Consider the following 455,263-nt stretch of genomic DNA (forward strand, 5'->3'; position numbering starts at 1 on the left):
GCTGCCGCGACGCCCTGGCCAACCAGGCCATAGCCGATCACCAGCACTTTTTTCTCATGCAGGGTGAGATGAGTGGTCTGGAAGAAGGTGTGCCAGGCGGTGAGACCGACCATATGACGGTTGTGCAGCCCCTCTTTGACCGGCAGATCGTCCCAGTTAAAGATCGGATAGCCTGGCTGAATATCGCCCAGCCGATTGACGCCCGAGCCGGTGGCTTCCAGGCCGGCCACGATGTTCCCGAATTCGCCGCGCTGGTGGAGCAGGGTGGTGATATCGGCGCCCATCTCGCACAGGTGAGTGGGCTGCCAGGCAATCGCTTTTTCCCATGACTGTTGCCAGTCGGTATCGCTCATATTGCGCCATGCGCAGGCCTCGGCGCCGCGCTCCACCAGCCAGGCCACCACGTCGTCCTGCACGGTGGTGGGGTTACAGGTGGTTAAAAAGACCTGAGCGCCCTTGTCGAGGATCCCCTGCACCAGCGGGATCATTTTCATGTCGAGGTGCATACAGCAGGCCAGACGCACGCCGCTGAGGTCGGGCAGCGCGGCGACCTGACGCAGGGTACGCGGCATATTCTGGCTGGCCCATGCCACTTCTTTCGCTAAAGAGATTTTATTATTCACTGGGTTATGACCTTCAATTCGCAAAAGGGGTATCCCCCTGACAGAAAAGGGATTCTATCAGCCCACGCGAGAATTCACAGCACAATGCCGCCGGGATGTCGCCGCCCGCGCTATCCCCTGCGAAAGACAGGGTTGTTAATTTAAGGTTAAAAAAAGAAAATAAAATATAAGTAATTCCTATGATCTAAGCGATAAAGTGATGTTGAGTGTCATTCCTGGCAGGCTGTTTTCACGGCTGCGGATTTTCCTTGGGCGCCTGAAGCCGCATGCGCTGCCGGTAGCCCGTCGGCATATTGTTCTGGGCTCCATAGGCGCCGGCACCGGACTGGCGGTGACCAGCATGTTCAGCCACTGGCTGCTCGGCGAAGTCAATCTGTGGTTTATTGCCCCGATGGGGGCCTCGGCGGTACTCCTGTTTGGCGTACCGAGCAGCCCGCTGGCGCAGCCGTGGTCGATTGTCGGGGGTAATGTGCTGTCGGCGCTGATCGGCGTCACGGTCGGTATGCTGGTCCCCGATCCGGCGTTGGCCTGCGGCCTGGCAGCGGCCCTGGCCATCGCCGGGATGTATTTTCTGCGCTGTCTGCATCCCCCCGGTGGCGCGGTGGCCCTGACGGCGATCCTCGGCGGGGCCGGGGTGCACAGCGAAGGTTATCATTTTGTGCTGACCCCGGTGCTGCTCAACTCGCTGATGCTGGCGCTGCTGGCCATCGTGTTTAACAACCTGGTTGGCCGCCGCTATCCGCATCCGCTGGCGGCGGAGGAGGTCAAACCCCGGACGGTGCCGCTAGGCATTTCGGTCACCCGGGAAGATATTCACGCCGCGTTGCTGGAAGGCCAGTTCCTGGATATTGACGAAGACGATGTCCAGGAACTGCTGGAGAATATCGAACAGCAGGCTCGGCAGCGCATCGCGGCGGCAGCCCGCCGCTAGGGACGCACTTCAGGCTGCGGGTTACAGATCGCCGGTAAGATACTGCGCGACCCCGCGGCCAAAGCTCCAGTCACCTTTCTGATTACTGATAATCGACACCATCAGATCATCGCCGCTCAGGCCGCAGTGCTCTGCCAGTTCTCCCTGCAAGATGGCGAAGAAGCGCTGTTTCTGCGCCTCGCTGCGCGGGCTGGTATAGACCCGCACCACCACCAAATCCCGCGAGCGGGTCAGTCCGAGGCCGGTATCGTCAATCACCATATGGTGGGCTTTGTTTTCGTGAACAATCTGGTAGCGGTCGCGTTCCGGTACTTCGAAAGCGCGCAGCACGGCGCGATGGGCTGCATCCAGCAGAGTTTTGATCTCCTGTTCCGTACGGCCTTCAATCAGGTCAAATGTCAGTAATGGCATGCAGGTGTTCCTTATCGTTAGGGAAAATGACGGGCTGATCAGGATGCTAGCCGATGCCGCCGCCGGCAAAAACCGCTATAGTTGAATACATTGTTTTTACTGGTGAACAATCACATGAGCGAGAGTCGTCCGGAGAGTTACTGGTCTCATCTGTACTGGCTGACGGTGCTGGAAGAGCAAAAAAGCTATACCCGGGCCGCGGAAAAGCTCGGGATCAGCAAGTCGGCTATCAGTCAGAAAATCAGCGAACTGGAGCGGGTGACCGGCAAAACCCTCGTCCATCGCACCACCCGCAGCGTGAGCCTCAGCGACGACGGACTGCGGCTTGTGGCGGAGCTCAACGAGCCGTTTGGTCAGCTGCGGGATATTTTCACCGGCGCCTGCGATGAGGGGGGGCCGCTGCGGGGAACGCTGCGCCTGACCGCGCCGGTGGCCTTTTCCCGCCAGCAGCTGGTTCCGGCGATTGCGCCATTTTTGCATCAGCATCCCCAGCTGCATCTGCAGCTTGAGGTGACCGACCGACTGGTCTCTCTGGCCAGCGAAGGGTTCGATCTCGCCATCCGCCACTGTCGGCGCGAGGCGCTCCCGGATACCCACGTCGCCTGGCCGCTGTGTCACACTGCGACGCTGATCGTCGCGTCCGCCGACTATATTCGCTGCCATGGCCGCCCGGAAAACCCCGACGATCTGCGCCACCACCAGTGCCTGACCTATCCCCGCGGGCCACAGCGTCCGCAGTGGACGTTCGCCTCCCGCCAGACGCCCGATGTTCGGTTGACCATCAACGTGCAGGGGCCGTTCGCCACGAATAACAGCGAGTCGCTACGTGATGCGGTGCTGGCGGGGCTGGGAGTGGCGCTGCTGCCGGATTTCAGCGCCCGGGAGGCCATCGGTCGCGGGCTGGTACAGGAGCTGCTGCCCGCGTGGCAGCCGGTGGAGGTGTTTGCCGATCGGCTGTATGTCATCCGACCCTATACCCCACGCGTGTCGCGCGCGGTGGAAACCTTCAGCCGCTACCTGAAAGCGACCTTCAGCGAGCCGCGTCCAGCTCCCGCGCCAGCGCCTTGCTAAAGCGGGGCAGCAGATGGCGCTCACCGGGAAGCAACTCCGCCAGGGTGACGGTTTTGTCGGCGCGGTAGACCCGCTCGCTGCCGAGCTGCGCTTCGAAGGCGTTCGCCGCCTGGTGTGCCGCGCGAAGGTCGGCGTCAATAAGGATCACTGCATGGGCCAGCACGACATGGCCGCGGCCTGCCGTCAGCGGCCGCCAGTACTGGGCGGTACCGACAATCTTGCGCGCCTCCGTGCCCTCTCCGCAGGCGAGGTTATACCGGCCATCGCAAAAGGAACCGTTTACCGCCTGGGCGTGGCTGGCAACGCCGAAGCGGGCGAGGGTGCGCTGCAGCACAGCGCACAGCGAGTGATAGATGGGTTCGGCGGCCTCGCCGAGCGGCTGCTGCACCGGCCAGGCGAGGCTAAGGTTGATAATGCCCGGCCCCTGGGGCACCAGACCGCCGCCGGAGCGGCGGAGCCATACCGGCCAGCCGTGCGCGGCAAAATGCGCGCTAACCGCCGGCAGATCCGCAAATTGACGATAGCTCCCCGGCACGACAAATCCCTGCGGCGCCTGCCAGAGCTGGGCGACGGCTTCGCCTGCGCTGGCTTTGGCAAACAGCGGCTGTTCCGCCTGGGTGGGGTCTTCGCAAAACTGCAGCGCTAGTGAGGACGGGGTAAAATGGCGAGGCCAGCAGTCGGCCAGGGATAACAGAGACATGCATTCTCCTTACGGGAGGGCGCCGGCTGCGCCCTCCGCTGGTGGGTCAGTCGGGCGCGTGTTTTTTCATCAGCAGGGCGGTGAGCGCCGACAGCAGGCATCCCGCGGTGAGATAGAGGGCCACGCTGTGCCACGATCCACCGGAGAAGGTGACCAGCGCAGCGGCAATAAACGGGGTAAAGCCGCCGCCGACCACGCTCGCCACCTGATAGCCGACGCCAGCGCCGCTATAGCGATAGCTGGCGCCGAACAGCTCGGTAAACATCGGCTGCTGGACGCAGACCACCATATCATGGGCTATATTGGCCAGCATCAGGGCGAAGAACAGGATCCAGAAAACGGACTGACTCTCCAGCGCCATAAAGAACGGGAAACCGCTCAGCGTGCCGATCAGCGCGCCGGTGATGTATATCCGTCGGCGGCCAAAGCGGTCTGCCAGCCAGGCGAAGCAGGGGATAGTCAGGCAGCTGAGACCGCCTACCAGCAGGCCAATGTTGAGAAACAGCTCGCGCGGCAGGCCGAGGTTTTGCGTGGAGTAGTTGAGGGCGAAGGCGGTGACGATATACATCGTCAGCAGTTCACACAGCCGCAGGGCGATAATCAATAAAAACGCCCCCGGATGACGAAGCAGCGCTTCCACTACCGGTAGCCGCTTTTTCATCTGCGGCGCGTTGGCCTGGCTCTGCTGGGCTTCAAATTCCTGCGATTCCGCCATGCCGTTACGGATCCACAGCGCCATAAGGACCAGCACCACGCTGAACAGGAAGGGTAAGCGCCAGCCCCAGCTGAGGAACTGCTGGTCGGTGGTCAGGCTGCTGATCAGCGATACCAGCCCGGTCGAGAGCAGGAGGCCGACGCCGTAGCCCACCTGCACCCCGCTGCTGTAAAAGGCTTTTTTCCCTTTCGGCGCGTTCTCTACCGAGAGCAGCGCCGCGCCGCCCCATTCGCCGCCGACGGCGAATCCCTGCACCGCTCGCAGGAACACCAGCAGCACCGGCGCCCACCAGCCAATCTGGTTGAACGAGGGAAGCAGGCCAATACAGGCGGTGGCGATACCCATCATCCAGACCGTCATCATCAGCATCCGTTTCCGTCCGAGACGGTCGCCGAAGTGGCCGAAGACGATGCCGCCGAGCGGGCGAAAGAGGAACCCGACGCCGAAGGTCGCAAACGCCGCTAGCGTCCCCATCGCCGGCCCGATCTGCGGGAAAAACTCGCGGTTGAACACCAGCGCGGCGGTAATGCCATAGAGAAGAAAATCGTACCAGTCGACCACGGCGCCGGCAAAACTGCCCCATGCCGCCCGCCGGGCGCGATGCAGTGCATTCACCGGCTCGGTGGGCTGCACGCTTATTGTTGAATCCATACCCTGTCCTGTCAGTCACGTAATTTGTCGTTATTGGAATGAGACGCTTTTACCCCTGCGCCTGTCCTGAGACTACCTTGCCGCGCTTGTTCAGGAAAGCGATTTACCCGGCAAAAAAACAGAATGGTGCAAAAAGTAAGCGACTGGAATGGCGGGCGAAATCACAACCTGTGGTAAACATTCTGGCAATTTAGCCATCAGCTTATACTTTTAATTAAATCAACGGATAACAAAGATGGACACCTTTTAAGAATTGACGTAAATGGTTTACACTTAACACGTCTCCTTCTCTGGAATGGTGAGTTAAATGCGTCTACTTCTTGCAGTGTTATTTTGTTCTGTCATTTTGCCTTCTGCTTACGCTGAAAAACTGCCTACGCCGACAGGAAAACCTGTGCTGACCATTTCCGGGAAAATCGGAAATACGAACGTCGGTGACAAAGCCGTTTTTGATCTCGCAATGCTGGAAAAACTGGGGATGAAGACGGTGGAAACCACCACCCCCTGGTACACCGGCAAGGTCCGTTTTGACGGCATTCCCCTTAATAAACTCATGGATTTAGTCGGCGCGAAAGGCACATCGGCCCGCGTGCTGGCGCTGAATGACTACACGACCATTATTCCGATGGATGATTTTTATAAATTCCCGGTCATTATGGCGTTAAAAATGAACGGCGAGTATATGCGCATTCGAGACAAAGGCCCACTATTTATTGTTTACCCTTACGACAGCAGTGCTGAATTACAGAACCAGATCTATTATTCCCGATCGGCCTGGCAAGTTTCTAAGATTATTATAGAGTAAGGGTTGGATCTTGAATCGAATACTCACGGCTATTATTTTGTCGTTATTTATTGTTACCGGATATATAACTTATCTGGTGCATGAGCGACAAAGTGAGTTGCAAAAATTTACCCGCTATACGGACTCGTGGTCCATGTCGCAGATGGTGTCGGAATATATGCGACTGGAGTCTCGTCTGGCGGGAATGGCGATTGGGGCCGAAGGGGCGGACCACGATGAGGTGCGCCTGCGCCTGGAGATCATGATGAGTCAGATCGAACTCCTGCAGGAGGGCGATCTGGGTAAATTTATTAATAAAAGCGAGCAGCGAAAGACGGTTGTCGCCACGCTGATCCGCAATCTCCATCAGCTGGATAAACAGGTTGATACCATGACGCCGGAGCAGGTCAAACAGATCCTGCCGGTGTTGAGTGAGCTGGACGGTCCCCTGACCTCAATGGCCGCCGCCACGCTGACGCAAGATATTAATATCGTTAATGTCACACATGATAAAATTCAGCATCTCTATTATATCTACTCGGTGATCTCCATTCTGCTGATCGCCATGTGTATTACTTTGGGTCTGCTGATGCTGCGGCAGAATAATAACCTGCGTCGCGCCCATGTTCGTATGAAGACCCTGGCCAACGATCTGCAGATCTCAAAAGAGAAGTTGCAGGTGCAGAACCGCCGTCTCCAGTATGATGCCTACCATGATTCGCTGACCGGCATGCCCAACCGACTCTCTTTCTGGCAGCGGCTGCAGGAGATCGTCAATCAGGTGCGTCCCTATAAGGGATGCGCCGTGGTGATGCTTTTCGACCTCGACAGCTTTAAGGATGTGAACGACACCCTCGGCCATGATGCTGGCGATAAGCTGCTGCAGGATCTGGCCAGTCGTCTCTCCTTTTTCCGTAAAACCTCCGAGACGCTGTATCGCCTCGGCGGCGATGAGTTCGCGATGCTCTCTTACGATCTGACCGAAGAGATGGCCCTTGAGCGGGCCAATGTCATCCGGGAAAAAATCAGCCAGCCCTATCAGATCTACGATGCGCAGATTAATATCGACGCCTGCATCGGGATCGTGATTTCAGATGGCGAAAGTCGTACCGATTACCTGTACAAATGTGCCGACCTCGCGCTGTATGAGGCGAAAAAAGAGGGCAGCGGACATGTGCAAATCTTCCGACCGGGGATGCTACAACGTTTGCAGGAGAATAAATCGTTCGAGGACGATCTGCTGCTGGCCCTGGCCCATGACGAGTTCAAAGTTTACTACCAGCCGATCGCCGATACCGTCACCCGCGAAATCTATGGTTATGAAGCGCTGGTTCGCTGGTTTCATCCGGTGCGCGGCGCCGTGCCGCCGACCGTCTTTATTCCGGTGGCAGAGAAAATCGGTCTGATTAATGCCCTTGGTGAGTGGGTGCTGAAGACTGCCTGCGCCGAAGCGGCCAGCTGGGCGACGCCGCTCAAGGTCTCGGTTAACGTTTCACCTATTCAGCTGATGAACACCTCGCTGACCGACACCATTATCGGCGTGCTGCAGCAAACCGGCCTCGATCCGCGACGCCTGGATCTGGAGATCACTGAGTCGGACGTGTTCAATGAGAATACCCGTTCGCTGGAAATTCTCAGCCAGCTGCGCGAGCAGGGCATTCAGATCTCCATTGATGACTTTGGAACCGGTTATTCTTCCCTGTCGCGCCTAAGCTACTTTCCGTTCGATAAAATTAAAATCGACCGTTCGTTTGTTATCAATATTCCTGAGCAAAAAGACGATTTGGATATCGTTCGCCTGATTATCAGTATGGGAAAGAGTCTGCATATGCGGATTGTGGCGGAAGGCGTGGAAACCGAAGAACAGTTGACCTCGCTGCAGGCGCTGGGCTGTGACCTGGTCCAGGGGTATTTAATCGGCAAGCCGAGTCCGCTGCGCTAACAAATTTTTAACGCGTTTATTTTTATTCCTCCGGGCGATTTCAGGATCCTGAAATTGCCTTTTTTATTTTATCTTAACGCTAATCCCTGGGAGGTATAAAAAGGGGTAGAGGAAAAATTCCATAACAAAATAATATCCTTACCCTTTAAAAGGGGTATATGATATGCATCATATAGGCTATTTCTGAACGTCTCGTTTGAGACGGTAAAGTGAGGCACCATCATGCAGCGAATCATTATTCCCACCCATTATGTTCACACCCGCAGCACGCCGCTGTGGACCAAAGAGACCGCCCCGGCCTCTATCTGGCGCCGCCATCTGGACGCTGGCACCCGGCAGGGGGTTTACCCTCGTCTCTCGGTGATGCAGGGGGCGATCCGCTATCTCGGTTATGCCGATGAAACCAGCCCCGATCCTGTAGAGACCCTGACCATTGAAGCTGGGCAGTTTGGCGTCTTTCCGCCGGAAAAATGGCACTGTATTGAGGCGCTCACTGATGACACGGTGTTTAACGTCGACTTTTACGTTGATCCGCAAATTCTCATCGAGGGATAAAAAGAAATGACCAGTGAAAATAAAGGCTATACTGTAGCGCTGGAAAACTGCCAGCTTCACCAAAAGCGTGAAAAAATATTCCTCAAACCGATGGTGTTGTATATTCCGCAGCAGGCGGTGGAGGCCGTTAATAGTCTGCTGAATGACCTGCCGGGTGGCAATAAAGAAGGAGAGTGGGTATTGACCGTCACCAATAATAATAACGGCGTCTCGGTCGATAAAACCTTTACCTCGCGCACGGCGCTGTGCGAACCGTCCACTGCCGCCGATGCAGTGAAAGATTTGATCAATATCGTCCGCGGTTATGAGTCCGATGAAGAGACCAACGTCTGCGGCTGGTAGCGCCGCTATGTTTCTGCCGGGTGACTATCGTTGCCCGATGCCATCTGGCTGACCAGCCACTCCCGCAGAGCGATAATATCCGCCCGCTGCGCTGCCGCTTCGGTAGTGATCAGGTAGTAGCGGGCGCCCGGTAATGCGTTGCTGAACGGCGCGGACAATACGCCGCGCTGCAACAGATCCCGCGCCAGCAGTTCGCTGGCGATCACGGCCCCCTGACCAGCCACTGCCGCCTGCAGGGCGTGGGTCTCATCGCTAAAGGTTAACCCCGCATCAATATTCAGCGACGGCGGCCCATAGCGACGGCGCCAGCTCTCCCAGGTTGGCGAATCGGCCGGCACATGCCGGTTGGCGACGTGAAACAGCGTCACCCGCTGCAGATCTTCAGGCTGGACGAGGCCCAGCGACGGGCTGGCAACCACGATAAAATGATCCTCATACAACAGCGTACAGCAAAGGTCCGGCTCCGGCGTTTCACGATAGCGAATCGCGGCGTCCACCGTGCCCAGATGCAGATCCACCCGTTCAACGCTGGTGTGTAGCCGCAGGTCGATCGCCGGAAAGCGGGCGGTAAAATCTGCCAGCCGTGGCACCAGCCAGTGGGTGAGGAAATTGGATGTGGTGGTGACGGTTAAGGATGGCGGCTGACGGGCATGCGCGATCTGAACGACCGCCTGTTCCAGGGCGCTAAAAGCACGCTGCGTGGCGGCGTAGAGGATCTCGCCATCGGCGGTCAGACTGACTCCCTGGGCACTGCGTTCGCAGACCCGGCACTCCAGCACCGACTCCAGCAGTTTAATCTGATGGCTGACTGCCGTCGCGCTGACGCCGAGTGCATCGGCGGCCTGTTTAAAACTGCGGTGGCGGGCGACGGCATGAAAGGCGCGCAGCGCCCCCAGCGGCGGCAGACGGGGTGATCTCATGGCTGAGTTTTTCTCATCTATGGCTGAAAACTATGCGTTTGTGTATCCCTGTATAGTGACGATAGGCTACGGGCATGTAAAGACAATGACATGAATTAAATTCATGTATCTTCGCCTGACAGGAGTCAACTATGCACATTGTAAGCCGCTACACCGCCGCGGAAGCCGCGGCAACGATCGACCCCCGCGGTCGCGCTATCGCTCTTAGCGTGGTCATCGCCGCCGGGGCCTTGCTGTTAATCATGACCCCGGTTATCGGGACGACCGGCACGCTGAGTCTGCTGACGGCGCTGATTGCGGCCTTTGGCGTCGGGTGGGGATTCACACGCGGACAATCCTGGCTTTATCGCTCGCCCCTGGCGACGACGCGCTGGGCCTTTCTGTTGTCAGCGGCCGGCTGGCTGCTGGTGCTGGTGGCCTGGTATGGCGGGCAGGACTGGCCGGCACTGCTGCCGGGCGTGGCGTTCGGTGGAGCGGGAGCGGCTGTCGCCTGGCGCATTGCGGCGGGTAGGACGACGCTGCCGGGGGTGCGAATCAGCGGCGCCACGGTGCTGAGCGTAGCTATCGCCATCGCGGCGACGCTGCTGACCTGGCATACTGCGGGCGGAGGACGCCATGGTGTGTGCTTTGCCTTCGCCGTGCTGCTCGACTGGGCACTGCTTGGCGCGTTGATGGTGCGGATCCGCCAGCAGGAGAGTGCGGCCTGATACCAGGCGCTGTCTGGTCCAGGATCGGCGAATCAAGCGAGACGGGATAAGTTGTCCGGCGAGGCGTTAAATATCTTCTACACTGTTACAGACATCACATTCCTGTGCGGTCGGCACTCCTGCCGGCCGCCGTCGGCGTTCAGCCCAGGCGCGGGCCTGCAGGCTGGTTATCCTGAAAGAGGAGTCTGTAACATGGCATTTGTCACCACCCAAGACGGCGTCAATATTTACTTTAAAGACTGGGGCTCAAAGGAGGCTCAGCCGATTGTTTTCCATCACGGTTGGCCCTTGAGCGCCGACGACTGGGATAACCAGATGTTGTTTTTCCTTGCCGAAGGGTTCCGGGTCATCGCTATCGACCGTCGGGGTCATGGCCGCTCCGATCAGGTTAGCGAGGGGCACGATATGGACCATTACGCGGCGGACGTCTCGGCAGTGGTGGAGCATCTGGATCTGCACAATGCGGTCCACGTCGGGCACTCAACCGGCGGCGGCCAGGTTGCCCGCTACGTCGCTCGCTATGGCCAGCCGCAGGGGCGGGTGGCGAAGGCGGTGTTAATCAGCGCCGTCCCGCCGCTGATGGTGAAAACCGAGCAGAATCCGGGCGGTACGCCGATCGAGGTGTTTGATGGTTTCCGCAAAGCGCTGGCCGCTAACCGCGCCCAGTTCTATCTCGACGTCGCCTCTGGCCCGTTCTATGGCTTCAACCGTGACGGCGCTGAGGTATCCCAGGGGACGATCCAGAACTGGTGGCGACAGGGGATGATCGGCAGCGCCAAGGCTCATTATGAAGGCATTAAGGCATTTTCAGAGACCGACCAGACGGAAGACCTCAAGTCGATCACCTTGCCGGTGCTGGTGATGCAGGGGGATGACGACCAGGTGGTTCCCTATAAAAATGCGGCCATTCTGCAGGACAAACTTCTGCCGAACAGCCAGCTGAAAATTTATCCTGGCTTCCCGCATGGGATGCACACCTCCCACGCCGATACCATCAACGCCGATCTGCTGGCGTTTATCCGCGCCTGATCTTCCTTCTTTGCCGGGCAGAGTGCCGTTAATGGTATTCCGCCCGCGCCCTGGCCGCCTGAGGCGCCGGGGCGCGCCGGTTGACGAGTGGGAGAAATCTGCTTAACTCATGGGATACCTGACGAATATTTTCCCCTGGCAGGATAAAACGCCGGTTTCCCGCAGGGGAGAGCGGCTGAATTCTGCGTAAGCGAGACAAGAGAGAGACAATGAAATTAGCCGGACTTCATCCCGACGAGCAGCGTCGCCTGCAATCGCTTCGCTCTTCCGGGCTGTTGAATAGCGGAAAAGAAGAACGCTTCGATCGCCTGACCAGGCTTGCCCGTTCGCTATACAACCTGCCGGTGGCATCCATTAGTCTGGTGGGGGAAGATCTGCTGCATATTAAATCTTGTGCCGGTCTGGATGTGGACACAGTGCCAAGAGATATATCCTTTTGCGCCCATACGATTCTGCAAACCGACCCGCTTATTGTCAACGATATGCAGCAGGACGTGCGCTTTCACGATAACCCGCTGGTGATTGAGGCACCGTTTATCCGCTTTTATGCTGGCTACCCGGTGCAACTGCCGGATGGCGCGACCGTGGGGTCCTTCTGTCTGATGGACCATCAGCCGCGTTCGTTTTCCGCCCATGAAATCCAGATCTTAAGCGATTTGGCGGCCATCGTGGAGGATGAGTTCAAGGTACTCGATGCCGCAACTGCGGATGAACTCACGGGGTTGTTTAATCGTCGGGGATTCCTCACCCTGGCGGAGTACGCTCTGCTGACGGCCCAGCGCCGCCATGAGCCGGTGAGCCTGGCGTTTGTCGACCTCGATCGTTTCAAGCATATCAATGATACATGGGGGCATGAGGAGGGCGACCGCGCGCTGAACGCCATCGCCGATTTGATGAAAGCGGCCTTCCGTGAGTCCGATATCCTTGCCAGGCAGGGTGGTGACGAGTTTATCATTCTGTTCGCCAATACCAGCCGCCACGATGCGGCGGCGGCAATGGAGACGCTCAGTCTCAATGTGGCGCGTTTCAACCAACAAGCGGCCAACCCCTGGCAACTGGCTTTCTCCTGGGGCTGCGTCGAGTACGATCCCGCCATTCACCCCGATCTTAATGCGCTGGTGGCCGCCGCCGACCGCCTGATGTACCAGGCGAAGCAGAAGCAGGGACGCGAGCGTCGCTAATCCCTCCCGGCGGGGGCGTTAAGCAGGTACTGCTGCACCTGCTGCCGCTTCTGCGCATAGCTGCTGAGCAGCGCCTGCTGCGATTTCCCGTCGTTATCGTAAAACAGGCCGCCTTCGTCGGCGATAAAGCGATAACGCTGTTCCAGCTGGTTTATCACCCAGTCAATGCGTTGCAGGGTGAGTAGGGTACAGGACTGACCATGCAGGTCGTCTTCAATATCCAGCACATGTGAGCGAAAGGCCTCTACGGCAAACAGCCGGCTCAGCGCGGCAGGGTCCGTCAGCGCCGACTCCCAGCGCGCCGTCAACTGCTGAAAGTGAGCCAGCACCTGTGGGTCAGCGCGCCGGGCGCGGAGCCAGACGACCTTCCGACGGTAGCTTTCAACCGCCAGCCGCTTCAGATCGCGATAGTGCGCCAGCTGCTGCTCCGCGTCGGGGACCTGGGTCATCAGCCAGCTAAAAAAGAAGCGAGTCTCAAAACGTTCGACAAAGTGGAACAGCGGATCGGCCAGACCATTGCTGTTGAATTCTCTCAGCGGGTCGAAGGGATACATATAGCCAAAATCGAACAGCCACAGCTGCTCCTGCCGGTCCACCAGTAGATTCCCGCTACAGAGATCCCACTCCATCAGCCCCTGTTCTTCGCAGGCTTCCAGAGTAGTAAATAGCTGGGCGATCAGTGGCGGGGTCAACTGGTGTATCGGCTCGCCATCGATCCAGGGGGAGATCAGGATGCCGAGGCGATAATCGGCATACAGCGTAGGGACGATGTGGGTGAAGCGCGGGGCGGTGACCGGGTTATCCTTCAGCCGCTGCAACGCCTGCCTGCGCTGCACTTCATTTAAAAACGACAGCTGGCCGTTGAGGTTGGCAACGCCGGCGACGGCGCGACGTTTCTTTAAATTGTACTCCTTGCCGGCGATGCGCAGACGATAAACCTCGCCGGTCAGGCCTGAGCCGTATACCTGCACCACATAGGGGGAATCGGGGCCCAGTGCGGCGAGGGTCTCCGGCGGCAGCGGGCAGTGACTGACGTTGCCGACGATAAGAGGTTCTCCGCTGCGATCGAACGCCTGCTGTTGCTGTTGTCTGAGGTTCATGATGCCTCCGGGTATAACGTTAGATAGCGTGGATAATCCACGCTATCTCACCCGCAAACGGTAGTGAATTCATCCTACTGGCGGGGGCTTTTTCAGGCTGAGCTGGGCTGTGTTAACGGAGGAGACTCGGGGCGTAAGGCGGCGGCAGGGAAGGGCAAGCGTCTGGAACGCATACCTGACGCCGTTGTCAATGAGGTGCTTGCCAGGCTGGATGCGATGCTGAGCTAACGTCAGCGACGCAAAAAAGCAAAAAGCCTGCTCGAAAGCAGGCTTCTTAAATGTGGCTCCTCTGACCGGGATCGCCTTTGCCATTAACTGGCTGATTGGTAAGCTAAACCTAAAATTGGGCTTGTCAAGACCACCAGAATGACCACCTTTTTGTGCATGGGTCATTCTGGTCAAAGAGCCTTGATATGACATCATGATTGATACGCTTGTGTACTTACTATTGAGCATGTTTTTCTAAGATAACCAGTACGAGAGGTCCATGTGCCGTTGTATTCACTACCTGTCGTTTAGTACCTTTACTTTAACATCCATAGTGTTAGCATGGCTTTGTTTGTCTTAGGAGAATGGTTATGGTCAACAGGAAGTCAAAAAAGAATCGGAATAAGCAACAACGACAGAAGAAAAATGAAAATCCCCAACGAAGAGGGAATAGTGAATATTTATTCAACAATACTATACTTCCAACTAATATTCCATTGATTGACTTTTGTTCACTTGTTATTGATCAGGTTAAATTAAACCCAGCACTAGAAAATAGTCCAGATTATCATTTTTCTAATATGATTGTTCATTGGGAAAATAAAGATTATGAGTCACACAGGGCATCTGCATTTTTATTACTGATGACTATTTATGATGAAGTCCCCTCATATATAACAAGACTGATGACTGAAGAAAATGAATTTATTTTATCAGAGAGGCTTTCATTTGTTCATTTAGATAACATAAGTGAAGGATTAAAGTTAGCACATGTTTATTATAAACTAATTGATTGCTTTATACGTACGGGGGCTAAAGGACGTAACTCAACGTATTTTAAGACCTTTATGAAAGTGATTGCAAATAAAAAAGAGAACTCCAACTATCCTTTACATCATTATGACGATATTTTATTACGGTTTTATGAGTACTATCATCGAGTATTGATTAAAAATGATAATGAGTTGAATAACCTCACACTTTTTATTTATCAACATCTTGAGGGCGAAGGGAGTCAGTCATTATATTTCTTTTTGTCTTATTTCTGTCTTAATAAAAATGATCAACAAGCAATAGACTATGCTTTAATGTGTTTGAACTCAAGAAATTATGCAGATGGAACATCGTATAATTTCTCATTATGTAAGAATACAATAAGAGCAACTATTCGCTGTAACCTTTGGCATGAATATGATAAATGGATGGACATTTTAGAATCAGCAGTTGGTGGTGATAATCCAGAGTTGTTACAGTTACGAGAACAAGGTGAATGTGCAATAAATAAAGCATTAGCTAGACATGAACATCCAATAAATCCTACCAACGTAACTCCAATTACCCTGGATTCTGTGAAGACAGAAGAATTGTTAATATTGTTATCAATAATTGATGGATGTGGTGGGGATTGGGGAATTGTTGCTAAAGAAGAACTTTTACGCTATACATTTCCATCAAAGGAAATTGCAAACAAGCAACTAATAAATCTGCTCACTCAGCACATTCTCAAAATTTCAGTTTCTGATTTTTCTTCATTGAAAGATGATGATTTATATAACTTTGACTCATTCATCAACCTCTGCCGTTTCCATTTAAATATAATTGGAATAAGTGATACGAAAACTATATCGTTAAAAGTTTTACAAGAAGAGGTTTTAAAGAGGGGGGATATAAAAGATAGTATTATCAATCTTTGGCGTAAAATTAATCTAGGGTATTTTTACAATACGTTAGAATATTATCTTTCCAAGATATCTGAGCGATGGGCTCAGGAATTTTTTCTTAACGAAAATACTAGGCAGCGACTAGAGAATATTATAACCAGTGCTAGGCGATTGTCTTTTTCAGCATATAAATCGGTTAATTCGACAGTAGGGTTTCATGAATTACAAAGTACGGGAACAAAACACACACAAAATATGCTTTTGCATGAGATAAATAAATATATCAGTTTTATTGAGCAAAGTGATGTTGATTATTCAAAGCCACGTTATGATAAAATGCCTATACTTTCAGTAGAAAGGCAGTTATATGATTTGTTTAATCTTGAGCCAGCAATTTTGTATAATGAAGTTCCATCTATAGGTATTGTTGAAAACTGTATGCTGCTTGATGAGTTTTGATAGTTGTCTAAGGATGGTCTCAATAATCTCCATTTCAGTAGTATTAGATTTAGATGAAAATATTTTGGGGAGTATTACATGTTAAACAGGCAAGTCAGGCAGATTCACCCCCAAGAGGCTAAAGATAGCCAAACTAAGACATTTGGCGATTATTCGGAGTCCCCTAACATTGTTCTGCTTGGCGATCCTGGTGCTGGAAAAAACCATCTTTTCAAACAGTTTTCGGCATTTCATAGGGCAAACTATCTGACGGTACGGCACTTTCTAAGTGGTGTTCCGATAGATAACTAAAAAGCTCTATTTATTGATGCATTAGATGAAAAAAGGAGCAGTCATAACAGTAGCGATGTTATAGATGGCATAGTCCGAAGGCTTTTTTCCCAAACCCCGCAAAAAGTCAGAATCTCCTGTCGCTCTCAGGATATTTACGAATCTTATCAACGAATCGAAGATGTTCTTTTCATAAAAGAAAGTGATTTTATTCGCCATTTCGAACATTTACTTCAGATAACGCGTTCAGCAATTTTTTCGTTTACTTTTATGGTGAGGCATGAGGGGATGAAAGAGAAGAAAGAGGATATCCACTATTTGACCAGAGAATTACATGCGAAAAAATATCCAGAAGATTGGGAGTAAAGTTACTATATGTGCCGCCTTGGTCAACAGTAACTATTGTGCATATTTATAACAATTTGCGATCTGTATTCCACCACTTCCTATTGCTGTTTTTGACCGAAAGCGGAATCTTTTACCCGCACCTGCAAAATCAGGCGCCGGGATTGGAACCCTGAGAAATGTTACAGGCGACATACGACGCGCCCCGCGTCTTTTTTATGTCGTGCGCTCGGCTATACCTCAATGGTCGGCTGGGCGGGGGCACCGCAAGGTGCGCCGGTTGCCTGTAACGCCGGTAGTTCCAACCCCGTTCAGTCCACCACCATGAGATTGGAACCTCTGGTGGTGGGTTTTAAACCCGTTACAGGAGGCTGCCTCTATGGCTACTATCCCAATCCAGACATATCCGTTACTTGCTGTTCCCTTTAATGCTGCCACAGATTTCACCGTACTCGCTGGTCATTGCGAAACTTTTGCCGAAACCCTGATTGAAAGCAACGATCCCACGCTGAAAATGGCGCTCTGCGGCAGACTAAACGCCTGTCTGACGCTGCTCCAGCCCACGCTGTTAGAGCCCGTCCCGCCCCATCTTATTGGAAGCCTGACCGTTGACACCCGCCCTGCAAATTCCCCCCGTTTCGAGCCTGAACGCACAGAGCTTTGCCGCTACTGTCTCTCCCTGACGCAGATGCTGGCAGGGCAAAGCTTTTACTCTGAAATGGAAAAATACCTTAGCTGCCTGCTGTATGAACTGATCAAGTATTTTGCTGCGGAAATGATAGCCCCGCGCTGGCTGCGTAACGCCGATGGCGTTAAATTTATTGACGAGGTGACGGCATGATGCAACAGGACTGGCAATCCGCCGACATTATTGCGGCGCTGAAAAAGCGGGGAACGTTGCTGACGGCGGTTTCCCGTAACGCCGGGCTGGCGTCCTCCACGCTGACCAACGCCCTTAACCGCCGCTGGCCCAAAGGCGAAAGATTGATAGCGGAAGCGTTAGGCATCGCACCTGAGCAAATCTGGCCTTCGCGCTATCGCTGATGTTCCTCCAGCGCAACCCGGATACGGAAGCCGCGCCGCATTTTATTTATCTGATTCGCCATAATCCTTTGAACCCCAGAATCAGTTTTCTATTATCGCCTTCTTACAACGAAATCAGTTCTCGCCTGCACACAATGCTTCCTGACCTACGAGAAGTGCCCGATGAATCAGGATGGTCGCCGTTTTACGGGTCATCACACCGCTGAAAACTGTTGGATCTGTCGTTCGATGGATGACGGTTTATTACGCTAAGGAAATCACCATGAATCTGATGAGTAATTGTGCACAACCCACCCTGGATGTTATATTAAAATATAATATTCGGAGATCCTCTATGTATACAACTCGCCTGAAAAAGGTTGGCGGATCCATCATGCTGGCGGTTCCTCCCGCCGTGCTGAAAACGCTGGAGCTGTCGACGGACAGCGAAGTGGGTATGACCATTGATAATGGCTGCCTGATTATTGAACCCCAGAAACGGCCCCGTTATTCGCTTGAGGAGCTGCTGGCGCAGTGCGATCCGCACGCCGAAATGAGCGAAGAGGATCGGGAATGGATTGATGCGCCTGCGGTGGGCAAGGAGATTCTGTAGATGGACAGAGGGGAAATCTGGCTTGTTTCACTGGATCCGATTGCTGGCCACGAGCAAAGTGGAAAACGTCCGGTACTCATTGTATCGAAGGCATCGTTTAACAAGCTGACCCGGCTACCGGTAGTGGTTCCCGTCACCAGCGGCGGAAACTTTGCACGTACAGCAGGTTTCACGGTTTCACTGGAAGAGGCGGGGACCAAAACAACAGGCGTTATTCGCTGCGACCAGCCCAGAACTATCGATATGGCGGCCCGGAACGGCAAGCGTCTGGAACGCATACCTGACGCCGTTGTCAATGAGGTGCTTGCCAGGCTGGATGCGATGCTGAGTTAACGTCAGCGACGCAAAGAAGCAAAAAGCCTGCTCGAAAGCAGGCTTTTTAAATGTGGCTCCTCTGACTGGACTCGAACCAGTGACATACGGATTAACAGTCCGCCGTTCTACCGACTGAACTACAGAGGAATCGTGTGGAGTCGTATCTTAGCGGCGAAAAATCTTTTGTCAAACATCAATTCGTCTGTTCAGGTGCAACTGCCGCTTCCATCAACAATTTGTTGCCATTTCCGACAATTATTACGGAAAATACTTTGCAGGATATCCATTTCTCAATCATCATTTGAAATGTTGTTTCAACATCTCTCACTAAGGTCTCTCTTGAACGTCACCTCCGCCGTACGCCAGGCCGTCGAACGGACATCCTGGTTTAAAAAACGTCAGCGTTATCGTGTGCTGTACTGGCGCGAAATCAGCCCTCTCGCTGTCCCCATTCTGCTGGAAAATGCCTGTGTGCTGTTGATGGGGGTGTTGAGCACCTTCCTTGTCAGCTGGCTGGGAAAAGAGGCCATGGCCGGGGTGGGGTTGGCCGATAGCTTTAACATGGTCATCATGTCCTTCTTTGCCGCCATCGATCTGGGCACCACGGTGGTGGTCGCTTTTAGCCTTGGCAAGCGCGATCGGCGGCGGGCGAGGGCGGCCGCGCGCCAGTCGCTAGCCATCATGACCCTGTTTTCCATTTTGCTGGCGGGGGTGATCCATGCCTTTGGCCAGGAGATTATTGATTTTGTTGCCGGTGATGCCACCGCCCAGGTCAAGGACCTGGCGCTGACCTATCTGGAACTGACGGCGCTGAGCTACCCGGCGGCGGCGATTGCCCTGATCGGCAGCGGGGCGCTGCGCGGTGCCGGAACCACCAAAATCCCGCTGCTGATCAACGGTGGGATGAATATCCTCAACATTTTAATCAGCAGCGTGCTCATCTACGGCATCTTCTCCTGGCCGGGGCTGGGCTTTGTCGGCGCCGGGCTTGGACTGACCATTGCCCGCTATATTGGCGCGGTAGCCACTATCTGGGTGCTGATGGTGGGCCTCAATCCGGCGTTGCGGTTGTCGCTGAAGGGCTACTTCAAGCCTTTTAACTTCGCCATTATCTGGGAGGTGATGGGGATCGGCATTCCGGCCAGTATCGAATCGGTCCTGTTCAATGGCGGCAAGCTGCTGACCCAGATGTTTGTCGCCGGGATGGGCACCAACGTTATCGCCGGCAACTTTATCGCCTTTTCGGTGGCCTCGCTAATTAACCTGCCGGGCAACGCCCTCGGCTCCGCCTCGACGATCATTACCGGCAAGCGGCTGGGAAAAGGGCAGATTGGTCAGGCTGAATTTCAGGCCTGGCACGTATTCTGGCTGTCGACGATCATTCTGACGCTGATCGCCTGGGGCAGCGCCCCCTTCGCCGGCTTTATCGCCTCATTCTATACCCATGAAGAAGACGTAAAAGAGGTGGTTAAACAGCTGCTGTGGCTCAATGCGCTGTTTATGCCAATCTGGTCGCTGTCGTGGACTTTACCCTGCGCCTTTAAAGGCGCCCGTGACGTACGCTACACCATGTGGGTGTCGATGCTCGGTATGTGGGGCTGCCGGGTGGTGGCGGGCTATACGCTTGGCATTGTGCTGGGGATGGGGGTGATTGGCGTCTGGTTAGGGATGGTGCTCGACTGGGCGGTGCGCGGTGTGCTGTTTTATTTCCGCATGGTGAGCGGCCGCTGGCTGTGGAAATATCCGCGCGTGAAGGCCTCATCAGAGGAAACCTGAACCATTTGCGGGCAGGAACGCCATTTTTTGCGCAAAGTGAAGAATAATTCGGCAAACGATTCATTTTATTAAAAACAGGCTTTGACAGCGCCGGGCGTCATCGTTACTATGCGCCCCGTTCACACGATTCCTCTGTAGTTCAGTCGGTAGAACGGCGGACTGTTAATCCGTATGTCACTGGTTCGAGTCCAGTCAGAGGAGCCAAATTTAAGAAGCCTGCTTTCGAGCAGGCTTTTTGCTTTTAAGCATCTTTTGGCCATATAAAAAGTATCAGCTCATAATGGCTCCCAGTCGGGTCAGCACTTCATTCACAATATCTGTCTATCTACAGGATCTCCTTACCCACCGCAGGTGCATCGATCCATTCTCGATATTCTTCGCTTATTTCAGCGTTTGGATCGCACTGCGCCAGAAGTTCTTCAAGGGAATAACGAGGTCGTTTCTGCGGTTCAATAATCAGGCAGCCATTATGTAATGGTCATGCCCACTTCGTTCATTCATTGCAAAAATTGAAAGTGGGGAGCGTAGGCTGGACATAATCGAGTTGGCCTATGTGGCACAGCTGTTGGATATCGATCCGGCTCCATTGCTAGAAAAAGTGATGAAAAAGGTGCGGGCACTTTAAGCAGTGGCTGTATATTATCTTTTTGGATTGTTACACAGCCGTTCTAGCCTACGCTACAAAACAAACTCATAGTGCGACCCGTCCGGGAGCTCAACATCAAGCCGCAGCTTACCACCCGCCGCTTCAACATAACGCTTAAGGGTAGAGAGCTTCAGGTCGCGGCCCGGTTTTTCCATTCCTGCAACGGTAGGCTGTTTTATGCCTAAATCCTGAGCCATTTCTACCTGGGTCTTCTGCACCTTCTCACGTAGTTCGGCAAGATGAATATTAAGCAGGATATCCTTAGCAATAGCCTGAGCTTCGGCAACGACATCCGGTTTTTCATCTATAAGAAGCTGTTCCAGCGTTCTGCCCATCGCGTTACTCCTTCTCTTTCAATCTGTTAAGCCAGTTCGTGAATTCCCGATCTGCGACCGCGAGCATCTCATGGTAAAACCGTTTTTCATTGCCGACCTTATTTCCGGCACAAAGCACAATGCCGGTACGGGCCGGGTCAAAAGCAAAAAACGCCCGTATTGGGTCGCCCCGGCTCTGAACACGCAACTCTTTCATGTTGCTGTAGCGGGAACCTCTGATCGTATCGGCATAAGGTCTGGACAAACCCGGCCCCTTTTCCCGCAAGACCAACAGCGCTGCCAGCACGCTGGCCCGATCGATATCATTGAGCGAGGTAAACCAGCGATCAAACATATCCGTTGTTTTAATCGTCCACACGGGACCTCCAGGTTAATATAGGTTAAATACTATATAGATGTAAAGCTATAAGGGTAATAATGAAGCGATGGAATGAGGGATTCATGCGCCGTTACTGCAATGCTGAAGACGCATTCGGGTATTTCTGTGCATAACATGCAAGGTGTTCACCGTTTTACGAGCTGTGCCGAGAAACCAGATCAGGGATTGATGCAGTGTGAAGAGTGGCCTTAGCTGCAACGCAGCCCGACATTTTCAAAGGTATTGTCGGTAACGGGACGACCAGCCTGGAATCAGGCCGCTTTTTAGATGTCATGAAGCTTTAGAACAACCCCGAGGGCCATTTGTTGCGTGGGCAAAATCACTCGATGAAGGCAAAAAAGAAGCCCGCGACAGGAATAAAGTGCTTCCTTACCCTCTGGAAGTCAGCTGTATGTGTCACTATATCTTCGACTATCCTGGTGCCCCACAAAAAACCGGTACAAATTTTGTTATTACATTGCGCTTAACCAAAGCCAAACGTGAATTCGGAAGTTACAGAAGGACCGAGCCGGAAGAAAGAAAGGGCGTCACACAGCAGTGTTACGATGACCCTGTTTTCCGTCGCGACGGCAAAGGGAAAAAAATGAAAACTGGTGAAACGAAAACCCGCTGTGTCAATAGCACCTATACTTATACTGAAAATGCCGTTTACAGCGGAACAGAATATACGACCACCCTGAAGGGAAAAATAATGATGAGTATGAATGGTCGCGCCATACACAAAAACCAGGACATTATTGGCTATGAATCGACCGAGTCTACTTCCGCAGATAGCCTTGAAAAGGCCCAGAATAATATTGTCCGGTTTATGGCTTACAAAATAAAAATGGGCATCTTCAGCGCTAAATGACTCTGCTCGCCGGTGGGTATATCGCTACACACTGACGATCCCCTGCGGGGAACGCCAGCGTGTTTCCTTTCTATCCCAGCGTCACCGGTTAACGGAACGGCGGCTCGTTGAAGGTGCGTAGCTTACGCGAGTGCATGTGATCTCCCTCGGCGCGCAGCAGGTCAATCGCCCGGATACCTATCTGCAGATGCTCGGAGATAGCGCCTTCGTAGAAGCGGTTAGCCTGGCCGGGAAGCTTGATTTCACCATGCAGCGGTTTGTCCGAGACGCAGAGCAGCGTGCCGTAAGGCACGCGGAAGCGATAGCCCTGGGCGGCGATGGTCGCGCTCTCCATATCGATAGCTACCGCGCGGCTGAGATTAAAGCGCAGCGCCGAAGCGGAATAGCGCAGCTCCCAGTTACGGTCGTCGGTGGTGACGACCGTTCCGGTACGCAGCCGTTGCTTAACCTCTTCACCGGGCATCCCGCTTACCTGCTTGGTGGCGTCGTACAGGGCGCGCTGCACTTCGGCTATGCTGGGGATCGGAATATCCGGTGGCAGCACCGCATCCAGTACATGGTCGTCGCGCAGGTAGGCATGGGCCAGCACATAGTCGCCGATGGCCTGGCTTTCCCGCAGGCCGCCGCAGTGGCCGATCATCAGCCAGACGTCCGGGCGCAGCACGGCGAGGTGGTCGCAGATGGTTTTGGCGTTGGCCGGGCCGACGCCAATGTTAATCAGCGTGATCCCTTTGCCGTCATGCGTGATCAAATGCCAGGCCGGCATCTGGTGTTTTTTCCACGCCAGATCGGAAATCGCCTGCTCAGGCGCTTCGGTTTCGGCAGTGATCCAGATCCCGCCGGCGCAGGAGAGGGCGATATAGGGGCTGTCGGGATCGAGGATCTGGCTGCAGCCCCAGCTGACGAACTCATCCACGTAGCGGGTATAGTTGGTGAACAGCACATAGGGCTGGAAATGTTCCGCCGGGGTGCCGGTGTAGTGCCGCAGACGCGCCAGCGAAAAATCGACACGACGGGCGTCAAAGTGCGACAGCGGATAGAACTCGGTAGGGTGGAACAGGCCATCCGCGGTCTCATCGCCAATCTGCGACAGCTCGGTAGTGGGAAAATAGCGCGTCAGACCAGCGCTCATCGAGCGGTCGAGTGTCAGGGTGGAACCATCTATTACGTAAGGATAGGGGATCTCATGCTGCGACAGCTCGACGCTGATATGCGCGCCATAGTCCTGATATAGCAGGGTCAGTTGTTCCAGCAGATAGCTGCGGAACAATTTCGGATTGGTGATGGTGGTGGTATAGCAACCGGCATGGGTGAAACGCCCCCAGGCGCGCGTTTTGAGGGCTTTATGATCGGCGCCGTCCCAGGAGACCGACAGCTGCGGATAGACAAAATGGCCTTCCGCGCGGGCTTCGGTATCAGGGAGCGTATTATGGTCGATATAGTCGCCAATGGCTTTGCGTAACGCGCTGACCGAGGCTTCATAACGCGCTTCCAGTTCGGTAAGCGCTTGTTCCGGGGTCAGACTGGCGGCCTTGTTATTCATGATTCGCTCCTTGTTTCAGGTCTGCTGACATTTCCGATAGTATGTCACAGCGCGAAGAGGGCGAAAGGGAATTTATCTGGTGGATGCGAAGATACTGAGACCATCACTGTCTACAGGACAGACGCGCTGTTTATCCTGCGAGGTTGGCCCAGCGCTCACTGCTATAATGGGTAGCGTTGAGGATCTTTAGCGTGTGCGCCGGATTATTATTCAGACAATAGCGCGCATCGGTCAGTGGAGTGAGTTTATCCCCCACCCGCAGGTGGAGTCGACAGGCTTCAATTTCAGCGATCATCTCCAGCGTGCCGCTCTGAAGCACGACGCGGCAGGGGCTGACTGAAGCATTGTCCTGTACTTTTTTTACCCACCACTCCATCTGTTTTTTATCCTCTCATAGCGACATGTGCGTCGATAATTCATGTTTCCTTAACGTCTGACAATAAGATTATCCCCTTGGTTTATACAGTGTTTAGAAATACGCGCCGGAACATTGATCTCATCGTTAGGCATTTTTTATTCGAGAGTGAATGATCGGCCGGGTTTAATTTGCCGGAACCGATAACTATGCTGAAAGGCAGACACTAAATAGCCCGTCAGAAATGAGATGGGTGATGATGGCCAGGTGATAAATATAAGAGAGAGCGTCATGAAGCATATTTTTCGACACTGGCAAAGGTCGGGCAATGTCCTCGGCTCGCTACTGAAAAAAGGGATCATTGCGCTGCTGGTGCTGCTGGTGGTCTTTCTCGCCGGACGGATCTATGAGTCCCAGCGCGGCCCGGCGCTGCATCGCTGGCATACCTGGAGTGGCAACGAGATGTCGGTCGAAGAGGTAGACCAGGCGACCTTTGCCCAATATCTGGCGCGGGAGAGGACTATATTCGCCGATCTCCAGCGCGAAGTGACAGAGGCTTTGCCAGAGGAAGACAAAACCCCGGTTAACCGCTTTTATCGTCACAGCCGGGTCTGGCCGGGGCAGTTTAAGCAGGACTGGAACCGTTCTTTTGTGCTGTTGCCGCAGGGCAAGCCGCGCGGCAGCGTGGTGCTGCTCCATGGCCTGACCGATTCGCCCTACAGCGTACGCTATCTGGCGCAACTCTGGCAGCAGCGGGGTTATGTGGCGGTGGTGCCACGTTTGCCGGGGCACGGCACCGCGCCGGGGGCGTTAACGGCGGTTGACTGGGAGACCTGGCTGGCGGCGACGCGTCTGGCGGTGCGCGAAGCGACGCGCCTGGCCGGGGCGGACGTGCCGCTGCATCTGGTCGGCTACTCTAACGGCGGCGCGCTGGCGCTCAAGTATGCCCTCGATAGCCTGGAGGACAGCCACCTGCGTCAGCCGCAGCAGATTATACTGCTGTCGCCGATGATTGGCGTGACGGCATTTGCCCGTTTCGCTGGTCTCGCCGGGCTGCCGTCCATCTTCCCGGCGTTCGCCCGCGCGGCCTGGCTGAACGTGGCGCCTGAGTTTAATCCGTTCAAGTACAACTCCTTTCCGGTCAAGGCGGCAAGACAGTCCTGGTTATTGAGCCAGGCGCTGCAGCAGCAGATTATCCGCGCATCCCGTCAGGGTGAGCTGAAAGCGCTACCGCCGGTTCTCACCTTTCAATCGGTGATGGATTCCACGGTCAGCACCCGGGCGGTGGTGGAGTCCTTGTATCGCTACCTGCCGGACAATGGCAGCGAGCTGGTGGTGTTCGACATAAATCAGGCGGCGGATCTTCGCGTCCTGTTTCGCCCTACGCTCTATGCGGCAGTGAATACGCTGCTGCCCCCGGCGCCGCGGGCCTATACCACCACGGTGGTGACCAACGCGACGGCGCACACCCTGCAGACCGTCGCCCGTACCACGCTGGCGCAGGAGCGGGAAGAGCATCGTTATCCGTTGCATCTCGCCTGGCCGGCGGATATGTACTCCCTGTCGCATGTGGCAGTGCCGTTTCCCCTGAGCGACTCGCTGTATGGTAGCCAGCCGGACGAGAAGAACCGCTACGGCATTAGCCTGGGCACCATTTCACTGCGTGGGGAAACCGGGACGTTGAGCGTGGGGCTGGAGACACTAATGCGCGTCACCTCCAATCCTTTCTTTCCATGGATGCTGGCGCGGATTGATGAACATATTGCCTGCGCTCAGCAGGTGGTGGTGGTGGCCTGCCTGAAAGCGCAGGCCAGAGCGGAGGCGTTAAAACAGGATCAGGTGCAAAACGGTGCGCAGCAGGATGCCGACGATCGCCGCGGGAACGACAAAGCGGAACAGGCGGACAAACCGTGAGCTGATGCCGAGGAAAATACCAATGCCGGGCAAATCGAATGTCTGGATCAGCAGGCCGGCCGAGGCGTTGACCTGGCTGACAGTGACTTTGCCCTGCTGGATCAGCTCAGAAATGACGCCAAAGTAGGCGGTGCCCCCGGCAACGCACTTCACCAGCGCCGGCAGCACAAAGTTCTGCGGGATGTGCAGCCAGTTGAGAAGCGGCTTCAGCAACTGCTGCAGCAGGTCGATGGCCCCGGCGCCTTGCAGCAGCCCGACGATGGTTAACGACAGGATCAGCATTGGCACCGCGCCGAGCGCCAGGCGGATGGCGTCGGAGCCAGCGCTGTTGATCACCGCCAGAATACCCTGGCTGTTTTGCTCGGCGTTGGGTAGCGCTTCCGCGCGGGGATTCTCGGTAATCGATAAACGCCGACCGGTGACGTGCCAGGCCACTGCCGCCGCGCACAGGCCGCCAACCACGGAGATAACGATCGACGCCAGCCAGTGCAGACCAAAAGGGGTGAGGGGATAAAAGACGTTGCCTTGCCCCATAGCGAATACCATGGCCAGCGTGGCGGCCATTTGTCGGTCCGAGACGCCGCGTTTGTCCATAATCGACAGCGTGGCGAGCGGGGCGGCGAAGCTGACAAAGTTAATCTGGATCAGGGCGAAGGCGCTCATCCCGGTTAAGCCGAAGGGCTTCAGCAGCGGAGCCACCCAGCGAACAATCACATCGAGGATGCCGCGAACCTCAAGATATTTCATGATGATCAGCATAATCACCATGATCGGCAACAGCGTATACAACGCGACGTCAACGGACGATTTGCCCGCCGCCATTATGATGCTTATGACATCCATTTACTTTTTTACCACTCGCAAAGCTATTCGTTCGCGCCATCATAATCCCGTGGGAAAGGAAATGATATGCCGGGATGGCTGTGCAGGCCCGGCACCGCTGAGTGCCGGGCGGCGGGGCTTATCGACTGATATTGACCAGCGTCCGGCCGTGAATATTGTTGCTGAGGAAATCTGCGGCATACGCTGGCGCCTGCTCCAGCGTGATTTCAGTGGCCGCCTGCTGGTAGTAGCTCTCCGGCAGAAGCTGGGCCAGACGCTGCCAGATGGCGTCGCGTTCAGCGGTCGGCACCATCACCGAATCCACCCCCTGCAGACGCACGTTGCGCAGAATAAACGGCATCACGGTGGTCGGCAGGTCGAACCCTCCGGCCAGTCCGCAGGCGGCAACGCAGCCGCGGTATTGCGTTTGCGCCAGCACTTTGGCCAATACCGGGCCGCCAACGGTATCCACCGCGCCCGCCCATAGCTGTTTCTCTAGCGGACGGGTCTCCGCGAAGTCGCTGCGCGGCAGGATCGCGTCGGCACCCAGCTGGCGAAGGTAATCATGCGTCGATTCCCGGCCCGATACGGCCGTCACCCGGTAGCCAAGGGCTTTCAGCAACACCACGGCGGTGCTGCCGACCCCGCCGCTGGCGCCGGTGACCAGGATATCCCCGCTTTCAGGGGTGACGCCTGCACTGACGAGAGCATCAACGCACAGCATCGCGGTAAAGCCCGCGGTGCCGATGATCATCGCCTGGCGCGCGCTGAGCGTCTCCGGCAGGGCAACCAGCCAGTCGCCTTTGACGCTGGCTTCGGTGGCCAGGCCACCCCAGTGGTTTTCGCCCACGCCCCAGCCGGTAAGGATCACGGCCTGGCCAGGAACAAAGCGCGGATCGCGGCTTTCTTTCACCTGACCCGCAAAATCAATACCTGGCACCATCGGAAACTGACGGATAATTTTTCCTTTGCCGGTGATTGCCAGGGCGTCTTTATAGTTGAGACTCGACCAGTCGACGGCGACCCGTACATCGCCTTCGGCAAGGGCAGGCAGGTCGATCGCTTTGACGGCGGCTACGGTGCGGTTGTCAATCTGGTCCAGAACTAATGCTTTCATGACAGAGTATTCCTCGTCGGAAGGGGGTTATCGGCGCTAGCGCCGTCCTGTGCAGGTGTTTTTGTTGTCATACTGTGCGTAAAGAATTCCCAGTACTGGTTTAGTGGGGCGGCGGACTGGACCAGCCTGGCGCGCATCACTGCGCCTTCCCAGCCGATCCAGAATACCTCCGCCAGCGCCTGCGGGGAGGCGTCGCTGGCGACGGCCCCGGCAGTCTGCGCCTCGTACAGACAGCGAGCCACTCGCGCCTCCCATGTCGACAGAATGGTTTTCAATCGCTGGTGAAACGCCTCAGGCAGTAGCGGCGCCTCCTGCAGAAGATTGCCCACCAGGCAGCCGCGGCGAAACTGGTATTTCTCCATTCCCTGGCCGGCATCACGCACGAAGGCCGCCATTCGTTCCAGCGGTGGTACGGCGCTATTCAGCAGGAATTTATCTAATTTATGCGCAAAAAAGTCGCCATAGGCGGCAAGTACGGCCAGGCCAAAGGCCTCCTTGCTTTTGAAACAGTGATAAAACGATCCCTTGGGTATGGCGATGTTCTTGATGACGGCCTCGATCCCTGCTGCGAGATAGCCCGTTTCAGTTAGTACCTCAAGGCCTGAGCGTATCAGCGCCTGACGCGTATCGATAAACTGGCGATCAACCTTAGGTGGCCGACCGCGACGGGGTTTCAGACTGTCAGGGATATCGGGCTTCATTATTTAGACCGTATGGTTTAATTGTTTGTCAGGGTACGCCCAATCCAGGGGCAGGGCAAGCATTGCATGGAAGCGTAATCCTGGCTGACGAATCACCCACGTCAGGGGCGTTAACAATTATTAATCGCAAACAGATGATTTTCACTGCTGGTGGGGGCACAGAATATAAATCTGCCGAGGATATTAGGCTGGTCATTATTATCCATATTCACAATGGGTAATAAGGGTTAATAATATCGGGAATATATAAATATGGGTTGCCGCAGCGGTTGAGACGTTTTGTCCTTATGAAGAGGCTAATGTGTGAAGTACCTGGCCAACAGGGTCATGAGGACTTTTCTCCCTGGAAGGCAGGCTGGCGATGATTTGCAGACGATGGCGCATTGACAAAACCGACATGATAAAACACATTGTCCTCCCTGATTCGGCTCTTGTTGCTAACTCAGTTTAAATAAAATCGCCGCCAGACAGTGAAGTCTGTCCTTTATTTTTCGGCGTCGGGATAAATACCCCGTTGCTGACTACCACCTGCGAAAAAGGAATAACAGCCTGATGTACAGAATTAATATTACCGCCAGAGGAGGGGATGAATGTCGCTAATTGCTATTGTGCTGGTCTTTATCATGGCCATTGTGGTGACCGTGTTCCTGTCTCATCTTCTGCCCGTTAAGGTGCCCCTGCCGCTGATCCAGATAGCCGCGGGCGCTGCGCTGGCCGCGTGTGGATTTCAGGTCGATTTTGATCCGCATATTTTTTTGCTGCTGTTTATCCCGCCGCTGCTTTTTCTCGATGGCTGGCGGATCCCCAAAGATGCGTTCTTCAGAGATATGAAGCCTATTCTGTCACTGGCGATAGGCCTGGTATTGGTGACGATCCTCGGCATTGGCCTGTTTATTCACTGGCTTATTCCGGCTATCACCGTGGCGGCGGGATTCGCGCTCGCGGCTATTTTGTCACCTACCGATCCGGTGGCGGTCTCGGCGATGACCGCCAGTTCGCCGCTTCCCTCGAGGATGGCGCATATTCTTGAAGGGGAGTCGTTGTTAAACGATGCTTCAGGCCTCGTCGCCTTTAATTTCGCCATCGCCGCAGTGCTGACCGGCAGCTTCTCGCCGGGAGATGCGGTGGTGAAATTTTTCCTGATGGCGGCCGGGGGGATCCTCAGTGGCCTTGTAGTGGTGTGGGTAACCGGCAAATGCAATAATTTCCTCGTGCGGCGCACCCGTGAGGAGCCCGCTATTCAGATCCTGATAAGCCTGCTTATTCCTTTTGTTGCTTACCTGCTTGCCGAGGCGTTCCATGTTTCGGGGATCCTCGCTGCGGTAGCTGCCGGCATCGCGATGCACTATGAGCAGCTGTCGGGTCCCCGGCTCCCGGCGACGCGCATGAAAAGCAGCGCGGTATGGAGCATGCTGCAGACCACCCTCAACGGGATGATTTTTCTCATGCTGGGCGAGCAGCTGCCGCGTATGCTGAGGACGCTGCCGGCGGTAGCCAGCCAGGCGGGGGTCTCGTCTCCCTGGTATCTGCTGTTGTACGCGGTAGCTATTACCCTTGCGCTTGGTGTGATGCGTTTTGCCTGGGTGTGGCTGTCGATGACCCTAACGATTTTCCGTCGCAAACGCCGGGGTAAAGCCATCACCATTCGTCCGCGATTCAGCATCATGTCCGTGATGGCGCTGGCCGGGGTCAAAGGCTCTGTCACCCTCGCCGGTATCCTCACGCTACCGGTAATGCTGGCGGATGGGTCGCCGTTTCCTGGCCGCGAACTGCTGATCTTTCTCTCCATGGCGGTGATCCTGATGTCGCTCGTCGTGGCGGCGATTGGTCTGCCGTTCATGACCCGCTATCTTGCCGACGATTTACCCCATGACACCGGCAAGGAAGATATTGGCGCGGTGATGACCGAAGTGGCGATCAACCGCCTGAACGCGCTATTGGATGAGCCGCTGGACGATCCCAGTGAGGAAGCGCTGCGTGCCGATGCTGGCAATATGCTACTGGAAACGTACCAGCGGCGACTTCACTATAACGATAATGAAGAGGGGCAGGATGTCGGGCTGGAGCTGGCTAAACGCGCCAGACTGGAGAAATATATGCAAAGGGAGGTCATTGTCGCCCAGCGTCAGGAGCTGTTCCGCTTGCGGCGCGCGCATAACATCAGCGATACGACCTTTTATGAGGTGCTGAGGGAGATTGATCTTAAAGAAGAGAGCTTGCGCTAGAGCCGCAATCGCCGGGAGGTGGGTCGTTCGCCTTCCGGCAAACGTGCTGCGCTGAAAAGCAAAAAGCCTGCTCGAAAGCAGGCTTTTTTAAATTTGGCTCCTCTGACTGGACTCGAACCAGTGACATACGGATTAACAGTCCGCCGTTCTACCGACTGAACTACAGAGGAATCGTGTGAACGGGGCGCATATTAACGATGCCGGACTGCCTTGTCAAAGCCTGATTTAAAGAATCGCGTTCGACTGCTGACTATTTCAGCAACTCCCTTTGGTTCGTTGTTTTTTTTACCTCTTTGCACCGTTGCGGTGCAAATATACCTCTAATGGGGCATACCACAATCTGCTTACCGGGCAAATAAAACCCGGATTGTTATCACTATCCCTTATAACACGGCCTGTGGCGGGCAACAGCGGTGGAAATGCAAAGCTGGCAAGCAAATTGCAAAACTTCTTGCATCACACTCCCAGCGTTGACGCTGGCGTTCCTTACAGGAGGCAAAATGAACTTAAGACGACTGAAATATTTTGTGAAAATCGTCGATATCGGCAGTCTGACCCAGGCCGCTGAAGTCTTGCACATCGCCCAACCGGCCCTCAGCCAGCAGGTCGCGACCCTGGAAGGTGAAATGGACCAGCAGTTGCTGATACGCACCAAGCGAGGGGTCACGCCAACGGAAGCTGGTAAAATTTTGTATACCCATGCGCGGACCATTCTGCGCCAGTGCGAGCAGGCGCAGCTGGCGGTCAATAACGTCGGCCAGACGCTGCGTGGCCAGGTCTCGATCGGCCTGGCGCCGGGCACGGCGGCCTCCGCCATTACCATGCCGTTGCTGCAGACGGTGCGCAATGAGCTGCCCGAGGTGATGGTCTATCTGCAGGAGAGCAGCGGCACAGCGCTGAATGACAAGCTGCTGGCGGGCCAGCTGGATATGGCGGTGCTGTATGAACGTTCGCCGGTGGCCGGCATTGTCAGTCAGCCGCTGCTGAAAGAAGATCTCTACCTGGTCGGTACCCGCGACTGCCCTGGGCAGAGCGTGGACCTCACGGCGGTAGCGGAGATGAACCTGTTCCTGCCGCGCGATTACAGCGCGGTGCGGGCGCGGGTGACTGAGGCATTCACCCTGCGTCGTTTGTCGGCGAAAATCATCGGCGAGATCGAATCCATCACCACTCTGACCGCGGCTATCGCCAGCGGCATGGGAGCGACGGTTCTGCCGGAATCCGCTGCCCGCTCCCTGTGCGGCGCGGCAAACGGATGGATGGCGCGGATCAGCACACCGTCTATGAGTCTTTCGCTGTCGTTAAATATGTCAGCACGCGGCAGCCTGTCGCCGCAGGCGCAGGCGGTGAAAGAGATCCTGCTGTCGCTGGTGAGCCGACCCTCTCTCGAAAACCGTGAATTACAGCTGGTTAGTTAGGGTATATTCTCTTAAGGAATAAGTTGCTGGTTTTTATTATTTGTTACGTGGGACAACAGACTTTAACAATAGCAGACACGTTAAGTCCATTGGCCCGGAGGAAAGGGTGAACTTCCAGCAACTGAAAATTATCCGTGAGGCGGCCCGTCAGGATTACAACCTGACGGAAGTCGCGAATATGCTCTATACCTCGCAGTCAGGCGTCAGCCGCCATATCCGGGAACTGGAAGAGGAGCTGGGGATTGAGATCTTTATCCGTCGCGGTAAGCGCCTGTTAGGCATGACCGAGCCGGGTAAAGCGCTATTATCCATTGCCGAGCGCATCCTCAATGAAGCCAGCAACGTCCGGCGGCTGGCGGATCTCTTCACTAACGATGCGTCAGGCGTCTTAACCATCGCCACCACCCACACTCAGGCGCGCTACAGCCTGCCGCCGGTCATAAAAGCCTTCCGCGAATTGTTCTCCGATGTTCGCGTCGAACTGGTGCAGGGCACCCCACAGGAGATCGAAGCGCTGCTGCATAACGGCGGAGCGGATATTGGTATCGCCAGCGAGCGCCTGAGCAACGACCCTACGCTGGCGGCTTTCCCCTGGTTCCGCTGGCATCACAGCCTGCTGGTGCCGAAGGATCACCCCCTGACCCAGGTTTCTCCCCTGACGCTGGAGGCGATTGCTCGCTGGCCGTTAATCACTTATCGCCAGGGGATCACGGGACGTTCGCGCATCGATGAAGCTTTTAATCGCAAGGGGTTGATGCCGGATATTGTGCTGAGCGCGCAGGATTCCGATGTGATCAAGACCTACGTCGAACTGGGTTTGGGCGTCGGGCTGGTCGCTGAGCAGTCCGGGGATGCCCGGGAAGCGGACACCTTTACGCGCCTCGATACCCGCCATCTGTTTGATGCCAATACCGTGTGGCTGGGGCTGAAGCGGGGCCAGCTCCAGCGCAATTATGTCTGGCGCTTTATCGAATTATGTAATGCCGGACTGTCGCTCGATGAGATCAAGCGCCAGGCGATGGAGCCAGAAGAGGCTGCTATCGACTATCAGATTTAAGTCATGGCGGGTTAACGCGTCGGGTAGAGGAAATACCGCTATAATTCATACACGAGAGTCGCGACTGAGGAAGGGAAAATGACGATGCGGCGTGTGAAATTACTCTGTTCGGCGCTGATGCTGCTCGCCAGCCATAGCGCACTGGCCGTCAGCTACCCGCTGCCGCCGGAGGGAAGCCGTCTGGTGGGCAGCACATTTACCATCGCCGTTCCGGAGAACAACACCCAACCGCTGGAAAGTTTTGCTGCCCAGTACGGCCAGGGGTTGAGCAATATGCTGGAGGCTAACCCCGACGTTGATGTTTATTTGCCACACTCCGGATCGACGCTGACTATTCCGCAACAGCTGATCCTGCCGGACACCGTGCGCGAAGGGATCGTCATCAATGTCGCCGAAATGCGCCTCTATTATTACCCACCGATGGGTAATAGCGTAGAAGTCCTGCCAATCGGCATTGGCCAGGCCGGACGCGAAACGCCACGTAACTGGGTGACGGCGGTAGAGCGTAAGCAGGAGGGGCCGACCTGGGTACCGACCGCCAATACCCGGCGCGAGTATGCGAAAGAGGGCAAAACCCTGCCGGCGCTGGTGCCTCCTGGCCCTGATAATCCGATGGGGCTGTATGCGATCTACATTGGCCGACTGTATGCCATTCATGGTACCAATGCCAATTTTGGCATCGGGTTACGCGTTAGTCAGGGATGCATCCGCCTGCGCAACGACGACATTAAATTCCTGTTTGATAACGTGCCGGTGGGGACGCGGGTCCAGCTGATTGATCAACCGGTAAAATACACCGTGGAACCGGATGGTAGTCGCTGGCTGGAGGTACACGAGCCGCTGTCGCGCAACCGGGCGGAATTTGAATCCGACAGAAAAGTCCCCTTGCCGATGACGTCGGCGCTGCGTGACTTTACCCAAGGGTCGGGAGTGAGCCCTTCGCAGGTCGAGCAGACCCTGCAGCGCCGCTCCGGTATGCCGGTGAATATCAGCGCTGCAGCGGTGCAGGGAAGTTTGTAAGTCTCGAACGATGGCGGGCTGACCACCGTCTGCGGGACGCCATCTGTTTAGTTCGCTTCCATAAAATCGGGTAACTCGGGGACAGGCAGCACGGAAAGCACTTTCAAACGCTGAAGCGTCCGGGATTGCGCGCGTTCAAGATGATCTTTCAGGCAGGCGGCCGCCAGCGCCCAGTTTCCTTTCAGCAACATGTCATACACCAGAGCGTGTTCTTCCAGCGTGGCGGTTTCTACCGGAATGGCCAGTAAATCATAGAAGATACGCGTGATGATGAAAGGGGACTGATGCTGGCGCAGGATCTGCATCATCAGCTTATTACCTGCCGGTTCTAGGCAGCGGATGTGAAGATCTTCTTCCAGTAACTCCAGTTCCGCGGCGGTCAATTGTCGACCTTTATAACCCTGCGTCTTTTGCAGCATGGACGCCAGCCACGCCGACGGAAGATGAGGGCCTGCCTTGCACAGCGCTGCGGGTTCAAGGCTGGCGCGGATCTCGAAGTGATCGGCGATTTCGCGCGCGGTAAGCGGGCCGGTCAACCACTGTGAGTAAGGTTCTTTTTCTACCAGTCCCTTGTCGCGCAAACGCATCAGACTTTCACGGATCACCGAGCGGCTAACATTATAATATTGTGCCGCTTTTTGCTCATTTACCGAGTAACAGCCAAATACCATCGCTGTTGAGAGTACAACCTGCAGGTTTTCCAGCACCTTTTCACCACTGGTACGGGTATCCACCAGGGGCTGCTGCTCGTCAAGGCCGAAGAGCTCCCTGGTCAGAGCAAGGCGCAATGGCTCGACCTCTTCGTCAGGCTGCGCCACGATAAAACCACGCCCCTCGAAGCGGGTAATTAATCCTTCTTCATGTAACAGACTGAGCGCCCGACGCACTGGCACCCGGCTGGTACCGAATAATTGTGCTAACGGACCTTCCAGAAGCACCAGCCCCTTTGGCACTCGCTGGGCAACCAGAATATGACGTAAAAACTGACGAATAACTTCATAGCGCGCAGCGGCGGTGTCTTCCGTTGCCGCATGCGAAGGGTTTGTCTGCATGACCATATGTTCGATCCTTACCTCATCAAACTTACCTTATCACATCCTGAGCAGTGGCATACCAACGCCCATCATTGGCACCGCGCTGGTGCAGGCTGCCCATTAATGGATCATCACATACAATGTACATTTAACGCACCCGCTCATGACGTTCCCTTCTTCCTGTTATCGCACTACTTCATCCGCTCATATCTTCTTGAAAATACATAATTAAAACAAAATTAACACACAATGATCACATTTTAGACACTTTCATGTCATTGCTCTGGCACTTGTTTTGCTATGTTTAAATGGATTTTTATTTAAATATACATTTAAGGGTGATATGAACGCGAATACGATTCGCCTGCAATTTCAGCAGGGCCAAATTGATGCCTGCGCCATTGCCGCGCTGTTTGCCAGCGGCCAGCTGTCGCCACTTGCGTTTACGGAAGCCTGCCTGACGGCGGCAAAAGAGACCCAGGGGATTTTTATTACGCTGACTCCCGAACGCGCCCGTCAGGAGGCTGCCGCCTCGACGCAGCGCTGGCGTAAGGGCGCGCCGCTGAGCCCACTGGACGGTATCCCGGTCTGCTGGAAAGATTTATTCGATATTACCGGGACCCGAACCACTGCAGGTTCCGCAACCCGTCTGGATGCGCCTCTCGCGACACACGATGCCGGAATGGTAGCGCGCCTGACGCAGGCGGGAATGGTGACTATCGGCAAAACCAATCTGAGTGAGTTTGCCTTTTCCGGCCTGGGTATTAACCCGACGTTTACCACCCCGGCATTACTGGCAACCGATGGCGAGGAACATGTTCCTGGCGGCTCTTCCAGTGGCGCGGCGCGAGCGGTTGCTCAAGGGGTGGCCTGTATTGCAATAGGAACGGACACCGCGGGTTCCGTGCGTATCCCTGCTGCGTTTAACGGAGCGATCGGTTTTCGCGCCAGCCGTCACCGCTATGACGCGAGCGGAGTATTTCCCCTGGCGGCGTCTCTCGATACGCTCGGGCCTCTTTGTCGCAGCGTTCGCGATGCTTACGCCCTTGATGTCATTCTCTGTGGCGAGGAGACGACTTCGTCGCCGGTTCCACGGTTAATTGTCGATCCGGACATTCTCGACGCCGCTGATGCTAGCGTCCGTGACAACAGTGTCTCGTTGCTGTCCCGATTAGCGGCGTCAGGCGTCGTTGTTGAATATCGGCGCCTGCCAGCCTTTCATGAGGCAATTACCTGGATTGCTCACCATGGCTGGCCAGGAGCGATTGAAGCCTTTCAGTTACATGCCTCGCTGTTGGCATCACCGGCAGCAACGGCGATGGATCCGTTCATTCGCCGCCGGCTGCTGGCCTCCGGCACGATTGATCCGGCGGTGCTCACCAGCTTTATGCGTCTAAGTCCGGTCTGGCAGCAGGCACTGGCTGAAGAACTCAATGGCGCGATTTTGGTGACCCCGACGGTCGCGCATACCGCGCCGCGACTGGCGCCCTTGCAGGCGGATGCCGAGGCATTTGCCCTCGCCAATAGCGCCACGCTGCGCTTAACCATGCCAGGTAGTTTACTGGATATGCCCGGTCTCGCGGTGCCAAGCGGTACGACGGCGAACGGCCTGTATACCAGTCTGCTTTTCTCTTCACCGAGCGGTGAAGATCGCTCGCTTTTAGGCGCTGCCTGTGCAGTAGCGCATCTGCTGGCGCCCTCCAAAGGTGATGGCGCCAATTCGTTATCCCTCAACTCAAAAGGAAAATAAACATGGCCAAAGAAATCCTTTGCGCATTTGGTGTGGACGTTGATGCCGTTGCCGGCTGGCTGGGGTCATATGGTGGCGAGGACTCACCGGATGATATCTCACGCGGCTTGTTTGCCGGGGAAGTGGGCGCGCCACGACTGCTGAAACTGTTCGCGGAGCAGCAATTACGTACGACGTGGTTTATTCCCGGGCATTCGATAGAGACCTTTCCGGAGCAGATGAAAGCGGTTGTGGAGGCAGGGCATGAGGTGGGGATCCATGGTTATAGCCATGAGAACCCGATTGCCATGACGCCGGCCCAGGAGGAAGCCGTGCTGGATCGTAGCATCGAACTGGTGACGCAGTTAGCCGGTAAACGCCCAACCGGGTATGTGGCGCCGTGGTGGGAATTTAGCAATGTGACTAACGAGCTGCTGTTAAAAAAGGGCATTAAATACGACCACAGTCTGATGCACAACGACTTCCATCCGTACTATGTCAGGGTAGGCGACAGCTGGACAAAAATCGACTACAGCAAGCATCCCGATGCGTGGATGAAACCATTGCAGCGCGGAGAGGAGACCGATCTGGTTGAAATTCCAGCCAACTGGTATCTCGACGATCTGCCACCGATGATGTTTATCAAAAAATCCCCTAATAGCCATGGCTTCGTCAACCCACGCCATCTGGAGGAGATGTGGCGCGACCAGTTCGACTGGGTCTATCGCGAAAATGATTACGCCGTCTTCACCATGACTATCCATCCCGATGTTTCCGGCCGTCCCCAGGTGTTGTTGATGCTTGAACGCCTGATTCAGTACATCCGTAGCCACGATGGCGTTCGCTTCGTGACCTTTGACGAAATTGCAGATGATTTTAAAGCGCGCAAACCGCGCTCGGCATAATGTCATTTACCCCCTGACAGAGGGATTACGCTATGAGCATTTTTAACAAAACCTCCGTAAACGGCTGGCAGCCGCAGCAGTTAACCATCAAGGATGTGAAATTTGCCACCTGGATTGCCTTTTTTGCCTGGGTTTTCGCTGTCTATGATTTCATCCTTTTTGGCACGTTGCTGCCGGAAATTGGTCTCCATTTTGGCTGGAATGAGGTTGAGCAAGCGGAAATCGCCACCTGGGTGGCGGTAGGCGGCGCAGTGATCGCGCTGGCGATTGGTCCGCTGGTCGATCGTCTGGGACGCCGGATGGGGATTGTCATTACCGTTGGCGGTGCCGCGTTGTGCTCATTACTGACCGCTGTGGGCGGCGCATGGGGCAAAGGTGCGCTGACGGCCATTCGCTCTGTCGCGGGGTTGGGATACGCGGAACAGACGGTGAACGCCACCTATTTATCGGAGCTGTATACCGCGCTCGACGATCCGAAGCTCAACAAACGTAAAGGGTTTGTCTACAGTCTTGTGCAAGGTGGCTGGCCGGTCGGCGCGCTGGTTGCTTCAGCATTGACCGCCATTTTAATGCCCATCATCGGCTGGCAGGGCAGCTTCATTTTTGCGGCATTACCTTCACTGGTCATCGCTGTGCTGGCGCTAAAACTTAAAGAAACACCTCAGTTCCAGGTACAAAAGAAAATCCAACATTTGCGTGAACAAGGGCAGGTCGCCGAAGCCCGTCAGGTCGCTCAGGATTATCAGATTTCATGGGAAGAACATCACCGCGGCGGGATTGCCGCAGCGTTTCGTGGTCCATCACTGCGCGCCACCCTGGTACTGGGGGCGGCGGTCCTGATTAACTGGTTTGCCATTCAGATTTTTAGCGTGCTCGGAACGACGGTCATCACCAAAACCCATGATGTTTCTTTTAACAACTCATTGCTTATCTTAATCCTGTCCAACCTGGTGGGCTATTGCGGTTACCTGGCTCACGGCTGGCTGGGCGACCGGATTGGGCGTCGTAACACTATCGCGGTCGGGTGGATGCTGGGCGGTGTGGCGTTTGCCGGCATGCTTTACTGTCCGGACAACTTTGCCACTATCGTCACGCTCTACAGTATTGGTCTGTTCTTCCTGATTGGTCCCTACGCCGCCGCGCTGTTTTTCATTAGCGAAAGCTTTCCTACCGCCATCCGTGCTACGGCAGGGGCGCTGATTGGCGCGATGGGACCGGTCGGGGCGATCATCGCCAGCGTTGGTACCACCGCGGTGTTAAGCCATGGAGGGCACTGGCAGGATGCTGCGCTGTGGTTTGGCGCCATACCCTGCTTTATCTCGGGTGGGGTGATGTGGCTGGCGCGTGGCGATGTCCAGCACGCGTCAGGGATGAACAAGACCGTTAATACGCAACCTCAGGCGTAAGGAGCAACGATGGAAACGACAAACATCAGTCAGCCAGTAGCGGCAATCAGTGGTGCGGCAAGCGGCATTGGTCTGGCGCTGGCCACCCTGTATGCCCGCCGCGGTGTGCGGGTGATCGCCGGTTACTACCCGGACGATCCGCATGACCCAACTGTCGCCGCTGCACAGGTTGAGGAGGCTGGTGGCGATGCGCTCTGGCTGCCGCTGAACGTCGCCTATACGGCGTCGGTTGATACGTTTATAGCGCAAGGCGTCGCTCATTTTGGCCGCCTTGATTATGTTATCGCCAATGCCGGGATCTTACGCTGTGCCTCTATTGAAGAGATGAGCGACGAGCGCTGGAGCGAAATGCTTAACGTAGACTTAACCGGCGTGATGCGGTGTTTCCGGGCGGCTTCGCCACGGCTGGTCAGCGGCGGAAGCCTGGTCGCGATCTCATCGATTGCCGGGGGCGTCTATGGCTGGCAGGAGCACGCGCACTACGCGGCGGCGAAAGCCGCGGTCCCCGGGCTCTGTCGCTCACTGGCCGTTGAGCTTGCACCACGGGGTATCCGCTGCAACGCCGTGATCCCAGGGCTGATTGAAACCCCACAGTCGCTGGATAAACAGAACTCACTGGGGCCGGAGGGGCTGGCAAAAGCAGCCAGATCGATTCCACTGGGACGGGTTGGCTGTCCGGATGATATCGCTCGCGTAGTGGCTTTTCTCACCAGCGACGAAAGCCGCTATCTGACCGGGCAAAGCCTTATTGTTGACGGTGGTTTGACCGTCCGCTGGCCGGATTAAGGAGCCACTATGCAGTTGCGAAACAGACGTTGTGTGGTGACGGGGGCGGCAAGTGGTATCGGCGAGGCTATCGCACTGCTTTTTGCCGGCGAAGGGGCACGACTGATACTCACCGACCGGGACCGTAAAAAACTGGAAGGGGTGGTACAGCGTTGTCGGTTAATTGGGGCGCAATGTTATGGCGTGGTGGCTGACGTTGGCGAGGTCGACGGGGCAACGGCTGGCGTGGATGCCTGCCTGGGGCACTATGAGGGGATTGATGTTCTGGTCAACAATGCGGGCATGCTTACCCAGGCTCCCTGCACCGATATCACCCTGGAGATGTGGGAAACCATGATGGCCGTCGATCTGCGCAGCGTGTTTCTGGCCTGCCAGCGAGCTCTGCCAGTGATGTTGAGCCAACGCTGGGGGCGTATTATCAATATCGCTTCTCAACTGGGCATCAAAGGTGGGGCAGAGCTGTGTCACTATGCGGCCGCTAAGGCTGGTGTAATTGGCCTGACGAAATCACTGGCGCTGGAAGTCTCCAGCCACAATGTGCTGGTAAACGCTATCGCACCCGGACCGATTGAAACCCCGCTTATTGAGGGGATCCACCAGGCGTGGAAGACGGCAAAAACGGCGGAGCTGCCACTGGGGCGCTTTGGGCGAGCAGAAGAAGTTGCGCCGGTGGCGCTGCTGCTGGCCAGCGAGCCAGGGGGAAATCTGTTCGTTGGCCAGACGCTGGGGCCAAATTCGGGTGATGTGATGCCTTGAGGAGTAGATGATGTGCGGAGTATGCGGCCTGCTTGATAACGGGCCGCAGTGGAGCGATCCGCTGCGGCAGGAAATTCCCCTACGCCAGCTGCGCCTGCGGCAGCTGGCATTACTAAACCGTACGCTGAAGCCCTGGCGCCTCTCGCTGACGGAATTTCATGGTCAATGGCTGCTGGCCAGCCCGACGGGACAACAGGTGCTGGTTCACTCTCTGGATCGGTTGTGGAAAGAAGCAGAGAAAATGCTGCATCAGGCGATCGATCCGCTCGATGATGCCTGGTTAGCCTCGCTTGAGGCCAAAGGGGAAGCCTATGCCTGCTGAAGAGAAATTACCCCTCCATGTGCTGAGCGGGTTTCTGGGTAGCGGTAAAACAACGCTGCTGAAAAACTGGCTCACCCGGCAGGACGTGAACGACATTGCTCTGCTGGTGAATGAGTTTGGCGAGGTCGGGATCGACCATCATCTGCTTCACGAAGTCGCGCCGGATACCGTGTTATTGCCGAGCGGTTGCGTATGCTGTCAGATTCGGGGGGAATTGCAGGCCGCTCTGCTGGCGCTTTATGAACGGCGGGCGCGCGGCCTGATCCCGCCGTTTCGCTATGTGGTTCTGGAAACCAGCGGGCTGGCCGATCCGGCTCCCATCTTATCGACGCTTCTCCACGATCGTCAGTTGCAGAGCCATTTCACGCCAGGGACGCTGGTCACACTTGTCGATGCGGAACATGCCCACCGTCAAGCCGATCTTCAGCCCGAGTGGCTGGCGCAGGTGACGGCAGCGGACAAACTGCTGGTGAGTAAGAGCGATCGCGTTGCCCCCGAGGAGACGGTGACACTCCAGCAGTGGCTGCGTCAGCTTAATCCGCTGGCGGAAGTGGGCACTACGCGGCTGGCGCAGGATAGCCTGGACTGGCTGTTCCGAAGTGAAGTGTTTCGCGGCTCTCATGAACAACGTTTCCGCTGGTTAGGGTCATGTGCTGACAACACGTTTTCGTTGCTGCCAAAGCGCGATGGTGGGGCGCATCCCACGACAGAAACGTGCGTGATTTCGCTTGAGCAGTCGCTAAACTGGCCCGCTTTTGCTATCTGGTTATCCATGCTATTACATTGCCATGGTGGCGCGGTGCTGAGAATGAAAGGCATTTTGCGCGTGAGCGACAGCGATAGTCCGGTGGTTATTCATGGTGTACAGCATACGTTGCATCCTCCGGTGCATTTGGATGACTGGCCGGGAGCGTTAAGCCGTTCAACGTTGGTATTTATATTACGTGGACTGGAGGCGCATCGCTTGCAGCAGGCCTTTAGCCGCTTTATGCAAGTATTACAGGAGTCCTGAAGGGATGAGTTCTGCGGCGATTATTTCTCCCCCATTAACGCTTCGGGTTTTGGGCACATCGGTGACGTTACTGGAGATATTGCGCGTTCGCGCTGAGCAGGAGCTAGGGATCAAGATCGAATACCTGCTGCATAGCGTGGAAGATGCCCAGCGCATCGCGGTTATGCAGCCTGAAAGTTACGATCTCTATGACCAGTGGTTTCATAATATCGATTTTGTCTGGCCGGCACGTGCTATTCAGCCGCTGGAGGTGAAGCGGCTGAAATATTGGGACGAGGTAAACGAACTGGCGAAGCAGGGCACCCTGAACGGCGTTGTCGCCGATGGCAGTGTACCGTCCCAGCGCTTGTACGTTCAACGGGATCGCCATTTAAGCAGCCAGCCGAGCGATCTCATCAGTATGCTGCCATTGACGCATAATGCCGATAGCTTTGCCTATCATGTCGACCGTCTTCCCGAGGCGCTTCAGCAGGAAGAAGAGAGTTGGGGATGGTTGCTGCATAGCGCGCTCACTGGCGCGGTCGCTCTGCAGGAGGATGCGGCTATGGGAGGGATCGATGCCGCTCTGGCTATGCAGGGCGCGGGGATGGCGCAGTTTGCCGATATTGGCAATCTGACACTGGAAGAGATCGATGTTTTGACTCAAGGATTAGCCCATCTTAATCGCCAGGGACATTTTGCTGCATTCTGGTCGTCCCAGGATCAGGCATGCGATTTAATCGATAATCGATGCGTTGAGGTCCAGAGTTTATGGGCTCCCATCTATTTCCGGCGCCATTTCCATCAGCGAGGCTATAAAATGGCGCGCCCACGAGAAGGCTATCGGGCGTGGTATGGCGGCATGTCGCTGTCTCGCTGCGTGACCGGGAAGGTAAAAGAAGCGGCCTATGATTACCTTAACTGGTGGCAGTCTGGTTGGCCCGGCGCAGTAATGGCCCGGCAGGGATATTATATTTCCAACCCGCAGCGGAGCCGCGCTTGTCTGTCGCAGGCCGAATGGGATTATTGGTATGCAGGAAAACCGGCCGCTGAATTACTCCTGGATGCCTCTGGCGCGCCGCTGATTCCTGCGGGTGAACGTCGGGATGGTGGAAGCTACGAGCAGCGGATGGGACATATTGCGGTATGGAATTCGGTGATGGATGAACATAACTATCTGACGCGACGCTGGCAGGAGGCTCTAATGCGCCGCTAACCCTTATGCGGCCGGACTGGCCAGAGGGGAGGCCGGTCTGATGAAAGCTCAAAAGCAAAAAGCCTGCTCGAAAGCAGGCTTTTTAAATTTGGCTCCTCTGACTGGACTCGAACCAGTGACATACGGATTAACAGTCCGCCGTTCTACCGACTGAACTACAGAGGAATCGTGTGAACGAGGCGCATACTACTGGTCCCGCATTTTTGTGTCAACACTAAAATTAACACGCTGATTCAAATGGCTAAATTTAGCTCAACACGTTGTTTTAGTGAACAATACGTTGTTCGTCTTCATCCTGCAGGCCATTCTCACGAATACGCATTAGCGGGTCCTGCCGGTAAAACTGGCAGAAACGCTGCCACAGGGCCGGGAAACGAGGCGCAAACAATTCGGGGGCACTGAAAAAATATTCCGATAGCACGGCAAAACATTCCGCGGGATCGGTCGCTGCATAGGCATCAATGCTGGCCGCGCTCTCTCCCACCAGGTCTATCTCATCCTGAATATTGTTCATTGCCGCGTGGAGATCGTGTTCCCAACCGGCAACCTCGCGCAGCGGGATCAGAGGCACGCCGCTGGCCCGATCGCCGTTTCGCGTATCAAGCTTATGCGCCACTTCATGCACTACGAGGTTAAAGCCTGAGGCATCAAACGAGTCCTGAATATCCAGCCAGTTCAGCACCACTGGACCCTGCTGCCAGCTCTGTCCCGATTGTACTACCCGTTGATTATGAACCAGTCCAATATCATCTTCCCATTCGTCATCCACCACAAACGGGGCAGGGTAGATGAGTACCTCATGGAAACCGTCCAGCCACTCGATACCGAGCTCAAGAACGGGCAGACAAAAGAGCATAGCAATGCGCGCCTGGTGCAGCGGGGTCAGCTCCAGCCCCTGTAATGCCACCAGCCGCTTTTGCTGTAAAAAACGGGCTGCCATCTGCGTAAGCTTCTGCTGCTCAGAGGGCGAAAGATGGGCTAAAACCGGAATGGCAAGCGCTTGCTCCCAGGGCATCTCTGCGTTGCCGGACTCATCATCTGCTTTCCAGGGCCATTTAAACATCATATTGCTCGCAAAGTCGTCACTTGAACACGATTACCGAAACAGATGCTATTAAAATGCCAAAGATCCTGGCATTATAGCAACCATCACAGCGGAGAGATGCCGGAGCGGCTGAACGGACCGGTCTCGAAAACCGGAGTAGGGGCAACTCTACCGGGGGTTCAAATCCCCCTCTCTCCGCCACTTTTTCCTCGTAAGACCATTCCCCTTCGATGATTCCGTTAGCTTCAGGTATAACGCCCGTGCTGGGGTATCGCCATCATCATCGTCCTGGTTTCAGCGTAAAACGCCTGCGCGCCTGATCCTTTTGTGTTTTTACCGCTGAATGTTGCCCGAACGAGTTTAAACGCATCATAAAGAGGGAAAGTGCGCCTGGAAAGCGGCAATGTCGAAAAGAGTGATCTCAACGGAGCGGGAACAAGAAAAAGCCCGCTGAGCGCGGGCTTAGATGGGGATTAGAACTGATAGACCAGACCGAGGGCGACGATGTCATCGGTCGCGATACCGCTGTTTTTGTAGAAGCGGTCGTCTTCATCCAGCAGGTTGATTTTGTAATCCACATAGGTGGACATATTTTTGTTGAAGTAGTAGGTCATGCCGATATCGACATACTTGACCAGATCTTTGTCGCCGTAGCGAGAATAGGTGTAGAGATCTTTACCCTTCGACTGTAGATAAGCCACAGACGGACGCAGCGGTAAATTAAAGTCGTCGAACTGATACTGCGCGACTACTTCGAAGTTCTGCGTCTTGTTGGCAATCCCGCCAAAACTATCGTTGCCGTAGAAGGTCATGTTGCGAGTTTCAGCATACATGGCGGCCAGATAGATGTTGTTGGCATCATATTTCGCGCCGACGGTCCAGGCATCGGCTTTATCGCCATTGGCGTAGCGGTGGCTGCTACGAGCTTCTGCCAGCTGGTTATGAGTACGGTCAGAAGACGAATAGGCTGCACCGAAGCTGATGCCCATATCGAGATCGTAGTAGCTGGAGATACCGAAACCGTCGCCATTTTCCCGCGCCAGTTTACGATCACCGCCGTTATTAGTGCCTTCGCCAGAACCGGCGTTTTCATTATTACCCTGATACTGCAGGGCGAAGTGCAGGCCATCGACAAGGCCGAAGAAGTCGCTGTTACGATAGGTGGCCACGCCGTTGGTACGGCCGGTCATGTAGACGTCGGTCTGGGTGTAGGTATCGCCGCCAAATTCCGGCAACATATCGGTCCAGGATTCAATGTCGTAAACCACACCGTAGTTACGACCGTAATCCAGTGAGCCCCAGTCGGCAAACTTCAGACCGGCAAAGCCGAGACGGGTCCAGGAATTCGCGCCTTCTTTTTCGGTGGTGTTTGCCTGAATATTGTATTCCCACTGACCGTAGCCCGTTAATTCTGAGGCAATTTGTGTTTCGCCTTTCAGACCAAAGCGAACATAAGTCTGATCGCCGTCCTCTGAAGTGTCGTCAGAGAAGTAATGCAGGCCGTCGACTTTACCGTAGAGGTCCAGTTTGTTGCCGTTGTTGTTATAGATTTCCGCGGCATTAACGGCGTTGGCCATTAAGAGTGCCGGTACTATGAGTGCCAGTACTTTTCTTTTCATTATATATTCCCTTTTAATAATAATTGCTATGAATTATGACAATCCCTCCGGAATGACTATCAGATACTAACGACTAAGTTCTTTTTTATTTAAAATAAAATATGTAAATAAATGATGTAAAATATTTCCAATTATTTCAATATGGTTCTTTATATTAAAATTAAATATTTCCATCCAACCTATAATTTTCATATATAGCAATACTTTATTGAATATCTAGTTGGTTGTTGTTAATTTTATGAAATGGATTGTATAAATTATATGCAAAAGAGTTATTCATTATGGAAATTTATTTTTTGTGAATGGAAATAACCAGATAATTATTAACTCAGCTTGCGTTATTTAAAGAGTGAATAGCTTCAAGCGTACGGGGAAATAATCAAGACACCTCTTCAGTCTGTGCGCATTGGCAGCAGAAGTCGCGAGATGGTGCAGAAGAAAGAGATGAAACTGCTGCCTGTGACGCGTGTTGGCGGTATAATGTGATGCTAGTCACGTTTTAGGTGGCGGTAGTGTGTTGTGTCACGGAGAGGAAAGAGATGGAAGAGCAGGCAAAACGCAGCCCCGGAGGGAAGCTCGCGTTATGGGCGTTGTATGCTTTTTGCGGATACTGTATCTGGGTCATTGTGCGTTACTGGTGGGTGGTTGGCAAAATTCAGAGCGTTCCCGGCGCCAGTGTGGACGGCGATTTTGGAACCACGGCAGGGAAATGGCTGGGTGCGCTGTTGGGCATGCTAGTCCTCGGCGGTATTGGATCCATCCTCGGCGCGGTCGTCTGGTATACCCGGCCATCCCGCGGTGGGCAAGATAATCCGCGGTAAAGTTGCTATGCTCGGGGCTGACCTTCATATAGAGGAAAGCTTATGGACCTGGTTGACTGGCAGCAACGATTTGAGCACTGGATACTCACGCATCACACGCAGGATGATGCCGCGCACGATCTGTCCCATTTTCGTCGCGTCTGGGCCACGGCCATTCAGCTGGCCGCGGGTGAGGAGGTCGACCGGCTGGTACTTCTCACGGCTTGCTATTTTCATGACATCGTCAGTCTGCCTAAAAATCATCCCGAGCGAAGCCGCTCCTCAATGATGGCCGCTGAGAAAACCCTCGCTATTTTGCAGTCGTCATTTGCTGATTTTCCCGTGGAGCGTTACCCGGCGGTGAGCCATGCAATTGAGGCGCACAGCTTCAGCGCGGCGATCCCACCGCGCACGCTGGAGGCGAAAATTGTCCAGGATGCCGATCGGCTCGAGTCGCTGGGCGCTATTGGCCTGGCGCGGGTCTTTGCTGTCGCCGGCGCGTTGAACACCATCTTATTTGATGCCGCTGATCCCTTTGCCGACCAGCGGGCGCTGGATGACAGAAAATATGCTCTCGACCATTTCCAGTGCAAACTCCTGCGCCTGCCGGAAAGCATGCAAACAGTCAGAGGCAGAGCGATGGCCGAGCATAATGCGCGCTTTCTCGTCGAATTTATGGCCAAGCTCAGCGCGGAGCTGCAGGGCGAGCCGCTGGCGCTGGATGAAGCGGTTTTACGCCGCTTTGCACCGCAGGCGTCAACCGACCATTGATTTATGGTACTCTCTGCAAAAATCGTCCGCGCTGGTTGAGGATATGCCGCAAAAGTTAATTAAGGAAAACAGGTCGTTGTCGTTGGCAGAGCAGGCCGGGATAGAGGCTCAGGCGCTGCTGCGTCAGCTGATGACGATCTATGATGTGAAAACGCTGGTCGCCGAGCTGGTAAGCGTCGGGGAGCAGCACTGGAGCGCGGCAATCCTCAAGCGCGTAGTGACGCTCAACCGCGCGGCGGAACGTTTACGTCCGCAGGAGATCGCCCACCTTGCAACACTGCTGCCGGCCCCGCCTGCTCATCATCCGCACTATGGGTTCCGTTTTGTCGATCTGTTTGCCGGCATCGGCGGGATCCGCAGCGGTTTTGAAGCTATCGGCGGACAATGCGTCTTTACCAGCGAGTGGAACAAGCACGCCGTGCGTACCTATAAGGCTAACTGGTACTGCGATCCGCAGCAGCATCGTTTTAATGAAGATATCCGCGATATTACCCTCAGCCATCGTCCTGAGGTCAGTGACGAGGAGGCGGCACAGCATATTCGTGAAGCCATTCCTCAGCATGACGTGTTGCTGGCCGGCTTTCCCTGCCAGCCTTTCTCACTTGCCGGGGTGTCCAAAAAAAATGCCATGGGCCGCGCCCACGGTTTTGCCTGCGAAACCCAGGGAACACTGTTTTTTGATGTGGTGAGAATTATCGCTGCCCGTCAGCCGGCTATTTTTGTGCTGGAGAATGTTAAAAACCTCAAAAGTCACGATCAGGGGCGCACTTTCCGCATCATCATGCAGACGCTGGATGAGCTGGGCTATGAAGTGGCTGACGCGGGGCATATCGGGCCGGATGATCCCAAGGTGATCGATGGACGCCATTTCTTGCCTCAACACCGGGAGCGTATCGTGCTGGTGGGTTTCCGTCGCGATCTGCAGCTGCATGAAGGATTTACGCTCCGCGCCATCGCGGCGCAGTACCCAGCGGTGCGGCCAACGTTTGGCGAGCTGCTGGAGCCGACGGTCGATGCAAAATTTATCCTCACCGCGGTGTTGTGGAAATATCTTTATCGTTATGCCCGCAAGCATCAGGCGCGGGGCAATGGTTTTGGTTATGGCCTGGTTGACCCCAGCAACCCCCACAGTGTGGCCCGGACGCTGTCTGCCCGCTACTATAAAGATGGTGCCGAAATTCTTGTCGATCGCGGCTGGGACCGGGCGCTGGGTGAGAAGCACTTTGACGATCCGCAAAATCAGCAGCGGCGGCCTCGCCGGTTGACACCGCGCGAGTGCGCCCGGCTAATGGGCTTTGAATCGCCGCAGGGGACGCGTTTTCGCATTCCAGTATCGGATACCCAGGCCTATCGCCAGTTCGGCAATTCGGTGGTGGTTCCGGTCTTTGCCGCGGTGGCGAGACTCCTGGCGCCGCGCATCGCTCAGGCGGTGGCGCGTCGTGAAGCGGATGATAACGATGGCGGATGTTCACGATAAAGCCACCCGCAGTAAAAATATGCGGGCTATCGCCACGCGCGATACGGCGATTGAAAAGCGGATAGCGGCGCTGCTGACGGGGGCGGGATTCACCTTTGTCGCCCAGGATCGCGCGCTGCCGGGACGCCCCGATTTCGCTTTACCCGACTACCGTTGCGTTATCTTTACTCACGGCTGTTTCTGGCATCACCATGACTGTTATCTGTTTAAAGTACCGGCCACCCGGACGGCATTCTGGCTGGATAAAATCGCCGGCAACGTGGCGCGCGACGCCCGCGACCGGCAACATCTGGCAGAGCAGGGCTGGCGGGTACTTATCATCTGGGAATGTGCCCTGCGCGGCCGGTTGAAGCTGAATGATGAGGCGCTCACCGAGCGTCTTGAAGAGTGGATCTGCGGCGCCGGGCATGACGCGCAGATCGATACGCAGGGGATCCGCGAGCTGGCGCTTACTTCGACGCCTTACAAGGGGTAGCCTTGCTGCCGGCGGGGAAGAGATATTTCCCCAGCGTTACCAGCACCACGGCGAAAATAATCAACGCCAGCGCCAGCCACTCGATGAGTGACAGGCTCTCGCCACCGAACCCCGTGCCGAGGAGAACCGCGACCACCGGATTAACATAGGCGTAGCTGGTGGCCACTGCCGGGGTGACATTGCGGATTAAAAACATGTAGGCGTTGATGGCGATAAGCGAGCCAAAGATAGCCAGATAGGCCAGAGCGGCAATCCCTGACCAGGAGGGCGCCTGGGTTAAGGTTTCTCCGGTTAGCCAGGAAGCGGCCAGCAGGACGATCCCGGCGGCAAGCATCTCGATAGCGCCCGCCATCATGCCGGTCGGCAGCACGATCCGCGACCCGTAAACCGAGCCGAAGGCCCAGCTTAATGAGCCGATCAGGATCAGCAGCGCGCCCCAGGGGTTGCCGTTCAGATTGCCACCACTGTTTAGCATCACGATACCCGCCAGGCCAATCGCAATGCCCAGCCACTCCAGTTTACGCGTGGCGATGCCAAAAAAGCGGCTGAAGCACAAGGTGAACAGCGGAACGGTAGCAACCATCACCGCCGCGATGCCGGAGGGGACATGTTGATGTTCAGCCAGGGTGACGAAGCCGTTGCCGACGGCAAGCAGTAAAATTCCGATAAGTGCAGCGTTAAGCAGCGGCCGCCATGCCGGCAGTTTATGACCGGTGGCCAGCAGCCAGCCCAGCAGCAGCACGCCGGTGGAAAGGAAGCGAATGCCGGCCATCATGAGTGGCGGCCAGCTGGCGACGCCGACGGCGATGGCAAAATAGGTTGAGCCCCAAATGATATACAGCGCAAACAGCGCCCCGATAAGCGGTAACAGCTGACGGGTAGACATACTTCCTCACGACGGTGCAGAGATAGAAAGGGGACATATAGTAAACGTGAAAACAATCGTGCTGGCGAGCGCTTAATTTGCGTGAGCTTGTTAAATTTATATTGACTAGTTGTACCTTGGGCACCGGCCGTTTTTTAACGCATACTCGAGGGAGACATTGATGAAAAGAGAAGGAAAATCATTTTGGCAGGAAGTAGTCTTTTAACGTTACTCGATGATATCGCCACGCTGCTGGATGATATTTCTGTGATGGGCAAGGTCGCGGCGAAAAAAACGGCGGGGGTGCTGGGTGACGATTTGTCTCTCAATGCCCAACAGGTTACCGGGGTGCGGGCGAATCGCGAACTGCCTGTGGTCTGGGGAGTGGCAAAAGGGTCGTTCGTTAACAAAGTGATCCTCGTGCCACTGGCTTTGTTGATCAGCGCCTTTATCCCCTGGGCGATTACTCCATTGTTGATGCTGGGCGGTGCGTTTCTCTGTTTCGAAGGGGTGGAGAAGGTGCTGCACAGTCTGGAGGCACGCAAGCACAAAGAGGATCCCGAACGGCGGCAGCAGCGTCTTGCAGCGCTGGCGGAGCGCGATCCGTTGGCCTTTGAGCGTGACAAAGTCAAAGGGGCAATTCGCACCGATTTTATTTTGTCCGCGGAAATTGTCGCCATCACCCTCGGCATTGTGGCGGAAGCACCACTGCTAAATCAGATCCTGATCCTCTCCGGCATCGCCATTCTGGTCACCATCGGGGTCTATGGCCTGGTAGGCGTGATCGTCAAGCTGGATGATATGGGGTACTGGCTGGTGGAAAAGCGTGGCACGCTGGCGCAATGGTTGGGCAAAGGATTATTAGCCGTGGCTCCCCGACTGATGAAAGTGCTCTCTATCGTCGGCACGCTCGCCATGTTCCTTGTGGGGGGGGGGATTGTGGTTCACGGCATCGCGCCGCTACATCATGCCATTGAGCACTGGAGTGCGGGTCTGGGTGGGGTGATAGCCTCCTCGCTGCCGGTCATCGCCAATCTGGTGCTGGGTTTTATCATTGGTGCGGTGGTTCTGGCGGGAGTGAAGGGGGTTAGCCGTCTGCGTCAGTCCCTAAAATAACGCGTCAGGATGCTCGGCGTCGTGTTATCTACCCCTGGAAACAAAGCGCCGGGAATGCCAGGCGTTTCAGTGCGCCCGCAGGCCAAAGCGCCTGGGGCGCGGATGCTGTCAGGTTTGCGGAACGTACTGCGAGAAAATGATGGATAAGTCACTGCGGTTGACGTTGAAAAAGCTTCATCAACTGACTCGTCCATCGCATGTGGTCAATGTGTGCTTTATCGTGGTGCTGTTTTGCTCCACACTGCTGATTTGGCGCGAAATCAACGTCCTGGAAGAGGCCTACGTGGCCAACCAGCGTAACAATCTGGCGAACGTCGCTCATGAAATGGACGGACTGCTGCAGTTCAACATCGACAGAATGATGTTTTTTCGGCATGGGATGCAGGCTGCTCTCGAACAGCCGCTCGATATCGACGTCTTGCGTAAGGCCAGCCAGCGCTATCTGAGTCAGCGCCGTCTGGAAGCCTGGCGGGTGGCACTGCCAAATCGCCGAACGCTGCCGGTATTTGGCGTCTCGGGCAGTGTCGTCAGCAACAATCCAATGCTGTTAGCAGACGATCCTCTGGCGGCGGATGAGCTGATGGCCACTCTTGAGCTGGGCTATCTGTTGAATCTGACGCAGCATGACCGCGATTTCGCTGAGCGGATGCAGTATATCTCCCGCAGCGGTTTTTTCACCTCGACCCTGCCGCTGCGGGACGAGTCGCAGGTGATGGCCCACTATTCGCAAGCCGTCAACGCCCTCTGGTTTACCCGACAGACCCAGCGGAATAATCCCGGGCGAGGCGTCATCTGGCAAACTTTTCCTGATGATGACCCACAACTGGAAGAGCAGGTGGTCACCGCTTCGATACCACTGGATTTTGCCGGTTACTGGCGCGGCGTGCTGGCAATGGATTTCTCGGTCAATGAGATAAAAGCGTTTTTGGTCAGTGCCATGCAGGGAGGACAAGAAGGGGAGTATCAGCTCTATGATAGCCATTTGAACCTGCTGGCTTCTTCCGCGCCGGGAAATGTTCTCACGTTGCTCTCACCGCGGGAACAGGAGCTACTCAGCCGTGCGTTTGCCCATGATAACCAGGGGGGGCTGCGTCTGCTGACGCGCTATATCAGTTGGACCAAACTACGGAATTTTGACGGCGTACTGCTGAGGGTTCATACCTTGCGGGAAGGCGTGCGCGGAAATTTTGGCACCATCACCATCGCTTTGACCCTGATGTGGATCCTGTTCACGCTGATGCTGTTGCTCTCCTGGCTAGTGCTCCGCCGCATGGTCCGTAATATGAGCGTCCTGCAGACCTCTCTGGAATGGCAGGCCTGGCACGATGCGTTAACTCGTCTGCTCAATCGCGGGGCGCTGTTTGAGCAAGCGATAACGGTAGCCAGGGCCTGCCAGCGCAGCGGACGGCCGCTGGCGGTGATCCAGCTCGACCTGGATCACTTCAAGGGCATTAACGATCGCTATGGTCATCAGGCGGGCGACAGGGTGCTGTCTACGGTGGCCAGCACGCTTGCCAGCACGGTCCGGGAGGGTGATCTGCTGGGCCGGGTTGGTGGGGAAGAGTTTTGCATCGTGATGCCGAATACCACGCTGCGGGAAGCGGCGGCGGTGGCGGAGCGCTTACGCCTGCGTGTTCAGGGCCGGGAAGTCTTTTTGCATAATAACGTGACGCTGCGGGTCAGCGCTTCGTTCGGAGTGAGCGCCAGCGAAGAGCAGGGAGAGTATCAATTTGAAGCATTGCAGTCGGTTGCCGATCGTCGACTCTATCAGGCCAAGCAAAATGGGCGCAATCAGGTCTGTTTTAGTGGCGAAGCGTGAGTAAAACGTTTCGATCCTGGTGGCAAAAGTGAGAATTATCTTAAAGTGAGTGCTGGCGAAACCACTATCGAATGAAACCGGTTTGCGACGAACCCTTTCGGCATCAGCCTTGCAGGCGTGCCTATGGCAAAGCGCCTACATTCTCAATAATTTGCGTCATGAATATCGCTTGTCATGCAAAATAATTGAGGATAATGTTTCAACGCATCGGATTTCTCGGTGTAACGAATTTTCAAGTGCTTCTTGCATTAGCAAGTTTGATCCCGACTCCTGCGAGTCGGGATTTTTTTCAACCGCGTTTAACGGTTGGCTTCACTGGCGCTGAAATCGTGAATATCGAGCTCGAACGCCTCCGCCAGCTCGCGCCAGGTATGAGCGCCCCGGCCATCGATGCTGGCACGATGCGGGTCATCCAGAGTGCGATGGACCTCACTTTCGCTGATTTCATTTATCGCTGCCAGCAGGGCATCCACATTGACCTCATCGTCATCCACGACCTGGCCTGCCAATCGAGTCTTCATCATTACCCCCTCGCTGAGCGTTGCTCACGCCACTTAAAGTATAGCCGGTCTAAAAAAACGGCAGTCATTGGCCACAACGCTGCGAGTTGTGCGGTTTTGTTCTACACTGGCTGAAAAATAGAGGAGATGAATTATGCAGGTGAACGATCGTGTGACAGTGAAGACCGACGGTGGTCCACGTCGGTCGGGCGTAGTACTGGCAATTGAGTCGTTTAGTGAAGGAACGATGTATCTGGTTTCGCTGGAAGACTATCCGCTCGGGATTTGGTTTTTCAATGAAATAGGGCACCCGGATGGGATCTTCGTAGAAAAAGAAGCCTCGTAAAACCGGACTGGCGGCATCACCGCCAGTTTGTTTCAGCGCATATTCACCTGAATACCTGAAGTAATGTTCTCGGTGAGCCGAACGATATGGTAAATAACTTGTTTATTATGCGTCTGGATTTTCTTTTTAATATTGCCTTTATGTGATGATACCGTCTTTGCCTTGATGTTCATTTGCGTTGAAATATGCGTTGTCCCATGTCCGGCCATCCACATTTGCAGCATATTTGATTCTGTCTTGCTCAATGACAAGGTGGGTAAATTTAACTGCCCCAGGCTACTGTTTTTGCATTTGAGATAATTAACCAGAATGACATCAAGGTCTTTTGGCGTTATCGATTTTGAACTGATCAGCAGGTTCTTACGTACCCGTAGATAGCGGTCAAAATGGATGTTCGCCAGCGACATAAAGATAACAAACAGCGTGGTCGGATTTTGCACGATGATCTGACGGATAATCGTATTACTTTCATCGTCATGCACAAAACAGTCTTCATTAAGAAATATCACTGCCGGACGACGCGCCGCGCACTGGTTAAGCAGTTCTGTAGCGGCATGGACCTCAACGATATCTTGCTTTTTTATACCCCGGCTAGTCAGGTATCCCGTTAATCCTAACCGGGTATAGCTGCACAAATCCATAATCATCGTTGACATGACCCATCCTCAATCAACACGTAACGATATTCACTTCCCAGTGGTGACGGGAAGCAGTCCTTGTGGGCGGCAATAATAGTAGGTTTTAGAAAGAACCCATTAGTTCCTTTAGACTATTCCGCATCCATGCATATAATTTGCCAGGAAAACTCTTAAAGTAAAGTCGAGAACAGGTAGTGTGAGCGAATTAAAAACAAAAAGTGCCCATAGATGCTATGGTTACGCCCTTGTTAATATTTTATTTTCAGAATTTCCTTATTTCAAATGAAAGGCATCATGCTAGTGCAGACTGTGTTCAGGGTTTCACTAACGTCGGGGCTGGAAGGCTTAACGCTTTAATGCCACAATACTTTTTTATCGGCTTGTGGGATGAATGATGAAACAGTTAGTTTTTGCGGGCATGGTCGTGGCGCTGGCCGGATGTGTGCAGGTTGATCATTACGACGACGTCGTTAAAGCACCAGCGCCGGCCGGTCTCGAGGGCTACTGGCAATCGAAAGGGCCGCAGAGCGAAATGATGAGTCCGGACGCGATTGCCAGCCTGATTGTCACCAAAGAAGGGGATACTTTCGACTGCCGCCAGTGGCAGCGTGTGATCGCGCAACCGGGTAAACTGATGAACCGCGATAGTCAGATCTACAACGTGACGGCTTCCCTGGATATTTATCCGATCGAGCGCGAAGGCAACACGCTGTCCTATGATCGTATGACGCTGACCCGTGTTGAGCGCCTCACTCCCGAGTGTGAAAAGGCATGGGCGAAAGCGCGTGCGACAGCGCCCATCAGCGCACCAGCCTCGGTGCGCTGAGGCTCCGGCGGGCCGCTCTGGCCCGCCCGACACTTCTCTCATCACAGCACAGCTTCCATTACCCACACGCTGACACTCCCCCCGTTACAGGTAAAGGTCGCGCAGCCATCGTCGTCGGTTTCTACAATCTCTTCCCGGTTACCGAGAAAATCCCGCCAGCGTTTGTTGCCGTAATTTTCGCCCAGCGTCAGGGTCTTTTCCCCCTCATCACCATTAGACATGACCACCACGCAACCAGGATCCTCGTCGGTGCCGCTGCGGCTGAAGGCAATACAGTTAGGGTGATCGAACCAGAGCGTTTGCACGCCATGCGCAAAGCGCTGACGGGCGTCGATCAGTTCGTGCAGTTGCTCAATAACGGGCATCTCTATAGCGTAGGTTTGCCCGTCGCCACCGGTATCTTCATAGGACGCGCCGAAGAGATCGGCATAGAAGACCGAGGGCACCCCATTTTCACGTAATAAGATCAGGGCATAGGCCAGCGGTTTAAACCACGGTTCAACCGGCGCCTCGAGGGCCTGCAGCGGTTGTGTGTCATGATTGGTGACCAGGGTGACGGCATGGAACGGATCGGCTTCCACCAACGTTCCGCTGAAAATCTGGCTCATGTCATAATCACGCCCCTGGCGCGAGGCTTCATGAAATTTCATCTGCAGCGGGGCATCAAACAGCATCGTCTTGCCCTCGACCAGGTCGATATACTGCTGCAGCTTCTCCACTTCATGGGACCAGTATTCCGCCACAATAAACAACGGCTGCGGCGCCACCTCCTGAACGTGTTCGATCCACGCTTTGTAAAACCAGGCGGGAATATGCTTCACGGCATCAAGACGAAAACCATCGCAACCGGTCTGCTCCATCACCCAGCGCGCCCAGTATTTGATCTCCTCGGTGACGGCATGATTGCGAAAATCGATATTGGCACCCATCAGGTAGTCAAAGTTACCCAGCTCATCATCGACCTGTTCATTCCATCCCTCGCCGGTGTAATCGTTGACGATTTTAAACACGCCGTCTTCCGTCGGGTTTTCGATGTGGTCAATGCCGCTAAAACATTTGTAGTCCCAGACAAACTGGGAATACTGACCGGCCCGTACCGGAAAGGTGTAACGAGTCCATGCTTCGCACTCAATGATCTCTTCATCAATCTGGGTGCGGTCCTGCTCATCGACGCGCTGGACCCGTAGCGCTTCTTTTTCATCGGCGCCCATTTTATGATTCACCACCACATCCAGCAGCACGGCAATGTCGTGCTCCTTCAGAGCGTTTATGGCCGCCAGCAACTGCGCTTTATCGCCATACTTGGTGGCGACAGACCCTTTTTGATCAAACTCGCCGAGATCAAAGAGATCGTAGGTGTCATAGCCGACGGAATAACCGCCTGAGGCACCTTTGTAAGCGGGGGGCAACCAAACCATATTGATGCCAATTTCATTGAGACTGGGGGCCAGCGCTTCGACCTCAGGCCACAGCTCGCCGCCGGTGGGGTAGTACCAGTGAAAACATTGCAATAAGGTGGGGTTTTTCATCTTCCATGCTCCAGACGTCAACAGGCTGACCTTTGCAGTATGGGAGATATCCAGCAAAACGGGTGAAGAAAGGCCTGATTTTCGCTATACCCTAAACGGGATCATATATAATAAATTGGCATAAGATGTAGCGTAACGATGTTGGTGTCAGGGTGTTAAGCGCCTTACACTACAGGAAAATCTTAATCTTCGGGGTATCTATGAAATTAGCACTTCTGGGTCGTCAGGCACTGATGGGCGCGATGGCCGTTGTTTTGATGGCTGGCGTCAGCGTGAAAACTTTTGCGGCGGAAAACCTGCTTAATCAGATTAAAGAGCGCGGCACCCTGCGCGTGGGCCTCGAAGGCACCTATCCTCCTTTTAGTTTCCAGGGAGATGACGGCAAGCTGACCGGATTTGAAGTGGAGTTTGCTAATGAGCTGGCTAAACACCTTGGCGTAAAAGCCGATCTCAAGCCGACCAAATGGGACGGTATGCTGGCATCGCTGGACTCCAAACGCATTGACGTGGTGATTAACCAGGTCACTATCTCCGATGAGCGTAAGAAAAAATACGATTTCTCCACCCCGTATACTATCTCCGGTGTGCAGGCGCTGGTGAAAAAGGGTAACGAAGGCGCGATTAAAACCGCGGCGGATCTGAAAGGCAAGAAAGTCGGCGTTGGGCTGGGCACTAACTATGAAGAGTGGCTGCGTCAGAACGTGCAGGGCGTTGATGTTCGCACCTATGATGACGACCCGACGAAATATCAGGATCTGCGCGTGGGCCGTATCGACGCCATTCTGGTCGACCGCCTGGCCGCGCTGGATCTGGTGAAGAAAACCAACAATACTCTGGCGGTAACCGGTGAAGCCTTCTCCCGTCAGGAGGCAGGCGTGGCGCTGCGCAAAGGCAACGACGATCTGCTGAAAGCGGTAGATGGCGCGATAGCCGATATGCAGAAAGATGGCAGCCTGAAGGCGCTGTCCGAGAAATGGTTTGGCGCTGACGTGACGAAATAATCGACGGCGGTGAAAAAAGGCGCTCCTGGAAGCGCCTTTTTTTATTTAGCGCATAACTGTGTGCATAATGAAGCATAACTGAGTCAGGAGGGGCCATGTCACTGCAAAATTTAACCCGTTTTCCGCGTCTGGAACTGATCGGCGCGCCAACGCCGCTGGAGTATCTGCCGCGTCTGTCCGATCACCTTGGACGTGAAATTTTTATTAAACGTGATGATACGACACCGCTGGCGATGGGGGGCAACAAACTGCGCAAGCTGGAGTTTCTTGCCGCCGATGCGCTGCGCGAGGGGGCGGATACCTTAATCACCGCCGGCGCGATCCAGTCTAACCATGTGCGCCAGACAGCGGCGGTCGCCGCCAAACTGGGGCTGCACTGCGTGGCGCTGCTGGAAAACCCCATCGGCACGCGGGCGGAGAACTATCTGAGCAATGGCAACCGCCTGCTGCTGGATCTGTTTAACACCCAGGTTGAGATGTGCGATGCCCTGACCGATCCTACCGCCCAACTCGACGAGCTGGCGACCCGCATCGAAGCGCAGGGATATCGTCCGTATGTTATTCCGGTTGGCGGTTCGAATGCCCTCGGGGCGTTAGGCTATGTGGAAAGCGCGCTGGAAATCGCTCAACAGTGCGAAGACGCCGTGGAGATCTCATCAGTCGTGGTCGCCTCCGGCAGCGCCGGTACCCATGCCGGACTGGCGGTCGGCCTTGAACAGCTGATGCCGCAGGCGGAACTGATTGGGGTGACGGTATCGCGCTCGGTCGCTGACCAATTGCCGAAAGTGGTGGCGCTGCAGCAGGCCGTGGCTAACAGTCTCGAACTACAGGCGAAAGCTGAAATTATACTGTGGGATGATTACTTTGCCCCGGGTTACGGTACGCCAAACGACGATGGGATGGCTGCTGTGAAGTTGCTGGCGCAGCTGGAAGGGATTTTGCTCGATCCGGTCTATACCGGCAAAGCGATGGCCGGGCTTATCGATGGCATTACGCAGAAACGCTTTAAGGATGAAGGGCCGATTTTGTTCGTCCATACCGGCGGAGCGCCGGCGCTGTTTGCCTATCATCCTCACCTCTAATACAGAAACCACAGCATGCAAGAAAGTATCCAACTGGTCATCGATTCCGCTCCTTTTCTGCTCAAAGGGGCCGTCTTTACGCTGCAGCTGAGCATTGGCGGGATGTTTTTCGGCCTGGTGCTGGGCTTTATTCTGGCGCTGATGCGCATGTCGCCCCTCTGGCCGGTAAAATGGCTGGCGCGCATGTATATCTCCATTTTTCGCGGTACGCCGCTCATCGCCCAGCTGTTTATGATCTACTACGGCTTGCCGCAGTTTGGCATTGAGCTTGATCCTATTCCGGCGGCAATGATTGGTCTGTCGCTGAATACCGCGGCCTATGCGGCGGAAACGCTGCGTGCGGCTATCGCCTCCATTGACAAAGGGCAATGGGAAGCGGCGGCCAGTATTGGCATGACGCCCTGGCAGACGATGCGTCGGGCTATTTTACCCCAGGCGGCGCGGGTCGCTTTGCCGCCGCTGTCCAACAGTTTTATCAGCCTGGTAAAAGATACCTCGCTGGCGGCGACGATCCAGGTGCCAGAGCTGTTCCGACAGGCGCAGCTTATCACCTCGCGAACCCTCGAGGTCTTCACCATGTATCTGGCGGCCTCACTCATCTACTGGGTGATGGCGACGGTACTCTCCTCGCTGCAGAACTATTTTGAAAACCAGCTAAACCGCCAGGAGCGTGATCCGAAATGAGTGCGATAGAAGTAACAAGCCTGGTGAAGAAATTCCATGGCCAGACGGTGCTCCACGGTATCAACCTGGAGGTGCAGAAAGGGGAAGTGGTGGCGATCATCGGCCCCAGCGGCTCGGGCAAAACCACTCTGCTGCGCAGCATCAACCTGCTGGAGCAACCGGAGAGCGGCACCATCCGCGTCGGCGATGTGACCATCGACGCCGGTCGCAGCCTGGGGTCGCAGAAAGGGCTCATTCGTCAGCTGCGCCAGCACGTTGGCTTTGTCTTCCAGAACTTTAATCTGTTTCCCCACCGTACAGTGCTGGAGAACATAATTGAGGGGCCGGTCATCGTAAAAGGTGAAGACAAGCAGGAATCGATTGTGCGGGCGCGCGAGCTGCTGGCGAAGGTGGGGCTCAGCGGAAAAGAGAACAGTTATCCGCGCCGGCTCTCCGGTGGGCAGCAGCAGCGGGTGGCTATTGCCCGCGCGCTGGCCATGCGTCCGGAGGTGATCCTGTTTGATGAACCGACTTCGGCCCTTGATCCTGAACTGGTAGGGGAGGTACTCAATACCATCCGCCAGCTGGCACAGGAGAAACGTACGATGGTTATCGTGACCCATGAGATGAGCTTCGCCCGCGATGTCGCCGATCGCGCCATTTTTATGGATCAGGGCCGCATTGTTGAACAAGGTGAGGCGAAAGCGCTGTTCGCCTCACCTCAGCAGCCGCGTACCCGTCAGTTCCTTGAAAAATTCCTGATGCAGTAAACCATGCGCTGGCGCGGCGGCTCTCGGTGGGGGTCGCCACGCCAGGCCCTTTATCGCCAACATGGCGGTGCGCGATTTCCCTCATGGCCGTATACACTGCTTCCCATCGACGCGCAGAGGGTGTAGAAAAAGGCGGAAGTGCACCTGAGTTTCTGCGCCGACAGAGGGAAAAAAGCCCGGCGTCGGGCTAATAAATGCGACAGCCACGATATTTTATACATATAAATAAGATTTATGTGTTAGTTTTCTGTATTTATAATAATGATTATCAATCAGGAGTTATTTGCACAGCTATGAGGGACAATGATTTTTTCAGCTGGCGGCGGGATATGCTGCATCAATTTCAGTCCATGGCCACCGGTGAGGAGGTTTATAATCTCCTGCAACGAGAAACTGAAGCGCTGGAATATGATTACTACACGCTATGTGTACGTCATCCGGTGCCGTTCACCCGACCCCGCGTCACGTTCCAGTCGACCTATCCTCGCGCATGGATGTCCCACTATCAGGCAGAGAATTATTTTGCGATAGATCCCGTGTTACGGCCGGAGAATTTTTTGCGCGGTCACCTGCCCTGGGAGGATGGACTTTTTCGCGATGCGCCGGCATTGTGGGATGGGGCACGCGACCATGGTCTGCAAAAAGGGGTGACACAGTGCCTGACGTTACCGAATCATGCTCAGGGCTTTCTCTCCGTGTCGGCGAATAACCGTTTGCCGGACTCTTATCCTGAAGATGAGCTGGAGATGCGTCTGCGAACGTTGACGGAGCTAAGCCTGCTGGCGCTCCTGCGTCTGGAAGACGAAATGGTGATGCCGCCGGAGATGAAGTTCAGCCGTCGTGAACTGGAAATTCTTAAATGGACCGCGGAAGGGAAAACCTCGGCGGAAGTGGCGATGATTCTCTCGATTTCGGAAAATACGGTGAATTTCCACCAGAAGAATATGCAACGGAAATTTAATGCGCCGAATAAAACGCAAATCGCCTGTTACGCCGTGGCGACGGGGTTAATCTGAAAGCGCCTGTCGTTCTGCGTGCCAGACGTAATACCGGCTGTCAGTCATACTTTCAGCCGGCACAGGATTACTGCCGGTAAGCTTGTTTAATTTGCTTAACAGTGCTGGAGAATACGGCGGCCTGAGCCTCATCTTCCATCTGCGCAATTTGCTTTTCCATTTTAATAATCACGCGACCCGCATCCGCCTGGCCCATCGCCTGCAGCATCAGCGTCATCATCGCTTTCAGGCAGGAGACTTCCTGCGCGAGTTCTTGATTATTTTCTGCAGTGGAAAAATCTGGTGTGCTCATCGATATCCTCGTTTGCTCGCTGCGCTATTGCGCATTACTCAATGTGAAGGCCGCGCAGTATACCACAAGCGAAAGAAAAAAAAGGAGTGCTTAATTTCTGTTCTCTCATCTGAGCTGTGAATGCTTTTATCCATAGGATAAGACGTAATAGGCGACAATCCGCCATTAATTTCTTCCATCTATTTAGCACGTTAATAATTGTTACATATTTTGCCTCGTATTTATCAGCTACGTAATCTGTTGTGTTTTCTGCGCTTTCTGTATAAGGATTGTTAAAAAATAAGACAGCGGCAACTCACTGTTCTCAATGACTTTCCACTGAGTGTGCACAGACATTGCCATAAATGAGAGCCAAATCGAGGCGAGGGCATTTTTTTGCCTTTTAAATTAGCAATAAAACCCGGTAATATGTGGGAGATAAAGTATCAATAGCGTTATCCCTCATTCTGGAGATTATTCCTTTGATCAACGTTCTTCTTGTTGATGACCACGAACTGGTGCGCGCAGGGATACGACGCATTCTGGAAGATATTAAAGGGATTAAAGTCGCTGGTGAAGCTTGCTGCGGCGAGGACGCCGTGAAGTGGTGCCGGGCTAATTCCGCTGATGTCGTCCTGATGGACATGAACATGCCGGGTATCGGCGGGCTGGAAGCCACGCGCAAAATTGCGCGTTCCGTGGCGGGTACCAAAGTGATCATGCTGACCGTGCATACCGAGAATCCCTTACCTGCAAAGGTCATGCAGGCAGGGGCGGCAGGCTATCTCAGTAAAGGTGCGGCGCCCCAGGAAGTGGTGAATGCGATTCGCTGCGTGGCGTCTGGACAACGTTACATCGCTTCCGATATTGCTCAGCAAATGGCGTTAAGTCAGATTGAACCGGAAAAAACGGAATCGCCGTTTGCCAGTTTGTCTGAACGCGAATTGCAGATTATGCTGATGATCACCAAAGGTCAGAAGGTGAATGAGATCTCAGAGCAACTGAATCTGAGTCCCAAAACGGTTAACAGTTATCGCTATCGGATGTTCAGCAAATTGAACATTCATGGCGATGTCGAGCTGACCCACCTGGCAATTCGCCATGGCCTGTGTAATGCGGAGTCGTTAGCAAGCCAGTGAGTGATGTTTTTGACGCAAAAGCTTTTCTGAAAACGGTGACCAGCCAGCCCGGTGTGTATCGAATGTATGATGCTGGCGGGACCGTCATCTATGTTGGCAAAGCCAAAGATTTGAAAAAGCGGCTTAGCAGCTATTTTCGCAGCAATCTCGCGTCGCGTAAAACCGAAGCCCTGGTGGCGCAGATTGCACAAATTGACGTGACCGTCACTCATACCGAGACGGAAGCGCTGCTGCTGGAGCATAACTATATCAAGCTGTATCAGCCACGTTACAATGTGCTGTTACGCGACGATAAATCCTACCCTTTCATCTTTCTCAGCGGTGATACTCATCCGCGCCTGGCGATGCATCGTGGCGCTAAGCACGCGAAAGGCGAGTATTTTGGTCCTTTCCCTAACGGCTATGCCGTGCGGGAAACCCTGGCGCTATTGCAGAAGATCTTCCCTATTCGTCAGTGTGAAAACAGCGTCTACCGTAACCGCTCGCGTCCATGCCTGCAGTATCAGATTGGTCGTTGCCTCGGGCCGTGCGTGGCGGGCCTGGTCAGTGAGGAAGAGTACGCTCAGCAGGTGGAGTATGTGCGGCTGTTCCTGGCCGGTAAAGATGATCAGGTTCTGACCCAGCTCATCGCGAGGATGGAGAAAGCGAGCCAGAGCCTGGAGTTTGAAGAGGCGGCGCGCATTCGCGATCAGATTCAGGCCGTCCGCCGGGTGACAGAGAAACAGTTTGTCTCTAACACGGGTGACGATCTTGACGTGATCGGCGTCGCTTTTGATGCCGGGCTGGCCTGCGTTCATGTGCTGTTTATTCGTCAGGGCAAAGTGCTGGGCAGTCGCAGCTATTTCCCGAAAGTGCCGGGCGGCACCGAACTGGGAGAGGTGGTGGAGACCTTTGTCGGCCAGTTCTATCTCCAGGGGAGCCAGATGCGTACGCTGCCGGGTGAGATTTTACTCGACTTCAGTCTCGGCGATAAAACGCTGCTGGCCGATTCCTTATCGGAGCTGGCGGGACGTCGAATCAATGTGCAAACGAAACCGCGTGGTGATCGAGCGCGTTACCTTAAGCTGGCGCGCACTAACGCGGCGACGGCGTTAACCACTAAATTGTCTCAGCAATCGACCATTCATCAGCGTCTGCAGGCGCTGGCCTCCGTGCTGGAGCTGCCGGCAGTGAAGCGGATGGAGTGCTTTGACATCAGCCACACCATGGGCGAACAGACCGTAGCATCCTGCGTGGTGTTTGACAGCAATGGCCCACTGCGTGCGGAGTATCGACGCTACAATATCACTGGCATTACCCCAGGTGATGATTATGCGGCGATGAATCAGGTCCTGCGTCGTCGCTATGGTAAAGCAATTGATGACAACAAGATTCCGGATGTCATCCTTATAGACGGCGGCAAGGGACAGCTGGCCCAGGCGAAAGTGGTGTTTGCGGAGCTGGATGTGCCCTGGGATAAACATCATCCACTGCTGTTGGGCGTGGCAAAAGGTAGCGATCGAAAAGCCGGCCTGGAAACGTTATTCTTTGAACCGGAAGGGGAGGGGTTTAGCCTGCCGCCGGATTCTCCAGCCCTGCATGTTATCCAGCATATCCGCGATGAATCACACGATCATGCGATTTCCGGGCATCGGAAAAAACGGGCGAAAGTGAAAAGTACCAGCACACTGGAGACTATCGAGGGGGTGGGGCCGAAGCGTCGTCAGATGCTGCTGAAGTATATGGGCGGTCTGCAGGGGCTGCAGCAGGCCAGCGTCGAGGAAATTGCCAAAGTACCGGGCATTTCTCACGCTCTGGCAGAAAAGATCTTCTACTCGTTGAAACATTAGGGGCTCTGTAGCAACATAGGGCTAATTTTTACTTACAACAGATAGTTACCCGTCACTATGCAATTTAATATCCCTACGTTGCTTACTCTGTTTCGCGTCATCCTGATCCCGTTCTTTGTGCTGGCGTTTTATCTTCCCTTTAGCTGGGCCCCGTTTGCCTGCGCGCTCATTTTCTTTGTTGCTGCGGTGACCGACTGGTTTGATGGTTTTCTGGCCCGTCGCTGGAACCAGAGCACCCGGTTCGGTGCCTTCCTTGATCCGGTAGCCGATAAAGTCATGGTGGCTATTGCGATGGTGCTGGTTGCCGAGCACTATCACACCTGGTGGGTTACGCTACCCGCGGCGACGATGATTGCCCGCGAGATCATAATCTCCGCACTGCGCGAATGGATGGCGGAGCTGGGGAAACGCAGCAGCGTGGCGGTCTCGTGGATTGGCAAAGTGAAAACGACGGCGCAGATGACCGCCCTGGTGTGGATGCTGTGGCGTCCTTATCCGTGGGTGGAGTGGGCCGGGATTGCGCTTTTCCTCGTGGCGGCGGTGTTAACGCTGTGGTCGATGCTGCAGTATTTGAACGCGGCGCGCGGCGATTTGCTTGATCAGTGATCGTTTCGCCGTTATTTTCAGCAAACGACACAAAGTTGCGAAAAATACCGTTGACTCATCGCGAGAGATAAGTAGAATGCAACGCATCGAACGGCAGCACAGTCTTCCAGACGATAACAAAATCAAGTGATTAGCAAATAACTTGATAATGCGGGAATAGCTCAGTTGGTAGAGCACGACCTTGCCAAGGTCGGGGTCGCGAGTTCGAGTCTCGTTTCCCGCTCCAGATTAACAGCATCGGCAGTTGCGGGTGCTTCAGTATCAAAGGCGCGTTAGCAAAGCGGTTATGTAGCGGATTGCAAATCCGTCTAGTCCGGTTCGACTCCGGAACGCGCCTCCACTTTATATCCCGAGCCCGGATGGTGGAATCGGTAGACACAAGGGATTTAAAATCCCTCGGCGTTCGCGCTGTGCGGGTTCAAGTCCCGCTCCGGGTACCATTGGGAAATATAGAATAATCAAAGCAATAAGCAGTGTCGTGAAACCACCTACGGGTGGTTTTTTTGTGTTTAAAACTCTCCTTGCCAAAGATGCGTCCGAAGATAATTTCCCTGGAACGCATATCCATTCATTTTTCCGACCGCCAACAACCGACACGATTTAAGTTATCCGGTCATACATTGAAATTACCGTTTGTCCTGAATGCTGGTGACCTGGCTTAGCCTGCCTCTCTTCGGCTCATTCCTCCACATAAGAGGCCCTTTGTGCCATCACAGCCTAAAATTAGGAACCTATTTGCAGAGGGGGCGCTTTTATTGTGCTGCGATTTTCGCGGTGTGACATCCACGTATCAGCAAGTTTTTTATACGTTCCGGGCATTAAAAATAGCTCCGAAGTCGGGTTCTGTCTCTCGCAGATCTTCTTCATGCTGGTTGTGGTATTTAATCGGGTTCAGAAGCACACCACGCTGTTTTAGGGTGAGCGTCTGCCCTATCCGTGAAACAAGACCTCCCGGCGTAGCGCGTTAAACAGCCTCGATTTAAGGGGACTCCGTCAGTATGATCATATCGTCTATGATGAGGATATCGTGATTGCGCCTCATGGCCTCTCTTCGGCGTGCTGGATATCGCGTTATTCTCGGGGAAGCTTCTGCCGGTGCGACGCAAAACTGAATAAAATGATTAAGCGAGCTGTATTATGATTTAAAAATTAGTAGTGGCAAATAGAATGAGTATGCCGACAGGATGCGATTTGTTGTATTGAGTTGATGGCGGAGGGGAACTATTTTAGATAAAATATATACCGGGTATAATTAGATAGATGTGATGTATTGGTTTGTGATGATATTTATTAACTGAGTGAGAATATATCTACAGTAAACTGAGAGAACACCCCCTTATTTAAGTAAGGGGGTAGGAGTTATTTTGCGGTTATTTTAATAGAGTCACAAGCAGAGTTTTCGTGTTTGAGAATTTCAATGGTTGATTCTTTACCTGAAAATTCCTCAACATCCATGATTCCACTACTGCCGTTTTTAATATAAACATTACTGGATTTTCCTTCATCGTTGCTAATTTTTATGTCCACACCATCAGCATTACTACACGTCGTGTTGTAAGAGTCAAAAACAAGCGTGTTAACTCCAGTTAGTATCCATTTCGCTGTGGTAGGGGTGTTGTCTCCTGGATGGGCATCGATTTCACCATTATCGGAGATGGTAAATTTACCCCAGGTATCACCAACAACTACACTTGCTGAAAGAAACGGATAGTAAAGCCCTTTCCCATATACTTGTTCCCATTGAGGGTAATGCTTGTAGAAAAGTGAAAAAAAGTTTTTAATCTCTTTATCGGTATAGGAACGCGTTCGTTCATAAATGTATGCAGTAACTCCATCCGACAGTTTATAGGCAGGGCCTATTCTCCTGAAAGCAGCACCAATTCCGTCACCTGAAAGAATTTCATTTGCTGGTATGGTAATTACCCTTTGCCCATCCGGTGTCAGGTGTGTTTGTATCGGATCCGCTACAACAAAATATTTCGAGAGTAAAGATTCAATATTAATACCATCTCTGAGATCAACTTGAGAAGCATATGCTATTTTCCCTGTTAATTTCCGGTAGGAAATGGTATTTATCATATCGTCATTAAGTACTGAACTTGAACTAAGTATCGTGACTTTTTCATTTCCCTGTGTAAGCGATTCAATATTTTTAACGAGAGTAACGTAATTGTTGAAATTATCTACGTGCATAGGCAACGATTTGATAGGCAACAACTTGTCAATCGTTGTATATTGTTTTGCGCTAAATAGCGAAGTGTAGTTAATAAAAAAACATAAACCAGTGACGGCAATGAGCATTGAATATTGATAAGTTTTGCTGGTAGCAAGATGCAATAACGTTTTTAATCCCAAGGTAGCGATTATTAACGCCCAAAGAGCAAAAGGAAGGCAGTGTTGTACGCCGGGGCTTTGTGTTCTTGTAAATAAGAAAAAACTAAATACTAAGTTAAAAGCTGAGAATATGATAAGGATTTTATCATTACGGTCTTTACGCCGAAAAATGGAAAGCAATCCAATGATTACAAAGGGGAATAGATATAAACCGATATCATTATAAAGATTTTCAATGGAATGACTGAGAGAGGACTGATAAGCAGAATATATTGTGGCGTAGTCAGTTGTAATTACTCTCTTAATTAATGCACCCTGAAATATCAAGGTAAGCAATACGGAGAAAATACCAGCAACGAAAAAATTTTTGATAATGATGGCCACGCGACCAAAGCTATGCTTGGCATTATTGTAGAGGAAATAATTAAGCACAGGTAATGATATATACAATGATACAACCGTATATGCGTACCATCTTCTCAATAAGAATGGAGACCACAGAAGTAATCCAGTCACAAGGGCTTTTTTAATTTTAACCTTATCACCGAAATCACTGCTCGAAACATATAGTAATGCAGCAATTATTGGGATTAAGCCTGATATATCAGGATATCCTTTAAGCGTTGGGGCCCAAAAAGCCACAAAGGTTAAAGGTAAAATGCAAGAAAGTAACAACCAGCCAAAAGAGTGATTATCAGAAAAACGTTTACACAGTAAATGGAAGAGTATTACTGTAGGGAAAAGATACATCACAGCCAATGAAGTTATATAAGACAGCCGTGAAGGTAAATTAAAAAGATAGAACCATGACGTGATGGCGACAGGAAGAGAGTTATAGTCATCATGTCTAATAGAGTGAAAGACTGTCCTTATTGAGTTGATAGGCTCATTAGGGAATGTGGCACAAAACTCTTCCCACATTCTCCAGTATCCATTGAAATCCCAATAGTAAATGTTCTGTTCATGAGCTATAAATATGCTGGTTTGGATAACCACCACCAACAAAATCATGAATAATAAAATAATTGATGGGGGCTTATTATATCTCATTTTCACCACCTGCTTTCTCTTCGATAAAGAATTTTGGCCTGTTTTTACTTTCCATATAAATTTTCCCAATATACTCACCAATAATACCCAGAGAGAGCATTTGAACACCACCAAGGAAGAAAATGGCAATCATGACTGAAGTCCACCCAGCAACAGTGTCCCCCTGCAATTTCTCAATGACTGCATAGATGGCTGCAATTGATGATATTAAGCATGTAACAATGCCAGCCATAGCGATCATACGCAATGGAGTAATTGTAAGGGAAGTTATTCCTTCCAGCGCCAGCGAGAGCATTTTTTTTAAAGGATACTTCGATTCGCCCGCGACCCTTTCATCCCTACTATAATAAACATTAGTAGATTTATAGCCAAGAAGGGGGATAAGCCCTCTTAAATAAACATTTTGCTCTTTAAACTTATTCAGAGCCGAAAGCGCAGTGCGCCCCAGTAGTCTGAAATCCGCATGATTGGGAACCTGATTTACCCCTAACCAACTCATTAGCGAGTAGAATTTATTTGCTGTGGTTCTTTTAAAGACTGAATCACTGTCCCTGTTATCGCGTACTCCATAAACAATCTCAAATCCTTCGTGGTATTTGTCGATCATTTTTTCAATGCAACTTATATCATCTTGCAGGTCTGCATCAATACTAACAGTTACGTCTGTATCAGCGTTTGATAATCCCGCCATTAGGGCTATCTGGTGTCCTCGGTTTCTTGATAATTTTAATCCTCGGACAAAAGAATTTTTGCAGGATGCGGCCTTAATTTGTTCCCAGGTATCATCTCTGCTTCCATCATCTACAAAAAGAATATAACTCTTATCGCTAATCTTTCCTTTGGAAATGAGGTTTGATAATACTGACGTTAAACCATCCAAACAGAAAGGGAACGCGTCCTTTTCGTTGTAACATGGCACTACAATTGCGAGTGATGGTGATTTTGACTTCATAATGTCCATATTAATCTCATTCATTTCATAGACCAAAATTTATTAAGGATAAAACCTATTGCTGTGTAAAAAAACATGCCTATAAATTGCGCGGTATAAACATGCTGGGGCATGAGTGTTAAAAAGAATTTCATCGCTACTAGATTAAAAATATAACAAATTGCGCAGACTGATAGGAACTTGATGAACTTTATTAAGCTCAATGAAGTAGAGAATGTGAATCTTACGTTCATAATGAAGCTAAAAAGAATGCCCGCGACATAACCGGAGACATTAGATAGGTAGATGCCAACGCCGAACTGCATCAAGCTGAATATAACCGCTGCCGTCAAAGCTGTGTTCGCCAAACCAACGAATACATACCTAACAGCTTGTGATTTAATACTAGTTAGCACCAATAACTCCATTTTACCAATTGAAAGTTATGTATTTTTATGGAACGAACGCATGTTCGATGAAAATGACAGAAAACCATAGACAATATCCTTAAAGGTTAGAGCGATATTATAAGGCATAAAGAGAAATCAAAAAAGCTCCTGGATTAGATCTGGGTATCCAGGCCCGACATAGCAGCCAGGCTGCGTAATGTTAGCTGGGCGAGGGCAGTAGGGATGCACAGTAATGTCCTGGTTGCTATCGTTTGGCTGGTATAATTAATTGATTTTATTATACTTAACGACCAAGTGATCACGCGATTTCTTTAATTCATTTCCTTTTGGCAATCCGCCTTTGCCAGCCAAACGCCACTTATTTTTCAGGCGAAATTTTACTTCAAGTGCGCCTCTCATTTGTCCCAGGACAAAACGATCTTCCCTTGCTACTATCAACCGGATACTTATCCCAGCCTACCGGAGGCACCATGTTCACTGGACTTTGCGCATTCCCCCTGACACCTTTGCGTCAGCAAAAGATCGATGAAAAGGCGTTTATCCGTATTCTCGCGCGTCTTAACGATGCCGAGGTTGACTCGCTGGGCATCTTAGGCTCCACCGGCAGCTACGCTTATCTCAGCCGTGAGCAGCGTAGGCGGGTGGTGCAGGTAGCGAAGGTGCATGCGGGGTCGATTCCGATGATGGTCGGCGTCGGCGCCATTGCGACTAGCGAGGTGCTGCGCCTGGTGGAAGATGCTCAGGAGGCAGGGGCGGATGCGTTATTACTGCCGATGATGTCCTATCAGCCGCTTTCCGCGGAGGAGATTTTTGCTTTTTACGAAGAAGTCTGTCGGCATGTTTCCGTACCGGTTTGCCTGTATGACAATCCCCGCACTACCCGCGTAATGCTGGCGGATGAGCTGCAGGGGCGTATCGCCGCTTTGCCGGCCATTGCCTCGATTAAAATTCCCGGCCTGCCCGCGCCACAGGCGAGCGAACGTGTTGCGGCCCTGCGTCAGCATCTTCCCTCTCGGGTTACGCTTGGCGTCAGCGGCGACGCGTGGGCCACGGCCGGGTTACAGGCTGGCTGCGAAGCCTGGTATTCGGTCTGCGGCGGACTCTTTCCCCAGCACTCACTGGCGCTGGTAAGAGCGATACGTAGCGGCGATGTGGCGCAGACTGCGGCACTGAATGAGCAGCTGGCCCCCCTATGGCGATGCTTTGACCGCTATGGCGGCAGTCTGCGAGTGATAGCCAGCGCCGCGGCGATCCTCGGACTCTGCGATCCAGACTCGCTTCCCCGGCCGTTGCTTTCGTTAGGGGAGGAGGCCTGTCGTGAGGTGGCGGTAGCGCTGCGTGGCCTGGCGTGATCGCGTATCGTTGATACCGACGCGTCGGGTGCCGCCGGGTGGCTTTCTGTCGGCAATTCGGCTACTGTAGGCCCGATTTTTACCATGCGAGCCTGTGAATGAATACCGGACCTTTAAATGAAAACGAACTGGAATGGCTGGACGAGACGCTGGCGAAATACGCCACCGACGGCACCATTCTGGATGTGTCTGAACTGGATGGCCTGCTGACGGCAATCCTGTCTGCGCCGACTGACATCGAGCCCGCCGAATGGCTGCTCGCCATCTGGGGCGGGGCGGACAATGTGCCCCGCTGGGCCAATGATCGCGAGCGCGATCGCTTTGTCAATCTGACGCTGCAGCATATGAGCGACATCGCCGAACGGCTGGAGTCCTATCCCGATCAGTTTGAACCGCTGTTCGGCACCCGCGAAGCGGAAGGTCAGGAGCTGACTATCGTCGAGGAGTGGTGCTTTGGCTATCTGCGCGGCGTGGCGCTGAGTGACTGGTCGACGCTGCCCGCTGAGCTTCAGCCGGAGCTGGACGCTATCGCGCTTCACGGCAGCGAAGAACAGTTTAGCGCGCTGGATAATCTGACGGCAGATGAATTTATCGCCAGCATCGAGCGTATCACTCCGGCGGCGCTGGCGCTTTACCAGTACTGGATGGCGAATCCCCTGCCGGTGGTAGTTCCTCAGCCGGTCAGAAATGAGGCAAAGATCGGACGTAACGATCCCTGCCCGTGCGGCAGCGGTAAGAAGTATAAGCAGTGTTGCTTAGCGAAATGAAAAAGGGGCCAGTTGGCCCCTTTTTTATCCCACCGCGGGTAACAACCCGGCGACGATACAGAACTGGATAGCCACGATTCCCACTCCGCACAGCAGAACCAGCCACAGCGCCGGTGCGCCGCCGGCAACTCGCCAGGCAGCCTGCGGATGCTGACGACGGCTCTTCATGACCAGCAGGGCTGGTAACATCAGGGCCAGCACGGCGAGTGCCACCCCGGCGTAACCCAGGGCCATAACAAAGCCGCGTGGGTAAAACAGGGCGAACGCCAGCGGCGGCAGGAAGGTGATCACCCCACTTTGCAAACGCCCGCCAACGCTGTTTTTGCGCTGGAACATATCGGCCAGATAATCAAACAGACCGAGGGAGACGCCGAGGAATGAGGTTGCCAGCGCAAGGTCGGCAAACAGATGAACGGCCAGCTCCACGTGCGGTGAGGCAACCACTTCGCGGATCGCCTCCAGCAGACCGTTCAGACCGGCGTTTTTCGCCAGCAGGGCGGTAAAGGCTGGGGCATCGATACTCCCCAATGTCGCCAGCTGCCAGAAAATATAGGCCACCAATGGAATAAAGCTGCCGATAATAAACACCCGGCGCAGTTTGCGAATATCGCCTCCCAGGTAGCTGACGATGCTCGGTACGCTGCCGTGAAAGCCAAAAGAGGTAAAGACGACCGGAATGGCCGACAGAGCCAGGCCTTGCTCAACCGGCAGCGTCAGCAGATTGACCTGATGTATGTGCGGCATCAGCAAGGCCAGCATTATCACCAGAAAGATGATCTTGGCGCTAAACAGAAAACGGTTGAAGAGATCGACCAGCGCGGTACCGATGCAGACCACCGCCCCGCCCAGCAGTGTGAAGATCAGTACGCCTGCTGCCGGCGGTAGCTGCCAGCCCAGCCACTGGTTAAGGCTGGAAGCCAGTAATTCACCGGCACCACTGATATAGGCTGCCGTGAGAGCGTATAGCAGAAACAGCATGCAGAATCCGGTAACCCACTGCCCATAACGGCCCAGATAGCGTGCCGCCAGAGACCCTAGCCCCATATCGGCAGGGACATGCTGATAGACTTCCAGTAGTAAAAGCGCCGTATAGCACATCAACGCCCACAGGGTAAAAAGTAAACCCAGCGTGACGCCAAACCCGACGCCAGCGGCGGCCAATGGCATGGCCAACATTCCTGCACCGATTGTGGTGCCTGCTACGATTAAAATACTGCCCAGAGTGCGGTTTTTCACGCTTGTCGCTATCCCTACAGCAAATAACAATAATTTATGCCGCGCAGAGTAGGGGATCTTGCGAGGTTCGTCAAATGAGGGTTACAACCACTGTAATGAAAACTTTACGAGTGTAGAGAGCAGAAAATCTGCGCTGGCGCAAAGCGCAGGCTGCCCGTCTGGCCTAAGCTGGCGGTTTTTCAGGAGGGGTTATGTCTTCTATTCACGGTCATGAAGTGCTGCAGATGATGCTGGCGTCGGAGGAGCCCTGGACGCTCTCCTCGCTGGAGGCGGCCATCCACCGTCGCTTCGGCGCAGAGGCGCGCTTTCACACCTGTTCAGCGGAGAATTTGAGCGCTGCTGAACTGGTGGCGTTTTTAGAGAAAAAAGGGAAATTTATAGCCAAAGAGGAAGGGTTTACCACCGCAGAAAATAAGATTTGCCGCCATTAAAAAATGCCGCGACGTAAAGTCGTCGCGGCCTGGGCGATTAATTCTGCGTATCGAGGGTCGCCAGCTCTTTATCGATAAAGTACAGACCTTCGCCGCTTTTCCCGACGAGGGTCAGTTTGTCAATCACTGATTTAAATAATTTCTCTTCTTCATGCTGTTCAGCAACATACCACTGCAGGAAATTAAAGGTTGGGTAATCCTGGCTGGTCATGGCCGCGTGCGCCAGTTCATTAATTTTTCTCGTGATTAACTGCTCATGCTCATAGGTCTGGCGGAACAGCTCATCCAGTGATGCATAATCGGCAAACGGGGAGGCGATCGCGTTGATGCGCGGCAGGCTGCCGGTGTCGGTCAGGTAGTCGAACAGGCGCTGCATATGGGTCATCTCTTCCTGGGCATGGCGACGCAGGAAGGCCGCTGCGCCTTCAAAACTATGGTAACTACACCAGGCGCTCATCTGCTGATAAAGAAGAGAGGAATAAAGTTCAAGATTCATCTGTTCATTTAGTTTGTCGATCATTTCCGTTTTCAGCATTGCCGCGCTCCTGGAATTAAAAAATAGATGTTATAGGAGGTCACTATAATTTGTTATTTAATTATTTGCAAAAAGTAAATTTAAAAATGTTTTATTTAAAATGCTAATGGGAATAACACGCATTGGCAATTTAATAATAAATGAGAATGGTTTTAATTTATTATTCATCATAGTGGAAAATGATATGACTGCCACCTGGCTGTCGAGGCAGAGAGAGCGAGGCGAGGGGGGCCCCTGGGGGAGTGAACCCGGCGGCTGGGCCGGCGAAGATGGCGAAAGTGTGAAGCGCTGCGTAATTTTTAAAACAACTTTTCATAAAATTTGAAAGTTTGTTTTCAAGGTAGTAGAGTTGCAGTCAACGCCAATGACATTCTGCGGGCAATCCCGCACAGCATTCAGGAGAGTAAACCATGAAGATTGCATTGATGATGGAGAACAGCCAGGCGAACAAAAACGCCATCATCCTCAACGAGCTTAACGCGGTTGCCGACGAGAAAGGATTCCCGGTCTATAACGTCGGCATGAGCGATGAGAACGATCATCATCTGACCTACATCCATCTTGGGATCATGGCCAGTATTCTGCTGAATTCGAAAGCAGTCGACTTCGTGGTCACCGGCTGTGGTACCGGTCAGGGGGCGCTGATGTCGCTGAACATCCATCCTGGCGTGGTCTGTGGCTACTGTATCGATCCGGCGGATGCGTTCCTGTTTGCCCAGATCAACAACGGTAACGCCCTGTCGCTGCCGTTTGCCAAAGGTTTCGGCTGGGGCGCGGAGCTGAATGTACGGTTTATCTTTGAAAAAGCCTTTACCGGCCGCAATGGCGAAGGCTATCCGCCGGAGCGCAAAGAACCGCAGGTGCGCAATGCCGGGATCCTCAACCAGGTCAAAGCCGCGGTAGTAAAAGAGAACTATCTCGATACCCTGCGTGCTATCGATCCGCAACTGGTGAAAACCGCGGTATCTGGTCCACGCTTCCAGCAGTGCTTCTTCGAAAACTGCCAGGATAAAGCGATCGAAGACTTTGTTCGCCAGATCGTCGGCTAACCGTCATCAGGGCCAGCACCGCTGGCCCTTCCGTCATTTATTTCTTCTTCTCCGACACGCTGCTGCCCGCCGTCCTGGCCAGGTGCAGGCTGTCGATCATCCCCACCAGACAGATGAAGGCGATAAACACAAACGACAGGCGGAAGCTGATTCCCGGTAGTTCAGTAAGATGCAGCCAGTCGCCAACCTGCTCGCCCAGGCGAATGCCAATCGCCCCGAGCGTGATCCCCAGCCCTACCGCCAGCTGCGACGCGGTACTGAACAGCGTATTGGCATCACTCATCTGTGCGGCGGGGACATCCGCAAAGGCCAACGTGCTTACACCGGTAAACTGGATTGAGCGAAATACCCCGCCGAGATAAAGGATCAGCATGATGGCCCAGACCGGCGTCTGCGGCGTAAGCAGCGCGCAGGCCAGCAGCGAACAGACGTTCAACGCGCCGTTGATCAGCAGTAGCCGACGAAAGCCCAGCCAGCGAATGAGCGGCGTGGTGGCGGGTTTAATGGTTAAATTACCGACAAACACCGCCAGCACCAGCAGGCCGGAGTGAAAAGGATCCATACCGAACCCCACCTGGAACAGCAGGGGGAGCAGAAAGGGCACCGCGCTGATGGAGGCCCGGAACAACGAGCCGCCGTACATTGTCACCCGGAACGTCGGCACCTGCAGGGCGTCGAGACGAACCATAGGCGCCGCCGTCCGGCGGAAATGACGAATGGAATATAACAGACAGCCAAAGCCAAGCGCGGCGAGAGCCAGCGTGGGCCAGATTGCTGGCTGACGATCGCCAAGCCGTTCCATCGCGGTCACCAGACTGACCATCGCCACCGAGGTAGTGATAAATCCGGTGAGATCGAAGGAGCGCCGTTCCGTTTCGCGAATATCAGGAATAATGCGCAACGAAAGGATGATGGCTGCAAGGCCCAGCGGGACATTGATAAAGAAGATCCAGTGCCAGCTGGCGTAGCGGGTTATAAAGCCGCCCAAAGGCGGGCCGATAATGGGAGCAACCAGCGCCGGCCAGGTCAGGGTGGCAATGGCCTTGATCAGCAGGTGTTTCGGCGTGGTTCGCAGTACCGCCAGGCGACCAACGGGTACCATCAGCGCACCGCCGACGCCCTGAAGGATACGCATGGCGACAAAGGTATTCACCTCGGTGGAAAGGCCGCAAAAAACCGAGGCCAGGGTAAAGATCCCCAGGGCGAGGGTGAAAATAGCGCGGGCGCCAAAGCGATCGGCGATCCAGCCGCTGGCCGGGATCAGGACCGCGAGGGTGATCAAGTAGGCGCTAATGCCGATATTCAGCTCTACCGCGCTGACGCCAAAATCCCTCGCCATATCGGGCAGGGCGGTGGCGATCACCGTTCCGTCGAGAAACTCCATAAAAAAAGCACCGGCCACCAGCAGCGCCGGCGCTGAAAAAGTGCGTTCGTCTCTGGAAGAAATCGCCGTATTCATGTTGTCACTGCCATCAAGAGTCTGATCCTGTGCAAAGCGGCAGGAGAAGGTCCGCCAGCCAGTAGGGTAGATAAAAAAACCTGCGACGGCAGGTTTTTTTATCTGTGAAGATTTAGGGTACTATTACGCTCCTGAAAAAAGGAGTAATTAATGTCTCAACATCTTACCGAACACGACGAGCTGGTTTCCGATGTGGTTGCCTGCCAGCTGGTTATCAAACAGATCCTCGATGTCATTGACGTCATTGCGCCCGTGGAAGTGCGTGAAAAAATGACCACTCAGCTGAAAGCTATCGACTTCGCCAGCCATCCGGCCTCTGCCGATCCGGTGACCCTTCGTGCGGTGCAAAAAGCGATCGCGTTGATTGAGCTGAAGTTTACCCCGCAAGAAGAAACGCATTAATAACAGGCCTCGCCGGTCACCGGCGGGGCCTCCTTCTTTAATGGGAAACGACGGTCTGCGCGGGCGCAGGGGCAGCATCTTTGAACAACTTGCTGTTTCCCCAACACTCTTCGTAGCGATGACCGACCAGATCCTCCACAATAACCCGCACATCCGGCGCGATATCGCTGATTTTGCCGCCCGCTTTGATCCGCGCGACTTCCTGCAACACCACCAGATGAGTTTTACGATCCAGCTTCATCTGCTTGCTGAAGACGATGGCCGCCAGGGCTAATGCGATCACCCCGACGCAGAATACCACCGCGATAGCGGTCACCGCGCTTTCCGGCTGGCTGTGCGCTTTTGACTGGAAACCGTAGAAGCTCAGGATCGCCCCCATCGAAAACACCACAATCGAGCGCAGAATTTTTCCTGAGAAGGTCATCGCGCCGGCATAGATCCCTTCCCGGCGGCGTCCGGTGTAGATTTCATCGACATCGGCCAGGAAGGTATAAACGGTCCACGGTATATAGTAAACCCCGCCTGTACCCAGGCCGAACAGTACGGTGATACCGAACATCAGCACCGTTGCCAGACCTGACGGCAGATGGAAAAACCACAACGAGGTGTACAGCAGAACCGCGAAAATCACGATCCCCAGCGCCAGAATATAGGGTTTACTGAAGCCCTTTTTTACGCACAGGCCGATAAACAGCGCTGTAGAGATTAGTTGCAGAATCGAGTTCAGGCTGTTCAACCCAGCGACCATCGCCGGATCGTGCTGCAGAACGAAGATCACGAAATAGGTAAAAATGGAGGCAAACAGCCATTCCGCGCCAAACCCGCACAGGTACATACCAAGATGTTTGCGGAATACGCGCAGATAAAATGTGGAACGCATATCTTTGGCCAGCGACAGCAGGGTGCTGAGCAGTCCTTTCTTCGCGCTGGTATCCACTTCTTCCTCGCGCTCCCGCTCCCAACTGCATAGCCACAGACAGGAAATGGCGATGATCAGAATGGCGCCGTAGGTTAGCCCGGTGAGGAAGAAGGGGGTCGCAGAATCTTTGCCATACAGCAGAATGAACTGGCCGGGAATAAACGCTGCGAGGAAGTTGGCCAGCTTGCCAAAGATAGCTTTATAGCCGGTAAGCTTTGAGCGCAGCGAGAAATCATCGGTCATCTCTGTCGCCAGCGTTTCATAGGGCACCATGATAGAGGTGTAGATGATCTCAAACACCACATAGGTACACAGGTAATACCAGAAACTCAGGCCCTCGACCCACAGCAGTGGGTAGAACATCATCAGTGGAATACCGATCAGCAGAAAGAAACGCCGGCGGCCAAAGCGCTTGCCTAAGCGCGTTTTGCCAAAATTATCCGTCAGGTAGCCCATCAGCGGGTTGCTGATAGCGTCAATGATGCTGGCGACGGAGAAGATAAATGAGGCCTCGATCAGCGTCAGGCCGCAGAAGGTTGTATAAAAATAGAGTAACCACGCGCCGCTAATCGCCAGTGCGCCGCTTCCCAATAGGTTACCGCCGCCGTAGGCTAACTGATGGCGTAACAAAATCGGTCTTCCCTGCAGCCGTTCAGAGGCTGAAGCCGTGTATCGAGCCATAAAATAAACCCCGTGTTTTAAATTTTTGAAACGCTGTTTTTATATTTCTTTATGGTTCGTGAAAAAGTGACCCGGCTCACTAATCCCCCCTATGGGGTCACGGTGATGAGGGAATGGGATCGAGTTAAAACTTTTTTATTCTTGAAAGGAATAATCGGCTAGGAAAAATAGACGTAATGGATTAATAAACAGGGCGGGGCAGCGTGGACACGCTTCCCCTGACAGAACGATAAATGCTTTACTAATGCGGCTTCTGCACTTCTCCGACGAATGCCATCAGACGACGGTCGGTCTGCTCCATCCCGAGCCCGGCTTTATCGGCATTACGAATTTCCTCAAGCACGCTTTGCAACAGCAGGCCATCCTGCTGTTGCTCTTCCGCCAGCAGCGTGAGAAACCGCCAGGTGCTATCGTCGCTTTGCGCTTTGGCTTCCTGAGCGAGACCGCTCAGCATACTGCTGCGCTGCCGGTAATCGCTTAGGGTCTGGGTAAAGAGATCTTCAAGCGAGCTACATTCGGGGCGACAGGATTGGTCGGGATTGACGATCGGCCAGCTGCCAGCTTTTTTCAGATAGTCAAAGACGCGCATGGTGAGGGTGATGCTGCTTTGCGCGCGGGTGCGCAGAAACGTCGCGGCGCCGTCGAAATGATGTCGGGCGCACCACTCGCTTAAGTTCAGATAAACGTTAGAGGCGTGGAACTCAAGATTCATTTGGGTGTTTAGCTTTTGTGCCATTCCTGGAACTGCCATAAAAATATCCTTATTAACCGGGAAGGGGTTACTGGTGCGCGTCAGCGGATCCTGCGGATAACCACAAGATAAAATAGTGACACGCTGCACTGTTGCAGAATAATAAAACTCTACACATTCCGTATGAGTCGGGTATTTTTTTCCATTTACCGACAATTTAAGAATACTCGCTCAACTGAATTAAGAAAACTCTCAATCGCGGCAATTTACGTTTTGTTACACCATTATTTGTGGAAACTGTCCAGGCTGAGATTGTGCGCCGTTGGCAGGGGCGAGCTGGTTTCAGATTGGTTATAAGATATAAGTATTTGACTACGAGATTCGTCGTAGAAGAGAACGGAATACGTTATTTAATTAGTAATGTTTCAGGCTGATGATCATTATTTTTATTTTTTGTTGCAGGTATTTTTATGAAGAGGAATATATTTTTTCAATTCGGAATAAATTACGTCAAAGATCCGTTTTTTCGCGATATTAAGCGGCCTTTGCCGCTCAGCGGTGCGAGGTGGTTTTTCACTTAAGAGGCGCATAGTCGATCGCACTTCACAATGCCGTCTACCGGCGTTAATAACAACGATTTAACCCTTTGTTAAACACCTTCTGACATCGCAAGGATAAGTCTGCTGATGGTATAGATAATCCTGCTATTTCCAGGTTAAATTGTATGACAATTATGTCTTTTTTTATGTCATTTTTTGCTAAATCTATGTACGCAATTACTGTAATTCCGCGATGTGATGATGCTCTCGTATGGAGAATTAATTTCCGGGTATTACTACTCTAACAACGGTAGTAGGGTATGCGATTTTTCTAATACCTTGTTTTGATGTCGATAAAATTGTTAATTCCGATTTTTCCCTACATGAAAGCGAAATAAAGCTGGAGTTTACCATGCACAAATTTACTAAAGCGCTGGCGGCGATTGGTCTCGCTGCGGTTATGTCACAATCAGCTATGGCGGAAAATCTTAAACTGGGTTTTCTGGTGAAACAGCCGGAAGAGCCATGGTTTCAGACTGAGTGGAAATTTGCTGATAAAGCAGGAAAAGATTTAGGCTTTGACGTTATTAAAATTGCGGTCCCGGATGGGGAGAAAACCCTCAACGCGATTGACAGCCTGGCGGCCAGCGGCGCGAAGGGCTTTGTCATCTGTACTCCCGACCCTAAGCTCGGCTCGGCGATTGTCGCCAAAGCGCGTGGCTATGATATGAAGGTGATTACCGTCGATGACCAGTTCGTCAATGCGAAAGGCAAACCGATGGAGAGCGTACCGCTGGTGATGATGGCGGCCAGCGAAATCGGCGCCCGTCAGGGTCAAGAACTCTATAAAGAGATGAAAAAACGCGGCTGGGATGTCAAGGATACCGCCGTGATGGCCATCACCGCTGATGAGCTGGACACCGCTCGCCGTCGCACCACCGGTTCTATTGATGCCCTCAAGGCGGCAGGCTTCCCGGACGCGCAAATCTACCGCGTGCCGACTAAATCTAACGATATCCCCGGGGCGTTCGACGCCGGTAACTCCATGCTGGTCCAGCACCCGCAGGTTAAACACTGGCTGATCGTTGGGATGAACGACAACACCGTACTCGGCGGCGTGCGAGCCACCGAAGGCCAGGGCTTTAAAGCGCCGGATGTGATTGGCATCGGCATCAACGGCGTGGATGCCGTCAACGAACTGTCGAAAGCGCAGCCGACCGGATTCTATGGCTCCCTGCTGCCAAGCCCGGATATTCATGGCTATAAAACCAGTGAAATGCTTTACAACTGGGTCACCAAGGGCGTTGAGCCGCCGAAGTTCACGGCGGTGACCGATGTGGTGCTGATTACCCGCGATAACTTCAAAGAAGAGCTGGCGAAAAAAGGGTTGTAACAGCCTTGTTGAACTGGCCCCCGCCGTCGCGGTGGGGGCTGAGTGCAGAAGAGTGGAGTCGTTATGCAACAGTCTACCCCTTATCTCTCGTTTCGCGGCATCACCATGACGTTCCCTGGCGTAAAGGCCTTGTCCGATATCAGTTTTAACTGCTACCCAGGACAGATCCACGCGCTGATGGGCGAAAATGGCGCAGGCAAATCGACGCTGTTGAAAATTCTCAGCGGCAACTATATCCCGACCGCGGGCCATCTGCAGATCGGCGGTCAGCAGATGGCATTCTCCAATACCATGGAGGCGCTGAACGCCGGCGTGGCGATTATCTATCAGGAGCTGCATCTGATCCCGGAGATGACCGTCGCCGAAAATATCTATCTTGGCCAACTGCCGCACAGAGGCGGCATCGTCAATCGCTCGCTGCTCAACTATGAGGCTCGTCTGCAGCTGGAGCATCTGGGACTGGATATCGACCCCGAGACGCCGCTGAAGTATCTCTCTATTGGCCAGTGGCAGATGGTAGAGATTGCCAAAGCGCTGGCGCGTAACGCCAAGATCATCGCGTTCGATGAGCCGACCAGTTCGCTCTCCGCCCGGGAGATCGACAACCTGTTTCGCGTTATCCGCGAACTGCGGGAAGAGGGACGGGTCATCATCTATGTTTCACACCGGATGGAAGAAATTTTTGCGCTCAGCGATGCCATCACCGTCTTTAAGGATGGCCGCTATGTCTGCACCTTTGACGATATGGCGAGCGTCAGCCACGACGCGCTGGTCCAGGCGATGGTGGGACGCAACCTGGGCGATATATATGGCTGGAAGTCACGGCAGTACGGCGAAGAGCGGCTGCGTCTGGAGGAGGTCAAAGCCCCGGGCGTGCGCACGCCGATCAGCCTCTCGGTACGCAGTGGCGAAATCGTCGGCCTGTTCGGGCTGGTGGGCGCCGGGCGTAGCGAACTGATGAAAGGCTTATTTGGCGGCACCCGGATCACCGGCGGTCAGGTGTATATCGATGGCCAGCCTGTCGACATCCGCAAACCGGCCCAGGCCATCCAGGCTGGCATGATGCTGTGCCCGGAAGATCGTAAAGCCGACGGGATTATTCCGGTTCACTCGGTGCGCGACAACATCAACATCAGCGCCCGGCGCAAACATATCCATGCTGGCTGCCTGATCAACAACGCCTGGGAGGCGGGCAATGCCGCTCAGCATATCCAGTCGCTGAACATAAAAACGCCCGGCCCGGAACAGCTGATCATGAATCTCTCCGGTGGCAATCAGCAGAAAGCGATCCTTGGCCGCTGGCTATCGGAAGAGATGAAAGTGATCCTGCTCGATGAACCCACCCGCGGCATCGACGTTGGCGCCAAACATGAAATTTACAATGTGATATATGGCCTCGCTGCCTCCGGTGTCGCCGTAGTGTTTGCCTCCAGCGATCTTCCGGAAGTGCTGGGCGTTGCCGACCGCATCGTGGTGATGCGCGAAGGGCAAGTCGCCGGCGAACTGCTGCATGAAGAAGCCAATGAACAGCAGGCGTTAAGCCTTGCGATGCCAAAAGTGAGTCAGGCTGTCGCCTGAGTAAGGAGTAAATGATGTCATCAGTGACTACGTCCGGCGCTACTCGTTCTGCCTTTAGCTTTGCCCGCATTTGGGATCAGTTTGGCATGCTGGTAGTGTTTGCGGTGCTGTTTATCGGCTGCGTAATTTTTGTGCCTAACTTTGCCTCGTTCGTCAATATGAAGGGACTGGGGCTGGCAATCTCGATGTCCGGGATGGTGGCCTGCGGCATGCTCTTCTGCCTGGCCTCCGGGGATTTTGACCTGTCAGTAGCGTCGGTTATCGCCTGTGCCGGGGTGACCACCGCGGTGGTGATTAATCTCAGCGAAAGCCTGTGGCTGGGGATTGCTGCCGGCCTGTTGCTGGGGGCGGTTAGTGGCCTGGTTAACGGTTTTGTGATTGCGCGCCTGAAGATTAACGCGCTGATCACCACGCTGGCCACCATGCAGATTGTCCGCGGCCTGGCCTACATTATTTCCGACGGTAAAGCGGTAGGAATCGAAGATGAGCGTTTCTTTACCCTCGGCTATGCCAATTGGTTTGGTCTACCGGCGCCAATTTGGCTGACGGTCGCCTGCCTGGTAGTTTTCGGATTATTACTAAACAAAACCACCTTTGGCCGTAATACGCTGGCTATTGGCGGCAATGAAGAGGCGGCGCGTCTGGCCGGGGTCCCGGTGGTACGTACCAAGATTATAATCTTTGTGCTCTCTGGTCTGGTATCGGCGGCGGCGGGGATCATTCTGGCGTCGCGCATGACCAGCGGCCAGCCGATGACTTCGATTGGCTATGAGCTGATTGTCATATCGGCCTGCGTGCTGGGCGGGGTGTCGCTGAAAGGCGGGATCGGCAAAATCTCTTATGTGGTCGCTGGGATCCTGATCCTCGGGACGGTGGAGAATGCGATGAACCTGCTGAACATCTCGCCTTTCTCACAATACGTCGTGCGCGGGGTGATCCTGCTGGCGGCGGTAATCTTCGACCGCTACAAACAAAAAGCCAAACGTGCGGCCTGAAATTAAGCCGAACTTTTAAGTTTACAGAGTAATTGCCGCCAGCGCCCGTTTCGCTGGCGGTAACTATCAAAAATGGCGAGGTTGGTCACACTGTCTATACTTACATGGCTAACATATAATTAACAACCAGCTTCGGCTGGCCATGATAAGGAGGAAACAGGGTGGATAACCAGATATCTGTACCGCCTGCGCTAACCGGAAATTACGCCTTTTTCTTTGACCTTGACGGTACTCTTGCCGATATCCAACCGCATCCCGATCAGGTGGTGATACCCGACAACACGCTGCAGGCGCTTAACGTGCTGGCTCAGCAGCAGGGGGGCGCGGTGGCACTAATTTCAGGGCGCTCAATGGCTGAACTTGACGCGCTAACCCATCCCTGGCGGCTACCGCTGGCCGGTGTTCACGGGGCCGAGCGCCGTGATATCAATGGTAAAACCTATATCGTCTCTCTGCCGACGGCGCTGCGCGATGAGATCGCGGCTGAGCTGACCTCGGCGCTGGAAGCGCTTCCGGGATGTGAGCTGGAGTGTAAAGAGATGGCTTTCGCGCTGCACTATCGCCAGGCCCCGCAGCAGCAGAGCGCTGTGCTGGAGCTGGCGCAGCGGATTGTTCAGCGCTATCCGCTGTTGGCGCTCCAGCTTGGCAAGTGCGTGGTGGAGATTAAGCCCCGGGGAGTGAATAAAGGAGAGGCGATTACCGCGTTCATGCAGGAGGCGCCGTTCGCTGGCCGCGAACCGGTTTTTGTCGGCGATGATTTGACCGACGAGGCGGGATTCAGCGTCGTTAATCAACTGCAGGGAATGTCGGTAAAAGTTGGCGCCGGGGAAACTCAGGCGCACTGGCGGTTGGCGGATGCCGCCGCTGTAAGGACGTGGTTGCAACATCTGGCGTATGACGCGCAAACCGAAAGGAGGGATGACCATGAGTCGTTTAGTCGTAGTCTCTAACCGTATCGCCTTACCGGACGATAAAAAATCGAGCGCTGGCGGTCTGGCCGTCGGCATCCTGGGGGCACTGAAAGCGGCGGGGGGTCTGTGGTTCGGCTGGAGCGGCGAGATTGGCGATGACCAGCAGCCGCTGCAGCAGGTCTCCCGGGGGAATATTTCATGGGCGTCGTTCAACTTGAATGAACGGGACCATGATGAATACTACAACCAGTTCTCTAACGCCGTGCTGTGGCCGGCCTTCCACTATCGTCTTGATCTGGTCAGTTTTCAGCGCGAAGCCTGGGAGGGATACCTGCGGGTTAACGCCATGCTGGCGGATAAGCTTGTACCGTTGATTGAGCCAGAAGATACGCTGTGGATCCATGATTACCATCTGCTGCCCTTCGCCAGCGAATTGCGCAAGCGCGGGGTGAATAATCGCATCGGCTTTTTCTTGCATATTCCGTTCCCGACGCCGGAGATCTTTAACGCGCTACCGCCGCACGCTGAGCTGCTCGAGCAACTGTGCGATTACGATCTGCTGGGCTTTCAGACCGAAAGCGACAGAACCGCTTTTCTTGACAGCATTGCTATGCAGACCCGGCTCTCCGACCTCGGCGATAAACGCTATCAGGCGTGGGGTAAAGCGTTCAGCACCGAAGTTTATCCGATTGGCATTGATCCAGACGAGATTACGCGCAACGCCAAAGGTCCACTGCCGCCGAAGCTGGCCCAGCTCAAAAATGAGCTGAAAAATGTGAAGAATATCTTCTCCGTGGAGCGCCTTGACTACTCGAAAGGGTTGCCGGAGCGATTCCTCGCCTACGAGACGCTGCTCGAGAAGTACCCTCAGCACCACGGCAAAATCCGTTATACCCAGATCGCGCCGACGTCCCGCGGCGATGTGCAGGCCTATCAGGATATCCGCCACCAGCTGGAAACCGCAGCCGGACGCATCAACGGACAGTTTGGTCAGCTTGGCTGGACACCGCTCTACTATCTGAACCAGCATTTTGATCGTAAGCTGCTGATGAAGGTCTTCCGCTACTCTGACGTCGGGCTGGTGACGCCGCTACGCGATGGTATGAACCTGGTGGCGAAGGAGTACGTTGCGGCGCAGGATCCGGATAACCCTGGCGTACTGGTCCTGTCGCAATTTGCCGGGGCGGCGCAGGAGCTGACCAGCGCCCTGATCGTCAACCCTTACGATCGCGACGAGGTTGCTGCCGCGCTGGACCGCGCGCTCAGCATGCCGCTGGCGGAACGTATCGCCCGTCATTCAGCGATGCTGGACGTGATCAGAGAAAATGATATTCATAACTGGCAGGCGCGCTTTGTCGACGATCTGCAGCATATTGCACCGCGCAGCGAGGAGAGCCGTCTGCGGGGGAAGATAGCCACTTTCCCTAAACTGGCCTAGGTCAGGATAAGGGCTAACCGGCGTTAGCCCTTTTCAAGGGAAACCAGCAGGACATCGACGCCGCAGCTACCGACGATATTTTTCGCTGAGCAGGTGGCGCGCGAGAACAGGGAATGGTTGTGATTGCCGCAGATCACCAGATCGACCTGGTTTGACTGGCAGAAGTCCTTAATATGATGGCCCAGTTCGCCACAGGCGATGGTCATTTTTTCTATTGGGTAGTCCGCGTGGCGAGCCAGGTCGTTGAGAAACTCCCGCGTCTCTTCCTGCATCAGTTCGCGCAGATTTTCCATCATCGGCGCCGCAAACTGGTTATACATCTCCGGATCCGTAGCGAGGGTGATAAAGCTCACCTTCGCATTAACGGGGCGGGCGATCGACACCGCTTTTTTAATTAATATCTGACTCTCCGGCGTTGGTGCGACGGCAACCAGCAGATGTGAATAAGGCATCTGGCCTCCTTGAGATACGCGGAATAACCCTTTCTTTCCTTCTTTACTCCTGTTTCCCCGGCTGTGCAAGCACCAGGCCTGGGATTTGCGAGCCTCTTCGCCTGTGCGTGATTTCACTGCGATATCATTAAAATGGACTGATCTTTTGAATAAAAAGAAATGCTGTTTTATAAATGAGTGAGGTGAAGAGGGCTCCTCTTTGTCTTTTTGCCACCGGCGGCTTTTTGGTGGCAAAAGCGCAAAGGTAACGTCGTTTCACTGCTTTTAGTGTAGCCAGGTACCCACTCCCTTCCGGTAGAAAATCCGGAAAGATTGTCGGCGTTCTTTTAAAAAAAGACACAGGATCACGACGATGAAAACACGAAAAATTGGACTGGCTAACTACCTGGCCTACGGCGCGGGTGATTTTCTCGGCGCTGGTACGACGGCGCTAACCGCCGCATGGCTGCTCTACTTTTACACCACCTTCTGCGGACTCACCCCAATAGAGGCCACGCTTATTTTCGCTACTGCCCGTGTGCTGGATGCGGTGGTGAGCCCGCTAATGGGCTTTCTCACCGATAACTTCGGCACCACCTGGCTTGGTAAGCGCTTCGGCCGCAGAAAGTTCTTTATTCTGCTCGGCATCCCGTGCGTATTCAGCTATTCAGCGATGTGGGTCGGCGAGATGGGCTTTTGGTACTACCTGGTCACCTATCTGCTGTTTGATATGGTTTACACCATGATTCTGGTGCCCTACGAAACGCTGGTGCCGGAGATGACCGATGACTTTAAACAGAAAACCAAATTCTCTGGCGCGCGTATTTCGATGGCGCAGATGTCGGCGATTTTAGCCTCCTTTCTGCCCGGGATCCTGCTTACCTGGCTTGGGAAAGACAACGCCAGCTCGTTCTTTTATGCCAGTCTGGTGTTCTCGGTCCTGTGCGCGGTGATGCTGACCTTCGTCTGGTGTTTTACCTGGGAGCGGCCGCGGGAGGCGTGGTCAGAGGCGGCCCTGCGGGCGGAAGCTGAAAAACAGAATCTAACCCTCGCTCAAAGCCTCAATCGCCTGGTGATTGAGCTGAGTTCCACGCTACGGATCAAAATTTTCCGCCAGCACCTCGGCATGTATCTGGGGGGCTATATCGCCCAGGACGTCTTCAATGCCGTGTTTACCTATTACGTGGTCTTTGTCCTGATGCAGGAAGCGGCCGTCGCCTCGAACCTGCTGGGGACGATGGCCATCTTCCAGTTTATCGCGGTGATCGCCATGATCCCGCTATGTATTCGTTTTGGCCCCGCGCCGTCCTACCGCATGGTGGTGGTCCTGTTTGGCCTGAGCTCACTCTCGTATGCGCTGCTGTATTACGCCGGGCTGAGCGATGTCTATTCCTTATTATTGCTCATCTCGGCTGTTGCCGGACTGGGACGCGGCGGAATTAATTACGTGCCGTGGAATACCTACACCTACATTGCCGACGTCGACGAAGCGATCACCGGCCAGCGTCGCGAGGGGATTTTTGCCGGCATCATGACCCTGACCCGTAAAGCCTCGCAGGCGGGGGCGGTGATGCTGGTGGGGATCATCATGCAGCTGTCGGGGTTTGTTTCCGGGCAAAAAATACAGCCTGAAGGGGTCAGCCATACCATTCTGCTGATCCTCAGCGTCGGCACTCTGGTGGTGCTAGCCTGCGGCTTCCTCGTTTCGCTGCGCTTCAAGCTCAACTTGCACACCCACAGCATCCTGCGCAGTGAAACCCTCAGAATGCGCGATCTCGGCAGTGCCCAACCGGAACAGACCAGTGCGGAACACCGCGCGGTGGTCGAGATGCTGGCGGGGATGCCCTACGACTGCCTGTGGGGCAATAACAATATTGGCTATCTGAATCGTCATAAACCTGCTGCTCCGGCGCTCACCCAGGGCGGCGCTTTACATTCGACATATACCCGAGGTTAACCACATGAAAGTTTGGCCGGTCAAACATAGCTCATTACTGTGTCAGCCTGAGCGTTATATCGCCCGCGGCGAACTGCAGACGCTGATCCGCAACGTGACGCAAAATCTGGTGAATATTAAGGATGAGAGCGGGCAATTTTTACTGCGCCTGGATGACGGGCGCGTGATCGATACCAAAGGCTGGGCCGGCTGGGAGTGGACCCACGGCGTTGGGCTGTACGGCATCTATCAGTATTACCAGCAAACCGGCGATATCGAGATGCGCGATATCATCGACCGCTGGTTTGCCGACCGCTTCGCCGAGGGGGCAACGACCAAAAACGTTAATACCATGGCCCCGTTTTTGACCCTGGCTTACCGCTTTGAAGAGACTGGCCGGATGGCGTATCTGCCGTGGCTGGAGAGCTGGGCGGAGTGGGCGATGCACGAGATGCCGCGCACCGAACAGGGCGGTATGCAGCACATGACGCTGGCGGAGGAGAACCATCAGCAAATGTGGGATGACACCCTGATGATGACCGTGTTGCCGTTAGCCAAAATTGGCAAGCTGCTTAACCGCCCGCAGTATGTGGAGGAGGCGACCTACCAGTTCCTGCTCCATGTGCAGAACCTGATGGACCGGGAGACCGGGCTGTGGTTTCACGGCTGGAGCTATGAGGGGCGGCATAACTTTGCCCGGGCACGCTGGGCGCGGGGCAACAGCTGGCTCACCATGGTGATCCCGGATTTTCTGGAGCTGGTGGATCTCCCCGAGGGGAACGCGGTACGCCGCTATCTGATTACGGTCCTCGACGCACAGATTGCCGCCTTAGCAAAATGCCAGGACGACAGCGGCCTGTGGCATACCTTGCTGGACGACCCGCACTCTTATCTTGAGGCCTCGGCGACCGCCGGCTTTGCCTACGGCATTCTCAAAGCGGTGCGCAAGCGTTACGTGGGGCAGCACTATGCCGGGGTGGCTGAAAAAGCGATTCGCGGGATTGTGCGGAATATTTCACCTGAGGGAGAACTGCTGCAGACCTCATTTGGCACCGGAATGGGCTCAGACCTTGATTTTTATCGCCAGATCCCGCTTACCTCGATGCCCTATGGCCAGGCGATGGCGATCCTTTGTCTGACGGAGTATCTGCGCAAGTATTTCTGAGCAGGCGCCCCGATGGCGGGGCGACGAATAAAACTAACCCGGCTTTCGCCGGGTTGCTTGTTACATACGCTCGACGGTTTCGATACCGAGGGTATCGAGACCCAGCTTGAGGGTTTTCGCTGTGAGCAGCGCCAGCTTCAGGCGGCTGTTGCGGGTCTCTTCGCTTTCCGCGCTGAGGATCGGGCAGTGCTCGTAGAAGCCGGAGAACAGGCCCGCCAGATCGTAGAGGTAGGCGCACATCACGTGCGGCGTCCCTTCGCGAGCGACCACAGAGAGGGTCTCTTCAAACTGCAGCAGGCGCGCGGCCAGCTGAGCTTCGCGATCTTCGGCGATGACCACCGGCGCGTCGATCATCGCATTTTCGTCGATGCCGGCTTTGCGGAACACGGAGAGCACACGGGTATAGGCATACTGCATATACGGCGCGGTGTTGCCTTCGAACGCCAGCATATTATCCCAGTCGAAGACGTAGTCGGTGGTGCGGTTTTTCGACAGGTCGGCATATTTAACCGCGCCGATACCCACTACTTTCGCCAGATTTTCCAGCTCGTCAGCCGACATATCCGGATTCTTCTCGGCTACCAGGCGACGGGCGCGCTCCAGCGCTTCGTCCAGCAGATCCGCCAGCTTCACGGTACCGCCGGCGCGGGTTTTAAATGGCTTGCCGTCTTTCCCCAGCATCATACCAAACATATGGTGCTCCAGCGGCACGGAGTCCGGCACGTAACCTGCTTTACGCACGATGGTCCACGCTTGCATCAGATGCTGATGCTGACGGGAGTCGATGTAGTACAGCACGCGGTCGGCGTGCAGCGTTTCATAGCGATACTTCGCACAGGCGATATCGGTGGTGGTATAGAGGTAGCCGCCATCCTTTTTCTGGATGATGACGCCCATCGGTTCGCCTTCCTTGTTTTTGTATTCATCAAGGAACACCACGGTGGCGCCTTCGCTCTCAACCGCCAGCCCTTTGGCTTTCAGATCGGCAACGATCCCCGGCAGCATCGGGTTGTACAGGCTCTCACCCATCACGTCATCGCGGGTCAGGGTGACGTTCAGGCGATCGTAGGTGATCTGGTTCTGCGACATGGTGATATCGACCAGCTTACGCCACATCTGCAGGAAGTACTCATCACCGCCCTGCAGCTTAACCACGTAGCTGCGCGCGCGCTCGGCGAAGGCTTCGTCTTCGTCGTAGTGCTTTTTCGCTTCGCGATAGAAACCTTCGAGATCGGCCAGAGCCATCTCGCCGGCGTTTTCTTGCTGCTGTTTTTCCAGATACGCGATCAGCATACCGAACTGGGTGCCCCAGTCGCCGACGTGGTTGGCGCGGATCACCTTATGGCCCAGGAATTCCAGGGTACGAACCGAGGCATCGCCAATGATGGTCGAACGCAGATGGCCGACGTGCATCTCTTTTGCCACGTTAGGTGCCGAGTAGTCGACGACGATAGTCTGCGCCTGCGGTTTTGTGACGCCCAGGCGCTCGGACTGCAGCGCACGGTTGACATTGTCCGCCAGAAACGCGGGATCGAGGAAAATATTGATAAAGCCCGGCCCGGCGATTTCAACCTTGCTGGCAATGCCGTTGAGGTCAAGATGAGACAGTACCTGCTCTGCAAGTTGTCGCGGCGCCATGCCCAGCTTTTTGGCGACAGCCATCACGCCGTTGGCCTGATAGTCACCGAACTGAACTTTTGCTGACTGGCGGACCTGGGGTTCGCAATCGGCAGGCGCGCCTGCCGCGATCAGGGCCTGGCTGACTTTTTCTGAGAGAAGAGCCTGAATATTCACCGGAATACCTTACGTGTAATGCGCCAGCCTCCGAGGGAAGCGGCGCCATAATGTGGACAAATTAGGGCGGGAGTATACTGCATTTGTCCCCGTCCGTCAGCATTGCGCGCGGCGCGCCGGTGTGCGCAATCCATCGCCGGTCAGTTGCCCATCAGCAGGGCGGCGGTTGGTGCCCAGGCCGAAACACGGTAAATTACCTTTTCATTACTGACGAGCATCATTGACGAGCAAACCCATGGCAAACTGGCAGCAAATTGAACAACTGGCCGATATTACGGCGGATCTCCCGCGATTTTCCGAAGCGCTGCAGCGCTTCGCTGCGCGACTGGGGCTGGAGATAGCTGGCCTCGACGCCGACCATATCTCCCTGCGCTGTCATCAGAACACCACTGCGGAACGCTGGCGCTGCGGTCTGGAGCAGTGTGGCACCCTGCTGTCGGAGAATATGATCAACGGCCGGCCGATTTGCCTGTTCAAACTGGCGGAGCCGGTCTGCGTGGCGCACTGGCGCTTTCATATCGTTGAGCTGCCGTGGCCAGGTGAAAAGCGTTATCCCCATGAAGGCTGGGAGCATATTGAAATTGTCCTGCCCGGCGATCCGGCAACCTTAAATGCCCGCGCACTGGCGCTACTGGCCGATGACGGACTCAGCCAACCGGGGATCGTCGTCAAAACCAGTTCGCCGAAAGGGGAGCATGAGCGTCTGCCGAACCCCACCCTGGCGGTGACCGACGGCAGCGTGACGGTGAAATTTCATCCATGGTCGATTGAACAAATCGTTGCCAGCGAGCAAGCCGATACCTAACAGTGTGAAGCAGCGCGGCGTCTGCCGCGTGAAATCATGACATGCTGGAAAGGTTGTCTGAATCAGGGAGAGAGGAATGGCGGTACTGGAAGTGTGTTGCTACAGCATGGCGTGCGCCCGGGAGGCTGAGCGCTGCGGCGCCGATCGTATTGAGCTCTGCGCCGCGCCGCAGGAAGGGGGATTAACCCCCTCTTACGGGGTGCTGGTCTCGGTCCGCGAGGCGATTACCCTCCCGGTGCATCCGATCGTTCGCCCGCGCGGCGGCGATTTCTGCTACACCAGGGAAGAGTTCGCCGCGATGCTCAGCGACATCCGCATGGTGCGCGAGCTCGGCTTTCCCGGGCTGGTGACCGGCGTGCTGGATGCCGATGGCCAGGTCGATATCCCGCGGATGAAAAAAATAATGGCCGCGGCCGGGCCGCTGGCGGTGACCTTTCATCGCGCGTTCGATCTGTGCGCCGACCCGCGTCAGGCCTGGAAGACGCTGGGTGAGCTGGGGGTTAAACGTATCCTGACTTCCGGTCAGCAATCCTCGGCGGAGAAAGGTATTTCATTAATTACGGAACTTATTGCCGCAGGGGATACTCCAATCATTATGGCCGGTGCGGGAGTCCGCGCCGCGAACCTGCCGATGTTTCTGCAGGCGGGAGTGAAAGAGGTCCATAGCTCGGCTGGCCAGTGGTTGCCATCGGACATGCGCTTTCGTCATCCGGGCGTTTCGATGTCAGCCGATCCCGATGCGGACGAATACAGGCGCTACGCCGTCAATGGCGAAGCGGTGGCGGAGATGAAAGGGATTATCTCCGCCTGGAGAAGTTAAACGGTTTTTTGCTGCACATCATGTCGCCCAATATGATGATTGCCCGTACCAGGCCCCTGCCCATTAAACAGGGGCCTTTTTTTATCTCGCTTTTTTCGCCAGCGACTGCTGGGTTTCCGGTTTGGTGGCAATGATCACCGCCCGTAATGGCGCCGGATAGCCTTCCACCGTTTTGCGCTGATCTTGTGGGTCGAGGAAATCGGCCAGCGATTCGGTTGTCATCCATTCGGTGCGCCGCTGCTCCTCTGTCGAGGTGACGCAGGCGTCCACGATGCGCACGTCAATAAACCCGCACTTCTCCAGCCACATTTTCAGGGCCGGCGCCGAAGGAATAAAATAGACGTTGCGCATCTGCGCATAGCGGTCGCCCGGAACCAGCACTGTATTTTCATCCCCTTCGACCACCAGCGTCTCCAGCACCAGCTCGCCCCCTGGCGCCAGCTGATCTTTCAACTGCCACAGGTGATCCAGCGGCGAGCGACGATGGTAGAGCACGCCCATCGAGAACACGGTATCGAAGGCCTCCAGCGCCGGCAGCTGCTCGATGCCCAGCGGCAGGAGATGCGCCCGCTGATCGTTACCGAGCAGCTTACGCACCGCTTCAAACTGGCACAGGAACAGCTGGGTGGGATCGATGCCGACCGCCAGATGTGCGCCGGCACCGATCATCCGCCACATGTGATAGCCGCTGCCGCAGCCCACGTCGAGGATGGTCCGACCGGTGAGATCGGACAGGTGCGGCAGAACGCGCTCCCATTTCCAGTCGGATCGCCATTCGGTATCGATATTGATGCCGTACAGCGAATAAGGGCCTTTGCGCCACGGCATCAGGTTTTTAAGCAGATTTTCTATCCGCAGCTGATGGCCTTCGCTGAGCGGCGTTTCGCTCTCGGCGGTGACGCTGTGCAGAAGGTCCAGACGCCAGGGCGTTAACTCCGGCAGAAATTCAACGGCGCGCTCCCATTCACGAAACTTGCCGTGCAGGGCCTCGCGCTGCCAGGCGGCTACCTGGGCAGGCAGCGTCTCCAGCCAGTGAGACAGCGGGCTTTTGGCGATCAGCTGATAGAAGTTACTGAAGTCGATCATGCCTGCTCCCCGGCTTTCACCGCCACCAGTGAGCCAAAGTTAAAGCACTGGAACCACAGTTCGGCATGTTCAAACCCTGCCTGATGCAGGCGGGCTTTATGGGTTTCCACGGAGTCCGTCAGCATCACGTTTTCCAGCATGCTGCGTTTCTGGCTGATCTCCAGTTCGCTGTAGCCGTTGGCGCGTTTAAAGTCATGATGCATATTGAACAGCAGCTCGCCGACATGGGCGTCTTCGAAGCTGAATTTCTCCGAGAGCACCAGCGCGCCGCCGGGATTCAGCCCCTGATAGACTTTATTGAGGATCGCCTGGCGATCGCCCGGTTCAAGAAACTGAATGGTAAAGTTCAGGATCACCAGCGAGGCGTTTTCAATGGCTACATCGCGGATATCCCCTTCAATGACCTCGACCGGCGTCGGGGCTTTATAGGCGTCAATATGGCGACGGCAGCGCTCCACCATCGCGGGAGAGTTGTCGATGGCGATAATGCGACAGCCCGGATGGCTAATATTGCGACGCACGGAGAGGGTGGCGGCGCCCAGTGAACAGCCAAGATCGTAAACCTGGGTGTTGGGCTGAACGAAGCGCTCGGCCAGCATGCCGATCATCGAGATGATATTGGAATAGCCGGGCACAGAACGCTGGATCATATCGGGGAAGACTTCAGCAACCCGTTCATCAAAGGTCCAGTCGCCGAGGCTGGCAATCGGCGCGGAAAAAAGCGTATCGCGGTGAGACATAACGTTAAACCCGAAAAAACGAAAACGGCGTATTGTGCGCTAACGGAGGGAGAAAACCAACTCCCAGGGCATATACCAGAGATTGGCCAGCACCATCAGCAACAACGCACACCAGGTGGCGCTCATGCCGGAGCGGCGCCAGTGGTAAACGCGGTGATGAAAACCCCAGGAGTGCATCAGTCGCCCGACAATCAATAAAATGCCGCAAACGTGCACCATCCAGGTCTGGGCGCCGTTCATCTCCATAAATAACAGCAAAATGAGGCCAATCGGTACATATTCGACGGCATTGCCGTGTACGCGAATGGCAACCTGCAGCTCGCTAAAGCCGCCGTCACCGTAGCCTACATGGTATTGGGTGCGCAGACGCACCACGTCAAATGAGAACTTCACTAACAATAACGCACCTAAAACGGCATACAGCGCGCTGACCATACGAAAACTCCCTTTAACTCTGGCAGATGGCTCCGGATATGATAGCAGGATATCAGAAAAGAGAAGATTGCTGCGGAATCGACGGCGCATTTCCAACCGCCGGCAGGGCAGCGCGTAGGTCACCCCACAGGGTATCGACCAGCGCCGGCGCGTAAGCAATGTCGGGGGTGTGCAGGAACAGCCACGGGGTTCCCGACTGATGCCACTTCGGCAGGGTCTGGAGCCAGACGCGAAACAGTTCCCGGTTATGGTCCATATCGTCACCGCCGATAAAGCGCACCATTGGCTGCCGGGCGGTCATCACCGCATGTACCGGCACCTTCGGTTTCTTTTGTTGCGCATCGATCATCGCCGGACTGGTTGCCGCGGCGCTATGGACCGGACGGCTGTCAAGGATCACGCGGTTGACGTTACGCTCGTGCAGCCCGCGGTTGAGCTGCTGCTCTGCTTCGCCTTTGGCGAAGAACTCTGGATGACGAACTTCGACGCCGTAGGTGAAATCTTTCGGCAGCCCGTCGAGAAAATGCCATAGCGCTGGGAGATCGCGAGGAGCGAAGGTGGCCGGCAGCTGCAGCCAGTACTGACCGATGCGTGAGGACAGCGGCGCCAGGCGGGTAAAGAATTCGCTGCTCAACTCGTCGCAATGACGCAGGGCGGCCTGGTGCGAGATAGTCGCTGGAAATTTGAAGCAGAAGCGGAAATCATCGTGAGTCTGTTCGTACCAGCGGGCGACAATCTCCGGCTTCGGTAGCGCATACAGGGTGGTGTTACCCTCCACGCAGTTAAAATGGCGGGCGTAGTCTTCGAGGCTGGTGATGCCAAGGCGCACCCATTTCGGGTGCGACCACTGGGGAAGCCCAATATAAATCATAACGCGGCGAGGATCTCCTCGGTGCTGCGCACCCGGGCGATGCGCGGGAAAATATGCGTCATGCTGCCCTGATGCTGCTCGGCGGAGGCGGCGCTGCAGGCATCTTCGGCGATGACCAGGTTAAAGCCCAGCTCCCAGGCGTTGCGGGCGGTGGATTCGACGCCGATGTTGGTGGAGATACCGCAGAGAATAATGGTGTCGATCCCGCGGCGGCGCAGCTGAAGCTCCAGGTCGGTGCCATAGAACGCGCCCCACTGGCGTTTGGTCACTTCGATATCGCTCTCCTGCTTACCGAGCGTGGCCGGGTAGGTCCACCAGTTTTCGGGCAGCGTATGCGCCCCGGCCTGAGCGTCGACAGGCTGTTTTAGCGCTTCGGCAAAATCGGCCGACCAGCCAACGCGGACCATGATGACCGGCGAACCCTGTTGCCGGCACTTGTCTGCCAGGCGAGCGGCGCGCGCCACCACCTCGTCAGCCCGATGTGGCCCACCGGCGAAAGGCAGAATGCCTTCCTGCAGATCGATCACCACCAGCGCCGTGTTTTTTGCATTGAGTTCTAACATGGTATCCCCGTATCTTCATCTGTTGTCAGGCGGCTACAATACCTTTGCGGCTTCTGCAAAAGGGTAACAAATTTTGTTAATTTATGTGAGTGTGAACGTTAAGCGCGCAGCAAAGCAGCGTACATCGTGCGTCGGACTTATCGAACGACAGAATTTCCAGTATAATAGCCGCCTTTTTTCATTCAGTTGTGACATCAGCTAAAGCTGCGACCTCGTCGCCTGCAGGGCAGACGACAATCCGCCGACGGCTAAGTTAAGGGATATCTCATGCGTACAGAATATTGCGGACAGCTTCGACAGTCCCACGTTGGGCAGCAGGTGACTCTGTGTGGTTGGGTCAACCGCCGTCGCGATCTCGGTAGCCTCATTTTTATCGATATGCGCGACCGCGAAGGCATCGTTCAGGTGTTTTTCGATCCGGATCGTGCGGATGCGTTGAAGTTAGCCTCTGAACTGCGTAATGAATTCTGCATTCAGGTCACTGGCACCGTTCGCGCGCGTGAAGAGAGAAACATCAACGCGGACATGGCCACCGGTGCCATCGAAGTGCTGGCCTCCGATCTGACGATCATTAACCGCTCAGAATCGCTGCCGCTGGACTCCAATCACGTCAATACCGAAGAAGCGCGTCTAAAATATCGCTACCTCGACCTGCGTCGTCCGGAGATGGCGCAGCGCCTGAAAACCCGCGCGAAAATCACCAGCTTTGTGCGCCGCTTTATGGATGACAATGGCTTCCTCGACATCGAAACCCCGATGCTGACTAAAGCCACCCCGGAAGGCGCTCGCGATTACCTCGTGCCTTCCCGCGTGCATAAAGGCAAATTCTACGCGCTGCCGCAGTCGCCGCAGCTGTTCAAACAGCTGCTGATGATGTCCGGCTTCGATCGCTACTATCAGATCGTTAAATGCTTCCGCGATGAAGATCTGCGTGCCGACCGTCAGCCTGAATTCACCCAGATCGACGTGGAAACCTCCTTTATGACCGCGCCGCAGGTGCGTGAGATCATGGAGGCGATGGTGCGTCAGCTGTGGCTGGAAGTGAAAGGCGTCGACCTGGGCGAGTTCCCGATCATGACCTTCGCCGAAGCCGAACGTCGCTATGGCTCCGATAAACCGGATCTGCGTAACCCGATGGAACTGGTGGACGTCGCCGACCTGCTGAAGTCTGTGGAATTCGCGGTTTTTGCCGGCCCGGCCAACGATCCGAAAGGGCGCGTGGCGGCCCTGCGCGTCCCGGGCGGGGCCTCTCTGACCCGCAAGCTGATTGACGAATACGGCAACTTTGTGAAGATCTACGGCGCGAAGGGGCTGGCCTATATTAAAGTGACCGAGCGTGCCAAAGGCATGGACGGGATCAACAGCCCGGTGGCCAAATTCCTGACCGCGGAGATCGTGGAAGCGATCCTTGACCGCACCGGCGCGCAGGATGGAGACATGATCTTCTTCGGCGCCGACAACAAGAAAGTGGTGGCCGACGCGCTGGGCGCGCTGCGTCTGAAGCTCGGTAAAGACCTGAGTCTGACTGACGAGAGCAAATGGGCGCCGCTGTGGGTTATCGACTTCCCGATGTTCGAAGACGACGGCGAAGGCGGCCTGACGGCGATGCATCATCCGTTCACCTCGCCGAAAGATATGACGGCGGATGAGCTGAAAGCCGCGCCGGAAGAGGCTGTAGCCAACGCCTACGATATGGTGATTAACGGTTATGAAGTCGGCGGCGGTTCGGTGCGTATCCACCGCGGCGACATGCAGCAGACCGTATTTGGTATTCTGGGTATTAACGAACAGGAACAGCGTGAGAAATTCGGCTTCCTGCTGGATGCGCTGAAGTACGGTACGCCGCCGCATGCGGGTCTGGCCTTCGGTCTTGACCGTCTGACCATGCTGCTGACCGGTACCGATAACATCCGCGACGTTATCGCCTTCCCGAAAACCACCGCCGCGGCTTGTCTGATGACCGAAGCGCCAAGCTTCGCCAATCCGGCGGCGCTTGGTGAACTGGGTATTCAGGTTGTGGAGAAAGAGGCAAAAGCGTCTCTGGAGAACAAGTAATATGTCATTTAAGCTGCCCGTTTCGGTGCTGGTGGTCATTTACGCCGAAGATACGAAACGGGTGCTGATGTTGCAGCGGCGCGACGATCCCGCATTCTGGCAGTCGGTCACCGGCAGCCTGGAAGCAGGAGAGACCGCGCTGCAGGCCGCCGCGCGTGAAGTAAAGGAAGAGGTCGCCATTGACGTTGCCTGCGAGCAACTGACCTTAATCGACTGTCAGCGCACGGTGGAGTTCGAGATATTTTCTCATTTGCGTCATCGCTATGCGCCGGGTGTAGAGCGTAATACGGAATTCTGGTTCTGTCTTGCGCTGCCTCATGAGCGGGAGATTACTTTCACCGAACATCTGGCCTATCGCTGGGTCAGCGCGACGGAAGCCGCTGCGCTGACCAAGTCGTGGAGCAACCGGCAGGCGATTGAAGAATTTGTAATTAACGCCGCCTGAAAAGGCGCGCTTTTTGGAGAGTTTTTTATGGCAGGTCATAGTAAATGGGCCAACACCAAACACCGCAAAGCGGCACAGGATGCCAAGCGCGGTAAAATCTTTACGAAAATCATTCGCGAGCTGGTCACCGCCGCGCGTCTGGGCGGCGGCGATCCGGCTTCCAACCCGCGTCTGCGTGCGGCCGTTGATAAAGCGCTGTCTAACAACATGACCCGCGACACCCTGAACCGCGCCATCGCGCGCGGCGTCGGCGGCGATGAAGACGCGAACATGGAAACCATCATTTATGAAGGCTATGGCCCTGGCGGCACCGCGGTGATGGTGGAATGTCTGTCCGACAACCGTAACCGTACCGTTGCGGAAGTGCGTCACGCCTTCACTAAAACCGGGGGTAACCTCGGTACCGACGGCTCCGTGTCCTACCTGTTCAGCAAGAAAGGCGTCATCTCCTTCGAGAAAGGCGATGAAGACACTATCATGGAAGCGGCGCTGGAAGCAGGCGCAGAAGACGTAGTGACCTATGACGACGGCGCCATCGACGTTTACACCGCGTGGGAAGAGATGGGCGCCGTACGCGACGCGCTGGAAGCTGCTGGCCTGAAAGCCGACGCTGCAGAAGTCTCGATGATCCCGTCCACCAAAGCGGATATGGATGCCGAGACGGCGCCTAAGCTGCTGCGTCTGATCGATATGCTGGAAGACTGCGACGACGTGCAGGAAGTGTACCATAACGGCGAGATCTCCGACGAGGTCGCAGCCACCCTGTGATGCAGTCGCATCCACGGTTAACCGGAGGCGCGTGATGGCTATTATTCTCGGCATTGACCCGGGGTCGCGTGTCACCGGTTATGGCGTGATCCGCCAGGTTGGACGACAGCTGAGCTACCTTGGTAGCGGCTGTATCCGCACCAAGGTGGACGATCTGCCGTCGCGGCTGAAGCTGATCTATGCCGGGGTGACGGAGATCATCACCCAGTTCCAGCCCGACTATTTTGCCATTGAGCAGGTCTTTATGGCGAAGAATGCCGACTCGGCGTTAAAGCTCGGACAGGCGCGCGGGGTGGCGATCGTCGCAGCGACCAATCAGGCGCTGCCGGTGTTTGAATACGCCGCCCGTCAGGTCAAGCAGACCGTTGTCGGGATCGGCAGCGCCGAAAAGAGCCAGGTCCAGCACATGGTGCGCACCTTGCTCAAGTTGCCCGCCAATCCGCAGGCGGATGCGGCGGATGCGCTGGCGATTGCCATCACCCATTGCCATGTCAGCCAGAATGCCGCTCAGATCAGTGAAACCCGGCTCAATCTGGCGCGAGGGCGCTTACGATAATCGCAAATCAGGCTGGATATCTATCCAGCCTTTTTTTATGATACCGCCAGATACTTAGACCATAACGCAGGAGCCCCACGTGATAGGCAGACTCAGAGGCATCATTCTCGAAAAACAACCCCCGCTGGTGTTGCTGGAAACGGCGGGCGTCGGCTATGAAGTGCATATGCCAATGACCTGCTTCTACGAGCTGCCGGAGGCCGGGCAGGAGGCGATCGTTTTCACCCACTTTGTGGTGCGTGAAGATGCCCAGCTGCTGTATGGGTTTAACAACAAGCAGGAACGTACGCTGTTTAAAGAGCTGATTAAAACCAACGGCGTGGGGCCCAAGCTGGCGCTGGCGATCCTCTCCGGCATGTCGGCGCAGCAGTTCGTTAACGCCGTTGAGCGGGAAGAGGTTGCCTCGCTGGTGAAGCTGCCAGGCATTGGTAAAAAAACCGCAGAACGCCTGATTGTTGAGATGAAAGACCGCTTTAAAGGCCTGCACGGCGACCTGTTCACCCCGGCGGCCGATCTGGTGCTGACCTCGCCGGCAGGCCCGACGGCAGACGATGCCGAGCAGGAAGCGGTTGCCGCGCTGGTCGCGCTGGGCTATAAACCGCAGGAGGCCAGCCGGATGGTCAGCAAGATCGCGCGTCCGGACGCCAACAGTGAAACGCTAATTCGCGAAGCGCTGCGCGCTGCGTTGTGAGGTAAGGGATGATTGAAGCAGACCGGCTGGTATCGGCAGACAGCAGCGGCTTTGAAGAGGCCGCTGACCGTGCCATCCGCCCAAAATTGCTGGCAGAGTATGTCGGCCAGCCGCAGGTGCGTTCGCAGATGGAGATTTTTATCCAGGCGGCGAAACTGCGCGGCGACGCCCTCGATCACCTGCTGATTTTTGGCCCGCCAGGGTTGGGGAAAACCACCCTGGCCAACATTGTCGCCAATGAAATGGGGGTGAATCTGCGTACCACCTCCGGCCCGGTGCTGGAGAAGGCGGGCGATCTCGCCGCGATGCTCACCAACCTCGAACCGCATGATGTGCTGTTTATCGATGAGATCCATCGCCTCTCGCCGGTGGTGGAAGAGGTGCTCTATCCGGCAATGGAAGATTACCAGCTGGATATTATGATTGGCGAAGGTCCGGCGGCGCGTTCCATCAAGATCGATCTGCCGCCGTTTACCCTGATCGGCGCCACCACCCGCGCCGGGTCGTTGACCTCGCCGCTGCGCGACCGCTTTGGCATCGTGCAGCGTCTGGAGTTCTATCAGATACCCGATCTGCAGCATATCGTCAGCCGCAGCGCCCGCCATATGGAGCTGGAGATGAGCGACGAGGGCGCGCTGGAAGTGGCCCGCCGCTCACGCGGCACGCCGCGTATTGCCAACCGTCTACTGCGCCGGGTGCGTGACTTCGCGGAAGTGCGCCACGACGGCACCATTTCAGCCGATATTGCCGCCCAGGCGCTGGATATGCTTAACGTCGATGCGGAAGGGTTCGACTATATGGACCGTAAGCTGCTGCTGGCGGTGATAGATAAGTTCTTTGGCGGCCCGGTGGGGCTGGATAACCTCGCCGCCGCGATCGGCGAAGAACGGGAAACCATTGAAGATGTACTGGAGCCCTACTTAATTCAGCAGGGTTTTCTGCAGCGTACGCCGCGGGGAAGAATGGCGACGGTGCGCGCCTGGAATCACTTTGGGATTACGCCGCCGGAAATGCCGTAGCGCGTTGCAGCGGCGCAGGCAGTGAGGAGGCCCGGTCCACAGCGAGACCGGGCTTTTTCATTTTCAGCTGGCGGCTTTTTTCGTCATGCTGAGAATAAACAGCACAGCGGCACAAAGCACCACCGACGGCCCGGCCGGGGTGTCGTAGAAGGCCGAGAAGGTTAACCCACCGGTAACGGCCAGCATGCCCACGCCCACCGCCACGGCGGCCATCTGCTCCGGCGTGCGGGCAAAACGGCGCGCGGTGGCGGCCGGGATAATCAGCAGGGAAGTGATGATCAGCGCGCCGACGAATTTCATCGCCACGCCGATAGTCAGGGCGGTGACCAGCATCAACAGCAGCTTGACCCGCTGCAGCTTCACGCCGTCGACAAACGCCAGGTCCGGACTGATGGTCATCGCCAGCAGATTCCGCCACTGCCAGAGCAGAATGCCAATTACAATCACCACGCCAATGGCGATCGCGATCAGGTCCTGCGGCGTGACGGCCAGCAGGTCGCCGAACAGGTAGGCCATCAGATCGACGCGGACGTTAGACATCAGGCTGACCACCACCAGCCCCAGCGATAACGCGCTATGCGCCATGATGCCCAGCAGGGTATCGATCGCCAGATGGGGGCGTTTTTCCAGCCACACCAGCCCGCCGGCCAGCAGCAGAGTTACGGCGATCACCGCATAGAACGGATTGATATTAAGTAATAAGCCAAAAGCGACGCCGAGCAGCGACGCATGCGCCAGCGTGTCGCCGAAATAGGACATGCGGCGCCAGACCACAAAGGAGCCCAGCGGACCGGCGGCGCAGGCCAGCATCATCCCGGCCAGCCAGCCAGGTAAAAGAAGTTCAATCATTAGCGGCTGTTTCCCCGACGCAGTACAATTCGCCCCTGAAGGTCGTGGCGGTGGTTATGGTGGTGGCGGTAAATCCCCAGCTGTTCCGCGGCGCGCGGGCCGAACATGGAGATAAACTCCGGATGCATGGAGACCACCTCCGGCGCCCCTGAGCAGCAGATGTGCTGGTTCAGGCACAGGACTTCGTCGGTTTTGGCCATCACCAGATGCAGATCGTGGGAAACCATCAGCACCGCGCAGTCCAGTTCATGGCGCAGCTGGTTGATAAGATCGTAGAGCGCCACCTGGCCGTTGACGTCAACACCCTGGGTCGGTTCATCGAGTACCAGCAGCTGCGGGCGGTTGAGCAGGGCGCGGGCCAACAGTACGCGCTGGGTTTCGCCGCCGGAGAGTTTTTGCATCGGCGCGTCAATCAGATGCCCGGCCTGCACGCGTTTCAGCGCCGGCAGGATGTCGTCTTTGCGGGTGCCCGGGCGCAAACGCAGGAAGCGGCTGACGGTCAGGGGCAACGTGGCGTCCAGATGCAACTTCTGCGGCACATAGCCGATGCGCAGGCGTGCGTCACGCTTGATAACACCCTCTGTCGGTGCTACCAGCCCGAGAACCACCCGCACAAGGGTCGATTTGCCGGCGCCGTTTGGGCCCAGCAGGGTTAAGATTTTGCCTGGCGTGAGAGCCAGCGAGATGTCAGACAGCACGCGGCGTTGGCCAAAGGCCACCGAGACATTTTCCAGCGTTACAAGGTTTGTCATAGTAATTTAGGGGTTGCACAAGCTAGTGAATGTTATAATATCACATCACACTCACTCGTTTCGATGACTAGACGCATTATGTTACATAAAAATACGCTTCTTTGCGCTGGACTTGGCGCTGTTTTTTTGTTCGCACAGGTACCGCAGGCCAGCGCCGCCGTGGTGACCTCCATGAAACCGCTGGGCTTTATCGCAGCCGCCATCGCCGATGGGGTCACCGAGACCCAGGTACTGCTGCCTGATGGTGCCTCCGAGCATGATTATTCCCTCCGTCCTTCTGATGTAAAACGCTTACAGAACGCAGACTTAGTGGTTTGGATTGGTCCGGAAATGGAAGCCTTTATGGATAAGTCGACGCAAAGCATTGCGGCGAATAAAAAGGTGACGATTGCCGAACTGGATGGGGTCAAACCACTGCTCATCACCGGCACGGACGACGATGATGATCACCATGATCATGACCATGGTGCAGCAGAAAAAAGTGACGGCGATCACCATCACGGTATTTACAATATGCATCTGTGGTTATCCCCAGAGATAGCGCGGCTTTCAGCGGTTGCAATCCACGATAAATTATTGGAACTTATGCCGCAGAGTCGAGCTAAACTCGACAGCAACCTGCAGCAGTTCGAGGCCGCCCTGGCGGCGACCGACAAACAGGTGAGCAATGAGCTGGCACCGCTGAAAGGGAAGGGCTATTTCGTTTTTCATGACGCCTACGGTTACTTTGAAAAACACTACGGTTTGACCTCGCTGGGGCATTTTACCGTCAACCCTGAAATACAGCCTGGTGCGCAGCGTTTACACGAAATCAGAACACAACTGGTTGAGCAGAAAGCCACTTGCGTTTTTGCTGAGCCACAGTTCAGGCCAGCGGTTATCGAAGCTGTTGCCCGGGGCACGTCTGTGCGCATGGGGACCCTGGATCCACTGGGGACAGGAATTACGCTGGGTAAAACGAGTTACCCGCAATTCCTCACCCAGCTGGCAAATCAGTATTCGAGCTGCCTGAAAGGAGATTAACGAGGAAGTGAATACGTGCAACAGATAGCCCGCGCTGTCACTCAGGCATTCAACAATTTGCCACGACCTCATCGCGTCATGTTGGGGTCGCTTAGCGTTCTTACCTTAGCGGTCGCCGTCTGGCGACCCTACATTTACCATCCGGAATCCGCTCCCATCGTCAGAACCATTGAACTGGAAAAAAGCGAGATCCGCTCCCTGCTTCCGGAAGCCTCCGAGCCGATCGATCAGGCCCCACAGGAAGAAGAAGCCATTCCTCAGGATGAACTCGACGAAAAAGCCGATACCGATGCCGGCGGGCATGAATACGTGGTGTCGACCGGCGATACGCTCAGTAGCATTCTGAACCAGTACGGTATCGATATGGGCGATATCGCCCAGCTCTCCTCCGCCGATAAAGAACTGCGTAACCTGAAGATTGGTCAGCAGCTCTCCTGGACCCTGACCGCCGATGGCGATCTGCAGAGTCTGACCTGGGAGATGTCCCGCCGCGAAACCCGCACCTATACTCGTGTGGATAACGGTTTTAAAATGAGCAGCGAGCTGCAGAAAGGCGATTGGGTCAACAGCGTGCTGAAGGGCACCGTCGGCGCCAGCTTTGTCTCCAGCGCGCGTGATGCCGGGCTGACCAGCACGGAAATCAGCGCGGTGATCAAGGCCATGCAGTGGCAGATGGATTTCCGTAAGCTGAAAAAAGGCGACGAATTTTCGGTATTGATGTCGCGCGAAATGCTCGACGGCAAACGTGAGCAAAGCCAGCTGCTGGGCGTACGTTTACGCTCCGATGGTAAAGACTACTTTGCTATCCGCGCCGAAGACGGCAAATTCTACGACCGTAACGGGACGGGGCTGGCGAAAGGCTTTATGCGCTTCCCGACGGCGCGTCAGTTCCGCGTCTCCTCTAACTTTAATCCGCGTCGTCTGAACCCGGTCACCGGGCGCGTCGCACCGCACCGTGGCGTCGATTTCGCGATGCCGCAGGGAACGCCAGTGCTGGCGGTGGGCGATGGTGAAGTGGTAGTGGCCAAACGCAGCGGCGCTGCCGGCTATTACGTCGCAATCCGCCACGGCCGCACCTATACCACTCGCTACATGCACCTGCGTAAGCTGCTGGTGAAGCCGGGGCAGAAAGTGAAGCGCGGGGATCGTATTGCGCTATCGGGGAATACCGGACGCTCTACCGGGCCGCATCTGCACTACGAAGTGTGGATCAACCAGCAGGCGGTCAACCCGCTGACGGCGAAACTGCCGCGTACCGAAGGGCTGAGCGGTTCCGACCGTACCGATTACCTGGCGCAGGTCAAAGAGGTCGTTCCGCAGCTGCGGTTTGACTAACCACCGGTCAGTGGAAAGCCGGTGCCCCAGGGCGCCGGCTTTTTCTTTTGTAGGTTACCCAACGTCTCGCTACACTATCCCATTATCTTGATTAAGCAGTCGATCTGCGGATTGGGCATGGAAACGAAAAAAAATAATATTGAGTTTATCCCTAAGTTTGAGAAATCCTTTTTACTGCCGCGCTACTGGGGCGCCTGGCTGGGCGTCTTTGCCTTCGCTGGTATCGCGCTGACGCCGCCATCCTTTCGCGATCCGATCCTCGGCAAACTTGGCCGCCTGGTAGGGAGGCTGGCGAAAAGCTCGCGTCGCCGGGCGCAGATTAATTTACTGTACTGCTTTCCGGAAAAAAGTGAGCACGAGCGGGAGGCTATCATCGACGCCATGTATGCATCAGCGCCGCAGGCGATGGTGATGATGGCCGAGCTGGGCCTGCGCGATCCGCAGCAAATCCTTGCCCGCGTCGACTGGCAGGGTAAAGAGATCATCGACGAGATGCAGCGCAATAACGAGAAGGTTATTTTCCTCGTTCCGCACGCCTGGGGTGTAGATATCCCGGCGATGCTGATGGCCTCCGGTGGGCAAAAGATGGCGGCGATGTTCCATAACCAGGGTAACCCGGTCTTTGATTACGTGTGGAATACCGTGCGTCGTCGTTTTGGCGGGCGTATGCACGCGCGCAACGACGGGATCAAACCGTTTATCCAGTCGGTGCGCCAGGGCTACTGGGGCTACTATCTGCCCGATCAGGATCACGGCGCCGAGCACAGCGAGTTTGTGGATTTCTTTGCCACCTACAAGGCCACGCTGCCGGCGATTGGCCGCTTAATGAAGGTATGCCGAGCTCGCGTCGTACCGCTGTTCCCAGTCTACGATGGCAAGACGCATCGCCTGACGGTGCTAGTGCGCCCGCCGATGGACGATCTACTGGACGCTGACGATACGACAATCGCCCGGCGGATGAACGAAGAAGTGGAAGTGTTTGTTAAGCCGCACACCGAGCAGTACACCTGGATCCTGAAGCTGCTGAAAACGCGCAAGCCGGGTGAAATCGAGCCCTATAAACGCAAAGAGCTGTTCCCGAAAAAGAAATAAAAAAAGCCTCCGTCAGGAGGCTTTTTTATCTCTACCGTGCTTACTCGACGGTGAGGATACGGGTGGTGTTGGTGCTGCCGATGGTGCTCATCACGTCACCCTGGGTCACGACCACGAGGTCACCGGAGACCAGATAGCCTTTGTCCCGCAGCAGATTGACGGCATCGTGCGCGGCGGCCACCCCGTCATTCTGGCTGTCGAAGAACACCGGCGTCACCCCGCGGTAGAGGGCAGTCAGGTTCAGGGTGCGCTCGTGGCGGGAGAGGGCGAAAATCGGCAGACCGGAGCTGATGCGTGAAGTCATCAGCGCGGTGCGGCCCGATTCGGTCATGGTGATGATGGCGGTGATGCCTTTCAGGTGGTTGGCGGCATACATCGCCGACATGGCAATCGCTTCTTCCACATTGTCGAACTGGACGTCCAGACGGTGTTTGGAGACGTTGAGGCTAGGGATTTTTTCTGCGCCCAGACACACGCGCGCCATGGCCGCCACGGTTTCCGAAGGATACTGACCGGCAGCGGTCTCCGCGGAGAGCATTACCGCATCGGTACCATCCAGCACGGCGTTGGCCACGTCCATCACTTCCGCACGAGTCGGCATCGGGTTGGTGATCATCGACTCCATCATCTGGGTAGCGGTAATGACGGAACGGTTCAGCTGACGGGCGCGACGGATCAGCGCTTTCTGAATACCAACCAGCTCTGGATCGCCGATTTCGACGCCGAGGTCACCACGCGCAACCATTACTACATCGGAGGCGAGGATCACGTCGTCCATCGCATCCTGATCGCAGACCGCTTCCGCACGCTCAACTTTGGCGACGATTTTCGCATCGCAGCCAGCGTCGCGCGCCAGGCGACGGGCGTAGTTCAGGTCTTCACCGCAGCGCGGGAAAGAGACGGCCAGGTAGTCGACGCCGATTTTAGCGGCGGTGACGATATCAGCTTTGTCTTTGTCGGTCAGCGCTTCGGCAGACAGGCCGCCGCCGAGCTTGTTGATCCCTTTGTTGTTGGACAACGGGCCGCCGACGGTCACTTCAGTGAACACTTTCATCCCCTGAACTTCGAGGACTTTCAACTGCACGCGGCCATCGTCGAGCAGCAGGATATCGCCCGGCACGACGTCCGCCGGCAGGCCTTTGTAGTCGATCCCGACTTTCTCTTTGTCGCCTTCACCTTTGCCGAGATTAGCGTCGAGCAGGAATTTATCGCCGACGTTGAGGAAAATTTTGCCTTCTTTGAAGGTCGATACGCGAATTTTTGGTCCCTGGAGGTCGCCGAGGATAGCGACGTGACGGCCCAGTTTCGCCGCAATCTCACGCACTTTGTCGGCACGGAGCTGATGATCTTCCGGGGTGCCGTGAGAGAAGTTCATACGCACTACGTTTGCGCCCGCGGCGATAACTTTTTCCAGGTTGTTATCGCGGTCAGTTGCTGGGCCTAAGGTAGTGACGATTTTGGTTCTGCGAAGCCTTCTGGACATGTAATACTCCGTTGACTGATACAACTTTGGTGTTGCGTGAACATGGATTCGGTAGCGCCAGCCTGCAACGTCGCACAGCCGGATCGTTATCGAAGGTGTAATGGGGTACTGCTTGTTATCAACTTTTATTGATTATCACTGGGTACGAACTGTTCTTTATCAAAACGCGATTCCTTCAGCGCTTCCTTGACCCTCTTCAAGTTATCTCTGAATTTTGCCCCCCGGCGCAAGGTAAAGCCAGTCGCCAACACGTCAATGACGGTCAACTGGGCCAAACGGGAGACCATCGGCATATAGATGTCGGTATCTTCTGGCACATCAAGGGTAATGGCGAGCGTGGCTTCCCTGGCAAGCGGCGTACCGGCGGAGGTGAGGGCGATCACCATGGCATCGTTTTCACGAGCCAGCTGCGCCAGCTCCACCAGGCTCTTGGTTCGTCCGGTATGCGAGATAATCACCACCACATCATCGTCATCGCAATTCATACAGCTCATGCGTTGCAGGACAATGTCGTCGGAATAGATGACCGGCACGTTGAAGCGGAAAAATTTGTTCATCGCGTCATGGGCGACCGCCGCCGAGGACCCCAGACCGAAAAAGGCGATTTTTTTGGCCTGAGTCAGCAGATCCACCGCGCGATTCACCGCCGACATGTCGAGAGAATGGTGTACCTGATCTAAACTCGCCATGGCCGATTCGAATATTTTTCCCGTGTATGACTCAACGCTGTCGTCTTCATCAACATTCCGGTTAACATAGAGCGTGCCGTGCGCAAGGCTCTGGGCAAGGTGCAGTTTAAAATCAGGAAACCCGCGGGTTTCGAGACTACGGCAGAAGCGATTGACGGTCGGTTCGCTCACCCCGGCCTCAAGGGCGAGGGCGGCGATGCTCGAATGAATGGCCTGCGCGGGGGTGGCGAGGATCACTTCCGCCACTTTGCGTTCAGATTTGCTAAGGTGTTCCAGTCGGGACTGGATTTTTTCCAGCATGTTCATTAGTAACAGGGCGCTCATCAATGGAAACGATTTCATTAATGGGTGAAATCATCGGGCGTTTTAGCAAGAATATACCCCTGCGCAAGCGCAAGCGGTGAGGAATGACGTGAAATAATGTTGTTTTTTTTCATTACATGATCAGAGTCGTATTTTACTGACCTGAAACAGGTACAAACAACGAACACTATCAGCCAGATGCCCAAATCATCGCCCAATGTTTTCACCCTGTGCGGTTTATCGCCGCAAACCAAGGGGAAGGCTTTCGGGAAATACGTAAACACAGTACAGTGCAGTGTAAGAAAATTACAAATATAGCCTGGCAAAAGCACCAGACTATCAACTGAGGAGAATGACATGGCGGTAACGCAAACGGCCCAGGCATGCGACCTGGTCATTTTCGGCGCGAAGGGCGACCTGGCGCGACGTAAATTGTTGCCTTCCCTGTATCAGCTTGAAAAAGCGGGCCAGATCCACGCTGACACCCGCATTATCGGCGTCGGCCGTGCCGACTGGGATAAAGCGGCTTACACCAAAGTCGTGCGTGAAGCGCTGGAAACCTTCATGAAAGAAAAAATTGATGAAGGTTTGTGGGATTCCCTGAGCGGACGCCTGGAGTTCTGTAATCTTGATGTCAATGACACCAGCGGCTTCACTCGCTTAGGCGAAATGCTGGATCAAGAGAACCGTGTCACTATCAACTATTTCGCCATGCCGCCGAGCACCTTTGGCGCAATTTGCAAAGGGCTGGGTGAAGCGAAGCTTAATGCCAAGCCTGCGCGCGTGGTGATGGAAAAACCGCTCGGCACCTCGCTGGAAACCTCTCGTGAGATTAACGATCAGGTCGGCGAGTTTTTCGAAGAGTGCCAGGTTTACCGTATCGACCACTATCTCGGTAAAGAGACGGTCCTCAACCTGCTGGCGCTGCGCTTTGCCAACTCTCTGTTCGTCAATAACTGGGACTGCCGCACCATCGATCACGTTGAAATCACCGTCGCAGAAGAGGTAGGTATTGAAGGGCGCTGGGGTTACTTCGACCAGGCCGGTCAGATGCGCGACATGATCCAGAACCACCTGCTGCAGATCCTGTGCATGATTGCCATGTCACCGCCGTCCGATCTCAGCGCCGACAGCATCCGTGATGAAAAGGTCAAGGTGCTGAAATCCCTGCGCCGTATTGACCGCTCCAACGTGCGCGAGAAAACCGTTCGCGGCCAGTATACCGCCGGCTTTGCCCAGGGCAAAAAAGTGCCTGGCTATCTCGAAGAGGAGGGGGCCAACAAGACCAGCAACACCGAAACCTTCGTGGCGATCCGCGTCGATATCGATAACTGGCGCTGGGCTGGCGTACCGTTCTATCTGCGCACCGGCAAACGTCTGCCAACCAAATGCTCTGAGGTAGTGGTTTACTTCAAAACCCCGGAGCTGAACCTGTTCAAAGAGACCTGGCAGGAACTGCCGCAGAACAAGCTGACCATTCGCCTGCAGCCGGACGAAGGGGTGGATATTCAGGTGCTGAACAAAGTGCCGGGCCTCGATCATAAACATAACCTGCAGATCACCAAGCTGGATCTGAGCTATTCCGAGACCTTTAACCAGACGCACCTGGCCGATGCCTATGAACGTCTGCTGCTGGAGACCATGCGTGGCATCCAGGCGCTGTTTGTTCGCCGCGACGAAGTAGAAGAGGCGTGGAAATGGGTTGATTCCATCACCGAAGCCTGGGCTGCTGACCGCGATGCGCCGAAACCGTATCAGGCCGGGACCTGGGGACCGGTTGCGTCGGTGGCGATGATCACCCGCGACGGTCGCTCGTGGAACGAATTTGAATAAGCCTGCAGGCTAATCCGTCAGGGTTATTTTACCGGTAACATGATCTGACGCAGAAAGTCGCATGCTTTTTAATCTTTTAAGCCTCGTGAGGATTCACCCACGGGGCTTTTTTTATTACACTGCCTGCAGATATTTTGCCCCTGAGCGCTGGTGTTGGTGGCTTTTAGCATCAAAACAGGTCGTCACGCAGCGGCCGGACAGATAAAAATTTGAGGAGCCTTTATGAATCCGACAATGTTACGGGTAACAAATCGCATTATCGAACGGTCGCGTGACACCCGCGCGGCTTACCTCGCAAGGATTAACCAGGCCAAAACCGATACGGTGCATCGTGCGCAACTGGCCTGCGGCAATCTGGCTCACGGATTTGCGGCCTGCCAGGCTGACGACAAAGCCTCTCTGAAGAGCATGTTGCGCAACAACATTGCCATCATCACCTCCTACAACGACATGTTGTCCGCTCACCAGCCCTATGAACACTACCCGGATATCATCCGCAAAGCGCTGCACAGCGCCAATGCGGTCGGCCAGGTCGCTGGCGGCGTGCCGGCGATGTGCGACGGCGTAACGCAGGGACAGGACGGGATGGAGCTTTCACTTCTGAGCCGCGAGGTGATCGCTATGTCCGCCGCCATCGGCCTGTCGCATAACATGTTCGACGGGGCCCTGTATCTCGGGGTATGCGATAAAATTGTCCCCGGCCTGACCATGGCGGCGCTTTCATTCGGCCATCTGCCGTCGGTCTTTATTCCCTCCGGTCCGATGGCCAGCGGCCTGCCGAATAAAGAGAAGGTTCGCATTCGCCAGCTGTACGCGGAAGGTAAAGTTGACCGTATGGCGCTGCTGGAGTCCGAAGCCGCCTCATATCACGCGCCGGGGACCTGTACTTTCTACGGAACGGCGAACACCAACCAGATGGTGGTCGAATTTATGGGCATGCAGCTGCCGGGCTCGTCTTTTGTCCATCCGGATGCTCCGCTGCGGGAAGCGCTGACCGCCGCCGCTGCGCGCCAGGTTACGCGCATGACCGGCAATGGCAATGAGTGGATGCCGCTGGGGAAAATGTTTGACGAAAAAGTGGTGGTCAACGGCATCGTGGCGCTGCTGGCGACCGGTGGCTCCACTAACCACACCATGCACCTGGTGGCGATGGCCCGCGCGGCAGGGATCATCATTAACTGGGACGATTTCTCCGACCTGTCAGACGTGGTGCCGCTGCTGGCGCGCCTCTATCCCAACGGCCCGGCGGATATCAATCACTTCCAGGCGGCAGGCGGCGTTCCGGTACTGGTGCGCGAACTGCTAAAAGGTGGTCTGCTGCATGAAGACGTTCACACTGTGGCCGGCTTTGGTCTGTCGCGTTATACCCTGGAGCCGTGGCTCAACAACGGCGAGCTTGACTGGCGAGAAGGGGCGACAGCGCCGCTGGACGATCAGGTCATCGCGACCTTCGAGAAACCGTTCTCCCGTCACGGCGGCACCAAGGTGCTGAGCGGTAACCTCGGTCGTGCGGTGATGAAAACCTCGGCGGTCCCGCTTGAGAATCAGGTGATTGAAGCGCCGGCGGTGGTGTTCGAGAGCCAACATGACGTATTGCCGGCCTTTGAAGCGGGCCTGCTGGACAAAGATTGTGTGGTGGTAGTCCGTCATCAGGGGCCAAAAGCGAACGGGATGCCAGAATTACATAAACTTATGCCGCCACTTGGTGTATTATTGGACCGCCGTTTCAAAATAGCGCTGGTGACCGATGGCCGACTCTCTGGCGCCTCCGGTAAAGTCCCGTCAGCTATCCATGTCACGCCTGAAGCGTATGACGGTGGCTTGCTGGCGAAAGTGCGCGATGGCGATCTTATTCGCGTGAACGGGCAGACGGGGGAACTGACGCTGCTGGTGGATGATGCCGAACTGGCGGCGCGTCAGCCGCATATCCCTGACCTCAGCGCGTCGCGCGTGGGAACCGGTCGGGAGATGTTTGGGGCGCTGCGTGAGAAGCTCTCTGGCGCGGAGCAGGGCGCAACCTGCATCACTTTTTAAGACGATTTAATTTCTAGATCTGGCGAGAGAAAATCCTGATGAAAAACTGGAAAACAACAGCAGAAGCAATCCTCACCTCCGGTCCGGTTGTCCCGGTTATCGTAGTGAAAAAGCTGGAACACGCGGTACCGATGGCGAAAGCGCTGGTGGCGGGCGGCGTGCGCGTGCTGGAAGTCACCCTGCGCACCGAGTGCGCCCTGGAGGCGATCCGCGCGATTGCCAAAGAAGTGCCGGACGCGATTGTCGGCGCGGGCACGGTCACCAACGTCGAGCAGCTGAAAGCGGTAACGGAAGCTGGCGCGCAGTTTGCTATCAGCCCGGGTCTGACCGAATCCCTGCTGAAAGCGGCGACCGAAGACGGCACCATTCCGCTGATCCCGGGGATCAGCACGGTATCTGAGCTGATGTTGGGTATGCAGTATGGTCTGAAAGAGTTTAAATTCTTCCCGGCGGAAGCCAACGGCGGCGTGAAAGCCCTGCAGGCGATTGCAGGTCCGTTCGGTCACATTCGTTTCTGCCCGACCGGCGGTATCTCTCCGGCCAACTACCGTGACTACCTGGCGCTGAACAGCGTGCTGTGCATCGGCGGTTCCTGGCTGGTGCCAGCCGACGCGCTGGAGGCCGGCGACTACGATCGCATCACCACCCTGGCGCGTGAAGCGGTGGAAGGCGCGAAGTAAACCACGCCTCACGGTCAACAACCCGGTCTGCGGCAACGCGACCGGGTTTTTTAGTCTTTAGCCTTCGACAATGACCGCCGCGGCAGCGGTTTTAGCCCGTGCCACGGCCTCTTCGACTGAATCGGCAACGGCGAGGGTCACTCCCAGGCGGCGGGTGCCGTCAATCTCCGGCTTGCCGAACAGACGCAGCTGCAAACCTGCTCCGACGGCCGACTGCAGCTGGCCAAAGCGGACGTTCTGGCTGGTTAGCTGCGGAAGGATCACCGCGGAGGCGGCCGGGCCATACTGGCGGATAGCGCCGACGGGCAGTCCAAGGAAGGCGCGAACATGCAGGGCGAATTCCGAGAGATCCTGCGAGATAAGCGTCACCATCCCGGTGTCGTGTGGCCGCGGGGAGACTTCGCTGAAGATCACCTCGTCGCCACATACGAACAGCTCCACGCCAAACAGGCCATAACCTCCCAGCGCCAGCACCACCTTGCGGGCGATGGTCTGGGCACGCTCGAGGGCCAGGTCGCTCATCTGCTGCGGCTGCCAGGATTCACGATAATCACCATCTTCCTGACGATGACCAACCGGGGCGCAGAAATGCACGCCATCGACGGCGCTGACGGTGAGCAAGGTAATTTCGAAATCGAAATTCACCACCCCTTCAACAATCACGCGTCCGGCGCCGGCGCGGCCACCCTGCTGCGCATAGCGCCAGGCTTCGCCTAGCTGGTCAGCCGAACGGATAAAACTCTGGCCTTTGCCGGAGGAGCTCATCACCGGTTTGACGATGCATGGCAAACCGATTTCGGTAACCGCCGCGCGGAAGCCTTCTTCGCTGTCGGCAAAACGATAGCGGGAAGTGGGGAGCTGCAGCTCTTCCGCCGCCAGGCGGCGAATGCCTTCGCGGTTCATGGTGAGCTTTGCCGCCCGAGCTGTGGGGACCACTTTCTGTCCGTTCTGTTCCAGTTCGACCAGGGTATCGGTAGCGATAGCTTCGATCTCCGGCACGATGTAATCGGGTTTTTCCTGTTCAATCAGGGCGCGCAGGCTCTCGCCGTGCAGCATATTGATGACGTGGGCGCGGTGGGCGACCTGCATCGCCGGGGCATCGGGATAACGGTCGACAGCGATGGTTTCAATGCCCAAACGCTGACATTCAATAGCGACCTCTTTGCCCAGCTCGCCGGAACCTAACAGCATAACTTTGGTGGCTGCCGGACGCAGCGCGGTGCCTAATACAGTCATAACTCTCTTCCGCAGTAAAAAAAGATGCGGCCGATTATAAACGAAAACGTTTGCGTCTGTCTTTATGCGCGTGAGTTGAGTCCGAAGAGGAAATTTGTTATACTGTATAAAAATACAGTATTGAGGGGCTGCAGCATGGCGGTTGAAATTAAATATGTAGTGATCCGCGAGGGTGAGGAAAAAATGTCTTTTGCCAGCAAAAAAGAGGCCGACGCTTACGACAAAATGCTCGATCTGGCAGAGGTGCTGAATGACTGGCTGGTGGCATCGCCGCTGGAGATGGATGACATCCAGCGCGATACCATGGCGATGTGGCTGGCAGAACGAAAAGAGGCGCTGCAGCATATTCTGCGGGTTGGCCGATTGCCGGAGCAAGAGACGCCCGCGCAGGACGCCCCCGCGCCGTCGGCTACCGCCGAGACCTCTCCGGCGGGTGATGACGCCGTGCCGGCGGCCAAAGCGCGCAAAGCCAAGGCGGCCTGATCGCTGCTGGTCAGTCACTGGTCGGTCGGCCCCGGTGCTGCCATCACGCGTACCTTTGCGCATCTTTAGCCATATCTAACATTTCCTGACATCGCGTCGTTTAGGCTGATAACAGTGTTTGTCACCTGAGAGGAAAACCATGGCTAACTGGCTAAATCAATTGCAGTCGCTGCTCGGGCAGCAGGGTGCGTCACCGTCCGGCGAGTCGTCAAAAGGGAGCGGCCTGCTGCCCGGCGCCATCGGTGGGCTGGCCGGATTGCTGGTAGCCAGCAAATCGTCACGCAAATTGTTGGCGAAATATGGCACCAGCGCGCTGCTGGCAGGCGGCGGGGCGGTGGCAGGCACGGTATTGTGGAACAAATATCAGCAAAAAATGCGCGCTCAGCACACGCCCGCACCCGCGCCTGTCTCTGAGACGACTGCGGTGCCGGCGGAAGTTGATCCGCGCAGCGTGCGGCTGATTACGGCCCTGGTATTTGCCGCGAAAAGCGACGGCCATATTGATGACCACGAGCGGGCGAATATTGAAACTCAGCTGCGGGCGGCCAACATTGACGTTCAGGCCCGGGTGCTAATTGACCAGGCGCTGGCCCAACCGCTGGATCCGCAGCGTCTGGCGGAGGGTATCGTTGACCCACAGGAGGCGCTGGAGATCTACTATGTCAGTTGCGCAGTGATTGATATCGACCACTTTATGGAGCGCAGCTATCTGAACGCGCTGGGAGACGCCCTGGCGCTGCCGAAAGATGTCCGGGCCGACATCGAACAGGATATCCAGTCACAAAAACAAGCGCTAAGCGTTTAAATTATCACGTTTCGCTTGCATCGCTCGCGTCTTTTGCCACCCTTATAGACACGTCATCATTCAGGCGCCACCGTGCGGCCTGAATGCACTTGTGTCACGATAAAGCAGCAGAAGAATAACATGCCACCTAAAGCTAAACGGATCCCGCACGCCATGACCTTGCATGGCGATACACGCATCGATAACTATTACTGGCTGCGCGACGATGAGCGCGCGCGGCCTGACGTGCTGGAGTACCTGCAAGCGGAGAACGCTTACGGCAAGAAAGTGATGGATTCGCAGCTCAGCCTGCAGGAACGTCTGCTGAAAGAGATTATCGACCGTATTCCGCAGCGGGAAGTCTCTGCCCCCTACAGTAAAAACGGTTTTCGCTACCGTCAGGTGTATGAGCCGGGCTGCGAATATGCTATCTACCAGCGGCAGTCGGTGCTGAAAGAAGAGTGGGACGAGTGGGAGATCCTGCTCGATGCCAACCAGCGGGCGGCGAAGAGCGAATTCTACACGCTGGGTGGGCTGGGCATTGCGCCCAACAACCAGCTGATGGCGGTGGCGGAAGATTACCTTTCCCGTCGTCAGTATGGACTGCGCTTTTGCGACCTTAGCAACGGAGAGTGGTATCCGGAAATCCTCGAAAATGTCACCTCTGGCTTTGCCTGGAGCAACGATTCACGCTTTGTGTGGTATGTGCGTAAACATCCCACTACGCTGCTTCCTTATCAGGTCTGGCGCCACACCGTCGGCTCACCGGCGCAGAGCGACGTGCTGGTCTATGAGGAAAAAGATGAGACTTTCTATGTCAGCGTGCATAAAACCACCTCCCAGCAGTTCGTGGTGATTTATCTCTCCAGCGCTACCACCAGCGAAGTGCTGCTGCTCAACGCCGAACTGCCAGATGCCGAGCCGGTCTGCTTCCTGCCGCGGCGTAAAGATCACGAATACAGCCTCGATCATTATCAGCATGCCTTCTATCTGCGATCCAACCGGGACGGAAAGAATTTTGGTCTTTATCGTACCGTGCTGCGTGATGAAGGGCAGTGGACCACGCTGATCCCGCCGCGTCACGACGTGATGCTCGAAGGATTTACCCTGTTTACCGACTGGCTGGTCGTCGAAGAGCGCCAGCGTGGCCTGACCAGCCTGCGGCAAATTAACCGCAAGACCCGGGAGGTGGTGGGGATCGCCTTTGACGATCCGGCCTATGTCACCTGGCTTGCCTATAATCCGGAACCCGAAACGTCACGCCTGCGCTATGGCTATTCCTCCATGACCACGCCGGACACCCTTTTCGAACTGGATATGGATACCGGCGAGCGGCGGGTTATCAAGCAGCAGGAGGTGAAAGGGCTTGATACGAGCTGTTACCAGAGTGAACACCTGTGGGTGACCGCCCGCGATGGCGTCGAGGTTCCGGTATCGCTGGTCTACCATCGCGACCATTTCCGCAAAGGGAGCAACCCGCTGCTGGTCTATGGTTATGGCTCGTATGGCGAGAGTATTGATGCCGATTTCAGCGCCAGCCGGCTGAGCCTGCTCAACCGCGGCTTTGTCTACGCTATCGCCCACGTCCGCGGCGGCGGCGAGCTGGGTCAGCAATGGTATGAGGACGGTAAATTCCTGTGTAAGAAAAATACCTTCAACGACTATCTGGACGTCTGCGACGCGCTGCTGGCCCAGGGTTACGGCGATCCGCAGCTCTGCTATGGCATGGGGGGCAGTGCTGGCGGGATGCTGATGGGCGTGGCCGTGAATGAACGGCCAGAGCTGTTCCATGGCGTGATAGCCCAGGTGCCGTTCGTCGACGTGGTAACCACCATGCTGGATGAAACTATTCCTCTAACCACCGGGGAATTTGAAGAGTGGGGGAATCCGCAGGATGAGACCTATTATCGCTACATGAAAAGCTACAGTCCTTACGACGGTGTGCGGGCGCAGGCGTACCCGCATATGCTGGTGACCACCGGACTGCACGATTCCCAGGTGCAATACTGGGAGCCTGCCAAATGGGTGGCGAAACTGCGGGAACTGAAAACTGACGATAACCTACTGCTGCTTTGTACCGATATGGATTCCGGTCACGGTGGCAAATCCGGGCGCTTTAAAAGCTATGAAGGGGTGGCGCTGGAGTACGCCTTTTTCATCGCCCTGGCGCAGGGGACACTGCCGGGAAAAGCGGCAGTGTAAGGGCTATTCCCCGAGATAGTGCTTGAGCGTCAGGCGCAGTTCAGGGCTCATGCGGTCGAGATTGTTGAATAACCAGCGCAGATAGCCTGGATCGTTTTCAGCAATCTCGGCGACGGCCTTACCCCGATATTTGCCGAAGGTAAAGGTAGTCAGCAGCGCCGGCCGACCGGTAATATCGGCCATTTCGTCAGGCGTCCAGCCGGAAACGTTGATGATATCCAGCAGCAGCGCGGCGGTGATATAGCAGTCATACAGCGCGCGGTGATGATGCAGCCCCGGTGGTGTCGTCACGTTTAGTTTCCGTGATTTATATAACCCCATATTGCTGTATTTGATTCCCGGCCACAGGCGTCGGGCCAGCTTCATCGTGCAGATCCACTCACCCTGCATCTCCGGCAACACCCGGCGGTCAAAGCTGGCGTTGTGCGCGACATACCACGGGCTGCCATGATAGTGCGGAATAATCTCCTCAATCCACGGCTTATCGGCAACCATCTCTTCCGTTATACGGTGGATGGCCATCGCCTGCGGGCTGATGGGGCGATCGGGGCGCACCAGATGGCTCATCGGATTGGTGATTTGCCCGTCGACAATATCGACCGAGGCGATTTCGACGATGCCCCCCTGCAGGCCGCAGGTTTCGGTATCAATGACGCGCAGCATGGCTCGCTCCTCAGCAAAACGTTAAGCGTAAAGGAATTGACCGGTCTTGCCAACCGACGTCGAGCAGGCGAGCGCGCATTATTTCTGTTTCGGCTCCCAGGGGAGTCGGGAAAGGGAGACGGAAGCCAGTCGATGGGCGATCAGCCGTTCCCGGAACCAGTCGCGCAAGTGGGCAGGCTGCTCGCGTTCGACCAAATCAGCGACCACCGGCATATTGTATCGCTCTTTAAAGGCGACGCCGGCGGCCGCGAGATCGACGTTGACTTTATCCATCTCATCTTGCGAAATTTTGGCCAGATTTCTTTCCATTATCCACTCCAGTGTGCTGCTAAACCTGGTCGAGACGCTGACGCGTAGCTCGACTCTGCCATTATACAGGGTTATTCTCTGTGCTACAGACATAACAAAAGGGAATGACGAATATGCGACTCTTCGCTGGACGCGCGTTGCGCCTCTCCGTTGCGTTTGCCGGTATGTTAACCGCGGCAGGCGCCTTCGCCCACGCGCATTTGCAACAGCAGATCCCCGCTGCCGGAGCTCAGCTGACAGCCGCCCCGCAGACGTTGACGCTCAGTTTCTCTGAAGGGATAGAACCCGCGTTCAGCGGCGTGACCATCACCGGTCCGCAACAGCACGTGGTCGCCACCGGAAAACTGACCCGTCATGCCGACAATCCTGCTCAAGTCACTGTGCCCCTGGCGGAAACCTTGCTGCCGGGGGAGTATACCGTGGCTTGGCATGTGGTCTCGGTGGATGGCCATAAAACCAAGGGGCAATACACCTTTAGCGTGAAGTAAGATGCTGATCGGGCTCTATATCACGCTACGCTTTGGGCACTTTATCACCCTGATGCTGGCTTTTGGCTGCGTGCTGTATGGCGCCTGGTGGGCGCCGGTGCCGCTGCGGCGCCTGCTGATGCAGCGCTTTTACCCCCTGTTACGCCCGGTGATGTTGATCGGTTCGCTCTCAACGGTGGGGCTGTATTTGCTGCAGGGAGGCATAATGGGCGACGGCTGGGCGGATGTCTGGCAGCCCGCCGTCTGGCAGGCAGTAGCGGGTACCCGCTTTGGTGGGGTATGGATCTGGCAGATCCTGCTGGCATGGATCGCTTTCGCCGTGGTATGGATCCGTCCCCGTCATGGTGCCCGACAGCTGGTGGCGCTTCTGGCGGCCCAGCTGCTGCTTTCCGCCGGAGTAGGGCACGCCGCTATGCACGATGGTATCACCGGCGTACTGCAGCGGACCAATCATGCGTTGCACCTTTTCTGTGTTGCCAGCTGGTTCGGCGGCCTGTTGCCCTTTATTTATTGTCTGCGCCTTGCGCAGGGGCGCTGGCGTCAGGCTGCTATCTATACCATGGCGCGCTTTTCGCGCTACGGGCATCTGGCCGTCGCCGGCACGATTGCCAGCGGCGTGATCAATGCGCTGTTGATCCAGGGAGGAGTGATTGGCACCTCTCCCTGGGGACGTATGCTATTGATCAAATGTGCGCTGGTTGCCGGGATGGTGGTAATTGCGTTAGTGAACAGGTATGTTCTGGTACCGCGCATGTCGGCAAGCGGTTCGCGGGCGGAAAGCCTGATCCTGCGAACCACGCAGGCTGAAATAGGGCTGGGCGCGCTGGCGCTGTTGGCCGTCAGTCTGTTTGCCACCTGGGAACCTTATTGAATTAACTGGCAAAATCATGAAAAAAATTGTTCTAACCATGTTGTTACTGGCAAGCTCCGGGGCTGCTCTGGCTGCGCCGCAAATTATCACCGTGAGCCGTTTTGAGGTGGGAAAGGAGAGCTGGGCGTTCAACCGTGAGGAGGTGATGTTCACCTGTCGTCCGGGTAATGCGCTCTACGCTATCAACCCGAGCACGCTGGTCCAGTATCCGCTTAATGAGGTGGCTGAACAGCAGGTCAAAGCCGGGAAAACCACCGCGCAGCCGATCTCAGTGATCCAGATCGACGATCCGCAGCATCCAGGACAAAAAATGAGCCTCGCGCCATTTATCGAGCGAGCGCAAAAGCTCTGCTAAATTTTTGTACTATCTCCCTGTAATAGCATAAAAAAAACCGCCATTGCCGGCTAGCGGCTGTGGCGGTTTTTTGTCTAACTGGCGGCCCTTTTCCATGAATTATGTGGTCACATTGGCCACGGACTGGAAAAGCTGACGCGTTAAACTATTCTTATAGTGCAAGGCGACTTAGCCTGCATTAATGCCAACTTTTAGCGCACGGCTCTCTCCCAAGAGCCATTTCCCTGGACCGAATACAGGAATCGTATTCGGTCTCTTTTTATTCCCCATAGATATCAGGGATCTACAAGGGTGTGACCGAGATTATGCGAACTTTTCCCCAGTTTCCACATTGCGGTCGAATCCACTTATAACACAACAAAACGCGCTCTAACATTCCTTTTACATAAAATTCAGAGCATAACGAACGATTTTTTATCATGTTCATCCAGAAAGTACTTTGTTGTGGCATACTAAAACTGACCACTGCTTAGCGCTTTTGCGCTATGAGTCTTCCGATTCGTTGGGTGGCCTGGCTGGGTATTTTTCTTTGAACGCTAATCTCATCTCCAGTAACCCCGCAGGCCGAGCGGCAATACGCGGCGAAATCAACATTAAAGGGTATGCGTAATGCATACTCTTTAAAAAAATCACTTTTTGATGATATCTTTTATTTTCCTTAGCGGCGCTGTAATCTTCCATGATGAGGACTGTTTTAATGCTGAAATATGACTTTTGATCTCATTAATTTCACTCTCATGTTGAATTTGCATTTGTCTCATCTCATCTTTATATTGCCTGGCAATATCCAGATTGGTGTATTTAAAACAATCAAGCATATGTGTGAGGAATTTATTATATTCAGGGTGAGCCAGTAAATGATTGTTGGGTGGGTTGTTTATTAATTCAGATACACATGCATAGTAGCCATTAAGGTGATTGTCACCTTTTTTCTGAGTCATAACGGAACCATGCCGTACTCGTCTTTGATAAAGCTTCTCTTTGATGCAATATACCGACGGATTGTTATGCAGAAGTAACATCGTAGTGAATATGTTATCCTCATGAATGATTCCTTCCTTAAACTTTATATCCTGGGAAAACTCTTTTTTGAATGTATATAGACAAGGGCTTACTATATAATTGTTTTCATTCATTGCTGTTTTAAAAAACTCAACGCCGGTGAGTGCTTTATCTGCTAATGACTGTGCCCTTTCATAGATGGGATTGAACTTGGTTGTTAACAGTTCATCATCAAAGAAAACGTCTGACTCGAATAAAATAACGTCTGCCTTACTTTCAGATATGACCTCCAGCAACCTATGTAAGGTTTTTTTGTTAAGTTTGTCATCGCTGTCTAAAAAAAGGATGTAATCACCAGTTGCTTTATTAATGCCAGTATTCCTGGCGGCGGATTGGCCTTTATTTTTAGTGTGGATTTTATGAATAAAATCATCTTTAAACGAGTTGATGATATCCCCTGTTCGATCGGTGGAACCATCGTTTATAATGATGATTTCTATATCATGACACGCATTATCAAGAACCGACTGAATGCATTCTTCTATATAAAGTTCAGCATTGAATGCTGGAATAATTACTGAGAATTTCATCTTAATTACAATTTCCCGCGAACACTGTTAAGGATGTTTTTGTTATTCATGTCAGCATTATAGATGAATTTCCATAGAGAGGCTATATGGATAATCAATAAAAAGTCGAAGACTCCGACTGTTTTAAGACTAATGCCCTTACATAGGATGATTTCATGTCCAGCGGAAAAGCAACCTTTGTCTCTAGTTTTGAAATAAAAAATTACTTTGAATGGTGGTCAAATAATATAAGTCACCATATTGAATAATGGAAAAGTGAAGCGCCATGTCTAATTTAGACACTTCTGAGTAATTGATAATATTGATTTTCATATTCTGTCGATAACACCTGATGACGCGAACTATGCCGCGCTTACGGTTATAGAACATTTCGACATAATAAAAATATCGCTGCGCGCTGCTTCCCGTGTTCCGTAGATTTTTTACTTTATCGGTTCGCGGTTCAGGCGGCGGAATATTTCGCCCACTGCGTTGCCGTGACAGTTACCGCGACGGCTCATACTGCCCCGCAGACCGGATGGTTTCCGCAGCGACTGCCACTCATGGCTTGCGTACTGACTACCGTGATCAGAAAGAACCAGCGCCGGGTTTTAGGGATTACGCCGCCACACGGCCAGCAAAGTTATATGCAGGGCAATATCCTTTCTCATCGAGTTGTATTGACCAACTGATAACATTGTGTATGAGCAGGCCAACAATCAAAATACAACCAGCCTTTGGTGGTTCGGATGTAAACGATGTTCCTTACCCAAGATTCATCCAGTTCATTCGGTGTGAACTGCCGCTTGAGTCAGTTGAGTGCTACGATACTGGCTTCCCCTTTACTCGCTCATGGGCTTCGGTACCCGATCAGAGTCTTTATCTCTGCGCGCGTTATCAACCACCAGACCGGGTTTATCCTGCAATGTTGCCCGCTTTCTCGCAGGTCGAGTGGGATGGTGCGATAACCATAGACGTAGCCGGACTCCGGCCAGAACTTTTTTGATTTGTCCGTCAGCCTCAGAGCCGCCTGATGCTGTGGTGAATGCGGCTGCTAAAATCAGATGTAAAACCAGATCGGATGAGCATTCCCCACCCGACAGAGTAGACGAACAGGCCTGGAACAGAAGTTGTCACCGGTAAAGACGTCCATTAGTCGAACAGCTTCGTGAAGTATACCGCGGTGTTTTAATCTGTCCCGCTCGTCAGTAATCCGCTTCGGTTTATTCTGGAGTCGGCGGCTCTCGGCCTGAGCCTCCGAATGCCATTTGTTGGTGGACGAGTCCGGCCCGTGCGTCTTTATCCAGGTATAGCGACTAGGGGGAGTGAAATTGAGACGTGTTTCAATACTGGAAACAGAATGGGCACGATCAACATTCTCTTCGACTGCTTCACTTTTAAACGCTTCAGGATAACGCTTGCTGCGCATGACTTGGGGAAGGGAAGAAGAAAAGAAAAACCTGCACCTAAACAGGCCCGGCGTGCAGGTTAACTGGCGGGCCAACATCGGAAGCCTGCTAGTATACATATTTGTATGATAAATAACATAAGCAAAATCTAAACGATTTGGCAATTCATGCGATTAGCTCTCTCAGCGCAAGCGTGTGGGAAAAATAATAAGCAAAAAAGCGGTTTGCGGTGTACTGATTTATTCAGGAACGCTAAAGGTGGGGTATATCAGACTTTCAAGATAGCCGAGCAAAAGCCAAATTTCATCGCTAAAAATAAACCAGAGGCAGCCCAGCAGAATGACCGCAAGAATAATCAGCAGAAAAATTTCGGTTTTACTCATCATGCCAACCACTATTCAACGGCGCCAGGGGCCATGATAGTAGCGAAATAACGACCGAATTAGCAAACGCCGCGTTTTTCATACGGCGTCATTAGCAGCAAAATTTACTGGCCGGGGTGGGGGAGTGTCAATATTGCCACCTGCTCCTTCAGCTGATCCAGCAGCTGGAATCGCCGCCGATATTCAGCCCGTTTTTTACTGGCGATGCTCTCCAGCGATTTTCTTTCCAGACATAGCGGTAGCCGCCAGCGCCAGGGGCTTTCCGGCTGGCCGTCGATAGACTGCCAGAACTCGTCGTAGCTGGCGTGGAAATGGCGGCCCTTGCTCAGGCGATAGCGCAGGGCGCGGAACACGTGACCATTATCGCTAACGCCGTAAATGGCCGTGATTTGGCTGCGCGCGGCCAGCAGCCAGATAAACTCCAGCAGCAGGCGCTTCGGAAACAGGCCGTAGCAGGCGCGAGTTGCCTGCTTAATCACCTCATGCGAAACGTGACGTCGCGGTCCCTGCAGACCGCCGATAACCAGCTGCCAGGCATCGTCATCCCGGGTTACGCTGAAGGTGGCGCTGGCCAGCAGAGTGTGGTCGCTGTCGCGCAGCCACAGCGTGGTTTCACCCTCACGTTCGGCCTTTCCGGCTGAGGAGGCATAAAGAGTGAACTGGCTGTCGTCTTTGCCGTTTAACGTTAGCAACGGAACCTCATTGACAGCGGTCATAGCGTGCGCCAGCCGCGATCCGCGTAGAGTGTCGATATAGCAATAATGGCTTATGACCGCCGTTGCCCGCTGCCAGGCATTGAGATCGCGTGTCAGGTACTGACGATGTACTTTCCCCGGCAGCGTGGCCTGCGCGGCCAGCAACTGGTTAAAATCATCCCGGGCGCTGAGTGCTTCCAGCATAGCTTTGGTGGGGCTATAAAATAAGGCTGTGCGTAACAGAAACTTAAAACGGTAATTTTTCTGCCGCCAGATGGGGGCAGGAGTTAATCTGCCCATCACCAGATCGGCAATAAGATGCGAGCGCGGCGCTAGCACGCTGGATGAATGCAAGCTATTGTCTGTCACGATAAACACCTCGTTGTTCTTTCCTCCTATTTTAAAGCGAGCCACTGACAAGCTTAATCCTCTGGCCGACTATATTTCCCGTTTGTTTAAAATCGATTGAGGTGTAAATAAAAATCACGGGGGATTCGGCGCAATTACCTATAATTACAGCAGAGAGGTAATTATATGTATCAACGTATTAACGGCAGCGAATGGCGTAATATCTGGCTAATGGGCGATCTGCACGGATGCTTTGCGCTGCTGATGAATCGCCTGCGTCAGCTGCGCTTTGATCCTTGGGCCGATCTGCTGATCTCGGTGGGCGATCTGATCGATCGCGGACCGCAGAGCGCCGATTGTCTTGGCCTGCTGCGCTGCCGCTGGTTCAGGGCCGTTCGGGGGAATCATGAGCAGATGGCGCTGGAGGCGCTGGAGAGCGGGGATATGGCACTCTGGCAGATGAATGGCGGCGATTGGTACGCGCGAAGCCATGCACAGCAACGGGCCGACGTCGATCGGTTGCTGGCGTACTGCCAGCGGCTGCCGTTGATTATTGAAGTCGAGTGCGCAACCGTGCGGCATGTGATCGCTCATGCCGATTATCCGGCGCCGGTCTATCACTGGCAGCAGCCGGTGGATCCCCAGCGGGTATTATGGAGCCGCCACCGCCTGAGCGAACATCTGGCGGGGCGTCATGGCGCTATCGCCGGGGCTGACCATTTCTGGTTTGGTCATACGCCACTTCAGGCGCGTTATGACCACGATAACCAACACTATATTGATACAGGCGCTGTGTTTGGCGGGGCGCTGACGCTGGTGGCGCTGCAGTCGGCAGGCTAAAAGTCGCTGTATTCGCTGGCGGGTTGCCAGAAGCCATCAATAAAATCTTCTATCGGATAGCAGCCGCCGTGGCGGATCCGCTGATCCTCCATTGCCACTAAGCACTGCGTTTCCTCGCGGTAGACGTCAACCACAATGTCCTCGCAGCCGCCATCCAGATAGCAAATAAACAACACTAAGGCAAACATCCTGGCCTCATGCTCGGCTTCACATACTATTTAGTGTAGGGGATGACGGCGGGACGGGGAAATAAATAACCCGTCTCAGGCGACGGGTTCATTGGTGTCAGGCTAGGCGCATGACCCAGGCATCGGATTGGCGGTCGTAATGTTTACGGTAGAGGACGGAATGTTCGCCATTGAGAATGGCGGGAACGCTGGTATCGGCATCCCAGGCGTCAAGTTGCATACATAAATCTGGATCAGATTTGCAGGGAATGCTTAACGTTCGCTCACCCTGATGGTCACCGTGCAGTTCAGCGTCGTCTATCTCAAACGCGCCGATGCGGACATTGGTTTTACTCATCGCTTCACCCCATTTTTCAGCTGAGTTGTGGTACGACCAGTTGTGGCCGTCATTTTTCAGCGTAGTCAATGGGGCGAAAACCGCCAGTCAAAAAGTGCGCATTTTCTGCACGACGTCACACCTTGCCGGTAAAAAGTTTTCCATCGCGCACCAGCTCGCGCGGATAGCTGTTCTTCAGTCGGGAGCCGACGCGCTTCGCCAGGCCCAGCGGGACGCCCTGGAAGGTCACAATGGTTTCATCCTGCTGCGGCGGGGTCTGCGGATAGACATCGCGCCCGCGATACCACTCCTCCGCTTCATCCTGCGTCAGCTCAAAGGCACCCTGCGGCGCGGCAAAGGCGATAATCGCCTCATGCTGCCAGCGGTAACCCTTATTGTGCAGCTCCGCCAGGCGCACGCCGATGCGAGAAAAACGCACCTTGCCAAACAGAGGCTCCATCGACTGCGGAAATAGCCACAGCTCTTTATCCCGCTGCCACAGCGTATGGCTTGCATCCCATTCCAGCCCAACAGCCCTGGCGGCGGTAGTCGCCGCGGCAGCTTCCCGCCCTTTTAGCGGAACAAACGGGAATTTGCCGACCTTATAGCCTGGCGCCGGGAGCGGATCGATCGCCGCCGTTTTGCGCAGCCGCGCGACAAAGAAGCCTTCGCAATCGTAGATTTGCGGAAAGACGTGCAGAAAACCTTCAGCAGTTAAAGCGTCGACCGCGCCGGGAAACAGCTCTCCCAGCGGCTGGATCTCCACCGCCTGCGGATAGCGGGACAGCAGCCACTCAATGACTGATTGATTTTCTTCGCAATTCAGGGTGCAGGTGGAATACACCAGCGTCCCGCCAGGGCGCAGAGCATGGAAGGCGCTGTCGATAAGCTCGCGCTGGGTGGCGGCGATGTCGAGGTTACTCTCCGGCGACCAGTTTTTCAGCGCGTCAGCGTCTTTACGTACCACGCCTTCGCCGGAGCAGGGGGCATCAAGCAGGATGGCGTCAAAGGCTTCGGGCAAGGCCGCGCCGAACACCCGACCGTCGAAATGGGTCAGGGCGACGTTGCTGATGCCGCAGCGGCTAATGTTGGCATGCAGCACTTTCACCCGGCTGGCAGAGAATTCATTGGCGAGAATGCCGCCGGCGTTGCGCATTCTGGCGGCAATTTGGGTCGTCTTTGACCCTGGGGCGGCGGCAACGTCCATTACCCGACCGGGCTGCTCATTATCGGCGAACAGGGCGGCGACCGGCAGCATCGAACTGGCTTCCTGAATATAGAACAGACCGCTGAGATGTTCGGCAGTACTGCCCAGCGGCAGCGCGTCGTCATCCTCTCGCTCGATCCAGAATCCTTCTGCGCACCAGGGCACCGGCGTGAGCTGCCAGCCATAGGGGGCGACCAGAGAGAGGAAATCATCGACGCTGATTTTCAGCGTATTAACGCGAATACTGCGGCGTAGCGGGCGCTGACAGGCGGCGATAAAGTCGTCGAACGAGAGATGCGCTGGCATGGCCGCGCGCATTTGAGCGAGAAACGCTTCAGGGAAATAGACAGTATTTTCAGCCACAGGCAGCGCACCACAGAAAAAAAGGGTGCGTAGTTTAGCATAAACGCCCCGGTGCGGGACACCGGGGCGTGCGTTTGGTCATCTTCCCGCCTCCGGATATGGCCGGGGCGGGAGAAGGGGAGAGGGCATTACTGTGGCAAGGCAGTGCCCCATTCCCGCCACTCTTTCGGCTCGCTCTCCTGCAGCAGGAAATGCTTGCCATCCTGGGCCTTCGGCGCCAACGGCGTCCCCGGCGGTGTGGCAAAGGCGATCCCGCCGCGGATAAACTGATTGAAGGTGCCGGTTTTCACTACCCCGCCAATCAGACCGAAGTCGAGGCTGTAACCTGAGGCCAGCCAGAACACCGAGTTATTGCGTACCAGGTACTGGTAGCGCTTACTGATGCGCAGTTTCACCATCACCCGGTCAGACATCGAGCCCAGCGACAGTCCGGTGACCGTTCCCACTTCCAGCCCGCGGAACAGAACTGGCGTACCGATGCCGAGCGAACCGGCTTCTGGGGCTTCCACCACGATGTTCAGACCGTCGATATAACGCGAATCGCTAATCGTCGTATCCTGGATCTCAAAATCCCGTCGTGCCGGGCCGCGGCCGGGCTCCACGTTGATATAGGACTGGAACAGGGTGTCCAGATGCTCGACGCCCGCGGCGGAGATTTGCGGCGTGATCACTGAGAAGCGGGTCCCGGCGCGGGCGAAGGTGCCAACGTATTCCGGATAGAGCACCGCTTTCGCCTGTACCTCGTTTTTGGCGGTGATAAGCTCCAACGACTGGATCTGACCGATATCAATGCCAAGGTAACGAATCGGCATCCCGGCCGCCATTTTCCCGGCGTCGAATGCATGCAGGGTGATCTGGCCGCCCACCGCGCGCGCCGCCGTTTCAGATGCATAAAGGATACGTTTGTTGTTCAACCGCGCGTTAGCGCTACTGCCGTTGAGGTTATCAAAACTGATGGCCCCTTTAATGGCGCGCGCCAGCGGCGAGGCCTGCACGGTGAGTCCGTTACCGTCAAGTTTGACCTTCGCACCGCCTTCCGCCCAGAAGACGCTGTTGTTGGTCAGCAGGTAGCGGTACTCCGGCTTGATATGCAGATCGATATCGAATGCATCCTTGCGTGGTTTCACAGCGATGATCTCGCCGACGGCAAATTTACGATACAGCACCACCGAACCGGCCTGAACATCAGGCAGGGTTTCCGCAGTGAGGCTTAACGTGGTGGTCGGTACTTCGCTCAGACTGTTTTCCTGCGCCTTTTCGAGGTTAGCGTACAGCGGATAACTGCTCTGCATTTCGCCTTTTTCACCCGGGATCACCCGAATTCCGCCGTTAATCCACTCGCTGGCGCTGGCGCCCAGCACCTGGACACCGTCGAGCCCCACTTTGACATCCAGACGACTATTCACCACAAACTTGCTGTCGCCGCGAATAAGATCGCGGTACTCCGGGGCAATGGCCACCTGGAAAGTTACCCCTTTGGCCGTCAGTTTACGCTCCAGCACCTGGCCGACCTTTACTCCGTGCAGCACCAGCGGCTGACCGCCATCGATGCCGTAGCTCTCCGGCGCCCAAAGTGTGACAGTGGCAACGTTGGGCTCATCCAGCAGCGCTTTATCCGCCGGCATCACCGAGAAATGATTGCGTGGCTCGCCTTCGCCGGGCACCAGCTCAAAGGTATTGCCGGTGAGCAGGGCACTGACGCTGGGGTTGTCGAGGGAGAGCTTCGGCTTCTTCATCTGAATCAACGTTTTTTCCCGCAGCAGCGTCACCACGCTCGGGTCGACGGTCATCTCGCCAGTGACTTTGCCGCCGGGATTAAGATTCAGTTTGCTTAACTGGCCCACTTCCAGCCCCTGATACATCAGCGGCGTCGAGCCCGCTTTCAGGCCATCGCCGTCAGGCAGATCCAAAGTGACCACCACGCCGCGCTGGCTGTGCGCCAGATCTTCGTACAGGTGATATTCATCATTTTGCGAGGCGACCTGCGAGTCGCCGGGAGAGTCAAAGGCGATAGCACCGTTCACCAGCGCGGACAGGTTTTCCAGCTGCACTTTGGCCCCGCTCAGGCCGACATCGGCCTTGACACCGGAGACGTTCCAGAAGCGGCTGCCTTTTTTCACCAGGTTGGTAAACCGGCGCTCGATCAGCACATCAATGGTCACCCCCTGATTATTGGCATTCAGGGTGTAGTCATACACCCGCCCGACCGGGATCTTGCGGAAATAAACCAGCGAGCCGCTGTTCAGAGAGCCAAGATCCGGCGCCTGCAGATGGATCATCAGCTCGCCGTTGTTGATGCGGTATTTCGGCTGGGTATCGAGGGCGACGAAGTGATCTTCGGGCTCACCTTTGCCCGGCATCATGCCGATGTAGTTCCCGCCCACCAGCGCATCAAGGCCCGATACGCCAGCCAAAGAGGCTTTCGGCGTGACCAGCCAGAACTGGGTCTCCTTGCGCAGCGCATCTTTCATATCGCGTTTGATGCTGGCCGAAACCTCAATCTTACTCAGATCCTTACTGAGGCTAATATCCTGGACGGTGCCGACCTCAACCCCCTGATAGCGGATCGGCGTCCGTCCCGGCACGATGCCGTTCGCGGACTGGAAATCAATCGTAATCGTCGAACCGCGGTCGTCAAAGCTGGTCCAGATAAGCCAGGCGGCAATCAGCAGCGCGATGACCGGCAGCAGCCAAAATGGCGAAATACGGCGTTTGGTTTTTATTCTGGCTTCAGTCTGCGAAGCGGGCGTTTCCTGACTCATGTGCGTCCCAAAGTAAGCGGCTGTCCAGCCATTCAACTGCAAGAATAGTTAAAATTACCGCGCCGCCAAAGTAAACCGCAGCCGGCCCCATGGTGAAGGCGAGGAGCTGATCGCGATTTATTAGCGACATGGTGAGTGAGATAACAAACAGATCCAGCATCGACCAACGGCCAATCCAGGTGATTAGCCGCAGCAGCAGGATGCGGGTGCGCAGGCCCTGCTCGCACTTGAATTGTATGCTGACCAGCAGGGTAAATAACACTATAACTTTGGTGAATGGCACCAAAATACTGGCGATGAACACCACGCCGGCAATGGCGACATTGCTGCTGGCCAGGGAGATAATCCCGGAAAGGATTGTGTCGTCCTGGCGTGCGCCATTGACATAAATGATGGAGATGGGCAGCAGGTTGGCGGGCAAGAGGAAAATCAGCGAGGCTATCAGCGCCGCCCAGCTGCGCTGCAAGCTCTGAGGCCGGCGATGATGCAGCGGCGTGTGGCAGCGCCGACAGCGGCCGCGCGCGTCGCGATAGCCGGTGTAGTGGCAGCCGGTGCACACCTGCAGATTATTATCGGCGCGGGTCGCCGGACGCTCGGGATAGAAACGCTCCCATAGCTCTTCGACGTTCATATGAATAAGCGTCAGGATGCTCAGCAGTGTCAGGGAGATAAACGCCACCAGGCCGATGCCCGGCTGGAGGAAGGCGTAATCCTGCACCTTGATGGAGGCGACGCCGATGCCCACCAGATAGATATCCAGCATCACCCACTCTTTGAGCTTGCCGAGCATCAGCAACACCGGGCGTAGGTTCATTCCCAACACGTTGCCCAGCCAGAGATAGCTGATGGAGACGACCAGCAGCACTGGCGCGACCACCGCGCAAAATAGCACCATGGCGGCGGTAATAGGGTCGCCCTGCGCGGTCATCTGCCAGATCCCCTGCAGGACGTTGGCATCAATGCGCATCCCCAGCAGGTGCAGGCGCAGCAGAGGTTCGGACCAGGCAAAAGGCATTAACAACAGCATCGCGAGGGCCATGCTGCCCAGACGCGTGAGTGACCAGTCGCGGCCATCTCGCACCTTTGCGTGACAGCGTGGACACCAGGCGCTTTGGTTGCGTTTGAGCACCGGTAGGCGAAAGAGCATGTCACACTGGGTACAGCGCTGATAATGCGTATAGGGAAGCGGCGTGCTGATGGTATGCACAACCATCTTATTCGCAGGTTTCAGAGTGGATGTTTTTATCGGCATTTATTACGTACAGGAATGAATGTATCTAACTATCTTAACCTATGAATGAATTCATCTTGAGCCCAAGCGCATTTAATGCTTATTTTAGTAGGCTGTACGTATCAGGCAGTAAGACAACAAAGTGAAGATATAATGAGCAAAACAGAATTTTACGCGGATCTGAACCGCGATTTCCAGGCATTAATGGCAGGTGAAACCAGTTTTCTGGCGATGATCGCCAATACCAGCGCGCTGCTGTTTGAGCGGCTGACCGAGGTCAACTGGGCCGGTTTTTATCTTCTGGAAGGCGATACCCTGGTACTGGGGCCATTCCAGGGCAAACTGGCCTGTGTGCGGATCCCGGTCGGGCGCGGCGTGTGCGGCGCGGCGGTGGCCCAAGGCCAGGTCCAGCGCGTCGAGGACGTCCACGCCTTTGACGGCCACATTGCCTGCGATGCCGCCAGTAATTCGGAAATTGTCTTCCCTCTGCGCGTTAACGACCAGATTATCGGCGTGCTGGATATCGACAGTCCGGTGTACAGCCGCTTCACTGCTGAAGATGAGCAGGGTCTGAGCACGCTGGTCGCGCAACTGGAAAAACTTATCGCGGCCACGGATTATCAAAAAATCTTTACCCGTGTCGTGGGATAATCAACGGATAACGTAGCATTTAGCGAGGACGTCATTATAATGTCGCCTGTTCATGCCTGCGGCTTGTTGGCTACGTCCGTTGTAATCAGGAAATTTCATGGAAAATCAACCTAAGTTGAATAGCAGTAAAGAAGTTATCGCCTTTCTGGCCGAACGTTTCCCGCAGTGCTTTAGCGCTGAAGGTGAAGCGCGCCCCCTGAAAATCGGAATTTTTCAGGATCTCGTTGAGCGAGTGGGTGGTGAGATGAATCTCAGCAAAACCCAGCTTCGCGCTGCATTACGTCTCTACACGTCCAGCTGGCGTTATTTGTACGGCGTAAAAGCCGGCGCTATCCGCGTCGATCTCGATGGCAATCCGTGCGGCGAACTGGAAGAACAGCACATTGCCCATGCGCGCCAGCAGCTGGAAGAAGCGAAAGCTCGCGTTCAGGCGCAGCGCGCTGCCCAGCAGGCGAAAAAACGCGAAGCCGCCGCGGCCGCAGGCCAGCAGGATGAAGGTGTTCGCCGCGAGCGTAAACCGCGTCCTCAGCAGCCGCGTCGTAAAGAAGGTGCTGAACAGCGTAAACCGCGCCCTGTTGCGGCCAAAGCCCCACGTGAAGAGCGTCTTACTCCGGTATCGGATGTTTCCGTTCTGACCGTCGGCCAGGCGCTGAAGGTGAAAGCAGGCAATAACGCAATGGACGCCACCGTTCTGGAAATCACCAAAGATGGCGTTCGTGTACAGCTGACTTCTGGTATGTCAATGATTGTACGCGCAGAACACCTGGTGTTCTGAAACGGAGGCCGGGCCAGGCATGAACACATTTTTTAAAATCACCGCGCTTGCGGGCCTGCTGGTAATAGCAGGCCAGGCTTTCGCTGTTGATGACATAACCCGCGCAGATCAAATCCCCGTGCTGAAAGAAGAGCCGCAGCACGCGACGGTAAGCGAGCGCGTGACGTCGCGCTTTACCCGCTCTCACTACCGTCAGTTTGATCTCGACAACGCCTTCTCGGCAAAGATTTTTGACCGATATTTGAACCTGCTGGATTACAGCCACAATGTGCTGCTGGCCAGTGATGTGGCGAAGTTTGCGGCTAAAAAAGAGCAAATCGGCGACGAACTGCGCACCGGGAAACTGGACGTCTTCTACGACCTCTACAACCTGGGGCAGCAGCGTCGCTTCGAGCGCTATCAGTATGCGCTGAAGGTGCTGGAACGTCCGATGGACTTTACCGGCAACGACAATTTCAATCTTGACCGTTCCAAAGCGCCGTGGCCAAAAGACGAGGCCGAGCTGAATAAGTTGTGGGACGCTAAGGTTAAATTTGACCAGTTAAGCCTGAAGCTGGCGGGTAAAGACGATAAAGAGATCCGCGACACCTTAACCCGTCGCTATAAGTTTGCGATCCGTCGTCTGGCGCAAACCAACAGCGAAGATGTCTTCTCGCTGGCGATGACCGCCTTCGCTCGCGAAATCGACCCGCACACCAACTACCTGTCGCCGCGCAATACCGAGCAGTTCAATACCGAGATGAGCCTCTCTCTTGAGGGGATCGGCGCCGTGCTGCAAATGGATGATGACTACACCGTCATTAATTCTCTGGTGGCGGGCGGTCCGGCCGCGAAGAGCAAAGCGATCAGCGTCGGCGATCGCATCGTTGGCGTTGGCCAGACCGGGAAGCCGATGGTTGATGTTATCGGCTGGCGTCTGGATGACGTCGTGGCGCTGATTAAAGGGCCGAAGGGCAGCAAGGTTCGCCTTGAAATCCTGCCGGCCGGTAAAGGAGCCAAGACGCGTATCGTCACCCTGACCCGCGAACGCATCCGTCTGGAAGATCGCGCGGTGAAGATGTCGGTGAAAACCGTCGGTAAAGAAAAAGTCGGCGTGCTGGATATTCCGGGCTTTTACGTTGGCCTGACCGATGACGTGAAAGTGCAGCTGCAGAAGCTGGAAAAGCAGAACGTCAGCAGCATCGTCATCGACCTGCGCAGCAACGGCGGCGGGGCGCTGACCGAGGCGGTATCGCTCTCGGGGCTGTTTATTCCGTCCGGCCCGGTGGTGCAGGTGCGGGATAACAATGGCAAGGTGCGCGAAGACAGCGACAACGATGGCGTGGTCTATTACAAAGGGCCGCTGGTGGTGCTGGTTGACCGCTTTAGCGCCTCGGCGTCTGAAATCTTCGCCGCGGCGATGCAGGATTATGGCCGCGCGCTGATCGTTGGCGAACCGACCTTTGGTAAAGGGACTGTACAGCAGTATCGCTCGTTGAATCGCATCTACGATCAGATGCTGCGTCCGGACTGGCCGGCGTTAGGCTCCGTCCAGTACACCATCCAGAAGTTCTACCGGATTAACGGCGGCAGTACCCAGCGCAAAGGCGTGACGCCGGATATCATGATGCCAACCGGCAATGAAGATCGCGAAACCGGCGAGCAGTATGAAGACAACGCTCTGCCGTGGGACAGTATCAATGCGGCCACCTATGTGAAGTCCGGAGATCTGACCCCGTTTGGACCGGAGCTGCTCAAGCGCCACGACGAGCGCATTGCGCAGGATCCGGAGTTCCAGTACATCATGAAGGATATTGCCCGTTATAACGCGATGAAAGACAAGCGTAACATCGTCTCTCTGAACTACGCCCAGCGTGAGAAAGAGAACGAAGAGGATGATGCGATTCGTCTGGCGCGGATTAACGATCGCCTGAAACGCGAAGGCAAACCGCCATTGAAAAAACTGGACGATCTGCCGAAGGATTATCAGGAACCGGACCCGTATCTTGATGAAACGGTCCACATCGCGGTCGACCTGGCGCATCTTGAAAAAGCGCGCCCGGCAGTAGAACCGCCGGCCAGTAAATAAGTCGCTAACGGGCACCTCAGAAGGTGCCCGTTTTTTTTCGAGCTTTGTCATCGCCATTCAGCTCAGCTAACAAAATGTCAACCTGATCAGCCGCTGTCAGCAAGATGCTACAAAATGTAAAGTTGTGTTTTTATCGTGACTTAGCGGGGGTTGATGGTTGAAAATTGCAGCCTGACCCATACGATGTGGGTAATCGCATAGTGCGTTTTGTTAAATTGAGGTAAAAAGAAAATTATGATGCGAATCGCGCTTTTCCTGCTGACGAACCTGGCAGTGATGGTCGTGTTCGGGCTGGTGTTAAGCCTCACGGGGATCCAATCCAGCAGCATGACCGGTCTGTTGATCATGGCCCTGCTGTTCGGCTTCGGTGGTTCTATCGTTTCGCTGATGATGTCGAAGTGGATGGCGCTGAAGTCTGTGGGTGGGGAAGTGATCGAGCAGCCGCGTAACGAAACGGAACGCTGGCTGATGAACACCGTTGCACAACAGGCGCAGCAGGCGGGTATTGCCATGCCGCAGGTGGCTATTTATCACGCGCCGGATATCAATGCCTTCGCCACCGGCGCGCGTCGCGACGCCTCGCTTGTCGCCGTCAGCACCGGGCTGCTACAAAACATGAGCCGTGATGAAGCGGAAGCGGTTATTGCCCATGAAATCAGCCACATTGCCAATGGCGACATGGTGACCATGACGCTGATTCAGGGGGTGGTAAACACCTTCGTTATCTTTATCTCGCGTGTTATTGCGCAGATTGCGGCCGGTTTCCTCGGCGGCAACCGGGAAGATGAAGGGGAGAGCAGCAATGGTAACCCGCTGATCTACTTCGCCGTCGCCACGGTGCTGGAGCTGGTGTTCGGTATTCTGGCGAGCATTATCACCATGTGGTTCTCGCGTTACCGTGAGTTCCATGCTGACGCCGGCTCGGCGCGCCTGGTGGGCCGCGAGAAGATGATTGCTGCCCTGCAGCGTCTGAAAACCAGCTATGAGCCGCAGGAAGCCAGCAGCATGATGGCGTTCTGCATCAACGGTAAAGCGAAATCCATGAGCGAGCTGTTTATGACTCACCCGCCGCTGGATAAGCGTATTGAAGCCCTGCGTAGCGGTGAGTATCTGAAGTAATTCGTCATCTGACGCTGAAAACAAAAATCCGCAGCCCTCACGCTGCGGATTTTTTTTGCTGCCCGTCAGGCGGCGCGCGGCTGGGTGACGCGCAGACCGCTAATCAATGCGGCAACGGTAGCCAGGATACCGGCCAGCAGCAGGGCGGTATGGGTACCGCTGTTGCCGAGCAGGTTGAACAGCAGCGCGACCAGCGCCGCGCCGGTGCTCTGGCCGAGGAGGCGAGCGGTACCCAGCATCCCGCTGGCACCGCCGCTACGGTGGCTCGGAGCCGAGGCAACGATGGTATGGTTGTTCGGCGACTGAAACAGCCCGAAGCCGGCGCCGCACAGCGCCATGCGCCAGATGATATCCAGATCGGATGGTGATGACGGCAGCAGCGCCAGACCAAACAGGCCGCAGGCCATAATCAGCAGACCGATGGCTCCCAGCAGCCCCGCATGGCACTTCTCAATCAAATAGCCAGCCAGCGGCGCCATTACCATGGTCGCCAGCGGCCACGGCGTCAGCAGCAGACCGGTCTCCACTTCGCTGCGCCCCATCATCGACTGCAGGAAGAAGGGTAGGGAGACCATCGCCAGCATCTGCGCGCAGAAGGAGCAGATGGAGGTGCAGATAGACAGGGAGAAGAGCGGGATGCGCAGCAGGTCGACCGGCAGCAGCGGGACGGGCATTTTGAGCTGGCGGCGAACGAAGAAAAAGCCCACCACCAGCATGGCCGCCACCTCCGCCAGCACCAGTTGCGTGGACTGCCCCTGGGCGAAACCGCTCAGGGCGGTGATCAGCAGCCCGAAGGTGAGGGCGTTCATGATGGCGCTGGGCAGATCGAAGCGGATGATTTTGCTGCGGGCGCTGTTGGGCGGCAGAAAGCGCATTGCCAGGACAAAAGCGACAATCCCGAGCGGGACGTTAATTAAAAACAGCCATTGCCATGAGGCAAGGGAGAGGATCGCCGCGGCGATAGTCGGGCCAGCTGCCGAAGAAACAGCGACCACAAAGGAGTTAATGCCCATGCCGCGACCAAGAAAGCGCTGTGGATAAATCAGGCGGATCAGCGCAGTGTTGACGCTCATCAGCGCGGCGCCGCCCAGCCCCTGAGCGACGCGGGCGAAGGTCAGCATTTCGAGGCTGCGCGATAGCGCGCAGGCCAGTGAGGTAAAGATAAACACCACCAGGCCTATCTTGTAAATGCGACGATAGCCGACCATGTCGCCGAGAAAAGAGAGCGGCAGCAGGGCGATGACAATGGCGATCTGGTAGGCGTTGACGATCCAGATTGACGCCGCCGGTGAGGCATTGAGATCGCTGGCGATAGTCGGCAGCGCGACGTTGGCGATAGCCCCGTCGAGCACGGCCATGGTCAGCCCAAGCACGATGGTCAGAATGGCGCCATAGCGTTGCGGCAACGGCACGCCATCAGAAGAATTTTTATCCATGGTGAAAATGAGTCTTAAATGAAACGGTTTTTTGATTGATGAGTTTAGCATTGATTAATCCGCAGTATGTCGCAGATTTGTAACGAAGTGGCAGAAGAATGATTGCGGCGCAGAGGCAGCGAATTTATAATAAAAACCGGTTCTAAATTTTATAAAACAGTTACGACGAGGTGATAAATGGCAGGTGCGGATTTGGATAAACAGCCAGATTCTGTCTCTTCGGTATTAAAGGTTTTTGGCATCTTACAGGCGCTGGGTGAAGAGCGTGAAATTGGCATTACCGAACTGTCCCAACGCGTCATGATGTCAAAAAGCACCGTTTATCGCTTTTTACAGACCATGAAATCACTGGGCTATGTGGCACAGGAAGGGGAGTCGGAGAAATACTCCCTCACCCTCAAGCTGTTCGAGCTGGGTGCCCGCGCGCTGCAGAACGTCGATCTGGTGCGCAGCGCGGATATTCAGATGCGCGAACTCTCGCGACTGACGAAAGAGACTATTCACCTCGGCGCGCTGGATGAAGATAGCATTGTCTACATCCACAAGATTGACTCGATGTACAACCTGCGGATGTACTCGCGCATTGGCCGTCGCAACCCCCTATACAGTACCGCGATCGGCAAAGTACTGCTGGCCTGGCGCGATCGTAGTGAAGTTGAGCAGATCCTCGAGGGCGTGGAGTATAAGCGCAGCACCGAGCGGACGATTACCAGCACGGAGGCGCTGCTTAAGGTGCTGGATGGCGTGCGCGAGCAGGGTTACGGCGAAGATAACGAAGAGCAGGAAGAGGGGCTACGCTGCATTGGTGTGCCGGTATTCGACCGTTTTGGCGTGGTCATCGCCGGGTTGAGTATCTCTTTCCCAACGCTGCGTTTTTCAGAAGAACGTTTGCATGAATATGTGGCGATGTTGCACCAGGCGGCGCGCAAGATTTCTGAACAAATGGGATACAACGACTACCCGTTTTGACGCGACAGCGTAAGCCTGTGGCGACCGCGATGCTCTCTCGTGGTCGCCAGCGCAGTCTTAGCCGTTATCAACCACGGTTGCGCTTTTACGCAGCAGTGGACAGCTGCTGACACCGATCACGCCACTGTTGGAATGAACATAAAGTGCGGTGCTGACGCCACGAGCGGTAAGATATTGACACTTCAGTCCCAACCCTCCGACATTTTCTTCACTGTGGAATAATACGCCATAGCCGCTCAATAATACGCCAATCCATAAGATAACCACCACGACAATAGTACGAATGATTAATCGCATTGATGCCTCGTTATTTGTATGATCCTTGCTGTGATTGTGACATGAACACGTTTTGAAACAAGTCGATGATTCCTAAACTTGCCTTTCGTAATACAGTTAGCCGCGGTTTAAGAAGGCCGTGTTATCCTGGCAACATAAAGTACTGATGCGGAGAGTGGAGTGAAAAAATTACGGTGGGTTTTACTGATAGTCATCATAGCAGGCTGCCTGTTGTTGTGGACTCAGATGCTTAACGTAATGTGCGACCAGGATGTACAGTTTTTCAGCGGCATTTGCACTATCAATAAATTTATCCCGTGGTAAGACATTTTTCTGACGACTGATTTCCTTCTGCGACATGGGTGGTAGAATGAACGCCTTCTCTTTGAGGTGGTGAAATGAGTGAGTTACTAAATTCTGGGATCGTAAATCTGGCATCGCTGGCTGTCTCCGTGATGCTGCTCCTTGTCGGTCTGTTGTTATGGTTCTTCGTCAACCGAGCCAGTTCGCGAGCGAACGAGCAGATAGCGCTGCTGCAGGCGCTGCTGGATCAGCAAAAGCGGCAGAATGCGCTGTTACGTCGTCTTTGCGAGGCTAATGCACCGGAAAAAGAAGACGTTGCTGAGCCGACCGTTGCCGGTAAGGCAAAAGCGGACGATGAATTTATTCGTCTGGTCGCAGAACGCTAAGGAGCTCGACAGGTGTGCATCATAAGATGCGCACCTGCATGATAGCTGGCAGTAATATCTTATTCTTATTCCATTATTCCTTTTCCCGCGCATTATTTTCTTTTTTACACGCTGTAAATAAAGTCCTCTCCGTCGCACTTATTGTCGGGCTCGTGACACTGTCATCATTTTTTCATTATTAACGTGCAGAATTAGCACTATTTTTAGTACGGCGACTAACAGATTTTATTATCACTACACTAACGCGGCTTTAGCGATTTTTCGTCTGCAGTTATAACGAATAATGCGCATCACTATTCATCATTGTTCTCGCGGTGACATCGGCATGGCAGTTCGTATACGGACATACCTGGACGAAGCGAAGTTGTTGAGCTATGGTAAAAAAGTTGCAGTAATGAGGCAGCACAGTGGCGATATTGGCTTATGCTATAGCGCCTTGCCAGGGGCGGCAAAGACGCATAAATGTGCAGGCGATCAAATGATTACCTTATAATTTGTGCGAACGATCGAGACACGTTTAAAAATGGCTTGCCATTATTTACGTAGTGTGTGATAACACGTTTCGGGTTAAACGAGGTACAGTTCTGTTTATGTGTGGCATTTTCAGTAAAGAAGTCCTGAGTAAACACGATGTCGTTGAATACCGCTTCTCTGCCGAACCTTAAATTAGTGCCTCATGCAGTTATGTGTCAGTTTTATCTAGGTAAACGCCAGCAGGCGAAGAAAACAGTCTAAGGAATTTTGCAAATGGCAAAGATTAAAGGTCAAGTTAAGTGGTTCAACGAGTCTAAAGGTTTTGGTTTCATTACTCCGGCTGATGGCAGCAAAGACGTGTTCGTACACTTCTCCGCTATCCAGGGTAACGGCTTCAAAACTCTGGCTGAAGGCCAGAACGTTGAGTTCGAAATTCAGGACGGCCAGAAAGGTCCGGCTGCAGTTAACGTAACTGCTATCTGATACAAGACCACTCTTCTTGTATAAAAGCCTCGCCTGCGCGGGGCTTTTGCGTTTTTATTGCAAAGCATGTCATTTTCCCCCCTCTCGTCGCGCCTTGTTGCAAATACTCAACTTTATTAGCATTGTGTAGCAGTCTGTTTTGCTAATTTTCTGTTAAATCAGTTGGTTGCAAAACAATGCCGGAGCTAAGGTGCTAAAGAAAAAAACGAAGTCCACGGCCAACTTTACCCCGATTCGCTTCGGGTTACTGTGTGTGGCTATTCTCGGTTGTCTGGGCCTGCTGCTGGTCCGCGTGGGCTGGCTACAGATAGTTTCCCCCGATAACCTTGTGAAACAAGAAGATATGCGATCGCTGCGCGAAGAGCCGATTGCGGTTGAGCGGGGCATGATCAGCGATCGCGAGGGGCGACCCCTGGCGGTGAGCGTTCCGGTCAGCGCTATCTGGATTGACCCGCAGACCACCATGGAGAAGGGCGGTGTGGGCTATGGGCCTCGCTGGCAGGCGATGGCCGAAGCGCTGCACCTCAACCTCGGAGAACTGGCCCGGCGGGTACAGAGTCATCCCCACGCTCGTTTTCTCTATCTGGCGCGCCAGATCAATCCCGAGCAGGCCGAGTGGATTGATAAACTGCATCTGCCAGGCGTCTATCTCCGCGATGAATCGCGACGTTTCTATCCAGCTGGCCATGTGGCTGCCAATCTGCTGGGTTTTACTAACGTCGATAATCAGGGCATCGAAGGGGTGGAGAAAAGCTTTAACGCCCAGCTGACCGGAAAACCCGGGCGACGTCTGGTGCGTAAAGACAAACATGGCAATGTCATTGAGAATATTACCGAAGTGCCGCCGGTACCGGCGCATAATCTGCAGCTGAGTATTGATGAACGCCTGCAGACGGTGACGGAAGACGCCCTCGACAACGCCGTCCGCTGGAACAAAGCGGAGTCCGGGGCGGCAGTATTGATCAAAATTGATACCGGCGAGATCCTGGCGATGGCCAACTATCCGGATTTCAATCCGAATAACCGCGATACGGCTACGCTGGATGATTTCCGCAACCGCGCCATCAGCGATACCTTCGAACCGGGGTCGACCGTCAAACCGCTGGTGATCATGACCGCGCTACAGCAAGGTATCGTCCAGCCGGACAGCGTGGTGGACACGCATCCCTTTGTTCTCGATGGCCATCGCATCCGCGACGTCGGCTATTATCCCGAGCTGACGCTGACCGGGATCCTGCAGAAGTCCAGCGATACAGGTGTGTCGCATCTCTCGCTCGCCATGCCGGTACAGCATCTGATCGATACCTACAAAGCTTTCGGCTTCGGTGAGTCGACAGGGCTAGGGTTAACGGGTGAAAGCGCGGGGCTGATGCCCCAGCGCCGCTACTGGGGGCAACTGGATCGTGCCACCTTTGCCTTCGGCTATGGTTTGATGGTCACGCCGCTCCAGCTGGCGCATGTCTATGCTACCATCGGCGGCTTCGGTATTGAACGGCCGTTGTCGATTACCCGTATCGACCCGCCGGTAATGGGCACGCGCGTGATGCCGGAAAACATTGTTCACAGCGTAGAGCACATGATGGAGAGCGTGGCGCTCCCGGGCGGGGGAGGAACCAAAGCGGCGGTGCGTGACTATCGAGTGGCGGTAAAAACCGGGACGGCGAAGAAAATCGGCCCGGACGGCAAATATATCGATAAGTATGTGGCCTATACCGCCGGCGTGGCGCCCGCCAGTCGTCCACAGTTCGCGCTGGTGGTGGTGATGAACGATCCGAGCAATGGTTCCTACTATGGCGGGGCCGTTTCCGCCCCGGTGTTCAGCCAGATCATGGGCGATGTTCTGCGGCTGGAGAATGTCATGCCGGACGGTATGCCGCAGGGGGCGGAGAATCTGATCGTAATGCACGATAGCCACCCACAGGGGCCGGCGCTGTAACAGTGGTCTGCAGGGGCGAATAGCGCTACACTTTCGCCCTTTCAGCGACACTGGAGCCGTCATGTCATACAGTTGCCCCCTTTGCCACGCGCCGCTCAGCCTTAGCGACCATCACTATTCCTGCCCACAGCGGCACCAGTTCGACCTGGCGAAAGAGGGGTACGTTAATCTGCTCCCGGTACAGTTCAAAAGGTCGCGCGATCCTGGCGACAGCGCCGAGATGATGCAGGCTCGCCGGGCGTTTCTTGACGCCGGGCATTACCAGCCTCTCCGAGACGCGATCGCTGAACGGCTGCGGCACTACGCCCCGGCGGACTTACTGGATATAGGCTGTGGCGAAGGATATTACACCCACGCGTTTGCCGCCATCGCCGGCCGCAGCTGGGGCCTGGATGTATCGAAGCCGGCGATCCGCGCGGCGGCAAAACGCTACCCGCAGGTGAATTTCTGCGTGGCCTCCAGCCAGCGGCTGCCGTTTTCCGACGCTAGCTTCGACGCGGTAGTACGCATTTACGCGCCCTGCAACGCCGATGAACTGGCGCGGGTGGTGCGTCCCGGCGGTTGGGTGATCACCGCCACGCCGGGTCCCCGCCACTTACTGGAGCTGAAAGGGCTGATTTACGATGAAGTTCGCCTGCATGAGCTGAAGACGGAAGCGATGCCGGGGTTCCGCCTGGAGGCACAGGAGCAACTGGCCTATCCTATGACGCTGACCGGTGATGAAGCGCAGGCGCTACTGCAGATGACGCCGTTCGCATGGCGGGCCAAGCCCGAGGTGCACGCCGCGCTGCGTCAGCAGGAGACGTTTGGCTGCCAGACCGATTTCATGATCCATTGCTGGCAGCGAGAGGTGTAAGGCTTAACCGGCGAAATGGCTCCAGAGGATTTCACTGCCGATGCCAATCAGCACAATACCGCCGAGGATTTCGGCCCGTTTACCCAACAGCGGGCCAATAAAGCGGCCAACCATAATCCCCAGCGTTGACATAAGAAACGTCGCGCAGCCGATCGCCAGCGCGGTGGTCACGATGCTGACCTGCAGAAAGGCCAGACCGACGCCGACGGCCATAGCGTCGAGGCTGGTGGCAAAGGCGGTGGTGACCAGTAACCAGAAGCCATGGCGGCGGGGCGCCTCGCATGCCTCGTCGCTGTCGCCACGGAAACCTTCGACGATCATTCTACCGCCGAGAAACACCAGCAGAATAAAGGCAATCCAGTGATTCCACTCGAGGACAAACTGGCTGGCCAGCATGCCGAGACCCCAGCCGACCAGCGGGGTCAGGGTTTCAATGACGCCAAAAATCAGCCCGGTGCGTACAGCTTCTGAGAATTTGGGTTTATGCAGGGTGGCGCCTTTGCCGATAGAGGCCGCGAAGGCGTCCATGGACATGCCGAAAGCGAGAAGAATGGTAGCGGATAAATTCATATGCGTGTCCTGACCGGGGATAATCCATATGACACATCGCTGCCCCCAGTAAACATACGCGGAGCCGCTCAATGGCTGAGCAATACGTACAGCAGTGATGTATCTATGGTCTCGCCTGATTGAAACACTTCAACCCGTACGTGCCACGTTTTGCAACGAGTATGTTGACACGTACATTTCCTGGCGGGCAGGAAATTGGCTACTCCCCAACGACGGGCGCAACCTTAACATATTTTTAGAATATAAAACAATAACAGAAGACGGCTATTTTAATAACCAAATGATAACGATTTTCATTTGAATTTATAAGTAAATTAATAGTTAATAAAATGGATGAAGATGGATGGGGAATATAGCCAAAGCTATATAATTCCCCGCAGAAAAAAATCAGAAAAATATAGCGCTGGCTATATTTTTAACCTATTGAGTTGAAACGAGAAGTTTGTAAATTTTCTCCAGATCGTCGATATTTCGTACGCGTATCAGCAGCCGCCGTTGCTCTAATTGCATCACCAGTACGCCGTCTTCGGATAAATTCATCTCTTTAATCCGTTGATATTCTATCCACACGTTGGCGAAGAAAAATCCACGCGGTTTAAAAATGATTTTCGGTGTGCGGATCCAGAATAAATAGAAACCCATCAGCGCCAGCGCAGATAATAGCCAGGTGGTGAGGAGCGTGCCATGCTGGGTAATGTTGTTATAGATCAGAATGGCAATGAGGCCGACAAAGATCATGCCGTCAACCCGGCTGCGGCGAAGCAGGGGGACCGCCAGCAGCACCGGGCCGTTGCGCCTCGGCATAATAAATTGGTCGTACACAGCGTAGGCCAGTAGCGCAAGGATAAACAGGATGATCACCAGGTCCGTGAAGGTCATTGCTTTGCGTTTCTCCTGATAAAAAAAAGCCGGGGGCAAGCCCCCGGCGTACAGCGTGGAAATTACAGACCCAGCAGGCCGACCGCGTAGCCGGCGATACCGATGACGAAGAAGCCAACGATGATCCACAGCGGGTTAACTTTCTTACGCAGCAGCCACATACAGGCGAAGGTCAACAGCAGCGGCACCAGGCCCGGCATCAGCTGGTCAAGGATGGTCTGCACGGTGGTGACGTGAACCTGGCCGTCAGAGCCGGTGATCTTTGACACCACCATCGGAATGTTTACGTGCGTCCACTTGTTAACCAGCGCCCCCATGACAAACAGGCCGAGGATTGACGCCCCCTCTGTCAGTTTCTGCAGGAAGCCGCCGCCCATATCTTTAACGATGTCCACGCCTTTGCGGTAACCGTAGGCGACGCCGTAGTAACGGGTTAGCAGACGCACCGCGTTGAACAGGATAAAGAACAGCAGAGGACCGAGCAGGCTACCGCTCATCGCGATCCCAGCGCCTAAGGCCGCGAACACGGGACGCACGGTACCCCAGAAGATCGGGTCGCCGACGCCGGCCAGCGGCCCCATCAGGCCGACTTTGATACCGTTGATGGCACCATCGTCAATCTCTGCGCCGTTGGCGCGCTGCTCTTCCATCGCCAGCGTGACGCCCAGTACCGGGGCGGCAACGTAAGGGTGGGTGTTAAAGAACTCAAGGTGACGCTTAATCGCCTGCTTACGCGCATCGTTGTTCTCCGGGTACAGACGGCGAATAGCCGGAACCATGGAGAAGCAGAAGCCCAGCGCCTGCATACGTTCGAAGTTCCATGAACCCTGGAACAGGTTAGAACGAATGAACACGCCACGAATATCACTCTGAGTGAGTTTTTTCTCGGTGGTATTTTTAGTCATATCAACCATTTCGCTCACCTGTTAGTCCAGTTCGTTATCGAGATCGTTGTTGCCAGCCGCCTGAGCCGGGGCACCCGCGACGCGGTTATATTTCGGGCTCAGCTGGATGTAGAGGATAGCCATGACCGCACCAATCACACCCAGGGCTACCAGGTTGAAGTTGGTGAAAGCGGCGGTGACGAAGCCGAGGTAGAAGAACGGCATCAGGTAGCCTGCGCGCATCATGTTGATGACCATCGCATAACCAACAACCACGATCATACCGCCAGCGATGTTCAGACCGCTGGTGACTACTTCAGGAATTGCGTTCAGCAAGCCCTGGACTTCGCTGGTACCGACGGAGATCGCCACGATAACGGCCGGGATAGCGATACGCATTGCCTGCAGGAACAGGGACGAGACGTGCAGCCACGACAGAGCGGTGAGGTTGCCATTCTCCGCCGCTTTATCCGCCGCGTGCTGGAAGGCAACGGTGATGGTACGCACGATAATGGTCAGTACCTGGCCGGCTGCCGCCAGCGGGATAGCCAGTGCGATACCGGCGCCGATGCTCTGATGGCCGGCAATAACCAGAACGGTGGAAATAATGGACGCCAGCGCGGCATCAGGGGCAACCGCCGCACCGATGTTCATCCAGCCCAGGGCGATCATCTCCAGCGTACCGCCGATGATAATACCGGTTTTCATATCGCCGAGAACGGCGCCAATCAGCGTACAGGCGACCAGAGGTCGGTGGAACTGAAATTCATCAAGTACCGACTCCATACCCGCAATACACGCGACGATGAACACCAGCACAATCTGAAGAAGGGTAATCTCCATTGTACTTCTCCTGTTGATTAAGTCTTAAAGTGAAAACTGGGGCACGACCGGCAGGTTATTTATCAACCTTGGCGATCAGATCCATCATTTTCAGTTTCGGGTCGGTGGACACTTTACGTGCCTCCAGCTCGATACCGCGTGCGTTCAGCTTTTTAAACGCCTCAATATCTTTGGCATCGACCGAAATCGCGTTGTTAACCTGGGTTTTCCCCTGGCGGAACGCCATACCGCCGATGTTGACGCTGGTGATTTTCACGCCGCCCTCGACGATACGCTCAACGTCGGTCGGGTTGGTAAACAGCAGCATGACGCGCTGCCCGGCGTACATTGGGTTGTTATAGACGCGGATCATTTTGGCAACGTCGACCACGTGGGCGGTGACGCCCGGCGGTGCCACCTGGGTCAGCAGGGTTTTGCGCACGGTATCCGCGGCGACTTCGTCGCTGACGACGATGATGCGAGTGACGTTGGTTTCTTTGGTCCAGCGAGTGGCGACCTGACCATGGATCAGACGGTCGTCAATACGCGCGAGACCAATCACCATGTAGTCGTTCGGGCCCATCGGTTTGGCTGGAACGGCGGCTTTGGGTGCTGCAGCCGCAGCGGGCGCGGGAGCCGCTTTCTCCACCGGTTTGGCCTTCAGCGCCTTCACACCTTCGCTGCCGGTCTCTACCGCTAAGGCGACCAGTTCATCGAAGGAAGGATCGTCATCGCGGGCCATGAAGGTTTCCACCAGCATTGGGATGTTAACCCCGGCGATGACTTCGTAATGCTCTTTATCGACGACAATGCGGCTTGCAGCGTTGAACGGACTGCCTCCCCATGTATCGACGAGAAACAGCACGCCTTTACTGGTATCCAGTTTTGCTAACTGGGCATTATATTTTTCGATCAGCGTTTCGGCGTTTTCACCCGGAACGAAATCGATCCAGCCTACGTTTTCCTGCTCGCCCAACAGCATCTCTGCGGTCTTCAGCAGCTGTTCTGCAGCCCAACCATGTGTGCCTATTACAATAGCAATCGTCACTTGCTACCTCCTTTATTATCGTGAATGCATCATCTGCTTTGATACATCCTGAATCACTCTTGAGGACAAAATCGATTCAGTTAGGGTGTAAGATAGAAAATAGTTACTACCGCGAATTATTTTAGACAGTGAAAAAATAATTAATGTGATGAAGATCCGTTAATCAGGCATCGCCTGCTAATTATTTTGCAGCACAAAAAATAGCCTTAGTTATTGCAAATTCAGGTAAATTTTTTCCATTTTCAATCTATATTTTGCTATGTTTAACTTCCGTTTAATTACTCAGGAGTATAGGGCATAGCCCGCAGTATGGACCGTCATCGACGTCTTTTCACTTTCTGGCACCTGGTTGCCACCTCCACGCATCACGCTTTTCATTCAGCACCTATTGTCGCGTCCATGCATGACATGGCGATGACTGACCTTGTCGCTAACCGGAGTCGCACATGGAATTGTTAATGGATCCCTCAATCTGGGCCGGCCTGTTGACGCTTATCGTTCTGGAAATTGTGCTCGGTATCGACAACCTGGTGTTTATTGCCATCCTGGCGGACAAACTGCCACCAAAGCAGCGTGACAAGGCCCGACTGATCGGCCTGTCGCTGGCACTGGTGATGCGCCTGGGGCTGCTGTCAGTGATCTCCTGGATGGTGACCCTGACAAAACCGTTGATAACCATCGCCGATTTCTCCTTTTCCGGGCGCGATCTCATCATGCTGCTCGGCGGGATCTTCTTGCTATTTAAGGCGACAACCGAGCTGCACGAGCGGCTGGAAAACCGCCAGCACGATGCCGGGCACGGGAAAGGCTATGCCAGCTTCTGGGTGGTGGTGCTGCAGATCGTGGTGCTGGACGCCGTCTTCTCTCTGGATGCGGTGATCACGGCGGTCGGTATGGTAAACCATCTGCCGGTAATGATGGCGGCGGTGGTGATCGCGATGATCATGATGCTGCTGGCCTCCAAGCCGTTGACGCGCTTTGTCAACCAGCACCCGACGGTGGTCGTACTCTGTCTGAGCTTCTTGTTGATGATCGGCCTGAGTCTGGTGGCGGAAGGGTTTGGCTTCCATATTCCGAAGGGGTACCTGTATGCGGCGATCGGTTTCTCGATCATTATCGAGTTCTTTAACCAGGTCGCACGTCGCAACTTTGTTCGCCACCAGTCGACGCTGCCGCTGCGTGCCCGTACCGCGGATGCCATCCTGCGCCTGATGGGCGGCCGTAAACAGGCCTCCGTCAGCCATGACGCCGACAGCCCGGCGGCGGTGCCGGTACCGGAAGGCGCCTTTGCGGAAGAAGAGCGTTACATGATTAACGGCGTGCTGACGCTGGCCCAGCGCTCCCTGCGCAGCATCATGACCTCGCGTGGAGAAATCAGCTGGGTCGACGCTGAGCAGAGTGAAGAGGAAATTCGTCGTCAGCTACTGTCCTCGCCGCACAGCCTGTTCCCGGTCTGCCGCGGCGAGCTGGACGAAATCATCGGTATCGTGCGGGCGAAAGAGATGCTGGTGGCGCTGGAATCGGGCGAAAACGTCGCGGCGCTGGCCTCCGCCTCCCCGGCAATTGTCGTCCCGGAAACGCTGGATCCGATCAATCTCCTCGGCGTTTTGCGCCGCGCGCGCGGCAGCTTCGTCATCGTGACCAATGAATTTGGCGTGGTACAGGGGCTGGTCACGCCGCTGGACGTCCTTGAAGCCATCGCTGGCGAGTTCCCGGACGCGGATGAGACACCGGAGATTGTCATCGATGGTGACGGCTGGCTGATCAAAGGGTCAACCGACCTGCATGCGCTACAGCAGGCGCTGGGGCTGGATCCGTTGATTAATGACGATGAGGATATTGCGACGGTTGCCGGGCTGGTGATCTCCGCCAATGGCCATATCCCGCGCATCGGCGATGTCGTGTCGCTCCCGCCGCTACAGTTTACTGTGGTGGAAGCGAATGATTACCGGGTCGATCTGGTTCGCGCGGTGGTTACCCGCCCGCCGAGCGACGAAGAAGAGTAATCGCCTGGTTCGCCGGCCCCTGCGGCCGGCGAGTTATTCTACCGTCACCCTCTCTGTCGGCTCTCTGCTGGCCAGCCATGCCGGAAAAGCCTCCACTGGCATCGGCCTGGCGTAATAAAACCCCTGTAGCACATCGACGCCGTGCCTACGCAGGTAGCTTTCCTGCTCCAGCGTCTCCACCCCTTCGGCAACGGTAACAATATTCAGGCGGTTGGCGAGGGCGATAATAATATCTGTCACCGTCGCATTCACGCTGTCTATGCCGACCGAGCTGGTGAACGAGCGGTCGATCTTCAGGACGTCCGGGCGCAGCTTTTCCAGCCACGATAGCGAACTGTTGCCGGTGCCAAAATCATCAATAGCCAGCTGTACCCCTTTGAAATGCAAGTGTTCCGCCATATGCTGGTCGCCATCCTGCAGGACATCGCGCTCGGTTAGCTCGACCACCAGCTGCTGCACTGGCTGCACGCTGAACCAGTAATTATGCAGGTCGCGCAGCAGTAAACCGTTGGCAAAGTGGCGGGCAGCGACATTGATCGCGATATGAAAATGGCGGTCGCTGGGAAAAACGTCCAGACGGCGCGCGGTTTCGGCAATGACATAGCGGGTGAGGGGAATGATGAGATTGCTCCCTTCAGCGATGGGAATAAACACCTCCGGCGAAATCGCCCCGCGGCGCGGGTTATTCCAGCGCAGGAGGATCTCCACCCCGCAGCAGCGGCCGCTGCGCGCATCCTGCAGTGGCTGACACCAGAGGGCAAACTCTCTGGCCGAAATGCCAAGGCTTATTTCCCGCGAGAAACTCATTCTGCCCGCGGTCGCCAGCCAGGCAATGCCGGTCATTAACAGGCTGAAGATGAGCGCCAGCGGCAGCTCACCGGGCAGCTCCTCAAGGGCAATAGCCGTGGCGCCGGGTCCGGTGATGTTGACGGTAAAAGGAAACTCAGTAGAGCGCTGGCGATAAATCACCGTTCCCGGCGGGGCATGGGCTTTATCAAGAAGTCCATGGCTGCTGCTAAAATAACGATCGCCAACCTGCAGGCTAACGTCGCTGATTAAGGCTGATTTTTCATTAAGAATTAAGGTGCCCAGCAGCTCGATATTCACCACCAGCATCGCACCATCCAGGCCGCTCTCCGAGGCTGGATACCACTGGATCAGCACCGGTGAGCCTTTGAGCAAGGAGCTGTCGTTCGAAAAGAGCAGCAGAGCGCGGGGCGCAGGAAGCGCGGGCTGCAGGCGATGTAAGTCCGCCTGTCGCGGACCAAAAATACTGGAACAATAAACGATACCTGATGTCACGAGGACAACGGAACGAACGGTTTGCAACGAGGCAGCCATTTTGCGCAGCGCCAGATGGATATCCGGACAGGGTTTGCCCACCAGAAGAAGTAGAGGGGGTCGCTGGGCGCTCAGCGGACGCAGGATGTTATTGAGCGCCGCCACCCGTTGGCTGGCGGCAGTACGAATAGCGTCTTCATTTACGCTACGCTGCGAAATAAATCGAATGGCTAAGGTGGCGCCCAGGGTTACAAGGGCTACCAGCAGGCAGACAATAATGCGTTTGCGACGATAGGCCGTAATGACTTTTTGTGCAGTCTGCATGTGCGACACCCTGTCGACAGGACGAGTGGTTAAGCGTGGCTTATTTAATAGAGCAATTGTAGTGGCAGAATATCGTCAGGTATAGAAAAAAGAAAATGCGCCACTGAGGGCGCATCAGGAAGGCTGGAAGCCTGGTGCTGCGCCTGCACCCCGACAGGTGGCGGGGGCAGGCAAACAGTTTAGTCACACTGAACTTTAATCGCCAGGCCGCCGCGGGAGGTTTCGCGGTACTTGGCGTTCATGTCTTTACCGGTTTCGTACATGGTCTCGATCACTTTGTCGAGCGAGACGCGCGGTTCGCTGGTACGGCGCATCGCCATTCGCGCGGCGTTGATTGCCTTGACGGAGGCGATGGCGTTACGTTCAATGCATGGCACCTGCACCTGGCCGGCGACCGGGTCGCAGGTCAGGCCGAGGTTGTGTTCCATGCCGATCTCCGCCGCCACGCAAACCTGTTCCGGGCTGGCGCCGAGCAGTTCAGCCAGACCCGCCGCCGCCATCGAGCAGGCGACGCCCACCTCGCCCTGACAACCGACTTCGGCGCCGGAAATGGAGGCATTCATCTTGTACAGCGCGCCGATCGCCCCACAGGCCATAAAGTAGCGGATATAGATCTCCGGGCTGACGGACTCGATAAAGTGATCGTAATAGGCGAGTACCGCCGGAACGATGCCGCAGGCGCCGTTGGTCGGCGCGGTCACCACGCGACCGCCGGCGGCGTTCTCTTCATTGACCGCCAGTGCGAACATATTGACCCAGTCAACGACGTTCATCGGATCGCTGGAGAGCTTATCGCTGGCCACCAGCAGACGACGCAGCGCCGAGGCGCGACGCGGGACGCGTAGCGGACCAGGCAGCACGCCTTCGGTGTTCATCCCGCGGTCGATACAGGCGCGCATGGTCTGCCAGACGTTGGCGAAATAGTCCTCGATCTCTTTTTTGCTGTGCAGCGCCAGCTCGTTCTGCATCACCATCCCGGAGAGCGACAGGCCGGTCTCTTTACAGTACGCCAGCATTTCCTGCGCCGATTTAAACGGGTAGGGCACCTGCAATTCGTTGGCGTTTTCTTTGCCGAAATGCTCTTCATCGACGATAAAGCCGCCGCCAATCGAGTAATAGGTCTTGCAGTAGATCTCTTTCTCGCCGGCCCAGGCATGAATGGTCATGCCGTTTTCGTGCAGCGGCAGGTTGTCGCTGCGAAAACGCATGCCGTCATCCGCCGGGAAGTCGACCTCGTGCTGGCCGTTGGCCAGCAGCAGTCGGCCGCGTGCCTCGACGTCACGGATAAATGCCGGAATCGCATCAATATCGACCGTATCGGGCTGATTGCCCGCCAGCCCCATGATAATGGCGATGTCCGTATGGTGGCCTTTGCCGGTTAATGACAGCGAACCGTAGACGTCAACCGCCACACGGGTCACTGCATTAAGCAATCCTTTTTCGACCAGGTCATCGACGAACTGTTTACCGGCCTTCATCGGGCCAACAGTGTGGGAAGATGAGGGACCAATCCCCACCTTGAACATGTCGAATAGACTAATCACGATAATACTCCTGACAGGGTTACCGCGGATGCGGTAACGATGTAATAACTGCGCATAGTGTAAGAGGGAAGCGCCCTGTCAGTTCAACTATTCACATGAATTAAACTAATGGATAACCGCGATTTTACTAATAGTGAGAGCGCCCTCTCATAATCAGTATAGCTAAGGTCGCGCGCCTATCTGCAGCGCCAGCTCGCGAATGATCCCGGCGGTCATTCCCCAGACAAAATAATGCTGGTACCAGGAGAGCCAGACGCGGTGGTCGTTGCCCCGGCGGTGAATATCAAGCGGATGGTAGCGCCCGAGGCGCAGAGCTTCAGCGAGCGGCATTTCAAATACTGCGGCGACTTCGTCCTGACTGGCGTGATAGTGCAGATCCGGAGGAATAATGCCCACCACCGGCGTCACCTGAAATCCGGTGACGCTGTCCACCGGCGGCAGGACGCCGATCACCTCGACCGACTCCGGCGGGATCGCCACTTCTTCCTGGGCTTCGCGCAGGGCGGCAGCGATAAGCGTCGCATCGGTATTATCTACCGCGCCGCCGGGAAAGGCGACCTGGCCGGCGTGCTTGCGCAGCAGCGGCGAACGCTGGGTCAGCAGCAGGCCGGGCTGCGGCCGGCGCACGATCGGCACCAGCACCGCCGCCTGTCGCTGATTGAGCGCATGGCGCGAAGGCTGAGGGCGCAGCAGCTGGAAGCGGGACAGAAAATCATCCAGATTGAGGGCGTGGTCCGCCATGGTTTAGTTCTCCAGTTGGTGCAGGATACGATTAACTTTATCAAAAGTTTCCTGATATTCCGCCGCTTCATCGCTATCCGCCACAATTCCACCGCCAGCGGAGCAGTATAGCTGCCCCTGCCAGGCCGTCAGGGTGCGAATGGTGATGCTGGTATCCATATTGCCGCAATAGCTCAGATAGCCGATGCTCCCGCACCAGGCGTTGCGTCGCTGGGGCTCCAGTTCATCGATAATCTCCATCGCCCGCACTTTCGGGGCGCCGGTGATCGAGCCGCCGGGAAAGGCGGCGCGCAGCAGGTCGCTGGCGTGCAGCGTTGCCGGTAAGCGGGCGGTGATGGTACTGACCAGATGATGGACCGCCGGGAACGGCTCCACCACGAACAGCTCGGGGACCCGCACGCTGCCCGGGACGGCGACGCGGCCGATGTCGTTGCGCATCAGGTCGACAATCATTAAATTCTCGGCGCGATCTTTCGGCGAATTTGCCAGCTTCTCAGCCTGCTGCGCATCATCCTGCGGTGAATCAAGCCGCGGCAGGGTGCCTTTTATCGGGCGCGTCTGGACTTCCCCCTGGCGCAGCTGAATAAAGCGCTCCGGCGACAGGCTTAAAATCGCCCCTTCCTCGAGGCGAATAAAAGCGCTAAAGGGGGCGCGGTTGGCGGTATTCAGCTGGCGGAAAGCCTGCCATTCATCACCGACGTAGTTGGCCTGAAAACGCTGAGCGAGGTTGACCTGATAGCAGTCGCCGCTGTGCAGATAGGCCTGCACCTGGCGAAATTTCTCGCCGTACTGCTGGCGGTTCATATTTGACTGCCAGGCAGAGGTCAGGGCGAAAGGTATCATCGCCGGACGTGATTGTGCCTGCAGCCACTGCAGGCGCTGCTGCGGATCGTCATAGCTGAGCAGTGAAATTTGCTGACGCTGGTGGTCGACGACCAGCGCCCAGTCATAGATCCCCACCGCCATATCCGGCAGCGCGATATCGGCCTGCGCGTGCGAAGGGAGATGCTCAAAGCGGCGGCCCAGATCGTAACCGAATAATCCCAGCGCGCCGCCGAGAAACGGCAGATCGTCATGGGGCTGCGGCGTGAACGGCTGACGATCCAACTGCTGTTGAAGCAGTTGCAGCGGATCTTCCGTTGAGACAACAACGGTTTCGCCGTCGTCGACCCACGTCTGTTCACCGTGCGTCAGCAGCGTGGCGCGCGGAGCCGCCACCAGAATATCAAAGCGGTTATGCGGATGGTCGGCAAAGCCGGAATGCAGTAGCATCGCCCAGGGCAGGGCGCTTAACGGCGTAAAATAGTGTTCGGCGGCATCCGGGCGCCAGGGCAGGCTAATAATCGCGGGGGACAACATCTTTCTCGATCCTGAACGATGCCGCCCCTCTGGCGTAGGCGGGGACGGCGTGAAATAATTACGCCCCACAATGTAGCAGGAGTAAAAGATGTTTGCAGGTTTACCTTCGCTGAGCCACGAGCAACAGCAAAAAGCGGTCGAACGTATCCATGAGCTAATGGCCCAGGGGATGAGCAGCGGCCAGGCGATTGCCCTGGTGGCGGAAGAGCTGCGCGCAACGCATACCGGCGAGCAGATCGTCGCGCGCTTTGAAGATGAAGACGAAGACGAGTAATTACACCGCGGCGATAATTTTGATCTCAACTTTATACTGCGGGTTCATCAGCGTCGCTTCCACCGTGCAGCGCACCGGGGCGTGACCAGCCACCACCCACGCGTCCCAGGCTTTATTCATTGCCGCAAAGTCGTTTTTGTCGGCGAGGAAAATGGTAGCGTCAAGAATGCGTGACTTGTCGCTGCCCTGTTTTTCCAGCACCGCGTCAATCTGCGCCAGGGTGTTGGCGGTCTGCTCGAAGGCGTCGGCTTCGAGATTTGCCGGCACGCCGGTGTAGTACAGGGTCTGGTTGTGGATCACCACGTCTGACCAACGGGCTTCGGCATCAATACGGGTAATTGTCATTTCTTTTTCCTCTTTGAGCATTCCATTCGGCTGCGGCAAGACTGCCATAATGTGCCGCTCGCGTCACTACCCGGACTGGCGAAACGCCGTCCTCCCTGACATAATCACTGTCCAAATAACCAGGGGGCAATGTGATCGACGATTTTGCAGCAGACGGCCAGCTAGCCAAAGCCATACCGGGATTTAAACCGCGCGAACCGCAGCGCCAGATGGCGGTGGCGGTGAGCGAAGCGATTGAGGCCTCCCGGCCGCTGGTGGTGGAAGCGGGGACCGGAACCGGTAAAACTTACGCTTACCTGGCGCCTGCGCTGCGGGCGAAAAAAAAGGTGATTATCTCCACCGGCTCGAAAGCGCTGCAGGATCAGCTCTACAGCCGCGATCTGCCCACCGTCGCCAAAGCGCTCAAATTCACCGGTAAACTGGCGCTGCTCAAAGGGCGCTCCAACTACCTGTGCCTCGAACGTCTTGAGCAGCAGGCGCTGGCGGGCGGCGATCTGCCGGTGCAAACCCTCAGCGATGTAATCCTCCTGCGCTCCTGGTCGAACCAAACTCAGGATGGCGATATCAGCACCTGCGCCAGCGTGGCGGAAGACTCTCAGGCCTGGCCGCTGGTCACCAGCACCAACGATAACTGTCTCGGTAGCGACTGCCCACTGTATAAAGATTGCTTCGTGGTGAAGGCGCGTAAAAAAGCGATGGACGCCGACGTGGTGGTGGTCAACCATCACCTGTTCCTGGCCGATATGGTGGTCAAAGAGAGCGGTTTTGCCGAGCTGATCCCCGAGGCGGAAGTGATGATCTTCGATGAAGCCCATCAGTTGCCGGATATCGCCAGTCAGTACTTTGGCCAGTCGCTCTCCAGCCGCCAGCTGCTGGACCTGGCGAAAGACATCACCATTGCCTACCGTACCGAACTGAAAGACACCCAACAGCTGCAAAAATGTGCCGACCGCCTGGCGCAAAGCGCCCAGGATTTCCGCCTGCAGCTGGGAGACCCGGGCTACCGCGGCAATCTGCGCGAGCTGCTGGCGGACAGCCACATTCAGCGGGCGCTGCTGCTGCTCGATGATGCTCTTGAACTGTGTTACGACGTCGCCAAACTTTCGCTGGGCCGCTCGGCGCTGCTCGATGCCGCTTTTGAGCGCGCCACCCTCTATCGCGGGCGTCTGAAGCGGCTGAAAGAGATCAACCAGCCGGGCTACAGCTATTGGTATGAGTGCACCTCACGCCACTTTACCCTCGCGCTGACGCCGTTGACCGTGGCCGAGAAGTTTAAAGAGGTGATGGCGCAGAAGTCGGGGAGCTGGATCTTTACCTCGGCGACGCTGTCGGTCAACGACGATCTGCACCACTTCACCGCCCGGCTGGGGATCGACGAGGCGCAGACTCTGCTGCTGCCGAGTCCCTTTGACTATCAGCACCAGGCGCTGCTCTGCGTGCCGCGCAACCTACCGCTGCCGAACCAGCCCGGCGCGGCGCGACACCTGGCGGCGATGCTCAAGCCGCTGATCGAGGCCAACGATGGTCGCTGCTTTATGCTGTGCACCTCGCACGCCATGATGCGCGATCTGGCTGAGCAGTTCCGCGCCACCATGACGCTACCGGTGCTGCTGCAGGGCGAGACCAGCAAAGGTCAGCTGCTGCAGCAGTTCGTCAGCGCCGGCAACGCGCTGCTGGTGGCTACCAGCAGCTTCTGGGAGGGAGTCGACGTGCGCGGCGACGCGCTGTCGCTGGTGATTATCGATAAGCTACCATTCACCTCGCCGGACGATCCGCTGCTAAAAGCGCGGATGGAAGATTGCCGGCTGCGCGGTGGGGATCCCTTCGATGAAGTGCAGCTCCCGGATGCGGTGATCACCCTCAAGCAGGGGGTGGGCCGCCTGATCCGCGATATCGACGACCGCGGGGTGCTGGTGATCTGCGACAACCGGCTGGTGATGCGCCCCTACGGCGCGGTGTTCCTGGCCAGTCTGCCGCCGGCGCCGCGAACCCGCGATATCCGTCGGGCGGTGCGCTTCCTCGCCGTACCGCCGGCAAGGTAATCCGCACTAAAATGTGTTAAGCTGCGCGCCATTTTGTTAATTAGCGGTTCCCAATAGACTTCGGGCGGCATGGCGACGGGTTAGCCGTTTGCCGGAAAACAGGCTGCCTGAAGGCCTGAACTATGTAACGAGAGCGTGACCACCCATGCGAATTTTGGCTATCGATACCGCCACAGAGGCCTGCTCCGCGGCGCTGTGGAATGATGGCACCCTTAGTGCTCATTTCGAAATTTGTCCCCGCGAACATACCCAACGTATCCTGCCGCTGGTGCAGGAGGTCCTCACCGAGAGCGGCACCACGCTGAGCGAGCTGGACGCGCTGGCCTTTGGCCGAGGTCCGGGCAGCTTTACCGGCGTGCGCATTGGCATCGGTATCGCTCAGGGGTTGGCGTTGGGCGCCGAACTGCCAATGATCGGCGTTTCCACGCTGGCCACCATGGCGCAGGGCGCCTGGCGCAAAACTGGCGCCACCCGCGTGCTGGCGGCCATTGACGCGCGAATGGGCGAAGTCTACTGGGCCGAGTACCAGCGCGACGAGCAGGGCGTCTGGCATGGTGAAGAGACGGAAGCGGTGCTCAAACCGGACGCGGTAGCCGAACGGCTGGCACAGCTTTCCGGTGAATGGGCCACCGTCGGCACCGGCTGGCAGGCGTGGCCGGATCTGGCGAAAGAGAGCGGACTGACCTTAAGCAGCGGCGAAATCACACTGCCGGCGGCGGAGGATATGCTGCCGTTAGCCTGTTACCTGCTGGCGGCGGGAAAAACCGTGGCCGTGGAGAAAGCGGAGCCGGTTTATTTGCGAAACGAGGTGGCGTGGAAGAAACTTCCAGGCCGCGAGTGAATCTCAGTAACAACAAGACTGAGAAAAGGAGTCGCATCATGGCGGGTCAAAAACAGGGCGTTCGCTGGCTGCTGGCCGCGGCGGTTGCCGTTGCGCTAAGCGGCTGCGTGTCAGTGCCGGATGCCATCAAAGGCACCAGCCCGACGCCGCAGCAGGATTTAGTGCGGGTGATGAACGCCCCGCAGCTGTACGTTGGCCAGGAGGCACGCTTTGGCGGCAAGGTGGTCAATGTGCAAAACCAGCAGGGGAAAACCCGTTTGGAAATCGCCACCGTGCCGCTGGACAGCGGCGCGCGGCCTGTGCTGGGCGAGCCGTCCCGTGGGCGGATCTATGCCGACGTTAACGGCTTCCTCGATCCGGTGGATTTCCGTGGTCAGCTGGTGACCGTGGTCGGGCCGATTGCCGGGGTGGTTGACGGCAAGGTGGGCAGCACGCCCTACAAATTTATGCTGATGAACGCCACCGGCTACAAGCGCTGGAACGTGGTGCAGCAGGTGGTGATGCCTCCGCAACCTATCGACCCGTGGATGCTGGGTCCGCGCCCCTGGGGCTACGGCTATGGCGGTTGGGGCTGGTACAATCCCGGCCCTGCTGAGGTGAGAAACGTTGTAACCGAATGATTTTGTTGTTTATGTTAGTTCAAAGAAACAGCGGCTGGTCCGCTGTTTCTTTGTTTTCAGTCGAATAAGAAAAAAAATAGTGACGCGCTTCGCAACCTGCTCATTGCCTAATTAATAAACTGGTACGCTGAGTTAATATAATGTTAACAAAATGTATTTTCCAGGGGCTGTGATGACGACGAATAACTATTTCAGAGGTGATGCAGTGAAAAAGGTTTGGCTAAACCGTTATCCCGCGGATGTTCCAGCGGAGATAAATCCTGACCGCTATCAATCCCTGGTTGAATTGTTTGAACATGCCACCACCCGCTACGCTGACCAACCGGCGTTCATCAATATGGGTGAAGTGATGACTTACCGTAAGCTGGAGGAGCGTAGTCGCGCCTTCGCCGCTTACCTTCAGGAGGGGTTAGGGTTACAGAAGGGCGATCGCGTGGCCCTGATGATGCCTAACCTGCTGCAGTATCCGGTGGCTCTGTTTGGCATCTTGCGCGCCGGGATGATCGTGGTTAACGTCAACCCCTTATATACCCCGCGTGAACTGGAGCATCAGCTCAACGACAGCGGCGCGGCGGCGATCGTCATTGTCTCCAACTTTGCCCATACCCTGGAAAAAGTGGTGGCGAAAACTCAGGTTCAGCATGTCATCCTGACGCGCATGGGCGATCAGCTCTCCACCGCCAAAGGTACGCTGGTGAACTTTGTGGTCAAGTACATCAAGCGTCTTGTGCCGAAGTATCACCTGCCGGATGCCATCTCCTTTCGCAGCGCGCTGCAGCACGGCTATCGCATGCAGTACGTCAAGCCGGAGATCGTTGCGGAAGATCTGGCGTTTCTGCAGTATACCGGGGGGACTACCGGGGTGGCCAAAGGAGCGATGCTAACCCACCGCAACATGCTGGCTAACCTCGAGCAGGTCAATGCCACCTACGGCCCGCTGCTGCATCGCGGCAAAGAGTTCGTGGTGACCGCGCTGCCGCTGTATCACATTTTCGCCCTCACCATGAACTGCCTGCTGTTTATCGAACTGGGTGGGCAGAATTTGCTGATCACCAACCCACGCGATATCCCCGGGCTGGTGAAGGAGCTGGCGAAATATCCGTTTACCGCCATGACCGGGGTCAATACCCTGTTCAACGCCTTGCTGAACAACAAAGAGTTCCAGCAGCTAGATTTCTCCTCTCTGCACCTCTCCGCCGGCGGTGGGATGCCGGTGCAGCAGGCGGTGGCTGAGCGCTGGGTGAAGCTGACCGGACAATATCTGCTGGAGGGCTACGGCCTGACCGAGTGTTCGCCGCTGGTCAGCGTCAACCCGCACGATATCGACTACCACAGCGGCAGCATTGGTCTGCCGGTACCCTCCACCGAAGCCAAACTAGTGGACGATGACGATATCGACGTGGCGCCGGGACAGCCGGGCGAGCTCTGTATCAAGGGGCCGCAGGTGATGCTGGGCTACTGGCAGCGGCCTGACGCGACCGATGAAATTATCAAAGACGGTTGGCTGCACACCGGGGATATCGCGGTCATGGATGATGAAGGATTCCTGCGCATCGTCGACCGCAAAAAAGATATGATCCTGGTATCGGGGTTTAACGTCTATCCGAATGAAATCGAAGATGTGGTCATGCAGCACAGCGGCGTGCTCGAAGTAGCAGCCATCGGCGTGCCGTCCGGTAGCAGCGGTGAAGCGGTGAAGATTTTCGTGGTTAAGAAAGATGCCGCATTAACCGAAGAAGCACTGATTACGTTCTGCCGTCGCCATTTGACCGGATACAAGGTGCCGAAGCTGGTGGAATTCCGTGACGAACTGCCGAAATCCAACGTCGGGAAAATTTTGCGGCGAGAACTGCGTGACGAAGCGCGCGCTAAAGTGGACAATAAAGGCTAAGTAACGAATGAGTCGCCTGACGCCGGCTACGCCGGCGTTTTTTATGGGCGCAAGTTAAGAGAGTATGCTTTGAACTATCAGATGATCACCACCGACGATGGCCTGCGCGCTGTCTGCGAAGCGGCAAGCGCGGCCTCCGCCGTTGCTCTGGATACGGAATTTGTCCGCACCCGCACTTATTACCCGCAGCTGGGCCTACTGCAGCTGTTCGATGGCCAGCAGGTCTCTCTGATCGATCCCCTGACGATTAACGACTGGGCGCCGATGCGCGAGCTACTGCTCAACCAGGATGTGACTAAATACCTGCACGCCGGCAGCGAAGATTTAGAAGTCTTTCTCAACGCGTTCAACCTGATGCCGCAGCCGCTGATCGACACCCAGATCCTGGCGGCCTTCTGCGGCCGCCCAATGTCCTGGGGCTTCGCCTCGATGGTGGAAGAGTATTCCGGGGTAGCGCTGGATAAAAGCGAATCCCGCACCGACTGGCTGGCGCGCCCGCTGACCGAGCGTCAGTGTGAATATGCTGCAGCCGACGTCTGGTACCTGCTGCCGATCGCCAGCCAGTTAATGGCGGAGACCGATCGCGCAGGCTGGCTGTCGGCGGCGCTGGACGAATGTCGTCTGATGCAGCAGCGCCGTCAGGAGGTGGTCGACCCGGCCGAGGCCTGGCGCGATATTGGCAATGCCTGGCAGCTGCGAACCCGCCAGCTGGGTTGTCTGCAGCTGCTGGCGGAGTGGCGCCTGCGCAAAGCGCGTGAGCGCGATCTGGCGGTAAACTTTGTGGTGCGGGAAGAGCATCTATGGAGCGTGGCGCGCTATATGCCCACCAGCCTCGGCGAGCTCGACAGCCTCGGGTTGTCCGGTAGCGAAATTCGCTTCCACGGCAAAACGCTGCTTAGCCTGGTCGAGAAAGCGCAGGCGCTGCCGGAATCGGCCCTGCCGGCGCCGCTGCAGAATCTTATCGATATGCCGGGCTACCGCAAAGCCTTTAAAGATATTAAAGCGCTGGTGCAGGAAGTAAGCACGGAGAAGGGCGTAAGCGCGGAGCTGCTGGCGTCGCGTCGGCAGATCAACCAGCTGCTGAACTGGCACTGGCAGTTGAAAACGCAAGCCGGTGAACCTGAGCTGATTTCCGGTTGGCGCGGGGAGCTGATGGCCGAGCAGCTGAAGTCGCTGTTAAACGACTATCCGCGCTAGCGGGCGGCCTGGTTCAGGCCATAAAAAAACCGGCGGCGCGTGGCGTAGCCGGTTTTTTTTCGCGATGGTGCGACAGGTCAGGGTTTCGACTCTTCCGTTTCGGGTAGGGTCACGTTTAGCTCAAGAATGGAAATATCCCCGTCCCGCTGCTCCAGCTGCACGCTGACCATCTCCGGGTCGATCTGCACGTATTTACAGATCACTTCCAGGATATCTTTGCGTAACTGCGGCAGGTAATGCGGCTCCGCGTCTCCGCGGCGGCGCTCGGCGACGATGATTTGCAGGCGTTCTTTCGCAATATTAGCCGTGTTCTTTTTTCGCGAGAGAAAAAAGTCGAGTAAAGCCATAATTTATCCTCCGAACAGGCGTTTGAGGAATCCTTTCTTCTCTTCTTCAATGAAGCGGAAAGGGCGTTCTTCTCCGAGCAGACGTTCAACGGTATCGGCATAGGCTTTGCCTGCGTCCGAGGCGGCATCGAGGATCACTGGCTCACCCTGGTTGGATGCGCGCAGGACTGACTGGTCTTCCGGGATCACGCCCACCAGGTTGATGCGCAGAATTTCCAGCACGTCTTCCATGCTGAGCATATCGCCTTTATTCACGCGGCCTGGATTGTAGCGGGTCAGTAGCAGATGCTCTTTGATCGGCTCTTCGCCATTTTCCGCGCGGCGGGATTTAGAGGCGAGAATGCCAAGGATACGGTCGGAGTCGCGAACGGAGGAGACTTCCGGGTTGGTGGTGATGATGGCTTCGTCAGCAAAATAGAGCGCCATCAACGCACCGGTTTCAATGCCTGCCGGGGAATCGCAGACAATGAAATCGAACTCCATTTTCTTCAGTTCTTCGAGCACTTTATCGACGCCTTCGCGGGTCAGGGCGTCTTTATCCCGGGTCTGGGAAGCCGGAAGAATGTAGAGGTTTTCCGTGCGCTTATCTTTGATCAGCGCCTGATTTAACGTGGCATCACCCTGGATGACGTTGACGAAATCATAAACGACGCGACGTTCGCAGCCCATAATCAGGTCGAGGTTACGCAGGCCGATGTCGAAGTCGATAACGACGGTTTTCTTTCCCTTCTGGGCCAAACCTGTAGCGATGGCCGCGCTGGAGGTGGTCTTGCCAACGCCCCCTTTACCCGAAGTCACAACAATAATGCGTGCCATAGAAATTCCTTGTTAAAAAGGGATTAATTTAACGGTTGAATTGCCAAAGCGCTTTCACCTAAACGCAGGCGCGCCGCTTTGCCATAAAATTCGGCCGGGATGTTATCGCTCAGCCAATATTCCCCGGCGATGGAAACCAGCTCCGCCGCAAGGTGGGTACAAAATATCTGGGCGTCTCTGTCGCCACCGGCGCCAGCCAGCGCACGTCCTCGCATCATGCCATATACATGGATATTTCCATCAGCGATAAGTTCCGCACCGGCACTCACATGATTTGTAACAATAAGATCACAGTGTGGCGCATAAATGCGCTGACCGGAACGTACCGGCTGATCAATCAAACGCGTTTTTGTGATCTGACTAGCAACTGGCGGTGGCGGGGTAGGTTCGGACGGTACCGGACGAGGGGCTTTTTCTTTCCCTTCGGTTAATAACGGGATCCCGGCGCGGTCGATTTCAGTTTTCAGGCGCGGAATTTTGCATCCGCTGACGCCCATAATACGTAAACCGGTCGCGGCGATAGCCTCGTTGATGGCGCGCCATTCCACCTCCTCCTCGATGCTGGCGATATTCACCACCACCGGAGCATGACGTAAAAAGGCGGGAGCCTGGGCGATTTTGTCTTCTAACGCCTGACGAATAACCTCGGGATTTGCATCGTGCAAATGAACGACAGATAACGTGAAGCTACTGCCTTTAAGTTCGATTGGCGTATTTGACATCCTGGCCTTACTCAATTTGCTGTTTATCAACCGCCGAAGTGCGGTGATATTCCGAAGACTAAAAGGCATGTTATAGTCACTCATATATTGAGGCAAGTGACCACGGGTCTAATTCCGAGTAAAACTATGTTTTGTGTGATCTATCGAAGTACTAAACGTGAACAAACCTATTTATACGTCGAAAAAAAGGACGATTTCTCACGCGTTCCTGACGAGTTAATGCGCAGTTTTGGCACGCCGCAGATGGCGATGCTGCTACCGCTGGACGGACGTAAAAAGCTGGTTAACGCCGACCTGGAAAAAGTGAAACAGGCGTTGAGTGAGCAGGGTTATTACCTGCAACTTCCCCCGCCATCTGAAAATCTACTAAAGAAACACCTGGCGGAACAGGGGAAACAATCCGATTAACCCACGAGGGAAAATAATGTACCAACATCATAACTGGCAGGGTGCGCTTCTGGATTATCCAGTGAGCAAGGTGGTTTGCGTCGGCAGTAATTATGCAAAGCACATCAAGGAAATGGGCAGTGCGACGCCGGAAGAGCCGGTGCTGTTTATTAAACCTGAGACCGCCCTGTGCGATCTCCGTCAGCCGTTGGTGCTCCCTGAGGGGCTGGGCTCGGTGCACCACGAAGTCGAGCTGGCGGTGCTGATCGGCAGCACGCTGCGTCAGGCGACGGAAGAGCATGTGCTGAAAGGGATTGCCGGCTATGGCGTCGCGCTGGATCTCACGCTGCGCGACCTGCAGGCGAAAATGAAAAAAGCGGGACAACCGTGGGAGAAGGCCAAAGGTTTCGATAATGCCTGTCCCATTTCTGGCTTTATTCCAGCCGCCGAGTTCCACGGCGATCCGCAGAATACCCCACTGAGCCTGAAAATTAACGGCGAAGTGCGCCAGCAGGGGACTACAGCCGACATGATCCACAAAATTGTGCCGCTGATTGCCTATATGTCGCGCTTCTTTACGCTCAAAGCCGGGGATGTGATCCTCACCGGCACCCCGGAAGGCGTGGGGCCGCTGCACAGCGGCGACGAGCTGGAGGTCGGCTTCAACGGCCTGTCGCTCACTACCCGCGTGCTGTAAGCGCTGATTGCCGCCTTTTGGGGCGGCAAAACTTGCATCGGCGTGCCAGACTGGTTATAAGGTGCACCCTTAACTGGCAACGACGGACACTCCGATGAGCGAACAACCTTTCTGGCAACAAAAAACACTGGATGAAATGACCGACGCGGAGTGGGAATCGCTGTGTGACGGCTGCGGCCAGTGCTGCTTGCACAAGCTGATGGATGAAGACACCGATGAGATCTACTTCACCAACGTCGCCTGCCGTCAGCTTAATATCAAAACCTGCCAGTGCCGTAACTACGCACGTCGCTTCGAGTATGAGCCGGACTGCATCAAGCTCACTCGCGAAAATCTGCCGACCTTCGAATGGCTGCCGCCGACCTGCGCTTATCGCCTGCTGGCGGAGGGCAAACCGCTGCCGGCCTGGCATCCGCTGCTGACCGGCTCAAAAGCGGCGATGCACGGTGAGCGCATCTCTGTTCGCCATATTGCGGTGCCCGAGTCCACGGTCGTCGACTGGCAGGACCATATCCTCAATCTGCCTGACAGGGCACGCTAAGCGCCGTCACGCTTTCTTCGCGTGGAACAGCCCGTTTTCACCGTCGGTTTCTTCGGCCACCCAGAAGTGAATATTGAAGCGGGCGTCGTCACTGAGTTCGACGCGGTGCCAGTACTGCGGCGGACTGGTAGCAAACTGCCCGGCCTGAATCACGACTTTTTTCTCCGGCTCCGTGGCCTGCTCATTGGCAAAACCGTAATAGGTCACCGTACCTTCCATGACGCACAGCTGACCGAAGACGCCAGCCGCGGTGTTGTGGTGGCTCAGCAGGGCGGCGGGGACGTTCTCTTTGGTGAAGAACGGGGTGGAGCGTTTAACTTTCCAGTCTGCGGGGATCAGTAAAGATGACATGTGAGCTCCTGTGGTGCTGTAAAAGATGTATTTAATATGCACCTTTTATTGACTGTGGTCAACCATAGACACGAAACGATTCAGCGATGCGCTGGGGGCATAAAAAAACGCCCCGCAGGGCGTTTCATTGTGGGTTGTACTCGCCGCGGCTTAGCGGCCAAACAGATCGCGTTTTTTCGCTTTGAAAGGCTGAGCAATGATCACCAGAATAGCGACCAGCAGATAGGCAGCGAAAATCCCGACCAGCCATTGCGGCATCTCCAGCGACAGGAACTGCCACTGACGTACTGAACAGTCTCCGGACGCAACGAAAACCTGCGGCAGCCATTTATCCAGCGGCAGCCAGGTTGGGAAGCGGGCGGCGAAATCGCAGGTCTGGAACGGTGACGGGTGCAGCTGGATCATCGTATGCTCCCACGCCAACTGTAGCCCGCGGACTGCACTGTACAGCCAAATCAGCATAGCGACATAGCGCAGCGGCGTCTTGGGAGCGATGGCGCCCACCAGTCCTGCTCCCATGATGCCGAACAGCGCGCAGCGTTCGTAAATACACATCACACACGGTTGCAGCAGCATCACGTGCTGGAACCACAGCGCGACGAGTTCGAGAATGAAAGCGGTTAACGCCATCAGGAGCCAGGCACCGCGTCCCCTTGAGCACTGGTTTAAATATTGCAACATAATCATTTCCCTGGAAGATGCTAAATCATGGCAGTGTAAACGAAAACCGAACCGACGCCAGAGGCGCGGCGGAAAATATTCCGTAACGGGTTATTGAATTGCCCGGGCGTGCCCGGGCATTGGGGTCCATCAGGGCAGCGTGGGCGTCACCAGCCAACCGTGAGACAGTAGCCAGCTGGTGACCGGCATAAGCGTGAACTCGACGCATAACAGGCCGACCAGCGTCAGTACGATGGTGTAGGGCAGCGCCATCCATACCATACGTCCATAGGAGAGCCTGATAAGCGGCGCCAGGGCGGAAGTCAGCAGGAAGAGAAACGCCGCCTGGCCGTTCGGGGTGGCCACCGAGGGCAGGTTGGTGCCGGTATTGATCGCCACCGCCAGCATCTCAAACTGCGGCAGGCTGATGGCGCCGTGTTCGAGCGCCGCTTTCGCTTCGTTGATGTAGACCGTGCCGACAAACACGTTATCCGAAATGGACGACAGCAGGCCGTTGAACAGATAAAACAGCGACAGCTGCGCGTGCGGCGAGGCCTGCAGGACAAACTCGATCACCGGCGTGAACAGCTGCTGGTCGATGATAACCGCCACAATGGAGAAGAAGACCGTCAGCAGCGCGGTAAAGGGTAACGCCTCGGTGAACGCCTTGCCAATGGCGTGCTCATCGGTGACGCCGGTAAAGGTGGTGGCGAGGATGATCACCGACAGGCCAATCAGCCCGACCTCAGCCAGGTGAAAGGCGAGGGCGACGATCAGCCAGACGCCAATCACCGCCTGAGCGACCAGCCGCAGACGTTCCTGACGGCTACGCTGGGCACGGCTGCGCTGGTCAAAGTCCTGCAGCACTTTCCGCACCGCCGGCGGCAGCGGTTCGCCGTAGCCAAATAAATGATACTTTTCGACCAGCAGACAGGTTAACAGTCCGCAGACCATCACCGGCAAGGTTACGGGCGCCATGCGAAGAAAGAACTCGCCAAAATGCCAGCCCGCGGCTTTGGCGATAATCAGGTTTTGCGGCTCGCCGACCATGGTCATGACGCCACCCAGCGCGGTACCGACGCCGGCGTGCATCATCAGGCTGCGCAGAAAGCCGCGGAACTGCTCCAGCACTTCCCGGTAGTGCTGGTCGATATGGCTGTCGTCCAGCAGATCGTTATCATCAGGGCGAGCCGAAGCGACGCGGTGATAGATACCGTAGAATCCAACAGCGACGCTAATCACCACCGCGACTACCGTCAGCGCATCGAGAAAAGCCGAGAGGAAGGCCGCCGCCAGGCAAAAAGCCAGCGACAGCAGCATTTTGCTGCGGATCCCCAGCAGCAGGCGCGTAAAGACGAACAGCAGCAGCTGTTTCATAAAGTAAATGCCTGCGACCATGAACATCAGCAGGAGCAAAACTTCCAGATTGTTGGCGATCTCTTCTCGCACATGCGCCGGGCTGGTCATGCCGATCAGCAGCGCTTCGATGGCCAGCAGACCACCCGGCAGCAGCGGATAACACTTCAGGGCCATGGCGAGGGTAAAGATAAACTCAACCACCAGCAGCCAGCCGGCGACAAAGGGCGCCATGGCAAACACCAGCGGATTTACGATTAAGAAAATGATTAATGCCAGCTTATACCAGTCCGGCGACTGGCCAAGAAAATTGCGCCACAGCGCGCGGCCATAAGAAATTTCCACGACAGAATCCTTCCCCGTCTATGAGTGCATGGTTTTGTGCATAACGATTGGCAAGAGTACCAGTTGAGTAAAATGAGAAGCAACTTTCTTCGCGCCGCAGCATTGGCCCGTTGGGATAAGGAAAAGCGCAAAGTAAAAGCGGAAAATGAAACGGCGATCCCTTTTTAATTCACTTGCCATGCTATCTGCCCTATAGCGGCTCTGGTATGATGAGTACAATTGTAACGCTGTGTAATGGAAATCTTACTATGGTCATTAAGGCGCAGAGCCCTGCGGGTTTCGCGGAAGAGTACATCATTGAGAGTATCTGGAATAACCGCTTCCCTCCTGGATCGATTCTCCCCGCTGAACGCGAGCTTTCTGAGCTGATCGGTGTCACCCGCACCACCCTGCGCGAAGTGCTGCAGCGTCTGGCCCGTGATGGCTGGCTGACCATTCAGCATGGTAAACCCACCAAAGTGAACAACTTTTGGGAAACCTCCGGGCTGAATATCCTTGAAACCCTGGCGCGCCTCGATCACGACAGTGTGCCGCAGCTGATTGATAATCTGCTCTCCGTGCGCACCAACATTTCCACGATTTTTATCCGCACCGCGTTTCGTCAGCATCCGGATAAAGCGCTGGCGGTCCTGGACAGCGCCCGGGAAGTGGAAGACCACGCCGACGCCTTTGCCGACCTCGATTACAACATTTTCCGCGGTCTGGCGTTCGCCTCCGGTAACCCGATCTATGGCCTGATCCTCAACGGCATGAAGGGGTTGTATACCCGCATTGGCCGCCACTATTTCTCCAGCCCGGAAGCGCGCAGCCTGGCGCTCGGCTTTTATCATCAGCTGGCGAAGGTATGTGAAGCTGGCCTGCACGATCAGGTGTATGAGCTGGTTCGCCGCTATGGCCATGACAGCGGCGAGATCTGGCACCGGATGCAGAAATCGCTGCCCGGCGATTTAGCCATGAATATGCGTTAAGCCGGCTGTTCGCGATCGTTAAACAGAACAAGGGGGCCAATGGCCCCCTTGGTTATTTTACTCGCCCCGCAATGCTATAGCGCGTTCGGCCGCGCCGGGCAGCGGTCCAGCAACTCAATGCTCCCGTCGGCGTTCTGCTGCTCCAGCAGCACATCGAACCCCCAAAGACGATGCACATGCTTCAGCACTTCGCGCCGGCCTTTGTCCAGCGGGACGCGGTTGTGTGGCACATAACGCAAGGTCAGCGAGCGGTCGCCGCGCAGGTCAACATTCCACACCTGGATATTCGGCTCAAGATTGCTGAGGTTATACTGCGCCGAGAGCTTGTTGCGGATCTCGCGATAACCCTCTTCGTTGTGAATCGCCGAGATCTCCAGATAATTGTTGTGATCGTCGTCGAGCACGGTAAAGAAGCGGAAATCGCGCATGATCTTCGGCGACAGGAACTGACTGATAAAACTTTCATCCTTGAAGTCGCGCATGGCGAAATGCAGCGTTTCCAGCCAGTCAGAACCGGCGATATCCGGGAACCAGTACTTATCCTCTTCCGTGGGCGACTGACAGATGCGCTTGATGTCCTGGAACATGGCGAAGCCCAGCGCATAGGGGTTAATCCCGCTGTACCACGGACTGTTGTACGGCGGCTGGAACACCACGTTGGTGTGACTGTGGAGAAACTCCAGCATAAAGCGCTCAGTCACTTTCCCTTCATCGTAGAGATGGTTGAGGATGGTGTAGTGCCAGAAGGTGGCCCACCCCTCGTTCATCACCTGGGTCTGTTTCTGCGGGTAGAAATACTGGCTGACTTTACGCACGATGCGCAGGATCTCGCGCTGCCACGATTCGAGCAGCGGGGCGTTCTTCTCCATAAAGTACAGCAGGTTCTCCTGCGGTTCGGAAGGGTAGCGGCGCGCGGCTTCAATCGCCTTCTCCTCTTCCCGTTTCGGCAGGGTGCGCCACAGCATATTCACCTGGCTTTGCAGATACTCTTCCCGACTTTTCTGCCGCGCTTTCTCCTCCTGCAGAGAGATTTTTTGCGGGCGTTTATAGCGGTCGACGCCGTAGTTCATCAGCGCGTGACAGGAGTCGAGCAGTTTCTCCACTTCGTCAACGCCATAGCGTTCTTCGCACTCGGTAATGTATTTGCGGGCGAAGATCAGGTAGTCGATGATCGAGCTGGCGTCGGTCCAGCTGCGAAATAGATAGTTATTTTTAAAGAATGAGTTATGCCCATAGCAGGCGTGCGCCATCACCAGCGCCTGCATGGTGATGGTGTTTTCTTCCATCAGGTAGGCGATACAAGGGTTGGAGTTGATGACTATCTCATACGCCAGGCCCTGCTGGCCGTGCTTATAGGCCTGCTCGGTCTCAATGAATTTTTTGCCAAACGACCAGTGCGGATAGTTGATGGGCATCCCGACGCTGGAGTAGGCGTCCATCATCTGCTCGGAAGTAATGACTTCGATCTGGTGCGGGTAGGTGTCAAGACGATAGAGCTTGGCGACCCGGTCCACTTCGGCCAGGTAGGTCTCCAGTAACTCGAACGTCCAGTCGGGTCCATCGCTTAAACGGGTGGTGTCCCTGTTCATGGAGTCAATCGTAGCCATTAGCGCGCCCTCGTTGTTGTTGGTTTTCTCTGAACGGAAAACCTCTAAACAAGCATAGAACACCGGATGGCAAACTGTATCGTCAGACAATTTCTTTTCTTCGCGATTTCTCCATCTCAAAGCCGTTTTTTGCGCTTATTTACAGAATTTAATGCTGGGTAAAAATAAAGCGCAGCATGAGATCGTAAATCTCGCAGCGCAGGGCTGGTGCGGTTTGCTGTGAGTTAAGTCACCATAAATAAAGCGTATGTTGAATAATATTTTCAACTGAGTTATCAATTTGTAATTAGATGATTGTTCTTTAACTGTTACGGAGTCGCTATGCGTGTCGTCATACTGGGAAGTGGGGTGGTTGGGGTAGCCAGCGCGTGGTATTTGAGTCAGGCGGGTCATGAGGTGACGGTTATCGACCGTCAGCCCGGTCCGGCGGAGGAGACCAGCGCGGCCAACGCCGGGCAGATTTCTCCCGGCTATGCGGCGCCCTGGGCGGCGCCGGGGGTGCCGCTGAAGGCGATCAAATGGATGTTTCAGCGCCATGCGCCGCTGGCGATCGGTCTTGACGGCACCTCGTTTCAGCTGAAGTGGATGTGGCAGATGCTGCGCAACTGCGACACGCGCCACTATATGGAGAACAAAGGCCGGATGGTGCGCCTGGCGGAATACAGCCGCGACTGCCTGAAGGCGCTGCGCGACACTACCGGCATTCAGTATGAAGGGCGTCAGGGCGGGACGCTGCAGCTGTTCCGGACCGCCAAACAGTATGAAAATGCCACCCGCGATATCGCGGTGTTGGAAGACGCCGGTGTGCCGTATCAGCTGCTGGAAGCGAAGCGGTTGGCGGAGGTGGAGCCGGCGCTGGCGGAGGTCAGCCACAAACTGACCGGCGGCCTGCGCCTGCCCAATGATGAAACCGGCGACTGCCAGCTGTTTACCACCCGTCTGGCGGCGATGGCGGAACAGGCCGGCGTGACCTTCCGCTTCAACACCGCAGTGGACGCGCTGCTGCAGGAGGGCGATCGCATTGCCGGGGTGAAATGCGGCGATGAGATTATCAAGGGCGACGCCTATGTGATGGCCTTCGGCTCCTACTCAACCGCGATGCTTAAAGGGCTGGTGGATATACCGGTCTACCCGCTGAAAGGCTACTCATTGACCATTCCGATTGCCCAGGAGGACGGCGCGCCGGTTTCCACTATTCTTGATGAGACTTACAAAATCGCCATTACCCGCTTCGATCAGCGCATTCGCGTCGGCGGCATGGCCGAGATCGTCGGTTTTAACAAAGCGCTGCTACAGCCGCGTCGCGAAACCCTGGAGATGGTGGTGCGCGACCTGTTCCCGCGCGGCGGCCACGTGGAGCAGGCGACGTTCTGGACCGGCCTGCGGCCGATGACGCCGGACGGCACCCCGGTAGTTGGGCGCACGGCGTTTAAAAATCTGTGGCTCAACACCGGCCACGGCACCCTCGGCTGGACCATGGCCTGCGGTTCCGGGCAGCTTATCAGCGATCTGATCTCCGGGCGCACGCCGGCGATCCCTTACGACGATCTGGCGGTTGCCCGTTACCGCCCCGGTTTTACCCCGGCGCGCCCGCAGCACCTGCACGGCGCACACAACTAAGGAGCTTGCATGACCCGTCCGGTAGTGGCCAGCATCGACCTGCTGGCCTTGCGGCAGAATTTACAGATAGTGCGTCGCGCGGCCCCCGGGTCGCGCCTGTGGGCAGTGGTCAAAGCCAATGCCTATGGCCATGGCGTCGCACGAGTATGGAGTGCGTTAAGCGCGGCGGATGGTTTCGCCTTGCTCAATCTGGAAGAGGCGATCCTGCTGCGCGAGCAGGGCTGGAAAGGCCCGATCCTGCTGCTGGAGGGTTTCTTCCATGCCGATGAGCTGGCGGTGCTGGATCAATATCGTTTAACCACCAGCGTCCACAGCAACTGGCAAATTAAGGCTCTGCAGCAGGCGAAGCTGCGCGCGCCGCTGGATATCTATCTCAAGGTGAACAGCGGCATGAACCGGCTGGGCTTTATGCCTGAGCGGGTGCACACCGTCTGGCAGCAGCTGCGGGCGATAAGTAACGTCGGCGAGATGACGCTGATGTCGCACTTCGCGGAGGCGGAGAATCCGCAGGGCATTGTCGAGCCGATGCGCCGTATCGAACAGGCGGCGGAGGGGCTGGATTGCCCGCGCTCGCTGGCCAACTCGGCGGCGACCCTCTGGCATCCGGAAGCGCATTTTGACTGGGTGCGTCCGGGCATCGTGCTGTATGGCGCGTCGCCTTCCGGGCAGTGGCAGGACATCGCGAACACCGGGCTGAAGCCGGTGATGACGCTGCGCAGCGAAATCATCGGCGTGCAGAATCTGCGCGCCGGCGAGGCGATTGGCTATGGCGGCCTGTACCGCACCACCCAGGAGCAGCGGATTGGTATCGTCGCCTGCGGCTATGCCGATGGCTATCCGCGGGTGGCGCCGAGCGGCACGCCGGTGCTGGTGGACGGCGTACGCACCACCACCGTTGGACGTGTGTCGATGGATATGCTGGCGGTCGATTTAACGCCCTGTCCGCAGGCCGGGATCGGCGCGCCGGTCGAGCTGTGGGGCAAAGAGATTAAAATCGACGACGTGGCGGCCAGCAGCGGCACCGTCGGCTATGAGCTGATGTGCGCCCTGGCGCCGCGGGTGCCGGTTGTGACCCTGTAACCTATTTCGGGGCGGATCACTCCGCCTCGTCTTCCGCGACCCGCACCCCGACCTTCAGCACGTGATCGTTCTCTTTCTCCGCCACCGTCCACACCATCCCGGCGAACTCCACCTGATCGCCCACCACCGGCGCGGCGCCCAGCAGCTGTTGCACCACTTCCCCGAGCGACTGCTGATGCTCGCGGAACTCCTCTCCGCCGTCGAGACCGTAGATTTGCGCTACATCGGCGAAGCGGGCCTCAGCATCAAGAATAAAGTCGCCGAAAAAGCGCTGATCGAGCGCCACCGGCGGCGACTGGCTGAACATTTTGCCCAGCGCTGGCAGGTCGTGCTCACGGCCAATGACGCACAGGATATCACCTTCCCGCAGGCGAGTGCTGCCGGTAGGGTGCAGCAAGGCATTGTTGCGAAACAGCGCGGCAATCCGCGTCTCCGGCGGCATATGTAGATCGCGCAGCGCCGCGCCGATGCACCACTTATCGGCGCCCAGCTGATAGACAAACTGCTCCCACGGGTTTTCCGGATGAATATCCAGCCCGACGCGGGAGATGGGCCAGCTGATGGGCGGCACCACCACTTTGGCTTTTTTCGCCGCCCACGACAGCGAAGTGCCCTGCAGCAGCAGCGACACCAGTACCACGAAGAAGGCGACATTGAAGAACAGACGGGCGTTGTCCAGCCCGGCCATCATCGGGAATACCGCGAGAATAATGGGCACCGCGCCGCGCAGGCCAACCCAGCTGATAAACACTCGTTCGCGCAGGTTAAAGCCGCGAAACGGCAGCAGACCGGCAAACACCGACAGCGGACGAGCAATGAATATCATCCACATCGACAGCAGCAGCGCCGGGATGGCGATCGGCAGCAGGTCCGAGGGCGTCACCAGCAGGCCCAGCACCAGGAACATGGCGATCTGCGCCAGCCACGCCAGACCGTCGAAGTTCTGCAGGATACCGTGCCGGTTGCGGATCGGTCGGTTGCCCAGCAGAAAGCCGCAGAGATAGACGGCGAGGATACCGCTGCCGTCGAGGGTGGTGGTGACGGCAAAAATCATGATCCCGCCGCTCAGCGCCAGCAGCGGATAGAGGCCGGCGGGCAACACGATGCGGTTAATCATCTGCAGCAGCAGGTAGCCGCCACCGAGGCCGATGGCGATCCCGAGGCCGAACTGCTGGATGATATGCACGGCGAACATCCAGCTGAGGCCGGTTTGGTGCTGCTGGATCATTTCGATCAGGGTGATGGTCAGGAAGACCGCCATCGGGTCGTTACTGCCTGACTCAATCTCCAGCGTTGAGCCGACGCGCTCGTTGAGCCCCTTGCCGCCGAGCAGCGAGAAGACCGCCGCGGCGTCGGTGGAGCCGACAATGGCGCCGATCAGCAGGCCTTCGATCAGATCCAGCTTAAACAACCAGGCCGCCATCATCCCGGTCAGCGCCGAGGTGATCAGTACCCCGACCGTCGCCAGCGACAGCGCGGGCCACAGTGCGACGCGAAAGGAGCTGGCCTGGGTGCGCATCCCACCGTCCAGCAGGATCACCGCCAGCGCCAGGTTACTCACCATGTAGGCGAAGGGGTAATTGTCGAAGGGGATGCCGCCGATGCCGTCAATGCCTGCCAGCATCCCGATGGCCAGAAAGATGACCAGGATCGGGATGCCAAGGCGCGAAGAAAAGGAGCTCAATAAGATACTGCAGGTTACTAAAACAGAACCCAGAATAAACAGACTAATGACCGCAGCGGCGTCCAATGTTCACGTACTCCCTGACTGGCGTGAAAAAATGGCTAAAAGTGACACTATTTTAACAATTCGCAGGGGATCCGCCTATGCGTTCGGGAAATTTATTCTGCCAGCACCGGGTGGCCACCGATCGTCAGGGTGGTGACCGCCGCCTGATTCACCAGGCGCGCGCGGGCGCCCAGCGGCAGGGTCACCGTGCGCTGCTCGTGGCCAAACTCCAGGCCACTAATCAGCGGCAGGGAGAGCTGCTGGCGAAGATAATCAAAGACCTGCGGCAAATCGTATCCCGCGTCATAGTCGTTCGGCGCGCTGCCGGTGAAGCTGCCGAAGATCACCGCTTTCTGCGCCGCCAGCACACCGCTGTGTAACAGCTGAAGCAGCATGCGCTCGACGCGGAACGGGTGCTCGTTAATATCCTCCACCACCAGGATGCCGTCGCGGATCGCCGGCAGCCACGGCGTGCCGATAAGCGAGGTCAGCATCGCCAGATTTCCCCCCCACAGGGTGCCTTCCACCCGGCAGTTCGGCCCTTCCCCCGGCCATTCGAGGGTGAATTCCGGCTGGCGCAGCGCCTGCCAGAAATGATGCTCGGTAAACGGGTCGAGGCTCTCCGCGCCGAAATTACCGGCAAGCATTGGCCCGCTGAAGGTGATGACGTTGCCCGCGGCCAGCAGGCCCGACTGGATAGCGGTGAAATCGCTGTGGCCGCAAATCAGCAGCGGGTCGCGCTGCTGGCGGGCAACCAACCCCTGCCAGTCGATATGCGGCAGCAGGCGACTGGCGCCGTAGCCGCCGCGCACGGCGAGGACGATACGGTTGCGCCCGGGCAGCTGGGCCAGCTGGTTAATATCGGCCAGCCGTTCATGTTCAGTCCCGGCGAAACGCTGCTGCCGGCGGGGAATGACCTGCTGGTGGGCCACCTCGTGTCCGGCCTGCTGCAGACGCTCGACGCCGCGGGCTGCTGCCTGCTGGTTGATGCAATAACCGGATGGCGCGACCAGATAAAACTGAGACATGATAATTCCTTGCTATGAATGAAAGGGTTATGATGCCGCCTGGAATGGCGATTGTCATCTCCAGGTGGCTAACTTCAGTCCGCACCCGTCATCCTTCAGGCTGTCGGCAGGCGGGGACGTACCGCTGCCGTTGTCCTGCAGCATGATGGCGTTTGGGTAGATAAGGATAGATGTGTGAAATTGAGATGGTTGCTTATTTTAGTCGTTTTTCTGGCCGGTTGTAGTTCGAAACATGATTACACCAATCCGCCATGGAACCCCGAGGTGCCGGTGAAGCGAGCGATGCAGTGGATGCCGATCAGTGAAAAAGCCGGTGCCGCCTGGGGCGTGGATCCGCAGCTGATCACGGCGATCATCGCCATTGAGTCGGGCGGTAATCCTGCGGTGGTGAGTAAATCCGGTGCCGTCGGGCTGATGCAGCTCAAGCCGTCGACCTCCGGACGCGATGTCTATCGGCGGATGGGCTGGCGCGGCGAGCCGTCGGTCAGCGAGCTGAAAAACCCGGAACGTAATATCTCGATGGGGGCCGCCTACCTGAGCATTCTGGAGAACGGTCCGCTGGCGGGGATCAAAGACCCGCAGGTGATGCGCTACGCGGTGGTGGTCTCCTATGCCAATGGCGCCGGTGCGCTGCTGCGTACCTTCTCCTCGAACCGCCAGGACGCCATCGAGGAGATTAACGATCTCGATGCCGATGAGTTTTTCGAACATGTGGTGAAAAAACACCCGGCGCCGCAGGCGCCGCGCTATATCTGGAAACTACAGAAAGCGCTGGACGCCATGTAGGCCTATGCTCACCCCGCAGGCCTGGCGGGGTGAGCGCTTCCCACTCGCCTAATCCTCTGTACGCAGCGAGGTGATAGCGCTTATCGGCGCAATTAGCGTTTTATAGTCGCGATAGCGCTCGGGAAGGGATCCTGGGCCGTTCACCGCCACGCAGAACATGGCTGTCGCGTCATCCCCCTGATCGCCTTTCAGCGCTAACGCTTCTCGTAACGCAGCGATGCAGGCATGAGCGTCATGATGTGAGATGCCGCAGATATCGAGACGAATGGTTTTGCTAATGGCCTCTATCCATAATCCGCCCCACAAAACGCAACCCGCGGGCATGAGCAGGCAACTAAAGATGCTGTACGCGGTGAAGTCGAGCCAGATAAAGGTCTTACTGACAACGATAACGCCGAGGGCGATCGAAGGGATGCCGATGGCCAGCATATTACATCCGCGGCGCAGCGGACTTAAGGCTAAGCCCGCGCTCGCTATCTGTTCCTGCCAGAGGCTACGTCCGGCAATACTCAGGCTGCAGGGCAGATCTTCATGACACGGCTTGCGCACCGCAAAATGGTCAAACAGTAGTCTTTCAATGACGTTCATTTCCTCGTTTGCATAGCGTCCGTTGGCCAAAACCTGCCCGGCCTCCGGGATCCACAGATACTTTTTACTGAGTAAGCTGAACATCGCCAGCTGAATCACCCGGGTCCCTTCTCCTGTCAGCCAGGCCAGCAGCCATGGACTGACCTCCGTCGCGTGCGGCTGGGGCTGAGCCGCTGGCCGTGTCAGGACGATCGTCGTTCCGATAGCAATATAGATACCCGGGACGATAAATATAAATCCGCCGAGAAACAGCAGTGGATGCAGATGCATTAGAAAATTCCACATACTCTCCCCTCGTTAATCCAGCCGTTGCAGACAAAAGGGATACTGAATAAGTTTGATGACTTTTATATATTCACCGAATCTTTCGGGAAGCAGGGTGGTTGTACCGATCGCCACGCAATAATCGGCGTTTTCATCGGTCAGGGTATCCGCGTCAGCAATAAGCGTCTCTTTCAGGGTAGCAATATAGTGGTCAAGGATATTAATAGAGATTCCTTCCCGATCCAGTCGGGTGGCATTTAAGGTGATGCATAACAGCCACAGCCACCACAGGCCGGAAACTATAAACATCGCCAGCCAGCTCAATACGCTGGAGTGAATCATCGCCTGATTATCAAAAAATGTTTTCCAGGCGAGCACGGTAATTAACACCAGTGATGGCGCGACCACCAATATCATATTCCACGTTTGTTGCGTCGGGCTTAACCGCAGCCCGTTGCATTGGGGATCGGTGGTCCAGTGGTTGTGTTCAGCGACGTGCAGAGAAAGCGGGAGATCCTGGTGACTGGATTTTGGCGTAGCAAAATGGTCAAAGAGTATTTTTTCCACACAGGTCATTTTGCATTCTGCATACTGCTGATTGGCGCAGAGCTGTATATTTTCCGCAGAATGGATGAGAGTGACATAGTTTTTTCTTAACAGCCGGAACATGGCCAGCTGAATGACGCTGGTGGCGCTATTACGCAGCCAGGCTAAAAAAGAAGGCGAGATAGAATAGGGTTCTGGAACGGCGGTGGTATTTTCGGTAGGGCGAGTCTTCGCAATAATGATATTCAGCAGAATATATATCACTGTGGTGGATAATACATAATAACCCATAAATGATAACGGATGTAAATCAACGATATAGCTAATGACTGAGTTCACTTTTATTCCTTGTGAGCGCTATAACCGGTTTGCGCCAGCATAGTAAGCTTTCTCATGCGAAGGGGGCAAGTGAAATAATGGAGTGGCACCTTTACGTTAATATCAGCAATAAAAGCGAGACGGAAACTATTCACGCAAGCCTCCGCCGTCATGGCCGGAGGCTTATATTTCCGTGGTCAGTTAAAAGTCGTAGCCGACGGTGGCCATAACGCTGCGCTCTGCCCCCCAGTAGCAGTTGCCGGTGCCGTAGCAGCCGGAAATATACTCGCGGTCGCCGATATTGTTGGCGTTAACCTGCACATAAGCGCCTTTCAGCCCCGGCGACCAGACGCCGAGGTCGGCCCGTATCATGGCATCCATCAGCGTGACCGACGGTAGCCGTTCGGTATTCGCATCATCCGCCCACTGTTTGCCGATGTAGCGGACGCCAGCACCAAGGGAGATCCCCGCCGGGAACTGATAGCGAGCCCAGAAGGAGGCCATTTGATCCGGGGTCAGCTGCGGCGTGTTGTTGTCGGTCCCGTCTTTGGTGTCCTGGAAGCGCAGACGATTCCAGGTATACGAGGCGATAGTACTCAGCTGCGGGGTGATCTGGTGGTGCGCTTCCAGCTCAACGCCCTGCGAATGGACCTTACCCGCCGGAATATAGGTGGCGGTGGCGATGTTCGGGTCGCGGGTGGCGACATCCTTTTGCGTCAGGTCGTAAATCGCAATGCTATAGAGGTCGCGGCTGCCCGGCGGCTGGAACTTCAGGCCGGCTTCAACCTGCTCGGCGGTGGTCGGCTTCAATGGTTTGCCGTCCGCGCCCGGCAGCATCGCCGGGGTAATCGCCTGGCTGTAGCTCAGGTAGGGCGACAGACCGTTGTCCAGGGCGTACAACAGTGAGGCGCGGCCGCTGATATGGTCGTCTGAACGGCGGTTTGAGGTGCCTAAGGTATCACTGACCTGCCGGGAAACGATGCGGTCGTAGCGCGCGGAAACATCCACATGCCAGCGGTTCCAGACCATCTCATCCTGCAGATACAGCCCGGTCTGGTAATAGCGGCGATTATTGTCATCGCTGTAGGTCACGGTATGTCCGGTCTGCGCGGTATAGCCGCTAAACGGGTTAAGGGGCGCCGCGCCGCCGGCGCCGGTCCACAGGTTGTTACGGAAGCGATGATATTCGGCGCCGAGGATCAGGGTGTGCGCCAGGTTACCAGTATTGAAATCGGCGCGCAGGCGGTTATCGGTTGACCAGCCGTCCAGCGAACCGCGCGAACCGCTGTAGCCGCGGGCCAGCATGTCGCTGTCATCTATCCAGCCGACCTGGTAGACCTGATCGAGGGAGACGTTGGTATGGGTGTAGCTCCCGGTGGAATAGACCGACCAGACGTCGGTGAACTGGTGGTCAAACTCATAGCTGTAGATCTGCTGGCGGCGCTGATAGCCATCTCCCGGATCGCCCTCGTTGGTGCTGGGGGAGAGCTTACGGCCATTGTGGGCATAGCGGGTGCCGTCCAGCGGCAAAGAGCCGTGGTAGCCGCCGGAAGGATCTTTTTGCAGATAGGCGCGCAGCAGCAGCGAGGTGTCGCTGTCCGGCTGCCACAGCAGGGAAGGCGAAATGGCGTAGCGCTCCTCGCGGGTATGGTCATACTGCGTGTCGCTGCTGCGGGTCATCCCGATCAGCCGCCATGCCCACTGCTCGTTGATGGCGTCGGTGTAATCGAAGGCTGCGCCTTTGGTATTTTGCGTACCGCCGGTCAGGCGGATGTGGCCCTGCTGACTGAACTGCGGACGTTTGGAAGTCAGGTTGACCACGCCGCCCGGCACGCTCTGCCCGTAGAGCGCGGAGGAGGGGCCGCGGATCACATCCACACGTTCGATAAACCACGGGTCGATTTGCAGTACGTTATGGCTGCCGCCGTCGCTCATCAGGCGCATGCCGTCGAGGAACAGGTTATCGACGTCGCCGCCGTGGTAGCCGCGCAGGGAGATGGCGTCGAACCGGGTCGCGCCGCCGCCGAAGCTGGAGTAAACCCCCGGGGTATATTCCAGCGCCTGGCTGATGGTATTCACCCCCTGGTCCGCCATCTGCTGGCGGGTGACCACCGACACCGACTGGGCGGTAGTGATTAACGGCTGGTCGGTTTTCGTCGCCCCGAGCGAGGTGCTAGCGCTGTAGCCCTCCGTCGGCGCGCTGGCAGACGCCGGTGGGGTAGCAGTGACCACCACCGTCTCTTCGGCCTGCGCGGTGAAGGGAAGTGCGACCGCAAGGGCGTACAGCAGCCTCGGGCGTTTTCGAGAAATAGCCACGTTCATAAGATCATCCTGAACCAACGCGGTCTGGTACTCCTGTACGCCGCCGCGTGAAAAACGAATCTGTCATTATTCGTTAAAAAGTAATGCGAATTATTATTGTTTGTATTTGTGCAATCAAGCGAAAAGGTGACCTGTTCAACGCGAGGGGGTGGGGAAGTATTTCCCGCGAGCCGCAGAATGGGTCTGCGCGGGACGGTAGGGACCAGGGAGACCGCTTCCCCCTACCGATTTTAGTAGGGGGCGGCAAAACGTCAGGAGCCGGTCTTTTGCGGTTCCGCAGGGGCGGGGTCGTTAGCCGCGGGCGCCGCAACAGGTTTGTCTTGCGGTGAAGGGGTTGTCGCCGGACGGGTAGCGGGCAGCGCATCGCAGGGTTTCTCCTGCGGGCAGATCAGATCCAGCATCTTCAGGGTGACGCCGTTGGTCCAGCCAAAGCCGTCCTGCAGCGGATATTCCCCGCCGCCGCCGCCGGTGCCGGTCGAACTCACGTCATACTTTTCCACCAGCTTTTGCTTGCTGTCATAGGTATGCTGCACGTTGGTCAGGAAGCGCCAGGTGACCTCCATGGCGATCTTCTGCTGACCATAGTTTTGCAGCCCCTCGACCGCCACCCACTGCAGCGGCGCCCAGCCGTTCGGCGCATCCCACTGCTGGCCGCTGTTGACGGTGGTGGTGGTCAGCCCGCCGGGTTTGAGCAGGCGCGACTCAGCGGCGGCGGCCACTTTCGTCGCCCGCTCGCGTGACGCCGCATTGACGTACAGCGGGAACAGCGCCGCCGCGGTAAGCTGATTGCGCACCTTGTGGGTTTTCAGATCGTAGTCGGCGTACCATCCCTCTTTATCATTCCATAGGTATTTCTCAATGGCCTGCTGGCGGGCGTTAGCCAGCGCATCGTACTGCGTAGCGCCAGCGTTGTCTCCGGATGCCTTGCTGGCGCGGGCGAGGGTTTTCTCCAGATGGAACATCAGGGCATTGAGATCGACCGGGACAATCGAGGTGGTGCGAATGGTGGCGAGCTGCTGCGGATTATCCATCCAGCGGGAGCTGAAATCCCAGCCGGAGGCGGCGGCGGAGCGCAGGTCGCGATAGATCTCGGTTGCCGGACGATTCGGGTTGCTTTTGGCGGTTTTGACGTCGTCAAGCCAGGACTCGGGACGCGGGGTGTCGCTATCGTCCCAGTAGCGGTTGAGCAGCGCGCCGTCCGCCATCCGCACCGCCCGTTTGTCGGCGCTGCCGGGGGCCAGCGCGTCCGCTCCGGCCATCCAGTAGCGATACTCCTTCTCCAGCTGCGGCTGGTAGGTTTTCAGTACCTGGTCGCCATCGTGCGTCGCCAGCAGGCTCACCATAAAGGAGAAGAAGGGGGGCTGCGAACGGCTGAGGTAATAGGTGCGGTTGCCGTTGGGGATATGGCCCCAGGCGTCAATTTCCGCAGCGAAGTTGGCAACCATATCTTCGACTTTATCCCAGTGACCGCTTTCGGCAAGACCCAGCATGGTGAAATAGCTGTCCCAGTAATAGACTTCGCGAAAGCGTCCTCCGGGGACCACGTAGGGCTTAGGCAGCGGCAGCAGCGAGTCCCATTTTTCCACCTCGACGGTGCTGCGGGTCAGAACCGGCCACAGGCCATCGATATGCTGACGCAGGGTTTGCCCTTTGGGCGGCACATAGGTGTCATTTTCTTTCGGCAGCGTGAAGTTCAGCTCGACGAAGTGGCGCAGGTCAAAGCTGGCCTGGTTTTTTTGCATCCGGTAATCGGCAAGGATCATCAGCGGATCGCTGTTAGGAATGGCGTCGGCGAAGGTTTTTTGATCGGCAAAGAGCTTTGCGCTCTGGACATCATTGAACAGCGGGCCCAGCAGAATATCCGGTGAGGGCGGCGGCGCGGTTTTGCCGTCTGCCGCCTGAGCATTCAGGCTCATCAGGGCGATCAGGGCGCCGCCGATCGCCAGGCGCAGGGAAGAGGGCAAAGCGGCGGGACGATGTGCATCAGTACTCGTCATGGGGAGTTCTCCTTATCATTATCGACTGCGGGCCACGACGTTTGGCCATCCAGAAACCTTAGACGAATATCTGCCGCTACGTGTGTCAGGGGTAACATTTTGCGCGAAAACAGAGGATTTACCTGCCAGGTTTTCTGAGACTGCCGCGGGTTGGGCCGCCTGGCTGACTGCGCTGCCTTCCACGATGGCGCAAAAACCGTCGCCCTGCCTCACAACGGTGCAACCGTAGCCGGGCGCAGGCGGCTGTTCTGATGATTTTTTGCACAACCAGACGGCGGGTCAGAACCGATTTGCACAACGCCGCGGCGGCAGAGGACCTGGCATAATTAATGCTTATCTCTTACCGGGATTACCACACAGTGAGTACAACCGGAGGGGATAGCCATGATTAAAATTACGCTTCCTGACGGGCATTATTATGACGAGATGCTGACCGCGCAGGGTGAACAGCGGCCGCACTATAATGCCTGGTGGCAATGGTTTCGCAACACCGATCAATTCTCTATCCGGCAGAAAAAAGCGCAAGCAGAACTGCTTTTTCACCGCATCGGCATCACCTTTAACGTGTACGGCGAGGATGAGGGAACCGAGCGGTTGATCCCGTTTGATAGCGTGCCGCGGATCATACCCGCCGGGGAGTGGCAGCGTATTGACCGCGGTATTCGCCAGCGGGTGAAAGCGCTGAACGCCTTCCTCTATGACATCTATCATGAGCAGAATATCCTGCGCGCGGGGCTGATCCCGGCCGAGCAGGTGCTGGCCAACGAGCAGTATCAGCCGTGTATGCAGGGCATCAACCTGCCAAACAACACCTATGCCCATATCACCGGCGTCGATATGGTGCGTAATAACGACGGTCAGTACTACGTACTGGAGGATAACCTGCGCACGCCGTCCGGCGTCTCCTATATGCTCGAAAACCGTAAGATGATGATGCGCCTCTATCCGGAGATGTTCGAGCAGCATCATATTGCGCCGGTGGAGCGCTACCCGAGCTACCTCCTGCAGACCTTGCGCGAAAGCTCGCTGGTGGATGACCCCTGCGTCGTGGTGATGACCCCGGGTCGCTTCAACAGCGCCTACTTCGAGCACAGCTTCCTGGCGCAGCAGATGGGGGTCGAGCTGGTGGAGAGCGCCGACCTGTTCATTAAGAACGGCGCGGTGTATATGCGCACCACCGAAGGGCCGCGGCGGGTGGATGTGATTTATCGCCGCATCGACGACGCCTGGCTCGACCCGCTGGCCTTCCGCGCCGATTCGATGCTCGGCGTACCGGGGCTGCTGTCCGTCTATCGCGCCGGCGGCGTGGTGCTGGCCAACGCCATCGGCACCGGCGTCGCCGACGACAAATCGATCTACCCGTATGTCCCGGAGATGATTCGCTTTTACCTCGGCGAACAGCCGATCCTCAGCAATATCCCCACCTGGCAGTGCCGGAAAGCGGAGGATCTGCGCTATGTGCTGAGTAACCTCGAGCTGATGGTGGTCAAGGAGGTCCATGGCGCCGGGGGCTACGGCATGCTGGTTGGCCCGCGTTCGACCAAAGAGGAACGAGAGGCCTTCCGCCAGCGCCTGCTGGCCAATCCGGCCAACTATATCGCCCAGGACACCCTCGCGCTGTCGACCTGCCCCACCTTCGTTGATGAAGGCCTGTCGCCGCGACATATCGATTTACGGCCCTACGTGCTGTCCGGGCAGGAGATGCGGCTGGTGCCCGGCGGCCTGACCCGCGTGGCGCTCACCGAAGGGTCGCTGGTGGTCAACTCGTCGCAGGGCGGCGGAACCAAGGATACCTGGGTGATGGAGGATGACGCATCATGCTAAGTCGTACGGCGAGTGAACTGTTCTGGATGGCCCGCTATCTCGAGCGGGCGGAGAGCTACGCCCGGGTGCTGGACGTAACCTGGAAATTATCGATGATCCCCCGCCACAGCCAGCAGTCGCGGGATCTGGCGCTGCCGCTGAATTTGTCGATGACTCACGAGCTGTTTCAGGCGCGCCATGCCCGCTTTACCATGAGCAACCTGCTCAACTTTTTTGCCCTTGATGGCAACAACCCGTGCAGCATTTACAGCTGCGTGGAGATGGCGTGGAACAATGCGCACGCGGTGCGCGGCAGTCTGTCGGCCGAGGTGTGGGAGAGCATCAATGCCACTCGCATCGAGCTGCGAACCCTGCGCCAGCAGGGGCTGGGCGAACTGGGGAGTGACGGCTTTTTCGAGTGGGTGAAAGAGCGGGTGCATCTGTTTCGCGGGGCGGTGATCGGCACGCTGCTGCGCAACGACGCGCTGAGCTTTATCGGTATCGGTACCCTGATTGAGCGTGCCTTCGCCACCACCCAGCTGCTGCTGATTAAGGATCAACAGCTGACCAACGATCCGGATCCGGTGCGGGAATACTACCGGCTGGATACCCTGCTCAATGCGGTTAGCGCCCGCGAAGCCTACAACAGCCTCTACCGCCAGCCGGTCAGTAGGGAAACGGTGATGGAGCTGCTGATCCTGCGCAACGATATTCCGCGTTCGCTGCGCGCCAGCATTGCCGATCTGGTCGGCGAGCTGGAGAAAATCGCCAACGATCGCTCCTATCAACCGCTGCGCCTCGCCCATCAGCTTAACGTTGACCTGCGCTTCAGCACCCGCGGCGACCTGGCGCAGGCGGACCTGCAGACCACCCTTAACGGGCTGCTGACGAGAATTAACGCGCTGTCCGACAGCATCAGACAAACCTATCTGGAGGCCTTATGAAACTGGTCATCGATCATCTCACCCGCTATGGCTACGATGAAGAAGTGAAGTTTTCCACCCAGTATCTGCGCCTGACGCCGCGCAGCACCGGCCGGCAGACCATCACCGCCTGGACGCTGACCCTGCCGGACGGCGCGGCGGTGACCACTACCGACGGCTGGGGCAATGTGCTGCATGTGCTGACGCTGGATAACCCGCACAAGGAGATCACTATTCGCGCCAGCGGGATTGTCGATATCGCCGACGAAGGGGAGGAGACGCGTGATGAAGAGGCCGAGCTGCTGTCGCCGCTGGTTTTTCTGCGCTGTACGCCGCTAACCCGCGCCGATACGGCGATCCGTGAGTTTGCCCAGCGCCTCTATCGTCCCGATGCGGTGGAAGACAGTCTGAATCAGCTGATGGCGGACCTGCTGTTAAGAATGCCATACTCCCCCGGCGCGACCCGGGTGCAGGACTCCGCTGCCGACGCCTTCGCCCGGGCGAAGGGCGTGTGCCAGGATCATACCCATGTTTTTCTCGCCTGCTGCCGGGCGCTGGAGATCCCGGCGCGCTACGTCAGCGGCTATGTCTACAGCGATAACGCCCAGCATGTGGCGATGCATGCCTGGGCGGAAGTCTGGCTCGATGGCCGCTGGTTGTCGTTTGATATCACCAATAATACCCGTCGCCTGAATCAGCATCTGCGGCTGGCGACCGGGCTGGATTACCTCGACGCCTGCCCGGTACGGGGCACCCGACTGGGCGGCGGCGGGGAGATTATGTTAACCAACGCTGAAGTGCGCGAACACAGCCAGCAGGCGCAGCAGCAATAATACGGGAATAACCGCAATGACCTACTGTGTGGCCATGTGCCTGGCGGATGGACTGGTGTTTGCTTCCGACTCCCGCACCAACGCGGGCGTCGACCATATTGCCACTTTTAAAAAGCTGCACGTTTTCCATCAGGAGGGGGAACGGGTGCTGGTGCTGCAATCCGCTGGCAATCTGGCCACCACCCAGAGCGTGATAAGCCTGCTCAGCGCGCGGATCCGTACCCAGCAGGAGCCGAACCTGATGCAGGTCACCTCCCTCTACGACGCCGCGATGCTGATCGGTAAAACGCTGCAGGAGGTGATCCAGCGCGACAGCAGCAACCAGCAAAACTGCAGTAACACCAACTTCAACTGCAACCTGCTACTGGGCGGTCAGATCGCCGGCGAAACCCATCGTCTGTTCCATATTTATCCGGAGGGCAACTTTATTGAAGCCACCCGTGACACGCCTTATTTTCAGATTGGCGAAAGCAAGTACGGCAAGCCGATCATCGATCGGGTGCTGACCATCGACACGCCGCTGGAGCAGGCGATGTGTTGTGCGTTGATCTCCATTGACTCGACGCTGCGCAGTAATCTGTCCGTCGGGCTGCCGCTGGATACGCTGCTCTACCGCAGCGGCAGTCTGAGCAGCGCCGGGCAGCATCGCATTACCGACAGCGATCCCTACTTCAACCGCATCCGCAAGGCGTGGTCCGAAGGGCTGTTGCACACCTTCCAGACTCTGCCGACCTGGACGCCAGCGGAGCGGGAAGAGTAGTAGTCTCTGTGACGCTCTGCCGGTATCGTCGGCGCGAAGGCGGATAAGGCGCTGGAGTCCTTAAGTATCCTCGACCTGGCGGTAAAATTTCAGCAACAGCGGTAAATTAATTAACGACAGGCAGCACGCATCATAGGCCGGGCAAGGCGCAGCCGCCGCCCGGCACAAAAGCGACGCCGCTGTCCTTGTCCGGCGGCGCTGCGCCTGCACCGGCCTGGATGGCCCGGGGAGGGGTTATCCCGTAGGCCCGGCAAGCGCAGCGCCGCCGGGCGATGGACCGGTTTAAACACCGCCAAGCTGTTGCGCCATGGACGATATTCTCTTTGTCCTGCTGAATACAAACGCGCTTTTCGGCAAAGCTAAGTCAATTAAATACTTTGTTATTTAACGTGTTATCTCACATCTTCGGAGGGAATGAGGCAACACGGCAAGGTATCGGAAGTGACGGAAAAGAAGACGGCTGTCTATGTGGATGACCAACAGCGCATCCTGATCCGCCAGCTGGCGCGCAGCTGGCTGTGGCGCAGCGAGCTGCCGACATGGCTGCTGATAGTGACGGTTTACAGCGGCTGGTTTGCCTGCGTGGCGGGCTGGCAGACGCTGGGTTTGATGCCGGCCACGCTGTTGCTGATCTGGTTTACCACCTGGTATATGTCCTTACAGCATGAGCTTATCCATGGGCATCCCACCCGGCTGGCATGGTTTAACCAGCTGTTGGGGACGCTGCCGCTGGCGGTCTGGTATCCCTATGGCATCTACCGCGACAGCCATCTGGCGCACCATTGCAACCACCTGCTGACGCACCCCGAGGACGACCCTGAATCGTACTATGTGACGGCGGAAAGCTGGCAGGGCTTCTCTGCCTGGCAGCGCCGCCTTATTCACCTGCGCAACACCTTCTGGGGGCGTCTGCTGCTGGCGCCGCTGATGGATATTATTCACACTCTGAACCGCGCGCTGCGGGCTTTCCGCGAGGGCGACCGCCGCGCCATCGCCATGTGGAGCCTGCATCTGTTGCTGCTGACGGGCCTGCTGGCCTGGATGGCGGCGCAGGGTTTTTCCCCGCTGTGGTTTGTGCTGGCGGTGAGCTACCCGGCGCTGGCCCTGACCAAAGTGCGCTCTTTTCTCGAACACCGCGCCGCGGATGACCCGCTGGCCCGCTCGGTGATCAACGAGGCCGGGCTCCCCTGGCGGGTGCTATTCCTCAATCTCAACTACCATGCGGTGCATCATGACCTGCCCGGCGTCCCCTGGTACGCTTTACGTCTGCTGTATCTGCATCGCCAGGCGGCTTACCTACAGCGTAATCAGGGGTTCCTGGTGCGTGGGTATGGCGAGTGGCGACGCCATTTTGGCCGCCGGGCGGTGGCGGTGAACGCCCATCCGGGCTTTGGCGAGCAGGCGCATGCGGGAGGAGAACATGGCTGAACGTATGACCTTTCCGATGTATGCCATCCACCGTCAACAGACCCAGGCCCTGTGGCAGGCGGTGCAGTCGCTGCTGGCCGAACGCGGCGTGATGGTGGCGGGGGACCCTCCGGCGGCTGACCCCGAGGATCTGCTGGCCCACTGGCGCCAGCCGACGCTGTTGCTGAGCCAGACCTGTGGCTATCCGCTGGTGACCCAGCTGCCGGAGGTGCAGACGGTAGGCTGTTTCCACTACGCTGCGCCCGGTTGCGAAGGGCGCCGCTACCGCAGCCTGCTGGTAGTCCGCGAAGCGGATAGTCACCGGATGCTGGGGGACTTTTTTGGCCGCCGGGCGGTGTGCAATGCCGAGCACTCGCAGTCCGGCTACAACGTGCTGCGTAAAATGGTCGCGCCGTTCTCCCGGGAGGGGCGTTTTTTTTCAGCGGTGATGTTCAGCGGCAGCCATCGGCAGTCGCTGCGCGAGCTGCAGCAGGAAAACGCCGATATCGCCGCCATCGACTGCGTGACCTACGCGCTGCTGCAGCGCTATCAGCCGCAGGCTCTGGCAGGCCTGGTGGCGATCGGCTGGAGCCCGGCCGCGCCAGGGCTGCCGCTGATCACCGCCGGCGCCACCCCGGCGGCGACGCTGAACAGCCTGCGCGAGGCGCTCCAGCAGTTAGTGAGCGATGCGCGCTATCGTTCCCTGTGCGACGCCTTGCTGATCTGCGGCTACAGCGATATGTCGCGGGAGGCCTATGCGCCGCTGCTGGCGTGGCGGGATGAGGCCGCGGCGCTGGGCGTCAGACAGCTATAGGTAAAATGCCCCGGCCAGCGATCTGCGCCGGGGCGGGCTATAGCGGCTGGTCCCACGGCTGGGCGCTGAGATCCATTCGCAGATAGGAAGAGAGCAGGTCGACAGCCATCTGGTCGCTCATCAGCTGCTCGTTAAGCTGCTGGCGCAGCCGCGGGATCATCTCTTCACGATAGGCCGGGTCGTTGTTTTATGGATTTGTGATCGGCAACACAAATGACTCTCCAATGGCCGTCGTAAAAGATAAATTACCAGGGTTGATTTTAATCAAAGTATGACCAACTGCGCTATGGCGGAAAAAAGATCGCTGCCTATCGCGACCCAAAAGAAAAATTGTGAATTTTATGTTTCTTTGGTGTAAATAATGACCGTGCATTTTCCCCAACCGCCGGGGATAAAATGTGATGCCCGACCGGCTTGTCGTTAAATAATGGCGTTTATTACGTCTGCTTTTTATTCTTTACAGCATTAATTTAATTTTCGGCTTTCTTCTCACCCTGATAGAGCGGGTCGAATAACGTACAAAAGACGTATTTTTTATCGCCATTTCGCCGTCGATGTTATCGCCATCAATTATTTTTATCCCCGCATTCGGCCACGGCAAAAGGCGTGCAAATAGCGTTCATGATGCTTTTAATATATTGATTTTACTTTACTTATTCTGGCTCGTGGATCCTGCTTATCCGCCGCGGCGGAGCCTTTGTGAGAGCTCTCACATAACCCGGCAATTGCGATTTGTTACACTTTCCGCCGTCAACAAAGGAATGAAAGTGAGACGCGATGAATACTTTTTCTCTGCCTAAAACACAGCATCTGGTGGTTTTCCAGGAAGTGATCCGCAGCGGGTCAATCGGGGCCGGAGCAAAAGCGTTAGGACTCACTCAGCCGGCGGTCAGTAAAATCATTGGCGACATGGAAAGTTATTTTGGCAGCGAATTAATCGTCCGCCGAAATACCGGCGTCTCGCTCACCGAGGCCGGGCAGGTATTTCTCAACTGGTCAGAAGCGATCACCCGTGAAATGAAAAATATGGTCAATGAAATGAATGCCCTGACCAACAGCGCGGTGGTGGATGTCTCCTTTGGTTTCCCTTCGCTGGTCGGGTTTACCTTTATGTCGGAGATGGTGCATCAGTTTAAAATGACCTTCCCCAAGGCGCGGGTATCGATGTATGAGGCGCAGCTCTCCGCTTTTTTACCGGCGATCCGCGACGGGCGTCTCGACTTCGCCATCGGGACGCTGAGCGATGAGATGAAACTGCAGGACCTGCACGTCGAGCCGCTGTTTGAGTCTGAGTTTGTGCTGGTGGCGAACCGGGCGCGGATCGGCAACGGCACCGTCCGCCTGGCCTCGCTCCAGCACGAGCAGTGGGTGCTACCGGAGACCAATATGGGCTACTACAGCGAACTGCTGGCCACCCTGCAGCGCAGCGGCATCCGCCGCGAAAATATCGTTAATACCGATTCGGTGGTGACGATCTATAACCTGGTACTCAATGCCGATTTTCTGACGGTGATCCCCTGCGACATGACCACGCCGTTCGGCTCGAGCCAGTTTGTCACTATCCCCATTAAAGAGGCCTTGCCGGTGGCGCGCTATGCCGCGGTATGGTCGAAAAATTACCGATTAAAAACCGCCGCGGCGTCGCTGGTGGAGATGGCGAAACATTATTCCTCGGGGCAGGGCAATCGCCACTGGCAGCCATTACAAATTATTGCGTAACTGAAAGTCGTTAAATAATCCAACACACGTCCTCGCTGTTATCAGCAGGATGACGCCCGGTCATTGACTTTATATTAAGATACAGAGGCTATCATGCATATTACCTACGATCTTCCCGTATCCATTGACGATATTCTCGAAGCGAAGCAACGCCTGGCGGGGAAAATATATAAAACGGGCATGCCGCGCTCGAATTATTTTAGCGAACGCTGCCAGGGTGAAATATTCCTTAAATTCGAAAATATGCAGCGCACGGGCTCATTTAAAATTCGCGGCGCCTTTAATAAGCTGTGCGGTTTAACCGCGGCGGAAAAACGCAAAGGGGTGGTGGCCTGCTCGGCGGGCAACCATGCGCAGGGGGTCTCGCTCTCCTGCGCCATGCTCGGCATTGACGGGAAAGTGGTGATGCCGAAAGGGGCGCCGAAATCGAAAGTCGCCGCCACCTGTGATTATTCGGCGGAAGTGGTGCTACATGGCGATAATTTTAACGATACCCTCGCCAAAGCCAGCGATATTGTTGAACTTGAGGGCCGTATTTTTATTCCCCCCTATGACGACCCGCAGGTGATTGCCGGGCAGGGAACGATTGGTCTCGAAATATTAGAAGATCTGTATGACGTGGATAATGTCATCGTGCCCATTGGCGGCGGGGGATTAATTGCCGGTATCGCGATTGCGATTAAATCCATTAACCCGACAATCCGTATTATTGGCGTGCAGTCGGAGAATGTTCACGGCATGGCCGCCTCCTGGTATGCCGGGGAGATCACCAGCCATCGCCACGCCGGCACCTTAGCCGATGGCTGCGATGTCGCCCGCCCGGGGAAACTGACCTATCAAATCGCCCGCCAGCTGGTGGATGACATCGTCCTGGTGAGTGAGGACGACATTCGCCAGAGCATGGTCGCCTTAATTCAGCGCAATAAAGTGATCACCGAAGGGGCCGGAGCGTTGGCCTGCGCCGCGTTATTAAGCGGCAAATTAGACAGCTATATCCAGAACCGCAAAACGGTCAGCCTGATTTCCGGGGGCAATATCGACCTCTCCCGGGTATCGCAAATTACGGGTTTTGTTGACGCTTAATTCAATACATAAGTGAGGACAGGATATGAGTACGACTGAGAGCATTGCATCCAGCCAGACAAGCCTTTCGTCCTGGCGTAAATCTGACACCACCTGGACCCTGGGCCTGTTTGGCACCGCTATCGGCGCCGGGGTGCTGTTTTTCCCGATTCGCGCCGGCTTCGGCGGGCTGATCCCGATCCTGGTGATGCTGGTGCTGGCCTATCCCATCGCCTTCTATTGCCATCGGGCGCTGGCCCGGCTGTGCCTGTCGGGGGCTAACCCCTCCGGCAATATCACCGAAACGGTGGAAGAGCATTTTGGCAAAACCGGCGGGGTGGTGATCACTTTCCTGTACTTCTTCGCCATCTGCCCGCTGCTGTGGATTTATGGCGTCACGATCACCAATACCTTTATGACTTTCTGGGAGAACCAGCTGCAGATGCCGGCCCTTAACCGCGGGGTGGTGGCGCTGCTCCTGCTGCTGCTGATGGCGTTTGTCATCTGGTTTGGCAAAGACCTGATGGTCAAGGTGATGAGCTATCTGGTGTGGCCGTTTATCGCCAGCCTGGTGGTGATCTCCCTGTCCCTGATCCCCTACTGGAATAGCGCGGTGATTGAGCAGGTCAACCTCAGCGATATCGCCTTAACCGGTCACGACGGCATTCTGGTGACGGTATGGCTGGGCATCTCCATCATGGTGTTCTCCTTTAACTTCTCGCCGATCGTCTCCTCGTTTGTGGTCTCCAAACGCGAAGAGTATGAAGCGCAGTTTGGCCGCGAGTATACCGAACGTAAATGCTCGCAGATCATCTCCCGGGCCAGCATGCTGATGGTGGCGGTGGTGATGTTCTTCGCCTTCAGCTGCCTGTTTACCCTCTCGCCGCAGAACATGGCGGACGCCAAGGCGCAGAATATCCCGGTGCTCTCCTATCTGGCGAACCACTTTGCCTCGATGTCGGGCACCAAATCCACGTTTGCCACCCTGCTGGAGTATGGCGCGTCGATCATCGCCCTGGTGGCCATCTTCAAATCGTTCTTCGGCCACTATCTCGGCACCCTCGAGGGGCTGAACGGGTTGATCCTGCGTTTCGGCTATAAAGGGGATAAAACTCGGGTCTCCAGCGGCAAGCTCAATACCCTGAGCATGGTGTTCATCATGGGCTCGACCTGGGTGGTGGCGTACGCCAACCCCAATATCCTCGACCTGATTGAGGCGATGGGCGCGCCGATTATCGCCTCGCTGCTGTGCCTGCTGCCGATGTACGCCATTCGTAAAGCGCCTTCGCTGGAAAAATACCGTGGCCGTCTCGACAACCTCTTTGTGACCGCCATTGGTCTGCTGACCATCCTCAATATCGTTTACAAACTGTTCTAATCCGGCTCAGGCCACGCGGAGTACAACATGACTGAATTTCCGGTAGTACTGGTGATTAACTGCGGCTCGTCGTCGATCAAATTTTCCGTCCTCGACGCCGCCAGCTGCGACTGCCTGCTCAACGGCGTGGCCGAGGGCATCAACGCGGAAAGGGCGTCTCTCTCGCTCAACGGCGGCGAGCCGGTGGCGCTGGCGCAGCGCGGCTACGAAGGCGTCCTGCAGGCGATTGCCGGGGCATTAGCCCAACGCGACCTCATCGACAGCGTGGCCCTGATTGGCCACCGCGTCGCCCACGGCGGCGACCTGTTCACCGAGTCGGTCATTATTAGCGAGGAGGTTATCAATAACATTCGCCAGGTATCGTCCCTGGCCCCGCTGCATAACTACGCCAGTCTCAGCGGCATCGCCTCGGCGCAGCGGCTGTTCCCGGAGGTGATGCAGGTGGCGGTCTTTGATACCAGCTTTCACCAGACCCTGGCCCCGGAAGCTTTTCTCTATGGTCTGCCGTGGGAGTATTACCAGAACCTCGGGGTACGCCGCTACGGTTTCCACGGCACCTCGCACCGCTATGTGTCCCGGCGCGCCCTGGCGCTGCTCGGGTTGCCGGAGCAGGAGAGCGGTCTGGTGATCGCCCACCTGGGCAATGGCGCCTCGATCTGCGCGGTGCGCAACGGCCGCAGCGTGGACACCTCGATGGGGATGACGCCGCTGGAGGGGCTGATGATGGGCACCCGCAGCGGCGATGTCGACTTCGGCGCCATGGCGTGGATTGCCGGGGAGACCCGGCAGACCCTCAGCGACCTGGAGCGGGTGGCCAACACCGCCTCCGGCCTGCTGGGGATCTCCGGTCTTTCCTCCGACCTGCGGGTGCTGGAGCAGGCGTGGCATGAGGGCCATGCCCGCGCCCGCCTGGCGATTAAAACCTTTGTCCATCGCATCGCCCGCCATATTGCCGGTCACGCCGCCGCGCTGCAGCGTCTCGACGGCATTATTTTCACCGGGGGAATTGGCGAGAACTCGGTGCTGATCCGTCGGCTGGTAAGCGAGCGGCTGGCGGTCTTTGGTCTTGAGATGGATGTCGCCCGCAACCAGCAGCCGAATTCGGCCGGCGAGCGCCTGATCTCCGCCGACGGCAGCCGGGTGCGCTGCGCGGTTATTCCTACCAATGAAGAGCGCATGATTGCCCTCGATGCGATCCGCTTAGGCCGGATCCACACCGCGGCGGCGCTGGCCTGACTTTTTATTCTGTAGAGAGACGATGTTCATGAAAGTAGATATCGACACCCACGACGCACAATACGCCGACGCCTGGCAGGGCTTTCGCGGTACGGCGTGGCAGACGCAGATCGACGTCCGCGACTTTATTCAGCATAACTACACCCCTTACGCGGGCGATGAGTCTTTCCTCGCTGACGCGACGCCAGCGACCACCGCCCTCTGGGAGCAGGTGATGGCCGGGATCCGCGTCGAGAACGCCACCCATGCGCCGGTGGATTTTGACACCAATGTCGCCACCTCCATCACCGCCCACGCGGCGGGCTATATCAACCAGCCGCTGGAAAAGATCGTCGGACTGCAAACGGATCAGCCGCTGAAGCGCGCTCTGCATCCCTTTGGCGGCATCAATATGATCAAAAGCGCCTTCGAGGCCTATGGCCGCGAAATGGATCCCGACTTTGAGTATCAGTTTACGGTGCTGCGCAAGACCCACAATCAGGGGGTATTTGATGTCTATTCCCCGGATATGCTGCGCTGTCGCAAGTCGGGAGTGCTCACCGGTCTGCCGGACGGCTATGGCCGCGGACGGATCATCGGCGATTACCGCCGCGTGGCGCTGTACGGCATCCGCTATCTGGTTCGCGAACGTGAGCTGCAGTTTGCCGACCTGCAGCCAGCCCTGGAGCGCGGCGAGGCGCTGGAGGCCACCCTGCGCCTGCGCGAAGAGCTGGCCGAACAGCGGCGCGCGCTGCTGCAGATGCAGGAGATGGCGGCCCGCTACGGCTGCGATATCGCTCACCCGGCGCGCACTGCCCGGGAGGCGGTGCAGTGGCTCTACTTCGCCTACCTGGCGGCGGTGAAGTCGCAGAACGGCGGCGCCATGTCGCTGGGGCGCACAGCCACCTTCCTCGACATCTATATCGAACGCGATCTGCGGGCTGGTTTATTGAATGAGGAGCAGGCCCAGGAGCTCATTGACCACTTCATTATGAAGATCCGCATGGTGCGTTTCCTGCGCACCCCGGAATTTGATTCGCTGTTCTCCGGGGATCCCATCTGGGCGACGGAGGTGCTGGGCGGCATGGGGCTGGATGGCCGCACCCTGGTCAGTAAAACCACCTTTCGTTACCTGCATACTCTACACACCATGGGCCCGGCGCCGGAGCCCAACCTGACCGTGCTCTGGTCGCAAGCGCTGCCGGTGGCGTTTAAAAAATATGCCGCCCGGGTGTCGATCGCCACCTCGTCGCTGCAGTATGAGAACGACGATCTGATGCGCAGCGATTTTCACAGCGACGACTACGCCATCGCCTGCTGCGTCAGCCCGATGGTGATCGGCAAGCAGATGCAGTTCTTCGGCGCCCGCGCCAATCTCGCCAAAACGCTGCTCTACGCGATTAACGGCGGGGTGGATGAAAAACTGAAGATCCAGGTGGGGCCGAAAACCGACCCTCTGCGCGATGAGGTGCTGGACTACGACACCGTGATGGCCAGCCTCGACCACTTTATGGACTGGCTGGCGGTGCAGTACATCAGCGCGCTGAACATCATCCATTGCATGCATGATAAGTACAGCTACGAGGCGGCGCTGATGGCGCTGCACGACCGCGACGTTTACCGCACGATGGCCTGTGGCATCGCCGGTCTGTCGGTGGCGGCGGATTCGCTGTCGGCGATAAAGTACGCCCGGGTGAAGCCGGTGCGCGATCACCACGGGCTGGCGGTGGACTTTGTCATTGAGGGCGACTATCCGCAGTACGGCAACAACGACGATCGCGTCGATGCCATCGCCTGCGACCTGGTGGAGCGCTTTATGCGCAAAATTCAGGCGCTCCCCACCTGGCGTCAGGCGGTGCCGACCCAGTCGATCCTGACCATCACCTCTAACGTGGTGTACGGGCAGAAAACCGGCAATACGCCGGACGGACGGCGGGCGGGGACGCCGTTCGCCCCGGGGGCCAACCCGATGCATGGCCGCGACCGCAAAGGGGCGGTGGCGTCGCTGACCTCGGTGGCGAAACTGCCGTTTACCTACGCCAAAGATGGCATCTCGTATACCTTCTCCATCGTGCCGGCGGCCCTCGGCAAAGCCCCGTCGGCGCAGGAAAACAACCTGGTGGGGCTGCTGGACGGCTACTTCCATCATGAGGAGACGGTGGAGGGGGGCCAGCATCTCAACGTCAATGTGCTGAACCGGGAAAAGCTGCTCGATGCGATAGAACACCCGGAGCAGTATCCGAATCTGACGATCCGCGTCTCCGGCTATGCGGTCCGCTTTAACGCGCTGACCCGCGAGCAGCAGCAGGATGTGATCTCCCGAACGTTCACCAGCCAACTCTGAACAGCCGCCAGGCCACAGGAGAGCCTTTAACGGGCTCTCCTGTTATCATCTTCACATTACCGCAACAAAATAATCACCACTGTTGATCATATTCGCATTTTTGCACCACGCTGGCGCGCAGCGACCGCTAACTGCATCTATGTTTAGCTCACGGGCCGGTACGGATACCGCGTTGTCCGGCTCGCCACGTGATGGCAACCGATCTCCTGACCTGAAAGGGAATGCGCCCTTGCCGGATACGGCACGGGTTGCCGTCGCGTGCGTACCGACCGGGGCGACTGTTCTCCGGTGTTCCACTCCTTCCTGGCGGGATTTTTGCTTCTTCCACCCTGGCCGTCCTGGCGCTGCGCCAACGTCGGCACCACACGGTAAGTGATATTTTCTGCGTCATTCCATGACGCCAGGCTTTACATCGCTGAGGAATATCCGAATGTCTTTGAAACTGAAAACAATGACGCTTCATGTTGTGATAGCAGGTTGTATGAGCATGGCCTTTTACGCCCAGGCCGACGTGAAGATCGGCGTCGCCGGGCCTTTTACCGGCCCCAACGCCACCTACGGCGCCCAGTACTGGAAGGGGGCCTCGCAGGCGGTGGCCGATATCAATGCCGCAGGCGGCATCAAAGGCGAAAAGATTGTGCTGGTGCAGGGGGATGATGCGTGCGAACCGAAGCAGGCGGTGGCGGTGGCCAACCGGCTGGTGGATGAAGCGAAAGTCTCCGCCGTGGTGGGGCACTTTTGCTCTTCCTCAACGATGCCGGCCTCCGAGGTATATGACGAAGCCGGGATCCTGACCATTACCCCTGGCTCGACCAACCCGCAGATCACCGAGCGCGGCATGAAAGATCTCTTCCGTATGTGCGGCCGTGACGACCAGCAGGGGGCAATCGCCGCCAACTATATGCTGGACGTGCTGAAGGCGAAGAAAATTGCCGTCATCCACGATAAAGACACCTATGGTCAGGGGCTGGCCGATGCCACCCGCGCGGCGCTGGCGAAGCGGGGTACCAAAGAAGTGTTGTACGAAGGCCTCTCCCGCGGTGAAAAAGACTTTAACGCCCTGGTGACCAAGATCGGCGCCCTCAAGCCGGACGTGGTCTACTTTGGCGGCTGCCATCCGGAAGCGGGCCCGCTGGTGCGCCAGATGCGCGAGCAGGGGGTGCAGGCCAAATTCTTCTCCGGCGACTGTATCGTCACCGAGGAGTTGGTCACGGCCGCCGGCGGGCCGCAGTTCACCAACGGCGTGCTGATGACCTTTGGTCAGGATCCACGCACCCTCCCGGATGGCAAAGCGGTGATCGAGAAGTTCCGCGCCAGCGGCTTTGAACCAGAAGGCTATACCCTCTACGCCTACGCTTCCATTCAGGCCATTGCCGCGGCCTGGAACGCCGTGGGTACCGATAACGCCAAAGCCAGCGACTGGCTGAAGAGCCACGACGTCGAGACGGTGATGGGCAAGAAAGCCTGGGATGGCAAAGGCGACCTCAAGGTGTCCGACTACGTGGTCTATCAGTGGGACGACAAGGGCAAATATCATCAGCTCTGATCGGCCACGACCTGAGGACGCTCTGTCCTTTTGACTTGCGAATCGTCACACGGCGGCGGTCGACCGGGAACGGAACCCGGCGGCCGTCTGCCTGGCGGCTGGAGGGGCTATGACGGCGTTTTTTCTGCAACAACTGATCAATGGGCTGACGCTGGGCGCAGTGTACGGCTTAATCGCCATCGGCTACACCATGGTGTATGGGATCATCGGCATGATCAACTTCGCCCACGGCGAGGTGTATATGGTCTCCGCCTACCTGTGCGCCATCGGCCTGGCGCTGCTCTCTTTCTTCGGGATCCACTCCTTTCCGCTGCTGATTTTCGCCACCCTGGTGTTCACCATCGTGGTCACCGGCGTATATGGCTGGGCGATCGAGCGCATCGCCTACCGGCCGCTGCGCAACTCGACGCGGCTGGCGCCGCTGATCTCGGCTATCGGCATGTCGCTGATTCTGCAGAACTATGTCCAGCTGAGCCAGGGGCCGAACCAGCAGGGGATCCCGACGCTGCTCAGCGGCGCGCTGCGCATGACGGTGGGCGATGGGGTGGTGCAGATCACCTGGACCAAGGTGTTTATTCTCGTCGCGGCGCTGGTGGGGATGCTGACCCTGACCTGGATTATCCAGTACACCCGGCTGGGGCGCATCTGTCGCGCTACCCAGCAGGACCGGCGTATGGCGGCGATCCTTGGCATCAATACCGACCGGGTGATCTCCCTGGTGTTTGTCATCGGCGCGGCGATGGCCGGTCTGGCCGGCGTGCTGGTGACCATGAACTACGGCACCTTCGACTTCTATATCGGATTTATTATCGGCATCAAAGCCTTCACCGCCGCGGTGCTGGGCGGAATCGGCTCGCTGCCTGGCGCGATGCTGGGCGGACTGCTGCTCGGCGTGGCCGAAGCCCAGTTCGCCGGGCTGGTGAATTCGGATTACAAAGATGTCTTTTCCTTTGCGCTGCTGGTAGCGATCCTGATTTTTCGCCCGCAGGGGCTGCTGGGACGTCCGCTGGTGGCCAAGGTCTAAGGAGGCTTTATGGGTGAACTGACGCGCCAGCCTGCGCGGGCTATCCAAAACACGCTGCTCGACAGCGTACTGGCCGGCCTTTGCGCGTTAATTGTTTTTGGCCCGATCGTCGGCGTGGTGCTCAAAGGGTATGGTTTTACCCTCGCGCCTGCGCGGGTGGCGATCCTGGTGGCGGTGGTGATGGCCGGCAGACTGGCGCTCAGCCTGCTGCTGCAGAGCCACAGGGGAAAAGCCTTTATTAACCGCTTTGAGGGGGCGGATGACGGGGTGTACGTCCGGCCGCCGGGATACCGCTCGCGGCTGCGCTGGATAATTCCGCTGCTGGCGGTCCTGGCCATTGCCTTTCCATTTCTCGCCAGCAAATACCTGCTGACCGTGGCGATCCTCGGCCTGATCTACGTCCTGCTCGGCCTGGGGCTGAATATTGTGGTGGGCCTCGCGGGCTTGCTCGACCTGGGCTATGTGGCGTTTTACGCCATCGGCGCCTACGGCCTTGCGCTGGGCTACCAGTACCTGGGCCTCGGCTTCTGGGCGATGCTGCCGCTGGGGGCGGTGATGGCGGCCCTCGCCGGGGCGTTGCTCGGCTTTCCGGTGCTGCGCATGCATGGCGACTATCTGGCTATCGTCACCCTCGGCTTTGGCGAAATCATCCGCCTGGTGCTTAACAACTGGGTGAGCTTCACCGGCGGCCCTAACGGCGTACCGGTGCCGTCCCCCACGCTGTTTGGCCTCGAGTTTACCCGCCGGGCGAAAGATGGCGGCATCCCCATCCATGAGTTTTTCCACGTCAGCTACAACCCCAACCTGAAATTCATCTTTCTCTACGCCGTGCTGTGCCTGGTGGTGATGCTGGTGCTGCTGGTGAAGCATCGCCTGACGCGGATGCCCATCGGCCGCGCCTGGGAGGCGCTGCGCGAAGATGAGATCGCCTGTCGGGCGATGGGGCTCAACCACGTGCTGGTGAAGCTCTCGGCGTTTATGCTCGGCGCGTCGACCGCCGGCATCGCCGGGGTGTTCTTCGCCAGCTATCAGGGGTTTGTTAACCCGACGTCGTTCACCTTTTTTGAGTCGGCGCTGATCCTGGCGATTGTGGTGCTCGGGGGAATGGGCTCCACCCTGGGGGTGGTGCTGGCGGCGTTTGTTCTGACGGTCACCCCGGAGCTGCTGCGCGGTTTTGACGAATATCGGGTGCTGCTGTTCGGCGTGCTGATGGTGATGATGATGATCTGGCGGCCGCGCGGCCTGGTGCGCACCAGCCGCAGCGGGGTTGCGTTGCGAAAAGGAGTCGCGCCATGACCGACAGCATCTTACGCGTTGAGCATCTGATGATGCATTTCGGCGGCATTAAAGCGCTGAATGATGTCAATCTGGAGGTGGAGCGGGGGTCGATCACCGCCCTGATCGGCCCCAACGGCGCGGGCAAGACCACGGTGTTTAACTGCCTGACCGGTTTTTATCGGGCGACGGGGGGCAGTATCGTGCTGCGGGCGCGGGAAAAGGTCACCGATGTTATTCAGGTGCTGGGGCAGAAGCTTCACCCGGACGATTTTCTCCGCCCGGCGCAGCTGGGGCGGCGGATCTATTACAAGATGTTCGGTGGCACCCATCTGGTGAACCGCGCTGGCCTGGCGCGCACCTTCCAGAATATACGTCTATTCCGCGAGATGTCGGTGATTGAGAACCTGCTGGTGGCCCAGCACACCCAGGTTAACCGCCATCTGCTGGCCGGGATCCTCAATACCCGCGGCTATCGGCAGGCGGAGAGTCAGGCGTTGGATCGCGCTTTTTACTGGCTGGAGGTGGTGGAGATGGTGGACTGCGCCAACCGTCTGGCGGGAACCCTCTCCTATGGACAGCAGCGGCGGCTGGAGATCGCCCGCGCCATGTGTACCCGCCCGGAGATGATCTGTCTGGACGAGCCGGCCGCCGGCCTCAATCCCGTGGAAACCCAGGCGCTGAGCCGGATTATTCGCTTTCTGCGCCAGCAGCACGGCATCACGGTGCTACTGATCGAACATGATATGGGGATGGTGATGGAGATTTCGGATCATATCATCGTCCTCGATCACGGGGATGTCATCGCCCGCGGCGCGCCGCAGGCGATCCAGGCCAACGCCAGCGTGATTGCCGCCTATCTTGGCGCTGAGGAAGAGGAGACGCGCCGATGAGCCAGCCATTGCTTGCCTTTGATGAGGTGGATGTCTTCTACGGGCCGATCCAGGCCCTGAAGCAGGTTTCCCTCACCGTCAACGAGGGGGAAACGGTGGCGCTGATCGGCGCCAACGGCGCCGGTAAATCAACGCTGCTGATGTCGGTCTTCGGCCAGCCGCGCATTGCCGGCGGGGAGATTTTCTATCGCGGGGAGGCGATCAGCCGTAAATCGACCCACTTTATCGCCAGCAACGGTATCGCCCAGGCCCCGGAAGGGCGGCGCATCTTTCCCGATATGACCGTCGAGGAGAATCTGCTGATGGGGACCATTGCCATTGGCAACCGCTATCAGGCCGAAGACAAGGCGCGGATGTACCAGCTATTCCCCCGGCTGGAAGAGCGGCGGGGACAGCGGGCGATGACTCTCTCCGGCGGCGAGCAGCAAATGCTGGCCATCGCCCGGGCGCTGATGAGCCGGCCGCGCCTGCTGCTGCTGGATGAGCCGAGCCTGGGGCTGGCGCCGCTGGTGGTGAAGCAGATTTTCCAGATCCTGCGCGAGCTGACGGCTCAGGGGATGACGCTGTTTCTGGTGGAGCAGAACGCCCGCCATGCCCTCAACCTGTCGGACCGCGCCTACGTGATGGTGAACGGCCAGATCCGCCTGAGCGGTAGCGGCCAGGCGCTGCTCAACGACCCGGAGGTGCGTAAGGCATATCTGGGGATCAGCGGCTGAGGGGGTTATTCCCGCGGTTCGTTACGGGTTTTAATGTGCTGCCAGAAACGTTCGGCGGCCTGGTTAAGCCGCGAGCCGGAGCGGTAGAGCCAGGCGCCGATCGGCAGCGACAGGCTCTCATCGAGGATCGTCAGCCGGCCTTCGTCCAGCTCGCGTTGAATGGAGTACTGCGGCAGCCAGCCCACGCCGTCGCCATTGAGGATCATGCGCTTGAGCAGCTCGCTCATGGAAGAGACAAAGGTGAGGGAGAAGGTGATCTCCGGCGTGCGGTCAATAACCTGGTTCACCTGGCGCCCCATATAGCTGTCGTTGGCGTATTTCATCAGCGGCAGCACGCCGCGATGTAAATGAAACAGCGGCCGGCCATGTTCATCGCAGGGGGAGACCAGATGCAGGTAAGAATCAAAAATTTTATGATTAATAAACGGATAGTTCATTAATTCTTCATTATAGAAGGAGAGGATAAAATCGCTTTTACCTTCTTTCAGGTTAAATACGGCGTCGTTGACGTTAATCGATTCAACATGAAAAGTCTTATTTTTACGGTCGGTGTAACCGGCGATAATTTCCGGCAGCAATAACACCGACAGCGATGGGGCAGCGTCGATTCTTATTTTTTGCGTGGTGTTATTTAAGCCTTTAATTCGGCTGATCTGAAAATCCATGTCGTCGAGCATATTTCGCGCGTAGCCGACAAAAATTTTCCCGCGGTTGGTCAGCTGCAGGGGGTTGGCGCTGCGATCGAAGATGCTGAATCCGAGGGAGGCCTCCAGCGACTGGATGCGTCGGCTGAACGAGGACTGAGAGATGTTGCGGGCTTTGGCCGCCAGGGTAAAGCTGCGCGATTCCTCAAGAGCAATCACATCATACAGCCATTTTACTTCCAGATTTGCCAACACCGATCCAGTCCTCAAAAACGCAATAAAGGCTATGCAATTTTAGCATAGCGCATAGAAACTATGCAATTAACATAATTATCGACAGGTGTTAACATTTTTTGGAAAGTTGAGATTTATGAATACGTATCGGCGACCCTACATGAGCACGATATGAAATCGCGACTCACGGTTATTTATTGCTTTATTTCATTGTCCAGGACTTATCTTATTAAATAGCCAGCGACGATGACGAAAGCAATGAATAACCCAGGCCTCTTACCTTAAATAGTTTGTCAGGAGTTCCATGTCACAACAAATTGAATCAGTAAAAATGGCTCTGCAGGAGCTGGGGATTAATGCAAGCGGCGAATTCTTTTACAACCCTGATTACGATTTGCTTATTGCACATGAAACCTCTCCTGAGCTGACCGGCGCAGCCCGCGGCGTGATGACCGACTCTGGCGCTGTGGCTGTTGATACCGGGATCTTCACTGGCCGTTCGCCGCGCGATAAATACATCGTCCGGGACGAACAGACTCGCGACACCGTCTGGTGGGCAGACTCCGGCCTCGGCCGTAATGACAACAAACCGTTATCGCCAGACGTGTGGCGCAGCCTGAAAAGCCTGGTCGCGGGCCAGCTGAGCGGCAAAAAACTGTACGTCATCGATGCCTGGTGCGGCGCCAGCCCGGATACCCGTCTTGGCGTGCGCTTCGTCACCGAGGTGGCGTGGCAGGCCCACTTTGTCAAAAACATGTTTATCGTACCAAGCGCCGACGAGCTGGCCAGCTTTACGCCAGACTTCGTGGTGCTCAACGGCGCGGGCTGCACCAATGCCAACTGGCAGGCGCAGGGGATGAACTCCGAGAACTTTGTCGCCTTTAATCTCAGCGAGCGTATTCAGCTCATCGGCGGCACCTGGTACGGCGGCGAAATGAAGAAAGGGCTGTTCTCGGTCATGAACTACCTGCTGCCGCAGAAAGGCATCGCATCGATGCACTGCTCGGCCAACCGTGGCGAAGCAGGGGACGTGGCGCTGTTCTTCGGCCTCTCCGGGACCGGGAAAACCACCCTGTCGACCGATCCGCATCGTCAGCTGATCGGCGATGACGAGCACGGCTGGGACGATGACGGCGTGTTTAACTTCGAAGGCGGCTGCTACGCCAAGACCATCAATCTCGATCCGCAGGCGGAGCCGGAGATTTATGGCGCCATCCGCCGCAATGCGCTGCTGGAAAACGTGGTGGTGCGCGCCGACGGTAGCGTGGATTATGCCGACGGCAGCAAAACCGAAAATACCCGCGTCTCCTATCCGCTGTCGCATATCGACAATATCGTCAAGCCGGTGTCCCGCGCGGGCCATCCGTCGAAGGTGATTTTCCTTGCCGCCGATGCGTTTGGCGTCCTGCCGCCGGTCTCCCGTCTGACCACCGAGCAGATGCAGTACCATTTCCTGTCGGGTTTCACCTCGAAGCTGGCGGGCACCGAGCGCGGCATTACCCAGCCGACGCCGACCTTCTCCGCCTGCTATGGCGCGGCGTTCCTGCTGCTTCACCCGACCCAGTACGCCAGCGTCCTGGCGGCGAAGATGGCGGAATCCGGTGCCGAAGCCTGGCTGGTCAATACCGGCTGGAACGGCGAGGGCAAACGCCTGTCGCTGCGCGATACCCGCAGCATCATTAGCGCGATCCTCAACGGCACCACCGGCCCGCTGCGCGAGGAGACCATCCCGGTGTTCGGACTTGCAATCCCGCAGAGCATCCCAGGGGTAGACAGCGCGGTGCTGGATCCGCGTCATGGCTGGAGCTCAGCGGATAAATGGCAGGAAAAGGCCGAGAGCCTGGCTCAGCTGTTTATGGATAACTTTAAGCAGTATAGCGATACCGAAGCGGGTGCGCGTCTGGCGCTGGCTGGTCCGCAGCTGCAGAAGCGCGCGGTCGAAGCTTGATCCGCAGCCAGCCGGTCGACGCCTGGCGCCGACCTGCTGGCGAGCCGCTTTACTCCGCAAAGGCCCGCAGCGCATCGCCCGTGAGGCGATAACGCACCCACTCATCCTGCGGCTGCGCGCCAATGCTCAGATAGAAATCAATCGCCGGCTGGTTCCAGTCGAGCACGCTCCACTCCAGACGCCCGCACTGACGCTGTACGGCATATTGCGCGATGGTTTTCAGCAGCGCTTTTCCGGCACCGATCCCGCGATAGTCGGGGGTCACGTACAGATCCTCCATATAGATACCATTGCGTCCAAGCCAGGTGGAGTAGCTGGTGAAGAACACCGCGTAGCCCACCGCTTTGCCCGCCACCTCGCAGATCAGCGCTTCGGTTTTGCTGCCGTTGCCAAACAGCGTCTCTCTGATCTCCTCTGGCGTCGTCACTACCTCTTCGGGAGCTTTCTCGTAGACCGCGAGTTCATAAATCATGTCGTAAATAGCGGTGGCGTCGTCCGGGGTGGCCTGGCGGATTGTGATGCTCATGGGTTGTCCTGTATCCATAGTCAAAAGAGAGAGCAAAATTGCTGACCCTGAGCATAAGCGGTATTGTGAAAAGAATTAAGTGCAATGAAATCAGCAAACGATGAATATTATGCATCCTGCCCTGCGCCGGATTGACCTCAACCTGCTGCCGGTCTTTGACGCGGTTTATCGCTCCCGCTCGGTGCGCCTGGCGGCGGAAGAGCTGGCGATGAGCACCTCGGCGCTGAGCCATGCCCTTTCCCGGCTGCGCAGCGCCCTCAACGATCCGCTGTTCTATCGCGAAGGGCACCGGATGTGCCCCAGCGTCTATGCCAGCCAGCTGGCGCCCTCTATTGCTTCGGCGCTGAAGTTTCTCAACCAGGAGCTGACCCCGCCGGCGGCGTTTGTGCCGGCCGCCAGCACCGACTGCATGCAGATTGCGATCACCGATTTCACCGCGTTCTGCGTCTTTCCGACGCTGATGCACCACCTGCAGCGTGAGGCGCCCGGGCTGCGGTTTGAACTCCGTTATCTGCCCCACAGCCCGGCGCTGACCGAGCTGCTGGCGGGCGAGGTCGACCTGGCCCTCGGGTTCAATACCCCTGACGAGCCAGCCCATCCCGATCTGGAGGAGATTAACTGGCTGCGGGACGAATATGTGGTCATCAGCCAGGCCGACCGGACGGCGCTGACCCTCGACGCCTACCTTGCGGCCCGTCATCTGGTGGTGACCCCGTGGAATGAGCAGCAGGGGGTGCTGGACTGTGAGCTGGAGAGGCAAGGCTATTCGCGGCAGGTGGCGATGAAAACCCCCTCGATGCTGAGCGCGCCCTTCATTATTGAGCAGAGCGACCTGTTGATGGCGCTGCCCCGGCGAGCAGCGGAGACGCTGGCCCGCGCCGCCCGGCTGACCATTTTCCCGCTGCCGTTTCCGGTTCCGCCGTTTGACGTCAAGATTTACGCCCACCAACGCAGCGGGAAACGCGAGGCTACCCGCTGGCTGATCTCGCTGTTGCAGACGCTGGTGGGGGAGTCCGCCGCTTCCTGACGCGCTTTGCGGCCGGCAATGTGTTTCCTCACCCAGGCCAGGTTTTATGCCTTTAACCCACGGCGACATATCCTGGCCCCGGTCACAAAACGGAAAACTGACTTTTTCGCCGTCATCCGCGGCGTGGTTAGCACGGTATGTGTTAAATGATTGTATGTAAAAGTAATGTTAATTAGTTAAATGTTATTAATGCGTAAAATGCATGAGTGGATGCGTTTATTACGCTTATTTCGTTCCCGGTTCTGTTTCAGTCTTCAGCAACAGGCGCGCGACAACGCGTGGATAACAAACTGGAGACCTGCATGCATTCAACAACCTCACAGATGAGTACCCGTGACCGGATCGGCGCCATCCTGCGCGTCACGTCCGGTAACTTTCTCGAACAGTTCGACTTTTTCCTGTTCGGGTTTTATGCCACCTACATCGCCCATACCTTTTTTCCGGCGAGCAGTGAATTCGCCTCGCTAATGATGACCTTCGCAGTCTTTGGCGCCGGCTTTTTGATGCGCCCCATCGGCGCTATCGTACTTGGCGCCTATATCGACAAGGTGGGGCGGCGCAAGGGGCTGATCGTCACCCTGTCGATCATGGCCACCGGCACCTTCCTGATCGTGCTGATCCCCTCTTATCAGACCATTGGCCTGTGGGCGCCGCTGCTGGTGCTGATCGGCCGTCTGCTGCAGGGCTTTTCCGCCGGAGCCGAGCTGGGCGGGGTGTCGGTCTATCTGGCCGAGATCGCCACCCCGGGCCGCAAAGGCTTTTACACCAGCTGGCAGTCGGGCAGTCAGCAGGTTGCCATCATGGTGGCAGCCGCGATGGGCTTTGCCCTCAACGCGGTGCTGGAGCCGAGCGCTATCAGCGACTGGGGCTGGCGTATTCCGTTCCTTTTCGGCTGCCTGATCGTGCCGTTCATTTTTATCCTGCGCCGTAAGCTGGAGGAGACCCAGGAGTTTACTGCCCGCCGCCATCATCTGGCGATGCGCCAGGTATTCGCCACGCTGCTGGCGAACTGGCAGGTGGTTATCGCCGGGATGATGATGGTGGCGATGACCACCACCGCGTTCTACCTGATCACCGTCTATGCGCCGACCTTTGGTAAAAAGGTGCTGATGCTCAGCGCCTCTGACAGCCTGCTGGTCACGCTGCTGGTGGCGATTTCCAACTTCTTCTGGCTGCCGGTGGGCGGGGCGCTGTCCGACCGCTTTGGCCGCCGGTCGGTACTGATCGCTATGACCCTGCTGGCGCTGGCTACCGCCTGGCCTGCGCTGACCATGCTGGCGAACGCCCCGAGCTTTTTGATGATGCTGAGCGTGCTGCTGTGGCTGTCGTTCATCTACGGCATGTACAACGGGGCGATGATCCCGGCGCTGACCGAAATTATGCCCGCCGAAGTGCGCGTGGCAGGTTTCTCGCTGGCCTACAGCCTGGCGACCGCGGTGTTTGGCGGCTTCACGCCGGTGATTTCCACGGCGCTGATTGAGTATACCGGTGATAAAGCGTCTCCCGGCTACTGGATGAGCTTTGCCGCCATCTGCGGCCTGCTGGCCACCTGCTACCTCTATCGCCGTCGCGCCGTTGCGCTGCAGACAGCACGTTAATCAGGGAGAAGATGATGCGTAAAACGACAGGAACCCTGCTGGCCACGCTGCTGCTGGCCGCCAGCGGCGGCAGCGCGCTGGCCGCTGAGGTCACCGTGATGATCTCCGGCGGCTTCAAAGCGGCGCTGGAAAAGCTGGCCCCGGCGTGGGAAAAACAAACCGGCAACCATCTGGTGGTGATCCCCGGCCCGTCGATGGGGAAAACGCCGCAGGCGATCCCTAACCGTCTGGCGCGCGGCGAACACGCGGACGTGGTGATCATGGTCGGGGACGCGCTGACCAGCCTCGAGAAAGCGGGCCGTACGCAACCGGATTCGCGCCGGGAGCTGGCCGACTCGCCGATCGGCGTGGTGGTGAAGGCGGGGGCGCCGCTGCCGGCTATCCACAGCGCAGACCAGCTGCGGGCGACGCTGCTGGCGGCGCCATCGGTCGCTTACTCCGACAGCGCCAGCGGACGCTATGTCAGTTCGACGCTGTTCCACACCCTGGGCATTGATGACGCGATGCAGAGTAAAGCGCAGATGGTGGAGCGCATTCCGGTGGCCTCGGAAGTGGCCAAGGGTCGGTATGCGATCGGTTTTCAGCAGGTGAGCGAACTGCTGCCGGTGCCAGGCGTGACCTTCGTCGGCGAACTGCCGGATAACCTGCAGTACATCACCCGCTTTGCCGGGGCGGTGACCATCAGCGCCGACCACCCGCAGGAAGGCAAGGCGCTGCTGACGTATCTGGCGTCACCAGTGGTGCAGGAGACCATCCACGCCACCGGTATGCGAAGCGTGGCCGCCGCCGCGCCGGTCAGCCAGAAGGATACTGTTCAATAATCAGCTTCTCCAGCTCTGCCGCCACGTAGGACTGAATACGGCCGCTGAGGCGGATCAGGCCTACCGTGCGCGTGACCACCGGGTCGGTGAGCGGCACGGCGCGGAGAACGGAATGCTCCCCGGCGGGCATCGACATCGCGGGCACGGCGGCAATGCCGATGCCCGCTTCCACCATCCCCAGCATCGTGGTGACGTGGCGGGTTTCGCAGATACTTGGCCGCGCCGGCGTCAGATGCGCCAGCTCCCGGTCAAGCAGCGTCCGGTTGCCCGAGACCCGATCCAGGCCAATATAATCCTGTTCAAAATACGCCTGCCAGCTAAGGTGCGTCTTGCGCGCCAGCGGATGATCGTGCCGACAGGCGGCCACATAGCGGTCGTCGGCAAGAGGCGTGAATTCGAGACTGGCTGGCAGGTTTTTGGCAAAACAGAGGCCAAAGTCAGCCTGTCCGCTGCTGACCGCCTCGATCACATTCCCGACGCTGCTGTCAATCAACCGGATGCGCACCTGGGGATAACGCGCCTGAAAGCTGCGGATGATTTCCGGCATAAAGTAGTAGGCGGCGGAGGGCACTGTCGCCACCGTCACCAGTCCGGTGCGCGCCTTGCTGACCTGGCTGATATCCGCCAGCACCGTCTCGACATGGGCCAGCAGCTGCTCCGAACGTTCGGCAAAATTTTGCCCATACAGCGTGAGGGTCACCCGCCGGGTGGTGCGATCGAACAGCCGGTTGCCCAGCGCCGTTTCCAGCTTTTCGATGCGTCGGCTAAGGGCCGACTGCGACAGGCAGATGGATTCAGCCGCCAGCCGAAAACTGCCATATTCCATCAGGGCGCGAAAGGCGTAGAGATCGTTGAAGTCAAAATTTACGGGCATGGCGGCGGCATCCTTATCGACTGTCTGGCGCCTCGCCCCGTCCGGCGAGGGGCGATAGCGGGTAGCATATCGGGCAGATCTTTGGGCGCGCAGGAAACCGCGCGCCGGGGCTTACACCTTAAGCAGTTTTACCGTGGCGTCGATATCGATTTCGTCTTCCGAAAAGATCAGGGTTGTCCCCTGAAAGGTAGTGATCGCCAGCTTTTTCACCGAGCGCATCTCTCCCGGCTGCACCGTGGATTTTGGCCGGATGCTGTTCATCAGCAGCCCAACCGACAGCACGGCGTTTTCTTTATCGACGCGGGTCTCGACCGGCTCTTCTTCCCGGTACACCACATAGGATTTGATGGAGGTCAGCTTCAGCCGCTCGCCGGCAATATAGATATATTTGCTTTCCGGAATGACCTTCACCGCGTAGGCCGACAGCCCTTTATTGTTGGTGGTAGGTTCGAAAGTCACCGCCGCGTCTTTCTTGATAAGATCAGGATTGGCGACCTTAATCACGTGAAAATAACGATTTTCGCCGTTTTCATCTTTGATAAATCCAAAACCTTTATCTTTAAACCACGTTGTGATTGTTCCGTTCATCGCCATTACCGTATTACTCGTTGGTTAACTCAAATTTTGCAGCGCGCAGTGTAAAGCACATTGCCTGCGCAGACCATGCCTTTACGATAAGTGTGGGAGATAAATGACGCCGCCGCGAGGGCGGATTGTGCGCCAGCATCGTGCCGGTGGGCAAAATGGGGTACTATCGCCAGCCACTCCTTCTTCGGGCCGCCTGATGTCCACCATTATCGATACCTTTGTCGCGCCGCCGTGCCGCGAACAGATCACCCTCTTGTATCAGGACGAACACCTGGTGCTGATCAATAAGCCCGCTGGGCTGCTGAGCCTGTCGGGCAAAGATCCGCGCAACCTCGACTCTGTGCATCACCGGCTGGTTCAGCGCTTTCCGGGCTGCACCCTGGTGCACCGCCTGGACTTCGGCACCTCCGGCCTGATGGTGATCGCCCGCAACAAGGGCATTAACGCCTTGCTGTGCCAGCAGTTCAGCCAGCGCACGGTGGACAAGGTCTATACGGCGCTGCTGTGCGGCCACCTGGCGGAAGATGAGGGGATCGTGGAGGCGGCAATCGCCAAAGATCCGGCCCGTTTCCCGCGCATGTCGCTCTGCGCGCAGCATGGCAAACCGGCGCGTTCGCGCTATCGGGTCATTGATCGCCTGTATCAGACGCGGGAAGGCGAGAGGGCGCTGGCGTTAACCCGGGTGGCGCTCACCCCGGAGACCGGACGGACCCATCAGCTGCGTATTCACTGCCAGCTGCTGGGCTATCCGATCCTTGGCTGCGACCTGTACGGTGGCCGGGAGCTGCCCGGCACGGAATGCGCTCCGCGGCTGATGCTGCACGCCAGCGAACTGCGTTTTGTCCACCCCGTCAGCCATGAGCCGATGCACATCCAGCAGGCGAGCCCGTTTTGATCGTCCGCGGCCGTAAAGTCCGGGGTTACCACATCAGATCGTCGGGCACCTTAAAGTCGGCGTACGGATCGTCTTCATCTTGCTCATCCTGACTCAGGGCGCTGTGCAACACGATGCTGCTGGCGTCGCGCTGGGCAATTTTCTCAGCCACCACTGCCGGAATAATCGCATATTCACCTTCGGGCTTGTTATCCACCGCCAGGCGGGCAATCGCCAGACGGCCGTTAATCAGCTGGGTCTGGGTGGGCTTGTCGACCATGATTTTTTTGATCAGATTATTATCGGTAAAGTTAAAGCCGATATCGCCCCGGGCGACCGTAATGCGGTTCATCTCGATCAGCTGCTTCACCTGGGCTTTATACTCTTTCGCCAGCACCGCCTGCTTTTGCTGCTCGCTGAGCTGCTTATCGCGCTCCAGCTGGGCTTTTTTATTTTCTTCCACCGCTTCCCGGGCCTCACGGGCCTGAACGCGGGATTTTTTCGCCGTTCTCTGGACCTTAGCCATTTTTTTGCTGCTGACCAGGCCGGCTTTGAGCATCTGCTCTTGTAAGGTGAGTTTTGTCATCTGCGTGTCTGAAACTGAGGAAACATCTGGCAAGTATACCTGCATTGGCAGAAACGACGCCAGACTACCTACCGTTCGTTACCCCGATTAGCCTGACAGCCCCCGCCGAAGCCGCGTTAACCCAGCCTCGCAGGCCCATCTTTCCCGTCCCCGACGAAGGATCTTAACCACCATTTTTGGCAAGCCGATGATCCTTTTTCTTTATGGGTTGTCTTTTTTGTGATCTAGATTGTAGTACAATTTTATTTAATAGTACTACTATATATCGCAAGCAAGGATGAACAGGTTCACGTTTGTACTACCAGACTGGGTGGAAATGCGCTGAACGGAGTAAAGTAACCGGGCATAACCCCGTTAAGGACACGCTATGAACCTGACTAAAACCGATCGGCTGATGGTGACCCTGGGCCGCCAGATTGTGAGCGGCAAATATCTTCCCGGCGCGGCGCTGCCGGCGGAGGCTGAGCTGTGCGAGGAGTTTGCCACCTCCCGCAACATCATCCGCGAAGTCTTTCGCTCGCTGGAGGCGAAGCGCTTGATTGAGATGAAACGCTATCGCGGGGCCTTCGTCGCGCCGCGCAGCCAGTGGAATTTCCTCGACAGCGACGTATTGCAATGGGCGCTGGAACAGGATGAAGACCCGGGGCTCATCGCGGCGATGAGCGAAGTGCGTAATCTGGTGGAGCCGGCGATCGCCCGCTGGGCGGCAGAGCGGGCCACCTCCAGCGATCTGGCGCAGATTGAGGCGGCGCTGAATGACATGATCGCCAACAACCAGCAGCGCGATGCCTTTAATGAAGCCGACATTCGCTATCACGAAGCGGTGCTGGCGTCAGTGCACAACCCGGTGCTGCAGCAGCTCAGCGTGGCGATTAGCTCGCTGCAGCGCGCGATATTTGAACGGACCTGGATGGGGGATGAGGCCAACATGCCGCAAACGCTCCAGGAACATAAAGCGCTGTTCGATGCGATTCGCCATCAGGACAGCAATGCGGCAGAGCAGGCGGCGCTCACCATGATCGCCAGCTCGACACGAAGACTGAAGGAAATCACATGACATCTCGCTACATCGCTGTTGACTGGGGATCGACAAATTTTCGCGCCTGGCTGTTTGAGGGCGAACGCTGCCTCGACAGCCGGCAGTCGGCGGCGGGGATTGCCCGCCTGAACGGTCAATCGCCGGCAGCGGTGTTAGCGACACAGATCAATGGCTGGCGCGAGGGGCGTACCCCGGTGGTCATGGCGGGAATGGTAGGCAGCAACGTAGGCTGGAAGAACGCGCCCTATTTACCGCTTCCCGCCGATTTCACGGCCATTGGCGACCAGTTGACCGCTGTAGATGAAGGGATCTGGATTGTCCCCGGGCTCTGCACTTCCCGCGAAGACCACCACAACGTCATGCGCGGCGAAGAGACGCAGCTCCTCGGCGCACGCCTGCTGGCCCCTGCGGCGGTGTATGTCATGCCCGGCACCCATTGCAAATGGGTCAAAACCGACGGCCGGCGGATTGAAGACTTTCGCACGGTGATGACCGGCGAACTGCACCATCTGCTGCTGACGCACTCTCTGATCGGTGCGGGATTACCTGAGCAGCAGGCTGCGCCGGCGGCGTTTCACGCCGGGCTGGCGCGCGGCCTGGCCGCACCCGCGGTGTTGCCACAGCTTTTTGAGACCCGAGCCGCGCACGTGCTGGGGGCGCTGGCCCGGGAGCAGGTGAGCGAGTATCTATCCGGCCTGTTAATTGGCGCGGAGGTGGCCAGCATGCGCGCCTTCATTGCCGACGAACAGGCTATCGCGATCGTTGCCGGTCCGTCCCTCACCGCGCGCTATCAGCAGGCTTTTCAGCTGCTGGGGCGCCAGGTGACGACAGTGTCGGGCGACGATGCCTTTCTGGCTGGTATAAGGAGCATCGCACATGCAGTGGCAAACCTCACTTCCGCTGATCGCTATTCTGCGCGGCATCACCCCTGACGAAGCGCTGGCGCACGTCGGCGCGGCGATCGCCGCCGGGTTCGACACCGTGGAGATCCCGCTCAATTCACCGCAATGGCAGCAGAGCATCCCGGCCGTGGTCGAGGCCTACGGCGCGCAGGCGCTGATTGGCGCCGGAACGGTGCTGCAGGAAGCGCAGGTCGATCGGCTGGCGCAGATGGGGGCGCGGCTGGTGGTGACCCCCAATGTGCAGCCGGCGGTGATCCGCCGGGCCGTTGGGCACGGGATGACCGTCTGCGCCGGCTGCGCGACGGCAAGCGAGGCGTTTACCGCGCTGGAGGCCGGGGCGCAGGCGCTGAAGATTTTTCCCTCTTCGGCGTTTGGCCCCGACTACATCAGGGCGCTGAAAGCGGTATTGCCCGCGTCGGTGCCGATATTTGCCGTCGGCGGCGTCACGCCGGAAAACCTGGCGCAATGGATCGAGGCAGGTTGTGCGGGCGCAGGGCTGGGCAGCGATCTCTATCGCGCCGGTCAGCCGGTAGCGCGGACCGCAGAGCTGGCCGCCGCATTTGTTAGGGCGTATCAAGAGGCTGTGAAATGAAAATAACCAAACTGACCACCTGGCGCTTACCCCCGCGCTGGATGTTTCTCAAGATTGAAACCGACGAGGGGATAGTCGGCTGGGGCGAACCAATCGTCGAAGGCCGGGCGCGCACCGTGGAGGCGGCGGTGCATGAGCTGGGGGACTATCTGATTGGCCAGGATCCGGCGCGGATCAACGATCTGTGGCAGGTCATGTACCGCGCCGGCTTTTATCGCGGCGGGCCGATCCTGATGAGCGCGATCGCCGGCATTGACCAGGCGCTGTGGGACATCAAAGGGAAGGCGTTGAATGTGCCGGTCTGGCAGCTGCTGGGTGGCCTGGTGCGCGATAAAATCAAAGCCTACAGCTGGGTGGGAGGAGACAGACCTGCTGAGGTCATTGCCGGAATTAAGACGCTGCGCGGGATGGGGTTTGATACCTTCAAACTCAACGGCTGTCAGGAAATGGGGATGATTGACAGTTCGCGCACGGTGGATGCGGCGGTGAACACGGTGGCGCAGATCCGCGAAGCCTTTGGTAACGACATTGAATTTGGTCTCGATTTCCATGGCCGCGTCAGCGCGCCAATGGCGAAACTGCTGATTAAAGAGCTGGAACCCTATCGGCCGCTGTTTATCGAAGAGCCGGTGCTGGCCGAGCAGGCGGAGTACTACCCGCGGCTGGCGGCGCAAACCGCGATCCCGCTGGCCGCCGGCGAGCGCATGTTCTCGCGCTTTGAGTTCAAGCGGGTGCTGGAGGCCGGCGGCCTGGCTATTCTGCAGCCCGATCTCTCTCATGCCGGCGGCATCACCGAATGCTTCAAAATCGCCGGTATGGCGGAAGCGGCGGACGTGTCGCTGGCCCCGCACTGCCCGTTAGGCCCCATCGCGCTGGCCGCCTGCCTGCACGTGGACTTTGTTTCCTACAACGCTGTCTTCCAGGAGCAGAGCATGGGGATCCACTATAACCAGGGCGCCGAGTTACTCGACTTCGTGAAAAACAAAGCCGATTTCAATATGGAGGGAGGGTACTTTATGCCATTAATGAAGCCGGGGCTGGGGGTCGACATCGACGAAGAGAAAGTCATCGAGATGAGCCGACGCGCTCCTGACTGGCGCAACCCCGTCTGGCGCCTGGCCGATGGCGTGGTCGCCGAGTGGTAGTCCCCGGTTAATTCCTGCTGCGATTCTCAATATCAATCTTTGCCTGGTGCGGGCGGCCTTCCCCTGCCCGAGGCAAAGTCATGGGGTTATTATTATGAGCATTGAACTCTGTACTTCTACATTAAAAAAGCTAAACAGCAAAATCATCCCCTTTATTATTATCTGCTATTTTGTCGCGAATCTTGATAAAACCAATATTTCCATTGCCGCGCTGCAAATGAACGCCGATCTGGGATTAACGGCCAGCATGTACGGCCTTGGGGTCGGGATGTTTTATATTTCCTATATTATCTTCGAAATTCCCAGCAACCTGATCATGACCCGAGTGGGAGCGCGGATCTGGATCGCCAGAATAATGATCACCTGGGGGATGGTGAGCGCCGGCATGGCGTTCGTCCAGACGCCGACCCAGCTCTATATTATGCGTTTTTTACTCGGCATGGCGGAGGCGGGATTCACCCCTGGGATTATTTACTATATCTCCTGCTGGTTTCCGAAAAGCAACCGGGCGCGGGCAATGTCATTCTTTTATATGGGATCGGTGCTGGCGTCGATCATCGGGCTGCCCGTCTCGGGGCTGATTTTAAATATGCATGGTATTGCCGATGTCGCCGGCTGGCGCTGGCTGTTCGCCATTGAAGGCGTTCCCGCCATCGTGCTGGGGGCGCTGGTACTCTGGCTGCTGCCTTCCAGCCCGCAAAAGGCGGCCTGGCTCACTGAGGCGGAGAAAGGCTGGCTGACGGCGCAGATTGCCGCTGATAACCGCGGCGCGGTGGTCAATCAACACGCCTCCTGGTTCAGTGCGCTGAAAAATAAAGTGGTACTCCTGCTGAGTCTGGTCTGGTTTCTGCAGGCGTTCGGCTCCATCGGCATCACGCTTTTCTTACCGCTGATCCTCAAAAGTATGGCCAGCGAGCAGAGCGATGTGATTATTAGTCTGCTGTCCGCGGTGCCGTTTATTTTCGCCTGCCTGTTTATGTACCTCAATGGCCGTCATTCGGATGTGACCGGCGAGCGGGCGTGGCATATGGGACTGCCGCTGATTCTGGCCGGTCTCTCGCTGGCTGTCGCCATCTATGCCGGCAACCTGCTGGTTGCCTATCTGCTGCTGGTGCTCACCGTGGGCTTTAATTTCGCGCTAACGCCGGTGTTCTGGGCGGTGACCACCGAGAAGCTGGCGGGCGTGGCGGCCGCGGCCTCCATTGCATTTATCAACACCATCGCCAATTTTGTCGGCTTAGGCCTGCCGCCGCTGCTCGGGAAAATTAAGGACCTGACCAACAGCTATCATTCCGGACTGCTGATCGTCGCCGTGGCGCTGGCCCTTGGCGGGGTTATCGGCATCATCGTCTCCCGGAGCGGCCAGAAACCCTCCGCCTTCCACTCTCTGAAAGAAGATAAGCTATGAAACTGAACGTGTTAAAACAGGCCTCGCTCCCGGATGCCCTGACTGCGGAACTGGCGCGACGCTATCACCTCGTGGAGATGACAGCACTCACCGATGCCGACTTTCGCGCGCTGGCTGGCACCTTTACCGTGCTCATCACCAATGGCGAAGCCACCGTGACGCGAGAGCTGATCGCCAGCCTGCCCGCGCTGGAGCTGATTGCCGTCTTTGGCGTCGGCTATGACGGCGTGGATGTGCAGGCGGCCGCAGAGCACCAGGTGCGGGTCAGCCATACGCCGGGGGTGTTAACCGACGATGTGGCGGATCTGGCGCTGGGCCTGATGCTGGCGACCTCGCGGCAGATCGTCGCCGCCCACAAGTTTATCGAAGCGGGCGAGTGGGCGGCGGGCGGTTTTCCGTGGACGCAAAAAGTATCCGGTTCGCGGGTTGGCATCGTGGGCATGGGGCGCATCGGCCAGGCCATCGCCCGGCGCTGCGAGGGGTTCGCCATGCAGATTGCTTATCATGACCGCAAGCGTCTCCCGGCGCTAAATTATGCCTGGCGGGAGGATCTGCTGACCCTGGCCGCGGAGAGTGATTTTCTGGTTATCTGCACCCCGGGAACGGCGGCAAACCAGGGGCTCATTAACCAGCCGGTGCTGGCGGCGCTGGGGGAGAAAGGGATCCTCATCAACATCTCGCGCGGCAGCGTGATTGATGAGCCCGCGCTGGTTGCCGCGCTGGAGAGCGAGATTATCGCCGGGGCGGGGCTGGATGTCTTTAGCCATGAACCGGCGGTACCGGCCGGGCTGCTGCAGCGCAGTAATGTGGTCGTCACACCGCATATGGCCAGCGCCACCTGGAGCACCCGCGCGGCGATGGCGCAACTGGTGCTCGATAACGTCGCCTGCTGGGCTGAGAAGAGGGCGCTAGTGACTCCAGTGGCGGAAAGCCTGGCGGGCTGACCGCCAGGCCGCGAACGTACTGGGCTGTGGTACCGTGCAGCGCGTTCGCGGCGGGGGATTACCCCCGGGGCTGGAGCTGATAAATCCAGGCACTGACCTGCTGCCCATCGTCGGTGGTCACCTCCACCGGCACCCGATCGTATCCCTCCTCGAAGTCGTCCAGCATGGGCCAGTGCGCCGCCAGCCGATCGGACAGGAACAGATAGCCGTTGACCCGCGGGCCGTGAGCGTCGAGGACGATCCCCGGGAAATCGGCGGCTGCGCCCCAGCCGCGCGCGTAAAAGGTGCCGGTGACGTAGCCGGGACGCCACTCGCCCCCGATCGCCTCCAGAATGTGCGCATTGCTGCGACCGGGACAGAGCGTCCCATAGACAAATAGCGGTTTCATTTTTCCTCTCGCGTTCATCGTCTTGCCCGCATACAGCGGAGCGGAAATCCAAAATACGGGGGAATTCAGCGCCTGGCAATGGCCGGGTAAGGCGGGATATCTCTCTGATGCCGGGGAGACTCTGGCCTCGGCGCTACTGAGGGTATATCGATTGCGGTGATATTTTTATTATTATTTATATTTAAGATAAATATAAATAATCCTGACGGAGGGATTAATTCGTGAATTAACATTCAACAGGGAAATAATAAAAGGGCCGCTTATGGAATATTCCTTCCACATGGAATCAACGAGAGTAATAAAGCTACCTTGGGTTGAATTCAGATATTATTTAGGGCCAGGCGTTACCTCCCCCTGCCTTTTTCGCTTTAAGATAAACATCCCTTGACCAAAAAATACCATCTAACTTCCAAACTCTCGCGGGCAGGGGAGATATTTCCTTTCCCTGAAGCGGCAGGCAATAAATCCAGCCGAACACATGGCGGATGAGGGATATCCGTCCGGGCATTAGATCTTGTCTGCAGACCAATGAAAGTGAAAGGCACAGGAGGTGCAATGAAGATTTTCCGCCCATTATGGCGCGACGGGGCTTTTCTGGTCCCGCAGCAGTTTCAGCAACAGGCCCGCTGGGATGCGCACGTCGCGGATACGGTCTCCCGCATGGCGCTCGCCCACCCGTGGGGGGTATTGCGCGCGGAGTTTGACGCGAGCGCGCTCACCCTTTCCCGGCTCAACGCCACCCGGCTGATCGTACGTTTCGCCGACGGAACGCTGATTGACACCGAGCTGGCGGATATTCTGCCACCGGTCCGCGATGTATCGGACGTGATGCAGGACAGCGTGGAGGTTCTGCTCGCTCTGCCGCTGCTCAGCGCCAGCGGCGGCAATCTTGATGACGGCCAGGAGAGCGCTCGCCCGCGCCGCTGGCGCGCCGAGCAGGTGACCGTCCAGGAGCTGGCCGGCCATGAACGCAGCGAGCTGGCCGTTCTGCGTCACGCGCTGACGCTGCGTCTTTCCACCGAGGAAAATGCAGCCTTCCTTACCTGCCCGGTAGCGCGTCTGGTACGCGATGCCCAGGGGCAGTGGATCGTTGACCCGGGGTTTATTCCACCGCTGCTGTCGCTGGCGGCAAGCCCGACGCTGGTTAGCGAGCTGGGTGAGCTGTTACATCGCCTGCAGGCCCGGCGCAGACGCCTGATGGCCATGCGCCGTGAAAGCAATGCGCGGATGGCTGATTTTGCCGTGGCGGATGTCTCCCTGTTCTGGCTGCTCAATGCGCTGAACAGCGCCGAGCCGGTTCTCAGCGAACTGCTTCAGGACCCTTCGCGCCATCCGGAGCTGCTCTATCGCGAACTGGCCAGGCTGGCCGGCAGTTTGCTGACCTTCTCTCTTGAACATCATCTGGAAGCTATCCCCCGCTACCGGCATGCCTCGCCGGAGCAGGTATTCCCGCCGCTGTTTGCCCTGCTGGATACGCTGCTCGAAGTCAGCCTGCCCTCAAGGGTGATCGCCATCGCTCTGGAGCAGGGCGCCGACCGGGAGATCTGGCGGGGCAGGCTGCACGATGCGCGGTTGCGCGAGGGGGCGGATTTTTATCTGTCGGTACGCTCTTCACTCCCCCCTCACCAGCTACAGAGCCGCTTTCCGCAGCTCTGTAAGGCGGGGAGCCATGATGATGTCGCCGAGGTCGTCAACATTGCTCTGAGCGGTATCGTAATTAAACCGCTGAGCCACGTGCCGGCGGCCATTCCGCTACGTCTGGAAAACCAATATTTCACTCTGGATCTCTCCACCGATGCCGCCCGCGCGATGCTGGAGGCTGGCAACTGCACCTTCTATACCCCGGAATCGCTTGGCGACGTGAAACTTGAACTCTTTGCGGTACTGCGCTCATGAATACCTCTGAAAGCGATCTGATCAACAAAACTTTTTACCCGGGCTGGCTGATGGTCAGCCAGTTACGCTGCGGCCAACCGGTGACCGATGGCGAGGCGCTCTATCGCCAGGCCTGTCGATGGGTGACCGAGGCGCGCGAGGCGCTGGCGGCGGGGGGAGTCAGTGACGCCAGCGCTGAGCAGATGCTCTATGCCTACTGCGCGCTGATCGATGAGAGCGTCCTCAACCGCGCCAGTCAGGATGATGGCTACCGCAGGTGGCGCAAGGATCCGCTGCAGGCGCGCTTTTTCAGCACCCTCAACGCCGGGGAAGAGCTCTGGGAACGGATCCGCCAGCTGCTGCGAGAGCCCGCGGCGGATACAGCAGTGCTGACCTGCTTCTTTCGTACTTTACAGCTGGGATTTGTCGGACAGTACCGCGCCGAGGATGACGAACGGCGGGAGGACGTGGCGCAAGCGCTTGGCGCGCGGGTCCCGCCGTTCAGCATGACCCAGGAGACGCCAGTGGTGGTTCGTGCCTCCCGGCTGCGCAGCGGACGGCGGAGGTACTGGTGCGGCTGGGCGGCGGGCATTGTGGCGCTGGCGGCGCTGTGGTTGACCTTCTCCGCCATGCTGTCACAGATGGTGGCGCAGATAGCAGGGCAGGGATAAGAGATGCGTGATAACGCCCGTCGTCTTCTTACGCTACTGACCGTCATCCTGGCCCTGTGGCTGGTGCTGGGCTTCTGGCCGCTGTCTATTGGCAGCCAGGTGATCTTCAGTTTGTGCATCCTGCTGGCGGCCGGCGCGGCGCTCTGGCGTCAGCGTCGCCGGGCAGTCAGCCGTCAGCGACCGGAAATCGTCCTGCCGCCCGAGGATTTTCAGGGGGCAGTGGTTCTGGTCTGCGGAGATACCGACGGTCTGTTTCCCGGGCGTTCGGCGCACGGCGAAACCCGTCACGGCTGGTATCTACGGGGAGACAGCGCGGAGCAATTGCCGCGGCTGGCGCAGTACCTGGCGGCGGCGCGTCCGGCGCTGGTATCGCAAGTTTCCGTGCTGCTGGCGGTGGTACCGGAGCACCACACCACCGGGGAGCATCTGGCGCAGTCGCTGCGCGACTGGCGGCGGAGTATCGTTCAGTGCCGAACCTGGCTAAACGGTCTGCCGCCGGTGTGGAGCGTGTTCTGGGTGACGCCGCCAGGCGGCCAGGTAGCGGAAAGCCGCTGGTTTACCATCACTCCGGAGAGAACTGGTGTCCAGGTGCAGCAGAAGGGACAAGCGCCCCAGTCGGTTGCCGGGTGGCAGCGGGAGGGCAGCTCTGCCTCACGCCTGCATCAGACGCTGTGGCTGGAGAGCATTCTGACCTTGGCCGAAAACGCTCTTTTCCGGCCATTCCGCGCCCAGCAGGCGGAACTTCCTCCGCTGAACCTGTGTGCTGCGGGCATCTGCCTGACACCGGTGGCACCGGTGGCGAATAACCTCTGGCAACAGCAAATCGTCGGGATCACCACGCTCTCTCCTGGCAACGCCGCGGCGCCAGGTCCTCACCCGCTGCCGGATCTTCTTCTGTCGTCACTGCCGCACCGCCACGGGGTCAGCAGCCGGATGCGCGATGCCGGTCTTGCCGCTGGCGTGGGCTTCCTCTTTCTGGCGCTGGCGATGCTGGCTTCCTTTATCAACAATCAGCGCCTGGTGCGCAGCGTCGGCGATCATCTGGCGGTGTATCACCGCCTCAGCGGCACGCCGCCGACGCCGAAGCTGCAGGCGCAGCAGCGTCTGCGTGCCGACAGCCGCCTGCTGGATGACTGGTTGCGCCGGGGGGAGCCGCTGCGTTATCGGCTGGGGCTGTATCAGGGGGGGCGGCTGCTCCCCTTCGTGGAAGCCGCTATCAATGACTGGGCGCCGCCCCCGCCGGTGCGTCCGGTCATTAAGCAGGTTGTGCAGGGGCCGCAGACGATCCGCCTCGATAGCATGGCGCTGTTCGATACCGGCAAATCGGCGCTGAAACCGGGTTCGACAAAGCTGCTGGTGAACTCGCTGCTGGGCATTAAGGCGAAACCCGGCTGGCTGATCGTGGTGGCAGGCCATACCGACAGCATCGGCAACGATAGATCCAATCAACAGCTCTCTCTGAAGCGTGCCGAGGCGGTCCGCGACTGGATGCGCGATACCGGCGATGTGCCGGAGAGCTGTTTTGCGGTGCAGGGCTACGGCGCAAGTCGTCCTGTCGCCAGCAACGAGACGCCAGAGGGGCGGGCGAAAAATCGCCGGGTGGAGATCAGTCTGGTCCCGCAGAAGGACGCCTGTCTGACGCCGGGCACGGCTAATACGTCAGGAGCCGGGGCTGACGCCTTAAAAAACGAAACCGAGTAATCCGCGACCCCGATCGCGGAGGTTGAACAACAATCTGCCTGCCTGACCTTGTGCGCTACGGGTCCCTGATAAACAGGAAACAGCGATGGGCGGTAGCGTGCCTGCAGCCAGTCAAACTTGTCGGCAAAGCGAGGCCTCTGCGGGGATGAAGCGCAGGAAAGGGGATGGATAAAGGAGATCATTATGGATAGCGCTAAGGACAGTGGCAGAGAAATGCTGGCGGCGATAAACGTTGAAGGCTCCGGTTTCTGGCTGCTTTTTTTATTTCTCAGTCAGTGAATATAAATATCCCTGGGGTTACCTTTTAGTTACGAAACTCCTGGTGGGGTATCTGATATATCGATATGCACATAAATATATTTATGATGAATGAGATGATTATCATTAAACAAAATTAAACAGGGCGTCCTGTGAATTGATTTTTGATAGTCATTACAGCGGAGTAAAACAGGAATATAATGGATACCTCTTCAATAATTACCGGCACCACCCTTAACCGTTACCAGCTGGATATTCCTTCATGTACCGCATCGCTGGATGTGGAAGAATTCAGTGGGGCAGAAAAACTGAGTGAACTTTATTATTACACTATTACGTTTACCAGCGCAGAGAAAAATATTGATGCCTCACAGCTCCTGAGCAAACCCGCCATGCTGACGATGGGCGGCGGCGCACTGCAGCAGCTGGCGGACTGCAAACGCGTCCATGGCGTGGTGACTGCCTTCCGGCGTATCAATCGTTCTGAAGATCAGTCGACCTATCAGATAACCCTCCAGCCGTTTCTCTCCCTGCTGGATAAACAGTTTCGCAGCCATCGTTTTTTCGTCAACAAATCGGTACCGGAGGTGGTAGAGCAGGTATTGCAGGAACATCACCTGCATGACTGGGAGTATGAGTTTAATCTCAAGCAACACTATCCACGGCGCGAGCAAATTAATCAGTATCAGGAGAGCGACCTGGCGTTTATCCAGCGCCTGCTGGCAGAGGTGGGGATATTTTATTTCTTCACCCTGCAGGAAGAGGCCCAGAGCGAAGTGGTCCACTTCGCCGACGCGCAGCGGGCGCTGATGTTCGATAAGACACTTCCTGTAAACAGCCCGTCCGGGATGAGCGACAGCGGTGCGGAATCGATATGGGGTCTGAGCATCACCCACAATGTCGTAGAGGCGAACGTCACTACCCGGGATTATAACCCCCGCGATGCGCAGAGCGTTCTCCAGTCGGCAACAGCGGATATGACCCGGGGAAATGGTGAAGGCATCACTTACGGTGAGGTATACCACTATAAGCTTCGCCACCGGGAGCGTGGCGATAAAATCGACCCGCAGACGGAGACCGCCAACTTCTATGCCCGCCTCGACCATGAGCGTTTTCTGGCTCACCAGACGCTTATTACCGCGAGCAGTACTGCAGCCTGGCTGGCGCCGGCCCAGGTGCTGACCGTTACCGACAGCCTGCCGTCGACCCTGCCTGCGCCCATACAGGATCCGCTGTTAATCACCGGCACCGGTTTTACCGCCAGCCGCCGGGAGGCGCTGCGGGTGTCCCTGCTGGCGGTGCCCTACAGCGAAACATTGTGCTGGCGTCCGCCGCTGCCGCCGCGCCCGAAGGTGACTGGCACCATGACGGCGCGGGTGACCAGCGCGAAGGCGAATGATATCTATGCCTGGCAAGATGCGTCCGGCCTGTACCGGGTGAAATTTGACGCTGACAGAGAGGAGAAAGGGCAGGGTCAGGAAAGCATGCCGGTGCGTCTCGCCAAACCCTACGGCGGCGACGTGTACGGCTTTCACTTCCCGCTGATCCAGGGCACGGAGGTGGCGATTGCTTTCCACGAAGGCGATCCCGACCGGCCGTATATTGCGCATGCGCTGCATGACTCGCGGCATGTCGATCCTGTGACGGAGAAAAACAGCACCCGCAATGTGATTCGTACTCCGGCCAATAATAAGCTGCGAATGGAGGATAAGCGCGGCGAGGAGCATATCAAGCTCAGCACCGAGTACGGCGGCAAGACGCAGCTGAATTTAGGACATAACGTTGATGCCAGCCGCAAGCTTAGGGGGGAAGGGTTTGAACTGCGTACCGATTCGTGGGGAGGGATCCGGGCGGGGAAAGGGATATTCATTACTGCGGACAGCCAGCCTGAGGCACAAGGGAAAGTGCTGGATATGGCTGCAGTACATTCCTTGTTGACGCAAGCCGTTAGTCAAATGGAGTCTCTTTCACAGGCAGCATCAGCAGCAAAAGCACAGCTCTTGCAATATGAGCAACAACAGGCACTGATGGAAGAGAAGTTACTTGCGCTAAAGCAGGCTGTATTACTGATGAGTGCACCAGAAGGTATTGCTTTAGCCAGTGGAAGTCATCTTCAGGCAGTTGCAAGCGAAAATATTTATATGACTGCAGGGCAAAATGTTGAACTGGGAGCAAAGAAAAATATTACTCTTGCCGCTTCTGAAAAAATATCAATCTTTACCGAAACTGAGGGCATAGAAGCTATTGTGGCCAAAGGCGATCTAATATCACAGGCTCAGTCAGGAAATATTGAAGTAATAGCTAAGCAAAATATTTCGCTGACCAGTACAACAGAGGGTATGACTTTTACAGCGGCAAAAACTTTAACGTTTACCTGTGCTGGCGGGGCATACATTCGCCTGTCCGGAGGAAACATCGAGTTAGGCTGCCCTGGTGATATTATGATGAAGCAAAGTAAGCTTCTCTACAGTGGCCCAGCTTCTATGCAGTCAAATATTCCAGAACTTCCTGATAGTGGTCCACAGTCAATGAGTTTTATGCTCTTAGATGCTCTTGGTAATGCTGCGCCATCTACTATGAAAGTGAGTCTTTTTGATAGTAAATCAAAAGAACAAATATGGAGTTCTGCTTTTAATGATGGAGAGTCAGGTTGTTTTGAACCGCCTGAAAGTGAAAATTTTCATGCAATAATTGGCGATGATAAATGGACGAGCCTCTTTTCTTATAACGATGAGCATGATATTGAGGATGAGACTGATGATGACCTGGATTTCGATGAACATGGTCCGCAATATGATGGTGAATTAAACGAACAAGATAAGGAATAGCCATGGAACAGTATACAGTTCAGAAGGGTGACAGCCTGTGGAAAATCAGTCGTAAATTCGGAATTGATGTTAATGAACTGGCCAATATTAACGGTCTTCTCACTAAAGCAGAGCAGCATATTATCCAGCCCGGTCAGGTATTGAGTTTACCATCAAAAGACAAAGTTTATGATACTCAATTGACTTTGAGGATTTGCGATCTCGTCTGGCGCCCGCTTGGCAATGCAAAACTCAGACTCACTTTTGATGGTAAGACGTATGATTATGTAACAGACAGCACTGGTGTTGTCGCTGGTCTGCTTATTGAAGACAGTACCAAAGGTATAAAGGTTGAACTGCAACATTTAAATAAAAAAGAATACATTCTGATTGCCGACCATAAAAAATTGCCTTTGGGGACGTTAAGCCTGCGGATCTCGTCCAGGGAAATGATAATCAAAGGGAGTACCAGTGTTAAAAAGGGCACCCAACAATCGAGTAAGCAACAGGAAAAAGAAAAAGCGAAACAGAAAGGTGGCTCATCTGCTTCCAGTCCATCAGAAAACAAAACCAAAGAAAGACAGACTCCTTCTGTAAACCAGACCACCAGGACTGAAGGCGGCGCACCCACCAGTGTGAGTAATATCGGTAATGTCAGTGAAGGGTTACGCCTTCCTCCAGAGGCAGAACAATATCGAGATTATATCATTGAAACAGCTAAAAAATATGAATTCCAGCCAGAGGGACTTGCTGCATTAATTTATGCAGAGTCAAGATGGAAAGCAAATGCGACCAATCCTACTGGTTCTGGAGCGGTAGGGTTAGGACAGTTTAAACCTGATACATGGTTATCTTACTGCACTAAACCTGAATCCAAGGTTTATCAGTTTATAACAGAAAAATACTCATACCAAAAATTAATATATAGAGATAATAAACTTTTTGGCGAGTCAGTTGACGGAACTATAACGGAAATCGATACAGATACTGTTTTATCTTTACGGGTTAATGCAGAATACAATATTGATATGATTGGATTGTATGATCGAAAAGGGATTGACTCACTTAGTTTAAAGTTATCAGCAGTTAGTGCTCTTGAATCAGATGAATTAGTTAAAATAGCTTACCTTGTTCATATGAATGGGGCATTTGGCGCATATGACATTATTATGAATGGGAAAGAAACTCCTGGAAAAGGCGAAAAAATCCCGACTAATATTGCTTTCTATAACCGACTAATTGGTAATTTAAAAGATAATGAGATGATAATTAGGTATTATTCTATTGATAGTACATGGAGGACCGCTTTTGTTGCATGGATGGTCAATTATTTCGATTCAATTATCGTACCTGATCATTACCGAATTGAACCGAAGATGAAAAATTACTCCACCAAAGATATTATTCAGAAACTTAATTCTACGTACATTCTAAATACGGATTTACCTCCAGTAACTATTATGAATTCGCAGCCAAGAAATACCCCATCTCCTTCTGTAAACGTTGAGGGGAATACATGGAGTAATCCACTTTCTGTTTGCCGGATTCGTACTCATGCTCTTCCTCGAGTCCGTAGTGCTACTTTTAAGGGATGGAGAACTCGCTCTAATGGACGTCGTTATCAACACCAGGGCTTGGATATAGAAGCTGCGCCAAATACACCAATATTTTCAGTAGCAGATGGTCGCATCGCTTTTATAATTGATCCTCCTCGTAGTGATTATGGCAGACAGTTATGTATTATTGTTCAGGTTGACGATCTTCCACTAGAGAAGGCGTTGCTTTGTAGATGTAATGATAGTGAAATTAGTGAGGTTTATTTTTTCTACGCCCATCTGTCTGCAATTCATTCTGGTTTAGAGAGGGGAGACCATGTACGTTGTGGTGAATTATTGGGAGAAACTGGTTGCACAGGTAATGCCAATGGAATGACCAGTATAGCTTTAGGTGCTCATCTCCATTTTGAAGTTAGAGTAAAAGAGAGACCTGGTCCTGGTATAGCAAACAGGCTTGATCCTGCTCCTTTCATCGATGGGTTTAATTATCCTTAACAAGAAAATGAGAAATGAGAATTTTTATTAAATATTCTTTCATGTCGCTTTTATTTTTAGAGGCGGCAAGCTTACAAATCTGTTATGCGTCAGATAACTCAGTATCCAGCGTCAACTCGGATACAAATTCCATGACATTCTCGGAGATTTTTTCAAGACAGGAACAACAACGTGTTGATGAGGAATATCGCGGTGATTATCGTAATTACAAAAATAAGCAAAATAATTTACCTGATTCTCAGAGGAGCAAAGTTTTTTCAAGTAATGAATATTGGTTGGTAAATAAAGAACAGGATCTATGGCTTGGCTTGTTTGATGGAAAAAATATCAAAGTGCCAGCAAACTATTACAAGGACATTCCTAATGGTGGGTATCATCAACAACGAATATTAAGAGTTAAAAGAAAGGGTAAAATTTCACAATTTCTATTGCAACGTGAAACTAATAATTACCCATCTAAATGTCTCAGTGTAATAAATAATATAGTTTTTGACTCTTCATTATATACATATTTTTACTCTGGATGTACTAGTTTTAGTTTTGAACCTAACTCAACCCGCCATATCATATTATATGATATTTTACTATATGATAAAATATATGATGCGATAATTGTGCTTGATTCAATACCTTATTCAACTCCTGAAGATCTTAAATATATAAAAGAATCTTTGGTGTCAATAAATGGATACTATCGGTATGATGCGCTTGACGTTGCATTTAGAATAATCGCAAAAGATCAGATCGTTATTGTTGACCCTGACACAGGCAAAGCTTTACCTAAGGTACCAAAAACTGATGACAATGGGAAAATCATCTTGATTAATGGAAAGCCAGTAATGGTTGATGACCCTGATGGCTATAATCCTGTCATTTTAAAAAGGCTTCCTGAAGTTACTATTTTTGATTAATATCTTTATCAATTATTTTGATTATCCATAGGATGGTAAATCATGAAATATTTTGTTTTATTTTATTTTTTGATATCAACACAATTTATCCATGCTAGCGATAGAAATGATGAGATACTCTTTTCCAAGAGTGACCCTGGAAATCTATTAGATCGAGATGCAAACGAAAGATATCATGATCAATTTATTGATTTTAAAACAACTCAAAACAATCTCCCAGATATAAAGAGAAATAAGTCTTTATTTTCCAATCAGTATTGGTTGGTAAATAAAAAACAGGACTTATGGATTGGGGTGTTTGATGGGAAATATGTAAAAATACCCGCAGGTACTTATGTTAATATTCCTGGTGAAACGTTATTTCCTGAAAGCATAATTCGAATAAAAAGAGGAGGTAAAATATCTCAATTTTTATTACTAAATAGTAATTGTACATATCCATCCGTTTGTGTCAATCGAAGAGATGGGATATTATTTGATGCTCATGATTATATGGTTTTTTATACTGGATGTGCCCGTGATGATAGATTAGCCTCTAAAAAATTAAGCGTTTTTTATAATATACTATTTTACAGTAAGACATTTGATACAATATTGCGGCTTGATGAATTCCCTGATTCTGCATTGCAGGGCGAAAGTATCAATGTTTTCAAAACATCTATTGAAAAAGTTAAAGATTACTATATCGATTATAGTATCGAGTCGGCATTTAAGTTTACAGGTCCAGATCAGGTTATCGTTGTTGATGAAAAAACTGGAAAACCTCAGGAGAAGGTTCAGGAAACAGATGATAATGGAAATCCTGTCATGAAAAATGGTGAACCGGTTATGATTGATGATCCCGATGGATTCCAACCTGTCATTTTAAAAAGACTTCCTGAAGTTACTATTGCCAATTAATATATCAGACTGAATAGATTAGAATATGAAAAAAACTATTTGTGTAGGTGATAAAACATCTCATGGTGGATCTGTCTTAACGGGCTCATCTCAGATAATCATTGATGGTAAATCTGTGGCACGTAAGTCTGATCTAGTCTCATGTCCAACACACGGTATAAATAGTATAAGTGAGGGAGATGAAAAACATTGCGATAACGGGTTAGCTGTTGCGTTAGAAGGGCATCGCTGTTCATGTGGCGCTATTCTTATTTCCACCGGTTCGCGTGTTTTAAAGGAATGAATTTATGCCAGTAAATATTTTTGATATTCCTTCGGAAGAGAAAACATCCCAAAAAACATTATCATTATGGGTTGAATTCGGAATTTGTGTTTGTATTCTTGCTGTATATGTATGTGTTTTTTTGGTTTATTTTCCTGAGTATTTATCAAAAAATAATTATGCTTTCTGGTCTGAGTTATTGCTGGTGCCGCTACTCTTAAACGGGGCTGTATTTTTCTTCAGAGTTATAATATGGAATAATGAGGATATCGAAACAGTTTACTGGAATAAAACTCGCCTGGATTATTATCAGGAGTTGCTTCAAAAAGGAAGGGCCTATCTTGAGGTCATTGAGTTACAGGTCAGATTGCCTGATTTAAATGGTGGTGTGACTAATATCATAGAGGGGGATTTATTGCCTGTTCGCTATGCACCAAAGTTAACGCATATGTCCAGATATCTTAGTTTTAATTCCCCAATAAATGAATTAAATAGCATTCATCAAATACAGGATAGAAATGCTATTTTATTTAATAAAATAATGGGATTTCTAATTAATGATATCCATATGCATATAACCCTTTTGCCTAAATATGTTAGGGTAAAAGTGATATGCGCTCTTAATGATAATTTAAAACCTCTGATGGAAAAGATTTGGCAAGAACGACTTGATAATATATATCCGGGGGGGGATATTGAGTTTAGTAGAAACTTATCTGAATCCATCGATAACTTGCTGGATAGCTCTTCTGATGAATATATAGTTCTTATTGCCGCCAGTTTTTATGGCGCAGAATTACTTGACGATGAAATCGACGATAAATCTGAATCTGTGATGTTTTTGTTGGGAAGACTGAGAAATGATGGTGAGACTGGTGGTCGCTCATCTTTAGGGGCTTTTTTTTCGACCAGAATGTGATTGGGTAGGAATAGATAAATCGCTCCTTTGGGGAAGGGTTAATGAAGGGAGGCGGCTATCTGGTGTTATATATTCTGGGTTGAATGAAGAAGAGCTTAAAAAAGTGGTGTTAAAAACAACAGATGTAATGTCGGAAAGTGCACTTTCGTCGTATATATACGTTGATTCAGACAACTATTTATGTAAATGCCCGCCTCTTACCGAGTTTTTGCAATTGAGTTATGTAAATGAGCATCTTCCCCCTGGACAGTATTTATTGGTAAATAAAAATAATGATGTTTTGAACTCTCATTTGTTTAACTCGGTTGCCAGTGTTTAGAGGTTTATTATAACATGAAGAAAATCCTTATTAAATTTTCTGGCGTTTTTTTTGTCGTTATTATTACTGTTATTTTGTTTCTACTATATTACCTGTGGGGACCATCCCTGGGATGGATGGAACCAGCAGAAAAATTTCGGGTGCTCTGTACTATTTTCGCAGTTCCTGTTTTCCTCTCTTTGTTGCTAGTCAGTCGGTACTCACTTGTTGCGTTTGCATCAAGATTGCGTTTTTTCCGTAAGTTAAATGATAAACAGAATACTTGGTCAAACAATAGTGCTCATTTGAAACAGGTAGACATAAGTAAAAAGATAATAAACGACGTACAACAAGTTCTGCGACATACTTACGGTCATTTCTGGCATAGCAAAGTCCGTATCCTGCTGATGACCGGCTCAGTCAGTGATGTGGAACAACTGGCCCCAAAACTCACCAGGGAACTCTGGCAGGAAGACCGGGGGACTGTGCTGCTGTGGGGTGGTGATCCTGCGACTCCGGCCGATGCAGACTGGCTGGCTGTGTTGCGTAAACTGCGCCGCCGTGCGGTGGACGGAATGGTCTGGGTGACCTCAGCGCTGGACGTTCTGCCGGCAACGGAAAACAGCGCAACCTCAGGTCTCACGCCAGATGCAATGGATAGCGTGTCTCATGCTTTAAAGCTTCGCTATGAGGCTCTGGGCTGGAAGCTGCCACTGTACGTCTGGTCGCTGCATCCGCGCGCCGGAGAACAGGCCGGGCGCGTCACCCAGCCAGTGGGGTGCCTGTTGCCTGCGAATTGTTCACCGCAGACGCTCGCCGGACAGCTTACCGGGCTGATACCGCAGCTGACCGCGCAAGGCATACAGCAGGTCTGCGGTCAGCCACAGCACAATTTTTTACTCGCGCTGGCCGATCAGTTGACCCGTAAACCGGAAACGGTGACGGAGCCGTTATCGGTACTGCTTAATCCTTACCGCCCGCAGCCGCTGGCCGGAGTGGTGTTCAGCGCGCCGTCGGCGGAGGCCGGCCGCAGCATCAGCCATCACTGGGGCCGGGATAACCGCTGGGATATTCTGCCGGACAGGATTACGGAATTACCCGCAGGTCTACGTCCGCGCAAACAGGGAATCAACTGGATGCGTGGGATGAGCGTGGCCACTGCCGCCCTGATGTTACTTTGGGCCGCCACTCTGCTGGTCTCTTTTATCGCCAACCGCGAGTTGGTGGCGACCGCACAGCAGCAGGTGCAGCAGGCCTCGGCGGGAAAACAGCCGCTGGCCGTACGCCTGCATGCGCTCTCCGCGATACAGAAAACGCTTTCTAAACTGGAATACCGCTCACAGCACGGCGCGCCGTGGTACTTCCGCGCTGGCCTCAGTCAGAACGATGACCTGCTGGCGGCGCTGTTCCCGCGCTACGGAGAGAGGGCGCAGCCGCTGCTGCGCGATGCGGCGGCTGAACATCTTCAGCGGCAATTGAACGCCTTCGTACAGCTGCCGCCGGACAGCCCGCTGCGAGAGACGATGACGAAGACCGCTTACGGACAACTGAAACAATATCTGATGTTGACCCGCCCGGAAAAAATGGACGCCGCGTGGTTCGCTACCACGCTAATGCAGGACTGGTCGCAGCGCTCAGGCATCGCCGACGCCGTCTGGCAGGGTAGCGGCCCTTCGCTACTGGCATTTTACGCCGCCAGCCTGGCGTCGCATCCGCAGTGGCGTCTGCATACCGACGATGTGCTGGTCAGCCAGGTGCGCACACGGTTAATTCGCCAACGGGGCCAGCGCAACAGTGAGTCCACGCTTTATCAGAAGATGCTCGCGCAGGTGGCGAATCAGTATGCCGATATGCGCCTGGCGGATATGACTGCCGACACCGATGCTTCGCGTCTGTTCAGCACTGATGAGGTGGTGCCGGGCATGTTTACCCGTCAGGCCTGGGAGCAGGCCGTGCAGCCGGCCATTGAGAAAGTGGTCGCGGAACGCCGCGATGAAATGGACTGGGTGCTGAGTGATACGAAGCAGACTGCCGCACAGTCGACGTCGCCGGAAGCTCTGCGAGCCAGGCTGGCGGAGCGTTATTTCGCTGATTTTAGCGGCGTCTGGCTGGATTTCCTCAATAGTCTGCGCTGGCAGCGCGCGGCGACCCTCTCCGATGCTATCGACCAGCTGACCCTGATGGCCGATGTGCGCCAGTCGCCGCTGGTGGCGCTGATGAACACCCTGAGCGTGCAGGGGCGAACCGGCCAGACCGGGGAAGCCATTGCCGATTCGCTGGTAAAATCGGCCAGGCAGCTGTTCAACCGTGACAACTCGCCCGCCATCGATCAACGGTCCGGCGCGCGCGGACCGCTGGATGCCACCTTCGGGCCCGTACTGGCGCTGCTGGACAATCGCGATGGCGGAACGCCGACCAGCCGTCTTAGCCTGCAGACCTTCCTGACCCGCGTCACCCAGGTGCGTCTGCGCCTGCAGCAGGTCACCAACGCCACCGACCCGCAGGCGATGACCCGGTTGCTTGCGCAGACGGTATTCCAGGGCAAGGCCGTGGATTTAACCGAAACGCGCGACTACGGCAGCCTGGTGGCGGCGGGGCTGGGCCAGGAGTGGAGTGGATTTGGGCAGACGCTGTTTGTTCGCCCGATGGAACAGGCCTGGCAGCAGGTGCTGACCCCGGCGGCGGAAAGTCTCAACGCCCAGTGGCGCAGCGCGGTGGTGGAGGACTGGAATAGCGCCTTTGGCGGCCGCTACCCCTTTAAAAATACCAGCAGTGAAGTCTCTTTGCCGCTGTTGGCAAAATACCTCAACAGCGAGACCGGACGCATTGCCCGCTTTCTGCAGACCCGGCTGAACGGCGTGCTGCATAAAGAGGGGAGTCGTTGGGTGGCGGACAGTATCAATGCTCAGGGGCTGACGTTTAACCCAGCCTTTCTGCAGGCGATGAATACCCTTACCCATCTCTCCGACGTCGCGTTCGCCAACGGCGAAGCAGGACTATATTTTGCGCTACGCCCCGGCACCGCGGACGGCGTGATGCAGACGGAGCTGGTCATTGACAGTCAGAAGCTTGTCTATATGAACCAGATGCCGGCCTGGCGGCGGTTCAGCTGGCCCGCTGACACCGAAGCGCCGGGCGCCACCCTGAGCTGGATCAGTACCCGGGCGGGCACCCGCCAGTATGGCGATTTCCCGGGCGCCTGGGGCTGGATCCGTCTGCTGGATAAGGCGGTGGTCTGCGCTTATCCCGGAACGAGCAGCAGCTGGAGTCTGAGCTGGAAAGCCCCGGATGGTCTGTTGCTGAACTACACGCTGCGTACCGAGGCGGGGGAAGGACCGCTGGCGCTGCTGTCTCTGCGAAACTTTACGCTACCGGAGACGATATTCAGCGTGCGCGCGCCTGCTGAGCGTGTTCCGCTGACCGACGATATACCCGGCGAAGAGGGGTACTGAAACCGCCTCCCAGACTGATTGGCGTTGACCTGCAACGCCAGGCCTCCTTCGCTCATGGCCGCCCGACGGCCAACTAATCTGACCGCGCAGCCATGCTGCGTGTCTCCCTGTAGACGAATAAGGGAATATTCATAATGGACGATTTAACCCTGCGATATTTTGACGCTGAAATGCGCTACCTGCGCGAGGCGGCAAAAGCGTTCGCGCAGGCTCACCCCGATCGGGCGGCGATGCTGGATCTCGATAAAGCCGGTACGCCGGACCCTTACGTTGAGCGCCTGTTTGAAGGCTTTGCCTTTTCCATAGGTCGCTTGCGCGAAAAAATTGATGATGATCTGCCGGAGCTGACCGAGGGGCTGGTCAGCATGCTGTGGCCGCACTATTTGCGCACCATTCCGTCGTTATCGATCGTGGCGCTGACCCCAACGCTGCCGGCGATGAAGATGGCGGAAACGGTGCCCGCCGGATTTGAGATTAGCTCCCGCCCACTGGGGCCGAAAAATACCGTGTGCCGGTACCGAACCACCCGCGATCTGACGCTTAACCCACTGGCGATAGAGGAGGCGGTGATGACGGCAGAGCCGGACGGACGTTCGGCTCTGCGACTACGATTCGCCTGTAGCGAGCTGGCTGACTGGTCGCAGACCGATCTCCGCCACCTGGCGCTGTACCTGGGGGAAGACGCTGTTACCGGCAGCGCTCTCCATCTGTGGCTGACCCGACGCCAGGCCGCGCTGTACCTGCGTCTGCCGGGTCAGACAGAGCGGGTAAGCCTCGACGGCTATTTTTCCCCGGGGGGATTCAGCGAGGAGGATCGTTTATGGCCGAAGGGGGAGAGCGCTTTCAGTGGCTATCAGTTGCTGCTCGAGTATTTCACCTTTCGCGAAAAATTTATGTTCGTGCAGCTAAATGGCCTGGAAAACATCACGCTGCCGGCGGGGATATCGCATTTCACGCTTGAGGTGGTGTTCAGCGAGGTCTGGCAAAGCGATTTGCCCGTCAGCGCAAGCAGCCTGCGCCTGCACTGTGTGCCGGTGATTAACCTGTTTACCCTCGAGGCCGATCCGTTGACCATCAGCGGCCTGGAGAGCGAATACCTCCTGCGTCCGAAGCGCCTGCAGGACGGGCATACCGAAATCTATTCTGTCGACAGCGTGACCGGCTCCGGGCGCACCGGGGAGGCATGCTATGTGCCTTTCACCCGCTTTCGTCACCAGGGGGGAATGATGCGTCGCCATGCGCCAGAGCGCTACTACCACACCCGTGTCAAACGGGGCGTCACTGGCATGCACGATACCTGGCTTATCCTCGGCGGACAGCAATGGGAGGCCGACCGGGCGCTGGCGCGGGAAACGGTCTCCTTGCGCATCACCGGCACTAACGGCCAGCTGCCGCGCCGGGCGCTACAGAGCACGCTGCTGGATCGCTGTGAGTCGATATCAGCCACGCCGCTTACCGTCCGCAATCTCTGTAAGCCCACGCTGCCGGCCTATCCCCCGGCGGAAGACCGCTACCACTGGCGTGTCATGAGCCATCTGGGCACCCGTTTTCTCAACATGATGAGCAGCGCCGAGGTGCTGCGCGGCACGCTGTCGCTCTACAACTGGCGGGAGGATGAGCTCAATAATCGCCGTCTGGACGCCATTCTGGCGGTCAGCCATCACCGAATTCAGCGTTTCGAGCAGGGCTTCCTGCTGCGCGGGCTGGATATCGAAGTGACGCTCGACGGCAGTGGATTTACCGGTGCGGGCGATGTCCACCTGTTTGGCGATATGCTCAACCGCTTTTTCGCACTGTATGCCGATATGAATCAGTTCAACCAGCTGACGCTCATTATTCAACCTGAAGGGAAATGTATCCGGTGGAAAGAGAATCACAGTCTGCGCTTGCCCGGCTGATGGATCAGCTCCGGCCTCAGTTGCCATACATGAATTTTTACCGCTTCTGCCAGCTGCTGGAGGAGAGCCAGCCGAAGGCGCCGGTCATCGGCAGCGACTGGCAGTTGCGTGATGAACCCATACGCTTTCGCCCGCATCCGGGGATGGGCTTTCCGGCTGGCGAAATCCGTGGAATGGACGATCCTGAACCGCCCCGTCCGCCGGCGGTTCGCGTGACTTTTATGGGACTCTACGGCGTGGAATCCCCGCTGCCGACCCACTATAGCGATGACATTGCGCAACGGCGGGAAGGCGTCGAGGCCACCGAGGATTTCCTCGATATCTTTAACCATCGGCTGATCGCCCAGTATTACCGTATCTGGCGCAAATATTCCTACCCGGCAACCTTTCGGGCGGGTGGTACGGACAACATCTCGCAGTATCTGCTGGGCCTGGCGGGGCTGGGCATACCGGGATGTGCCGCCGTTACCGCAGCGCCGCTGTCGCGATTTCTGGCGCTGCTGCCGGTGATGATGCTGCCGGGGAGATCCGGGGAAGGCATGGAGGCGCTGGTGGCGCTCCTGGCCCCGGGGACCCGGGCGACGGTGTACCACCACGATCCCTGCCGGATCCCCTTGTCGCAGCCGTTAACGATGAGCGTCCGTCAGCCGGTTAGCCTGCAACATAGGCCAGTGATGGGAACCCACGCCACGGATGTAAACGGTCAGGTGTTGCTACAGCTGGCCACGGAAAAGCCTGATGAGGTTCGCGGCTGGCTGCCCGGCGGCGAACTGTTCAGCGACCTGATGGCGCTTCTGCACGTCTGGCTCGGATCTCATCTTGACGTGCGGCTGCAGCTTTGCGTCGCCCGCCATTTACTGCCGGATGCGCAACTTTGCTGCCAGCAGGCGCATGCCGTCCAGCTTGGCCGTACCGCTGTGCTGCGTCTGCTGGATGCGCAGAAACAGGCTGACGACATGATCACGATTTATCTGGGGCGCTATCAGCGCGTCCGGGAAAATATCCACCGCAGGGAGAGCGATGAAGATGGCGATTACCGCAGTTAACCCCTCCGCCAGGTTGCTGGCATTCCTCATGGTTACCGTGTTAACCGGCTGCGGCCTGACGCAGACCGTAAAAGACGGCGCCGTTTCCGTGACCCAGTCCATTTTTTACCCCCAGGTGAAAACGCTTCATCTGGATCTTCGCGCCCGGGAAGGCGTGAATAACAACGCCAAGGGCGCCTCCCTGGCGACGGTGGTGCGTATTTACCAGCTGAAGGACCGGCAGGCGTTTGACAATACTGACTACCCGTCGCTGTTTGCCGGCGATGGCCAGGCGCTGCAGGCGGACCGGGTGGCGGAAAAAGATGTTCGCCTGCGTCCGGGCGAATCGGTGACCGTCGATATGCCCATGGAAACCCGCGCGCAGTTTGTGGCGGTGGCGGCCATGTTTATCGATCCAGACCTGACGCAAAACAGCTGGCGGCTGGTACTCACCCGGGACGAACTTGATCCGGCGAGGCCGCGCATTATCGAAGCCAGCCAAAATCAACTGACGCTGCACCCGCTTAAGGAGAAGTGAAAATGCCTCGTCCCTCCCTGTATGACATCCTGTACGGCAATTTCGCCGGCGGGCTTGACCTGAATACTGTCAGCGAAACGGATCAGGTTATCCTGTCGGTGCTCGATAACATGCAACGCATCCTCAACTGTCGGGCCGGAACGCTAGCGCATCTGCCGGACTACGGCCTGCCGGATATGACCGCTATCCTCCAGGGGATGCCAGCATCGGCGCACCAGCTGATGAGCACGTTGTCGGCGGTGTTGCTGAAATACGAACCGCGCCTGCAGCGGATCGCGGTGGTGATGCTCGATCAGCATGCGCCCGGCGAACTGCGCTATGCCATTGATGCGGAGCTGAAGGATATTGGCCTGGTGCGTTACGGCACGGAGTTTATGCCCGAGGGCAGGGTGTTGATCCGCCACCTCAAACGCCAGCAGTACCTTGACGCCCGCTCCGCCCTCTAATCTCTCGCTGAAAGACATCATGATGACAACACACCACGACCGTCACTATAAAACCGGTGGCGACCCGCGCACGCTGGCTGATTTTATGGCCCTGCGTGCGGAAATGAACAAGCTCAGCCACCCGGCGCGGCCGGACATTAACTGGCCGTATGCCGAGCAGCTTGCCCGCGCGCTGCTCGAGCATCACGGCGCGGACCTGCAGACTGTCGCCTGGTATACGCTGGCCCGCGCCCGGCTGGGCGGGGTGGCAGGGATCAATGAGGGGCTGATGCTGATGGAGTCGCTGCTGGTTCACCAGGGGAAAAACCTGTGGCCGCAGGCGCTCCCGGCCCGGACAGAGATCTTCCGCACCCTGAGCAAGCGGCTGCGGCAGGTGATCCGTACCCTGCATCTCACCCCAGAGGATGTTGAATCGCTTGAGCTGGCTGAACGTTCGCTGCAAAGCTTCGACGCAGTGCTCCAGCGCCTTGAGATCGCGCCTGAAAACCAGCTGAGCGACCTGCGGGCGCTGCTGCACAGCACGGCAACTCGCTTCGAGAGCCTTGACCCTGCGCCAGCGCTTCCCACCGCGCCGCCGGTGGCGGTGTCTGACGCGGAACTTCCCGGCGCTCTGGTCAGTGAAGAGGATGTGGCGGAGGTTGAAGCAGTGCCAGAACTAAAGCGTAGACCAAAGTCTGAGCCGCTGGCTCCGCCTTCACCAGCAAAGCAGCCCGCGCCGGTGGCGGCGTCTACTCCGGCAGGCGTTCCGCGCTGGAAGCCATTTATCGCCGGGATGGTTACCATGCTGGCGGTAACGGGTATCGCCGTCGGCGGATGGCTGGCGCTGCGTCAGTCCGACTTGCCGCCCATTTCGGTGACCCAAAATGTGATACCGGGCCTGTCGGGGACATCTCCCCTGATTCTGGTGGATCTGCCCCAGACGCAGCGCCAGCTTGGCGAGCTTGCCCGCCTGGCGCCGGACTGGGCGGTCAGCTACGGCGACCAGTTGGTCCACCAGGCCCTGATCCGCTGGCCGGATCAGGCACAACCGCTGGCGCAGCAGTGGCGGCAGCAGTTGAGTGCTGCTGCGTTGCCCGCGGAAAACCTTACCGGCTGGTCGGAGGGCATGCAGCAGCTGCAGCGGCTCGCCGGCCAGCTCAATGCCCTCGACGAGCAGAAGGGGAAGTACCTGACGGTGAGCGAACTGAAAACCGCAGTATTTGCCATCACGCAGTCGTTTAACCGCGCCGTTCCGCTGGAGGAGCAGCTGCGCCAGTTGGCCGCGCTTCCCGCTGATCAACCCTGGCCTGCCGCCCGCGGAAGCCTCGCGGAGCTGCATCTGCAACAGCTGATAGTGGAATATGCCCTGCTGAAGCGAAAACAGCCGGCGTCGCCGGCCGCTGCGCTCCCCGTAACCGGTGAGCCCTCGGTGAGTGAGGTGGTGAAATAAAGTGTGCGCATGGCAACATTTTCTTTACATCCTTATTGCAAGAACAGAACGCCCTTCGTAGTCTGAAAATGATTTAAATATATCGTTTGAAATTATATTGAAAATTTTATTTCGATTTCTGAGGGCATACTATGAAGCACTGTAAAATCATCCTGTTAGTAGGCCTTCTGGCCAGTTCCGCTTCGGCATTAGCGGAGAAGATCGGCGTCTCAATGGCCTACTTCGATCAAAACTTTCTCACCATTATCCGTCAGTCCATTGAGAAAGAGGCCAACGCCCGCCACGTCGACGTGCAGTTTGAAGACGCCCGCGGCGACACCGGACGCCAGGCCGATCAGGTGCAGAGCTTCATCGCTTCCGGCGTGGACGCGATCATCGTCGACCCGGTGGACTCCGCCAGCACCCCGCAGCTGACGAAGATGGCGCAGCAGGCCAAAATGCCGCTGGTGTATGTGAACCGGACGCCGGGGGATAAAACGTTACCGCCCGGCGTGGTGTTTGTCGGTTCGGACGAGCGGGAGTCTGGCACATTGCAGATGGAGGCGCTGGCGAAGCTGGCGAACTATAAAGGCAACGTCGCCATCATGATCGGCAATCTCACTGATGCCGGCGCGCTGCAGCGCACCAAAGACGTGGAGCAGGTAGTGGCCAAATATCCGGCAATGAAAGTGGTGCAGAAACAGCCGGCCAACTATTCCCGCAGCGAGGGAATGGATCTGATGCAGAACTGGACAGGCAACGGAGAAGCGATTGATATTGTGGCGGCGAACAACGATGAGATGGCGATTGGCGCGGCGATGGCGCTGGAGAAAAGCCAGAAGAAGCTGCTGATCGGTGGGATCGACGCCACCCCGGACGGGCTGAAAGCCCTGGCCAGCGATAAGATTCAGGTGACGGTCTTCCAGGACGCCGTCGGTCAGGGCAAAACGGCCTTAGCGGTAGCGTTGAAGCTGATTAAAGGAGAAAAGGTCGAGTCTCATGTCTGGATCCCGTTTGAGTTAGTGACTAAAGAAAACATGCAGACCTATGTGGAAAAGAGTCATTAACGGTAAGGCGCAGGTGCGCGAACCTGGCTGATAAAACCGGGCTGATAATGTGACGCCCGGGCAACTAAATCGGAGGAAAAGACATGGCAACGGCAAGAAGCGGCTATACGCTGCAGGTGATAAAGGCAGGGCAGCAGGGGCATGTTGAAATGAGGTGGGGGCGTCTCGCAGACGTTGATACGCGCGCGGCGGCAGCAGCCATCATGCAGCATATTGGGCGTTCTTCGTCCTCGATGGGCCAGCAGGAGATCAGCCTGTCGCTGACCAATGCCGCCAGCGGCATCTCGGTGGAGCTTCATCACCCGGCCTCAGGGGAAAGCGCCACCCCGGCTTTTATTGAGGCTGAGTTAAAGAAGATTGTGCAGATCGTTGATGGCTACGAGGCGGCAGAAGAGACCCATATTGTGGAGTAGCGTGTCGCCTGGGTAAAAAAAATCCACGCTGAGCGTGGATTTTTTATTGCGCAGCGGTGGCGAAAACGCCAGCCAGCGGGATTAGACGTTGAACAGGAAGTTCATCACATCGCCATCTTTCACGATGTAGTCTTTACCTTCAGCACGCATTTTACCGGCTTCTTTCGCACCCTGTTCGCCTTTGTAGGCAATGAAGTCTTCATAAGCGATGGTCTGCGCGCGGATAAAGCCTTTTTCGAAGTCGGTATGGATCTTACCGGCTGCCTGCGGCGCGGTCGCCCCGACCGGGATGGTCCATGCGCGAACTTCTTTCACGCCCGCGGTGAAGTAGGTCTGCAGGTTCAGCAGAGCGTAACCAGCGCGGATCACGCGGTTCAGGCCCGGCTCTTCGAGGCCCAGCTCAGCCATGAACTCGTCACGCTCTTCATCGTCCAGCTCGGCGATGTCCGCTTCAACGGCGGCGCACACCGGCACCACCACAGACCCTTCCTGCTCGGCGATGGCGCGAACCTGATCGAGGTACGGGTTGTTCTCGAAACCGTCTTCATTGACGTTCGCGATGTACATGGTCGGCTTCAGGGTCAGGAAGCTCAGATAGCGGATGGCGTCTTTCTCTTCTTTGGTCAGATCCAGCGCGCGCAGCATACCGGCGTTTTCCAGCTGCGGCAGGCATTTTTCCAGCGCGGCCAGCTCAACCTTCGCGTCTTTATCGCCGCCTTTGGCTTTTTTGGAGACGCGGTGAATCGCGCGTTCGCAGGTATCAAGGTCAGACAGCGCCAGTTCGGTGTTGATAACGTCGATATCTTCCGCCGGGTTCACTTTCCCCGCGACGTGAATAATATTATCGTTTTCGAAGCAGCGAACCACGTGGCCGATGGCTTCGGTCTCACGGATGTTGGTCAGAAACTGGTTGCCAAGACCTTCACCTTTGGACGCGCCTTTCACCAGGCCCGCGATATCAACGAATTCCATCGTCGTCGGCAGGATGCGCTGCGGTTTGACAATTTCAGCCAGCTTGTCCAGACGCGGATCGGGCATCGGTACGACACCGGTGTTCGGCTCAATGGTACAGAAGGGGAAGTTGGCCGCTTCAATACCCGCTTTGGTGAGCGCATTGAACAGGGTGGATTTGCCGACGTTGGGCAAACCGACGATACCGCATTTGAATCCCATGATTTAAATCACCTTAATCTTTGGATAATCAATCTGTTACAAGGAACAGATTGCAGAAAATTGAATAGCTTTGCCTATTATACACGGTGCGCGGTAAAAATGCCGCACGACAACGGCTTATTGTGCCTTAAAGGCGTGCAAACGGTTGGTCGCTTTGGTCAGCCCGTCCTTTAACCAGATTTCGGTACAGCGCGCCGCTTCGTCGACAGCGTCATCGATCAGTTTCTGCTCGCTGGCCGGTGGTTTGCCAAGCACAAAGCCGACAACCTTGTTTTTGTCGCCCGGATGGCCGATTCCGACGCGTAAACGGTGAAAGTTCGGGTTATTGCCGAGCTTACTGATGATATCCTTCAGGCCATTGTGGCCGCCATGGCCACCGCCAAGCTTAAATTTCGCCACGCCCGGCGGTAAATCCAGCTCGTCATGGGCGACCAGAATTTCATCCGGATTGATGCGATAAAAGGTCGCCATCGCGGCCACGGCTTTGCCGCTGAGGTTCATAAAGGTGGTAGGGACCAGCAGGCGGACGTCCTCGCCCGCCAGGTTGATGCGCGAGGTGTAGCCGAAGAATTTGCTCTCTTCGCGCAGCGGAGCACGATGGCGATCCGCCAGTAAATCCACATACCAGGCACCAGCGTTGTGCCGGGTGGCGGCATATTCCGCACCGGGGTTGGCCAGGCCGACAATCAGTTTAATGGTCACGTTTTCTTTCCTGCATGGGCATTCTCTGCCGCGTAGTGTACTGTCTGCAGGCGCGCTTGACAAAATTCTGGCCAGAAGACAATACCAGCATTGATGATTTACTCACTAAATCATTAGAATTTGATATGGTTCATAGACTTATTTGTAAATTTTTGTCTATTCGCTGTTCACTAATGTGATCGTGTGCGCACTCCTGAGAAAGGACCTTGTCTATACTACACCTATAAGATTTGGGGACATTCCCTGGCAACCCAAAGTCCGGAGGTGACACATGAAACGCAAAAACGCTTCGTTACTCGGTAACGTACTCATGGGGTTAGGGTTGGTGGTGATGGTTGTGGGGGTAGGTTACTCCATTCTGAACCAGCTTCCGCAGCTTAACCTGCCACAATTCTTTGCGCATGGCGCAATCTTAAGCATCTTCGTTGGCGCTGTTCTCTGGCTGGCCGGAGCACGTATTGGCGGCCACGAACAGGTCAGCGACCGCTACTGGTGGGTGCGCCACTACGATAAACGCTGCCGTCGTAACCAGCATCGTCACAGCTAACCGTAGCATGATTTCCCGCATCGGCCGCTGAAGGCCGATGCGCTTTTCTGTGTCTCACTTTATCTCTTCCTCTTTTTCCCGCCATATTACGCTCCCATTCCGTCCTGACCTTCGTGCTGCTATGGTTGCCGCCAACAGTGAAAAACAAGCGCGGTTTTTGCTTGACCCTGACGTTACGTCAGGCTGCAGAGTAGCGGACCTGGCCACAGAGAGGAGCAGTCATGTTAATTCAGGTGGGAGAGCTGGCGAAGCGTGCCGGACTGACGGTGCGTACGCTGCATCATTATGAACAGACGGGGCTGTTAACGCCTTCGGCCAGAAGCGAGGCGGGCTATCGGCTCTATAACCTGTCCGCGGTTCAGCGCCTGCATATGATAAAGGCGCTGGCGCAGGCGGGTCTAACGCTCGCCACAATCAAGGACTATCTCGATCGGCAAACGCTGTCGCTGCCCGAGCTGCTGACGCAGCAGATAGAGACGCTCAACGCCCAACTGCGCGATGTCGGCAGGCTGCGCGACCGACTATTGGTGCTGCGCGAGGCGCTGGCGAGCGGCAATGAACCCGATCTGGAGTCCTGGCTACAGACGCTGGAGTTAATGAAAATGTACGATCGTTGGTTTAGTCAACAGGAGTTAGCCGCGCTGCCGTTTGCGGCACAGGATGAACAGCGGACGCAGGCGTGGCGCGAGCTAACGGAGGAGGTGCAGACGCTGATGGCGAGCGGCTGCCCGACGGACAGTCCGCAGGCGATGCGTCTGGCGACGCGCTGGATGGAGCGCCTGGAGCAGGATACGGCCGGGCGTCCGGAGTTTCTGACCCGCCTGAACGAGATGCATGCCGCCGAGCCGCAAATGGTTGAACAGACCGGCGTCACGTCGGCCATCATCGTCTTTATCACCGAGGCCTTTGCCGAAAGTAAGCTGGCCATCTGGGCGCGGTACCTCGACGAAGAAGAGATGGCGTTCACCCGCCAGCACTATTTTGACCGGCTACAAGAGTGGCCTGCGCTGGTGGCAAAGCTGCATCAGGCGTGCCGGGAGGGCGTAGCGCCGGACTCGGCGTCGGGTCAGGCGCTGGCCCGGGCGTGGCTTGAACTGTTCCAGTCCTACGCCGGTACCCGGCCGCAGACGTTGCAGAAGTTTCGTCGGGCAATGGAGCAGGAGCCGCATTTGATGAAGGGCACCTGGATGACGCCGGCGGTGCTGAGCTGGCTGCAGCAGGCGACCGGATCCTTGATGCGGCAGGCGCAGGGACCTGCCGCCGGGTGATCACAGGTTAGCCAGCGCGGCCTGACGATCCGGGTAGAAGCTCAGACGTCCGGGCAGCGGCTTGACGCCGGCGCGCGCTAGCGTGCGTAGCGGCTGAAACTCGAGGTTAGATACGCGCAATTCACAGCCTTCCGGCAGCTTGTTCACAAAGCGCTGGAAGGCATCCAGACCACCGGCGTCGAGAACCGGCACCGCGTCCCATTTCAGCACCACGATACGCTTGCCGGCGATCCGGGTCTCCAGATCGTTGAACAAGCCTTCGGCGGCGGCAAAGAACAGCGGCCCAATCACCCGCAGCACCAGCACATCGTCTGGCACCTCGACGTTGACCGGCGCCAGATGAGTCATGCGTGCGATACGGCGCATAAACAACAGCGAAGCCAGCACGATCCCGACGCTGATAGCGATCACCATATCAAACAGCACCGTCAGCGACATGCACATCAGCATCACCACGATGTCGTCCTTCGGCGCGTGGCGCAGCAGATTGATGACTTTATGCGCCTCGCTCATATTCCATGCCACCATCAGCAGCAGCGCGGCCATCGCCGACAGCGGCAGCCAGGAGAGCAGTGGGGCGAGGATCAGCAGCGCCAGGATCACCAGCAGGGCGTGGATCACGGCGGCAACCGGCGATGTGGCGCCGGCGCGGACGTTCGCCGCCGAGCGAGCAATCGCCGCGGTAGCAGTGATCCCGCCGAAGAACGGCGCGACAATGTTGCCCAGCCCCTGGCCAATCAGCTCGCTGTTGGCTTTGTGCTTAGTGCCGGTCATGCCATCAAGCACCACCGCGCACAGCAGAGATTCAATGGCGCCGAGCATCGCCATTGAGAACGCGGCAGGCAGCAGAGCCTGCAGCGAGGCCCAGCTCAGGGTAAAGTTTGAGCCCGGCATATCCCAGGGCAATACCAGCTGCGGCAGCAGCTGCGGAATGCCGTTGCCCTGAGAGCCGTCCGCCAGCTGATAATGGAACTGCGAGCCAATTGTGGCGACATCGCCACCGAGCAAATTGACGACCATCATCACCGCGCAGCCAGCCAGTAATGCCGGAAGATGGCCCGGCAGGCGGATACCCAGCCGCGGCCAGAGGATCAGAGTGCCAAGAGTAACGATGCCGATGGCAGCATCTCCAACGTTAATAGTTGGCAGAGCCATCGCCAGCGCCGCCACTTTCTGCAGGTAATGCTCCGGCACATGGGGCATCTGCAGGCCGAGGAAGTCTTTAATCTGCATGGTGCCGATGGTGATACCGATCCCGGAGGTGAAGCCGAGGGTGACCGACAGCGGGATATATTCGATCAGGCGGCCAAAGCGCGCCAGACCAAAGAGGATTAAAAAGATCCCCGACATCAGCGTCGCCACCAGCAGCCCCGCCAGGCCAAACTGTTGTGAGACCGGATAGAGGATCACCACAAAGGCGGCGGTCGGCCCGGAAACGCTAAAGCGTGACCCGCCGGTTAAGGCGATCACAATCCCTGCCACCGCGGAGGTATAGAGGCCGTACTGCGGCGGCACACCGCTGCCAATCGCCAGCGCCATCGCCAGCGGAATCGCAATAATCCCGACGGTGATCCCGGCGATCAGATCCCGGGTAAAGCGGGCGGTGGTGTACTTTTCTTTCCAACAAGCGTCGATGAGGGCGCGGAAAGGCATCACATGTGAGGAAAATAATCTGTTCACAATAATGTTTCATCCATGAGCGCATCATCTGTCAACTAAATGGCAGGTGAAGGAGGCATTGATCATACAAATAAGGTGCGGAGACAAAAAAACCCGCCGCAGCGGGTTTTTGTGCTGGGCTCGATTAATGTTCGAACATAGCAGAGATAGATTCTTCATTGCTGATACGGCGAATAGCTTCAGCCAGCATACCGGAGAGCGTCAGAGTACGCACTTTATCCAGCGCTTTAATTTCTGGTGCCAGCGGAATGGTATCGCAGACGACAAATTCATCGATCACAGAGTTTTTGATGTTCTGGATGGCGTTGCCGGAGAAGATCGGGTGCGTCGCGTAAGCGAATACGCGTTTCGCGCCACGCTCTTTCAGCGCTTCTGCCGCTTTACACAGGGTGCCGCCGGTGTCGATCATATCGTCGACCATCACGCAGTCACGACCGGCAACGTCGCCGATGATGTGCATCACCTGGGATACGTTGGCGCGCGGACGGCGTTTGTCTATGATAGCCATATCGGTATCGTTCAGCAGTTTAGCGATAGCGCGAGCACGAACGACGCCGCCGATGTCCGGAGAAACCACGATCGGGTTGTCCAGGTTCAGCTGCAGCATATCTTCCAGCAGGATTGGGCTGCCGAACACGTTATCAACTGGCACATCGAAGAAGCCCTGAATCTGTTCTGCGTGCAGGTCAACGGTCAGCACGCGGTCAACGCCGACGCTGGACAGGAAATCCGCCACCACTTTCGCGGTGATTGGCACACGGGCAGAACGAACACGACGGTCCTGACGAGCATAACCGAAGTAAGGGATAACGGCGGTGATACGACCTGCCGAAGCACGACGCAGAGCATCAACCATAACAACCAGTTCCATCAGGTTGTCGTTGGTGGGAGCACAAGTGGACTGGATGATGAAAATATCACCACCGCGTACGTTTTCATTGATTTGTACGCTGACTTCGCCGTCGCTAAAACGACCTACAGCGGCGTCGCCAAGAGAAGTGTACAGGCGGTTGGCAATACGTTGTGCTAGTTCCGGGGTGGCGTTACCAGCAAAAAGCTTCATATCAGGCACGAGAAGAACCTCAGGCATGCGTCCAGTGGTGGATGAATGGGCCAATAATGTGCGGGATGGCGCCATTCGATCCAGTCGGTGTATTTAAAGAGCACGATGCAACGTCTGGAACAGGGTGACGTTGTCACCGTAACTCAATTTCCCCGGCTGACTCATGAACGACGCGCCGTCAAAGCGCAGGATTCAGAGCAGGGCCTGCTTGAGCGGCGAGAGATTTACTCCGCGCGCCACAAAGCCATTAAGCCATGCCGGGGCAGTGTCCAGCACCTGACGGGCAGCGGATTCGGTGTTAAATTCAGCAAACACACAGGCTCCTGTGCCGGTCAGGCGTGACGGCGCATATTCTAACAGCCAGGAAAGCGCGGCATCAACCTCGCGAAAACGTTTTCTTGCGATAAGCTCGCAATCGTTGCTGAATTCACAATTTAATAACGTATTAATTGACCGGCGCGGGGTATTTCGTGGTAGCTCCGGATCGCGAAAAATGATCGGCGTGGGAATACTAACCCCCGGATGGGCCACCAGATACCATTTTTCCTCGGGCTCTACCGGTGTCAGAATTTCACCCACCCCCTCGGCGAAGGCGGCATGGCCGCGCACGAAAACCGGCACATCGGCCCCCAGCTGAAGGCCAAGAGTCGCCAGCTCATCCTCCGAGAGACCGCAGCCCCAGAGATGGTTGAGCGCCACCAGCACGGTGGCGGCATTGGAGGAGCCGCCTCCCAGACCGCCGCCCATCGGCAGGCGCTTATCGATACTGATATCGGCGCCGCTGCCCGCCGGCAGGCGGTTGCTTTCGCTGGCGGCACGCATCAGCAGACGCGCGGCGCGAATGATCAGATTCTCTTCGTCCGGCACGCCGGCCACCGGCGTCAGCAGGTGCAGTTGGCCGTCAGTACGCGGTTCGATGGTCAATGTGTCGCCATAGTCGAGAAACTGAAACAGCGTCTGCAAAGTATGATAACCATCGGCCCGCTGGCCGGTGATATATAAAAACAGATTCAGTTTTGCAGGAGAGGGCCAGCGGGTCATCATTTCACGATCCAGTTATCCATCTTCAGCTTAATGCGCTGTGCGCCATTGTTCAGTTCGACATTAGACGGCAGCGCTGGTTGGGTATCGCTGGTGTAACCGCCGTAGGTCACGTGCCAGGTCTTGCCATTTTGCGTGTAGTTGAGTTCGCGCAGGCGGTACTGATCGTCCAGCGAATAGTCGGTGGCATCGCCCGGCAGGCCGATGATCCACTGGCGCAGGCTGTTCAACGGGATCGGCATCCCGGTCAGGCGGCCAATCATCTCCTCGGCATCAGTAGCGGTGTAGGTCTGGCCTTTGTTATCGATCAGCTGGACACTGCCCGGCTGGGCGGTCAGCGACAGCTCGGTACTGCCCAGCGGGTTGGTTAGCAACAGGCGATAGCGGTCCTGCCCGGTCTGCTGCCAGAAGAAGCGGGCATAGACTTTTTGTTCATCGGAAAGATAGGCAAACGCCCCGCGAGTCTGGAACTGATTGAGGCTGCGAACAGCCTGCTGGTGCTGACGCCACTGCGGCGAATCCGGACTTTTGCCGGGCCCTTGTGGCGTATGAAGAGAACAGGCGGTGAGGACGAGGCTGGCCAGCGGCAGCAGGCGGAACAGTCGATTCATAATGATGACAAATCCTTGATGTCTACAGGGAAAAACGGCGGCAGGGGAACAGCGGGCCGATTTGTGTAGCAGGTTACATTTATAACCCTTAATGCTAGCGTCGCCGGGCGATAGCGTCTACGTTCAAGTTGTCTGAAATCAAAAAATTAACCTTAATGGCGGTCTTGCTTTGGCTATTACTCCAAAAGGGGAGCCTCTCTTTTATTGATTACGCGCATCCTGTATGATGCACTCAGACTAACCTTAGCAACGCTGGTACTACTCCCTCACAATGACCCTTTTAGCTCTTGGCATCAATCACAAAACAGCTCCGGTCGCCCTGCGAGAACGCGTCACGTTTTCGCCGGAAACGCTCGATAAGGCGCTGGAGAGCTTGCTGGCTCAGCCGATGGTGCAGGGTGGAGTGGTGCTGTCGACCTGCAATCGCACGGAACTCTATCTCAGCGTCGAAGAGCAGGATAACCTGCAGGAAGCGCTGATCCGCTGGCTGTGCAACTACCACGGTCTCAATGAAGAAGACCTGCGTAAGAGTCTCTACTGGCATCAGGATAACGACGCTGTCAGCCATCTGATGCGCGTCGCCAGCGGCCTCGATTCGCTGGTGCTGGGCGAACCGCAGATCCTCGGCCAGGTGAAAAAAGCCTTCGCCGACTCCAGCCGCGGTCATCTTAACGTTAGCGAGCTGGAGCGGATGTTCCAGAAATCGTTCTCGGTGGCTAAGCGCGTGCGTACCGAAACTGATATCGGGGCCAGCGCGGTCTCTGTGGCTTTCGCCGCCTGTACCCTGGCGCGGCAAATCTTTGAATCGCTCTCCAGCGTCACCGTGTTACTGGTCGGCGCTGGTGAAACCATCGAACTGGTAGCGCGCCATCTTCGCGAACATCATGTGCGCAAAATGGTCATTGCCAACCGTACCCGTGAACGCGCCCAGGCGCTGGCGGAGGAAGTTGGCGCCGAGGTGATTGCCCTCAGCGATATCGACGAACGGCTGAAAGAGGCCGACATCATTATCAGCTCCACCGCCAGCCCGCTGCCGATCATCGGCAAAGGTATGGTGGAGCGTGCGCTTAAGGCGCGGCGTAACCAGCCGATGCTGCTGGTGGATATCGCCGTCCCGCGCGACGTTGAACCAGAGGTTGGCAAACTGGCTAACGCCTACCTCTACAGCGTCGACGATCTGCAAAACATCATTCAGCATAACCTGGCGCAGCGTAAGGCTGCTGCGGTGCAGGCGGAATCGATCGTCGAGCAGGAGACCAGCGAATTTATGGCCTGGCTGCGCGCGCAGAGCGCCAGCGAGACGATTCGCGAATACCGTTCTCAGTCTGAGCAGGTCCGTGAGGAGCTGACGGCGAAAGCGCTGGCCGCGCTGGAGCAGGGCGGTGATGCCCAGGAAATTATGCAGGATCTGGCGCGCAAGCTCACTAACCGCCTGATCCATGCGCCAACCAAATCTCTTCAGCAGGCCGCCCGTGACGGGGACGACGAACGCCTGCATATTCTGCGCAACAGCCTCGGGCTGGAATAGCGCACCTTTCTCTTATTTTCAGGACAGGGTGAATTCACGCCTATGAAGTCTTCTATTGTTGCCAAACTGGAAGCGTTGTACGAGCGCCATGAAGAAGTACAAGCGCTGCTCGGCGATGCCGCGACGATTGCCGATCAGGATAAATTCCGCGCGCTGTCGCGGGAATATGCTCAGCTGAGCGATGTGGCGCGCTGCTATACCGACTGGCGTCAGGTGCAGGAGGATATTGAAACCGCGCAGATGATGCTCGACGATCCGGAAATGCGCGAAATGGCGCAGGAAGAGCTGCGTGACGCCAAAGAAAAAGGCGACCAGCTGGAGCAACAGCTGCAGGTTCTCCTTCTGCCGAAAGATCCTGATGACGAGCGTAACGCCTTCGTGGAAGTGCGCGCCGGAACCGGCGGCGATGAAGCAGCGCTGTTTGCCGGCGATCTGTTCCGCATGTACACCCGTTACGCAGAATCGCGCCGCTGGCAGGTGGAGATCCTCAGCGCTAACGAAGGTGAGCACGGCGGTTTTAAAGAGGTGATCGCCAAGATCAGCGGTGACGGCGTCTATGGTCGGCTCAAATTTGAATCCGGCGGTCATCGTGTGCAGCGCGTGCCGGCCACCGAGTCGCAGGGGCGGATCCACACCTCCGCCTGTACGGTGGCGGTGATGCCGGAGCTGCCGGAAGCCGAAATGCCGGACATTAACCCGGCGGATCTGCGCATCGATACCTTCCGTTCCTCCGGGGCGGGCGGGCAGCACGTTAACACCACCGACTCGGCTATCCGTATTACTCACCTGCCTACCGGTATTGTGGTGGAGTGTCAGGACGAGCGTTCTCAGCATAAAAACAAAGCCAAGGCGCTGTCGGTGCTGGGAGCGCGTATCCGCGCCGCCGAAGTGGCCAAACGTCAGCAGGCGGAAGCCTCCACGCGCCGCAACCTGCTGGGCAGCGGCGACCGCAGCGACCGCAATCGCACCTATAACTTCCCGCAGGGCCGCGTGACCGACCACCGTATCAACCTGACGCTCTATCGTCTGGATGAGGCGATGGAGGGCAAACTCGACATGCTGATTGAGCCGATTGTGCAGGAACACCAGGCCGATCAGCTGGCGGCGCTGTCCGAGCAGGAATGATGACTTTTCAGGCCTGGCTGCAGCAGGCGATCGCCCGGCTGCGTGAAAGTGACAGCCCGCGACGCGACGCCGAGATCCTGCTGGGACATGTTACCGGCCGGGCGCGTACCTGGATTTTGGCCTTCGGTGAAACGACGCTCTCTGCTGACGAGGCAACGACGCTGGAGGCGCTCCTGGAGCGACGCCAGCGCGGGGAGCCTATTGCTCATCTGGTCGGGCAGCGCGAGTTTTGGTCGCTGCCGCTGTTCGTCTCCCCGGCGACGCTGATCCCCCGTCCGGATACCGAATGTCTGGTAGAGCAGGCGCTGGCGCGTCTGCCAGCCGCGCCGTGCCGTATTCTCGACCTCGGCACCGGGACCGGCGCCATTGCCCTGGCGCTGGCCAGCGAACGTCCGGACTGTGAGGTGACCGCGGTGGACGTGATGCCGGACGCCGTGGCGCTGGCGTTACGCAATGCCGCCCATCTGGGCATCGCTAACGTGACGATAAGTCAAAGCGACTGGTTTAGCGCGCTGGCCGGGCAGCATTTCGCCATGATTGTCAGTAACCCACCCTATATCGACGCCGCCGACCCGCATCTGGCCGAGGGCGATGTGCGCTTTGAGCCGCTGACGGCGCTGGTCGCTGCCGACCAGGGGCTGGCCGATCTGGCGCACATCATCCGCGAGGGACGGCAGTATCTGCAGCCCGGCGGTTGGATGCTGCTGGAGCATGGCTGGACCCAGGGCGAAGCAGTTCGCGCCCTGTTTCGCGAAGCGGGCTATCTCGACGTCGCGACCTGTCGTGACTATGGCGACAATGAGCGTCTGACCCTCGGACGCTTACCCGATATGGAGAACGTTAGCTGATGAACTTATTCACGGCTGTCCTTTATTTGCACATCGCCAGCGTGGCGGTGTCGGTAGGATTGTTCGTTTTACGTTACTGGTGGATGTATCACCAGAGCCCACTGCTGAACCAGCGGTGGGTCCGCATTGCGCCGCACTGCAGCGATACGCTGCTGTTTCTCAGCGGTGCGGGTTTAATGGCGATAACGCACTACCTGCCGTTCACCGAAGACGGCGCATGGCTGACTGAAAAGCTGTTTGGCGTTATCATTTACATCGCATTAGGTTTTATCGCGTTGGGCCGTCGTCGTCCGCGCAGCCAGCAGAGCCGCTTTATCGCGTTCCTGCTGGCGCTGGTGGTGTTGTTTATCATCATTCAACTCGCCATCACAAGAATACCGATACTGGGGTAGGTCATGGGGTCATTAGCGGATTTCGAATTTAATAAAGCGCCATTGTGTGATGGCATGGTCCTCATTTCTGAACAGGTCCGCGACGATTTTCCGTCGCGTTTTGTCGAGGAAGAGCTGCAGCGACTGCTGCGCCTCGCGCAGGAGGAAATTGCGCCGTCGTGGGACCAGGAGCGCCAGATAGAACGCCTGCTGGCACTGTTTTACGACGAGTGGGGCTTTGGCGCCTCGCAGGGCGTATATCGTCTTTCCGACGCGCTATGGCTGGATAAAGTGCTGGTTAACCGCCAGGGGAGCGCGGTGTCGTTAGGCGCGATCCTGCTGTGGATCGCCCAGCGCCTGGGGCTGCCGGTGGTGCCGGTGATCTTCCCGACCCAGATGCTGCTGCGCGCGGACCCGGAAACCAGCGAAGAGATGTGGCTGATTAATCCGTTTAACGGTGAAACCCTCGACGAGCATACCCTGGAGGTATGGCTGAAGGGCAATATTGGGCCGGTGGCGGAACTGTTTAATGAAGATCTCGACGAAGCGGATAACGCCGAGGTGATCCGCAAGCTGCTGGACACCCTGAAGTCGGCGCTGATGGAAGAGCGGCAGATGGAGCTGGCCCTGCGCGCCAGCGAAGCGCTGCTGCAGTTTAATCCGGAAGATCCGTATGAGATCCGCGACCGCGGGCTGATATACGCCCAGCTGGACTGCGATCACGTGGCGCTGTTGGATCTAAGCTATTTCGTTGAACAGTGCCCGGAGGATCCGATCAGCGAGATGATCCGCGCACAGATCAACACGATTTCGCATAAACAAATTACATTGCATTAGTCTGGAACCATTCCGGTTACACCCTGATAAGGCGAACTTATGAAACAAAAAGTGGTTAGCATTGGTGATATCAACGTAGCAAACGACCTGCCGTTCGTGCTGTTCGGCGGGATGAACGTGCTGGAGTCGCGCGATCTGGCGATGCGCATCTGTGAACATTACGTCACCGTTACGCAGAAGCTTGGTATTCCCTACGTCTTCAAAGCCTCCTTTGATAAAGCCAACCGTTCCTCCATCCACTCCTATCGTGGGCCGGGTCTGGAAGAAGGGATGAAGATTTTCCAGGAGCTGAAGCAGACCTTTGGCGTGAAAATCATCACCGATGTTCATGAAGCCAGCCAGGCGCAACCGGTGGCTGACGTGGTGGACGTGATTCAGCTTCCGGCTTTCCTCGCGCGCCAAACTGACCTGGTGGAAGCGATGGCGAAGACCGGGGCGGTAATCAACGTCAAGAAACCGCAGTTCGTCAGCCCGGGTCAGATGGGCAATATCGTTGATAAGTTCATCGAAGGGGGTAACGATAAAGTCATCCTCTGCGACCGCGGCGCGAACTTCGGTTACGACAACCTGGTCGTGGATATGCTCGGCTTCGGCGTGATGAAGAAAGCTTCCAACAACTCGCCGGTCATTTTCGACGTCACCCACGCGCTGCAGTGCCGCGACCCGTTTGGCGCAGCCTCCGGCGGTCGTCGTGCGCAGGTGAGCGAACTGGCCCGCGCCGGTATGGCGGTAGGTATCGCCGGTCTGTTTATTGAAGCGCATCCGGATCCGGACCACGCGAAATGCGACGGTCCGTCCGCGCTGCCGCTGGATAAACTGGAGCCGTTCCTCAAGCAGATGAAAGCGATTGACGATCTGGTGAAAAGCTTCGACGAGCTGGATACCAGCAAGTAAGCCTGACTGCATCAGTAAAAAAGCCTGCCGGCGTCAAAACCGGCAGGCTTTTTTTCGCCCGGACTCCGCCGGGCGGGAAAGCGGGGTCAGGCGAAAATGGTCATCAGGTAGGCGGCGAACAGCGCCAGGTGGGCTGCGCCATTCAGCACATTGGTGCGCCCGGTGGAGAAGGAGATATGGCACAGTACCAGCGAGGCGACCATCACCACCATCTCCGGCGCGCCAAGGCCAAAGCGCAGCTCGTTGCCGGTCAGGAAGGCGATGAGGGTGACCACCGGGACCGTCAGCGAGATGGTGGCCAGCACAGAGCCGAAAAACAGATTCATCGCTCGCTGAACCTGATTGTTGAGCACCGCTTTCAGGGCGCCAAGGCCTTCCGGCGACAGGATCAGCAGAGCCACCAGGAAGCCGGTAAAGGCCACCGGGGCATTCATGCTGGTCAACAGCGTTTCCAGCGGGTTAGCGTTCATTTTGGTAACCGCGATCACTGCCACCAGGTGCACCAGCAGCCAGGCGGTATGCCACCCGCTGCTATGGGCGGACGGTTTACCGTGGTGCGGGTCGTCATCGTCGCTGTCGTCTTCATGCTCATAAACAAACAGGCTCTGATGGGTTTTGGTCTGAATAAGCAGGAAAACGCCGTACATGGCCGCCGAAATTACCGCCACCAGCAGCGATTGCCCGGTGCTGAAGTTCGCGCCCGGCAGCGCCATCGGAAAGACCAGCACGATAATCGCCAGCGGAAACAGGGCGATAAGATACTGCTTAATGCCGAACAGATTCATATATTGGGTGGCGAATTTACGCCCGCCCAGCAGCAGAGAGAAACCGACCAGACCGCCGGTGACGATCATAATAATGGAGTAAAGCGTATCACGCATCAGGGTCGGCGCGGCGTCGCCGGTGGCCATTAAGGCAGAGATCAGACTGACCTCAAGGATAACCACCGACAGGCTTAAAATCAGGGAGCCATAGGGTTCGCCCAGGCGGTGGGCGAGGACGTCGGCGTGGCGGACTACGCTGAAGGCGCTGCTTAAAATACCGACCAGCGCGAGGATATTAATTGCGATAACCACTGGCAGTGACTGGCTGCTGCCCCAGAAAAACAGCACCGCCAGCGCCAGCACCGGAAAGACGAGGGAAGACTCCTTATGGCGGGTTTTTACCGCCTCATGTGCATGGGTCATGAACCATCTCCATTTATGCAGGTGTTATAATTATAAAAACGTAGGGCGGTAAAGTAACAGATTTTGCTAAATTACCGCTGGTTTTTTACCTAAATTTACGGGTATCGAGAGGTATCTTGATTAGTTTATTATAATTTATGCTTACTAATATTTAGTTCTTACTATTCAGATAATTACTAAAATAATTTTTCTATTCATTTTGACCTTGATAGCCAGCTGCCTGCGTACCAGACTTACATTTAAAGCTCAAACAGGAGGTCAGTATGCCCTATCGCAATAAACAAGAACTCCCCGACAGCGTTCAGCATGTTCTGCCTGCCCATGCGCAGGAAATTTATAAAGAAGCGTTTAACAGCGCCTGGGATCAATATAAAGATAAAGACGAGCGGCGGGATGACGCCAGCCGCGAAGAGACGGCGCACAAAGTCGCCTGGGCGGCGGTGAAGAACAGCTACGAGAAAGGCGATGACGATAAGTGGCATAAGAAAAAATAATTGCTGACGCCGCTTTTCTGCTTGCCAGCGCCCCGCTGATTGCTTATTGAAAGATAAAGCTGGATAATATTTCAGCAATATTGACGGATGCATGAGACGAACGCCGGGAAGCGGGCAGTGGCGGAGGTAGTAAACAGTGTTAACTCGTGATTTCTTAATGAATGCGGATTGTAAGACAGCGTTTGGCGCTATTGAGGAATCGCTACTCTGGTCGGCAGAACAACGCGCAGCCTCGCTGGCGGCGACGCTGGCCTGCCGCCCGGATGATGGCTCAGTATGGATCTTTGGCTACGGTTCGCTTATCTGGAACCCGGCGCTCAATTATCGCGAGTCCTGCACCGGCACGCTGCCGGGCTGGCACCGCGCGTTTTGCCTGCGGTTGACCGCCGGGCGCGGGAGCGCCTGCCAGCCGGGACGCATGCTGGCTCTGAAAGAGGGCGGCCGGACTACCGGCGTCGCCTATCGTCTGCCTGACGACACGCTGGAAGAAGAGCTGACTCTGCTGTGGAAACGGGAGATGATCACCGGCTGCTATCTGCCCACCTGGTGCAAGCTGGAGCTGGACGACGGGCGAACGGTAAATGCTCTGGTGTTTATTATGGATCCGCGTCATCCGCTGTTTGAGCCAGATACCAGCGCCCAGGTTATCGCCCCGCTGATCGCCCGGGCCAGCGGGCCGCTCGGCACCAATGCCCAGTATCTGTTTTCGCTTGAGCAGGCGCTGAGCAAGCTGGGGATGCACGACGCCAGTCTTGATGATCTGGTGACCAGCGTCCGTGCGCTGCTGGGCGAGAGCCCAACGCCGGGCCTGGCCTGAACGCGCGAAAAAGAAAAACGCCCGGCATGACCGGACGTGTTTTTTGGTAGTGACGGTCAGGCCGGAACGTAGCTGATGGAGTGCTCCAGCGACTGGCTGTGACTGTCGATAAGCACGTTCCAGGTGCCGCTGTAGGGCACCGTCAGATAGGCGCTGTCCCGATCCTGCACGCTCAGGATATCCGCATGGCTGTCGCCCGGTACCTTCGCGCTCATCAGATGAATATGGCAGCGCTCTGAGCACCGTACCACCAGCGTGTCACCACCAAATAACGTTAAACTTGCTTTAACCATCGCCATTTTTATACCCCGTTTCTGTCCTGCTACAGCATCCTGCTCACCCAGTCCTCGCGTGATATTGTTCACACTTTGCTCTGTGCATCACACCAAACGGCACGGGTCAGGATGCTGATTTTGATCAAAAAAAGGGATAAAGATTAAACAAAAATGACGTTGTTCCTGAAAGCATTCAGCTAACGTTTTTTTTACCTCTACAGGCGGCGAAATCTGAAATTTCCTGCCGTTCGGCGCCCCAGATTCAGAAGGTCAGCACTTTATCTGCCGCCAGCGTCCACTGGGCCAGCTCAACCAGAGTGCCAACCTCCACGCCGTCAACCAGCGGCAGTGCGCTGACCCCGCGGCCGTCCGCACAGGTTTTACACAACTTCACGGGAACCTGCTGGGCGGTAAGGATCTCCAGCATCTGCTGCACATTATATCCTTCCGCCGGCTTCTGCCCGCGCAGCCCGGCGGTGACGGCGTCGGACATCAGAAACAGCTTGAGATCGAGGTTGGACTGCTGCTCGCGCAGGGCAATGGCCAGGCGCAGACTGTTGAACAGGGATTCGCTGCCATAGGCGGCGCCGTTGGCGATGATCACAATACGTTGCATACAAACTCCTTCTTAAAGGCACGGTTATTGCTTTACCGCAGTATAAAGCGTTAACCCGGAGGAGGGGTATGAATAATACGACTGGTCATGCGCACGATGCGACGGCCTGGCTGCAGCTGGCTCGTCGCCTGCAAAAACAACAGCTTCAGCAGCTTAGCCAACTGGGGGAACTGGCCAGCCAGCTCAGCGCGCTGGTGCATATGCTGCAGTGTGAGCGCGGGGCGTCGAATATCTATCTTTGCTCGGGCGGCTTGCTGTATACAGCGGAGTGTCGGGCGGGAGGGGCGCTGGTTGACGAGCGGCTAGCCCTGTTTTATGCCAGCCTCGAACGGGCGCGAGCGGTAGCTGGCAGCGCGCTGTGCTGGCGTATCGCCAGAGCGGTTGACGAGCTGGCGCAGCTCCCGGCGCTACGCGCGCAGATCGGCCGCCGGCAAATTGCCGCTGAAGTCGCGACGGAGCAGTTCAGCCGCGTCATCCGCCATCTGCTGAACATCGCCCCGCAGCTCAATGACAGCATTGACGATCCGCCGGTGGCTGGTCGGATGGTCGCCCTGTACAGCTTTATGCAGGGAAAAGAGCTGGTGGGCCAGGAGCGCGCGCTGGGAGCATTGGGCTTTACCCGCGGCGAGTTCAGCGACAGCCTGCGCCAGCAGCTGGTGGACCGTATTGACGGTCAGCAGCCCTGCTTCGACAGCTTTCAGGCGCTGGGCAGCCCGGCGACCGTCCAGTTGTTCAGAATCCAGTGCCACGCCGGTCTGGATATTGAACAGCTGCGGCGGATCGCCTGTACCCGCCAGCCGGCTGCCGATTGCGGGGAAACGGCGCTGCGCTGGTTTGGTCTGCAAACCCAACGGCTTGAGCAACTGCGCGAAGTGGAAGAGCAACTGATCGACGATCTGCTGGATGCCACCGACGCGCTGTTAGCAGACGACGCGCCTGGCTGGCAGGCCGGAGAGGAAGACGATAGCGTGACGCCAAGGCTCGATAAACAGCTACTGCCGCTGGTGCGCCAGCAGGCCTATGAGCTGCAGCAGCTCTCCAGCCAGCTGGCCTCGCTGAAAGACGCGCTCGAAGAGCGCAAGCTGATCGAAAAAGCGAAAAGTCTGCTGATGACGCACCAGGGAATGCAGGAGGAGCAGGCCTGGCAGACGCTGCGCAAGATGGCCATGGACAAAAATCAGCGCATGGTTGAGATAGCCCGCGCGCTGCTGATGGTGAAGGCGATTTGGCCGCCAACACCAAAGGAGTAGATGCACAATCGATGGGCATTCTTTGCCTGCCGGCGGTGCACTTTTAGGTGGAAAACCGGCCAGCGTTGGGAAAAATCCCGCCAGCGCGCTATTGCTAAAGCTGGCATCCCGTTTGCATTACTTATTAAGTGAATAAAAGTCCGGGCAACGAACCAATGGCGGTTCGGGTGTCCGTGGATAAAGGCGTCCTGCAGTGCGTATGCACTGTCGGGCGCTTTTTTTTTGCGCATGGTGGAGCGGATATGAGCGACAAATTTTCAATTTCCCGGCGGCGCTTGCTGCAGGCAGGGGCCGCGCTGGGCGGCGCGATGCTGCTGCCGGGCGTGATGCAGGCCGCCTGGGCCGGCGGCTCGGACAAACCGGAGCAAACCCGCGTGCGGGTCGGATTTATTCCGCTGACCGATTGCGCGCCGCTGGCCATCGCCGCGGCGAAGGGGTTTGACCAAAAATATGGCATCACCCTGGTAGCGAGTAAGGAAGCCAGCTGGGCGGCGGTGCGCGACAAGCTGGTGGCCGGCGAGCTCGACGCGGCGCATATTCTCTATGGCCTGCTGTACGGCCTCGAACTGGGGATCGCCAGCAAGCCGCAGGCGATGGCCAATTTGATGACCCTCAACCGCAATGGCCAGGCGATTACCCTCTCCAGCGAGCTGCAGGAGAAAGGGGTGACCGACCTCGGCGGGCTGAAGCGGCTGATCGACCGCAGCGCGCCGGGCAGTTACACCTTCGCCCATACCTTTCCTACCGGCACCCATGCCATGTGGCTTTACTACTGGCTGGCGAGCGCCGGCATCGATCCCTTCAACGATGTGCGCACCGTCGTGGTGCCGCCGCCGCAGATGGTGATGAACATGCGCATCGGCAATATGAGCGGCTTTTGCGTCGGCGAGCCATGGAACGCCCGCGCCATTAACGACCGTATCGGCTTCACCGCGGCCACTTCCCAGGATATCTGGCCCGAGCATCCGGAAAAGGTGCTGGGCACCCGTCGCGACTGGGTGGAACGCAACCCGAACACCGCCCGCGCGCTGGTGGCGGCCCTGATGGAGGCGCAGCGTTGGATCGCCGCCTCGCCGGAGAACACCCGGGAGACGGCCCGCCTGCTCGCCAGACGCGGCTGGCTCAATACCAAGGAGCAATACCTCACCGGCCGGATGCTGGGAGAGTATGACAACGGCCTTGGCCGCCGCTGGCAGGATGCCCATCCGATGCGCTTCTGGGCCGGGGGCGAGGTGAGTTTCCCGTGGCTGTCGGACGGGATGTGGTTCCTCACCCAGTTCCGCCGCTGGGGGTTGCTGAAGCAGGCTCCGGATTACCTCGCGGTGGCGTCGCGCATTAACCGCATCGATGTCTGGCAGGCTGCCGCCCAGGCGGTAGGAGGGATCAGCGCGCTGGCAGCCAGGATGCGCAGCAGCACACTAATGGACGGGACGGTATGGAACGGGTCCGACCCGGAAGGCTACGCCCGCCATTTCTCTATTCAACGTAAGGGGGCATGAGATGAAGCAGGCACAACGTAAGCAACCGGTCGTCAGCGTGGACAACGCGCCTGGCGAAGTGATTATTCTGCCGCCGGTGCAGGTCCGGCGCACCACGCCGGCCGTCACGCGCTGGCTGCGTGAGCTCACCCAGCGCCTGCTGCCCCCGCTGTTGGGGCTGGGAGTGCTGCTGCTGGCCTGGCAGCTGGCGGCGATGCATAGCAAAGGCTTTCCCACGCCGCTGAGCACGCTGGACTCGGCGCTGACCCTGTTTGCCGATCCGTTCTATCAGGACGGGCCCAATGACATGGGCATCGGCTGGAACGTGCTGGCCTCCCTGCAGCGCGTGGCGGTGGGCTTCGGCCTGGCGGCGCTGGCGGGCATTCCGCTGGGGTTTTTGATCGGCCGTTCGCTGTTCTTCGCCCGCATGTTTAATCCGCTAATTGCTCTGCTGCGCCCGGTCAGCCCGCTGGCCTGGCTGCCGATTGGCCTGCTGCTGTTCCAGAAGGCGGAGCCGGCTTCCAGCTGGACCATTTTTATCTGCTCCATCTGGCCGATGGTGATCAACACCGCGGAGGGTGTGCGGCGGATCCCGCAGGACTATCTCAACGTCGCCCGCGTCCTCCAGCTCTCGGAGTGGACGGTGATGCGCAAAATCCTCTTTCCGGCGGTGCTGCCGGCGGTGCTTACCGGCGTGCGCCTCGCCATCGGCATCGCCTGGCTGGTGATCGTGGCGGCGGAAATGCTCACCGGCGGGCTGGGGATCGGCTTCTGGATCTGGAACGAGTGGAACAACCTCAATGTGGAAAACATCATCATCGCCATCGTCATTATCGGTGTCGTCGGCCTGCTGCTGGAGCAGGGCCTGATGCTGCTCGCTCGCCGCTTTAGCTGGCAGGAAAAATAAGGAGCCAACATGAAACCATTAATTCAGGTGCAGGCCGTCAGCCAACGCTTCAACACCGCCAGCGGCGAGTTCCTGGCGCTGCAGAATGTCTCCTTCGATATCGTCGAAGGGGAGACCATTAGCCTGATCGGCCACTCGGGTTGCGGAAAATCGACCCTGCTGAACCTGATCGCCGGGATCACCACCCCTACCGAGGGCGGACTACTGTGTGATAACCGGGAAATCGCCGGTCCCGGGCCGGAGCGGGCGGTGGTTTTCCAGAACCACTCGCTGCTGCCGTGGCTGAGCTGTTTCGACAATGTGGCGCTGGCGGTGGATCAGGTGTTCCGTCGCACCATGAGCAAGAGTGAGCGCCGGGAGTGGATCGAACACAACCTGGCGCGCGTACAGATGGGTCATGCGCTGCACAAACGTCCCGGGGAGATCTCCGGCGGCATGAAGCAGCGGGTGGGTATCGCCCGGGCGCTGGCGATGAAGCCGAAAGTGTTGCTGCTTGATGAGCCCTTCGGCGCCTTGGATGCGCTGACCCGCGCCCACCTCCAGGACACGGTGATGCATATCCAGCAGGAGCTCAATACCACCATCGTCATGATCACCCACGACGTTGATGAAGCGGTGCTGCTCTCGGATCGGGTGCTGATGATGACCAACGGTCCGGCGGCGACGGTCGGCGAGATCCTCGCGGTCGATCTGCCGCGTCCGCGCCACCGCGTTCAGCTGGCGGACGACAGCCGGTATCACCATCTGCGCCAGCAGATCCTCCATTTCCTGTATGAAAAACAGCCGAAAGCGGCGTAAGGAGGCGGTCATGACGCGGCGACTGGTGGTGATCGGTAACGGCATGGCGGCCACCCGGCTGGTGCAGCGGCTGGTTGAGCGCGACCCCGCGCGGTTTGCCATTACCGTCGTCGGCGACGAGCCGCACCCGGCCTATAACCGCATTCAGCTCTCGCCGCTGCTGGCAGGTGAAAAAACGGCGGCGCAGATCCCGTTGCTGCCGGCGGAGTGGTATACCCGGCACGGGGTGTGCCTGCGGTCTGGCGAGGCGGTCGATGAAGTCGATATTCAGCAACGGCGGCTGCGCATCGCGGAAACCTGGCTGCCGTGGGATGAACTGGTGTTCGCCACCGGTTCGCGGCCCTTTATCCCGCCGCTGCCGGGCATTGATCGTCCGCAGGTTATGCCCTTCCGCACCCTGGCGGACGTGGAACGTATTCTGGCGATACCCGGCCCGGCGGTGGTGATTGGCGGCGGGGTGCTGGGGGTGGAAGCGGCGGCGGCGCTGCGTCGTCACGGCGGAGAGGTCACTCTTCTGCATCGCGGCAGCGGATTAATGGCGCCGCTGACCGACGCTTTTGCCGCCGATGAGCTCAGGCAGCAGCTTGAAGCGCGCGGCATTCGCTGCGTGCTGGCGTGCCGCATCGCCGCCATCGACGCCGATGGCGTGCGGCTGGCGGACGGGCGCGTATTCCGCGCCGCCAGAGTGGTGCTGGCTACCGGCGTGCAGCCCGACAGCCGTCTGGCGGCGCAGTCCGGCGTGCTGTGCCAGCGGGGGATCGTGGTCGACCGTCAGATGGCCTCCTCGCTGCCGGGGATCAGCGCCATCGGCGAATGTTGCGAAATTGACGGCCAGACCTGGGGGCTGGTGGCTCCCTGCCTGCGTCAGGCCGAGGTGCTGGCGGATCGCCTGTGCGGCGCCCCCGGCGAGGGCTTTGTCTGGCAGGACGCCGGGACCCGCCTGAAGGTCACCGGCATTGAACTCTTTAGCGCTGGCGAGCAGCAGCCCGGCGAACAGGATGACATTTATACCAGCTGGGACCCCATCGACCGCCACTATCGCCGCCTGCTGCTGCGCGATGGCCGCCTGCGCGGCGTGCTGCTGATGGGCGACTGCACCGCCGCCGCCGCGCTTACCGCGCGCCTGGAAAGCGATGAGCCTGTCACCGTGGACTGGCTTTTTGACCCCTCTTCAACGCAGCCGCAGGCTGCAGGAATAATGACGATGACGAAACCTGTATTAGTGCTGGTGGGACATGGCATGGTCGGCCACCATTTTCTCGAACAATGCGTGAGCCGCAATCTGCATCAGCAATATCGAATCGTGGTGTTTGGCGAAGAGCGTTACCCCGCCTACGACCGGGTACATCTCTCCGAGTATTTTGCCGGACGCAGCGCCGAGTCGCTGTCGCTGGCGGCCGGGGATTTCTTTATTGAACACGGTATTGAACTCCGCCTCGGCGAGGCGGTGGCGACCATCGACCGCGACGCACGGCTGGTACGGGACGCCGAGGGGCATGAAATCCACTGGGATAAACTGGTGCTGGCGACCGGCTCGTATCCCTTTGTTCCGCCAATCCCCGGTAACGATCTCGCGGGGTGCTTTGTCTACCGCACTCTTGACGATCTCGACCGTATCGCCGCCCATGCCGCCGCGGCGAAGAGCGGGGTGGTTATCGGCGGCGGGCTGCTCGGGCTGGAGGCGGCCAACGCCCTGAAACAGCTGGGGCTGGAGACGCAGGTGGTGGAGTTTGCCCCGAACCTGATGGCCGTCCAGCTGGATAACGGCGGGGCGGCGATGCTCCGGGAGAAGATTGTCGCCCTCGGCGTGGGGGTGCATACCAGCAAAGCGACCACCGCCATCGTGCGCGAGGCCGACGGCCTGCGGCTGAACTTTGCCGACGGCGGCGCGTTGCGGACCGACATGGTGGTCTTCTCGGCGGGGATCCGCCCGCAGGACGCGCTGGCCCGCGGCTGCGCGCTGCAGGTGGGCGAACGCGGGGGAATTCACATCAACGGCCAGTGCCGCACCTCTGACCCGGACGTGCTGGCGATAGGCGAATGCGCCCTGTGGGACAATAAAATTTACGGTCTGGTGGCGCCGGGCTATCAGATGGCGCGCATCGCTGCGGCCACTCTCGCAGGAGAGGACGCCTGCTTTAGCGGCGCCGACATGAGCACCAAACTGAAGCTGCTGGGGGTCGACGTGGCCTCGTTTGGCGATGCGCAGGGGCGCACGCCGGGCTGTCAGAGCTATCAATGGACCGACGGTCCGCAGCAGATTTACAAAAAAATCGTCGTCAGTCAGGACGGCAAAGCCCTGCTTGGCGGCGTGCTGGTGGGGGATGCCAGCGACTATGCCACGCTGCTGCAGATGATGCTGAACGGCATGGCGCTGCCGCCGCGTCCGGAGAGTCTGATCCTGCCCGCGCTGGAGGGAGCCGCGCCGAAGGCGCTCGGCGTCGCGGCGCTGCCGGACAGCGCGCCGATCTGCTCCTGCCATAACGTCAGCAAAGGCGATATCTGCCAGGCGGTGAACAATGGGGCGAGGGATATGTCGGCGATAAAAAGTTGCACCAGAGCGGCTACCGGCTGCGGCGGCTGCAGCGCGCTGGTGAAACAGGTGATGGAGTATCAGCTGGCGGAGCAGGGCGTCGAAGTGAAAAAAGACGTTTGCGAACATTTCCCGTGGTCGCGCCAGGAGATCTACCACCTGGTGCGGGTTAACCATATCCATACCTTCGAGCAGTTGATTAGCCGCTACGGCCAGGGGCACGGCTGCGATGTCTGCAAACCGCTGGTGGCCTCGGTGCTGGCCTCCTGCTGGAACGAGTACCTGCTGAAGCCGGCGCACCTGCCGCTGCAGGATACCAACGACCGCTATTTCGCCAATATCCAGAAGGACGGGAGCTATTCGGTGGTGCCGCGGATGGCGGCAGGGGAAGTGACGCCGGACGGACTGATCGCCATCGGGCAGATCGCCAAACGTTACCAGCTCTACAGCAAAGTGACCGGCGGCCAGCGCATCGACCTGTTTGGCGCGCGGCTGGAACAGCTGCCGGCTATCTGGCGCGAGCTGGCCGACGCCGGGTTTGAAACCGGCCACGCCTACGGCAAGTCGCTGCGCACGGTGAAATCCTGCGTCGGCTCAACCTGGTGTCGCTACGGCGTGCAAGACTCCACCGGGCTCGCGGTACGGCTCGAGCATCGCTATAAAGGGCTACGCGCCCCGCACAAAATCAAGATGGCGGTCTCCGGCTGCACCCGCGAATGCGCTGAAGCCCAGGGGAAAGATATCGGGGTGATTGCCACCGACAAAGGCTGGAATCTGTACGTCTGCGGCAACGGCGGGATGAAACCGCGTCACGCCGACCTGTTTGCCAGCGATCTCGACGAAGCGACGCTGATCCGCAGCATCGATCGTCTGCTGATGTTCTATATCCGTACCGCCGATCGCCTGCAGCGAACCAGCACCTGGATGGATAACCTGGAGGGCGGCGTCGCCTATCTGCGGCAGGTGGTGCTGGAGGATAGTCTTGGCATTGGCGAGGAGCTGGAGCAGGAGATGGCCCGGATCGTCGACAGCTACCAGTGCGAGTGGCAGACCACCCTCAACGATCCGCAGCGTCTGGCGCTGTTCCGCTCCTTCGTTAATAGCGACCAGCCCGACGAGGCTGTGCAGCGCCGCGATCTGCGCGGTCAGCCGCAGCCGCTGCTGACTGAGACGTTGCCCGAAGGCGAACTCCCATCCCGACCGTGGCAGGCGGTATGCGATCTTGACGCCATTCCGGCGCAGGCGGGGATCGGCGCCCGCTTAGGGGAGCGGCAGATTGCCCTGTTCCGCTTCGGCGAGCGGGTCTACGCCCTCGACAACCGCGAGCCGGGCAGCACGGCCAACGTGCTGTCGCGTGGGCTGTTAGGGGACGTCGGCGGCGAGCCGGTGGTGATCTCCCCGCTGTACAAACAGCGGATACGCCTGCGCGACGGCTGGCCGTGCGACGGCGACGAACAGGCGGTACGCGCTTGGCCGGTGAAAGTAGAAAACGGCAAAGTGTGGGTGGGCAACCAGCAGCTGCTGGCCCGCGCGGAGGCCTCCTGATGAAGACCATCCGAACGACCTGCCCCTACTGCGGCGTAGGCTGCGGGGTGCTGGCGAGCGTGGACGACGCGGGGCAGGTGAGCGTGCGTGGCGACGATCAGCACCCGGCGAACCTTGGCCGTCTGTGCGTCAAAGGGGCAGCCTTAGGGGAGATCACGGGCCTGGCGGGGCGGCTGCTGACGCCGGAGGTCGACGGCCAGCAGGTAGCCTGGCCTCAGGCGCTGGCGGAAACCGCTGCGCGCCTGCGACAGATCATCGACCAGCACGGACCGCAAGCTGTGGCCTTTTACGCCTCCGGCCAGCTGTTAACGGAGGATTACTATGCCGCCAATAAGCTGATGAAAGGGTTTATCGGCGCGGCGAACATCGATACCAATTCACGGCTGTGCATGTCGTCAGCGGTCACTGGCTACAAGCGGGCCTTTGGCGCCGACGTGGTGCCCTGCAGCTACGATGATGTGGAAAACAGCGATCTGGTGGTGCTGGTCGGCTCGAACGCCGCCTGGGCGCATCCGGTGCTGTTCCAGCGGCTGACGCAAGCGAAGCGGGATAATCCCCGATTGCGGATCGTGGCGATCGACCCCCGACGCACCGCTACCTGCGAGATCGCCGACCGCCATCTGGCGCTGGCCCCGGGAAGCGACGGCGGGTTGTTTGCGGGGCTGCTTAACGCCCTGGCTGAGGCAGGAGCCTGCGTCGATGGCTTTCGCGACGGCCCACAGGCACTGGCCGCCGCCCGCGGCTGGGACGTGGCAAGGGTGGCGGCCTTTTGCGGTCTGCCTGCCGATGAGGTGGCGGGATTCTATCGCGAGTTCATCGCCGCCCCGCGGGCGATCACCCTTTACACCATGGGAATCAATCAATCCGCCAGTGGCAGCGACAAATGTAACGCCATCATCAACGTCCATCTGGCCAGCGGGAAGTATGGCCGCCGCGGCTGCGGCCCCTTTTCGCTGACCGGTCAACCCAACGCCATGGGCGGCCGCGAAGTCGGCGGGCTGGCGACGATGCTGGCGGCGCACATGGATTTTGTGCCAGACGATCTGCAGCGGCTGGCCCGCTTCTGGGGGACGGAACGGCTGGCGCAGACCCCCGGGCTGACCGCCGTGGAGCTGTTTGCCGCCATTGGCCGCGGCGAGGTCAAAGCGGTCTGGATCATGGGTACTAACCCGGTGGTGTCGCTCCCTGACAGCCACGCGGTGAGCCAGGCGCTGGCCGCCTGTCCGCTGGTGATCGTCTCGGATGTCGCCGCCCAGACCGATACCGGACGTTTCGCCCACATCCGCTTTCCAGCGCTGGCCTGGGGCGAGAAGAATGGCACGGTCACCAACTCGGAGCGGCGGATATCCCGTCAGCGCAGCTTTCTGCCGCCGCCGGGGGAGGCGAAAGCGGACTGGTGGATCATCGCCAGAGTGGGCCAGGCGCTGGGGTATCGCGAGGCGTTTGCCTGGCAACATCCGCATGACGTCTTCCGCGAGCATGCGGCGCTGTCCGGTTTCGAAAACGACGGCCAGCGGGCGTTTGATATCGGCGCGCTGGCGGATCTCAGCCGTGAGGCGTGGGATGCCATGCCTCCGATGCGCTGGCCGGTCAGCCGCAGCGAGGCCGCCTGGGATATCACGCGCGGCTGGCATGGCGATGGCAGGCTGCGGATGGTGCCGGTGACGCCTCAACCGACCCGGGCGACAACCGATGCCTTTTATCCGCTGATCCTCAACAGCGGGCGGATCCGCGATCAGTGGCACACCATGACCCGTACCGGCGCGGTGCCGCGGCTGATGCAGCATATCGCGGAGCCAATGGTGGAGGTGGCGCCGCAGGATGCCGTTCGCTATCAGCTTCCCGCTGACGGGCTGGCGCGGATCTGGTCGCGGCATGGGGTGATGGTGGCGAAAGTGGCGATCAGCGAAGGGCAGCGCCCCGGCTCGCTGTTTGTTCCGATGCACTGGAACAACCAGTTTGCCCGTCAGGGGCGGGTGAATAACCTGCTGCCCGCCGTCACGGACCCGTATTCCGGCCAGCCGGAAAGTAAACAGGCGGCGGTGGCGATCGCCGCCTGGCAACCGGCCTGGCACAGCGAGCTTTTTTGCCGCGAACCGCTACCATTTCCTGCGGCCTGGCACTGGCGGCGGCGGGCGGCGCCAGGCGTGCTGCACTACTCGCTGGCCGGGGAGGCATCTGCCCGACAGTGGCTCAGCGCGTGGTGCGCCCGGCGCGGCTGGCAGTTACAGGTGGCTGACGGCGGCGCGGTGTGGAACCTGCTGGCCTGGCATCAGGGAAGGCTGATGCTCGGCTGGTGGAGCGATGCGCGCGAGCCGGCGGTGGATTGCGCATGGATAAGCGCTGCCTTTGCCGCGCCGCCGTCCGATGCTGTCCAACGACATGCCTTGCTTAGCGGCCGACCGGGCGCCGCCGTCGCGCCGCGGGGGCGGATCGTCTGCAGCTGCTTTGGGGTGGGGGAATGGTCAATTAACGAGGCCATCGCCAGCGGCTGCGCCAGCGTCGGGGCGCTGGGTGGGAAGCTGAAATGCGGGACCAACTGCGGCTCTTGCGTGCCGGAGCTCAACGCGCTGCTGGCGGCGCAACGCACCCGGGCGTAACGGTGGCGCGCAGTGATGCCTCCGGTTGGGCGGCACCTTACCCAACCGGTTTCAGCATATTCCTGGAATTGCCCACAGGGCTGCGGGAGCAGGGAAAAAACGATAAACTAACACTTCTTCCCATTTTTGTGAGCTTGCGCAAACTCTGTTGATGCCTGTGTCGTTCCGTTTGTTGCCAACGTTGACCTTTCTCCTGCTGCTGCCAGGCGCGTCCGTCTGGGCGCTGACCGCCAGCGACACCACCCGCCCCGCGCAAGCGCAAGATCCGCTGCCCGATATGGGGATTGCTCCGCAGGTTGATGACGACGCCCGGCACTTTGCCGAAGTGGCAAAGAAGTTTGGCGAGGCCAGCATGAGCGACAATGGTCTGACGGCGGGCGAACAGGCGCAGCTGTTTGCCATCAGTAAAATCGGCAATGAAGTGAGTCATCAGCTGGAAAGCTGGCTCTCGCCGTGGGGCAACGCCAATGTCGACCTGCTGGTCGATAAAGAGGGGAAATTCACCGGCAGTAAAGGGAGCTGGTTTGTGCCGTTGCAGGATAACGATCGTTATCTGACGTGGAATCAGTACTCGGTGACCCGGCGCGAGCACGATCTGGTGGGCAACATCGGGCTTGGCCAGCGCTGGCGGGTCGGCGGTTGGCTGCTGGGCTATAACTCGTTTTACGATAAAGTGCTGAGCGAAAGCCTGGCGCGCGGCAGCGTCGGCGCCGAAGCGTGGGGAGAATATCTCCGCCTGTCGGCAAACTATTACCATCCGCTAGGCGACTGGCAGCTACGCGATAATCAGACTCAGGAGCAGCGGATGGCCGTGGGGTATGACGTCACCGCCCAGGCGCGGCTGCCGTTCTACCAGCACATCAACACCAGCGTCAGCGTCGAACAGTATTTCGGCGACAGCGTCGATCTGTTTCACTCCGGCACCGGCTACCATAATCCGGTGGCCGTCTCCGTCGGACTCAATTACACCCCGGTCCCGCTGGTCACCGTGACCGCTAAGCATAAACAGGGGGAAAATGGCGTCAGCCAGAACAACGTGGGCCTGAAGCTCAACTACCGCTTTGGCGTGCCGCTGAAACAGCAGCTGGCGGCGGATGAGGTGGCGATCAGCAACTCGCTGCGCGGCAGCCGCTTCGATAGCCCGGAGCGGGATAATCTGCCGGTGGTGGAGTATCGTCAGCGCAAAAATCTGACGGTCTATCTGGCCACGCCGCCCTGGGATCTGCAGTCCGGGGAGACGGTGCAGCTTAAGCTGCAGATCCATAGCCTGCACGGCATCAAGGCGCTGCACTGGCAGGGGGACACCCAGGCCCTCAGCCTGACGCCGCCGGTGGATGCCAGCAGCCCCGATGGCTGGAGCGTCATTATGCCGGTGTGGAACAGTGAACCGGGCGCCGCAAACCGCTGGCGCCTGTCGGTGGTGGTGGAGGATAAACAGGGGCAGCGCGTCTCCTCCAATGAGATCGCCCTGGCGCTGACCGAGCCGCTGGTGAAGTTCACCGCGCCAGGCGTCTCCTGGACGGACTCGCCTTAGAAGATTCGCTCCTGATGGACCCATACCGCGGCTTCCACCCGGGATTTGAGCTTCATTTTCTTCAGCATGTGCTTCACGTGTACCTTGACGGTGCTTTCGGTGATATCCAGGCGACGGGCGATCATTTTGTTCGGCAGTCCCTGGGCGATCAGCTTGAGGATGTCGCGCTCGCGCGGGGTCAGCTGGCTGATATCGCGATCGGAGGTGGCGCGGTTGGCGCGCAGGCTGGCGGCCAGTACCGGGGTTAATGCTTCACTTAACACCATCTCGCCGGCAGCCGCCTGCTGCAGCGCTTTCAGCAGATCTTCCGGTTCCATGTCCTTCAGCAAATAGCCATCGGCGCCGCGCTTCAGAGCGGTGACAACGTCCTCTTCATGGTTGGAGACGCTGAAGACCACCACCCGGCCAGAAAGGGATTTCTCACGCAGCTTGTCCAGCGTCTCCAGACCGTTCATGCCCGGCATATTGAGGTCCAGCAGGATCAGGTCAGGATCCAGCGACTCTGCCAGCTCGATACCTTGCGCGCCATTGCTGGCCTCGCCAATCACCTGGATGTCCGGCGCCATGCTGATCAACTGCTTCACGCCGGTGCGCAGCATCGGATGGTCGTCAATGAGAAGGATGGTTGCCCGTTCCTGTTGACTCATGAGGGTCTCCTTATTGGATGGTAAACGTTTTTTCCGGGATAAACGTGACGATTACTTCGGTTCCACCGGTTTCCCGGCGTCGTACCTGACAGTCACCGCGCAAGCTCTGGGCGCGATCCCGCATGATAATTAAACCGTAATGATTACTCCGCTCGGCGTGATCCGGCACGCCGCGACCGTTATCTGCCACCACCAGACGAACCTGATTATCGCGTTGTGACACTGTCACGGTTACTTCGGTCGCGCTGGCATGCTTCAGAGCGTTGCTCAACGCTTCGCGAGCGATCTGTAGCAGGTGGATCGCCTGATGCGACGGCACAAAGCGTGGCGGGAGCTGGTAATCAAGCTGTACCGTAAAGCCGAAGTGGGCGCTGTACTCCTGACAGCTGGCCTCCAGCGCCGGGCGCAGCCCCGGCTCGGTCAGCTGCAGGCGGAAGGTGGTTAACAGCTCCCGCAACTGGGCCCAGGAGGTATTTAGTTCGTTACGTATCTGCCCCAGCAGCTGGCGGCTCTCCGTCGGCAAAGCGTCGCCTTGCATCTGCAGACAGCTGACCTGCATCTTCATACAGGATAGCGACTGGGCGATGGAGTCGTGCAGCTCGCGGGCGATAGTGGCCCGCTCTTCCATGACGATCAGCTGCTGCTGCTTCTCCTGATGGCGGTCCAGCGCCAGGGTGCTGGTCAGCTGTTCCACCAGGGTATCCACCAGCTGTTGCTGATCGTGGCTGAGATGGCGGCCAACCGGCAGCGTCGCCAGCAGGATGCCGTACTGATTATGCGCATCCGACAGCCGCCACTTCAGCGTTGTTCCGCCATCCGGCAGCGGCGGTAGGTTGCGTGGGCAGAGGTAGCAGCCTTTATCATCACATTCATCATCCGAGTGGCAGGTAAACTCCTGGTGATTATCTTCGTCTTCCAGGTCGTAGACTCGTACCTCGATATCGCGCAGCAGCGTTAGCCCCTGCAGGCCATTCAGTACCGGTGAAATGCGTTCGCAGAGCGGGGCGCTAGAGTGCAGCCGGCGGTTGGCCTGCCATAAGAAAGCGAGGATCTCGTTCTTCTGTTCCAGCCCGGCGGTCTTCTCCTGTACCCGCCGCTCGAGCACGGCGTAGCTTTCCGCCAGCTCTTCCGACATGTTATTCAGCGCCATGCCGAGGGTCGCCATTTCGTTGCGTCCGCTAATGTGCGCCCGCTGGGTGAAATCACGCTGACTCACCGCTCGCGCCATGCTCAGCAGCTGTTTCCACGGCCGCAGCAGGCGGGCGCGTAGCCAGATGATGGTGAAGATCAGCAGCAGCGCCATACCAATGGCGAGGATGCGATGGATCCAGACCACCCGTTCGATACGCTGCTCGGTGGTGTGGTCGAATGCGGTGACCAGCTGGTCGATACGATCGACAAAGTCGGCGACATCCTGCGCCACTTCCGCCTGATTGACCGCGCGCTGCATGCCGGGGGCCAGCGCCAGCTGCCAGTACTGCTGCAGGGCTTTAAGCTGGATTTCCTGGCCGTCGCGGCGGGCGGAATTTTGCAGCTCCGGGCTGAAGACGGTGGCGGTCATGTCCGCCACCAGTTTTTGATCGTTTTCATTCAGCGGGATTGCCGCCAGCAGCCGGTAGCTTTGCATACGCAATGAACCGGCCTTGTTAATGGCGTGCGCGCTGCCCTGCACGCCGTTCACCAGGCGCGCTGAAATCGCCATGCCGGCGACGCCAATAATCGTGGCGAGCAGCACGATTAACGCCAGTTGATTGACCAGCGTCAGCGGGGTAAAAAGACGTTTTAACATGGAATGCGTGGCTCCTGACCGGTCATGTCTCCGGGAGTGGCGCTTATTCTCGGCTATCCCCTGGAGTATACCCATACCCCCAAAGAGTTACTCCTTAATTGTCGGTGGTAGGTGGCATTGGGGGTGGGATTAAACGCAACCCGGCAGCCACGTGAAAAACCACACTTTTTTCCCCACCATTTTCTACTCACTTCGGGGCATGGTCTATTTTTGCACAAATTAGTGCGTGCTTTTCCTTTGATTTATATCAACTTACCGCTCCGGGCAACCCCTAAGGTAGCGGCAGGAAATATGAATAATCAGAGGTATCTATGAGTCAATCTTCCCTCCCGGAGAAGGCTAACCGCTCGGTCATTACCGACTGGCGGCCTGAAGATCCTGAATTCTGGCAACAGCGTGGCCACCGTGTGGCGAGCCGCAATCTATGGATCTCCGTTCCCTGTCTGTTACTGGCGTTCTGCGTGTGGATGTTGTTCAGCGCGGTTGCCGTTAACCTCAATAAAGTAGGCTTTCAGTTTACAACCGATCAGCTGTTTATGCTGACCGCGCTACCGGCGCTGTCAGGCGCCTTATTGCGCGTGCCTTACGCCTTTATGGTGCCGCTGTTCGGCGGCCGTCGCTGGACGGCGTTCAGCACCGGGATCATGATTGTGCCGTGCGTCTGGCTGGGCTTCGCGGTCCAGGATACCTCCACGCCGTTTAGCGTCTTCGTGATTATCTCTCTGCTGTGCGGTTTCGCCGGAGCCAACTTTGCCTCCAGTATGGCCAACATCAGTTTCTTCTTCCCGAAAGCGAAGCAGGGCGGAGCGCTCGGTGTTAACGGCGGCCTCGGTAATATGGGCGTCAGCGTGATGCAGCTGGTCGCGCCGCTGGTGGTCTCGATCTCTATCTTTGCCGTTTTTGGCGGTAACGGCAGCGAGCAGCCGGATGGCTCGATGCTGTATCTGGAAAACGCCGCGTGGATCTGGGTACCTTTCCTGATTATTTTCACCCTGGCGGCGTGGTTCTTTATGAACGACCTCTCCGCTTCCAAAGCGTCGCTGAGCGAGCAGTTGCCGGTACTTAAGCGCCTGCATCTGTGGATTATGGCGCTGCTCTATCTCGCGACCTTCGGTTCCTTTATCGGCTTTTCCGCCGGATTCGCGATGCTGTCAAAAACCCAGTTCCCGGATGTGCAGATCCTGCACTACGCCTTCTTCGGCCCGTTCATTGGCGCGCTGGCGCGTTCAATGGGCGGGGCGATCTCTGACCGCCTCGGCGGGACCCGCGTGACGCTGGTCAACTTTGTGGTGATGGCTGTCTTCTGCGCGCTGCTGTTCCTGACCCTGCCGACCAACGGCCAGGGCGGTAACTTTATCGCCTTCTTCGCAGTGTTTATGGTGCTGTTTCTGACCGCCGGGCTGGGCAGCGCCTCCACCTTCCAGATGATCTCCGTGATCTTCCGTAAGCTGACTATGGACCGGGTGAAGGCCCAGGGCGGCAGCGAAGCGCAGGCGATGCGCGAGGCGGCGACCGATACCGCAGCGGCGCTGGGCTTTATCTCCGCCATTGGCGCTATCGGCGGCTTCTTTATTCCGAAAGCGTTCGGCATCTCGCTGGATCTGACCGGCTCGCCGGCCGGAGCGATGAAAGTGTTCCTCGTGTTCTATATTGCCTGCGTGGTGATTACCTGGGCGGTATATGGCCGTAAGCGTCAGTAATCGGCCGCGGTAACGTTGGCGTATAAAAAGGCGCGCTCCCCACGGAGGCGCCTTTTTTAATCGCTTAATTAGTTACAACATACTTATGTAGGATATTGTCCGCATCGACCGCAGAGCCAGAACAGGTGGGCTTGTCAGGGGAACGGCTCTACCCCTTAATACCTCCGGTGTTAACAAATCCCACCGCAAGGATGTTTTTTAAGCTAAAAAACATTAAAAAACAATAAGTTAAAAAATTATATTTTATACCACCTTGGTGGTAATCGAGGTTTTGCCCTGCATTAACAAGCCCGTTCGGATTGATCGCTATCAATTCTCGCCCTCTTTCATAGCGTTACCTTCGCTGCAAATCCAGCAATGTCGATTTATCAGAGAGCCGTCAGGCTCCATATCAGGAGAAACCCGATGAGTAAATTCCTGGACCGGTTTCGCTACTTCAAACAGAAGGGTGAAACCTTTGCCGATGGGCACGGCCAGCTTCTTAACACCAACCGGGACTGGGAGGATGGATACCGTCAACGTTGGCAGCATGACAAAATTGTGCGTTCCACTCACGGTGTCAACTGCACCGGATCATGCAGCTGGAAGATTTATGTCAAAAACGGTCTGGTGACCTGGGAAACGCAGCAGACTGACTACCCGCGCACTCGCCCGGATCTGCCGAACCACGAACCTCGCGGTTGCCCGCGCGGCGCCAGCTACTCCTGGTATCTGTACAGCGCTAACCGCCTGAAATATCCGCTGATGCGTAAACGTCTGATGAAGATGTGGCGAGAAGCGAAAGTTCAGCATAGCGATCCGGTTGAGGCATGGGCGTCGATTATCGAAGATGCCGACAAAGCCAAAAGCTTCAAACAGGCTCGCGGTCGCGGCGGTTTTGTACGTTCCTCCTGGCAGGAAGTGAATGAGCTGATTGCTGCCTCCAACGTCTATACCGTCAAAACCTACGGTCCGGACCGCGTGGCCGGTTTCTCGCCGATCCCGGCGATGTCGATGGTCTCCTACGCCTCCGGCGCCCGTTATCTGTCACTGATCGGCGGCACCTGTCTGAGCTTCTACGACTGGTACTGCGACCTGCCACCGGCTTCGCCGATGACCTGGGGCGAGCAGACCGATGTGCCGGAATCCGCCGACTGGTACAACTCCAGCTACATTATCGCCTGGGGCTCCAACGTGCCGCAGACCCGCACCCCGGATGCGCACTTCTTTACCGAAGTCCGCTATAAAGGGACCAAAACCGTAGCCATTACCCCGGACTATGCCGAAATCGCCAAGCTGTGCGATCTGTGGCTGGCGCCGAAGCAGGGTACCGATGCCGCGATGGCGCTGGCGATGGGCCATGTGATGCTGCGCGAGTTCCATCTCGATAAGCCGAGCCAGTACTTCACCGATTATGTGCGCCGCTATACCGACATGCCGATGCTGGTGATGCTCGAGGAGCGCGACGGTTATTACGCCGCCGGCCGCACGCTGCGGGCGTCAGATCTCGTGGATTCCCTTGGTCAGGAAAACAATCCGGAATGGAAAACCGTCGCCTTTGACGAGAAGGGCGGCATGACTGTGCCGAACGGTTCCCTCGGATTCCGCTGGGGCGACAAAGGCAAATGGAACCTCGAACAGCGCGACGGTAAAACTGGCGAAGAGATTGAGCTGCGTCTGAGCCTGCTGGGCAGCCATGATGAAGTGGCGAACGTCGGCTTCCCGTACTTCGGTGGCGAAGGGTCTGAGCACTTTAACAAAGTCGATCTGGAAAACATTCTGCTGCACAAACTGCCGGCCAAACGCCTGCAGCTCGCCGACGGCTCCACCGCCCTGGTCACCACCGTTTACGATCTGACCATGGCTAACTACGGCCTTGAGCGCGGTCTGAACGATGAAAACTGCGCCACCGGCTACGATGACGTGAAAGCCTATACCCCGGCCTGGGCGGAGCAGATCACCGGTGTCTCCCGCGCGCACATTATCCGTACTGCCCGCGAATTTGCCGATAACGCCGATAAAACCCACGGTCGCTCGATGATTATCGTCGGCGCGGGCCTCAACCACTGGTTCCACCTCGACATGAACTACCGCGGCCTGATCAACATGCTGATCTTCTGCGGCTGCGTCGGGCAGAGCGGCGGCGGCTGGGCGCACTACGTTGGTCAGGAAAAACTGCGTCCGCAGACCGGCTGGCAGCCGCTGGCGTTCGCCCTTGACTGGCAGCGTCCGGCGCGTCACATGAACAGTACCTCGTACTTCTATAACCACTCCAGCCAGTGGCGCTATGAAACCGTGACCGCCCAGGAACTGCTGTCGCCGATGGCGGATAAATCCCGTTACAGCGGACATCTGATCGACTTCAACGTGCGCGCTGAGCGTATGGGCTGGCTACCGTCGGCGCCGCAGTTGGGCGTCAACCCGCTGCGTATCGCCGACGAGGCGAAAAAAGCCGGCATGACCCCGGTGGATTACACCGTGAAATCGCTGAAAGAGGGCTCGATTCGCTTTGCGGCCGAGCAACCGGAAAACGGCAAAAACCACCCGCGTAACCTGTTTATCTGGCGTTCCAACCTGCTGGGCTCCTCCGGTAAAGGTCATGAATACATGCTCAAGTACCTGCTGGGTACCGAGAACGGCATTCAGGGCAAAGACCTTGGCAAGCAGGGCGGCGTGAAACCGGAAGAAGTCGAATGGCGGGATAACGGCCTCGACGGCAAACTGGATCTGGTGGTGACCCTCGACTTCCGTCTGTCGAGCACCTGTCTGTACTCCGACATCGTGCTGCCGACCGCCACCTGGTACGAAAAAGACGACATGAATACTTCGGATATGCATCCGTTTATTCACCCGCTGTCGGCCGCCGTTGACCCGGCCTGGGAATCAAAGAGCGACTGGGATATCTATAAAGGTATCGCGAAGAAATTCTCTGAAGTGTGCGTAGGCCATCTCGGGAAAGAAACCGACGTGGTGACCCTGCCGATCCAGCACGACTCCGCCGCAGAAATGGCGCAGCCGCTGGATGTCAAAGACTGGAAAAAAGGCGAATGCGACCTCATCCCGGGGAAAACCGCGCCGCATATTATTCCGGTTGAGCGTGATTATCCGGCGACCTACGAGCGCTTCACCTCGATCGGCCCGCTGCTGGAAACCATCGGCAACGGCGGGAAAGGCATCGCCTGGAACACCCAGAGCGAAATGGACCTGCTACGTAAGCTCAACTACACCAAGGCGGAAGGCCCGGCGAAAGGCCAGCCGAAGCTGGAAACGGCCATCGACGCCGCGGAGATGATCCTCACCCTGGCCCCGGAAACTAACGGTCAGGTAGCCGTGAAGGCGTGGAAAGCGCTGAGCGAGATCACCGGTCGCGAGCACACGCACCTGGCGCTGAATAAAGAAGACGAGAAGATCCGCTTTCGCGACATTCAGGCGCAGCCGCGGAAGATTATCTCCAGCCCGACCTGGTCTGGCCTGGAAGATGAGCATGTCTCCTATAACGCCGGTTACACCAACGTTCACGAGCTGATCCCGTGGCGTACGCTGTCCGGACGTCAGTCGCTGTATCAGGATCACCAGTGGATGCGCGACTTCGGCGAAAGCCTGCTGGTCTATCGTCCGCCGATTGACACCCGTTCGGTGAAAGCGATGATGGGCGAGAAGTCCAACGGCAACCCGGAGAAGGTGCTGAACTTCCTGACCCCGCACCAGAAATGGGGTATCCACTCGACCTATAGCGATAACCTGCTGATGCTAACCCTGTCGCGGGGCGGGCCGATCGTCTGGATGAGCGAAGCGGATGCGAAAGATCTGGGTATCGAAGATAACGACTGGATTGAAGTGTTTAACGCCAACGGCGCCCTGACGGCGCGCGCGGTGGTGAGTCAGCGCGTTCCAGCCGGGATGACCATGATGTATCACGCGCAGGAACGCATCGTGAACCTGCCGGGCTCTGAGATCACCGGTCAGCGCGGGGGGATCCATAACTCCGTCACCCGTATTACGCCGAAACCGACCCACATGATCGGCGGCTACGGCCACCTGGCCTATGGCTTTAACTACTACGGCACCGTCGGCTCCAACCGCGATGAGTTTGTGGTGGTACGTAAGATGAAGAACATTAACTGGTTAGACGGCGAAGGCAACGACCAGGTACAGGAGAGCGTAAAATGAAAATTCGTTCACAAGTCGGCATGGTGCTGAATCTCGATAAGTGCATCGGCTGCCACACCTGCTCGGTGACCTGTAAAAACGTCTGGACCAGCCGGGAAGGGATGGAATACGCCTGGTTCAACAACGTGGAAAGTAAGCCGGGCGTCGGTTTCCCGAACGACTGGGAAAACCAGGAAAAATGGAAGGGCGGCTGGATCCGCAAAATCAACGGTAAACTGCAGCCGCGCATGGGCAACCGCGCGATGCTGCTGGGTAAAATCTTCGCCAACCCGCATCTGCCGGGCATCGATGATTATTATGAGCCGTTTGATTATGACTACCAGAATCTGCACAACGCGCCGGAAAGTCAGCATCAGCCGATCGCCCGTCCGCGCTCGCTGATCACCGGCCAGCGGATGGACAAAATTACCAGCGGTCCGAACTGGGAAGAGATCCTCGGCGGCGAGTTCGAAAAACGCGCCAAAGATCAGAACTTCGACAACATGCAGAAGGCGATGTACGGCCAGTTCGAAAACACCTTCATGATGTATCTGCCGCGCCTGTGCGAGCACTGCCTGAACCCGGCCTGTGTCGCGACCTGCCCGAGCGGCGCCATCTATAAGCGTGAAGAAGATGGCATCGTACTGATCGACCAGGACAAGTGCCGCGGCTGGCGGATGTGTATCACCGGCTGTCCTTACAAGAAGATCTATTTCAACTGGAAGAGCGGGAAATCCGAGAAATGCATCTTCTGCTACCCGCGTATTGAATCCGGGATGCCGACGGTGTGCTCCGAAACTTGCGTGGGCCGTATCCGCTATCTCGGCGTCCTGCTGTACGACGCGGACGCGATTGAAAACGCCGCCAGCACCGAGAACGAGAAAGATCTGTATCAGCGCCAGCTGGACGTGTTCCTCGATCCTAACGATCCAAAAGTGATCGAGCAGGCGTTGAAAGATGGCGTACCGCAGGGCGTTATTGAGGCCGCGCAGCAGTCGCCGGTTTACAAAATGGCGATGGACTGGAAGCTGGCCCTGCCGCTGCACCCGGAATATCGCACCTTACCAATGGTCTGGTACGTGCCACCGCTGTCGCCGATTCAGTCCGCCGCCGATGCGGGCGAACTGGGTAGCAACGGGATCCTGCCGGACGTGGAAAGCCTGCGTATTCCGGTGCAATATCTGGCGAACCTGCTGACCGCCGGCGATACCCAGCCGGTCCTGCTGGCCCTGAAACGCATGCTGGCGATGCGCCACTATAAGCGGGCGGAAACCGTTGACGGCGTCGTCGATACCCGCGCGCTGGAAGAGGTGGGGCTGAGCGAAGCGCAGGCCCAGGAAATGTATCGCTATCTGGCGATTGCCAACTACGAAGATCGTTTCGTGGTGCCGAGCAGCCATCGTGAACAGGCGCGAGAAGCGTTTCCGGAGAAAAACGGCTGCGGCTTTAGCTTTGGCGATGGCTGCCACGGCTCTGACAGTCAGTTCAACCTGTTCAACAGCCGTCGCATCGACGCCATCGACGTTACCAGCAAAACGGAGCCGCACGCATGATTGAACTCGTGATTGTATCGCGTCTGCTCGAATATCCTGACGCTGCCTTATGGCAGCATCAGCAGGAGATGTTCGAGGCGCTCGCGTCATCAGAGAAACTCAGCAAAGAGGATGCCCACACGCTGGGCGTTTTCCTGCGCGATCTGCTGGCTCAGGATCCGCTGGACGCCCAGGCGGCCTATAGCGAACTGTTTGACCGCGGCCGGGCCACCTCGCTGCTGCTGTTTGAACATGTCCACGGCGAATCCCGCGATCGCGGGCAGGCGATGGTGGATCTGATGGCGCAGTACGAGCGCCACGGTCTGCTGCTGGATAGCCATGAGCTGCCGGATCATCTGCCGCTATATCTGGAGTATCTGGCGCAGCTGCCGGAAGAGGAAGCCCTTGGCGGCCTGCGGGACGTCGCGCCGATCCTCGGCCTGCTCAGCGCGCGCCTGCAGCAGCGCGAAAGTCGCTATGCGGTGCTGTTCGAGCTGTTGCTGAAGCTGGCCAATACTCAGGTCGACAGCCAGAAGGTGGCGGAAAAGATTGCCGACGAAGCGCGCGACGATACGCCGCAGGCGCTGGACGCTGTCTGGGAAGAAGAACAGGTCAAATTCTTTGCCGACCAGGGCTGCGGCGAGTCGGAGATTTCCGCTCACCAGCGTCGTTTTGCCGGAGCCGTGGCCCCGCAATATCTGAATATCTCTAACGGAGGACAGCAATAATGCACTTCCTGAATATGTTCTTCTTTGACATTTATCCGTACATTGCGGGCTCGGTGTTCCTGATTGGCAGCTGGTTGCGCTATGACTATGGCCAGTATACCTGGCGCGCCGCCTCCAGCCAGATGCTGGACCGTAAGGGGATGAACCTGGCGTCGAACCTGTTCCATATCGGCATCCTGGGTATTTTCGCCGGTCACTTCCTCGGCATGTTGACCCCGCACTGGATGTATGAGTCCTTCCTGCCGATCGACGTCAAGCAGAAGATGGCGATGATCGCCGGCGGCGCCTGCGGCGTGATGACTCTGGTGGGCGGTTTACTGCTGCTCAAGCGTCGTCTGCTCAGCCCGCGCGTTCGCGCCACCACCACCGGCGCGGATATTCTGATCCTCTCGTTGCTAATGGTGCAGTGTGCGCTTGGCCTGCTGACGATCCCGTTCTCCGCCCAGCATATGGACGGCAGTGAAATGATGAAGCTGGTCGGCTGGGCGCAGTCGGTGGTGACGTTCCACGGCGGGGCGTCACAGCATCTTGATGGCGTGGCGTTTATTTTCCGCGTTCACCTGGTGCTGGGGATGACCCTGTTCCTGCTGTTCCCGTTCTCCCGTCTGGTTCATATCTGGAGCGCGCCGGTCGAATACCTGACGCGCAAATACCAGATTGTCCGCGCCCGTCGCTAACTGGCCCGCGACTGCTCACTGACCCCGCCGCGGCGGGGTTTTTTTTCGCCCCAGCCGAGGTTATTCCCTGCGGCGGCAAACAGAATCAGCATCCCGCCGATTAATTGCACCGGGGTTAAAGCGTGGTTGAAGACCAGATAGTCGACCACCATCGCCACCAGCGGATAAATAAAGGAGAGCGAACCGGTAATGGGCGTCGGCAGGTTCTGTATCGCGCTATATAAAAGCTGATACATGATCCCGGTATGGACGACGCCGAGGATCAGCAGATAGCGCCAGGGGAAGCTGGCCGTCAATTCGGGGGCATGCACCAGCGGCAGCAGCATCACCACGCCAACGAGAACCTGAATGAAGGCGATATGCTGCGCGGGGAGCGGATGCAGTTTGCGCGCGATGATGGCGGTCAGGGCATAGAAAAATGCCGCACCCAGCGCCAGCAACACGCCGGTAGTGAGCCCCTCTCCGTGTGCAGGCGTTAGTTGGCTCGACAGCAGGATCACCACGCCGCCAAAGGCCAGCAGTAGCCATCCCCATTTTACGGCGCTGACCCGTTCCCCCAGCACCATCCCCATCAGTACCAGCATAAACGGCTGGGTGTTATAGACCACGGTGGCCATGCCGATGGAGATCCGTGAATAGGCGGCAAACAGCAGCAGCCAGTTGACGACCAGCGCCGCGCCGCCAATCACCGCCAGAGCGAGAGAGAAACGCGTTAGCCGGCTGAAGGGCTGGCGGCTTAACACGATAAACACCAGCAAGGTTAGCGCGCCAATCAGGCAGCGCCAGAACACGACATCAATCACCGGCAAACCCGAGAGCAGCACGAACGCGCCGATCGAGCCGGAGATTATCATTGCCAGGCTCATTTGCCAGACGCCGCGGGTAAGTTGCATTTTTCACCTCCATAATTTTTTAGTTATTGTGCGAAAAACCCTGACAGCGTGATATGGCTGAATTAAGGTGGAAAGGGTGAAATGCCTTTTATAATTAGGTGAAATACATGAATGACATTCTTGATGAAATAGACCGGGCGATCCTCACTTGCCTGACCCAGGATGCCAGAGTTTCGCTGAAGGTCTTGAGCGCGCGAGTAGGGTTAACCTCGCCGAGCACGGCCGAGCGGGTGAAACGCCTGGAGGAGCGGGGCGTTATTCAGGGGTATGGGGCGCGGGTCAATCTCGCCGCGCTGGGATACAGCCTGCAGGCGCTGGTGCGTGTCCGGCCGTTGCCTGGACTGCTGCAGAAGGTGGATAAATATATCCAGGCGATGCCGGAATGCATTGAAAGTGACAAGGTGACCGGGGAAGATTGTTTCGTGATGCGCCTTGTGGTGCGCGATATTGCCCAGCTGGATACCCTGCTGGACGGTCTGGCGGAGTACGCGCAGTGTAACACCTCGGTGGTGAAAAGCTCGCCGGTAAAAAGGCGGTTGCCGCCGCTGTGACTTTCCCGGAGGCGGTGCTGCGCACCTGTCCGGGCTACCGATCTGAACAGCCTGTAGCCTCGCTAAGCGAAGCGCGAGCGAGGAGACAGCGGAACAGGTGGCTGAAGAGAGTGCAGGAATGTGTAGCCTCGCTAAGCGAAGCGCGAGCGAGGAGATAGCAGGACCGGTGGCTGAGAGAGTGCAACAGTGGTGGGGGAAGGATAACTCGTCGCTATCGCTCCTCGCCCTTCGGGCCGTTGCCTGCGGCAACGTTCTCTCGCTGGCGCTCGAGTCGAACCTTGGTCAAAGCTTCTCATCCTTCCCCATTGGGCAGAGTATAGAATATCGCAGGTTGATTAAGCTGGGCATGACAGGGGGAGATGGTGGTGGGGGAAGGATAACTCGGCGCTAAAGCGCCTCGCCCTTCGGGCCGTTGCCTGCGGCAACGTTCTCTCGCTGGCGCTCGAGTCGAACCTTAGTCGAAGCTTCTCATCCTTCCCCATTGGGCAGAATATAAAATATCGCAGGTTGATTAAGCTGGGCATGACAGGGGGAGATGGTGGTGGGGGAAGGATTCGAACCTTCGAAGTCGATGACGGCAGATTTACAGTCTGCTCCCTTTGGCCGCTCGGGAACCCCACCAGGGGTAAAATCACATTGTAGGCTATTCAGCAAAATGAATGGTGGTGGGGGAAGGATAACTCGTCGCTATCGCTCCTCGCCCTTCGGGCCGTTGCCTGTGGTAACGTTCTCTCGCTGGCGCTCGAGTCGAACCTTAGTCGAAGGTTCTTACCCTTCCCGCTAAGTGCAAACATTGTTTACGCTTGTCGGGGAAACCATATCACTGTAGTGAATAATGGTGGTGGGGGAAGGATTCGAACCTTCGAAGTCGATGACGGCAGATTTACAGTCTGCTCCCTTTGGCCGCTCGGGAACCCCACCACGGGGTAATGCTTAGTACTGGCCTGCTTCCTTCTCGGGAAGCGGGGCGCATCATACCAAATGATGCGCCCCTGTAAAGCATTCGTTTGACAAAAATAAACTGGTTGCCTGATTTTTACGCGTAACGCCGTAAAGCTAACCAATTCATTTCTCAGTCGATTAAAGAATAATCGTCCGGTTACCGTAAACGAAGACGCGCTGCGCCAGTACCTGATACAACGCCCGGCTCAAGACGTTTTTTTCGACATCGCGCCCAGCGCGCATCATATCTTCTGCAGTATAAGTATGATCGACGTGAATCACGTCCTGCATGATGATCGGGCCCTCGTCCAGATTATCATTCACATAGTGGGCAGTGGCGCCGATGATCTTCACGCCACGCTCGTAGGCCTGATGATAAGGACGAGCGCCGATAAACGCCGGCAAAAACGAATGGTGAATATTGATGATTTTATTCGGGAAGCGGGCGACAAACTCCGGAGTGAGAACGCGCATATATTTGGCCAGTACCACGTAATCCGGCTCATGCGCCGCAATGGCATCCCCCATCTGTTTGTCGTGTTCTTCGCGGCTCAGGCCTTCATGGCTGACCAGCTCGAACGGAATACCAAAACGCTCCACCAGCGGGCGCAGGGTGTCATGGTTGCCGATAACCGCGGCAATGTCGACGTCCAGTCCGCCATAGTTGGCTTTCATCAGCAGATCGCCAAGGCAGTGCGCTTCTTTAGTAACCAGAATCACCACCCGGCGGCGGCCAGCCGGATTCAGTTCGCGGATGGAGCCTTCAGGCAGGGCGCTGTCGAGATCGGCCAGCAGAGTAGCGTCGTTAAAAATGCCTTCCAGTTCGGTGCGCATAAAGAAACGACCGGTACGGTGGTCAACAAACTCATTGTTCTGCACAATGTTAAGTTCATGCTTGTAGCAGATATTGGTGATACGCGCGATGAGGCCTTTCTGATCAGGGCAAATAGTGCGTAGTACTTTACGTTGTAATGAATGCATCGCGAGGAAAATCCTGTAATGTTTGCAAGCGCTACGGCAGCGTTACTGGCCGCAGCATTTTTTAAATTTTTTACCTGAACCGCAAGGGCAGGGGTCGTTACGGCCAATCAGCGGTCGTGTCCCGTCGATATAGTACCACTGTCCATTTTCTTTTAAGAATCTGGAACGTTCAATAATGGCGCCAGGGCGGTTATTGTCATTAAAGCGGGCGACAAAGCTGACAAAGCCTTCATTTGGGGCACGTCCTTCATCACTGGCGAACAGGGTTAAGCCCAGCCACTCGGTTTGGCTAAACCCTTTCTCCAGGTCGGCGCGAAACTGCTGCGCCTGACAGGATGGATGCCAGGTTTTGATCAGATAGTCGGCATCTTTCATGACGAACGCGCTGTAACGAGAGCGCATAAGCTGTGACGGGCCAGGCGCAAGCTCGGCGCCGGACAGATATCGCTGGCAACATGAGCTATACTCCAGTGCGCTGCCACAGGGGCACAATTGCGACAAAATTGCCTCCATGGAAGAAAGAGTAACGGCGCGTTTACGCCAAAGGGCTTTATGTTAACTGAGCCGTGACAATGTTGCCACGCTCAGAGTGGAAGGATAGTTATCAGTACTCATGAGAAAGCTTAAAATTGGTCTGGCGTTAGGGGCGGGGGCCGCGCGCGGGTGGTCGCACATTGGCGTCATCAACGCCCTCCAGCGGGCCGGTATTGAAATTGATATCGTGGCCGGCTGCTCTATCGGTTCTCTGGTAGGAGCCGCTTACGCCTGTAACCGACTCCCGGCGCTCGAATCATGGGTCTGCTCTTTCAGCAGCTGGGATGTCCTAAAGCTGATGGACCTTTCCTGGCGCCGTGGTGGACTGTTGCGAGGGGAAAAGGTGTTCAATCACTACCGCCGCATCATGCCCATGACCGATATTGCGGACTGCGACCGGCCTTTTGCCGCGGTCGCCACCAATTTAAGCACCGGCCGGGAGCTGTGGTTTACCGAAGGCGACCTGCATTTAGCAATTCGTGCTTCCTGCAGTATGCCAGGACTGATGGCGCCGGTCAGGCATAATGGCTACTGGCTGGTGGATGGCGCAGTGGTCAATCCGGTACCGGTGTCGCTGACGCGTGCGATGGGGGCTGATATTGTGATTGCTGTCGACCTGCAGCATGATGCCCATCTCATGCAGCAAGATTTATTCTCCCTCGACACGCCGCGGCGGGACGCAGAAGAGAAGGAAGGACCATGGCATGCTCGCCTGCGCGCGCGGTTGACGCAAATGAGCGCCCGGCGTGCAGCGGTCACGCCGACGGCGATGGAGATTATGACCACGTCTATCCAGGTTCTGGAGAACCGTCTTAAACGCAATCGTATGGCGGGTGACCCACCGGATATCCTGCTGCAACCTTTTTGTCCGCAAGTGTCGACGCTGGATTTCCATCGCGCCGGCGAGGCGATTGCCGCAGGGAAGCTGGCGGTAGAAAAGAAAATGGATGAATTATTACCCTTAGTGCGTACAGTGATTTGACGTACGAGTACCTGACTTAAGCAAATTCTGACAGGCGATAGTGTGAATAGCGTGCCACTATTGAATTATCGTCAGCCAGGGGAGATATCATGACGCAGCCATTGGCGGGAAAACAGATTCTGATAGTTGAAGACGAACCCGTTTTCCGCTCACTCTTGCATGGATGGCTGGCCTCGCTGGGTGCCACAACCTGGCTGGCGGAAGATGGCATGGATGCCCTGCATAAAATGACAGAGGTGCATCCGGATCTGATGATTTGCGACATCTCTATGCCGAGAATGAATGGTCTGGAACTGGTGGAGACGCTGCGAAACCGCGGCGAGCAGTTGCCGATCCTGATGATTTCGGCGACTGAAAACATGGCGGATATAGCCAAAGCGTTGCGGCTTGGCGTCCAGGACGTGCTGTTAAAGCCCGTCAAAGATTTCGATCGCTTGCGCGAGACCGTCTATGCCTGCCTTTATCCCGCGATGTTCAGTTCACGGGTGGAAGAGGAAGAACGCCTGTTTGAGGACTGGGATGCACTGGTCAGTAATCCCATCGCCGCATCAAGATTACTGCAGGAACTCCAGCCGCCGGTGCAGCAGGAAATGTCGCACTGTCGGATCCATTATCGCCAACTGGTGTCGGCAGATAAACCTGGGTTGGTGCTTGATATTGCGCCGCTCTCAGAAAATGATTTGGCGTTCTATTGTCTGGATGTCACCCGAGCAGGGGATAATGGTGTGCTAGCTGCATTATTACTGCGCGCGTTGTTCAATGGTCTGCTGCAGGAACAACTGGCGCATCAGGGACAACGTTTACCTGAAATGGGGAGTCTGTTAAAGCAGGTCAATCAGTTACTGCGTCAGGCTAACCTTCCTGGGCAGTTCCCTTTACTGGTGGGTTATTACCACAGCGGGTTGAAAAATTTAATTCTGGTATCCGCTGGTCTCAATGGCACACTGAATACGGGTGAGCATCAAATACAGATAAGTAATGGCGTTCCTTTAGGGACGTTGGGGGATGCTTACCTTAACCAAATTAGCCAGCGTTGTACGTCGTGGCAGTGCCAAATTTGGGGGGCGGGCGGTCGTTTACGCTTAATGTTGTCTGCGGAATGAGCAATTAACGTTATATCTCAGCAGACGGGATTACCCGTAGCCCATTACCGGTGGTACCATCGAGCAGATTTATGCGTAAAAGTCCTAATTCGAGGCTATCGGAAGCTTTTCAGACCCGTGAATACGCGGTTGACTGATATACTCGACACGTTATTTGTAACGAGAAGTTTAAAAAACAAACAGTCCAGGAGATTTCAATGGCTGCCCTTAATTCTAAAGTCAGAAAAGCGGTTATCCCGGTTGCGGGATTAGGCACCAGGATGCTGCCTGCCACCAAAGCGATCCCAAAAGAAATGCTGCCGCTGGTAGATAAGCCGTTAATTCAGTACGTTGTTAATGAATGTATCGCTGCAGGAATTACTGAAATTGTTCTGGTAACACACTCGTCAAAAAACTCTATCGAAAACCATTTCGATACCAGTTTTGAGCTGGAAGCGATGCTGGAAAAACGTGTAAAACGTCAGCTGCTGGAAGAAGTACAGTCTATTTGTCCGCCGCACGTCACCATTATGCAAGTTCGTCAGGGCCTGGCGAAAGGCCTTGGTCACGCGGTGCTGTGCGCCCATCCGGTGGTAGGTGATGAGCCGGTCGCAGTTATTCTGCCAGACGTTATCCTGGATGAATATGAATCGGATCTGAGCCGCGATAACCTTGCCGAGATGATCTCTCGCTTCGATGAAACCGGCGCCAGCCAGATTATGGTTGAGCCTGTTGAAGATGTGACTGCGTATGGCGTGGTTGACTGCAAAGGCGAATCCCTGAAGCCGGGTGAAAGCGTACCGATGGTGGGCGTGGTCGAGAAGCCGAAAGCTGACGTTGCGCCGTCTAATCTGGCTGTAGTTGGACGCTATGTCCTCAGCGCAGATATCTGGCCACTGCTGGCGAAAACCCCTCCAGGCGCCGGGGATGAAATTCAGCTGACTGACGCGATTGATATGTTGATCGAGAAAGAGACAGTTGAAGCTTACCATATGAAAGGCAAGAGCCATGACTGCGGCAATAAGCTTGGCTACATGCAGGCGTTTGTCGAATACGGTATTCGCCACAAAACGCTGGGTGACGATTTTAAAGCCTGGCTGGAAACTGCGGTCGCGAAGTAATCCAGCGCGCAGTTGAAAGCACTGAACCGGGAGCGCGACAGCGACTCCCGGTTTTTTTATATCGGAATTAAAAGCAAAAAAAATCCCGCCGCAGCGGGATTTTTATATATCTGCAACGAAGATTAGATCAGGAAATCGTCCAGTGATTTACCCTGTTCGTCCATTGCTTTTTTGATCACTGCCGGAGTACGACCCTGGCCGGTCCAGGTTTTGGTTTCGCCGTTTTCATCGACATAGCTATATTTTGCCGGACGTGCAGCACGTTTGGTTTTGGTACCGGCTTTAACGGCAGCCATGGTGCTCAGCAGTTCATTCGGGTCAATACCGTCAGCAATCAGCATTTCACGGTATTGCTGCAGCTTACGAGTACGTTCTTCAATTTCCGCCGCGGCGGCGTTTTCTTCTTCACGGCGCTCGTTAACGACGACTTCTAATTTTTCCAGCATTTCTTCGAGCGTTTCCAGGGTGCATTCTCTTGCCTGCGCACGAAGAGTACGGATGTTGTTCAAAATTTTAAGTGCTTCGCTCATTGTAGTAATCTCAAACTTATATTGTGGGGTGGTTTGTTGAACTAATAATAGAGCGATAAATTGCGTTGTGCAATAGGGGAGAATGTAAGGAATTCAAAATTACTGGTTATTTGTCGCGGGAATTAATTAATTTAAGTTAAAATTCCCGTGTCGCTTCACATCTTTCCTGCTTATAGCGATGCAAGGAACGCCAGCTAAAACACTGAGGCAGTATGCTTTTTTTGAGGTTTAGGGAGAAAATTTATACTTTGCCTGGGTAAATATGCCCCCTCAGTATTAGCGCATTTTCGGTTACGTCTCTTAATATAAAACAGGCTGCGTCCAGGCTTATAGTCCTTGACCTGCGGGGCTATAAGCACGAAAAGACAATGGTTACCTTGCTGGTAGCGTAGCGGTACGATCAAATAATGGCCCTGCAAATTCAATTAATCTTCATAATCCTTTCACTTTCCAGGCCCTTCAGCACCGCGACAATACCCCTGCTGAAAGGGCGGCTGAAGGCATAAAATATGGTACAATCGTTGCCGCGATAAAACACATTGATTGGGGTCACGCAGCCGATGGCACAACTTTATTTCTACTACTCTGCAATGAATGCAGGTAAGTCGACCGCTCTGTTGCAATCTTCGTACAATTACCAGGAGCGGGGGATGCGTACCATCGTTTATACCGCTGAGATTGACGATCGTTTTGGCGCCGGGAAAGTCAGCTCGCGTATTGGTCTCTCCTCGCCAGCCCGCTTGTATAACCCGCAGACATCCTTATTTAACGATATCGCGGCAGAGCACAAGCTGAAGCCGATTCACTGTGTCCTGGTGGACGAGAGCCAGTTCCTGACACGCGAACAGGTTCATGAGCTGTCTGAAGTTGTCGATATGCTCGATATTCCCGTGCTTTGCTACGGGCTGCGCACAGATTTTCGCGGCGAGCTTTTTACCGGTAGCCAATATTTACTGGCCTGGTCCGATAAACTGGTGGAACTGAAAACCATTTGTTTCTGCGGCCGCAAGGCCAGCATGGTGTTGCGTCTTGATCAGGAAGGTCGTCCTTATAATGAAGGCGAGCAGGTGGTCATCGGCGGCAATGAGCGGTACGTCTCAGTTTGCCGTAAGCATTATAAAGAGGCGCTGAGCGTCGGGTCGTTAACTCAGGTACAAAACCAGCATCGCCCCTGCTAAGACGCTTAAAAGCTTATACAGGCGCCTGTGGGCGCCTTTTTTATTGCCTGCGATAGCTGTGCTGAAACAGGCGCTGGGGGCCGGCATAAAAAAAGCCCCATCCGAAGATGAGGCTTTTAGCGTATTTACGGCTGTCGATTAAGCGGATTTTTTCGCTTTTTTCTCAGCTTTAACCGGAGCGACTTCTGCTTTCACCCCAGCTTCGCCTTCGACGAATTCGCGGCCATAGTAGGTATCCAGCAGAATCTGTTTCAGTTCGGAGATCAGCGGATAGCGCGGGTTAGCGCCAGTGCACTGGTCATCGAATGCATCTTCAGACAGCTTATCAACATGGGCCAGGAAGTCAGCTTCCTGAACGCCAGCTTCGCGAATAGATTTCGGAATACCCAGTTCAGCTTTAATGCTTTCCAGCCATGCCAGCAGTTTCTCGATTTTCGCTGCGGTACGGTCGCCCGGTGCGGACAGACCCAGGTGGTCAGCGATTTCGGCGTAACGACGACGAGCCTGCGGACGGTCGTACTGGCTAAACGCGGTCTGCTTGGTCGGGTTGTCATTCGCGTTGTAGCGGATAACGTTGCAGATCAGCAGGGCGTTGGCCAGACCGTGCGGAATGTGGAACTGGGAACCCAGTTTGTGCGCCATGGAGTGACATACCCCGAGGAAAGCGTTCGCAAACGCGATACCGGCGATAGTTGCGGCACTGTGCACACGTTCACGGGCAACTGGGTTCTTGGAACCTTCGTGGTAAGAGGCCGGCAGGTACTCTTTCAGCAGCTTCAGAGCCTGCAGCGCCTGGCCGTCAGAGAACTCAGAAGCCAGTACGGAAACGTAAGCTTCCAGGGCGTGAGTGACAGCATCCAGACCACCGAACGCACACAGGGACTTCGGCATATCCATGACCAGATTGGCATCAACGATGGCCATATCCGGCGTCAGGGCATAGTCTGCCAGCGGATATTTCTGACCTGTTGCGTCATCGGTTACCACAGCAAACGGCGTCACTTCAGAACCGGTACCGGAAGTGGTGGTGATCGCCACCATCTTCGCTTTGACACCCATTTTCGGGAACTTGTAGATACGTTTACGGATATCCATAAAGCGCAGCGCCAGTTCTTCGAAGTGAGTTTCCGGATGTTCGTACATGACCCACATGATTTTCGCGGCATCCATCGGGGAACCACCACCCAGCGCGATGATCACGTCTGGTTTAAAGGAGTTCGCCAGGTCGGCACCTTTGCGTACGATAGTCAGCGTCGGGTCAGCTTCAACTTCGAAGAAGACTTCAGTTTCAACACCCGCTGCTTTCAGCACGGAAGTGATCTGATCGGCATAGCCGTTGTTGAACAGGAAGCGGTCAGTCACGATCAGCGCGCGTTTGTGACCATCAGTAATCACTTCATCCAGTGCGATTGGCAGAGAGCCACGACGGAAGTAGATCGATTTCGGAAGTTTGTGCCACAACATGTTTTCAGCTCGCTTAGCAACGGTTTTCTTGTTGATCAAGTGTTTCGGACCAACGTTTTCAGAGATGGAGTTACCACCCCAGGAACCACAACCCAGAGTCAGGGAAGGCGCGAGTTTGAAGTTGTACAGGTCACCGATACCACCCTGAGATGCTGGGGTGTTGATCAGGATACGTGCGGTTTTCATCATCTGGCCGAAGTAAGCCACGCGAGCCGGCTGGTTATCCTGGTCGGTGTACAGGCAAGAAGTGTGACCGATACCGCCCATGGCAACCAGTTTTTCCGCTTTGGCTACCGCGTCTTCGAAATCTTTCGCACGGTACATGGCCAGCGTCGGCGACAGTTTTTCGTGAGCAAACGGTTCGCTTTCGTCAACGTTGGTCACTTCACCAATCAGAATTTTGGTGGTGGCCGGAACGGTAAAGCCTGCCAGTTCAGCGATTTTTGCCGCTGGCTGACCAACGATAGCGGCGTTCAGCGCGCCATTTTTCAGGATGATGTCCTGAACGGCTTTCAGTTCTTTACCTTGCAGCAGGTAACCGCCGTGGCTGGCGAAACGTTCGCGAACCGCGTCATAAACAGAATCAACTACAACAACAGACTGCTCAGAAGCACAGATAACACCGTTATCGAAGGTTTTAGACATCAGTACGGACGCTACGGCGCGTTTGATGTCTGCAGTTTCATCGATTACTACCGGCGTGTTACCGGCACCAACACCGATAGCAGGTTTACCGGAGCTGTATGCTGCTTTCACCATGCCTGGACCACCGGTCGCAAGGATCAGGTTGATATCCGGGTGGTGCATCAGGGCGTTAGACAGCTCAACAGACGGCTGATCGATCCAGCCAATCAGGTCTTTCGGCGCACCAGCAGCGATGGCAGCCTGCAGCACGATGTCAGCGGCTTTGTTGGTGGCTTCTTTAGCACGCGGATGCGGGGAGAAAATGATGGCGTTACGGGTCTTCAGGCTGATGAGCGATTTGAAGATGGCTGTGGAAGTCGGGTTAGTGGTCGGTACGATACCGCAGATGATACCGATAGGTTCAGCGATAGTAATGGTACCAAAGGTGTCGTCTTCTGACAGGACGCCACAGGTCTTTTCATCTTTATAGGCGTTGTAGATATATTCGGAAGCGAAGTGGTTTTTGATCACTTTGTCTTCGACGATACCCATGCCGGATTCGGCAACGGCCATTTTGGCGAGAGGGATTCGAGCATCTGCGGCGGCCAGAGCGGCTGCACGGAAGATTTTGTCGACTTGTTCTTGAGTGAAACTGGCATATTCACGCTGGGCTTTCTTGACACGCTCAACAAGCGCGTTCAGTTCAGCGATATTAGTAACAGCCATAATGCTCTCCTGATAATGTTAAACTTTTTTAGTAAATCAGTCGCTCGATTCGACATTATAGACAGGCTGTTAACAGCTTGCATGTAAATGTTTATGTAGAAAAATCAGGGCGCTGTTTTACCGATTTACTAAAAAAGCTTTGTCTCTTTCTCTGTCAGGTACTGCTGCCTTCCACTCTGTTGGTGTCATCAAGATTACTCACTTCTGAGTACAAAATACGTGATTTAGATCAAATATTGGCGTAGCTGATACCTTTCAGCTGACTGCTTTTTGACCGATCCGATCAAGTGTAATGGGAGGGTTTTGAAATTAAAAAAACAGTTAGCATAAAATACACATATATCCAACATTCGATACATATCACCGGGTTTATGCATATTTATAATGAATCTTGCAGGCAAAAAGCGTATGTTTCGCGCAGTTATCTTATGCTTATAACAGTCAACCGCCAATTTTGATAATGCTGCGGAGCCCAATGTGACTCAATCTTTGTTCGATTTTTCTGCGTATTTTAAATTTTTCATCGGCTTATTTGCGTTAGTCAACCCGGTTGGCATTATTCCGGTGTTCATCAGCATGACCAGCTACCAACCAGCAGCGGTGCGGAATAAGACCAATCTTACAGCTAACTTGTCAGTGGCGATCATCCTTCTGACATCATTGTTTTTGGGAGATGGCATTCTGCAGATTTTTGGTATTTCCATCGATTCCTTCCGCATCGCTGGTGGGATCCTGGTGGTCACTATTGCGATGTCGATGATAAGCGGCAAACTCGGTGAAGATAAACAGAACAAGCAGGAAAAATCGGAGACAGCGGTGCGGGAGAGTATCGGCGTCGTGCCTCTTGCGCTACCGCTAATGGCCGGCCCGGGGGCAATCAGTTCCACCATCGTCTGGGGGACCCGGTATCACTCCTGGGTGCACCTGGTCGGGTTCTCACTGGCGATAGCGGTATTTGCCCTCTGCTGCTGGGGTATTTTCCGTATGGCGCCGTGGCTGGTGCGGCTGCTGGGGCAAACGGGGATCAACGTAATCACCCGTATCATGGGCTTGCTGCTGATGGCGCTTGGTATCGAGTTCATCGTGACCGGTATCAAAGCCCTTTTCCCGGGACTGCTTAACTAATTATTCGCCCAGCAGGCGTGGAGGTTCGTATTCACGTCTGCGCGATTATTAGCAAAACCTATTGATGAAAGCGAGATCTGCTGTCGAGATAATGTTTTGCAATGATGTCTATAATTTCATATTTTTCATGTACATATGAAAAATTTCTCTTTGTCTTCTGCTCGCGTTTTTCCCCTCGGAGATGTTATTTTCCTCACATCATTCTCTGGCACTTGCTGTCGGATCATTGAAATGATATTAGTAATTTTAACAAGGCTGTAGATGAATGTGCTAAAAAGTAACCTATTGTTAAATTTTTGTACAAAAAACCATCTTTTAGCCTTCTCCTGTTTTGCTGGTCGCTGAAAACATCATATTTATATGATAAATAATGATATTTTAATATTGGTAGCGTGTGGCAACCCTCTTAGCCGAGAGCAAAACGGGCAATAAAAGAGAATCCGGTAACATATTTGCAAATTGCATTGGCGGAGGTGTTTACCTTTTGATACTTTCCGCCGTTATCGTCTGCTGAATTATGTGTGCAAATGAGAATTATTTTTAATTAACTCATTTCGCCCGAACGACCCTCCAGCGAGGGCAACGAATCGACGTCAAGACTGCCAATCGAGCGGTCGTAATAAATAAGTCGGTGATAGCAATCTGCCAATCGCAAACTCCTGCGTTGGACAGAACCCGAAAACGGGAAAAACAGGCTGGTTAAAAAACCAGTAATTATAATGACTGGAGTTACAACACAATGACCATCATCACTAAAAAACGTTTGATCGCCGCGGGAGTGCTATCCGCACTGATCGCCGGCAATATGGCTATGGCAGCGGATGTCCCGGCCGGAGTGCAGCTGGCAGATAAGCAAACGCTGGTGCGAAATAGCGGCGCTGAGCCACAATCGCTGGACCCGAATAAAATTGAAGGGGTCCCCGAGGCCAATATTAGCCGCGATCTGTTCGAAGGTTTGCTGAATACCTCGCCGAAAGATGGCCACCCGATCCCTGGGGTGGCGGAGAGCTGGGATAATAAAGATTTTAAAGTCTGGACCTTCCATCTGCGTAAAGATGCAAAATGGTCTAACGGCGAACCGGTGACAGCCCAGGACTTCGTCTATAGCTGGCAGCGTTTGGTGGATCCGAAAACAGCGTCTCCCTATGCCAGTTACCCGCAGTATGGTCATATCCTCAATGTTGACGAAATCATTGACGGTAAGAAAGCGCCGAGCGAGTTGGGCGTGAAAGCCATTGACGACCACACGCTGGAAGTCACCCTCAGCGAGCCAGTACCTTATTTTTATAAACTGCTGGTTAACCCGGCCATGTCTCCCGTTTACAAACCGGCCATTGAAAAATTTGGCGAGAAGTGGACGCAGCCTGGCAATATCGTCACCAACGGCGCGTACACGCTGAAAGACTGGGTGGTTAACGAACGTATCGTGATGGAGCGCAACCCGCACTACTGGGATAATGCGAAAACCGTTATCAACACCGTCACCTGGCTGCCGACCTCTTCCGAAGTGACCTATGTTAACCGCTATCGCAGCGGTGAACTGGACATGACCTATAACCAGCTGCCGATCGAACTCTTCCAGAAGCTGAAAAAAGAGATCCCGAACGAGCTGCACGTTGACCCGTATCTGTGTACCTATTATTACGAAATCAACAACCAGAAAGCGCCGTTCACCGACGTACGCGTGCGTACCGCGCTGAAGCTGGGCCTGGACCGCGACATCATTGCTAACAAGGTGAAAGGTCAGGGCGATCTGCCGGCTTATGGTTACACGCCGCCGTATACCGATGGCGCGAAACTGAGCGAGCCGGAATGGTTTACCTGGTCGCAGGAAAAACGTAATGAAGAAGCGAAGAAACTGCTGGCAGAAGCCGGGTATACCTCTGATAAACCGTTAACCTTCAACCTGCTGTATAACACCTCTGATCTGCACAAGAAGCTGGCGATTGCCGCCGCCTCGCTGTGGCGTAAAAACCTGGGCATTGACGTGAAGCTGGTCAATCAGGAGTGGAAAACGTTCCTCGATACCCGTCACCAGGGCACCTATGACGTGGCACGTGCGGGCTGGTGCGCCGACTATAACGAGCCAACCTCCTTCCTGAACACCATGCTCTCTGACAGCTCAATGAACACTGCGCACTATAAGAGCCCGGCGTTCGACAAAATTATGGCTGAATCCGTAAAAGCGTCTGATGAAGCACAGCGCACGGCAGCTTATGCGAAAGCGGAACAGCAGCTGGATAAAGACAGCGCGATCGTACCGGTCTATTACTACGTCAACGCCCGCCTGGTGAAACCGTGGGTCGGGGGCTACACCGGTAAAGACCCGATGGATAACGTCTATACCAAAGATCTCTACGTTATCAAACATTAATGGCAATACGTGGAGCGAGCCTGTGCTCGCTCCATCGTGTCTTATTTAAGAGCAGTGCAAAGGCACACGCCAGAAGGTACGGGCAATGTTAAAATTTATCTTACGTCGCTGTCTGGAAGCGATTCCGACGCTATTTATTCTTATTACCATCTCATTCTTCATGATGCGTCTGGCTCCGGGAAGTCCTTTTACCGGGGAACGTACGCTACCGCCGGAAGTGATGGCGAATATTGAAGCAAAATACCATTTAAACGACCCCATCATGACGCAGTACTTCAATTATCTGAAGCAGTTGGCGCATGGCGATTTTGGTCCCTCCTTTAAATACAAAGATTATTCGGTCAACGATCTGGTGGCGGCCAGCTTCCCGGTGTCGGCGAAACTGGGCTTCGCTGCCTTTTTCCTGGCAGTGGTGATCGGTGTTGCCGCTGGGGTGATAGCCGCTCTGAAGCAAAACACCCGATGGGACTACGCGGTGATGGGGGTAGCCATGACCGGCGTGGTTATTCCGAGCTTTGTGGTCGCGCCGCTGCTGGTAATGATTTTTGCCATTACCCTGCACTGGCTACCGGGCGGCGGCTGGAACGGCGGGGCGGTGAAATTTATGATCCTGCCGATGGTGGCGCTCTCTCTGGCTTATATCGCCAGTATTGCGCGTATTACCCGCGGCTCGATGATTGAAGTGCTGCACTCTAACTTTATTCGTACCGCGCGGGCAAAAGGGCTGCCGATGCGCCGCATTATTTTCCGCCATGCGCTGAAGCCGGCATTGCTGCCGGTGCTCTCCTATATGGGGCCAGCTTTCGTGGGCATCATTACCGGCTCAATGGTCATCGAAACCATTTACGGTCTGCCGGGGATCGGTCAGCTGTTCGTTAACGGGGCGCTTAACCGTGACTACTCGCTGGTGCTGAGCCTGACGATCCTCGTGGGAGCCCTGACTATCCTGTTCAACGCCATCGTTGACGTGCTGTACGCCGTTATCGATCCGAAGATTCGCTACTGAAGCCGGAGTTCGCCATGATGTTAAGTAAGAAAAATAGCGAGGCGCTGGAAAACTTCAGTGAGAAGCTGGAAGTGGAAGGGCGCAGCCTCTGGCAGGATGCGCGCCGCCGCTTTATGCATAACCGCGCTGCGGTAACCAGCCTGATTATGCTGGTGCTTATTGCGCTGTTCGTTACCCTGGCGCCGATGGTGTCGTCGTTCTCCTACTTCGATACCGACTGGGGCATGATGTCCAATGCCCCGGATATGGCCTCCGGCCACTACTTCGGAACCGACTCCTCCGGGCGCGATCTACTGGTGCGCGTGGCGATCGGCGGGCGTATTTCCCTGATGGTCGGGGTGGCAGCGGCGCTGGTGGCGGTGATCCTCGGTACGCTCTACGGTTCGCTTTCCGGTTATCTCGGCGGCAAAGTGGATTCGGTGATGATGCGTCTGCTGGAGATCCTCAACTCCTTCCCGTTTATGTTCTTCGTCATCCTGCTGGTGACCTTTTTTGGTCAGAATATCCTGCTGATCTTCGTGGCCATCGGTATGGTGTCCTGGCTGGATATGGCCCGTATCGTGCGCGGACAGACCTTGAGCCTCAAGCGCAAAGAGTTTATCGAAGCCGCGCAGGTTGGCGGGGTCTCGACGGCGAGCATCGTGCTGCGCCACATCGTCCCCAACGTGCTGGGGGTGGTGGTGGTGTACGCCTCGCTGCTGGTCCCCAGCATGATCCTCTTCGAATCCTTCCTCAGCTTCCTCGGGCTGGGAACCCAGGAGCCGCTCAGCAGCTGGGGGGCATTGCTCAGCGATGGCGCCAACTCAATGGAAGTTTCGCCCTGGCTGCTGTTGTTCCCGGCGGGTTTCCTGGTGGTGACCCTGTTCTGTTTCAACTTTATCGGCGATGGTCTGCGTGATGCCCTCGACCCGAAAGACCGCTAAGGAGCGCTGCCATGACCATGATTGAAACGGCAAAAGCGCCGCAAGCGCAGAGCCACAGCGGGCTGCTGCTGGACGTGAAAGATCTTCGAGTTACCTTTAAAACGCCGGATGGCGACGTCACTGCCGTCAATGACCTGAATTTTACCCTGCAGGCGGGCGAGACGCTCGGCATTGTGGGCGAATCCGGCTCCGGTAAATCGCAAACCGCCTTCGCCCTGATGGGGCTGCTGGCGGCTAACGGTCGCATCGGGGGTTCCGCCACCTTTAACGGTCGGCAAATCCTCAATTTGCCCGAGCGTGAGCTGAACAAACTGCGCGCTGAACAAATCTCAATGATTTTCCAGGATCCGATGACCTCGCTTAACCCCTATATGCGGGTGGGCGAGCAGTTAATGGAAGTCCTGATGCTGCATAAAGGGCTGAGTAAAGCCGAAGCGTTTGAAGAGTCAGTGAAGATGCTCGACGCGGTAAAAATGCCGGAAGCGCGTAAGCGCATGAAGATGTTCCCGCACGAATTCTCCGGGGGCATGCGTCAGCGCGTGATGATTGCCATGGCGCTGTTATGCCGGCCGCGGCTGCTGATTGCGGATGAACCGACCACCGCTCTGGACGTCACCGTGCAGGCGCAGATCATGACGTTACTGAATGAGCTTAAGCGCGAATTCAATACGGCCATCATTATGATCACCCACGACCTTGGGGTGGTGGCAGGGATCTGCGATAAAGTGCTGGTGATGTACGCCGGGCGCACCATGGAGTATGGTCAGGCGCGCGATGTCTTCTATCAGCCGTCGCACCCATACTCCATTGGGCTGTTGAATGCGGTTCCACGTCTGGATGCGGAAGGGGATGCGTTGTTGACCATTCCCGGCAACCCACCGAACCTGCTGCGATTGCCGAAAGGCTGTCCATTCCAGCCGCGCTGTCCGCACGCGATGGAGCAGTGCAGCAGCGCACCGCCGCTGGAGTCGTTCGCGCCAGGCCGCCTGCGCGCCTGCTTTAAACCGGTGGGGGATCTGCTATGAACGCCTTAAGTGAACAACGAAAAGTCCTGCTCGAAATTGCCGACCTGAAAGTGCATTTCGATATCAAAGATGGCAAGCAGTGGTTCTGGCAGCCGTCGAAAACGCTGAAAGCGGTGGATGGCGTAACGCTGCGTCTCTATGAGGGGGAAACCCTCGGCGTGGTGGGGGAGTCCGGCTGCGGTAAATCGACTTTCGCCCGCGCCATTATTGGTCTGGTGAAAGCGACCGATGGCAAAGTAGCCTGGCTTGGTAAAGATCTGCTGGGCATGAAGCCGGAAGAGTGGCGCGATGTGCGTAGCGATATTCAGATGATCTTCCAGGATCCGCTGGCCTCTCTGAATCCGCGAATGACCATTGGAGAAATTATCGCCGAACCGCTGCGTACCTATCATCCGAAGATGTCCCGTCAGGAAGTGCGCGATCGCGTGAAGGCGATGATGATGAAAGTTGGGCTGCTACCCAACCTGATCAACCGCTATCCGCACGAGTTCTCCGGCGGTCAGTGTCAGCGCATCGGTATCGCGCGGGCGTTAATTCTTGAGCCGAAGCTGATTATCTGCGATGAGCCGGTCTCCGCGCTTGATGTGTCGATTCAGGCGCAGGTGGTCAATTTGCTGCAGCAGCTGCAGCGTGAGATGGGGCTGTCGCTGATATTTATCGCCCACGATCTGGCGGTAGTTAAACACATCTCCGATCGCGTACTGGTGATGTATCTGGGACATGCGGTGGAGCTGGGCACCTACGACGAGGTGTACCACAATCCGCTGCATCCCTATACCAAAGCGCTAATGTCGGCGGTGCCGATCCCCGATCCTGATCTCGAAAAAACCAAAACCATCCAGTTGCTGGAGGGGGAATTGCCCTCGCCGATTAATCCGCCCTCAGGCTGCGTGTTCCGCACCCGCTGTCCGCTTGCCGGGCCGGAGTGCGCCAGGACCCGCCCGGTGCTGGAGGGCAGTTTCCGCCACGCGGTTTCCTGCCTGAAGGTAGACCCGTTATAATCTCAGGGGCTGACGCAGGTCAGCCCTTTTTTTTGCGAGGATAACGAAGTGGGTATGCTTTCTGCCGCTCGTCTGCGGCTTTATCATTTACTTTTCGATCAGAATCGACTTTCCGGGCGCCGCTTTGAAGGGCTGTGCGGACTTTTCGCCTTGCTCAGCGTGTTGGTGATATTTATCGAATCGGGGCTGGGCACGCAATATCATCTGACATTAGACGAATGGCATATTTTTGTCTGGCTGGAGCTGCTGGTGACGGCAGTCTTTACCGTGGAGTACCTGCTGCGTATCGCCACCTGGCCTAATCCGCTCCATTATATTTTCAGTTTTTGGGGGCTGATTGATCTGGCGACGATTCTGCCGCTGTACGTGATGTGGCTATGGCCGGAAATTAGCCTGAATTATGTTTTTGCCTGGCGGGCAATGCGGGCGATCCGCGCGCTGCGTATTCTCAAACTGTTGCGCTTTATGCCTTCGCTCAACGTATTCTGGCGGGCTATCGTCAGTGCCCGCCACCAGCTCATTCTGTTCTATTCGTTTATCGCCATTGTGATGGTGATTTTCGGCTCGCTTATGTATCTGATTGAAGGGCCACAATACGGCTTTACCACGCTCAATGCCTCTGTCTATTGGGCCATTGTGACCATCACGACCGTCGGCTATGGCGATATTACCCCGCACACCCCAGTGGGCCGCATTCTGGCCTCCATTCTCATCTTGATCGGCTACTCCATCATCGCGATTCCGACCGGGCTTATCACTACCCATATGACCAGCGCCCTGAACCGTCGGCGTCAGCATCGCTTATGCCCGCAGTGCCGGCAGGGTGAACATGATGATAACGCCCGTTTTTGCCACGCCTGCGGTCATGCGTTACCGAAGTAAGCTGGCGGTATAAAAAAGCCTGCCGGAAAGACCGCGGCAGGCTTTTACTCAGGTCGGTGAGCGTTATTCACGCCACAGAATATGGCACAGCTTATGATCTTTTTCGCGGCACAGAAGCACGCGGGCGAAGATATCATTGATTTCCCCGCCGTCGGTATCCGCCAGGCCAATCACCACTTCAGCAAAGAAATCCGGGTTCAGATCGTAATCCACATGCTCTTCCCAGTCTGCGGAAGGATCAAACAGCTCGGCACCGCCGCGCTCCTCAAACTGCAGGTTAAACAGAATGATGTCCGCCGGGTCGAGATTGTCGGCCGCCAGTTCGAGAAAGATATCGTAAGCCTGCTCAAGCGTTTCGTCTTCGGTCAGGCGGTTATTTAAATCCATATCCATGATTGCTACTCATTCGGTATCTGATGGGCACGTTTTACAGCAACGGACTGAAGAAGTAAAACAGTCGCTCGGCGATCCGCTGCCACAGCGGACGTTTTAACCAGCGACGGGCATCCAGCAGGCGCGAACGCGAGATATAGTCATCCTGCACCGCCGCCAGATCGCTGCCGAAACCGGCGTCATCGATGACCAGCGTGATCTCGAAGTTGAGCCACAGGCTGCGCATATCCAGGTTGACAGTCCCCACCAGGCTCAGTTCGCCATCGACCAGTACGCTCTTGGTATGCAACAGTCCGCCTTCAAACTGATAAATTTTGACCCCGGCCGCCAGCAGTTCGGTGAAAAAGGCCCGGCTGGCCCAGCCGACCAGCAGCGAATCATTCTTGCGCGGTAAAATGATGCTCACGTCGACGCCGCGCTGAGCAGCGGTACAGATGGCGTGCAGCAGGTCGTCGCTTGGGACGAAGTAGGGGGTGGTCATGATTAAATGCTCTTTCGCCGCGTAGGCGGCGGTGAGGAGCGCCTGATGGATCAGATCTTCCGGAAAGCCCGGTCCGGAAGCGATGGTATGGATAGTATGTCCGCTGGCCTCTTCGAACGGCATGATATTGACGTCCGGCGGGGGCGGCAAAATGCGTTTACCGGTCTCTATTTCCCAGTCGCAGGAGTAGACGATGCCCATTGAGGTTGCCACCGGGCCCTCCATACGCGCCATCAGGTCAATCCACTGCCCGACCCCAGAGTCCTGTTTAAAGTAGCGCGGATCGACCATATTCATGCTGCCGGTGTAGGCGATATAGTTATCGATCATCACCATTTTGCGATGCTGACGCAGGTCCATCCGGCGCAGGAACACACGCATCAGGTTAACTTTGAGGGCTTCGACGACTTCAATACCGGCGTTACGCATCATGGCTGCCCACGGGCTGCGGAAAAAGGCCACGCTGCCCGCAGAGTCGAGCATTAACCGGCAGTGTACCCCGCGTCGGGCGGCGGCCATCAGCGATTCGGCGACGCTGTCGGCCATGCCGCCGGGCTGCCAGATATAAAAGACCATCTCGATACTGTGACGGGCCAGCTGAATATCGCGGATCAGAGCCTGCATCACGTCGTCAGATTCCGTCAACAGCTGCAGTTGGTTGCCTTTTACGCCGCCAATGCCCTGACGCCGCTCACACAGCTTGAACAGGGATTCTGCCACCGGGCTGTTATCTTCCGCGAAGATATGTTTGCAGGCTTTGAGGTCGTTTAACCATTTTGCCGTGGAGGGCCACATTGCTCTGGCGCGTTCCGCCCGGCGTTTGCCGAGATGCAGTTCACCGAAGGAGAGATAGGCGATGATCCCCACCAGCGGCAGGATATAAATGATCAACAGCCATGCCATAGCGGACGGCACAGCGCGGCGTTTCATTAAAATTCGTAATGTTACACCGGCGATCAACAGCCAGTACCCCAGAATGACCAGCCAGTTCACCACCGTGTAAAAGGTTGTCATAGATGTAAAATCCTTTTGAATGACGTGATGTCATGAGTTTACGCATCAGTATTTTTCTGGCAAATAAAAACGCAGCGAAAGCGGTAGTCAGCTGTCAGCAGAGGTTTATAATGGGGGCTGTTTTCACTCGTAGAGTCGTTGCAATGAAGCGTAGTAGAACGGAAGTAGGGCGCTGGCGCATGCTAAGACAGGTGAATCGCCGCAAAGCGCGCTGGCTGGAAGCCCAATCGCGCCGCAATATGCGGATCCTTGCTATCAGGAAAGGACTGGTAAAACGGCAGCGTCATGCTCTGCTGTTTATCTTCCCCGAGAGTTAAGCAAGCAGACCAACGGCACCGAACGCGGTGCCGTAGCCTTTTCTCTCTTTCTCTCTGCGTGCGCTGTTTATGCTATGCATGCTCAGTAATTAACTGCAGAACCTGTTCTTGTCGCGCTAACCATTAACCGGTAAACAGCATGTACTGATATTCCGATCTTGTTGTTATTTCACCATGGCTACGGAATATCAGCCTTCATAAAAGCACGCATCATCCGTGCATAAACTTATTGGGCGTAGGCTTCAGTGGATAACGTGATGGTCACGTTATCACTGACCGCAGGTACATATTTATCTAATTTGAAATCGGAGCGCTTAATGACCCCGGTGGCATCAAATCCAATGGCCTGTTTTTTCACCATAGGATGCATGTCCTGTTTATTGAGAGTTGCATGTAGTAAGACTGGTTTAGTCATATCTTTTATGGTCAGGTTACCTTCGACATCATATTTATTGCCCCCTTTACTTACCACGCGGGTGCTCTGGAATGTGGCTTCAGGAAATGTTTTGACATCGAAATAGTCTTTGCCTAAAAATTCATCTGTTAATGCCTTGACATGAGTATCAATGGTTTTTACCGGCAGAGTAACATTCACAGAGGATTTCTCAGGATTTTCTTTATCAAAAGAAATTTTCCCTGAAACATCAGATATATATGCGGTTGGATTGGAAAAGCCGAAATGGTTCCAGGCAATAACAACTGAAGTATGCTGCGGGTCAAGGCTATATTCTGTCGCAGCGGCTTGTGACAACGGGATATATAAGGCAAGCAGAGAAACTAATGCCGTTTTTTTCAGAGCGTTCACAAAAGTATTCCTCAATATGTTCAAGTACATGAATGGTAGCCCAAAAAAAGACCAGCGTTATTGAAAATATTTGTCATTCCCTTTCAGAAATTTTAATCAACCTTGCGCTATGGCTTAACATCTACCGGTAAAAAACGCTCGCTCTGTAATTACCTCTTTCAACAGTATTTTAAACTTATTGTGCTATAGTAGGATGTGCGGGCCTGTACGGTAGGCGATAACTAAAATATAAGAGCATACCTAACAGACCTACATAAGAGATGAGTCATTCTACACGCGGTATCTATTATGCTATCGCTTATTATAAATAAGTAACATCTTACTGTGGCAGAGATTGTTCTCAGAGGCTCTTGTCGCAGGCTGGTGGCCGCTCATATTCAGGCATGGAGGGCGGACGATGGAAGGAATGCGCTTGTCTTCCGGGCGCGTCAGGCAGATTACAGCCAACGTTTCGTGCGGTTTAAAAGGGCGACATTTGAATGTCATGTAGCAAAATGCGCCCTTGAATCGGTGGCCTGGTCTGGTTGTGGGGTTAACCAGGTCAGGAAAAGGATATTTTCAAAACACCTTCTTATACGGTTTAACAGAGACCTGGCGGTAAACCCCGGCGGCGATATACGGATCGTCATTGGCCCAGGCCTGAGCCGCCTCCAGTGATTCAAACTCAGCAATCACCGTTGAGCCACTGAATCCCGCTGCGCCCGGTTCGTTGCTGTCAACGGCCGGCATAGGCCCGGCGGTAAGCAGCCGACCTTCATCATGTAAGAGTTGTAATCGCGCAAGATGCGCGGGGCGAACCGACAGCCGCTTTTCCAGAGAATCGGCGATATCTTCAGCGTAGATAACGTAAAGCACGGCAAAGCTCCTTATCATTAAACAGGCGAATTACGTTAAGTGAAACGGCGATGGACTGCAATGCAAAGATGCACTCCGGCGTCGAATGCTCTGCCGACGCGGCTTTTTTCTGCAAACGGGGGCAAAAATTGACTCAGGTTAAGTCGCCTTATTGAATATGATTGCTATTTGCATTTAAAATCGGAGCATCATTTTTCAACAGAAACGACTATGAGCGCAATGACCCTTGATTTACCTCGCCGCTTCCCGTGGCCAACGCTGCTGTCCGTGGCTATCCACGGTGCCGTTGTGGCGGGGCTGCTTTATACCTCGGTACATCAGGTTATTGAACAGCCTTCTCCGACGCAGCCGATAGAGATTACGATGGTGGCGCCGGCCGATCTTGAGCCGCCTCCGGCGGCGCAGCCTGTCGTGGAGCCCGTTGTTGAACCTGAACCTGAGCCGGAGCCAGAGGTAGTGCCTGAACCGCCGAAAGAGGCGCCGGTGGTGATCCATAAACCGGAACCTAAGCCGAAGCCCAAACCGAAACCCAAGCCAAAGCCAGAGAAAAAGGTTGAGCAGCCGAAGCGGGACGTGAAGCCGGCAGCGGAGCCGCGTCCGGCCTCGCCGTTTGAAAACAACAATACGACGCCGGCACGAACCGCGCCGAGCACCTCGACCGCAGCGGCCAAACCCACGATCACTGCCCCAAGCGGCCCGCGGGCGATCAGCCGTGTCCAGCCCACCTATCCGGCGCGCGCCCAGGCGCTGCGCATTGAAGGAACGGTGCGGGTGAAGTTTGACGTTACGCCTGATGGCCGCATTGATAATCTGCAGATCCTGTCTGCTCAGCCGGCGAATATGTTCGAGCGTGAAGTGAAAAGCGCGATGCGCAGATGGCGTTATGAGCAGGCAAGACCAGGAACCGGCGTGACGATGACCATCAAATTCCGTCTGAACGGCGTCGAGATTAACTGATCATGAATTGCGGCGGACCGGGACGTCCGCCGTGAGGATTGCCTAACGCGTTTTTTCCATCAATACATCGTCCAGTGCCTGCTGGGCCGTCACCAGGTGCTGGCCACCGAACAAAATCGCCCGGTTCAGCAACGTATAGAGCTGATAGATCGGCTGGCGGTCGAGAAAACCTGACGGCAGTGGCGAGACGGACTGATAGCCGTCGTAGATCTGCGGGGGCTGCTCCGGGTGCATCGGCAGCATGGCTAAATCGCACTCACGGTCGCCCCAGTAGCAAGCGGGATCGAAAATATAGGGGCCATCCGGACCTAAAGCGCAGTTACCTGACCACAGGTCCCCATGCAGCAACGAAGGCTGCGGCTGATGGTTGGCTAACCGCTGCTGTACCACATCGACTAAGGTATCGATATTGCCAAAGTGTAGACCTTTCTCCGCCGCCAGCTCCAGCTGCCAGCCAATACGCTGCTCGGCAAAGAACACTGACCAGCGACGCTGCCAGGCGTTGGGCTGTGGCGTGGTGGAAAGATCGTTATCAAAATCCAGACCGAACTGCGGCTGATCGCTCCACTGATGGAGGTGGGCTAACTGCTGGCCAAGCAGGAAAGCATTATGCGCATCCAGTGGACGGGGAGGGAGATACTCCATGACCACAAAGCTGTAGTCACGATCGCTGCCGACGGCGTAGACCTGCGGTACGCGAACGGTTTTGCTGCGCGACAGCAGCTCAAGCTGATCGGCCTCGGCGGTGAAGATAGGCAGGAGTTCCCGTTCGTCGCCTTTCACGAAGTAATCTTTCCCGCCGAAGCGTAAATGCCAGGCGGAATGGATCTCTCCACCGGGTAGCTCGGTTTTCAGTTCGATTTCAGCGTCTTCGGTATGCCAATCGCGTAAAAGAGTACTGATTGCTTGCCACATGCTGTCTCTCCCCATGTTTTCCACCATATCATAAGGTTAGCGCATTACTACCGGGTAAACCTGGAACTGACGCACAACTGACGCTTTCCGTTGCGCTAAACGCACTTATTGAGCTTTTAACCACTCGGCGAATGTGCTGACGGTGATCTCTGCCGGGCGGCCAAGGGCTGCTTCCGCCAGGCCGGCGCTGAGGGCCTCTACGTCATTTGCATCCTGGGCGCTAAGCAGGCCAAAGGTATTGGTGCCCAGCTCATGGGGAGTGCCCTCTTCATCATTGAGGGTCAGTACGAAGCCGGCGCGGGTAAAATGGTTGCTGACCTCATTGATCTCCGTCAGCGCCTGTTCGTGGAAGGTCACACTGACCACCCAGGCGGTAATCTCATTACTCATCTCTACACCCCGTTGTTATGCATGGCCTTTCCAGCATAGACCATCCTGCTTATATTGTGGTTCCCCTCCGCGGCGCGGAGGGGTCGGTGAAGATCAACGCCCGCAGAGATAATCGTAGATTTTTTGCGTATTGGCCTGTGAGCAGAGGCGGGTGCCTTGATTGATCGTTGCGGCGCTACCGGCGGCGACGCCAAAGCGTACCATGTCCTCCAGTCCGGCATTTTCCGCTAGACGCAGGGTCATGGCGCCCACCATGCTGTCTCCAGCGCCGACGGTACTCTGGCTTTTCATCGGTGGCGGTACCACCTGAACGCTGCCGCTGGCGTCCACGCCCAACGCCCCCTGTGGTCCGAGTGAAACCACCACCCGACGTACTTTACCGGACTGGATCAGCGACTGAGCCGCAAGACGCACGTCATCGGGTTGGCTGAGATCGCGCTGCACGAGGGCGCTAAGCTCTTTCTGGTTTGGTTTCACCAGCTCAATATTGCCGACGTCCAGCGCGGCGGCCAGCGCATCGCCGGAACTGTCAATGATGCAGCGCAGCCCCTGCTGTTGCGCATTTTTCACCAGTTGCATCAGGTTTTCGACGCTAATACCTGGCGGCAGGCTGCCGCTGACCACCAGCAGAGAGCCGGGTTCGATAGTCAGAACCTTCTCTTCCAGACGGCGGAATTCATCGTCTGTCAGTGCCGCGCCGGGCATAACGAAGCGATACTGTTCGCCGCTGGCCGCCACGTGGACGTGCAGGTTTTGCCGCGTCCAGTCGCGGGTTTCGACGGTCTCGACCGGAACCTGCTCATCGGCCAGCAGAGCGGCAAGATGTTCGCCGGTGGCGCCGCCAATCGGGAAAATGGCCGTGGCTTTACCGCCGAGAAAGGTCACTGCGCGGGCGACGTTGATCCCGCCGCCGCCAGGCTCAAATACCGGGGCGCTGCAACGGAGTTTTCCTTCCGGGTAGATTTGCGGGGTCTGCGTGGCGCTATCCAGCGAGGGGGCCAGCGTTAACGTATAAATTTTGGTCATTCCTTCTCCTCCTTAATACGGCGACTGTATTTTATTTAAGCATGGCACGATGACCCCGAGAGGGAAAGTATTGTTCCTGAGAGTTTTGCAAAGAAGCCGCTATTTTCATTATGAAATAAAGATTGTTTCCGGAGCTGTCTTATTCAAAAAACGAAAGAGTAAGTGATTGCTATGTTATTCGTGCTTTTTTATAATTTGCTACCTTTCTTAGGACCTGCACTGCGCGATCCTCGCGAAAGTTTCCGGGACCCTCAGGTCTCTTTTATGTTGTACGGACGCTAAATTCAATGAGCCGGCGAGGTTAAGCCTGTTCATCATTTGTACTGTCCTAAAAAATGTATTTTAGAGAGTTATAATGAAGCTTTTAAAGACAGTACCCGCAGCGGTTATGCTGGCGGGGGGGCTTTGTGCGTCTCTTGGCGCATTGGCCGATGATTCTGTATTTACCGTCATGGATGACCCTTCCGCTGCCAAAAAACCGTTCGAAGGGGTAGTTAACGCAGGCTACCTGGCGCAGTCCGGCAACACCAAGAACTCGTCGATGACGGCCGATTCCACCCTGACCTGGTATGGCAATACCACCGCCTGGTCGCTGTGGGGGAACGCCAGCAACACGTCGTCGAACGATGAGCGATCCTCAGAAAAATATGCTGTCGGCGGTCGTAGCCGCTATAACCTGACCGACATGAACTACGTTTTTGGGCAGGGGAGTTGGCTAACTGACCGCTACAATGGCTATCAGCAGCGTGATGTCCTGACGGCGGGCTATGGCCGTCAGGTCCTCAATGGTCCGGTGCACAGCCTGCGGTTTGAATTCGGTCCTGGCGTTCGCTATGACGAGTATACCGACGGGGATACCGACACCCAGCCGCTGGGGTACGCTTCTGGAACCTGGGCCTGGCAGATGACCGATAACGCGAAATTTACGCAAGGGGTATCCGTGTTTGGCGCCGAGGACACCACGGTTAACTCTGAGAGCGCATTAAACGTGGCGATTAATGCCCACTTCGCTTTGAAGGTTGCCTACAACGTCACCTGGAACTCCGCGCCGCCTTCGTCTGCGCCGGAGCATACCGACCGCCGGACCTCGCTGTCCCTCGGGTATAAAATGTAATATTTTCAGGCCGGCTTTCCCGGCCTGTTCGTTTTAAATTTAGCAATATGTGGCATTATTTTTTCTGACCGTTCGTTTTAGTTTTTATAAAAACAAATGGCTCTCCATCTTTTCTCCATTATTCCCGGTTTGCTGACAAATATTCATTCTATTTGACACAAAAAGCTAAATATTCGACGGACAAATATGTGATCTGGATCTATACTAACAAGCACTCACCGGATGATGACATTATCCGGCATGTCTTTCGTAATATGAGAATAAACATCATGAAAAATAGTCAAATTACCATCGCAGCCCTGGCGCTGTGCGTGCTTTCTTTTGGCGCGTCAGCCGCCACGCCCGTTCCGCCGTCGGGTAACCAGGACCATACTCAGGTAGGCATCGCCAAAGCCACCGATGTTGAGGCTGGTTCGAATATTGCCCCCGGTTCCCGGACCACTGGACAATCCATGAGCGATGCCTTTAATGTGCATACGCTGGTGGCCGGCGAGTGGTCATAATATTGCCGGTTATGGCTTCGCGGTAAGTTTATTAAGCCGGGTAAAGTGGTACCGGTTTAACAATCTGCGATAAACATTCAGCTGGCAATATCAACGCGCTTCTTTTATCTCGTCCGAATAATATCGTCTGGTTTCGCTGGCGATTATTACCGCGCCTTAACGGCGAATATTTTGCTTTTTATCCCTGGCCCCCTTGTTTTCTCCGCATTCTGCCATCATTTATGCTGTTGCGGCTTTAATCACGTATCAATGATGTGTAAACTACTCCCCGGTGTTATCAGCAGGCGGCGGCAGGCGGGAACGATCGCTCCGATCGTGCTCCTATTTTCGCAGAGTGAAGCGGGAACTGCGCCTTAACCTGATGATAATTATGATTATATAGTTTTGTATGTGCTCTTTCGTGTGGGGCACCACTGCAAATAAGGACATAAAATGCCTGTAATTACGCTTCCTGATGGCAGCCAACGCCATTTTGACCACGCTGTTAGCCCGATGGATGTTGCGCTGGATATTGGTCCAGGCCTGGCGAAAGCCACCATTGCCGGGCGGGTAAACGGTGAACTGGTAGATGCCTGCGATCCGATCGAAACCGATTCCACTCTCTCTATCATCACCGCGAAAGATGAAGAAGGGCTGGAGATCATTCGTCACTCCTGCGCGCATCTGTTAGGCCATGCCATTAAACAGCTGTGGCCCAACACCAAAATGGCTATCGGTCCGGTTGTCGATAATGGCTTCTACTATGACGTAGACCTCGACCACACCCTGACCCAGGAAGATATCGACGCGCTCGAAAAACGCATGCATGAGCTCGCCGAGAAAAACTACGACGTCATCAAGAAGAAAGTGAGCTGGCATGAAGCGCGTGAAACCTTCGTGAAACGCGGCGAAACCTATAAAGTTTCTATTCTTGATGAAAATATTGCCCATGATGACAAGCCTGGCCTGTATCATCATGAAGAATATATCGATATGTGCCGCGGTCCGCACGTACCGAACATGCGCTTCTGCCATCACTTTAAGCTGATGAAAACCGCCGGTGCTTACTGGCGCGGCGACAGCAACAATAAAATGTTGCAGCGTATCTACGGTACCGCGTGGGCAGATAAAAAAGCGCTGAATGCCTACCTGCAGCGTCTGGAAGAAGCCGCCAAGCGTGACCACCGTAAAATCGGTAAGCAGCTCGACCTGTATCACATGCAGGAAGAGGCGCCGGGGATGGTGTTCTGGCACAACGACGGCTGGACTATCTTCCGTGAACTGGAAACCTTTGTCCGTTCGAAACTGAAAGAGTATCAGTACCAGGAAGTCAAAGGTCCGTTCATGATGGACCGTGTGCTGTGGGAAAAAACCGGCCACTGGGACAACTACAAAGATGCGATGTTCACTACCTCTTCTGAGAACCGTGAATACTGCATCAAGCCGATGAACTGCCCGGGTCACGTGCAGATCTTCAACCAGGGGTTGAAATCCTACCGCGATCTGCCGCTGCGTATGGCGGAATTCGGTAGCTGCCATCGTAACGAACCGTCTGGCGCGCTGCATGGTCTGATGCGCGTTCGCGGCTTTACCCAGGATGATGCGCATATCTTCTGTACTGAAAATCAGGTTCGCGATGAAGTGAACGCCTGTATTCGTATGGTCTACGATATGTACAGCACCTTTGGCTTCGAGAAGATCGTCGTCAAACTGTCAACTCGCCCGGAAAAACGTATCGGTAGCGATGAGACCTGGGATCGCGCGGAAGCGGATCTGGCGGTGGCGCTGGAAGAAAATAATATCCCATTTGAATATCAACTGGGTGAAGGGGCGTTCTACGGCCCGAAAATTGAATTTACCCTGTATGACTGCCTCGATCGTGCATGGCAGTGCGGTACCGTACAGCTGGACTTCTCTCTGCCGCAGCGTTTAAGCGCCTCCTATGTGGGCGAAAACAACGAGCGTCAGGTGCCGGTCATGATTCACCGTGCGATTCTCGGTTCTCTGGAGCGCTTCATTGGCATCCTGACCGAAGAGTTCGCTGGCTTCTTCCCAACCTGGATTGCACCAGTGCAGGTAGTGGTCATGAATATTACCGATTCTCAGGCTGAATACGTTAACGAATTGACGCGTAAACTACAAAATGCGGGCATTCGTGTAAAAGCAGACTTGAGAAATGAGAAGATTGGCTTTAAAATCCGCGAGCACACTTTACGTCGTGTCCCGTATATGTTGGTCTGTGGCGACAAAGAAGTCGAAGCCGGCAAAGTGGCCGTGCGCACCCGTCGCGGGAAAGACCTCGGCAGCATGGACGTAAATGAAGTGATCGAGAAGCTGCAACAAGAGATTCGCAGCCGCAGTCTTCAACAACTGGAGGAATAAGGTATTAAAGGCGGAAAACGAGTTCAAACGGCACGTCCGAATCGTATCAATGGCGAGATTCGCGCCCAGGAAGTTCGCTTAACAGGTCTGGAAGGTGAGCAGCTGGGTATTGTGAGTCTGAGAGAAGCTATCGAAAAGGCTGAAGAGGCTGGAGTAGATTTAGTTGAAATCAGCCCTAACGCCGAGCCGCCAGTTTGTCGTATCATGGACTACGGCAAGTTCCTTTATGAAAAGAGTAAGTCTTCTAAGGAACAGAAGAAGAAGCAGAAAGTTATCCAGGTTAAGGAAATTAAATTCCGCCCTGGTACTGATGAAGGTGACTATCAGGTAAAACTCCGCAGCCTGATTCGCTTTCTCGAAGATGGCGATAAGGCCAAGATCACGCTGCGTTTCCGCGGTCGTGAGATGGCCCACCAGCAGATCGGTATGGAAGTGCTTAACCGCGTGAAAGACGATCTGGTTGAACTGGCAGTAGTCGAATCCTTCCCAACGAAGATCGAAGGCCGCCAGATGATCATGGTGCTCGCTCCTAAGAAGAAACAGTAAGGCCATCAAGAAACATTTCCGGTGGGCTTCGGCTCACTGGTTTTGTTCGCCTTTGTTTCGTTTATTAACAATGCGAAGTGGAAGTTATTAAAATGCCAAAAATTAAGACCGTACGCGGTGCTGCTAAGCGCTTCAAAAAAACCGGTAAAGGTGGTTTTAAGCACAAGCACGCTAACCTGCGTCACATTCTGACTAAAAAAGCTACCAAGCGTAAACGTCACCTGCGTCCGAAAGCCATGGTTTCCAAAGGCGATCTGGGCCTGGTTATCGCGTGCCTGCCGTACGCATAAGTCGTTAACGTTTAACTTTTTTAACTTAGAATAGATACAGGAGAGCACACATGGCTCGCGTAAAACGTGGTGTAATTGCACGTGCACGTCACAAGAAAATTTTGAAACAAGCTAAAGGCTACTACGGTGCGCGTTCTCGCGTATACCGCGTTGCCTTCCAGGCTGTTATCAAAGCTGGTCAGTACGCTTACCGTGACCGTCGTCAACGTAAACGTCAGTTCCGTCAACTGTGGATTGCACGTATCAACGCAGCAGCACGTCAGAACGGTATTTCTTACAGCAAATTCATCAATGGCCTGAAAAAAGCCTCTGTTGAAATCGACCGTAAGATCCTGGCTGACATCGCCGTATTCGACAAAGTAGCGTTCACCGCTCTGGTCGAAAAAGCGAAAGCAGCTCTGGCATAAGCCAGTTGAAAGAGGGAGCTTGTCTCCCTCTTTTCGTTTCAACACCATCAATACATTGACTTTTATCGGCGCAGGCTTTTCAATACAGGTCTGACGTTTCTTACCAGACAAGGTAATGCAAGCATGAATGCTGCTATTTTCCGCTTCTTTTTTTACTTTAGCACCTGAACTCAGGGGGCTTGCGCGTGAAAGAAGAAACGGAAAACAGCGCCAGAAAGCCTCCCCTGTGGAGGCTTTTTTCGTATATGGATTCGGGATATTAATTTCACTATAACCGGTGTCTGCACCGACATAATGAGGAAAACCATGTCACATCTCGCAGAGCTGGTTGCCAGTGCCAAGGCAGCCATTAACGAGGCATCAGATGTTGCTGCGCTGGACAACGTCCGCGTGGAATACCTGGGTAAAAAAGGGCATCTGACCCTGCAAATGACCACCCTGCGTGAGTTGCCGCCGGAAGAGCGTCCGGCAGCCGGTGCGGTCATCAACGAAGCGAAAGAGCAGGTGCAGCAGGCGTTGAACGCGCGTAAAGCTGAACTGGAAGGCGCGGCGCTGAATGCGCGTCTGGCCGCAGAGACCATTGACGTCTCGCTGCCGGGGCGCCGCATGGAAAATGGCGGCCTGCATCCGGTTACTCGCACTATTGATCGAATTGAAAGTTTCTTCGGTGAGCTCGGCTTTACCGTGGCGACGGGCCCGGAAATCGAAGATGATTACCATAACTTCGATGCGCTGAATATTCCGGGTCACCATCCGGCACGTGCTGACCACGACACTTTCTGGTTCGATGCCACTCGCCTGCTGCGCACCCAGACCTCTGGCGTGCAGATCCGCACCATGGAAAACCAGCAGCCGCCCATCCGCATTATCGCGCCCGGCCGTGTCTATCGTAACGACTACGATCAGACCCACACCCCGATGTTCCACCAGATGGAAGGCCTGATCGTTGATAAAAATATCAGCTTCACCAACCTGAAAGGGACGCTGCACGACTTCCTGAACAACTTCTTTGAAGAAGATCTGCAGGTCCGTTTCCGTCCGTCCTACTTCCCGTTCACTGAACCGTCTGCGGAAGTTGACGTGATGGGTAAAAACGGCAAATGGCTGGAAGTGCTGGGCTGCGGGATGGTGCATCCGAACGTGCTGCGCAATGTGGGTATCGATCCGGAAGTGTACTCCGGCTTCGCCTTCGGTATGGGTATGGAGCGTCTGACCATGCTGCGTTATGGCGTTACCGATCTGCGCGCGTTCTTCGAAAACGATCTGCGTTTCCTCAAACAGTTTAAATAAGGGCAGGACAGAACAATGAAATTCAGTGAACTGTGGTTACGCGAATGGGTTAACCCGGCGATCGACAGCGAAGCGCTTTCCGATCAGATCACCATGGCGGGCCTCGAAGTAGATGGCGTTGAGCCGGTCGCCGGCAGCTTCAACGGCGTCGTTGTCGGGGAAGTGGTGGAGTGCGGTCAGCACCCGAACGCCGACAAACTGCGCGTCACCAAAGTCAACGTCGGCGGCGAACGCCTGCTGGACATCGTCTGCGGCGCGCCAAACTGCCGTCAGGGGCTAAAGGTCGCGGTAGCCACCATCGGCGCCGTACTGCCTGGCGATTTCAAAATCAAGGCTGCGAAGCTGCGCGGCGAGCCGTCTGAGGGGATGCTGTGCTCCTTCTCCGAGCTGGGTATTTCCGACGACCATAGCGGTATCATCGAGCTGCCGGCAGATGCGCCGATCGGCACCGATATTCGCGAATACCTGAAGCTTGATGATAACACTATCGAAATCAGCGTCACCCCGAACCGGGCCGACTGTCTGGGCATCATCGGCGTCGCGCGCGACGTGGCCGTGCTGAACAAAGCGCCGCTGAACGCGCCGGAAATCTCTCCGGTTGCCGCCACCATTGACGACGTGCTGCCGATTCAGGTTGACGCCCCGCAGGCGTGCCCGCGCTATCTGGGCCGGGTGGTGAAAGGCATCAACGTCAAAGCACCGACGCCGCTGTGGATGAAAGAGAAACTGCGCCGCTGCGGGATCCGCTCCATCGACGCAGTGGTTGATATCACCAACTATGTGCTGCTTGAGCTGGGCCAGCCGATGCACGCCTTTGACCGCGACCGTATCGAAGGCGGGATCGTGGTGCGCATGGCGAAAGAGGGGGAAACCCTGGTCCTGCTCGATGGCTCTGAAGCTAAGCTCGACAGCGACACTCTGGTTATTGCTGACCATAACAAAGCGCTGGCGATGGGCGGGATCTTCGGCGGGGAACACTCCGGTGTGAACGGTGAAACACAAAATGTGCTGCTGGAATCCGCCTTTTTCAGCCCGCTGGCCATTACCGGTCGCGCGCGCCGTCACGGCCTGCACACCGATGCCTCGCATCGCTATGAACGCGGCGTCGATCCGGCCCTGCAGTATAAAGCGCTGGAGCGTGCCACTCGTCTGCTGATCGACCTCTGTGGCGGTGAAGCCGGCCCGGTCATTGACGTTACCAGCAAAGAGAATCTGCCAACCCGCGCCACCATTACGCTGCGTCGCAGCAAGCTGGATCGCCTGATTGGCCATCACATCGACGACGCGCAGGTTACTGACATTTTGCAGCGTCTCGGCTGTGAAGTGACGGTTGGCGAAGGCGAATGGCAGGCTGTCGCGCCGAGCTGGCGTTTCGACATGGAGATCGAAGAAGATCTGGTCGAAGAAGTGGCTCGCGTCTACGGCTACAACAACATTCCCGATGAGCCGGTGCAGGCGGGGCTGATCATGGGCACCCACCGGGAAGCGGACCTGTCGCTGAAGCGCGTGAAAACGCTGCTGAATGACAAAGGCTATCAGGAAGTGATCACCTACAGCTTCGTCGACCCGAAAGTCCAGCAGCTGATCCACGCCGGGGAAGAGGCGCTGATCCTGCCAAGCCCAATCTCCAGCGAAATGTCGGCGATGCGCCTGTCGCTGTGGACCGGCCTGCTGGGAACTGTGGTCTACAACCAGAACCGTCAGCAGAACCGGGTGCGCATCTTTGAGAGCGGCCTGCGCTTTGTGCCGGATACCAATGCGCCGCTGGGCATTCGTCAGGATGTGATGCTGGCCGGGGCGATCTGCGGCAACCGCTACGAAGAGCACTGGACACTGGCGAAAGAGACGGTCGATTTCTATGATCTGAAAGGCGATCTGGAAGCCGTTCTGGATTTAACCGGTAAATTAGCCGACATCGAATTCCGTGCTGAAGCGACCACCGCGTTGCATCCGGGACAATCCGCAGCGATTTATCTTAAAGGTGAACGCATTGGTTTCATTGGGGTTGTTCATCCTGAGCTGGAACGTAAACTGGATCTGAACGGTCGCACTCTGGTGTTCGAACTGGAGTGGAACAAGCTCGCAGACCGCGTGGTGCCTCAGGCGCGCGATATTTCCCGCTTCCCGGCGAACCGTCGCGACATCGCGGTGCTGGTCGCGGAAAACGTGGCTGCCGCCGATGTTTTAGCCGAATGTAAGAAAGTTGGCGTAAATCAGGTAGTTGGCGTAAACTTATTTGACGTGTACCGTGGTAAGGGTGTGGCGGAAGGGTATAAGAGCCTTGCGATTAGCCTGATCCTGCAGGATACCAGCCGTACACTCGAAGAAGAGGAGATTGCCGCTACCGTTGCCAGATGTGTAGAGGCATTAAAAGAGCGATTCCAGGCATCATTGAGGGATTGAACCTATGGCGCTTACAAAAGCTGAAATGTCAGAATATCTGTTTGATAAGCTTGGGCTTAGCAAGCGGGATGCCAAAGAACTGGTCGAGTTGTTTTTCGAAGAGATCCGTCGTGCTCTGGAAAACGGAGAACAGGTCAAACTCTCCGGGTTCGGCAACTTCGATTTGCGGGATAAAAACCAACGCCCGGGACGTAACCCGAAGACGGGGGAGGATATTCCCATTACAGCCCGGCGCGTGGTGACCTTCAGACCCGGTCAGAAGCTGAAAAGCCGTGTCGAAAACGCGTCGCCGAAAGACAAATAATCTGAACTAATTAAAAAGGCCGCATTGCGGCCTTTTTCTTTGCTGTCGTTCTTTACGCTTTGACGGCGGTGAGCATGATCTCCACCAGAATTTCTGGTCGCGCCATCTCCGCCTGCACGGCCGCTCGCGCCGGGCTACAGCCTTCCGGCATCCATTGCACCCACACCTCATTGAACGCGGCAAAATCACGTTCGATATTTTTCAGCCAGATTTGTGCGGAGAGAATGTGCTGCTTATCGCTCCCGGCCGCGGCCAGCAGGGCGTCGATCTTCTCCAGTACTTCGCGGGTTTGTAAAACGATATTGTCTTCATTGCTTTTTGGCGTCTGGCCGGAGAGGAACAGCAGATCGCCATACGCAACGCTGGCGGAAAGACGAGGTTGTGGATTATTGCGAATAATTGTCATGCGGTTTGTTTCCATGTGAGACCTTCTAAAGAAATGTCTGGCATCTGATTGTCGATTAACGCGCCCAGCACCACCGCGCTGCCGGCGGCGAGGGTAAAGCCGAGGCTACCCTGGCCGAGGTTCATCCACAGGTTGGGGTATCCGGCGCGCCCCAGCATCGGCGGGCCTGCTGGCGTTGACGGGCGCATGCCGGTCCAGACTTCGGCCTCGTCCAGCCCCTCGAGTTCGGGAAAGCTGCGGGCGACGATGTTTTTCAGCGCCTGAATGCGGCTTTCGCGCAGTTCGTCGCCGTCGTAGCCGATGTCCACCATCGCCGCGATGCGCAGTTGTTGGCCAAGACGGGCATAAACGATTTTGTGTCCGTAGTCGGTGACGCTGATGTCCGGGGCAATGCCCGCCTTCTCTGGATAGGGGAGGGTCAAGCTGTACCCTTTCAGGGCGCACAGCGGCACGCGAACGCCCAGATGGCCCAGCAGAGCACCGCTGCCGTTACCGGCGGCGACAACATACTCATCGCCGGTGAGGGTCCCCTGACTGGTCTCCAGGCTGCTGATGTGCCCCCCGCGCTTATTAAGTCGCCGCACTTCACAATGGGTCAGCAGGCTAAAGTCGCTGCTGGCATTGAGCTTGTCGAGCAGGGCAAGGCAGAACTGATGACAATCTGCCGTTTCATCGCCAGGCGAATAGATTCCGCCCTGCAGAGAAGGACTAATATATTTAAGGGCCGGCTCCAGCTGCAGGCAGGCTTCAGCATTCAGCGCCTGCTGATATTGAGGATCTATCCCTTTTGCTGCTTTATTAAAATCATATTCGCGGCGATGGATAATTAATTTTCCGCTGCGCCGCCAGTGGAAATCGGCAAGATTATCCTCATCCCGCCACGCCTGCATGACCTGACGGCTGAGCAGCGACAGGCGTAAAATATGGTCGCCATTCATTTTATTGGTCTGGTTATTACAGGCGCGCAGAAACTGCAGCAGCCAGCGCCACTGCTGGAAAGACATCCTGAGACGCATATTCAGCGGCGAATCGGCTTTGCCCATCCATTTAATACCCTGCAGGGGAACGCCGCTGTCGGCAAGAGGGGCGACGTAGCGGTAACTTAATTGTCCGCCGTTGGCAAAACTGGTGGCGCTGCCCGGTTCGGCATTGCGCTCCAGTAATTGCACTTGATGGCCGCGCTTGATCAGTTCCCAGGCTGTGGCCAGACCGACCACGCCGCCGCCGATAATGACAATGCGTTTATTCATAACCCGATATATCCACCGCTGATAAATTTATCGGGTTATGTCAAAGCATTTACCCCAGCGGCGCAATTGACTTTTTATGGTCAGGGTATAACCGCAGGTTAATCTCCTTGAGCTGCTGGCGCAGACGCTGGCAGAGAAAATCGACGAACTTTTGCGCCATCGGGCTCAGGGAAACGTCGGCCCGGCGTAACAGGCAGAGGTTAATGGCGATCGGCGGCGTAATGGGATGGATCATCTCCGGGGCCAGGTTGTGCTGGGCGGAAAAGATGTCGGTAATACTGCAGCCCATGCCGCGCTTCACGAACTCGGTGGCCATATAGTAGGTCTGGACGTTAAGCCGGGTGGTGGAAAAGTCGCGACGGGTGGCGATGGCGGCAGAGAGCGAGTGCGGGCCCGGCGAGATCCAGCGCTGCTGATCGATCTGGTCGATCTCCACCGGCCCCTGACGATAATGACGGTCGATGTACACCAGCGGCACTTCGGCAATCAGGGTGGTCAGGATCTCCCCTTGCTGCACCGGCTGCAGCGTCAGCGCTAAATCTATCTCGCGTAAATCCAGTTTCCTGATCAGCGTCTCGGTGTGCTCGGTGGTCAGGGTCATCACCAGGTTGCTGTTTTGCTGATAAAAGTCGGTCACCAGCTCAGGCACCAGGCTTAATCCCAGACTCGGCAGGCAGCCTAAGGTGATTTTGGCGCGCGGATCGCGAGCCAGGTTATCGGCCAGCAGGCGCAGGTTGTCCAGGTCCTGATAAATGCTCTGCGCTTTTTCGAAAAGTGTGATCGCCTCGCTGGTCGGTAGCAGCTTGCCGCGCACCCGTTGAAAGAGGGTAAAACCCAGTTTCATCTCGGCGCTTTTTAACGCTTTGCTGGCCGCTGGCTGGGAGATATTGAGCGCTTCCGCCGCCCGCGATAAAGAGCCGCAAGTCATGACAGCATAGAAGATTTCCAGATGACGCAGTTTCATGAACAGTTAACTCAGGGTTATAGCCTACCGATAAAAAGTCATTTTCTACTAACACTAAGTTAACATAAATTTAATCACCAATCAGCGCATTGGTTACATCTTGTGCTGTAGACCCCGCCCAATGGCGGCATATTACGCTCTCAGAATCGTTTCCTTTGTACCCAAACAGACCCTCAGGCCGCGGCCAATCAATAATGAAAAAGAGGGAGGATATTTTCTGAGCAGGCCCAATACACCACCTGACCCTTACGGTCAGATTGATTGGCATTAAGGAGTGTTATGAGTGACTCAACGCTCACAGGCAATGCGCCTGTCAGACGAAATATCACGCGGAAAAACGTTTTTATTGGTCTGTTATTGCTACTGTTCGTGTTGATCGCGCTGTGGTGCCACGGTCGTCCGGGCAGCGAGCTTGGCCTGCTGGGATTTACGCCGCTGGTGGCGCTAGCGATATTATCGCTGATCGGCGTTGATATTGTGCTGGCGGTGATCTCGTCGATTATTATCGCCATGATAATGACCTCGACCGGCCTGCCGGAAATGGGCACGATGCTGGCGAAATCCACCGGGTCATTTATTGCCACCGTTGGGCTTATCATTATGCTTGGCGCCGGCGTGGGGGAAGTGGCCACCCGCACCGGCGCAGCGGTTGAGCTGGTGAGATTTGTGGTCCATCGTATTGGGCTGTCGAGCCAGACGCGGGTGAAATTCGGCATTGTGGTGTCATCGATTTTAATTTGTGGTTCGCTGGGTACCATGGCCGGTGGTAACGCCATTATCGTGGCCGTGATCATTCCGGTAGCGGCAGCGGTGCGCTTAACGCCGCCGACGGTCGCCGCGCTGATGATGACCGCCGGTTCCGTTGGGCTGTTTACCGGGCCTTTCACCCCCAGCACCGTGACGATCCTCAGCCTCGGCGGGTTGAGCTATCCGGATTATCTGCTGTACGTTGGTCTGCCGATGAGTGCGGTGACGCTGCTGGCCGGCTGGGTAATGGCGGGGCGGATCCAGAAGATGACCGAAGGCAAACTGCGCTATGACGTCGATCTTTCGGAGAAGCCAAAAGACGATCTCAGCGCCGCGCAGCAGCGTCGGCGTAAATTAAGCGCGCTGGCCTTCGCGGCGACCATCATCGTAATGGCGATCGTTGGCGTAGTGATTAAAGCCGGCTTCAGCTTCGCGATAATTGTGATGCTGCTGGTGGCCCTGATGACCGGCCTGGTAGGCGGCCTGCGTCCGACGCAGATCCTTCAGGCGCTGTATCATGGCTGCGGCCGTCTGGTGTGGATGTTTATTCTCTACTGGCTGTATAACCCGATCCTTGAGCTGATGGATGGTCTGCACGCCTATCAGGGGCTGCTGGAGTATACCCAACCGCTGCTTGAGGGGATCTCCCCGGCCTGGCTGTGCTTTAGCATCTTCGCGTTCAATATTATCGGCCATGTGCCTGGTGCGGCGGTGGCCCAGATGACCTTTACTCATAAAATCTTTGGCCCGATGCTGATGGCCGCCGGCGTGCCGCCCCAGGGGACCACCGCGGTGCTGCTGGCCTCATCCCAGGTGGACTGGTTCGGGCCGTTTCCCTCATCAGATATGTTCGGCCAGATGGGGCTGGCGCAGTCTACTCATCTGAAATATATGCTCTATAACGGTTGGGCAATCGTGGTGGCGAATATCATTCTCTTTGCGCTGCTGTTTCAGATCCTGGTGTGACGAACCATCGCAGATGCGGAGGAGATTTTCCTCCGCGTCGACGAACGGGCGCGAGGTTTTCCTTTTCTCACCGCGACACCCACCGTAAAATCAGCCTCTTGTTTCCACTGCGTAATGGAATCTATGCTGACTCTCGCCCATCTTCAACAGCGCCGCAGCCGGCGCTGGCTCTTCGGATTAACGCTGTTGCTGCTGGTCACGCTGCTGATCAGCCTGTGCGCGGGGGATCAATGGATCCCGCCTGGGGAATGGCTGAGCGCCAAAGGTCAGCTATTTATCTGGCAGATCCGCCTGCCGCGAACCCTGGCGGTACTGCTGGTGGGGGCGGCGCTGGCGCTCTCCGGGGCGATTATGCAGGCGTTGTTTGAAAATCCGCTGGCAGAGCCGGGTCTGCTGGGGGTCTCTAACGGCGCGGGTGTCGGGCTGATTGCCGCCGTTCTGCTGGGCAAAGGAGTCCTGCCCGGCTGGGCGCTCGGCCTGTGCGCCATCCTTGGCGCGCTGCTAATCACTTTTATTCTGCTGCGTTTTGCCCGCCGCCATCTCTCCACCAGCCGTCTGCTGTTGGCGGGGGTGGCGCTGGGGATCATCTGCAGCGCCCTGATGACCTGGGCAGTCTACTTCTCCACCTCTTTTGACCTGCGTCAGCTGATGTACTGGATGATGGGCGGGTTTGGCGGCGTCGACTGGCAGCAGCTGTGGCTGATGATAGCCCTCCTGCCGGTGCTCTGCTGGGTCTGTCTGCAGTCGCAACCCCTGAATTTACTGGCGTTGGGCGAGATCTCTGCTCGTCAGCTCGGGCTGCCGCTGTGGCTGTGGCGCAAATTACTGGTGGTGGCGACCGGCTGGATGGTCGGCGTTAGCGTGGCGCTGGCGGGGGCGATTGGCTTTATCGGCCTGGTGATCCCGCATATTCTGCGGCTATGCGGCTTGAGCGATCACCGGGTGTTACTCCCGGCCTGTATGCTGGCCGGGGCAAGCGCTTTACTGGGGGCGGATATTATTGCCCGGTTGGCGCTTTCTGCCGCAGAGCTGCCGATTGGCGTGGTGACGGCGACCCTGGGCGCGCCGGTCTTTATCTGGTTGCTGCTGCGTTCGCGGGGGCGATGATAGCGCGGCGCCGTCGACAGGAACGGCGCCGGTTCAGGCTTACCAGCCTTTGATCGCGTCGCCTTTGTAGACTTCCTTCGCTTTTTCCGCGACTTCGCTGGTCTGGAAGGCGGCTTTCAGCTCCTGAATTTTCTTGCTGTCCTTATTATCCTCGCGGGCGACTATCGCATTCACGTAAGGGGAATCCGGCCCCTCCATAAACAGACCGTCGCGGGCGGCCGACAGGCCCGCCTGGGCGGAAAAGTTGGTGTTAATGATCGACAGGCTGACGTTCGGATCATCAAGGGTACGGGTCAGCTGCGGGGTATCCACTTCAACAATTTTCAGCTGTTTCGGGTTGTCGATGATATCCAGCGTGGTGGGTAAATAGCCGACGCCCGGTTTCAGCTTGAGTAATCCCTGCGCCTGGAGCAGCAGCAGGCTGCGTCCCAGGGTGGTGGTTTCATTAGAGATGGTCACCGTCGCCCCTTCGGGCAGTTCGCTGATATTTTTAATCCGGTGAGAATAGGCGGCGATAGGGAAGACAAAGGTTTTACCGACTACCGCAAATTTATAGCCGCGCTCTTTCGACTGCGCCTCAAGATAAGGCAGGGTCTGGAAGGCGTTGGCATCCACATCTTTGTTGTTCAGCGCTTCGTTGGGCAGCACGTAATCATTGAAGGAGACCACTTCGACGTCGAGGTGATATTTATCCTTCGCCACCTGCTCCACCACTTTCCAGATGGCTTCGTCCGGCCCGGTATTGATAGCGACTTTTACTTTATTATCTTCATCCGGGGAGCAGGCGCTCAGCAGGGCGACGGAGGCGGCGATTAACGCCAGACTAAACAACTTCTTCATCACTAAAACTCTCTTAAATTAACAAGTAACAAAACCATATTACATTCATGGAACACTGTACACGGAAATGGTCGACGGCCCAATTGAGAGGATTTCATGTTGCCGGCGGCCAGCGAAGCGCTGTTACATCATGCGACAACTCGGGGGGATTGGCAGTAGAATGGCTGCCGCTGAATCCGCTACAGTAGAAAGGGATCACCTTCACCGGAAACCGGTTTATCCATTGAGGACAGGCTATGCAACATGACATTCTGAATACCGAAGTGACGACCATTGATGGCGAGAAAACCACCCTGGCATCCTTTGCCGGCAAGGTGCTGTTGATCGTCAATGTGGCCTCGAAATGCGGCCTGACGCCGCAGTATGAGCAACTCGAGGATCTGCAAAAGCAATTTGCCGGCGAGGGCTTTAGCGTGCTGGGGTTCCCCTGCAACCAGTTCCTCGGTCAGGAGCCGGGCAGTGAAGAAGAGATTAAGACCTTCTGCAGCACCACCTATGGCGTCACCTTTCCGCTGTTTAGCAAAATTGACGTCAACGGTGAACATCGCGCGCCGCTCTATCAAAAACTGATTGCCGCCGCGCCGAAAGCGGTAGCCCCGGAGGGCAGCGGTTTTTATGAGCGGATGGCCAGCAAAGGCCGGGCGCCGCTGTATGTGGACGACATTCTGTGGAATTTCGAAAAATTCCTCGTCGATCGCGAAGGCAACGTCATTCAGCGCTTCTCCCCGGATATGACGCCGGACGATCCGCAGCTGGTGGCGGCGATTAAAGGAGCGCTGGCGCAATAATGTCGTTTCTGATGCAGCTACAGGATGTAGAGACGGCGGGGCGCCTGGCCCCGTTTTCCGCGGCTTTTCGCGCCGGGGAGATTGTCCACCTGGTGGGGCCGAACGGCGCAGGGAAGAGCACGCTGCTGACCCGCATGGCGGGACTGTCCGACGGTCCCGGTACGGTTCATTTTAACGGGCGGCTGCTTGATGAGTGGCCGGCGACCGAGCTGGCGCGCCGTCGCGGGTATTTGTGCCAACAGCAGACCCCGCCGTTCGCCATGCCGGTATGGCACTACCTGGCGCTGCATAGGCAGCAGCAGGGTGATAGCGCCCGTCTGAGCGATATCGCGGCCCGGCTTGGTCTGGACAATAAGCTCGGCCGTCAGGTCAATCAGCTTTCGGGCGGTGAGTGGCAGCGCGTGCGGCTGGCGGCAGTGATCCTGCAGATTGATCCCTTGAGTAATCCCGCGGGTCAACTGCTGCTGCTGGATGAACCGATGAACAGTCTGGATGTGGCCCAGCAGGCGGCGCTGGATCGGCTGTTACGTGAGCTGAGCGCGGCGGGAATTGCCGTGGTGATGAGCAGCCACGATCTCAACCATACCCTGCGCCATGCCGGACAAAGCTGGCTGCTCTGCCAGGGCGAAGCCATCGCCTGTGGAGCGACCGCCGAGGTGCTAAATGAGGAAAATTTAACCGCTGCCTATGGGATCCCGTTCCAGCGTGTGCAGGTGGCCGGTCATATTATGCTCATCGCGTCACAGTAGCACGCAGTTATCTTGTCACTGTATTGATAAACAAGCTAAATTATTGCGATAAAGAGACTAGGGACAGAGGGATCATCTGAAATGCGCTTCTGGTTCATGTTGGCGGCGGCGTTAATTTTAGCCGGCTGCAGCAGCCATCGGGCACCGCCGCCGAATCCACGGCTGGCTGACTCCATTACGGTGGTGGCGAATCTGAACGAGCAGCTGCGCAGCTGGCGCGGCGCACCGTATCGCTACGGCGGCATGACGCCGCGCGGCGTTGACTGCTCCGGCTTCGTGGTGCGCACGTTTCGCGATAAATTTGCCCTCCAGCTGCCGCGTGAAACCCGCGAGCAGGCGGAAATCGGCACCCGCATCGATAAGCGCGATCTGCTGCCCGGCGATCTGGTGTTTTTCAAAACCGGCTCAGGGGAGAGCGGCCTGCACGTTGGCATCTACGATACCGATAACCAGTTTATTCACGCCTCCACCAGCCAGGGCGTCACCCGTTCCTCGCTGGATAACGTCTACTGGAACAAAAAGTTCTGGCAGGCGCGGCGAATCTGACGTCATTCAGAAGTAAGAGGGAAGCGAACGCTTCCCTTTTTTATGCCGATAACCCTGCACTCCGCCCGTGTTAATCCGTGGTTCCAGGCACTACACTGGAGAGAGGAGGAACCATGACCCTTTCTTTTACCACCCACTGGCGGGATGAACTGCCGGACTTTTACACTTCCCTGTCACCGACGCCGCTGGATAACGCCCGACTCATCTGGCGCAACGCCCCGCTGGCACAGCAGCTGGAGGTGCCCGACGCCCTGTTTGCGCCTGAAAGCGGGGCCGGCGTCTGGGGCGGCGAAGCGCTGCTGCCGGGCATGTCGCCGCTGGCGCAGGTTTACAGCGGCCATCAGTTTGGCGCCTGGGCCGGCCAGCTGGGCGACGGACGCGGGATCCTGCTCGGCGAGCAGCAGCTGGCGGATGGCCGCCGTTACGACTGGCATCTGAAAGGTGCCGGCCTGACGCCCTATTCACGGATGGGGGACGGCCGCGCCGTGCTGCGTTCGACGATCCGGGAAAGTCTGGCGTCAGAGGCGATGCACGCCCTGGGGATCCCGACGACGCGCGCCCTGGCGATGGTGACCAGCGATACGCCGGTCTACCGTGAACGCGTGGAGTCTGGCGCGATGCTGATGCGGGTGGCAGAGAGCCATGTCCGCTTCGGCCATTTCGAACATTTTTACTATCGCCGTGAGCCGCAGAAGGTCCAGCAACTGGCCGACTATGTCATTCGCCACCACTGGCCGCAGTTGCAGGATGAGGCAGACAAATATTTGTTATGGTTCCGTGACGTTGTCACGCGCACCGCGCAGACTATCGCCAGTTGGCAAACCGTGGGCTTTGCCCATGGGGTGATGAATACCGACAACATGTCAATTCTCGGTCTGACCATCGACTACGGCCCGTATGGTTTCCTTGACGATTTTCAGCCGGACTTCATCTGCAACCACTCCGACTATCAGGGGCGCTACAGTTTTGAAAACCAGCCGGCAGTGGGGCTGTGGAATCTGCAGCGTCTGGCCCAGTCGCTGTCGCCGTTTATCAGCGCTGAGTCACTGAACGCGGCGCTGGATGAGTATCAGCACGCCTTGTTGACCGCTTATGGCCAGCGGATGCGCGATAAGCTCGGCCTGTTCAGCCAGCAGAAAGGGGATAACGACCTGCTGGACGGACTGTTTGCCCTGATGATCCGCGAGAAGAGCGACTATACCCGGACGTTCCGCCTGCTGAGCCACAGCGAACAGCTCAGCGCCGCCTCACCGCTGCGCGACGAGTTTATCGACCGGGCAGCCTTTGACAGCTGGTTCGCTGGATATCGCGCACGGCTGCGTGATGAACAGGTGGACGACGCTCAGCGCCAGCAGCGGATGCAGGACGTCAACCCGGCACTGGTATTACGTAACTGGCTGGCGCAGCGGGCGATCGAGCAGGCTGAGGCGGGCGATATGGGCGAGCTGGAGCGCCTGCATGCCGCGCTGGCTGATCCTTTTACCGATCGCGAGGACGACTACGTCCGCCGCCCTCCGGACTGGGGGAAACGTCTGGAAGTCAGTTGCTCAAGCTAACTTGCCTCGCCCCGCGTTCAGCGGGGCGCTTACTTGGTCAGAATTAACTTGCCGGCGTGGGTCTGGCGCAGCAGATAGCGCTGGCCGCCATGTTCAATGACTACTCGTCCTTCGCTGCCTAACAGAACCCGACTGCTGATCTGTCTATCCGTCGCCACGGGATAGGGGGCATTGTCTTTTGGTTTTTCAGCTGTGGCAGTGTTATCCATACGCGTCATAGCTCTCAAAATAAAAATCAAAGCAACAATGATAATCATTATCAATAATGTTGTTTTTAACGGCAAGCGTTATTTATCGTGTTACCGGATTTGGTAGGGTAAGGCGGGAACGTCAAAGCCCACCGCAGGCGCGGCGGGCGGAACGGTTACAGACGGGTGGCGGTGGCGGCGGCCAGTTCGCTCAATAATCTTTCACTGTCTTCCCAGCTCAGGCAGGGGTCGGTGATCGACTGGCCCCAGGCCAGCGGCTGGCCGGGGACCACTTTCTGGGTGCCTTCCTGCAGGAAGCTTTCGGCCATAATCCCGGCGATAGCGGTGGAGCCCGCGCGAATTTGCTGACAGATATCGGCGCACACCTCCAGCTGGCGGCGGTGCTGCTTCTGACAGTTACCATGGCTGAAATCCACCACCAATTGCTCCGGCAAATCAAACTCCCGCAGCGCCTCGCCGGCGGCTGCGATATCCTCGGCGTGATAGTTTGGCCGTTTGCCGCCGCGCATAATGATATGTCCGTACGGGTTGCCGCTGGTCTGGTAAATCGTCATCTGTCCCTGCTTGTCCGGGGAGAGGAACATATGGCTGGCGCGGGAGGCGCGGATGGCGTCCACCGCGATGCGCGTATTGCCATCGGTGCCGTTTTTAAATCCGACCGGGCAGGAGAGCGCTGAGGCCATTTCGCGGTGGATCTGGCTTTCGGTGGTGCGCGCGCCGATGGCCCCCCAACTGATGAGATCGGCGATAAACTGACCGGTCACCATATCGAGAAACTCGGTGGCCGTCGGCACGCCCAGCTCATTAACCTGCAGCAGCAGGCGCCGCGCCAGCTCAATCCCGTGGTTGACCCGGTAGCTGCCGTTGAGATCCGGGTCGGAAATTAAGCCTTTCCAGCCTACCACGGTACGCGGTTTTTCAAAGTAGGTGCGCATCACGATCTCCAGCTGCGGCTGGTAGCGCTCGCGCATGGTCTGCAAGCGGCGGGCATATTCCATCGCCGCGTCGGTATCGTGAATGGAGCAGGGGCCGATAATCACCAGCAGGCGGCGGTCTTCGCCGTTAAGGATTTTTTCAATTCGGCGGCGGGAGGCCGAGACGTGGGCAGCCACGTCGGCCGTCACCGGATGGCGCTGGGCCAGCTCCGCAGGCGTTACCAGGCTCTCAATGCGCGCGGTACGCAATTCGTCTGTTTTATTCATTGGGGTCTCAAAAATCTGTTTCTTCCGCGGCGAAAATGCCGGGAAGTGATGCGCATCACGATAAACCAATCCCTGCTTATTGCAAGAGCAGGGCATGATCCTGTATAGGCCACGGGTGATAGCATAAACAAATTTTTAATAATGTACTAGTGTGTTAGTACATTCTGCGATTCAGCCCCATAATGTCCATGATTTTTGTTGCAATTTCCTCAACGGAATAATTGGTACTGTTCAGGCACGGGATTTTATTCTTGCGATACAGGGCCTCCACTTCGGTCACCTCCATCCGACACTGACGCAGAGAGGCGTAGCGGCTATTCTCCCGACGCTCCTCGCGGATCGCTGCCAGCCGTTCGGGGTTGATGGTCAGGCCGAACATCTTATGCTGCAGGGGTTTCAGCGATGCCGGCAGTACCAGATTGTCCATATCGTCGGCGATAAACGGATAGTTGGCGGCGCGAATACCGTACTGCATGGCGAGATACAGGCTGGTGGGTGTTTTGCCGCAGCGCGACACACCGAGGAGGATCACCTGCGCCTGGTCAAGGTTGCGCAGAGAGATGCCATCATCGTGGGCGAGGGTGTAATCGATGGCGGCGATACGCGCATCATATTTAATCAGGTTGCCGGGGTTGAGGCCGTGGGTGCGGTGCGCTACCGGCGTCGGGTCGAGATTGAGCTCCTGTTGCAGCGGGGCCACCAGCGCCTGCACGATGTCCTGACAAAAACCTTCGCTTTGCAGAATAATGTCGCGAATCTCCGGGATGACGATGGAATAGAACACCAACGGGCGAATCCCCGTTTGCTGAAAGATGGCGTCGATCTGCTCTTTTACCGCCCGCGCACGACTAATGTTTTCAACAAACGGCAGAGTCACACTGCTGATGGCGACCGGGAATTGCGACATCACGGCATGCCCCAGCACCTCCGCCGTAATAGCGGTACCGTCAGAAATATAAAATACGTGGCGATCTACAGCACTTTCCATTTTGACCATCCGGTATAATGAGTTTAATTGCCTGAAAGCGGATATTAAATTTAAGCATATCCCTGTTTGATTTGTCTCTTGTTAAAATTGAAACGCTATTTTTGTTTTTTATGAAAAGGGTGGTTCATTTTCATATTATCGCCGTTATTTCCAGCGTTTTTCAGCAGAATTCCTAAAAATCATCAGGTTAGCTATATCGCGGGAACAGTCCGAAAAAAGAAAAAATAATTTGCTTGAACGATTCACCGTTTTTTTCAGTTCCATAAATATGTCAGGATAATCCTGCAGTCGATCGTGAAATTTTTTTCACTGGTATTAAATCACAAAAGGATTGTCTCGATGTCCAACAATGGCTCGTCACCGCTGGTGCTTTGGTATAACCAACTCGGCATGAATGATGTAGACAGAGTTGGGGGCAAAAATGCCTCCCTTGGTGAAATGATTACGAACCTGTCCGGTATGGGTGTTTCCGTACCTAACGGGTTTGCCACCACCGCTGATGCTTTTAATCAGTTCCTCGACCAAAGCGGTGTTAACCAGCGCATCTATGCGCTGCTGGATGAAACCGACATTGACGACGTTTCCGCATTAGCGAAAGCGGGCGCGCAGATCCGACAGTGGATCATCGATACCCCCTTCCAGAGCGAACTGGAAAACGCGATTCGCGATGCTTATGACCTGCTGTCCGCTGATGACGCCGAGGCCTCGTTTGCCGTGCGTTCTTCCGCCACTGCGGAAGATATGCCGGACGCCTCCTTCGCCGGGCAGCAAGAGACATTCCTCAACGTGCAGGGCTTTGATGCCGTGCTCGTTGCCGTGAAGCATGTGTTTGCTTCATTGTTTAACGATCGCGCGATCTCCTATCGCGTGCATCAGGGTTACGATCACCGCGGCGTGGCGCTTTCCGCCGGGGTGCAGAGGATGGTCCGCTCCGATCTGGCCTCCTCCGGGGTCATGTTCTCCATCGATACCGAATCCGGCTTCGACCAGGTGGTGTTTATCACCTCGGCGTGGGGCCTCGGCGAGATGGTAGTGCAGGGCGCGGTGAACCCGGACGAATTCTACGTCCACAAACCGACGCTGGCCGCTGGCCGCCCGGCCATCGTGCGCCGCACCATGGGGTCGAAAAAGATCCGCATGGTATACGCGCCGACTCAGGAGCACGGCAAGCAGGTACGTATCGAAGATGTGCCGCAGGCGCAGCGCGACATCTTCTCGTTAACCAACGAGGAGGTACAGGAGCTGGCGAAGCAGGCGGTGCAGATCGAGAAGCACTACGGTCGCCCGATGGATATCGAGTGGGCGAAAGATGGCCATACCGGTAAGCTGTTTATCGTCCAGGCGCGTCCGGAAACCGTGCGTTCCCGCGGCCAGGTGATGGAGCGTTATACCCTCCACGCCCAGGGGCAGATCATCGCCGAAGGGCGCGCCATTGGCCACCGTATCGGCGCCGGCCCGGTCAAAGTTATTCACGATATCAGTGAGATGAACCGCATTGAGCCAGGCGACGTGCTGGTTACCGACATGACCGACCCGGACTGGGAACCGATCATGAAGAAAGCCTCGGCGATCGTCACCAACCGCGGCGGGCGTACCTGCCACGCGGCGATTATCGCCCGTGAGTTAGGGATCCCGGCGGTGGTCGGCTGCGGCGATGCCACCGATCGCATTCAGGAGAACCAGAATGTCACTGTCTCGTGCGCCGAAGGCGACACCGGCTATGTCTACGCCGAGCTGTTGGACTTCAGCGTCAAGAGCTCCAGCGTCGGCGACATGCCGGATCTGCCGCTGAAGGTGATGATGAACGTCGGCAACCCCGATCGCGCGTTTGACTTTGCCTGCCTGCCGAACGAAGGCGTGGGCCTGGCGCGTCTGGAATTCATCATCAACCGCATGATTGGCGTTCACCCGCGTGCGCTGCTGGAGTTTGACGACCAGGAGCCGGGCCTGCAGAACGAAATCCGCGAGCTGATGAAAGGCTACGATTCGCCGAGAGAGTTCTACGTTGGCCGCCTGACCGAAGGGATCGCTACCCTTGGCGCCGCCTTCTACCCGAAACGGGTGATTGTGCGTTTGTCGGACTTCAAATCGAATGAGTACGCCAACCTGGTGGGCGGCGAGCGTTATGAGCCGGAAGAAGAGAACCCGATGCTCGGCTTCCGCGGCGCCGGACGCTATGTTTCCGACAGCTTCCGCGACTGCTTCGCGCTGGAGTGTGAAGCGATGAAGCGTGTGCGTAACGACATGGGGCTGACCAACGTTGAAGTGATGGTCCCGTTTGTGCGTACCGTCGCCCAGGCGAAAGCGGTGGTCGAAGAGCTGGAGCGTCAGGGGCTCAAGCGTGGTGAGAATGGGCTGAAGATCATCATGATGTGCGAGATCCCGTCGAACGCGCTGCTGGCCGAGCAGTTCCTCGAGTACTTCGACGGCTTCTCCATCGGTTCGAACGACATGACCCAGCTGGCGCTCGGTCTGGATCGCGACTCCGGCGTGGTCTCTGAGCTGTTCGATGAACGCAACGACGCGGTGAAGGCATTGCTGTCGATGGCCATCCGCGCAGCGAAAAAACAGGGTAAATACGTCGGCATCTGCGGCCAGGGGCCGTCTGACCACGAAGACTTTGCCGCCTGGCTGATGGAGGAAGGGATTGATAGCCTGTCCCTCAATCCGGATACCGTGGTGCAAACCTGGTTAGGTCTGGCGGAACTGAAAAAATAAGTTCGCCCTGACAGCACCGATCCCCGGCAGCGATGCCGGGGATTTTTTTTGCCAGTGGCAGACTGGCCGGTGTTGTGATGCGCAGGACAAAAAAAAGCCCATCGTGGGAGATGGGCAAAGACTACACACAGCAATTCGTTGTTTCACTCAGGGGATTTCCATGCTTATAAATCAAGATGTTGATTTATAACCGTGAGCTAATAGTAGGCAGCGGGGCCTTTGCCGTCGATCAGATTCCTCTCAATAGTTAAATTGTTGTGAAGGACTGGCGGAAAAGAGGGAGGGAAGTGGCGTACAAGGGCAGCGTTTTAACAGTGATCAATAAATTTTGCTTACCAATTTCCCTGACGGGGGAAACAGGCGGGTCTCCCCGCCTGATACGGTATTACTTACGCCCGGCCTCAAGTTCGCTGAGCTCTTCGAGGACCACGTCAGGATCTTTCGGCGGCGGCGGCACCTCATGCACCCAGGCGTCATATAGGCGCCAGGAGACGGCCAGCAGCACCGGGCCAATAAACAACCCGATCATGCCGAAGGCGATCAGGCCGCCAATGACGCCGGTGAGGATAAGGATCATCGGCAGGTCGGCGCCCATGCGGATAAGCACCGGACGAATGACGTTGTCCATGGTGCCAACCACGCAGCTCCACACCAGCAGCACGGTGCCCCAGGTGGTGTCCCCGCTCCAGTAAAGCCAGATAATCGACGGCACCAGAACCAGCAAAGGGCCGAGCTGGACCAGACAGGTAAAGATCATCACCACGGTCAACAGGGCGGCGTAGGGCACGCCGGAGATGGCAAGGCCAATCCCGCCCAGCACCGCCTGGGTGAGGGCCGTCACCACCACGCCCAGCGCCACGGCGCGCACGGCCTGGCCGGCCAGCAGCACTGCGGCGTCGCCGCGTTTGGCCGCGAGACGCGTGGCGAAGTAGCGGAAACCATAGGCCACCTGCTCGCCGCGCCAGTAGAGCAGCGCGCTGAACAACAGCATCAGGCCGCAGTAGACCAGCAGCTTGCCGATGTGCGCCGCCTGCCCGACAAACCAGCTGGTGGTGGTGCCGATATACGGGCGAACCTTGGCCATGATCGCCGAGCCGCCCATATCCAGCAGGCCGTGCCAGGCGGAGTAAAGCTTATCGCCGACCAGCGGCACGCTGTTCAGCCAGGCGAAGTCTGGTAGCGTCACATTTCCACTGCTGATGAGTTTGATCAGCGGGACGCTGTTATCCACCAGGCTGTTGACCAGCAGAGCAATAGGAATAACGAATAGCAAAAACAGCAGCAGGGTCATCGCCAGCACCGCCAGCATCCGTTTGCCGAACAGCACGCGCTGCAGACGCAGCAGCACCGGCCAGGTGGCGATCACCACCGTACCGGCCCAGGCGAAGGACAGAATAAACGGCTGCACAACCCACAGGCAGGATATGATAATCAGGGCCAGGAACAGCACCGACAGCAGTATTTGCGGAATGTCCCGAGGCTGATGGGGATTAATCATAGAGAAATTTTACCTTTCCAGTCGCGCCAAAAAGCTGGCGCCGCGTAAATCCATGTACTGATAATAATATCAATAATTTTGCCGGGCTGATTTTGCACAGAAAACACGTGGGCGCATATGAAAAAAATGTGATAAAAAGTTGAATGCGCTACGCAAACGTTTAGTTAGCACCAACACAATATTTTCAAACACAACATAGTCAGGCAGGGTCAAGTGTGATGATCCCACAAATTTCTCAGGCGCCAGGGGTAGTTCAGCTGGTGCTGAATTTTTTGCAGGTACTGGAGCAACAGGGTTTTACCGGCGATACCGCCACCAGCTATGCCGACAGGCTGACGATGGCTACCGACAACAGCGTCTATCAACTGCTGCCGGATGCGGTCCTTTTTCCGCGCTCTACGGCGGACGTGGCCTTGCTGGCGCGCGTCGCCGCGGAACCACGCTTTAAATCGCTGATCTTTACCCCGCGCGGCGGCGGCACCGGCACTAACGGCCAGGCGCTGAACGGCGGGATTATTGTCGATATGTCCCGCTATATGAATCGCATCATCGAGATTAACCCCGAAGAGGGCTGGGTGCGCGTTGAAGCCGGGGTCATCAAAGATCAGCTGAACCAGTTTCTTAAGCCCTATGGCTACTTTTTTTCCCCGGAGCTTTCCACCAGCAACCGCGCCACGCTGGGCGGAATGATAAACACCGACGCGTCCGGACAGGGATCGCTGGTGTACGGCAAAACGTCGGATCACGTGCTTGGCCTGCGGGCGGTACTGATGGGCGGGGATATCCTCGATACTCAGGCGGTACCGGTGGCGCTAGCGGAGACGCTGGGCAACACCCCATCGACGATTGGCCGGATCTATAACACGGTGTATCAGCGCTGCAAGGCGCAGCGTGAACTGATCATTGATAAGTTTCCCAAACTTAACCGCTTTCTCACCGGATACGATCTACGACACGTCTTTAACGATGAGATGAGCGAGTTCGACCTGACCCGTATTTTAACCGGTTCGGAAGGCACGCTGGCATTTATTACCGAAGCGCGGCTGGATATCACCCGCCTGCCGAAAGTGCGCCGCCTGGTCAACGTCAAATATGACTCCTTTAACTCTGCGCTGCGTAACGCGCCCTTTATGGTGCAGGCGAAAGCGCTGTCGGTGGAGACTGTCGACTCCAAGGTACTGAATCTGGCGCGCGAGGATATCGTCTGGCACTCGGTAAGCGAACTGATCACCGACGTACCAGACAAAGAGATGCTCGGGCTCAATATCGTCGAATTCGCCGGCGATGACGCGACGCTAATTGACCAGCAGGTTACGACTCTGTGCCAGCGGCTGGATGAGCTGATGGCTGGCAGCGAGGCGGGCGTTATCGGCTGGCAGGTCTGTCACGATCTCGATGGCGTGGAGCGTATCTACGCCATGCGCAAGAAGGCCGTCGGCCTGTTGGGCAATGCCAAAGGCGCCGCCAAGCCTATTCCTTTCGCCGAGGACACCTGTGTGCCGCCCGAACATCTGGCGGATTACATCGTCGAGTTCCGCGCGCTGCTCGACAGCCACGGCCTGAGCTACGGCATGTTTGGCCACGTGGATGCCGGAGTGCTGCACGTGCGCCCGGCGCTGGATATGTGCGATCCGCAGCAGGAGGTGCTGATGAAGCAGATCTCCGATGACGTGGTCGCGTTGACGGCGAAGTATGGCGGTCTGCTGTGGGGCGAACATGGCAAAGGGTTCCGCGCGGAGTACAGCCCGGCGTTCTTTGGCGAGGTGCTGTACGGCGAACTTAGAAAGATCAAAGCGGCCTTTGATCCGGATAATCGGCTGAATCCGGGGAAAATCTGTCCTCCGGAAGGCCTTGATGCGCCGATGATGAAAGTCGATGCGGTGAAGCGCGGCACCTGGGATCGGCAGATCCCCATCGCGGTGCGCAGCAACTGGCGCGGGGCGATGGAGTGTAATGGCAACGGGTTGTGCTTCAACTTTGACGTCAAGAGCCCGATGTGTCCGTCGATGAAAGTCAGCAACCAGCGCATCCACTCGCCGAAAGGGCGGGCGACGCTGGTCCGTGAATGGCTACGTCTGCTGGCCGACCGCGGCGTCGATCCCAACCAGCTGGAAAAAGCGTTGCCGGAGCAGGGCGTCAGCCTGCGCTCACTGGTGGCGCGTACGCGCAACAGCTGGCATGCGCGCAAAGGCGAATATGACTTTTCGCATGAGGTCAAAGAGGCGATGTCCGGTTGTCTGGCCTGTAAAGCTTGTTCGACCCAGTGCCCGATTAAAATTGATGTTCCGGAGTTTCGCTCTCGTTTCCTGCAGCTGTACCACAGCCGCTATCTGCGTCCGGTGCGCGATCATCTGGTCGCGTCGGTCGAATCCTATGCGCCGCTGATGGCGCAGGCGCCGAAAACCTTCAATTTTTTCATTAACCAGCCGTGGCTGAAAAAGCTGTCGGAGAAGCACATCGGGATGGTTGATTTGCCGCTGCTCTCGGCGCCGTCGCTGAAGCAGCAGATGGCCGGCCACCGCTCTGCCAACATGACTCTGGAGCAGCTCGAAGCGCTGAGCGCCGAGCAGAAAGCGAAGATGGTGCTGGTGGTGCAGGATCCGTTCACCAGCTATTACGACGCCCAGGTAGTGGCCGACTTTATTCGCCTCGTCGAAGCGTTAGGCTATCAGCCGGTGCTGCTGCCGTTCTCGCCGAACGGTAAGGCGCAGCATATTAAAGGATTCCTTACCCGCTTTGCGCGCACCGCGCAGAAGACGGCTGATTTCCTCAATCGCGTGGCGCAGTTGGGCATGCCGCTGGTCGGCGTCGATCCGGCGCTGGTGCTCTGCTACCGCGATGAGTACAAGCAAACGCTCGGCGAGAAGCGTGGCGATTTCCAGGTGCTGTTAGTCCATGAGTGGTTGCCGAAGGCCCTGACGACAGACGCCCGTCCGGATCAGGGAGGAGAGCCCTGGTACCTGTTCGGTCACTGTACGGAAGTGACCGCGCTGCCAGCGGCGACCAAGCAGTGGGCCGCTATTTTTGCCCACTTTGGCGCGAAACTGGAAAACGTCAGCGTTGGGTGCTGCGGGATGGCAGGGACCTATGGCCATGAAGTGAAAAACCATGCCAATTCGCTGGCTATTTACGCGCTCTCCTGGCAGCAGGCGATGCAGCGGCTGCCGCGTAACCGCTGTCTGGTGACGGGATACTCCTGCCGCAGTCAGGTGAAGCGCATTGAAGGCAGCGGCGTTCGCCATCCGCTGCAGGCGTTACTGGAGATAATAGGATGATTTGGAAACGTCAGACCACGCTGGAGCAGCTCAACCGGCTCGGTGAGGGAAACATGGTAGGGCTGTTGGATATTCGCTTTGAGACCTTTACCGACGATACGCTGGAGGCCACGATGCCGGTGGATGGCCGTACGCAGCAGCCGTTTGGCCTGCTGCACGGAGGGGCGTCGGTGGTGCTGGCGGAGACCCTGGGGTCGGTGGCGGGTTATCTGTGCAGCGAAGGCGAACAGAAGGTGGTGGGGCTGGAGGTTAACGCCAACCACATTCGTTCGGCTCGCGGAGGCCGGGTGCGGGGTGTCTGTAAAGCGCTGCACGTGGGCGCTCGTCATCAGGTCTGGCAAATCGAAATCTTCGACGAACAGTCGCGATTATGCTGTTCATCGCGGCTAACCACCGCAGTAATATAAGCAGTGACCGGGAGGCGAATAGCCTCCCTTTTTTCAGGGGAATAAACGGAAACTGGTTGGTGAGGTCGAGAGATTTTGTCACCCAAGCCGCCGCGTCGCGGCAAGGAATTATCTAATAAATATATTATTACCGATCCACTCTCGTTATATATGCTACTCTTTTCAATACTAAATGCTTAAAGGTAACAAGAGGACGGTTAACCATGGGTATTCTTTCCTGGATCATTTTTGGACTTATTGCCGGTATTTTAGCCAAGTGGATTATGCCGGGGAAAGACGGCGGCGGGTTTATTGTAACGGTTATTCTGGGGATCATCGGTGCGGTGGTCGGCGGCTGGATCAGTACCCTGTTTGGTTTTGGTAAGGTCGATGGCTTTAATTTCGGCAGCTTCGTGGTAGCGGTTATCGGTGCGCTGGTCGTGCTGTTTATCTACCGGAAAGTGCGTAGCTAATTTTCTGCTGCTCTGCTGTAAATAAGTTCATAAAAGCTGCCGCGATAAGCGGCAGCTTTTTTATTGCTGGCGGGCTAAGGCGTAAGCTGCACAGGGCTATTGCTTGTCGGCACCATCACCAACCGGCACCACCTCAACGTGCACTTCGTAGTGTTTCGCCTGACTGGCCGGGATCAGCGTGGTCAGTTTGTTAATGGTTTCCGCTGGCGTATCGGTTGCTACCGTGGCTGAAAACAGCACCGGTCTGTGCGGCGGCAGCTGCGGTGGGAACGGTGGCAGCGGGCCATGGCCCATCTCCAGCGGCGGACGGGCTCCGTTATCAACGACGGGGGACTGGGTATCGGTTTTATCGGCTGCAAAGGCGCTGGCGGCGGCAACCGCGGTAATAGCGAACAGAGCAGTGAGCGCTTTTTTCATCGGGATTCCTCCATAAGCAAGTAGCAAAAGAGTAGAGGGCGGCGGCAGGCAGGACAATCCCATGCGGCGCGAATCCTCTGAATCTCCTTTTTTCCTGGCGAATGTGAAGGTCAGATGAGAGCTTGTGTCATTGGAGAAGCATCTTAATTCAGCAGCACGCTCATAATGAGCAGCACGGCCATGCACATCGACATAATACTGATATCAACAATCATTCTTTACGACAACAGCTCCAGCTAAATGGGTACGGCAGCGACGTCTAAGCACGTATTAGAGTGGTTAAAGATTGTACCCTGGCATACATTCACTGGACAAATGATTATTGGCATGACACGGCCTAAATTGCCGCTGGCGATCGTAGTTCGATGACGCAGGCCCGCTCCCCACCTTTGCTATCGCCGGTAAACGGACCAACATGAGGATGGCTCATGTTGCAATGAATTTAAGTCGCTTTCCCTCCATCGCCGACTCTGGCAAAAATAGACTCATTAACGAATCAACAACATTTATCGCTTGAAGCGCGCCAGGCCTGACTTTGCCACGCCTGGGAAAGTACTCCGCTATTTCGCTTTATGCCTGACACCAGGATGGACTATCGCCATGAATAACGAATTTACCTATACGATTACCCGCAGCCGGTTTGATGAAAATTATAACCCTGCGGAAAATACGCGTATTACCACCAACTTTGCCAATTTAGCCAGAGGGGAGAACCGTCAGGAAAATCTGCGCAATACGTTAATCATGATGAATAATCGGTTTAATACCCTGGCGCACTGGGATAATCCCCGCGGCGATCGCTATGCGATCGAACTGGATATTATTTCTGTCGGGATGAATATTGCTCAGGAGGCCAGCTTCCCGGTGATAGAGATCCTGCAAACGCATATTGTCGATAAAAAGAGCGGGGAGCGCCATGCCGGCATCGTCGGCAATAACTTCTCCTCCTATGTGCGGGATTATGATTTTAGCGTGCTGCTGCTGGAACATAACAAAGACCAGAGTACCTTTAGCGTACCGGAAAACTTTGGCGAGTTGCATGGCAATATCTTTAAAGATTTTGTGCAATCCAGCGCCTGGCGGGCCAACTTCAGCAAGGCGCCGGTGATTTGCCTGAGCGTTTCCAGTAAAGATGTGTATCGCCGCAACGGCAATGAACATCCGGTTCTCGGCATTGAATATGTCCAGGAGGGGGTCTCGCTGACCGAGCGCTATTTCAGCAAAATGGGTCTGCAGGTACGCTATTTTATGCCAAAAAACAGCGTCGCGCCGTTAGCCTTTTATTTTACTGGCGACCTGCTCAGCGATTACACCAGCCTGGAGCTGATCGCGACCATCAGCACGATGGAGACGTTTCAGAAAATATATCGCCCGGAAATTTACAATGCCAACTCCGCGGCAGGTCAATACTATCAGCCCAATCTTCATCACGAGGATCATTCATTAACCAAAATTGTTTATGACCGGGAAGAGCGCAGCCTGCTGGCGATAGAGCAGGGTAAATTTACCCAACAGCATTTTATTAACCCGCACAAGACGTTGCTTGAGCAATGGTCTGCTAATTTCGCGCTGTGCTAATTTAAAAACAGAAGGTTCCTTATTATGAAAAAATGGCTTCCCACTTCGACCGCCGGCAGTTTACCGAAGCCCTCCTGGCTGGCGCAGCCAGAGACGCTGTGGTCACCCTGGAAACTGTCCAACGAAGAATTACTGGCTGGCAAGCGTGACGCGCTGCGTTTATCGCTCGACGACCAGCTGCGTGCCGGGATCGATATTGTGAGCGACGGTGAGCAAACGCGTCAGCACTTTGTCACTACCTTTATTGAGCATCTCAGCGGGGTTGATTTTGCCAAACGCGAGATCGTGAAAATTCGTAATCGCTATGAGGCGAGCGTCCCGACCGTGGTGGGCGCCGTGGAGCGCCAGAAACCGGTCTTCGTCGAGGACGCGCGCTATTTGCGCCAGCTCACCAGTCAGCCGATCAAATGGGCGCTTCCGGGCCCGATGACCATGATCGACACGCTGTATGACAACCACTATAAAAGCCGGGAAAAGCTGGCCTGGGAATTTGCCAAAATCCTTAATCAGGAAGCGAAAGAGTTAGAGGCTGCGGGGGTCGATATTATTCAGTTCGATGAGCCAGCCTTTAATGTCTTCTTCGATGAGGTCAACGACTGGGGGATCGCCGCGTTGGAACGCGCTACCGAAGGGCTGAAGTGTGAGACGGCGGTGCATATCTGCTACGGCTATGGCATCAAGGCGAATACCGACTGGAAAAAGACGCTGGGCTCCGAGTGGCGACAGTATGAGGAGGCGTTCCCGCAGCTGCAGAAATCGTCCCTCGATATTATCTCTCTCGAGTGCCACAACTCGCGGGTGCCGATGGACCTGTTGGAACTGATCCGCGGTAAAAAGGTGATGGTCGGGGCGATCGATGTTGCCAGCCATGCTATTGAAACGCCGGAAGAGGTGGCTGGAACCCTGCGCAAAGCGCTGGCGTTTGTCGATGCCGACAAACTTTATCCGTCCACCAACTGCGGTATGGCGCCGCTGCCGCGCCATGTTGCCACCGGTAAACTGCATGCCCTGAGCGCCGGCGCCGAGATCGTTCGCCGCGAGCTGGCGGCAAAGTAAGGCGGGACACGCTCCCGTTAATTTCCCCTGGGGGGACATGCGTCCGGGGATCAGCTTGCCAGTGGGCCAGCGATATACGCCTGCAACTCCTGGGCGAGAAAATCAAATACCCGCTTACAGGCGGGACTGTGGCGCAGGTCCTCATGCATCACCAGCCAGGTGTCAAGAGACAGAGAAAAATCGGCCGCCAGCACGCGCTGCAGGGGAATGATGCCATCCGCAAGGGGCACCTGGCAGATGCCGATTCCCGCCCCGGCGCGGATCAGGCTCAACTGGGCGAGGTCGCTATCGGTCCGCATCGCGAAGGCCTCGCGCTGAAAACGGGGGTAAGCCTGCAGGGCCCGGCGAACGAGCGGGGTGGCGCTATCGAAACCAATCAGCGCGTGGCAGGCCAGATCGTCGAGGGTTGCGGGCAGGCCCTGGCGCGTCAGGTAGGCGGCGGTGGCATGTAACCCAAGCTCGATTCTGCCGAGACGGCGGGCGATAAGCTGCTCCTGCTGCGGGGCGACCATCCGCACCGCGATATCCGCCTCCCGGTGCAGCAGATCCTGAAACCGATTGGAGAGCATCAGTTCGATGACGATATGCGGACACGCCTGCCTGAGCCGGGCAACCAGCGGCGGCAGCACCTCGGCGCCGACCACCTCGCTGGCGGCCACCCGCACTACGCCACGCAGCTCGGCTCTGTCGCGACTAAAGTTAGCCGCGGTGCGTGCCAGCGCCCGGGCGGTGTTGTCCATGGCCTCGGCGTGCACCCGCAGCGCCAGCGCCGCGTCGGTCGCCAGCAGGCCGGTCTGCGAGCGGGTAAATAAAGCCTGGCCGAGTGCGGCCTCCAGCCCGGCAATATGGCGCCCCGCCGTTGGCTGGGTGATGTTCAGGGTACGCGATGCGCCCGATAAGGAACCTTCCTGCAGGACGGCGAGAAAGGTTCGGTACCACTCCCAGGGAATAGAGGTATTCATACAAAAATGTATAGCCGCTCGATAATGGTATGCAATTTCATTTGATATGAGCCGCAGGTAGGCTGTCAAGCATCCATTAGCGAACGGGGAAAGAGGATGAACAGCAGCGGCAAAGTACTTATTCTGGGAGCAAGCGGGGGTATCGGCGGGGAAGTGGCTCGCCGGCTGGTGGCGGACAACTGGCAGGTTCGGGCGCTGAAGCGCGGCGCTCAGATTCGCGGTCCCGCAGATGGCATGCAGTGGATAGCCGGCGACGCGCTGGATGGCGGCCAGGTTGCGGCGGCGGCTGCCGGTTGCGACGTGATCGTCCATGCGGTGAATCCGCCGGGATACCGGTACTGGCGGCAGCAGGTACTGCCCATGCTGCACAACACCCTGCAGGCCGCCGAACAACAGCGGGCGTTAGTTGTCCTGCCCGGCACGGTCTATAACTATGGACCGGATGCGTTTCCGCTGATTGCTGAAGAGGCCGCACAACAGCCGGTGACCCGCAAAGGCGCCATCCGGGTGGAGATGGAGCTGGCGCTGAAGGATTACGTGCAGCGCGGCGGCCGGGCGTTGATTGTCCGGGCGGGGGATTTTTTTGGACCGCACGCCGGGAATAACTGGTTTTCTCAGGGGCTGGTCAAACCTGGTCAGCTTCCTCGCATCATTCGCTACCCGGGGGCGATCGGCGTGGGGCATCAGTGGGCCTGGTTGCCCGATGTCGCCGCCACCATCGCCGCGCTGCTGGCCCGCAGGCGCGAGCTCGAGCCGTTTTCTTGCTTTCATATGCAGGGCCACTGGGACCCGGACGGCAGCGAAATGAATCAGGCGATCCAGCGGGTGGTCGCCCGCTATGGCGGCAGGGCGGCAGTGAAGTCTTTTCCCTGGTGGTTAGTGAAGCTGGCGGCGCCCTTCAACGCCACCCTGCGCGAAATGGTCGAGATGCACTATCTCTGGCGTCTGCCGGTACGCCTGTGCAACGATAAACTGGTTGATTTTCTCGGCGCGGAGCCGTGCACCCCGCTCGATCATGCAGTGCAGATGACGCTACAAGGCCTGGGTTGTCTGCCCGCTGGCGCGATAAACACCCAGGCGTGACGCGGCGAAGCGGATCGCAAACCGGGGTGTTATTGTGACCAAATCATAATAACGTCACTCGTTGTCAAACGATAGCGATCGCATTAAGCTAAACGGATGACGAAAAATACCCCCCCCCCTGCAAGCCGTGGTCCCCATGACCACAGCGTTCGGGACCAGATTCTTGACGCGGCCATGGCGCACTTTAGTCGCTATGGCTATGAGAAAACGACGGTCACCGATCTCGCCAAAGCGATAGGCTTTTCCAAAGCCTATATCTATAAATTCTTTGACTCCAAGCAGGCGATTGGCGAGGCGATTTGCGCCAGCCGGCTGGAGAAGATCATGGTGGCCGTCAGCGCGGCTATCGCCGATGCGCCGTCTGCCAGCGAGAAACTTCGCCGCCTGTTCCGGGCACTGACTGAGGCCGGCAGTGAACTGTTTTTTGAGGATCGCAAACTGTACGACATCGCCGCTGTCGCAGCGCGCGATAAATGGCCTTCAACGGAACAGTATGCCGGTCATCTGCAGCAGCTGATTGGGCAAATCCTTGTCGAAGGGCGCCAGGCGGGTGAGTTCGAGCGCAAAACCCCGCTGGATGAAGCGACCCTGGCGGTCTATATGGTGATGTGTCCTTTCATCAACCCGGTGCAACTGCAATACAATCTTGACACCGCGCCCACCGCGGCGGTGCTGCTTGCCTCCCTGATCCTGAGAAGTCTCTCCCCCTGATTAGTGACTATTGACTTTATTGGTCACTAGTCTGAGAATGCGGTCATCGTCCGGTCTTTTCATTAAGGTGACCCATGCTCAGGCTCAATGCCGTCCATTTTGCCGTCTGCCTCCTGCCGCTGGCCCTCGCGGGCTGCGGCGAACCTGCCGATCATGACGACCCCCGCATCCGGCCGCCGCTGGTCCGGGTGGCGACCGTCGAGCGCGCAGAGGCCGGCTCGCGGGCCTTTACCGGCGTGGTAGTGGCCCGAACCCAAAGCGACCTCGGCTTCAGGGTGGCGGGAAAAGTGCTTGAACGGCGGGTGGAAACCGGGCAGAGCGTCAGGCGCGGTCAACTGCTGCTGCGCCTGGATCCGTCTGATCTAGCCTTGCAGGCGCAGTCCCAACAGCGGGCCGTGGATGCTGCGCGGGCGCGGGCCAGGAAAGCGGCCAACGATCTGGCCCGCTATCGCGGCCTGGTGGCGAGCGGCGCCATCTCTGCCGCGGAATTCGACCAGATTAACGCCGCGGCAGAGGCGGCGAGAGCCGACCTCAGCGCGGCCCAGGCGCAGGCCAATGTGGCGCAAAACGCCACCGGCTATGCTGGACTGCTGGCAGACGCTGACGGCGTGGTGGTGGAAACCCTCGCCGAGCCGGGGCAGGTGGTCAGCGCCGGGCAGGTGGTTATCCGCCTGGCGCGGGCGGGGCAACGCGAAGCACGAGTACAGCTGCCGGAGACGCTACGCCCGGCGGTCGGCAGCGAGGCGCTGGCGACACGCTATGGCAGCGAATCTCAGCCGGTCACGGCGACCCTGCGACTGCTTTCGGACGCGGCTGACGCCACTACCCGCACCTTTGAAGCGCGCTATGTGCTGAACGGCGCGCTGGCGAACGCCCCGCTGGGGTCTACCGTGACTCTGCGTATCGGCAACGACCAGGCGCCAGGCCAGGTGCTGGAGGTGCCCCTGGCGTCGGTCTACGATCCGGGCAACGGCCCTGGCGTCTGGCGCATTACCTCTCGTCCGGCCACCGTCTCCTGGCAACCGGTAACTGTGCTCGGCCTGGATGATGAAACGGCGCGGGTGACCGGCCCGCTGAAGCCCGGCGAGCCCATCGTCGCCCTGGGCGCCCATCTTCTACACCAGGGCGAGGCGGTACGTCTGGCGGAACGACGCGAGCATAATGCCGCCGGGAGCCTGCCATGAGCGCCGGGCGTTTTAATCTCTCCGCGCTGGCCGTTCGCGAGCGGTCGGTGACCCTGTTTTTAATTATCCTCATCTCCGTCGCCGGGCTGGTGGCGTTCTTCGGACTCGGGCGGGCGGAAGATCCGCCCTTCACGGTCAAGCAAATGACGGTCATTACCGTCTGGCCCGGCGCCACCGCGCAGGAGATGCAGGATCAGGTCGCCGAGCCGCTGGAAAAACGGCTCCAGGAGCTGAAGTGGTACGATCGCACGGAGACCTATACCCGCCCTGGCATGGCGTTGATCACCCTGTCGCTGCAGGACCAGACCCCGCCTTCCGAGGTGCCGGAGCAGTTTTATCAGGCGCGCAAGAAGCTGGGCGATGAGGCGAAAAATCTGCCTGCCGGCGTCTCCGGCCCGATGATGAATGACGAATTCGCCGATGTCACCTTTGCCCTCTTTGCCCTGAAGGCGCGGGGAGAGCCGCCGCGGCAGCTGGTGCGTGACGCCGAAGCCTTACGCCAGCAGCTGCTGCATGTACCCGGGGTGAAAAAAGTGAATATCCTCGGCGAACAGGCGGAGCGTATTTATCTCTCCTTTTCTCATGACCGTCTCGCCACTCTGGGTCTCTCGCCGGAGGCGATTTTTGCCGCGCTGAACAGCCAGAATGTGCTGACCGCCGCCGGGGCTATCGAGACCCGTGGCGGGCAGATCTTTATCCGCCTCGACGGGGCGTTCGACCGCCTGCAGCAGATCCGCGACACGCCGATTATTGCCGGGGGCAGAACGCTGAAACTGGCCGATGTCGCCACGGTTGAGCGGGGATATGAAGATCCCGCCACCTTCGTGATCCGCCATCAGGGCGAACCGGCGCTGCTGCTGGGGGTGGTGATGCGTGAGGGCTGGAATGGTCTGGCGCTGGGGAAAGCGCTGGACGCCGAAACCGCCAGCATCAATCAGAGCCTGCCGCTCGGCATGTCGTTGAGCAAAGTGACCGATCAGTCAGTGAATATCAGCGCCGCGGTCGATGAGTTCATGATCAAATTCTTTGTCGCCCTGCTGGTGGTGATGGCCGTGTGCTTTATCAGCATGGGCTGGCGCGTGGGCGTAGTGGTCGCAGCGGCGGTGCCTTTAACCCTCGCCGTGGTGTTTGTGGTGATGGCGGCGACCGGCAAAAACTTCGACCGCATCACTCTCGGCTCGCTGATCCTCGCCCTGGGGCTGCTGGTGGATGATGCCATTATTGCCATCGAAATGATGGTGGTCAAAATGGAGGAGGGGTACGACCGCCTTAAAGCCTCGGCCTATGCCTGGAGCCATACCGCGGCGCCCATGCTGGCCGGTACCCTGGTGACGGCCGTGGGTTTTATGCCTAATGGATTTGCGCAGTCCACCGCCGGGGAGTACGCCAGCAATGTGTTCTGGATCGTCGGTATCGCGCTGATTGCCTCCTGGATTGTGGCGGTGATTTTTACCCCCTGGCTGGGGGTGCACCTGTTACCGGACAGAAAGTCAACGGCGGCAGGCCACGCCGCGCTGTATGACTCCCCGCGCTATCAGCGCTTCCGTCGGCTGCTGACCCGGGTTATTGCTCACAAATGGCGCGTGGCCGCCGGGGTGGTGGCGCTGTTTATCGTGGCGATCCTGGGCATGAGTATGGTGAAAAAGCAGTTTTTTCCCACCTCCGATCGTCCGGAAGTGCTGGTTGAAGTGCAACTGCCTTACGGGTCGTCGATTAGCCAGACCAGCGCCGCGACGGCGAAAATTGAGCACTGGCTGCAGCAGCAGCCGGAGGCGAAGATTGTCACCAGCTATATCGGCCAGGGCGCGCCGCGCTTTTACCTGGCGATGGCCCCGGAGTTGCCCGATCCCTCCTTCGCCAAGCTGGTGGTGTTGACCGACGGGCAGGATGCCCGCGAGGCGCTCAAGCGGCGGCTGCGCGAGGCAGTGGCCAATGGCCTGGCGCCGGAAGCGCGGGTGCGCGTCACTCAGCTGGTGTTTGGCCCTTATTCGCCTTATCCGGTCGCCTGGCGAGTGATGGGGCCCGATCCACAGACCTTGCTCGACATCGCCGAACGGGTTAAATCGGTGCTGCAGGCCAGTCCGCTGATGCGCACCGTCAATACCGACTGGGGGTCGCGGGTGCCGGTGATGCATTTCAGCCTCAATCAGGACCGGCTGCAGGCGAGCGGACTCAGCTCCCAGTCCGTCGCCCAGCAGCTGCAGTTCCTGCTGTCAGGGATCCCCATCACCACCGTCCGGGAAGATATTCGCGCCGTGCAGGTCATCGGGCGCGCGGCGGGCGATATCCGGCTGGACCCGGCGAAAATCGCCGACTTCACCCTAGTGGGTAGCGGCGGGCAGCGGGTGCCCTTGTCACAGATTGGCGACGTGTCGATCAGAATGGAGGACCCACTGCTTCGTCGTCGCGATCGCACGCCGACCATCACCGTCCGGGGAGATGTCGCGGATAACCTGCAGCCGCCGGATGTCTCCACCGCGCTGATGAAACCGCTGCAGCCCATTATCGACTCGCTACCGCCGGGGTATCGCATCGAGACGGCGGGGTCGATCGAGGAGTCAGGCAAAGCCACCCGGGCGATGGTGCCGTTATTTCCCATCATGATCGCCCTCACGCTGCTGATCATTATCCTGCAGGTGCGTTCGCTGTCGGCGATGGTCATGGTTTTCCTGACCGCGCCGCTGGGGCTGATTGGCGTGGTGCCGACGTTGCTGCTGTTCAATCAGCCGTTTGGCATCAATGCCCTTGTGGGTCTGATCGCTCTGTCGGGGATCCTGATGCGCAATACGCTGATCCTGATTGGCCAAATCCATCATAACCAACAGGCAGGGCTCGATCCGTTCCACGCAGTGGTGGAGGCGACGGTGCAGCGCGCCCGCCCGGTTCTGCTGACGGCGCTGGCGGCGATCCTGGCGTTCATTCCGCTCACCCATTCGGTCTTCTGGGGAACGCTCGCCTATACGCTGATTGGCGGGACGCTGGGGGGAACCATCATGACCCTGATCTTCCTGCCAGCCATGTACGCGATCTGGTTTCGCATCCGCCCGGCGAACACGGTACAACAGACAGAGTTGCACCTTCAGAGGTAATTCCACTTTCCCGGACCTGGGCGAGGCACATGGCCAGGCCAGGTCCCGGGCAGCGTCAGGCGGGTAAGGATACCGGCACCGCGTGGGTGCAGTGTTGGTCCCGTTCGAGGCGGTCAAGGCAATCGAGGCTAATCGCCGATGGCGAGGTCGCGCCGGTGAGGGTCATGGTGACTTTCATATCCTCGGCAAATAAGCGCAGCAGATGCGCCACGCCCGCTTCGCCCGCTGCGGCCAGGGCATAAATATAGGCCCGACCGAGCAGCACGCCCTTCGCGCCGAGGGCCAGCAGGCGAATGACGTCCACGCCGGAGCGCACCCCGGAATCGGCAAGCACCGTCAGATCGCCGCCGACCGCATCCACCACCCTTGGTAGCGCCCGGGCGGTGGGGATCGCGCCATCGAGCTGTCTGCCGCCATGATTCGACACCACAATGCCATCGGCGCCCAGCCGCACGGCATTGCGCGCATCGTCGGCATCGAGGATCCCTTTGATGATTAATTTCCCTTGCCAGCTGTCGCGGATCCACTCCAGGTCGTGCCAGGCGATGGACGGGTCGAAGTTGTTGCTGATGAACCCCATATAGTCGTCCATGGTCATTTTGTGGCCGGTATAGGCTTCGATATTACCAAACGACAGGGGTCTGCCCGCCAACCCGACGTTCATCGCCCAGCGCGGATGGGTGCAGGCCTGGAGATATTGTCGCAGGGTGGCGTGCGGCCCGGACATCCCTGAGCGGTTATCGCGATACCGCGAGCCGGGGATTGGCATATCGACGGTAAATACCAGGGTTTTCATGCCAGCGGCCCAGGCGCGCTCCAGCGCGTTTCGCATGTAGCCGCGATCCTTCAGTACGTACAGTTGGGACCAGAGCGCGCCGCTGGCCTGGCTCGCCACCTCTTCAATGGAGCAGACTGACACCGTGGATAAGGTGTACGGGATCCCGGCGCGGGAGGCGGCGCGGGCCGCCTGGACTTCGCCGCGGCGGGCGTACATCCCGGTGGCGCCGACTGGCCCCAGCGCCACGGGCATCGCCCATGCGTCATCAAGGATCGTGGTCGCCAGGGTCGGTTCGCCCGCCCCGCACAGCACGCGCTGGCGAAGAGCTACCGAGGCAAGCTCGGCGGCGTTGGCGTTCATGGTGTTTTCCGCCACCGCGCCACCGTCAATATAATCAAAAAGGAAGCGGGGCAGACGGCGACGAGCGGCTTCGCGATAATCACTGGGGGCTGAAACAATCATTATTATGTCCTTATGTTTTTTAACCTTAGTGGATGTTCTGCAGGTAAAAAAACTATAGGCCTCTAAAAACCGGCGAGGAAATGAAATATTAGCATTCCCACTATTCCCTTATGGAATAATCTGCGTTGCACTCTGAGGTTGTTATTTTCTTTTAATACTAAGCGGCAAGGGCATTATTTTTTGCGCCGGGCGGGGATCGGGCACAATAAATCAGCCCGGCCAGGCGACAGCGCCTTGCACCATTGCCACCAGGGAGAAGGAGAGGTCAGCGCGGTGCCTGCGTTTTCCGGGAGGTGTAAAGAAGGTGAATTTGAAATTGAGCTGGTGGTATCTTTTGCTAGCCTTTCTGAGGAGGACAGACGGAGCGATAGCATGAAAGATAAAGACGAACAAACGGCATTGATTGGCATGGCCATCGGCGCGGCGGTCATTAGCTTAGTGGCTACACAGAAGCAGATTAATCAAGGGAGTATTGTGGATGAGCTGGTGAGACTGGGCAGACAGAAGGGGGACGGGGTGGAAGATGAGGTTTTTGTTCAAGCCGCCCGCCTGGTCAGAAAAGGTATCTAGCCAGCTGCCACCCTGCCTGACCATCCATTTGCCCGTTACATCACGATTTTCATTCCCTTGATCGCGGCCTGGCGAGCGGCGATTGTTCCTTTGCGAAAGCGTCACGGGCTGGCGCTTTTTTATCCAGAACCACAGGATCTGCTCCTTCTCCTGCCTTGCTGTACGGCCTGGTGACAACGTCACCTTACACCTCCCGGTTTCCGCGATAAACAGGAACCGGGTCATCTGCTATCGCATAAATCGGTATTTTCGATACATCTTTGCCATTGCGTGCGGATATAGAATGATTTCAAAATAACATATTATAAATCAATCCATTAAGTTCTCTTTGTACGCCCTGATAATCCCCGGCCGAGGGTCTATGCTTATAAAAAGCGCTAAAGGGGGCAATACCCCTGCTGCAGAAGGGTTGAAGTGATAATCATTATCACTAACATGGCGGTATGCCTTGATGGCGCCAACCTGGAGGTCTATCGATGGAAGTACAAGCAGGAACCTTTAATCCCGCCGATTTCAGCTGGCAGGGACTGACCATGACGCCGGCCGCTGCCGCGCATATTCGCGATCTGATGCGCAAGCAGCCGGACAAAAAAGGGCTGCGGCTGGGCATTAAAACCAGCGGCTGCGCCGGTTTTGGCTATGTGCTTGAAATGATTGCTGAGCCGGCGCCCGACGATCTGCTCTTTGAATCTGACGGGGCGAAGCTGTTTGCCCCACTGCAGGCGATGCCGTTCATTGACGGCACCGAGCTGGATTACGTCCGGGAAGGTTTAAATGAAATCTTTAAATTTCATAACCCGAAAGCGCAGCACGAGTGCGGCTGTGGCGAAAGCTTTGGGGTGCAGGCGGAGTAACTATGTCGCGTAATACTGAAGCAACTGACGATGTCAAAACCTGGACCGGCGGCCCGCTCAACTACAAAGAGGGCTTTTTTACTCGCCTGCAAACCGATGAGCTGGCCAAAGGCATTAATGAAGAAGTCGTTCGGGCTATCTCGGCTCGCCGCAATGAGCCGCAGTGGATGCTGGAGTTTCGTCTGAATGCCTACCGGGCGTGGCTGGAAATGGAGGAGCCGCACTGGCTGAAAGCGCATTACGATAAGCTGAATTATCAGGATTACAGCTACTATTCCGCCCCCTCCTGCGGCAACTGCGATGAGACCTGCGCCTCCGAGCCTGGCGCGGTGCAGCAGACCGGGGCCAATACCTTTCTGACCAGCGAGGTGGAAGAAGCCTTTAACCAGCTGGGCGTGCCGGTACGTGAAGGGCGCGAGGTGGCCGTGGACGCGATATTCGACTCGGTGTCGGTGGCGACCACCTACCGCGAAAAGCTGGCCGAGCAGGGGATCATCTTCTGTTCTTTCGGCGAGGCGATCCACGATCATCCGGAACTGGTGAAAAAGTATCTTGGGACCGTAGTGCCGGGCAATGACAACTTCTTTGCCGCGCTGAACGCCGCGGTGGCTTCGGACGGCACCTTTATCTATGTGCCGAAGGGCGTCCGCTGCCCGATGGAGCTGTCGACCTATTTCCGTATCAACGCCGAAAAAACCGGCCAGTTTGAACGCACCATTCTGGTGGCCGATGAAGGCAGCTACGTCAGCTATATCGAGGGCTGCTCGGCGCCGGTGCGCGACAGCTATCAGCTGCATGCGGCGGTCGTTGAAGTCATCATTCATAAAGATGCGGAAGTGAAATACTCCACGGTGCAGAACTGGTTCCCCGGCGACAACAACACCGGCGGCATTCTCAACTTCGTCACCAAGCGCGCGCTGTGCGAAGGGGAGAACAGCAAGATGTCATGGACCCAGTCGGAAACCGGCTCGGCCATCACCTGGAAATACCCCAGCTGCATTCTGCGCGGCGATAACTCGATCGGCGAATTCTTCTCGGTAGCGCTGACCAGCGGTCACCAGCAGGCGGACACCGGCACCAAAATGATCCATATCGGCAAAAATACCCGCTCGACCATCATCTCGAAAGGGATCTCCGCCGGGCATAGCCAGAACAGCTATCGCGGGCTGGTCAAAATCATGCCGACCGCCACCAACGCCCGCAACTACACCCAGTGCGATTCGATGCTGATCGGCCCGGACTGCGGGGCCCATACCTTCCCGTATGTTGAATGCCGCAACAACAGCGCCCAGCTGGAGCACGAGGCGACCACCTCGCGGATTGGCGAAGATCAACTGTTCTACTGCCTGCAGCGTGGGATCAGTGAAGACGATGCCATCTCGATGATCGTCAACGGCTTCTGTAAAGACGTCTTCTCCGAACTGCCGCTGGAGTTCGCCGTCGAAGCGCAAAAATTGCTGGCCATTAGCCTTGAACACAGCGTCGGCTGATAATTAAGGAAAAAAGATGTTAAGTATTCAAGATTTACACGTCGCCGTCGAAGAGAAAGCGATCCTGCGCGGGCTGAACCTTGAGGTGCGCCCGGGCGAGGTCCACGCCATTATGGGGCCGAACGGCTCCGGCAAAAGTACGCTTTCGGCCACCCTGGCCGGGCGCGAGGATTACGAGGTCACCGGCGGGCGCATTGAGTTTAAGGGTAAAGACCTGCTGGAACTCGCCCCGGAAGATCGCGCCGGAGAAGGCATCTTTATGGCTTTCCAGTATCCGGTAGAGATTCCCGGCGTCAGCAATCAGTTCTTTCTGCAGACCGCGCTGAATGCCGTGCGCAACTATCGTGGCCAGGAGGCGCTGGATCGTTTCGATTTCCAGGATTTAATGGAAGAGAAAATCAAGCTGCTGAAGATGCCGGAAGATCTCCTGACCCGCTCGGTGAACGTTGGCTTCTCCGGCGGTGAGAAAAAGCGCAACGATATTCTGCAAATGGCGGTGCTTGAGCCGGAACTGTGCATTCTTGATGAGTCAGATTCCGGGCTGGATATTGATGCGCTGAAGATTGTCTCAGATGGCGTCAACTCGCTGCGCGACGGCAAACGCGCCTTCATCATCGTCACCCACTATCAGCGCATCCTTGACTATATCAAGCCGGACTATGTCCACGTGCTGTATCAGGGGCGGATTGTGAAGTCGGGCGATTTTACTCTGGTCAAACAACTGGAGGAGCAGGGCTATGGCTGGCTTACCGAACAGCAGTAACGCGCTGCAGCAGTGGCACCACCTGTTTGAAGCGCAGGGCGGCCAGCGTACGCCAGAGGCCAGCCAGCATCTGCAGCAGCTGCTGCGCCTGGGGCTACCGACGCGCAAACACGAAGACTGGAAATACACTCCGCTGGATGCGCTACTTAACGGCCGCTTTGTTGCCGATGACGGGTCGCCTGTCAGTGCTGAACAGCGTGATGCGCTGGCGTTGCCGCTGGACGCGTGGCGGCTGGTGTTTATCGATGGCCGCTACCATCCTGAGCTGAGCGACGATCTCACCGCCAGCGGCGTGGAGGTCAGCGTCGATAATCAGCGCCAGCATTTGCCGGATGCCCTGCAGCCGGAGGTGTTTCTCCATCTGACCGAAAGCCTGGCCCAGACGGTGACCCGCATTCGCGTGCCGCGCAACCGCCGCCTGGATAAACCGCTGCTGCTGATGCATATCACCAGTGGCCTGGCCGGCGAGGCGCTGAATACCGCCCACTATCGCCATCACCTGGCGCTGGAGAGCGGGGCGGAGGCGACGATTGTCGAGCATTACCTGAGCCTCAATGAGCAGCCGCATTTCACCGGCGGGCGATTGACCATGACGGTGGCCGATAACGCGCACCTCCAGCATATCAAGCTGGCATTTGAGAATGCCCGCAGCAATCACTTCGCCCATAATGACCTGCTGCTGGGCCGCGACGCCTCAGCCTTCAGCAGCAGTTTCCTGCTTGGAGGCCAGGTGCTGCGTCACCAGACCAGCACCCGCCTGGGCGGCGAAAACAGCCACCTGCGCCTCAATTCGCTGGCGATGCCGGTGAAAAATGAGGTCTGCGATAGCCGCACCTGGCTCGACCATCAAGTCGGCTACTGCACCAGCCGCCAGCTGCACAAAACCATCGTCAGCGATAAGGGGCGGGCGGTGTTTAACGGGCTGATCAACGTCGCGCCGCTCGCGCTGAAAACCGACGGCCAGATGACCAACAATAATCTGCTGCTCGGACGGCTGGCGGAGGTCGACACTAAACCGCAGCTGGAGATTTACGCCGATGACGTGAAATGCAGCCACGGGGCGACGGTGGGGCGCATTGACGAAGAACAGCTGTTCTATCTGCGCTCGCGCGGTATTAAACAGCAGGCGGCGCAGCAGATGATCCTCTACGCCTTCGCCGCCGAGCTCACCGAGGCTATCCGCAGCGACGCGCTCAGAGAGCAGGTGCTGGCGCGGATTGGCCAGCGTTTGCCGGGAGGCACGGTATGACATTTTCAGTTGAACGGGTTCGCGCCGATTTTCCGGTACTGAGCCGGGAGGTTAACGGCCAGCCGCTGGTCTATCTTGACAGCGCCGCCAGCGCCCAGAAACCGGAAGCAGTGATCGACGCCGAAGCGGAATTTTATCGCCACGGCTATGCGGCGGTGCACCGCGGGATCCATACCCTCAGCGCGGAAGCCACCGCGCGGATGGAAGCCGTGCGCCAGCAGGCGGCCAGTTTCCTCAACGCCGGATCGGCGGAGGAACTGGTATTTGTCCGCGGCACCACCGAGGGCATCAACCTGGTGGCCAACAGCTGGGGAAACGCCAACGTCGGCGCCGGGGATAACATCATCATCAGCGAGATGGAGCACCACGCCAACATTGTGCCGTGGCAAATGCTCTGCGCCCGGGTCGGGGCTGAGCTGCGGGTGATCCCCCTCAACCCGGACGGCACGCTGCAACTTGACGTCGTTCCGGGACTGTTTGACTCGCGCACCTGCCTGCTGGCCATCACCGAGGTCTCCAACGTGCTGGGGACGGAAAACCCGCTGGCGGCGCTGATTGCTCTTGCGCATCAGCATGGCGCGAAAGTGCTGGTGGATGGCGCCCAGGCGGTGATGCACCACCCGGTGGACGTCCAGGCGCTGGGCTGCGATTTTTATGTATTCTCCGGACACAAACTGTATGGCCCAACCGGGATCGGCGTGCTCTACGCCCGGGCCGAACTGCTGCAGGCGATGCCGCCGTGGGAAGGGGGCGGGTCGATGATCGCCACCGTCAGCCTGACGGAGGGCACCACATGGAATCAGGCGCCGTGGCGCTTTGAGGCCGGCACACCGAATACCGGGGGGATCATTGGCCTCGGCGCGGCGCTGACCTACGTCAGCCAGCTTGGGCTGACGCAGATTGCCGAGTATGAGCAGACCCTGATGCGCTACGCCCTCGATGCCCTGCGCGCGGTGCCGGATCTGATCCTGTACGGTCCCGCGCAGCGTAAAGGGGTGATTGCCTTTAACCTCGGTCAGCATCATGCCTATGACGTCGGCAGCTTCCTCGATAACTACGGGATCGCCGTGCGCACCGGCCACCACTGTGCGATGCCGCTGATGGCCCGGTATCAGGTACCGGCTATGTGTCGGGCCTCGCTGGCGATGTACAATACCACGGAAGAGGTGGACCGCCTGGTGGCCGGCCTCCAGCGGATCCACAAACTGTTAGGGTAAAGGACGGGACAATGGCGGCATTACCGGACAAAGACAAACTGTTGCGTAACTTTAGCCGTTGCGCCAACTGGGAAGAGAAGTATCTCTATATCATTGAGCTGGGCCAGCGGCTGGCGCCGCTAAGCCCCGAGGAGCACAGCCCGCAGCACATTATTCAGGGCTGCCAAAGCCAGGTGTGGATCGTGATGGACCAGGACCCCTCCGGCGTTATCACCTTGCGCGGCGACAGCGATGCGGCGATCGTCAAGGGGCTGATTGCGGTGGTGTTTATCCTTTATGACCGGATGACCGCTCAGGACATCACCGAGTTCGACGTGCGCCCGTGGTTTGAAAAAATGGCGCTCACCCAGCATCTTACCCCCTCCCGCTCGCAAGGCCTCGAAGCCATGATCCGCGCGATACGCGCGAAAGCCGCAAATATTAGCTAGAATAAACAGGTAGATTTCATTCTGTTACGTCCGGCAGGGGACTGACCCTGCCGCCGTTCAGTCTCCTGGCGTTTTATCAGCGAAAGAAGGAATCTCAGTATGAAACGCAAAACGATGATCACCTTAGCCCTTCTCAGCGCCCTTGGCGCCTCCACGGCCGCCTGGGCCGTTGATTATCCGCTTCCTCCCGCCAACAGCCGTTTGATTGGTCAAAATCAGTACTGGACGGTCCAGGAGGGAGATCGCAACCTGCAGGCGATTGCGCGCCATTTCGATACCGCGGCGATGCTGATCCTCGAAGCCAACGATACGATTGCGCCGGTGCAGCCGAAGCCCGGCACCCAGGTCTTGATCCCTTCTCAGATGCTGCTGCCCGACGTGCCGAGGGAAGGTATTGTCGTCAACCTTGCCGAACTGCGGCTGTATTATTTCCCGCCGGGAGAGAATCAGGTGCAGGTCTATCCGCTGGGCATTGGCCAGTTAGGGCTGGAAACGCCGGAGATGACCACCCGCGTTGGGCAGAAGATCCCCAATCCGACCTGGACGCCCACCGCGGGCATCCGCGCGCGCTCCCTGGAGAAAGGGGTGACGCTGCCAGCGGTGGTGCCGGCCGGGCCGAACAACCCCCTGGGTCGCTATGCGCTGCGTCTGGCCTACGGTAACGGCGAATATCTCATTCACGGGACTAACGCCCCGGACAGCGTTGGGCTGCGCGTCAGCTCGGGCTGTATGCGAATGAACGCCGATGACATCAAAGCGCTGTTCAGCCAGGTGAAAACCGGGACGCCGGTACGGATTATCAATCAGCCGGTGAAGTTTGCCGTCGAGCCGGATGGTAAACGCTACGTAGAGGTCCACAGGCCGCTGTCGCAGACCGAAGGGGAAAACACCCGGACCATCGCTTACACGCTGCCAGCGGCGTTTCACGCCTTCGCTGAGGATAAAGCAGTGGATGACCTGCAGTTGAAAAAAGCGATGTCGAGAAGGGCGGGCTATCCGGTGGTGGTGTCGGCGGGGGCAGGTAGCACGGCGACGTCGCTGTCGGCGCAGAATAGTTCGTCTGACAACGGCTTGCTCACGCAATAGCCCTCATGATGAGGGCAAAAAAAATGGCGCACAGAGTGCGCCATTTTTATTACCAGAACTCTTACTTACGGTAAGAGTGAGCCTGGTTGTCCAGACGCTGGTTAGCGCGAGCTGCGTCGTCTTTAGCAGCCTGAACGTCGGAACGCATTGCGTTCACGTCGTTGCTCAGCTGGTCAACTTTAGCGTTCAGAGTCTGAACGTCAGAAGACAGCTGATCGATTTTAGCATTGCTGGAGCAACCAGCCAGCAGAGTAGAACCCAGGATTACCGCGCCCAGTACCAGTTTAGTACGATTCATTATTAATACCCTCTAGATTGAGTTAATCTCCATGTAGCGTTACAAGTATTACACAAAGTTTTTTGGGATGAGAATATTTTTTTTACCTGAACGCACTTATTTTTGATCGTTCGCTCAAAGAAGCATCGAATTGGTCAGAATCGCTGAAAAAGCCGAGTGAAAACAGCGCGCTTCCATCGGATTCATCTTAGATAATCTCTTATTAAATAGTAAATTCCGATTTGCATTTTTAATAGGAAGAGCTAATCAATGAATAAAAAAAAGCGCCCCGAGAGGCGCTTTATTAAAAAAAACCAATTAACCTGTAAATTATTACAGCACGTGTACGGAAGCCGTATTAGTGGTACCACTCGGCACTAATGCGCCGGAGACCATCACTACCACGTCGCCTTTACGCGCGAGGCCGCTTTTCAGCGCCAGAGCTTTGCCCAGATGATAGAAGTCATCGGTAGAGGCAATCTCTTCCACCAGCTGCGGCACAACGCCTTTGCTCAGCACCAGCTGACGAGCAGTGGTTTCGTTGGTGGTCAGCGCCAGGATGGTGGCGTCCGGGAAGTATTTGCGCACCGCGCGTGCAGATTTACCGCCCTGGGTGGCGACCACGATCAGCGGCGCTTCCAGTTTCTCAGCGGTTTCTACCGCGCCGCGGCACACCGCTTCGGTGATGCGCAGTTTACGGTTGTCGTTGTTGAAGTCCAGACGGCTGGTCATCACGCGGTCGGTACGTTCGCAGATGGTCGCCATGATAGTGACCGCTTCCAGCGGGTATTTACCTTTCGCGGATTCGCCGGACAGCATGACCGCATCGGTGCCGTCGAGGATGGCGTTGGCTACGTCGCCGGCTTCAGCGCGGGTCGGACGCGGGTTTTTGATCATGGAGTCCAGCATCTGGGTGGCGGTGATAACCACTTTACGCGCGCGGATACATTTTTCGATGATCATTTTCTGGGCGAAGATAACTTCTTCAACCGGGATCTCAACGCCCATGTCGCCACGAGCAACCATGATGCCGTCAGACGCTTCGAGGATTTCGTCGAAGTTGTTCAGGCCTTCCTGGTTTTCGATTTTGGAGATGATCTGGATGTTTTCGCCGCCGTGGGCTTTCAGGTGCTCACGGATTTCGACGACGTCAGAACGTTTACGGATGAAGGAGGCCGCAACAAAGTCCACGCCTTGTTCGCAACCGAAGATCAGGTCTTGTTTATCTTTTTCCGCCAGCGCCGGCAGGGCGATGGAAACGCCCGGCAGGTTCACGCCTTTGTTCTCGCCAAGGTCGCCGTTGTTCAGCACCTTACAGATAACTTTGTTGCCTTCGATAGCCGTCACTTCCATACCGATCAGACCATCGTCCACCAGAACGGTGTTGCCGACGGTGAGGTCAGAAGTGAAGCCTTCGTAGGTCACCGCGACGATTTCGTTATTGCCGACGACGGATTTATCGGTGGTGAAGGTGAAGGTCTGACCGGCTTTCAGGGAGACGTCATTGCCGCCTTCCAGCTTAATGGTACGAATTTCCGGGCCCTTGGTGTCCAGCAGAATAGCGGCTTTCTTACCGGTTTTGCTCATCACATTGCGCAGATTCTGGATGCGCTGACCGTGTTCCGCATAGTCACCGTGGGAGAAGTTCAGACGCATCACGTTCATGCCGGCTTCCAGCATTTTGGTCAGCATCTCTTCAGATTCGGTTTTCGGACCGATGGTGCAAACAATTTTGGTCTTTTTCATGACAGTTTTAGTCTTTAAGTTGTGAAGGATATGGAATTCGCGCTCCGCGGGCGCACTGCCGGGGAGCCAAACCTGTATTACGAAAGTTGCTAAGCCACGCCCTAAGGATAGGTGACAACCCTGAAGCGTGCAGAAGAATGTGTGCTGGCGGTTCAGCCCATGAAATGTGGCAAGGTGTTATGCGTTTTATCATGCAGTCCAATGCGCTGAAACCATTCAAGAAAGAATCGAAGCGCATTATACGCTGGCGGAATCAAAAAGGAAAATAAAAACCTCGTTTCAAAATATGGACAAAACGCGTAACAAAACCAGCACGATATGCATAAAACTACGCAACACATTTTTTCATCAGCCGGAAAGAAAAGGGGCAACAGAACGGGATTTTTTGCGCGTTCTGAGCGGGTAAAACATGCCGTTGGCCACGGCATCGGGGGATGATTTGCGTTGCCGGAAAAATCTATCAATAATGATTTGATTGATAATGATAAACTGTGAGCCAAACTCAATGGGAAATAAAGCGAAAGACGACGAGCTGTACCAGGAAATGTGCCGTGTGGTGGGCAAAGTGGTGCTGGAAATGCGCGATCTGGGTCAGGAGCCGAAACATATTGTCATCGCCGGCGTGCTGCGCACCTCGCTGGCGAACAGCAAAATTCAGCGTTCGCCGCTTACCGTGGAGGCGATGACCAAAGTCATCCACGCCCTTTCCGGGCACTAACGTCTCGCGCCGGCGGATCAGGAAATCACGAAGCGGACCACCGCCCGGACGGCAATGTCGCAGTGGTGGGCCACCATTGCTTCATCGTCGATGGCCGGCAACGGGTCGTCAAGATACAGGCTGCTGAAGGTGTAGAAGTTCGACACCTGATAAAAGCTGAAGCTGCTGATTAACCGGTGCACATCGCGCGCGTCGAGCCCCGCCTGAAAGACGCCCTGCTGCTGGCCGCGCTGTAAAATGTCTTCCAGAATCGACAGGGCGGTACGATTCAGCGGTTTCAGCTCACCCGAGGTTTGTAACCACTTGCCGCGCTGCATATTCTCCATGCAAATGACGCGCATATAGTCCGCATGGGTGGCGTGATAGCGCACGCTCCAGCGCACCAGCCGCACCAGCGCCTCCACCGGCGGCACATTCTCCAGCCCCAGCTGCTGCTCGGTTTCGCGGATCCGCGCATACACATACTGCAGCACCTCCTGATAGAGCTGCTCTTTGCTTTTAAAGTAGTAGACCACCATGCGCTTGGTGGTTTGCGCCTCGGTGGCGATCTGCTCCATGCGGGCGCCTGACAGCCCGTGTTCGGCAAAGACGGCGATGGCGGCGCTGAAGATCCGCGCCTTCAGAGATTGTGCTTCATCATGAGCAACGACGGTCATGGCAACTCCTTTTTCTTGGGTGACAAAAAATACACATAATGATCACAATTTAGCAACCCAGTATGGCGCAAATGAACCAAATGATACATATTCAAGGCTCACGTCAGTTGTTGACCCGAGGACCTTATGCTGCGCTCTATCGCCACCGTTTCGATTTCCGGCACCCTGCCTGAGAAGCTGCACGCTATAGCAGCGGCGGGCTATCAGGGGGTGGAAATTTTCGAAAACGATTTGCTCTATTATACGGGGACGCCGGCGCAAATCCGCCAGCTGGCCGCCGATTTAGGGCTAAAAATCACGCTTTTTCAACCCTTTCGCGACTTTGAAGGCGCCAGCCGGGCGCAGTTTGCGGTCAATATGGCCCGCGCCAGACGCAAATTTGCTCTGATGCACGAGCTGGGCTGCGACACGCTGCTGCTGTGCAGTAATGTGCAGCCGGACTGCTCGGCGGATAGCGAATTGCAGGTCGCAGACCTGCGGGCGCTGGCGACCCTGGCGGAAGAAGAGGGGATCGCTATCGGCTACGAGGCGCTGGCCTGGGGAACCCATGTGAACCGCTGGCAGCAGGCCTGGGAGCGGGTCCAGCAGGTAAACAGCCCGGCGCTGGGCCTGGTACTCGACAGCTTCCATATCCTGGCCCGGGGCGACACTCTTGACGCGCTACCGTCGGTGCCGGTGGAGAAAATCACCTTTGTTCAGCTCGCCGATGCGCCGTACATGAAAATGGATCTCCTGGAGTGGAGCCGCCACTTTCGCTGCTTCCCCGGGCAGGGGGAGCTGCCGCTGGAGGCGTTTGCCGAGCAGATCACCCGCTGCGGCTACCGCGGTCCCTGGTCGCTGGAGATCTTCAATGATGGATTTCGCGCCTCGCCGAACGGCGCGACGGCCAAAGATGGCTACCGTTCGCTGCTGTGGCTCGAAGAACAGACCCGTCGCCGGCTTCCGGCGTGCGATGCCGACCTGTTTTCACCGCCGCCGCTGCCGGTCTATCACCGGCTGGAGTTTATCGAGTTTGCCGCCAGCGCCGCTGAGGCGCAGCGCCTGGGACAGCACCTGCAGGCGCTGGGTTTTCAGCACGAGGGAAGCCACCGCTCCAAGCAGGTGACGCTGTGGCGCAACGGCGGGGCGCGGGTCGTTATCAACCATCAGCCGCACAGCTGGGCCGATCACTTTTATCAACGCCACGGGGTATCGCTCTGCGCGATGGCGCTACGGGTCGAGCACAGCGCGCCGATTGTCGCCCGCGCCCGCGCGCTGGGGTACGCCACCTGGCAGGGCGACGCCGGGCCGAACGAAACGCCGATCCCGGCGATCTGCGCCCCCGACGGCAGCCTGATCTATCTCATCGACGCCGGGCAGGCGATCTACGAGCGCGACTTTCACCTGCGCGACGGGCTGACGATGCGCGAGGATTATCGCGGTATTGACCATCTGGCGCTGGGGATGGAAGCCGACAGCCGCGACAACTGGGTGATGTTCTTCCGCACCGTATTTGGTTTTACCCTTGAACATGAACAGACCCTGCCGGACCCGTATGGGCTGGTGCGAAGTCTGGCAGTGCGCAGCCCGCAGGGCGATATCCGTCTGGCGCTGAATATTTCCCAGAGCCGGGCGACGCAGATCGCCCGCTCGGTCGCCTGCTATCAGGGTGCCGGGCTGCAGCATGCGGCCTTTGCCTGTCTCGATCTGCCGGCAACCTGCGACCAGCTCACCGAGATTGCCCGCTATGCGCTGCCGATCCCGGCCAATTACTATGACGATCTACTGGCACGCTTTGGCGGCGAGCTGGACGTCGGGCAGCTTCAGCGCCAGCAGCTCCTCTATGACCGCGATCCGCAGGGTGGGGATTTCCTGCATCTTTACACCCGGCCCTTTACCGCCGGGCGCTTTTTCTTTGAGTTAACCGAACGTCGGGCTGGCTACGCGCTCTATGGCGCGGCGAACGCAGCCGTTCGTCTGGCGGCGATACAGTATTGTTAGCCTGAATCAAATGGTTCATTATGCGTTAAATACAATAACAACACCCTCTGTACCCGAGACAGGAACCGACTATGAGCTCATATAGCCCAAACCCGACGGCTGCCGCCCAGCCTGCCGTCACCGCGCGTCGCTCCCGGCGGCGCATTGGCATCCTTGCACTGTTGGCCGTGGGGACCATGATCAACTACCTCGATCGCACCGTGCTGGGGATCGCCGCCCCAAAGCTCACCGGTGAGTTGGGGATCGACCCGGCAATCATGGGTATCCTCTTCTCCGCCTTCGCCTGGACCTATGCCCTGGCGCAGATCCCCGGCGGTCTGTTTCTTGACCGTTTTGGCAACAAAGTGACCTACTTTTTGTCACTGACCCTGTGGTCGCTGTTTACCCTGTTCCACGGCATGGCGGTGGGGCTGAAGACGCTGCTGCTGTGCCGCTTCGGGCTCGGCATTAGCGAAGCACCGTGCTTTCCGGTCAACAGCCGGGTGGTCAGCGCCTGGTTCCCACAGCAGGAGCGAGCAAAGGCCACGGCGGTCTACACCGTGGGGGAGTATCTCGGGCTGGCCTGCTTTGCCCCGCTGCTATTCTGGATCATGGACGGTTTTGGCTGGCGGGTGCTGTTCGTTAGCGTCGGCGCGGTCGGCATTCTGTTTGCCCTGGTGTGGTGGCGCTGCTATCGCGAACCGCATGAAGATCCACGCCTCAGCCAGCAGGAGCGCGAGCATATCGAAAACGGCGGTGGCCTGAGCGCGCCGACGGACCAGCAGGTGGCGTTCAGCTGGCCGCTGGTCCGCCAGCTGCTGAGCAAACGGCAGATCATCGGCGCCAGTATCGGCCAGTTTGCCGGCAATACCGTGCTGGTGTTCTTTCTCACCTGGTTCCCGACCTGGCTGGCCACCGAGCGGCATATGCCGTGGCTGAAGGTCGGCTTTTTCTCCATCCTGCCGTTTGTTGCCGCCGCCGGCGGGGTGATGTTTGGCGGCTGGATCTCCGACAAACTGCTGAAAGCCACCGGGTCGGCCAACCTCGGCCGTAAACTGCCGATCGTCGCCGGCCTGCTGATGGCCAGCTGCATCATTACCGCCAACTGGCTGCAGAGCGATCTGGCGGTGATCCTGGTGATGTCATTTGCCTTTTTCGGCCAGGGGATGGTTGGCCTCGGCTGGACGCTGATCTCCGATATCGCTCCGAAGGGGCTGGGCGGCCTGACCGGCGGTCTGTTTAACTTCTGCGCCAACCTCGCGGGGATCCTGACTCCGCTGGTTATCGGCTTTATCGTCGCCGGGTTCGGCAATTTTTTCTACGCGTTGATTTACATCGGCGGCGCTGCGCTGCTGGGCGTGGTGGCCTATCTGTTTATCCTCGGCGACGTCAAACGTATTGAGTTATCGCAGTAAGCAAAGGAGCAAGGCATGGTGATTAGTGGGAATACGCGGCTGATAGCACACCTTGGCTATCCGACCGCCAGTTTTAAGGCGCCGATGATCTACAACCCGTGGTTTGTCGACCAGCAGGTGGACGTGAAGGTGGTGCCGATGGGGGTCCGGCCGGAGGACTACGCCGCGTTTATTCCGCCGCTGTTTACGATGACCAACATTATTGGCGCGCTGGTGACGATGCCGCATAAAATCGCCACCTGCGATCTGGTGCAGCGCCTGAGCCCGACGGCGGCCATCGCTGGCGCCTGCAATGCCATCCGCCGCGAGGCCGACGGTAGCCTGAGCGGAGACATGTTCGATGGCGAGGGATTTGTGCTGGGCCTGCGTCGTAAAGGGTTTAATCCGCAGGGGACGCGGGCGCTGGTGGTCGGCAGCGGCGGGGTGGGGTCGGCTATCGCCGCCTCTCTCGCGGCGGCGGGGGTCAGCGCCCTGACCCTGTACGACACCCGTCCTGAGGTGGCGCACGCCCTCGCCGGGCGGCTGCATCAGCACTATCCGCAGCTTGATATCACCCTGATGCAGCCCGATCCTGCCGGACACGAGCTGGTGGTCAATGCCACCCCGCTGGGGATGAAGGCCAGCGATCCGCTGCCGCTGGACGTCGACCGTCTGACGCCGGGCACCTGGGTGGGTGAGGTGGTGATGACCCAGGAGTACACTCCACTGCTGCGGGCCGCTCAGGCGCGGCAGTGCCAGATCCAGCGCGGGACCGACATGCTGTTTGAAATGATCCCCGCCTATTTGCGCTTTTTTGACCTACCGGTAGCCACCCCAGAGCAGCTGCGGACCCTGGCAGAAATTCGCTATTGACGCGACGTCAATCCGGGTAATATAGCGCTATATTACCCGGTTTATAGCGACATCCTATGACAAATACCTCTCTCACGCTGCTGGCGGCGGGAAGCCTGAGAAGCGCTTTCCAGCCGCTGGTGGCGCACTTTCAGCAGCACACTGGCCTGGCGGTTGATGTGCAGTTTGGCCCTGCCGGCCTGCTGCGCGAGCGAATCGAAGCCGGGGCACCGTGCGCGGTTTTCGCGTCCGCCAACGTGGCGCACCCGCAGGCGCTGCTGCAGGCGGCTCTGGCGCAGGAATGCCAGGGATTTGCCGGCAACCAGCTGATGCTGACCGCCCGGCGCTCGCCGGACAACGATGGCCTGGACTGGCTGACGCTGCTCAGCACGCCCCGCCTGCGGCTGGCGACCTCTACGCCGGGCTGCGATCCGTCGGGAGATTATACCTGGCAGCTGTTCGCCCAAATTGAGGCGCATTATCCTGGGTTGGGCAATGCGATAGCCGGGCGCGCGCAGCCGCTGGTCGGCGGCAGAGACGCACTGAGCGTGCCGCCGGGAGAAATAGCCGGCGCGTGGCTTATTCGCCAGAATCTGGCGGATCTGTTTATCGGCTATGCGCACTATGGCCCTGCGCTGGCCGCCTGCGACGATCTGCGCACCCTGACTATTCCCGCGCCGTGGAATATTCGCTGCGATTACCAGCTGGCGCGTCTCAGCGCTGACCCCGCCGCGCTGGCCCTGTATCGCTTTATCCTCGGCGACGTTGGCCAGACCTGTCTCCGGCAGGCGGGTTTTATGCCGTTCAGCGACGCAGCGTAAACCCCGGCGCCAGCAGAGGGGACGCGGAGGCGGCATGGTGGATCAGGCGTACCGGCAGGCCGTATGCTTGCCGGAGATGCGTTTCGCTCAGCACGTCGGCGGTCTCGCCCGCCAGCCACTGGCCCTCCGGCAGCAGCAACAGCGTATGGCTGGCCACCTGTAGGGCGTGGTTGGGATCATGGGTGGTGAACAGGACGGTGCGCGTCCGGCGATGAGCGAGGTCGACGATCAGCTGCAATACCACCTGCTGGTTACCGAGGTCTAGCGCCGAACAGGGCTCATCCAGCAGGATATTCTGGCTGGCGCTGACCAGCGCGCGGGCAATCAGCACCAGCTGTTGCTGACCGCCGGAGAGGGCGCCGAAGTCATCCCCGGCCAGGGCGGCAATCCCCAGCTGCGCCAGCGCCTGCTCAACCCGGCGGGCATCTTCCTCGTTCGGCTGGGCAAAGAGATCCACGTGACGGGCGCGGCCCATCAGCACCACATCGCTCACGCGCCAGCGGAAAGCGGGACGAAACGACTGCGGAACCAGGGCCACGCCCCCCTCGCACTGCACCTCGCCGCCCAGCGGCGGCACTACGCCGGTCAGGGTATCCAGCAGGGTACTTTTTCCCCGGCCATTGGCGCCCAGTACCGCCCAGATCTCACCGGGACGGCAGGCCAACGTAAGCGGGGCGAAGAGCGGCTGTCGGTGGCCGTAGCGTAGCGCTTGCAGCGATAATGAGCTGTTCATCGGGCTGTACTCCGGCGCCGGGATTGCACCAGTAAAAAGGTAAACAGCGGCGCCCCGAGCAGGGCAGTGATGATGCCGATCGGGATCTCCGCCTGGGTCAGCGTGCGCGCCAGATCGTCCACCACCAGCATCAGCGCGGCGCCGAGCCAGAAGGCGGTGGGCAGCAGACGACGATGGTCAGCGCCCACCAGCAGGCGGGCGAGGTGCGGGACCACCAGACCGATCCAGGCGATGCTGCCGCTGACCGCCACCTGGGATGCCACCAGCACTGCACAGCAAACCAGCACGCCGCGACGCAGCGCGGCCACCGGAACGCCAAGACTGCGGGCATCGCGTTCCTCCAGCGCCAACAGGTTGATACGCCAGCGCAGCTTCCACAGCACCCCGGCGGCTAGCGCCATGGGCAGGGACATAAGCAGCACCTTATGCCAGCTGGCGGTCGCGAAGCTGCCGAGCAGCCAGAAGACAATGTTCGGTAGCGTCTCTTCGCTGTCGGCGAGGTACTGCATCAGGCTGACCAGCGCGGCGAAGAAGCCGCTGAGAATGATCCCGGACAAAATCAGCCCCAGCGTGCTGTCCCGCCCCTGCAGTGCCGCGAGGGCGTAAATCAGCCCCAGCGCGACGAGACCGAAGAAAAAGGTTGAGGCCATCATCAGCAGACTGCCGACACCCAACAGGATCGCCAGCGTGCCGCCGAAGGCGGAGCCGGAGGTCACCCCGATGATATGCGGATCCACCAGCGGGTTCTGGAACACGCCCTGCAAGGTGGCGCCGCACAGCCCCAGCGCGCCGCCGGCCAGCAGAGCCATGACCACGCGCGGCAGGCGAACCGACCAGACGATCTGCCCGATCACCCCTTCACCCGGCGGCAGATGGGCAAGGGTGTGGCCCACGGCGCTCAAGCTTAACGGGTACTGGCCGAAACAGAGCGAGGCGATCGCGATCGCCAGGGTCACCAGCGCCAGGCTTCCCTGCAACAGCCAGGGATGATGGTTAGCGGGCATCTGGCGTCCACGTCACACGGTAAAAACGCTGATAGTAATCGCTGGCTTTACTGTCTACATCGATGTTCTGGTAGCGCGCGGGATAGAGTTTTTTCGCCATCCACAGTTCGCCCAGCGCCAGGGCCTCCGGCATGGGATAGCCCCAGGCTTTGGCGTACTCCGGCATCAGCCACACGCGGTGATGTTTCACCGCATCGATCGTCTGCCACTGCGGGTCATTCTCTATCTGCTTGACCACCTGCGGATAACGGTCCTGGACGAAGATCACCTGTGGGTTCCACTCCAGCACCTGCTCGAGCGACACCTGGCGGGCCCCTTTTACGCTGGCGGCCGCCACGTTCAGCGCCCCGGCGTGCGCCATCATCAGCCCGGTATATTTACCGGCGCCGTAGGTATTCAGATCGGGGTTGGCCATATACACCCGCACCCGCTGGTTCTGGGGAATATCGGCCACCGGCGCATTGGCTTGTTTGCGCGCCTCGAAGGTGTAGTGAATCAGCGCCTCAGCCTCGGGCTGACGTTCGACGACCTCGCCGATAAGGCGGATCCCCTCCACCAGCCCGGCGTTATAGGCCTGCTCTTCGTCAGCCATGGTGGGGTTCATTTTATTTTTTTCCCCGGCGGCATCATGGCGCAGCGAGATGGCCACCACCGGGATCCCGGCCTGTTGGATCTGCGCGATCATCGCCGGCGGCGCATAGTTGGCGACGAAAACCACCTGCGGACGCAGCGCCAGCAGGCTTTCAATATTGACCTGGGTAAGATCGCCCGGGGTCGCCAGTTGCCCAATCTCGGGCATAAAGCGGGCGAACTGCGGCCCGAGCTGTTTCTGCCAGCTGCTTAAGACGCCGACGATATCCTCGGCGGCATGCAGTTGCACCAGCAGGTTGAGCGTCTGATGCTGCAGAACCACTACGCGGGTGACGTGGTCGGGGAGGGTGACCTGGCGACCCAGCTGGTCGGTGACAGTGCGGTCGGCAAAGGCCTGGCCGGTGAACAGGCTGGCGCTGAGCAGCGTCAGGCCCAGCAGTAAGGGGTGTTTTGACATGGTGTGGCTCGAATAGCGTGAAAAATTCGCTGTGTATTAAATTATATAACGAAGCCGGGTGCAATGATTGATCGCGTTTATCCTCATTAGGATCAACGTATTTTTTCACCCTGCTGGTGGTCTCTGCGCTTATCAACTGGCTGCCGATGCTGCTGGCGGGGTTGTCGCCGGGCATTGTGCTGGCTGGGGTGGCGGTGTTCTGGCTGATGCATCGCCAGCAGCGCGCGGCCATGGTCTGACAGGCATCCGGCGGTCTGGTAAAAAAATGCCGGGCCGCCGCCTTGCCTGTCCGCGTCCCCTGGCCTAAGGTAAGACATCATTCCCTGACGCTTATCGTCCCTATGGCTTACACCTCCCGTTTGCTCAATGCTATCCCTGGCATCCGCCACGCTTTTCTCGATGTACATGAAACCGCCGCCTTTCCCTATGCCGAGCTGGCTCCGGTGAAGCTGGTGCATGGCAATGAGGTTCATCATTATCAGCAGCCGCTGCCGACGCGCCCGCACGCCGATGCGGTGTTTACCGCGGTAGCCGGGCAAAAGGTGGGGGTGGTGACCGCCGACTGTCTGCCCCTGCTGATCGCCTCGCGCGACGGTCGCTACGTCTGCAGCGTGCATGCCGGCTGGCAGGGGCTGGCCAGCGGTATTATCGACAACAGTCTGGCCTGTTTTCGCCAGCAGGGGGTAGCATTGGCCGATCTGATCATCGCCGTGGGGCCGCATATTCACCCCTGCTGTTACGAAGTCTCCGCCGGATTCTATCAGCAACTGCTGGACCAGCCCGGCGGTGACCGGGTGGCCCGCCATCGCCAGCGGCTGTTCCACTCCCGTTCGGGCCCGGTCAGCGATCCGCTCAAAGCCGCCGCACGCGGCAGCGATAATCTGTGGTTTGATCTGCGCGCCTTTGCCGAAGCGATCTTCGCAGAGGCGGGAGTGTCGCCAGCGAACGTTGAATGGCTGGGGAGCTGCACCTACTGCACCCCGCAGTCGCTGGGCTCCTACCGGCGCCGGACCCATTTTCCGGCGCCGAAGAGTTTTCAGTATTCGTGGATTATGCGCGAGGCCTGAGGCGCACTCACGCTAGAGCACGCGAAAACCGTGGGTGCCGTCGCGGGCCAGCTGATCCACCAGGCCATACTCCCACTCCAGATAAGCCTGCATGGCTTCGGCGGAATTATCGGTTCCTTCGTACGGACGACGATAGCGGTCCCGGCGCTCGACGGCGAGGCCGCTGTCGCCATGCGCCAGCGGCAGACCGGCGGCGATCCACGCCAGCGTCCCACCGGTAAGCAATTGCACCGGTTTACCGGTCAAGGCCGCCACCTCCGGCACCGCGTAGCGGGCCAGCAGACTGCTGCCGCAGGTCACCACGTAACGTTGGGCGGGAGGGATCACGTCCAGGGCCTGGCGCAGCTGCGAGCGCGTTAGCCACCACGCGCCGGGGATATGGCGGGCAACAAAGTTGGCGCTGGTGGTGAAATCGAGCACCACCGTACCGGGTTCGTCCAGCTGGTGCGCCAGCTGCGCCGGGCTTATCTCCTCCGCCTGCGGGCCGGGCGGCACCTCGGCGGCCGGCACTCCGCGTTCGCTCAGCTGGCTAGCCGACAGCGCGCTCAGCCGCGCCGTCTCCCAGCCCATCTGCGCCAGCCACGAGCCGGTAATCGTCGCCCGGATGCCATCGTCATCCAGCAGCACAATGCGCGCGCCCCGCACGCTGGCAAAGTGATCGGTCTCCTGTACCAGCTGGCCGCCTGGCGCGCTCAGGCTGCCGGGATAGTGACCCGCCGCGTACTCTTCAGGACTGCGGACATCAAACAGGAAGGTGGTGCGGTCGCTCTGCTGCCGCCAGCGTTGCAGCGTGGCCTCATCGATGACCGCCACCCCGGCCCGTTCGGCAAAATGCGCCACCTCAGCGGCCCGGGCGCCGGAGGCGCGGGCGGAGGGATCGTATTGCCGCTGTTGCTGGTGCGCCAGCGTCTGGCCAGCCAACGTCCAGCCGATAGTGCCATTGCGCAGGGCATGGACCGGGTTTGGCACGCCGGCGTTGATCAGCGACTGGGTGCCGATGATGCTCCGGGTGCGTCCGGCGCAGTTGACGATAACCGGCGTCTGCGGGGAGGGCGTCAGGCTCTCCACCCGCAGGGCCAGCTCGCCGCCGGGCACGCTGATGCTGCCGGGGATGCTCATGGTCTGGTACTCATCGAAGCGCCGGGCGTCGACGATCACTACCTCCTGCCGGCTGTCGATGAGCGCCTGAACCTCCCGGGCGCTGAGCGACGGCGTGTGACGCACGCTTTCCACCAATTCACCAAAGGCTTTGCTGGCGGAGTTGACGTCCTGAAACAGCTCGCCGCCGCTGCGGCGCCAGCCGGCGAGCCCCTCTGTCAGCAGGGCCACATCCTGATAGCCCCAGGCCCGCAGCCGTTCGACGGCGATCTCCGCCAGACCTTCGCCGTTGTCGTAGACGGTGAGCGGGGTGGTGAAGCGCGGTATCCGCCGGCGGACCTCCAGCTCCAGTTTGCTGAGCGGCAGATTGACGGCAAACAGCGGATGATCGGTGGCGAAATCGGCCTCTTCGCGGACGTCGATCAGCGCCAGTTCACGACGATCGAGCAGTGCCTGGCGGATCCCGGCGGCCTGGCGATAAGCGTAGGTGGACATAGTGGTTATCCTTGATGTTCGCGGGAGGAATCCCAGATATTGGGTAAATGGCGGTTGGAGTAGCCGGAGATAAACGGTTTCTGCTGTCCTTCCGGGGTATACACGGCGCGCTTCACCGCGCCGATATTGCCGCCGTAGATGTGAATGCTGATGGAGACGCGATCCGCCAGCGCATTGCTGACGCGATGAATATCGCCATCGTCAGCGGAGACTTTCTCCACCTGGCCTGCCGCCAGAAGCGTGGCGCCGCCCAGCGCGCGCGGTATGCCATCGGCATCCAGCTGGTAGCGCTGGTTTTCCTCCGCGCCGCGCAGCATCCCAATGGCTCCCCACACCCGGTGGTCATGGATCGGCGTCGCCTGTCCCGGTCCCCAGACGAAGCTGACAATCGAGAAGCGCTCCCCGGAGTCGGCATGCAGCAGATACTGCTGGTAATGGTGCGGATGCGGCAGGGTGTACTCTTCCGGCAGCCAGTCGTCGTAACGCACCAGCGCCGCCAGCCGCTGCGCCACGGCGTCAAGCAGCGGGGCGGTCTGGTGGTGTTCGCGGTGCAGGCGGTCTACCTCATGAATGAAATGGCGTAATTTTTCCAGTCGTGGTGCAGTCATGTGCGGTTCCTGTCAGAGGGACTGGTCAAAACGCTAACAGAGGCGTTAATATTATTTAAATGCAATTTACGCATATATTAATATGCAAATTTCACATAAGGTTTCTATGCGCATTGACGATATCGACGCTTTGCTGGCCACGGTGCAGTTTTCGTCCCTCAATCAGGCCGCGGAATATCTGGGGATCACCCAGTCGGCCATTACCCGGCGCCTGCAGCGTCTGGAACAAGAGCTGAACGTGACGCTGTTGGAGCGCCAGACCCGCCCGCTGACCCTGACCGCCGCCGGACACCGGGTGTACGAGCAGTGTCTGAGCATTAAGCGTGAGACGAAAAAACTCTACAGCCTGTTGGATCCGGAAGGCGAGCCGCGCGGCGCGCTGCGACTCGGCGTACCGCAGAGTCTCAGCGAGATTGCCCTGCCGGCGGCGCTGTCGGCGCTGAGCCAGCAGTTTCCCGGACTGTCGCCGCAAATCACCTGCGGCTGGAGCGGCCAGCTGCAGCGCCGACTGGAAAACGGCGAGCTGGACGGCATGCTGGCGATGGGGCCGGCCCAGCAAAGCTTCGCCGAAGGCTACAGCGGACGCCTGCTGTGCCCTCTGGAGGTGGTGCCGATAGCCGCCCGGCGTTTGAATTTACGCGCGTCATCCCTGCGGGAGTGCGCCGAACAGGGCTGGATCCTTAACCCCGACGGCTGTGGCCTGCGCGCCGGACTGATTCGCGAGCTGCAGAGCCAGGGATTGCGGCTGACGCTTAACGTTGAGAGCGCGGGCGCACAGCTGCAGATAGCGCTGGTGGCGCAGGGACTGGGGCTGGGTCTGGTGCCGCGGGCGGCGCTGGCCAGTAGCCCGTGGCGGGACGAGATCGCGGTCCTCAACCTCAGCGATTTTCAGCCTGCGGTCTCACTGTGGCTGATCCACGCCCAGTATTTGGCAAACCTGCAGCCGCCGCTGACCTTTTTCGCCAGCAAAGTGGTGCAGCAGCTGACTTTATCCGACTGAAAATATTATGCATTTTTGTTTAATGCTAATTCAGCATATTAAGATATGATAAAAATGCATTTTGCTCATTAACACACTCTGTATAGGGTAATGACCAGCGCCGCTGTCGCGGCCACTCCATTACCCTGACGCAAGGAGTTGTTCATGAGCATTCAGTTTCTCGGCATGATTGGCCACCGCCTCTCTTCCGAAACGATTGCCCCGGTGGGGCCGATCTTTGACCGCGACTATATCGTTCGCTTTGCGCAAACCCATGAGGCCGCCGGGTTTGATCGTCTACTGGTCGGCCACTGGTCCGATCAACCCGACGGCTTTCTGGTGACGGCCCTGGCCGGGCTGTCGACGCAGAAAATCCATTACCTGCTGGCCCATCGCCCCGGTTTTGTTTCGCCAACCCTTGCCGCGCGCAAATTCGCCACCCTTGAGCACCTGCTGGGGGGCAGGCTGGCGGTGCATATCATCAGTGGCGGCAACGATGCCGAGCAGCGCCGGGATGGCGATTATCTCGACCACGACCAGCGCTACGCCCGCACCGACGCCTTCCTCGACACCGTGCGCCAGGTGTGGACCAGCGAGCAGCCGGTGGATATTCACAACGATTTCTATCAGGCCGAGCAGGCCTGGTCCGCCATTCGCCCGCTGCAAAAACCGCATCTTCCGATCTACTTTGGCGGCTCGTCGGAAGCGGCCATCGCCGTCGCTGGCAAACATGCCGACGTCTTCGCGTTGTGGGGCGAGTCGCTGGCGCAAACTGGCGAGACCATCCAGCGGGTGCGCGCCGAAGCGGCGAAACACCAGCGTGATATTGGCTTCAGCGTCTCGTTCCGGCCGATTATCGCCGACAGCGAAGCCGAAGCCTGGGAGAAAGCCGAGCATATCCTGCACGTCGCCACCGAGCAGGCGGCGCAGCGCGGAGGCGGGTTCAAAGCCAAACCGGACAGCATCGGCGCCCAGCGGCTGCGGGCCACCGCGGCGCAGGGCAGAGTGGTGGACAAACGTCTTTGGACTGGCATTGCCCAGTTGGTGGGCGGCGGACATAACTCCACCGCGCTGGTGGGCACTCCGGAGCAGGTGGCGGATGCGCTGCTCGATTACTACGACCTTGGCGTGCGTAACTTCCTGATCCGCGGATTCGATCCGCTGAACGACGCGGCCGACTATGGCCGGGCGCTGCTGCCGATCGCCCGGGAAAAAGCCGCGCAGCGTGCGCTAGCGGAGCGCGCATCGTGATCTATCCTGAGCGCGACGACTGGGCCCGGCAGCTGACGGCGCTTCGCCAGCAGATGGCCGAGCAGGCGGCCAGCCTTGACGCCAGCGGCGAGTTTCCCCGGCGTAATATCGACCATCTGCGCGCGGGGGGCTGGTTAAGTCTCGCCGTGCCGCTATCCTGCGGCGGCGCGGGCGCCAGCCTGGCTCAGCTGCAGCAGGCCATCGCCGCCATCGCCTGGGGAGAGCCGGCGACAGCGCTGATCGTCTGCATGCAGTATCTGCACCATTTGCGGCTGGCGGAAAACGACGCCTGGCACGCGCCGCTGCGCCAGCAGGTTTTTCACGATGCTGTCGAACACGGTGGCCTGATCAACAGCCTGCGCGTCGAGCCGGAGCTGGGCTCCCCGGCGCGGGGCGGCCTGCCGGACACCGTGGCGACCCGCCGCGCGGAGGGCTGGGACATCAGCGGCCATAAAATTTATACCACCGGCATTGAAGGGCTGCGCTGGCTGGCGGTGTGGGCCAGAAGCGATGATAACCCGCCGCTGGTGGGGACCTGGCTGGTGCCTGGCGACAGCCCGGGTATCACGGTGGTGAAGAGCTGGGATCACGCTGGAATGCGGGCCACCGGCAGCCATGAAGTCATTTTTCACCACGTGCGAGTGGCGGCAGAGCATGCGGTGGATGTCTGGCCGGCCGATGCGCCTCCCGCCGCCCAGGCCGAACCGTTTCGCCTGTTCGCCAACCGGCAGACGGCGCTGCTGGCGGCGATCTATGACAGCATCGCCCGCGCCGCTCACGACTGGCTGGTGACGTGGCTGGCGGGGCGGGTGCCGGCCGGTCTCGGGCATGCGCTTTCCCGACTGCCGCGGGTGCAGGAGAAAGTCGGGCAGATCGCCGGGCTGCTGCTGGTCAACCGCAGCCTGCTGGAGCAGGCCGCCGCGCTGCGCTTATCCGCCATCGAGGCCAATCTGGCGAAAGTCACCATCACCGACAACGCCATTCAGGCGGTGAATATCGCGCTCGAGCTGACCGGCAATCATGGTCTCAGCCGACAAAACCCGCTGGAACGCCACTACCGCAATGTGCTCTGCGGACGGGTACATACCCCACAGAGCGACAGCGCCTGGCTGGCAGCTGGCAATTTCGTTTTTCAATCACAAGGATAATCACGATGCGTCTATCATTTTCAGGCCGGGTGGCGGCAGCGCTGATGCTGCTGGCGCTGGGCGGCTATGCGGCGGCGCAGGAGCGGATCACTCTGCGTATCGCCGATCAAAAAGGCGGTATGCGTTCGCAGCTGGAGGCGGCCAACGCCCTGCAAAATCTCCCTTACGACATTAAGTGGGCCGAGTTCCCGGCCGCCGCGCCGCTGGCGGAAGCCCTCAACGCGGGCGCGGTCGACGCGGGGATCATCGGCGATGCGCCGTTGCTCTTTGCCCTGGCCAACGGTGCGCCGGTGAAAGCCATTGCTGTGGATAAAAGCAACCCGGCGGGGACCGCGGTGCTGGTTTCCCCCGATAGCACGTTAAAAACCGCCGCCGATTTAAAAGGCAAACGCATCGCCACCGGCAAAGGATCGATTGGTCATTTCGTGGCGCTGAAAGCGCTGGAGCAGGCGGGGATTTCTCCAAAGGACGTACAGTGGGTGTTCCTCGGCCCGGTGGACGCCAAAGTGGCGCTGCTTAACGGTTCGGTGGACGCCTGGGCGACCTGGGAGCCCTACACCACCCAGATGGTGAAGACCAACGAGGGGCAGATCCTGGTGAGCGGCAAAGGGCTGCTGCCGGGGAATACCTTCCTCGCGGCAACGGATTCCGCGCTTAACGATCCGCAAAAACGCGCCGCGCTGCAGGATTATCTCCAGCGCCTGGCCGGCGCCGAGCGCTGGGCCTACGCCAATCTCGACAGCTACGGCAAAACGCTGGGGGAGATCATCCGCTTCCCGGCGGAGATCGCCCGCGCGCAGTTTGCCAACCGTCAGTCGCAGTGGCAGCCGCTGACAGAGGAAACCGTGACCCAGCAGCAGGCAACGGCGGACTTTTATCTCGCCAACGGCCTGATCCGCACCCGGCTGGACGTGAAGCCGACCTTTGACCGCCGTTTTAGCGTGCCCGCTGCTGAGGTAACACCATGACCAGAACCCCTTTTTCCCGCCGCCGGTTTTTACAGCTCAGCGGCGGCCTGGCGCTGGCCGGGGTCTCTTTGCCACTATGGGCTCACGATATGGCTGACATGGCCGGCGGCGATGCCCATCCGGCGCTGCGCCTGCCACAGCCCTACAAGATCAAGCTGGCGATCAATAAAAGCGCGGTATGCCTCGCGCCGGTCGCCGTCGCCGAGCAGCAGAAGATTTTCAGTAAATATAACCTCGACGTTGAGTTTGTTAACTTCGGCAACTCCACCGATGTGCTGCTGGAAGCGATCGCCACTGGCAAGGCCGACGCCGGGGTGGGGATGGCGCTGCGCTGGCTGAAGGCGCTGGAGCAGGGCTTTGACGTCAAGCTCACCGCCGGGACCCACGGCGGCTGTCTGAACCTGCTGACGGCCAAAGACTCGCCGTTCGGCGGCCTCGAGAGCCTGAAGGGTCAAACCATCGGCGTCACCGACATGGCTGGGCCGGATAAAAACTTCTTCGCCATTCTGCTTAAGCGTCACGGTATCGACCCGATCAGCGACGTGCAGTGGAAAGTCTATCCGGCGGATCTGCTCAGCGTGGCGCTGGACAAGCGCGAAATCGCCGCCATCAGCGGCAGCGAGCCGTTCAGCTATCGGCTACTGGAGACAGGCAAGTATCAGCTGATCGCCAGCAATATGACCGGAGATTATGCCAACCTCAGCTGCTGCGTGCTGGGGGTGAGCGGAAGCCTGGCGCGGGACCATAAACCGGCCGCCGCCGCGCTCACCCAGGCGATCCTTGAGGCGCACAGCTATGCCGCAGCGCATCCGGAAAGCGTGGCGCAATCGTTCCTCGCCCATGCCCTGAACACCAGTGAAGCGGAGGTGAGCGGCATCCTGCACGGGCAGGGCCACGGCCATCACGCGGTGGGCGAAGCGTTCGTGAAAGAGCTGACGCAGTACGCGGTCGACCTGCAGCGGGTGCAAGTGATCAAACCGGGTACCGATCCCCATCAGTTCGCGGAGAGTATCTATGCCAACGTATTCGCCTGAGCAGGCTCTGGCGCGCCCCACCGGCCGCGCGCCGCTGTGGGGAGAAGGGCTGCTCGCCGCTGCGCTGTGGCTGCTGGGCGGGCTCTTTACTCTGACCTGGCCCGACGCCGGGCGGCGCTGGCCGTTTAGCGAAGGGTGGGCGCTGGCGCAATTCACCCTCGGCGGCGGCTTGCTGCTGCTGGCGCTGAGCTATCGCTACTGGCGGGCGCGCGGCGCGCGTGTGCTGCATGCCGGCAAGTGGCTGGCGTTGTTGCCGGTGCTGTTTGCTGTCTGGGAAGGGCTGACCGCCAAGAGTGCCGTGCTGCCGGTGCCGTTTTTCGCGCCGCCGCAGGCGCTGATCGAGGTGCTGCACGACGACTGGCCGCGCCTGCTCGACAGCCTGCTGCACTCCCAGGGGCTGCTGGGGCTCGGCGTGCTGCTGGGCACCAGCAGCGGGTTCATCACCGGTCTGGCCATCGGCTGGTCGCAACGGATTGGCTACTGGGTTCATCCGGTGTTACGTCTGCTGGGGCCGGTGCCGTCCACCGCGCTGCTGCCGCTGTGCCTGTTTATTTTTCCCTCGAGCTTCGGCGCCAGCGTGTTTTTGATCGCGCTGAGCACCTGGTTCCCGGTCACGGTGCTGACCTGGTCCGGGGTCATCGGCATTGATAAAGCGTGGTACGACGTGGCGCGGACCCTCGGCGCCAGCCAGCGTTTCCTGATCCTGCGGGTGGCGATCCCCGCCGCGTTGCCGAACGTCTTTGTCGGCCTGTTTATGGGGCTCGGCGCGTCGTTTTCGGTGCTGATTGTTGCCGAAATGGTCGGGGTGAAGTCGGGGATCGGCTTTTACCTCCAGTGGGCCCAGGGCTGGGCGGCCTATCCGAATATGTACGCCGCGCTGTTGGTGATGGCCTTGCTATGCTCCGGTTTGATCAGTGGATTATTTATGCTGCGTGACCGGCTGCTGAGCTGGCAGCGGGGAGGGATGCAATGGTAACCGAGACGATAGTGCGCGGCGCGGCGGTGTCCATCAGCCATCTTCATCATGCGTTTACGCTTGGCAAACAGACGGTACCGGTGCTGGAGAATATCAGCCTGCAGCTGCGGCCGGGGGAAAGCGTGGCGCTGCTGGGCCCTTCCGGCTGCGGTAAATCAACCCTGCTGCGGCTGCTGGCGGGGCTGGAAGCGCCGCAGAGCGGACAGATGCAGATCGACGGCGCGGCGCTCGGCGCCCCGGGGCCGGAGCGAATTCTGGTGTTTCAGGATCCGACGCTCTACCCATGGCTGACGGTACGGCAGAACGTGCTGCTGGGCCCGCAAGCGCAGGGCAAAAAGGGGCTGGAGGCGAAGGCCGACGCGCTGATTGACCGCATCGGGCTGCAGGCCTTCAGCGAGGCGTGGCCGCGGCAGCTGTCCGGGGGAATGGCGCAGCGTGCGGCGCTGGCGCGCGCCTTGTTGAACGAGCCGCGTCTGCTGCTGCTCGACGAGCCGTTGGGTAAGCTGGATTCCCTGACCCGCATCAGCATGCAGCGGGAGCTGATCGCCCTCTGGCAGCAGCAGGGGTATACCAGCCTGCTGGTGACCCACGATATCGAAGAGGCGCTGCTGCTGTGCGAGCGAGTGCTGGTGATGTCGCCGCGTCCGGGGCGGATTATCGCCGAGTTCGCGCTGCCGCTGGCTTTTCCTCGTCATCGCGATAACCCGCAGCTGCTGCAGCATCGTCAGGATATATTGCGCATCCTCGGCCAGGAGGAGGACTGGTAGGGTGAACGCATTCCCCGGTGGCGGCTGCGACAAATGTCACGGAAAGGTAGGCCGGCGCAAGCGCAGCGCCGCCCGGCAATGAACATCCGGCGCCAGGCGCCTGTTTTTGCCCGGTGGCGGCTGCGCCTTACCGGGCCTACGAACTGCGACAAATGTCACGGAAACGTAAGCCGGTGCAAGCGCAGCGCCGCCCGGCAATGAATATCCGGCGCCAGGCGCCTGTTTTTGCCCGGTGGCGGCTGCGCCTTACCGGGCCTACGAACTGCGACAAATGTCACGAAAACGTAGGCCGGCGCAAGCGCAGCGCCGCCCGGCAATGGGCATCCGGCGGCAGGCGCCTGTTTTTGCCCGGTGGCGGCTGCGCCTTACCGGGCCTACGAACTGCGACAAATGTCACGGAAACGTAGGCCGGTGCAAGCGCAGCGCCGCCCGGCAATGGGCATCCGGTGCCAGGCGACACGTTTTTGCCCGGTGGCGGCTGCGCCTTACCGGGCCTACGAACTGCGACAAATGTCACGGAAACGTAGGCCGGTGCAAGCGCAGCGCCGCCTGGCAATGAACATCCGGCGCCAGGCGACACGTTTTCGCCCGGTGGCGGCTGCGCCTTACCGGGCCTACGAACTGCGACAAATGTCACGGAAACGTAGGCCGGTGCAAGCGCAGCGCCGCCCGGCAATGAACATCCGGCGCGACGCCATGGTCCGGCTTAAAAATCCATCTTCACCGTGAACTGCACTTCGCGCGGGTCGCCAATCTGGTTGCCGAGGTTATTGGTGCCGATCGAGGAAGTGTAATAGGTCTTATCAAACAGGTTCTTCACATTTACCTGCAGCGTCACCGGATACTGCAGCTTCATCTTATAGGCGGCAAACACGTCCGCCACCGCATACCCCTGCAGATAATAATCCGCGCCGTTGGTGCCGGAGCGCTTGCTGACCGCGTGGCCGCCGCCGCCGACGGTCAGGGTGTTGCTGTTATAGACGTTATGAATGTCATAGGTCAGGAACAGAGAACCAGTATGTTTTGGCACATTTGGCAGCGGCTTCCCGGCATAATCCGGATCTTCCAGCACTTTGGCGTCGGTGTAGCCGTAGCTGGCGATCACGCTGAGGTTATCGGTGATGGACCCGGCCAGATCCACTTCCACGCCCTGGGAACGCACCTTGCCCGCCGTTTTGGCCACCGTCTCATCGCCAATGCTCTCGGTGTACAGCACGTTACGCTTGTGAATATCAAACAGCGCGATATTGGCAGTAATGCCGTTTAACAGGTCGAATTTGGCGCCCACTTCGTAAGAGGTGGACTCTTCCGGCGGCAGCTCGCCGATATAGCTGGCGATCGACGACTGCGGCATAAACGATTGGGCGACATTGGCGAACAGGGAGACGTTCGGCGTGACCTTGTAGACCAGGCCGGCTTTCGGCGTCCATTTCTCATCGCGGCTGTCGGTATTGACGTTAAACGGTCGGCCTTTACCGGCGTACTGGGTGTAATACTGGTAGCGCACGCCAGCGACGGCGATCCAGTTGTCGGTCAGGTACAGCGCGTCCTGCACGTAGGCGGCATAGCTCTCCTGCTGGATCCGCTGGTCGCTGTCGGATGCGGAGACGGTATTACAGGTGTCGAGAGTGCCGTAGACCGGTTGATAAATGTTAAAGCCTTTCACGTTCTTACAGCGCAGCATATCGGTGCGCAGCAGATCGTAATTCTCATAGGCGACGCCGGTCAGCAGTTCGTTATAAAAGCCGCCCATCACCACGTTGCCCTGCAGGTCGGCGCGGGTAGAGTGCATCTTCTGCGTTGAACCGTGGGTACCATCGACCCGGCGGGTGAGGTTGCCGGTCGCCGAATCATAGGCCACCACCCGCGCCTGGTTATCGTTGTAGTGATCCTGGCTGTAACTGTAGTCGAAGCGCGCGGTCCAGGCGTCGTTAAGGCGATACTCGGCGTTAAGCTGAGCGAGGTCGGAATAGCCATCAGTAATATTAAACGCTTCATCGAAGCGGGTTTTGCGATCGACGTTCACCGCATGGCCGGTATTCAGATCGAAGATAGTGCCACGATCAAAGGGCGTGCTGTAGTCGCGGTGTGAATAGGACGCGGTCACCGTCGCCCGCTCGCCAAACCAGGTCAGGGAAGGGGCGATAAAGCTGCTTTTGTTTTTACCGAAATTGCGCCAGTAATCCTCATTCTGATATTCCCCAATCAGCCGGTACGCCAGATTTGTACCTTCGATGGGACCCGTGATGTCGACGCTGCCGGTGCCGCCGCCAAAGCTGGTGGACGTCGCGGAAACCGAACCGGAGAACTGCCGCTCCGGCCGTTTGGTGATGACGTTGATCAGCCCGCCGGGGTCGAGGATACCGTACAGCGTCGAAGCCGGCCCCTTCAGGACTTCCACCCGTTCGGTGGCGGCGTTAAAACTGCGCGGCAGCACGGTGCGCAGGCCGTTGGTCATGATCGAGCCGTCGCGGTTGGCGCCGAAGCCGCGGCGGGTAAAGGCGTCCTGGGTACCGCCGAGGGTATTGGTCTGCACCACGTTAGCGACGTTATACAGCGCCTCATCGAGTGAGGTGGCGTGCTGATCTTCGAGAACCCGATCGCTGACGGTATTGACCACCTGCGGAATATCCAGCAGCGGCATCGAGGTCAGCGTCGCGGTGGCGGAGCTGAGCGGCTGATAGCCGCTGGTGGCGCTCTGCTGCGCACCGTCGGCCACCACGGTGATGGTCTCTTCCGCGTCGTTATTACTTTTCGCCGCGCTATTGTCGGCGGCCATTAATCCCGGTGAGGCTAAAAAAAGAAGCGAAAAAAGCGCGCGCCCTTGCAACGCTCTGCAGGCGACATGGGGTTGAGTCATTATCTGTTTCTCGTGAACGTATCTGCCTTTGCGGTCAGATTAAGCCAATAAAATCATTGCCCTGAATAATAAAAGCACTCTGTTTAGCGTCTGAACGCGCCTTCAGATGTGTAATTGAGAATCATTCAATCATGAAGAAATGTAGTAGTAAACGTTATGTAAGATAAAAAATTGGCGGTGGAAAATGGTGAGGTTATCACGACTTTTTGAAAGGAAGGTATATTGTTAGTTTATTGATATTTAATGCTTTTATAGGCTTTTATTTTGCACGATCTCGCTGTAGTCATCGCGACCGACTGATGACGATGGCGAGTATTGACTACTACAACCATCCCCGTCATGATCAAAAGAGAATGAGATTTATTTTGATTTGACTGCAGAGTGTTCAGCGATGGCCTGGAACGCTGCGGCGCAGGAGAGAGTTATGCCACAGCGGGTAAAACCTGCAGAGCAGGGGCTCGTACTGGAAGCCCTGTCGGCCGGCTACGGCCAGACCCTGATCGTTGACGATATCAACCTGACCATTCCCACCGGCAAAATGACGGTGCTGGCCGGGGCGAACGGCTCCGGTAAATCCACGCTGCTCTCGACCATCGCCAGAATGCTGAAACCCCTCGGCGGCTGCGTGCGTCTGGACGGGCAAGCCATTCACCAGATGCCGACGAAGGCCGTCTCGCGCCAGCTGGGCATCCTGCCGCAATCGCCGCTGACCCCGGAAGGGTTAACGGTTTTCGAGCTGGTCTCGCGCGGGCGCTACCCATGGCAGGGGCTGATGCGCCAGTGGTCCGAGGCCGATGAGCAGGCGGTGGAGGAGGCGCTGCGTTTAACCGGTACCGCTGAATTCGCCCATCTGCCGGTGGACAGCCTCTCCGGCGGCCAGCGTCAGCGCTGCTGGATCGCCATGGCGCTGGCCCAGCAAACGGCGACCATTTTGCTCGATGAGCCGACCACCTGGCTCGATCTGCGCTATCAGGTCGATATCCTCGAGCTGCTCCAGACTCTCACCCGCGAACATGGTCGCACGGTGGTGACAGTGCTCCATGACCTTAACTTTGCGGTGAACTACGCCGATCTGCTGGTATTCCTTAAACAGGGGCGCATTGTCGGCACGATTCGCGACAACGATGTCTGTAGCCCTGCGCTGATTAAACGCGTGTTTGACGTTGACGTGCAGATGTCGATTAACCCGCAAACCGGCAAACCCTTCTTTATGCCGTTTCGCGCCCGCCAGGCTGTTGACGCATGAGCGCCGCCGTTCTGTACGCCGCGCGGCGTTATGCCCGCCCCCGACTGGCGCTCTTGCTGCTAACGCTGCTGCTTATCGCCGCCTCGCTGGTGCATCTTGGCTTAGGCGCCCGCTGGATCGCCCCACAGACGGTGCTGCAGGCGCTGCTGGAGTACAATCCGCGCAATTTCGACCAGCGGATTATCGTCGATCTGCGCCTGGTGCGGCTGGCGGCGGCGCTGCTAACCGGCGCGGCATTGGGCGTCGCCGGGCTGCTGCTGCAGACGGTGATCCGTAACCCGCTGGGCGAGCCGCATATTCTTGGCCTTAACGCCGGCGCTTCGCTGGCGGTGGTGGCGACCTCGGCGCTGGGCCTGTCCTTCGGCGCTGTCCCCGCCGGGCGCCCGCTGACCGCCGCCTGCGGCGCGGGGCTGCTGTTCGGCGGGGTGATGGCGCTGGCCTCTGCCGGGCGCGGCGGGGCGACGCCGCTGCGCATCACGTTGTGCGGAGTGGCGCTGTCAGGGTTTGCGTCGGCGGTGACGGCGGCGATATTAATTCTCGATGAACAGACGCTGCTGGCGATGCGCACCTGGCTGGCGGGCGATCTGGCCGGGCTGAACTGGAGCACGCTGCAGACGGCGCTGGTCCCGGCGCTGATCGGCCTTGGTGTCGCGCTGCTCATTGCCCCACGCCTCAACGTGCTGGCGCTGGGGGATAAGGTGGCGCTGGGCCTTGGCGTTAGTCTCGTCCAGACGCGGCTGCTGGGCCTGCTGGCGATTGCGCTGTTGTGCGGCGCGGCGGTGGCGGTGGCCGGGCCGATCGGCTTCGTCGGGCTGGTGGTGCCGCACGTGGTGCGCCGTCTGGTGACGGAAGATATCCGCCTGGCGCTGCCCCTGGCTGCGCCGGTGGGGGCGCTGGCGCTGGTGCTGGCGGATATCGCCGCCCGGACGCTGGTCGCGCCGCAGGAGCTGGCCACCGGAGCGATGACCGCTCTGGTGGGCGCGCCGCTGTTTATCTTTATCGCCGCGAGGTTTTTTAAATGACGCGCGCCGTTCACCGGGCCGGTTTTCGGCCGCTGGCTTTCGCCTCCCGCCAGCTGCTGCTGCGTCCTGCGGCGCTTAAAATTGCCGCCAGCATAGTGCTGATGCTGCTGGCGCTCGGGCTGTATAGCCTTAGCCGCGGCAGCTATCCGCTGCCCGCATCGACGCTGGCGCGGGCTCTGCTGGCGCCGCAGGAGATGGGCGAGCAGCCGCGCTTTATTCTGTTTGATATCCGCCTGCCGCGGATCCTGATGGCGTTGCTGTGCGGGGCGATGCTGGGGCTGGCCGGCGCGGCGATGCAGAGCATCACCCGCAACGGTCTGGCCGATCCGGGGCTGATCGGCGTCAAAGAGGGGGCCAGCATCGTAGTCCTGGCGCTGGTGCTGTTTTTCCCGGCGGTAGGCCTGGTCTGGCGGCCACTGGCGGGGATGGTCGGCGGCGTGGCGGTGGCCCTGCTGGTCCTGACGCTGGCGCGCGACTGCTCGCGGCCGCGCTTTATTTTAATTGGCATCGGCGTCTCCTGGAGCCTGGCGGCCGCGGTCGGCATCTTTATGACCACCGCCGACGTTCGCGACGTGCAGACGGCGATGATCTGGCTGGCGGGCAGCCTGCAGGCTGCCACCTGGCCGCTGCTGGCGGTGGCCGTTTGCTGGGCGCTGCCCGGGGCCATCATCCTGCTCTGTACCGCCCGGGCGGCGGACGTAGCGCTGCTCGGCGACCGGACCGCCATCGGCCTAGGCGTACGTCTGCAGCAGCTGACGGTGCTGCGCTTTTTCGCGCCGGTGCTGCTGACCTCGGCCAGCGTCTCCTGCGTCGGCAGTCTGGGCTTTGTGGGCCTGATGGCGCCGCATATGGCGCGTTTCGTGCTGCGCGGCGGCCAGGTATCGCTGCTGTGCGGCAGCGCGCTGATTGGCGCCTTGCTGGTGCTGGTGACCGATACCCTTGGCCGGCTGGCGTTTGCCCCGCTGCAGATCCCGGCGGGGATAGTCATTGCCCTGGTGGGCTGCCCATTCTTTGTTGTCTTGCTCTGGCGTCGCCGTGATGCCCTTTAACCAGGAAGGTAGTATGCGTTGGTTCGTCTCATTACTGCTGTTGCTGTCGGGGGCCGTCAGCGCCGCCGCCCCACAAACTCAAACTTTCACCGATGATTTAGGCCGTACGGTCACCGTGCCGCTGCATCCGCAACGTATCGTTTCGATGCACGATCTCGATATTACCATTCCGCTGATTGAGCTTGGAGCGCCGCCGATCGCCAGCCACGGCCGGACGCGCCCGGACGGTAGCCACTACCTGCGATCCAGCGCCCAGCTCACCGGTGTGGATTTCGATAACAGCGATATCCGCTTTATTGGCACCGCTGATATCGATCTGGAAGCGGTAGCCGCCGCAAAGCCGGATCTGATCATCACTGAGCCCAGCCGCCACGTGTCAGTGGAGCAACTGGCGAAGATTGCCCCGACGGTGAGCATCGACCATCTGCAGGGCAGTGCCCCGGAGATTTACCGCAAGCTGGCGCAGCTGACCGGCACCCAGCCGCGGTTGGCGATCCTCGAGCGCCGCTATCAGGAGCAAATCACGCAGCTGAAAGCGATGGTCAACCCTTCTCAGTACACCGTCTCGGTGATCCAGGCAAACAACGGCAAGGTCACGGTGCATCATTCGTATCATGCGCTGGGCCGGGTGCTGCGCGATGCCGGTTTCCGCTTTCCGCCACTGATTGAGCGGATCCCCGATGGCCAGCGCATTGACGTCAGCGCGGAACAGCTGCCGGAGCTGGACGCCGATTTTGTCTTCGCCACCTGGCGGTCGGATACTGGCGGTAAGCCGCAGGATGAGCTACAGGCGATGGAAGGCGTGATGCCCGGCTGGTGCGACTTTATGCGCGCCTGCCGCACCGGGCACTATGTTTTGCTGCCGCGGGAAGAGGTGATCTCCAACTCCTACGCCGCGCTGTCCCTGATGGTGGCCCAGGTGCAGTCGCATATTGCCGGCAGGCCGATCCCGGCGGAGGCCAAATGAAAAGTGCGGTAAAAAAAGAGAAAGGACGGGTCGACCTGTTCGGCGAACGCTATCGCGCCCGGGCGAACCAGCTCTCCCCCCGGCTGCGGGCCGTGGTCAGCTATATCAACGACAACCGCGAGGTGGTGCTGGAGCATACGGCGATGGAGATCGCCACAGCGACCCAGACCTCCGACGCCACGGTGGTGCGCGCCATCCAGGCGTTGGGCTTCGCTGGGCTGCGCGAGCTTAAGCAGACCATGGAGCGCTGGTTCGGCACCTCGGTCACCTCGGCGGAAAAGATGCGCTCGACGGTCACGGCGCTCGCCAGCGACGTCAACTCCAGTATTGATTTTGTGCTTGAAGGCCATCAGAGGGTCTGCGAAGCACTGTCGCGGGCCGACAACCGTGCGGCGGTGGCCCAGGCGGTGGCATTGCTTAGCGACGCGCGACAGGTAGGGATCTTCGGCATCGGCGCCTCGGGGATCCTCGCCGAGTACACCGCCCGGCTGTTCAGCCGCATTGGCCTGCCGGCGTATGTGATGAACCGCACGGGCTTTAGCCTCGCCGAGCAGCTTATCGGCCTACAGCGCGGCGATGTGTTGATCATGATGGGGCAAAAATCTCCGCATCGCGAAGGGATGACCACCCTGCGCGAGGCCAAGCGGCTGGGTATCCCGACCATCCTGCTGACCCAGGCGGTGGATTCGCGCTTCAGCCAGGAGGCGCAGGTGGTGATCGACGTCCCGCGCGGCGGGGACAGCACCAGAATGCCGCTGCACGGTACGGTGTTGGTCTGTCTGGAGATGATTGTTCTGTCGGTTGCCTCCACCACGCCACAAAAGACGGTGAAATCCCTGAAACGAATCAACGACCTGCACCGGGCTATCGGGAAATCCGGCGGTAAACGGGGCCATTGAGAAGATAATTCACCAACGGGAAGGTTTCCGGTTGCATACAAAAGTCAGTGTGTGTATTTTTATGCAAAATAAATGCATAAAAAGGAAATCTCATGGTCAAGAATTTGCTCAAAGCGTGTTGCATGATGGCCGCGCTGACGGTAGCCGGACAGGCGGCTGCGGAAACCTATACCGTCGGCTCCGGCGGCACCTACCGGCCGTTTGAATTTGAAAACAGCCAGAAACAGCTGGAAGGTTTCGATATCGACATCATCAAGGCTATCGCCAAAGCCGAAGGCTTTGACGTCAAGCTGGTCAATACCCCATGGGAAGGCATCTTCGCCACGCTGAACACCGGCGACCGCGATATCATCATCTCCGGGATCACCATCACCGATAAACGCAAACAGATGGTCGATTTCTCCGCGCCGTACTTCCCGGCCGAGCAGTCTATCGTCGTCGCCCAGGACTCGCAGGTGGATTCGCTCGCGGCACTGAAAAACGAGAAGGTCGGGGTGGTGAACTCCAGCACCGGCGATATTGTGGTGTCTGAGGTGCTGGGCAAAAACAGCACCGCGATCAAGCGCTTCGACAACACCCCGCTGATGCTCCAGGAGCTGTTTGAGGACGGCGTCAGCGCCGCGGTTGGCGACGTCGGGGTGGTGAAGTACTACATCAAACAGCACCCGGAGAAGCAGTTCAAGCTGGTGCCGGATGCCAAATTTGAGCGTCAGTATTTCGGTATTGCGGTGGCGAAAGGCAACAGCGAACTGCTGGGCAAAATCAACGCCGGGCTGCAAAAGATTGTTGCTGACGGGACTTACGCCAACATCTATAAAACCTGGTTCGACGACAACGTGCCGACGCTGCCAGCGCAATAATCCACTTTTTTCAGTGACCACGGCTATCGCCCAGGCGATAGCCGTATTTTTTAGGGAAGGACTATGACGGGATTCCGTTGGGAGATCATCGAGGAGTACGGCCCGCTGTTTGTGGACGGCGCCCTGATGACGATTAAATGTACCATTATCTGCGTGATCCTCGGGACGCTGTGGGGGTTAACTCTCGGTCTCGGGCGGATGGCGAAGGCCGAGCACGGGCCGTGGAAATATATCCTCCGCTACCTGGTGCAGTTTCCGGTGCGCTTTTACGTTAGCGCCTTCCGCGGTACGCCGCTGTTCGTGCAGATTATGGTGGTGCACTTTGCGCTGGTGCCGCTGTTTATCAACCCGCGCGACGGCCTGCTGGTGACCAGCGGCCTGATGAGCGCTGACTTTGCCCGCGAACTGCGCGCCAGCTACGGGGCGTTCCTCTCCTGCATCGTAGCGATCACCCTTAACGCCGGAGCCTATGTGTCGGAGATTTTCCGCGCCGGCATCCAGTCGATCGACAAAGGGCAGATGGAGGCCTCCCGCGCGCTGGGCATGCCGTGGTGGAAAACCATGCGCAAGGTGATCCTCCCGCAGGCGTTTCGCCGCATTCTGCCGCCGCTGGGCAACAACGCCATCGCCATTGTCAAAGACTCGTCGCTGGCCTCGGCGATTGGCCTGGCCGATCTGGCCTATGCCGCGCGTACCGTCTCCGGCGCCTACGCCACCTACTGGGAACCCTACCTGACCATCTCCCTGGTCTACTGGGTGATCACCTTCCTGCTGGCGCAGCTGGTTAACCGTCTGGAAAAGAGGTTTGGCAAAAGTGATTCACATTAATAACTTACATAAGCGCTTCGGCGACAGCCACGTGCTGCGCGGCATCAGCTGCGATATCAAACCGCAGGAAGTGGTGTGCATCATCGGCCCGTCCGGCTCGGGGAAAAGTACCTTCCTGCGCTGCATGAACGCCCTGGAGACGGTCAGCGAAGGCGAGGTGGTGGTTAACGGCTTTGCCGCCCACGACCGGACCACCGACCTGAACAAGATGCGCGAAAGCGTCGGCATGGTATTCCAGCGCTTTAACCTGTTCCCGCACATGACGGTGCTGGAAAACCTAATCATGGCGCCGATGAATCTGCGCAATATGCCGCGCCAGCAGGCAGTCGACCTGGCGGAAGCCTTGCTGGCGAAGGTGGGCTTAAGCGATAAGCGCGACGCCTGGCCCTCGAGCCTGTCCGGCGGCCAGCAGCAGCGGGTAGCTATCGCCCGCGCGCTGGCGATGAAGCCGTCGATTATGCTGTTCGATGAGCCCACTTCGGCGCTGGATCCGGAGCTGGTGGGGGACGTGCTGGAGGTGATGAAAAATCTCGCCAGCGAGGGGATGACGATGGTGATCGTGACCCACGAAATGGGCTTTGCCCGCGAAGTAGCCGACCGGGTGATCTTCATCGACCAGGGCGTGATTCAGGAAGAGGGCAAGCCGGGGCAGATCTTTACCACGCCGACCAACCCGCGCACCGCCGCGTTTCTCAGCAAGGTGCTGTAAACAGAGCGGGCTGGCGCGATGCCAGCCCGCTGAGCGTTGTCAGATATATTGATGATGTTTTTCATCATCAGTATAAATATTGACTGAACTCATATATCCCGCGACGACTCCTTTGTTAATCTCCGGGTATCGCTTTGGGCTTATCCAGGAAAATAACGTTGGAAATCTTTTTTTAACCCACTGAAAAATAGCGATTAACTATTTTTCATACGCCAAAAATCATGGTCCGTTAATGACGGACTCGGTTTCGTATGGGTTAAAAAAGGTACGTTATGACAGTTACATGGACGGTCACGCCCGTGGGGTATCAGCATATTGCTAAACGCTGCCCCGCCTGCAATGTAAAACGCGACTTCGCGCCTTCCGGCGCCATCCGGGTGAATTCGCAAAAGAAGCTGCTGGATATCTGGAGCATCTATAAATGCACGCACTGCGATTACACGTGGAATATCGCCCTGTTTTCCAGGCTGCACGTCAGCAAGATAAACCGTGAACTGCTTCAACGCCTGATGCAGAACGATGCAGCCATGGTTCACTATTATGCCGCTGACCTCGCGACGCTGAAGCGCAACCGCGCCGAGCCGTCGGGGCAACCCAATTTTCGTATTCAGGAGCAATGGTCGGTGACGCTGATGGCGTGCCCGCGGATAACGGTGCGCGTCAGAGTCAGTCAGCCATTTCGCATCAGCCTGCTATCAATACTGAAAAAACAGCTCAAGCTGAGTACGGCTGAAATCCGGTGGTTGGTCGCGACAGGGTATATCGAGGGTATTCCATTAAAACAGCTCAAGACGAAAAAGCTGAAGGCGATGGAATATCATTTTCAGCTGGCGGCGGAAACGCTGTATGCGCGACGCCGGATTACGTTATCACTTCGCGGTAGATAACTCGTCAGAGAGAGAAGCCGCAGCGCTTTAGCCGCGGTTTTCGTTATTCTCAATGAAATAAGGACGGCGAAGCTCGCCGTCCTGACTCCCTTATTACCGCCTGCAAAAGCCACCTCCGCTGCAGCCATTCAAGCTGCCGACGCATAATAAACAAACGCCAGCTTATTGCCGTCGGGATCGCGGACGTAGGCGCTGTGAAAGCCGTTGCCATACTGCGGCCGGTGACCGGGACCGCCTTCGTCACCTCCGCCGAGTTGCAAGGCGAGGGCATGCAGTTCCGCAATATGTGCGACGGAGCGGGCGTTAAGCGCCACCATCGTTCCATTGCCCACCCCGGCAGGCTGCTGGTCAAAAGGAACGCCCACGCACAGCCCACAGGTGTGATTGCTGTTGAAGGTGCCCCAGGACGCCCCCTGTTCGTTACGGCCGGCTTTGACGTGCCCCAGCAATGCCATTAACGGATCATAGAACTTTATGGCGCGTGGCAGATCGTTCGTTCCCAGCATAATGTATGAAAACATGATGTCCTCCTGTTGCGGGTAAAAAGGCGTAAACCTTCAGGCTAGCTGAAGGAGATGTTGTTGCCGGAGTTTTAACAAGCGCGAGACCAGCATGATGACGACGATTCCCGCGATCAGCGCCAGGCAGTGAAAAGCAATTCTGCCGCCAGCCTGGAAGTAAACCCAGCGCGCTACTTCCACCGAGGCCGCCATAAAACTGAGCGCCACAATGTTGATGGTGGCTGAAACCGTTCCTTTCGGTAGGGCGTGGGAAAAAAGCGCAAAACGGAATAATACGGGGAACAACAGGCCTGTTCCGAGGGCATAGAGACTCGTTCCTGAAACGGACCACCACCAGGTATGGGGCCATGCAATATTTCCCGCCAGTAATACCAACAACCCGGTCAGCTGTATCGGGATAGTGCGCCAGATAAAGCGGGGAGAGGTCGGATCCTTAATAAAACGGGCCACGATGATGCTGGCAATAATGACGCCGCCAAAGACAGGCACCTGGGTCCAGGCATAGGCGCCGCGCGACATCCCGCCGTCATCGATCAGGATCACCGGAGAGAGTGCTACCCAGGTGATTATCGGCAGGTTACTGAATGACAACGCCAGCGCGCCCGTGAGCACCACCGGCTGTTTAAAGGCGCGGACAAACTCGGAAAATACCTCGCCCGGACGAAATCCCCGGCCCTGAGAGGTGACCGTCTCTGGCATGTTAAAAATCAGTAACGCCCAGGCCAGCAAGCTCATGGCGCCGATGATCGCAAACAATAACTTCCAGTGCAGGAAATTCATCAGGCCAGCGCCCGCCAGGGGCCCGATTACCGGCGCCAGCAAAACGATGGATGTCAGCGCTGCCATAATGCGGATAGACTCTTTTTCATCAAAAGCCTCCTGGATGGAGACATAACCGACTGTCGAAATGAAGCAGATACTGGTTCCCTGGATAAAACGGGCGATAAGATAGTGATCAATCGACGTGACAAAGATCATGCTGAAGCAGGCCAAAGCAAAGATGATGGCGCCGGTCAGTAGTACGGGGCGGCGACCAATGCGGTCGGAGAGCGGCCCCAGCAGCCACTGTAATGCCAGCCCCCCGGCTAAATAGAGGCTGACAGAGGCCGGGGCTAACGCAACATCAGCCTTAAATTCCCGGATGATGTGGATAATACCCGGTTGAATGAGATCGGTAGTCAGATAGGCAGAAAAATCATAGATAACCATCGCCAGCGGAAATAACAAGATTCTGCTAAAACGGATGTACGGTCCCAATGCTAATTTCATACGCGAAGACTCCCTGGACGTTGACGGTTTCCCTGGTATCGGGGCCTGGTTGATGTGGATCCCTTGCGGCTGTCGTCACAGGCTGGCCGCGGAATGACAAACCGAAAGATAAAATTCGCCTGGCGATTGTCATTGGGTAAGGCAACGCAACGGCATGCAGAGGGAGTGATCGAGCATGGCAGAGGGATACGCACCGGGTTAACTGGCTGGGGGTGACGTTGCTTGTGCGAGGGAGGGGGCTCGCTGCCATCGCGTGGATGTGGAGCGTTTGTCCGCAGGGGACGAGAATGAATAAAGTCGCTTGCTCCTGAGGGGAAACATTCATACCGGGAAACCTGTGTCATCATCATGGGCAAAACAGGCGAACACTCGCCAGTGTCCGCATTCGATTTCAGCGCAGTGATAATCAGTCCGGCCAGTCATGGTCGGAAGTCTGATTATCAGATGATTAGGTTTTCCAGCATCGACGCCTCAGCTATGGGTATGAATTATTCATTAAGGAAATGATAACACCCACATTTATTATGGGAATTGCGCAGGTAAGAAAATGTGACTTTCGCCCGCTTACTGCGTGAAGCTGATCGCAACAGACCCGGCGCTGCGCTCAGCCTCGCCATGGTACACCGCCTCAATATTATTTCCCTGCGGATCCAGCACAAAAGCGGCATAGTAACCAGGATGATAGTGTCGTTCGCCAGGCACGCCGTTATCACGTCCGCCATGGGTCAGTGCCGCATGGTAAAAAGCGTCCACCATGTCACGATCTCTGGCCTGGAATGCCAGATGGTGGCGTCCTGTCAGTTTCCCGGCAGCCTCCGGGCTGTGGCGTGAGGCCACCACCAGTTCGTCGGCCAGCAAGTATTCATTGGCGGTGGTGATAACCGGGATCTCCAGCGCCGACAGTACGGCGGTATAGAAGTTTTTGCTTGCCGCAAAGTCTTCGACAACCAGCAGAATATGATCGATCAATCTGCCGCGATGTAAGGTATTACTTTCCATGGGATTTCCTCTCGGCTGGGGGGCCGGCAATGGTTAACAACCGTTAGCCAGCAAAAACAGGATACCCTCAGCTGAGGGCCATAAAAAAGGGCTGGCGCCAGGCCAGCCCGTCAGGACTACCGTGCGGACTCCGTCGCCTCGTCCATGTCATCTTCCTGCTCACTGGCAAGCAGGGTTTTCTCGTTTTTGCACAGACACTGAATCAACAGGAACAGCACGCCGCTGGCCACCAGGGTGGCGATCAGGCCATCGTAACCAGTGATGCCGATCAGCATGCCGCTGACCACCGGCCCGGCGACGCTGCCGGCGGACCAGAAAAAGCCGAACAGGGCGTTAATCATAATCAGCTTCTGCCCATTGAAGGTTTTCCCCGCCCGCACCAGCGACAGGGTATAAAGCGCCCCCGCCGCGGCGCCCAGCAGCAGGCAAATGGCCATCAGCTGAATGCGCGAGCCGAGCATCAGCGGCAGGGCCAGCAGCGACAGGCTGAAAACCACCGCGCAGCTCAGATGCACGCGGCGAATCCCGACCCGGTCGGCCAGCCAGCCGAGCGGGGTCTGGAACATCGCATCCCCGGTAAGTACCACAGTCACCAGCAGCACCGCCATTCCTTCATTAAGCCCTTTGTCCATGCCGTACAGCGGCAGCAGGGCGAGGATGCTGGCGTCAAAGAAGGCGAAGCAGAAGACCCCGGAGGCCAGTACCGGCAGGAAGGCGCCGAGGCTGCGCCAGCTGGCGCGCTCCCCGAGGCTTTCACGAGTACCGGTGGGCAGATGGCGCAGCATCAACAGGCAGACGGCGGTGACCGCGACAATCGCTATCAGCGCTGAGGTTTGCCAGGCGGGGCCGACGGAGATCAGCAGCGGCCCGGCCAGCTGGCAGCCGGTAAAGGCCGAGGCGTAGAGACCGGTGAGGGTAGCGCGCTGGCTGCCCGCCGCGCCGCCGGTGATCCAGCTTTCGCCGAGTACGATAATGACCCCGGAGGCCAGGCCGGTCAGCAGGCGCGGCAGCAAAAGCAGCGTCATATCGGTAGTCATGCATGAGGCGATGGTCGCCAGCGCCAGCAGGATCAGACTGCCGCTCAGCAGCACGCCCATTTCAACGCGCCGGCATAGCGCAGGAGAGAGGAAAGAGGAGATCATCATGCCGGCGGGCGGCAGGGCGGCCAGCAGGCCGACGTACAGCGGCGCGATCTGCTGCTGCGCCAGCTCAAGACTGATTAACGGCACCGTATAGCCGGTGATAAATCCCACGAGCGACGCGGCCATGATCATCGCCAGCGTGGGGGCAAGACGATTCTGGTCTGGGTTAAACATTTTATTTCCGATTACGGCGAGGTCAGTAGTGGATCCTTCGGCAAATTGCCGTCCTGAGTTGCATAATAATTAATCGCCTGGCCGTTGTCACCGTTGAAATCACTACCAAAAAAGGGCCGCAGGGCGACAGGTGGGCTGTACGCCGCGCCGCCACCGCATTTCGTGACGTTGTCAGCGTGTTAACGACAGGATATAACGGAGGGAGCGGCAGCGCCCCGACGCCGGTGAGCGACGGGTAAAAACGCGACGCATGACCGATTATTCAGCATTACGCTATGCAGGAAAGGAGTAATACATGGCCGTATCGCCGTCACTGATCGCCGAAGCCGTTAGCTGGCGACGTGAGTTCCACGCCGCGCCTGAGCTCGGATATCAGGAGCAGGAGACCTCGCGCCGCGTTGCGGAGCTGCTGGCCTCATTTGGGCTACAGGTTCACCGCGGGCTGGCCGGCACCGGCGTCGTGGCGACGCTGGAAAACGGCCCCGGGCCGGTCATTGGCCTGCGCGCCGATATGGACGCCCTGCCAATCACCGAGCTGGGGAGCGTCAGCTACTGTTCGCGTCGCCCTGGGGTGATGCACGCCTGCGGCCACGACGGCCATACCGCGATGCTGCTGGCGGCCGCCGCCCATCTGGCGCAGACCCGTCATTTCAGCGGCACCGTCCACTTTGTCTTCCAGCCAGCGGAAGAAAACCTCGGCGGCGCGCGCAAAATGGTGGAAGAGGGGTTGTTTGAGCGCTTCCCGATGGACGCCATTTACGCGCTGCATAACTGGCCGGGGATCCCGCTTGGCGAAGTGGCGCTCAGCGATGGCGCGATGATGGCCTCGCTGGACGCCTTCGAAATCACCCTGCGCGGAAAGAGCTGTCATGCGGCGATGCCGGAGAGCGGGGCCGATCCGATCGTCGCGGCGGCGCAGCTGATAATGGCGCTGCAGACTATTCCTTCCCGCCGCTTGTCGCCGCAGGATTCCGCGGTGGTCAGCATCACCCAGATAAACGGCGGCGAGGCGATCAACGTCCTGCCGGACACCGTGGTGCTGCGCGGTACCTTCCGCTGCCTGAGCAATCGCGTTCGCGCCCGCGTGCGGGAGCTCATCGAGCGCTATGTGGCGACCCAGCCGCAGGTGTCCGATGTTCAGGGCGAGATTAGCTGGTTCCCGGGTTATCCGGTGACCAAAAACCATGCGCTGCAGGCGCAGCAGGTGCGCGACGTGGCCGTCGCCACCCTCGGCGCGCAAGCGGTGCGCTGGAATCAGGCGCCGTCGATGGCCTCCGAAGATTTTGCCTGCATGCTGGAGGCCTGTCCGGGGGCCTATTTCTGGATAGGTACCGACGGCGAAACTCCGTCGAAGCCGCTGCATAACGCCAGCTATGACTTTAACGATGCGCTGATCGGCCCCGGGGTGGCCATGTGGGTGGGGCTGGTGGAGAAACAGCTGCCGGCGGCATAACCCACCGGCAGCGGCAGAGGGAGCGCGGCGCGCTCCCTGAGGTCAGACGTCGGCAGCGGCTTTCAGTCGTGCTTTCATGTCGCTGTAGGCCGTCCAGGCATAGCGCTCTGCCCATTGCTGGTCGGCAATCGCTTCCACTTTCACCGCACAGTATTTGGTTTCCGGCGTTTTGGAGATCGGATCGAGGTTATCCTGGGTCAGCTCATTGCAGGCGCCCACCCACCACTGATAGGTCATATAGACCGCCCCCGGGTTAATGCGATCGCTGAGGTCGGCACGGGAGATCACCTTCCCGCGCCGGGAACTGACCCACACCAGTTGTTTGTCGGCGATCCCCAGTCGTTGCGCATCCGCGGGATTCATCTGCACCCGTCCCGGCTCGTCGGCCAGCGACTGCAGCGCGGCGCAGTTGCCGGTCATCGAGCGGCAGGAATAATGCCCGACTTCCCGCACGGTGCAGAGCACCAGCGGCCACTCGTCATCCGGACGCTCCGCCGGCGCGCGCCAGGCGGTGGCGAACAGCTGCCCTTTACCCGATGGGGTATCGAAGCGGTTGTCTTTATACAGCCACGGCGTGCCGGGGTGGTCGAGGGTTGGGCACGGCCACTGAACATGGCCCATATCGCCCATTTTCTCCCAGGTCACGCCGTAGAACAGCGGACAGAGTTCGCGCATCTCGTCCCAGATCTGCTGGTTGTTCTCATAGTGCATCGGATAGCCCATTTCGCTGGCCAGCAGGCTAATGATCTCCCAGTCGCGCTTCACATTCCCGGCCGGAGGGATCGCCTGTTCAAACCGCTGGAACCCGCGGTCGGCGCAAGTGAAGACGCCGCCGTGCTCGCCCCAGGAGGTGGCCGGCAGCAGGACATCGGCCATTTCCGCTGTTTTGGTCATGAAAATGTCCTGCACGACCACGAAGTCCAGCGCCTCGAGGCCTTTGCGCACCAGGCCGAGGTCGGCTTCAGTCTGCAGCGGATCTTCACCCATGATGTAGTAGGCTTTGATCTCGCCGGTCAGTGCTTTATGCGGCACCTCGGTGATGCGGGTGCCGACCTGGTCATCCATCAGCGCCGGGTCGACACCCCAGGCGGCGGCGAATTTCGCCCGCACGGCGGGGTCGGTGACCTCCTGATAGCCGGGAAACAGGTTCGGCAGCACGCCCATATCGCAGGCGCCCTGTACGTTGTTTTGCCCGCGGACCGGCCCCACGCCGACGTTAGGCCGTCCCAGGTTGCCAGTAAGCAGCGCCAGGCTTGCCAGGCCGCGCACCACGTCCACCGCCTGGCCAAACTGAGTAACCCCCATGCCCCACATAATGGTGGCGGATGGGGCGGCGGCGAACATGCGCATCGCCTCCCGGATTTCCCGCGCGCTGACCCCAACAATCCCTTCCACCGCTTCCGGGGCGTAATCCTTCACCGCCTCGCGGTAAGCATCCAGCCCTTCGGTATAGCGTTCGACATAGGTTTTGTTGTACAGCTCTTCCTCCAGCAGCACATAGCCGAAGGCATTTACCAGCGCCATGTTGCTGCCATTGTTGAGCTGCAGATGACGGTCGGCAATGCGCGCGGTTTCAATGCGCCGCGGATCGCAGACGATGATTTTGGCGCCGTTGTCCCGGGCCTTGATTACCCGGCGGGCGACGATGGGATGGGAGTCGGCACAGTTGTAGCCAAAAACCAGCAGGCACTTCGAGTTTTCGATGTCGCTAATCGAGTTGCTCATCGCCCCGTTACCCAGCGCCTGCTGCAGCCCGGCGACGGAGGGGCCGTGGCAGACGCGGGCGCAGCAGTCGACGTTATTGGTATTCAGCACCGCGCGGGCGAACTTTTGCATCACATAGTTGGTTTCGTTGCCGGTGCCGCGCGAGGAGCCGGTGGTCATGATGGCGCGCGGGCCATGCTTCTCTTTGATCTCCCTGAGCTTGCTGGCGGTGTAGCGAATCGCCTCCTGCCAGCTGACCGGCGTCAAGGCGCCGCCTTTCTGGTAGCGGATCATCGGTTGTTTAAGACGGGGCGTCAGGAGCTGCGTGTCGTTAAGAAAATCCCAGCCGTAGTAGCCTTTCAGGCACAGCTGGTTCTGGTTGGTGACGCCGTCGGCGGCTTCCGCGCGAATGATTTTATTGTTGTCGACAACCAGTTTAAGTTTGCAACCCGCCCCGCAGTAGGGGCACACGCTCGTGATTTTTTTCATCAGTAACAGACCTGTTAACAGTGAACTGAGTATCGCTGTCGCGCCGGGCCCGACGGGCAACGATCGCGGTATCGCCTGGTGGTGATGCAGACCCAGGCCTGTTGCGCTATGCAGGTCTTGTGCCAGAATTTAACTTGTTGATTTATATGTGAAAATTAAAAGAATTGAGATGACGGGAGCATGACCTCGTCACTAATGACGATGACGCAGAGCGCCGACGTCAGACGCTCTGCGGGGTAACACGTTGCTAGGCGAGAGGGCGGCAGCGGTCGAAATGCGATTCGCTCAGGCCGACGTCGCGCGCGGCGGTGCAGATAGCCTGCCAGCTGCCGGCATCCAGCGGGATCCCCTGCGCCAGCCGCGTTTCGCGGTTGGCGGCCTCCCATTCGCCGGGCGCCAGTACCGGGGCATCGGGATCGTGCGGTGACTGCTTACACCATGCGATAAAGGCCTCCGTCTGCGCCTGGCTGTCCGGGGCATCGAATGCGTCCGGGCGCAGGATCACTGTGGTCATGCAGTTAAAGATGGCGTCAACGCTGGTCTGCAGGCTCTCCTGATGGGTGGTTTGCCCCCCGGAAAGTGCGCCGCCGAGCACTTCGCACAGCGTCGCCAGGGCATAGCCTTTGTGCTGGGCGAAGGTGAGCAGGGCGCCCAGCGGCGAGGTCTGCATCACCGCCGGGTCGGTAGTGGGTCGACCCTCGGCGTCAATCAGGCAGCCGGGGGCCACGGCTTCGCCTTTATGCCAGGCGACGCGGGTTTTACCAAAGGCGATGGCGCTGGTGGCGTAGTCCAGCAGCAGCGGCGGATGGCCCGCGCGGGGAAATACCACGCACAGCGGGTTGGTGCCGAAGCGGCTGTCCTTCCCGCGGAACGGGGCGACCATCGGGTCGCCGATGACGCTGACGAAATGAATGGAGATCAGCCCCGCGGCAGCGCACTGTTCGGCCCAGTAACCGATGCGCCCGACGTGATGCGCATTGCGCAGGGCGATAGCCGCCATACCGTGCTGCTTCGCCTTTTCAATGCCTAACTGCATCGCCTCGTGGGCGACCACCTGGCCGAAGCCAGCGTTGCCGTCGAGGGTGACCACGGCGCCGGCGTCTTTGGTCACCGTGGCGTGGCGGTTGAGCTGCAGAAAACCACCGGCTTGGGATTTGACGTAGCTGGGGATCATCCCAACGCCGTGGGAGTCATGCCCGGCCAGGTTGGCGGCGATCAGGTGGTCCGCGACGAGGGTAGCTTCCCCCGGGGTACTGCCGAGATGGGTAAACAGTGAGACGACAAACTGATGCAGATCCGTCGCCAGAAAGCGGTGTCCTGTTGGCACTGATTCTCTCCTGTAGTCTGTTGTTATTTTGTTATGTTTGCCGTTTTATGCTGCGCCGCCCGGCGCAGAAGGTCAAGGGCGGGAGCGCACGGCGGAACGTCACTGCGTCTACGCCGGAGTCCGACGCCAGGCGATAAAAAACCCGGCCGGGATCGCGTTTTAATTAACGCCATAAACACCACATTTTTAAATTCTGCCAGTGTCACAAAAGCCAGAAAAAAGCCATCCCCGTCGTTGCAAGGGGAGCTGATACCACTATATGTTAAATTTGTGTTTATTAATTGATGATTAAAGGTTGGTATCATGTATAAGAAAATAAGTGGTTTAGTGGTTTCACTGACGGCCGTTTTCGCCTGTGCCGCCTGGGCGGAGGTGCCTGCGGGCTATCCGGCGGATTATCAAAAAACAGTGGATGCCGCCGTCAAAGAGGGCAAGGTGGTGATCTATTCCACTACCGATACCAAAGCGGCCGGGCCGTTAATTAAAGGATTCGAAGCACAATATCCGGGCGTAAAAGTCGAATATAACGACATGAACAGCACCGAGCTGTATAACCGTTATATCAGCGAGCAGGCCGCCGGGGGCGGCAGCGGGGACGTGGTGTGGAGCTCGTCGATGGATACCGCGCTGAAATTAGCTACCGAATACGCGGAGCAATATGCCTCGCCGGAGGTGAAGCAATTACCCGACTGGGCGGTCTGGCAGCAGAAAGCCTATGGCACCACCTACGAGCCGGTGGTGTTTATCTATAACAAACGCCTGATCCCGCAGAATGAGGTCCCGGATTCGCATACCGCGCTGGCAAAACTTATCGCCAGCCAGGCCGATAAATTTAAAGGCAAAGTCACCACTTACGATATCGAAAAATCGGGCCTCGGCTTTATGCTGGCGGTGCAGGACAGCCAGGCCGACGCGAACTATTTTACCGACCTGGCGAATATTGCCAAAGGCGGCCTGACGGTGCAGTCTTCCACCGGCACGATGATGGAGCGCGTCTCCTCTGGCGAAAATCTGATCGGCTATAACATTCTGGGCTCCTATGCCGAAGCGCGGGCGAAAAACGATCCCTCTTTAGGCATTTCCTATCCGAAAGATTACGTGCTGGTGCTCTCCCGCGTCTCGTTTATTAGCCAGGAGAGCGAACATCCCAATGCGGCGAAATTGTGGCTGGATTATGTCTTGTCGGAAAAAGGCCAGCAGATCCTCGCCAGCCAGGCGGATATTCCCTCTATTCGTCGCGATATTGAAGGTAAAAATGATATCGACGGCATGACCGCGCTGCTGGGCAAAGCGTTAAAACCGATCCCGGTCAACGAAACGCTGCTCGATTATTTACAGCCGCAAAAACGCCTGCAGTTTATTAAACAATGGCGCAGCGCCGCCGCGAAATAATCCTCCCCCGGGGCGTCGCCGATGCCCCTTATTCACACCCGGCGGGTTTTTTCTCCTGACCAAAGGGATGAACCATGAATGTATTACGCAGAAAGTGGCAGGGGCTGCCGCGCGGCGTGGTGGTGTGCATCACGGCGCTGGTGATTTACGTCCCGCTGTTATTTATTGTGGTGCAGAGTTTTCTCTCGGCGCCATTCTTTTCCCGCTCCAAATCCTGGAGTCTGGAAGCCTTCGCCTTTATTTTTACCGACCCGGATTTTTATCTGGCATTAAGATCCGGTTTTATTCTCGCCTTTGGCCTGGTGATTATCGCCATTCCGCTGGGCGGTATTTTGGCGTTTCTGATGGTGCGCACCGATTTACCCGGCCGGCGGTTCATTGAGCCGCTGATCCTGGTGCCGATTTTCGTTTCGCCGATGGTGCTGGGCTTTGGCTACGTGGTGGCCGCCGGGCCGGTGGGCTTCTTTTCCCAGTGGGCGCAGCAGCTGATCGGTTTTGTGCCGTGGAATATCTACTCGATGTTCAGCATTGTGGTTATCGCCGGCTTAACCCACGTGCCGCACGCCTATCTCTATATCTCCTCGGCGCTGCGCAGCGTCGGTTCGGACGTGGAAGAGGCGGCGCGCACCGTCGGCGCCACGCCGCTGCAGGTGATGACCTCGGTGAGTCTGCCGATGGTGCGGCCGTCCATTCTTTACGCCTGTGTGCTGCTCTTTTTCCTCGGTCTGGAAGTCTTCGGTCTGATGCTGGTGCTGGGCGACCCCGAGGGCAACATGGTGCTGGCGACCTATCTCTATAAGCTGACCAACAAGCTCGGCACCCCCTCCTACCATCTGATGGCGGCGGTGGCAGTGGTGCTGATCTGCATCACCATCCCGCTGGTAATGCTCCAGCGGCGACTGATGCGCACCGCCAACCGCTTTGTCACCATGAAGGGCAAGGCGTCGCAGGCGCGGGCGCTGCCGCTGGGCAAATGGCGCTGGGTCGCCGGGGCGGTGGTGGTGGCCTGGCTGACGGTGACCATTGGTGTACCGCTGCTCGGCGTGGCGCTGCGCGCCTTTATCTCCAACTGGGGCGTCGGCGTGTCGCTGTGGGATGAGCTGTCGCTGGCGACGTTCCATAATATCTGGCAGCAGCCCAACCTGCTGCGGGCGATCGTCAACTCGATGGCTATCGGCATCGTCGGCGGCGCGCTGGCGGTGATCTGCTATCTGTTTGTCGGCATCGCCATGCATCGCAAAGCGGACAACGTCACCCGCTTTCTCGACTACAGCGTGCTGGTCCCGCGCGCGGTACCGGGGCTGCTGGCCGGTCTGGCCTTCCTGTGGGTATTCCTGTTTGTGCCGATGTGGCTCGATCAGTCGCTGAAGCACGGCTGGTTCTCGGCGCTGCCGGTGGCCGACTGGCTGCGGGAGCACGTTATTGTGCAGCTGCGCGCTCTGCGCAACACCATCTTCAGCGTCTGGCTGGCCTATACCGTGGTGTGGATGGCCTACGGTCTGCGACTCATCTCCTCGACGTTGCTGCAGGTGGGCCCGGAGCTGGAGGAGGCGGCGCGCAGCACCGGCGCCTCGCGGGGGCAGATCACCCGCCACGTGACCGTCCCGCTGTCGCGCTATGGGCTGATTGGCTCCTGGCTGCTGATGTTCCTGATCTTTGAGCGCGAGTATTCCACCGGCGTCTATCTGCTGTCGCCGGGTACCGAAACCATCGGCTCGATGCTGGTGTCGCTGTGGGCGGCGGGGGCCATCGATATCGTCGCGGCGCTCTCCTTTATCAATATTCTGCTGGTGGTGATTGGCCTGGGTATCGCCCTGCGCTTTGGAGTGAAATTACATGATTGAGTTATCGGTAGAAAATCTGCATCTCACCTATGGCGACAACCCGGTGCTGAAGGGGGTGTCGATGACGCTCGGCCGGGGAGAGGTGGTGTCGCTGCTGGGGCCGTCGGGAAGCGGCAAAACCACGCTGCTGCGGGCGGTGGCCGGGCTGGAAAAACCGACGAGCGGACGAATCGCCATTGGCAATCGCACGGTGTACGACGGCACGCCGCGCAGCGAAATCCCGGCCGAAGAGCGTAACCTGGGCCTGGTCTTTCAGTCCTATGCTCTGTGGCCGCACAAAACGGTGTTCGACAACGTGGCCTATCCGCTGAAGCTGCGTAAAGTGGCCGCCGGGGAGATAAAAGAGCGGGTGCAGCGTGTGCTGGATCAGCTGGGGCTGGGGCATCTTGGCAACCGCCATCCGCACCAGCTCTCCGGCGGCCAGCAGCAGCGGGTGGCCATCGGCCGGGCGCTGGTCTACAACCCGCCGGTGATCCTGCTGGATGAACCGCTCTCTAACCTTGACGCCAAGCTGCGCGAAGAGGCGCGGGTGTTTCTGCGCGAGCTGATCATCAAGCTGGGCCTGTCGGCGCTGATGGTCACCCACGATCAGAATGAAGCGATGGCCATCTCCGATCGTATTCTGCTACTGAACAATGGCGTCATTGAGCAACAGGGAACGCCGCAGGAGATGTACGGCAGCCCGGCGACGCTGTTCGCTGCCGAGTTTATGGGCAGCAATAACCGCCTGCACGGCAAGGTGATGGCGCTGGAGAACGGCAGGGCGCGGATCGAAGGCGCCAGCTGGAGCCTGTGGGGGCGAGCGGGCGAGGGGGTTAGCGTCGGCGAGCCGGCGACGGCGGTGATCCGCGTCGAGCGCCTGCGTCTGGACGGCGCGGCGCAGGATAACAGCCTCCAGCTACCGCTGCTGACCAGCATGTACCTCGGCGACCGCTGGGAGTACCTGTTCCGTACCGAAGGCGATGACTTTCCGCTGCGCGCCTACGGAACGGCGCTGCGCGATGCCGAACACTGCCATCTGACGCTCCCGGCGGAAGATGTGTGGATTTTTCCGCAGCGGTAACTTCGCGAAGCCACGGAAGGCAAGCGCCAAAATGACGCGGTACGTTCCGGGCATGACAAAAGCGCTTTGCCCTCGGCTGCCGGTCGGGCAGGCGAGTAGGGTAGACCGGTCCTGGTCTGCAGCAAGTCGACGGTGATGATATTGGGGCATACTTTTTCGTTTGATGAATGTGATGTTGATGCGGAATCCCTGCGGAGTGCAATTGTCGTAAATCTGGTGTTTTAATACGCCGCTAAACACAATATGCTGGTGTCTTCCCCACATGCGTGGGGGTGTTTCTAGTTGTCAGGCGAGGAACGAGTGCATCTGTTTGTCTTCCCCACATGCGTGGGGGTGTTTCTGTTAAGCATGGTTTTGTCAGAGTATATGGGCTGTCTTCCCCACCTGTGTGGGGGTGTGTCTAAAAAAGAAAATTCTCCGGTTCCCTGTTCGGGTCTTCACCACACGTGTGGGGCCTGTTTTCGTTTGATAAGGAAATTAAAATGAAAAGAGCCGAATTAGACGTTGTGGTTTTAGGTGAGGATTTACCGAATGAAGGGCTGGTAAAAGGAACGCTTGGTACGATTGTGATGGTTTTTAATGCGCCAACAACTGGCTATCTGGTCGAGTTTTGCGACGAGAAAGGAAAAACAATCGCAATGCCAGTTTTATTCCCCGCCCAGCTAAAGCGCTATTTCACGATTGGTAACCTGAAGTCGCTGATGGTTGAAGGTAATTATCCCGTAGCCGACCCTGTAGACCCAGACGTCATGGCAGATTTAATGCACAAAGTCGCGCCTGTTGAATGGGAGGACAAGAAAAGAAGGGTCTATGAGGATATTCAACGACTATTGATTAGTCGGCCGGACTACGCTGATATGTTCAATATTATGGATGGGGGTGAGTACAATGGCATGACATTGTACAGCCTGGTGCAGGCAGAGAACGGTAAACCTGCATGGTCGAATATCTTTGTTCGAAACTTTGAGACGCGTATTAACGAAATCTATGTCGATCCGAACCTCAATGGCAAAGTAGTGATTGGTGAAGAGGGCATGTCCGTGATTGTCTACAGCTTCACAGATGACCGTTTCGAAATCCGCGATAAAGTCTCCTCGGATTATGTCATTGAGTCGCATACCCACTTCAACGGACTGTTGTCCGCCCTCATTGAGCCGGTCAGCTGAATCCGACACATCCGTACCCTCAGAGCTTCCCACGGACGTGGGGATTTTCTTCCGCTCAGCTTACCCCGCCAGATGGCACACGGCTTCAATATTGTGCCCGTCTGGCGCAATCACAAACGCGGCGTAATAACTGGCGTGGTAGTTTGGTCGTAACCCCGGCGCGCCGTTGTCCTTTCCTCCGGCGGCCAGCGCCGCCTGCCAGAAGGCATCGACCTGCTCGCGGCTGTCGGCGCGAAAGGCAATGTGCAGCGGCGCCGGTTTTTCCGCACTTTGATAGAGGCATAGAGAAGCATCCCCGCTGCCGGCCAGCTCTGCGCCGTAGGCTGGTTCACCTTCGCCGACCAGCGTTACGCCAAGCGGGGCCAGGGCCTGTAAAAAGAACGCTTTGCTGGCGGCATAGTCGCTGACGCCGAATTTCACATGATCGAACATATCTTCTCCTCTCCTGTGGACGGGATATCGCCAGCTGAACGCGTTAGCTGGAAAACAGATGTAAAATAGTTAACAACGGTTATTAACTTTTTTAACAGCTCAAAATGTTTAATTATTCCTAATACGAGTGTTTACAGACGTTTAATCTGCCATGTACCATAAACAAAAAATAACATTTGTGATACAAGTCACTCTTTTTGGGTGCATGGGTAAGCTCAGCGCGGTGTGAACGCCGCCGGTTCACCGCCTCAAGGTTATGGCAGCACCCTTCTCACGATGACAGTCCGGTGAATTTCTCTCTGATTTCCCGCGTTTCGTTGAGAATCGTCTACTATCCAAACGATAACCCTATAAATGATATCGCCTCTGGCGATGTTTTATCCGACTTGCCGGGCCGGGCCAGACGCTAAGCGGTTTAAAAGCGCAATGGTATCGGTTCCAGCACGACATTCACTGGTTTTGTCAGCGACAAAAACAGTAATTTTCAATGACAGGAATGTGATGATGTCGAGCGAGAAAACCAACAATTCCAGGCGTGAATTCCTGGTAAAATCGATGGCGCTGATCCCGACGGTAGTGATTGGCGGCGCGGGAGCTGGTGCCATTGGCGTGGCCACCAGCGCCACCGCGCAGGCGGCCCCCGCTTCAGAGCCAGCCTCCGGGAACACCGCGGCGGCCAGCGACTGGAAGCCGCAGTTCTTCAACGATCGTGAGTGGGTGTTTATCAACGCCGCCGTCGCTCGCTTAATCCCGGCGGATGAACTCGGTCCCGGCGCCAAAGAGGCCGGCGTGCCGGAGTTTATAGACCGTCAGCTCAATACCCCTTACGCCACCGGCTCCATCTGGTATATGCAGGGTCCCTTTAATCCCGACGTGCCGAAAGAGATGGGCTATCAGCTGCCGCTGGTGCCCAAACAGATCTATAACCTCGGGATCGCCGACGCCGAGGGCTGGTGTCAGGACAAATATCATAAAACCTTCGCTGAACTGAGCAGCGAGCAGCAGGACGAGGCGCTCGGCCTGTGGGAATCCGGCAAAGCCGAGTTCAAACAGCTGCCGGCCTCGCTGTTCTTCACCTATCTGCTGCAAAACACCCGCGAAGGGTTCTTCAGCGACCCGATCCATGGCGGGAACAAAGGCATGGTCGGCTGGACGCTGATTAATTTTCCCGGCGCGCGCGCCGACTTTATGGACTGGGTTGAACGGGGCGAACGCTACCCCTTCCCGCCGGTATCAATTAATGGGGAGAGGGCGTAATCATGGCCACCGTATTGAAAAAAACCGATGTCGCGATCGTCGGCTTCGGCTGGGTTGGGGCGATCATGGCCAAAGAGCTGACCGAAGCCGGGCTTAACGTCGTCGCGCTGGAGCGCGGCCCGATGCGCGACACCTGGCCGGACGGCGCCTATCCGCAGGTGATTGATGAGCTGACCTACAACATCCGCCGCAAGCTGTTCCAGGATCTGTCGAAAAGCACCGTCACCATCCGGCATAACACCAGCCAGCAGGCGGTGCCGTATCGCCAGCTGGCGGCCTTCCTGCCGGGTACCGGCGTGGGCGGCGCCGGGCTGCACTGGTCCGGCGTTCATTTCCGCGTCGATCCCATTGAGCTGCGGATGCGCAGCCACTATGAAGAACGCTACGGCAAAAACTTCATTCCTCAGGATATGATCATCCAGGATTTCGGCGTCACCTACGACGAGCTGGAACCGTTCTTTGATAAAGCGGAAAAAGTGTTCGGCACCTCCGGGACCGCCTGGTCGATCAAAGGCAAGGTCGTCGGCAAAGGCCGCGGGGGCAACGCCTTCGCCCCGGACCGCTCGGACGACTTCCCGCTGCCGGCGCAGAAAAACACCTGGTCGGCGCAGCTGTTTGAAAAAGCAGCGCTGGAAGTGGGGTATCACCCCTATAACCTGCCATCGGCCAACACTTCCGACTCCTATACCAACCCCTACGGCGCGCAGATGGGCCCGTGCAACTTCTGCGGTTTCTGCAGCGGCTACGCCTGCTACATGTACTCCAAAGCCTCGCCGAACGTGAACATCCTGCCGGCGCTGCGCCAGGAAAAACGCTTTGAGCTGCGGACTAACGCCAACGTGCTGAAGGTGAACCTGACCGACGACAAATCCCGCGCCACCGGCGTGACCTACGTCGACGGCCAGGGGCGCGAAATGGAACAGCCGGCGGACCTGGTGATTATTGGCGCCTTCCAGTTCCACAACGTGCACCTGATGCTGCTCTCCGGGATCGGCAAACCCTACAATCCGGAGACCGGCGAAGGGGTGGTGGGGCGTAACTTCGCCTACCAGAACATGACCACCATCAAGGCCATTTTCGACAAAGACACCTATACCAACCCGTTTATCGGCGCGGGCGGCAACGGCGTCGGCGTCGACGACTTCAACGCCGACAACTTCGACCACGGCGCAGCGGGCTTTGTCGGCGGTTCGCCGTTCTGGGTCAACCAGGCCGGCACCAAGCCCATCTCCGGTTTCCCGGTGCCGCCGGGCACCCCGGCGTGGGGCAGCAAATGGAAAGCGGCGGTGGCCGACACCTACACCCATCACCTGTCGATGGATGCCCATGGCGCGCACCAGTCCTATCGGCAGAACTACCTCGATCTTGATCCGAACTACAAAAACGTCTTTGGCCAGCCGCTGCTGCGCATGACCTTTGACTGGCAGGAAAACGACATCAAGATGGCGCAGTTTATGTTCGATAAGATGGCGCCGATCGCTAAAGCGATGAAGCCGAAATATATCCTCGGCAGCCCGAAAAACGCCAACAGCCACTTTGATACCACCACCTACCAGACCACCCATATGAACGGCGGGGCGGTGATGGGGGAAGATCCGAAAACCAGCGCCGTTAACCGTTATCTGCAAAGCTGGGATGTGCATAACGTCTTCGTCATCGGCGCCTCCGCGTTCCCGCAGGGGCTGGGCTACAACCCAACCGGCACGGTGGCCGCGCTGGCCTACTGGTCAGCGAAGGCGATCCGCGAGCAGTATCTGAAAAATCCGGGACCCCTGGTGCAGGCATAAAGGAAGGCAGATGATGAAAATGCAATGGTTATCGGCCCTGGTGCTTGGGGCATTGAGCTGTGCGGCTTTTGCCGAAGAGGCGCCTGCGGACAGCAATCTGATTAAGCAGGGGGAGTATCTGGCGCGGGCGGGGGACTGTGTCGCCTGCCACACCAACGGCAAAGCGGGGAAACCTTTCGCCGGCGGCCTGCCGATGGAGACGCCGATCGGCACCATCTACTCCACCAATATCACGCCGGATAAAAAACACGGCATTGGCGGGTACACCTTCGAAGAGTTCGACGACGCGGTGCGCAAGGGCGTGCGGAAAGACGGTTCCACGCTCTATCCGGCGATGCCGTATCCCTCGTTCGCGCGGATCAGCGAAGCGGACATGCGCGCCATGTACGCCTACTTTATGCACGGTGTGGAGCCAGTGAATGTCGCCAACAAGGACACCGACATCCCGTGGCCGCTGTCGATGCGCTGGCCGCTGGCGTTCTGGCGCGGCATCTTCGCCCCGACGCCGAGCGACTTTGTCGCCAACCCACAGGTTGATCCGGTGCTGGAGCGCGGTCGCTATCTGGTGGAAGGCCTGGGCCACTGCGGCGCCTGCCATACGCCGCGTAGTCTGACGATGCAGGAAAAAGCGCTCAGCGAAAGCGAAGGCGATGATTACCTGGCGGGCAGCAATGCGCCGATTGACGGCTGGGTCGCCTCCAGCCTGCGCGGCGAAAACCGCGACGGTCTGGGAACCTGGAGCGAAGCCGAGCTGGCTGAGTTCCTCAAAACCGGACGTAACGATAAATCGGTGGTCTTCGGCGGCATGAGCGATGTGGTGGAGCACAGTCTGCAGTATCTTTCTGATGACGACATCACCGCCATCGCCCGCTATCTGAAGTCGCTCCCGCCGCGCGGCGGCAAACAGACCCCAGCCCCGGTGGAAGACAGCGTGGCGAAAGATCTGTGGAAGGGGAACGACAGCAAAACCGGCGCCGCGCTGTACGTCGATAACTGCGCCGCCTGCCACCGTACCGACGGCGCGGGCTATAAGCGCGCCTTCCCGTCGCTGAAGGGCAATCCGGTGGTACAGACGGAAGATGCCACTTCGCTTATCCACATCGTTCTGACCGGGAGCACCACGCCGGCGGTGAAAGATGCGGTCTCCAACCTGACCATGCCGTCGTTCGGCTGGCGCCTGGACGACCAGCAGGTGGCGGATGTGGTCAATTTCATCCGCACCAGCTGGGGCAATAACGCGCCAGCGGTCAGCGCCAGCGATGTGGCGAAGGTGCGTAAGGAAACCGCGGCGCACGATGAGAAGGCATTAGGCAATGCCGATATCTCGAAGCTGCCGGGGGCCGGACAGTAACCGTCAGGGTTGCGTCGCCCGCGCGGCGCAACCCATACTTAGCGACGACGTAAAATACTGTCTGAATCAAGGAGTTTGCCTTCATGCTGCATGCAGAGCGACTGACCTGCATCGTTGACGATCGACCGCTGTTTGCGGCGCTGACGCTGTCCCTCGCTGCCGGCGAGCTGCTACAGGTCGCCGGTGATAACGGCGCGGGGAAAACCTCGCTGCTGCGGATCCTCTGCGGCCTGGCGCGCCCGGAAAGCGGGGTGGTGAGCTGGCAGGGCCAGCCGCTGGCGAAGGTCCGGGAGTCATTTCACCGTCAGCTGCTGTGGCTGGGCCATAAACCCGGCGTTAACGCGGCGCTGACCGCCGATGAAAACCTGCGTTTCTTCTTTCCGGCCAGCCGGCTTCAGCAGCGGGAAAACGCCCTCGCCGCCGTCGGCCTGGCGGGGTATGAAGATCTCCCCTTGAGCCAGCTCTCTGCCGGGCAGCAGCGCCGGGTGGCGCTGACCCGCCTGTGGTTAACCGACGCGCCGCTGTGGATCCTCGATGAGCCGTTCACCGCCCTCGACGCCACGGCGATGGAAACCCTGACCCGCCGCCTGGAGCAGCACGCCCGGCAGGGGGGAAGCGCGATCCTCACCACTCATCAGCCGCTGCGGCCGCTGGGCTGCCCGTTGCGCACATTGCGCCTCGGTGGCGACGCGGGAGGCGGGCAATGATGCGCGCGCTGTTGGTTCGGGAACTGCGCCTGGCGTGGCGCAGCGGGGCGGAGATCCTCAATCCGCTCTGGTTCTTTCTGATCGTCATCACCCTGTTTCCGTTCGGCGTCGGCGCCGCGCCACAGCTGCTGGCGCAGATTGCGCCGGGCGTGGTGTGGGTCGCCGCGCTGCTGGCGGCGCTGCTGGTGATGGATCGGTTATTTCGCGATGACTGGCAGGACGGTTCCCTGGAGCAACTGATGCTCCTGCCGACGCCGCTGGTGGCGGTGGTGCTGGTGAAGGTGGTTGCCCACTGGATGATGAGCGGCCTGCCGCTGCTGATCGTCTCGCCCCTGGCGGCGCTGCTGCTGGGGATGAGTCTGCACGATGCCGGCGTGCTGGTGCTGACCTTGCTGCTTGGCACGCCGACGCTCAGTTTTCTCGGCGCGGTGGGGGTTGGCCTGACGGTCGGCCTGAAGCGCGGCGGCGTCCTGCTGAGCCTGCTGGTGCTGCCGCTGGCGGTGCCGCTGCTGATTTTTGCCACCGCGGCCTGCCAGGCGGCCGCAGCCGGGCTCCCGGTCAGTGGCTATCTGGCGATGCTGGCGGCGTTCTTAACCGCCAGCGCCACCCTGTGTCCGTTCGCCACCGCCGCTGCGCTGCGGCTGACCGTGCAATAATTTGCTGCGCCTGCGGGCGCGGCCATCATAACCGTGTGAGTAAGCGTCTATGTGGAAAGCGTTACATCAACTGGCGATCCCCGAGCGGCTGTACCGCCTGTGCGGATGCTGGATCCCCTGGCTGGCGGCGATGAGCGCGCTGTTGCTGGTCATTGGCCTGGGGTGGGGTTTTGGTTTCGCTCCTGCGGACTATCAGCAGGGGGAAAGCTACCGGATCATGTACCTTCACGTCCCGGCGGCGATGTGGTCGATGGGGCTGTACCTGGCGATGGCCGTCGCGGCCTTTGTCGGGGTGGTCTGGCAGATCAAAATGGCCGACCTGGCGATCGCCGCCCTGGCGCCGGTGGGGGCGGTCTGCACCCTGGTGGCGCTGGTCAGCGGCGCGGCATGGGGCAAGCCGATGTGGGGGACCTGGTGGATCTGGGATGCCCGCCTGACCTCAGAGCTGGTGCTGCTGTTTCTGTATGCCGGGGTCATCGCCCTGTGGCACGCCTTTGACGACCGGCGGCTGGCCGGGCGCGCGGCCGGGATCCTCGTTCTGGTCGGGGTGGTCAATCTGCCCATCATTCATTACTCGGTCTACTGGTGGAACACCCTCCACCAGGGCTCGACCAACCTGCAGCAAACCATCGACCCAAGCATGCGTCTGCCGCTGCGGATCTGCATCTTTGCCTTCCTTACCCTGTCGGCCACGCTGACCCTGATGCGCTTGCGTAACCTGATCCTGCAGCTGGAGCGCCGTCGACCGTGGGTGGTGGCGCTGGTGAATAAAGGAGCCGCCCGATGAGCCCCGCCTTTTCGTCTTTCGCCGCCTTCCTGAATATGGGCGGCTATGCCATGTACGTCTGGCTGGCGGTGGCCGTGGCCGTCGCCGCTTTTGGCCTGCTGACGGTGCACACCCTGTGGGCGCGGCGGGCACTATTTCATGAGGTACGACGCCAGCAGGCGCGCGAGCGGCGGATCGCTGCCGCCCGCGAACATGACAAGGAGGCCGCGGATGCAAGCGCGTCGTAAAACCCGGCTGTATATCGTGCTGGCGGTACTCGCCGGCCTCGGGCTGACCGTCAGCCTGATGCTGTACGCCCTGAGCAGCAATATCGATCTGTTCTACACCCCGGGGGAAATTATCTACGGCAAAACGGAAACCCGGGCGCTGCCCCATACCGGGCAGCGGCTGCGGGTGGGGGGCTACGTTCAGCCGGGCTCCCTGCAGCGCGACCCGCAAACTCTCGACGTGCGCTTTAAGCTGTATGACGCCCGCGGGGTGGTGGACGTCAGCTATAAGGGCATTTTGCCGGACCTGTTTCGTGAAGGGCAGGGCGTGGTGGCCCAGGGCGTGCTGGACGGCGAGCGGCATATTACCGCCCAGCAGGTGCTGGCCAAACATGATGAAAATTACACGCCGCCGGAGGTGAAAAACGCCATGACGCCGGAGAAAACGGGGGCGCAGCCATGATGCCGGAGCTGGGCAACTTTTTATTGTGTCTGGCGGCGGGGCTGGCGCTGCTCCTGAGCGTCTATCCCCTGTGGGGCGCGGCGCGGCAGGATCGGCGGCTGATGGCCCTGGCGCGGCCGCTGGCCTGTGGGCTATTCGCCTGTATCGGCGGCGCCTTCCTGCTGCTGGTGCACGCCTTTGTGGTCAATGACTTTACCGTCCGCTACGTGGCGGAAAACTCTAACAGCGCGCTGCCGGTGTGGTATCGGGTAGCGGCGACCTGGGGGGCGCACGAGGGCTCGCTGCTGCTGTGGGTTCTGCTGCTCAGCGTCTGGACCTTCGCCGTCGCCCTCTTCAGCCGCCGGATGCCGCTCGACGCCGTCGCCCGGGTGCTGGCGGTGATGGGGATGATCGCCTTTGGGTTCCTGCTGTTTATCCTCTTCACCTCCAATCCGTTCAGCCGCGGCCTGCCGCAGTACCCCATTGATGGTCGCGACCTCAATCCGCTGCTGCAGGATATCGGCATGATTTTCCATCCGCCGATCCTCTATATGGGTTACGTCGGCTTCTCGGTGGCTTTCGCCTTCGCCATCGCCTCGCTGCTGGCGGGCCGGCTGGATACTGCCTGGGCGCGCTGGTCGCGTCCCTGGACCCAGGCGGCATGGATGTTCCTCACCCTCGGCATCGTGCTGGGCTCGGCGTGGGCATACTACGAACTGGGCTGGGGCGGCTGGTGGTTCTGGGACCCGGTGGAAAACGCCTCGTTTATGCCGTGGCTGGTGGGGACCGCGCTGCTGCACTCCCTGGCAGTGACCGAGAAGCGGGGCAGCTTCCGCGCCTGGACGGTACTGCTGGCCATCGCCGCCTTCTCCCTGTGCCTGCTGGGCACCTTCCTGGTGCGCTCCGGGGTTCTGGTCTCGGTGCATGCCTTCGCCTCGGATCCGTCGCGCGGGCTGTTTATTCTGGTACTGCTGATTATCGCCATCGGCGGGTCGCTGCTGCTGTACGCCCTGAAGGGTGGCCGGGTGAGGGCGCGGGTGGAACATACGCTGTGGTCGCGCGAGTCGTTCCTGCTTGGCAACAATATCTTGTTGATGGCCGCGATGCTAGTGGTGCTCCTCGGGACGCTGCTGCCGCTGGTGCATAAAGAGCTGGGCCTCGGCAGCATCTCCATCGGCGAGCCGTTCTTTAACACCATGTTCACCGCCCTGATGGCGCCGTTTGCGCTGCTGCTGGGGCTGGGACCGCTGATCCGCTGGCGGCGCGATGACGTCGCCAGGCAGATTAAGCGCCTGATTATCGCTCTCCTGGTGACGTTGTCACTTTCTCTGGCGCTGCCGTGGCTGCTGCAGGACCGTCTCACCGCCATGGCGGTCATTGGCCTGATGATGGCCCTGTGGGTGCTGATCTTCGCCCTGATGGAGGTTCACGAACGGGCCACCCATCGCCACGGCTTCTGGCGCGGCCTGCGCGCCCTGACCCGCAGCCAGTGGGGGATGGTGCTCGGTCACGTTGGCGTGGCGGTGACCGTTATCGGCATCACCTTTAGCCAGAACTACAGCGTGGAGCGCGATGTACGGATGCGCCCCGGCGACAGCATCGATATCCATCACTATCACTTTGTGTTTAACGGCGTGCGCAATATCGTCGGCCCCAACTGGACCGGCGGCGAAGGCATTATTGCCGTGACCCGCAACGGCCGCCCGGAAGCGACGCTGTATGCCGAGAAGCGTTTTTACACCGCCAGCCGGATGATGATGACCGAGGCGGCGATCAGCGGCGGGCTGACCCGCGATCTGTACGCCGCGCTGGGGGAAGAACTGAGCGACGGCAGCTGGGCGGTGCGTCTGTATTACAAACCGTTCGTTCGCTGGATCTGGTACGGCGGGGTGCTGATGGCCCTCGGCGGTCTGTGCTGCATGCTCGACCCGCGTTACCGGATGCGTAAGAAGCTGCAGGAGGCCTCATGAACCGGAAGCTACTGTTTATCCCGCTGGTGCTGTTTCTGGCGCTGGCCGCCGCGCTGTTCTGGCAGCTGATGCGCAACGCCGATGGCGATGACCCGACGACCCTCGAGTCGGCGCTGATTGGCAAACCGCTACCGGAATTTCGCCTGGAAGCGCTGAATACCCCCGGTCAGACGCTGGACCGACGGACGCTGATTGATGGCAAGCCGCTGCTGCTCAACGTCTGGGCCACCTGGTGTCCAACCTGTCGCGCCGAGCATCAGTTTCTCAACGGCCTGGCGCAGCAGGGCGTGCGGGTGGTGGGTATGAACTACAAAGACGATCGCCAGAAGGCGATGAGCTGGCTGCAGCGCTTGGGTAATCCGTACAGGCTGAGCCTGTACGACGGCAACGGCATGCTTGGCCTGGATCTCGGGGTCTATGGCGCGCCGGAGACGTTTCTCATCGACGGTCAGGGCATTATCCGCTGGCGGCACGCCGGCGACCTGAACGAACGGGTGTGGCGCGAGGAGCTCCAGCCGCTGTGGGATCAATACAACCGGAGGGCGGGCTGATGAGAAGTGTAATAGTCATCCTGCTGGCGCTGATGCTGACCGGCCAGGCGTGGGCCGCCATCGATACCTGGCAGTTTAAGGATGAGGCCCAGGAGCAGGCCTTCCGCGAGATCACCTCCCAGCTGCGCTGCCCGAAATGCCAGAACAACAGCATTGCCGACTCAAACGCGATGATTGCCGCTGATATGCGGCAGAAGGTGTACGAGCTGATGCAGCAGGGGAAAACGAAAGGGCAGATCGTTGACTATATGGTTGCCCGCTACGGCAATTTTGTCAGCTATGAGCCGCCGCTGACCGCGGGCACGGTACTGCTGTGGCTGGGGCCGGGGCTGTTTGTACTGGCGGGCGCGGGGGTGATTATCGCCCGCGCGCGTCGTCGCGACATCCCTGACGCGGCGCTCAGCGCCGAAGAGCGCCAGCGGCTGGCGGCACTATTGCAAGAAGGAAAAGAACGATGAGCCTGTTGGTAGTTATCGCCGGGCTGCTGCTGGCTGGCGCGCTGGGGCTGCTGTACTTCCCGTGGTCGGGAAAAGGTGCGGTGGACCGCGATACCCTCAACCGCGCCCTGTACCAGTCGCGCCTGCAAGAGCTGGCGCAGGAGCGTGGGGAGGGCAACCCGGCGCTGGTCGTCGAGCTGCAGCGCACCCTGCTGACCGATATCCCGCCCCAGGCACAGCCCGGCGAACGGCCGCTAAACCGCTGGGTGCTGCTTCCGGGGGCGCTGCTGCTGGTGGTCCTGAGTCTGGGCCTGTATCTGAAAACCAGCGATATTGGCCAGGTGCTGCTCTGGCAGCAGGCTGAACGGCATTATCCTGCGCTGTTGCAGCAGGTTAAGGACCCGACGGCAGCGCCGCTGCGAATGGATGAGCTGGCGGAGCTGCGGCTTGGCCTGCGCAGCCACCTGCAGGATACGCCGAACGACCTCGCCGGCTGGCAGCTGCTTGGGCGGCTGGGCCTGTTGTTAAACGATGGCGAAACGGCGATCGGCGCCTTTGGCCGGGCGCATGCTCTGGCGGCGGATGACCCGGCGGCGGCTTTCGATTACGCCAGCGCGCTGGTGCGGGCGGGGGATAGCGGTCAGGTTCGGATGGGCGAGCTGCTGCTGCGTGACCTGCATCAGCGGCAGCCGACCAGCCTGCCGGTGCTGGAGATGCTGGCCCTGAGCGCGGTGCGTAATGAAGATTACCCCGAAGCCGTGGCAGCCTTGCAGGCGTTGCTGTCCCGGCTGCCGGAAGGGGATGCGCGGCGCGAGGCGATCGTCCGCCAGCTGGCACAGGCGCAGCAGCAGGCGCAGTAACTGCCCGGCGGCGCTGCGCAGGTGCGGGCCTGGGCATGCCACGAGCAGAGTACGGGCGGCCCTGTTTTTGTAGGCCGGGTAAGGCGCCAGCCGCCACCCGGCACAAAATAGGCTCCGTGTCCGCTGCCCTTGCCCGGCGGCGCTACGCTTGCGCGGGCCTACGAAGGGCGCGAATAGAGCGCCAAATCGCGGGTAGCCTTTGTAGGCCGGGTAAGGCGCCAGCCGCCACCCGGCACAAAATAGGCTCCGTGTCCGCTGCCCTTGCCCGGCGGCGCTACGCTTGCGCGGGCCTACGAAGGGCGCGAATAGAGCGCCAAATCGCGGGTAGCCTTTGTAGGCCGGGTAAGGCGCCAGCCGCCACCCGGCACAAAATAGGCTCCGTGTCCGCTGCCCTTGCCCGGCGGCGCTACGCTTGCGCGGGCCTACGAAGGGCGCGAATAGAGCGCCAAATCGCGGGTAGCCTTTGTAGGCCGGGTAAGGCGTCAGCCGCCACCCGGCAAAATAACGGCACAAGAGTGGCGCAACAGCGTAGCCCGGATAAGGCGCTACGCGCCGGCATCCGGGAACGTCCCAGTTTTTGTAGGCCAGGTAAGGCGTCAGCCGCCACCCGGCAAAATAACGGCACAAGAGTGGCGCAACAGTGTAGCCCGGATAAGGCGCCACGCGCCGCCATCCGGGATTTTCCCAGCAGGCGCTACGTTTAGCCGCTAACGCGTTACGTTCCCGGGTGTCGATCACGCCTGCGGTGTGCTATGAGCGGACGTCGCAATGTTTGTTCAGCTAACACCCGTTGAGCGTTTCATAATGATATCTCTCTGGGGATCTGTCCCTACCTGGAAGATATGTTCACCCACCTCGGTAAACCCAAGCTTACGGTAAAAAGAGATTGCCCTTGGGTTATGTTCCCAGACACCTAACCAGACAACGTCCGATCCCTTTGCCGCAAATTCAGCAAAGCACTTCTGCATAAGCGCTTTTGCAAAACCTTTGCCATGATAAGGTTCATCGACATACAGACACAGGATTTCTCCGGCGTGAATGCTATTTACACAGGGAGGAAATTCTTCCCATCTCAGTTGGGCGTACCCTATCAGTTTGCTTGCGTATTCGCAGACTAATGTAATCCAGTCTTCTCTGAGGATTTCTTGCAACTGAATATCTGTTGAATAACTTGCCTGGCAGTGAAGATCCATATCCTTCTGAGTATTACCCGCCTCAAACGTTTTTCTGAAGGTTCGTTCGGCTAAAATGGCAAGCTCTTCTGCATCAGAGGGACGGGCTCTACGGATTATCATTTATCATTACTCTCTGAAAAGTTTTCTTATTTTTGCCCGGGTTTACGATAAATATCGGGTCGATTGATGTGCCAGACAAAATCTGGTCGGTTTACTGGGTTATACCCCTGTTTTTGATATAACCAGGGCGCGCTGTCGGTTACCCGCATTATCCGTCGCAGACGTGACATCACGGGATGGGCGTGACAGCATTCAATCAGCCAACGACCAAGACCACGCAGATGCTGATTATTCACCGAATTTTTCCTTCTGGGCTACTTGTAATGAGGCACCGGGTTGTCCTCTGTTCCGGGGAATGCTCAGGATGCTTTCTCATGTACTGTCATGATAAATACCAGCGGGCTCTCCCCCTGATTTTCGTAGAAATGCGGAACATCCGTTCTGGCTGTTGCCGAGCAGCCAGTTTTTACCAGATACACGTGATCCTGTACGCCCAGTGTGAGCGTGCCCGACTGCACATAAAACAGTTCAAGCGTTCCTTCCGTGTGGCCCGGTGACGCAAACTTTTCCCCCGGCTGCATTTCCCACATCCAGAGCTCGGTCATATCAGGGCCCCCCGACCCTGCGAGCAATCTTGCTCTCCCGCCTTTTTCACCTTCCCACAATTCGGGGATCTCATCTTCAGCAATGAGATGTACGGTCGGTTTGGAACTGACATCGACAAAATCAGCCACCGAAACTCCCATCGCGGCAGCCAGGCGGCATAACAGGGCAATGCTGGGATTGGCCCGGCATCCCTCTATCTCAACTAGCGCTCCCTTACTGACGCCTGCCCGACGGGAGAGTTCATCGAGGGAGATTTTCTTTTGCTTACGATACTGTTTAATTCGCTGAGATACGGCTTCATTCACCGTGTTGACGATAGAATTTGCATCGGTCATTAAATTGACTTTTTTGGTCATCGGTCATTATCATGGAATAAATTAGTCATTACAGGATTATCACGTGTTAACAGTCTCTCCGTCAATTGCCCCTGAAATTTATCGTATTGCCCCAGGATTTCGGGCGCTCAGTATCTGCGTAAAAGCTGCGCCAGTGCTTCATCCCGACGCTGGAGAAACCGCGCTGCGGGAAGCCTGTGAAGCCGTTCTGGCCGGTGAACCGGAATGGGCGGAATCGCATCTGGCAGCCTGGGCCGACGTTTTTCAAAAGTTTGGTGCTAAACCTAAACGTACCCCTTGCTCAGCTGATGCGTTACGTAAGCGCGTATTACGTGACGGAACGATGCCCGCGCTCGATCCCATCGTTGATCTTTATAACGCCGTGAGTCTCCGCTACGCCGTACCGGTTGGTGGGGAGAATATCTCTGCCTATCAGGGGTCACCACGTCTGGCTGTGGCAAACGGAACAGAGCCTTTTGATACCGTCAAAGAGGGTGAAACGGCCGTTGAATATCCTTCACAAGGAGAGGTTATCTGGTGTGATGATACCGGCGTAACCTGCCGCCGCTGGAACTGGCGACAGGGGATCAGAACCCGCCTGGGCGTGGATGCTCAGCAAATGTGGTTCATTCTGGAAAGCCTGCCACAGATGCCGCTGGAGAAACTGCACGAAGCCGGGAAGATGCTGACCGACGGCCTGGAAAAAATGATGCCCGGCCTGTGGTTTGACGTTGCTCTCATTGAAGAACAACAGCAGTAATACCCTTCAGGAGAAACAGGTATGTTTATTGGTTTGTCGGCGTTTCCATTAACCCCAGTCATCGCCAGCGGCGTGGATGAAAAGGGTTTCAGCCCTATCTGCAACCGTTGTCAGCCGGCAATATCGCGGATATTGCCCATGTAATAAGGGCGCTGGAGCTGTAGCAATCTACCCACAGGGCTGGCAGTCTGTCGGTTTTTTGAAACGGGGCAGAAGACCATTCATCATCGCCTGTTGGAAGCAATATTTTTAGGTCCGTTTGCGCTTATGGCGGACCTTCAACTCAGTGAGCTCGTCCGATCCGCGCCAGCAGCGGACGTTACGCATGAACTCTAATGATCAATGGGTGGGGTAGTTCCCCTACTTAACGCGTTGTTCCACTCATCCAGAGTCACAGTAAAAAGCATGCTTGCGGGCTCATTTTTCACGTCATGAATATTTCGTGAAAACCGGAGACCTGCTTTCGTCAGGATCTTTTGGGATGCCAGATGGTTTGGTCTTACTACCGCAGAAATCTCAGCCAGTTTTAAAACATCAAACCCGTACCCGACCGCATATTTAGCGAACTCTGTCGCCAGACCTTTCCCCCATGACTCTGTAGAGAACCGATATCCCAGGTTCATTATCGGTGTATTGTCATAACTGATAATGCTAAGCCCTCCAAAACCGATAATTCTATCGGGATTCTCATTCAGTGAGATAGCCCAGTTTCCGAACCTATAATTCTCCCAGTGGTTTAGCCAGCGGGCCATTACATTACGTGCGTGACTTATATCAGGATACGGGCCTGCTGGATTGAACGTATTTGTTGCAGGGTCGCCATAAATCCTGAAGAGATCATCTATATCTGATGCGTTAACGCGGCGAAGATAAAGTCTTGAGCGATCTGGCTGCAAAGTAATCCCCTGATCTACAGTTTATAAAGTGGAGTATATAGCTGATATATAGATGTTAGATCCAGAGTTCTCAACAGGATTGTTATGCTCGTGGGACAAAATATTCAATCGCACACAGTGACAGGTAGCTCTTCGCTCAAAGCATACTTTCATCCCAGCCAGATTGCCACATTGTGCCGAAGCGTAAGTGAGAGCGCCAGAGACCTTCAAATATCGTTGCTGTGTTTTGCACGAAGCTCACACCCAAACCAAAAAAAAGCCCCTGCGTGAAAGCAGGGGCAAGCCATGTCAGAGCTTTTTTATTAGTTAAACACCATCCCACCGTCGATCAGCAATGACTGACCGGTCATATAATCAGAATCCGGGCTGGCAAGATAGGAGACGCAGGCGGCGACATCTTCCGGCTCAGACAGCCGACCGAGGGTGATGCGTTTGGCGAACTCGGCGGTACCATAGCCCAGCGGTTTACCGGCGGCTTCGGACACCTGGCGGTCAATTTCGGCCCACATTGGCGTTTTGACAATCCCCGGGCAGTAGCCGTTGACCGTAATGCCCAGCGGCGCGAGGTCGCGAGCGGCGGTCTGGGTTAAGCCGCGTACGGCGAATTTACTCGAGCTATACACCGCCAGCTCCGGGTTGCCGACGTGGCCGGCCTGAGAACAGGCGTTGATGATTTTCCCACCGTGACCCTCTTTCTTGAAGGCCTCGACCGCCGCCTGAATGCCCCAGATCACCCCTTTAACGTTGATGTTGTAGACTTTGTCGACAATCTCCGGGGTAATGGACTCGATCGGCGTGGATGGCGCCACGCCGGCGTTATTGACGATGACGTCGAAGCCGCCCAGCGTTTTGCGCGCCTGTTCGACGGCGGCAAACACCTGATCGCGGTCAGAAACATCCACTTTCACCGCCACGGCGCGTCCGCCGGCCTGGTTGATTTCCGAGGCGACCGCCTTGGCGGTGGCGTCGTTATAATCGGCAATGGCCACGGCAAATCCATCCTTCACCAGACGAAGGGCGATAGCTTTACCAATCCCCTGGCCGGCGCCGGTAACAAGTGCGACTTTTTTCATTTTGCTTTCCTTATTGTGATGACTTACAGAATCTGACTCAGATGCAGCTGGCCCATCAGCAGCGGGTTATCGCGATAATCCACCGGGATGGCGACCACCGCCGGGCCGTCGACGTCCATCGCCGCGCGCAGGGTCGGCTCCAGCGCTTCAGCGCTTTCCACGGCAAACCCTTTCGCGCCGAAGGATTCGGCATAGGCTTTAAAATCCATCGGTCCGAACTCGACGCCGGACAGGCGCTGGTATTTTTTCTCTTCCTGAATGGCCACCATGTTGTAGCCGTTATCGACCCAGATAAGATGCAGGATGTTGGCTTTCAGGCGGACCGCCGTTTCCAGCTCCATGCTGGATTGCAGAAAACCGCCATCGCCGGAGACCGAGACCACTTTGCGCTGCGGATTGACCAGCCAGGCGCCGATGGCCCAGGGCAGGGCGACGCCCATGGTCTGCTGGCCGTTGGAGATCATCACCTGACGGGCGCGGAAGCTGTACAGGTAGCGGGCAATCCAGATATGGAAGCTGCCCATGTCTACGGTCAACGTGACGTCGCTATTAACGATATCCTGCATGGCGCGAACGATGCGCAGCGGATGCAGGGCAAACTGGTTCAGCTGCGCGCCGCGGCGGTCCAGCAGCTCGCGCTGATGCTGGCGGTCGCGGAGGATCTCCGCCGCCTGCGGGGAGAGCACCAGCCGATGATCGATATTTTGCGCCAGCTTGTTGAGAGTGCCGGCGATATCGCCCACCAGCTCGACATCCGGGGTGTAGTTACGCTCTTCATAGGCGGGCAGCACGTCGATGTGCACCAGCGTTGCGTTGCCGCTGTTCCACATCGCCGGTTCGTATTCCACCGGGCTGTAGCCGATGCAGATCACCAGGTCGGCGAGCTGCAGCAGACGGTCCCCGGCCTGGTTGTTAAATAGCCCAACCCGGCCGGCGAAGCGAGAGAAGTTATCCTGATTCACCGCTCCGGCGGCCTGATAAGTGCTGGTGACCGGAATATGGCTGGTCTCCAGCAAACGGCGCAGCGCGGCGCTGTTTTCCGGCTGGCTGGCCATCAGGCCGAGCAGGAAGATCGGGTTCTTCGCCTGGGCGATAAGCTTCGCCACCTGGTCGATGGCGTCATCCGGCGCGGCGCCCATCTGCGGGGCCCCGCTGGCCGGCAGCACTTTACCGCTGACCGGGCCATCGACCACATCCTGCGGCAGGCTAACGAAAGCGCTGCCCGGCCGTCCCTGCTCGGCGGCGCGGAAGGCATTGGAGACCACTTCCGCCAGCGCATCCGGGGCCGTCACCTCGACGGCGTATTTGGTGACCGGGCTGAACATCGCCACCGTATCCATACTCTGGTGGACCTGTTTGGCTTTATCGGCGCGTTTTACCGCGCCGCCCAGGGCCACTACCGGGTCGCCTTCGCTGTTCGCGGTGGCCATGCCGGTGATCAGGTTAGAACAACCCGGACCGGAGGTGACCAGCGCCACGCCCGCTTTGCCGGTAATGCGTCCGACGGCGGCGGCCATAAACGCGGCGTTGGCTTCGTGGCGTACCGGAATAATGCGAATCGAGGAATCCAGCAGTGAGTCGAAGACCTTGTCGATTTTGGCGCCGGGGATGCCGAACACCTGACGTACACCCTGAGCTTCCAGCTGACTGACGACGAGATCGGCGCCGTGCGCCCACTGGCGTACCGGATACTGTTTGTCCATGTGACCCCCTTAACTTTCTACGGAACGGATGGCGGCATCGAGATTATCGGGATGCAGATTAGCCTGCAGGAACGCGCTGTCGGCGGGCAGGTCGATCATCAGCTTGTGAATTTCGCCGAAGGTCAGCACCCCGTGGTCGAGCTGGTAATCCAGCAGGTGACCGCCGCCTTTGCGGTCATCGGTTATAAAGTGCTCGTGATACCCGGCGACGTTGATCCCCTGCATATGCTGCGGGGTCCGGAAGCCGACCAGCACCCCTTCGCGCTGGTTAAAGCGGAACACCGGCTGATCGTCGAGGACGTCGGTCATCGCCCGGTACGGCGGCGTCTGGCGCGGTACGGTGCGGGTATGGGCATGGCGGAAATGGCCGTCGATGCGCAGGGCGCAGAACAGGTTGTCAGAGGGGATTTGCTGGTCGATCACCTCGTGCAGCTGCTGGCGGCTCACCGGATGGTCGAAGGTTTTCCGGTACTGCGGCTGGAACCAGGTCATCACCGCGAACGGCGTTTTCTGCTCCGGCTGGGCCTTGCGCGCGCTGCCGTCGGCGCGCAGCTGATAGACCTGACTGCTGAAGGCGATCATCTCTCCGTCCAGCTCATTAAAGGTCCCGAGGCCGAAATCGCCGTGTTTCAGCAGGTCCGCGATAGTGGTGCTGCCTTCGTAAACCCCGCTCAGCAAGGCGCTCATTAGCGATGTCTGATAGAGCACGCTCTCGGGATGCTGCGCGGAAAACGCCCGCAGGGTTTCGCACAGACTCTCTTCGCAGGTGCATTCAGCAGAATGATTCATATACCACTTCCTCGTTCAACAAATATAAGAAAGGTTAAATAAATGTTGACCCGATTCAGCTCACAGTTCCAATATAGAAACCATGCTGGTTTGAGACGTTTTCGATATGGAACTTCGTTATCTTCGCTATTTTGTCGCCGTTGCCAGGACGCGGCACTTCACCCAGGCCGCCAAGGAACTGGGTATTTCACAGCCTCCATTAAGTCAGCAAATTCAGCGGCTTGAGCGCGAGGTGGGAACCCCGCTGTTTCGGCGCTTAACCCGCGGGGTGGAGCTGACGGAAGCGGGAGAGTCTTTCTATGAGGATGCCCGCCAGATCCTCGCCATGAGCGATGCGGCGCTGGAGAAGGCCAAGGGCATTGCGCGCGGGATGAACGGCAGCCTATCGCTAGGCATTACCAGTTCTGATGCTTTCCATCCGCAAATCTTCACCTTGCTGCACCGTTTTCAGCTCGACCACCCCGGGGTGACCCTGCACCAGATGGAAGACAATATGGCCAATCTGATGACCGCCCTGAGCGAGGCCGAACTGGATATCGCCTTCGTCCGGCTGCCGTGCGAGAGCAGCAAAGCCTTTAATCTGCGGATTATCGATGAGGAGCCGATGGTTATCGCGCTGCCGCGCGATAACCCGCTGGCGACGCAGCCGACCCTGACTCTGGAGCAGCTGCGCGACGTGGCGCCGATCCTCTTCCCGCGGGAGGTGGCCCCCGGGCTGTATGAGCTGGTGTACAACAGCTGCCTGCGCGCCGGGATCGATATGGATCGCGCCTGGCAATCGTCGCAGATTTCGTCGTCGCTGAGCATGGTCAATGCCGGCTTCGGCTTCGCGCTGGTCCCGCAGTCGATGACCTGCATCCAGCAGCCGAACGTCAGCTATCACCCGCTCAGCGGGGCGCCGCTAAAGACCGATATCGCCATCGCCTGGCGGCGCTTCGAGCGCTCGCGTACGGTGAAACGCTTTCTGGCGATGTTTTAATGGTCGCCCCTGATAATTGGCAGGCCGCATGCTTTCGCTTTCACGTTACAGTTAGGCGGTCTTTCAAGGCTTGTACAAACAGGGAAGGGTTATGAAAAAAAGAGTGATGCCGGTGGTATTGCTTGTGGTGCTTAGCGGCTGCGCACCGCTGCACCCGTCCGATTGCCATAAAACCTCGGCCCTCGGCAGCTGTAGCTCCGGACGTTTTAGCGACGAGGATGAATATGGGCAGCAGGCAAGGGCGATTAAAAACGCGCTGGAGGCCCAGCTTGCGGATCGATATGCGTGGCACGGGAAAAAATGCCGCCTGCATCTTGAGTTTGCCCGCGATGGTAAACTGGAAAAAATCGACGCCGTCGAGGGAAATAAAGCATACTGCGCCGCGCTGCGTGAAGCGGCAGTGCGGGCGACCTTCCCGGCATTTACCCGTCAGCAAGTCTATGATGTCTTTGCCCAGTCACGTTTTAATATGCAGGGAGAGTAGATATTCCTGTCCCCCAATTCAGCTTACTGCGCCACCCAGCCGCCATCCATGTTCCACGCGGCGCCGCGCACCTGGGCGGCGGCATCGCTGCACAGAAACAGCGCCATTTCGCCCAGTTGCTGCGGGGTAACAAACTCCCCGGAGGGCTGCTTTTCCGCCAGCAGCTGGGCGCTGGCCTGCTCCGGGTCGATCCCCTCGGCGATGCGTTTGTCGATCTGCTGCTGCACCAGCGGGGTTAGCACCCAGCCGGGGCAGATGGCGTTGCAGGTGATGCCGCTGCGCGCGGTTTCCAGGGCCACGGTTTTGGTCAGACCGACCACCGCGTGCTTGGCGGCGACGTAGGCCGATTTCTCTTTCGACGCCACCAGGCCATGCACTGAAGCAATGTTGATGATGCGCCCCCAGTTGCGCTGGCGCATGCCCGGCAGCGCCAGGCGGGTGGTGTGGAAGACGCTGGAGAGATTGATCGCGATGATGTCGTTCCATTTGTCCACCGGGAACTGCTCCACCGGGGCGACGTGCTGGATGCCGGCGTTATTGATCACGATATCGACGCCGCCGAAGGTGCTTTCGGCATAGTGCATCATCGCCTCGATCTGCCCGACATCGCGCAGGTCGGCGTCATGATAGCCGGGGATCTTGCCCAGCGCGGCGACTTCAGCGCGGGCATGGCTGCTGTCGCCGAAGCCATTGAGTATCACCTGCGCGCCCGCCTGCGCCAGCACTTTGGCGATCCCTAAGCCGATGCCGCTGGTGGAGCCGGTGACCAGCGCCGTTTTACCGTTTAAATTCATTTTCTTCCTCCTTCAATCTGGTATCAGACAATGCCGGTCACATAGAACGTGGCAATGACAAACAGTACCGCGAGGCTTTTGATCACCGTGATGGCGAAAATGCCGCCGTAGGCCTGGCGATGGCTCAGGCCGGTGATCGCCAGCAGGGTGATCACCGCCCCGTTATGCGGCAGGGTGTCCATGCCGCCGCTGGCCATAGCGGCGACCCGGTGCAGGACCTCCAGCGGAATATTGGCGGCGTGGGCGGCGGCGACAAAGGTCTCGGACATCGCCGCCAGGGCGATGCTCATTCCTCCGGAGGCCGAGCCGGTGATCCCGGCCAGCACCGTGACGCTGATCGCCTCGTTTAACAGCGGATTCGGAATGGCCGCGAGGGCTTTCGACAGCACCAGGAAACCCGGCAGGGCGGCTATCACCGCGCCGAAACCATACTCAGAGGCGGTGTTCATCGCCGCCAGAATAGCCCCGCCGACCGCCGTCCGGCTTCCCTCCGCCAGCCGGCCGCGAATATTGCGATAGCCGCAAACCAGCACCAGCACAATGCCGGAGAGCAGCGCCGCCTGCACCGCCCAGATGGCGGTGATTTTCCCCACTTCGGTGACGACAGGCTTCGCCAGACCCGGCAGGGTGAGCTCATGGCTGGCGCCGTACCACTGCGGGATCCAGTGGGTGAACAGCAGATTCAGCACCCCCACTAACAGCAACGGGGCGATAGCGATCAGCGGATGCGGCAGATCGATGTCATCCGGGGTCTCCGGCTCATTTTGCAGGTCGGTCCCATAGCCTTCGCCGCGGGCCTGCGCTTTGCGGCGCTGACGCTCCAGCCACAGCAAACCGAAGATGATAATGAACAGCGAGCCGATAAGCCCCAGCCACGGGGCCGCCCAGGCGTTGGTGCCGAAGAAGCTGGTGGGAATAATATTCTGGATCTGCGGCGTGCCGGGCAGGGCGTCCATGGTAAACGAGAAGGCTCCGAGGGCGACGGTGGCCGGGATCAGCCGTTTGGGGATCCCACTCTGACGAAACAGTTCGGCGGCGAAAGGGTAGACGGCAAAGGCCACCACAAACAGCGACACCCCGCCGTAGGTCAGCAGGGCGCAGACCAGCACGATCACCGGGATCGCATGGCGGCGTCCGAGGATGCGGATGGCGGCAGCGACAATCGACCGCGAGAATCCCGACAGCTCAATCAGCTTGCCGAACACGGCGCCCAGCAGAAACACCGGGAAATAGAGCTTCACAAAGCCGACCATTTTTTCCATAAACAGGCCGGTAAAGGCCGGGCCGACCGCGCCCGGGTCGGTGAGCAGCACCGCGCCGAGGGCGGCGATCGGCGCGAAGAGGATCACGCTGTATCCACGGTAGGCCGCCAGCATCAGTAACGCCAGCGCGGCCAGGGCAATTATCACACTCATCACGACGTCTCACTCTCATTGTTATTGTAGGGGTACAGAACGCGATACTAGGGTTTCAGGGCGAAGCGCAGCTGATGTTCCCGGCGCGACTGGATGCGCTGGTGCCGCGCCTCGTCCCAGCGGTAAAAACCTTGCCCGCTGCGGGCGCCGGTGTCGCCTCGCGCCACCTTCTCCGCCACCAGCGACATCATCTCGGTCCCGCTGGCCAGCTCCGGCAGCAGGTGCTGACAGATATCCTGGACCGTCGCCAGGCCGGTCATGTCCGCCGCTTCCAGCGGGCCGACCATCGCATAGCGGCGGCCCAGCGAGGCGCGCATCACCTGGTCCACCACTTCCGGGGAAGCGATACCGCTGTGGACGATATGCAGCGCTTCGCGCAACAGGGCGAACTGCAGCCGGTTGCCGACAAAGCCCGGCGCGGCGCGGTTGAGTACCACCGCCTCCAGCGCGCAGGCGGCGCAAAAGTCGCTCATCTGGCGCGCCAGATGGGGCAGCGTGGCGCTCCCGGGCACCACTTCCACTAGCGGGATCAGGTGCGGCGGATGCCAGAAATGGGCGATCAGCAGCCGTTCCGGAAGGCGCATGCCCTGCGCCAGCTGATCCGGCGGCAGGCCGCTGGTGTTGCTGGCGATAATCGCCTCGTCGGCGATCAGCGTTTCCAGCTCGGCATAGAGGGCGTGCTTCAGCGCCAGCCGTTCGGGGATCGCTTCAATCAGCAGCGTGGCATCGGCCAGGGCATTCAGCGTCGGGGTGGGGGTCAATCGGGCCAGCACGGCGTCGCGGTCGGCGGGATCCTGCTGGCCGCTGGCCTCCAGCTCGCGCAGGATGGCGCTGGCCACCGTGGGAATCTCGGCGAGACGCTGCGGGTCGGTGTCATACAGGCGGACGGCGTGACCGTGACGGGCGAAATGACAGGCGATACCGACGCCCATCAGTCCCGCGCCAAGTACCGCCAGGCGTGGTGTAAACATAGTGGCTCCTGTTAACGTTGTAGAGTCATGGCGATGCCCTGGCCGCCGCCGACGCATAGGGTTGCCAGCCCTTTGCTGGCGCCCCGGCGCTGCATCTCATGCACCAGGCTGACGAGGATCCGGCAGCCGGAGGCGCCGATGGGATGCCCGAGGGCGATGGCGCCGCCGTTGACGTTGACCTTCTCGCTATCCCACTCAAGCAACTGACCGACGGCCAGCGCCTGGACGGCAAAAGCCTCGTTGGCTTCGATAAGATCCACCTCGTCAAGCGTCCAGCCGGCGCGCTGCAGCGCCTGACGGCAGGCGCTCACCGGGCCGATGCCCATCACCGACGGATCAACCCCGGCGACCGCTGAGCTGACAATGCGCGCCAGCACCGGCAGCCCAAGCTCGCGCGCTTTATCGACGCGCATCAGCAGGACCGCCGCGGCGCCGTCGTTCAGCGACGAGGCATTCCCGGCGGTGACGCTGCCGTCAACGGGACGAAACGCCGGGCGCAGCTGGGCCAGCTGCTGCTCGCTGGTCTCCGGGCGCGGTTGTTCATCGTCAGTCACCCTTCGCGACGGTTTTTTGCCCTGCGGGACGCTGACCGGAACGATCTCGTCGCGAAAGCGTCCGGCGGCGATGGCGGCCGCCGCTTTGCGCTGGGAACTGACGGCGAAGGCATCCTGGCGCTCGCGGCTGATGTCGAAAGCGTCGGCGAGGTTCTCGGCGGTAATGCCCATGTGATAGTCGTTAAAGGCATCCCACAGGCCGTCCAGAATCATGCTGTCCTGCAGGCTGGCGTGGCCGAAACGCAGGCCGTCGCGGGCGCCATGCATCAGATAGGGGGCATTGCTCATGCTCTCCTGGCCGCCAGCGATGACGATCCCGGCGTCGCCGCAGCGGATCGCCTGCACCGCCTGCTGAACCGCTTTCAGCCCGGAGCCGCACACCAGATTGACGGTGACCGCCGGGGTGTCGACCGGCAGGCCGGCCCGCAGCGCGGTCTGCCGCGCCGGGTTCTGTCCACATCCGGCGGTGAGCACCTGGCCGAAAATCAGTTCGTCGACCGCCGCGGCGGGAAGCTGGCAGCGTTCAAGCAGGCTGCGCACCACCGCGGCGCCGAGCTCGACGGCGGAAAGAGGGGCGAAGGCGCCGCGAAAGCTGCCGATCGGGGTACGTGCTGCAGCAACAATGGCAATATCGGTCATGGTCTCTCCTTAGCTGAAGCGCATTTCGCGCACATCGTCGGCCACGATCAGCCGTCCCGCCGTTTTACGTATCACCTCGTCAGGGCTGACCCCAGGAGCTACTTCGCGCAGGACAAATGCGCCGTCGACAATGTCCAGCAGGGCCAGGTCGGTGAGCACCCGGCGAATACAGCCCACGCCGGTAAGCGGCAGGGTGCACTGCGGCAGCAGTTTGGATTCGCCGTTTTTTGAGGCATGGGTCATCACCACGATGATGTTCTGCGCGCCGGCCACCAGGTCCATGGCGCCGCCCATCCCCTTGACCATTTTTCCAGGGATCATCCACGAAGCGATATTCCCCGCGACGTCGACCTCAAAGGCGCCAAGAACGGTCAGGTCGACGTGGCCGCCGCGGATCATGGCGAACGACTGGGCGGAATCGAAGATTGCCGCCCCGGTTTGCGCGGTGACGGTCTGTTTGCCGGCGTTAATCATGTCGGCGTCGAGGGTTTCCTCATCGGGAAATTCGCCCATCCCCAGCAGGCCGTTCTCCGACTGGAGCATCACCTCAATACCGGCGGGAATGTAGTTGGCCACCAGCGTCGGGATACCGATCCCGAGATTGACATAGTCACCGTCGCGCAGCTCCTGGGCGACGCGCATCGCCATTTGTTCACGGGTCAGCATCTCAGTACCCTCCGGCGCGCAGGGTGCGCTGTTCAATACGTTTTTCGAATTGCCCGACGATCAGCCGGTCGACATAGATCCCCGGGGTGTGGATGGCGGAGGGCGGCAGTTCGCCCGGCGGCACAATCTCTTCCACCTCCACCACCGTAATGCGCCCGGCGGTAGCCATCAGCGGGTTGAAATTCTGCGCGGTATGGCGATAAACCACATTGCCGTACCAGTCGGCTTTCCAGCCTTTGACCAGCGCGAAATCGCCGCGGATCGCCTCTTCAAGGATGTAGTGCCTGCCGTCGAACTGGCGCACCTCTTTGCCTTCGGCGATCGGGGTGCCATACCCGGTGGCGGTGTAAAAGCCGGGGATGCCGGCGCCACCGGCGCGGATTTTTTCCGCCAGCGTTCCCTGCGGGGTAAGCTCAACCGCCAGCTCGCCGCTCAGCACCAGCTGTTCAAACAGCGCGTTTTCCCCGACGTAAGAGGCCACCACCTTGCTGACCTGGCGCGACGCCAGCAGCAGGCCGAGACCGAAGCCGTCAACGCCGCAGTTATTGGAAACCACCGTCAGCCCCTGCACCTGGCGGCGTTGCACCTCGGCGATCAAATTCTCAGGTATACCGCACAAGCCGAAGCCGCCGGCGAGCAGCGTCATGCCGTCCGTTAACCCTTCCAGCGCCGCTTCGTAGCTGGCGACGCGTTTATCCAGTCCTGCCATCTTGTCTCTCCTGCCTTGCGATAGCCTTATCATTGGTGCAGGCGACTGATTTGATAATTTTGAATTTGTGACTCACTCATTTGGAATTTTAATTAATTTCCTGTTAACTAATTTTTTTCAATTAGTTAACAGGATGAAAAATGAGAATGAGTGTCAAACAGTTACGCGCGTTTTTAGCGGTAGCTCACACTCTGAATTTCGCCCACGCCAGCGAAAGGCTGAATCTGTCACAGCCTGCTCTCAGCCTGACTATCAAAGGGTTAGAGGAGGCGCTGGGCGGCGCGCTGCTGCAGCGCAGCACCCGCAAGGTGAATCTTACTCAGGAGGGGGAACTCTTTCTGCCGATGGCCCGTCAGCTGCTTGCCGACTGGGATAACGTCGAGGAGGCGATGCGTCAAAGCTTTACCCTGCAGCGGGGGAAAATCTCGGTCGCCGCGATGCCGTCGTTTGCCGCCAATGTTCTGCCGGAGGCGCTGAAAGCCTTTCGCGACCGCTATGCCGGGGTGAACGTCACGGTGCATGACGTGATTAATGAGCAGGTGATCGAGATGGTGCGCGAGGGGCGAGTGGAGATGGGCATCGCCTTCGAGCCATCGCCCAGCCACAATTTGCTATTTACCCCGCTGGCGGTGGACCGCTTCGTGGCGATCGTTCCCCGGCAATCCCCGCTGGCGAAGAAAAAGCAGCTCACCTGGCAGGAGCTGTTGACCCTCGATTTTATTACTCTGCAGCGTCCCTCGGCGGTACGCCTGATGCTGGAGGAGGCGCTGGCGCGCAGCGGTCGTCAGCTGGACGTGGCGCTGGAGAGTCATCAGCTGGTGACGGTGGGGAGAATGGTGGCCAGCGGGCTGGGGGGCAGCGCGGTGCCGGCGCTGTGTAAAACGCAGATGACTTCCCTGGGGGCCGTCTGCATCCCGCTCAGCGATCCGCCGATTGAAAAGTGCGTCGGCGCGATCCATGCCGGACATCTGCCGCTGTCAAAGGCAGCGCAGGCGCTGCTGGATACGCTGAAAGGGTTCTTGCCGACCTGAGCAGGCGGGAGGGGCAAAAAAACCGGCCTGCTGGCCGGTTTGACAATCAGATTTTGCAGGCGTCGCCGCAATCATCATCGGCAACGATCGCCTGGGCTTTTTTGTCCGCTTCTTCCAGACGCTCCGCGTTGCGCTCTTCCGCTTCATCCAGGCCGCTGAAGACCAGGTTGTCGAGATCAATTTCCATAAGTTACCTATCGTTGCTGGTTTTTAATCAGCGTCAAGTATAGGGCAAAACCGCCAGCGGATGTAGCCGCTCACTGCGCCGAACGCACAGAGCGTTAAGTCACCCGCTGGCGGGCTTCCCCTACCATAAATAACCGTTGACAGACTGGCGTTGGCTTAATTAATCACCAGTCAGAATGATTTCCTGTGTATATATTAAATGAAAGGACAACGAAGGAGTAATTAAGCGTTGACGAAACGCTTTTATGTTAATATGGCCGCGATTATGGATGAATCTATGGATCTTAATCAATGGAACATACTGTTGCAGGCGCCATCAAAGAATGGCGTAAACATAATAAAGTGATCGGTCAGGTCAAAATAAACTATAAAAAAATTTTACGAAAATGCAGAGAGCTCTCGCTCGCAGGAGGTAAATACAGAGAATATCAAGAACTTTGTGCAAAATATCAGTGTGCGCGATTGACCGCAGTGACGAAAGGACTGGTGCCTTTCGAGGATAAACCGTTTAAAGCTTATCTCAATAAACGGCTGTCAAAACGACGCAAGCTGGATATTGCCCACGGTTCACTAAATTTTATTGAGAAAACGTTTCAGCCTGATGTCCTGCCGCAGCTCTACAATGTGGCGGATTTTGGTCGCACAATGTTCTCCATCCCTCTGAAAAATGGCGATAACCTTGACGTTAAGCTGTTGGCGTCGCCGTTTCAGGAGGAGGGGGAACTGATGCTGCAGTTGTTTCTCGGTGACCGGCGCGTCTATAGCGTCTGTTTTTCCTGTACCGACGATGGCCGCGCCTATATCGGCGGCATCCAGGGCGGGAAAGATATCACCAATGACGAAGTGAAGGTGCTGACTAAAGAGCTGCATGGCGCGCGACCGAAAAATATCATCATGAGCGTGCTGTATGGTTTGCTGCGATATTTCAACATCTCCACGGTCTACGCGATCGATTCTGATTACCACGTGAAAAGCGATCTGGTGAAAGCCAGTTATTCATCGCTGTGGCTGGAAATGGGCGGTGAGAAACAGGCTCGCGGCTGGTATAAACTGCCGGCGCAAGAGAGCAAAAAGGGTATTGAAGAGGTGAAAAGTAAGCACCGGAGCCAGTTTATTAAGCGCGAAGGTCTTAAAGAGCTGATTCAGATTAATATGGCGAATGCCCTGCAGCAAATTACGTTGCCAGCGCGGGTGAATTAACGCCACTTATACGTCTGGCGAGCAGCAGGGGGCTGTTGCTCGCCTGGCGATATCCTTTCTTCACTGGCGCGTTCCCAGCCAGATTTCATCATATCCCAGGATTTTTGTGGCCGGTCGAAAATGGCGAGGCCGCGCGTCCGGCAAGCAGTGCCAGGAATACATTCTTCAGGTTTCGGCATGGGTACCGACTTTGACGATCTGTAGCGCGCCGGGGCTCGCTACCTTGCCGCTGGCGGTGACAAATCCGGGATGAGCGGTTTCACCGCTGGCGGTGTCCACCAGCGCAATATGCGGTGCGCTGTGCAGCACCTGCTGATGGCCCCATTCCATCAGGGCGAACAGCACCAGCGCCAGGCTACGGCTTTTGTCGGTCAGAACATATTCATAACGCTCGCGGGAGCCGGCTTCCCGGTAGGGCACTTTTCTCAATAATCCCATTTCGGTCAGGTTTTTTAACCGGGTGGTGAGCGTCTGGCGGGTGATGTGGGTGTGCGCCAGCATCGTTTCAAAACGCGTTACGCCGTAAAACGCTTCGCGGAGGATCAACAGCACCCAGCGGTCGCCGAGGATTTTCGCCCCTTCCGCCAGGCCGCACAGTTCCGGCTCGAGATAGGGCAGTGCTTTATTTTTTGACATCGTGAGATTGACCTTCTACGCTGAGTTTTAATTTTAGACTTAGATGCTAAGGAGCATAGCGTGCCATTTGTTAACGTGCAAACCATTAAAGGGATCATGACGGCGGAACAGAAAAGTGAGCTGCTGCGACGGATGACCGATCTGCTGGTGGAGATTGAGGGGCAGGGCGATCCGCAGTTCCGCCAGTCGGTGTGGATCCGCATTGACGAACATGACCCGGAGCAGTGGAGTCTGGGGGGCGTACAGCCGACGGCCGCGATGATCGCGGCAAAATTTGCCGCCGCGCGGCGTGACTGACTTCTATGAAAAACCGGGCTGTGAAGCCCGGTCTGTCAGCGGGCGCGCCATTTGCGCTTTTTGGCTTTGCTTTACTGAACTTCGTCTAAGCTACAGCGCCTGTAAACGTCACACACGCTACATGCTGTAGTAATCTCTACATCATGACAATGCACCTCTTGATACTTAACCTCACAACCTCGCAAGCCACGCTGCGCATGCGTGTCTGGCGAACCCTGAAGCAGAGCGGGGCAGCGGTCCTGCGCGACGGGGTCTATCTGCTGCCCGACGTGCGCCAGGGCCATGAGACCTTCCTCAGCACCTGCGAGGCGATCCGCGCGGAAGGGGGGACCGGGCATGTGTTTACGATTGAGTCAGCGGAAGAAGAGATGCTCAGGCCGCTCTTCGATCGCCGCGAACAGTACGGCGCGCTGTTGCAGGATCTGCAGGCGCTGCAGAGGGCGTTATCCGCCGACGAACTGGCGGCTCAGCTGAAACAGCTGCGTAAAATTCAGCGTGATTACCGGCGAATTGAGGCCATTGATTTCTTCCCGGGGGCCGCCCGGGAGCAAGCCGCTGAGCGACTGGCCGCTCTTGAGCAGGCGATTAATCAGCGGTTATCACCGGACGAGCCGCAGGCGGTGGCGGGGGAGCTGAGCCTGCTGGACAGAGAAGCCTTTCGCGGCCGGCAGTGGGCCACCCGCCGACGCCCATGGGTCGATCGTCTGGCCAGCGCCTGGCTTATCCGGCGTTTTATCGACCACGAGGCGCGGTTCCTGTGGCTGGCCGCGCCTGAGGACTGTCCGGCGACGGCGGTCGGCTTTGATTTTGACGGCGCGCCGTTCAGCCACGTCGGCACGCGGGTGACCTTCGAAGTTCTGGTCCGGCGCTTTGCGCTGGAAGCGGTGATACCCGACAGCCTGGCGCGGCTGATCCACTTCCTGGACGTCGGTGGGGCACCGACCCCGGAGGCGGCGGGCGTGGAGAGTGTTCTTGCAGGGCTGCGGGAAACCATTACGGACGATGACCAACTGCTGGCGACAGCTTGCTTGCTGTTCGACGGCTTACTGAGGTCCTGTGAAATGAGGTCTGGCAACCATGAGCAAAACGGTCGTTCTTCCGCAGACTGATAGCCCTTCCGTCGTCGCTTCCGTCTCCTTCTGGCAGGCATTTCGCTTCTGGCTGAAGCTTGGCTTCATCAGCTTCGGCGGGCCTGCCGGGCAGATCGCCATGATGCACCAGGAGCTGGTGGATAACCGGCGCTGGATATCGGAAGGGCGATTCCTCCATGCGCTCAATTTTTGTATGGTCCTGCCCGGCCCGGAGGCCCAGCAGCTGGCGACCTACATCGGCTGGCTGATGCATAAAACCTGGGGGGGCGTCATCGCCGGGGTGCTGTTTATTTTGCCCTCTCTGCTGTTGCTTATTTTCCTGGCGTGGATCTACCTCGTCTGGGGAGATGTCGCGGTGGTGGTGGGGATTTTTTATGGCATCAAACCGGCCGTAGCGGCAATCGTATTGCAGGCGGCGCACCGCATCGGCTCGCGGGCGCTGAAAAATGGCGCCTACTGGGCTATCGCCGCCGCTGCCTTTGTCGCTATTTTTGCGCTGAACGTTCCTTTTCCGTTGATCGTCCTCGCCGCGGCGATAGTCGGTTTTATCGGCGGACGGCTGGCGCCGGCGATATTCGGCAAAGCGGACGCCCACCGTGCACAGAGTCACCCTGGCGGAGCCGCCATCATTGATGACACGACGCCGATCCCGGCCCATGCCATTTTCAGCTGGCGGCGTACCTCCCGGGTGCTGATTGCCGGGATGCTGCTGTGGCTGGTGCCGATGGCCGCCCTGACGCTTCTGCTGGGCTGGGCGCATCCCTTGACCCAGATGAGCGGGTTCTTTACCAAAGCCGCGCTGATGACCTTTGGCGGGGCATATGCCGTCTTACCTTATGTTTACCAGGGGGCGGTGACCCACTATGGCTGGCTGACGGCGGGGCAGATGATGGACGGTCTTGCTCTTGGGGAATCGACCCCCGGACCGTTGATCATGGTGGTGACCTTTGTCGGGTTTGTCGGCGGCTACACCAATGCGGTGTTGGGCGTTGATGATGTATTGCTGGGGGGCATCGTGGCGGCGTGCCTCGTGACATGGTTTACTTTTTTACCCTCGTTTATCTTTATTCTCGCTGGCGGGCCGTTTATTGAAACGACCCATAATAAGGTGGGATTCACCGCGCCGTTGACTGCCATCACCGCCGCAGTGGTGGGCGTTATCCTGAATCTGGCGCTGTTTTTTATCTGGCATAGCGTCTGGGGAACATCCGGTTTCGACCCATGGTCCGCGGCCATTGCCCTGGGCGCCGCCGGGCTGCTGTTTCGCTATAAGTGGAAGCTGACCTGGGTGCTGGCCGCCGCCGCCGTGGTAGGGCTAATCGTCCATATGGCGGGTCTGTCCGGCGCAGGATAAGGTTGGGCGGCGACGGGTCAGCGACCCGGTAGCGCCCAACCGGACCGGGGACGCTCAGGTCGTGGAGCCTTCGCGGGTGGCCCGCGCCAGCGGGTTGCTGTCCAGCTCCAGCTGGTCGCGCAGCGCCCAGCCGCGCAGCTTGCCGGGGTTAAGCAATCCCGCCGGGTCGAGAGATTGTTTCACCGCCACGACGTCAGGACGGATCACGCCCTGTTTGCCGTCCTCAACCTGCAGCACGTGAGGATTGTTAATCTTGACGTCGTTGTCGCGAAATATCTGCATGATGGCGTTTAGCCGCGCGGGCGTGGTATAGCGCACCAGCTGCAGACCGCTGGCGGTGAGATTGCCCTCGATATCGCGCAGAAACTCAATATGGGACATCACCTCCCCGGCGAAATGCTGCTCCATCTGTAAAATTTGCTGCGGATAGCGCTGCGGATCAAACGCTGTCTGCAGATAGGTCAGCGTATTGTCCACCTTGAGCGCATGCAGGGTGGTGTGGTTCCAGCAGTATTCCATTAACGAGGCGTTTTGCGTCCGGGCCTCGTCGCTGGCCTGACGGATGGCGTTGCTCCCGCGATGGCGTTGTAACAGGCTGGCGCAGAGTCCTTCGCTCTCCTCGGCAATCAGGCTGATAACCGCATGCTGCCCGGTGCGGTAACGATCGTTGAGGTGGCTAAAATAATCGGCGATCGGCGTGGCCAGCAGCGCCACCTGGCGCTTCACCAGCCCCGGCGAGCGGACGCAGGCGTTGGCATAGTTCAGCGCATCGGCGAAATCGTCAAACACGTCCAGGCGTTCAATCCACTGGTGCACGGGCGCCAGCGCCAGCTCAACCTCCAGGATAATGCCGTTGGTGCCGTAGGCGTGATGCAGCAGCAGCGCTTCGGGAGCCGGGACGGTCAACACGCGAGGGACCGGCTCGACGGTCATCACTTTGACGCTGAGCACATTGCCGGGCGCCGCCAGCGGCCCATAGTTGATGGAGCCGATGCCGCCGAACCCGCCGCCGTAGAGGCCGCCCAGGCTCGCCAGGCGGTAGGTCGACGGCATGCAGCGCAGCTCCCAGCCCGTTGGGCGGGCGGCGGTTTCAATATCTGCCAGACGAATGCCGGCCTGGGCGCGCACCGTGCCGTTGCCGAGGGCGACGATCTGGTTGAGTCCGGTCATATCGACCAGCAGTCCGCCTTCGAGGGGGACCAGTTGGCCATAGTTGCCGGTGGCGCTGCCGCGCAGGGTTAACGGCAGCTGGTGCTGCGCGCAGGCGGCGACCAGCTGGCGCAGTTCCTCTTCGTCGCGTGGGCGAACCACTGCGTCCGCCTGTTTCCCCGCCAGTTGCTCAGTGAGTAGCGGACTGAACCAGTGAAAATCGCGGGAAAGCCGTTTGATCTTCGCCGGCTGTAAGGTCCACTCCAGCGTCGGGAGTGTCTGCTGGATCGCCGCGACCGCGTGTTGACGCTGCTCATCAGTCATCATTTTTCTTCCTGTTCGTCAGCAAAACATTAATGAGATTGTACGGCTTCGCTTTCATGCCAGGCGCTGAGCGCCCGGCGCGAAACCCAGGACATCACGCCAAACAGCGCGATCCCGGCGAGAGAGATCAGCAGCAGCGCGGCAAACATCAGCGGAATATCCAGCTGGTAGCCAGCCTGCAGGATCTGATAGGCCAGACCGGTATTGATCCCGCCGGTGCCGGCGACAAACTCCGCCACCACCGCGCCAATCAGCGACAGCCCGCTGGAAATACGTAGCGCGCCGAAGAAATAGGGCAGCGCCGAGGGGATACGCAGCCGCACCAGGGTTTGCCAGCGGCTGGCGTGATTGAGGCGAAAATAGCTCAGCAGGCCGGGAGAGACGCTGCGCAGTCCCTGGGTGGTATTGGAGATGATGGGGAAGACCGCCATCAGGGTGGCGCACACCACCAGCGAGAGCGTGGCGTCCTTCACCCAGATGATGATCAGCGGGGCGATGGCGACAATCGGCGTCACCTGTAAAAACACGATGTAGGGAAACAGGGCAGTCTCCACAAAGCGGTTCTGCACCAGGATAAACGCCACCGCGGCGCCTAAGACAATCGACAGCAGAAACGAGATCAGGGTGATCTTGAGGGTGAACAGCAGCGCCAGCAGCAGCGGCGTGAGATGCGTCCACAGGCTGTCCAGCATCACCAGCGGCGACGGCACCAGAAAGGCCGGGATGCGGAAATAGCTCACCGCGCCCTGCCACAGAAGCACCACCGCCACCGCGACGAGGGTCGGATAGAGAATTTTGAGAAAACGCGGATGCTGGACCCACGGCGTTGAGGTTGTGTTTTTCATATTATGGCTCCATACCGGACTGGCTGGCCTGCAACAGACTGTCCTGCAGCTGACGGGCATACAGGGAAAAGGCCGGGCTGACGCGAAATGCCTCGCTGCGCGGGAACGGCTCGCGGATGGCGATATCTTCCACCACCCGTCCGGGACGGGCCGCCATCATGATCACCCGCTGGGAGAGAAACACCGCTTCGTGGATCGAGTGGGTGACGAACACCACCGTCAGGTTCTGCTCCTGCCAGAGACGCAGCAGGTCGCTGTCGAGTTTATTACGCGTGATTTCATCCAGCGCGCCGAAGGGCTCATCCATCAGCAGCAGCTTTGGCCGGGTGACCAGGCCGCGGGCGATGGAGACGCGCATTTGCATGCCGCCGGAGAGTTCGCGCGGCAGGACGTCGGCGAACTTGCCGAGGCCCACCAGCTCAAGGACTTCATTCACCCGGGTATTACCTTCCGCCCGCGGCACGCCGGCCAGATCCAGCGGCAGCCTGACGTTATTGCGCACGCTGCTCCACGGCATCAGGGTGGCTTCCTGGAAGACGAACGACAGCGGATGCTGGGCTTTTTCCCGGCTGTCGCGCCGCCACAGCATCAGCTTGCCGTCGCTGGGCTCCACCAGGCCGGCGACCATCTTCAGCAGCGTACTCTTCCCGCAGCCGGACGGGCCGAGCAGGGTAATAAACTCCCCCTGATTGATGGTCAGGTTGACGGGCAGCAGCGCCCGGGTGCCGTTGCTGTAGATCTTCTCCGCCGACAGCACCTCGATGGCCGGCGTGGCAGAGGCGGGCATAAAGCGGGTGTCGCTCATCACGGTCAGTTTCGGGGCGCTATTCATGGCATTACTCCGGCGTCTTTGACCATCTCCAGGGTATAGGTCTGCTCAAACGGCACCTTGCTGGCGTCGATCAGTTTGTTTTTCACCAGCATGTCCCAGGTTTTCTTCAGCCGCGGCTCGGTGATGATACCGATGCCGCCGGTCTTAGCGTCGCCGCCGGTCACCAGCTGGTACTGCTTCATCTGGGCAATGCCAAAGGCGATCTGCTCGGCGCCCATTTGCGGATTCGCTTTGCCGATCAGGCTGTTGCCGGGGGCGGGATCCTGCAGGTAGCTTTTCCAGCCCTCCATGGAGGCTTTGACGAAGGCCGCCACCGCCGCCGGACGTTTGCGGATGGTGTCGGCCATACAGATAATCGAGTTACCGTAGGGCGGATATCCCCAGTCGCTGAGCGGATAGACATAGAACGGTTGCCCGCCTTTGGCGACGGAGAACGGCTCGGAGGTCACGTAGCCCTGCTGCACCAGATTTTTATCGGCGAGGAACGGCTGAACGTTAAAGGTATAGGGGCGCACTTTGCTGCCAGCCAGACCCAGCTCGCTCTTCGCCCACGGCCAGAAAGAGGTATAGGCCTCGGTAGCGAGCAGGAAGGTTTTGTCTTTAAGCTCCGCCGGGTTCTCCACTTTGTTATGAGTGATAAACACCGTCGGCGAGTGCTGGAACACGGTAGCGACGGTCACCGCGTGCACCCCGGCCTGCCAGGTCTCCAGCGCCTGGCCGTTGTCGCCAAGGGTACAATCGGCCTGACCGGCCGCCATCAACTGCATGACGTTAATCTGCGGGCCGCCCATTTTAATCTCGACATCGAGACCGGCGTGCTGATACAGCCCGGTGGCCTGGGCCTGGTAAAACCCGCCGTGCTCGGCCTGGGCATACCAGTTGGTGAGAAAGGTAAACTTCTCCGCCGCGAAGCAGGAGGCTGAGGTGGCAAGGGCGGCCACGGTCAGCAGGGTAAAAACGGGCGTCGGTCTGCTATTCATCAGGGCTCCTTGGATTCAGCAGCGAAAGAAGGTGGTAGGGACTGCACAAAGCCGTGCCAGTGCTGTTTGCCCCAGGTCGGTTCGCGACGTTCGACCCAGGCCATGCGGTGGATCTCGATGATCGCTTGCGCCCAGCTGGCGGCGAGGGAGTCGAGAAGCCCTTCGCCTTGCTCCCGCGTCGCCGGGGTCGGGTCGCCGATCACCCCGCTGGGGCCAAAGTCATACGACGCCCACGCCGCCGCCGGGCGGCCTTTTGACAGGGTCGGGCAGGGGAATTCCGGCGGGAAGTTGGCGACGGCGCGTTCCATATGGACGCACTCCGGCGCCAGCGCCAGCATCAGCGCCGTTTCGCTATGCCCGGCGTGCATCGCCATCCGCTGTTCATGCGGGCTGAGAAACTGTTTTTCACAGTTGGGCACGTTGAACACGTCGTGGGGGATGGCGATGAAATCCCCGTGGCGCAGGCGCATTTCCCGGCAGGCGATCTGCAGGATCTGCGGCTGGCCGCCGTGGCCGTTGATCATCAACAGCTTGCGAAAACCGGCCCGATAGAGGGATTCGGCGATCTCCAGCAGGGTATGCAGCAGCGTATCGCCGCTGAGGGTCAGGGTGCCGGGAAAATGCAGATGCTCCTCGGACTTACCGTAGACGATCGGCGGAATGGCGTAGGCCGGGATCGCCGCCGGCAGCCGGGCAAGGGCATGGCCCGCCACGCCGGAAGATATCACGCTGTCCACCGAGCAGGGCAGATGCGGGCCGTGCTGTTCGATCGCCCCGGTGGGGAGGACGATAACCGTATTGCTTTTATCCGGCAGGGCGGCCACGTCCGTCCAGCTCAGAAAAGGGAGAAAGCGCGCGGCAGGAATGTAACCATTAATCATCGCGGTGCCTCGGAGTGAATTGGCTGGGGTAACCAGACGGTTGCTTCAACTTCAATCAATACCGTGGCGTCGGGCAGCATTTCGCTGACCTGCACCACGGTGGAAACGGGCGGCTGGTCGGGATAAAACAGCTTCCTGACCCGGCTGTAATAGGGAAAATGGTCAAGGTTGCGAAAGTACTGCACCAGCTTGATAACGTCGCTCATCTGCCCTCCCGCGGACTCCACGGTGCGGCGGATGCTCTCCAGGACGTACCAGCTCTGGGCGAGGATCGGGCCCTGTTTCGCATCGGTTGAAAATTCGCCGGTCGCCCCCAGCAGCTCCCGCACCGGCTCAGGCACATCCTGAAAGCCGTTGACGACGGTGCCGGTCAGGGGATTGACCGGGATAATGCCGGAGAGAAAGATAAAATCGCCGGCTCTGCGCCAGGCGGCATACCGCGCCAGCGGCGCCCCCGCGCCTGCTTCAAGACTCATGTGCCATCTCCTCTTGCCACACGCGCCGGTGGGTTAACCTGCCGTGGTTAACCACCAGACGGGCGGCGCTGTTTAAAGGCCAGGTAAAACGGTCGCTACCCGGGAAAATCACCACGCTGGCCGCCGCCCCGACGGCAAAGGGCGCTGTGTCTGCCGGCGAACCGGTTAACGCCGCGCGATCGCAGATCAGCCGCGACTGCCGGTCGAACAGGTCGCTGAGCTGAGCGCTGAACAGGCCGCAGGCCAGGGTGTCCAGCGGGTCATAGCTCCCCGCCGGACAGAAAGCGTCCTGTACGTTGTCGCAGCCAAGCAGGGTGGCCACGCCGGCGGCCTGCGCCTCGTGCAGCAGGGTGATCCCTCGCTGGCGCGGCGTGCGGCCGAACGTCGCATCCTGCAGCAGCAGGTTGGTCATCGGCAGGGCGATAAGAGTGACGCCGTGCGCCGCCAGCTGGCGCAGGATCGGCGCCGCCTGTTCGTCGCTGCCGGCGGCCAGCGCGCAGCCGTGGCTGCAGCAGATATGCCCGGGAAAAGGGTGGTGGGAGAGATGGTCCGCCAGCCAGATCAGCCCCTGAGACACCTCGCGGAGCTCCTCATCGATATGCAAATCCAGATCCAGATCCCAGCGGGCCGCGCTATCCAGCAGGTTTGCCATGGCGGCGGCGTCCCAGTTGGAGGAGTGGATAAAGCCGCCCAGCAGGCAGCGCTCCCCGCTGTTGGCGACCGTTCGGGCAATGGCCCCGGCGTCCGCCGGATCGCGAAACAGGGTCAGCGGGACCAGCGCCACTCGCTCCAGGGTGATGCCGCCGGTATCGAGGCGAGCGATCTCCTGCCAGGCGTCGGGTGCGTCGGCGGTAAACCAGTCGATATGGCTGCGCAAATGGGTCACGCCATTCGCTGCCCCCCGGGCCAGCGCGGCGGACGCCCGACGTTGAATATCCGCCCTGGTCCAGTGCTGGCGATCCTCGTGCATGGCGTGGATCGCCGCCAGCAGCCCGGCCTGCGCCGGACGGCAGCGTTCAATGGTAAAGGTCTTGTCCAGATGGGCATGGGGTTCCACCAGGCCGGGGAGCGTCAGGGCCCCCGCCAGGTCCCACAGACCGGCAGCCGGCTGGTCGGTTGGGGTCAATGCGGCAATCCGGCCGTCGCGAAAGGCCAGGTCCGCCAGCAGCGGTTCGCCATTGGCCTGCGTCGGCCAGCCGTCGGGCAGCGCCCAGGCCGGGAGGCGGGCGCGGCTGATACCGGCGAGCGGCGCAGAAGAGGAGGGGAACGTCATCGTCAGTCTCCTCACAGATCCAAAACCAGACCCGGGGATTTCGCCCGCGAACAGCAGAGCGTGATCTGGTCGTTGCCGGCTTTCTCTTCCGCCGTCAGCACGCTGTCCCGATGCTCGGGGATCCCGTCGAGGACTCCGGTAATACAGGATCCGCACATTCCCTGTTCGCAGGAGAGCATTACCTCCACGCCGGCGTGCTGTAATACCTGAGCAATGGTTTGATCCGCGGCGACCTGCAGGCGCTGGCCGCTGGAGGCCAGCTCAATATAAAACGCATTTTTCGCCGCAGTATTATTTTCCGCCGCGGGAGTAAAACGCTCGAAGACGAATTGCGACGGCGACCAGCGATATTCCTCCATGACCGACTGCAGTCGCTGAATAAAACCCTCCGGGCCGCAGGCGACCACTGCGGTATCAGGATCGGGCGTGGTTAAGCATTCGGGGATCCGCTGGCGAAACGACGCACCTTCCTCGCTGCAGTGAATCACCACCGTGCCGCTCGCAGTCAGCTGGTTCAGGCGCGGGGAGAAGGCCGTCTGGCGCGAACTGGTGACATAATAATGCAGCTCCAGTGCCCCCTTTCTGGCGGCAATCGCTTCAGCCATCGCCAGCAACGGCGTGATGCCGATACCGCCGGCAAACAGCAGGTAGCGCCCGGCCTCCGGCAGGGGAAAATGGTTACGCGGCGGAGAAATGGCGAGCCGATCGCCGGCTTTGAGCTGCTGGTGCAAATAGCGTGAGCCGCCGGTGGAGGTGTCAGTCAGCCTGACGCAAATTTCATAAGTATTACTGTAGTCAGGCGTGCCGCACAGGGAATACTGCCGCAGGCCGACGCCGGGAATAATAATATCGATATGCGCCCCGGCGGAGTAGGCCGGTAATATTTCCCCGGCCGCCGCCTGCAATATTAATGATAGATTTCCCTGTCCGTTGGGGCGTATTTCCCCAACCGAGACCGAAATAAGATCGTGGCTGTGCATTACCGTTTTCTCTCCCTCACTCCGCTGTCTGCAGGGCGGCCAGGGGCGGCGAAGAGATAACTCCCCCTTCGCGGTGAACTGTCCGGCGTGCAAGAAAATGGGTGAAACGATCGTTTCTCCGCTATGAATGCTACGGTATTGTGATAAAACTGTTGCGTCCAGAGCTTTGATTCGCACAACCCGTTGCAAAAAAGAGAGCACCCAAACCATGTTTGCCTTCTCCCGATTTCTGCTCTATTTCACCGAAGTGGCCCGTCAGGGGTCGTTTCGTAAAGCGTCAGAGGCGCTGCATGTGTCGGCGTCTTCCATCGACCGGCAGATTTTGCGCGTGGAACAGGAGCTGGCGATGCCGCTCTTCGAGCGCCATCCCAGCGGGCTGCGGCTGACCGCCGCCGGGGAGCTGCTTCTGCATGCGGCCAATAACTGGAAAAAGGACTTTACCCGGGTCTGCGAGCAGCTGGATGACCTGCGCGGGTTGCGGCGGGGGCATGTGCGCATCGCCACCATCGATGCCATAAACCGGCATTTTTTTTCGACGATGCTTAAAGAGGTGCATAAACATTATCCCAACATCTCTTTCACATTGACCACCATCAACAATATCCACATTCAGCAGGCGCTGATCTCCGGTGAGGCGGATTTCGGCATCATGCTCAATCCTCAGACCTCCCGCGAACTGCAGGTGCGGGCGTTTGCCGAGATGAATATGGGGATCGTGGTGCCGATCGGCCATCCGCTGGCCAGCCGCAGCGCGGTGCGCTTTAGTCAGTGCCTCGACTACCCCTTTATCCTGCCCTCCGCCCCGTTGATGATCAGCGAGCCGGTGGAGGCGCTGGTGAACATCAGCGGCAACGAGGTGAAGGAGGTGGCGGTGTCGAACAACATTCACATGATCCGCACCCTGATCAAAGAGCAGATGGGCATCGGCATCCTGTGTCGGCTGGATATTCTCGATGAGATCGAGTCCGGCCAGCTGGCGTTTGTGCCGCTAACCGATCCGCAGCTTAAGCCTTTCACCCTGGCGCTGTGCGTTTCGCCCGCCCGCCAGCTTTCCCTCGCCGCCTCGATGATGCTGAACCAGCTGGAGATGCTCTTCAGCCAGCTGTGAGATGTCGGGCAGGCACTAAAATCATTCATGTACGCACCATAATGGTGCGTTTTTTGTGTGTATGAATCAAAGGTTGCATGCCCAAGGACGGCGGCGCAGGCGATTTCTCGCGGTAGTTCGCAGGCGTTTAAATCTGGCATTGTTTTTGTATAGCTGAATGTGAGTAGAAGCGGTCAGTACGGGTTATCCATACGGGACATTGCTCAGTCACCATGTCGCGGTTCAATGTTGACCGGGATGGGAGGCTGAGCCGTGGTTTGCTCGCCCCTCTCCCGGCATGAAGAGGAGAGGGATAATGAAAAGTCGTGCACGCCTTCCCCGGGGCTTTCGCTGGCTGGGCCTGATGGCCATCGGCGGTGTCTCGCTGGCCGTTCAGGCCGAGGAGAAAATCGTTCTGCTGACCTCCTGGTACGCCCAGGCGGAGCAGGGGGGTTATTATCAGGCTCAGGCCACTGGGCTGTACAAAAAATACGGTCTCGACGTCGAGATCCGCTCCGGTGGTCCCCAGGTCAACGGCATGCAGTTGCTGTTGTCAAAGCGGGCCGATGTGATCATCGGCTACGATCTGCAGCTGATGGAAGGCATTCAGCGCGGTTTCCAGGCAAAAGCCATTGCCGCGCCCTTTCAGTACGATCCCCAGGGGCTGCTGACCCATGCCGATGTCACCTCCCTGCAGGGGCTGAAAGACAAAACCCTGCTGGTCTCCAGCTCCGGCCAGGCGACGTGGTGGCCGTGGCTGAAGGCGCAATACCAGCTGAGCGACGCGCAGGTTCGCCCCTATACCTTCAATATTCAACCCTTTGTCGTCGATGACGCTGTCGCCCAGCAGGCCTATGTCAGCTCCGAGGTGTTTCAGGTGCAGAAGGCCGGGGTGAAGGCGAACTTCTTCCTCTTTTCTGAACACGGCTATCCCCCGTACGGCGGCATCCTTATCGCCCGCCCGGACACCATCGCCGAGCGTAAAGCGGCGATGGCGAAGTTTGTCCGCGCCTCAATGGAGGGCTGGGTGAGCTACCTCAACAATCCGGCGCCGGGCAATGCGTTGATTAAGCAGGACAACCCGAAAATGACCGACGATCTGCTCGCCTGGGGCGTGACCCAGATCCGTGAGCATCACCTGATCGACGGCGGGGATGCCACCAGCCAGGGCTGGGGGACGATGACCGACGCGCGCTGGCAGAAGACCCGCGACTTTATGGTCAACGCCGGTCTGCTGGCGGCGACCACCGACTGGAAACAGGCCTACACCACCGAATTTGTGCAGGCCATGCAGGTTAAACCCTGAGGAGCGACGCCATGTCATTAATTATTAAAAATGCCCATGCCATCCTCAGCGGTCTGCCGGGGGAGGCGGCGCGGCTGGCCGGGCCGGATATTCGCATCCGCGACGGCAAGATTGCCGCTATCGGCAGCCTGACCCCGCTGCCGGAAGAGCGACAGATCGATGCCCGCGACTGCGTGATCTATCCGGCATGGGTGAACACGCACCACCATCTTTTTCAGTCGCTGCTGAAGGGCGAGCCGCAGGGGCTAAACCAGAGCCTGACGGCCTGGCTGAGCGCCACGCCGTACCGCTTTCGCGCGGCCTTCGATGAGCACACTTTTCGTCTGGCGGTGCGCATTGGTCTGGTGGAGCTTCTGCGCTCGGGCTGCGCCAGCGTGGCGGATCACAACTACCTGTACTGGCCGGATATGCCCTTCGATACCTCGGAGATTGTCTTCAGCGAAGGGGAAGCGCTGGGGATGCGCATCGTTCTGTGCCGGGGTGGGGCGACTCAGGGACGGGCGGTGGAACAGGATCTGCCGGTGGCGCTGCGTCCGGAAACCTTCGACGGCTATATGGCAGATATCGAACGGTTGGTCAGTCGCTATCACGACCCCCGGCCCGATTCTCTGCGCCGGGTGGTGATGGCGCCCACTACCGTCCTGCACTCCGCGCCGGGCGCCCAGCTGCGGGAGATGGCGAAGCTGGCCCGCCAGCTGGGGATCCGGTTGCACAGCCATTTATCGGAAACCGTCGATTATCTCGATGCCGCGCGGCAGAAATTCGCCATGACGCCGGTGCAGTTCTGCGCGGAGCACGACTGGCTGGGAAATGACGTGTGGTTTGCCCATCTGGTGAAGCTGCTGCCGGAGGAGATTACCCTGTTGGGCCGCACCGGAACTGGCATCGCCCATTGTCCGCAAAGCAACGGTCGGCTGGGCAGCGGCATCGCCGATCTGCTGGCGCTGGAGCAGGCCGGGGTCCCGGTCTCGCTGGGGGTGGACGGCGCTGCCTCGAATGAAGCGGCGGATATGCAAAGCGAAGCCCATGCCGCATGGCTGCTGCAGCGCGCGCGCAAAGGGATGCTGGCGCAGCCGCGCTACGCCGGGGGCACCTTCGAGGGCGGGGCCGATGCGGCCACCGTGGAGGATGTGGTGCGCTGGGGCAGCGCCGGCGGGGCGCAGATCCTTGGCTTAGCGCAGAGCGGCACCCTGCAGGTCGGCATGCAGGCGGACCTCGCCATTTACCGGCTGGACGATCCGCGCTACTTCGGCCTGCACGATATGGCCATTGGGCCGGTGGCCTGCGGCGGGCGTGCCGCGCTGAAGGCGCTGCTGCTCAATGGCCGGCCCATCGTGGAAGATGACGCCATTCCCGGTCTCGACCTTGACGCGATGCGCCACGACGCGCTGGCGGCCGTCCGTACCCTCCAACAGCGCGCCGCTGTTTAACTGATAACAGGATAATGACGATGACCTCAACCAACCAGAATCAACGCTATACCTTACAGGAACTGGAAAAAGAGGCGCTGATGGGCGCCCAGGGTGAAGAGACCTTCGCCCGCGAAGTGCGCTGTATCGACCTGTCGAACTTTGCCGAAAGAAAAAATGACATTGCTGAGCAACTGTGGGAGGCGGCGGTGGAGATCGGCTTCTTCCAGGTCAGCCACCACGGTATTCCGCTGGCGGATATCCGCCAGGCGTTCAGCATGACCGAGGCGTTTTTCGACCTGCCCGACGAGGTGAAGCGCCAGTATCCGCTGGCCGGCAACGCCGGCTGGGAAAGCAAAGCGCAGGTTCGGCCTTCGACCCGCACGCCGGATCAAAAAGAGTCGTATCAGATAACCCGGCCGCTGATGGCCGGGCGCTGGCCCAGCGATCGGGAGTTGCCAGCATTTCAGCAGACGATGCTTGGGTTTGAATCGCAGTGCTGGCAGCTGGGGATGAAGATCCTCTCCTGCTTTGCTTTAAAGCTCGGTTTTCCGGAATCGTTTTTCACCACCGCGCACGATCCGCAGCGTGATACCTACCAGAGCACCTTGCGCATGCTGCATTACTATGCGACCGGGCAGTCGCAGCAGGGAATGTGGCGGGCCGGCGCGCACACCGATTTTGACTGTCTGACGCTGCTGTTCCAGCGTCCCGGCCAGGGCGGCCTGCAGGTCTGCCCGGGCAAGGACCGCGAAAGCCAGCAGTGGACCAGTATTGAGCCGCGGGAAGAGGTGATCACTTGCAATATCGGCGATATGCTGATGCGCTGGAGCGACGACCAGCTGCCGTCTAACTTCCATCGGGTGAGAAACCCGCTGCCCCACGAATATCAAGGGCCGCGCTACAGCCTGGCGTTTTTCTGCCAGGCCAATAAAGATGTCGAGATCCTCGGGCCGCAGAAGAAGTACCCGCCCATCAGCGCTGAGGATTATCTGCAGCAGCGGATCCAGGCCAATTTCGCCAAAGGGTAGGATGCTCCCTTGCGTGGTATTCCTGCCGCCGGCTTTCGCTGACGCGGCGGCAGGATCGCCGGCGCTGAGCTTTTCAGCTACCGTGTTAAGTTTCCTGGTGTCGTTGAAATAACTGAAGAATATCCCCTAAGCGTCAGCAGCAAGCTGCCTCCGCTAAGACCCCGGTAATCAGGTCCTTTACGTCGTAAACGCCGTAAAGCCAGCGCACCGGGGGTAAAGGGATTACCTTAACTTCTTATTGCTGTTAGTGGGTTAAGGCTAATCAGGGCAGGGGGGCAGAATTTATAGCTCGGTAACCGGCTACACCGGGCTTTCGGCGCCATTTGACTCCATAGACACATGTAACCTCATCTGGCACCCTCATACCGCTGACGCGGTATTCAGAAGCTTCCCGATGCTGTAGGTTTTAACGTCTGCTTTGTGCCAGAAGCGGACGTTTCAGAAGCCAGCTGTTTTTAATAGCTGTGTATTATCGAACCGGATACTTATGTTTTTTAACAACCCCTCTCCGGCCCAGACGATAGCCCCCTAATTTTGCGGTTTATTTCTGTTGTAGCCAGCGTTGAACGCCCATGGACGCGGAGTCAATTGCACCTGCCAGATAACCCGAGAACTGTGGCGACCATTCACTGGCGATACCTGTTATCTCACCGGACCATTCTCCCCTGGCGGGAAGTTGCTCAGGCATTGCGTGACCGACCTCCTGCAGGAGATCAAATTCCGTTGCAGTAAACGGATCGGCTGCCCAGTCTTTTATATACTCCGCTTCGGGCTCTGCCGCATCCTGTCCAAATAAGCGCACGAGTTGCTCCCGGCAAAGGCCTTTGAGCACAGCTTCGCTGACAGTCCATCTCGATTTTGCCGGTACGCCAATGAAACCAAAAATCGCCGTTTTGCCCGAGTCTGGCTCGGATACGTCGTGGATCTCAACCATTGGCCCCACGCGGCTTCCTGCATTCCCTGAAAGCTGCCGCTCATGCAATAAGTCTGTTTTATATACAGCGACATATTTTGCATGGGGAGCCATCCATGTCGGGATTTTCCGCCAGTTCGACAGCACCTGTTCCGGCATCGCGGGTATGAAATCTATTTTAGCTGCCAGGGCAGGAGGCAAAGCGAGGAAGACATGCTCACCGGAAAATACGGCCTTTTTACTGCCTTCGGACCGGGTATGGACCAGCACTTCCTTGCCAGCCCGGGAAACCGCCACCACCTGATGGCCGGTTTTAATCTTCTCAGCCGGGATCTGACTTTTAAGTGCCGCCGTCAGCGCCTGCATTCCTCCCTTCAGCCTGAAAGACGCCGGGGAGCTCTCCCATGCCGGGTAGCGTTCGGGGGGCGAATCCAGCTGGCGTTCGTAGAGCATGTCACCCGGACGGCCATGCGCGATTACCGGAAGATTAAGCCGCTCGATCAGTTGCGCGAAGTCCGGTTGAATATCAGGCCAGAACCACGCTGCCCCCATATCTACATGAACGCCAGCGGAGGTGCCCGCCAGTTCCAGGCCTGACAGCACGCGCCCGCCCGTTCTGTCACGAGCCTCAAGGATCACATAATCAACACCCGCTTTTTCAAGCAGCGTGGCGGCATAAAGGCCGCTTATGCCCGCACCAATGATAACAGCGCTCTGCTTCATAATGTCGCTCCGCTCAGGGTTGTCGGGCTGAGATGTCCCGTTTTCAGATAAAAAAGTGCGCCAGAGGCGGTGGCCATAAGAGCAGGCATATCACCCGGCGGAAACCGCATCCAGCTTCCTGCCCCATAGCAACCTTCCGGCGCATGGAGTTCTCCCTGCAGAAGAAGGATCTCTGCTCCGCCAACAAGCGGCGCACAGAAGATCCGCTCGCCCGGGGCAATTTTCTGAAGCAGAACAGTTTCTGAGGTGCCGGAGAATAAAGGGCAGACTTGTCTTTGCGGCTGACCGTGCCAGTTAGCTGCCTCCTGCGTATTTATCCTGACCGGCTGGAGTTCATCGGCAGACATCTGGCGCAGCTTGACGAAAATGGTTGTGCCGTCGCGACTTGAGGGCTGGTGAGAAGAACCGTCCGGGCTGCGCAGATACCAGCCGGCAGGATAGTTGACCCCGTTTTCGGTAAAAGTCCCCTCGAGCACCAGAATCTCCTCTCCGCCTGGATGGCTGTGTGCGGG

At 57.3% G+C, this 455,263-nt stretch carries 429 protein-coding genes, 10 tRNA genes, 4 other RNA genes, 21 pseudogenes and 1 other annotated feature (2 of these 465 only partly in view); of the genes and pseudogenes, 286 read left to right on the forward strand and 178 right to left on the reverse strand.

Translation table 11 applies throughout. The features are described from left to right. Positions 1-623, reverse strand: partial view of an adenosylhomocysteinase gene (locus LGL98_RS08445; protein WP_136032916.1) — the 5' portion only. It extends 487 nt beyond the left edge of the window; 623 of the gene's 1,110 nt are visible here — the first part of the coding sequence; it begins with the start codon at positions 621-623; its stop codon lies beyond the left edge, outside the window. 199 nt (positions 624-822) lie between these two features. Between LGL98_RS08445 and LGL98_RS08450 the strand changes: the two genes are divergently transcribed. Then, on the forward strand, positions 823-1,554 hold the full coding sequence (locus LGL98_RS08450) for an HPP family protein (RefSeq protein WP_136032918.1): 732 nt from the start codon (positions 823-825) through the stop codon (positions 1,552-1,554). Positions 1,555-1,575: 21 nt separating this feature from the next. Here LGL98_RS08450 and LGL98_RS08455 read toward each other — a convergent pair whose 3' ends face one another. Further along, positions 1,576-1,965 carry a tautomerase family protein gene (locus tag LGL98_RS08455; protein ID WP_136032920.1) on the reverse strand — a complete coding sequence of 130 codons (390 nt, stop codon included), beginning with the start codon at positions 1,963-1,965 and terminating at the stop codon, positions 1,576-1,578. A gap of 114 nt (positions 1,966-2,079) precedes the next feature. Here LGL98_RS08455 and LGL98_RS08460 point away from each other — a divergent pair, with 114 nt between their 5' ends. Next, entirely contained in the window at positions 2,080-3,036 is a 957-nt protein-coding gene (locus LGL98_RS08460) for a LysR family transcriptional regulator (RefSeq protein ID WP_136032922.1), read from the forward strand. Here the strand turns inward: LGL98_RS08460 and LGL98_RS08465 are convergent. After that, complete coding sequence (locus tag LGL98_RS08465; RefSeq protein WP_136032924.1) at positions 2,996-3,736, reverse strand: lipoyl protein ligase domain-containing protein; 741 nt, start codon at positions 3,734-3,736, stop codon at positions 2,996-2,998. The genes LGL98_RS08460 and LGL98_RS08465 overlap by 41 nt on opposite strands. Positions 3,737-3,782: 46 nt before the next feature. Next, positions 3,783-5,102 carry a shikimate transporter gene (shiA, locus tag LGL98_RS08470; protein WP_136032926.1) on the reverse strand — a complete coding sequence of 440 codons (1,320 nt, stop codon included), beginning with the start codon at positions 5,100-5,102 and terminating at the stop codon, positions 3,783-3,785. 307 nt (positions 5,103-5,409) lie between these two features. On the opposite strand from shiA, the gene LGL98_RS08475 reads away from it, so the two are divergent. Both LGL98_RS08475 and LGL98_RS08480 read left to right on the forward strand, forming a co-directional pair. Beyond that, positions 5,410-5,907 carry a putative pterin-binding protein gene (locus LGL98_RS08475; RefSeq protein WP_136032927.1) on the forward strand — a complete coding sequence of 166 codons (498 nt, stop codon included), beginning with the start codon at positions 5,410-5,412 and terminating at the stop codon, positions 5,905-5,907. Positions 5,908-5,917: 10 nt separating this feature from the next. Then, a complete protein-coding gene (locus tag LGL98_RS08480) occupies positions 5,918-7,828 on the forward strand; it encodes a putative bifunctional diguanylate cyclase/phosphodiesterase (protein WP_136032930.1) in 1,911 nt (636 codons plus the stop codon). Here LGL98_RS08480 and LGL98_RS08485 read toward each other — a convergent pair. After that, positions 7,825-7,956, reverse strand: a pseudogene (locus LGL98_RS08485) (hypothetical protein). The gene LGL98_RS08480 and the pseudogene LGL98_RS08485 sit on opposite strands and share 4 nt — an antisense overlap. Before the next feature lie 94 nt (positions 7,957-8,050). On the opposite strand from LGL98_RS08485, the gene LGL98_RS08490 reads away from it, so the two are divergent. Beyond that, positions 8,051-8,383 carry a TehB family protein gene (locus LGL98_RS08490; protein ID WP_025711177.1) on the forward strand — a complete coding sequence of 111 codons (333 nt, stop codon included), beginning with the start codon at positions 8,051-8,053 and terminating at the stop codon, positions 8,381-8,383. 6 nt (positions 8,384-8,389) lie between these two features. Next, the gene (locus LGL98_RS08495; protein WP_136032932.1) at positions 8,390-8,725 is read left to right on the forward strand and encodes a DUF1869 domain-containing protein; all 336 of its coding nucleotides are present in this window, start codon (positions 8,390-8,392) and stop codon (positions 8,723-8,725) included. A gap of 5 nt (positions 8,726-8,730) precedes the next feature. Here LGL98_RS08495 and LGL98_RS08500 read toward each other — a convergent pair whose 3' ends face one another. Next, entirely contained in the window at positions 8,731-9,645 is a 915-nt protein-coding gene (locus tag LGL98_RS08500; protein WP_136032934.1) for a LysR substrate-binding domain-containing protein, read from the reverse strand. A 131-nt stretch (positions 9,646-9,776) separates the two neighbouring features. Here LGL98_RS08500 and LGL98_RS08505 point away from each other — a divergent pair, with 131 nt between their 5' ends. From LGL98_RS08505 to LGL98_RS08515, 3 genes are all read left to right on the forward strand, one after another. After that, positions 9,777-10,352 (forward strand): hypothetical protein, encoded by a 576-nt coding sequence (locus LGL98_RS08505; protein WP_136032936.1) that lies wholly within the window; start codon positions 9,777-9,779, stop codon positions 10,350-10,352. A 192-nt stretch (positions 10,353-10,544) separates the two neighbouring features. Beyond that, complete coding sequence (locus LGL98_RS08510; protein ID WP_136032938.1) at positions 10,545-11,381, forward strand: alpha/beta fold hydrolase; 837 nt, start codon at positions 10,545-10,547, stop codon at positions 11,379-11,381. 209 nt (positions 11,382-11,590) lie between these two features. After that, on the forward strand, positions 11,591-12,562 hold the full coding sequence (locus tag LGL98_RS08515; protein WP_136032940.1) for a sensor domain-containing diguanylate cyclase: 972 nt from the start codon (positions 11,591-11,593) through the stop codon (positions 12,560-12,562). On the opposite strand, the gene LGL98_RS08520 is transcribed toward LGL98_RS08515, so the two are convergent. Next, positions 12,559-13,662 carry an AarF/UbiB family protein gene (locus LGL98_RS08520; RefSeq protein ID WP_136032943.1) on the reverse strand — a complete coding sequence of 368 codons (1,104 nt, stop codon included), beginning with the start codon at positions 13,660-13,662 and terminating at the stop codon, positions 12,559-12,561. The two genes, LGL98_RS08515 and LGL98_RS08520, sit on opposite strands and share 4 nt — an antisense overlap. Positions 13,663-13,803: 141 nt before the next feature. Between LGL98_RS08520 and LGL98_RS08525 the strand changes: the two are divergent. The 7 genes and pseudogenes from LGL98_RS08525 to LGL98_RS08555 form a co-directional block, all read left to right on the forward strand. Continuing rightward, a pseudogene (locus tag LGL98_RS08525) lies at positions 13,804-13,890 on the forward strand (type II toxin-antitoxin system PemK/MazF family toxin); the annotation flags it as partial. A 350-nt stretch (positions 13,891-14,240) separates the two neighbouring features. Next, positions 14,241-15,989: a hypothetical protein gene (locus LGL98_RS08530; protein ID WP_226651828.1), complete on the forward strand. Its 1,749-nt coding sequence runs from the start codon at positions 14,241-14,243 to the stop codon at positions 15,987-15,989. 78 nt (positions 15,990-16,067) lie between these two features. Further along, positions 16,068-16,625, forward strand: a pseudogene (locus LGL98_RS08535) (hypothetical protein). A 358-nt stretch (positions 16,626-16,983) separates the two neighbouring features. Continuing rightward, complete coding sequence (locus LGL98_RS08540) at positions 16,984-17,445, forward strand: hypothetical protein (protein WP_136032146.1); 462 nt, start codon at positions 16,984-16,986, stop codon at positions 17,443-17,445. Then, positions 17,442-17,648, forward strand: coding sequence for a helix-turn-helix domain-containing protein (locus tag LGL98_RS08545; RefSeq protein WP_136032094.1), 207 nt, complete (start codon positions 17,442-17,444; stop codon positions 17,646-17,648). The genes LGL98_RS08540 and LGL98_RS08545 overlap by 4 nt, the downstream gene beginning before the upstream one ends. A 334-nt stretch (positions 17,649-17,982) precedes the next feature. After that, positions 17,983-18,240: an AbrB/MazE/SpoVT family DNA-binding domain-containing protein gene (locus tag LGL98_RS08550; protein ID WP_000288812.1), complete on the forward strand. Its 258-nt coding sequence runs from the start codon at positions 17,983-17,985 to the stop codon at positions 18,238-18,240. Then, on the forward strand, positions 18,241-18,573 hold the full coding sequence (locus tag LGL98_RS08555) for a type II toxin-antitoxin system PemK/MazF family toxin (protein WP_040245064.1): 333 nt from the start codon (positions 18,241-18,243) through the stop codon (positions 18,571-18,573). Positions 18,574-18,626: 53 nt separating this feature from the next. Here the strand turns inward: LGL98_RS08555 and LGL98_RS08560 are convergent. Next, a tRNA-Asn gene (locus LGL98_RS08560) sits at positions 18,627-18,702 on the reverse strand. Positions 18,703-18,707: 5 nt separating this feature from the next. Between LGL98_RS08560 and LGL98_RS26305 the strand changes: the two genes are divergently transcribed. The 3 genes from LGL98_RS26305 (at position 18,708) to LGL98_RS08575 (ending at position 20,535) form a co-directional block, all read left to right on the forward strand. Next, positions 18,708-18,860: a DUF5951 family protein gene (locus LGL98_RS26305; protein ID WP_168435311.1), complete on the forward strand. Its 153-nt coding sequence runs from the start codon at positions 18,708-18,710 to the stop codon at positions 18,858-18,860. A 34-nt stretch (positions 18,861-18,894) separates the two neighbouring features. Then, positions 18,895-20,331 carry an EmmdR/YeeO family multidrug/toxin efflux MATE transporter gene (locus LGL98_RS08570; protein ID WP_168435312.1) on the forward strand — a complete coding sequence of 479 codons (1,437 nt, stop codon included), beginning with the start codon at positions 18,895-18,897 and terminating at the stop codon, positions 20,329-20,331. A 128-nt stretch (positions 20,332-20,459) separates the two neighbouring features. Further along, positions 20,460-20,535 (forward strand) — tRNA-Asn (locus LGL98_RS08575). A 121-nt stretch (positions 20,536-20,656) separates the two neighbouring features. On the opposite strand, the pseudogene LGL98_RS08580 reads toward LGL98_RS08575, so the two are convergent. Continuing rightward, positions 20,657-20,825, reverse strand: a pseudogene (locus LGL98_RS08580) (AbrB/MazE/SpoVT family DNA-binding domain-containing protein); the annotation flags it as partial. Between LGL98_RS08580 and LGL98_RS26310 the strand changes: the two are divergent. Further along, positions 20,822-20,956, forward strand: a pseudogene (locus LGL98_RS26310) (helix-turn-helix domain-containing protein); the annotation flags it as partial. The pseudogenes LGL98_RS08580 and LGL98_RS26310 sit on opposite strands and share 4 nt — an antisense overlap. Before the next feature lie 53 nt (positions 20,957-21,009). Here the strand turns inward: LGL98_RS26310 and proR are convergent. Both proR and LGL98_RS08590 read right to left on the reverse strand, forming a co-directional pair. After that, complete coding sequence (gene proR, locus LGL98_RS08585) at positions 21,010-21,312, reverse strand: transcriptional regulator ProR (RefSeq protein WP_061153979.1); 303 nt, start codon at positions 21,310-21,312, stop codon at positions 21,010-21,012. Between the two features lie 4 nt (positions 21,313-21,316). Beyond that, positions 21,317-21,670 (reverse strand): type II toxin-antitoxin system RelE/ParE family toxin, encoded by a 354-nt coding sequence (locus LGL98_RS08590; protein ID WP_008804168.1) that lies wholly within the window; start codon positions 21,668-21,670, stop codon positions 21,317-21,319. Between the two features lie 412 nt (positions 21,671-22,082). On the opposite strand from LGL98_RS08590, the gene LGL98_RS08595 reads away from it, so the two are divergent. Continuing rightward, complete coding sequence (locus LGL98_RS08595) at positions 22,083-22,541, forward strand: hypothetical protein (protein WP_136032098.1); 459 nt, start codon at positions 22,083-22,085, stop codon at positions 22,539-22,541. A gap of 88 nt (positions 22,542-22,629) precedes the next feature. On the opposite strand, the gene LGL98_RS08600 is transcribed toward LGL98_RS08595, so the two are convergent. Together LGL98_RS08600 and pmrD are read right to left on the reverse strand one after the other, a co-directional pair. Continuing rightward, the gene (locus LGL98_RS08600; RefSeq protein WP_136032100.1) at positions 22,630-24,084 is read right to left on the reverse strand and encodes an AMP nucleosidase; all 1,455 of its coding nucleotides are present in this window, start codon (positions 24,082-24,084) and stop codon (positions 22,630-22,632) included. Between the two features lie 130 nt (positions 24,085-24,214). Further along, positions 24,215-24,460: a signal transduction protein PmrD gene (pmrD, locus tag LGL98_RS08605; protein ID WP_136032102.1), complete on the reverse strand. Its 246-nt coding sequence runs from the start codon at positions 24,458-24,460 to the stop codon at positions 24,215-24,217. 270 nt (positions 24,461-24,730) lie between these two features. Here pmrD and LGL98_RS08610 point away from each other — a divergent pair, with 270 nt between their 5' ends. After that, complete coding sequence (locus LGL98_RS08610) at positions 24,731-26,353, forward strand: alpha/beta hydrolase (RefSeq protein ID WP_136032104.1); 1,623 nt, start codon at positions 24,731-24,733, stop codon at positions 26,351-26,353. Here LGL98_RS08610 and LGL98_RS08615 read toward each other — a convergent pair. The 3 genes and pseudogenes from LGL98_RS08615 to acuR form a co-directional block, all read right to left on the reverse strand. Further along, positions 26,264-27,196, reverse strand: coding sequence for a nucleoside recognition domain-containing protein (locus LGL98_RS08615; protein WP_136032106.1), 933 nt, complete (start codon positions 27,194-27,196; stop codon positions 26,264-26,266). The genes LGL98_RS08610 and LGL98_RS08615 overlap by 90 nt on opposite strands. 118 nt (positions 27,197-27,314) lie before the next feature. Further along, the gene (locus tag LGL98_RS08620; RefSeq protein ID WP_226651859.1) at positions 27,315-28,235 is read right to left on the reverse strand and encodes an MDR family oxidoreductase; all 921 of its coding nucleotides are present in this window, start codon (positions 28,233-28,235) and stop codon (positions 27,315-27,317) included. Then, a pseudogene (acuR, locus tag LGL98_RS08625) lies at positions 28,168-28,993 on the reverse strand (acrylate utilization transcriptional regulator AcuR). Before acuR ends, LGL98_RS08620 begins: the two are co-directional and overlap by 68 nt. A 590-nt stretch (positions 28,994-29,583) precedes the next feature. On the opposite strand from acuR, the gene LGL98_RS08630 reads away from it, so the two are divergent. Then, the gene (locus tag LGL98_RS08630; protein WP_136032111.1) at positions 29,584-31,218 is read left to right on the forward strand and encodes a Na+/H+ antiporter; all 1,635 of its coding nucleotides are present in this window, start codon (positions 29,584-29,586) and stop codon (positions 31,216-31,218) included. 94 nt (positions 31,219-31,312) lie between these two features. On the opposite strand, the gene LGL98_RS08635 is transcribed toward LGL98_RS08630, so the two are convergent. After that, positions 31,313-31,388: transfer RNA gene (locus LGL98_RS08635), tRNA-Asn, on the reverse strand. A gap of 330 nt (positions 31,389-31,718) precedes the next feature. Between LGL98_RS08635 and nac the strand changes: the two genes are divergently transcribed. From nac to ldtA, 3 genes are all read left to right on the forward strand, one after another. Continuing rightward, positions 31,719-32,636 carry a nitrogen assimilation transcriptional regulator NAC gene (gene nac / locus LGL98_RS08640; RefSeq protein ID WP_002911729.1) on the forward strand — a complete coding sequence of 306 codons (918 nt, stop codon included), beginning with the start codon at positions 31,719-31,721 and terminating at the stop codon, positions 32,634-32,636. A gap of 106 nt (positions 32,637-32,742) precedes the next feature. Then, the gene (gene cbl / locus LGL98_RS08645; protein WP_004180456.1) at positions 32,743-33,693 is read left to right on the forward strand and encodes an HTH-type transcriptional regulator Cbl; all 951 of its coding nucleotides are present in this window, start codon (positions 32,743-32,745) and stop codon (positions 33,691-33,693) included. A gap of 78 nt (positions 33,694-33,771) precedes the next feature. After that, on the forward strand, positions 33,772-34,713 hold the full coding sequence (gene ldtA, locus LGL98_RS08650) for a L,D-transpeptidase (RefSeq protein ID WP_136032113.1): 942 nt from the start codon (positions 33,772-33,774) through the stop codon (positions 34,711-34,713). Positions 34,714-34,760: 47 nt separating this feature from the next. Here ldtA and LGL98_RS08655 read toward each other — a convergent pair whose 3' ends face one another. After that, entirely contained in the window at positions 34,761-35,771 is a 1,011-nt protein-coding gene (locus LGL98_RS08655; RefSeq protein WP_095032933.1) for a GntR family transcriptional regulator, read from the reverse strand. Positions 35,772-36,090: 319 nt separating this feature from the next. Between LGL98_RS08655 and LGL98_RS08660 the strand changes: the two genes are divergently transcribed. Genes LGL98_RS08660 through LGL98_RS08695 form a run of 8 tightly spaced genes read left to right on the forward strand, consistent with a single transcriptional unit; the run spans position 36,091 to position 43,858 of the window. Beyond that, positions 36,091-37,497, forward strand: a complete 1,407-nt coding sequence (locus tag LGL98_RS08660) for an amidase family protein (protein WP_136032114.1) — start codon at positions 36,091-36,093, stop codon at positions 37,495-37,497. 2 nt (positions 37,498-37,499) lie between these two features. Beyond that, the gene (locus tag LGL98_RS08665) at positions 37,500-38,381 is read left to right on the forward strand and encodes a polysaccharide deacetylase family protein (RefSeq protein ID WP_025711155.1); all 882 of its coding nucleotides are present in this window, start codon (positions 37,500-37,502) and stop codon (positions 38,379-38,381) included. A 32-nt stretch (positions 38,382-38,413) separates the two neighbouring features. Further along, positions 38,414-39,787: an MFS transporter gene (locus LGL98_RS08670; RefSeq protein WP_080897509.1), complete on the forward strand. Its 1,374-nt coding sequence runs from the start codon at positions 38,414-38,416 to the stop codon at positions 39,785-39,787. Between the two features lie 9 nt (positions 39,788-39,796). Beyond that, positions 39,797-40,573 carry an SDR family NAD(P)-dependent oxidoreductase gene (locus LGL98_RS08675; RefSeq protein WP_136032116.1) on the forward strand — a complete coding sequence of 259 codons (777 nt, stop codon included), beginning with the start codon at positions 39,797-39,799 and terminating at the stop codon, positions 40,571-40,573. A 9-nt stretch (positions 40,574-40,582) separates the two neighbouring features. Beyond that, entirely contained in the window at positions 40,583-41,329 is a 747-nt protein-coding gene (locus tag LGL98_RS08680) for an SDR family NAD(P)-dependent oxidoreductase (protein WP_117125606.1), read from the forward strand. 10 nt (positions 41,330-41,339) lie between these two features. Further along, complete coding sequence (locus LGL98_RS08685) at positions 41,340-41,651, forward strand: hypothetical protein (RefSeq protein ID WP_136032148.1); 312 nt, start codon at positions 41,340-41,342, stop codon at positions 41,649-41,651. Beyond that, positions 41,641-42,663 carry a CobW family GTP-binding protein gene (locus LGL98_RS08690; protein WP_136032118.1) on the forward strand — a complete coding sequence of 341 codons (1,023 nt, stop codon included), beginning with the start codon at positions 41,641-41,643 and terminating at the stop codon, positions 42,661-42,663. The genes LGL98_RS08685 and LGL98_RS08690 overlap by 11 nt, the downstream gene beginning before the upstream one ends. 4 nt (positions 42,664-42,667) lie before the next feature. Next, entirely contained in the window at positions 42,668-43,858 is a 1,191-nt protein-coding gene (locus tag LGL98_RS08695; RefSeq protein WP_025711149.1) for an ABC transporter substrate-binding protein, read from the forward strand. A gap of 89 nt (positions 43,859-43,947) precedes the next feature. Here the strand turns inward: LGL98_RS08695 and LGL98_RS08700 are convergent. Both LGL98_RS08700 and mtfA read right to left on the reverse strand, forming a co-directional pair. Continuing rightward, a tRNA-Asn gene (locus LGL98_RS08700) sits at positions 43,948-44,023 on the reverse strand. 100 nt (positions 44,024-44,123) lie between these two features. Next, positions 44,124-44,924: a DgsA anti-repressor MtfA gene (mtfA, locus tag LGL98_RS08705; RefSeq protein ID WP_168435313.1), complete on the reverse strand. Its 801-nt coding sequence runs from the start codon at positions 44,922-44,924 to the stop codon at positions 44,124-44,126. A 90-nt stretch (positions 44,925-45,014) separates the two neighbouring features. On the opposite strand from mtfA, the gene LGL98_RS08710 reads away from it, so the two are divergent. After that, positions 45,015-45,104, forward strand: a tRNA-Ser gene (locus LGL98_RS08710). Positions 45,105-45,376: 272 nt separating this feature from the next. Here LGL98_RS08710 and ompC read toward each other — a convergent pair. Further along, positions 45,377-46,522: a porin OmpC gene (gene ompC, locus LGL98_RS08715; protein WP_136032121.1), complete on the reverse strand. Its 1,146-nt coding sequence runs from the start codon at positions 46,520-46,522 to the stop codon at positions 45,377-45,379. Positions 46,523-47,061: 539 nt separating this feature from the next. Between ompC and drpB the strand changes: the two genes are divergently transcribed. From drpB to LGL98_RS08735, 4 genes are all read left to right on the forward strand, one after another. Then, complete coding sequence (drpB, locus tag LGL98_RS08720) at positions 47,062-47,343, forward strand: cell division protein DrpB (protein WP_136032122.1); 282 nt, start codon at positions 47,062-47,064, stop codon at positions 47,341-47,343. 42 nt (positions 47,344-47,385) lie between these two features. Then, positions 47,386-48,093 carry a phosphohydrolase gene (locus LGL98_RS08725; RefSeq protein ID WP_136032124.1) on the forward strand — a complete coding sequence of 236 codons (708 nt, stop codon included), beginning with the start codon at positions 47,386-47,388 and terminating at the stop codon, positions 48,091-48,093. A gap of 76 nt (positions 48,094-48,169) precedes the next feature. Beyond that, on the forward strand, positions 48,170-49,570 hold the full coding sequence (locus tag LGL98_RS08730; protein WP_168435314.1) for a DNA cytosine methyltransferase: 1,401 nt from the start codon (positions 48,170-48,172) through the stop codon (positions 49,568-49,570). Beyond that, positions 49,551-50,045 (forward strand): very short patch repair endonuclease, encoded by a 495-nt coding sequence (locus LGL98_RS08735; protein WP_136032128.1) that lies wholly within the window; start codon positions 49,551-49,553, stop codon positions 50,043-50,045. The genes LGL98_RS08730 and LGL98_RS08735 overlap by 20 nt, the downstream gene beginning before the upstream one ends. Here LGL98_RS08735 and yedA read toward each other — a convergent pair. After that, positions 50,020-50,931, reverse strand: coding sequence for a drug/metabolite exporter YedA (gene yedA, locus LGL98_RS08740; protein ID WP_136032130.1), 912 nt, complete (start codon positions 50,929-50,931; stop codon positions 50,020-50,022). The genes LGL98_RS08735 and yedA overlap by 26 nt on opposite strands. Positions 50,932-51,114: 183 nt before the next feature. On the opposite strand from yedA, the gene LGL98_RS08745 reads away from it, so the two are divergent. Further along, positions 51,115-52,026, forward strand: coding sequence for a DUF808 domain-containing protein (locus LGL98_RS08745; protein ID WP_136032132.1), 912 nt, complete (start codon positions 51,115-51,117; stop codon positions 52,024-52,026). Positions 52,027-52,165: 139 nt separating this feature from the next. Then, positions 52,166-53,845 carry a cellulose biosynthesis regulator diguanylate cyclase DgcQ gene (gene dgcQ, locus LGL98_RS08750; protein ID WP_136032152.1) on the forward strand — a complete coding sequence of 560 codons (1,680 nt, stop codon included), beginning with the start codon at positions 52,166-52,168 and terminating at the stop codon, positions 53,843-53,845. A gap of 299 nt (positions 53,846-54,144) precedes the next feature. On the opposite strand, the gene LGL98_RS08755 is transcribed toward dgcQ, so the two are convergent. Beyond that, positions 54,145-54,366: a DUF2525 domain-containing protein gene (locus LGL98_RS08755; RefSeq protein ID WP_136032155.1), complete on the reverse strand. Its 222-nt coding sequence runs from the start codon at positions 54,364-54,366 to the stop codon at positions 54,145-54,147. Positions 54,367-54,499: 133 nt separating this feature from the next. Here LGL98_RS08755 and dsrB point away from each other — a divergent pair, with 133 nt between their 5' ends. Next, on the forward strand, positions 54,500-54,691 hold the full coding sequence (gene dsrB / locus LGL98_RS08760; RefSeq protein ID WP_012541227.1) for a protein DsrB: 192 nt from the start codon (positions 54,500-54,502) through the stop codon (positions 54,689-54,691). A gap of 32 nt (positions 54,692-54,723) precedes the next feature. Here the strand turns inward: dsrB and rcsA are convergent, their stop codons facing one another. Then, positions 54,724-55,347, reverse strand: a complete 624-nt coding sequence (rcsA, locus tag LGL98_RS08765) for a transcriptional regulator RcsA (protein ID WP_136032134.1) — start codon at positions 55,345-55,347, stop codon at positions 54,724-54,726. Between the two features lie 373 nt (positions 55,348-55,720). Between rcsA and yedD the strand changes: the two genes are divergently transcribed. Then, complete coding sequence (yedD, locus tag LGL98_RS08770; protein ID WP_168435315.1) at positions 55,721-56,155, forward strand: lipoprotein YedD; 435 nt, start codon at positions 55,721-55,723, stop codon at positions 56,153-56,155. 41 nt (positions 56,156-56,196) lie between these two features. Here yedD and amyA read toward each other — a convergent pair whose 3' ends face one another. After that, complete coding sequence (amyA, locus tag LGL98_RS08775) at positions 56,197-57,684, reverse strand: alpha-amylase (RefSeq protein ID WP_136032136.1); 1,488 nt, start codon at positions 57,682-57,684, stop codon at positions 56,197-56,199. A 200-nt stretch (positions 57,685-57,884) separates the two neighbouring features. On the opposite strand from amyA, the gene tcyJ reads away from it, so the two are divergent. The 5 genes from tcyJ (at position 57,885) to sdiA (ending at position 62,216) form a co-directional block, all read left to right on the forward strand. Further along, positions 57,885-58,685 carry a cystine ABC transporter substrate-binding protein gene (gene tcyJ, locus LGL98_RS08780; RefSeq protein WP_004203468.1) on the forward strand — a complete coding sequence of 267 codons (801 nt, stop codon included), beginning with the start codon at positions 57,885-57,887 and terminating at the stop codon, positions 58,683-58,685. Between the two features lie 95 nt (positions 58,686-58,780). After that, positions 58,781-59,767, forward strand: a complete 987-nt coding sequence (gene dcyD, locus LGL98_RS08785; protein ID WP_136032138.1) for a D-cysteine desulfhydrase — start codon at positions 58,781-58,783, stop codon at positions 59,765-59,767. 15 nt (positions 59,768-59,782) lie between these two features. Continuing rightward, positions 59,783-60,451: a cystine ABC transporter permease gene (gene tcyL / locus LGL98_RS08790; RefSeq protein ID WP_008804215.1), complete on the forward strand. Its 669-nt coding sequence runs from the start codon at positions 59,783-59,785 to the stop codon at positions 60,449-60,451. Further along, the gene (gene tcyN / locus LGL98_RS08795) at positions 60,448-61,200 is read left to right on the forward strand and encodes an L-cystine ABC transporter ATP-binding protein TcyN (RefSeq protein ID WP_136032140.1); all 753 of its coding nucleotides are present in this window, start codon (positions 60,448-60,450) and stop codon (positions 61,198-61,200) included. The genes tcyL and tcyN overlap by 4 nt, the downstream gene beginning before the upstream one ends. A 293-nt stretch (positions 61,201-61,493) precedes the next feature. After that, positions 61,494-62,216 (forward strand): quorum-sensing transcriptional regulator SdiA, encoded by a 723-nt coding sequence (gene sdiA, locus LGL98_RS08800; RefSeq protein WP_136032142.1) that lies wholly within the window; start codon positions 61,494-61,496, stop codon positions 62,214-62,216. A gap of 67 nt (positions 62,217-62,283) precedes the next feature. On the opposite strand, the gene LGL98_RS08805 is transcribed toward sdiA, so the two are convergent. After that, positions 62,284-62,508 (reverse strand): DUF2594 family protein, encoded by a 225-nt coding sequence (locus LGL98_RS08805; RefSeq protein ID WP_004203457.1) that lies wholly within the window; start codon positions 62,506-62,508, stop codon positions 62,284-62,286. Between the two features lie 461 nt (positions 62,509-62,969). Between LGL98_RS08805 and uvrY the strand changes: the two genes are divergently transcribed. The 6 genes from uvrY (at position 62,970) to LGL98_RS08835 (ending at position 66,501) form a co-directional block, all read left to right on the forward strand. Further along, positions 62,970-63,626: a UvrY/SirA/GacA family response regulator transcription factor gene (gene uvrY / locus LGL98_RS08810; RefSeq protein WP_002911539.1), complete on the forward strand. Its 657-nt coding sequence runs from the start codon at positions 62,970-62,972 to the stop codon at positions 63,624-63,626. Further along, positions 63,623-65,455: an excinuclease ABC subunit UvrC gene (gene uvrC / locus LGL98_RS08815; RefSeq protein WP_136032144.1), complete on the forward strand. Its 1,833-nt coding sequence runs from the start codon at positions 63,623-63,625 to the stop codon at positions 65,453-65,455. Before uvrY ends, uvrC begins: the two co-directional genes overlap by 4 nt. 57 nt (positions 65,456-65,512) lie before the next feature. Beyond that, entirely contained in the window at positions 65,513-66,061 is a 549-nt protein-coding gene (gene pgsA / locus LGL98_RS08820; protein WP_004141115.1) for a CDP-diacylglycerol--glycerol-3-phosphate 3-phosphatidyltransferase, read from the forward strand. 150 nt (positions 66,062-66,211) lie between these two features. Next, a tRNA-Gly gene (locus LGL98_RS08825) sits at positions 66,212-66,287 on the forward strand. Positions 66,288-66,327: 40 nt separating this feature from the next. Then, a tRNA-Cys gene (locus LGL98_RS08830) sits at positions 66,328-66,401 on the forward strand. 13 nt (positions 66,402-66,414) lie between these two features. Continuing rightward, positions 66,415-66,501, forward strand: a tRNA-Leu gene (locus LGL98_RS08835). A gap of 919 nt (positions 66,502-67,420) precedes the next feature. Here LGL98_RS08835 and LGL98_RS08840 read toward each other — a convergent pair. The 3 genes from LGL98_RS08840 to LGL98_RS08850 are packed head-to-tail and all read right to left on the reverse strand — an operon-like array spanning position 67,421 to position 70,804. Continuing rightward, positions 67,421-69,445 (reverse strand): hypothetical protein, encoded by a 2,025-nt coding sequence (locus LGL98_RS08840; protein WP_136030115.1) that lies wholly within the window; start codon positions 69,443-69,445, stop codon positions 67,421-67,423. Continuing rightward, positions 69,435-70,406 carry a glycosyltransferase family 2 protein gene (locus tag LGL98_RS08845; RefSeq protein ID WP_023312627.1) on the reverse strand — a complete coding sequence of 324 codons (972 nt, stop codon included), beginning with the start codon at positions 70,404-70,406 and terminating at the stop codon, positions 69,435-69,437. The genes LGL98_RS08840 and LGL98_RS08845 overlap by 11 nt, the downstream gene beginning before the upstream one ends. Positions 70,407-70,417: 11 nt before the next feature. Continuing rightward, positions 70,418-70,804, reverse strand: a complete 387-nt coding sequence (locus tag LGL98_RS08850; RefSeq protein ID WP_032192118.1) for a GtrA family protein — start codon at positions 70,802-70,804, stop codon at positions 70,418-70,420. Between the two features lie 452 nt (positions 70,805-71,256). Between LGL98_RS08850 and LGL98_RS08855 the strand changes: the two genes are divergently transcribed. Both LGL98_RS08855 and LGL98_RS08860 read left to right on the forward strand, forming a co-directional pair. Continuing rightward, entirely contained in the window at positions 71,257-72,138 is an 882-nt protein-coding gene (locus LGL98_RS08855) for a dihydrodipicolinate synthase family protein (RefSeq protein ID WP_136030116.1), read from the forward strand. A 98-nt stretch (positions 72,139-72,236) separates the two neighbouring features. Next, positions 72,237-72,905 carry a YecA/YgfB family protein gene (locus tag LGL98_RS08860; protein WP_136030118.1) on the forward strand — a complete coding sequence of 223 codons (669 nt, stop codon included), beginning with the start codon at positions 72,237-72,239 and terminating at the stop codon, positions 72,903-72,905. A 24-nt stretch (positions 72,906-72,929) separates the two neighbouring features. On the opposite strand, the gene tyrP is transcribed toward LGL98_RS08860, so the two are convergent. Further along, complete coding sequence (tyrP, locus tag LGL98_RS08865) at positions 72,930-74,141, reverse strand: tyrosine transporter TyrP (protein ID WP_136030120.1); 1,212 nt, start codon at positions 74,139-74,141, stop codon at positions 72,930-72,932. 191 nt (positions 74,142-74,332) lie between these two features. On the opposite strand from tyrP, the gene LGL98_RS08870 reads away from it, so the two are divergent. Next, positions 74,333-74,572, forward strand: a complete 240-nt coding sequence (locus LGL98_RS08870; protein ID WP_136030122.1) for a YecH family metal-binding protein — start codon at positions 74,333-74,335, stop codon at positions 74,570-74,572. Positions 74,573-74,609: 37 nt separating this feature from the next. Here LGL98_RS08870 and ftnA read toward each other — a convergent pair whose 3' ends face one another. Both ftnA and LGL98_RS08880 read right to left on the reverse strand, forming a co-directional pair. Then, entirely contained in the window at positions 74,610-75,107 is a 498-nt protein-coding gene (ftnA, locus tag LGL98_RS08875) for a non-heme ferritin (RefSeq protein WP_136030124.1), read from the reverse strand. A gap of 57 nt (positions 75,108-75,164) precedes the next feature. Beyond that, positions 75,165-75,278 (reverse strand): annotated as a pseudogene (locus LGL98_RS08880) (hypothetical protein); the annotation flags it as partial. A gap of 239 nt (positions 75,279-75,517) precedes the next feature. On the opposite strand from LGL98_RS08880, the gene LGL98_RS08885 reads away from it, so the two are divergent. Beyond that, the gene (locus tag LGL98_RS08885) at positions 75,518-76,156 is read left to right on the forward strand and encodes an RpiB/LacA/LacB family sugar-phosphate isomerase (RefSeq protein ID WP_136030126.1); all 639 of its coding nucleotides are present in this window, start codon (positions 75,518-75,520) and stop codon (positions 76,154-76,156) included. A gap of 37 nt (positions 76,157-76,193) precedes the next feature. On the opposite strand, the gene LGL98_RS08890 is transcribed toward LGL98_RS08885, so the two are convergent. Continuing rightward, a complete protein-coding gene (locus LGL98_RS08890; RefSeq protein ID WP_136030128.1) occupies positions 76,194-77,615 on the reverse strand; it encodes an MFS transporter in 1,422 nt (473 codons plus the stop codon). A 150-nt stretch (positions 77,616-77,765) separates the two neighbouring features. On the opposite strand from LGL98_RS08890, the gene LGL98_RS08895 reads away from it, so the two are divergent. Beyond that, the gene (locus LGL98_RS08895) at positions 77,766-78,017 is read left to right on the forward strand and encodes a DUF2766 family protein (protein WP_002911524.1); all 252 of its coding nucleotides are present in this window, start codon (positions 77,766-77,768) and stop codon (positions 78,015-78,017) included. 37 nt (positions 78,018-78,054) lie between these two features. On the opposite strand, the gene LGL98_RS08900 is transcribed toward LGL98_RS08895, so the two are convergent. Beyond that, positions 78,055-79,617 carry an MFS transporter gene (locus LGL98_RS08900; protein ID WP_136030130.1) on the reverse strand — a complete coding sequence of 521 codons (1,563 nt, stop codon included), beginning with the start codon at positions 79,615-79,617 and terminating at the stop codon, positions 78,055-78,057. 51 nt (positions 79,618-79,668) lie between these two features. Between LGL98_RS08900 and LGL98_RS08905 the strand changes: the two genes are divergently transcribed. Further along, positions 79,669-79,779: a hypothetical protein gene (locus LGL98_RS08905; protein WP_226651835.1), complete on the forward strand. Its 111-nt coding sequence runs from the start codon at positions 79,669-79,671 to the stop codon at positions 79,777-79,779. Positions 79,780-79,858: 79 nt separating this feature from the next. On the opposite strand, the gene LGL98_RS08910 is transcribed toward LGL98_RS08905, so the two are convergent. Together LGL98_RS08910 and LGL98_RS26315 are read right to left on the reverse strand one after the other, a co-directional pair. Then, a complete protein-coding gene (locus tag LGL98_RS08910) occupies positions 79,859-80,368 on the reverse strand; it encodes a non-heme ferritin-like protein (protein WP_136030132.1) in 510 nt (169 codons plus the stop codon). A gap of 386 nt (positions 80,369-80,754) precedes the next feature. Further along, complete coding sequence (locus LGL98_RS26315; RefSeq protein ID WP_369762655.1) at positions 80,755-80,898, reverse strand: hypothetical protein; 144 nt, start codon at positions 80,896-80,898, stop codon at positions 80,755-80,757. A 361-nt stretch (positions 80,899-81,259) separates the two neighbouring features. Here LGL98_RS26315 and LGL98_RS08915 point away from each other — a divergent pair, with 361 nt between their 5' ends. From LGL98_RS08915 to otsA, 5 genes are all read left to right on the forward strand, one after another. Next, positions 81,260-82,240, forward strand: coding sequence for an arabinose ABC transporter substrate-binding protein (locus tag LGL98_RS08915; RefSeq protein ID WP_136030134.1), 981 nt, complete (start codon positions 81,260-81,262; stop codon positions 82,238-82,240). 63 nt (positions 82,241-82,303) lie between these two features. After that, positions 82,304-83,818, forward strand: coding sequence for an L-arabinose ABC transporter ATP-binding protein AraG (gene araG, locus LGL98_RS08920; RefSeq protein ID WP_136030136.1), 1,515 nt, complete (start codon positions 82,304-82,306; stop codon positions 83,816-83,818). Between the two features lie 14 nt (positions 83,819-83,832). After that, complete coding sequence (araH, locus tag LGL98_RS08925) at positions 83,833-84,813, forward strand: L-arabinose ABC transporter permease AraH (protein WP_004203438.1); 981 nt, start codon at positions 83,833-83,835, stop codon at positions 84,811-84,813. A gap of 161 nt (positions 84,814-84,974) precedes the next feature. Beyond that, positions 84,975-85,763 (forward strand): trehalose-phosphatase, encoded by a 789-nt coding sequence (otsB, locus tag LGL98_RS08930; protein ID WP_136030138.1) that lies wholly within the window; start codon positions 84,975-84,977, stop codon positions 85,761-85,763. Next, positions 85,738-87,162 carry an alpha,alpha-trehalose-phosphate synthase gene (otsA, locus tag LGL98_RS08935; RefSeq protein ID WP_136030140.1) on the forward strand — a complete coding sequence of 475 codons (1,425 nt, stop codon included), beginning with the start codon at positions 85,738-85,740 and terminating at the stop codon, positions 87,160-87,162. Before otsB ends, otsA begins: the two co-directional genes overlap by 26 nt. A 23-nt stretch (positions 87,163-87,185) precedes the next feature. Here the strand turns inward: otsA and uspC are convergent, their stop codons facing one another. Next, positions 87,186-87,614 carry a universal stress protein UspC gene (gene uspC / locus LGL98_RS08940; protein WP_136030141.1) on the reverse strand — a complete coding sequence of 143 codons (429 nt, stop codon included), beginning with the start codon at positions 87,612-87,614 and terminating at the stop codon, positions 87,186-87,188. 352 nt (positions 87,615-87,966) lie between these two features. On the opposite strand from uspC, the gene LGL98_RS08945 reads away from it, so the two are divergent. Further along, positions 87,967-89,550: an MFS transporter gene (locus LGL98_RS08945; RefSeq protein ID WP_136030143.1), complete on the forward strand. Its 1,584-nt coding sequence runs from the start codon at positions 87,967-87,969 to the stop codon at positions 89,548-89,550. A gap of 4 nt (positions 89,551-89,554) precedes the next feature. Continuing rightward, positions 89,555-90,694, forward strand: coding sequence for a beta-galactosidase BglB (gene bglB / locus LGL98_RS08950; protein ID WP_136030145.1), 1,140 nt, complete (start codon positions 89,555-89,557; stop codon positions 90,692-90,694). A gap of 60 nt (positions 90,695-90,754) precedes the next feature. On the opposite strand, the gene argS is transcribed toward bglB, so the two are convergent. Continuing rightward, the gene (gene argS / locus LGL98_RS08955; protein ID WP_136030147.1) at positions 90,755-92,488 is read right to left on the reverse strand and encodes an arginine--tRNA ligase; all 1,734 of its coding nucleotides are present in this window, start codon (positions 92,486-92,488) and stop codon (positions 90,755-90,757) included. Between the two features lie 235 nt (positions 92,489-92,723). Here argS and LGL98_RS08960 point away from each other — a divergent pair, with 235 nt between their 5' ends. Next, positions 92,724-93,293, forward strand: coding sequence for a VOC family protein (locus LGL98_RS08960; RefSeq protein WP_136030149.1), 570 nt, complete (start codon positions 92,724-92,726; stop codon positions 93,291-93,293). Between the two features lie 76 nt (positions 93,294-93,369). Further along, positions 93,370-94,113, forward strand: coding sequence for a copper homeostasis protein CutC (gene cutC / locus LGL98_RS08965; RefSeq protein ID WP_136030152.1), 744 nt, complete (start codon positions 93,370-93,372; stop codon positions 94,111-94,113). Between the two features lie 81 nt (positions 94,114-94,194). Here cutC and cmoB read toward each other — a convergent pair whose 3' ends face one another. From cmoB to LGL98_RS08990, 5 genes are read right to left on the reverse strand one after another with little or no spacing between them, the layout of a single operon-like run. Next, positions 94,195-95,199, reverse strand: a complete 1,005-nt coding sequence (cmoB, locus tag LGL98_RS08970) for a tRNA 5-methoxyuridine(34)/uridine 5-oxyacetic acid(34) synthase CmoB (protein WP_136030154.1) — start codon at positions 95,197-95,199, stop codon at positions 94,195-94,197. Continuing rightward, the gene (gene cmoA, locus LGL98_RS08975) at positions 95,196-95,939 is read right to left on the reverse strand and encodes a carboxy-S-adenosyl-L-methionine synthase CmoA (protein WP_136030156.1); all 744 of its coding nucleotides are present in this window, start codon (positions 95,937-95,939) and stop codon (positions 95,196-95,198) included. Before cmoA ends, cmoB begins: the two co-directional genes overlap by 4 nt. Positions 95,940-95,978: 39 nt before the next feature. After that, the gene (locus tag LGL98_RS08980) at positions 95,979-96,374 is read right to left on the reverse strand and encodes an MAPEG family protein (RefSeq protein ID WP_008804243.1); all 396 of its coding nucleotides are present in this window, start codon (positions 96,372-96,374) and stop codon (positions 95,979-95,981) included. Between the two features lie 52 nt (positions 96,375-96,426). Beyond that, positions 96,427-97,245 (reverse strand): DUF72 domain-containing protein, encoded by an 819-nt coding sequence (locus LGL98_RS08985; RefSeq protein ID WP_136030158.1) that lies wholly within the window; start codon positions 97,243-97,245, stop codon positions 96,427-96,429. Then, complete coding sequence (locus LGL98_RS08990; RefSeq protein WP_136030160.1) at positions 97,242-97,808, reverse strand: hydrolase; 567 nt, start codon at positions 97,806-97,808, stop codon at positions 97,242-97,244. Before LGL98_RS08990 ends, LGL98_RS08985 begins: the two co-directional genes overlap by 4 nt. 267 nt (positions 97,809-98,075) lie before the next feature. Here LGL98_RS08990 and aspS point away from each other — a divergent pair, with 267 nt between their 5' ends. The 6 genes from aspS (at position 98,076) to ruvB (ending at position 103,342) form a co-directional block, all read left to right on the forward strand. Further along, entirely contained in the window at positions 98,076-99,863 is a 1,788-nt protein-coding gene (gene aspS / locus LGL98_RS08995) for an aspartate--tRNA ligase (RefSeq protein ID WP_136030162.1), read from the forward strand. Position 99,864: 1 nt separating this feature from the next. After that, positions 99,865-100,308: a dihydroneopterin triphosphate diphosphatase gene (gene nudB / locus LGL98_RS09000; protein ID WP_002911477.1), complete on the forward strand. Its 444-nt coding sequence runs from the start codon at positions 99,865-99,867 to the stop codon at positions 100,306-100,308. Between the two features lie 27 nt (positions 100,309-100,335). Next, positions 100,336-101,076: a YebC/PmpR family DNA-binding transcriptional regulator gene (locus LGL98_RS09005; RefSeq protein WP_002911459.1), complete on the forward strand. Its 741-nt coding sequence runs from the start codon at positions 100,336-100,338 to the stop codon at positions 101,074-101,076. A 34-nt stretch (positions 101,077-101,110) separates the two neighbouring features. Further along, positions 101,111-101,632 (forward strand): crossover junction endodeoxyribonuclease RuvC, encoded by a 522-nt coding sequence (gene ruvC, locus LGL98_RS09010; RefSeq protein WP_002911456.1) that lies wholly within the window; start codon positions 101,111-101,113, stop codon positions 101,630-101,632. A gap of 79 nt (positions 101,633-101,711) precedes the next feature. Beyond that, positions 101,712-102,323, forward strand: coding sequence for a Holliday junction branch migration protein RuvA (gene ruvA / locus LGL98_RS09015; protein ID WP_002911454.1), 612 nt, complete (start codon positions 101,712-101,714; stop codon positions 102,321-102,323). A gap of 8 nt (positions 102,324-102,331) precedes the next feature. Continuing rightward, on the forward strand, positions 102,332-103,342 hold the full coding sequence (ruvB, locus tag LGL98_RS09020) for a Holliday junction branch migration DNA helicase RuvB (protein WP_136030164.1): 1,011 nt from the start codon (positions 102,332-102,334) through the stop codon (positions 103,340-103,342). A gap of 63 nt (positions 103,343-103,405) precedes the next feature. Here ruvB and znuB read toward each other — a convergent pair whose 3' ends face one another. Beyond that, positions 103,406-104,191: a zinc ABC transporter permease subunit ZnuB gene (gene znuB, locus LGL98_RS09025; RefSeq protein WP_136030166.1), complete on the reverse strand. Its 786-nt coding sequence runs from the start codon at positions 104,189-104,191 to the stop codon at positions 103,406-103,408. Continuing rightward, a complete protein-coding gene (znuC, locus tag LGL98_RS09030) occupies positions 104,191-104,910 on the reverse strand; it encodes a zinc ABC transporter ATP-binding protein ZnuC (RefSeq protein WP_234976306.1) in 720 nt (239 codons plus the stop codon). The genes znuB and znuC overlap by 1 nt, the downstream gene beginning before the upstream one ends. Positions 104,911-105,021: 111 nt before the next feature. On the opposite strand from znuC, the gene znuA reads away from it, so the two are divergent. From znuA to lpxM, 3 genes are all read left to right on the forward strand, one after another. After that, positions 105,022-105,966: a zinc ABC transporter substrate-binding protein ZnuA gene (gene znuA, locus LGL98_RS09035; protein ID WP_136030170.1), complete on the forward strand. Its 945-nt coding sequence runs from the start codon at positions 105,022-105,024 to the stop codon at positions 105,964-105,966. A 15-nt stretch (positions 105,967-105,981) separates the two neighbouring features. Continuing rightward, positions 105,982-107,301 (forward strand): murein DD-endopeptidase MepM, encoded by a 1,320-nt coding sequence (gene mepM / locus LGL98_RS09040; protein ID WP_025711096.1) that lies wholly within the window; start codon positions 105,982-105,984, stop codon positions 107,299-107,301. Between the two features lie 117 nt (positions 107,302-107,418). After that, positions 107,419-108,393: a lauroyl-Kdo(2)-lipid IV(A) myristoyltransferase gene (gene lpxM / locus LGL98_RS09045; RefSeq protein WP_136030172.1), complete on the forward strand. Its 975-nt coding sequence runs from the start codon at positions 107,419-107,421 to the stop codon at positions 108,391-108,393. 40 nt (positions 108,394-108,433) lie between these two features. On the opposite strand, the gene pyk is transcribed toward lpxM, so the two are convergent. After that, positions 108,434-109,876, reverse strand: a complete 1,443-nt coding sequence (gene pyk, locus LGL98_RS09050) for a pyruvate kinase (RefSeq protein WP_002911440.1) — start codon at positions 109,874-109,876, stop codon at positions 108,434-108,436. 125 nt (positions 109,877-110,001) lie between these two features. Further along, a complete protein-coding gene (locus tag LGL98_RS09055) occupies positions 110,002-110,907 on the reverse strand; it encodes a MurR/RpiR family transcriptional regulator (protein WP_162677299.1) in 906 nt (301 codons plus the stop codon). Positions 110,908-111,066: 159 nt separating this feature from the next. Here LGL98_RS09055 and LGL98_RS09060 point away from each other — a divergent pair. The 4 genes and pseudogenes from LGL98_RS09060 (at position 111,067) to LGL98_RS09075 (ending at position 115,415) form a co-directional block, all read left to right on the forward strand. Further along, positions 111,067-111,215 (forward strand): annotated as a pseudogene (locus tag LGL98_RS09060) (formate--tetrahydrofolate ligase). 10 nt (positions 111,216-111,225) lie between these two features. After that, positions 111,226-112,701 (forward strand): glucose-6-phosphate dehydrogenase, encoded by a 1,476-nt coding sequence (gene zwf, locus LGL98_RS09065; RefSeq protein WP_080928508.1) that lies wholly within the window; start codon positions 111,226-111,228, stop codon positions 112,699-112,701. Positions 112,702-112,923: 222 nt separating this feature from the next. After that, complete coding sequence (gene edd, locus LGL98_RS09070) at positions 112,924-114,735, forward strand: phosphogluconate dehydratase (protein ID WP_136030176.1); 1,812 nt, start codon at positions 112,924-112,926, stop codon at positions 114,733-114,735. A gap of 38 nt (positions 114,736-114,773) precedes the next feature. Beyond that, positions 114,774-115,415, forward strand: a complete 642-nt coding sequence (locus LGL98_RS09075; protein WP_002911423.1) for a bifunctional 4-hydroxy-2-oxoglutarate aldolase/2-dehydro-3-deoxy-phosphogluconate aldolase — start codon at positions 114,774-114,776, stop codon at positions 115,413-115,415. A gap of 57 nt (positions 115,416-115,472) precedes the next feature. Here the strand turns inward: LGL98_RS09075 and purT are convergent, their stop codons facing one another. Next, on the reverse strand, positions 115,473-116,651 hold the full coding sequence (purT, locus tag LGL98_RS09080) for a formate-dependent phosphoribosylglycinamide formyltransferase (RefSeq protein ID WP_136030179.1): 1,179 nt from the start codon (positions 116,649-116,651) through the stop codon (positions 115,473-115,475). Between the two features lie 135 nt (positions 116,652-116,786). Here purT and LGL98_RS09085 point away from each other — a divergent pair, with 135 nt between their 5' ends. The 3 genes from LGL98_RS09085 to ptrB all read left to right on the forward strand — a co-directional run bounded on the left by LGL98_RS09085 (position 116,787) and on the right by ptrB (position 120,120). Further along, entirely contained in the window at positions 116,787-117,134 is a 348-nt protein-coding gene (locus tag LGL98_RS09085) for a YebG family protein (protein WP_136030181.1), read from the forward strand. A 139-nt stretch (positions 117,135-117,273) separates the two neighbouring features. Next, positions 117,274-117,939 (forward strand): tellurite resistance TerB family protein, encoded by a 666-nt coding sequence (locus LGL98_RS09090; RefSeq protein WP_136030183.1) that lies wholly within the window; start codon positions 117,274-117,276, stop codon positions 117,937-117,939. 120 nt (positions 117,940-118,059) lie between these two features. Beyond that, positions 118,060-120,120 (forward strand): oligopeptidase B, encoded by a 2,061-nt coding sequence (ptrB, locus tag LGL98_RS09095; RefSeq protein ID WP_136030185.1) that lies wholly within the window; start codon positions 118,060-118,062, stop codon positions 120,118-120,120. Between the two features lie 3 nt (positions 120,121-120,123). On the opposite strand, the gene exoX is transcribed toward ptrB, so the two are convergent. Further along, positions 120,124-120,783, reverse strand: coding sequence for an exodeoxyribonuclease X (gene exoX, locus LGL98_RS09100; RefSeq protein WP_136030187.1), 660 nt, complete (start codon positions 120,781-120,783; stop codon positions 120,124-120,126). A 78-nt stretch (positions 120,784-120,861) separates the two neighbouring features. Further along, positions 120,862-121,092, reverse strand: coding sequence for a DNA polymerase III subunit theta (locus tag LGL98_RS09105; protein WP_002911406.1), 231 nt, complete (start codon positions 121,090-121,092; stop codon positions 120,862-120,864). Positions 121,093-121,205: 113 nt separating this feature from the next. Here LGL98_RS09105 and yobA point away from each other — a divergent pair, with 113 nt between their 5' ends. The 3 genes from yobA to LGL98_RS09120 are packed head-to-tail and all read left to right on the forward strand — an operon-like array spanning position 121,206 to position 122,806. Then, the gene (gene yobA / locus LGL98_RS09110) at positions 121,206-121,580 is read left to right on the forward strand and encodes a CopC domain-containing protein YobA (RefSeq protein WP_136030189.1); all 375 of its coding nucleotides are present in this window, start codon (positions 121,206-121,208) and stop codon (positions 121,578-121,580) included. A 1-nt stretch (position 121,581) separates the two neighbouring features. Then, positions 121,582-122,451, forward strand: coding sequence for a copper homeostasis membrane protein CopD (gene copD / locus LGL98_RS09115; RefSeq protein ID WP_136030191.1), 870 nt, complete (start codon positions 121,582-121,584; stop codon positions 122,449-122,451). Positions 122,452-122,467: 16 nt separating this feature from the next. Beyond that, positions 122,468-122,806, forward strand: coding sequence for a YebY family protein (locus tag LGL98_RS09120; protein WP_168435238.1), 339 nt, complete (start codon positions 122,468-122,470; stop codon positions 122,804-122,806). Positions 122,807-123,435: 629 nt separating this feature from the next. Here LGL98_RS09120 and LGL98_RS09125 read toward each other — a convergent pair. The 4 genes and pseudogenes from LGL98_RS09125 to LGL98_RS09140 form a co-directional block, all read right to left on the reverse strand. Then, on the reverse strand, positions 123,436-124,398 hold the full coding sequence (locus tag LGL98_RS09125) for a glycosyltransferase (protein WP_136030193.1): 963 nt from the start codon (positions 124,396-124,398) through the stop codon (positions 123,436-123,438). Between the two features lie 274 nt (positions 124,399-124,672). Then, a pseudogene (locus tag LGL98_RS09130) lies at positions 124,673-125,806 on the reverse strand (IS3 family transposase). A gap of 219 nt (positions 125,807-126,025) precedes the next feature. After that, the gene (locus LGL98_RS09135) at positions 126,026-126,169 is read right to left on the reverse strand and encodes an Ecr family regulatory small membrane protein (protein WP_168435244.1); all 144 of its coding nucleotides are present in this window, start codon (positions 126,167-126,169) and stop codon (positions 126,026-126,028) included. A gap of 104 nt (positions 126,170-126,273) precedes the next feature. After that, a complete protein-coding gene (locus LGL98_RS09140) occupies positions 126,274-127,242 on the reverse strand; it encodes a VirK/YbjX family protein (RefSeq protein WP_168435239.1) in 969 nt (322 codons plus the stop codon). A 156-nt stretch (positions 127,243-127,398) separates the two neighbouring features. Here LGL98_RS09140 and pphA point away from each other — a divergent pair, with 156 nt between their 5' ends. Beyond that, positions 127,399-128,052, forward strand: a complete 654-nt coding sequence (gene pphA, locus LGL98_RS09145) for a protein-serine/threonine phosphatase (protein ID WP_136030196.1) — start codon at positions 127,399-127,401, stop codon at positions 128,050-128,052. Here pphA and LGL98_RS09150 read toward each other — a convergent pair. From LGL98_RS09150 to yebS, 5 genes are all read right to left on the reverse strand, one after another. Beyond that, positions 128,049-128,240, reverse strand: a complete 192-nt coding sequence (locus tag LGL98_RS09150) for a YdfD/YebW family protein (protein WP_002911395.1) — start codon at positions 128,238-128,240, stop codon at positions 128,049-128,051. The genes pphA and LGL98_RS09150 overlap by 4 nt on opposite strands. 97 nt (positions 128,241-128,337) lie before the next feature. Continuing rightward, complete coding sequence (locus tag LGL98_RS09155) at positions 128,338-128,577, reverse strand: YebV family protein (protein ID WP_025711080.1); 240 nt, start codon at positions 128,575-128,577, stop codon at positions 128,338-128,340. A gap of 115 nt (positions 128,578-128,692) precedes the next feature. Next, on the reverse strand, positions 128,693-130,126 hold the full coding sequence (gene rsmF, locus LGL98_RS09160; RefSeq protein ID WP_136030198.1) for a 16S rRNA (cytosine(1407)-C(5))-methyltransferase RsmF: 1,434 nt from the start codon (positions 130,124-130,126) through the stop codon (positions 128,693-128,695). 128 nt (positions 130,127-130,254) lie between these two features. Next, positions 130,255-132,888: a PqiB family protein gene (locus tag LGL98_RS09165; protein WP_136030200.1), complete on the reverse strand. Its 2,634-nt coding sequence runs from the start codon at positions 132,886-132,888 to the stop codon at positions 130,255-130,257. After that, entirely contained in the window at positions 132,857-134,140 is a 1,284-nt protein-coding gene (gene yebS, locus LGL98_RS09170; RefSeq protein WP_136030202.1) for a membrane integrity lipid transport subunit YebS, read from the reverse strand. Before yebS ends, LGL98_RS09165 begins: the two co-directional genes overlap by 32 nt. A gap of 132 nt (positions 134,141-134,272) precedes the next feature. On the opposite strand from yebS, the gene LGL98_RS09175 reads away from it, so the two are divergent. The 4 genes from LGL98_RS09175 to htpX all read left to right on the forward strand — a co-directional run bounded on the left by LGL98_RS09175 (position 134,273) and on the right by htpX (position 138,732). Beyond that, complete coding sequence (locus tag LGL98_RS09175; RefSeq protein ID WP_136030204.1) at positions 134,273-134,770, forward strand: GAF domain-containing protein; 498 nt, start codon at positions 134,273-134,275, stop codon at positions 134,768-134,770. Positions 134,771-134,867: 97 nt separating this feature from the next. Further along, the gene (gene proQ, locus LGL98_RS09180) at positions 134,868-135,545 is read left to right on the forward strand and encodes an RNA chaperone ProQ (protein ID WP_002911385.1); all 678 of its coding nucleotides are present in this window, start codon (positions 134,868-134,870) and stop codon (positions 135,543-135,545) included. Positions 135,546-135,564: 19 nt separating this feature from the next. Further along, positions 135,565-137,613: a carboxy terminal-processing peptidase gene (gene prc, locus LGL98_RS09185; RefSeq protein ID WP_136030206.1), complete on the forward strand. Its 2,049-nt coding sequence runs from the start codon at positions 135,565-135,567 to the stop codon at positions 137,611-137,613. A 234-nt stretch (positions 137,614-137,847) separates the two neighbouring features. Beyond that, entirely contained in the window at positions 137,848-138,732 is an 885-nt protein-coding gene (htpX, locus tag LGL98_RS09190) for a protease HtpX (protein ID WP_004203371.1), read from the forward strand. Positions 138,733-138,797: 65 nt separating this feature from the next. Here the strand turns inward: htpX and LGL98_RS09195 are convergent, their stop codons facing one another. Beyond that, positions 138,798-140,168, reverse strand: coding sequence for an MFS transporter (locus tag LGL98_RS09195; protein ID WP_136030311.1), 1,371 nt, complete (start codon positions 140,166-140,168; stop codon positions 138,798-138,800). A gap of 177 nt (positions 140,169-140,345) precedes the next feature. Here LGL98_RS09195 and kdgR point away from each other — a divergent pair, with 177 nt between their 5' ends. Further along, entirely contained in the window at positions 140,346-141,137 is a 792-nt protein-coding gene (gene kdgR, locus LGL98_RS09200) for a DNA-binding transcriptional regulator KdgR (protein WP_008804282.1), read from the forward strand. 57 nt (positions 141,138-141,194) lie between these two features. Here the strand turns inward: kdgR and LGL98_RS09205 are convergent, their stop codons facing one another. Further along, positions 141,195-141,434, reverse strand: coding sequence for a YobH family protein (locus tag LGL98_RS09205; RefSeq protein ID WP_136030208.1), 240 nt, complete (start codon positions 141,432-141,434; stop codon positions 141,195-141,197). Between the two features lie 159 nt (positions 141,435-141,593). Between LGL98_RS09205 and mgrB the strand changes: the two genes are divergently transcribed. The 6 genes and pseudogenes from mgrB to rlmA all read left to right on the forward strand — a co-directional run bounded on the left by mgrB (position 141,594) and on the right by rlmA (position 145,851). Then, positions 141,594-141,737 (forward strand): PhoP/PhoQ regulatory lipoprotein MgrB, encoded by a 144-nt coding sequence (gene mgrB / locus LGL98_RS09210; RefSeq protein WP_002911375.1) that lies wholly within the window; start codon positions 141,594-141,596, stop codon positions 141,735-141,737. A gap of 74 nt (positions 141,738-141,811) precedes the next feature. Beyond that, on the forward strand, positions 141,812-142,102 hold the full coding sequence (locus LGL98_RS09215) for a YebO family protein (protein WP_136030210.1): 291 nt from the start codon (positions 141,812-141,814) through the stop codon (positions 142,100-142,102). Positions 142,103-142,692: 590 nt separating this feature from the next. Beyond that, positions 142,693-142,764: pseudogene (locus LGL98_RS09220) on the forward strand (DUF2627 domain-containing protein); the annotation flags it as partial. Positions 142,765-142,849: 85 nt separating this feature from the next. Beyond that, entirely contained in the window at positions 142,850-143,059 is a 210-nt protein-coding gene (gene cspE, locus LGL98_RS09225) for a transcription antiterminator/RNA stability regulator CspE (protein WP_001062678.1), read from the forward strand. A 190-nt stretch (positions 143,060-143,249) separates the two neighbouring features. Beyond that, positions 143,250-144,995 (forward strand): peptidoglycan glycosyltransferase FtsI, encoded by a 1,746-nt coding sequence (ftsI, locus tag LGL98_RS09230; RefSeq protein ID WP_136030212.1) that lies wholly within the window; start codon positions 143,250-143,252, stop codon positions 144,993-144,995. A 61-nt stretch (positions 144,996-145,056) separates the two neighbouring features. Continuing rightward, a complete protein-coding gene (gene rlmA, locus LGL98_RS09235) occupies positions 145,057-145,851 on the forward strand; it encodes a 23S rRNA (guanine(745)-N(1))-methyltransferase (protein WP_136030214.1) in 795 nt (264 codons plus the stop codon). A gap of 3 nt (positions 145,852-145,854) precedes the next feature. Here rlmA and mntP read toward each other — a convergent pair whose 3' ends face one another. From mntP to manX, 5 genes are all read right to left on the reverse strand, one after another. Continuing rightward, a complete protein-coding gene (gene mntP / locus LGL98_RS09240; RefSeq protein ID WP_025711067.1) occupies positions 145,855-146,421 on the reverse strand; it encodes a manganese efflux pump MntP in 567 nt (188 codons plus the stop codon). Between the two features lie 420 nt (positions 146,422-146,841). Next, a complete protein-coding gene (locus LGL98_RS09245; protein WP_136030216.1) occupies positions 146,842-147,300 on the reverse strand; it encodes a DUF986 family protein in 459 nt (152 codons plus the stop codon). 62 nt (positions 147,301-147,362) lie between these two features. Then, a complete protein-coding gene (locus tag LGL98_RS09250) occupies positions 147,363-148,214 on the reverse strand; it encodes a PTS mannose transporter subunit IID (protein ID WP_004145526.1) in 852 nt (283 codons plus the stop codon). Positions 148,215-148,226: 12 nt separating this feature from the next. After that, a complete protein-coding gene (locus LGL98_RS09255; protein ID WP_004203359.1) occupies positions 148,227-149,027 on the reverse strand; it encodes a PTS mannose/fructose/sorbose transporter subunit IIC in 801 nt (266 codons plus the stop codon). 55 nt (positions 149,028-149,082) lie between these two features. Then, positions 149,083-150,054, reverse strand: coding sequence for a PTS mannose transporter subunit IIAB (gene manX, locus LGL98_RS09260; protein ID WP_136030218.1), 972 nt, complete (start codon positions 150,052-150,054; stop codon positions 149,083-149,085). 446 nt (positions 150,055-150,500) lie between these two features. Here manX and yoaE point away from each other — a divergent pair, with 446 nt between their 5' ends. After that, positions 150,501-152,060, forward strand: a complete 1,560-nt coding sequence (yoaE, locus tag LGL98_RS09265; protein WP_136030220.1) for a CNNM family cation transport protein YoaE — start codon at positions 150,501-150,503, stop codon at positions 152,058-152,060. Positions 152,061-152,093: 33 nt separating this feature from the next. On the opposite strand, the gene LGL98_RS09270 is transcribed toward yoaE, so the two are convergent. The 4 genes from LGL98_RS09270 to pabB form a co-directional block, all read right to left on the reverse strand. Beyond that, a complete protein-coding gene (locus LGL98_RS09270; RefSeq protein WP_136030222.1) occupies positions 152,094-153,665 on the reverse strand; it encodes an EAL domain-containing protein in 1,572 nt (523 codons plus the stop codon). Positions 153,666-153,844: 179 nt separating this feature from the next. After that, on the reverse strand, positions 153,845-155,209 hold the full coding sequence (sdaA, locus tag LGL98_RS09275; RefSeq protein WP_004151445.1) for an L-serine ammonia-lyase: 1,365 nt from the start codon (positions 155,207-155,209) through the stop codon (positions 153,845-153,847). A 162-nt stretch (positions 155,210-155,371) separates the two neighbouring features. Continuing rightward, positions 155,372-155,950, reverse strand: a complete 579-nt coding sequence (locus LGL98_RS09280; protein ID WP_136030224.1) for a CoA pyrophosphatase — start codon at positions 155,948-155,950, stop codon at positions 155,372-155,374. 3 nt (positions 155,951-155,953) lie between these two features. Beyond that, positions 155,954-157,309 (reverse strand): aminodeoxychorismate synthase component 1, encoded by a 1,356-nt coding sequence (gene pabB / locus LGL98_RS09285; protein ID WP_136030226.1) that lies wholly within the window; start codon positions 157,307-157,309, stop codon positions 155,954-155,956. Positions 157,310-157,397: 88 nt separating this feature from the next. On the opposite strand from pabB, the gene LGL98_RS09290 reads away from it, so the two are divergent. Beyond that, positions 157,398-157,583 (forward strand): YoaH family protein, encoded by a 186-nt coding sequence (locus LGL98_RS09290; RefSeq protein WP_025711061.1) that lies wholly within the window; start codon positions 157,398-157,400, stop codon positions 157,581-157,583. On the opposite strand, the gene LGL98_RS09295 is transcribed toward LGL98_RS09290, so the two are convergent. Then, positions 157,584-157,928 (reverse strand): RidA family protein, encoded by a 345-nt coding sequence (locus LGL98_RS09295; RefSeq protein ID WP_136030227.1) that lies wholly within the window; start codon positions 157,926-157,928, stop codon positions 157,584-157,586. 131 nt (positions 157,929-158,059) lie between these two features. Here LGL98_RS09295 and yoaA point away from each other — a divergent pair, with 131 nt between their 5' ends. The 5 genes from yoaA (at position 158,060) to rnd (ending at position 164,519) form a co-directional block, all read left to right on the forward strand. Then, on the forward strand, positions 158,060-159,970 hold the full coding sequence (yoaA, locus tag LGL98_RS09300; RefSeq protein ID WP_004175456.1) for a DNA repair helicase YoaA: 1,911 nt from the start codon (positions 158,060-158,062) through the stop codon (positions 159,968-159,970). Positions 159,971-160,115: 145 nt separating this feature from the next. Continuing rightward, entirely contained in the window at positions 160,116-160,811 is a 696-nt protein-coding gene (gene tsaB, locus LGL98_RS09305) for a tRNA (adenosine(37)-N6)-threonylcarbamoyltransferase complex dimerization subunit type 1 TsaB (protein WP_136030229.1), read from the forward strand. Positions 160,812-160,849: 38 nt separating this feature from the next. Continuing rightward, positions 160,850-161,431: a Slp family lipoprotein gene (locus tag LGL98_RS09310; RefSeq protein ID WP_136030230.1), complete on the forward strand. Its 582-nt coding sequence runs from the start codon at positions 160,850-160,852 to the stop codon at positions 161,429-161,431. 205 nt (positions 161,432-161,636) lie between these two features. Next, complete coding sequence (fadD, locus tag LGL98_RS09315; protein WP_136030232.1) at positions 161,637-163,322, forward strand: long-chain-fatty-acid--CoA ligase FadD; 1,686 nt, start codon at positions 161,637-161,639, stop codon at positions 163,320-163,322. A gap of 81 nt (positions 163,323-163,403) precedes the next feature. After that, on the forward strand, positions 163,404-164,519 hold the full coding sequence (gene rnd, locus LGL98_RS09320) for a ribonuclease D (protein ID WP_168435245.1): 1,116 nt from the start codon (positions 163,404-163,406) through the stop codon (positions 164,517-164,519). 77 nt (positions 164,520-164,596) lie between these two features. On the opposite strand, the gene minE is transcribed toward rnd, so the two are convergent. Genes minE through minC form a run of 3 tightly spaced genes read right to left on the reverse strand, consistent with a single transcriptional unit; the run spans position 164,597 to position 166,404 of the window. After that, entirely contained in the window at positions 164,597-164,866 is a 270-nt protein-coding gene (gene minE, locus LGL98_RS09325) for a cell division topological specificity factor MinE (protein WP_004103270.1), read from the reverse strand. A 3-nt stretch (positions 164,867-164,869) separates the two neighbouring features. Next, entirely contained in the window at positions 164,870-165,682 is an 813-nt protein-coding gene (gene minD / locus LGL98_RS09330; protein WP_002910900.1) for a septum site-determining protein MinD, read from the reverse strand. A 23-nt stretch (positions 165,683-165,705) separates the two neighbouring features. Then, positions 165,706-166,404, reverse strand: a complete 699-nt coding sequence (gene minC / locus LGL98_RS09335; protein WP_136030317.1) for a septum site-determining protein MinC — start codon at positions 166,402-166,404, stop codon at positions 165,706-165,708. A 126-nt stretch (positions 166,405-166,530) separates the two neighbouring features. Between minC and LGL98_RS09340 the strand changes: the two genes are divergently transcribed. From LGL98_RS09340 to ycgN, 3 genes are all read left to right on the forward strand, one after another. Then, a complete protein-coding gene (locus LGL98_RS09340; protein WP_002910898.1) occupies positions 166,531-166,812 on the forward strand; it encodes a YcgL domain-containing protein in 282 nt (93 codons plus the stop codon). A 16-nt stretch (positions 166,813-166,828) separates the two neighbouring features. After that, positions 166,829-167,488, forward strand: coding sequence for a fumarylacetoacetate hydrolase family protein (locus LGL98_RS09345; protein ID WP_136030237.1), 660 nt, complete (start codon positions 166,829-166,831; stop codon positions 167,486-167,488). Positions 167,489-167,582: 94 nt separating this feature from the next. Then, entirely contained in the window at positions 167,583-168,029 is a 447-nt protein-coding gene (gene ycgN / locus LGL98_RS09350; protein WP_117078801.1) for a cysteine cluster protein YcgN, read from the forward strand. Positions 168,030-168,035: 6 nt separating this feature from the next. On the opposite strand, the gene LGL98_RS09355 is transcribed toward ycgN, so the two are convergent. The 3 genes from LGL98_RS09355 to nhaB all read right to left on the reverse strand — a co-directional run bounded on the left by LGL98_RS09355 (position 168,036) and on the right by nhaB (position 170,741). Then, the gene (locus LGL98_RS09355) at positions 168,036-168,380 is read right to left on the reverse strand and encodes a TehB family protein (protein WP_136030239.1); all 345 of its coding nucleotides are present in this window, start codon (positions 168,378-168,380) and stop codon (positions 168,036-168,038) included. Positions 168,381-168,530: 150 nt separating this feature from the next. After that, positions 168,531-169,061: a disulfide bond formation protein DsbB gene (gene dsbB / locus LGL98_RS09360; protein WP_136030241.1), complete on the reverse strand. Its 531-nt coding sequence runs from the start codon at positions 169,059-169,061 to the stop codon at positions 168,531-168,533. Positions 169,062-169,190: 129 nt separating this feature from the next. Next, complete coding sequence (nhaB, locus tag LGL98_RS09365; RefSeq protein ID WP_136030243.1) at positions 169,191-170,741, reverse strand: sodium/proton antiporter NhaB; 1,551 nt, start codon at positions 170,739-170,741, stop codon at positions 169,191-169,193. Between the two features lie 248 nt (positions 170,742-170,989). Between nhaB and fadR the strand changes: the two genes are divergently transcribed. Beyond that, complete coding sequence (fadR, locus tag LGL98_RS09370; RefSeq protein ID WP_025711047.1) at positions 170,990-171,709, forward strand: fatty acid metabolism transcriptional regulator FadR; 720 nt, start codon at positions 170,990-170,992, stop codon at positions 171,707-171,709. Between the two features lie 74 nt (positions 171,710-171,783). Here the strand turns inward: fadR and LGL98_RS09375 are convergent, their stop codons facing one another. Then, positions 171,784-173,316 carry a SpoVR family protein gene (locus tag LGL98_RS09375; protein WP_025711046.1) on the reverse strand — a complete coding sequence of 511 codons (1,533 nt, stop codon included), beginning with the start codon at positions 173,314-173,316 and terminating at the stop codon, positions 171,784-171,786. Positions 173,317-173,404: 88 nt separating this feature from the next. Between LGL98_RS09375 and LGL98_RS09380 the strand changes: the two are divergent. From LGL98_RS09380 to dadX, 3 genes and pseudogenes are all read left to right on the forward strand, one after another. Further along, a pseudogene (locus LGL98_RS09380) lies at positions 173,405-173,539 on the forward strand (hypothetical protein); the annotation flags it as partial. 98 nt (positions 173,540-173,637) lie between these two features. Then, the gene (locus tag LGL98_RS09385) at positions 173,638-174,936 is read left to right on the forward strand and encodes a D-amino acid dehydrogenase (RefSeq protein ID WP_136030245.1); all 1,299 of its coding nucleotides are present in this window, start codon (positions 173,638-173,640) and stop codon (positions 174,934-174,936) included. Between the two features lie 9 nt (positions 174,937-174,945). Then, positions 174,946-176,016 carry a catabolic alanine racemase DadX gene (gene dadX / locus LGL98_RS09390; RefSeq protein ID WP_136030247.1) on the forward strand — a complete coding sequence of 357 codons (1,071 nt, stop codon included), beginning with the start codon at positions 174,946-174,948 and terminating at the stop codon, positions 176,014-176,016. 82 nt (positions 176,017-176,098) lie between these two features. Here the strand turns inward: dadX and LGL98_RS09395 are convergent. Together LGL98_RS09395 and ldcA are read right to left on the reverse strand one after the other, a co-directional pair. Further along, positions 176,099-177,766: pseudogene (locus LGL98_RS09395) on the reverse strand (potassium/proton antiporter); the annotation flags it as partial. A 92-nt stretch (positions 177,767-177,858) separates the two neighbouring features. After that, on the reverse strand, positions 177,859-178,773 hold the full coding sequence (gene ldcA, locus LGL98_RS09400; protein ID WP_136030249.1) for a muramoyltetrapeptide carboxypeptidase: 915 nt from the start codon (positions 178,771-178,773) through the stop codon (positions 177,859-177,861). A 174-nt stretch (positions 178,774-178,947) separates the two neighbouring features. Between ldcA and emtA the strand changes: the two genes are divergently transcribed. After that, positions 178,948-179,559: a membrane-bound lytic murein transglycosylase EmtA gene (gene emtA / locus LGL98_RS09405; protein WP_002910846.1), complete on the forward strand. Its 612-nt coding sequence runs from the start codon at positions 178,948-178,950 to the stop codon at positions 179,557-179,559. A 48-nt stretch (positions 179,560-179,607) separates the two neighbouring features. Here the strand turns inward: emtA and LGL98_RS09410 are convergent, their stop codons facing one another. The 4 genes from LGL98_RS09410 to LGL98_RS09425 form a co-directional block, all read right to left on the reverse strand. Further along, on the reverse strand, positions 179,608-180,432 hold the full coding sequence (locus tag LGL98_RS09410) for a TIGR04222 domain-containing membrane protein (RefSeq protein ID WP_136030251.1): 825 nt from the start codon (positions 180,430-180,432) through the stop codon (positions 179,608-179,610). Between the two features lie 12 nt (positions 180,433-180,444). Next, the gene (locus tag LGL98_RS09415; protein ID WP_136030253.1) at positions 180,445-181,296 is read right to left on the reverse strand and encodes a hypothetical protein; all 852 of its coding nucleotides are present in this window, start codon (positions 181,294-181,296) and stop codon (positions 180,445-180,447) included. Between the two features lie 180 nt (positions 181,297-181,476). After that, entirely contained in the window at positions 181,477-183,597 is a 2,121-nt protein-coding gene (locus tag LGL98_RS09420) for a TonB-dependent siderophore receptor (protein ID WP_136030255.1), read from the reverse strand. A gap of 251 nt (positions 183,598-183,848) precedes the next feature. Further along, entirely contained in the window at positions 183,849-185,594 is a 1,746-nt protein-coding gene (locus tag LGL98_RS09425; protein WP_136030257.1) for an alpha,alpha-trehalase, read from the reverse strand. Between the two features lie 184 nt (positions 185,595-185,778). On the opposite strand from LGL98_RS09425, the pseudogene LGL98_RS09430 reads away from it, so the two are divergent. The 7 genes and pseudogenes from LGL98_RS09430 to LGL98_RS09460 form a co-directional block, all read left to right on the forward strand. Next, positions 185,779-185,907: pseudogene (locus LGL98_RS09430) on the forward strand (biopolymer transporter TonB); the annotation flags it as partial. A gap of 71 nt (positions 185,908-185,978) precedes the next feature. Continuing rightward, positions 185,979-187,418, forward strand: a complete 1,440-nt coding sequence (locus LGL98_RS09435; RefSeq protein WP_004180417.1) for a circularly permuted type 2 ATP-grasp protein — start codon at positions 185,979-185,981, stop codon at positions 187,416-187,418. Then, the gene (locus tag LGL98_RS09440; RefSeq protein ID WP_136030259.1) at positions 187,412-188,341 is read left to right on the forward strand and encodes an alpha-E domain-containing protein; all 930 of its coding nucleotides are present in this window, start codon (positions 187,412-187,414) and stop codon (positions 188,339-188,341) included. Before LGL98_RS09435 ends, LGL98_RS09440 begins: the two co-directional genes overlap by 7 nt. After that, entirely contained in the window at positions 188,338-189,153 is an 816-nt protein-coding gene (locus LGL98_RS09445; protein WP_136030261.1) for a transglutaminase family protein, read from the forward strand. Before LGL98_RS09440 ends, LGL98_RS09445 begins: the two co-directional genes overlap by 4 nt. Before the next feature lie 16 nt (positions 189,154-189,169). Beyond that, the gene (locus tag LGL98_RS09450; protein ID WP_136030263.1) at positions 189,170-189,913 is read left to right on the forward strand and encodes a proteasome-type protease; all 744 of its coding nucleotides are present in this window, start codon (positions 189,170-189,172) and stop codon (positions 189,911-189,913) included. A 441-nt stretch (positions 189,914-190,354) separates the two neighbouring features. Then, positions 190,355-191,341 (forward strand): fatty acid desaturase, encoded by a 987-nt coding sequence (locus LGL98_RS09455; protein ID WP_168435241.1) that lies wholly within the window; start codon positions 190,355-190,357, stop codon positions 191,339-191,341. Next, positions 191,334-192,134, forward strand: a complete 801-nt coding sequence (locus LGL98_RS09460; RefSeq protein ID WP_136030267.1) for a phosphate/phosphite/phosphonate ABC transporter substrate-binding protein — start codon at positions 191,334-191,336, stop codon at positions 192,132-192,134. The genes LGL98_RS09455 and LGL98_RS09460 overlap by 8 nt, the downstream gene beginning before the upstream one ends. 37 nt (positions 192,135-192,171) lie before the next feature. On the opposite strand, the gene LGL98_RS09465 is transcribed toward LGL98_RS09460, so the two are convergent. Together LGL98_RS09465 and LGL98_RS09470 are read right to left on the reverse strand one after the other, a co-directional pair. After that, on the reverse strand, positions 192,172-192,294 hold the full coding sequence (locus LGL98_RS09465) for a nitrilotriacetate monooxygenase component A (protein WP_004211068.1): 123 nt from the start codon (positions 192,292-192,294) through the stop codon (positions 192,172-192,174). Between the two features lie 297 nt (positions 192,295-192,591). Further along, on the reverse strand, positions 192,592-192,735 hold the full coding sequence (locus LGL98_RS09470; protein WP_040151696.1) for a hypothetical protein: 144 nt from the start codon (positions 192,733-192,735) through the stop codon (positions 192,592-192,594). A 176-nt stretch (positions 192,736-192,911) separates the two neighbouring features. Here LGL98_RS09470 and tdcA point away from each other — a divergent pair, with 176 nt between their 5' ends. The 5 genes from tdcA to pflB all read left to right on the forward strand — a co-directional run bounded on the left by tdcA (position 192,912) and on the right by pflB (position 199,852). Then, positions 192,912-193,853 carry a transcriptional regulator TdcA gene (gene tdcA, locus LGL98_RS09475; protein ID WP_136030269.1) on the forward strand — a complete coding sequence of 314 codons (942 nt, stop codon included), beginning with the start codon at positions 192,912-192,914 and terminating at the stop codon, positions 193,851-193,853. Positions 193,854-193,946: 93 nt separating this feature from the next. Continuing rightward, the gene (gene tdcB / locus LGL98_RS09480) at positions 193,947-194,936 is read left to right on the forward strand and encodes a bifunctional threonine ammonia-lyase/L-serine ammonia-lyase TdcB (protein ID WP_016531140.1); all 990 of its coding nucleotides are present in this window, start codon (positions 193,947-193,949) and stop codon (positions 194,934-194,936) included. A gap of 25 nt (positions 194,937-194,961) precedes the next feature. Further along, positions 194,962-196,293, forward strand: a complete 1,332-nt coding sequence (tdcC, locus tag LGL98_RS09485) for a threonine/serine transporter TdcC (protein WP_136030271.1) — start codon at positions 194,962-194,964, stop codon at positions 196,291-196,293. Positions 196,294-196,320: 27 nt separating this feature from the next. Then, a complete protein-coding gene (tdcD, locus tag LGL98_RS09490; RefSeq protein ID WP_136030273.1) occupies positions 196,321-197,529 on the forward strand; it encodes a propionate kinase in 1,209 nt (402 codons plus the stop codon). Positions 197,530-197,557: 28 nt separating this feature from the next. Then, positions 197,558-199,852: a formate C-acetyltransferase gene (pflB, locus tag LGL98_RS09495; protein ID WP_136030318.1), complete on the forward strand. Its 2,295-nt coding sequence runs from the start codon at positions 197,558-197,560 to the stop codon at positions 199,850-199,852. A 51-nt stretch (positions 199,853-199,903) separates the two neighbouring features. Here the strand turns inward: pflB and LGL98_RS09500 are convergent, their stop codons facing one another. Continuing rightward, the gene (locus LGL98_RS09500; RefSeq protein ID WP_004225356.1) at positions 199,904-200,050 is read right to left on the reverse strand and encodes a hypothetical protein; all 147 of its coding nucleotides are present in this window, start codon (positions 200,048-200,050) and stop codon (positions 199,904-199,906) included. 289 nt (positions 200,051-200,339) lie between these two features. Between LGL98_RS09500 and LGL98_RS09505 the strand changes: the two genes are divergently transcribed. From LGL98_RS09505 to LGL98_RS09525, 5 genes are all read left to right on the forward strand, one after another. Next, positions 200,340-201,398, forward strand: coding sequence for a branched-chain amino acid ABC transporter substrate-binding protein (locus LGL98_RS09505; protein ID WP_004189329.1), 1,059 nt, complete (start codon positions 200,340-200,342; stop codon positions 201,396-201,398). Positions 201,399-201,507: 109 nt separating this feature from the next. After that, positions 201,508-202,422, forward strand: a complete 915-nt coding sequence (locus LGL98_RS09510; protein ID WP_008804338.1) for an ABC transporter permease subunit — start codon at positions 201,508-201,510, stop codon at positions 202,420-202,422. Between the two features lie 9 nt (positions 202,423-202,431). Then, positions 202,432-203,718, forward strand: a complete 1,287-nt coding sequence (livM, locus tag LGL98_RS09515; RefSeq protein WP_136030275.1) for a high-affinity branched-chain amino acid ABC transporter permease LivM — start codon at positions 202,432-202,434, stop codon at positions 203,716-203,718. Next, a complete protein-coding gene (locus LGL98_RS09520) occupies positions 203,715-204,590 on the forward strand; it encodes an ABC transporter ATP-binding protein (protein WP_040219025.1) in 876 nt (291 codons plus the stop codon). The genes livM and LGL98_RS09520 overlap by 4 nt, the downstream gene beginning before the upstream one ends. Then, a complete protein-coding gene (locus LGL98_RS09525; protein WP_023290181.1) occupies positions 204,587-205,306 on the forward strand; it encodes an ABC transporter ATP-binding protein in 720 nt (239 codons plus the stop codon). The genes LGL98_RS09520 and LGL98_RS09525 overlap by 4 nt, the downstream gene beginning before the upstream one ends. A gap of 5 nt (positions 205,307-205,311) precedes the next feature. Here the strand turns inward: LGL98_RS09525 and LGL98_RS09530 are convergent, their stop codons facing one another. Then, positions 205,312-206,205, reverse strand: coding sequence for a LysR substrate-binding domain-containing protein (locus LGL98_RS09530; protein ID WP_002910720.1), 894 nt, complete (start codon positions 206,203-206,205; stop codon positions 205,312-205,314). Between the two features lie 283 nt (positions 206,206-206,488). Between LGL98_RS09530 and pckA the strand changes: the two genes are divergently transcribed. Then, positions 206,489-208,132, forward strand: a complete 1,644-nt coding sequence (gene pckA, locus LGL98_RS09535) for a phosphoenolpyruvate carboxykinase (ATP) (protein ID WP_136030277.1) — start codon at positions 206,489-206,491, stop codon at positions 208,130-208,132. Between the two features lie 49 nt (positions 208,133-208,181). Here the strand turns inward: pckA and LGL98_RS09540 are convergent, their stop codons facing one another. Continuing rightward, on the reverse strand, positions 208,182-208,658 hold the full coding sequence (locus LGL98_RS09540) for a GNAT family N-acetyltransferase (protein WP_136030280.1): 477 nt from the start codon (positions 208,656-208,658) through the stop codon (positions 208,182-208,184). A gap of 100 nt (positions 208,659-208,758) precedes the next feature. On the opposite strand from LGL98_RS09540, the gene LGL98_RS09545 reads away from it, so the two are divergent. The 3 genes from LGL98_RS09545 (at position 208,759) to LGL98_RS09555 (ending at position 212,104) form a co-directional block, all read left to right on the forward strand. Next, complete coding sequence (locus LGL98_RS09545) at positions 208,759-209,685, forward strand: LysR family transcriptional regulator (RefSeq protein ID WP_136030282.1); 927 nt, start codon at positions 208,759-208,761, stop codon at positions 209,683-209,685. A 302-nt stretch (positions 209,686-209,987) separates the two neighbouring features. After that, positions 209,988-211,283 carry an MFS transporter gene (locus LGL98_RS09550; RefSeq protein ID WP_136030284.1) on the forward strand — a complete coding sequence of 432 codons (1,296 nt, stop codon included), beginning with the start codon at positions 209,988-209,990 and terminating at the stop codon, positions 211,281-211,283. 11 nt (positions 211,284-211,294) lie between these two features. Next, entirely contained in the window at positions 211,295-212,104 is an 810-nt protein-coding gene (locus LGL98_RS09555; RefSeq protein WP_168435242.1) for a substrate-binding domain-containing protein, read from the forward strand. On the opposite strand, the gene psrA is transcribed toward LGL98_RS09555, so the two are convergent. Together psrA and LGL98_RS09565 are read right to left on the reverse strand one after the other, a co-directional pair. Then, the gene (gene psrA, locus LGL98_RS09560) at positions 212,079-212,978 is read right to left on the reverse strand and encodes an L-proline-binding transcription factor PsrA (RefSeq protein ID WP_136030286.1); all 900 of its coding nucleotides are present in this window, start codon (positions 212,976-212,978) and stop codon (positions 212,079-212,081) included. The two genes, LGL98_RS09555 and psrA, sit on opposite strands and share 26 nt — an antisense overlap. A 111-nt stretch (positions 212,979-213,089) precedes the next feature. Then, positions 213,090-213,572, reverse strand: coding sequence for a cold-shock protein (locus LGL98_RS09565; RefSeq protein ID WP_004203243.1), 483 nt, complete (start codon positions 213,570-213,572; stop codon positions 213,090-213,092). Between the two features lie 190 nt (positions 213,573-213,762). On the opposite strand from LGL98_RS09565, the gene LGL98_RS09570 reads away from it, so the two are divergent. After that, on the forward strand, positions 213,763-214,461 hold the full coding sequence (locus LGL98_RS09570) for an RluA family pseudouridine synthase (protein ID WP_136030288.1): 699 nt from the start codon (positions 213,763-213,765) through the stop codon (positions 214,459-214,461). Between the two features lie 25 nt (positions 214,462-214,486). On the opposite strand, the gene LGL98_RS09575 is transcribed toward LGL98_RS09570, so the two are convergent. Beyond that, a complete protein-coding gene (locus LGL98_RS09575) occupies positions 214,487-215,026 on the reverse strand; it encodes a DUF2058 domain-containing protein (protein WP_002910652.1) in 540 nt (179 codons plus the stop codon). Between the two features lie 367 nt (positions 215,027-215,393). Between LGL98_RS09575 and dgoR the strand changes: the two genes are divergently transcribed. From dgoR to LGL98_RS09605, 6 genes are all read left to right on the forward strand, one after another. After that, positions 215,394-216,083, forward strand: a complete 690-nt coding sequence (dgoR, locus tag LGL98_RS09580) for a D-galactonate utilization transcriptional regulator DgoR (protein WP_012541311.1) — start codon at positions 215,394-215,396, stop codon at positions 216,081-216,083. After that, the gene (locus LGL98_RS09585; RefSeq protein WP_136030290.1) at positions 216,080-216,997 is read left to right on the forward strand and encodes a 2-dehydro-3-deoxygalactonokinase; all 918 of its coding nucleotides are present in this window, start codon (positions 216,080-216,082) and stop codon (positions 216,995-216,997) included. Before dgoR ends, LGL98_RS09585 begins: the two co-directional genes overlap by 4 nt. Further along, a complete protein-coding gene (locus LGL98_RS09590; RefSeq protein WP_136030292.1) occupies positions 216,942-217,559 on the forward strand; it encodes a 2-dehydro-3-deoxy-6-phosphogalactonate aldolase in 618 nt (205 codons plus the stop codon). Before LGL98_RS09585 ends, LGL98_RS09590 begins: the two co-directional genes overlap by 56 nt. Further along, complete coding sequence (gene dgoD, locus LGL98_RS09595) at positions 217,556-218,704, forward strand: galactonate dehydratase (RefSeq protein ID WP_136030294.1); 1,149 nt, start codon at positions 217,556-217,558, stop codon at positions 218,702-218,704. Before LGL98_RS09590 ends, dgoD begins: the two co-directional genes overlap by 4 nt. 94 nt (positions 218,705-218,798) lie before the next feature. Next, positions 218,799-220,112 (forward strand): MFS transporter, encoded by a 1,314-nt coding sequence (locus LGL98_RS09600; RefSeq protein ID WP_136030296.1) that lies wholly within the window; start codon positions 218,799-218,801, stop codon positions 220,110-220,112. After that, on the forward strand, positions 220,109-221,056 hold the full coding sequence (locus tag LGL98_RS09605; protein ID WP_136030298.1) for a 2-hydroxyacid dehydrogenase: 948 nt from the start codon (positions 220,109-220,111) through the stop codon (positions 221,054-221,056). Before LGL98_RS09600 ends, LGL98_RS09605 begins: the two co-directional genes overlap by 4 nt. A gap of 58 nt (positions 221,057-221,114) precedes the next feature. Here the strand turns inward: LGL98_RS09605 and LGL98_RS09610 are convergent, their stop codons facing one another. After that, positions 221,115-221,444, reverse strand: coding sequence for a gamma-glutamylcyclotransferase family protein (locus LGL98_RS09610; protein WP_136030299.1), 330 nt, complete (start codon positions 221,442-221,444; stop codon positions 221,115-221,117). Between the two features lie 114 nt (positions 221,445-221,558). Here LGL98_RS09610 and LGL98_RS26265 point away from each other — a divergent pair. The 19 genes and pseudogenes from LGL98_RS26265 to LGL98_RS09700 all read left to right on the forward strand — a co-directional run. After that, positions 221,559-221,762: pseudogene (locus LGL98_RS26265) on the forward strand (hypothetical protein); the annotation flags it as partial. 237 nt (positions 221,763-221,999) lie between these two features. Continuing rightward, positions 222,000-223,340, forward strand: coding sequence for a type VI secretion system baseplate subunit TssK (gene tssK, locus LGL98_RS09615; protein WP_136030301.1), 1,341 nt, complete (start codon positions 222,000-222,002; stop codon positions 223,338-223,340). Continuing rightward, positions 223,337-223,990 carry a type VI secretion system protein TssL, short form gene (gene tssL, locus LGL98_RS09620; protein WP_136030303.1) on the forward strand — a complete coding sequence of 218 codons (654 nt, stop codon included), beginning with the start codon at positions 223,337-223,339 and terminating at the stop codon, positions 223,988-223,990. Before tssK ends, tssL begins: the two co-directional genes overlap by 4 nt. Positions 223,991-223,993: 3 nt before the next feature. After that, positions 223,994-225,691 (forward strand): OmpA family protein, encoded by a 1,698-nt coding sequence (locus LGL98_RS09625; RefSeq protein ID WP_136030305.1) that lies wholly within the window; start codon positions 223,994-223,996, stop codon positions 225,689-225,691. Positions 225,692-225,874: 183 nt separating this feature from the next. Further along, positions 225,875-225,999 (forward strand): annotated as a pseudogene (locus LGL98_RS09630) (hypothetical protein). Between the two features lie 150 nt (positions 226,000-226,149). After that, positions 226,150-228,777: a type VI secretion system Vgr family protein gene (locus LGL98_RS09635; RefSeq protein ID WP_136030307.1), complete on the forward strand. Its 2,628-nt coding sequence runs from the start codon at positions 226,150-226,152 to the stop codon at positions 228,775-228,777. A gap of 2 nt (positions 228,778-228,779) precedes the next feature. Further along, entirely contained in the window at positions 228,780-230,807 is a 2,028-nt protein-coding gene (locus LGL98_RS09640) for a peptidoglycan DD-metalloendopeptidase family protein (RefSeq protein WP_071891524.1), read from the forward strand. 14 nt (positions 230,808-230,821) lie between these two features. Beyond that, positions 230,822-231,718, forward strand: coding sequence for a hypothetical protein (locus tag LGL98_RS09645; protein WP_226651838.1), 897 nt, complete (start codon positions 230,822-230,824; stop codon positions 231,716-231,718). A gap of 42 nt (positions 231,719-231,760) precedes the next feature. Next, complete coding sequence (locus LGL98_RS09650; RefSeq protein WP_023285292.1) at positions 231,761-232,618, forward strand: hypothetical protein; 858 nt, start codon at positions 231,761-231,763, stop codon at positions 232,616-232,618. A gap of 25 nt (positions 232,619-232,643) precedes the next feature. Continuing rightward, positions 232,644-232,901: a PAAR domain-containing protein gene (locus LGL98_RS09655; protein WP_029499423.1), complete on the forward strand. Its 258-nt coding sequence runs from the start codon at positions 232,644-232,646 to the stop codon at positions 232,899-232,901. A gap of 4 nt (positions 232,902-232,905) precedes the next feature. Further along, on the forward strand, positions 232,906-233,799 hold the full coding sequence (locus LGL98_RS09660; protein ID WP_226651840.1) for a hypothetical protein: 894 nt from the start codon (positions 232,906-232,908) through the stop codon (positions 233,797-233,799). 333 nt (positions 233,800-234,132) lie between these two features. After that, positions 234,133-237,549 carry an ImcF-related family protein gene (locus LGL98_RS09665; RefSeq protein ID WP_208431238.1) on the forward strand — a complete coding sequence of 1,139 codons (3,417 nt, stop codon included), beginning with the start codon at positions 234,133-234,135 and terminating at the stop codon, positions 237,547-237,549. Between the two features lie 134 nt (positions 237,550-237,683). Continuing rightward, complete coding sequence (tssF, locus tag LGL98_RS09670) at positions 237,684-239,447, forward strand: type VI secretion system baseplate subunit TssF (RefSeq protein WP_136032231.1); 1,764 nt, start codon at positions 237,684-237,686, stop codon at positions 239,445-239,447. A gap of 29 nt (positions 239,448-239,476) precedes the next feature. Continuing rightward, entirely contained in the window at positions 239,477-240,493 is a 1,017-nt protein-coding gene (gene tssG, locus LGL98_RS09675) for a type VI secretion system baseplate subunit TssG (protein ID WP_168435317.1), read from the forward strand. Next, positions 240,474-241,010 carry a type VI secretion system lipoprotein TssJ gene (gene tssJ / locus LGL98_RS09680; protein ID WP_136032233.1) on the forward strand — a complete coding sequence of 179 codons (537 nt, stop codon included), beginning with the start codon at positions 240,474-240,476 and terminating at the stop codon, positions 241,008-241,010. The genes tssG and tssJ overlap by 20 nt, the downstream gene beginning before the upstream one ends. Positions 241,011-241,012: 2 nt before the next feature. After that, entirely contained in the window at positions 241,013-241,456 is a 444-nt protein-coding gene (tssE, locus tag LGL98_RS09685) for a type VI secretion system baseplate subunit TssE (RefSeq protein WP_004152261.1), read from the forward strand. Positions 241,457-241,475: 19 nt separating this feature from the next. After that, complete coding sequence (locus tag LGL98_RS09690; protein WP_136032235.1) at positions 241,476-242,885, forward strand: VasL domain-containing protein; 1,410 nt, start codon at positions 241,476-241,478, stop codon at positions 242,883-242,885. Between the two features lie 131 nt (positions 242,886-243,016). Further along, on the forward strand, positions 243,017-243,931 hold the full coding sequence (locus LGL98_RS09695) for a sugar ABC transporter substrate-binding protein (protein WP_136032236.1): 915 nt from the start codon (positions 243,017-243,019) through the stop codon (positions 243,929-243,931). Positions 243,932-244,014: 83 nt separating this feature from the next. Next, a complete protein-coding gene (locus LGL98_RS09700) occupies positions 244,015-244,344 on the forward strand; it encodes a DUF1869 domain-containing protein (RefSeq protein WP_136032238.1) in 330 nt (109 codons plus the stop codon). Between the two features lie 81 nt (positions 244,345-244,425). On the opposite strand, the gene ychF is transcribed toward LGL98_RS09700, so the two are convergent. Both ychF and pth read right to left on the reverse strand, forming a co-directional pair. Continuing rightward, positions 244,426-245,517: a redox-regulated ATPase YchF gene (ychF, locus tag LGL98_RS09705; RefSeq protein WP_004203224.1), complete on the reverse strand. Its 1,092-nt coding sequence runs from the start codon at positions 245,515-245,517 to the stop codon at positions 244,426-244,428. A 117-nt stretch (positions 245,518-245,634) separates the two neighbouring features. Beyond that, positions 245,635-246,219, reverse strand: coding sequence for an aminoacyl-tRNA hydrolase (gene pth, locus LGL98_RS09710; protein WP_004180389.1), 585 nt, complete (start codon positions 246,217-246,219; stop codon positions 245,635-245,637). 271 nt (positions 246,220-246,490) lie between these two features. Here pth and ychH point away from each other — a divergent pair, with 271 nt between their 5' ends. Together ychH and LGL98_RS09720 are read left to right on the forward strand one after the other, a co-directional pair. Then, positions 246,491-246,766 (forward strand): stress-induced protein YchH, encoded by a 276-nt coding sequence (ychH, locus tag LGL98_RS09715; RefSeq protein WP_002910437.1) that lies wholly within the window; start codon positions 246,491-246,493, stop codon positions 246,764-246,766. A gap of 221 nt (positions 246,767-246,987) precedes the next feature. Next, positions 246,988-248,034 (forward strand): MerR family transcriptional regulator, encoded by a 1,047-nt coding sequence (locus LGL98_RS09720; RefSeq protein WP_136032241.1) that lies wholly within the window; start codon positions 246,988-246,990, stop codon positions 248,032-248,034. Here the strand turns inward: LGL98_RS09720 and dauA are convergent, their stop codons facing one another. The 4 genes from dauA to lolB all read right to left on the reverse strand — a co-directional run bounded on the left by dauA (position 248,035) and on the right by lolB (position 252,429). Then, positions 248,035-249,714: a C4-dicarboxylic acid transporter DauA gene (dauA, locus tag LGL98_RS09725; protein ID WP_136032243.1), complete on the reverse strand. Its 1,680-nt coding sequence runs from the start codon at positions 249,712-249,714 to the stop codon at positions 248,035-248,037. A gap of 124 nt (positions 249,715-249,838) precedes the next feature. After that, a complete protein-coding gene (prs, locus tag LGL98_RS09730; RefSeq protein WP_002910407.1) occupies positions 249,839-250,786 on the reverse strand; it encodes a ribose-phosphate diphosphokinase in 948 nt (315 codons plus the stop codon). A 183-nt stretch (positions 250,787-250,969) separates the two neighbouring features. Next, complete coding sequence (ispE, locus tag LGL98_RS09735; protein WP_168435340.1) at positions 250,970-251,818, reverse strand: 4-(cytidine 5'-diphospho)-2-C-methyl-D-erythritol kinase; 849 nt, start codon at positions 251,816-251,818, stop codon at positions 250,970-250,972. After that, a complete protein-coding gene (gene lolB / locus LGL98_RS09740; RefSeq protein ID WP_008804385.1) occupies positions 251,818-252,429 on the reverse strand; it encodes a lipoprotein insertase outer membrane protein LolB in 612 nt (203 codons plus the stop codon). Before lolB ends, ispE begins: the two co-directional genes overlap by 1 nt. A gap of 271 nt (positions 252,430-252,700) precedes the next feature. Between lolB and hemA the strand changes: the two genes are divergently transcribed. The 6 genes from hemA to kdsA are packed head-to-tail and all read left to right on the forward strand — an operon-like array spanning position 252,701 to position 258,032. Beyond that, on the forward strand, positions 252,701-253,957 hold the full coding sequence (gene hemA, locus LGL98_RS09745) for a glutamyl-tRNA reductase (protein WP_002910404.1): 1,257 nt from the start codon (positions 252,701-252,703) through the stop codon (positions 253,955-253,957). A 42-nt stretch (positions 253,958-253,999) separates the two neighbouring features. Continuing rightward, the gene (gene prfA / locus LGL98_RS09750; protein ID WP_002910403.1) at positions 254,000-255,082 is read left to right on the forward strand and encodes a peptide chain release factor 1; all 1,083 of its coding nucleotides are present in this window, start codon (positions 254,000-254,002) and stop codon (positions 255,080-255,082) included. Further along, on the forward strand, positions 255,082-255,930 hold the full coding sequence (gene prmC, locus LGL98_RS09755; RefSeq protein WP_136032849.1) for a peptide chain release factor N(5)-glutamine methyltransferase: 849 nt from the start codon (positions 255,082-255,084) through the stop codon (positions 255,928-255,930). Before prfA ends, prmC begins: the two co-directional genes overlap by 1 nt. Continuing rightward, positions 255,930-256,322, forward strand: coding sequence for an invasion regulator SirB2 (gene sirB2 / locus LGL98_RS09760; RefSeq protein WP_004203211.1), 393 nt, complete (start codon positions 255,930-255,932; stop codon positions 256,320-256,322). The genes prmC and sirB2 overlap by 1 nt, the downstream gene beginning before the upstream one ends. 3 nt (positions 256,323-256,325) lie before the next feature. After that, positions 256,326-257,138, forward strand: a complete 813-nt coding sequence (gene sirB1 / locus LGL98_RS09765; protein ID WP_136032247.1) for an invasion regulator SirB1 — start codon at positions 256,326-256,328, stop codon at positions 257,136-257,138. 39 nt (positions 257,139-257,177) lie between these two features. After that, positions 257,178-258,032: a 3-deoxy-8-phosphooctulonate synthase gene (kdsA, locus tag LGL98_RS09770; protein ID WP_002910393.1), complete on the forward strand. Its 855-nt coding sequence runs from the start codon at positions 257,178-257,180 to the stop codon at positions 258,030-258,032. Between the two features lie 86 nt (positions 258,033-258,118). Here kdsA and chaA read toward each other — a convergent pair whose 3' ends face one another. Then, positions 258,119-259,219: a sodium-potassium/proton antiporter ChaA gene (gene chaA, locus LGL98_RS09775; protein WP_008804391.1), complete on the reverse strand. Its 1,101-nt coding sequence runs from the start codon at positions 259,217-259,219 to the stop codon at positions 258,119-258,121. Positions 259,220-259,482: 263 nt separating this feature from the next. Between chaA and chaB the strand changes: the two genes are divergently transcribed. Together chaB and LGL98_RS09785 are read left to right on the forward strand one after the other, a co-directional pair. After that, positions 259,483-259,713, forward strand: a complete 231-nt coding sequence (chaB, locus tag LGL98_RS09780; RefSeq protein ID WP_008804392.1) for a putative cation transport regulator ChaB — start codon at positions 259,483-259,485, stop codon at positions 259,711-259,713. A 136-nt stretch (positions 259,714-259,849) separates the two neighbouring features. After that, on the forward strand, positions 259,850-260,530 hold the full coding sequence (locus tag LGL98_RS09785; RefSeq protein WP_136032249.1) for a gamma-glutamylcyclotransferase: 681 nt from the start codon (positions 259,850-259,852) through the stop codon (positions 260,528-260,530). A 56-nt stretch (positions 260,531-260,586) separates the two neighbouring features. On the opposite strand, the gene LGL98_RS09790 is transcribed toward LGL98_RS09785, so the two are convergent. Continuing rightward, positions 260,587-260,829, reverse strand: a complete 243-nt coding sequence (locus LGL98_RS09790) for a DUF1883 domain-containing protein (protein ID WP_002910387.1) — start codon at positions 260,827-260,829, stop codon at positions 260,587-260,589. 238 nt (positions 260,830-261,067) lie between these two features. Next, the gene (locus LGL98_RS09795) at positions 261,068-261,421 is read right to left on the reverse strand and encodes a DsrE/DsrF/TusD sulfur relay family protein (protein WP_136032250.1); all 354 of its coding nucleotides are present in this window, start codon (positions 261,419-261,421) and stop codon (positions 261,068-261,070) included. A 68-nt stretch (positions 261,422-261,489) separates the two neighbouring features. Between LGL98_RS09795 and nasR the strand changes: the two genes are divergently transcribed. The 7 genes from nasR to LGL98_RS09830 all read left to right on the forward strand — a co-directional run bounded on the left by nasR (position 261,490) and on the right by LGL98_RS09830 (position 274,066). Then, on the forward strand, positions 261,490-262,671 hold the full coding sequence (gene nasR / locus LGL98_RS09800) for a nitrate regulatory protein NasR (protein WP_136032252.1): 1,182 nt from the start codon (positions 261,490-261,492) through the stop codon (positions 262,669-262,671). Between the two features lie 242 nt (positions 262,672-262,913). Then, positions 262,914-264,170, forward strand: coding sequence for a CmpA/NrtA family ABC transporter substrate-binding protein (locus LGL98_RS09805; protein WP_136032254.1), 1,257 nt, complete (start codon positions 262,914-262,916; stop codon positions 264,168-264,170). A gap of 1 nt (position 264,171) precedes the next feature. Further along, positions 264,172-265,056, forward strand: coding sequence for a nitrate ABC transporter permease (ntrB, locus tag LGL98_RS09810; RefSeq protein WP_136032256.1), 885 nt, complete (start codon positions 264,172-264,174; stop codon positions 265,054-265,056). A 9-nt stretch (positions 265,057-265,065) separates the two neighbouring features. After that, positions 265,066-265,854, forward strand: a complete 789-nt coding sequence (locus LGL98_RS09815; protein WP_004145418.1) for an ABC transporter ATP-binding protein — start codon at positions 265,066-265,068, stop codon at positions 265,852-265,854. Between the two features lie 10 nt (positions 265,855-265,864). After that, on the forward strand, positions 265,865-269,932 hold the full coding sequence (gene nirB, locus LGL98_RS09820) for a nitrite reductase large subunit NirB (RefSeq protein WP_136032258.1): 4,068 nt from the start codon (positions 265,865-265,867) through the stop codon (positions 269,930-269,932). Further along, the gene (locus tag LGL98_RS09825; RefSeq protein WP_136032261.1) at positions 269,932-272,532 is read left to right on the forward strand and encodes a nitrate reductase; all 2,601 of its coding nucleotides are present in this window, start codon (positions 269,932-269,934) and stop codon (positions 272,530-272,532) included. The genes nirB and LGL98_RS09825 overlap by 1 nt, the downstream gene beginning before the upstream one ends. A gap of 151 nt (positions 272,533-272,683) precedes the next feature. Beyond that, on the forward strand, positions 272,684-274,066 hold the full coding sequence (locus tag LGL98_RS09830; protein ID WP_136032263.1) for a YchO/YchP family invasin: 1,383 nt from the start codon (positions 272,684-272,686) through the stop codon (positions 274,064-274,066). On the opposite strand, the gene narL is transcribed toward LGL98_RS09830, so the two are convergent. Together narL and narX are read right to left on the reverse strand one after the other, a co-directional pair. Further along, positions 274,063-274,713, reverse strand: a complete 651-nt coding sequence (gene narL / locus LGL98_RS09835; protein ID WP_002910198.1) for a two-component system response regulator NarL — start codon at positions 274,711-274,713, stop codon at positions 274,063-274,065. The two genes, LGL98_RS09830 and narL, sit on opposite strands and share 4 nt — an antisense overlap. A 10-nt stretch (positions 274,714-274,723) precedes the next feature. Beyond that, a complete protein-coding gene (gene narX / locus LGL98_RS09840; RefSeq protein ID WP_136032265.1) occupies positions 274,724-276,502 on the reverse strand; it encodes a nitrate/nitrite two-component system sensor histidine kinase NarX in 1,779 nt (592 codons plus the stop codon). Positions 276,503-276,813: 311 nt separating this feature from the next. On the opposite strand from narX, the gene LGL98_RS09845 reads away from it, so the two are divergent. The 5 genes from LGL98_RS09845 to narI all read left to right on the forward strand — a co-directional run bounded on the left by LGL98_RS09845 (position 276,814) and on the right by narI (position 285,267). Beyond that, positions 276,814-278,202, forward strand: coding sequence for a NarK family nitrate/nitrite MFS transporter (locus LGL98_RS09845; protein ID WP_136032266.1), 1,389 nt, complete (start codon positions 276,814-276,816; stop codon positions 278,200-278,202). Positions 278,203-278,607: 405 nt separating this feature from the next. Further along, complete coding sequence (locus LGL98_RS09850; protein ID WP_136032268.1) at positions 278,608-282,351, forward strand: nitrate reductase subunit alpha; 3,744 nt, start codon at positions 278,608-278,610, stop codon at positions 282,349-282,351. Then, positions 282,348-283,883 (forward strand): nitrate reductase subunit beta, encoded by a 1,536-nt coding sequence (narH, locus tag LGL98_RS09855; RefSeq protein WP_136032270.1) that lies wholly within the window; start codon positions 282,348-282,350, stop codon positions 283,881-283,883. The genes LGL98_RS09850 and narH overlap by 4 nt, the downstream gene beginning before the upstream one ends. Next, complete coding sequence (narJ, locus tag LGL98_RS09860; protein WP_136032272.1) at positions 283,880-284,590, forward strand: nitrate reductase molybdenum cofactor assembly chaperone; 711 nt, start codon at positions 283,880-283,882, stop codon at positions 284,588-284,590. The genes narH and narJ overlap by 4 nt, the downstream gene beginning before the upstream one ends. After that, positions 284,590-285,267: a respiratory nitrate reductase subunit gamma gene (narI, locus tag LGL98_RS09865; protein ID WP_002910189.1), complete on the forward strand. Its 678-nt coding sequence runs from the start codon at positions 284,590-284,592 to the stop codon at positions 285,265-285,267. Before narJ ends, narI begins: the two co-directional genes overlap by 1 nt. On the opposite strand, the gene LGL98_RS09870 is transcribed toward narI, so the two are convergent. Then, positions 285,264-286,160, reverse strand: a complete 897-nt coding sequence (locus LGL98_RS09870; RefSeq protein WP_136032274.1) for a DMT family transporter — start codon at positions 286,158-286,160, stop codon at positions 285,264-285,266. The genes narI and LGL98_RS09870 overlap by 4 nt on opposite strands. Positions 286,161-286,267: 107 nt before the next feature. Between LGL98_RS09870 and LGL98_RS09875 the strand changes: the two genes are divergently transcribed. Then, the gene (locus LGL98_RS09875; protein WP_025712011.1) at positions 286,268-286,711 is read left to right on the forward strand and encodes an Lrp/AsnC family transcriptional regulator; all 444 of its coding nucleotides are present in this window, start codon (positions 286,268-286,270) and stop codon (positions 286,709-286,711) included. Between the two features lie 184 nt (positions 286,712-286,895). Here LGL98_RS09875 and LGL98_RS09880 read toward each other — a convergent pair. The 7 genes from LGL98_RS09880 to LGL98_RS09910 form a co-directional block, all read right to left on the reverse strand. Then, a non-coding RNA gene (locus tag LGL98_RS09880) (RtT sRNA) lies at positions 286,896-287,028 on the reverse strand. Between the two features lie 43 nt (positions 287,029-287,071). Beyond that, positions 287,072-287,204, reverse strand: a non-coding RNA gene (locus LGL98_RS09885) — RtT sRNA. A 43-nt stretch (positions 287,205-287,247) separates the two neighbouring features. Continuing rightward, a tRNA-Tyr gene (locus tag LGL98_RS09890) sits at positions 287,248-287,332 on the reverse strand. A 39-nt stretch (positions 287,333-287,371) separates the two neighbouring features. Next, positions 287,372-287,504, reverse strand: a non-coding RNA gene (locus tag LGL98_RS09895) — RtT sRNA. Positions 287,505-287,547: 43 nt separating this feature from the next. Further along, positions 287,548-287,632: transfer RNA gene (locus tag LGL98_RS09900), tRNA-Tyr, on the reverse strand. Positions 287,633-287,791: 159 nt separating this feature from the next. Beyond that, entirely contained in the window at positions 287,792-288,634 is an 843-nt protein-coding gene (gene purU, locus LGL98_RS09905) for a formyltetrahydrofolate deformylase (RefSeq protein WP_136032276.1), read from the reverse strand. Positions 288,635-288,676: 42 nt separating this feature from the next. Further along, the gene (locus LGL98_RS09910; RefSeq protein WP_136032278.1) at positions 288,677-289,135 is read right to left on the reverse strand and encodes a YchJ family protein; all 459 of its coding nucleotides are present in this window, start codon (positions 289,133-289,135) and stop codon (positions 288,677-288,679) included. Positions 289,136-289,247: 112 nt separating this feature from the next. Between LGL98_RS09910 and rssA the strand changes: the two genes are divergently transcribed. From rssA to galU, 3 genes are all read left to right on the forward strand, one after another. Further along, positions 289,248-290,150, forward strand: coding sequence for a patatin-like phospholipase RssA (gene rssA, locus LGL98_RS09915; RefSeq protein ID WP_136032280.1), 903 nt, complete (start codon positions 289,248-289,250; stop codon positions 290,148-290,150). Between the two features lie 89 nt (positions 290,151-290,239). After that, positions 290,240-291,253, forward strand: a complete 1,014-nt coding sequence (rssB, locus tag LGL98_RS09920) for a two-component system response regulator RssB (RefSeq protein ID WP_136032282.1) — start codon at positions 290,240-290,242, stop codon at positions 291,251-291,253. A gap of 197 nt (positions 291,254-291,450) precedes the next feature. Further along, a complete protein-coding gene (galU, locus tag LGL98_RS09925; RefSeq protein WP_002910105.1) occupies positions 291,451-292,353 on the forward strand; it encodes a UTP--glucose-1-phosphate uridylyltransferase GalU in 903 nt (300 codons plus the stop codon). Positions 292,354-292,475: 122 nt separating this feature from the next. On the opposite strand, the gene hns is transcribed toward galU, so the two are convergent. After that, positions 292,476-292,883 carry a histone-like nucleoid-structuring protein H-NS gene (hns, locus tag LGL98_RS09930; protein WP_002910103.1) on the reverse strand — a complete coding sequence of 136 codons (408 nt, stop codon included), beginning with the start codon at positions 292,881-292,883 and terminating at the stop codon, positions 292,476-292,478. A 421-nt stretch (positions 292,884-293,304) separates the two neighbouring features. Beyond that, positions 293,305-293,436, reverse strand: a complete 132-nt coding sequence (locus LGL98_RS09935) for a hypothetical protein (RefSeq protein ID WP_168435321.1) — start codon at positions 293,434-293,436, stop codon at positions 293,305-293,307. A gap of 7 nt (positions 293,437-293,443) precedes the next feature. On the opposite strand from LGL98_RS09935, the gene tdk reads away from it, so the two are divergent. Further along, positions 293,444-294,061: a thymidine kinase gene (gene tdk, locus LGL98_RS09940; protein WP_136032285.1), complete on the forward strand. Its 618-nt coding sequence runs from the start codon at positions 293,444-293,446 to the stop codon at positions 294,059-294,061. 138 nt (positions 294,062-294,199) lie between these two features. Here the strand turns inward: tdk and adhE are convergent, their stop codons facing one another. Continuing rightward, positions 294,200-296,875, reverse strand: a complete 2,676-nt coding sequence (adhE, locus tag LGL98_RS09945; protein WP_136032287.1) for a bifunctional acetaldehyde-CoA/alcohol dehydrogenase — start codon at positions 296,873-296,875, stop codon at positions 294,200-294,202. A gap of 77 nt (positions 296,876-296,952) precedes the next feature. Here adhE and LGL98_RS09950 point away from each other — a divergent pair, with 77 nt between their 5' ends. The 8 genes from LGL98_RS09950 (at position 296,953) to LGL98_RS09985 (ending at position 305,211) form a co-directional block, all read left to right on the forward strand. Next, positions 296,953-297,120 carry a hypothetical protein gene (locus LGL98_RS09950; RefSeq protein WP_168435322.1) on the forward strand — a complete coding sequence of 56 codons (168 nt, stop codon included), beginning with the start codon at positions 296,953-296,955 and terminating at the stop codon, positions 297,118-297,120. A gap of 232 nt (positions 297,121-297,352) precedes the next feature. Then, positions 297,353-298,000 (forward strand): YchE family NAAT transporter, encoded by a 648-nt coding sequence (locus LGL98_RS09955; protein ID WP_136032288.1) that lies wholly within the window; start codon positions 297,353-297,355, stop codon positions 297,998-298,000. Between the two features lie 739 nt (positions 298,001-298,739). Beyond that, entirely contained in the window at positions 298,740-300,374 is a 1,635-nt protein-coding gene (gene oppA, locus LGL98_RS09960) for an oligopeptide ABC transporter substrate-binding protein OppA (RefSeq protein WP_136032290.1), read from the forward strand. Between the two features lie 85 nt (positions 300,375-300,459). Next, entirely contained in the window at positions 300,460-301,380 is a 921-nt protein-coding gene (gene oppB, locus LGL98_RS09965; protein ID WP_136032292.1) for an oligopeptide ABC transporter permease OppB, read from the forward strand. Between the two features lie 14 nt (positions 301,381-301,394). Continuing rightward, positions 301,395-302,303 (forward strand): oligopeptide ABC transporter permease OppC, encoded by a 909-nt coding sequence (gene oppC, locus LGL98_RS09970; protein WP_061154210.1) that lies wholly within the window; start codon positions 301,395-301,397, stop codon positions 302,301-302,303. Between the two features lie 11 nt (positions 302,304-302,314). Next, complete coding sequence (locus tag LGL98_RS09975; protein WP_004151853.1) at positions 302,315-303,328, forward strand: ABC transporter ATP-binding protein; 1,014 nt, start codon at positions 302,315-302,317, stop codon at positions 303,326-303,328. After that, positions 303,325-304,329, forward strand: coding sequence for a murein tripeptide/oligopeptide ABC transporter ATP-binding protein OppF (oppF, locus tag LGL98_RS09980; RefSeq protein WP_136032294.1), 1,005 nt, complete (start codon positions 303,325-303,327; stop codon positions 304,327-304,329). The genes LGL98_RS09975 and oppF overlap by 4 nt, the downstream gene beginning before the upstream one ends. 54 nt (positions 304,330-304,383) lie before the next feature. Next, on the forward strand, positions 304,384-305,211 hold the full coding sequence (locus LGL98_RS09985; RefSeq protein ID WP_136032851.1) for an ion transporter: 828 nt from the start codon (positions 304,384-304,386) through the stop codon (positions 305,209-305,211). A 63-nt stretch (positions 305,212-305,274) separates the two neighbouring features. On the opposite strand, the gene LGL98_RS09990 is transcribed toward LGL98_RS09985, so the two are convergent. Together LGL98_RS09990 and cls are read right to left on the reverse strand one after the other, a co-directional pair. Beyond that, on the reverse strand, positions 305,275-305,604 hold the full coding sequence (locus LGL98_RS09990) for an HI1450 family dsDNA-mimic protein (RefSeq protein ID WP_002910079.1): 330 nt from the start codon (positions 305,602-305,604) through the stop codon (positions 305,275-305,277). Between the two features lie 34 nt (positions 305,605-305,638). Further along, complete coding sequence (gene cls, locus LGL98_RS09995; RefSeq protein ID WP_136032297.1) at positions 305,639-307,099, reverse strand: cardiolipin synthase; 1,461 nt, start codon at positions 307,097-307,099, stop codon at positions 305,639-305,641. A gap of 143 nt (positions 307,100-307,242) precedes the next feature. Between cls and LGL98_RS10000 the strand changes: the two genes are divergently transcribed. Continuing rightward, a complete protein-coding gene (locus LGL98_RS10000; protein WP_132312360.1) occupies positions 307,243-307,416 on the forward strand; it encodes a YciY family protein in 174 nt (57 codons plus the stop codon). A 226-nt stretch (positions 307,417-307,642) separates the two neighbouring features. Here LGL98_RS10000 and LGL98_RS10005 read toward each other — a convergent pair. Both LGL98_RS10005 and LGL98_RS10010 read right to left on the reverse strand, forming a co-directional pair. Then, a pseudogene (locus LGL98_RS10005) lies at positions 307,643-308,291 on the reverse strand (YceI family protein). Between the two features lie 488 nt (positions 308,292-308,779). After that, positions 308,780-309,076, reverse strand: coding sequence for a YciI family protein (locus LGL98_RS10010; RefSeq protein WP_002910042.1), 297 nt, complete (start codon positions 309,074-309,076; stop codon positions 308,780-308,782). A 210-nt stretch (positions 309,077-309,286) separates the two neighbouring features. Here LGL98_RS10010 and tonB point away from each other — a divergent pair, with 210 nt between their 5' ends. After that, on the forward strand, positions 309,287-310,033 hold the full coding sequence (tonB, locus tag LGL98_RS10015; RefSeq protein WP_136032301.1) for a TonB system transport protein TonB: 747 nt from the start codon (positions 309,287-309,289) through the stop codon (positions 310,031-310,033). Positions 310,034-310,075: 42 nt separating this feature from the next. Here the strand turns inward: tonB and LGL98_RS10020 are convergent, their stop codons facing one another. From LGL98_RS10020 to pfkB, 3 genes are all read right to left on the reverse strand, one after another. After that, positions 310,076-310,948 (reverse strand): fructosamine kinase family protein, encoded by an 873-nt coding sequence (locus LGL98_RS10020; protein WP_136032303.1) that lies wholly within the window; start codon positions 310,946-310,948, stop codon positions 310,076-310,078. A gap of 105 nt (positions 310,949-311,053) precedes the next feature. After that, a complete protein-coding gene (ghoS, locus tag LGL98_RS10025) occupies positions 311,054-311,338 on the reverse strand; it encodes a type V toxin-antitoxin system endoribonuclease antitoxin GhoS (RefSeq protein ID WP_136032305.1) in 285 nt (94 codons plus the stop codon). A gap of 93 nt (positions 311,339-311,431) precedes the next feature. Then, complete coding sequence (gene pfkB, locus LGL98_RS10030; RefSeq protein ID WP_136032307.1) at positions 311,432-312,364, reverse strand: 6-phosphofructokinase II; 933 nt, start codon at positions 312,362-312,364, stop codon at positions 311,432-311,434. A gap of 355 nt (positions 312,365-312,719) precedes the next feature. Here pfkB and LGL98_RS10035 point away from each other — a divergent pair, with 355 nt between their 5' ends. The 10 genes from LGL98_RS10035 to ihfA all read left to right on the forward strand — a co-directional run bounded on the left by LGL98_RS10035 (position 312,720) and on the right by ihfA (position 321,582). Then, positions 312,720-313,478 carry a DUF481 domain-containing protein gene (locus LGL98_RS10035; protein ID WP_136032309.1) on the forward strand — a complete coding sequence of 253 codons (759 nt, stop codon included), beginning with the start codon at positions 312,720-312,722 and terminating at the stop codon, positions 313,476-313,478. 269 nt (positions 313,479-313,747) lie between these two features. Next, positions 313,748-313,981: a YdgH/BhsA/McbA family protein gene (locus LGL98_RS10040; protein WP_136032310.1), complete on the forward strand. Its 234-nt coding sequence runs from the start codon at positions 313,748-313,750 to the stop codon at positions 313,979-313,981. Between the two features lie 432 nt (positions 313,982-314,413). Beyond that, positions 314,414-316,342: a threonine--tRNA ligase gene (gene thrS / locus LGL98_RS10045; protein WP_136032313.1), complete on the forward strand. Its 1,929-nt coding sequence runs from the start codon at positions 314,414-314,416 to the stop codon at positions 316,340-316,342. 3 nt (positions 316,343-316,345) lie between these two features. Next, complete coding sequence (gene infC / locus LGL98_RS10050) at positions 316,346-316,888, forward strand: translation initiation factor IF-3 (RefSeq protein ID WP_004189469.1); 543 nt, start codon at positions 316,346-316,348, stop codon at positions 316,886-316,888. A gap of 92 nt (positions 316,889-316,980) precedes the next feature. Beyond that, positions 316,981-317,178, forward strand: coding sequence for a 50S ribosomal protein L35 (gene rpmI, locus LGL98_RS10055; RefSeq protein WP_001124225.1), 198 nt, complete (start codon positions 316,981-316,983; stop codon positions 317,176-317,178). Positions 317,179-317,228: 50 nt separating this feature from the next. After that, on the forward strand, positions 317,229-317,585 hold the full coding sequence (rplT, locus tag LGL98_RS10060; protein ID WP_000124850.1) for a 50S ribosomal protein L20: 357 nt from the start codon (positions 317,229-317,231) through the stop codon (positions 317,583-317,585). Between the two features lie 118 nt (positions 317,586-317,703). Then, positions 317,704-317,828: a sequence feature (Phe leader region), on the forward strand. Next, positions 317,709-317,753: a pheST operon leader peptide PheM gene (gene pheM / locus LGL98_RS10065; RefSeq protein WP_001386830.1), complete on the forward strand. Its 45-nt coding sequence runs from the start codon at positions 317,709-317,711 to the stop codon at positions 317,751-317,753. (Overlaps the previous feature by 45 nt.) 63 nt (positions 317,829-317,891) lie before the next feature. After that, complete coding sequence (gene pheS, locus LGL98_RS10070) at positions 317,892-318,875, forward strand: phenylalanine--tRNA ligase subunit alpha (protein ID WP_061154223.1); 984 nt, start codon at positions 317,892-317,894, stop codon at positions 318,873-318,875. A gap of 15 nt (positions 318,876-318,890) precedes the next feature. Next, on the forward strand, positions 318,891-321,278 hold the full coding sequence (pheT, locus tag LGL98_RS10075; RefSeq protein WP_136032315.1) for a phenylalanine--tRNA ligase subunit beta: 2,388 nt from the start codon (positions 318,891-318,893) through the stop codon (positions 321,276-321,278). A gap of 4 nt (positions 321,279-321,282) precedes the next feature. Further along, positions 321,283-321,582, forward strand: a complete 300-nt coding sequence (gene ihfA, locus LGL98_RS10080) for an integration host factor subunit alpha (RefSeq protein ID WP_002909098.1) — start codon at positions 321,283-321,285, stop codon at positions 321,580-321,582. 52 nt (positions 321,583-321,634) lie between these two features. Here the strand turns inward: ihfA and LGL98_RS10085 are convergent, their stop codons facing one another. From LGL98_RS10085 to admX, 3 genes are read right to left on the reverse strand one after another with little or no spacing between them, the layout of a single operon-like run. After that, a complete protein-coding gene (locus LGL98_RS10085) occupies positions 321,635-321,988 on the reverse strand; it encodes a RidA family protein (protein ID WP_136032318.1) in 354 nt (117 codons plus the stop codon). After that, positions 321,985-323,238 (reverse strand): D-amino acid dehydrogenase, encoded by a 1,254-nt coding sequence (locus tag LGL98_RS10090; protein WP_136032320.1) that lies wholly within the window; start codon positions 323,236-323,238, stop codon positions 321,985-321,987. Before LGL98_RS10090 ends, LGL98_RS10085 begins: the two co-directional genes overlap by 4 nt. 49 nt (positions 323,239-323,287) lie before the next feature. Further along, entirely contained in the window at positions 323,288-324,202 is a 915-nt protein-coding gene (admX, locus tag LGL98_RS10095) for an HTH-type transcriptional regulator AdmX (protein ID WP_136032322.1), read from the reverse strand. A 279-nt stretch (positions 324,203-324,481) separates the two neighbouring features. Here admX and LGL98_RS10100 point away from each other — a divergent pair, with 279 nt between their 5' ends. Both LGL98_RS10100 and btuC read left to right on the forward strand, forming a co-directional pair. Beyond that, complete coding sequence (locus tag LGL98_RS10100) at positions 324,482-325,915, forward strand: gluconate:proton symporter (protein WP_136032324.1); 1,434 nt, start codon at positions 324,482-324,484, stop codon at positions 325,913-325,915. A 123-nt stretch (positions 325,916-326,038) separates the two neighbouring features. Beyond that, positions 326,039-327,022, forward strand: coding sequence for a vitamin B12 ABC transporter permease BtuC (btuC, locus tag LGL98_RS10105; protein WP_136032326.1), 984 nt, complete (start codon positions 326,039-326,041; stop codon positions 327,020-327,022). A 39-nt stretch (positions 327,023-327,061) separates the two neighbouring features. Here btuC and LGL98_RS10110 read toward each other — a convergent pair whose 3' ends face one another. Then, positions 327,062-327,862 (reverse strand): MetQ/NlpA family ABC transporter substrate-binding protein, encoded by an 801-nt coding sequence (locus LGL98_RS10110; RefSeq protein ID WP_004203125.1) that lies wholly within the window; start codon positions 327,860-327,862, stop codon positions 327,062-327,064. 236 nt (positions 327,863-328,098) lie between these two features. Between LGL98_RS10110 and LGL98_RS10115 the strand changes: the two genes are divergently transcribed. The 4 genes from LGL98_RS10115 to selO all read left to right on the forward strand — a co-directional run bounded on the left by LGL98_RS10115 (position 328,099) and on the right by selO (position 331,501). Then, complete coding sequence (locus tag LGL98_RS10115; RefSeq protein ID WP_136032328.1) at positions 328,099-328,650, forward strand: glutathione peroxidase; 552 nt, start codon at positions 328,099-328,101, stop codon at positions 328,648-328,650. Continuing rightward, positions 328,650-329,399: a vitamin B12 ABC transporter ATP-binding protein BtuD gene (btuD, locus tag LGL98_RS10120; RefSeq protein ID WP_136032330.1), complete on the forward strand. Its 750-nt coding sequence runs from the start codon at positions 328,650-328,652 to the stop codon at positions 329,397-329,399. Before LGL98_RS10115 ends, btuD begins: the two co-directional genes overlap by 1 nt. Before the next feature lie 81 nt (positions 329,400-329,480). After that, positions 329,481-329,945 carry an NlpC/P60 family protein gene (locus tag LGL98_RS10125; RefSeq protein WP_002909082.1) on the forward strand — a complete coding sequence of 155 codons (465 nt, stop codon included), beginning with the start codon at positions 329,481-329,483 and terminating at the stop codon, positions 329,943-329,945. A 113-nt stretch (positions 329,946-330,058) separates the two neighbouring features. Beyond that, positions 330,059-331,501, forward strand: a complete 1,443-nt coding sequence (gene selO / locus LGL98_RS10130; RefSeq protein ID WP_136032332.1) for a protein adenylyltransferase SelO — start codon at positions 330,059-330,061, stop codon at positions 331,499-331,501. 29 nt (positions 331,502-331,530) lie between these two features. On the opposite strand, the gene hemP is transcribed toward selO, so the two are convergent. From hemP to LGL98_RS10150, 4 genes are all read right to left on the reverse strand, one after another. After that, on the reverse strand, positions 331,531-331,710 hold the full coding sequence (hemP, locus tag LGL98_RS10135) for a hemin uptake protein HemP (protein ID WP_023290103.1): 180 nt from the start codon (positions 331,708-331,710) through the stop codon (positions 331,531-331,533). 155 nt (positions 331,711-331,865) lie between these two features. Next, positions 331,866-332,912: a 3-deoxy-7-phosphoheptulonate synthase AroH gene (gene aroH / locus LGL98_RS10140; protein WP_025712048.1), complete on the reverse strand. Its 1,047-nt coding sequence runs from the start codon at positions 332,910-332,912 to the stop codon at positions 331,866-331,868. A gap of 154 nt (positions 332,913-333,066) precedes the next feature. Then, positions 333,067-333,900, reverse strand: a complete 834-nt coding sequence (gene ppsR, locus LGL98_RS10145; RefSeq protein WP_136032334.1) for a posphoenolpyruvate synthetase regulatory kinase/phosphorylase PpsR — start codon at positions 333,898-333,900, stop codon at positions 333,067-333,069. 144 nt (positions 333,901-334,044) lie between these two features. Beyond that, positions 334,045-334,164, reverse strand: coding sequence for a hypothetical protein (locus LGL98_RS10150; protein ID WP_042929239.1), 120 nt, complete (start codon positions 334,162-334,164; stop codon positions 334,045-334,047). A 75-nt stretch (positions 334,165-334,239) separates the two neighbouring features. On the opposite strand from LGL98_RS10150, the gene ppsA reads away from it, so the two are divergent. Beyond that, positions 334,240-336,618, forward strand: a complete 2,379-nt coding sequence (ppsA, locus tag LGL98_RS10155) for a phosphoenolpyruvate synthase (RefSeq protein WP_136032336.1) — start codon at positions 334,240-334,242, stop codon at positions 336,616-336,618. An 86-nt stretch (positions 336,619-336,704) separates the two neighbouring features. Here the strand turns inward: ppsA and rprA are convergent. After that, an RNA gene (rprA, locus tag LGL98_RS10160) (antisense sRNA RprA) lies at positions 336,705-336,812 on the reverse strand. Positions 336,813-337,003: 191 nt separating this feature from the next. Further along, positions 337,004-338,116: an AI-2E family transporter YdiK gene (gene ydiK, locus LGL98_RS10165; protein WP_004203114.1), complete on the reverse strand. Its 1,113-nt coding sequence runs from the start codon at positions 338,114-338,116 to the stop codon at positions 337,004-337,006. Positions 338,117-338,334: 218 nt separating this feature from the next. Between ydiK and ydiJ the strand changes: the two genes are divergently transcribed. The 3 genes from ydiJ (at position 338,335) to LGL98_RS10180 (ending at position 342,250) form a co-directional block, all read left to right on the forward strand. Further along, positions 338,335-341,391 carry a D-2-hydroxyglutarate dehydrogenase YdiJ gene (gene ydiJ, locus LGL98_RS10170; protein WP_136032853.1) on the forward strand — a complete coding sequence of 1,019 codons (3,057 nt, stop codon included), beginning with the start codon at positions 338,335-338,337 and terminating at the stop codon, positions 341,389-341,391. Further along, positions 341,388-341,798, forward strand: a complete 411-nt coding sequence (gene menI, locus LGL98_RS10175) for a 1,4-dihydroxy-2-naphthoyl-CoA hydrolase (protein WP_136032338.1) — start codon at positions 341,388-341,390, stop codon at positions 341,796-341,798. The genes ydiJ and menI overlap by 4 nt, the downstream gene beginning before the upstream one ends. Positions 341,799-342,001: 203 nt before the next feature. Then, complete coding sequence (locus tag LGL98_RS10180) at positions 342,002-342,250, forward strand: GlsB/YeaQ/YmgE family stress response membrane protein (protein ID WP_002909014.1); 249 nt, start codon at positions 342,002-342,004, stop codon at positions 342,248-342,250. 96 nt (positions 342,251-342,346) lie between these two features. Here LGL98_RS10180 and LGL98_RS10185 read toward each other — a convergent pair whose 3' ends face one another. Then, positions 342,347-342,667 carry a hypothetical protein gene (locus LGL98_RS10185; RefSeq protein WP_136032339.1) on the reverse strand — a complete coding sequence of 107 codons (321 nt, stop codon included), beginning with the start codon at positions 342,665-342,667 and terminating at the stop codon, positions 342,347-342,349. 600 nt (positions 342,668-343,267) lie between these two features. On the opposite strand from LGL98_RS10185, the gene LGL98_RS10190 reads away from it, so the two are divergent. Further along, a complete protein-coding gene (locus LGL98_RS10190; protein ID WP_136032341.1) occupies positions 343,268-344,245 on the forward strand; it encodes a DUF1852 domain-containing protein in 978 nt (325 codons plus the stop codon). 24 nt (positions 344,246-344,269) lie between these two features. Then, entirely contained in the window at positions 344,270-345,301 is a 1,032-nt protein-coding gene (locus tag LGL98_RS10195; RefSeq protein WP_136032343.1) for a methionine synthase, read from the forward strand. 50 nt (positions 345,302-345,351) lie between these two features. On the opposite strand, the gene LGL98_RS10200 is transcribed toward LGL98_RS10195, so the two are convergent. Next, complete coding sequence (locus LGL98_RS10200; RefSeq protein ID WP_023282719.1) at positions 345,352-346,263, reverse strand: LysR family transcriptional regulator; 912 nt, start codon at positions 346,261-346,263, stop codon at positions 345,352-345,354. A gap of 96 nt (positions 346,264-346,359) precedes the next feature. Between LGL98_RS10200 and LGL98_RS10205 the strand changes: the two genes are divergently transcribed. The 4 genes from LGL98_RS10205 to LGL98_RS10220 all read left to right on the forward strand — a co-directional run bounded on the left by LGL98_RS10205 (position 346,360) and on the right by LGL98_RS10220 (position 352,330). After that, a complete protein-coding gene (locus tag LGL98_RS10205; RefSeq protein WP_136032345.1) occupies positions 346,360-347,346 on the forward strand; it encodes an NAD(P)H-binding protein in 987 nt (328 codons plus the stop codon). 174 nt (positions 347,347-347,520) lie between these two features. Then, the gene (locus tag LGL98_RS10210) at positions 347,521-348,057 is read left to right on the forward strand and encodes a TetR/AcrR family transcriptional regulator (RefSeq protein ID WP_015958592.1); all 537 of its coding nucleotides are present in this window, start codon (positions 347,521-347,523) and stop codon (positions 348,055-348,057) included. Positions 348,058-348,131: 74 nt separating this feature from the next. Next, positions 348,132-349,241: an efflux RND transporter periplasmic adaptor subunit gene (locus LGL98_RS10215; RefSeq protein WP_136032347.1), complete on the forward strand. Its 1,110-nt coding sequence runs from the start codon at positions 348,132-348,134 to the stop codon at positions 349,239-349,241. Further along, positions 349,238-352,330 (forward strand): efflux RND transporter permease subunit, encoded by a 3,093-nt coding sequence (locus LGL98_RS10220; protein WP_136032349.1) that lies wholly within the window; start codon positions 349,238-349,240, stop codon positions 352,328-352,330. Before LGL98_RS10215 ends, LGL98_RS10220 begins: the two co-directional genes overlap by 4 nt. A 55-nt stretch (positions 352,331-352,385) precedes the next feature. On the opposite strand, the gene lldD is transcribed toward LGL98_RS10220, so the two are convergent. Next, on the reverse strand, positions 352,386-353,570 hold the full coding sequence (lldD, locus tag LGL98_RS10225; RefSeq protein WP_136032351.1) for an FMN-dependent L-lactate dehydrogenase LldD: 1,185 nt from the start codon (positions 353,568-353,570) through the stop codon (positions 352,386-352,388). Positions 353,571-353,851: 281 nt separating this feature from the next. Continuing rightward, positions 353,852-353,944: pseudogene (locus tag LGL98_RS10230) on the reverse strand (hypothetical protein); the annotation flags it as partial. Here LGL98_RS10230 and LGL98_RS10235 point away from each other — a divergent pair. The 8 genes from LGL98_RS10235 to ldtE all read left to right on the forward strand — a co-directional run bounded on the left by LGL98_RS10235 (position 353,943) and on the right by ldtE (position 361,227). Next, positions 353,943-354,140, forward strand: a complete 198-nt coding sequence (locus tag LGL98_RS10235) for a hypothetical protein (protein WP_032436563.1) — start codon at positions 353,943-353,945, stop codon at positions 354,138-354,140. The pseudogene LGL98_RS10230 and the gene LGL98_RS10235 overlap by 2 nt on opposite strands. Before the next feature lie 476 nt (positions 354,141-354,616). Further along, positions 354,617-354,994 (forward strand): Fe-S cluster assembly scaffold SufA, encoded by a 378-nt coding sequence (sufA, locus tag LGL98_RS10240; RefSeq protein WP_004143232.1) that lies wholly within the window; start codon positions 354,617-354,619, stop codon positions 354,992-354,994. Between the two features lie 2 nt (positions 354,995-354,996). Beyond that, positions 354,997-356,484, forward strand: coding sequence for a Fe-S cluster assembly protein SufB (gene sufB, locus LGL98_RS10245; RefSeq protein ID WP_002908877.1), 1,488 nt, complete (start codon positions 354,997-354,999; stop codon positions 356,482-356,484). 16 nt (positions 356,485-356,500) lie between these two features. Continuing rightward, positions 356,501-357,247: a Fe-S cluster assembly ATPase SufC gene (sufC, locus tag LGL98_RS10250; protein ID WP_025712066.1), complete on the forward strand. Its 747-nt coding sequence runs from the start codon at positions 356,501-356,503 to the stop codon at positions 357,245-357,247. Continuing rightward, positions 357,222-358,496, forward strand: coding sequence for a Fe-S cluster assembly protein SufD (sufD, locus tag LGL98_RS10255; RefSeq protein ID WP_136032355.1), 1,275 nt, complete (start codon positions 357,222-357,224; stop codon positions 358,494-358,496). The genes sufC and sufD overlap by 26 nt, the downstream gene beginning before the upstream one ends. Beyond that, positions 358,493-359,713, forward strand: a complete 1,221-nt coding sequence (gene sufS / locus LGL98_RS10260; RefSeq protein ID WP_136032357.1) for a cysteine desulfurase SufS — start codon at positions 358,493-358,495, stop codon at positions 359,711-359,713. Before sufD ends, sufS begins: the two co-directional genes overlap by 4 nt. 11 nt (positions 359,714-359,724) lie before the next feature. Further along, a complete protein-coding gene (gene sufE, locus LGL98_RS10265; protein ID WP_136032359.1) occupies positions 359,725-360,141 on the forward strand; it encodes a cysteine desulfuration protein SufE in 417 nt (138 codons plus the stop codon). 99 nt (positions 360,142-360,240) lie between these two features. Then, positions 360,241-361,227, forward strand: coding sequence for a L,D-transpeptidase LdtE (ldtE, locus tag LGL98_RS10270; protein WP_004143241.1), 987 nt, complete (start codon positions 360,241-360,243; stop codon positions 361,225-361,227). Between the two features lie 61 nt (positions 361,228-361,288). On the opposite strand, the gene LGL98_RS10275 is transcribed toward ldtE, so the two are convergent. The 3 genes from LGL98_RS10275 to ynhH form a co-directional block, all read right to left on the reverse strand. Next, entirely contained in the window at positions 361,289-361,525 is a 237-nt protein-coding gene (locus LGL98_RS10275; protein ID WP_002908860.1) for a major outer membrane lipoprotein, read from the reverse strand. A gap of 312 nt (positions 361,526-361,837) precedes the next feature. Further along, on the reverse strand, positions 361,838-363,250 hold the full coding sequence (pykF, locus tag LGL98_RS10280) for a pyruvate kinase PykF (protein ID WP_136032361.1): 1,413 nt from the start codon (positions 363,248-363,250) through the stop codon (positions 361,838-361,840). A gap of 7 nt (positions 363,251-363,257) precedes the next feature. Then, positions 363,258-363,443, reverse strand: coding sequence for a protein YnhH (gene ynhH, locus LGL98_RS26395; RefSeq protein WP_418133804.1), 186 nt, complete (start codon positions 363,441-363,443; stop codon positions 363,258-363,260). Between ynhH and LGL98_RS10285 the strand changes: the two genes are divergently transcribed. Continuing rightward, positions 363,388-363,519: a hypothetical protein gene (locus tag LGL98_RS10285; RefSeq protein WP_032428887.1), complete on the forward strand. Its 132-nt coding sequence runs from the start codon at positions 363,388-363,390 to the stop codon at positions 363,517-363,519. The genes ynhH and LGL98_RS10285 overlap by 56 nt on opposite strands. A gap of 236 nt (positions 363,520-363,755) precedes the next feature. Continuing rightward, complete coding sequence (gene fumD / locus LGL98_RS10290) at positions 363,756-363,968, forward strand: fumarate hydratase FumD (RefSeq protein ID WP_025712073.1); 213 nt, start codon at positions 363,756-363,758, stop codon at positions 363,966-363,968. 17 nt (positions 363,969-363,985) lie between these two features. Here fumD and LGL98_RS10295 read toward each other — a convergent pair whose 3' ends face one another. Beyond that, on the reverse strand, positions 363,986-364,624 hold the full coding sequence (locus LGL98_RS10295) for a TetR/AcrR family transcriptional regulator (RefSeq protein WP_136032363.1): 639 nt from the start codon (positions 364,622-364,624) through the stop codon (positions 363,986-363,988). A 126-nt stretch (positions 364,625-364,750) separates the two neighbouring features. On the opposite strand from LGL98_RS10295, the gene LGL98_RS10300 reads away from it, so the two are divergent. The 4 genes from LGL98_RS10300 (at position 364,751) to LGL98_RS10315 (ending at position 369,650) form a co-directional block, all read left to right on the forward strand. Continuing rightward, complete coding sequence (locus LGL98_RS10300; protein WP_136032365.1) at positions 364,751-366,604, forward strand: bifunctional sugar phosphate isomerase/epimerase/4-hydroxyphenylpyruvate dioxygenase family protein; 1,854 nt, start codon at positions 364,751-364,753, stop codon at positions 366,602-366,604. Positions 366,605-366,675: 71 nt separating this feature from the next. Then, positions 366,676-367,998: an MFS transporter gene (locus LGL98_RS10305; RefSeq protein WP_025712076.1), complete on the forward strand. Its 1,323-nt coding sequence runs from the start codon at positions 366,676-366,678 to the stop codon at positions 367,996-367,998. A 15-nt stretch (positions 367,999-368,013) separates the two neighbouring features. After that, the gene (locus LGL98_RS10310; protein ID WP_136032367.1) at positions 368,014-368,850 is read left to right on the forward strand and encodes a shikimate dehydrogenase family protein; all 837 of its coding nucleotides are present in this window, start codon (positions 368,014-368,016) and stop codon (positions 368,848-368,850) included. Between the two features lie 56 nt (positions 368,851-368,906). After that, a complete protein-coding gene (locus LGL98_RS10315; protein WP_136032369.1) occupies positions 368,907-369,650 on the forward strand; it encodes an extracellular solute-binding protein in 744 nt (247 codons plus the stop codon). On the opposite strand, the gene LGL98_RS10320 is transcribed toward LGL98_RS10315, so the two are convergent. Genes LGL98_RS10320 through LGL98_RS10330 form a run of 3 tightly spaced genes read right to left on the reverse strand, consistent with a single transcriptional unit; the run spans position 369,634 to position 372,435 of the window. Beyond that, entirely contained in the window at positions 369,634-370,383 is a 750-nt protein-coding gene (locus LGL98_RS10320; RefSeq protein WP_136032371.1) for an ABC transporter ATP-binding protein, read from the reverse strand. The two genes, LGL98_RS10315 and LGL98_RS10320, sit on opposite strands and share 17 nt — an antisense overlap. After that, positions 370,380-371,387, reverse strand: a complete 1,008-nt coding sequence (locus tag LGL98_RS10325) for a FecCD family ABC transporter permease (RefSeq protein ID WP_136032373.1) — start codon at positions 371,385-371,387, stop codon at positions 370,380-370,382. Before LGL98_RS10325 ends, LGL98_RS10320 begins: the two co-directional genes overlap by 4 nt. Further along, complete coding sequence (locus LGL98_RS10330) at positions 371,377-372,435, reverse strand: ABC transporter substrate-binding protein (RefSeq protein WP_136032375.1); 1,059 nt, start codon at positions 372,433-372,435, stop codon at positions 371,377-371,379. The genes LGL98_RS10325 and LGL98_RS10330 overlap by 11 nt, the downstream gene beginning before the upstream one ends. 161 nt (positions 372,436-372,596) lie before the next feature. Between LGL98_RS10330 and LGL98_RS10335 the strand changes: the two are divergent. Beyond that, positions 372,597-372,674: pseudogene (locus LGL98_RS10335) on the forward strand (hypothetical protein); the annotation flags it as partial. 102 nt (positions 372,675-372,776) lie between these two features. Further along, complete coding sequence (locus LGL98_RS10340; RefSeq protein WP_136032377.1) at positions 372,777-373,502, forward strand: purine nucleoside phosphorylase YfiH/LACC1 family protein; 726 nt, start codon at positions 372,777-372,779, stop codon at positions 373,500-373,502. Between the two features lie 12 nt (positions 373,503-373,514). On the opposite strand, the gene LGL98_RS10345 is transcribed toward LGL98_RS10340, so the two are convergent. Continuing rightward, positions 373,515-375,095: a rhodanese homology domain-containing protein gene (locus LGL98_RS10345; RefSeq protein WP_136032379.1), complete on the reverse strand. Its 1,581-nt coding sequence runs from the start codon at positions 375,093-375,095 to the stop codon at positions 373,515-373,517. 5 nt (positions 375,096-375,100) lie between these two features. Beyond that, on the reverse strand, positions 375,101-375,703 hold the full coding sequence (locus LGL98_RS10350; protein WP_136032380.1) for a cysteine dioxygenase family protein: 603 nt from the start codon (positions 375,701-375,703) through the stop codon (positions 375,101-375,103). A 106-nt stretch (positions 375,704-375,809) separates the two neighbouring features. On the opposite strand from LGL98_RS10350, the gene LGL98_RS10355 reads away from it, so the two are divergent. From LGL98_RS10355 to LGL98_RS10385, 7 genes and pseudogenes are all read left to right on the forward strand, one after another. Beyond that, on the forward strand, positions 375,810-376,703 hold the full coding sequence (locus LGL98_RS10355) for a LysR family transcriptional regulator (protein WP_136032382.1): 894 nt from the start codon (positions 375,810-375,812) through the stop codon (positions 376,701-376,703). Between the two features lie 144 nt (positions 376,704-376,847). Beyond that, a pseudogene (locus LGL98_RS10360) lies at positions 376,848-377,943 on the forward strand (LLM class flavin-dependent oxidoreductase). Further along, positions 377,930-379,081 (forward strand): acyl-CoA dehydrogenase family protein, encoded by a 1,152-nt coding sequence (locus LGL98_RS10365; RefSeq protein ID WP_168435324.1) that lies wholly within the window; start codon positions 377,930-377,932, stop codon positions 379,079-379,081. Before LGL98_RS10360 ends, LGL98_RS10365 begins: the two are co-directional and overlap by 14 nt. Before the next feature lie 5 nt (positions 379,082-379,086). Next, entirely contained in the window at positions 379,087-380,049 is a 963-nt protein-coding gene (locus LGL98_RS10370) for an ABC transporter substrate-binding protein (protein ID WP_136032384.1), read from the forward strand. Beyond that, the gene (locus LGL98_RS10375; protein WP_004143325.1) at positions 380,046-381,083 is read left to right on the forward strand and encodes an ABC transporter substrate-binding protein; all 1,038 of its coding nucleotides are present in this window, start codon (positions 380,046-380,048) and stop codon (positions 381,081-381,083) included. The genes LGL98_RS10370 and LGL98_RS10375 overlap by 4 nt, the downstream gene beginning before the upstream one ends. Then, on the forward strand, positions 381,064-382,059 hold the full coding sequence (locus LGL98_RS10380; protein WP_136032386.1) for an ABC transporter permease: 996 nt from the start codon (positions 381,064-381,066) through the stop codon (positions 382,057-382,059). The genes LGL98_RS10375 and LGL98_RS10380 overlap by 20 nt, the downstream gene beginning before the upstream one ends. Next, positions 382,053-382,826: an ABC transporter ATP-binding protein gene (locus LGL98_RS10385; protein WP_136032388.1), complete on the forward strand. Its 774-nt coding sequence runs from the start codon at positions 382,053-382,055 to the stop codon at positions 382,824-382,826. The genes LGL98_RS10380 and LGL98_RS10385 overlap by 7 nt, the downstream gene beginning before the upstream one ends. Before the next feature lie 706 nt (positions 382,827-383,532). Here the strand turns inward: LGL98_RS10385 and LGL98_RS10390 are convergent. Beyond that, positions 383,533-385,605, reverse strand: coding sequence for a TonB-dependent siderophore receptor (locus LGL98_RS10390; RefSeq protein ID WP_136032389.1), 2,073 nt, complete (start codon positions 385,603-385,605; stop codon positions 383,533-383,535). A gap of 505 nt (positions 385,606-386,110) precedes the next feature. On the opposite strand from LGL98_RS10390, the gene LGL98_RS10395 reads away from it, so the two are divergent. The 9 genes and pseudogenes from LGL98_RS10395 (at position 386,111) to LGL98_RS10435 (ending at position 394,153) form a co-directional block, all read left to right on the forward strand. Further along, complete coding sequence (locus LGL98_RS10395; protein WP_136032391.1) at positions 386,111-386,932, forward strand: ABC transporter ATP-binding protein; 822 nt, start codon at positions 386,111-386,113, stop codon at positions 386,930-386,932. After that, positions 386,929-387,954, forward strand: a complete 1,026-nt coding sequence (locus LGL98_RS10400) for a FecCD family ABC transporter permease (RefSeq protein ID WP_136032393.1) — start codon at positions 386,929-386,931, stop codon at positions 387,952-387,954. Before LGL98_RS10395 ends, LGL98_RS10400 begins: the two co-directional genes overlap by 4 nt. Next, the gene (locus tag LGL98_RS10405) at positions 387,951-389,003 is read left to right on the forward strand and encodes a FecCD family ABC transporter permease (protein ID WP_136032395.1); all 1,053 of its coding nucleotides are present in this window, start codon (positions 387,951-387,953) and stop codon (positions 389,001-389,003) included. The genes LGL98_RS10400 and LGL98_RS10405 overlap by 4 nt, the downstream gene beginning before the upstream one ends. Further along, on the forward strand, positions 388,993-389,970 hold the full coding sequence (locus LGL98_RS10410) for an ABC transporter substrate-binding protein (protein WP_168435341.1): 978 nt from the start codon (positions 388,993-388,995) through the stop codon (positions 389,968-389,970). Before LGL98_RS10405 ends, LGL98_RS10410 begins: the two co-directional genes overlap by 11 nt. Next, a pseudogene (locus LGL98_RS10415) lies at positions 389,936-390,869 on the forward strand (MurR/RpiR family transcriptional regulator). The gene LGL98_RS10410 and the pseudogene LGL98_RS10415 overlap by 35 nt, the downstream one beginning before the upstream one ends. Positions 390,870-390,961: 92 nt before the next feature. After that, positions 390,962-391,729, forward strand: coding sequence for a basic amino acid ABC transporter substrate-binding protein (locus tag LGL98_RS10420; RefSeq protein WP_136032401.1), 768 nt, complete (start codon positions 390,962-390,964; stop codon positions 391,727-391,729). Between the two features lie 63 nt (positions 391,730-391,792). Beyond that, on the forward strand, positions 391,793-392,557 hold the full coding sequence (locus LGL98_RS10425; RefSeq protein ID WP_004151161.1) for an amino acid ABC transporter permease: 765 nt from the start codon (positions 391,793-391,795) through the stop codon (positions 392,555-392,557). Beyond that, positions 392,544-393,266 carry an amino acid ABC transporter ATP-binding protein gene (locus tag LGL98_RS10430; protein WP_136032856.1) on the forward strand — a complete coding sequence of 241 codons (723 nt, stop codon included), beginning with the start codon at positions 392,544-392,546 and terminating at the stop codon, positions 393,264-393,266. The genes LGL98_RS10425 and LGL98_RS10430 overlap by 14 nt, the downstream gene beginning before the upstream one ends. 299 nt (positions 393,267-393,565) lie before the next feature. Further along, on the forward strand, positions 393,566-394,153 hold the full coding sequence (locus LGL98_RS10435) for a DUF1062 domain-containing protein (RefSeq protein WP_168435342.1): 588 nt from the start codon (positions 393,566-393,568) through the stop codon (positions 394,151-394,153). Positions 394,154-394,281: 128 nt separating this feature from the next. On the opposite strand, the gene LGL98_RS10440 is transcribed toward LGL98_RS10435, so the two are convergent. From LGL98_RS10440 to LGL98_RS10455, 4 genes are all read right to left on the reverse strand, one after another. After that, positions 394,282-394,674 carry a VOC family protein gene (locus LGL98_RS10440; RefSeq protein ID WP_136032405.1) on the reverse strand — a complete coding sequence of 131 codons (393 nt, stop codon included), beginning with the start codon at positions 394,672-394,674 and terminating at the stop codon, positions 394,282-394,284. Positions 394,675-394,710: 36 nt separating this feature from the next. After that, entirely contained in the window at positions 394,711-395,943 is a 1,233-nt protein-coding gene (locus tag LGL98_RS10445) for an MFS transporter (RefSeq protein ID WP_136032406.1), read from the reverse strand. A gap of 564 nt (positions 395,944-396,507) precedes the next feature. Continuing rightward, entirely contained in the window at positions 396,508-396,942 is a 435-nt protein-coding gene (locus tag LGL98_RS10450) for a VOC family protein (protein ID WP_136032408.1), read from the reverse strand. Between the two features lie 116 nt (positions 396,943-397,058). Next, positions 397,059-398,258, reverse strand: a complete 1,200-nt coding sequence (locus LGL98_RS10455) for an MFS transporter (protein ID WP_136032410.1) — start codon at positions 398,256-398,258, stop codon at positions 397,059-397,061. A gap of 295 nt (positions 398,259-398,553) precedes the next feature. Between LGL98_RS10455 and LGL98_RS10460 the strand changes: the two genes are divergently transcribed. Continuing rightward, entirely contained in the window at positions 398,554-399,711 is a 1,158-nt protein-coding gene (locus tag LGL98_RS10460; RefSeq protein ID WP_136032412.1) for a M20 aminoacylase family protein, read from the forward strand. Positions 399,712-399,753: 42 nt separating this feature from the next. On the opposite strand, the gene fdhF is transcribed toward LGL98_RS10460, so the two are convergent. Further along, positions 399,754-401,904, reverse strand: a complete 2,151-nt coding sequence (gene fdhF / locus LGL98_RS10465; protein ID WP_136032413.1) for a formate dehydrogenase subunit alpha — start codon at positions 401,902-401,904, stop codon at positions 399,754-399,756. Between the two features lie 247 nt (positions 401,905-402,151). Then, positions 402,152-403,231 carry a malate/lactate/ureidoglycolate dehydrogenase gene (locus LGL98_RS10470; RefSeq protein WP_136032415.1) on the reverse strand — a complete coding sequence of 360 codons (1,080 nt, stop codon included), beginning with the start codon at positions 403,229-403,231 and terminating at the stop codon, positions 402,152-402,154. A gap of 303 nt (positions 403,232-403,534) precedes the next feature. Between LGL98_RS10470 and LGL98_RS10475 the strand changes: the two genes are divergently transcribed. The 4 genes from LGL98_RS10475 to LGL98_RS10490 all read left to right on the forward strand — a co-directional run bounded on the left by LGL98_RS10475 (position 403,535) and on the right by LGL98_RS10490 (position 408,696). Continuing rightward, entirely contained in the window at positions 403,535-404,623 is a 1,089-nt protein-coding gene (locus tag LGL98_RS10475) for an ABC transporter substrate-binding protein (protein ID WP_136032417.1), read from the forward strand. 74 nt (positions 404,624-404,697) lie between these two features. Beyond that, entirely contained in the window at positions 404,698-406,467 is a 1,770-nt protein-coding gene (locus LGL98_RS10480) for an ABC transporter permease (RefSeq protein WP_136032419.1), read from the forward strand. After that, complete coding sequence (locus LGL98_RS10485) at positions 406,460-407,530, forward strand: ABC transporter ATP-binding protein (RefSeq protein WP_002908292.1); 1,071 nt, start codon at positions 406,460-406,462, stop codon at positions 407,528-407,530. Before LGL98_RS10480 ends, LGL98_RS10485 begins: the two co-directional genes overlap by 8 nt. A 482-nt stretch (positions 407,531-408,012) precedes the next feature. Beyond that, the gene (locus LGL98_RS10490) at positions 408,013-408,696 is read left to right on the forward strand and encodes a YrhA family protein (protein WP_136032421.1); all 684 of its coding nucleotides are present in this window, start codon (positions 408,013-408,015) and stop codon (positions 408,694-408,696) included. Between the two features lie 60 nt (positions 408,697-408,756). On the opposite strand, the gene LGL98_RS10495 is transcribed toward LGL98_RS10490, so the two are convergent. Beyond that, complete coding sequence (locus LGL98_RS10495) at positions 408,757-409,128, reverse strand: VOC family protein (RefSeq protein ID WP_136032423.1); 372 nt, start codon at positions 409,126-409,128, stop codon at positions 408,757-408,759. Positions 409,129-409,629: 501 nt separating this feature from the next. Here LGL98_RS10495 and LGL98_RS10500 point away from each other — a divergent pair. The 12 genes from LGL98_RS10500 (at position 409,630) to ccmI (ending at position 420,139) form a co-directional block, all read left to right on the forward strand. Beyond that, positions 409,630-410,385, forward strand: a complete 756-nt coding sequence (locus LGL98_RS10500) for a gluconate 2-dehydrogenase subunit 3 family protein (RefSeq protein ID WP_168435325.1) — start codon at positions 409,630-409,632, stop codon at positions 410,383-410,385. A gap of 2 nt (positions 410,386-410,387) precedes the next feature. Then, positions 410,388-412,172, forward strand: coding sequence for a GMC family oxidoreductase (locus LGL98_RS10505; protein ID WP_002908285.1), 1,785 nt, complete (start codon positions 410,388-410,390; stop codon positions 412,170-412,172). A gap of 10 nt (positions 412,173-412,182) precedes the next feature. Further along, the gene (locus tag LGL98_RS10510; RefSeq protein ID WP_168435326.1) at positions 412,183-413,523 is read left to right on the forward strand and encodes a c-type cytochrome; all 1,341 of its coding nucleotides are present in this window, start codon (positions 412,183-412,185) and stop codon (positions 413,521-413,523) included. 83 nt (positions 413,524-413,606) lie between these two features. Next, positions 413,607-414,230, forward strand: coding sequence for a cytochrome c biogenesis heme-transporting ATPase CcmA (ccmA, locus tag LGL98_RS10515; RefSeq protein ID WP_136032425.1), 624 nt, complete (start codon positions 413,607-413,609; stop codon positions 414,228-414,230). Next, positions 414,227-414,886: a heme exporter protein CcmB gene (ccmB, locus tag LGL98_RS10520; RefSeq protein WP_136032426.1), complete on the forward strand. Its 660-nt coding sequence runs from the start codon at positions 414,227-414,229 to the stop codon at positions 414,884-414,886. Before ccmA ends, ccmB begins: the two co-directional genes overlap by 4 nt. A gap of 49 nt (positions 414,887-414,935) precedes the next feature. After that, positions 414,936-415,673, forward strand: coding sequence for a heme ABC transporter permease (locus LGL98_RS10525; protein WP_136032428.1), 738 nt, complete (start codon positions 414,936-414,938; stop codon positions 415,671-415,673). After that, positions 415,670-415,900, forward strand: coding sequence for a heme exporter protein CcmD (gene ccmD / locus LGL98_RS10530; protein ID WP_136032430.1), 231 nt, complete (start codon positions 415,670-415,672; stop codon positions 415,898-415,900). The genes LGL98_RS10525 and ccmD overlap by 4 nt, the downstream gene beginning before the upstream one ends. Continuing rightward, positions 415,884-416,342 (forward strand): cytochrome c maturation protein CcmE, encoded by a 459-nt coding sequence (gene ccmE / locus LGL98_RS10535; RefSeq protein ID WP_130946839.1) that lies wholly within the window; start codon positions 415,884-415,886, stop codon positions 416,340-416,342. The genes ccmD and ccmE overlap by 17 nt, the downstream gene beginning before the upstream one ends. Next, a complete protein-coding gene (locus tag LGL98_RS10540) occupies positions 416,339-418,291 on the forward strand; it encodes a heme lyase CcmF/NrfE family subunit (protein ID WP_136032432.1) in 1,953 nt (650 codons plus the stop codon). The genes ccmE and LGL98_RS10540 overlap by 4 nt, the downstream gene beginning before the upstream one ends. Continuing rightward, positions 418,288-418,842, forward strand: coding sequence for a DsbE family thiol:disulfide interchange protein (locus LGL98_RS10545; RefSeq protein ID WP_002908216.1), 555 nt, complete (start codon positions 418,288-418,290; stop codon positions 418,840-418,842). The genes LGL98_RS10540 and LGL98_RS10545 overlap by 4 nt, the downstream gene beginning before the upstream one ends. A gap of 11 nt (positions 418,843-418,853) precedes the next feature. Beyond that, a complete protein-coding gene (locus tag LGL98_RS10550) occupies positions 418,854-419,300 on the forward strand; it encodes a cytochrome c-type biogenesis protein (RefSeq protein WP_168435343.1) in 447 nt (148 codons plus the stop codon). Next, positions 419,297-420,139 (forward strand): c-type cytochrome biogenesis protein CcmI, encoded by an 843-nt coding sequence (gene ccmI, locus LGL98_RS10555; protein WP_136032436.1) that lies wholly within the window; start codon positions 419,297-419,299, stop codon positions 420,137-420,139. The genes LGL98_RS10550 and ccmI overlap by 4 nt, the downstream gene beginning before the upstream one ends. A 776-nt stretch (positions 420,140-420,915) precedes the next feature. Here ccmI and LGL98_RS10560 read toward each other — a convergent pair. From LGL98_RS10560 to LGL98_RS10570, 3 genes and pseudogenes are all read right to left on the reverse strand, one after another. Next, complete coding sequence (locus tag LGL98_RS10560) at positions 420,916-421,434, reverse strand: GNAT family N-acetyltransferase (RefSeq protein WP_136032440.1); 519 nt, start codon at positions 421,432-421,434, stop codon at positions 420,916-420,918. Positions 421,435-421,460: 26 nt separating this feature from the next. After that, positions 421,461-421,652, reverse strand: a pseudogene (locus LGL98_RS10565) (GNAT family N-acetyltransferase); the annotation flags it as partial. An 81-nt stretch (positions 421,653-421,733) separates the two neighbouring features. Beyond that, positions 421,734-422,336, reverse strand: coding sequence for a helix-turn-helix domain-containing protein (locus LGL98_RS10570; RefSeq protein WP_136032442.1), 603 nt, complete (start codon positions 422,334-422,336; stop codon positions 421,734-421,736). A gap of 43 nt (positions 422,337-422,379) precedes the next feature. Between LGL98_RS10570 and LGL98_RS10575 the strand changes: the two genes are divergently transcribed. Then, entirely contained in the window at positions 422,380-423,075 is a 696-nt protein-coding gene (locus LGL98_RS10575) for a B3/B4 domain-containing protein (RefSeq protein ID WP_136032444.1), read from the forward strand. Positions 423,076-423,407: 332 nt separating this feature from the next. On the opposite strand, the gene LGL98_RS10580 is transcribed toward LGL98_RS10575, so the two are convergent. From LGL98_RS10580 to budA, 4 genes are all read right to left on the reverse strand, one after another. Continuing rightward, on the reverse strand, positions 423,408-423,971 hold the full coding sequence (locus tag LGL98_RS10580) for a GNAT family N-acetyltransferase (protein WP_136032446.1): 564 nt from the start codon (positions 423,969-423,971) through the stop codon (positions 423,408-423,410). Between the two features lie 302 nt (positions 423,972-424,273). Beyond that, the gene (locus tag LGL98_RS10585) at positions 424,274-425,044 is read right to left on the reverse strand and encodes a (S)-acetoin forming diacetyl reductase (protein ID WP_023341702.1); all 771 of its coding nucleotides are present in this window, start codon (positions 425,042-425,044) and stop codon (positions 424,274-424,276) included. A 23-nt stretch (positions 425,045-425,067) separates the two neighbouring features. Then, the gene (gene alsS / locus LGL98_RS10590) at positions 425,068-426,747 is read right to left on the reverse strand and encodes an acetolactate synthase AlsS (protein WP_136032448.1); all 1,680 of its coding nucleotides are present in this window, start codon (positions 426,745-426,747) and stop codon (positions 425,068-425,070) included. A gap of 9 nt (positions 426,748-426,756) precedes the next feature. Beyond that, positions 426,757-427,536: an acetolactate decarboxylase gene (gene budA / locus LGL98_RS10595; protein ID WP_136032450.1), complete on the reverse strand. Its 780-nt coding sequence runs from the start codon at positions 427,534-427,536 to the stop codon at positions 426,757-426,759. Positions 427,537-427,642: 106 nt separating this feature from the next. On the opposite strand from budA, the gene LGL98_RS10600 reads away from it, so the two are divergent. Together LGL98_RS10600 and LGL98_RS10605 are read left to right on the forward strand one after the other, a co-directional pair. After that, on the forward strand, positions 427,643-428,515 hold the full coding sequence (locus tag LGL98_RS10600; protein ID WP_136032452.1) for a LysR family transcriptional regulator: 873 nt from the start codon (positions 427,643-427,645) through the stop codon (positions 428,513-428,515). A gap of 91 nt (positions 428,516-428,606) precedes the next feature. Further along, positions 428,607-428,999 carry a cell envelope integrity TolA C-terminal domain-containing protein gene (locus LGL98_RS10605; protein ID WP_136032454.1) on the forward strand — a complete coding sequence of 131 codons (393 nt, stop codon included), beginning with the start codon at positions 428,607-428,609 and terminating at the stop codon, positions 428,997-428,999. Positions 429,000-429,022: 23 nt separating this feature from the next. Here the strand turns inward: LGL98_RS10605 and LGL98_RS10610 are convergent, their stop codons facing one another. The 6 genes from LGL98_RS10610 to LGL98_RS10635 are packed head-to-tail and all read right to left on the reverse strand — an operon-like array spanning position 429,023 to position 434,747. Then, positions 429,023-429,793, reverse strand: a complete 771-nt coding sequence (locus LGL98_RS10610; protein WP_136032455.1) for a 3-hydroxybutyrate dehydrogenase — start codon at positions 429,791-429,793, stop codon at positions 429,023-429,025. 23 nt (positions 429,794-429,816) lie between these two features. After that, a complete protein-coding gene (locus LGL98_RS10615) occupies positions 429,817-431,211 on the reverse strand; it encodes a GntP family permease (protein WP_014907456.1) in 1,395 nt (464 codons plus the stop codon). A gap of 44 nt (positions 431,212-431,255) precedes the next feature. Continuing rightward, on the reverse strand, positions 431,256-432,179 hold the full coding sequence (locus LGL98_RS10620) for a 3-hydroxyacyl-CoA dehydrogenase family protein (RefSeq protein ID WP_136032457.1): 924 nt from the start codon (positions 432,177-432,179) through the stop codon (positions 431,256-431,258). An 11-nt stretch (positions 432,180-432,190) separates the two neighbouring features. Continuing rightward, complete coding sequence (locus LGL98_RS10625) at positions 432,191-433,372, reverse strand: acetyl-CoA C-acetyltransferase (protein WP_136032460.1); 1,182 nt, start codon at positions 433,370-433,372, stop codon at positions 432,191-432,193. A 9-nt stretch (positions 433,373-433,381) separates the two neighbouring features. Further along, positions 433,382-434,038, reverse strand: a complete 657-nt coding sequence (locus tag LGL98_RS10630) for a CoA transferase subunit B (RefSeq protein WP_023318479.1) — start codon at positions 434,036-434,038, stop codon at positions 433,382-433,384. A 1-nt stretch (position 434,039) separates the two neighbouring features. Further along, a complete protein-coding gene (locus LGL98_RS10635) occupies positions 434,040-434,747 on the reverse strand; it encodes a CoA transferase subunit A (RefSeq protein ID WP_136032461.1) in 708 nt (235 codons plus the stop codon). Positions 434,748-434,887: 140 nt separating this feature from the next. Between LGL98_RS10635 and LGL98_RS10640 the strand changes: the two genes are divergently transcribed. Then, complete coding sequence (locus LGL98_RS10640) at positions 434,888-435,778, forward strand: LysR family transcriptional regulator (RefSeq protein WP_168435328.1); 891 nt, start codon at positions 434,888-434,890, stop codon at positions 435,776-435,778. Positions 435,779-435,824: 46 nt separating this feature from the next. Here the strand turns inward: LGL98_RS10640 and LGL98_RS10645 are convergent, their stop codons facing one another. Then, complete coding sequence (locus LGL98_RS10645) at positions 435,825-435,965, reverse strand: hypothetical protein (protein WP_002908189.1); 141 nt, start codon at positions 435,963-435,965, stop codon at positions 435,825-435,827. 290 nt (positions 435,966-436,255) lie between these two features. Between LGL98_RS10645 and LGL98_RS10650 the strand changes: the two genes are divergently transcribed. Then, entirely contained in the window at positions 436,256-437,164 is a 909-nt protein-coding gene (locus tag LGL98_RS10650; protein WP_136032465.1) for a DUF535 family protein, read from the forward strand. A 165-nt stretch (positions 437,165-437,329) separates the two neighbouring features. Here LGL98_RS10650 and LGL98_RS10655 read toward each other — a convergent pair whose 3' ends face one another. Beyond that, positions 437,330-437,800, reverse strand: coding sequence for a winged helix-turn-helix transcriptional regulator (locus LGL98_RS10655; RefSeq protein WP_136032467.1), 471 nt, complete (start codon positions 437,798-437,800; stop codon positions 437,330-437,332). Between the two features lie 60 nt (positions 437,801-437,860). Between LGL98_RS10655 and LGL98_RS10660 the strand changes: the two genes are divergently transcribed. The 3 genes from LGL98_RS10660 to chrA all read left to right on the forward strand — a co-directional run bounded on the left by LGL98_RS10660 (position 437,861) and on the right by chrA (position 440,542). Next, positions 437,861-438,097, forward strand: a complete 237-nt coding sequence (locus LGL98_RS10660) for a tautomerase family protein (RefSeq protein ID WP_004202976.1) — start codon at positions 437,861-437,863, stop codon at positions 438,095-438,097. A gap of 149 nt (positions 438,098-438,246) precedes the next feature. Then, positions 438,247-439,206 carry a chromate resistance protein ChrB domain-containing protein gene (locus tag LGL98_RS10665; protein ID WP_136032861.1) on the forward strand — a complete coding sequence of 320 codons (960 nt, stop codon included), beginning with the start codon at positions 438,247-438,249 and terminating at the stop codon, positions 439,204-439,206. Continuing rightward, complete coding sequence (gene chrA / locus LGL98_RS10670) at positions 439,175-440,542, forward strand: chromate efflux transporter (RefSeq protein WP_136032469.1); 1,368 nt, start codon at positions 439,175-439,177, stop codon at positions 440,540-440,542. Before LGL98_RS10665 ends, chrA begins: the two co-directional genes overlap by 32 nt. A 54-nt stretch (positions 440,543-440,596) precedes the next feature. On the opposite strand, the gene LGL98_RS10675 is transcribed toward chrA, so the two are convergent. The 8 genes from LGL98_RS10675 to LGL98_RS10710 are packed head-to-tail and all read right to left on the reverse strand — an operon-like array spanning position 440,597 to position 448,282. Further along, entirely contained in the window at positions 440,597-442,018 is a 1,422-nt protein-coding gene (locus tag LGL98_RS10675) for an FAD-binding oxidoreductase (protein WP_168435330.1), read from the reverse strand. A 26-nt stretch (positions 442,019-442,044) separates the two neighbouring features. Further along, on the reverse strand, positions 442,045-442,860 hold the full coding sequence (locus LGL98_RS10680) for an ABC transporter permease (RefSeq protein ID WP_136032471.1): 816 nt from the start codon (positions 442,858-442,860) through the stop codon (positions 442,045-442,047). A 1-nt stretch (position 442,861) separates the two neighbouring features. Beyond that, the gene (locus tag LGL98_RS10685) at positions 442,862-443,692 is read right to left on the reverse strand and encodes an ABC transporter ATP-binding protein (protein ID WP_136032473.1); all 831 of its coding nucleotides are present in this window, start codon (positions 443,690-443,692) and stop codon (positions 442,862-442,864) included. Then, positions 443,689-444,672, reverse strand: coding sequence for an ABC transporter substrate-binding protein (locus tag LGL98_RS10690; RefSeq protein WP_064317712.1), 984 nt, complete (start codon positions 444,670-444,672; stop codon positions 443,689-443,691). Before LGL98_RS10690 ends, LGL98_RS10685 begins: the two co-directional genes overlap by 4 nt. Next, positions 444,672-445,553 carry a creatininase family protein gene (locus LGL98_RS10695; protein ID WP_032453162.1) on the reverse strand — a complete coding sequence of 294 codons (882 nt, stop codon included), beginning with the start codon at positions 445,551-445,553 and terminating at the stop codon, positions 444,672-444,674. Before LGL98_RS10695 ends, LGL98_RS10690 begins: the two co-directional genes overlap by 1 nt. Beyond that, entirely contained in the window at positions 445,550-446,029 is a 480-nt protein-coding gene (locus LGL98_RS10700; RefSeq protein WP_136032475.1) for a RidA family protein, read from the reverse strand. Before LGL98_RS10700 ends, LGL98_RS10695 begins: the two co-directional genes overlap by 4 nt. After that, on the reverse strand, positions 446,019-447,302 hold the full coding sequence (locus LGL98_RS10705) for an amidohydrolase family protein (RefSeq protein ID WP_136032477.1): 1,284 nt from the start codon (positions 447,300-447,302) through the stop codon (positions 446,019-446,021). The genes LGL98_RS10700 and LGL98_RS10705 overlap by 11 nt, the downstream gene beginning before the upstream one ends. Before the next feature lie 11 nt (positions 447,303-447,313). Further along, on the reverse strand, positions 447,314-448,282 hold the full coding sequence (locus LGL98_RS10710; protein ID WP_136032479.1) for a PDR/VanB family oxidoreductase: 969 nt from the start codon (positions 448,280-448,282) through the stop codon (positions 447,314-447,316). 208 nt (positions 448,283-448,490) lie between these two features. Here LGL98_RS10710 and LGL98_RS10715 point away from each other — a divergent pair, with 208 nt between their 5' ends. From LGL98_RS10715 to LGL98_RS10730, 4 genes are all read left to right on the forward strand, one after another. Then, the gene (locus LGL98_RS10715) at positions 448,491-449,390 is read left to right on the forward strand and encodes a LysR family transcriptional regulator (RefSeq protein ID WP_136032481.1); all 900 of its coding nucleotides are present in this window, start codon (positions 448,491-448,493) and stop codon (positions 449,388-449,390) included. Between the two features lie 295 nt (positions 449,391-449,685). Continuing rightward, positions 449,686-450,675, forward strand: a complete 990-nt coding sequence (locus tag LGL98_RS10720; RefSeq protein WP_136032483.1) for an ABC transporter substrate-binding protein — start codon at positions 449,686-449,688, stop codon at positions 450,673-450,675. Positions 450,676-450,686: 11 nt separating this feature from the next. Further along, positions 450,687-452,105, forward strand: a complete 1,419-nt coding sequence (locus tag LGL98_RS10725) for an amidohydrolase family protein (RefSeq protein WP_136032485.1) — start codon at positions 450,687-450,689, stop codon at positions 452,103-452,105. Between the two features lie 20 nt (positions 452,106-452,125). Further along, positions 452,126-453,115, forward strand: coding sequence for an isopenicillin N synthase family dioxygenase (locus tag LGL98_RS10730; protein ID WP_136032486.1), 990 nt, complete (start codon positions 452,126-452,128; stop codon positions 453,113-453,115). A gap of 541 nt (positions 453,116-453,656) precedes the next feature. Here the strand turns inward: LGL98_RS10730 and LGL98_RS10735 are convergent. Both LGL98_RS10735 and LGL98_RS10740 read right to left on the reverse strand, forming a co-directional pair. Next, entirely contained in the window at positions 453,657-454,751 is a 1,095-nt protein-coding gene (locus LGL98_RS10735) for a flavin monoamine oxidase family protein (protein ID WP_050887077.1), read from the reverse strand. Continuing rightward, a protein-coding gene (locus LGL98_RS10740) for a cupin domain-containing protein (protein WP_136032488.1) crosses the window boundary here: on the reverse strand, positions 454,748-455,263 show its 3' portion. Its footprint extends 168 nt past the window's final position; 516 of the gene's 684 nt are visible here — the last part of the coding sequence; the start codon falls outside the window, past its right edge — the gene reads right to left on this strand; the stop codon is at positions 454,748-454,750. Before LGL98_RS10740 ends, LGL98_RS10735 begins: the two co-directional genes overlap by 4 nt.

This window comes from Klebsiella africana (assembly GCF_020526085.1).
Classification (GTDB): Bacteria; Pseudomonadota; Gammaproteobacteria; order Enterobacterales; family Enterobacteriaceae; genus Klebsiella; species Klebsiella africana.

Excerpts from the sequence above, each read along its gene's own strand:
- LGL98_RS08450 (WP_136032918.1), top strand. The coding sequence starts at position 823 with ATGTTGAGTGTCATTCCTGGCAGGCTGTTTTCACGGCTGCGGATTTTC.
- LGL98_RS08455 (WP_136032920.1), bottom strand. The coding sequence starts at position 1,965 with ATGCCATTACTGACATTTGACCTGATTGAAGGCCGTACGGAACAGGAG.
- LGL98_RS08460 (WP_136032922.1), top strand. The coding sequence starts at position 2,080 with ATGAGCGAGAGTCGTCCGGAGAGTTACTGGTCTCATCTGTACTGGCTG.
- LGL98_RS08465 (WP_136032924.1), bottom strand. The coding sequence starts at position 3,736 with ATGTCTCTGTTATCCCTGGCCGACTGCTGGCCTCGCCATTTTACCCCG.
- shiA (WP_136032926.1), bottom strand. The coding sequence starts at position 5,102 with ATGGATTCAACAATAAGCGTGCAGCCCACCGAGCCGGTGAATGCACTG.
- LGL98_RS08475 (WP_136032927.1), top strand. The coding sequence starts at position 5,410 with ATGCGTCTACTTCTTGCAGTGTTATTTTGTTCTGTCATTTTGCCTTCT.
- LGL98_RS08490 (WP_025711177.1), top strand. The coding sequence starts at position 8,051 with ATGCAGCGAATCATTATTCCCACCCATTATGTTCACACCCGCAGCACG.
- LGL98_RS08495 (WP_136032932.1), top strand. The coding sequence starts at position 8,390 with ATGACCAGTGAAAATAAAGGCTATACTGTAGCGCTGGAAAACTGCCAG.
- LGL98_RS08500 (WP_136032934.1), bottom strand. The coding sequence starts at position 9,645 with ATGAGATCACCCCGTCTGCCGCCGCTGGGGGCGCTGCGCGCCTTTCAT.
- LGL98_RS08505 (WP_136032936.1), top strand. The coding sequence starts at position 9,777 with ATGCACATTGTAAGCCGCTACACCGCCGCGGAAGCCGCGGCAACGATC.
- LGL98_RS08510 (WP_136032938.1), top strand. The coding sequence starts at position 10,545 with ATGGCATTTGTCACCACCCAAGACGGCGTCAATATTTACTTTAAAGAC.
- LGL98_RS08515 (WP_136032940.1), top strand. The coding sequence starts at position 11,591 with ATGAAATTAGCCGGACTTCATCCCGACGAGCAGCGTCGCCTGCAATCG.
- LGL98_RS08520 (WP_136032943.1), bottom strand. The coding sequence starts at position 13,662 with ATGAACCTCAGACAACAGCAACAGCAGGCGTTCGATCGCAGCGGAGAA.
- LGL98_RS08530 (WP_226651828.1), top strand. The coding sequence starts at position 14,241 with ATGGTCAACAGGAAGTCAAAAAAGAATCGGAATAAGCAACAACGACAG.
- LGL98_RS08540 (WP_136032146.1), top strand. The coding sequence starts at position 16,984 with ATGGCTACTATCCCAATCCAGACATATCCGTTACTTGCTGTTCCCTTT.
- LGL98_RS08545 (WP_136032094.1), top strand. The coding sequence starts at position 17,442 with ATGATGCAACAGGACTGGCAATCCGCCGACATTATTGCGGCGCTGAAA.
- LGL98_RS08550 (WP_000288812.1), top strand. The coding sequence starts at position 17,983 with ATGTATACAACTCGCCTGAAAAAGGTTGGCGGATCCATCATGCTGGCG.
- LGL98_RS08555 (WP_040245064.1), top strand. The coding sequence starts at position 18,241 with ATGGACAGAGGGGAAATCTGGCTTGTTTCACTGGATCCGATTGCTGGC.
- proR (WP_061153979.1), bottom strand. The coding sequence starts at position 21,312 with ATGGGCAGAACGCTGGAACAGCTTCTTATAGATGAAAAACCGGATGTC.
- LGL98_RS08595 (WP_136032098.1), top strand. The coding sequence starts at position 22,083 with ATGTGTCACTATATCTTCGACTATCCTGGTGCCCCACAAAAAACCGGT.
- LGL98_RS08600 (WP_136032100.1), bottom strand. The coding sequence starts at position 24,084 with ATGAATAACAAGGCCGCCAGTCTGACCCCGGAACAAGCGCTTACCGAA.
- pmrD (WP_136032102.1), bottom strand. The coding sequence starts at position 24,460 with ATGGAGTGGTGGGTAAAAAAAGTACAGGACAATGCTTCAGTCAGCCCC.
- LGL98_RS08610 (WP_136032104.1), top strand. The coding sequence starts at position 24,731 with ATGAAGCATATTTTTCGACACTGGCAAAGGTCGGGCAATGTCCTCGGC.
- LGL98_RS08615 (WP_136032106.1), bottom strand. The coding sequence starts at position 27,196 with ATGGATGTCATAAGCATCATAATGGCGGCGGGCAAATCGTCCGTTGAC.
- LGL98_RS08630 (WP_136032111.1), top strand. The coding sequence starts at position 29,584 with ATGTCGCTAATTGCTATTGTGCTGGTCTTTATCATGGCCATTGTGGTG.
- nac (WP_002911729.1), top strand. The coding sequence starts at position 31,719 with ATGAACTTAAGACGACTGAAATATTTTGTGAAAATCGTCGATATCGGC.
- ldtA (WP_136032113.1), top strand. The coding sequence starts at position 33,772 with ATGACGATGCGGCGTGTGAAATTACTCTGTTCGGCGCTGATGCTGCTC.
- LGL98_RS08655 (WP_095032933.1), bottom strand. The coding sequence starts at position 35,771 with ATGGTCATGCAGACAAACCCTTCGCATGCGGCAACGGAAGACACCGCC.
- LGL98_RS08660 (WP_136032114.1), top strand. The coding sequence starts at position 36,091 with ATGAACGCGAATACGATTCGCCTGCAATTTCAGCAGGGCCAAATTGAT.
- LGL98_RS08665 (WP_025711155.1), top strand. The coding sequence starts at position 37,500 with ATGGCCAAAGAAATCCTTTGCGCATTTGGTGTGGACGTTGATGCCGTT.
- LGL98_RS08670 (WP_080897509.1), top strand. The coding sequence starts at position 38,414 with ATGAGCATTTTTAACAAAACCTCCGTAAACGGCTGGCAGCCGCAGCAG.
- LGL98_RS08675 (WP_136032116.1), top strand. The coding sequence starts at position 39,797 with ATGGAAACGACAAACATCAGTCAGCCAGTAGCGGCAATCAGTGGTGCG.
- LGL98_RS08680 (WP_117125606.1), top strand. The coding sequence starts at position 40,583 with ATGCAGTTGCGAAACAGACGTTGTGTGGTGACGGGGGCGGCAAGTGGT.
- LGL98_RS08685 (WP_136032148.1), top strand. The coding sequence starts at position 41,340 with ATGTGCGGAGTATGCGGCCTGCTTGATAACGGGCCGCAGTGGAGCGAT.
- LGL98_RS08690 (WP_136032118.1), top strand. The coding sequence starts at position 41,641 with ATGCCTGCTGAAGAGAAATTACCCCTCCATGTGCTGAGCGGGTTTCTG.
- LGL98_RS08695 (WP_025711149.1), top strand. The coding sequence starts at position 42,668 with ATGAGTTCTGCGGCGATTATTTCTCCCCCATTAACGCTTCGGGTTTTG.
- mtfA (WP_168435313.1), bottom strand. The coding sequence starts at position 44,924 with ATGATGTTTAAATGGCCCTGGAAAGCAGATGATGAGTCCGGCAACGCA.
- ompC (WP_136032121.1), bottom strand. The coding sequence starts at position 46,522 with ATGAAAAGAAAAGTACTGGCACTCATAGTACCGGCACTCTTAATGGCC.
- drpB (WP_136032122.1), top strand. The coding sequence starts at position 47,062 with ATGGAAGAGCAGGCAAAACGCAGCCCCGGAGGGAAGCTCGCGTTATGG.
- LGL98_RS08725 (WP_136032124.1), top strand. The coding sequence starts at position 47,386 with ATGGACCTGGTTGACTGGCAGCAACGATTTGAGCACTGGATACTCACG.
- LGL98_RS08735 (WP_136032128.1), top strand. The coding sequence starts at position 49,551 with ATGGCGGATGTTCACGATAAAGCCACCCGCAGTAAAAATATGCGGGCT.
- yedA (WP_136032130.1), bottom strand. The coding sequence starts at position 50,931 with ATGTCTACCCGTCAGCTGTTACCGCTTATCGGGGCGCTGTTTGCGCTG.
- dgcQ (WP_136032152.1), top strand. The coding sequence starts at position 52,166 with ATGGATAAGTCACTGCGGTTGACGTTGAAAAAGCTTCATCAACTGACT.
- LGL98_RS08755 (WP_136032155.1), bottom strand. The coding sequence starts at position 54,366 with ATGAAGACTCGATTGGCAGGCCAGGTCGTGGATGACGATGAGGTCAAT.
- dsrB (WP_012541227.1), top strand. The coding sequence starts at position 54,500 with ATGCAGGTGAACGATCGTGTGACAGTGAAGACCGACGGTGGTCCACGT.
- rcsA (WP_136032134.1), bottom strand. The coding sequence starts at position 55,347 with ATGTCAACGATGATTATGGATTTGTGCAGCTATACCCGGTTAGGATTA.
- yedD (WP_168435315.1), top strand. The coding sequence starts at position 55,721 with ATGATGAAACAGTTAGTTTTTGCGGGCATGGTCGTGGCGCTGGCCGGA.
- amyA (WP_136032136.1), bottom strand. The coding sequence starts at position 57,684 with ATGAAAAACCCCACCTTATTGCAATGTTTTCACTGGTACTACCCCACC.
- tcyJ (WP_004203468.1), top strand. The coding sequence starts at position 57,885 with ATGAAATTAGCACTTCTGGGTCGTCAGGCACTGATGGGCGCGATGGCC.
- dcyD (WP_136032138.1), top strand. The coding sequence starts at position 58,781 with ATGTCACTGCAAAATTTAACCCGTTTTCCGCGTCTGGAACTGATCGGC.
- tcyL (WP_008804215.1), top strand. The coding sequence starts at position 59,783 with ATGCAAGAAAGTATCCAACTGGTCATCGATTCCGCTCCTTTTCTGCTC.
- tcyN (WP_136032140.1), top strand. The coding sequence starts at position 60,448 with ATGAGTGCGATAGAAGTAACAAGCCTGGTGAAGAAATTCCATGGCCAG.
- sdiA (WP_136032142.1), top strand. The coding sequence starts at position 61,494 with ATGAGGGACAATGATTTTTTCAGCTGGCGGCGGGATATGCTGCATCAA.
- LGL98_RS08805 (WP_004203457.1), bottom strand. The coding sequence starts at position 62,508 with ATGAGCACACCAGATTTTTCCACTGCAGAAAATAATCAAGAACTCGCG.
- pgsA (WP_004141115.1), top strand. The coding sequence starts at position 65,513 with ATGCAATTTAATATCCCTACGTTGCTTACTCTGTTTCGCGTCATCCTG.
- LGL98_RS08840 (WP_136030115.1), bottom strand. The coding sequence starts at position 69,445 with ATGAGATATAATAAGCCCCCATCAATTATTTTATTATTCATGATTTTG.
- LGL98_RS08845 (WP_023312627.1), bottom strand. The coding sequence starts at position 70,406 with ATGGACATTATGAAGTCAAAATCACCATCACTCGCAATTGTAGTGCCA.
- LGL98_RS08850 (WP_032192118.1), bottom strand. The coding sequence starts at position 70,804 with ATGGAGTTATTGGTGCTAACTAGTATTAAATCACAAGCTGTTAGGTAT.
- LGL98_RS08855 (WP_136030116.1), top strand. The coding sequence starts at position 71,257 with ATGTTCACTGGACTTTGCGCATTCCCCCTGACACCTTTGCGTCAGCAA.
- LGL98_RS08860 (WP_136030118.1), top strand. The coding sequence starts at position 72,237 with ATGAATACCGGACCTTTAAATGAAAACGAACTGGAATGGCTGGACGAG.
- LGL98_RS08870 (WP_136030122.1), top strand. The coding sequence starts at position 74,333 with ATGTCTTCTATTCACGGTCATGAAGTGCTGCAGATGATGCTGGCGTCG.
- ftnA (WP_136030124.1), bottom strand. The coding sequence starts at position 75,107 with ATGCTGAAAACGGAAATGATCGACAAACTAAATGAACAGATGAATCTT.
- LGL98_RS08885 (WP_136030126.1), top strand. The coding sequence starts at position 75,518 with ATGAAGATTGCATTGATGATGGAGAACAGCCAGGCGAACAAAAACGCC.
- LGL98_RS08890 (WP_136030128.1), bottom strand. The coding sequence starts at position 77,615 with ATGAATACGGCGATTTCTTCCAGAGACGAACGCACTTTTTCAGCGCCG.
- LGL98_RS08895 (WP_002911524.1), top strand. The coding sequence starts at position 77,766 with ATGTCTCAACATCTTACCGAACACGACGAGCTGGTTTCCGATGTGGTT.
- LGL98_RS08900 (WP_136030130.1), bottom strand. The coding sequence starts at position 79,617 with ATGGCTCGATACACGGCTTCAGCCTCTGAACGGCTGCAGGGAAGACCG.
- LGL98_RS08905 (WP_226651835.1), top strand. The coding sequence starts at position 79,669 with ATGGTTCGTGAAAAAGTGACCCGGCTCACTAATCCCCCCTATGGGGTC.
- LGL98_RS08910 (WP_136030132.1), bottom strand. The coding sequence starts at position 80,368 with ATGGCAGTTCCAGGAATGGCACAAAAGCTAAACACCCAAATGAATCTT.
- LGL98_RS26315 (WP_369762655.1), bottom strand. The coding sequence starts at position 80,898 with ATGCGCCTCTTAAGTGAAAAACCACCTCGCACCGCTGAGCGGCAAAGG.
- LGL98_RS08915 (WP_136030134.1), top strand. The coding sequence starts at position 81,260 with ATGCACAAATTTACTAAAGCGCTGGCGGCGATTGGTCTCGCTGCGGTT.
- araG (WP_136030136.1), top strand. The coding sequence starts at position 82,304 with ATGCAACAGTCTACCCCTTATCTCTCGTTTCGCGGCATCACCATGACG.
- araH (WP_004203438.1), top strand. The coding sequence starts at position 83,833 with ATGTCATCAGTGACTACGTCCGGCGCTACTCGTTCTGCCTTTAGCTTT.
- otsA (WP_136030140.1), top strand. The coding sequence starts at position 85,738 with ATGAGTCGTTTAGTCGTAGTCTCTAACCGTATCGCCTTACCGGACGAT.
- uspC (WP_136030141.1), bottom strand. The coding sequence starts at position 87,614 with ATGCCTTATTCACATCTGCTGGTTGCCGTCGCACCAACGCCGGAGAGT.
- LGL98_RS08945 (WP_136030143.1), top strand. The coding sequence starts at position 87,967 with ATGAAAACACGAAAAATTGGACTGGCTAACTACCTGGCCTACGGCGCG.
- bglB (WP_136030145.1), top strand. The coding sequence starts at position 89,555 with ATGAAAGTTTGGCCGGTCAAACATAGCTCATTACTGTGTCAGCCTGAG.
- LGL98_RS08960 (WP_136030149.1), top strand. The coding sequence starts at position 92,724 with ATGGCAAACTGGCAGCAAATTGAACAACTGGCCGATATTACGGCGGAT.
- cutC (WP_136030152.1), top strand. The coding sequence starts at position 93,370 with ATGGCGGTACTGGAAGTGTGTTGCTACAGCATGGCGTGCGCCCGGGAG.
- cmoB (WP_136030154.1), bottom strand. The coding sequence starts at position 95,199 with ATGATCGACTTCAGTAACTTCTATCAGCTGATCGCCAAAAGCCCGCTG.
- cmoA (WP_136030156.1), bottom strand. The coding sequence starts at position 95,939 with ATGTCTCACCGCGATACGCTTTTTTCCGCGCCGATTGCCAGCCTCGGC.
- LGL98_RS08980 (WP_008804243.1), bottom strand. The coding sequence starts at position 96,374 with ATGGTCAGCGCGCTGTATGCCGTTTTAGGTGCGTTATTGTTAGTGAAG.
- LGL98_RS08985 (WP_136030158.1), bottom strand. The coding sequence starts at position 97,245 with ATGATTTATATTGGGCTTCCCCAGTGGTCGCACCCGAAATGGGTGCGC.
- LGL98_RS08990 (WP_136030160.1), bottom strand. The coding sequence starts at position 97,808 with ATGTTAGAACTCAATGCAAAAAACACGGCGCTGGTGGTGATCGATCTG.
- aspS (WP_136030162.1), top strand. The coding sequence starts at position 98,076 with ATGCGTACAGAATATTGCGGACAGCTTCGACAGTCCCACGTTGGGCAG.
- nudB (WP_002911477.1), top strand. The coding sequence starts at position 99,865 with ATGTCATTTAAGCTGCCCGTTTCGGTGCTGGTGGTCATTTACGCCGAA.
- LGL98_RS09005 (WP_002911459.1), top strand. The coding sequence starts at position 100,336 with ATGGCAGGTCATAGTAAATGGGCCAACACCAAACACCGCAAAGCGGCA.
- ruvC (WP_002911456.1), top strand. The coding sequence starts at position 101,111 with ATGGCTATTATTCTCGGCATTGACCCGGGGTCGCGTGTCACCGGTTAT.
- ruvB (WP_136030164.1), top strand. The coding sequence starts at position 102,332 with ATGATTGAAGCAGACCGGCTGGTATCGGCAGACAGCAGCGGCTTTGAA.
- znuB (WP_136030166.1), bottom strand. The coding sequence starts at position 104,191 with ATGATTGAACTTCTTTTACCTGGCTGGCTGGCCGGGATGATGCTGGCC.
- znuA (WP_136030170.1), top strand. The coding sequence starts at position 105,022 with ATGTTACATAAAAATACGCTTCTTTGCGCTGGACTTGGCGCTGTTTTT.
- lpxM (WP_136030172.1), top strand. The coding sequence starts at position 107,419 with ATGGAAACGAAAAAAAATAATATTGAGTTTATCCCTAAGTTTGAGAAA.
- pyk (WP_002911440.1), bottom strand. The coding sequence starts at position 109,876 with ATGTCCAGAAGGCTTCGCAGAACCAAAATCGTCACTACCTTAGGCCCA.
- LGL98_RS09055 (WP_162677299.1), bottom strand. The coding sequence starts at position 110,907 with ATGAAATCGTTTCCATTGATGAGCGCCCTGTTACTAATGAACATGCTG.
- zwf (WP_080928508.1), top strand. The coding sequence starts at position 111,226 with ATGGCGGTAACGCAAACGGCCCAGGCATGCGACCTGGTCATTTTCGGC.
- edd (WP_136030176.1), top strand. The coding sequence starts at position 112,924 with ATGAATCCGACAATGTTACGGGTAACAAATCGCATTATCGAACGGTCG.
- LGL98_RS09075 (WP_002911423.1), top strand. The coding sequence starts at position 114,774 with ATGAAAAACTGGAAAACAACAGCAGAAGCAATCCTCACCTCCGGTCCG.
- purT (WP_136030179.1), bottom strand. The coding sequence starts at position 116,651 with ATGACTGTATTAGGCACCGCGCTGCGTCCGGCAGCCACCAAAGTTATG.
- LGL98_RS09085 (WP_136030181.1), top strand. The coding sequence starts at position 116,787 with ATGGCGGTTGAAATTAAATATGTAGTGATCCGCGAGGGTGAGGAAAAA.
- LGL98_RS09090 (WP_136030183.1), top strand. The coding sequence starts at position 117,274 with ATGGCTAACTGGCTAAATCAATTGCAGTCGCTGCTCGGGCAGCAGGGT.
- ptrB (WP_136030185.1), top strand. The coding sequence starts at position 118,060 with ATGCCACCTAAAGCTAAACGGATCCCGCACGCCATGACCTTGCATGGC.
- exoX (WP_136030187.1), bottom strand. The coding sequence starts at position 120,783 with ATGCTGCGCGTCATTGATACCGAAACCTGCGGCCTGCAGGGGGGCATC.
- LGL98_RS09105 (WP_002911406.1), bottom strand. The coding sequence starts at position 121,092 with ATGGAAAGAAATCTGGCCAAAATTTCGCAAGATGAGATGGATAAAGTC.
- yobA (WP_136030189.1), top strand. The coding sequence starts at position 121,206 with ATGCGACTCTTCGCTGGACGCGCGTTGCGCCTCTCCGTTGCGTTTGCC.
- copD (WP_136030191.1), top strand. The coding sequence starts at position 121,582 with ATGCTGATCGGGCTCTATATCACGCTACGCTTTGGGCACTTTATCACC.
- LGL98_RS09120 (WP_168435238.1), top strand. The coding sequence starts at position 122,468 with ATGAAAAAAATTGTTCTAACCATGTTGTTACTGGCAAGCTCCGGGGCT.
- LGL98_RS09125 (WP_136030193.1), bottom strand. The coding sequence starts at position 124,398 with ATGAAATTCTCAGTAATTATTCCAGCATTCAATGCTGAACTTTATATA.
- LGL98_RS09135 (WP_168435244.1), bottom strand. The coding sequence starts at position 126,169 with ATGAGTAAAACCGAAATTTTTCTGCTGATTATTCTTGCGGTCATTCTG.
- pphA (WP_136030196.1), top strand. The coding sequence starts at position 127,399 with ATGTATCAACGTATTAACGGCAGCGAATGGCGTAATATCTGGCTAATG.
- LGL98_RS09150 (WP_002911395.1), bottom strand. The coding sequence starts at position 128,240 with ATGTTTGCCTTAGTGTTGTTTATTTGCTATCTGGATGGCGGCTGCGAG.
- LGL98_RS09155 (WP_025711080.1), bottom strand. The coding sequence starts at position 128,577 with ATGAGTAAAACCAATGTCCGCATCGGCGCGTTTGAGATAGACGACGCT.
- LGL98_RS09165 (WP_136030200.1), bottom strand. The coding sequence starts at position 132,888 with ATGAGTCAGGAAACGCCCGCTTCGCAGACTGAAGCCAGAATAAAAACC.
- yebS (WP_136030202.1), bottom strand. The coding sequence starts at position 134,140 with ATGCCGATAAAAACATCCACTCTGAAACCTGCGAATAAGATGGTTGTG.
- LGL98_RS09175 (WP_136030204.1), top strand. The coding sequence starts at position 134,273 with ATGAGCAAAACAGAATTTTACGCGGATCTGAACCGCGATTTCCAGGCA.
- proQ (WP_002911385.1), top strand. The coding sequence starts at position 134,868 with ATGGAAAATCAACCTAAGTTGAATAGCAGTAAAGAAGTTATCGCCTTT.
- prc (WP_136030206.1), top strand. The coding sequence starts at position 135,565 with ATGAACACATTTTTTAAAATCACCGCGCTTGCGGGCCTGCTGGTAATA.
- htpX (WP_004203371.1), top strand. The coding sequence starts at position 137,848 with ATGATGCGAATCGCGCTTTTCCTGCTGACGAACCTGGCAGTGATGGTC.
- LGL98_RS09195 (WP_136030311.1), bottom strand. The coding sequence starts at position 140,168 with ATGGATAAAAATTCTTCTGATGGCGTGCCGTTGCCGCAACGCTATGGC.
- kdgR (WP_008804282.1), top strand. The coding sequence starts at position 140,346 with ATGGCAGGTGCGGATTTGGATAAACAGCCAGATTCTGTCTCTTCGGTA.
- LGL98_RS09205 (WP_136030208.1), bottom strand. The coding sequence starts at position 141,434 with ATGCGATTAATCATTCGTACTATTGTCGTGGTGGTTATCTTATGGATT.
- LGL98_RS09215 (WP_136030210.1), top strand. The coding sequence starts at position 141,812 with ATGAGTGAGTTACTAAATTCTGGGATCGTAAATCTGGCATCGCTGGCT.
- cspE (WP_001062678.1), top strand. The coding sequence starts at position 142,850 with ATGGCAAAGATTAAAGGTCAAGTTAAGTGGTTCAACGAGTCTAAAGGT.
- rlmA (WP_136030214.1), top strand. The coding sequence starts at position 145,057 with ATGTCATACAGTTGCCCCCTTTGCCACGCGCCGCTCAGCCTTAGCGAC.
- mntP (WP_025711067.1), bottom strand. The coding sequence starts at position 146,421 with ATGAATTTATCCGCTACCATTCTTCTCGCTTTCGGCATGTCCATGGAC.
- LGL98_RS09245 (WP_136030216.1), bottom strand. The coding sequence starts at position 147,300 with ATGACCTTCACGGACCTGGTGATCATCCTGTTTATCCTTGCGCTACTG.
- LGL98_RS09250 (WP_004145526.1), bottom strand. The coding sequence starts at position 148,214 with ATGGTTGATATGACTAAAAATACCACCGAGAAAAAACTCACTCAGAGT.
- LGL98_RS09255 (WP_004203359.1), bottom strand. The coding sequence starts at position 149,027 with ATGGAGATTACCCTTCTTCAGATTGTGCTGGTGTTCATCGTCGCGTGT.
- yoaE (WP_136030220.1), top strand. The coding sequence starts at position 150,501 with ATGGAATTGTTAATGGATCCCTCAATCTGGGCCGGCCTGTTGACGCTT.
- LGL98_RS09270 (WP_136030222.1), bottom strand. The coding sequence starts at position 153,665 with ATGCAGACTGCACAAAAAGTCATTACGGCCTATCGTCGCAAACGCATT.
- LGL98_RS09280 (WP_136030224.1), bottom strand. The coding sequence starts at position 155,950 with ATGGCGGACCACGCCCTCAATCTGGATGATTTTCTGTCCCGCTTCCAG.
- pabB (WP_136030226.1), bottom strand. The coding sequence starts at position 157,309 with ATGTTGTCCCCCGCGATTATTAGCCTGCCCTGGCGCCCGGATGCCGCC.
- LGL98_RS09290 (WP_025711061.1), top strand. The coding sequence starts at position 157,398 with ATGTTTGCAGGTTTACCTTCGCTGAGCCACGAGCAACAGCAAAAAGCG.
- LGL98_RS09295 (WP_136030227.1), bottom strand. The coding sequence starts at position 157,928 with ATGACAATTACCCGTATTGATGCCGAAGCCCGTTGGTCAGACGTGGTG.
- tsaB (WP_136030229.1), top strand. The coding sequence starts at position 160,116 with ATGCGAATTTTGGCTATCGATACCGCCACAGAGGCCTGCTCCGCGGCG.
- LGL98_RS09310 (WP_136030230.1), top strand. The coding sequence starts at position 160,850 with ATGGCGGGTCAAAAACAGGGCGTTCGCTGGCTGCTGGCCGCGGCGGTT.
- rnd (WP_168435245.1), top strand. The coding sequence starts at position 163,404 with ATGATCACCACCGACGATGGCCTGCGCGCTGTCTGCGAAGCGGCAAGC.
- minE (WP_004103270.1), bottom strand. The coding sequence starts at position 164,866 with ATGGCTTTACTCGACTTTTTTCTCTCGCGAAAAAAGAACACGGCTAAT.
- minD (WP_002910900.1), bottom strand. The coding sequence starts at position 165,682 with ATGGCACGCATTATTGTTGTGACTTCGGGTAAAGGGGGCGTTGGCAAG.
- minC (WP_136030317.1), bottom strand. The coding sequence starts at position 166,404 with ATGTCAAATACGCCAATCGAACTTAAAGGCAGTAGCTTCACGTTATCT.
- LGL98_RS09340 (WP_002910898.1), top strand. The coding sequence starts at position 166,531 with ATGTTTTGTGTGATCTATCGAAGTACTAAACGTGAACAAACCTATTTA.
- LGL98_RS09345 (WP_136030237.1), top strand. The coding sequence starts at position 166,829 with ATGTACCAACATCATAACTGGCAGGGTGCGCTTCTGGATTATCCAGTG.
- ycgN (WP_117078801.1), top strand. The coding sequence starts at position 167,583 with ATGAGCGAACAACCTTTCTGGCAACAAAAAACACTGGATGAAATGACC.
- LGL98_RS09355 (WP_136030239.1), bottom strand. The coding sequence starts at position 168,380 with ATGTCATCTTTACTGATCCCCGCAGACTGGAAAGTTAAACGCTCCACC.
- dsbB (WP_136030241.1), bottom strand. The coding sequence starts at position 169,061 with ATGTTGCAATATTTAAACCAGTGCTCAAGGGGACGCGGTGCCTGGCTC.
- fadR (WP_025711047.1), top strand. The coding sequence starts at position 170,990 with ATGGTCATTAAGGCGCAGAGCCCTGCGGGTTTCGCGGAAGAGTACATC.
- LGL98_RS09375 (WP_025711046.1), bottom strand. The coding sequence starts at position 173,316 with ATGGCTACGATTGACTCCATGAACAGGGACACCACCCGTTTAAGCGAT.
- LGL98_RS09385 (WP_136030245.1), top strand. The coding sequence starts at position 173,638 with ATGCGTGTCGTCATACTGGGAAGTGGGGTGGTTGGGGTAGCCAGCGCG.
- dadX (WP_136030247.1), top strand. The coding sequence starts at position 174,946 with ATGACCCGTCCGGTAGTGGCCAGCATCGACCTGCTGGCCTTGCGGCAG.
- ldcA (WP_136030249.1), bottom strand. The coding sequence starts at position 178,773 with ATGTCTCAGTTTTATCTGGTCGCGCCATCCGGTTATTGCATCAACCAG.
- LGL98_RS09410 (WP_136030251.1), bottom strand. The coding sequence starts at position 180,432 with ATGTGGAATTTTCTAATGCATCTGCATCCACTGCTGTTTCTCGGCGGA.
- LGL98_RS09420 (WP_136030255.1), bottom strand. The coding sequence starts at position 183,597 with ATGAACGTGGCTATTTCTCGAAAACGCCCGAGGCTGCTGTACGCCCTT.
- LGL98_RS09425 (WP_136030257.1), bottom strand. The coding sequence starts at position 185,594 with ATGACGAGTACTGATGCACATCGTCCCGCCGCTTTGCCCTCTTCCCTG.
- LGL98_RS09435 (WP_004180417.1), top strand. The coding sequence starts at position 185,979 with ATGATTAAAATTACGCTTCCTGACGGGCATTATTATGACGAGATGCTG.
- LGL98_RS09440 (WP_136030259.1), top strand. The coding sequence starts at position 187,412 with ATGCTAAGTCGTACGGCGAGTGAACTGTTCTGGATGGCCCGCTATCTC.
- LGL98_RS09445 (WP_136030261.1), top strand. The coding sequence starts at position 188,338 with ATGAAACTGGTCATCGATCATCTCACCCGCTATGGCTACGATGAAGAA.
- LGL98_RS09450 (WP_136030263.1), top strand. The coding sequence starts at position 189,170 with ATGACCTACTGTGTGGCCATGTGCCTGGCGGATGGACTGGTGTTTGCT.
- LGL98_RS09460 (WP_136030267.1), top strand. The coding sequence starts at position 191,334 with ATGGCTGAACGTATGACCTTTCCGATGTATGCCATCCACCGTCAACAG.
- LGL98_RS09465 (WP_004211068.1), bottom strand. The coding sequence starts at position 192,294 with ATGATCCCGCGGCTGCGCCAGCAGCTTAACGAGCAGCTGATGAGCGAC.
- tdcA (WP_136030269.1), top strand. The coding sequence starts at position 192,912 with ATGAATACTTTTTCTCTGCCTAAAACACAGCATCTGGTGGTTTTCCAG.
- tdcB (WP_016531140.1), top strand. The coding sequence starts at position 193,947 with ATGCATATTACCTACGATCTTCCCGTATCCATTGACGATATTCTCGAA.
- tdcC (WP_136030271.1), top strand. The coding sequence starts at position 194,962 with ATGAGTACGACTGAGAGCATTGCATCCAGCCAGACAAGCCTTTCGTCC.
- tdcD (WP_136030273.1), top strand. The coding sequence starts at position 196,321 with ATGACTGAATTTCCGGTAGTACTGGTGATTAACTGCGGCTCGTCGTCG.
- pflB (WP_136030318.1), top strand. The coding sequence starts at position 197,558 with ATGAAAGTAGATATCGACACCCACGACGCACAATACGCCGACGCCTGG.
- LGL98_RS09505 (WP_004189329.1), top strand. The coding sequence starts at position 200,340 with ATGGCCTTTTACGCCCAGGCCGACGTGAAGATCGGCGTCGCCGGGCCT.
- LGL98_RS09510 (WP_008804338.1), top strand. The coding sequence starts at position 201,508 with ATGACGGCGTTTTTTCTGCAACAACTGATCAATGGGCTGACGCTGGGC.
- livM (WP_136030275.1), top strand. The coding sequence starts at position 202,432 with ATGGGTGAACTGACGCGCCAGCCTGCGCGGGCTATCCAAAACACGCTG.
- LGL98_RS09520 (WP_040219025.1), top strand. The coding sequence starts at position 203,715 with ATGACCGACAGCATCTTACGCGTTGAGCATCTGATGATGCATTTCGGC.
- LGL98_RS09525 (WP_023290181.1), top strand. The coding sequence starts at position 204,587 with ATGAGCCAGCCATTGCTTGCCTTTGATGAGGTGGATGTCTTCTACGGG.
- pckA (WP_136030277.1), top strand. The coding sequence starts at position 206,489 with ATGTCACAACAAATTGAATCAGTAAAAATGGCTCTGCAGGAGCTGGGG.
- LGL98_RS09540 (WP_136030280.1), bottom strand. The coding sequence starts at position 208,658 with ATGAGCATCACAATCCGCCAGGCCACCCCGGACGACGCCACCGCTATT.
- LGL98_RS09545 (WP_136030282.1), top strand. The coding sequence starts at position 208,759 with ATGAATATTATGCATCCTGCCCTGCGCCGGATTGACCTCAACCTGCTG.
- LGL98_RS09550 (WP_136030284.1), top strand. The coding sequence starts at position 209,988 with ATGCATTCAACAACCTCACAGATGAGTACCCGTGACCGGATCGGCGCC.
- LGL98_RS09555 (WP_168435242.1), top strand. The coding sequence starts at position 211,295 with ATGATGCGTAAAACGACAGGAACCCTGCTGGCCACGCTGCTGCTGGCC.
- psrA (WP_136030286.1), bottom strand. The coding sequence starts at position 212,978 with ATGCCCGTAAATTTTGACTTCAACGATCTCTACGCCTTTCGCGCCCTG.
- LGL98_RS09565 (WP_004203243.1), bottom strand. The coding sequence starts at position 213,572 with ATGGCGATGAACGGAACAATCACAACGTGGTTTAAAGATAAAGGTTTT.
- LGL98_RS09570 (WP_136030288.1), top strand. The coding sequence starts at position 213,763 with ATGTCCACCATTATCGATACCTTTGTCGCGCCGCCGTGCCGCGAACAG.
- LGL98_RS09575 (WP_002910652.1), bottom strand. The coding sequence starts at position 215,026 with ATGACAAAACTCACCTTACAAGAGCAGATGCTCAAAGCCGGCCTGGTC.
- dgoR (WP_012541311.1), top strand. The coding sequence starts at position 215,394 with ATGAACCTGACTAAAACCGATCGGCTGATGGTGACCCTGGGCCGCCAG.
- LGL98_RS09585 (WP_136030290.1), top strand. The coding sequence starts at position 216,080 with ATGACATCTCGCTACATCGCTGTTGACTGGGGATCGACAAATTTTCGC.
- LGL98_RS09590 (WP_136030292.1), top strand. The coding sequence starts at position 216,942 with ATGCAGTGGCAAACCTCACTTCCGCTGATCGCTATTCTGCGCGGCATC.
- dgoD (WP_136030294.1), top strand. The coding sequence starts at position 217,556 with ATGAAAATAACCAAACTGACCACCTGGCGCTTACCCCCGCGCTGGATG.
- LGL98_RS09600 (WP_136030296.1), top strand. The coding sequence starts at position 218,799 with ATGAGCATTGAACTCTGTACTTCTACATTAAAAAAGCTAAACAGCAAA.
- LGL98_RS09605 (WP_136030298.1), top strand. The coding sequence starts at position 220,109 with ATGAAACTGAACGTGTTAAAACAGGCCTCGCTCCCGGATGCCCTGACT.
- LGL98_RS09610 (WP_136030299.1), bottom strand. The coding sequence starts at position 221,444 with ATGAAACCGCTATTTGTCTATGGGACGCTCTGTCCCGGTCGCAGCAAT.
- tssK (WP_136030301.1), top strand. The coding sequence starts at position 222,000 with ATGAAGATTTTCCGCCCATTATGGCGCGACGGGGCTTTTCTGGTCCCG.
- tssL (WP_136030303.1), top strand. The coding sequence starts at position 223,337 with ATGAATACCTCTGAAAGCGATCTGATCAACAAAACTTTTTACCCGGGC.
- LGL98_RS09625 (WP_136030305.1), top strand. The coding sequence starts at position 223,994 with ATGCGTGATAACGCCCGTCGTCTTCTTACGCTACTGACCGTCATCCTG.
- LGL98_RS09635 (WP_136030307.1), top strand. The coding sequence starts at position 226,150 with ATGGATACCTCTTCAATAATTACCGGCACCACCCTTAACCGTTACCAG.
- LGL98_RS09640 (WP_071891524.1), top strand. The coding sequence starts at position 228,780 with ATGGAACAGTATACAGTTCAGAAGGGTGACAGCCTGTGGAAAATCAGT.
- LGL98_RS09645 (WP_226651838.1), top strand. The coding sequence starts at position 230,822 with ATGAGAATTTTTATTAAATATTCTTTCATGTCGCTTTTATTTTTAGAG.
- LGL98_RS09650 (WP_023285292.1), top strand. The coding sequence starts at position 231,761 with ATGAAATATTTTGTTTTATTTTATTTTTTGATATCAACACAATTTATC.
- LGL98_RS09655 (WP_029499423.1), top strand. The coding sequence starts at position 232,644 with ATGAAAAAAACTATTTGTGTAGGTGATAAAACATCTCATGGTGGATCT.
- LGL98_RS09660 (WP_226651840.1), top strand. The coding sequence starts at position 232,906 with ATGCCAGTAAATATTTTTGATATTCCTTCGGAAGAGAAAACATCCCAA.
- LGL98_RS09665 (WP_208431238.1), top strand. The coding sequence starts at position 234,133 with ATGAAGAAAATCCTTATTAAATTTTCTGGCGTTTTTTTTGTCGTTATT.
- tssF (WP_136032231.1), top strand. The coding sequence starts at position 237,684 with ATGGACGATTTAACCCTGCGATATTTTGACGCTGAAATGCGCTACCTG.
- tssG (WP_168435317.1), top strand. The coding sequence starts at position 239,477 with ATGAATTTTTACCGCTTCTGCCAGCTGCTGGAGGAGAGCCAGCCGAAG.
- tssJ (WP_136032233.1), top strand. The coding sequence starts at position 240,474 with ATGGCGATTACCGCAGTTAACCCCTCCGCCAGGTTGCTGGCATTCCTC.
- tssE (WP_004152261.1), top strand. The coding sequence starts at position 241,013 with ATGCCTCGTCCCTCCCTGTATGACATCCTGTACGGCAATTTCGCCGGC.
- LGL98_RS09690 (WP_136032235.1), top strand. The coding sequence starts at position 241,476 with ATGATGACAACACACCACGACCGTCACTATAAAACCGGTGGCGACCCG.
- LGL98_RS09695 (WP_136032236.1), top strand. The coding sequence starts at position 243,017 with ATGAAGCACTGTAAAATCATCCTGTTAGTAGGCCTTCTGGCCAGTTCC.
- LGL98_RS09700 (WP_136032238.1), top strand. The coding sequence starts at position 244,015 with ATGGCAACGGCAAGAAGCGGCTATACGCTGCAGGTGATAAAGGCAGGG.
- ychF (WP_004203224.1), bottom strand. The coding sequence starts at position 245,517 with ATGGGATTCAAATGCGGTATCGTCGGTTTGCCCAACGTCGGCAAATCC.
- ychH (WP_002910437.1), top strand. The coding sequence starts at position 246,491 with ATGAAACGCAAAAACGCTTCGTTACTCGGTAACGTACTCATGGGGTTA.
- LGL98_RS09720 (WP_136032241.1), top strand. The coding sequence starts at position 246,988 with ATGTTAATTCAGGTGGGAGAGCTGGCGAAGCGTGCCGGACTGACGGTG.
- ispE (WP_168435340.1), bottom strand. The coding sequence starts at position 251,818 with ATGACCCGCTGGCCCTCTCCTGCAAAACTGAATCTGTTTTTATATATC.
- lolB (WP_008804385.1), bottom strand. The coding sequence starts at position 252,429 with ATGAATCGACTGTTCCGCCTGCTGCCGCTGGCCAGCCTCGTCCTCACC.
- hemA (WP_002910404.1), top strand. The coding sequence starts at position 252,701 with ATGACCCTTTTAGCTCTTGGCATCAATCACAAAACAGCTCCGGTCGCC.
- prfA (WP_002910403.1), top strand. The coding sequence starts at position 254,000 with ATGAAGTCTTCTATTGTTGCCAAACTGGAAGCGTTGTACGAGCGCCAT.
- prmC (WP_136032849.1), top strand. The coding sequence starts at position 255,082 with ATGACTTTTCAGGCCTGGCTGCAGCAGGCGATCGCCCGGCTGCGTGAA.
- sirB2 (WP_004203211.1), top strand. The coding sequence starts at position 255,930 with ATGAACTTATTCACGGCTGTCCTTTATTTGCACATCGCCAGCGTGGCG.
- sirB1 (WP_136032247.1), top strand. The coding sequence starts at position 256,326 with ATGGGGTCATTAGCGGATTTCGAATTTAATAAAGCGCCATTGTGTGAT.
- kdsA (WP_002910393.1), top strand. The coding sequence starts at position 257,178 with ATGAAACAAAAAGTGGTTAGCATTGGTGATATCAACGTAGCAAACGAC.
- chaA (WP_008804391.1), bottom strand. The coding sequence starts at position 259,219 with ATGACCCATGCACATGAGGCGGTAAAAACCCGCCATAAGGAGTCTTCC.
- chaB (WP_008804392.1), top strand. The coding sequence starts at position 259,483 with ATGCCCTATCGCAATAAACAAGAACTCCCCGACAGCGTTCAGCATGTT.
- LGL98_RS09790 (WP_002910387.1), bottom strand. The coding sequence starts at position 260,829 with ATGGCGATGGTTAAAGCAAGTTTAACGTTATTTGGTGGTGACACGCTG.
- LGL98_RS09795 (WP_136032250.1), bottom strand. The coding sequence starts at position 261,421 with ATGCAACGTATTGTGATCATCGCCAACGGCGCCGCCTATGGCAGCGAA.
- nasR (WP_136032252.1), top strand. The coding sequence starts at position 261,490 with ATGAATAATACGACTGGTCATGCGCACGATGCGACGGCCTGGCTGCAG.
- LGL98_RS09805 (WP_136032254.1), top strand. The coding sequence starts at position 262,914 with ATGAGCGACAAATTTTCAATTTCCCGGCGGCGCTTGCTGCAGGCAGGG.
- ntrB (WP_136032256.1), top strand. The coding sequence starts at position 264,172 with ATGAAGCAGGCACAACGTAAGCAACCGGTCGTCAGCGTGGACAACGCG.
- LGL98_RS09815 (WP_004145418.1), top strand. The coding sequence starts at position 265,066 with ATGAAACCATTAATTCAGGTGCAGGCCGTCAGCCAACGCTTCAACACC.
- nirB (WP_136032258.1), top strand. The coding sequence starts at position 265,865 with ATGACGCGGCGACTGGTGGTGATCGGTAACGGCATGGCGGCCACCCGG.
- LGL98_RS09825 (WP_136032261.1), top strand. The coding sequence starts at position 269,932 with ATGAAGACCATCCGAACGACCTGCCCCTACTGCGGCGTAGGCTGCGGG.
- LGL98_RS09830 (WP_136032263.1), top strand. The coding sequence starts at position 272,684 with ATGCCTGTGTCGTTCCGTTTGTTGCCAACGTTGACCTTTCTCCTGCTG.
- narL (WP_002910198.1), bottom strand. The coding sequence starts at position 274,713 with ATGAGTCAACAGGAACGGGCAACCATCCTTCTCATTGACGACCATCCG.
- narX (WP_136032265.1), bottom strand. The coding sequence starts at position 276,502 with ATGTTAAAACGTCTTTTTACCCCGCTGACGCTGGTCAATCAACTGGCG.
- LGL98_RS09845 (WP_136032266.1), top strand. The coding sequence starts at position 276,814 with ATGAGTCAATCTTCCCTCCCGGAGAAGGCTAACCGCTCGGTCATTACC.
- LGL98_RS09850 (WP_136032268.1), top strand. The coding sequence starts at position 278,608 with ATGAGTAAATTCCTGGACCGGTTTCGCTACTTCAAACAGAAGGGTGAA.
- narH (WP_136032270.1), top strand. The coding sequence starts at position 282,348 with ATGAAAATTCGTTCACAAGTCGGCATGGTGCTGAATCTCGATAAGTGC.
- narJ (WP_136032272.1), top strand. The coding sequence starts at position 283,880 with ATGATTGAACTCGTGATTGTATCGCGTCTGCTCGAATATCCTGACGCT.
- narI (WP_002910189.1), top strand. The coding sequence starts at position 284,590 with ATGCACTTCCTGAATATGTTCTTCTTTGACATTTATCCGTACATTGCG.
- LGL98_RS09870 (WP_136032274.1), bottom strand. The coding sequence starts at position 286,160 with ATGCAACTTACCCGCGGCGTCTGGCAAATGAGCCTGGCAATGATAATC.
- LGL98_RS09875 (WP_025712011.1), top strand. The coding sequence starts at position 286,268 with ATGAATGACATTCTTGATGAAATAGACCGGGCGATCCTCACTTGCCTG.
- purU (WP_136032276.1), bottom strand. The coding sequence starts at position 288,634 with ATGCATTCATTACAACGTAAAGTACTACGCACTATTTGCCCTGATCAG.
- rssA (WP_136032280.1), top strand. The coding sequence starts at position 289,248 with ATGAGAAAGCTTAAAATTGGTCTGGCGTTAGGGGCGGGGGCCGCGCGC.
- rssB (WP_136032282.1), top strand. The coding sequence starts at position 290,240 with ATGACGCAGCCATTGGCGGGAAAACAGATTCTGATAGTTGAAGACGAA.
- galU (WP_002910105.1), top strand. The coding sequence starts at position 291,451 with ATGGCTGCCCTTAATTCTAAAGTCAGAAAAGCGGTTATCCCGGTTGCG.
- hns (WP_002910103.1), bottom strand. The coding sequence starts at position 292,883 with ATGAGCGAAGCACTTAAAATTTTGAACAACATCCGTACTCTTCGTGCG.
- tdk (WP_136032285.1), top strand. The coding sequence starts at position 293,444 with ATGGCACAACTTTATTTCTACTACTCTGCAATGAATGCAGGTAAGTCG.
- adhE (WP_136032287.1), bottom strand. The coding sequence starts at position 296,875 with ATGGCTGTTACTAATATCGCTGAACTGAACGCGCTTGTTGAGCGTGTC.
- oppA (WP_136032290.1), top strand. The coding sequence starts at position 298,740 with ATGACCATCATCACTAAAAAACGTTTGATCGCCGCGGGAGTGCTATCC.
- oppB (WP_136032292.1), top strand. The coding sequence starts at position 300,460 with ATGTTAAAATTTATCTTACGTCGCTGTCTGGAAGCGATTCCGACGCTA.
- oppC (WP_061154210.1), top strand. The coding sequence starts at position 301,395 with ATGATGTTAAGTAAGAAAAATAGCGAGGCGCTGGAAAACTTCAGTGAG.
- LGL98_RS09975 (WP_004151853.1), top strand. The coding sequence starts at position 302,315 with ATGACCATGATTGAAACGGCAAAAGCGCCGCAAGCGCAGAGCCACAGC.
- oppF (WP_136032294.1), top strand. The coding sequence starts at position 303,325 with ATGAACGCCTTAAGTGAACAACGAAAAGTCCTGCTCGAAATTGCCGAC.
- LGL98_RS09985 (WP_136032851.1), top strand. The coding sequence starts at position 304,384 with ATGCTTTCTGCCGCTCGTCTGCGGCTTTATCATTTACTTTTCGATCAG.
- LGL98_RS09990 (WP_002910079.1), bottom strand. The coding sequence starts at position 305,604 with ATGGATATGGATTTAAATAACCGCCTGACCGAAGACGAAACGCTTGAG.
- cls (WP_136032297.1), bottom strand. The coding sequence starts at position 307,099 with ATGACAACCTTTTACACGGTGGTGAACTGGCTGGTCATTCTGGGGTAC.
- LGL98_RS10000 (WP_132312360.1), top strand. The coding sequence starts at position 307,243 with ATGAAGCGTAGTAGAACGGAAGTAGGGCGCTGGCGCATGCTAAGACAG.
- tonB (WP_136032301.1), top strand. The coding sequence starts at position 309,287 with ATGAGCGCAATGACCCTTGATTTACCTCGCCGCTTCCCGTGGCCAACG.
- LGL98_RS10020 (WP_136032303.1), bottom strand. The coding sequence starts at position 310,948 with ATGTGGCAAGCAATCAGTACTCTTTTACGCGATTGGCATACCGAAGAC.
- ghoS (WP_136032305.1), bottom strand. The coding sequence starts at position 311,338 with ATGAGTAATGAGATTACCGCCTGGGTGGTCAGTGTGACCTTCCACGAA.
- pfkB (WP_136032307.1), bottom strand. The coding sequence starts at position 312,364 with ATGACCAAAATTTATACGTTAACGCTGGCCCCCTCGCTGGATAGCGCC.
- LGL98_RS10035 (WP_136032309.1), top strand. The coding sequence starts at position 312,720 with ATGAAGCTTTTAAAGACAGTACCCGCAGCGGTTATGCTGGCGGGGGGG.
- LGL98_RS10040 (WP_136032310.1), top strand. The coding sequence starts at position 313,748 with ATGAAAAATAGTCAAATTACCATCGCAGCCCTGGCGCTGTGCGTGCTT.
- thrS (WP_136032313.1), top strand. The coding sequence starts at position 314,414 with ATGCCTGTAATTACGCTTCCTGATGGCAGCCAACGCCATTTTGACCAC.
- rpmI (WP_001124225.1), top strand. The coding sequence starts at position 316,981 with ATGCCAAAAATTAAGACCGTACGCGGTGCTGCTAAGCGCTTCAAAAAA.
- rplT (WP_000124850.1), top strand. The coding sequence starts at position 317,229 with ATGGCTCGCGTAAAACGTGGTGTAATTGCACGTGCACGTCACAAGAAA.
- pheS (WP_061154223.1), top strand. The coding sequence starts at position 317,892 with ATGTCACATCTCGCAGAGCTGGTTGCCAGTGCCAAGGCAGCCATTAAC.
- pheT (WP_136032315.1), top strand. The coding sequence starts at position 318,891 with ATGAAATTCAGTGAACTGTGGTTACGCGAATGGGTTAACCCGGCGATC.
- ihfA (WP_002909098.1), top strand. The coding sequence starts at position 321,283 with ATGGCGCTTACAAAAGCTGAAATGTCAGAATATCTGTTTGATAAGCTT.
- LGL98_RS10085 (WP_136032318.1), bottom strand. The coding sequence starts at position 321,988 with ATGACAATTATTCGCAATAATCCACAACCTCGTCTTTCCGCCAGCGTT.
- LGL98_RS10090 (WP_136032320.1), bottom strand. The coding sequence starts at position 323,238 with ATGAATAAACGCATTGTCATTATCGGCGGCGGCGTGGTCGGTCTGGCC.
- admX (WP_136032322.1), bottom strand. The coding sequence starts at position 324,202 with ATGAAACTGCGTCATCTGGAAATCTTCTATGCTGTCATGACTTGCGGC.
- LGL98_RS10100 (WP_136032324.1), top strand. The coding sequence starts at position 324,482 with ATGAGTGACTCAACGCTCACAGGCAATGCGCCTGTCAGACGAAATATC.
- btuC (WP_136032326.1), top strand. The coding sequence starts at position 326,039 with ATGCTGACTCTCGCCCATCTTCAACAGCGCCGCAGCCGGCGCTGGCTC.
- LGL98_RS10110 (WP_004203125.1), bottom strand. The coding sequence starts at position 327,862 with ATGAAGAAGTTGTTTAGTCTGGCGTTAATCGCCGCCTCCGTCGCCCTG.
- LGL98_RS10115 (WP_136032328.1), top strand. The coding sequence starts at position 328,099 with ATGCAACATGACATTCTGAATACCGAAGTGACGACCATTGATGGCGAG.
- btuD (WP_136032330.1), top strand. The coding sequence starts at position 328,650 with ATGTCGTTTCTGATGCAGCTACAGGATGTAGAGACGGCGGGGCGCCTG.
- LGL98_RS10125 (WP_002909082.1), top strand. The coding sequence starts at position 329,481 with ATGCGCTTCTGGTTCATGTTGGCGGCGGCGTTAATTTTAGCCGGCTGC.
- selO (WP_136032332.1), top strand. The coding sequence starts at position 330,059 with ATGACCCTTTCTTTTACCACCCACTGGCGGGATGAACTGCCGGACTTT.
- hemP (WP_023290103.1), bottom strand. The coding sequence starts at position 331,710 with ATGGATAACACTGCCACAGCTGAAAAACCAAAAGACAATGCCCCCTAT.
- aroH (WP_025712048.1), bottom strand. The coding sequence starts at position 332,912 with ATGAATAAAACAGACGAATTGCGTACCGCGCGCATTGAGAGCCTGGTA.
- ppsR (WP_136032334.1), bottom strand. The coding sequence starts at position 333,900 with ATGGAAAGTGCTGTAGATCGCCACGTATTTTATATTTCTGACGGTACC.
- LGL98_RS10150 (WP_042929239.1), bottom strand. The coding sequence starts at position 334,164 with ATGGAACTGAAAAAAACGGTGAATCGTTCAAGCAAATTATTTTTTCTT.
- ppsA (WP_136032336.1), top strand. The coding sequence starts at position 334,240 with ATGTCCAACAATGGCTCGTCACCGCTGGTGCTTTGGTATAACCAACTC.
- ydiK (WP_004203114.1), bottom strand. The coding sequence starts at position 338,116 with ATGATTAATCCCCATCAGCCTCGGGACATTCCGCAAATACTGCTGTCG.
- ydiJ (WP_136032853.1), top strand. The coding sequence starts at position 338,335 with ATGATCCCACAAATTTCTCAGGCGCCAGGGGTAGTTCAGCTGGTGCTG.
- menI (WP_136032338.1), top strand. The coding sequence starts at position 341,388 with ATGATTTGGAAACGTCAGACCACGCTGGAGCAGCTCAACCGGCTCGGT.
- LGL98_RS10180 (WP_002909014.1), top strand. The coding sequence starts at position 342,002 with ATGGGTATTCTTTCCTGGATCATTTTTGGACTTATTGCCGGTATTTTA.
- LGL98_RS10185 (WP_136032339.1), bottom strand. The coding sequence starts at position 342,667 with ATGAAAAAAGCGCTCACTGCTCTGTTCGCTATTACCGCGGTTGCCGCC.
- LGL98_RS10190 (WP_136032341.1), top strand. The coding sequence starts at position 343,268 with ATGAATAACGAATTTACCTATACGATTACCCGCAGCCGGTTTGATGAA.
- LGL98_RS10195 (WP_136032343.1), top strand. The coding sequence starts at position 344,270 with ATGAAAAAATGGCTTCCCACTTCGACCGCCGGCAGTTTACCGAAGCCC.
- LGL98_RS10200 (WP_023282719.1), bottom strand. The coding sequence starts at position 346,263 with ATGAATACCTCTATTCCCTGGGAGTGGTACCGAACCTTTCTCGCCGTC.
- LGL98_RS10205 (WP_136032345.1), top strand. The coding sequence starts at position 346,360 with ATGAACAGCAGCGGCAAAGTACTTATTCTGGGAGCAAGCGGGGGTATC.
- LGL98_RS10210 (WP_015958592.1), top strand. The coding sequence starts at position 347,521 with ATGGCGCACTTTAGTCGCTATGGCTATGAGAAAACGACGGTCACCGAT.
- LGL98_RS10215 (WP_136032347.1), top strand. The coding sequence starts at position 348,132 with ATGCTCAGGCTCAATGCCGTCCATTTTGCCGTCTGCCTCCTGCCGCTG.
- LGL98_RS10220 (WP_136032349.1), top strand. The coding sequence starts at position 349,238 with ATGAGCGCCGGGCGTTTTAATCTCTCCGCGCTGGCCGTTCGCGAGCGG.
- lldD (WP_136032351.1), bottom strand. The coding sequence starts at position 353,570 with ATGATTGTTTCAGCCCCCAGTGATTATCGCGAAGCCGCTCGTCGCCGT.
- LGL98_RS10235 (WP_032436563.1), top strand. The coding sequence starts at position 353,943 with ATGAAAGATAAAGACGAACAAACGGCATTGATTGGCATGGCCATCGGC.
- sufA (WP_004143232.1), top strand. The coding sequence starts at position 354,617 with ATGGAAGTACAAGCAGGAACCTTTAATCCCGCCGATTTCAGCTGGCAG.
- sufB (WP_002908877.1), top strand. The coding sequence starts at position 354,997 with ATGTCGCGTAATACTGAAGCAACTGACGATGTCAAAACCTGGACCGGC.
- sufC (WP_025712066.1), top strand. The coding sequence starts at position 356,501 with ATGTTAAGTATTCAAGATTTACACGTCGCCGTCGAAGAGAAAGCGATC.
- sufD (WP_136032355.1), top strand. The coding sequence starts at position 357,222 with ATGGCTGGCTTACCGAACAGCAGTAACGCGCTGCAGCAGTGGCACCAC.
- sufS (WP_136032357.1), top strand. The coding sequence starts at position 358,493 with ATGACATTTTCAGTTGAACGGGTTCGCGCCGATTTTCCGGTACTGAGC.
- sufE (WP_136032359.1), top strand. The coding sequence starts at position 359,725 with ATGGCGGCATTACCGGACAAAGACAAACTGTTGCGTAACTTTAGCCGT.
- ldtE (WP_004143241.1), top strand. The coding sequence starts at position 360,241 with ATGAAACGCAAAACGATGATCACCTTAGCCCTTCTCAGCGCCCTTGGC.
- LGL98_RS10275 (WP_002908860.1), bottom strand. The coding sequence starts at position 361,525 with ATGAATCGTACTAAACTGGTACTGGGCGCGGTAATCCTGGGTTCTACT.
- pykF (WP_136032361.1), bottom strand. The coding sequence starts at position 363,250 with ATGAAAAAGACCAAAATTGTTTGCACCATCGGTCCGAAAACCGAATCT.
- LGL98_RS10285 (WP_032428887.1), top strand. The coding sequence starts at position 363,388 with ATGTGTGCTGGCGGTTCAGCCCATGAAATGTGGCAAGGTGTTATGCGT.
- ynhH (WP_418133804.1), bottom strand. The coding sequence starts at position 363,443 with ATGATAAAACGCATAACACCTTGCCACATTTCATGGGCTGAACCGCCA.
- fumD (WP_025712073.1), top strand. The coding sequence starts at position 363,756 with ATGGGAAATAAAGCGAAAGACGACGAGCTGTACCAGGAAATGTGCCGT.
- LGL98_RS10295 (WP_136032363.1), bottom strand. The coding sequence starts at position 364,624 with ATGACCGTCGTTGCTCATGATGAAGCACAATCTCTGAAGGCGCGGATC.
- LGL98_RS10300 (WP_136032365.1), top strand. The coding sequence starts at position 364,751 with ATGCTGCGCTCTATCGCCACCGTTTCGATTTCCGGCACCCTGCCTGAG.
- LGL98_RS10305 (WP_025712076.1), top strand. The coding sequence starts at position 366,676 with ATGAGCTCATATAGCCCAAACCCGACGGCTGCCGCCCAGCCTGCCGTC.
- LGL98_RS10310 (WP_136032367.1), top strand. The coding sequence starts at position 368,014 with ATGGTGATTAGTGGGAATACGCGGCTGATAGCACACCTTGGCTATCCG.
- LGL98_RS10315 (WP_136032369.1), top strand. The coding sequence starts at position 368,907 with ATGACAAATACCTCTCTCACGCTGCTGGCGGCGGGAAGCCTGAGAAGC.
- LGL98_RS10320 (WP_136032371.1), bottom strand. The coding sequence starts at position 370,383 with ATGAACAGCTCATTATCGCTGCAAGCGCTACGCTACGGCCACCGACAG.
- LGL98_RS10325 (WP_136032373.1), bottom strand. The coding sequence starts at position 371,387 with ATGCCCGCTAACCATCATCCCTGGCTGTTGCAGGGAAGCCTGGCGCTG.
- LGL98_RS10330 (WP_136032375.1), bottom strand. The coding sequence starts at position 372,435 with ATGTCAAAACACCCCTTACTGCTGGGCCTGACGCTGCTCAGCGCCAGC.
- LGL98_RS10340 (WP_136032377.1), top strand. The coding sequence starts at position 372,777 with ATGGCTTACACCTCCCGTTTGCTCAATGCTATCCCTGGCATCCGCCAC.
- LGL98_RS10345 (WP_136032379.1), bottom strand. The coding sequence starts at position 375,095 with ATGTCCACCTACGCTTATCGCCAGGCCGCCGGGATCCGCCAGGCACTG.
- LGL98_RS10350 (WP_136032380.1), bottom strand. The coding sequence starts at position 375,703 with ATGACTGCACCACGACTGGAAAAATTACGCCATTTCATTCATGAGGTA.
- LGL98_RS10355 (WP_136032382.1), top strand. The coding sequence starts at position 375,810 with ATGCGCATTGACGATATCGACGCTTTGCTGGCCACGGTGCAGTTTTCG.
- LGL98_RS10370 (WP_136032384.1), top strand. The coding sequence starts at position 379,087 with ATGCGTCTATCATTTTCAGGCCGGGTGGCGGCAGCGCTGATGCTGCTG.
- LGL98_RS10375 (WP_004143325.1), top strand. The coding sequence starts at position 380,046 with ATGACCAGAACCCCTTTTTCCCGCCGCCGGTTTTTACAGCTCAGCGGC.
- LGL98_RS10380 (WP_136032386.1), top strand. The coding sequence starts at position 381,064 with ATGCCAACGTATTCGCCTGAGCAGGCTCTGGCGCGCCCCACCGGCCGC.
- LGL98_RS10385 (WP_136032388.1), top strand. The coding sequence starts at position 382,053 with ATGGTAACCGAGACGATAGTGCGCGGCGCGGCGGTGTCCATCAGCCAT.
- LGL98_RS10390 (WP_136032389.1), bottom strand. The coding sequence starts at position 385,605 with ATGGCCGCCGACAATAGCGCGGCGAAAAGTAATAACGACGCGGAAGAG.
- LGL98_RS10395 (WP_136032391.1), top strand. The coding sequence starts at position 386,111 with ATGCCACAGCGGGTAAAACCTGCAGAGCAGGGGCTCGTACTGGAAGCC.
- LGL98_RS10400 (WP_136032393.1), top strand. The coding sequence starts at position 386,929 with ATGAGCGCCGCCGTTCTGTACGCCGCGCGGCGTTATGCCCGCCCCCGA.
- LGL98_RS10405 (WP_136032395.1), top strand. The coding sequence starts at position 387,951 with ATGACGCGCGCCGTTCACCGGGCCGGTTTTCGGCCGCTGGCTTTCGCC.
- LGL98_RS10410 (WP_168435341.1), top strand. The coding sequence starts at position 388,993 with ATGCCCTTTAACCAGGAAGGTAGTATGCGTTGGTTCGTCTCATTACTG.
- LGL98_RS10420 (WP_136032401.1), top strand. The coding sequence starts at position 390,962 with ATGGTCAAGAATTTGCTCAAAGCGTGTTGCATGATGGCCGCGCTGACG.
- LGL98_RS10425 (WP_004151161.1), top strand. The coding sequence starts at position 391,793 with ATGACGGGATTCCGTTGGGAGATCATCGAGGAGTACGGCCCGCTGTTT.
- LGL98_RS10440 (WP_136032405.1), bottom strand. The coding sequence starts at position 394,674 with ATGTTTTCATACATTATGCTGGGAACGAACGATCTGCCACGCGCCATA.
- LGL98_RS10445 (WP_136032406.1), bottom strand. The coding sequence starts at position 395,943 with ATGAAATTAGCATTGGGACCGTACATCCGTTTTAGCAGAATCTTGTTA.
- LGL98_RS10450 (WP_136032408.1), bottom strand. The coding sequence starts at position 396,942 with ATGGAAAGTAATACCTTACATCGCGGCAGATTGATCGATCATATTCTG.
- LGL98_RS10455 (WP_136032410.1), bottom strand. The coding sequence starts at position 398,258 with ATGTTTAACCCAGACCAGAATCGTCTTGCCCCCACGCTGGCGATGATC.
- LGL98_RS10460 (WP_136032412.1), top strand. The coding sequence starts at position 398,554 with ATGGCCGTATCGCCGTCACTGATCGCCGAAGCCGTTAGCTGGCGACGT.
- fdhF (WP_136032413.1), bottom strand. The coding sequence starts at position 401,904 with ATGAAAAAAATCACGAGCGTGTGCCCCTACTGCGGGGCGGGTTGCAAA.
- LGL98_RS10475 (WP_136032417.1), top strand. The coding sequence starts at position 403,535 with ATGTATAAGAAAATAAGTGGTTTAGTGGTTTCACTGACGGCCGTTTTC.
- LGL98_RS10480 (WP_136032419.1), top strand. The coding sequence starts at position 404,698 with ATGAATGTATTACGCAGAAAGTGGCAGGGGCTGCCGCGCGGCGTGGTG.
- LGL98_RS10485 (WP_002908292.1), top strand. The coding sequence starts at position 406,460 with ATGATTGAGTTATCGGTAGAAAATCTGCATCTCACCTATGGCGACAAC.
- LGL98_RS10490 (WP_136032421.1), top strand. The coding sequence starts at position 408,013 with ATGAAAAGAGCCGAATTAGACGTTGTGGTTTTAGGTGAGGATTTACCG.
- LGL98_RS10495 (WP_136032423.1), bottom strand. The coding sequence starts at position 409,128 with ATGTTCGATCATGTGAAATTCGGCGTCAGCGACTATGCCGCCAGCAAA.
- LGL98_RS10500 (WP_168435325.1), top strand. The coding sequence starts at position 409,630 with ATGATGTCGAGCGAGAAAACCAACAATTCCAGGCGTGAATTCCTGGTA.
- LGL98_RS10505 (WP_002908285.1), top strand. The coding sequence starts at position 410,388 with ATGGCCACCGTATTGAAAAAAACCGATGTCGCGATCGTCGGCTTCGGC.
- LGL98_RS10510 (WP_168435326.1), top strand. The coding sequence starts at position 412,183 with ATGATGAAAATGCAATGGTTATCGGCCCTGGTGCTTGGGGCATTGAGC.
- ccmA (WP_136032425.1), top strand. The coding sequence starts at position 413,607 with ATGCTGCATGCAGAGCGACTGACCTGCATCGTTGACGATCGACCGCTG.
- ccmB (WP_136032426.1), top strand. The coding sequence starts at position 414,227 with ATGATGCGCGCGCTGTTGGTTCGGGAACTGCGCCTGGCGTGGCGCAGC.
- LGL98_RS10525 (WP_136032428.1), top strand. The coding sequence starts at position 414,936 with ATGTGGAAAGCGTTACATCAACTGGCGATCCCCGAGCGGCTGTACCGC.
- ccmD (WP_136032430.1), top strand. The coding sequence starts at position 415,670 with ATGAGCCCCGCCTTTTCGTCTTTCGCCGCCTTCCTGAATATGGGCGGC.
- ccmE (WP_130946839.1), top strand. The coding sequence starts at position 415,884 with ATGCAAGCGCGTCGTAAAACCCGGCTGTATATCGTGCTGGCGGTACTC.
- LGL98_RS10540 (WP_136032432.1), top strand. The coding sequence starts at position 416,339 with ATGATGCCGGAGCTGGGCAACTTTTTATTGTGTCTGGCGGCGGGGCTG.
- LGL98_RS10545 (WP_002908216.1), top strand. The coding sequence starts at position 418,288 with ATGAACCGGAAGCTACTGTTTATCCCGCTGGTGCTGTTTCTGGCGCTG.
- ccmI (WP_136032436.1), top strand. The coding sequence starts at position 419,297 with ATGAGCCTGTTGGTAGTTATCGCCGGGCTGCTGCTGGCTGGCGCGCTG.
- LGL98_RS10560 (WP_136032440.1), bottom strand. The coding sequence starts at position 421,434 with ATGATAATCCGTAGAGCCCGTCCCTCTGATGCAGAAGAGCTTGCCATT.
- LGL98_RS10570 (WP_136032442.1), bottom strand. The coding sequence starts at position 422,336 with ATGACCAAAAAAGTCAATTTAATGACCGATGCAAATTCTATCGTCAAC.
- LGL98_RS10585 (WP_023341702.1), bottom strand. The coding sequence starts at position 425,044 with ATGAAAAAAGTCGCACTTGTTACCGGCGCCGGCCAGGGGATTGGTAAA.
- alsS (WP_136032448.1), bottom strand. The coding sequence starts at position 426,747 with ATGGACAAACAGTATCCGGTACGCCAGTGGGCGCACGGCGCCGATCTC.
- budA (WP_136032450.1), bottom strand. The coding sequence starts at position 427,536 with ATGAATCATTCTGCTGAATGCACCTGCGAAGAGAGTCTGTGCGAAACC.
- LGL98_RS10600 (WP_136032452.1), top strand. The coding sequence starts at position 427,643 with ATGGAACTTCGTTATCTTCGCTATTTTGTCGCCGTTGCCAGGACGCGG.
- LGL98_RS10605 (WP_136032454.1), top strand. The coding sequence starts at position 428,607 with ATGAAAAAAAGAGTGATGCCGGTGGTATTGCTTGTGGTGCTTAGCGGC.
- LGL98_RS10610 (WP_136032455.1), bottom strand. The coding sequence starts at position 429,793 with ATGAATTTAAACGGTAAAACGGCGCTGGTCACCGGCTCCACCAGCGGC.
- LGL98_RS10620 (WP_136032457.1), bottom strand. The coding sequence starts at position 432,179 with ATGTTTACACCACGCCTGGCGGTACTTGGCGCGGGACTGATGGGCGTC.
- LGL98_RS10625 (WP_136032460.1), bottom strand. The coding sequence starts at position 433,372 with ATGACCGATATTGCCATTGTTGCTGCAGCACGTACCCCGATCGGCAGC.
- LGL98_RS10630 (WP_023318479.1), bottom strand. The coding sequence starts at position 434,038 with ATGCTGACCCGTGAACAAATGGCGATGCGCGTCGCCCAGGAGCTGCGC.
- LGL98_RS10635 (WP_136032461.1), bottom strand. The coding sequence starts at position 434,747 with ATGGCAGGACTGGATAAACGCGTCGCCAGCTACGAAGCGGCGCTGGAA.
- LGL98_RS10640 (WP_168435328.1), top strand. The coding sequence starts at position 434,888 with ATGAGAATGAGTGTCAAACAGTTACGCGCGTTTTTAGCGGTAGCTCAC.
- LGL98_RS10645 (WP_002908189.1), bottom strand. The coding sequence starts at position 435,965 with ATGGAAATTGATCTCGACAACCTGGTCTTCAGCGGCCTGGATGAAGCG.
- LGL98_RS10650 (WP_136032465.1), top strand. The coding sequence starts at position 436,256 with ATGGAACATACTGTTGCAGGCGCCATCAAAGAATGGCGTAAACATAAT.
- LGL98_RS10655 (WP_136032467.1), bottom strand. The coding sequence starts at position 437,800 with ATGTCAAAAAATAAAGCACTGCCCTATCTCGAGCCGGAACTGTGCGGC.
- LGL98_RS10665 (WP_136032861.1), top strand. The coding sequence starts at position 438,247 with ATGCACCTCTTGATACTTAACCTCACAACCTCGCAAGCCACGCTGCGC.
- chrA (WP_136032469.1), top strand. The coding sequence starts at position 439,175 with ATGAGCAAAACGGTCGTTCTTCCGCAGACTGATAGCCCTTCCGTCGTC.
- LGL98_RS10675 (WP_168435330.1), bottom strand. The coding sequence starts at position 442,018 with ATGATGACTGATGAGCAGCGTCAACACGCGGTCGCGGCGATCCAGCAG.
- LGL98_RS10680 (WP_136032471.1), bottom strand. The coding sequence starts at position 442,860 with ATGAAAAACACAACCTCAACGCCGTGGGTCCAGCATCCGCGTTTTCTC.
- LGL98_RS10685 (WP_136032473.1), bottom strand. The coding sequence starts at position 443,692 with ATGAATAGCGCCCCGAAACTGACCGTGATGAGCGACACCCGCTTTATG.
- LGL98_RS10690 (WP_064317712.1), bottom strand. The coding sequence starts at position 444,672 with ATGAATAGCAGACCGACGCCCGTTTTTACCCTGCTGACCGTGGCCGCC.
- LGL98_RS10695 (WP_032453162.1), bottom strand. The coding sequence starts at position 445,553 with ATGATTAATGGTTACATTCCTGCCGCGCGCTTTCTCCCTTTTCTGAGC.
- LGL98_RS10700 (WP_136032475.1), bottom strand. The coding sequence starts at position 446,029 with ATGAGTCTTGAAGCAGGCGCGGGGGCGCCGCTGGCGCGGTATGCCGCC.
- LGL98_RS10705 (WP_136032477.1), bottom strand. The coding sequence starts at position 447,302 with ATGACGTTCCCCTCCTCTTCTGCGCCGCTCGCCGGTATCAGCCGCGCC.
- LGL98_RS10710 (WP_136032479.1), bottom strand. The coding sequence starts at position 448,282 with ATGCACAGCCACGATCTTATTTCGGTCTCGGTTGGGGAAATACGCCCC.
- LGL98_RS10715 (WP_136032481.1), top strand. The coding sequence starts at position 448,491 with ATGTTTGCCTTCTCCCGATTTCTGCTCTATTTCACCGAAGTGGCCCGT.
- LGL98_RS10720 (WP_136032483.1), top strand. The coding sequence starts at position 449,686 with ATGAAAAGTCGTGCACGCCTTCCCCGGGGCTTTCGCTGGCTGGGCCTG.
- LGL98_RS10725 (WP_136032485.1), top strand. The coding sequence starts at position 450,687 with ATGTCATTAATTATTAAAAATGCCCATGCCATCCTCAGCGGTCTGCCG.
- LGL98_RS10730 (WP_136032486.1), top strand. The coding sequence starts at position 452,126 with ATGACCTCAACCAACCAGAATCAACGCTATACCTTACAGGAACTGGAA.
- LGL98_RS10735 (WP_050887077.1), bottom strand. The coding sequence starts at position 454,751 with ATGAAGCAGAGCGCTGTTATCATTGGTGCGGGCATAAGCGGCCTTTAT.